This is a genomic window from Xanthomonas sontii (genome assembly GCF_040529055.1).
Lineage (GTDB): Bacteria > Pseudomonadota > Gammaproteobacteria > Xanthomonadales > Xanthomonadaceae > Xanthomonas_A > Xanthomonas_A sontii.
The window spans coordinates 2,277,722-2,739,094 of the sequence record NZ_CP132342.1 but is presented as its reverse complement, the minus strand read 5'-3'; the positions used below and the strand labels follow the sequence as shown (position 1 = coordinate 2,739,094).

Genomic DNA, 461,373 nt, shown 5'->3' with positions numbered 1-461,373 from the left:
AACGTGCTGCCGATCGACGCCGGCAAGACCTACAACGATTGGCTGCCGAGCCTCAACCTGGCCTTCCTGTTCCCGCACCAGCAGACCCTGCGCTTCGCCGCGGCCAAGCAGGTGGCGCGGCCGCGCGTGGACCAGATGCGCGCCGGCCTGGATTTCGGCGTGGACACCTCCACCGGCAAGCCCGGCGGCAGCGGCGGCAATCCCCTGCTCGACCCGTGGCGCGCCAACGCGCTGGACCTGTCGTACGAGAAGTACTTCGGCGAGAAGGCCTACGTGGCCGCCGCGGTGTTCTACAAGGACCTGAAGAGCTACATCTACACGCAATCGCGCGACGATTACGACTTCTCCGCCCTGCTCGCCAGCTACGTTCGGCCGCCCAACATGACCGTGCCGGTGCAGACCACCGGCACCTTCTCCTCGCCGCAGAACGGCAAGGGCGGCACCCTGCGCGGACTCGAGTTGACCGCCTCGCTGCCGTTGGACATGTTCACCGACAGCCTGCGCGGCTTCGGCATCCAGGCCAGTGCCACGTTCAACGACAGCGACATCAAGATCGTCGATCCCGAAAGCGCCTCCAGCGTGGGCTCGGCGCCGATCGACCTGCCCGGCCTGTCCAAGCGCGTGTACAACTTCACCGCCTACTACGAGCGCAACGGCTTCGAGGCACGCGTCAGCCAGCGGCGGCGGTCGGACTTCATCGGCGAGATCGGCAACTTCAACGGCAACCGCACGCTGCGCTACGTCGTCGGCGAGAACGTCACCGACGCGCAGGTCAGCTACACCTTCGCCGACGGCAGCACCCTGGCCGGGCTGAGCCTGCTGCTGCAGGCGAGCAACCTGACCAACTCGCCCTACCGCACCTACGCCGGCACCAAGGATCGCCCGCTGGAGTACGTCGAATGGGGACGCACCTACATGCTGGGCGTGAACTACAAGTTCTGAGTCCCGCGTAGAGGCTGCAGACGACGCCCGCCGGCGCACCCGGCGGGCGTTTTCGTTGGGGCGGTTGCCGCGGACGGTTGCGTCAAATGCCGCGGTGGCCGACGAGAAAACGATGAGATCAGGATCGAGCAGCGGCGACGATCTGGTTTGCCGATCGGGATCAAGACGAGCGGCCTGGAGGGCGCACACCAGCACCTTCGCCTGCGAGCAGATTTACAGAAAGCGATCGTGCGGGAACTGATGGAGATCTCGCCGCGTCCGCGAAGTTCCCGACAAAAAAGCCGCGAGCGCGCGAAATGGCCGCTTCGCCGAAAAAAAACGCACTTCAGGAGTGCATGGCCCAAGCCCTTTGCGTGCCAGAAAGCGCCATGCCTGGACATTCATTGCTGAACTCCGAACTGGGCGGCCCGACCGCGCCACGGACCATGCATCCGGGCCGAATCGATACTGCGGCAACTGACCGAGGTGAGCAGCACCATCTTCAACGATGGGTCTCAGCCAGGAGGCCGCGAGATTGAGACCAAGTGGCGTCGCTGGAAAAGCGGCGTTTCAGATCACAAAGGCTGGCGTGCAGACATGGTGACATTGCCGCGATGGACACCAGCGCAGCGATGACGGCGGATTCGTGGCCGCGTCGCCTAGCCGGCAGCAAGAGCGACAGCGACGCAGCAGTCTGTTGTGTAGGCCAGCAAGGCAAGTCTCCGAGCTGGCCTTGGTTCCAGGACGGCGTGATTGTCGGCGACGACGCGTGCCCTGATTACCGGGCACGCCAAACCGCGAAGACGGCGTGGCGTGGTCACCGCAACATGCCTACTACGGACACTGAACTTCCAGAGCGATCCTTGTCGTCCAACAAACGCCCACGTCCGTCGTATGCATGAGGCCTTATCCGACGCGATGCACGCCGGACTGTCTTCCAAAACAACAGCTCGGCAGTGCCGTAGCCACACAGCAGGATGCGACGCCGCCGTCGCAGGAATCATTTGGTCCCGCTCATGCGCCCTGCAGGCACACCATCGCATAGCCGGGCAAACGCAAGCGCTCTTCGACCGCACCCGCGACCACGCCCGGCACCTGCAGCGCCTGCCAGCTGCCCTCAGGCAGCGCCACGTCGGCGGCCTCGGCGGACAGATTGAACGCCAGCAGCAAGCGATGCGCGGCGTGGCGACGCTGGAACATCAGCACGGGCTCGGCCGTCTCGTGGAAGACGATGTCGCCCTCAAGCAAGGCCGGATGGCGCTTGCGCCAGGCCAGGAACTGGCGAATCGCATGCAGGACCGACTGCGGGTCGGCCTCCTGCGCCGCCACCGATTGTGCGCGATGCGCTGCCGCGATCGGCAACCAAGGCGTCCCGGTGCTGAAACCGGCTTGCTCGCTGGCATCCCATGGCAGCGGCGTCCGGCACCCATCGCGGCCCTTGAAGTTCGGCCAGAATGCGATGCCGTAGGGATCCTGCAGCGCCTCGAACGGCACCTCTGCCTCGCCCAGGCCCAGCTCTTCGCCCTGGTAGACGCAGACCGAGCCGCGCAGCGAACACAGCATCGCGATCAGCAGCCGCGCGAAGGCCGGCGTCTCGGCACCCTGCCCCCAACGCGTGACCGCGCGTTGCACGTCATGATTGGAAATCGCCCAGCACGGCCAGCCTTCGGTCATCGCCGCTTCCAGACGCGAGACCGTCTCGCGGATGTAGGCCGCGCTGAAATCGTCGGTCAGCAATTCGAAGCTGTAGCCCATGTGCAGGTGCCCGGCGCGGGTGTATTCGGCCGTGGTCGCCAGCGAATCCTCCGACGAGATCTCGCCCAGGCTTACCGTCCCCGGATAGCGGTCGAGCAGGCTGCGCAGCTTCTGCAGGAACGGCAGGTTCTCCGCCTGCGTGTTGTTGTAGTAGTGGTACTGGAAGGCGTACGGATTGTCCGGACTGAAGCCGCGGCCGACGCGCTTTTCCGGCGGTTTGGGCGGGTTGTCGCGCAGTTGCGGATCGTGGAAGCAGAAATTGATCGCGTCCAGCCGGAAGCCGTCGACACCGCGCGCCAGCCAGAACTCCACGTTGTCCAGCGTCGCCTGCTGCACCTGCGGATTGTGGAAGTTCAGATCCGGCTGCGAGGCCAGGAAATTGTGCAGATAGTACTGCCCGCGGCGCGGTTCCCACTGCCACGCCACGCCACCGAAGATCGACAGCCAGTTGTTGGGCGGCGCCCCGTCTTCGCGCGCATCGGCCCACACGTACCAATCCGCCTTCGGATTGTCGCGGCTCTGACGGCTTTCCTTGAACCAGTCGTGCTCCACCGAGGTGTGACTGAGCACCTGGTCGATCATCACCTTCAGGCCCAGCGCATGCGCCTTGGCCAACAGGGCATCGAAGTCGGCCATGGTGCCGAACAGCGGATCGACCTCACGATAGTCGGCGATGTCGTAGCCGAAATCGGCCATCGGCGACTTGAAGAACGGCGAGATCCAGATCGCATCCACGCCCAACGCCGCGATGTAGTCCAGCTTGCGCACGATGCCCGGCAAATCGCCGATACCGTCGCCGTTGGCGTCGAGAAAACTACGCGGATAGATCTGATAGATGACGGCACCGCGCCACCATGGAGACTGAGACATGCAACGCCCCCCTTCGGGCAGAAATCGCGCGTGCGACGGGCACGCGAAACGCTGCGCTAGAGTAGCGTTGATGCAGGAATCTCAGCGGTACTTGCATACGTATTCAGCACTGCGCCGCCATCGGCCTCAATCGCCAGTTTTGGCGCCCGGACCGTTTCGACATCCCTGATCGCCGACGGCCAATTCGGTTAAGCCGAGCAAAAACACCTCAGCACGCATGCCCTCGCTCAGTGTTCCGTTGGCGACATGTTTGCAGGCTTCTTCCCCGTCCAGCCACCGGACTTCAACGCCAGCGGACAGACGCGCTGATACTGCCCGAGCGAATCGTAGTCTTGCGGCGTCCAAGGCTTTCCGTACGGATTGATGGGCTGACAATAAGGCATCGTCATGTAGGCTCCCGTGGTATAGGGAGGCAGCGGCACCCAACACTTGCCGGGGTCCTTCTGGCCCTCGGTACAGAACACGAACGGATCGTCGTTCCGATAGCGAAGATGCTCCTGGGGCGATTGAGCCATCGCACTCCAAGCCGTGGAACAAAGCATCACCAGCAGCAACTTTTTCATGGACTTGCTCCTTTCAAAAATTCATTCCGATACTCGTCGTCTTCGACGACGGCGCAACCCATCAACTCTGTCGAAGCTGGATTATCTTTAAATTTATCAACCATCTCGAGCGCACACAATAAATATCTGAATGGCACGCACAAATATCACGCAAAAATAAAGCCCTAATACTTTCTAAAAACAGGATCCGCACACTCGTTTACCTTAATCTTGCAATGACGCCCAACCATCTCTTTTTCACAATCAACGACTGCCAACTTCACTGCATCATCAACAGTCTTCCCTGTACGAAAAAAGCCACCCGCACTACCCACTGGGTATGCGAGAGCAGCGCATTGATTGTAGTAGACGAAGTTAACCTTGCAGTGATCGGCACCAGTCGCTCTACAGTTCTGCAGAGCGACATTCTCAGCATCCACCTTGGACAACTGCCCTGAACTTACCCCACCCTCCCCAGTTGGGGCACTAGCAATGCCACCCCATGTTTTAATCCATTCCCCCGTAGGACGAGCAGATGAGGAGCTTTCTTCATCAGGGAGACACTGAGCGCTTCCAGCAAACCCCCCAACCGGACAACGTGTTTGGCAAACAGAGTTGCTGGAAGAAAAGCTCCAACAAAAAAAGCAACAAGGCTGCGCATCGAAATACCACACATTTCGACCCCATGAGGCCTGGAAACATCAATTTCAAAATCGACGATTTTTCTCATGCCCCCGCCCACCCTGTCGCGATCCGGATCGCCCTCACCACCTAGTCGCCATCTGTTGGTTACCCTACTAAGCTGGAAGCGTCTAACGCACAGCCAAAAGCTTTCTTGCCATCACAACCAGGCATTAAAATTTCCTGAAGAATGGCTCAGTGCAGTCGGAAAATTTCACTTCACACTGCCGCCCTCCTCTCTGCTGGCAATCAGCAGATGCAGCACTTTTTGCTATAGACTCGTTCTTCGCCTTGGAAATTGATAGTCCTATCTTATCGGGCGAACCGACAACCGCCACGCATTGATTAAAATAAGTCGAATCAATATGACAGTCGGGAGCACCGGTAGCTTGACATCTACCTAAAGCATCACTAACGGCATCATCCTTGGAGAATTTCCCTTTGGATGTCCATGCTCCATGTGCCGTATTTGAACTGACTAGTGCACCCCAAGTTTTGATCCATTCACCAATAGGGCGTGGAGGCGCTTCACCCGCATCATCTGGAAGACATTGTGCACTCCCGGCTTGGGCGCCCACTGGACAACGGGTCTGGCCGTAGGCGCCGAAAGAAAGGAGCAAAAATGAAAAAGACGAGATAAACAAAAATATCTTCTTATTCACAAATCAACCATTGCTCCTTAATCACTACAACCACCAAGGCTGCAACTTAACTCTGGCCTTGTGCGCCGCTACACCCAATCGTACAATTATCTAATTGGCCAGATGCAAAAAGCCCCCAAAAAAACTAGAACTTCTTAAAAACAGGCTCTGAACATTCACTGTAAATCACAGAGCATCCAGAGCCACCATTTTTCTTACATATACCCACAGCCGAAGATTTCGCTTTTGCCAAATCCGCCCTACCCGCTATTCCTCCTTGAGTCGCACCGCCACTTGGCGATGAGATGGCAACGCATTGATTTCGATAAGTGAAGGTTACAGTGCAACCCTTGTAACCAGCGGACCTACACTGATCCAGCGCGTCATCTTCTGCCTGCTCTTTCGATAGCATTCTGGACGATGCCCAAGCCTCTTGCGTGCTATCGGCATTGACAATAGCTCCCCATGTTTTAATCCACTCCCCTGTTGGCCTCGGTGGGGGGGCGGACATTTCATCATCAGGTAAGCACTGTGCGCTTCCAGCCTGAGCACCGACAGGACAACGCGTTTGCGAATGTGCGACGCCGACACATCCCAATAGCAAAAGGGTGAATGAGATGCGCAAAATTCTCATTTCTTGATATTTCGCCATCATGATGCATTACCACGCGAACCAGGGTTTGTAACGACATCAGCGTGACCGCCAACATTTCTAGCATTAACGTGAGCAGTATTTGTATTCACATTAGTTTCGGCGTTATCACGAACAGGCGCTTGTGGGGTATAGGGCCGGCCACTGGCGGGATCGCGCCCGATCTGCCCGAACGCCGAATACGCACTGAATTGACCCAGGGTGCCTTGGAAGAACGAAGCCGCCATCGGTGGTGCGGTGATGATCAACGTGCTCAGTACCAAGCCGATCCCGCCCTGCTGCAAGGACATGCTTGTGACGCCCTCACTTGAGCCATTCGACGCTGCCCAGGCCGCGATGAAACCCGATGCTACCGCCGTGGTCACCTTTGTCGAAAGCGCAACGGTGAACGTCAGCACAGACAAAGAGAACACCGTTCCGATCCCGTACAAGAGCCACCTCTGAAACAAGGACTTCGTGGCATCGAATAGCAGACACAGGATGAACAACGGCCCAAAGCCGACGAACAGTGCCATTGCCAACTTGTTCAGCAGAAGCAACGACCCACCAACGATCGCCGGACCGGCCATGCCGATGCCCGTGAACATGCGCGCCCGATCCTTCTCGCTTTGGCGCTCCGCATTGCCGGCCGTATTGATCTGGTCGATGACCGTCATGCCCACCTGCATGAGCGCCAGGTTCCTGTCGATTTCCTTGTAGGGACTCTGCGAACTGCCTGTGACCGTCTTCACGATGGCGCTGCTCAATCCATCGGTGAGACGCCAATAGAGGCTATTCGTGTCGCCCTCTCCTGAAGGGTTGCTCGCGGACACAAAGCTCATGGCAGCGCCGACGATCAGCGCCGAACGCAGCGAGGTCACCACCAGATCCATCGCGAACTCGCGCGACTGGCCGGTGGCCACACGGTAGCCCTTGTAGAGCACCCACAGTGTCAGCGCGCTCATCGCCGTCACGGAGACCCACCAGGACATGCGCAGCAGCAGCGACCATTGGAAGTAGTCGATTTCGTCGCGCAGGAAATCGTTGATGCGGGTGAATACTAAATAATTCCCCAAATCCGTTAAGAAATTCATAAACACTCCATCGCGCGGGCGCCCGCATCGCCAAACATCATCGCCACAAACCGACCCTTTAGAAACTGAAAGAGATTCAGGTTAATCGTCGATACTCAACCTATGAAACTTGCCGTCCGACTTGATCGCCTGCAGCGCGCCTAGCACCACCGCACCGCCAACCGCCTTGCTCGCGATATCGCCAAGACCGCTCCACCCCGGAAACAAGCCACCGCCACCGGTATCCGTAGCCGATGGCGCCGTCTGGCCGGTCATGGCCGCCTTGGCTCCGGCCGACTGCACTTCGGTCAGGAACGCGAGCCGCTTCTCGTAGGCGAACATGGCCGACTCGGTCTGCTGGCGATCGATATCCATCAACGTCTTGAGCGCAATCAGCTTGTTGGTGTTGTCTTCCAACAAGCCAACCTGCTCGGGCTTGATGTTCTGACGTTCTTTTTCGATATCCCGCAACCGCTGCAAGCGCTTCTCGGTGATGTCGTACATAGCCACCATGTAGTTGTACTGCGAATTGCGCGTGCGCTGAATGAGCTCACATGTCTTTTGCTGCTCGCTTGAAACGGGCGTGCTGGATGTCGTGCTGGCACAGGTCGAAACGCCGTAATTGTCGTCGACCTTCTGCAGCTTCTCTTTCGGCTTGTCGACCTCTTCGCCGCTGGGCTTCTCACCGGTGCTCTTGCCGATGAGACCGGATTTGTAGATCTCATCGAGCTTGTCGTGGAGTTTTTCGGTGTTTTTCCCGTTCTCGTCGATTTGCTTGTTGTCGACCACTTCCCATTGCGCAAACGCGGTTGCCGGCAGCAAGAAGGCAAGCAAGGCAACCCCGCCAGCAATGCGAATACGAGTGAAAGCTTTCGTCATCTTGTTCATAGATACCTCAACACAGATCTTGTAGAAAAACCGCCATGCGTGATTTGGGCGAACCGGTCAGGTGACCGCTGCCGCCCCGCGATTATCCGAAGACACCGATCTCGCCGGACCCGATTTTCCGGAACCCTTGCGCCTTGCATAGAACTCGTTCAACCACTGTTCGGGCGTCAGATCGTCCGGCGCGATGCCGTGTTCCTTGGCCTTGCGCTCCAGCACCTGGTGCATGATTTCGATATTGTCGGTCGACGCCGAGATGACCGACAGCGCATCGTCCATGCCGCGCAGATTGAGCTGGCACACCGACGATCCATGGCCCTGCTTGACCAGGAAGCAGCGCGAGCGCTCGTCCAGGCTGACCACGACCTGGTACTCGGCCTCGGTGAGCTTGAGGCCGTCCATGTAGTCTTCTTTGCTGGCATTGGGATTGGGCAGCAGGATCATCGTCGCGGTCTGTTCGACCAGCGCCGCGGAAATGTCGCTAGCGAGCGCATCCTCCGGGCTCTGGGTGGCGAAGATACCCAGGCCGTTCTGTTTACGGATGGTCTTCTGCTTGTTCTTGGCGAATTCCTTCAGGCCGCCCTTGCCGTCGAGGATCTTCCAGAACTCGTCCATCACGTAGATCAGCGGCCGACCGTCGATCAGGGCTTCCAGCCGATGCAGCAGATAGTTGATGACCGGAACCCGCACTTCCGGATTGTCGATGACGTCGGTGTAGTCGAAGCCGATGATGCTGGCCTTCTCGAGGTCGATCGTATCGACCGGATTGTCGAACACCCAGCCGTGCGAGTTGCCGGCCGTCCACTTGCGCATTCGCGCATACAGGCCGTCGTCGCCCATGTTGGGCAGGCTCTTGCGGAAGTTGGTCATGCTGCGCAGATGCATGGGCGTGTCGAGCATGCCCTCCACGCCGCGGAAGATGTCCTCCTCCTCGCGCGAGGTGTACTCGATCTTGCCGGCCAGGACCTTGATCAGGTCGGCCAGGAACTGCACGTTCGCCTCGGTGCGCTCGCACTGGAACGGGTTGAAGCCGGTGGGCTTGCCGTTCTCCAGCGCCAGGTAATTGCCGCCGCAGGCGCGCACGAAGATCTCGGCGCCGCGATCCTTGTCGAAGAAGAAGATGGTCGGGATCGGATCGAACTTCTGCACCTGGCTGAGCAGGAAGTTGATCAACGCGGTCTTACCGGTACCCGACTTGCCGATCACCATGGTGTTGGCGATCGCCTTCTCGCCGAGCGAGTTCTCCGCCGGATGCGTGGCGTGGAAATTGAAGTAGTACGGCTGGCCGTTGGTGGTCTGCAAGGTGGTGACGCACTCGCCCCACGGATTGTTCTCGCGCTTGCCCTGAGCGAAGTTGTGCAGCGGCGAAAGGCCAAGGAAGTTCAACGAACTGACATTGGCCAGACGCGTGCGATAGCGCCAGTTGCCGGGCAGCTGAGCGTAGAAGGAAGAAGCGACCGCCAGATCCTCCTTGGTCGAGACGAAGCCGGCGTTGGACAGCTCGGCGCGCGTGGTCGCCACCTGCTGCGCGAGCTTTTCCTGCGTCTCGGCGTAAACGGCGATGGTGAAGTGATACTCGCCCAACACGAAATTGCCCGACGACAGCTGATCCATCGCCAGGTCGAGCTCATGGATCTGGCTGACCGCCTTGTCGCCCGAGGACACCATCATGCCCTTGGTGCGATCGAGCACTTTCAGCGCGTCGTGCCGGCCCATCGGGCTGAAGGAGTGGGTCACCACATACTCGAAGTCGAGATACTTCAGGCCATTGAGGATGCCCGGATAGGTGCCGTCGGTGTATTCCTTGATGTTCAGAATGGCACCGAAATGATTGACGCCCTCCGGGGTCTTGATCACGAAGTCGCCGGTCTTGTTGGCGAACATATGCTTGCTGACCGGCAAGTAGGCGGGCACCGGCGCCTGCAGCACCGGCACCGGCTCGTCGATGCGATTGATCAGATAGCCGAAGAACTCCAGCGCCTCGGAGAACACCACGCCATTGCTGGCTTCGTACATGCTCAGCCGGTAGGGCGAGTAATCCTTGAGCACGGCTTCGACGTTGCCTGCAAGTTCAAGGACCTTGGCGATCGCCTGGTCCTGTTCTGACTGCAACTGGGAAATGTTCGACGACTTATCCATGAGACGCTTACCGGTCACTACCGGGCGATACATCATGGTCATGTACAGCTCGTTCTGCATGATCTTCTGCGAGGACAATGTCCCGTAGTACTGATCAGACAAGGCCTGGTTGAACGCCTGCTTGAACTTGCTGCCGTTCTTGATGCGACGGCGGCGGCGCACATCGTGCACCCAGAACGCCACATTGGCGAAATCCGGAGCGCGCAGCGTCTGCAGCATGCGGTTGAACGTGTTGTGCCGGTGTTCGATCTCCCACTCTTCGCGGCCCACGAACGGAAGCCCGCCGAGGTGCCAGATCAGCATGAAATCTCCTCCCGTCGTCTTCAGCACGGACGGCGCCACATGCGTGGAGATGGAGATGAACTCGCTGATGGAAGTATCCGGGATGAACATAATGAAGTGACTCAGAATCCGTTTCGTCTTGCCAAGGCCCGGCGCACATGCACCGGGAACCGCCGATCTCGCTCACACCAGCATTGCCGGCGAGTCGACACGAAAAACCGAACAACCCCATGCACGACACAGGCGTCGTGCATGGGGTCGAGACCCGATGCCGGCTTCCAAGCTAGCGCTTGGCGCCCGGCACCTCTTTCCTGTACTCATTCGGCGAGAACACCCACATGCCGGAATAGCGCTGCAGGTTGCGCACGCGCATCCGCATCATCCAGCGCAACCCGAGCATGCGGAAGATCATCTCGTCCCGCTTGGTCATCTGCTGCATGATGAAGACGATGACTGGAATGAGCAGCAGCAGCCACATATCGAAATAGATACCCATCAGGAAGCCGCCACCCGCGCCGATGAAGAACGGGATGTACGGCACCCCGAAAAACATCGCCGGCCGGGTGCAGCCCCGGAAAAGTACGTTCTTATGCATAGTGCAGAACGTGCTGGATCATATCGATCGCCGCAGTGGCCGTGCACTGCTTCTGGCCAGTGTCGCCGATCAGCATCTTGGCCAACTGACCGGCCGCGCCGATCAGCACGCCACCCAGCAGCACCGGCGCCACTTCGGCAACGCGCTTGTGTGCGAACGCGATCTGGTAACCGGCGAACACGACCGCGATCGTCACCACCACGATGGATGCCATGTTCAGGATGTTGTTGGTCTTGCCGAGGAAGCCACACACCTTGGTGTCGACATCTGCATACTCCTGCGCCATCGCAAAGTTGGACGCGAGCAATGCGACGACAAACACTGCCGCCTTCAACGCCGCCGTACCAACAACCTTGGCGTTCGACTTCACTTGATCGTTATTGAACTTCATGAGTAACTCCTTGACTGGAAAACAGGGGGTGATCAAAAGCCATTTGCATGGCCGTGCTACTGCATCTGGCTAGAATACGAAGGCCCCGTCGCCCGACGTCGGCGGCGGCGTACTTGCGCCAGGAACGGCCGCTCCCGCCACCGCCTGAGGCGCGTGCGCGGGAGGTTGCGGAGCTGGAGTCGCTCCGCCACCTGCAGGAACCGCCACTCCTTTGCCGGCGCCTGTCGGTCGTATGATGTAGAGATCGGAATCTGCAGCCGTCGCCTGCGCCGATGCGGCAACCATAGCACCCGCTATTGGCTGCACCGGCGCTGGAATGGCAGCCTGGGAACGTACTGATGATTGAGCTTGCGTCGCAAGATCGCTGGCGAGTCGATTGGCCGCCGCGTCGATGCGCCGCGACACGATCGAATCGACTTCGCGCACCGCCGCGGCCCTCACCGAGTCGTTGACCACACGACGCACGCTTCCGGCCGGGATCACCGGGATCGCACCAGCGGTGGACGCGGCGAGCGCCCTGCCCTGGTTGATCGACGCGTAGACCTTCTGCACGTAACCGTGGCGGTACCCGGTCTCGAAGTTTCCGGAGTAGTAACAGCTGAACGACTTGCCCCAGTTGCCGCCGGAGCGGCTATAGCACTCGGCCAGGATCTTCGAGGCGGCCTGCAGATTGGGACAGGTCCTGAATGCTTTTTCGTAGGTATTCAGGCCGTACTTGATCAGGTTGTAGCGGTTGACCTGCCCGAGACCGAGGGAGAAATTGTAGCCCTTCTCTTCCAGCATCCGCGCCGTGGCCACCGCTTCGGACAGGTTCTGCGGCTGGCGCACCAGGCGACCACCGACCACACCGATCGCGAACGGATTGTGCGACGACTCGACGCGCACAACGTGCTGCATGACTTCAGCCGGAACCGCCATTTCGGGACAGCTGAGTAGTTCCATGCCTGGCAACATGCCGTGGTTACTCCCTATGCATCGGCGTCGTGGCAAATCGCCCAGAACGCCGCAGATGTCGCAAATCAATCGTGTTGGAAGAAAAATTCAAAGTCAATCGGCGCTGTTTCGCCCTATCACTTTAATGAACATATTCATCCCCCACCCGACTGCATGCGTTCCGGATCGAAATCGATACCGGTGATATAGCGCCGGCCCGCGTGCGATTTGATGTGGACAACGATGTCGATCGTCATCATCAACAACCGCTTGATGACGGCGAACTCCAGGCCCGACCCTTCGGCCGACGCCTTGACCATGAGCGCCAACTGATCCCAGGTCTGCCCGATGCTGCCAGCATGGCAGCTGGTGATGGAACCGGGATGACCGGAGGCGCAGTTGCGGATGAAGTAGAACGACTCGTCGCCGCGCAACTCCGCAAGGATGATGCGGTCGGGCTTCATGCGCAGGCACGCTTCCATGCAGCTCTTCGCGGTGACGTTGCTCGAGCTTTGTCCGCCTTTCGAGTAGAGCAAATGCACGGAATTGGGCTGGCTGATGAAGAGCTCGCGCGCGTCCTCGATCGTCACCAGCCGCTCTTCGTGCGGGATGTGATTCACCAGCGACTTCATGAAGGTGGTCTTGCCGCTACCGGTGGCCCCGGCAACCACCACATTCTTCTTGAACAGCACCGCCTTCTTGAAGAACTCGGCGTAATCGCGCTGCCGCCGGAGCTCGAGAAGCTCGCGATCCTGCTCGCTCAGACCCGACTGCACCTCCAGGATCTCCTGGAAGAAGCCGTCTTCCTTGTACTGCTCCAGGGTCTTGGTGTGCTTTGACGGCAGACGGATGGTGATCGACACCTTGCCGGCGTCGCAGGCCGGCGGGATCACGAACTGCGCGCGCTGCCCGGTGGGAAAGGTCAACGACACCACCGGATCGGCATCGGTGATGCGCTGGCCGGTATTGCTCTCGTTGACCACCGCTGTACAGAACTGCCGCGCGCGGTCGAACGTCAGCGACGGGATGTCCATCCGCTGCCAGCCACGCAGGGTCTCCAGGTACAGCTCGCCGGGACGGTTGATGCAGATTTCCGTCACTTCCGGCGAGTTGAGGTAATCCAGGATGCCCAGCACCGAATACTGGTAATCCAGGAAATCCGTGGAGATCTGCGCGGTCGGAGAGTCGTCGAAGGTCACGTCGCTGTCTCGATCTCGGTCAACGCGGCAGCACAGCCGTGAAGTCGACGTCCTTCGCGACGTAGACGTTCACGATGGTGCCCTGGTTGATGGTCACGGTGGCGGGACGGCGGCGATCCAGGGCCTGGTCGGCCAGACGCTGGATAGACTGCGCCGTGTTGCTCTCGTACGGCTGCTGGGTGACCACACCGGAATTGATGCCGGTGGTCGTGGTCTTCGGGCCATGCTCGGCCGCCGCCCACTTGAAGGCGTCGCTGAGCAAGCTGATCATCAGCGCGGACGAGATGCGGCTCGCCCAATGCGCACTGTATTGGCCCGGATGGCCGGCGCTGCCGAGGTTGTCGACGCCGGGTCCGACCAGGGTCACATCGATGCCGGTGGGGGTGGTGATGCGATCCCACACAACCTGCATGCGCGGGCCGTTCGGTTCAGCGGAACCGTACTGGCCGAGGATCTTCGATCCCTTCGGCAGCAACAGGCGACGGCCGTTGATGGAGTACACCGGCTCGGTGATGATGCAGGAGGTGAAACCCGGGAAATCGGTGATGATCCGGGTCTCCAGCACGCAACGGATATAGGTGCCGCGCACCAGCAGACCGTCCGGGTTGGCGATCGGTTTGGCGGACGTCACCTGGTCCTGCTGCTGCAAGCCTCCCTGCTCCTGACCCTGCGGCATGCCGATACCCTGCCCGCCCATGCCTGCTTCCTGCTGCATGCCGGCCATGCGCCGCTCCAGGAGGGACGGCCCGCGGTCCTGCCGAGACGACGACTGCACCATGGGGTCATTGTCAGTGGGCATCGGCGGCAGCGGCGGAAGGCTCGGCTGCTCAGCCAGCTGTACCGGCTCAGCCGGCTGCACCGGCGGCGGCGGTGCCGTCTGCGGCAGCGCAGGCGCCACTACCGCTTCCTGGCGCGGCTTCGGCGCCGGCGCAGGCGTGCTGCTGCCGCTCACCAGCCAGAAGATCGCCAGGATCAACAGCACGGCGATGCCGCCCAGGAACACCAGCGCCTTGCGATTGAGCTTCTTCAGATCGCTGGAGCGGAGCACCGGCTCATTGGCGTCCAGATCCGGGTCAGCGGTCTGCTGCTGGCGAGCGAAATAGGGATTCTCGCGCGGCGCATCGTCCGCATGCGGGGAACGCGGCTGACCGTGGTCGTTGCCGTAGTTTTCGTCAGACGGGGGTAGATTCGAGTTCACTTTTGCTTGTTCCTACGCAAGCCGACAACATTCTTGCCGTGGCGGATGACCAGGAAGGGATAGGTCCCATGGACAATCAGGGTGTTGCCCTCGACTGTCGTATTGACCAGGAAATCCTCATCGCTCTCCTTCTCGCGACCGAACACGGCCGGGAAGTTGCCAGTGGGGAAACGCGTCAGATCCATTTTGATGTAGGTGAACTTGCCATCATCGTAGACGCTGCTCGGCACGATCCACATTTGCTTGGAACGCGTGGAATAGTCGTAGTCGAAGTAGTAATGACGATCCTTGGTCAAGCGCGTGTCGAGCTGCGACTCGTCCTTCACCTCGTCGCTGGCTGCGGCAAAGCTGGTGTCCTTCGGATAGGTGAAGGTCACCTTGTATTGCACGCCGGCCTGCTTGGCCTGCTCCAGCCGCTGCCAATCCGTCGCTACCACCTTCAATTCGAGGATGTAGGAGTGGGTGGCGGTGCGGATCATCATGTTGGTGTCGACGTCGACGTTCTTCGGCTTCAGGTAGAAGACGTTCTCGCGACGGCTGAGTTCCCAGCCACTGGTGAAACCGGTGCTGTAATCGAGGATCTTCTCGTTCGGGCTCAGTTCGATCTGGGTGGTGATGCCCAGGCCGGTACGCACCTGATAGATCTTGTCAGGCTCGTACTCGTACTGCTGGACCACCTGGGCCGACGCGATCGGCGCGAACAGGCCCAGAGCCAGCAACGCAAGATGCGCCGAACCGGTTTTCGTCAGGAAACTCATCGAACGTTCGCTCCATTACCGTTGTGCTGAGGTGCAACGTTGGGTGCAGGGGGCGCCGTAGCCGGCTGCCCCCCTTGATAGACAGGCGGGCTCGCCGGGTTGGGCATCGGCGCCTGCTGCGGGAACGGCATGGAGCCGTTCGCGTCCGGCGCCATCGGCTGCCCTGGTACCTGCTGCTGCCCTGGTACCTGCTGCTGCACCGTCATCGGCTGCTGAGCCGCACCAGTTGCAGGCGCCTGCACGGCAGCCGACGGAGGAACCGGCATGGCCGAATAATCGTTGTCGACCCGGTAATCGGTTACCTGGAAGCCGAGCGGATTCTGGACGCGCAGATTTTCTTCCATCGCAAGATTGTTGTTGTAGCGGAAGCCAAGAATGGCGAACTTGTTGTCCAGAAACGTGGACTGGCCGTTCTTCTTGTCGTAAACACTGCGCTGGAAGCGAACATTGGCACCAGTGTAGGGTTTGCCGCCTCCACCCAGCAGGTTGATGCTCAAGATCTTCACCCGAATGGCTCGAGCCTTACCGTACGTGTTGTATGGCGAACTCGGATTACCTACATTCAAATTGTAGTAATCGGCGCCCACCGCCGTGGACTTTGGCGCCATCGAGAACACCGTATCCCAGTCGTTGAGTCCCATCATCTCGAAATCATAGGACTCTCTGGCGGTGATGAACCTTGCCACATTGCTTCTGGCCAACGCTTCGCTTGTCGTGATGCTGTGCATATCGCTGATGTCGCGCAGCACCGACACCGTCGAATTGCCGGTGTACGCATCCGCCATCACCAGATACGGCACTTTCTGCTTCAACGGCAGCATGTAGTAGTAACCACCACCGAGAAGCAAACACAAAATGATCGCCCCGAACGCGACCCACCACGCACGGCGCTCGCTGCGGCGAGCCAGATCAGCAATGCTGATTTCGTAGTTGACCGCCTTCGCTACCGCTTTGTTGACGTTTTCGCTTTCGACCGGCTTTTTACCGAACATCAGACTTCACCAGGTTTCGTAATGTGGCTGTCGGCGCGCAGCGTGCAGGCCGACGGTGACGTCACTTCGCGCTGCCGCTGGCTGCCGGCGCGCCGCTCAGCGACGACGACGGCTGCACCAGGATGCGATTGCCCGCCGCGGTCACGCTCAGCCCTTCCTGCGCATAGACCACGCTCAGCTCGGCGACCGCCTGCTGGATGCTGGTGGTGTTGATCTTGGCGACCGGGGCATACAGCGTGTAATCGGACTGGATGCCGTAGGACAGTTGCATGTTCGAATCCTTGGCCCAGCGCTCGAGCATCGTCTTGAGCGTGCCGTCCATCGGGATCGCCTGATACACGTACGACGAGTACAGCGGGATCTCCATGGTCGACTCGGAGAAACGGTTGACCGGCTTCCACTTGCCGCGGAAGTCGGGTGCCGGCCTGGTTGCACAGGCGCTCAACAGCGCGACGGCACTCAACGTAGCGATCAGCCGAAACATATGCGTTCTTTTCACGCGAGCCTCTGAATTGCGGAAACGTATAGAGAGCGGGCGGCGCGCAGGCGGCCCACTGCTGGATGGCGAAGTTCGACGCGACGGCACGACACGCGCGTCGCGGCAAGGAAGGCGCCGGGAACGGCGCGGGCACGGATCTGCGGCAGACAACCGGACGGATCCGAGGCCGCGCGATCAGCGCCGAAGAAAACGGAATTTGACAGCAAACCTTCCATGTCACCCCTTACGTGCGCCGTTCGGCCCACGCCCCTGTTCCTGTTTCTGTTACCAACGCACCGCCATACTCGCGAGAATGTGCCGCAGGGGCATGCCCACGTCAAGCATTTGGCAAAAAAACGTTCAAATGATAAATACGCCCAAAAAATAGGTGTTTTTCGTCACACTTTCATATCGAGAGTGTCGGAATATCGACTTTGGGACGCAGCCGCGCGGTGAAGTAGCGATCCTTGTAGTACTTGATCTTGTCGCACTTCACCGGATGCGGAATGCCCTCGTACAAGAACACCTCTTGATCGTTGCCCATCGCCTTCAACTCTTGCGGCAGCATCAGCGCCCGCTTCTCCTCCGACACGCTTCGGGTCACATCCTTGCCGCGGGTGACGTTCTTCTTGCGGAAGGTGGTGTAGCCGAGCATCTCGGAGTAGTCGTTGGCATCCTGCTGCTCGCGCGGAGCGTAGAGAATCTGCAGTGCATGATTCGTGATGATGGTCCGCGAGATGTCCTTGCCATAGGTGGCATCGAGCTGCGCCATGCTCTGGATGATCGGCAGAAGGCGGACATTGTAGCCAGCCATATATGACACTGCCGAGGCGATGATGTCGACCTTGCCGATCGCGGTGAACTCGTCCATCAGCAGCAGGCACTGATACTTCAGCGCCGGATTGCTCTTGGGCAGTTCCTTGGTGTTGAGGTTGATGATCTGGCTGAAGAACAGGTTGATGATCAGGCGGCTCTCGGCCAGCTTGTTGGGCTGGATGCCGATGTAGATGGTCATCTTCTTCTTGCGCAGGTCGGTCAGCAGGAAGTCGTTGTCGCTGGTGGCCGCATCCAGCACCGGATTGATCCAGGCATTGAGCGGCTCCTTCAGCGTGCCCATGATCGAGGCGAAGGTCTCGTCCGCCTGCGACAGCAGGTTGGAGAACGCCGACTTGGCATTGCCGCTGAGGAAGCGCCGCTCCGACAGCGACTTCAGGTACTTCTTCAGGTCGGTGCCGTCGCCGGACGACAGACGGTAGATCGCGCCCAGCGTCGGCGTGCCGAGACCGCCGGGAAAGCCGATGTTGCGCTCGTCGTCCCAGTTCTCGAACAGGTAGAGCGAGAACGCCATGAATGCATTGCGCGCCTGGCTGACCCAGAACTTCTGGTCGTCGGAGCCATCCGGATACAACATGGCGGCGATGCTCATCAGGTCCGAGACGCGGAACGCCGGATCGTCGGAGACATAGCTGAGCGGATTCCAGCGATGGGTGCGACGGTCCTCGGCGAACGGATTGAACAGGAACACCTCCTGGCCCTGGCTGGCGCGCCAGCCGCTGGTCAGATCGAAATTCTCCTGCTTGATGTCCAGGACGACCACCGATTCCTGGTACTCCAGCAGGTTCGGAATGACCACGCCGACGCCCTTGCCCGACCGGGTCGGGGCCGCCAGGATCACGAACTGCTGGCCGCTGAGGCGCACCAGCTTGCCGCGGAACTTGCCGACCACGATGCCGTCGCCGCTGGTCTTGAACAGCCCATGCTTGGACAGATCGGCCGCGCCGGCGAAGCGCGCGTCGCCATGCAGGCTGCGCTTGGGCGGCCTGAACATCAGTACCAGGATCAGCAGGGCCACCAGGCCGGGCAAGCCGAAGCCGAGGTAGCCGGCCCATTTGATCTTGCCGACGTACGGAGCCACCTCCGGCAAGCCGATGGCATGAACGTACTGGTAGTAGGTGCCTAGCCCGAACATCCGTGTGTCCAGCTTCAGCAGCAGCAGGACCAGGTAGCCGGACAGGAAATAGCCGCAGACGGCTGTGAGCACGACGACGAGCGCCGCCGCAACGAGTTTACGATTCGACAAGCCCTATCCTCCCTGATCCATCCTGGCCGACATTCTAGAGCGAGTTCCGCGCTTTGAAAGGAGTTGCGTCGGTGGTGTACGCGTCGGGATGACCTGCAAGCACGGCATCGACCGGAAACGGCGCTTGGCCAGGGAGGTCAGCCCGTCACAAGCGCCAGGCCCTAGATGGCGCCTGCGCAATGCCCGGGACTTCGGCACGTCCTGCCCGGCGAGTACTGCTGGTGGGCTTGCGACCGCCCAGACGTGCAGACGCGCTAGCGACGCTGCCGCGTGCTCGGCTTGTTCCGCGAGGGCTTCTTTTCCGCGCTGACCGCGTCCCGATCGCGCTCGATCAGGGTGTCCAGGAAGACACGCGCCTCGTCCCAGGACATGTCGTGCGGATCCACCCGCGCACCGCCGTCGGTGGTGACCGTATAGCCCACCACGTTGGCCTGGCTGTAGTCCGGCTCCCGGGTCAACGCCACGAGCTGGTAGCGTCCTTTGACTTGCACCGTATGATGGTATTCCACCATGCGCCTGGCCTCCTCGCCTGATCGTCCGCTCGGATGCTAAAGCAAGCCCGGCCGCGCGGCCAGCATCCGAGCGCACCCGCTGGCGTGAGCGCAGACACAAAAAAGCCGGCGTCTGCCGGCTTTGTCGTTTCCACGTTCGCTTCTTCGCGTCGTGGTGGGCGGTACAGGGTTCGAACCTGTGACCCCTACCATGTCAAGGTAGTGCTCTACCGCTGAGCTAACCGCCCTTCTCTGCCGCGGCGCACCGCTGCAGGGGCGCGAATTTTAGCCCACCTGGCGGACAAGAACAATACCCACCTTCCGATCGGGCAACGCTGCGGCCCGCCTAGCCGACCAGACTGGCATCGCGCAGCTTCTTGATCTGGTCGCGCACCCGCGCCGCATCCTCGAACTCCAAGTCCCGCGCGTGCTGGTACATCTCCTGCTCCAGCGCCTTGAGCCGCGCGGCGATCTCCGCCGGCGCCAGCGCCCGGTAGTCGGCCGGCTCTTCCGCGACCCGGCGCGCCTTGCCCTTGCCTTTGCCCTTGCCCGACTTGGCCTCGGTCGCGTCCTCGCGCGCGCCCTCCAGGATGTCCACGATCGGGCGCGCCACCGACTTCGGGACGATCCCGTGTTCCAGGTTGTACTCCACCTGCTTCTCGCGGCGGCGCCCGGTTTCGTCGATCGCGGCCTGCATCGAACGCGTCATCTTGTCCGCGTAGAGGATCGCCTTGCCGCGCAGGTTGCGCGCGGCACGGCCGATGGTCTGGATCAGCGAGCCGGTGGAGCGCAGGAAGCCTTCCTTGTCGGCATCGAGGATCGCGACCAGCGAGACCTCCGGCATGTCCAGGCCCTCGCGCAGCAGGTTGATGCCGACCAGCACGTCGAACTTGCCCAGGCGCAGGTCGCGGATGATCTCCACGCGCTCGACCGTATCGATGTCCGAGTGCAGGTAGCGCACCTTCACCCCGTGCTCGCCCAGATACTCGGTGAGGTTCTCGGCCATGCGTTTGGTGAGCGTGGTGACCAGGACGCGGTCGCCATCGGCCACGCGCAGGTTGATCTCCGACAGCAGATCGTCGACCTGGGTCGCCACCGGCCGGATCTCCACTTCCGGATCGATCAGCCCGGTCGGGCGCACCACCAGTTCGGTGATCTCGCCGGCCGACTCGCGCAACTCGTAGGGCCCCGGCGTGGCCGAGACGTAGATGCTGCGCGGCGAGCGCGCCTCCCATTCCTCGAAGCGCAGCGGCCGGTTATCCAGCGCCGACGGCAGTCGGAAACCGAATTCCACCAGGGTCTCCTTGCGCGAACGGTCGCCTTTGTACATCGCGCCGATCTGCGGCACGGTGACGTGCGACTCGTCCACCACCAGCAAGGCGTCCGGCGGCAGGTAGTCGAACAGGGTCGGCGGCGGTTCGCCCGGCGCCTTGCCGGTCAGATGCCGCGAGTAGTTCTCGATGCCGTTGCAGAAGCCGACCTCGGCCATCATTTCCAGGTCGAACTGGGTACGCTGCGCCAGCCGCTGCGCCTCTACCAGCTTGTTCTGCGCATACAGCTGTTCGAGCCGATCCTTCAGCTCCAGCTTGATCGTGTCCACCGCGCTGAGCGTGCGCTCGCGGGTGGTGGCGTAGTGGGTCTTGGGGTAGATCGTGTAGCGCTGCAGCTTGCGCAGCGTCTCGCCGGTCAGCGGATCGAACAGGGTCAGCTGCTCCACGTCGCCGTCGAACAGTTCGATGCGCAAGGCCTCGCTGTCGGATTCGGCCGGGAACACATCGATGACCTCACCGCGTACGCGGAAACTGCCGCGGTGCAATTCGTACTCGTTGCGGGTGTACTGCAGGTCGGTCAGGTGGCGGATCAACTGGCGCTGCTCCACGTGCTCGCCGATCGACAGGATCAGCCGCAGCGACAGGTAGTCCTCCGGCGCGCCCAGGCCGTAGATCGCCGAGACCGTCGCCACCACCAGCGCATCGCGTCGAGACAGCAGGGTCTTGGTCGCGGCCAGGCGCATCTGCTCGATATGCTCGTTGATCGAACTGTCCTTCTCGATGAAGGTGTCCGAGGACGGCACGTAGGCCTCGGGCTGGTAGTAGTCGTAGTAGCTGACGAAGTACTCGACCGCGTTGTTGGGGAAGAACGCCTTGAACTCGCCGTACAGCTGCGCCGCCAGCGTCTTGTTCGGCGCCATCACTAGGGTCGGCTTCTGGATCGCCTGGACCACGTTGGCGATGGTGTAGGTCTTGCCCGACCCGGTCACGCCGAGCAGGGTCTGCTTGGCCAGGCCGGCCTCGAAGCCGGCCACCAGCTTCTCGATCGCCTGCGGCTGGTCGCCGGCCGGCGAATACGGCGATACGAGTTGGAAACGGTCGGACATGCACAAGCCTCAAGGTGAAGAGCGAGGCCGACAGTGTCGGCCGACCCCGCGCCGGGGAGATTTCCTACATGGGAACGCACAACCCCCTCATTCAAGCCCCGCCGCCCGGCCGCGAGACTGCCGACCTCGCACCGGGAGACGACGGACATGCGGAACACTGCAACCAAAGGCTACACATTGCTCGAGGCCATGATCGTGATGGCGGTGATCTGCCTGCTCGCCGGCATCGGCCTGCCGGCATTCCGGGAACTGCTGGCGAACCAGCGCTTGACGGCCGCCACGCACCAGCTGAGCGCGCACTTCGCCCTGGCACGCAGCAGCGCCATCAGCTTCGGCGTCCCGGTCAGCGCCTGCCCGTCCAACGGAGACGGCAATTGCCGCAGCGACAGCGACTGGAGCCACGGCTGGCTGGTGTTCCGCGACCCGGAGCGACAAGGCCAGCCGATCGCGCCGGACAGCATCCTCAGTGAAGGCAGCGCACCGGGCGCCGGCGAGCTGGTCATGCGCTCCAACCATGGCCGGCCCTCGATCCGCTTCCTGCCCGATGGGCGCAGCGCCGGCAGCAACCTGACCGTCAACATCTGCGAACGGGGCCGGCTACGCGCGGCGGTGGTGGTGAACAACACCGGACGCATCCGCACGCGAAAAGCGACCGAACCGATGCCCTGCCGGATGCCGGACTGACGCGCAAAAGCAAAGGCCGCGATCGCTCGCGGCCTTTGCGGATTTGGCGCCCGAAGTTGGACTCGAACCAACGACCCCCTGATTAACAGTCAAGTGCTCTAACCGGCTGAGCTATTCGGGCGGGGAGGCGCATTGTATAGAGGCCTCATGCCGATCGCAAGGGGTGAACCCGTGCTTTCCTGACTGCAACTGCGCCCTACCGACCCAGCTTCACCAGCAGGTGCCCTCGCCAGCGCCGGTAGACGTCGTACGCGTGCCCTTCTGATCGATGCTGAGCGCACCGCACTGGGTGTCCTTGGCCTGAGGACTGTCCGTACGAGGCGTCGCGGTCAACTTGAACGCATTCGCAGTCGGAGCGACGCTGAACGAAAGATCATAGAACTGCACCGCATCGCTCGGACACGTCGGCAGCGGCACATTGGCATACGACATCTTGGTCGTGTAGTACCGCTCGATGAGTTGCACCCCCTGCTGCAGACAGACGGACGCGGCCGAGCGGCGTGCCTTGATGACGTGCGACTGATAGCTGGCGAACGCGATCGCCGCCAGAACACCCACGATCGCGACCACGATCATCAGTTCGATCAGGGTGAAGCCGCGCTGCCGGCGGGACGGAAAGGAAGAAAGTCGCATCAATTGTTCCTCAGAAGTTCGCGCCAGGACACGCGCTTCATGCTGAGCGCGCTGCTGTTGGTACCGAGCGTGGTCGTACTCGCGTTATCCAACGCGATCTGCATCTGGTTGCCAATGAAGATCGGACTGTTGGGGCTGCTGTTCAGGCCGATGCCGGAGACAGGGGTGCCATTGAGTGTATCGCCGGTGCTGGATCCGCCGCTGCCGTCCAAGTCGAAGAAGGATTGCGACAGCCGGCCGCCGGTGAACGGGTTGATCGCCATCACGAAGCCCTTGCCGCTGGGGCTGCACACATCGCCCGAATCCGGAATACGCGTGGTCCCGATCAGCGCCGTGCCCTGGAAGAAGTTGGACACCACCATGCGCTCGCCCTGCGGCGTGCCGGGAGGCGACAGCAGGTCCATGTACCAGCCGTCCTGCCCGGCGTTGGGCTTGTCCTCGATCACGCGCACGGCAAAGCCGTTGACGGTGCCTTCCTGCAGGATGTTGACCTTGTTCAGGGTGGAACGATTGGAGGGGATGGTGCTGCCGCGGTCGATCAGGCCATACCAACTCTGCACGTCCTTGTTGCCCAGATCGCCGCTGGACAGGTACTTGCCGGTCCCGAAGAACACCCAGGTCAGGCCCGTCGCCGGATCCTTCGCCGCCGTGGGTGCAGCGGTGATCGGTTGCGCCTTGGACGCATAGTTGGCGGAGAACAGCTGGCGCACCGTCCCGGTCGCGCCGGACATGTCGAACCGCCAGACATTCCCGTTGAGATCGCCAGCGTACAGACGATCGACGATGAAATCGTTGTTGGACGACCAGGCCAGGACACCGGACAGGCCATTGTTGCCGCTCGACCCCGTCTGGATACGGCTGGACGCACCGGTGATGGCATTCACCAGGATGAGATCGGCCGAATCGCCGCTGCTGTTAGGACCATTGCCGAGCATCGCGTACCACTGGCCGTTGGCGAGCTGCCCGATGATCGGCTTGCCGAGATTGTTGCCCAGCCCGACGAGGTCGGTGGTCGTGGAGGTCTTGTCCCACAGCAGAGTGATGTTGTTGGGATCGGTGACGTCAAGCGCGAACATGCCCTTTCCGCCCCGCCCCATGGTGCCGATCAGCACCGAGCGCCAGCTGCCCCCGGAGTAGACGTCCGACACGGTGAGTTCGCCATCCACGTAATACCGGTGCTGGTAGTTCGGATCGGTGTAGTCCAGCAACCCGGTCATCGCCGCTTTCGGCACGAAGGCGAACTTCTCCGCACCGGTGCTGGCATCGAACCCATGCAGCATGCCGTCATTGGCACCGACATAGATCATCGGCGCGCGCGTGGACTTGGCCGCAGCGAAGGAGGCATAAGCGCTGGCGCCGTTGAACGTCGCCGTCGTGTACAGCCGTGGGTTGGGTGCTCCCACATAGACCGGCTGCGAGTTGACGATGTCGCCAAGGATGCCGCTACGGGTACGCAGGACGCCACCGTTGGCCTTCTCCTGCGAGCGATCGCCACGCAGATAGTTGATCTGGTTCTGCGTTGCAGACGACAACGGGGTTCCGGCGAGCTTGCCGTAGGCGAAATTGTCCAGATTCCCATTCGAGTTGACGAACTTGATCGTCCGGGTATCCCAGGCCGGGAGCTGCGCGCCCGCGCTCCACGCCTGCGTCAGCGCGCCGGTGGTCTGGTTGACGTCGTACGCCACCACATCGCCACGCCAGGTGCCGCTGTAGAACACGGACTGGTACGTCCGCGCGCCCGCTTCAAGCTTGGTCGTATTGCTGGCGAGGGAAGCTGCAGACCCCTTCATCTCCTCCAGGATGCGCTCGAACGCCTGGCGCAGGCTCGCCACCATCTTTTCCGCGTCGGCGGCAAGGTAGTAATTGTCAGGCTTCTTGTAATTGGTATTGCCATTGACATAGGAGCTGCCGTCCCACCAGGTGGAGTCCGCCAAGGCGCTGATATTGGTCTCCGGATCGTAGCCTTCCGGCACACGGAAACCGCCGTACTTCGTGGTCAGCCAATACTGGTTGGTGCTCGGCGACTTGTAATCGCCATATTCCACCACGTCGACCCAGTGTGTGGAGAGGGTCTGCTTGCCAGGCAAGCCATCGCTGGCGGTGTCGGGACGCAGATCCTTGGTGTGCGCGTCGTAGGCGAGCGCCGCGATGTAGGCGGAGTTCTTGTCGCTGTTGAACTGCGACGTGACCGCGGCGGAGGCGGCGTCGTTGGCAGACTTGCCTTCCTTACGCCAGATCTGGGTCATACGGTCGATGACGCTGACCGAGGTATCGCGGGTCACTTCCGGAGGTGTGGCCGGCTCGCCACTCAGGTTGGTGGTGTTGCCTGGCAGATTCTTGTCCAAATGCGTATTGGTGTCGCCGATGCCCAAGATCACATTGATCTGGCAGCGATAGGAAATCGGATCGTTCCACTGGGTGATGACCGGAAAACCATCGGCTTGCTGGTATCGCTGCTGCGCGTTTCCGCTCAACGAAGAGTAGGCCGCGATATTGCCCTGATGCTTGAAATAGCGGATTGCGGCGTAATAGAGCTCGCTGACATCATCGTACGACTTGACGTTCTTGCCGGTATTGAGTTGACCGAACTTGTTCAGATAATTGATGACGCCGCTGTTGACGATCTGATAGCGCGGGTCTGTCCCGCCGATCGCCGCGTTCGTTGCTGCAGCATCGGCAACATCGGGATTTTGATAGATGACGCCAGTCTGCGGATCCCACTCTCGCGCCGCATTCGCAAGTGTCCCTTGATCAGGATTGTAGGTGTAAGGCCCGACGAATTTTTGGTTGGCGCGCAGAATACCGCTATCCACGGCCGGATCATCGGTATTCTTGTAACCGAAGATGCTGTAACGGATCCGTTTTGCATACTGCTGGATCAACCCTTCCGGCTTGTAGTAGCCGCTAGGGTAAGCGACGCAGTTATCTTCAAGATAGGCGGTTCCGAGGCTGGCATCGCATACCTTGACCCGCACCGAGACCTGGAACGTCAGCGTCGTATCGCGCACGCAGCCGAGATTGAAAAGTGTGTCGCAAGGCGAGCCATCCGGTTTGAGAAAGCTGCCATTCAAGGCATGCTTGCTTGGATCGTAGGCAATCTGCTGATTCGAAGAGGGATCGACCAGGTTGCCGTTGGCAAAGAACATCTGGTTGCCCAGCCCGTCGATGCGCATGTTGAAGTTCTGCCACTGCGCACCCGTCCCTCCCGCGATCAGCGTGGCATTGTTGCTGATCGAACGGCGCGGGAAATTACTGGTCGCCACGCGATCGGCGACCGCCTTTTCCAGCAGCGTCTCGCTCGCCGTGTCGCGCGAACGATAGCCGCCCGTCAATGCCGAGCGGAACGGATCGATGGTCTGGGTTGCGGCCCAGTTGAGGAAGTTGCCTGCCCACACGCCCGCCCCAGCGCAGGCATAGCTGCTCGGATTGTTGCCCAGCAAGCTGACGGGATAGAAATAACGATCGCTCTCCGTGGCGCTGTAGTGGTATCTGTAGCACTTCTCGGAATCGAAATAGCCAACAAACCTGCTGGACGCCGAATACGTATCGGACAAATTCGCCTTGCTGATCACCGTCGGAAACTCCACCGACGGCACGAATGCCAGGTTGCCCGGCACGTCGCTGCCCACATATAACGGCGACTGCGAGACATCCACATCCGCACCGGCCCCGCCGACGGTACCGATGAATAGACCGGCCACCACGGCAAGGAGCCAGTCCCGGTACGTCGTCTTCTTCGCTCGGCTGGTCATAGTGGGATCCTTACTTGACGGTGACGTTGGTCTGCAGCACGACAATGGCCCGGCCATTGGACGCGGCCGGGTTGCCGCTGCGCGCGATGACGCGGTAGTAGTGCTCCAGCGAGGTGCCGCCGGTGCCGCCGTACTGGTTCTGATTGATGCTCGACCCCAGGCCCAGCTGATCCTCGCTGGTGCGCTGGCCCAGATACTGGATGTAGTACTGCGCGGGGACGGCCTGGCCCGTCGGGGTCACCGTGCCGTCCACCCAGCACTCCTGGGTGCCGAGCGCACAACCGCTGGAGGCATTGCCGGTATACGTGTTGCTGGGAACGGCCGGGCATACCGTCGTTCCCGACGAACAATTGAAGCCGATGGTATTGCCGGACTTGGCGGCGTCCTGAATGGCCTTCTCCGCATCGCGCAAGGCGCCTTCGGCGGCCTGGAACCCCAGGCTGCGGTCGTACATGTTGGAGGACATGCGCTCCTGCAGCAGCGTGCCGCGCAAGACGGCGAGCCCCAGCAGGGTCATCACCAGCAACAGCAACAGGACGACGATGAGCGAAATGCCGGACTGCCGGCGGGGCGATGGCGACGTGTTCACGGGTTCCGGTTCCTGATGCTCACGATCGTGCTGAAGGTCCGCGTCACCGGCTGCTTGTTGGCGCCGGCCGACGTATCGGCGCTGACGGTCATGTCGATCTTCACCGCGATCACGTTGGCCCAGTTGCCCACGCCGCTGGCATCGGCATAGGCGGTGCCGCCGGTGGACAGATACTTGAACTGCAGGCCGGTGACGCCATCGGCGATTTCGTTCTTCTGGCTCGTGCCGCCCGGCAAGGCCACTTCCTGATACAAGGAGGTGCCACCCGTTCCTCCGCTGCTGGCCGCGACATACCAGCGCACCGCCCGCACTTCGGTCAGGATGGAGTTGATCTCGTAGGTGTAATTGTTCGAGCCGGCGACGCACACGCCCGGCAGGCGCCCGAGCCGTGTGCAGGCATTGAGGCCGCCGCTCGCGTAACTGGCCGTGGTGCCGGAAACGCTGTTCACCTGCAGCACCGCCAATTGCTGGCGGTCGCACAGCAGCATGATCGCGTTGCTGTGCAGGTCCGGCGCCGCCGCGTTGAGCGTCAGCGTCTGGTTCGCCGGGTTGTGCGCGGTCACGGTGGCGCCGCCGGTACCCGCGGAGAGGATCTGGATCGCGTCGGTGCCTGCCGTGACGGTGAGACCGGACGGGTTGCTGTTTTTGTAGCCCGTCAGCGGCAGCGCCCAATTCATCCACCAACTCGCCGTGGGATTGTTCAGCACGTTCGCGACCGGCAATCCGGAATCGCAAGGATTGCCGCCAGCCTCGCGGATGTCCTGCGCCATCATCTCGAAACCGGTCCGGGCCGACTCCTGGAGCCGGCTGAGGCCCTCGGTCGCCGCATATGTCTGGCGGTTGGAGAGAAAGATGCCGATCGCCGCACCGACCACCAGCAGGCCGAGCAGCATCGAGATCATCAGCTCGATCAGGTTGAAGCCGGATTGGCGCCGTGGCAGCGCCCGCGCGATCAGTATGTTCACAGTTGGGCCGTCGTGCTCAGGGTCTGGGTCGCGCTGCCGCTGGTGTTGCCGCCGGCACTGGAGTTCACGCCGCGGCTGTCGTCCCATTGCACGGTGATCGTGCAATTGCCGTCGTTGCAGGCGATGGAGCCGCACGTGGTAGCCGGGTCGCCCCCGATCGCCGCCTTCAACCCGCTGAGCCAGACCGCCTTGTCGTTCGCCGCCAGGTCGCCCGCCGCCGGCGCCGTGCAGAGCATACTGCCGGTGTTGTAGGCCCCCAGCATCGCCGCGCTGCGGTTGGCCCGCATCGCATCGAGGATGGTGTAGGTCTGCATGACGATCTGGCTGCGCTGCAGCGCGCTCTGGTTGTTGCGCAACGCCGTGGTCTGCATCGCCGCCACGCCCAGCATCCCCACCCCCAGGATCAGCACCGAGATCATCACCTCGATGAGGGTGACGCCCGCCATGTGTCTACCGTTCTCGAACCGCTTCATGGTGTCTCCGCTTGCCGGAACCGGCTCAGCCGGTGGTGGTGCAGCTGCCGCCGTCGGATGTCGATGTGACCTGGGCGCGGCTGCCGCCCATCAGTTTGACGCTCCGGACATTGTTGGATGGGTTGGTAACCGCCATGCAGACGACGATGCCTCCTGTCACCGGCGTACCGCTGCTGTTGCGCGCGATGCCGTCTGCTCCGAAGGTCAGCTTGTCGCCCATCGCATCCAGGGTCGTACTGGTGACGACCAGGCCAGTGCGCAGGGTCGTGCTGCGCAGCACGGTGCCGTCGCGGGCCACGGTCAGGTAGCGGGTCCAGTTGCCGCCGCTGGCGCAAGTCGCACCGTCGTCGCTGCGGCACAGGCTGACGCCACCGTTCAGGCGCACCGCCTCCGAGCGCGTCAACTGCACCGCGGCGATCAGTTCGTTGGCGGCGCCGGTCAAGCGGTTGCTGCGGATCAGACCGGTGAAACTGGGCACCGCCAGCGCCATGATGATCGCCAGCACCGCCACGGTGACCATCAATTCCACCAGCGTGAAACCACGCTGCGTCCGTTCGGCAAGGCCACGCGCGCAAGGAACAGCCATATCCTTCCCCAGATTCTCCCGCCGGCCACGCTAGCGGCCGGACCGCGACCGCGCCAGCCGTTGCCGACGGATGGCGGATATGGGGGAGTGGACGGACCGTGCGCGACAGGGCGCCAGCCGGCATGATGCACCTCGGCCCTGCCCCACCGCCTTCCGCCCCGATGCCCGCCTCCGCCTACTCCAAGGACCAGCTCCAGGTCCTCAAGCAACCCTCGACCCTGATCTGGATCGTGATGGCCGGCGAGTGCATCGCGGCCATCCTGGCCCTGACCCCGGTCCCGGGCACGGGCATGGCAGGGAGCCGCTGGGTCTACTTCGGGCTGGCGTCGCTGGGCATCCAGTGGGTCGCGCTGCTGACCCTGGCGAGCCTGCTGCTGTTGCGCCGGGCGCTGGCCGGATGCGGTTTCCTGTCCATCACCGTGGCCACACTGGGCCTGATGCAGGCACTGACCTGGCTGATCAGCGGCGTGATTCTCTATGCCTTCGGCGACTACTGGCAGCTCTCCGACCGCGCATGGCTGACGCTGTCGCTGCAGTTGTCCGGCATCGCCCTGCTGATCGGCCTGCTCGGCATGGCCGCGCTGCACAACCACGTGCGCATCAAGCAACTGGTGGAACGCGCCAAGCAGGCCGAGATCGACGCACTGACCGCGCGCGTGCAGCCGCACTTCCTGTTCAACACGCTCAACACCGCGGTGATGCTGGTGCACCGGCAACCGCAACAGGTGGAACAACTGCTGATGGATCTGTCGGATCTGTTCCGCGCCGCGCTGGCCGCGCCGGACCTGGTCGACCTGCAGGACGAGATCGACCTGGCCAGGCGTTACCTGGACATCGAGGCGATCCGCTTCGGGCCACGCCTGCGCGTCCATTGGGAGGTGCCGGAGGCGCCGGCACCGGTGCGGATTCCGCGGCTGTCGCTGCAACCGCTACTGGAGAACGCCGTGCACCACGGCATCGAATGCAGTGCCGAGGGCGGCGAGATCGGCATCGCCATCGGCGAACGCGACGGCGCCCTGGAGATCAGCGTGCGCAACCCGGTGCCGATAGGCGGCCTGTCGCCGCATATCGGCCGCGGTCACCGCGTTGGCCTGTCGGCGCTGCGCACGCGCATAGACAGCCTGGAAGGCGCCTCGCTGCACACCGCCAGCGATGGCGCCTGGTTCGTCGCGACGATCCGGATCGGACTCAGGCCATGACCCGGTAGCAAGGCCGATACTCGCCGGAGATCTTCATGCGGCGCTGTTCGACGAAGGCGCGCAGCAACTCGTCCAGGGCCTGCATCATGTCCGCATCGCCGTGGATCTCGAACGGGCCATGCTGCTCGATGCGGCGCATGCCGTCTTCCTTGACGTTGCCGGCAACGATGCCGGAGAAGGCGCGGCGCAGGTCCGCGGCCAGCGCATGCGGCGGACGGCCATGGTGCAGATCCAGCGCGGCCATCGCCTCGTGGGTCGGCTCGAACGGACGCTGATACTCCAGCGGGATGTCGACCGACCAGTTGAAGTAGAACGCGTCCTTCTGCTCCTTGCGGTGCGTGCGCACGTGCTGGATGCCGGCAGCCATCTTGCGCGCCACCGCCACCGGATCGCCGACCACGATCTCGTAGCGCGAGGTGGCCACTTCGCCCAGGGTCAGGCGCAGGAAGCGGTCGATCTGCTCGAAATACGGCGCGGCGATGGTCGGGCCGGTGAGGATCAGCGGGAACGGCAGGTCGCGGTTCTCCTCGCGCAGCAGGATGCCGAGCAGATACAGGATCTCCTCGGCGGTGCCGACACCGCCGGGGAACACGATGATGCCGTGGCCGATGCGGACGAAGGCCTCCAGGCGCTTCTCGATGTCCGGCATGATCACCAGGTGGTTGACGATCGGGTTCGGCGACTCGGCGGCGATGATGCCCGGCTCGGTCACGCCGATGTAGCGGTTGTCGTGCTTGCGCTGCTTGGCATGGGCGATGGTGGCGCCCTTCATCGGCCCCTTCATCGCGCCTGGGCCGCAACCGGTGCAGATGTCCAGCCCGCGCAGGCCCAACTCGTACCCGACCTGCTTGGTGTACAGGTACTCGTCGCGCGAGATCGAATGGCCGCCCCAGCACACCACCAGCTTGGGATCGGTCGGCTGCAGGATGCGCGCATTGCGCAACTGGCCGAACACCGCATTGGTGATGCCTTCGCTGGACTGCAGGTCGGTGCTGGATTCGGGGCCCAGCTCGATGGCCATGTAGGCCAGGTCGCGGACCACGGCGAACAGCAGCTCGGCCACGCCATTGATGATCTCGCCGTCGACGAAGGCCATCGCCGGCGCGTTGAGCAGGTCGATGCGCACGCCACGGTCGCGCTGCACCACCTGGATGTCGAAGTCGGGATACAGATCGCGCGCCGCGCGCGGATCGTCCGAGGCGCTGCCGCTGGTCAGCACCGCCAGCGCGCAGCGCCGCAGCAGTTCGTGCAGGCCGCCGCTGGAGGCATCGCGCAGGCGCGCCACTTCCACGCGCGAGAGGATGTCCAGGCCGCCGCGCGGGTAGATCCGCGCATCCACTACCGGCAGCGCGCGCGCCGCCGTATTGCTGGTCGTCATATCGAATGTCTTGTCGGTGTCGTCAGCCGGCGACTTTAACGTCAGCCCCCACAAAAAGAAAACGGCCGGGTCGCCCCGGCCGTTTCCAACGCTTCAGCTAGCGTGCGCCGCGATCAGAACTGATAGCGGAAGCCCAGCTGCAGCGACCACTGCGACACGCCGGTGTTGAAGCCGTCGGCGTCGGCATTGGCAGCCGTCGGCTGGTCGGTGTACAGGGTGTTGTACACGTACTTGCCCTGGTAGATGCCCTGCAGGTTGGCGACGCGGGCGTCGGCGTAGAAGCCGTAGTCGTAGATCCGGCCCCACTTCTTGTTCAGCAGGTTGCCCACGTTCTGGATGTCCAGCCAGACCTCGGACTTGTGGCCCTTGAAGAAGCCCGGCAGCTGCTGGGTGATGCGCACGTCGAAGGTGTTGATCCAGCCGGAACGGAAGCCGTTGGCCGGGGCGTAGCTGCCGGCGTACTTGGCCAGCTGCGGGTTCTTGGCCAGCCAGTCGAAGAACTGCTGCTGCAGCGCCGGGTTGGCGGTGAACGCACCGGTGTTGCTCAGCGTGCCGAACAGCACGTCGCCCGGGCCCTTCGGCACGTAGAACAGGTCGTTGGTCGAACGGCCGTCGCCGTTGGCGTCGCCGTTGAACACGTAGCTGTACGGACGGCCGCTGCGGCCTTCGTAGACCAGGCCCACGCGGGTCTCGTAGTCGCCGAAGAACATGTGCTTCCAGTCCAGCGAGCCGGAGATCCGGTCCTTGATCTCGTAGCGCGAGGTGTTCTCGGTTTCCGAGTTGGCGTTGAAGGCGTACTGGTAGCCCCAGCCCGAGCTGGCGGTGGAGCTGGTCAGCGAACCGACTTCGGTGGCGTGGGTGTAGGTGTAGCCCAGGGTCCAGGACCAGTCGCCGCCTTCGCTGAACGGCTTGGACAGCGACACGGTGAACTGCTGGGTCTTGCCCTTGTCGGTGTTGTCGATCAGGTAGACGTCGCTATACGCCGGATTGCGGTTGTAGCGGTTGTTGCCAGCGGCCCACGGACGACCGGTCTGCGCCGGGTTCCAGTACAGCGCGCGGCCATCCGGACCGTAGTAGGCCGGGCTCGGATCCTGCCCCGGGGTGACACGACCGATGTTCAGGCTCTTGTAGTACAGGCCGTTGTTGACCTTGGTCACCAGCAACTCGGCCGAGGCGACGATGCCGTACCACGGCAATTCGTGGTCCAGGGCCAGGTTGGCCTTGTACAGCGACGGCAGCTTGAAGTCCTTGCCGACGAAGCTCACGCCCTGGGTCGCGGAACCCGGCGTGGTCGGCACCGGCTGGGTGTCCTTGTTGGCGCTGAACCGCAGACGGGGATCGTAGGTGGTGAAGCTGTAGGCGTTGTAGTTGAAGCCGGTATTGGAGTAGCTGTTGCCGATCCACACCTGCGGCGCATCGCCCTGGAACAGGCCCACGCCACCGCGCAACTGGGTCGGACGGTCGGTGTCGAAGGTGTAGTTGAAGCCGACGCGCGGCTGGATCAGGAAATCGCCATTGAAGATCTTGCTGTTGTCGTAGCCGAACACCGCCTGCGCACCGGCGTTGTAGGTCGGATCCGGGCTCACCTTCGCGCGATCGCCACGCAGGCCCAGGGTCAGGGTCAGGTTGTTGTTGACGTACCAGGTGTCCTGCACGAACAGGCCGAGGTTGCTGTTCTTGTAATCGGCCGCGATCGAACCCGGGCTACGCTCCTGGTTGAGCTGGTACGAGCTCCAGCGGCCGCTGGCGAAGTTGTCCAGGCCGAAGAAGGTGTACACGCCCCAGGTGTTGCGGCCGTACAGGTTGTAGATGTCGTTGGTGCTGTAGTCGACGCCGAACTTCAGGTTGTGGTTGTCCAGGGTCAGGGTGCCCGCACCGTAGTAGTTCCAGGTCTTGGTGGTGAGGATGTTGCCCTGCGAGTTGGTCTCGGTACCCAGGAACAGCACGTCGCCGGACGGCTGGGCGACCGTACCGTCGAAGTACACGGCGATGCTCGGCGCATTGGTCGGCACCACGCGGATCGCGGAGTAGTCGCGGTAGGACACCTTGAACTCGGTGGAGAAGTTCTCGGACCAGTCGCTGAACAGCTGGCCGACGTAGCTCTCGACGGACTTCTCGTGCTGGTACCAGTACGAGCTCAGCGAGGCCTGGCTGGAGTTGCCGGCACCATTGATGCGCAGCTTGCTCTGGTCGAGCTTGCTGTAGCGGAAGCTGGCGCGGTGGTTGTCGCTGATGTTCCAGTCCAGCTTGAGCGCGTATTCCTTCAGGTCGGTGTTGCCGTCGCTGTCCAGGGTGCCGGCGTCGAAGCCGTAGTTCTTGGCGATCTGCTGGGCGCGGGTCACGTCGGCCATGCCGTACTTGGCGTTGGCCTTGCCCAGCGCGGTGCTGCCCAGGTCGAGGCCCGGCGCGTCCTGCTGGAACTTCTCGTAGTTGGCGAAGAAGAACAGCTTGTCCTTGACGATCGGGCCGCCGAAGGTCGCGCCGTAGGTCTTCTCCTTGGTGAAGCCATTGAACTTGCTGCCGTCCGGGTTGTCGCCGAACCAGTCGCCATCGCGATAGCTGCCGTACACCGAACCGTGGAACTCGTTGGTACCGGACTTGGTCACCGCGTTGACGGTGGCGCCGGCGGCGCTGGCGATGCTGACGTCGTAGTTGGACAGGTTGACGTCGATGGCTTCGATCGCCTCCATCGACACCGGCTGACGCCGGGTGGTCATGTTGTTGCCTTCCAGGCCGAAGGTGTCGCTGGCCGAGACGCCGTCGATGTTGATCGAGTTGTAGCGCGGGTTCAGGCCGCCGGCGCTGATCGTGCCCGAGGCGCGATCGACGAAGGCCACGCGCGGATCCAGGCGCATGTAGTCCTGGATGTTGCCGTTGATCGACGGCAGCGCTTCGATCTGCTCGCGGCCGACGTTGGTGCCCGACCCCATCTTGGTGGCGCTGAACACTTCCGAGCCACTGGCGATGGCGACCGCGTTGACCGTCTCCAGCGTGGTCGGCGCAGCCATGTCGCCGGTCAGGTCGGCGTTGATGGTGGCGTTCTGGTTGACGCTCAGGTACACGCCGTCTTCGGTCTTGGTGCCGTCACCCGACTTGGTGATGGTGATGCTGTACGGACCGCCGACGCGCAGGCCGCGCGCGTTGTAGCGACCGGCGGCATCGGTGGTGGCGCGGCTGACCGTGCCCGACTCGACGTGGGTGATGGTCACCTCGGCGCCGGCGACCGGCTGGCCGCCGTGGGTCACCACACCGCCGACACCGGCGGAGGTGCTCTGGGCGAACACCGGCGCCGCGGCCAGCGCCGCAACGAGGCCCAGAGTGAGCTTGGACATCCGCAGACGGGGTTGAATCATTGCAATAGCCTCGATGGAGTTTGACGAAATGCGCATGGCAGGCCGTGCGGGATACGGACGCACGGCCGCGGAATGAGGGGGCTGGTCACCCTTGCCGATTCCCCGCAAGGGTTAACATGAGTTTAACACCATAGGGCCAATTTGTTGCCAAACCGTGACAGCGCGGCACAAGCGGACATCAGAAGACGTCGATCCCAGTCCTGGCGGGCTTCGGCGACAACGCCGGGACAGGCACGGAAGGCCGCCCGGGACCGCCGCCGGCCACGCCCCCCCTACCCGTGCCGCCTGAGGGGGCAGCAGCAAGCAGCCTGGCGTGCTCGAAGCGAGGCCCGCCCGGGGCCAGCGCGCCGTCCCCACGGCGCCCGACTCGGCCGCGATGCAACCTCAGCCGGCGACCGGCAGCTTCAGATAAGCGCTGAGCCCGTCCAGGAACATCTGCACCGAGATCGCCACCAGCAGCATGCCCATCAGCCGCTCGACCGCGGTCAGCACGCGCATGCCGAGCAGCTTGTACAGCAGCGTGCCGGAGAACAGCAGGGCCGAGGTCGCCAGCCAGGCCAGGATCAGCGCCAGGCTCCATTCGCCCAGCCGAGTCGGCTCGTTGCTGCCCATCAGCATCACCGCGGCCATGCCGGAAGGGCCGGCGACCAGCGGGATGGCCAGCGGCACGATGAAGGGCTCGCCGTCGGGAATTTCGCCCATCAGCCCTTCCGGGCGCGGGAAGATCATGCGGATGCCGATCAGGAACAGCACGATGCCGCCGGCGATCGCCACCGACTCCTGACGCAGGTGCATCACTTCCAGGGCGTACTTGCCGCCCCACAGGAAGCCCATCAGCACGCCCAGCGCGATCAGCAGTTCGCGCGCCAGCACGACGCGCTGGCGCCGCGCCGGCAGCGGCTTGAGCACGCTGAGGAATACCGGGATGTTGCCCAGCGGGTCGAGGATCAGGAACAGCAGCAGCGCTGCCGACAGGATGGTCATGCCAGGGGATTCCAGATTGCGCCGCGGTGCGCGGCGCCGGCGGGCGACAGCAGGTCGACGCAGGCGCCGGCGTAGCGTGCCGGATCGACCGCGTCGCGGTCTTCTTGATGGGTGTAGGCGCGGGCGCGCAAGGCGGTGCGCATCGGCCCCGGCTGCAGGCCGGACACGCGCACGCGCGAGGCGGCCAGCTCGCCGTGCAGGCTCGCCAGCAGGCCGCGGCGGCCGTGCTGGGCCGCGCCGTAGCCGCCCCAATAGGCCTGGCCGACCCGCGCCGGATCGTCCACCGCGAACACGATCGCGGCATCCTCGGCCTGTCGCAGCAACGGCAGGCAGGCCTGGGTCAGCCAGGCCGCGGCGGTCAGGTTGACGTGGATGGCGCGCGCGAACTGGGCCGGATCGGCATGCTCGAACGGGGTCAGCCCGGCGAAGTCGGCGGCGCAGTGCAGCAGCCCGTCCAGGCGGCCGAGCTCGCCCTGCAGGCGCTCGGCCAGGGTCGCGTAGTCCGGCGGAGTGGCGCCGAGCAGGTCCAGCGGGTACAGCAGCGGCGCGGCGCCGACCGCGGCGATCGCGTCGTAGACGCGGTTCAAGCGTGCCGGCTTGTGCCCGAGCAGGACCACGGTGGCCCCCGCCTGGGCGCAGGCCAGCGCCGCAGCGCTGCCGAGCCCGCCGGCGGCGCCGCTGACCAGGACCACCCGCTGCGCCAGCGCGCCGGCCTGCGGCGACGCAGGCGCACTCACGACTGGTAGGCCTCGGTCACGATGCGCTGCAACTCGCCGGACTCGAACAGCTCCATGGTGATGTCGCAGCCACCGATCAGCTCGCCATGGATGAACAGCTGCGGGAACGTCGGCCAGTTCGAGTAGCGCGGCAGATTGGCACGGATCTCCGGCTCGTCGAGCACGTTGACGGTGTGCAGGCGGTCGGCGCCGGCGGCCAGCAACGCCTGCAACGCGCGGCTGGAAAAGCCGCACATCGGGTACTGCGGCGTGCCCTTCATGAACAACACGATGGGATGGCGTTCGACGTCGGCCTGGATGCGCTCCATCACCTGCATGCGGGTTCTCTCCTGCTGGGGCGAAAGAACGACCTTGGCGGTCGGCTAGACTCTCGCGTAGCCGCATAGTGTAAGCCCTGCGCGCGGCAGTACCGCGACGCGCGCCCGAAACCGCCAGAGGATCCATGCCCATCGAACTCGCTCCCCTGCCCTACGCCGCCGCGGCGCTGGCCCCGCACCTGTCCGCCGCCGCGGTGGAACAGCACCACGGCCAGCACCAGCGCGCGTTGGTGGAACGGCTCAATGCGCGGCTCGTCGGCAGCGACCTGGCCGAGCTGGCGCTGCCGGACCTGCTGCGGCGCGCGCAGGGCCGGCTGTTCCAGGAAGCGGCCGAGGTCTGGAATCACGAGTTCTACTGGCGCGGCCTGCGCCCGCGCGGCGGCGGCGAACCGGGCGGCGCGCTCGGCGAGCGCCTGACCAGGAGTTTCGGCGACGTGGCGCGGTTCAAGGCCGAGTTCGAGCGCATGGCCCTGGCGCTGTTCGGTTCGGGCTGGGTGTGGCTGGTGCAGCGTCCCGACGGCAACCTGGCCGTGGTCAGCACCGCCAACGCCGGCACCCCGCTGACCGGCGACGACACGCCGCTGCTCGGCTGCGACGTCTGGGAACACGCTTACTACATCGACCATCCCGGCGACCGCGCGCGCTATCTGCAGGCGTTCTGGAAACTGGTCAATTGGGAGTTCGCAGCGTCCAATCTGCGTTGAGCCGGGATTGGAGATTCGGGATTTGGGATTCGCAGTTGCCTGGCCCAGGCGTCGCCTGGGCCGCGTGCTGCAGACTCAGCGCTCGCCGCGCAGGGCGGCGATCACCGGGGCGACCTGGGCCTCGCGCTGCAGTTGCGCGCCCACGGTCTGCAGGGCCAGCGCCAGCGCCTCCGGCGTGTCCTCGCGCAGGGTGGCGTGGCCGACCTTGCGGCCTTCGCGCGGCTGCTTGCCGTAGTCGTGCCAATGCCCGCCGGGCTGCGCCAGGACCGGTGCGGCGTCGGGCATCGCGCCGATCCAGTTGAGCATGCAGGCATGGCCACGCATGCGCGTGGAGCCCAGCGGCAGCCCCAGCACCGCGCGCAGGTGGTTCTCGAACTGCGAGGTCTCCGCGCCTTCGATGGTCCAGTGGCCGGAGTTATGCACGCGCGGGGCCATCTCGTTGGCCAGCAGTTCGCCGTCGCGGCAGAACAGTTCCAGCGCGAACACGCCCACATACTGCAGGCGTTCGGCCAGGGCACGCGCATGCGCCACCGCCGCCTGCTCCAGCGCGGCATCGGCCTGCGTCGGCGCCAGGCTGGCCGACAGCACGCCGTGCACATGCCAGTTCTCGGTCAGCGGCCAGGTGCGGAACTCGCCGTCGCGGCCGCGCACCGCCACCACGCTGACCTCGCGCTGGAACGGTACGAACGCCTCGGCGATCAGGCCGACGCTGGCCGCCTGCGCGCCCAGCGCCGCCCAGGCCGCATCGGCGTCGGCGGCGGAGGCGATGCGGAACTGGCCCTTGCCGTCGTAGCCAAGCCGGCGGGTCTTGAGGATGCACGGCGTGCCGACCTGCGCCAGCGCCGCATCCAGATCGGCGCGGGTGTCGATCGCGGCGAACGCCGGCACGGGAACGCCGAGCTCGCGGAACAGGGTCTTCTCGGCCAGGCGATCCTGCGCCACGGCCAGCGCATCCGGGCTCGGGAACACCGGCACCTGCCCAGCCAGGGCAGCCGCGCTATCCGCGGGCACGTTCTCGAAATCGAAGGTCGCCACGTCGACCGCGTCCGCGAACGCGGCCAGCGCGGCTCGGTCGCCATAGTCGCCGACCCGCAGCGGCGCGACCTGTCCGGCGCAGGCATCGGCTGCCGGATCCAGCAGCGCGAAGCGCAGGCCCAGCGGCACGCCGGCCACCGCCATCATCCGTGCCAACTGCCCCGCCCCCAGAATGCCGACGGTGGTCATTGGCGCGGATCGTCCTTGGCCATCACGTCGTCGGTCTGGCGCTGACGGAACTCGCCCAGCGCGGCACCGATCTCAGCGTGGTCGTGGGCCAGCATCGCCGCGGCGAACAGCGCGGCGTTGGCCGCGCCGGCATTGCCGATCGCGAAGGTGGCCACCGGGATGCCGGCCGGCATCTGCACGATCGACAGCAGCGAGTCCATGCCGTTGAGCGCCTTGGACTGCACCGGCACGCCCAGCACCGGAACCGCGGTCTTGGCCGCGAGCATGCCCGGCAGGTGCGCGGCGCCGCCAGCGCCGGCCACGATCGCGCGCAGGCCGCGCCCAGCCGCTTGCTCGGCATAGGAGAACAACACGTCGGGGGTGCGGTGCGCCGACACCACCTTCACTTCATAGGGCACACCCAGCGCATCGAGTTTCTGCGCCGCATGCTGCATGGTCTCCCAGTCGGAGCGGGAACCCATCACGATGCCGACGAGCGGCGCGGTTTGCTTGGAGGTCATGGCCGTCCCCTGCCTTAAAGACGTATTCTAGCCGTCTTCCACGCAAGACGAAGACCGGATGGACCGCAAACTGCTCGACCTGCTGTGCTCGCCCGACACCCGCCAACCGCTGGCGCTGCTGGAGGCGCGCGGCCTGGAGGCGCTGAACCGCGCCATCGCCGCCGGCGGCGTGCAGCGCGCCGATGGCAGTGCGCAGGCGCAACCGCTGCGCGAAGCCCTGATCACCCGCGACCGCAAGCAGGTGTTCCGCGTCGACGACGGCATCCCGGTGCTGCTGGCCGAAGAGGCCATCGGCACCGCCCAGCTCGCCGACTTCCCGGCCAAATGAGCCGCGACATGGCGCCGCCGCAGGCGCCCGCCGCGGAGCTGATCGCCGCCGATGTCGCGCGTGCGCTGGCCGAGGATCTCGGCAGCGGCGACGTCACCGCCGCGCTGCTGCCCGACCGCGCCGACAGCGCCTACCTGCTGTGCAAGCAAGACGCGGTGATCGCCGGCCGCCCCTGGTTCGACGCCTGCCACCAGGCGCTGGATCCGCAGGTCCGCATCGACTGGCATGTGAGCGAAGGCCAGCGCGTGGCCGCCGGCACGGTGCTGGCGTTGCTGCACGGGCGCAGCCGCGCCCTGGTCAGCGCCGAGCGCGCCTCGCTGAACTTCCTGCAGACCCTGTCGGCCACCGCCACGGCCACCGCCGCCTACGTGGCCGCGGTCGCCGGCACCGGCGCGCGCATCCTGGACACGCGCAAGACCCTGCCCGGCCTGCGCCTGGCGCAGAAGTACGCGGTGCGCTGCGGCGGCGGCAGCAACCACCGCATCGGCCTGTACGACACGGTGATGCTCAAGGAAAACCACATCCACGCCGCCGGCTCGCTGCCTGCGGCGGTGGCCGCCGCGCGCGCGCAGTGGCCGGCGCTGCCGCTGGTGGTCGAGGTGGAAACCCTGGAGCAACTGCGCGAAGCGCTGCAGGCCGGCTGCGATCGCATCCTGATCGACGACTTCACTGCGGAACAGCGCCGCGACGCGGTGGCGATCGCCGCGGCCGCACCATTCAATCGCGCGATTCCGCTGGAAGTCTCCGGCGGCGTCGACCTGGAGGCGGTGCGCGCGATCGCGCAGGACGGCATCGACTGCATCTCCATCGGCGCACTCACCAAGCATGTGCAGGCCGTGGATCTGTCGCTGAAACTCGGAACGCCGCCGCAGTAGGCGGCCAGATCGCGCGACGAGGCGACCGCGCGCCCTTTCCACACCCGCGGCGAATGCGGATACATCCCGTGCGTGCATGTCCGCACGCATGGCCCAGTCGCGACGTTGCTCGTTTCCACCCCGCTGGGTGAGTCCCACCACCCCAAGGGTAACCGCCAAGCGCCTGATCCGCCGGCAACGCGCCAGCCAGCACGGCGCGATCTGCCCGGATCGCGCCGCACGCCCTACACTTCACGGCCTCGCCGACGCCGCTCTGCGACGCTGCGCGCTTCCCCGTCCCCACCGAGTTCGCCGATGTTCCGCCCCTGGTTCGCGCTGCTGTGTGTCGCCGCCCTGTTTCCCGCCGGCCGCGCCGCGGCCGCGGAAGTCTGCGATCTGCCGCCGCGCTTCGGCCTGACCCCGGCGGCGGTGGCGATCGTGCGCACCGCCTGCAACGAGCACCGGCTGTGGTGGCGCCCGTTCATCGATCGCGACGGCCGCCTGGCCGGCCTGCGCGTCACCGAGGCCGAGCGCGCCGACCTTGCCGACGACGGCATCGAAGCCTGGCAGCGCGTCGCCGCCTACTGGCGCGACAGCGGCACGCTGGGCGCGATGGGCCGCTTCGACGGTGCCGAGAGCTGCCAGCAGTTGGACGGGTCGCGCTACCGCGAGAACGACTGCCGCGCCTTCATCGTCGACAACCCGTGGTCGGCAGCCTTCGTGTCCTACGTGATGGTGCGCGCCGGCGTGGCCGGCTTCCACACCTCGATCCGGCATATCGACTACATCCGCGCCGCCTACCAGGCCGGCGCCGACGGCCTGCCCTATCGCTTTGCCGACCCGCAGCAGGAAAAGCCTGCCCCCGGCGATCTGCTGTGCTTCCTGCGCGGACGCCGGCAGCCGGTCGGCACCGCCGGCCTGCGCGAGGCGCTGGCGCGCGGCCGCCCGCTGCCGTGGGAATCGCATTGCGACATCGTGGTCGCGGCCAATGTCGGCGGCGACCAGACCCTGTACCTGATCGGCGGCAACGTGTTCAACGCGGTGACCATGCGCAAGCTCAAGCTGGACCGCAGCGGGCGCCTGCAACTGGATGCGCCGCTGGCGCAGGACCAGAACGACGAAGGCGCCGCACTCGAATGCACGCCCGGCCACGAGGAACTGTGCGACTTCAATCGCCAGGACTGGTCGGCCCTGCTGAAGCTGCAACCGCAGGCGCAGGTGCTGCTGCCGCCCGCCCCGACCGATCCCGCCGCCGCGCCGATGACGACGCCCGCCGCGCCCGCGGCCAGTGCGGTCCCCGGCACGCCCGCCGCCCCGCAGGCACCGCCCGCACCACCCACCGGCCCGAACACGCCGGCGGCGGCATCCCCCATACCCAGCGCGACACCAGCAGCGCCGCACCCCACCGCGCCCACCGGCAACCAGGCACCCAAGACCGAACCGCAGTCACAGCCACAGCGCTAAGGCGTATTCGTCCAATCGCAACGCCAGGGCGCCTCTCAACACCGGGAGTCCGGCGGACGCACACCGCGCGTCATCAATGCATGCAGGTGCCTCGCTCAGGACCATGACGGGGAACGGAGGCGTCCGTCAGCCGCTGCACCTCGCTCCAAGACATCTACGAGCAGCGCGCGAGGCGCAGCTCTCGCAAATCCCCATTCCCGATTGCCCACCCACCAGCGCCTCGCTACAGTGGCGCCATGCCCAGCCTGATCCTGTTGATGATCGCCGGCGCCGCGGTGTTCGCGTTCTGGAACGCCTCGCGTGCGGCCGCCGAACGCGCCGAAATCCTCGGCCGCAACGCCTGCAAGGCCGCCGACGTGCAGTGGCTGGACCAGAGCGTGCACGGCACCGGCCTGCGCCTGCGGCGCCTGCCCAACGGCTGGCTCGGCTTCGAGCGCAGTTTCCGCTTCGACTATTCCTACGATGGCACCGACCGCCACAGCGGGCGCCTGGTGCTGCTCGGCGATCAGCTGATCGCGTTCACCGGGCCGTCGGTCGCCAGCGTGAGCAGCCTGCAGGAAGCCCGCGCGCAGCGCGACTGAGCCGTGCACCACGGCCGCGCACCGATGCCGGTACCGATGGCGTGCGGCGTGTCGGGCGACAGCGAAGCTGAGTGCGCGGGCGATACGCATGCCACATGCAATCGACGGCGAATGCAGGAGCGGCTTCAGCCGCGATGGGCGTTACCGGCAAGCCCGTCGCGGCTGAAGCCGCTCCTGCGACAGAACAACGCGGTGCGCGGCGCGCGATTACCGAAAACGCCAACGCTTGGATGGGTGAAGCGCAGCCACCGAGGCCGCGCATCGACTAATTACTTGACCACGCGCAGGCGCGGCCGCTTGCCGGCGTCGTCGGAACCGCCCGGCCGCGGCGGTGGCGGGGTGTCGTCGCCCGGCGGCTCGCTGGCGCCATGGATGTCGTCCGGCAGCGCCATGCCCTGCCCGGTTTCGCGTGCATAGACCGCCAGCACCGCGGACATCGGCACCTGCACCGGGTAGCTGACGCCGCCGAAGCGGGCGGTGAAGCTGACCCCGTCGTTGTCGATCTGCAGACGCACCACCGCACGCTCGGCGATGTTCAGCACCACCCGCCCGTCCTTGACCGCGCTCGGCGGCACCTGGACGCCGGGCAGGCCCGCATCCACCAGAATGTGCGGGGTCATGCCGTTGTCGTTGATCCATTCCACCAGCGCCCGCAGCAGGTACGGGCGATGGCTGGTCATGCGGGAAGTGTCGTCGCTCATGCGCCCATTCTACGTGCCGGCGCGCAATGCCGGTACAGCTCGGAAGACAATGGAGACGGTGCGGCGGACAGCATCATGCCGGCAGGTCGCGCAGTTTCTTTTCCTGATCGGTCAGGCTGCGGATGAACCCCGGATTGCGGAAGATGCGGTTGCCGTAATCCTCGATCGCCTTGCCGTCTTTCGGCAGCGGGATGTCCAGCGCCTGCAGGCGCCAGATGATCGGCGCCATCGCGCAGTCGGCCAGGCTCATCTCCGGATTGAGGAAGAACTTGCTGGCCTTGAACAGCGGCACCGACGCGGTCAGCAGCTCCTTCAGGCGCTTGCGCCCGGCTTCGGCCTGCGCCTTGTTGCCGAGCTGGATCGCCTGCACCTGCGGCACCCAGTCGTGCTCGATGCGCAGCATCGCCAGGCGCAGGCGCGCGCGCGAAAGCGGGTCGACCGGCATCAGCGGCGGATGCGGATAGCGCTCGTCCAGGTACTCGCTGACCACCGAGGCGGCGTACAGCACCAGCTCGCGCTCGACCAGGGTCGGCACCGAGTGGTAGGGATTCAGGTCGATCAGGTCTTCCGGCGGATTCTGCGGATCCACCGCCACGAAATCGTAGGTCACGCCCTTGGCCGCGAGCACCAGGCGGACGCGGTGGCACAGGACATCATCCGTGGAGGAAAACAACGTCAAGGTATTTCGCATGCGCAAACTCGCCGCCATTCAAGGCTCTCCGACGGCCGGAATCCGCCGGCCGCATCGACGCCGCCCGCACATTGCGGACGGTCGTCACGGCCCCTGAGTGTGCAACCCTCGCTCACAAAAGCCAATAGGATGAACAGGGGATCGGCTCAGCAACGGTGCAGCCGGGACGCGGCCGAAACGGCCGCGACTCAATGCACGTCCTTCCAGTATTCCTTCTTCAGCAGATAGGCCAGGAAGGTCAGCAGCGCCAGGAACAGCACCACCCACACGCCCAGGTTCTGCCGCTTCAGCGCCGCCGGCTCGCCGGCGTATTCGAGGAAATTGCTGATGTCGCGCACCGTCTGGTCGAACTCGACCGGGCTCTGCTTGCCCGGCGTCGCCAGTTGCAGCCGCTCCACCGGCTTGTCCACGCCCGGCTGCTCGGCCTTGCCGTAGACCGGCTGCTGCAGGCCCTGCAGGTCCCACAGCGGATTGGGCATGGAGGCGTTGGCGAACAGCTTGTTGTTCCAGCCCAGCGGCCGCGACTGGTCGAGATAGAACGACTTGAGGTATGTGTAGACCCAGTCGGTGCCGCGCACGCGGGCGATCAGGCTCAGGTCCGGCGGCGCCTTGCCGAACCATTTGGTCGCCGCATCGTGCGGCATCGCCGTCTCGATGTGTTCGCCGATCTTGGCGCCGGTGAAGTTGAGGTTGTGCATCACCTCGTCCTCGCTCAGGCCCAGATCCTCGGCCATGCGCTGGTAGCGCAGGTACTTCAGCGAATGGCAGCCGGAACAGTAGTTCATGAACAGCTTGGCGCCGCGCTGCAGCGAGGCGCGGTCGCCCAGGTCGTTGCCGGCCTGCAGGGTGGCGGCACCCTCGGCGGCCATGGCCGAGGCGGACAGCAGCAGGGCCGACGCGAAGCCGGCGAGCACGGCGATCAGGCGCTTAGTCATGGCTGCTCACCCGCTCCGGCACCGGCTTGGTTCGATCCAGCGAGGTCCATATCGGCATCGTCAGGAAGAAGGCGAAATACAGCACGGTCAGCACGCGGCCGATGTAGGTCTCGATGATCTCGGTACCGGGGCCGGAACCGATCACGCCGAGCCAGACGAAGCACACCGCAAGAATCCCCAGCATCACCCGCGAGATCCAGCCGCGGTAGCGGATCGACTTGACCTTGGCGCGATCCAGCCACGGCACCAGGAACAGGATCGCGATGGCCGAGAACATCACCAGCACGCCGCCAAGCTTGTTCGGCACCACCCGCAACATCGCGTAGTACGGGGTGTAGTACCAGACCGGCTTGATGTGCTCCGGCGTCACCAGGCGGTTGGCCTCGGTGAAGTTGTCGTGCTCCAGGAACAGGCCGCCGAAGCCGGGCGCGAAGAAGATGATAAAAGCGCCGATCATCAGCAGGAAACCGACGCCGACCAGGTCCTTGACCGTGTAGTACGGATGGAACGGGATGCCGTCGGCCGGCTTGTTCGGGCTCCAACGGTTGCCCTTGGGCCCCTTCTTGATCTCCACGCCGTCGGGATTGTTGGAACCGACCTCGTGCAGCGCGCCCAGGTGCAGCACCACCAGCAGCAGCAGCACCAGCGGCAGGGCGATCACGTGCAGGGCGAAGAAGCGGTTGAGGGTGGCGTCGGACGGCAGGTAATCGCCCATGATCCACTCGGTCAGGCCGTTGCCGATCACGGGGATCGCGCCGAACAGCGAGATGATCACCTTCGCGCCCCAGAACGACATCTGCCCCCAGGGCAGCACGTAGCCCATGAAGGCTTCGGCCATCAGCACCAGGTAGATCAGCATGCCCAGGATCCACACCAGCTCGCGCGGCTTCTTGTAGCTGCCGTACATCAGCCCGCGGAACATGTGCAGGTACACCACGATGAAGAACAGCGAGGCGCCGGTGGAGTGCATGTAGCGGATCAGCCAGCCCCACTCGACGTCGCGCATGATGTACTCGACCGAGTTGAACGCCTCGGCCGCGCTGGTCTTGTAGTGCATCGTCAGGAAGATGCCGGTGACGATCTGGTTGACCAGCACCACCATCGCCAGCGAGCCGAAGTAGTACCAGAGGTTGAAGTTCTTCGGCGCGTAGTACTCGGTGACGTGCTTGCGGTAGAACGGCATCAGCCCGGGAGCGCGCTCGTTGACCCAGTCGAACACGTTGCCCGCGGTGCGGGTGAGGATGTTGTCGGCCATGACTTACGCCCCTCCCTTCGCGGACGCGCTCGGGTCCACGCCGATCACCAGCGTGTTGTCGTCCTGGTAGTGGTGCGGCGGCACCAGCAGGTTGATCGGCGCCGGCACGCCCTGGAACACGCGGCCGGACATGTCGAAGCGCGACTTGTGGCAGGGGCAGAAATAGCCGCCCTTCCAGTCGGGGTCGTAGGGTTCGGGGCGGATCTCGGCGACCATTTCCGGCGAGCAGCCCAGATGGGTGCACAGGCCGACCAGTACCGAGACGTCGGGCTTGATCGAGCGGTACTCCGGATTCTTCAGCACGTAGTCCGGCTGCTGGTCCTTGTTGGTGGACTCCGGATCCTTGAGCCGGCTGTCCAGCGACGGCAACGCATCGAGCATCGCCTTGGAGCGCTTGACGATCCAGATCGGCTGGCCGCGCCATTCCAGGATCAGGCGCTGCCCTTCCTGCAGGGCGCTGATGTCGGCGGTGACCGGCGCGCCGGCCAGCTTGGCCTTTGCGCTCGGATTCCAGGACTTGATGAAAGGAACCGCGACGAACCCCGCACCGACCGCGCCCACGACGGACGTGGTGGCGGTGAGAAAGCGGCGGCGTCCTACATTTACAGAATCGTTGACCCCATCGTTGGCCATCCGGCACTCCGATCTGTGATTGGGTAGCGTGAGGCTGCCAGCAGCTCGGTGGGGGTCGAGCCGCACTGAATCCACTGCAGTGTAGCGGAACCCTTAACGCGCCGACAATGGACGTGCAACGCCTCCTGCCGGGCCGCGGCGACGGCTCAATGCGCGGTCGCCAGCACGCCGCGGTAGCGCTCGGCGAGCACGCCCACCCGCTGCACGTAGCGTTGGGTCTCGCTGTACGGCGGCACCCCGCCGTGTTTGTCTACCGCGCCTTCGCCAGCGTTGTAGCCGGCCGCGGCCAGACTGAGGTTGCCGTTGAAGCGCTTCAGCAGCCACGCCAGGTACTGCACGCCGCCGCGAATGTTTTGCGCTGCATCAAACGAATCGCTGACGCCGAAGCGGCGCGCGGTCGGCGGCATCAACTGCATCAGCCCCTGCGCACCGGCGCGGCTGAGGGCCGTCGGGTTGTAGGCGGACTCGGCGTGGATGATGGCGCGCACCACCGCTTCGTCGACACCGTACTCGCGCGCGGCGGCGGCGATCTCGCTCTGGTAGGCGGTGGTGTTCAGGCGCACCGCACCGAAGTTGACCCCCGGGTTGGCGCAGGCATAGCAGGTTTCCATGAAGCTGTAGCGGATCGTGCGCACCGCGCCGAGATTGGCGACCTGGGTCGGACGCGCACTGGTGTAGTGGCGCACGCCGTCCTTCATGTACGAATACAGCTGACCGCTGACCAGACGCCGTGGCGCGCCACTGCTGCTGGGCGACACCGGGGCGACCCGGTTGGGCACGGCGTTGGCGGTCACCGGGGCCGGGGCGGCGACCGGCGCGCTGATCAGGGTGGCCGGCGCCACGGTGCCGGCGCTGGCGATGACGCCGCGGCTGGGCGGCCGCTCGGTGCTGGCCCTGGCCGGCGCAGGGGCGGCCCGCGCGGCGCGGCGGTCGGGGGTGTAGCGGCCGATCACGCTGCAGCTGGCGCCGGACACGCGCTTGCTGCCGTAGCTGGGCACGCCGTCGTTGCCGGTGCACTTGTACAGGGTGCCGGCGCTGGCCGGCGCAGCCGTCAACGTGGCGAGTCCCAGCCCCAGGAGCCACAGCATCCCCTTCATGGCGGCGAGTGTCCCAACTTCCCCGCCGCTTGCCAAGTCCGCACCGTCCGGGGCTGGAGCAGCGCCGGGCGGCCAGTGCGCCCTCCCCGTCCGTATCACCTACTCCACCGGTGCCGGCTCCGGCACCTGCTCCAGCAACGCGTTCAGCACCCCGCGCAGCGCCGTCCGCACCTCGGCCGTGGCCTCCAGACCTGCGAACGGCACGCCGATGGTCAGCAATTGCGCCGCCAGCCACGGCACGGCGTCGGCCAGCAGCGACAGCCGGCAGTGGCCGTCGGCCTCGTCCTGCAGGGTGCCGCACCACATTGGAATGCGCGCCCCCAGCTCGGCGGCGCTGCCACGCAGCCGCACACTGAGGGCAAAACCCATCGCCTGCGGGCTGTAGCGGATCGCCGCGTCGACCATGGCCGCCGGTTCCTGCGGCGGCAGGCGCAACGCCACCGCCGCGCCGAGCTGCAAGGGCGGCACGATGCGTTCGGCGCGGAAGGTGCGCCAGTCGGCACGATCGCGGTCCCAGGCCAGCAGGTACCAGCGGCGGCCGGCGTTGACCAGGCGCAAGGGCTCGACCAGCCGCTCGCTGGCGCGCCCGGAATGGTCGCGGTAGGCGAAACCGAGCAGGCGCCGGTCGCGGCAAGCGCTGGCGACCCCGATCAGCACCCGCGTGTCCGGCCGTAGCGGGTCCTGGCCCAGCGCCAGGGTCGCCCCCTGCAAGGCCTCGGCGCGCTGCCGCACCCGCGTCGGCAGCAGCGGTTCGAGCTTGGCCAGCACCCGCACCGCGGTGTCCTCCAGGCCGGCCATGCTGGCGCAGGCCGCGCGCAGCGCCACCGCGACCGCCACCGCCTCGTCCTCCTCGAACAGCAGCGGCAGCATCTGCGCGCCGGCCGCCAGCCGGTACCCGCCGCCGACCCCGGCCGCGGCCTCCACGGCGTAGCCCAGCGCGCGCAGCCGCTCCACGTCGCGGCGCAGGCTGCGCCGGTCCACACCGAGCCGCGCGGCCAGTTCGGCGCCGGACCACAGCCGGCGGGTCTGCAGCAGGGCGATCAGGCGCAACAGGCGGGCGGCGGGCGATGACATCGGCGCACGCTATTGCGGACAGGATCTGTCCGCAATGGGGTCTAGGGTGTTCGCACCGACCAGCCAGGAGCCGCCCATGACCAGCGACCGCCACATCACCCTGTTCCACAACCCGCATTCGCGCTCGCGCGGCGTGCTGATCCTGCTCGAGGAACTGGGCGCCGATTACGCCATCGAGCGCATCGACTTCGATCGGCAGGCGCAACTGGCGCCGGACTACCTGGCGATCAACCCGATGGGCAAGGTGCCGACGATCGTGCACGCCGGCGCGGTGGTGACCGAGCAGGGCGCGATCTACCCCTATCTGGCCGACCTGTATCCCGAGGCCGGGCTGGCACCGCCGATCGGCGACCCGCTGCGCGGCCCCTACCTGCGCTGGCTGGCGTTCTACGGCGCCTGCTTCGAACCGGCCCTGGTCGACCGCGCGCTCAAGCGCGAGCCGCCACCGCGGGCGATGTCGCCTTACGCCGACTGCGACACCGTGCTGGCGGTGGTGGACGCGCAACTGGCGCGCGGCGACTACCTGCTCGGCGCGCGCTGCAGCGCCGCCGACGTGCTGTGGGGCAGCGCGCTGGGCTGGATGCTGCAGTTCGGCCTGCTCGACCCGCCGGCGCCGACCCGCGCCTACGCCGAGCGCATGGCGGCGCGGCCGGCGGTGCAGCGCGCGCTGGCGGTGGATGCCGCCGCGGGCTAGCGTCCTGCGCTGGCGCGCAGGCAGGGGTAAACTAGCCGGCTTCCTTTCCACCCGCCTGGATTAAGCGCCATGCCCGGGACCGTCCTGCATCCCCTGCCCTCCGCCGGCACCGCCGCCGCACCCGCGCCGGTGCGCGGCAAGCTGTACATCAAGACCCACGGTTGCCAGATGAACGAGTACGACTCGGCCAAGATGGCCGACGTGCTCGCCGCGTCCGAAGGCCTGGAGCTGACCGACAACCCCGAAGAAGCGGACGTGGTCCTGGTCAACACCTGCTCGATCCGCGAGAAGGCGCAGGAGAAGGTGTTCAGCCAGCTCGGCCGCTGGAAGGCGCTGAAGGCCGGCGGCAAGCCGGTGATCATCGGCGTCGGCGGCTGCGTGGCCTCGCAGGAAGGCGAGGCGATCGTCAAGCGCGCGCCCTACGTGGACCTGGTGTTCGGCCCGCAGACCCTGCACCGGCTGCCGGAGCTGATCCGCGCGCGCCGCGAATCGGGCAAGTCGCAGGTGGACATCAGCTTCCCCGAGGTCGAGAAGTTCGACCGCCTGCCGGAACCGCGTGCCGAAGGCCCCTCGGCCTTCGTGTCGATCATGGAAGGCTGCTCCAAATACTGCTCGTTCTGCGTGGTGCCCTACACCCGCGGCGAGGAGATCAGCCGCCCGTTCGAGGACGTGCTGGTGGAAGTCGCGCAACTGGCAGCGCAAGGCGTGCGCGAGATCAACCTGCTCGGCCAGAACGTCAACGCCTACCGCGGCCCCTACGCCGACGCCGAGGCCGGCGAGGAAGCGCAGTACGCGGACCTGGGCCTGCTGATCCGCAGCATCGCGCAGATCGAGGGCATCGGCCGCATCCGCTTCACCACCTCGCATCCGCTGGAATTCAGCGACTCGCTGGTGGAGGCCTACCGCGACGTGCCGCAGCTGGCCAACTATCTGCACCTGCCGGTGCAGGCCGGCAGCGACCGCATCCTCAGCGCGATGAAGCGCGGCTACACCGCGCTGGAGTTCAAGCAGAAGATCCGCAAGCTGCGCGCGGTGCGCCCGGACATCTCGATCAGCTCGGACTTCATCGTCGGTTTTCCCGGCGAGAGCGACGCCGACTTCGACAAGACCATGAAGCTCATCGAGGACGTGGGCTTCGACCAGAGCTTCTCCTTCATCTACTCGCGGCGCCCGGGCACGCCCGCCGCCGACCTGGAAGACGACACGCCCGAGGCGGTCAAGCACGCGCGGCTGGCGCGGTTGCAGGCGCACATCAATGCGCATGCGCAGCAGATCTCGCAGGGGATGATCGGCAGCGTGCAGACCGTGCTGGTGGAAGGACCGTCGAAGAAGAACACGGCCGAGCTGACCGGCAAGACCGAGAACATGCGCTCGGTGAACTTCCCCGGCCACCCGCGCCTGATCGGCCAGTTCGTCGAGGTGACGATCACCGAGGCGCTGAGCAATTCGCTGCGCGGCCGCCTGCACCTGGCCGAGGACGACGCCGCGGCCTGAGCGGCGCCGGGCGCGCGCTAGTCGAGCGCGCTGAGGAAGCGCTCGCCGCGCGGGCCGATCTGCACCACCCGCGAATCCGGCACGCGCAGGGCCAGGCCGGTGTCGAGGAGATACCGGAGCAAGGCGCTGCCCAGCGCACCGGCAACGTGGTCGCGGCGCTCGCTCCAGTCCAGGCACGGCCGGCACAGCGGCCGCCGCGACGCACGCAGCGCCGCCACGTCGATGCCGATCGCCGCGCACCAGGCGGCGCCGGATGCGCTCAAGGCCATGCCGTCGCTGCACAGCAGATGCCCGCGCGCTTCCATCTGTTGGCGCCAGCGGATCGCCAGTTCGCCGGCAAGGTGGTCGTAGCACACCCGCGCCCGGCGCAGGCCGGGATCCGCCGGGCCGACCCGCCGCGTCATCGGCGGCGGCGCCAGTCCCATCATCGCCTCGACCACCGCGGCGACGTCTGCGCCGGCCAGACGGAAATAGCGGTGTCGCCCTTGGCGCGCCACCGCGAGCAAGCCGGCTTCGACCAGTTGCGACAAGTGCCGGCTCGCAGTCGACGGCGCCACCGCGCCGTCCAGCGCCAGTTCGCTGGCAGTGCGCGCCTGTCCGCTCATCAACGCCGCCAGCATGCGACTGCGCGCCGGGTCGCCGAGCAGAAAGGCGGCACGTGCAAGCAGGGTGTCTTCGCTCATGCTTCGATTCTAGACGAAGCATGCCGCCACGCTGGCGCCTACCTTGCGTGCTCCCCACATGAGGCAGGCGCATGACCGACACGCTGCACCACTACGCTTCGCAGTTGCGCTGGACCGGCAACCGCGGCAACGGCACCGCCGACTACAGCCACTATGGCCGCGACTACACGCTGCAGATTCCCGGCAAGGCGGCACTGCCAGGCAGCGCCGACCCGCTCTTCCTCGGCGATCCGGCGCTGCACAATCCGGAAGACCTGTTCGTCGGCGCTCTCGCCGCCTGCCACATGCTCACCTACCTGGCCCTGTGCGCGCATGGCGGCATCCAGGTGCTGGCCTACGAGGACCAGGCCCAGGGCTGGCTGGAGATGCGCCCCGGCCACGGCGGACGCTTTCGCGAGGTGGCGCTGGCGCCGCGCGTGACCATCGCGGCGGACAGCGACGCGCACCGCGCACAGGCCTTGCACGCACAGGCCCACGCGCAGTGCTTCATCGCCAACAGCTGCGCCATGCCGGTGCGTTGCGAGGCGACGATCGTGCGCCCGGGCGAGCCGCCGGAGGCCGCGCGATGAAGGACGTCGAAATCCACCTCGAAGACCGCCCCGGCGCTCTGTCCGCCATGGCCCAGGCACTCGGCGCGGCCGGCATCAGCATCGAAGGCGGGGGCGTGTGGCGCGTGGACGGGCGCGCGGTGGCGCACTTCCTGTTCGATGCCGCCGCACCGGCAAGCGAGGCCTTGCGCGCGCACGGTTTGCACGTGGCCGCCGAACACCCGGTGGTGAGCCTGCGCCTGGACCAGGACACGCCGGGACAGCTCGGCCTGCTGACCGGCATGCTCGGCGCCGCCGGCATCAACATCGCCGTGCAGTACAGCGACCACCACGGGCACCTGATCCTGGTCGTGGACGACCCCGGCGGTGCACGCGCGATTGCGGACGCCTGGATGCAGGCGCGCGACGCGCGGCGTTGAGACGGCGCTGGCGATGGTGATCGCCGCCAAGGCACGTCATAACCGATCCCGGAAAAGACGAACGCCGTTGCCACGGATGCATCGCCGGCCGCACGCGTGCGATTTTTTCGCCAGCACAGGGCGGCGCCTTGCGTGGCAAGGCGTTCGCGCGGTTGTCCACAGGCTTTTGGACAATCGATCCACACGCATTGTGGACAACGTTGCCATTGCCGCGGCGCGCAGGTCCGGGCGATGGCGGGGCACGTGCGCCTGCAGATCCGCAAGGCGTACCTCGACCGCACCGGCGGGCCGACGCCGACGTCGCCGCCGCGCGCCCTTCACTGGCCCGGCTACGCGCCGCGCGCTACCCTTTGCGCCCCTCTTTTTTCGACGTCGCCGCCGGCGGCGCGCGCCCGCCATGACCACCCCCGCGCAACGCGACTTCACCCTGGATCCCGCCGACACCGAGCGCCTGGCCAACCTGGCCGGCCCGTTCGATGCGCACCTGCGGCAGATCGAACTGCGCCTGGGCGTGGAGATCTCCAACCGCGGCAACGTGTACCGGGTGACCGGGCCGGAGCCGGCGGTGGCGGCGGCCGAGCGGCTGCTGCAGGCGCTGTACGCCGAGGCCGACCACGTCGCCTTCGACGACCAGGAAATCCACCTGCGGCTCAACCAGTCCAACGTCGACCAGGTGACGCAGCGCGCGTACCAGCCGCAGGACGTGGCGATCAAGGTCAGGCGCGGCACGGTGCGCGGCCGCGGCGCCAACCAGGCCAAGTACCTGCACCAGATCGCCACCCACGACATCAACTTCGGCATCGGCCCGGCCGGCACCGGCAAGACCTTCCTGGCCGTGGCCAGCGCGGTGGAGGCGCTGAACGAATCGCGGGTGCAGCGGCTGATCCTGGTGCGCCCGGCGGTGGAGGCCGGCGAGAAGCTGGGCTTTCTGCCGGGCGACCTCACCCAGAAGGTCGACCCCTACCTGCGCCCGCTGTACGACGCGCTGTACGAGATGCTGGGCGTGGAGAAGGTGGTCAAGCTGCTGGAGAAGAACGTCATCGAGATCGCGCCGCTGGCGTACATGCGCGGGCGCACCCTCAACGACGCCTACGTGATCCTGGACGAGGCGCAGAACACCACCATCGAGCAGATGAAGATGTTCCTGACCCGCCTCGGCTTCGGCAGCACCGCGGTGGTCACCGGCGACCTGACCCAGATCGACCTGCCCAAGCACGTCAAGTCCGGCCTGCGCGATGCCGTCGAGGTGCTGCACGAGGTGGACGGAGTCAGCTTCACCTTCTTCGAGGCGCGCGACGTGGTCCGGCATCCGCTGGTGGCGCGCATCGTCAACGCCTACGAGAAGCGCGACGTGGTCGACCGCGCCAGCGGCCCTTCCGCATGATCCGGCCCTGGCCCGGCCTGCTGGCAGCGCTGCTTTGCGCGGCCGGCGGCGCCAGCGGCCAGCCGCAGGATCCGCCGCCAGCGCAGGACCCGGCACCGCAGCGCATCGCCCTGGCGCAATCGCTGACCCCGCCGTGCCTGTCGATCGTGCAGGACACCGCCAGCATCGGCCTGCAGCGCGATGTGCTCGAGCGCGCCGCGGCGATCGCCCGTACTTTGCCGACTGCGCCGCACGGCAACGAAGCGCAACGCCTGGCCTGGATCGCCGGCACCCGCGCGCAAGCGCTGCTCGATGCGGCCGAAGGCGCCGGCGTGACGCGCGACCGCTTCGGCTGCAATGCGCTGGCCTACGCAAAGGTGCCAGCGGACAGTTTCTACCTCGTCGGCCAACTGCTCGAACACGGCCAGGCCGCGGTGTGGCTGCCCGCGTCGGGGCGCTTCGCCGCCACGGTGGACATCCGGCGCGACAATCCGCAATGCCAGCGAGGCCCGATGGGCAGCCTGGCCTACCGCATCGACGACGAAAAGACCCCGCTGCTGTTCCTGGTCGCATGCGTGACGTGAACCTGCTGCTGCGCGCCTGTCGCGGCACTCCGTAGCGACCGCACGCACCACCCGGCAGTGACCGACGTACACTGCGATGCTGCTGCCGTGCACGGGGAGGTGCCATGTTCCAGCGATCGTCGTCGTTCGCCTGTCTGCTCTGGCCGATCCTGGCCACTTGCGCCGCGCCAGCGGCTGCCGCCACGGCTGCGCCGCCCGCAGCAACGCCGGCGCGCCCCTTCGTCGAAACCAGCTACGTGGTCGCTCCCGGCACCGTGGGCGACTTCAGCCTGCGCAGCAGCAAGTACGACCCGGCCGCCAAGGCCGCCGGCGCCGGCTTCCTCTACGTGCTGAACGGTCATCCGGAACTGACCATCAACGTGTTCGTCTATCCCGCCGGACAAAAGGAATCGGCGCGGGCCATCGCCGACGGCATGGCGGGCTTCCGTGCCGATCTGGGCGCAGCGGTCTCCGGCGGCACCTACGCGGAACTGCACGAACTGGGCGCGCAACGATTCGAGCTGGGCATCGTCGTCGAACCGGCGCCGAAGGCCGCCAGCGCCCTGGACAAGGCGCTGGTCGCGGCGATCGCCGAGGCCCAACGTGTGCCCGGAGAAAAGCTGCGGATGGAACTGCGCCTCGACCCGGAGGATGCACCGGCCCGCTCCAACGGCTATCTGTTCTACAAACAGCTCTACTACTTCAAGGTGCGCGTGTCGGCCGCCGCGCAGGACATCGGACCGGATGCCTTCGACACCCTCGCCGACCAGGCGGCGCGCACGCTCGTGCCCGCCATCCAGGTGAACAATGTCGGCGGCTGCGCGACACCGACCATCCAGATCGACCCGAACGGCAAGCCGGAACAGGCGGCACTGCAGCTCGTCCGCCAGAGCACCCTCTACCAGGGCTTCAACTGCAGCAAATCCGCCGCAGACGCTGGCATCGACCGCGCGGCAGGCAATGCCGCTGTGATCGAGATCGCCTACGACGCCGGCGACTGGGCGTCGCCCTGAGCGCGCGTTAGCGCGATACTGTGGCCCCCACCGCAGCACCCGGCCGTTCCGCCATGACCAAAGGTCCCGTCCGCCTCGATGTCGGCGTCAGCTACGCCCTGCCCCGCGCCGGGCTGCCGGCGGCGCCGAGCTTCCGCAAGTGGGTCGCTGCGGCACTGAAGGGCCGCATCCGCGAGGCCGACCTGGCGATCCGCCTGGTCGACGACCGCGAAGGCCGCGCCCTCAACCAGCACTACCGCGGCAAGGACTACGCCACCAACGTGCTCAGCTTCCCGGCCGAACTGCCCGAGGGGCTGCCGAAGGGCGTCAAGCTGCCGCTGCTCGGCGATCTGGTGATCTGCGCACCGGTGGTGGCACGCGAGGCCGCCGAACAGGACAAGCCGCTCAACGCGCACTACGCGCACCTGACCGTGCACGGCGTGCTGCACCTGCTCGGCTGGGACCACGAGGACGACAAGGAAGCCGAAGCGATGGAGCAGTTGGAGCGCGAGATACTGGCCGACCTCGGCGTCTCCGACCCCTACGCTGGCGAGCGTTGATCCAGCGACGCCGACACGGCACTCTTCTGGTCTTCCGCAGGAGATCGCCACGCATGGATGCACCCACCGCCCCGCAATCCCGACAGGCAAGCGCGTCGCAGCGCCGTCACGGCATCGCCGCCTTGGTCTGGACGATCGCCCTGTGCTGCCACGTCTACCTCGGCCTGATCCGGCCGGCGCCCACGTTCGGCGGCAGCGGCGTCCTTTCCGCGCCCAATCAGGCAGCATTGGGCCTGTTGACCCTGCTGGTGCTCGCGACCACCCCGAGCGCCTGGCGCTGGCTGTACCAGCGCCGGCACCGCACAGGCGCCGAACCAGTCCGCATCCCGGTGCGCGCCGGACGCGTGGCCCTGTTGTGCCCGCTGGCGTTCGCGGCGTGGCAGTGCCTGTCCAGCCTGCGCCGGCATGTCGATGCCAACAACACGCTGCTGGCGTTGTCGCTGCTGTTCCTCGCCGCCGGATTGCTGACCCTGCCTAACGCATGGCAATGGCTGCGGCAGGCGCGGCGCTCGACCAACGTATCCGAACCGAATTCCTCGGCTAGGTAATCGGGCTCGTCCGTCCTGCCTTGCCAATACCAGCCGCACGCTGTCCATCTGGAATGGACGAAAGCGTCATTGCGACACTGCGGCAACACCCTCGCACAGACCGCGTCCCGACCCCGGTGTCGTCCCGCGCTGGTCAAGCGCGGGCGCCGGCGGTAACGTGGCCGCGCGGCGATCGCCGCAGCCCCGCTTTTCTTCGAGGTTCCGTGCGTTGATCCGTCCCTCGCTCGTCCTGCTCGCGCTCGGCTGTGTCGCTCCGGCGGCGGCGACCGCCACGCCACCCGCTGCCGCGCCTGCTGCCAGCACGGCCGCCGATCCCGCCATCGACCTGCCGGGACTGCTGGAATGCCGCAAGCACGAGGCCGACTTCGCCGCGCTGGCGCCGCTGCTGGCCGATCCGCTGAAGGCGGTCGCGCACGGCTGGCGGCCGCTGCCGCAGTCCAACCTGTTCATGACCGAGTACGCGCTGACCCGGCCGATCCAGGTATTCGGCTACAGCAGCGAGCGCATCGCCTTCTCCGGCGCCAGCGTAATGGCGATCCTGGACCTGCCCGACCCGCGGCCGCTGGCCAAGCGGCTGAATCTGGAAGCGGCGGTGGACACCCCGAAGAAGGCCATGTTCGGCCGCGAAGTGCTCAGCCGCGACGTCCACGATCCCAAGACCGGCGAGCCGATGATCGAGTCGATCATCCTCAGCGTGTCCACTGTGAAATCGCATCCCGGCAAGACCCTGGCCGGCTGCAGCTACAGCCTGGACCTGCCCGAGGAGCCGGGCGCGGCACCGGCACTGGACGCGCTGCACACGCCGGCCAAGGGCGGCTGAACCCGCGCCGGCGGGCCGACCGGTGCGGGCCGCCGACGTCGCGATGCTGTCGCGAGCGCCCTGCTAGACTTGCGGCTACCGCCCGTTCGACCGGGCGCCTACCCACAGAACATGTCAGAAGACGGACCGAGTAGTACCTCCCCGGAATCCCACGAAAAACGTCGCGGCTGGCTGGAACGCCTGACCTCGGTGTTCTCCGGCGACCCGCACACCCGCGACGATCTGGTCGAGGTGCTGCGCGACGCGCAGCACGATGGCCTGATCGCCGCCGACACGCTGCGCATGATGGAGGGCGCGCTGTCGGTCTCCGAACTCACCGTCGGCGACGTGATGGTCTCGCGCGCGCAGATGGTGTCGCTGCCGGTGGAGTCGCGCTTCCTCGACCTGATGAAGCAGGTGGTCGAATCCGGCCACTCGCGCTTCCCGGTGCATGGCGAGAACAAGGACGACATCCTCGGCATCCTGCTGGCCAAGGACCTGCTGCGCGGCGTGGTCGCCGACCACGGTCCCGGCACGGTGCGCGAACTGCTGCGCCCGGCGGTGCTGATTCCCGAGTCGAAGAAGCTCAACGTGCTGCTCAAGGAGTTCCGGCTCTCGCGCAACCACATGGCGATCGTGGTCGACGAGTACGGCGGCGTGGCCGGGCTGGTGACCATCGAGGACGTGCTGGAGCAGATCGTCGGCGACATCGACGACGAGCACGACGACGCCGAGGACGAGGCCTCGCTGATCGCCGCACAGGCCGACGGCCAGTACGTGGTGGATGCGCTGACCCCGATCGAGGATTTCAACGAGCGCTTCGGCGCCGACTTCCCCGACGACGACTACGACACCGTCGGTGGATTGGTCACCGAGGCGATCGGGCACCTGCCCGAGACCGGCGAGGAACTGACCCTGGGCCGATTCGCGTTCCGTGTGGCGAAGGCCGACGCGCGCCGGGTGCAGGCGTTCCACGTCACCATCCTGCCGCCTCCCGCGCAGGACGGCGCTTGAGCACGCACCGCGTGCCGCGCATGCGCGCGGCCTGCTGGCTGGGAATGCTGCTGGCCCTGTGGACCGGGCTGGCCTTCGCGCAGACCGCGCCTGCGGATCCGGCGGCACCGCCGCCGCTGGCCGCAGCGGCGCCCGCAGCGCCCGACGCGGCTGCGACCGCCGACGCCAGCGACCCGGCGCCGCGCATCGGCGTGGCCACGATGCAGCCCGGCGAAGTGTTCTTCGAGCGCTTCGGCCACGACGCCATCGTGGTGCTCGACCCGCGCACGGGCCAGGCCACCTCGTACAACTTCGGTTTCTTCGACCCCAGCGAACCGGGCTTCGTCGGCCGCTTCGCCGCCGGCGACATGCGCTACTACCTGGTCGCGCTGCCGCTGCAGGAGGATCTGGAGCAATACCGCGAAGCCGGCCGCGGCGTCGACATCCAGTGGCTGGACCTTGCCCCGGCGCAGGCACGCGCGCTGCAGCAGGCGCTGGCCTGGCGCGCGCGCCCGGAGAACGCGCGCTACCGCTACGACTACTACACCGCCAACTGCGCCACGATGGTCCGCGACGCGCTGGACCGGGCCATGGGCGGCGCGCTGCACGCGCAACTGTCGGGCCGCTCGCGCGGCAATACCTACCGCAGCGAATCGGTGCGCCTGGCCTCGCCGGCACCGTGGATGTGGCTGGGCTTCGACCTGGGCCTGGGCCCGTACGCCGACAAACCGCTGTCGCGCTGGGAAGAGGCGTTCGTGCCGATGCGCCTGGCCGAGAGCCTGAGCGAGGTGCGCAACAGCGAAGGCCGCCCGCTGGTGCAGACGCGCCAGCAGTTGCTGCCGCAGCGGCTGCCGCCGGAGCCGCCGGAACAGCTGCGGCACTGGTGGCCGTGGCTGCTGGTCGGGCTGGTCGCGGCGGCGGGGGTGCTGGCGCTGGGCCGCCGCCCGCGCTGGCTGGCCGCGCTGGCGCTGCCGTTCTGGCTGCTGTGCGCGCTCGGCGGCGCGGTCCTGCTGTACCTGTGGGGCTTCAGCGAGCATCGTGCCGCCTGGGGCAACCGCAACCTGCTGCTGCTGGATCCGCTGTGCCTGCCGCTGCTGGTCGGCGGCATTGCCGTGCTGCGCGGGCGCCGCCCCGGACGCTGGTTCGACGTGCTGCTGTGGCTGGTGGTGGCGCTGGCCGGCGCCGCGCTGCTGATCCATTGGCTGTCGATGCTGCAGCCGCAATTCAACCTGCAATGGATCGCATTGCTGCTGCCGGTGCACGCGGCGCTGGCCTGGGCGCTCACCCGCCCTCGCCCGCAGCCCTGATACCGTCGCGCCACTCGCCACGCGCGCCTCCGCCGAACCCACTCCCGCCATGGCCTCCGCGACCGCCAATCCCGCCTGCGTCATCAACTGCGTGCACTACGACGGCCACGGCCGCCGCCACGACATCGCCCTGGAGCAGATCAGCGACGTGCTGGCCGGCCACGACGACGGCTTCGTCTGGGTCGGCATGTACGAACCCGGCGACGCGGTGCTGCAGCAGCTCAAGGAGGAGTTCCAGCTGCACGAACTGGCGATCGAGGACACCCGCAAGGCGCACCAGCGGCCGAAGGTCGAGGCCTTCGGCAACTCGCTGTTCCTGGCGGTGCACACCGCGCAGGTGATCGACGAACGCATCGTCTACGGCGAAACCCACGCCTTCCTCGGCGCGCGCTTCCTGCTGACCGTGCGCCACGGCGCCTCGCTGCCCTACGCGCCGGTGCGCGAGCGGCTGGAACGCGAGGCCTCGCTGATGAAACTGGGCCCGTCCTACGCGCTGTACGCGGTGCTGGACTATGTGGTGGACAACTACCAGCCGATCCTCGACGCCTTCCGGCAGAGCCTGGAACGGCTGGAGGCCGACATCTTCGCCGAGTCGTATCGGCGCGACACCGCGATCCGTCTGTACGAACTCAAGCGCGAACTCAACCAGATGCGTCTGGCGGTGGCGCCGCTGCAGGACGTGCTGGCGCACCTCAAGCGCCACCCCGGCCCGCTGATCGCCGAGGAAGTGCGGCTGTACGTGCGTGACGTGCTCGACCATGCGGTGCGCACCAACGACGCCATCGACACCCTGCGCGAAATGCTCGGCACCGCGCTGAGCGTGAACCTGTCGCTGGTCACCCTGGCCCAGGGCGAGACGGTCAAGCGCCTCGGCGCCTGGGCCGCCCTGCTCGCCGCTCCGACCCTGATCACCAGCTGGTACGGCATGAACTTCAAACAGATGCCGGAACTGGAATGGCCCTGGGCCTACCCACTGATGGTCGGCGGCGTCGCCGCGGTGTGCGTGGCGCTGTATGTGGCGTTCAAGCGGGCGAGGTGGTTGTGAGCCGCCGCGTCGCGGCGGCGGGAATGGGGAAACGGGAATCGGGAATAGACAGCGCGCCGCTCACGTGAGGCAGTGCTGTAACCATCGGCGTGCAGCAATCATCCGTGACAGACGGCGCCCATCGGGCGCCGCCGCTTTTCCCATTCCCCATTCCCTACTCCCAATTCCCTGCCTTACGCCACATACACCGACTTGATGTTCATGAACTCATGGATGCCATGCTCGGCCAGTTCGCGGCCGAAGCCGGAGCGCTTGATGCCGCCGAACGGCAGGCGCACGTCGCTCTTGACGATGGCGTTGACGAAGGCGGCGCCGCACTGCAGCTGGCAGGCCACGCGCTCGCCGCGGGCGCGATCACGGGTCCAGACGCTGCCGCCGAGGCCGAAGGTGGTGTCGTTGGCCACGCGCACCGCCTCGGCTTCGTCGGCCACGCGCAGGATCGCCGCGACCGGGCCGAACAGTTCCTCGTCGTAGGCCGGCATGCCCGGCGCCACATTGTCGAGGATCGACGCCGGATAGCCGGCGTGGCTGTCGCGCTTGGGTTCGCACCCGAGCAGCGGCTTCGCGCCCTTGGCGATGCTGGCCTGCACCTGCTTGTGCAGTTCGTCGCGCAGGTCCTGGCGCGCCATCGGCGCCAGCGTGGTCGCCTCGTCCTGCGGGTCGCCGAGGCGACGCTCGGCGGCGGCGGCCACGAAGCGGCGCACGAATTCGTCGGCGATCGCCTCCACCACCACGAAACGCTTGGCCGCGATGCAGGTCTGCCCGGCGTTGTCGAAGCGGGACTTCACCGCCGCGGCCACGGTGGCGTCGAGGTCGGCGTCGTCCAGCACCACGAAGGCGTCGCTGCCGCCCAGCTCCATCACGCACTTCTTCAGCTGCCCACCGGCATTGGCGGCGATGGAGCGGCCGGCGCGCTCGCTGCCGGTGAGCGTGACTGCAGCCACGCGTGCATCGCGCAACACCTCGGCGGCCTGGTCGTTGTCGATGTGCAGCACGTCGAACACCCCGTCCGGCACGCCGGCGTCGGCCAGCACCTTGCGGATCGCGTCGGCGCAGCGCGGCACGTTGCTGGCGTGCTTGAGCAGGGCGACGTTGCCGGCCATCAGCGCCGGCGCCAGGAAGCGGAACACCTGCCAGATCGGGAAGTTCCACGGCATCACCGCCAGCACGCAGCCCAGCGGTTCGTAGCGCACGTAGCTGCGCTGCGCATCGGTGGCCACCGCCTGCTCGCGCAGGTAGTCGGCCGCATGCTCGGCGTAGTAGTCGCAGGCGGCGGCGCACTTGTCGAGTTCGGCCAGCGCCTCCTTGCGCAGCTTGCCCATTTCCGCGGTCATCACCCGCTGGATCGCGTCGCGCTGTTCGCGCAGTTGCGCACCGACCTTGCGCAGCAGCGCGCCGCGCTGCTCCAGCGGCGTCGCCGCCCAGCCCGGGAACGCCTGCGCCGCAGCGGCCAGGCGCTGTTCGACGGCGGCGGCATCCATCAGCTCGAGACTGTATTCGACCTGGCCGTTGGCCGGATTGACGGTGTCGTAAGGCATCGCGCGGACTCCTGGAAAAGTGTCCGGCCAGCCTAGCGCCGTGGACGTTGCGGCGACGTGGCGATGCCAGAGAGCGCGATGGCTCACAGTGTTCCGCGTGGCCTGTGTGAGTCGACTGTCATGCAGCAGCCAGGAGCGACGCGCCGTGCTTTCCGATGGCGCAATGCGTCGGGACTGGAGTCCCTCCCACAGTGCACCAGGCAAGCTCGGCGCAAGATCCTGCGGGAGCGGCTTAAGCCGCGACAGGGCTTACCGGCAATGCGTTTCGCGGCTGACGCCGCTCCACGGAAAAGCAGCGCACATCATCCCCCCTGCTGTTGCGCCAACTGCATGTCGCGCTGGCGGCGCTTCTCGCTGCGCGCCATCAGCCACCAGCCGACGACGGCGGCGATCGACACCGCCAGCACCATCAGCGTGGCCAGCGCGTTGATCTTGGGCTTCAGGCCCATGCGCACCGAGGAGAACACGGTCATCGGCAGCGTGGTCGAATCCGGGCCGGCGACGAAGTTGGCGATCACCACGTCGTCCAGCGACAGGGTGAACGCCAGCAGCCAGCCCGACACCAGCGCCGGGGCGATGATCGGCACGGTGATCAGGAAGAACACCTTGAGCCGGTTGGCGCCCAGGTCCATCGCCGCCTCTTCCAGCGAGCGATCCAGCTCCTGCAGGCGCGAGGACACCACCACGGTGACGAAGGACAGGGTGAAGGTGACATGCGCGGCCCAGATCGCCATCACGCCCTTGGGCGGGATGCCGAGCACGCCGCCCATCGATACCAGCATCATCATGATCGACAGGCCGATGATCACCTCCGGCATCACCAGCGGCGCGGTCACCAGCGCGCCGAACAGGCTCTTGCTGGGGAAGCGGCGGAAGCGGGTCATCGCCATCGCCGCCAGCGTGCCGAGCACCATCGACGCGGTAGCGGTCCAGAACGCCACCTTCAGGCTGATCCACGCCGCCTGCAGGATCTGCCGGTCGCGCAGCAGTTCGCCGTACCACTTGGTGGAGAAGCCGGCCCACACCGTCGCCAGCTTGGAGGCGTTGAACGAATACACCATCAACAGCAGGATCGGCAGGTACAGGAAGGCGAAGCCGGCGCCCAGCACCGTCCAGCGCAATACCCTGCCCATGCCGCCGCGCGCGCCGCTCATGCCTGCCCGCCTTCGAGCTGGCGCTGCTGGTAGCGGTTGAAGATCAGGATCGGCACCATCAGCAACGCCAGCATCGCGATCGCCACCGCCGAGGCGGTCGGCCAGTCGCGGTTGTTGAAGAACTCGCCCCACAGCACCCGGCCGATCATCAGCGTGTCCGGGCCGCCGAGCATCTCCGGGATCACGAACTCGCCCACCGCCGGGATCATCACCAGCATGCAGCCGGCGACGATGCCCGGCCGCGACAGCGGCAGGGTCACGGTCAGGAACGCCTTCCACGGCGGCGCACCGAGATCGTAGGCGGCCTCGAGCAGGCGCTGGTCGAGCTTGACCAGGGTCGCGTACAGCGGCAGCACCATGAACGGCAGGTAGCAGTAGACGATGCCGATGTAGGCGGCGACCGGGGTGTAGAGGATGTGCAGCGGCGCATCGATCAGGCCCAGCGCCAGCAGCGCCCGGTTGAGCACGCCGTTGCTGTCGAGGATGCCGATCCAGGCGTAGACGCGGATCAGGAACGAGGTCCACGACGGCAGCACCACCAGCATCATCGCGATGTTGCGCGCCGACGGCGACAGCCGCGCGATCGCGTAGGCCATCGGGTAACCGATCAGCAGGGTCAGCGCGGTGGAGATGCCGGCGATCTTGATCGAGCCCCAGTAGGCCTCGATGTACTGGTGGTCGCGCAGCAGCGCCAGGTAGTTCTGCAGGGTCAGCTTCAGCGTCAGCACGCCATCGCGGACTTCGAGCAGTTCGCTGTACGGCGGGCTGCGGATGGCCTGCTCGGCGAAGGAGATGCGCAGCACGATCAGGAACGGGATCGCGAAGAACAGCAGCAGCCACAGGTACGGCGCGGCGATCACCAGCCAGCGCAGCGCCGGCAGCGAGCCCAGGCGCAGGCGCTGCTGCAGGCGCAGCCGTGGCGTCGGTTGCGGCACCGGGACCACGGGCGCGCTCATGCGGTCAGCACCACGCCGTCGTTGTCGTCCCACGACACCCACACCGTGTCGCCCCAGGTCATGCCTTCGCTGTCCCAGCGCTTCTGGTTGGCGAAGTTGGATTGCACGCGGATGCCGCTGGGCAGACGCACGTGGAAGATCGAGTGGCTGCCGAAATAGGCGATGTCCTCGATGGTGCCGCGCGCCTTGTTGTAGGTCTGCTCGGGTTCGCCCTTGGTGATCCAGACCTTTTCCGGGCGCACCGCGAACGCCACCTCCTGCCCTTCCACGCCGGTGATGCCGTGGCTGATGTAGATCGGCACCGGGAACTGCGGGCAGAGCACGGTCACGTGGTCGGGATGGTCCTCGCCGATGCGGCCCTCGAACATGTTCACCGAGCCGATGAACTCGGCGACGAAACGGCTGTTCGGCGACTCGTAGATGTCGCCCGGCGTGCCGACCTGGCGGATGCGGCCCTGCTCCATCAGCGCGATGCGCGTGGCCATGGTCATCGCCTCCTCCTGGTCGTGGGTGACCATCACGCAGGTCACCCCCGAGGTCTCGATGATCGAGACCAGTTCCAGCTGCATCTGCGAGCGCAGCTTCTTGTCCAGCGCGCCCATCGGCTCGTCCAGCAGCAGCAGTTTCGGCCGCTTGGCCAGCGAGCGCGCCAGCGCCACGCGCTGCTGCTGGCCGCCGGAGAGCTGGTGCGGCTTGCGCTTGCCGAGCGTGCCCAGCCGCACCAGCTCCAGCATCTCGCCGACACGGCTGGCGATGGCGCTGCGCGACAGGCCGTCCTGCTTCAGCCCGAAGGCGATGTTCTGCTCCACGCTCATGTGCGGGAACAGCGCATAGGACTGGAACATCATGTTGAGCGGGCGCTGGTACGGCGGCAGCCCATCCAGCGGCTGGCCGTCGAGCACGATGCGGCCGCGGCTGGGCTGCTCGAATCCACCCAGGCAGCGCAGCAGCGTCGACTTGCCGCTGCCGGAACCGCCCAGCAGCGCGAAGATCTCGCCCTGGCCGATATCCAGGTCGATGTCGTCCAGCGCGACGAAGCCGTCGAATTCCTTACGCAGACCGGCGATGGACACATAGCCGGCACCCTTGGCCGGCGGCGGTGCCGGCAGATGGTCGGTTCTCGCTTCGCTCAACGCCATCGGTGATTCCCCGTGAAGCACGCCGTCGTGCGGAGCGCCGCTGCGACGGCGACCGCGGCGCGGTGAGCCTCAGTGTAGCCGTGGGCGCCGCGTCGGCGATACCGCGGCGGCCACGCCGCGCGGCGGCGCGGGATTCGGGAGTCGGGATTGGGGATTCGTCAAAGCAGCACGCGCTTACTGCGCCGTGGCTGGCGCTGGCGCGGACGCCGGTGCCTGCGGCGCCGCCCAGCCCAGGCCCAGGCTCTTCTGCAAGGCCACGTAGCGCAGCAGCACCTGGGTATGCGCCTGCAGCGCACTGTCCTGGGCGGAGGCCTGCTGGCGCTGCACGTCCAGCGCATCGATCAGCGACGAGGCGCCGGCGGCATAGCGCTGTTGCAGCAACGCCGCGGAACGATCGGCCGAGGCGGCGGCCTTGTCCGCGGCCAGCGCCTGCTGGCGCGCGGCGCCGAACCGCGCCAGGGCGCCGTTGGCGTCCTGCAGCGCGGCCAGCACCGTACCTTCGTAGGCGGCCAGCCGCGCGGCGTTGCCGGCGCGGGCCTGCTCGACCTTGGCACGGGTGCCGCCGAAATCGAAGATCGACCAGCGCAGGAACGGCGCCACCACGCTGTTGACGGCGTCGCGGCCGAGATCGCCCGGCGAGGTCGCGGCCATGCCGATATTTCCCAGCAGCGTGACCTGCGGGAAATACGCGGTCAGCGCTTCGCCGATCTTTGCCGACGAGGCGGCCAGCTGGCGCTCGGCGCGGCGCACGTCCGGGCGCCGCCGGATCAGCGCGCCGGCATCGTCCACCGGCACCGTCGCCGGCAGCGTCGGCAACGGCCGGTCGGCGGCCAGTTCGGCATCGAGCGCGCCGGGCTCGCGGCCGATCAGCAGCGCCAACTGGTCCAGCGCCACCTGCGCCTGCGCCTGCAGGTCCGGGAGTACCGCTTCCTGTTGCTGCAGTTGCGCCTGCGCGCGTTCCACCTGCAGGTCGGCGTCGGCGCCGCGCTCGCGGCGCTGCCGGGTCAGCTGCAGGGTCTGCCGGGCAGCCTCCAGGTTGCGCTGGGCCACGGCCATGCGCGCACGCGTGCTGCGGTAGCCCAGGTAGGCCTGCCCCACTTCGGCGGCAATCTGCACCTGGGTGTCGGCCAGGTCGGCCTCGTCGGCCTGGGCATCGGCCAGTGCGCCCTCGCTGGCGCGGCGGCGGCGGCCGAAGAAATCCAGTTCCCAGCTGGCATCGATGCCGACGCTGTAGAGCTGCGCGCGCGGATCGATCTCCACCGGCTGGCCGGTGCCGGCGGCGATGCTGCCCAGGCGGTCGGTCAGCGCATCCGGCGCGCGCGCGTTGAGATAGGCGGCCGTCGCTCCGACGCTGGGCAACTGCTCGGCGTGGCGCTGGTCGACCAGCGCGCGCGAGGCGCGCAGGCGCGCCTGCGCCACCCGCAGGTTGGGACTGTGCTGCAGGGCCTGCTCGACCAGCATGGTCAACTGCGGATCCTGCAGGGTGTCCCACCAGCGCTGCGGCGGCGGTGCCGGCACCACGCCGGCGGCCGCGGCCGTGGCATCGGCGCGGTGCAGCCGCGGCTGCGCCAGCGCCGCCTCGGCCACCGGCGGCGGCTTCACGTAGTCCGGGCCGAGCATGCAGGCCGACAGCAGCGAGGGCAGCGCGGCGGCGACGAGAACGCGGGAGAAACGCAGGGCCATGGAATCCTCAATGCATCGCGAGCGGAGCGCCGCCCTTGGGCAGCGGCTTGAGCAGGAACGCCAGCGGGATCGTGCAGACCACGATCACCCCGAAGATCCAGAACAGATCGTTGTAGGTCATCACCAGGGCCTGCTGCTGCACCAGCCGCGCCAGTTGCGCCAGCGACTGCATCGCCGCGCCGGCGCCGGACACCGACTGCAGTTGCGCGGCGATGCCGTGCAGGTAGTCCTGCGCCAGCGGCGAATTGGCGGTGGTGCCGCTGCCGAGCATCTGCGTATGGAACACCATGCGCCGCTCCTGGAAGGTGGAGATCAGCGCCAGGCCGATCGAGCCGCCCATGTTGCGCGCGGCATTGAACAGGCCCGAGGCGTCGCCGGCCAGGTCCGGCGGCACCGAGGAGATCGCCGCCTGGTTGAGCGACATCATCGCCAGCGCCAGCCCGCAGCCCTGCAGCAGCTGCCCGGCCACGAAATGCATGCCCACCGACTCGGCGGTGAGGTGCATGTTGACGAAGCAGGCCGCGGCGAAGCAGCTCAACCCGCCGAGCACCAGCACGCGCACATCCACCGTGGTCAGCAGCTTGGGCATCATCGGCATCAGCAGCACCGTGGGGACGCCCGACAGCAGCACCACGTAGCCGGACTGCTCGGTGTTGTAGCCGGAGATCACCGCCAGGAACTGCGGGATCATGTACATGACCCCGAACAGGATCATGCCCACCGCCATCACCATCACGAACACCGCGCCGAAACTGCGTTGCAGCAGGATCGACAGGCGGATCACCGGCTGCCGGCTGAGGAATTGCGAGCCGACCAGAGCGATGAAGCCGACCAGCGACACCACGCTCAGCAGCACGATCTCGGTGGATTCGAACCAGCGCTCGCGCTGGCCTTCTTCCAGCACCACGGTCAGCGCGCCCAGTCCGGCGGTCAGGCCGAAGATGCCGAGCCAGTCGGCGTCAAGCAGCCCGCGCAGATACATGCGCTCATGCGGCAGCCCGAGCAGCAGCAGCGCCACCAGGCCGGCGCAGACCGGCACGTTGAGGAAGAACGCGTAGTGCCAGCTCACGTTCTCGGTGAGCCAGCCGCCCAGCAGCGGCCCGATCACCGGGCCCAGGATCACGGTCATGCCGAACAGCGCCGTGCCCAGGGTCTGCTGCGCTGGCGGCAGCCGCGTGGCGACGATGGTCAGCGCGGTGGGGATCAGCGCGCCGCCGGCGAAGCCCTGGCCGACCCGGCCGAGGATCATCATGGTCAGGCTGCTGGACAGCCCGCACACCACCGAGAAAAACGTGAAAAGCAGCGCGCAGATCAGCAGGAAGTTGCGCAGCCCCAGGGTGCGCACGAACCAGCCGGTCAGCGGGATCATCACGATCTCGGCGACCAGGTAGGAGGTCGAGATCCAGGTGCCTTCGGTGCCGCTGGCGCCAACCTCGCCCTGGATGGTCGGCAGTGCGGCGTTGACGATGGAGATGTCCAGCGTCGCCATGAACGAACCGATGGTGCCGGCGGCCACCGCCAGCCAGGCCCCGGTGTCGGCCTTGCCCGGCGCCTGCGTGCCAGCCGCCGCGGCCGCTTCGCTCACGGGGTGCGCCCGCGCGGGGCGACCGCATCCTGGCCCTGCGCGTCCTCTTCCTCCACGCGCTCCTTGGCATCCTTGGCGCTGCGCGTATCGACCGTCACCGTCACCGACATGCCCGGCACCAGCACCTTGCGCGCCTCGGCGCCGGCCTTGAGGCGGATGCGCACCGGCACCCGCTGCACCACCTTGGTGAAGTTGCCGGTGGCGTTCTCCGGCGGCAGCAGCGCGAACTGCGACCCGGTGCCCGGGGCGATGCTCTCGACCACGCCGTCCAGCTCCACCCCGGACAGCGCATCGACCTCGATCCGCGCCGGCTGCCCCGGCCGCATCAGCCCGACCTGGGTTTCCTTGAAGTTGGCGCTCAGGTACAGCGCGTCCACCGGCACCACGCTCATCAACCGGGTGCCGGCCGCGACGAACTGGCCGACCTGCACGGTCTTGTCGCCGATGCGACCGGCGATGCGCGCGGTCAGGCGGGTGTCCTCCACCGCCACCTGCGCCTGCGCGGCGTCGGCCTGCGCCTGCACCAGCCCGGCACGGGCCTGGTCGAGCTTGGCGCTGGTGCCCTGCACCTGGCTCTCCGCAGCGACGACCTGGGCCTTGGCCGCGTCGAACTGCGCCTGCGCGCGGTCGCGGTCGTGGACGATGCTTTCGTAGTGTTCGTGGGTGTCGGCGCCGGAGGCGGCCAACGGCCCGAAGCGCTTGGCCTCGCCCTGGGCGAAGCGCAGGCTGGCGGCGGCGGCAGTGACCTGGGTGCGCGCCTGCAGCAGGCTGGCGCGCTGCGCCTGCAGCCCGGCCTCGGCGGCAGCGATGTCGGCCTGGCGTACCGCGATCGCCGCCTGCGCCTGCTCCAGGGTGGCGCGGTAGGTGCGCGGGTCGATCTCCAGCAGCGGCTGCCCAGCGGTCACGCTCTGGTTGTCGCGCACATACACCGCGGTCACGTAGCCGTTGACCCGCGGCGCCACCGCCACCGTATCGGCCTGCAGATAGGCGTTGTTGGTTTCCTGCAGGTAGCGGCCGGTGGTGAGGTAATAGATCAGCCACACCACCAGGCCGATCACCACCAGCAGGCCGATCAGCAGCAGGGTCCATTTGACCTTGGGGTTCTTCAGCGGCGACGGCGTGTCGGACTTGCCGTCGTCGGCTTGGCCCTTGCCGTCATGGCCCGTGTCGTCCCGGGGCGAGCCGGACTGGCCCTGGCCGGCATGGGCGTCGCGCGCGGCGGCCTGCCGCGGCGCCTGTGAGGAGTCTGGGTCGTGGTTGCTCAAGTCGCTGATTCCTGGGGAGAGGAAGAACGTCGCCGGGTCGGAACGGCGACGCCACCAAACGGTAGCGTACGCCAGCCGGCGCATTATTTGTACCGGTGAGTACAGAGTGTGTGAGCATCACGTGGCGGTGGCGCTGCAGCGTCGCCGCGATAACGGACGCTGTGCGGCGCCCGCCCCGGCCGCTTGGGTCGAGGGAGCGATGTCCCCGGTCTCTCATCCCGATGGGGGGAGCGATGTATCGGGGGCGACCTTCACTCGCGCGACGAGGTGCGATCGGGACGGCCCGTCGCGACTGAAGCCGCTCCTGCGGGAGAGGGTGTTACTGGCTCCGATCTCAACCGGGAGAGCGTGCCGGCGCGGTGCCTGCGTGGACCGGCAAAAAACTCCAGGAGCGGCTTCAGCCGCCACGGGCGAAGACGCGATGCGTCCCAGGCAGCATCGCGTCGGGACTGAAGTCCCTCCCACAACAGCCGCTTACGCTCCCCCTGGTCGCTCGGGCAAGCGCAGCGCGATAGCGGTCCGGGGCAACCCGCAAAGCCTTACCCGGACCGAAACGCCGGCGGCTCAACGGCCGGTCTTGATCTCCGTCCACAGGCGGGTGTACAGCTTGTCCACTTCGGGCGGGTTGATCGAATAGGTGAACATCTTCGCGGCCACGTCCGGCGGCGGATAGATGGTGGGATCGTTGCGGATCGCCGCGTCCACCAGCGGGGTCGCCTGCGGCACCGGGTTGGCGTAGTGGATGAAGTCGGTATTGGCCGCGGCCACCTTGGGCGTCAGCAGGTAGTTGATGAACGCGTAGGCGTTCTCCGGATGCTTGGCGTCCTTGGGGATGGCCAGCATGTCGAACCACTGCGGCGCGCCTTCCTTGGGAATCGAATAGGCCACGTGCACGCCGTTCTTGGCTTCCTCGGCGCGGTCGCGGGCCTGGATGATGTCGCCGGACCAGCCCACCGCCAGGCAGGTGCTGCCGTTGGCCAGCGAGGTCACGTACTGCGAGGAGTGGAAGTTCTGCACGTAGGGGCGGATGCGCTTGATCAGCGCCGCGGCCTGCTCGATCTTGGCCGGGTCGGTGGTGTGCGGATCCTCGCCCAGGTAATGCAGCGCGATCGGGATCAGGTCCGAGGGCGTGTCCAGCAGGGTCACGCCGCAGTCCTTGAGCTTGGACAGGTTCTCCGGCTTGAACACCAGGTCCCAGCTGTTGGCGATGTCGGTGCTGCCGAACGCGGCCTTGACCTTGTCCACGTTGTAGCCGATGCCGGTGGTGCCGACCATGTACGGCACGCCGTACTTGTTGCCCGGATCCTGCTGCGCGATGCGCTGCATGATCTGCGGATCGAGATTGGCCAGGTTCGGGATCTTGCTCTTGTCCAGCGGCAGGAACACGCCGGCCTGGATCTGCCGGCCGAAGAAGTTCAGCGTCGGCACCACCACGTCGTAGCCGCTGCCGCCGGCCAGCAGCTTGGTCTCCACCATCTCGTCGCTGTCGAAGACGTCGTAGGTGACCTTGATCCCGCTCTGTTTCTCGAAGTCGGGAATCGTGTTCTCGGCGATGTAGTCCGAGTAGTTGTAGACGTTGAGGACCTTCGCCTCGCCCTGCCCCGCCTTGTCCGCGTCGCCGCCGGAGCCGCCGCAGCCGGCGAGCAGCGCCGTGGCCAGGGAAAGAGTGAGCAGTCGCAGCTTCATCGCAGGTCTCCGCGGGTCCGTGGGGGCAGGAATGGAAGGATCGGCGGCGCGTGCCGGATCCGGGATCGGGGCTCCAGACTACCCAGCGCCGGGCTATTTGCCCAGCGCCTGGGCCGTATCCTCCAGCGCCAGCCAGGCCTTGTCGAACAGTTCGTCGACCTGGGCACGGCTGAGGATCAGCGGCGGCGACAGCAACATCGCGTCGTTGGTGGCGCGCAGGATCAGGCCGCGGCGCAGCGCGTTGTCGCGGCACAATGCGCCGACCTTGCCGCGCTCGGGGAAGTACTGCCGGCGCGGCTTGTCCGGCACCAGTTCCAGCGCGCCGATCATGCCGACGATGCGCGCCTCGCCCACCAGCCGGTGCTCGCCCAGCTCGGCCCAGCGTTGCGCCAGGTACGGCGCGATCTCGCTGCGCGCGCGTTCGACGATGCCCTCGTCCTGCAGCAGGCGCAGGTTCTCCAGCGCCACTGCCGCGCACACCGGGTGCCCGGAATAGGTGCAGCCATGCGCCAACTCGCCGCCCTGCCCCTTCAGCACCGTGGCCACGCGCGTGCCGAACATGGCCGCGCCGAGCGGGATGTAGCCGGAGGTGATGCCCTTGGCGATGGTCATCACGTCCGGCTGGAAGCCGAAGTATTGCGACCCGAACCATTCGCCGGTGCGGCCGAAGCCGCAGATCACCTCGTCGGCGACCAGCAGCACGTCGTAGCGGCGGCAGATGCGCTCGATCTCCGGCCAGTAGCTGCGCGGCGGAATGTACACGCCGATCGCGCCCATGATCGGCTCGCCGATGAACGCGGCCACCCGCTCCGACCCCAGTTCCAGGATCTTGTCCTCCAGTCGCCGCGCGGCGAGCAGCCCGTATTCCTCCGGATCCATGTCGCCGCCGTCGCCGAACCAGTACGGCGGATCGATGTGGTGGATGTCCGGGATAGGCAGGCCGCCCTGGCGGTGCATGCCCTTCATCCCGCCTAGGCTGGCGCCGGCCATGGTGGTGCCGTGGTAGCCGTCGTGGCGGCCGATGAAGATGGTCTTCTGGGGCTGGTTCTGCACGGCCCAGAAGTGCCGCACCAGGCGCAGGATGGTGTCGTTGGCCTCGGAGCCGGAGTTGGTGAAGAAGGCATGGTCGAGGTCGCCGGGCGCCAGTTCGGCGAGCTTGGCGGCCAGGCGGATGGTGGGTTCGGTGGTGCACTGGAAGAAGCTGTTGTAGTACGCCAGCTGTTCCATCTGCCGCGCGGCGGCCTGGCCGAGTTCCTTGCGCCCGTAGCCGACGTTGACGCACCACAGGCCGGCGAAGGCATCCAGCAACTTGTTGCCGTCGGCATCCCAGACGTAGGCGCCATCGCCGCGGGTGAGGATGCGGGTGCCTTTCTGCGCCAGGGCGGCGTTGTCGTTGAACGGGTGCAGGTGGTGCGCGGCATCCAGGTCCTGCAGGGCGCGCGTATCGATCGGGTCCATGTCCACTCCAATGTCGGTACCAAGGCCGCTACCGCGGCCAAGCTTTGCTGTTGCTGTTGCTGTTGCTGTTGCTGTTGCGCTTGCTCTTGCTTTTGCTCTTGCTGTTGCCGTCGCTTTTGACTTGCCGGGTTCCCTTCCGTAGCGGCGGCCGTGCCGGGGAAAAACCCCGAAGGGGCGGCGCACATGGATGTGCGCCGTTCGCGGCAGGGGCAGGATGCCCCTTCCGCGAATCCCCAGCATGGACGCGGACCCGGAGCGCGTTAGCGCGGAGGGCGCGTAGGCAGGGTGTGCTTTCTTTTGGTTACTTTTCTTTGCACAAGCAAAGAAAAGTGACTCGCCGCAAGGCGAAAGCTTTGCTTTTGAGGATGCTTCCGCCATGGCCAAATGTAGGAGCGGCTTCAGCCGCGACCGAGGCGATCAGTCGTGTCTGTCGCGGCTGAAGCCGCTCCTACAGTTCTTCTCGTCTGACACTCAAGCTTGAAGCAACAGCAAAAGCTTTAAAGGCTTTCGCCCTTTCGGGCGAGTTACTTTTCTTTGCTCGCGCAAAGAAAAGGTAACCAAAAGAAAGCGCGCCCTGCCTTCGCGCCCTCCGCGCTGCGCGCTCCGGGTCCGCGTCCATCACGGGGATCCGCGGAAGGGGCATCCTGCCCCTGCCGCGGACGGCGTACATCCATGTACGCCGCCCTTCGGGTGTTTCCCCGCGATGGCCGCCGCTACGGAAGGGAACCCGGTAAATCAAAAGCCAAAAAGCAACAGCAGAAGCAACAGCAACAGATGAAGCGGGAGCAGAAGCAGAAGCGGAAGCGGAAGCGGAAGCGGAAGCGGAAGCGGCAAGATCGAAGCAGCGTCGAGGAGTACGAACAACTGCGCAGCAGCCCAACCACAACAGCCAACAGCAGCTCACACGTTCAACAACAAAAACTCCCGCTCCCACGAACTGATCACCCGGAAGAACGTCTCGTACTCCTTGCGCTTGACCGAAATGTACGCCCGCACGAAACGCGGCCCCAGCAACTCCTGCAACGGCCCGCACCGCTCCAGCTCGTCCAGCGCCTCGCCCAGCGAGCGCGGCAACTGATAGCCCATCTCCTTGCCGCTGCCGGTGGTCGGCTCGGTCGGTTCGAGCTTTTCGCGGATTCCGAGCAAGCCGCAGGCCAGCGTCGCCGCCATCGCCAGGTACGGATTGGCGTCGGAACCGGCGAAACGACTCTCCACGCGCATGTTCTCGATCGTGTCGATCGGCACGCGCAGGCCGCAGGTGCGGTTGTCGAAGCCCCACAGCACATTGCTCGGCGACACCTCGCCGAACATCAGCCTGCGGTAGGAATTGACGTTGGGCGCGAAGAACGCCATCGCCATCGGCACGTACTTCTGCAGGCCCGCCAGGTAATGGGCGAAGGTGCGGCTGTACTCGCCGGCGCGGCGGCCGCTGAAGACGTTCTTGCCGTGCTTGTCCACCAGGCTCTGGTGGATGTGCATCGCACTGCCCGGCTCGTTCTCCATCGGCTTGGCCAGGAAGGTGGCGTAGACGCCGTGGCGCAGCGCCGCCTCGCGCATGGTGCGCTTGAACAGGAACACCTGGTCGGCGCGCGACAGCGCGTCGTCGTGGGTGAAGTTGACCTCCAGCTGCGCCGCGCCGGATTCGTGGATCAGCGTGTCCACGTCCAGCTCCATCGCGTCGCAATAGTCGTACATCAGGTCCAGGATCGGATCGAACTCGTTGACCGCGTCGATCGAGTACGACTGCCGTGCCGTCTCCGGCCGACCCGAGCGGCCGGCAGGCGGCAGCAACGGAAAGTCCGGGTCGGTGTTCTTCTGCACCAGGAAGAACTCCAGCTCCGGCGCCACCACCGGCTTGCAGCCGATCGCCGCATACGCCTCCAGCACCCCGCGCAGCACGTTGCGCGGCGCCAGTTCGTGCGGCTGGCCTTCCTTGGTATAGCAATCGTGGATCACCTGCGCGGTGGGATCGGCGGCCCACGGCACCATGCGCACCGTGTCCGGGTCCGGGCGCAGCTGCATGTCCGAATCCGACGGCGAAGTCAGGTCGTAGTAGTCGTCCGGGTAGTCGCCGGTGACCGTGGTGGCGAAGATGCCCTCGGGCAGGCGCGTGCCGTAGTCGTGCGAGAACTTGGCGGCGGGAATGATCTTGCCGCGCGCGTTGCCGGTGATGTCCGGCACCAGGCACTCGACCTCGGTGATGTGGCGCTCCTTGAGCCAGCGCCGCAACGAGCTTTCCTGCTGTTCCGGGGTGTGCTTGCGCGATCGGGGTCGACTGGCCATGGGAATCAGCGCCTGCGGCTGGCCGCATAGTGGCGACAGGCGTCGCCGAAGGATTGGAAGATGCCGAGATAGAACGGGTCGTCGAGGACCCGCCACTCCGGATGCCATTGCACACCGAGCAGGAAACCGGGGCCGATGCCGCGGAAGGCCTCGATCAGCCCGTCCGGCGCCAGCGCCTCGACGATCAGGTCGCCGCCGAGCCGGGCCACGCCCTGGCCGTGCAGCGAGTTGACCCGCACCCGTCCGCGGCCAGCGATCTCCTCCAGCCAACCGCCTTCGCTCAGCGCCACCTCGTGCGCCGGCGCGTACTGCGCCTCCAGCGGCGCCTGCGGATCCTCGCGATGATCGGACAGCCCCGGCTGCGCATGCACCTTCTGGTGCAGGGTGCCGCCGAGGGCGACGTTGACTTCCTGGAAGCCGCGGCAGATCGCCAGGATCGGCAGGCCCAGCGAGATCGCCTGCGGAATCAGGTCCAGCGTGTTGGCGTCGCGCGCCGGGTCATGCAGGTTGCCGAGCCAGCTCGGCTCGTCGCTGTAATGGTGCGGCTCGATATTGCTGACCGCGCCGGTCAGCAGCAGGCCGTCGAGCCGCGTCAGCCAGGCGCGGGCGTCGACCGGGGGCTGCAGCGACGGCAGCAGCACCGGGGTCACCCCAGCGCCATCGACGGCGGCACGCAGATACTTTTCGCCCGCGGCCAGGAACGGATGGTGGCCGATGAGCTTGCGGTCGGTCGGCACGCCGACCAGGGGCGATACGGCCATGCGAAGAACTCGTGTGGCGTCCTCGCAAGTTACCGCGAGCGTTTTATTTTTACAACACGACACGCACTGGGACACGGCGCACAACGCACCTGCAGAGGCGCTGACCGGCCCGCACGATGCCGCAAAATCTCCTTCGTCATGCCGCAAAAGCGCAACACGACCAGCGTGCCGCGCGAGCGAGCGCCGGCACGTCGCCTCCTGTCGCTGTTGAGTATTCTTGACGCCATGGTGCTCTGCTAAGCTCGAAGCACTCCCGCCGTCCGCCGCGATGACCCGCATGCACGACGCTCCGCTGCTGCCCCCGGACGATGCCCAGACCCTGCAGCGTATCGCCGGCTGCGAGCAGATCGACCTGCTGCTGCCGGACTGCAACGGCCTGCTGCGCGGCAAGCGCATCGCCCGCGAGGCGTTGGACAAGGTCTACCGCGACGGGGTATGCCTGCCGATGTCGCTGATCGCCACCGACATCACCGGCAATACCGTCGAGGAAACCGGGCTGGGCTACGACATCGGCGACGAGGATCGGCTGTGCTTCCCGGTGCCGGGCAGTCTGCGGCCGGTGCCGTGGGCGCCGGTGCCGTCGGCGCAACTGCTGCTGGCGATGCAGGACGGCGCCGGCGGCGCGCTCGACTTCGCCCCGCGCCAGGTGCTGGCGCAGGTGCTGGCCCGCCTGCAGGCACGCGGGCTGACCCCGGTGATCGCGGTGGAACTGGAGTTCTACCTGTTCGACCCGCACGCCGACGCGCACGGCCGCCCGCAGCCGCCGCTGCACGCCCACAGCGGACTGCGCAACGACAGCACCCAGGTCTATTACATGCAGGAACTGGACGACCAGCGCGGCTTCACCGACGCGGTCGCGCAGGCTTGCCGCGCGCAGGGCATCCCGGCCGATACCGCGGTCGCCGAATACGCGCCCGGCCAGTTCGAGATCAACCTCAAGCACCGCGCCGATGCGCTGGCCGCCTGCGACGATGCGGTGCTGCTCAAGCGCGCGATCAAGGCGATCGCGCAGCAGCAGGGCCTGCTCGCCAGCTTCATGGCCAAGCCGTTCGCCGCGCAATCCGGCAGCGGTCTGCACGTGCACGTGAGCCTGCTCGACGATGCCGGCCACAACGTGTTCGCTTGCACCCCGCAGGTGCCGGCCGCGCCGCTGCGCCATGCCATCGGCGGATTGCAGCACAGCGCCGAGGACTGCCTGCTGCTGTTCGCCCCGCACGCCAACAGCTACCGGCGCTTCGTCGCGAATGCCTTCGTCCCGCTCAACGACAGCTGGGGCTTCAACAACCGCACCGTGGCGATGCGGGTGCCGCACAGCGACCCGGCCAACACCCGCATCGAACACCGCATCGCCGGCGCCGACGCCAATCCCTACCTGGTCGTCGCGGCGGTGCTGGCCGGCATCGAACACGGCCTGGCGCAGGGCCTAGACCCCGGCCCGCCGACCCAGGGCAACGCCTACGCGCAACACGCCGCACGCGAACCGGACTGGCGCAGCGCGATCGCCCGCTTCCTGGACAGCGACTTCGCCGCCACGGCGTTCGGCACGCACTTCCGGCATATCTACGGCCAGCAGAAGCGCCGCGAGCTGCTGGACTTCCAGGCGCAGGTCAGCGATGTGGACTATCGCTGGTATTTGCGCACGGTTTGAAGGCCGGGAATCGGGAATGGAGAAACGGGAATCGAAAGCAGCGAGCGCGAAAGCGTCTGGAGCCCAGGACATGGTGCGCCTGGGCCATCACTGCAGTTCGCCGCCATGACCGGCGCTTCCCCCATTCCCCATTCCCGAGTCCCCATTCCCGGCGCGTCCTGGTACCTCGACAGCGCCGCGCCGTTCCCGAAACAGGAACCATTACGAGGCCAGGTGCGCGCCGACGTGTGCATCCTCGGCGCCGGCTATACCGGGCTGAGTGCGGCGCTGGCCCTGGCCGAGGCCGGGTATCGGGTGGTGGTGCTGGAGGCGCAGCGGGTCGGCTGGGGTGCGTCCGGGCGTAACGGCGGCCAGGCCATCGTCGGCTACGGCTGCGAGCAGCACACCCTGGAAGCCCTGCTCGGCCAGGACGATGCACGACTGCTGTTCGACTTCTCCCGCGACGGCATGCAGTTGCTGCGTACCCGCATCGCCCGCCATGGCATCGCCTGCGACTGGCGCGACGGCCATGCGCACGTGGCGATCAAGCCGCGGCAGGAACGCGCGCTGCGCGCCGGCATCATCGAGATGGCGCAGCGCTACGACTATCCGCTGCAATGGTGGGACCGCGCGCAGTTGCAGTCGCAGTTGCGCAGCCCTCGCTACCTGGGCGCGATGTACGACGCGGCCAGCGGCCACCTGCATCCGCTGGACTACGCGCGTGGCCTGGCGCGGGCGGCGCTGGCGGCCGGGGTGCGCATTTACGAGCAGACGCCGGTCACGCAACTGGTGCGCGGCGCGCGACCGATTCTGCGCAGCGCGCACGGCGAGGTCGAGGGCGAGTTCGCCATCCTCGCCGGCAATGCCTGGCTGCGCGGCATCGCCCCGGAGCTGGAATCGCGGATCATGCCGGTCGGCACCTACATCGGCGCCAGTGCGCCGCTGGGCGAGGCGCTGGCCCGCGAACTGATCGGCAACGACATGGCGGTGGCCGACGTCAACTGGGCGCTGGACTACTTCCGCCTCAGCCGCGACCACCGGCTGCTGTTCGGCGGCCGCGCCAGCTATTCGTCGCTGCCGCCGCCCGGCCTGCGCGGGGTGATGACCCGGCGCATGCGCCGGGTGTTCCCGCAACTGCGCCAGGTCGAGATGGACTCGGTGTGGGGCGGCTACGTCGACATCACCCGCAACCGCGCCCCGCATTGGGGCCGGCTGACCCCGAACGTGTACTTCGCCCAGGGCTTCTCCGGCCATGGAGTGGCCGCCACCGGCCTGGCCGGCGCGGTCATCGCTGCGGCGATCGCCGGGCAGGCGCAGCGGCTGGACGTGTTCGCACGGATCCCGCACGCGCCCTTCCCCGGCGGCCGCCTGCTGCGCACGCCGCTGCTGGTGGCGGCGATGTCCTGGTACAAGCTGCGCGACGCGCTCTGGTAGCCAGCGACGCACCCACGCCGCCCTCAAGTTTGCGCGCGCACGGCCGCTAACCGGGTTCCATTCCTGGATTGCCGCCCGCGAGGCATGCATGTCGCACCCGTTGTCGATCGCCCCGATCGCCCCCGACGGCAGCCCCGCACAGCAGCGCATCCTGCTGGTGGAAAACTCGCGCACCTTCACCGACCTGCTGCGCGCGGCGATCGAGCAACGGGTCGAACTGCCGGTCGTGGTGGTCTCCACCCTGGCCGAGGCCGCCGCCGCCCTGGATGACGGCGGCCCCTGGTTCCTGGCGCTGACCGGGCTGGTGCTGGCCGACGGCGACCGCGACACCGTCGTGGACTTCTTCGTCGCGCGCGGGCTGCCCACCGTGGTGGTCAGCGGGGTCTACGACGAGAGCCTGCGCAAGCGCATCCTGACCCAGCAGATCATCGACTTCGTCCTGAAGAACGCGCCGGACAGCATCGACTACCTGGCCTGGCTGGTGCAGCGACTGGCGCGCAACCGGTCCATCACCGCGCTGGTGGTGGACGACTCGCCGTCGGCGCGCGCCTACGCCGCCTCCCTGCTGTCGATGTACGGCTACCGCGTGGTCGAGGCCGCCGACGGCGCCGCCGGGCTGCGCGCGATCGAGGCCAATCCGTCCATCCGCCTGGCGGTGGTGGACCAGGAAATGCCGGGCATGGAAGGCGTGGAATTCACCCGCCGGCTGCGCGCATTGCGCGCGCGCGACATGCTGGCGGTGATCGGCCTGTCCGGCAACAACGACCCGTCGCTGGTACCGCGCTTCCTCAAGAACGGCGCCAACGACTTCCTGCGCAAGCCCTTCTCGCGCGAGGAGTTCTTCTGCCGGGTCTCGCAGAACGTGGATCAGCTGGAGCTGATCGGCACCCTGCAGGACCTGGCGACACGCGACTTCCTCACCAGCCTGCCCAACCGCCGGCACTTCCTCGAACAGAGCCAGCGCGTGCTGGCGAAGTGGCTGGCGCGGCAGGAGCCGGTCTGCGTGGCGATGCTCGACATCGACCATTTCAAGCACATCAACGACACCTTCGGCCACGAGGCCGGCGACGAAGCGCTGCGCGCGGTGGCGGCGACCCTGGCCGCGCACGCGCGCCCGCAGGACATGGTGGCGCGCTTCGGCGGCGAGGAATTCTGCATGTTGGTGCCGGGCCTGGCCCCCGCCGCGGCCGCCGATTACTTCGAAACCCTGCGCGCGCGCATCGCCGACCTCGTGATTCCGCTGGGCACGCAGACCCTGCGTCTCACCATCAGCATTGGCGTCAGCAGCAGCGGTCCGCAGCGGCAGACCCTGCATCCGCTGCTGACCGAGGCCGACAAGTACCTGTACCTGGCCAAGGCCGGCGGCCGCAACCGGGTCGAACACGCGCCGCCGGCGGAGCCGGCGCTCAGCGACGCGGCCGCCTGATCGCCAGCAGGGCCAGCAAGGTCAGCAGCGCCGCCGCGCTGAGGTAGTAGCCCACCCACGGCAGGCCGTAGTGCGTGGCCAGCCACACCGCCACGTACGGCGCCGGCGCCGCGCCGACGATGCCGGCCAGGTTGAACGCCAGCGAGGCGCCGGTGTAGCGCACCGGCACCGGATACAGTTCGGCCAGCAGCGTGCCGCAGGGGCCGTAGGTCAGGCCCATGAAGAAGAATCCCAGCGCCAGGAAGCCCAGCACCTGCCAGGGCTGCCCGGCCTGGAACAGCGGCGCGAAGAACAGCCCGAACGCGACGATGGCCACGCTGGCCACCAGCATCGCCGGGCGCGTGCCGCGACGGTCGCCGTACCAGGCCGACAACGGGATGCCGGCGGCGAAGAACAGGATGCCGACCATCTGCAGCAGCAGGAACTGCTCGCGGCTGTAGTGCAGCGTGGTGGTGCCGTAGCCCAGCGCGAACACCGTCATCAGATAGAACAGCACGAAGGTCGCCAGCACCGCGAACGTGCCCAGCGCCGTCGCGCCGACGTGCCGCGACAGCACCGTCTGCATCGGCAGGCGCACGCGCTCGTTGCGGTCCAGGGCGCGCTGGAAGTCCGGGGTCTCGTGGATGCGCAGGCGCACCCACAGCCCGGTGATCACCAGCAGGGCGCTGGCGACGAACGGAATGCGCCAGCCCCAGCGCAGGAACTGCGCCTCGTCCAGCAGCGCGCCCAGCAGCAGGAAGATGCCCGAACACAGCAGGAAGCCCAGCGGCGCGCCCAGCTGCGGGAACATGCCGTACCAGGCGCGCTTGCCCGGCGGCGCGTTCTCGGTGGCCAGCAGCACCGCCCCGCCCCACTCCCCGCCCAAGCCCAGGCCCTGGCCGAAGCGACACAGCACCAGCAGCGCCGGCGCCCACAGGCCGATCCGGTCGTAGCCGGGGAGCAGGCCGATCAGCACGGTGGACAGGCCCATGGTCAGCAGCGCCGCGACCAGGGTGGCCTTGCGGCCGATGCGGTCGCCGAAATGGCCGAACAGCGCCGATCCCAGCGGCCGCGCGACGAAGGCCACGGCGAAGGTCGCCAGCGACTGCAACTGCGCCGCATCGGCATCGCCTTCGGGGAAGAACAGCTTGGGGAACACCAGCACCGCAGCGGTGGCGTAGATGTAGAAGTCGAAGAACTCGATGGTGGTGCCGACCAGGCTGGCCAGCAGCACGCGACGCGGCGAGTTGACGGGCGGAACGGGAGACGCGGCAACGGTCATGGAGGCGACATCGACAGGCAATCGGCCGATTCTGGCAGATCGGCGCCGAGGCGACGCGCTTGGTTGCGCAGGCAACGATCGCCGGCGCGGCGCATCACCCCACGCAGGCCCGCGCGCGACCGCCCTGCTTGGCCAGATACAACTGCGCGTCGGCTTGCGCCAGCAGTTGTGCGGCGCTGGCGTCCGCCTGGGGGACCGCCACCGCGCCGCCCAGGCTGATGCTCACGCAGGGCCCCACCAGCGAGGCGTCGTGCGCCAGCTGCAGCTCGGCGACCCGCTGCAGCATGCGCTGCGCCACTTCGCGCACGCCGTCGGCATCGCTGCCCGGCAGCAACGCCACGAACTCCTCGCCGCCATAGCGGGCCAGCAGATCGTGCGGACGCAGCACGCAACCGGCCAGCGCCTGGGCGACGGCGCGCAGGCAGCCATCGCCGAGCTGATGACCATAGTGATCGTTGTAGCGCTTGAAGTAGTCCACGTCGATCATCAGCGCCCCGCAGGGCTTGCCTTCGCGCAGGCAGGCCTGCCAGTGCGTGGCCAGGGCGTCGTCGAAACGGCGGCGATTGGCCACCCCGGTCAGCCCATCCAGCAACGCGACTTCGCGCAGCAGGTCGCTCTGCAGCTTCATGATCAGATGGTTCTGCACCCGCGCCCGCACTACCACCGGCTGCACCGGCTTGCTGATGAAATCGGCGCCGCCGGCTTCCAGCGCGGCGACCTCGTCCTCCGGCGCATCCTGCCCGGTGACGAACACCACCGGGATGTCCGCGGTCGCCGGGTCGGCCTTGAGCCGGCGGCAGACCTGCAGGCCGTCCAGCTCCGGCATCATCACGTCCAGCAGCACCAGGTCCGGCGGCTGCTGCTGGCACAAGGCCAGTGCACGCGTGCCATCCAGCGCCATGCTGACCTCGCAGGCGTCGCGCAGCAGTTCGTGCAGCGCGTGGATGTTGATCGGCTGGTCGTCCACGATCAGCACGCGCGGGCGCCGTCCCTGCGGGGCGAGGCGTCGGTAGGCAGCGAAATCGCTCATCGGGAAGCGGTCTCCAACAAGTTGTTCAACGTGACAAGGGCGTCGTCGAAGCGCAGCGTCTGTACCTGCTCGCGCAGGCGCAGCGCGTCGCCGGCCTGGGCGCCGGCGATGGCCGGCGGGGCCTGCTCCAGCAGGGTCAATGCGGCCAGGTCGGACTGGCGCAGCAGCGGCTCCAGCGCGCGCAACCACGGCAGCATGGCGTCTTCGGGCATGGCGTCCATACCGGCAGGTGGCGCGGGTGCGCGCAGCGGCGCGGCCGCGGTGCGCAGCGCCTCCAGATCCTGCGCGGCCGCCGCGCGCAGCGCCGCCAGCGTCGCCGCGACGTCGGGCAGGCGTCCGCCGCGGGCGTCCTGCTCCACCACGGCAGCGGCCTGCGCCAGGGTGGCGGCGCCCAGCGTCGCGGCGCTGCCTTTCAAAGCGTGTGCGGCATCGGCACTGGCACCGGCATCGCCATGCCGCAAGGCCGTCTCGACCCGCTGCAGCAGCGTGCGGTGCTCCTCGGCGAAGGCGTCCAGCATGCGCACGAACAGGCCGGCGTTGTTGCCGAACCGCGCCAGGATCGCATCGAGCGCAGCCGGCGCCGCCGGCTCGGGCGGCGCCGGCTGCGGGGCCACCGATGCCGGCGCGGCGGTGCGGCCACTCAGGCGCAGCAGCGCCTCCACCATCTGTTCCAGATCGATCGGCTTGCCGATATGCGCATCCATGCCCGCCGCCAGGCAGGCGTCGACGTCGTCCTGCGCCGCATTGGCGGTCATCGCCAGGATCGGCAATCGCGCGAAACGCGCGTCGGCACGGATGCGCCGGGTCGCCTCCAGGCCATCCACGCGCGGCATCTGCATGTCCATCACCACCACGTCGAAGACCTGGCCGCTGTCGCGCACGCACTGCACGCCCGACAGGCCGTCCTCGGCCAGCGCCACCTGCGCGCCCTCGGCGCACAGCAATTCCTCGGCCACCTGCCGGTTCAGCGCATTGTCCTCGACCACCAGCACGCGCAGCCCGGGCAGACGCGCCACGCGCTGCGACACCGGCACTGGCGCAGCGATCCTGGCACCCCCGCTCCAGGCCCGCTCCAGGGCTTCGATCACCTGGCACGGCGTCACCGGCTTGACCAGGTGATCGGCGAACGGCGGCGACACGTGGCGCTGCGTCTGGCCCAGCAGTTCGCTCTGGTAGGCGGTCAGCATCAGCACCAACGGCGGCGCGGCGCACATCGCGCGCAGTTGCGCCGCCGCGGTGACGCCGTCGATGCCGGGCAGGCGCCAATCCATCAACGCGGCGTCGAAGCGTGCGCCCTCGCGCTCGGCCGCGATCGCGCGCGCCACCGCGTCCTCGCCGCTGGCGACGCCCTCCACCTGCCAGCCGCAGGCGCCCAGCGCGTCGGTCAGCACTTCGCGCACCAGCGCACTGTCGTCGACCACCAGCACATGCCGCGGGCGCGCGCAGCCGCATCCAGCCGCCGCCTCGCCGTTGGCATCCAGCATCAGCGGCAGATCGAACCAGAACCGGCTGCCCTCGCCGAGCACGCTGTGCACCTGCAGCTCGCCGCCCATCATGCCGATCAGGCGCCGGCTGATCACCAGGCCCAGGCCACTGCCGCCGAAGCGGCGGCTGATCGAGGCCTCGGCCTGGGTGAAGCTGTGGAAGATGCGCTGTTGCTGCTCGGCACTGATGCCGATGCCGGTGTCCTCCACGATCATCCGCAGGGTCACCGCCTGCGCCTGCCGCTGCAGCAGTTCAACGCGCAAGCGCACATGCCCGTGCTCGGTGAACTTGAGCGCGTTGCCGGCCAGGTTGATCAGCACCTGCTGCAGGCGCAGCGCATCGCCGATCACGCGATCAGGGATACCGCGGTCGAGCTGGTACACGATCTCCACTTCCGGCCGCTGGTGATTGCCGGCCAGCACCACCGCCAGGTCGCGCAGCAACTCCTCGATGCGGAACGGATGCAGGTCCAGCTGCAGCTTGCCGGCCTCAATCTTGGAGTAGTCGAGGATGTCGTTGAGCAGGCTCAGCAGCGACTTGCCGGCCTTCTGCGCCTTGCCCACGTAATCGTCCTGGCGCGCATCCAGCGCGGTGCGCTGCAGCAGTTGCAGCATGCCCAGCACCGCGTTCATCGGCGTGCGGATCTCGTGGCTCATGTTGGCCAGGAACGAGGATTTGGCCTGGCTGGCCTCGTCGGCGCGCGCCTTGGCCTGGCGCAGGTCCTGCTCGGCCTGCAGTTGCGCGCTGATGTCGCGGTTGATGCCGATGACCCGGGTGACCCGCCCCTGCGCGTCGCGTTCGGTGTGCGCGCCGGCCTGGATATGCCGCAGGCCGCCGTCGCTGCGCTGCACCCGGAACACCGGGTCGTAGACCGTCCCCCGCTCCATCGCAGCCTGCAGGCTGGCCTCGGATATGGCGATATCGTCCGGGTGCACCTTCACCCGCCAATCGGAATAACGCAAGCCGCGTTCGCGCAAGGCCGCGGGCCACTCGTACAGGTCGTACATGCGCTCGTTGCATTCCAGCGCGTCGTCGCCCGGGGTCCAGGTCCAGATGCCGAGTTCGGCGGCATCGGCGGCCATCGCCAGCTGGTCGTGCGCGCGGGTCAGCGCCTGCCGCTGGCGATTGCGCTCGGTGATGTCGGCGATGACGCCGACCAGCAGGCATTCGCCGTCGATCCACATCGTACCGAGGCTGATCTCGATCGCGAACGCGTCGCCGTTCTTGCGCAGCGCCTGCAGTTCGCGGGCGCTGTCGACGCGCTCCGGCCACGCGCCTGCCGGCGGCACGTCGGCCGCCATCGCCGCGTGCAGGCTGGGCGCCACCTCGGGCATCAGCCGGCTGACGTCCTCGCCGACCAGTTCGTCGGCGCCATAGCCGAACACGCGTTCGCCGGCGCGGTTGACCGAGCGCACCTTGCCGCGCGCGTCGAAGGTGATGATGGGGTTGACCGCGGTGTCCAGGATCGCCTGGGTCAGGGCCATGCTGCGCGCCAGCGAGCGCTCGGCCGCCTGCCGTTCGCTGATGTCCAGGGCGATGCCCAGGTAGCCGGAGAGTTCGCCCTGTCCGGTGCGGATCGCCGTGACCACCAGGCTCACCTGGCGGGTCGTGCCGTCGCGGCGCACATACGTCCACTCGCGGATTTCGGCACCATCGCGCTCGGCCTTCTCCACGAACACACGGAAACCTTCCACCGGATGCCCCAGCTCGGCGGCCAGCATCGCGCCGCGGGCGGCCACCTCCTCGGCCAGGTGGAACGTGCCGGGCGTCAGCGTGCCGACCACGTCCTCGCGGCGGTAACCGAGCAGGCGCTCGGCGCCGGTGTTGAACAGGGTGATGGTACCGTCGCGGTCGGTGGCGATGATCGACACTTCCGAGGCGGCGCTCAGCACGCCTTCGAGCATCGCGGTGCTGCGGCTCAACTCGGCGGTCCGCGCCGCCACCTGGCTTTCCAGGGTCGCGTTCAAGGCCAGGATCTGCGCCCGCGCGGCCTTTTGCTCGGAGATGTCGCGCACCGTCTTGGACGCGCCGATCGGCCGGCCTTCGGCGTTGTAGATCGGCGATACGCTGACCAGCACGTCCAGCAGGCGTCCGTCGGCATGCCGGCGCACGGTTTCGAAGTACGGCACCTCCTCGCCGCGTCCGATCCGCCGCAGCACCGATTCTTCCTCGTGCATCAGGTCCGACGGCACGATCAACTCGCCCAGCCGCCGCCCTATCGCCTCGGCCTCGCTGAAGCCGAACAGCTGTTCGGCGGCCCGATTCCAACTGGTGACCACGCCCTCGAGCGTCTTGCCGATGATGCCGTCGGCAGAGCTTTGCACAACGGCGACCAGGTTCGCCTGGTCGCGGGCGATCTGCCGGCGCCGCAAATGGTTGCTGCACAGCGCGAACGCCAGCGCCGCCGCCAGCACGCTGAGCAGCGCACCGCCGAGTAGGACGGCGCGCACCGACCACGGCGCGCTGGCGGCCACGAACGCGGGCCCGGCAACCACGCGCATCTGCCAGTGCCGCCCCATCACCTCGCGCCGCAGCACGACCTGCGGCGCCTGCGCCGAAGTGGGCTGAACGACATTGCGATAGAACGCAGTCGCCTCGACGTCGCCTCCCTCATCGCTCAGGGTCAGTTCGACCCGCTCAGAATCCAGATTCAGCGCGTGCATCACCTGCGACATCAACAGCGGCACATAGGTCCAGCCGACCAGTTCGCGCTGACGCTGTGCCGCGGTCGACGGCGTCGCGGCGCTGCGATACACCGGCAGCAGCAACAGGAACGCCTGCGCCCGCTGCGCGCCGGCCTGCACCAGCGTGATCGGCCCGGTCAAGCGCGATTCTCCGCTCAGCGCCGCCGCCAAGGCCGCGCGGCGCCGCGAAGGCTCCGAGGCGATATCCAGACCCAGCGCGGCGGCGTTATCGCTCACCGGCTCGATGTACTGGATGACGAAGCGATCTCCGCTGTGCGGCGTCAATTGCCGGATGCGGAAGTCCGCACGACCCAGTGCCCGCTCGGTGGCGACGAAGCGCTCCTGGTCGGCCTGCGCGACGCGGCGGATGAAGCCGAAGCCACGCGCGCCCGGAAACTCGCGGCGTATGTCACGGCTCTGGCTGTAGCGCAGCACCTGCTCGCCATGCAACGCATCGCCGGCAGTTATGACCATGCCGCGCATACCGCGCAAGCCATGGTCATAGTTGGCCAGTCCCTCTTCGATACGGGCGAAGACGGCGCGTGCCTTGCCATCCAGTTGCGCCTGCACATGCCGCGCATTGGCCCGCTGCAGTTGCAAGGCCACGACCGCGGTGATCGCCATGCCGATCAGCAGGGTCGCCAACGACCAGTAGAACGGACTGCGCTTGAACGGCAACGGGGACATGGTCACGCCCCTCCCTGGAGCGCTGTGTCGATGGATCGGGTAATGCACCCGTGGTCGCAGCGCCAGTGGCCGGCCTGGCGGGCATGGCGCGCCAGCGGCGCTGCGTGATCGCCTCATCGGCACGGCGCTGGCGAACTTGATCGCGTAAGTGCAGGAAAAGGCGGCAACATGCACCACGCACCGACGCGCGAGGCGCGTCCCGTGGTAGGTATCACAGGATTGGCCGCGCGACGGCGGCCTCGTTTACCGGGCGACAGCGCTCGCGGCCTGCGCGGCCGTGCGGCCCGCCTCGGTGAGGATGGCCAACTCGCGCTCACCACGACGCTCCACCCGCACCCAACCCGGTCCCGCCTGCCCGGCCAGTTCGGCATCGCCGAGCCAGGCCAGGGTGCGCAACAGCACGCTCATGCGCACGTCCAGGCGCTTGCACACGCGCGCCAGCGCCATGCCCTCCGGCGCCTCGGCCAGCAGCTGCAGCAGGCGCGCGGTCAGCAGTGGATCAGCGGACAAGCGCGACTCCGATGTCGCGCGGCGCCGCCGCGGCGGCGTCGGCCAGATGCGCGGTGACCACCACCGGAATCGATTTGGAGGTCGGCGTGCGCGCCTCGTCGGCGAAGCTGGACAGGGGCACCAGCGCATTGGTCTCCGGGTAGTAGGCCGCCAGGCAGCCGCGCGGGATGTTGTACTCGACCAGCAGGAAGCGCTTGGCCTGGCGCGGCACGCCGTCCTCGCAGAGGCTGTGCAGGTCCACCCAGTCGCCGGCGCGCATGCCCAGGTCGGCGATGTCGGCGGCGTTGATGAACAGCACGCGGCGCTCGCCGAACACGCCGCGGTAGCGGTCGTCCAGGCCGTAGATGGTGGTGTTGTACTGGTCGTGCGAGCGCGTGGTCGCCAGGGTGAACACCAGTTGCCCGGGGTGCTGACGGCGCGCGCGGTGGATCGGATTGTCGGTGGGCACCGCATGCACCTTGAACACCGCGCGGCCCTCCGGCGTGTCCCATTCGCGGTCGCGCGCGCCGTTGGACAGGCGGAAGCCGCCCGGCACCCGCACCCGCGCGTTGAAGTCGGCGAAGTCGTCGAACATCTGCCCGATCAGGTCGCGGATGCGGTCGTAGTCGGCCACCAGCCAGCGCCAGCGTATCGCGCTGCGCGCCCCCAGCGTGGCCTCGGCCAGCCGCGCCACGATCGCCGGCTCGGACAGCAACTGCGGCGAGGCCGGCGGATTGATGCCGCCGGACAGGTGCACCATGCTCATCGAATCCTCGACGCTGACGTGCTGCGGCCCGCCCTCCTGGATGTCGATCTCGGTGCGGCCCAGGCATGGCAGGATCAGCGCGTCGCGGCCGTGCACCAGGTGGCTGCGGTTGAGCTTGGTGGTGACGTGCACGGTGAGATCGCAGCGGCGCAGCGCGCGATGGGTCGCGTCGGTATCGGGGGTGGCGGTGGCGAAATTGCCGCCCATGGCGAAGAACACCTTGGCGCGGCCGTCGGCCATCGCCTCGATCGCACCGACCGTGTCGTAACCGGGCGCGCGCGGCGGGGCGAAGCCGAACACCGCCTGCAGCCGGTCCAGGAACGCTTCCGGCGGCTTCTCGTAGATCATCATCGTGCGGTCGCCCTGCACGTTGCTGTGGCCGCGCACCGGGCAGGCGCCGGCGCCGGGACGGCCGAGATGGCCGCGCAGCAGCAGCAGGTTGGCGATCATCTGGATGGTCGCCACCGAATGCTTGTGCTGGGTGATGCCCATGCCCCAGCAGGCGATCAGCCGCTCGGCCTTGAGGTAGATCTCGCCGGCCTTGCGCAGTTCGGCCTCGCTCAGCCCGGACTCCTCGACGATGGTGTCCCACGGCTCGGCCGCGACCTCGGCGGCGAAGGCCTCGAAGCCGACGGTATGGCCGGCGATGAACTCCAGATCCAGCAGCCGCGGCTGGCCACTGCTGGCCGCCTCGGCGTCGCGCTCCAGCACATGCTTGATGATGCCCTTCACCGCCGCCAGGTCGCCGCCGATCTTGAGCTGGAAATAGTCCGAGGAGATGCGCGTGGAGCCGTTGTGCAGCATCTGCAGCTTGTCCTGCGGATCGGCGAACTTCTCCAGGCCGCGTTCGCGCAGCGGATTGAACGAGACGATCGCCGCGCCGCGCCTGGCCGCCTGGCGCAGTTCGCCGAGCATGCGCGGGTGGTTGGTGCCTGGGTTCTGGCCGAAGATGAAGATCGCATCGGCCAGTTCGAAATCCTGCAGCGACACGGTGCCCTTGCCGACCCCGATCTGCGCCTTGAGCGCGGTGCCGGACGGCTCGTGGCACATGTTGGAGCAGTCCGGGAAGTTGTTGGTGCCGAACTCGCGCACGAACAGCTGGTACAGGAACGCGGCCTCGTTGCTGGTGCGGCCGGAGGTGTAGAAGATCGCCTCGTTCGGCGAGGCCAGGCCATTGAGGTGGCGGGCGATCAGCGCGAACGCGTCGTCCCAGTCGATCGGCACGTAGTGGTCGGTGTCGGCGTCGTAGCGCAGCGGCTGGGTCAGCCGACCCTGCCCTTCCAGCCAGTAGTCGCTGTAGCGGGCCAGTTGCGCGACGCTGTGCTGGGCGAACAGCTCGGGGGTGGCGCGGCGTGCGGTGGATTCGGCGGCCACCGCCTTGGCGCCGTTCTCGCAGAACTCGAAGGTGGAGGTGTGGTCGCGGTCGGGCCAGGCGCAGCCGGGGCAGTCGAAGCCGTCGGGCTGGTTGACGTGCAGCAGGGTCTTGGCGCCCTGCACCGCCACGTCCTGCTCCATCAGATGCTTGGCCACCGCGCGCAACGCCCCCCAACCGCCGGCCGGTTGCGTGTAGGGCTGGATGGTCTTCTTGCTCATGCGGGCTCTCCGGCGGGTTCTGTGTGCGCTAGGCGCTGCGGATGGCTGTAGACGACGTAATCGTGATCGCGGGCGAAGCCGATCAGGGTGAGGCCGGCGCTGTCGGCGAGCGCGATGGCCAGCGCGGTCGGTGCGGAAATGGCGGCCAGCAACGGGATACCGGCCTGCGTGGCCTTCATCGCCATTTCGTAGCTGGCACGGCTGGTGACCACGGCGAAGCCGGTGCCCGGGTCGAGGCCGGCCCCGGCCAGCGCGCCGATCAGCTTGTCCAGCGCGTTGTGGCGGCCGACGTCTTCGCGGATCAGCTGCAGCTCGCCGCGCGCGTCGGCCCAGGCCGCGGCATGGGTGGCGCCGGTCAGCGCGTTGAGGGTCTGCTGCGCGCGCAGCGCGCGCAGGGCCTGGGCCAGCGCCGCGGGCGCGATCGGAATACCGGCCGGCACCGGCCGCGGCGCGCGCAACACCGACTCCAGCGATTCGCTGCCGCACACGCCGCAGCCGCTGCGCCCGTCCAGGTTGCGGCGCCGCGCCTGTAATGCCGCCGCCTGCGTCGGCGGAATCTGCAGGCGCAGGGACACGCCTTCCAGATACGTTTCCACCGCCTCTACGCGCAGCTGCGCCGGCGCCGCGACGATGCCCTCGCTGAGCGAGAAGCCCAGCGCGAAATCCTCCAGGTCTTCCGGCGTGGCCATCATCACCACGAACGGCGTGTCGTTGTAGGCGAACGCCACCGGCACCTCGGCCGCGACCAGGTCCTGGGCGACGGCCGTGCGCCCGTCGCGGTGGCGACGCACGCCGCGCGCGACCGCACCTGGCCTGGATGACGCACCCGAATACATCGCGACCCTCCGGACTCAGTGGAACAGCACCAACGCATTCTGCCGTGCGACGGGGATGCCGGGGGCACTCCCGTCGCTCGGCCGCACCATGGGCAGCGGTGACCGCCGTCGGCGACAGTGCCGCACGCCGGAAGGCCTTCCGCGGCTGCCGCCTCCCCGCGTCAGCCCACGACCAGCTTCATGCGGGCGCCGATCGGACACGCCTTGCTACCTGCCAAGGATGCTACAGCGTCGTGTTGTACACCTGTGAGGGCGGCAGGCCAATCGCCACTGGCAGCGCGGGTGACGCCCTGCCAACCCGACCCACGCACGTGCGGGCCGAAGCGCCGGCCAGCGCCTGGCCCGGCCACACGGTCGCCCGCGCGCGGGGGCACGCTGCCGTTTCCAAGCGCCCGCGCAGGCACACCCAGCGACCAGCGACGGATGCCGCCCCCCTTTCAACAGCCGCGCCCCCACCCGCGGCGCGCGGCAGGCGCCTTTCCTTGTGCGCTGCAAGAAGCCCCAGCGCAAGCCGCGTCGTGGCGACGCACACCGCCGCTACGTCGCGCTGCCGCCATCACCCACCGGTCGGGTAGGCTGGCGGCCCCACGTTTGCGAAACCGTCCCATGCCCATCCCGTTCCGCCTCTGCCTTGCCGCCGGCCTTGTGCTGCTCGGCACCCACACCGCCAACGCCGCCGACCTGCCCGCCGATGTGCTGCGCCAGGTGCCGGCCGGCTACCAGCCGCTGGCGCAGCTGCAGGCCGATCTCGATGGCGACGGCCGCGCCGATTACCTGGTCGCGCTGCAGCAGCGCGGCGAGGCGCAGCGCGATCCGGCCCCGGCGCGACCGCTGCTGATCTTCGTGCAGCAGGCCGACGGCCACTACCGGCTGGCGGCGCGCAACGACCGGGTGATCCTCAAGCGCGACGAGGGCGGCCAGTGCGATCCGTTCACCGATGGCGACGAACCGTTCGCCGCCAAGGGCCGCTACTTCACCGTGCAGAACGGGGTCTCCTGCGGCCAGCACTGGACCGACTTCATCACCTTCCGCTACGACCCGCAGCGCAAGCAGTGGTTGTTCCACAAGCGCATCCAGCAGCGCTGGGAAATGAACCCCAATCCTTCGCCCGACGCCGAGGCGCTGGTCAAGGACGCCGACCAGGTGCAATCGGCCGATCCGCGGCATCCGGTGGCTTTCCCCGACTACGTGCCGCGCTGAGGCGCGGACGCGCCGCGGCGGCGGCACGGCATTGCTACCGAGACGCGCCGCCCGGCCCGGCGCTGCGGCGCGCATGCCGGACCGGGCACCGGTCGAATGCCGGGTCCGAATACGGCCAGCGCGGGATCGCGGCGAGCGGCACGCTGCGCGCTCCATCCGTTCCTGGAGCGCCCATGTCCAGCTTCCGTTGCGTCGGCCTGCCGGCCGCCGCGTTTGCCCTGCTGTTCGACCTCGACGACGCACAGCTGCAGGCACGTCACGCGCGGCGCCTGCGCGCCGACAGCGCGCTCGGCTATCCCTGCCGGATCAGCCTGGAGGACGCGCGGCCCGGCGAGGAACTGCTGTTGCTGCACTACCTGCACCAGCCCGCGCAGACCCCGTACCGCGCCGCCGGCCCGATCTACGTGCGCCGCCACGTCGCCACCGCCACACCGGCGCCGGGCGAAGTACCCGATGCCATCGTCCGCCGCCTGATCTCGCTGCGCGGCTACGACGCCGGCGACATGCTGATCGCCGCCGACGTGCAGCCGGGCGAACGCATCGCCACCGCGATCGCCTGCGCCTTCGCCGACCCGCAGGTGCGCTACCTGCATCTGCATCATGCGCGGCAGGGCTGTTTCGCGTGCCGGGTGGAGCGGGAGCCGGGATTGGGGAGTCGGGATCGGGGATGAGTGGCGCCACTGCGCTCTGGAACACCACCTGTTCTATAGGAGCGGCCGCAACCCCGCTTTTCACCAATCCCGAATCCCCAATCCCGAATCCCCGCTACTCACCCAGATTGATCCACGTCGCCTTCATCTCCGTGTACTTGTCGAAGGCGTGCAGCGACTTGTCGCGGCCGTTGCCCGATTGCTTGTAGCCGCCGAAAGGGGCGGTCATGTCGCCGCCGTCCCAGTAGTTCACCCACACGCTGCCGGCGCGCAGCTTGCGCGCCACGCGGTGCGCGCGGCCGATGTCGCGGGTCCATACGCCCGCCGCCAGGCCGTAGTCGCTGTCGTTGGCCATGCGCAGGGCGTGCGCCTCGTCGTCGAAGGCGATCACCGACAGCACCGGGCCGAAGATCTCCTCGCGGGCGATGGTGTGTTCGTGGCCGACCTCGTCGAAGATGGTCGGCTCCACGTAGCAGCCGCCGGGCACCACTTCCACGCGCTTGCCGCCGAGCAGCAGGCGCGCGCCTTCGGCGTTGCCGCGGGCGATGTAGTCGAGCACGCGGTGGGTCTGGGTCTCGTCGACCAGCGCGCCCATCGCCGCGTCGTCGTCGAACGGATGCCGCGGCTGCAGCGCGCGGCCGGCGGCGACCACGCGTTCGACGAAGGCATCCTTGATCGAGCGTTGCACCAATAGACGCGAGGCCGCGGTGCAGACCTCGCCCTGGTTGTAGAAGATCGCCATCGCCGCCGCCTGCGCCGCCTGCTCCAGGTCCGGCGCATCGGCGAACACCAGGTTCGGGCTCTTGCCGCCGCATTCCATGTACGCGCGCTTCATGTTCGACAACCCGGCGCACTGCAGCAGGCGCCGGCCGACCGCGGTGGAGCCGGTGAACACCAGCCCGTCCACGTCCATGTGCAGCGCCAGCGGCTCGCCCGCACCCTTGCCGAAGCCCGGCACCACGTTGAACACGCCGTCGGGAATACCCGCCTCGGCGACCAGTTCGGCCAGGCGCAACGCGCTCAGCGGCGATTTCTCCGACGGTTTCAGCACCACCGAGTTGCCGGCGGCCAGCGCCGGGGCGATCTTCCACGCGGCCATCAGCAGCGGAAAATTCCACGGCACGATCGCGCCGACCACGCCCAGCGGCTCGCGGGTGATCAGGCCCAGTTCGTCCTGTCCGGTCGGCGCCACTTCGCCGTAGAGCTTGTCCACCGCTTCGGCGGTCCAGGACAGGCAGCGCACCGTCGCCGCCAGGTCGACCCGGCGCGCATCGCGCACCGGCTTGCCCATGTCCAGCGACTCCAACACCGCCAGTTCGTCGGCATGGCGTTCGACCAACTGGGCCAACGCCAACAGGGTCTTCTTGCGCTGCGCCGGCTTGGCCTGCGACCAGTGCCCCGCATCGAAGCTGCGCCGCGCCGCGGCCACCGCGCGGTCGATGTCCGCGGCCTCGCCCTCGGCCACGCGGCCGAGCAGGCGGCCGTCGATCGGGCTGATGCAGTCGAAGGTCTTGCCACTGGCGGCATCGACGTAGCGGCCGTCGATGAAGGCCTGGGTCCGCGGACGCAGCGTGTCGGCCAGCGCCTGCCAGGCGTCGCGGGTGCGGGGTGCGGTCATCGGAAACTCCTGCTGCGGCGGAAGGATCGGAAGCACGCGACGGCCGGCGGCGGCGCGGCGCGCATGCGGCTCAGAATGTGGCCGGCGTATTGGCGCTGACCAGCACCGCGGTCTCGCTGCCGACGTTGCGGAAGCGGTGCGGCACCCGGCTTTCGAAATAGTAGCCCTCGCCGGCGCGCAGCACCCGCACCTGGCTGCCGACGGTGATCTCCACCTCGCCGGCCACCACCACCCCGCCCTCTTCGCCGTCGTGCACCAGCATCGCGCTGCCGGTGTCGCTGCCCGGCGGCATCACCTCGCGCAGGATGCACATCTGCCGCTGCGGGCGATGCTGGCCGACCAGGTAGTAGTGGATGCCGTCGCTGCCGACGTCGGGCAGTTCGTCGGCGCGGTAGAACGGCGCATCGGCCGCGCCGGCGTCCAGGTCCTGGGTGAAGAATTCGGCCAGCGAGATCGGGATGCCGTCCAGCACCTTCTTCAGCGAACTGACCGACGGGCTGACCTTGTTCTGCTCGATCAGCGAGATGGTGCTGTTGGTCACGCCCACCCGCTTGGCCAGCTCGCGCTGGCTCAGACCGTGGGCGGTGCGAACCCGATGCAGGCGGGCGCCGATATCCATCGCGAATGGGAACGCCGGTGGCGGTGTTGCCGGATACTTTACACACCCGTCCCGGACGGTCAATTTCGGGCAGCGCGCCCGTGTTGCGGCGCAACCAGGAAAAGCCCGCCCGATTCGCGCGAATTGCGACACCCCGGGTCACACCCGGCGCAGCGGCATGGTGTAAAGTTTTTTCAACATCCCTCGCGTGGAGCCTGCGATGCGCCCTCAGCCGCCCCTCTCGTCCCAGGCGCTGTCCGACCATTACGCCGCGCAGGCCACCCGCGCGCCGGACGCGCTGGAGGCGTTCTGGATGCCGTTCACCGCCAACCGCCAGTTCAAGGCGCGGCCACGGCTGCTGGCCTCGGCCGAGGGCATGCACTATCGCAGCGTGGACGGGCGCCAGATCCTCGACGGCACCGCCGGGCTGTGGTGCTGCAACGCCGGCCACGCGCGGCCGCGCATCGTCGAGGCGGTGGCACGGCAGATCGCCACGCTGGATTTCGCGCCGACCTTCCAGATGGGCTCGCCGTTGCCGTTCGTGCTGGCCGAGCGGCTGGTGGAACTAGCGCCGCCGGGCCTGGACCACGTGTTCTACACCAACTCCGGCTCCGAGTCGGTGGACACCGCGCTGAAGATCGCGCTCGCCTACCACCGCGCCCGCGGCGAGGGCCAGCGCACGCGCTTCATCGGCCGCGAGAAGGGCTACCACGGGGTCGGCTTCGGCGGCATTTCGGTCGGCGGCCTGCCGAACAACCGCAAGGCGTTCGGCCCGCTGCTGCCGGGCGTGGACCATCTGCGGCACACGCTCGACCTGGAGCGCAATGCGTTCTCGCGCGGCCTGCCGACGCATGGCGCGGAACTGGCCGAGGACCTGGAGCGGCTGGTGACGCTGCACGACGCCTCCACCATCGCCGCGGTGATCATCGAACCGATCTCCGGCTCGGCCGGGGTGGTGCTGCCGCCGCACGGCTACCTGCAGCGCATCCGCGAACTGTGCGACAGGCACGGCATCCTGCTGATCTTCGACGAGGTCATCACCGGCTACGGCCGCGTCGGCCACGCCTTCGCCGCGCAGCGCTTCGGGGTGACCCCGGACATGATGACGACCGCCAAGGGGCTGACCAACGGCAGCGTGCCGATGGGCGCGGTGTTCGTGTCCCACGCCATCCACGAGGCCTTCGCGCACGGCCCGGCCAACGCCATCGACCTGTTCCACGGCTATACCTACTCCGGCCATCCGCTGGCCTGCGCCGCGGCGCTGGCCACGCTGGACACCTACGCCGAGGAGCAGTTGTTCGACAAGGCGATCGAGCTGGGCCCGGTGTGGGAAGAGGCGATCCATCGGCTGCGCGACCTGCCGCACGTCATCGACATCCGCAACTTCGGCCTGATCGGCGCGATCGAACTGGCCCCGCGCAAGGGCGCGCCGGGCGCGCGCGCCTACGAGATCTTCGAGCGCTGCTTCCACGAAGGCGACCTGCTGATCCGCGTCACCGGCGACACCATCGCGCTGTCGCCGCCGCTGATCGTCGAGTCCGCGCACATCGAGCGCATCTTCGCGGTGCTGGCGGACATGATCCGCAGCACGCCCTGACCCCTCCCTCACCCAACCCACCGCCCGCGCTCCCCACGCGCCGCGTCTGCCTGGAGAACCGCTCATGCTGGTCGGCGTTCCGAAAGAGATCAAGAACCACGAATACCGGATCGGGCTGACCCCGTCCGGGGTGCGCGAACTGGTGCTGCACGGCCATCAGGTGCTGGTGCAGCGCGGCGGCGGCCAGGCCATCGGCCTCACCGATGCCGAGTACGAACGCGCCGGCGCGCGCATCGCCGAGGATGCGGCCAGCGTGTTCGCGCAGGCCGAGATGATCGTCAAGGTCAAGGAACCGCAGCCGGAGGAGTGCGCGATGCTGCGCCCCGGGCAAGTGCTGTTCACCTACCTGCACCTGGCGCCGGATCCGCAGCAGGCCGCGGCGCTGCTGCGCTCCGGTTGCACCGCCATCGCCTACGAGACCGTCACCGACGGCCACGGCGGCCTGCCGCTGCTGGCGCCGATGAGCGAGGTCGCCGGGCGCATGGCGATCCAGGCCGGCGCGCATGCGCTGGAGAAGGCGCAGGGCGGCTCGGGCGTGCTGCTCGGCGGCGTGCCCGGGGTCAAGCCGGCGCAGGTGCTGGTGATCGGCGGCGGCGTGGTCGGCATCAACGCCGCGCGCATGGCGATGGGCCTGCACGCGCGGGTGACCGTGCTGGACCGCTCGCTGGAGCGGCTCAAGTACCTGGACGAACTTTACGGCCAGCAACTGACCACGCTGTACTCCACCCGCGATGCGATCGAGCAGTGCCTGCCGCACACCGACCTGGTGATCGGTGCGGTGCTGATCCCCGGCGCCGCCGCGCCCAAGCTGGTGTCGCGCGAGCAACTGGCGCTGCTGCGGCCCGGCTCGGTGCTGGTGGACGTGGCGATCGACCAGGGCGGCTGTTTCGAGACCAGCCACCCGACCACGCACCAGCAGCCGACCTACGAGGTCGACGGCATCGTGCATTACTGCGTGGCCAACATGCCCGGCGGCGTCGCCCGCACCTCCACCTTCGCCCTGACCAACGCCACCCTGCCGTTCGTGCTGCTGCTGGCCGAACACGGGCTGCAGGCGCTGCGCGACGACCAGGACCTGCGCAACGGCCTCAACGTGCACGCCGGCAAGCTCACCCACCGCGCGGTGGCGCAGGCGCTGGGCCAGGAGTTCGTGCGGCCGCTGGACGCGCTGGGCTGACGCTGTCCATCCGAGGATCGAGCACGATGCGCGACACCCTGCCCCACTACATCGACGGCCAGCCCGTCGCCTTCCGCGGCGACGAGCACGCCGAGGTCTTCGACCCGGCCACAGGCGCCGTCCAGCGCCACGTGCCGCTGGGCGCCGCGCATGCGGTGGAGATGGCGGTGCACGCCGCCAGTGCCGCCTTCCCCGGCTGGGCGGCGACGCCGCCGCTGCAGCGCGCGCGGGTGCTGTTCCACTTCCGCGAGCTGCTGGAACGCCGCGCCGACGCCTTGGCCCGCTGCATCAGCGTCGAGCACGGCAAGACCGTGACCGACGCGCGCGGCGAAGTGGTCCGCGGCATGGAGGTGGTGGAGTTCGCCTGCGGCATCCCGCACCTGCTCAAGGGCGAGCATTCGCACGACGTCGGCCGCGGCGTGGACGCCTGGAGCGAATACGCGCCGCTGGGCGTGGTGGCCGGCGTCACCCCGTTCAACTTCCCGGCGATGGTGGCGCTGTGGATGCTGCCGGTGGCATTGGCCTGCGGCAACAGCTTCGTGCTCAAGCCCTCCGAACACGCGCCCTCGGCGTCGCTGCTCCTGGCCGAATGGCTGCACGAGGCCGGGCTGCCGGCCGGCGTGTGCAACGTGGTGCACGGTGCCAAGCCGGCGGTGGACGCGCTGCTGGCGCACCCGCAGGTGCAGGCGCTGAGCTTCGTCGGCTCCACCGCGGTGGCGGCCGACCTGTACGCGCGCGGCAGTGCGCTGGGCAAGCGCGTGCAGGCGCTGGGCGGGGCCAAGAATCACCTGGTGGTGCTGCCGGATGCCGACTTGGACGATGTCGCCGACGCCCTGCTCGGGGCCGGCTACGGCTCGGCCGGCGAACGTTGCATGGCGATCTCGGTGGCAGTGTGCGTGGGCGACGCGCTGGCCGATGCGCTGGTGGCCAGACTGGCGCCGCGCGTGGCCGCGCTGCGCCTGGGCGCGGGCCAGGCCGACGCCGGCCGCGACGAGCCGGACATGGGCCCGCTGGTCAGCGCCGCGCACCGCGAGCGCGTGCTCGGCTACATCCACAGCGGCGTGGCCGAGGGCGCACGCCTGGTGGTCGATGGCCGCCCGGCGGGTGCGCCCGACCATCCGCGGGGCTTCTTCCTCGGCGGCAGCCTGTTCGACCACGTGCGCAGCGACATGCGCATCTACCGCGAAGAGATCTTCGGCCCGGTGCTGTGCGTGGTGCGGGTGGCCGACGCCGCCGCCGCGCTGCGCCTGATCGCCGACCACGACTACGGCAACGGCGCGGCGGTGTTCACTCGCGACGGCGGCGCCGCGCGTGCGTTCGCGCGGCAGGTGCAGGCCGGCATGGTCGGCATCAACGTGCCGATCCCGGTGCCGATGGCGTTCCACAGCTTCGGCGGCTGGAAGCGCTCGCTGTTCGGCCCGCTGCATGTGCACGGCCCGGACGGGGTGCGCTTCTACACCCGGCTCAAGACCGTCACCGCGCGCTGGCCCGAGGCCGCGGCCGGCGCCGAGTTCGCGATGCCGACGATGCGGTAAAGGGCTGGGAATGGGGAATCGGGAATAGGGAATCGTAAAAGCGCCGCGGCGCCCGCATCGGACAACCCGGCAACCGCATCACTTGCTGTTGCTGTTGCTGTTGCGATTCCCCAATCCCCATTCCCCATTCCCGGCCCTGCGCCCGCCGCAGCGCAACACGCGCCGGCCGGGGCCGGGTGTAGCCTTGCGCCACCCGGCGCCCGGCCGGGACCCACCGCCGCCACAGGAGCCGCTCCATGATCAAGGTCAGCGTGATGTACCCGTACACGCCAGGCGCCCGTTTCGACCATGCCTACTACCGCGATACGCACATGCCGCTGCTGCAGGCGCGCATGGGCGCCGCCTGCCTGCGCTACACCGTGGACAAGGGCCTGTCCGGCGGCACCCCCGGCAGCGACCCGACCTACGTCGGCATGTGCCACATCTTCAGCGAGTCGGTGGAGGCCTTCCAGGCCGGCTTCGGCCCGCATGCGGAGGAGATCCTCGGCGACATCAAGAACTACACCGACCTGACGCCGGTGATGCAGATCAGTGAGGTGGTGGTGGGGTGAAGCCGGGAATGGGGAATCGGGAGTAGGGAATCGGAAAGCGCCGCATGCGCGAACGACTCAGGCCATGCGGCCGCGACACACGCTGTTGCCATTCCCGATTCCCCACTCCCGATTCCCGGCCTCTACAATGCCGCCCCCGTCGCCACGCCGCACCGCCCGTTGATGAACATCGTTGTCAAAGAAGACCTCAAGGCCTATATCGATCCGCTGACCGCCGACGAATACGCTGCCCTGGAACGCAGCCTTCTGGCCGAGGGCTGCCGCGACGCGCTGGTGCTGTGGGGCGACATCCTGGTCGACGGGCACAACCGCTACGGCATCTGCCAGAAGCACGGCCTGCCGTTCCAGACCGTGCAGAACACCCGCTTCCAGTCGCTGCAGGACGTGCACCTGTGGATGATCGACCAGCACCTGGGCCGGCGCAGCGTCTCCGACTTCCAGCGCGGCGTGCTGGCGCTGCGCAAGCGCGAGATCCTCGCCGAGCGGCGCGCCAGCGCGGCCGCCGCGGAGGCCCCCGCGGCCGACGCCACTGACCCGGACGCGGCTGGCGAGACCGCCAACGACACCGACACCGACACGCCACCCTGGGCCGACGCACCGGCACCGCTCAGCCGCGCCGAGCTGGCGCGCGTGGCGCGGCTCAGCAACAGCCAGGTGGTGCAGATCGAGAAGATCCAGAAGCAGGCCGCCGCCGAGGTGGTGGAAGCGGTCAAGTCCGGTGCGATCTCGATCAATGCCGCCGCGGCGGTGGCCAGCCTGCCCGAAGAGGAACAGCGCGCCGCGGCCATGGCCGGCAAGGACGAACTGAAGCAGGCCGCCAAGCGCGCCCGCGAGTCCAAGCGCAAGCCCAAGCCGGCGCCTGCGGACGCCCCCGAGGACGCGGCCCCGGCGGCGGATGCCGAGGGCGACACGGCGGCCACGCTGCGCCAGCGCGTGGCCGAACTCGAGGCCGAGAACCAGGCGCTGCGCGAGGAAGTGGCGGCGCTGCGCGCGCAGTTGCCGGGCTGATCCACGCGCATAGGCCATCCGTGCCGCGGCCGGATGACCTCGCCGCCGCGCATGCAACCGCGCTCACCGCGCACTGCGTAGACTCGGCCGCATGAGCGTGTCTTCCGCCCCAGCCCTGTCCCCCGATCCGCGCCGCGCGCAGCTGCGGCGCATGAAGCTGCTGGCGGCGCTGTTGCTGCTGGCGATGCTGTGCGGCTTCCTGCTCAGCCATGCCATGGGCCTGCAGGGGGTGTGGGCCTGGGTCGGCGCGTTCTGCGAAGCGGCCACGGTCGGCGCGCTGGCGGACTGGTTCGCGGTGGTGGCGCTGTTCCGGCATCCGCTGGGCCTGCCGATTCCGCACACCGCGATCATCCCGCACGGCAAGGCGCGCATCGCCGACAGCCTGGCGGTGTTCGTGCGCGATCAGTTCCTGGAACCGGGCGCGCTGCTGGCCAAGCTCAGCGCATTCGATCCGGCGGCGCGGCTGGGCCAGTGGCTGGCCGAACCGGCGCAGTCCGCACGGCTGGCCGATCTGGCCCGCGGCTGGGCGTTGCAGGCGCTGGACCTGCTGGACGAAGCCGCGGTGCGGCGCCGCATCCATGGTTTCGTGGTGGCTCGGCTGCGCGACTGGGACGCCGCCGCCACCGCCGGCGAACTGCTCGGCCTGCTCACCGCCGACGGCCGTCACCACGCACTGCTCGACGAAGCGCTGACCCGGCTCGGCCGGCACCTGGACGATGCCGCGGTCAAGCAGCGGGTGTCGGCGATGATCGTCAAGTACGCGCGGCGCGAATGGCCCAAGCTGGTCGGCACCGTGGAATGGGTGAAGCCGGTGGAAGGCATCGCCGACACCCTCGCCGAGCGCCTGGCGCACGCGCTACTGGAGGAACTGCAGGAGGTGCTGTCGCAGCCGCAGCATCCGCTGCGCCAGGACTACGAGCGCTGGCTCGGCGGCTACGTGCAGCGGCTGCGCGCCGATCCCGCCACCGCCGAGAAAGTGCAGGCGCTGAAGCAGCGGCTGATCGACCACCCCGGCGTGCAGGCGTACGTGCAGGGCCTGTGGGATCAGATCCACAGCGCGCTGCGCGAGGACCTGTCGCGCCAGGACGGCGCGCTGGTGCAGCACCTGCAGCGCGCCCTCGGCGCGCTCGGCCAGTCGCTGGCGCAGGATCCGGCCCTGCGCGAGGCGCTCAACCAGCACCTGCTCGGCGGCGCCGAGCGGCTGACCCAGCGCCTGCGCAGTGGCGTCACCGAGCACATCGCGCAGACCGTGAAAGGCTGGGACGAACGCCACCTGGTCGAGCAACTGGAGCTGAGCGTGGGCCGCGACCTGCAGTACATCCGTTTCAACGGCACCCTGGTCGGCGGATTGATCGGGCTGGCGCTGCACGCTGCCGTCACGCTGCTTGGCTGAGCGTGCATGGCAAGGATGCACTGCGCCGCTGGAGCGGCCGGCCCGCTGCCGACGCACGATGCGACGCACGCACCCCACGACGGACCGCCGACCCGCGGCGCCCGGTGCCACCCACGCAGCAAGGTGTAGACACGCCTCGACTCTTTGCACCGAAGGGCTGGCGCGACAGCCACGCCCGCGCTAGCGTTGGGGGACGACCTGCGGGGCCTGCGTCGCCGCTGTGAACGCCATCCCGCAACCGGTCGGGGGAAGCCGATGCGCGTGCCGAACGCGCGTTCGCCAGAGGAAGGGGGAGCATGTCGAAGAAACGCCGGACACCCATCGCCGGCCCTGCGCGGCTTGCGCGGCTCGCCGCCCTGGCCGTGCTGGCCGTCGGGCTGCTCGCCGCGCTGCTGATCGCGCATGGCGTGCAGCAGCGCAACCGCGCGCAGGCGCAGGCGCGCTTCCAGCAACTGGCCTCGCACGTCGCCAACGATCTGCGACAACGCCTGGACATGTACGAGCACGGCCTGCGCGGCGCGCGCGGCGCGGTGATCGCGGCCGGTGGTGACCGCATCTCGCGCGAGCGCTTCGCCCGCTACAGCGCCTCGCGCGACTACCTGCGCGAGTTCCCGGGGGTGCGCGGCTTCGGCTACATCCAGCGGGTGCCGCGCGCCGACGAGGCTACGTTCCTGCAGCAGGCCCGCGCCGACGGCGCACCGTCGCTGCAGATCAGTGAGCTGGCGCCGCACGAGGGCGATCGCTTCGTCATCGTCTACATCCAGCCGACGCAGTCCAACACGCCGGCACAGGGCTTCGACATCGCCTCCGAACCGGCGCGACGCGACGCGGCGATCGCCGCCGCGCACTCGGGCAAGCCCACCATCACCGCGCCGATCCGCCTGGTGCAGCGGCCGGGGCTGGGCAAGAGCGGCTTTCTGCTGTTGTTGCCGGTGTATCGCGAAGGCCTGCCGCTGCAGACCCCGGAACAGCGCTGGCAGGCCACCACCGGTTGGGCGTACGCGCCACTGAGCATCGCCGAGGTACTGGCCTCCTCCGACGACCACCGCAGCGAACTGCATCTGAGCCTGGCCGACAGCCAGACCCCGGCGCAGCCGTTCTATCGCGACAACGCCGCACCGATCCTGGCCGGAGGCCCCACCGCCGAACGCACCCTGGCGGTCTATGGACGCCAGTGGCGCATCGGCGCACACGCCACGCCCGGCTTCATGCGCGCGCTCGACCAGACCTCGCCGCTGTTCGCCGGCGCCCTGGCCGCCGGCATCGCGCTGTTGCTGGCCACCCTGCTGTATGTGTTCCTGACCAGCCTGCGCCGCCGCGACCTGATCCTCAGCGAACAGAGCCAGCTGGCCGCCCTGGTCGCCGGCACCAGCGAGGCGATCGTCGCCGAAGACCTGAGCGGCCGCGTGACCCACTGGAATCCCGCGGCCACGCGCATCTTCGGCTACACCCCCGAGCAGGCCATCGGCCAGCCGCTGCAGCGGTTGCTGGGCGCGCACGTCCGCGATCCCATCGACAGCGGCGACGGCGTCCGCGAACTGCGCCACCGCGATGGTCACACCGTCAGCGTCCTGGCCAGCGTCTCGCCGATCGCCGGCACCCGCGGCGGCACCATCGGCCATTCGCACCTGCTGCACGACGTCACCGAACAGGTGCGCGCGCAGGCGCGGGTGCTGGAGCTCAACGCCACGCTGGAGCAGCAGGTGGCCGAGCGCACCAGCGAACTGGTGACCTATTCGGCGCTGCAGCGCGCGATCCTGGCCAATGCCGGCTATGCGATCGTCGCCACCGACCCGGACGGCGTCATCACCCTGTTCAATCCGGCCGCCGAACTGCTGCTCGGCTACGCCGCGCACGAGTTGATCGGGCGCAAGGCCACCGGCCTGTTCCTGGACCCAGAACAGCTGAGCGCACGCGCCGAGCGCATGGCCGCGCAATCCGGCATGCCGGTGCAGCCCTCGTTCGAGTCGGTGGCCGCGCTGTCCACGCTGGGACGCAGCGACACCCGCGAGTGGACCTACCTGAGCAAGGATGGCCACGCCTTCCCGGTGCTGCTCACCCTGAGCACGCTGCGCGACGACGACGACCGGGTGATCGGCTACCTCGGCATCGCGGTCGATCTGACCGAGCAGAAGCGCCGCGAGCGCGAGCTGCGCCTGGCGATCGACGCGGCCGAAAGCGCCAACCAGTCCAAGAGCGATTTCCTGGCCAACATGAGCCACGAGATCCGCACGCCGATGAACGCGATCCTGGGCATGCTGTACCTGCTGCGGCACAGCGCCCTGTCGCAGGCGGCGCAGGACATGATCCAGAAGATCGAGCTGTCAGCACGCAACCTTCTGGAGATCATCAACGACATCCTCGACTTCTCCAAGATCGAGTCCGGACGCATCGACCTGGAATCGGAGCCGTTCGATCTCAACGAGTTGCTGGAGAACATCGCCGCGCTGATGACCTCGGCGACCAGCGCCAAGCCGGTGGAGATGATCGTCGAGCCGCTGCCGCCGGGCTGCCGCTGGTTGCGCGGCGACGCGCTGCGCTTGAACCAGGTGCTGATCAACCTGGTGGGCAACGCCATCAAGTTCACCGAACAGGGCGAGGTGGCGCTGTCGGTGCGCGCCTTCCCCGGCGCCGAACCCGGCAAGCTCAAGCTGCTGTTCTCGGTGCGCGACACCGGCATCGGCATCCCGCGCGAGAAGCAGAGCCTGATCTTCTCGCCGTTCCTGCAGGCCGACACCTCCACCAGCCGCCGCTACGGCGGCAGCGGCCTGGGCCTGACCATCAGCCGGCGCCTGGTGGAGTTGATGGGCGGGCAACTGGAAGTGCAGAGCGCCCCCGGCCAGGGCAGCGATTTCTACTTCGTCATTCCGTTCGCGGTGGCGCCGGCACCGGCCGACGACGCCGAACCGGCGCAGGCGCGGCGGGTGCTGATCGCCGACGACCACGACCTGGTGCGGCGCAGCCTGACCGACATCGCCAACGGCTTCGGCTGGCAGGTGGAAGCGGTGTCCAGCGGCACCGCCGCGTTGGCCGCGGCCGCGCCGGAACGGGCCGAGTTCGACGTGATCCTGCTGGACTGGCGCATGCCCGACCTGGACGGGTTGAGCGTGGCCCAGCGCATCCGCGCGCAATCGGCGCCGGACCGGCAGCCCATCATCGTCATGGTCACCGCCTACGAGCGGCGCATGATCCAGGAGCAGCAGCCTGGCGTCGCCGACGTGGATGCGGTGATGACCAAGCCAGTCACCGCCTCGGCCCTGCAGCGCACCATCGCCATGCTGCTGGCGCGCCGCAACGGCGAGCTGCCCGCGGCAGCGCCCGGCGACGGCGTCGCACGCCTGGCCGGGGCCCGCTTGCTGGTGGTCGACGACAGCGACATCAACCGCGAGGTCGCGCAGCGCATCCTCGAAGGCGAAGGCGCGCTGGTCGAGCTGGCGCAGGACGGCGCCCAGGCGCTGCAGCGGCTACGCCGCGATCCCGGCCGCTTCCACGTCGTGCTGATGGACGTGCAGATGCCGACCATGGACGGCTACGAAGCCACCCGGCAACTGCGTGCCGATCCGGACCTGGCCGCCGTGCCGGTGATCGCCCTCACCGCCGGCGCCTATCGCCAGCAGCAGGAGATGGCGCTGTCCAGCGGCATGAACGGCTTCATCGCCAAACCGTTCCAGGTCGAGGACCTGATCGCGATCATCCGCCGGTTCCTGCCGCCGAACCTGACCGCGCTGCCGCTGCTGCCGCTGGCGGTGCCACCGCCGGTGCTGCCGGCGGACGACTGGCCGGTCAGCGACCCTGCGTTGCTCGATACCGTCCAGGCGCAGCGGCTCTGGGGCGAACGCGAGCCGTATCGGCGCTATCTGCTGAAGCTGTTGCAGGAACATCCCGACCCGGCGGCCAGCGTCCGCACCCTGCTGGAAGCGCAACGGCCGGCCGAGGCCGTGTCGCTGGCGCACAAGTTGCGCGGCTCCGCCGGATCGCTGGCCTTGCCGGCGTTGAGCATCGCCAGCGCCGCCCTCGAAGAACGCTTGAGCACGGCGCCGACGCAGGCCGATGCCGAGATCGCCGCGCTGGCCGCGGCGATGGCCGACACCGCGGCCGAAGTGCTGCGCTTCGCCGACGCCACCCAGGGTGCGGCGCCACCCGCGGCAGCGAACCTCGCCGCGGTCGATCCGGCGACGCTGCAGGCGTCCTGGTATCAGGTGCTGCAGGTGCTGGACAGCGACGATCCGGACCGCATCGACCGCACGCTGCGGCAACTGGCGCCGGTCCTGCCGGCGGCACAGGCCGCCGAACTGCAACTGTTGCTGGAGAATTTTTCCTTCCGCGAAGCCGAGGCTAAAGTCAGGCGATGGCTGGCCGATGATCAAACTCATAAGAGTGCGCCGCCCGCGCAGCAGCGCGTATCAGACGGGAACACGCCATGACCCAGCCTTGCATCCTCTGTGTCGATGACGAACCCAGCAACCTGGCGCTGATCCGCCAGCTCCTGCGCGAGGACTACGCGCTGGTGTTTGCCAAGAACGGCGCCGAAGCCCTGCGCGGGGTGGCCAAGCACCGCCCGGCGCTGATCCTGCTGGATGTCGACCTGCCCGACATCGACGGCTACACCCTCGCCCGCACCCTGAAGGAAGATGCGCGCAGCGCGGCGATCCCGATCATCTTCGTCACCGGCAAGGACAAGGACACCGACGAGAGCATCGGGTTCGACGCCGGCGGCGTGGACTACATCACCAAGCCCTACTCGCCGAGCATCCTGCGCGCGCGGGTGCGCACCCACCTGTCGCTGGTCAGCGCCACCAGCCTGGCCGACAGCCATCGCGACGCGATCCAGATGCTGGGCATGGCCGGCCACTACAGCGACTCGGACACCGGCACGCATATCTGGCGCATGGCCGCCTACGCCCGCGCGCTCGCGCTGGCCGCCGGCTGGTCGTGCGAGGACGCCGATCTGCTGGAACAGGCCGCGCCGATGCACGACACCGGCAAGATCGGCATCCCCGATGCGGTGCTGAAGAAGCCCGGGCCGCTGGACGCCGACGAGTGGCAGGTCATGAAGCGGCACCCGCGGATCGGCTACGACATCCTCAGCCGCAGCAGCGCGCCGCTGTTCCGGCTCGCCGCCGAGGTCTCCCTGTACCACCACGAGCACTGGGACGGCGGCGGTTACCCGGCCGGCGTTTCAGGCACGCAGATTCCCGAATCGGCACGGATCGTGGCGCTGGCCGACGTGTTCGATGCGCTCACCTCACCGCGCCCGTACAAGGACGCATGGCCGCTGGAGCAGGCGATGGCACTGTTCCGCGACAAGGCCGGCAGCCAGTTCGAGCCGCGTCTGGTCGAGTTGTTCGAAGCGATCCTGCCGCAGATCCTGCAGATCCAGGCGTACTGGAACGAGCGCGAGACCGAGGATGACCCGCCGCCACGCGGCAAGGCGCAGGCCGCGCTGGGGCATCACGGCAATTGATACAACCCCCTCTCCCCCCGGGAGAGGGGGTTGGGGTGAGGGGACGGCGCGAAGCGACGCGCAGAGATCGAGGACACGCGGCGTCGCCCGTCCCCTCACCCGCCCCTTCGGGGCCCCTTCTCCCGGATGGAGAAGCAACAGCGCGTTACGCTCCGCGACGTGCGTGCCCGGTCACGCCCATCGCGGCTGAAGCCGCTCCTGCAGAAAGGCACACGAGGCACCGCTTCTCAGCGCCGCTGCAGACGCCAGGCGCGGTGGATGCGCGGGTTGCGCTCGAAATCCACGTCGATGGTCTGCGCGCTGATCTCCTCGCACACCGCGAATTCGGCCAGCGCGTTCTCGTCCAGCTTGAAGCGGCGGAAATTGTTGGAGAAGTACAGCACGCCCTCGGGCATCAGCCGCGCCACCGCCGCGCGCAACAGCCGCACGTGCTCGCGCTGGATGTCGAAATCCTCGGCGCGCGCGGAATTGGAGAAGGTCGGCGGGTCGCAGAAGATCACGTCGTAGCGGTTCTTCTCCGCCTCCAGCCAGCTCAGCGCGTCGGCCTGCACCAGCCGGTGCTGGGCGCCGCCCTTGCCATTGAAGGCCAGGTTGTCGGCGCACCACTGCAGATAGGTGCCGGACAGGTCCACGCTGGTGGTGGAATCGGCGCCGGCCACCGCCGCCTGCACGCTGGCCACGCCGGTGTAGCAGAACAGGTTGAGGAAACGCTTGCCGCGCGCCTGCTGCGCCATCACCCCGCGCAGCGGGCGGTGGTCGAGGAACAGCCCGGTATCCAGGTAGTCGAACAGGTTCACCCGCAGCAGCGCGTCGTGCTCGCGCACCACCAGGAACTCGCCGCGCTGCTCGAAACGGCCGTACTTGCTGCCGCCCTTGCCGCGTTCGCGGGTCTTCAGCGCCACCTGCTCGGCCGGCACCGCGAACACCTCGCGCGCGGCCGCCAGCAGTTCGTTGCGGCGGCGGCGCACGTCCACGTCGGGAATGCTGTCCGGCGCCGCGTACTCCTGCACGTGCAGGAAGGTGCGTGCTTGACCGCCGTCCTCCTGGTACACGTCGATCGCCGCCGCGTACTCGGGCAGGTCGGCGTCGTAGGCGCGATAGCAGCCGATCCGCTCGCGCGCGCGCCAGGTCTTGAACTTGCGCAGGTTCTTGCGCAGGCGGTTGGCGACCATCTGCGCACCGTCGCTGAGCGCGCGCGGCTCCTCGCTGGCCCCCGCGCGCGGCGCGACCGCGATCGGGTCGCAGACGATCAACGGGCATTCCAGCGCGCCGTTGAACATCTGGTACTTCTTGGCCGCACGCAGCCCGGTGGCATAGGCCAGTTCGTCGCTGCCGCACAGCAGGCTGGCGCGCCACTGCGGCACCGCACGCTTGAGCGCATCGCCCAGGCGCCGGTACAGCGCCGCGTCGGCGGCCAGGCGCTCGTCGTAGGGGGGATTGCACACCACCGTGCCCAACGCCTGCGCCGGCGAGGGCAACGCCGCGACGTCGTGCGCGGCGAAGGCGATCGCCTCGACCACGCCGGCCGCCAGCGCGTTCTCGCGCGCCGCGCGCAGCGCATGCGGGTCGATGTCGCTGCCGTACAGCACCGGCCGCAACGCGGCGCGACCGGCCTGGGCGCGCTGCCGTGCCTCGGCCAGCAGCGAACGCCAGGACGCCACGTCGAACCCCAGCCAGCGACTCGGCGCGGCATCGGCATCGGCATCGGTGTCGCCGCGCTGCTGCGCCGCCAGTTCGCCGCGCAGCAGGCCCGGCGCGACATCGGCGGCCATCAGCGCGCCTTCGATCAGCAGTGTGCCGCTGCCGCACATCGGATCCAGCAGCCCGCCACCCTGCGCATACAGGGCCGGCCACTGCCCGCGCAGCAGCACCGCCGCGGCCAGGTTCTCCTTCAGCGGCGCCTCGTTCTGCGCCTGGCGCCAGCCGCGCCGGTGCAGCGAGCCGCCGCCCAGGTCCACCGACAGCGTCGCGCGGCCCTTGCGCAGCGACAGGTTCAGGCGCAGGTCCGGGTGCTCCACGTCCACCGACGGCCGCTCCAGGCCCTCGCCGCGCAGCGTGTCCACCACCGCATCCTTGACCCGCTGCGCCGCGAAGCGCGCATGGGTGATGCCGGTGCCGGACACATGCGCATCCACCGCGAGGGTGTGCTGCGGCGCCAGATGGCTGCGCCACGGCAGCGCGGCCACGCCGGCGTACAGTGCCGCCTCGTCGGGGCAGTCGAAGGACTGCAACGGCCACAGCACCCGGCTGGCCAGGCGCGACCACAGCACCGCGCGCTGCGCGTCCTGCAGGCTGCCTTCGGCATTGACCCCGGCGACGGTGGCGGTGGCCTGCGCCACGCCAAGCGCGAGCAGTTCATCGACGAGCAGGTATTCCAGGCCCTTGGCGCAGGAGACAAAGAATTTCACGGAAGGCGGACCAGGACGGACGGGAGGGAGGCACGGCGGGCGCCGCGCGCGTGGCGCATCGCAGCGCCGGATCCGGCGTTACCGCGGCCGCGGCCGCGGATCGAGGGATGGGCACGCGCACGCACCGCACCGGAACGGCGCGCAGAATACCACAGGGTCCGTGCGCCCCTGCCTGCTGCGCGGTGCCCTGGCGCAGGGTGCGCCGCGGCCGTCACTGGCCTCGTGTGACGGGCACAGCGACGTCGCCCGCCGGCGTTCGCTTCGCGACCACCCCGCGCCGTGGCAGATGAAGCTGGCGCTGCAGACGCGCCCTCCTGACGCCTTGGTGCGCGACGCATCGCGCAATGCGAGACCACGAATCCGGCGCCGGGCATGCCCGGCGGCAGACCCCGTCGACGGCAGCGTACGCCGCTCACCACGGCGTCAGCCGCCACGCCTCGGGATCGGCCTGCAAGCGCTGCTGCAGGCGCAGCGTGTCCAGGAACTCCGCATCGTGCGAGACCACCAGCAGCGCGCCGGGGTACTGCAGCAGCACCGCGCGCAACGCGTCGCGGGCTTCGCGGTCCAGGTGGTTGTCCGGCTCGTCCAGCAACAGCAGTTCGGCCGGCGGCGTGCGGTAGAAGGCGCAGGCCAGCGCAGTCTTCAGCCGCTCGCCGCCGCTGAGCTGGCCGCAGGGCACGCCGATGCGCTGCGCATCCAGGCCGAGCAAGGCCAGCCGCGTGCGCAGGTCGGCGAGTGCGATGCCGGGCGTGGCGGCCTGCACCTGCGCCAGCGCGGTGGCAGCCGGGTCCAGCGCCGCCAACGACTGGTCCAGGTAGGCGCTGGCGGCGCGCACCCGGCAACTGCCGGACAACGCCGCCACCTGCCCGGCCAGCACCCGCAGCAGGGTCGACTTGCCGCTGCCGTTGGCCCCAACCACGCCGATGCGTGCGCCGCCCTGCACCACCAGGTCCAGCGGCTGCCGCGTCGCCGGCGCGAACGGCAGCCGCAGCGCGTGCAGCTCGACCAGGCGCCGGGTGGCCGCATCGGCCGGCGGCGGCGCGAACAGCGCCACCGGCGCGTCGGGCTGCACCTGGCGCGCGGCCTCGGCGATGCGCTCCAGGCTGCGCGCCTGCGTGGCCTGATGATCGCGCACCCGCTTGCCGGCACTGTCCTGGCTGCGCTGCTTCTGCCGGCCGAGCAGGATCGGCGCCTGGTTGGCCGTGCCGGCCTGCTGCCGCCCGCGCGCATTGCGCCGCTGCTGTCGATCGTGCTGCGCCTGCCAGGCAGCGTTGTCGCGCGCGTGCTGCAGCTTGTGCTGCGCCAGTTCGGCCTGCGCGGCCTCGCGCTCGCGCGCCCGGCACTGCAGGTAGAACGCGTAGTCGCCGCCGTAGTCGCGCAGCCCGCCTGGCGACAGTTCCAGCGTGCGCTGCATGTCCTGCAGCAGCAGCGCATCGTGGCTGATCACCAGCAGGCCGCCCGGCCAGCGCTGCAGCGCCTCGCGCAGGCGCTGCCGCTGCGCCGCGTCCAGGTGCAGGGTCGGCTCGTCCAGGATCAGCGCATCGGCCTCGGCCAGCCAGGCGCCGATCAGCGCCACCCGCATCGCCTCGCCGCCGCTGAGCGTGGCCGCCAGGCGGTGCGGCTCCAGCGCGCCGAGGTCGTGCGCGTGCAGTTGCGCCTGCAGGCGCTGGGCGATGTCCCAGCGCTCGCCGAGCGCATCGAAATCCGCCACGTCGGCACTGCCCGCCTCGATCCGTGCCAGCGCCCGCAACGCCGCGCCCACGCCGGCCAGGTCGGCGACGGTGGCGTGCGGCGCCGGCGCGATCTGCTGCGGCACGTAATGCAGGCGGCCGTGGCGCACGCAGCGCCCGGCGCTGGGCGTCAGTTCGCCGGCGAGCAGGCGCGCGAACACGCTCTTGCCGACGCCGTTGCGGCCGACCAGGCCGGTGCGGCGCGTATCGAGCGCGAAGTGCAGATCGGAGAACAGGATCCTGCCGTCGGGCAGAACATGGGTCGCGCTGTCCAGCGCAAGCAGCGGATGCGTCATGGGAACCTCCATGGATGCCGGTCGTGCCCGCCGATCGCTCGGCAGGTGGGACGAAGGCCGTCGCGAAGACGGCAGCATCAATGGCGCATCGGCGTGGATCCTCGATCGGAGTGGACGCGGGACGATGCTAACGCAACGCGGCCGCGACGGGCGCGGCGCGCTGGCTCAGGCCGCGGACAGGAACGCCGGGTGGTAGACCACCTCGGCCATCGGCGGCAGGCGCTCGCCGAAGGCCAGCGCCTGGAAGGCCTCCACCGGCGCACCCGGCAGCGTCAGCCCGGGTTCCGGATGGAAGCCGAAGCGCGCGTAGTAGCCCGGGTCGCCCAGCACCACGCAGCCGGCCGCACCCAGCGCCTGCAACTGCGCCAGCGCCTCGCGCACCAGCCGCGTGCCCAGGCCCTGGCGCTGGTGGCCCGGCCCCACCGACAGCGGTCCCAGCCCGTACCAGCCGCGGCTGCCATCGGACAGGCTCACTGGCGACACCGCGACGTGGCCGACGATGTAGCCCTCGTGCTCGATCACCAGCGACAGGGTCAGCGCGCCGTCCGAGCGCAGCCGTTCGATGATGTCCTGCTCGTCGTGGCGGCTGTGCGCGACGCGGAAGAAGGCGACCAGGGTCAGCGCCTCGATCGCCGCCGCGTCGGCCGGCCGCTCGGCGCGCAACAGCATGTCGTCGGCTGCGCTCACAGGCGCTCCAGCAGCTCGGCGAAGGCCTGCGCCGAGGTCGCCACGTGCTCGCCCAGGCGGTGCGTGTCGTCGACCAGCAGCAGCCGCGCGGCACGCGCCTGCGCCCAGGCGATCACTTCACTGGCGGGAATCAGTTCGTCGCGCCAGGCATGCACCACCGAGGTCGGCACCGGTGCCGCATCCAGCGCCGGCATGTGCCCCATCCGCGTCGGCGGCACCATCAGGAACAGGCCGCGCACCGGCACGTGCAGCGACACCTGCGCGGCGATGTAGGCGCCGAGGCTGGAACCGGCCAGCACCAGCGGCCCGCGCTGCGCCGCCGCCTGCGCCAGCTCCAGCAGGCGCTGCAGGCGGGTCGGCACGTCGCCCAGCGGGCTGATGTCGCGGCGCGCATCCAGGTCGGTGTAGTCCGGGCGCGAATGGCTCCAGCCCAGGCGTTCCGCCACCTCGGCCAATGCGGTCACCTTGATCGCGTCCGGCCCGCTCTCGAAACCGTGCGAAAGGATGCAGTGACCGCGGCTCACAGCGCCACCACCGCATCGCCCAGCCGCAGCGTGCCGCCCTGCACGATGCGCGCGCACAGGCCGCCGTGGCCGCGCATGGCGTTGTAGCCGCCCGGCCCCAGCGCCTGCTCCATGCGCGAGCACGGATCGCACGGCGCGATGCCTTCCAGTTCGACCTCGCCGATGCGGAAGCGGCGCCCCTTCAGGGCGATCAGCGGAATGCCCGACACCACCACGTTGCGCCGCAGGGTCGCCGGCGCCACCGCCGCATGGCCGGCCAGCGCCGCGATCGCCTGCAGGTGTTCGGCCTGGATCAGGGTCACGCCGCGCTTGCCGTTGCGGCCGACGTAGCGGTCGCCGTGCAGGCCGCCATCGGTCTGCGCCTCAGCGGCGTCGACCTCGTGCATCGGCACGTCGCGCGCCGGGCGCAGGCCGATCCATTCCACGCGTCCGGCGCGCGGCAGTGTGGCCAGCAGGGTCGCCAGCGGGCTTTCGGAATTCAGGGTCATCGGCGAATGCTAGCATCCGCGCATGCCGCCCACCTCGCCGTTGCCGATCCACGATGCGCCCCTGCCCTACGTCGGCCTGCTGCAGGAGCGCGCGCCGGACAGCATCACGCTGGCGGTGATCCACTGCACCGAGTTGCCGGACCTGGCCAGCGCGCGCCTGTACGGCGAGCGTGTGCTGTATCCGTCGGGCACCGGCAACAGCGGCCACTTCTACATCGACCGCGACGGCAGCGTGCATCGCTACGTGCCCGCGGAGCGCATCGCGCACCACGTGCGCGGCTACAACCCGCAGTCGCTCGGCATCGAACTGGTCAACCGCGGACGCTATCCGCTGTGGCTGGATTCGCGCCACCAGGCGATGTGCGAGGACTACCCGCCGGCGCAAGTGCAGGCGCTGATCCGGCTGCTGCAGCAGTTGCGCGCGGAACTGCCGCAGCTGCACCACATCGCCGGACACGAGGCGCTGGACCGCAGCCTGGAACCGGCCAGCGACGATCCGACGCGGCAGGTGCAGCGCAAGCTGGATCCGGGCCCGCGCTTTCCCTGGCCGCAGGTGCTGGAGGCGGTGACGCTGGCGCCGTATGCGCCGCCTGTGTGACCGCCTTGGAGGCGGCGGATTGGAACGGCTGATTCGGGCCGCGATGGAGTCTCAGACAGGGTCGCATTCGCAGGCTCCCGCAGGAGCGGCTTCAGCCGCGCCCCGGCTTCACCGGGAACGGCCCGGTCGCGGCTGAAGCCGCTCCTGCGCGATTTTCCACGCGCGCTCAGTGCGCGCCGACGTAGTTCTTCTCGCCGGCGGTCACCGCCACGTCCAGGCGATTGCCGACCGGCGCAAGCGGGCACACCACGTGCGGGGTGAACGCGCATGGCGGGTTCTGCGCCAGGTTGAAATCCAGCACGATGCGGTCGCCCTGCGGCGCCGGCACGAACAGATAACGGGCGCCGCCATAGCTCTCGCGGCCGCTGGTGCGGTCGGAGAACGGCAGGAACAGGCGCTGGCTGGCGCCGTCGCGCAGGATCTGCAGCTTGTAGCGCCGCCCCCGCAGCACGAACTCAGCGCTACCGACCAGGGCCAGCGGCTGCGGCGTGCCGATCGAGGTCAGCAGCACCATCGCCCGCGGCGCCGGTACCGGATACCAGTCGGCCACCACCCGCCACTGCGGATCGATCGGGAAGTAGTCGATGCCGCGGAAGCGCGCGCGCGCCGGCGCCTGCGGATCGCGGAAGCGCCAGCCGAACAGGTTGCCGGTGCGCACCACGTAGAACTCCTGCGCCCCCAGCGCAAGGCGGGTCTGGGTGTCGTGCGCCGCGTCGGTCTCCAGGCGGCCACCGGCGAACGGCTGGCCGTTCACCTGCACCGCCGCGTCCGCCGCGGGCTGGAACTGCACGCCCTCCTGCGGATCCACCTGCAGCATGCCCAGATGCGCCGGGCCGGCCGGCAACTGCACATCGTTGTCGGGTGCGCTGCCGACCCGGTGCAGGCCACTGTGCAGACGCCCGGAGCCGGTGAAACTCAACCAGCCCGACGGCGCGCGCAATGTCGCCAGGCGCTGCGCACGATTGCGCTCCACCGCCTCACGATAATGTGTGGCAGATTGCGCGCGTGGCGAGGCGTCGGCGCCATCGGCCGACGCGCGGCGGTCGCCGCAGGCGGCCAGGCCCAGCAGCATCGCCAGCCCGCAGGCCTCACGCCAGCGCATGGTGCCGCCCCTGTCGCGTGCCATCGTGCATGCGTTCCGTGTGGACCGGCGCCGGCCCTAGCCGATGGCGCGCGGCCGTGCCGGATCGGCGATCCAGCCGCTCCAGGAGCCGGCATACACGCGCGCGCCGTGCAGGCCGGCATGCTCCAGCGCCAGCAGCAGATGGCAGGCGGTGACGCCCGATCCGCACATCAACACCACCTCGCGCGGATCGCGTCCCTGCAGCAGCGGCTGCAGTTCCGCGCGCAGTTCCTGCGCCGGACGCAGGCGGCCATCGCGCAGGTTCTGCGCCAGCGGCCGGTTGAGCGCGCCGGGCACGTGCCCGGGCAGCGGGTCGATCGGCTCCACCTCGCCACGGAAGCGTTCGCCAGGGCGCGCATCCAGCAACCAGCCCGGCGCCTCGTGCAGACGCGCGGCGACCTCCTCGGCGGAGACGATGCGCGCCGCATCGAACGCCTGCGGATACGGCGGCAGCGGCGACGGCGCGGAGGCCGCGTCGGTTTCCGGCAGGCCCAGCCGGCGCCATTCGGCCAGGCCGCCGTCGAGCACGGCGACCCGACGATGGCCGAGCAGGCCCAGCATCCACCACAGGCGGGCAGCGGCCATGCTGCCGTCGCCTGCGTCGTACACCACCACCTGGTGCTGCGGGCCGATGCCCCACTGCCCCAGGGTGCGCGCGAAGGCCGCGTCGTCCGGCAACGGGTGCCGGCCCAGGCCGGGACGGCCGAGATCGGACAGATCCGCGTTCAGATCGGCGTAGACCGCGCCGGGCAGGTGCGATTGCGCATAGGCCTCGCGCGCGGCCGCCGCCGCAGCGGGATCGAGCAGCGCCGCCGGCACGAACCGCGCATCGACCAGGCGCAGCGCGGGATCGTCGAGCGCGGCGGCGAGCGTCGGCGCCTCGACCAGGGTGTGCCATGCGGGGGACGTTGCGGTCATGCGGCTTGCTCCAGTCGGCGGCGCAGGTTGAGCAGGATCGCCGCGGTCGCGCCCCAGATCCGCTGGCCGGGCCAGCCGTACTCCAGCACGACGCGCGGGCGTCCGCGGTAATCGGTCTCGATACTGCGCAGGTTGTCCGGCGCCATCAGATAGGCCAGCGGCACCTCGAACACCTCCGCCACCTCGCCCGGATGCGGCTGCGGCACGAAGCGCGGATCGATCGCCGCGACCACCGGCATCACCCGGAAGCCGCTGATGGTGACGAACGGATCCAGGTAGCCCAATGGCTCGGCCTGCGACCCCGCCAGTGCGATCTCCTCCTCGCTCTCGCGCAGCGCCGCGGCCACCGCATCGGCGTCGCTGGCCTCGATGCGGCCGCCGGGAAAACTGACCTGGCCGCCGTGGTGACGCAGGCTGTCGGTGCGCCGGGTCAACAGCACATGGGTGCCGTCGGCGCGCGGCACCAGGCCGGCCAGCACCGCCGCTTCCACCGGCGCGCCGTCCGGCAGCAGATCCTGCAGTTCGTGGTGGTTCCAGCCCGGCCCCGCCGGCGGCTGCTGCAGCGGGTGCAGTGCGCGCAGCAGGTGCGCGCGTTCGGCCAGGCGCTGCCCCGGCGACGGCGACCAGCCGCGGCCCGGCAGCACCTCGTCCATGTAGCGGCGGCGTTCGGCGTCGCTCATGCCGCGCCAGCGTGCGATCTCGTCGCCGCTGCGCAGGCAGCCGGCGCAATAACCCTGCGCATCGAGACGGCAGAGACCGATGCAGGGCGTGAGCAGGGCATGCGGAACGGGATCCATCGGATTCGACACCTTGCCAGCCTAGCGCGATTCGTCGGCGCCGTCGTTGCCTGCCAAAAAAAATTGCGCCGGCATCGCTGCCGGCGCAATCGTCGTGCACTGGAACGGCGTGCTTACTTGACGCTGACCAGCTTGATCTCGAACTGCACCGCCACGTTCGGCGGGAACGGCGTACGCGGGTCGGCACCGTAGGCCTTGTCCGGCGGCAGGGTCACTTCCCACTTGGAGCCGGCCGGCATCTGCAGCAGCGTGTCGCGCATGGCCTGCATCTCGACTTCGCTGACCTTGATCGCCGGGATCTGCTGCGCCGGACGCGCCTGCGCCGGACGCTGACCGAACGGGTACGGACCGGCCACTTCCAGCTGCACGGTGCTGGCCTGGGTCGGCTTGGCACCCTTGCCGGCCTCGATCACGCGGTACTGCACGCCGCTGGGCAGCACCTGCACGCCAGGCTTGGCCTTGTTCTGGGCCATGAACTGGTCGCTCTTGGTCTTGTTCTCGGCAGCGGCCTTCTCGTAGTCGGCCTTGGCCTGCTGGGCGCGGGCCTGCTCGCGCTTCTGGAACGCTTCCACCGCCGGCTTCAGCTGGTCGGCGCTGACCGCCGGCTGCTTCTTGGCGTAGGCGTCCTGCAAGCCTTTCACCACCGCATTGATATCGAGCTGCTCGCCGCGGCCGGTGAGTTCGGCAAGGTTGTTGCCGTAGTCGTAGCCGAAGTAATAGCTCAGCTTGCCCTTCTCGGACGAGGTGTCCTGGGCGAACGCATTGCCGCTCAGGGCGAGGGCCGCGACAGCGACCGCAATAGAACGCAACTTCATCAAACAATTCTCCAGGGTGGTGGCACAGGGCGGCCCGTGCCGCCTGAGATGACGCGTTAGGATAGCCGCCGCGGCGCGTAACCGCTACCGACGACGCTGCTCTGACTGGTGCGGCCCGCCCAGAGTTCCCATTACCTTTTTTTAACAACCAGGAATGCACATGTCCGGCACGCCGGTCCTCGCCGATACTCAGGGTGCGATCCGCATCCTCACCGTGAATCGAGCCGACAAGCTCAACGCCTTGAATCGCCAGGTTTTGCAGGCGCTGGATGCGGCCTTCGCCGCGGCCGCGGACGACCCGCAGATCCGCGTGGTGGTGCTGACCGGCGCCGGCGAGAAAGCCTTCGTGGCTGGCGCCGACATCGCCGAGATGAACGAACTGACACCGGTGCAGGGCCGCGATTTCTCGCAACTGGGCCAACGCCTGATGCGCCGGATCGAGCGCATGCCCAAGCCGGTGCTGGCGATGGTCAACGGTTTCGCCCTCGGCGGCGGGCTGGAACTGGCGATGGCCTGCCACCTGCGCGTGGCCGCCGAAGGCGCGCGCCTGGGCCAGCCGGAGATCAATCTCGGGCTGATCCCCGGCTTCGGCGGCACCCAGCGCCTGCTTCGGCTGGTCGGCCGCGCCGCGGCGCTGGAACTGTGCCTGCTCGGCGCGCCGATCGACGCGGCGCGCGCACTGCAATTGGGCCTGGTCAACCGCGTGGTCGCCGCCGGCGAACTGCAGGCGACCGCGCTGAAATTGGCGCAGCAACTGGCCGACGCCGCGCCACTGGCGCTGCGCGGCATCCTCGACGCGATCCAGATCGGTGGCGAAAGCGCGATCGAACAGGGACTGGAATACGAGACCGCGCAGTTCGGCCTGCTGTTCTCCAGCGAGGACATGCGCGAAGGCACCCGCGCCTTCCTGGAGCGGCGCCCGCCGCAGTTCCGCAACCGCTGAGCCCGCACACGATGTCGCACGCCCCCGCTCCCGCCACGCCGCTGCAGTTGCTGCGCTGGATCCTGGACGACGATCTGGATGCCGCGATCGACGGCGGCCTGATGGACTACCGCGGCACCGATCCGGAGGACGATCGCCTGGATCCGGCGCATCCGCAGTTGCGCGCGCAGGTGCTGGCCGCGCAGCAGCGCCTGCGCGATGCGTGGGACGCACGTGCGCGCTACCGGGCGCGCAGCGCGCGCCTGGAGCGACATGCCCATGCGCGCCAGGCGCGACGTGCGGCAGCGACACCGATCGCCTCGACGTCGACAACGGCCACACCGAGTGCGCCAGCCCTGCCTGCGGCCGCCGCGGCGATCCTGGCCCGCGCCAAGGCCAAGGCCGCGCAGCGAGGCGGCCAATGAGCGCGACCGCGAGCACGGGCGCAAGCGCGCCTGCACGGCGTGGACGCCTGCTGAGCAAGGACGAGATCCACGAGCTGTTCTCGCGCCTGTCCGAACTCAACCCCAGCCCGACCACCGAGCTGGAATACGACAGCCCGTTCGAACTGCTGATCGCGGTGATCCTCTCGGCGCAGGCCACCGACGTCGGCGTCAACAAGGCCACGCGGCGCCTGTATCCGGTGGCGAACACGCCGGCCGCGATCCTGGCGCTGGGCGAGGACGGCCTGAAGCGCTACATCTCCACCATCGGCCTGTTCAACGCCAAGGCCAAGAACGTCATCGCCACCTGCCGCATCCTGGTCGAGCAGCACGGCGGCGAGGTGCCGCGCTCGCGCGCCGCGCTGGAAGCGCTGCCCGGGGTCGGCCGCAAGACCGCCAACGTGGTGCTCAACACCGCCTTCGGCGAACCGACCATGGCGGTGGACACGCACATCTTCCGCGTCGCCAACCGCACCGGGCTGGCCCCGGGCAAGGACGTGCGCGCAGTCGAAGATTCGCTGCTCAAGCGGGTGCCGCCGCAGTTCCTGCACGACGCGCACCACTGGCTGATCCTGCACGGCCGCTACGTGTGCAAGGCGCGCAAGCCCGACTGTCCGCAGTGCGCGATCCGCGACCTGTGCCGGTACAAGGACAAGACGCCGGGTTGAGCAGCCTGTCGCAACGCAGGCTGGTACACCATCAGGATGTCGGCTTCGGCAACTTGCGCGGCGCATGTCGTCCGCCGCTGCGCCCGTCGCGGTTGAAACCGCTTCTACAGTTCTCCACGAGAGGCCACCTGGCCGCTGTAGCAGCGACTATCGTCCACGGTCGTCGACGCGAACCGTGAAAGGCGCCCCGGCCGGCGCCCCATCGCGCGCCTCGGCGATCGCGCCGCAAAAAAAGAAAGGCGGCGCAATGCGCCGCCTTTCGTCCCACGTGCGGGAATCTCCGCGAATCAGAACGACAGGTCGCCCCAGACGCCGAATTCCTTGGTTTCCACGTCGGTCTTCTTGCTGGCGTTGTCCTGGTGCGTGTACTTGTACACGGTGGCCAGCTTCAGGTTCTTCAGCACCGGGAACTCGACGCCGACGTTCCAGTACTTGTCGGCCAGGGTCGGGTCGATGGTCTTGCTCAGATCGGTCTTGTCGTAGCGGGCGAAGGCGTTGATGCCGCCGTCGGTCAGCGCCACGCTGCCCCACACCGACCAGCCGCTGGACTTGTCGGTGGCCGGGGTCAGCACGTTGTTGAGATTCTTGGCCTGGAAGTACTCGCCGCCCAGACGGAAGTTGGAATCGGCGTAGGCGACCATCGCATCGGCGCGGGTGTAGTCGTGCTGCGCGTCGAGGATGTCGGTTTCCTTGCCCAGCTTGCCCGAGTAGGCGCCGACGGCGATGGCCAGGTTCTGCATCGGCATGTAGGCGACGCGGCCTTCCACGTCCATGCCCTTGCCGCGGGTCGGGTTCTTGTAGCCGGCACCGTTGACCACCGACATCGCGTAGTTGACCTGCGAGCCCAGGTCGCCGAAGGCGTGCAGGCCCCAGTCGGAGGAGTTGGCGTACTTCAGGCGGTCGGTCAGGGTGTTCTCGACGTAGCGGTAGCCGTAGAACTTCTCGACGAACGGCACCCACGGCATGTCGGCGGCACCGATGCGCAGGGCGAAGGCGTCGTCGAACTTGCCCTGCACGTAGGCCTTCTTGACGAACAGCTGGGTGTTGGACAGCGCCGAGCTGTACTGGAAGTCGGTGGTCAGGTTGGCCGACCAGATCTCGTTGAAGCTGTGGTCGACGGTCAGGTAGAAGCGCTTGACGTCCAGACCGGTGCCGCTGGCGGCGGTCTTGGCGCCGCCGCTGGTGCGGTCGATGTTGGTCAGGTCGAAGAACATGCGGCCGCCGATCTTGTTGTCGTTGACCAGCTTGGCGAGCTTGTCGACCTTGGCGGCGCTGGCCTGCGCCGTTTCGGTCGCCTGGGCCTGCACGACATTCACTTCCGACTGCGCGTCGGACTGCGCCTGCAGGGCTTCCGACTGCGCCTGCAACTGCTGGACCTGGGTCTGCAGCGCTTCGATCTGGGCCTGCAGCTGCTGCAGCTGGGCAGCGCTGACGGCGGGCGGGTTGCTGCTGGCCTTGGCCTTCGCCGCGAACGCCTGCGGCGCCGACGCGAGGCCGAGGCTGGCGAGGATCGCCGTGGCGAGAAGATGGGAACGCATTAGAATCTCTCCGATGGGTGGTGGCAGGGTGGTATGGGTGCGGTGCGGCCCCAGTGCGATGGCCCGACCATTTGTAAAGATTCCGTCAAAGACATGACGGTTTTGAGTCAGCTTCGTTTCGAAACGAAGGCAGCCCCGTCCGGAAGGGCTGTCACCGGACTGACATCTGATTTTCTTCAGACGTTCATGAAAAAGTCTTGGAATGCAGCCGATGCCGGCCGGGGTGCCGGCATTCCACCTATTTCAGGAGTTCTCCCGATGCGTTCCCTCAAGCTCCGACTGCTGGCAGCCGCCGCGGTCGCTACGTTTTCGCTCGCGGCGCAAGCCACCGACGTCACTGGCGCAGGCTCCAGCTTCGTCTACCCGGTGCTGTCGAAGTGGTCGGCTGCCTATGCTGAGAAAAGCGGCAACCGCGTCAACTACCAGTCGATCGGTTCCGGCGGCGGCATCGCGCAGATCCAGGCGGCCACGGTCGATTTCGGCGCCTCCGACAAGCCGCTGAGCGGCGCGGATCTGGAAAAGTTCGGCCTGGGCCAGTTCCCGGTCGTGATCGGCGGCATCGTGCCGGTGTTCAACGTGGCGGGCGTGGCCCCGGGTGCGATGAAGCTCGACGGCACCGTGCTGGCCAACATCTTCCTCGGCAAGATCACCAAGTGGAACGACCCGGCGATCGCCGCGCTGAACCCGGGCCTGACCCTGCCCGACCTGAAGATCACCATCGTGCACCGCTCCGACGGTTCGGGCACCAGCTTCAACTTCACCAACTACCTGTCCAAGGTCAGCCCGGAGTGGAAGAGCAAGGTCGGCGAAGGCACCGCCGTGCAGTGGCCGGCCGGCATCGGCGGCAAGGGCAACGAGGGCGTGGCCGCCTACGTCAAGCAGATCCGCGGCGGCATCGGCTACGTCGAGTACGCCTACGCGCTGCAGAACAAGCTCAGCTACGCCGGCATGAAGAACGCCGCCGGCCGTTTCGTGATGCCGGACGACAAGACCTTCTCCGCTGCCGCCGCCACCGCGGACTGGAAGTCGGCCAAGGACTTCAACCTGATCATGACCAACGCGCCGGGCCAGGACGCGTGGCCGATCACCGCCACCACCTGGGCCATCATGTACAAGAAGGCCAAGAAGCCGGCGTCGTCGAAGGCCGCGCTGGACTTCTTCAAGTGGTCGTTCGAGCAGGGCCAGCCGCAGGCCAAGGCGCTGGACTACGTGCCGCTGCCGGAGCCGCTGGTCAAGCAGATCGAAGCCTACTGGGCGCAGAACATGAAGTAAGCCGGCGTCTCGCCCGTCCGGCGCTCGCGCGCCGGCACGGCGATGTCCCGAAGGCGCGGACCGCAGGGTCCGCGTCTTTTTTTGTCCCCGCTGGAGGAGCCGTGCGCAGGCCCAGGGGGGCACGCCGCCCTGCCCTGCCACGGTTCCGGAAGGCGGCGCGAGCGCCGCATCCGGTGAGGGCGTCCGCCAACCAGTCCGCAAGTCATCTCGCTGTAACAAAAATATCATTTCATAGCGAGCATCCGCCGGATGTCCCGGCGCTCTTCGCTACGGAGTGACCCCCATGAAACTGCAGCCGGCGCGCATTGCCGTCCTGTCCCTCGCCCTGGCCTTCGCCGTCACCGCCTGCCAGCCCGGCAACGGCGACAAGCAGGGCGCCGCCGATGCGGCAGGTGGGACGCCCGCTGCCGCGCCGGCCGCCGGCGCCAAGACCGCGGCGGAGATTTCCGGCGCCGGTGCCTCCTTCATCTACCCGCTGATCTCCAAGTGGTCGGCCGACTACAACGCGGCCACCGGCAACAAGATCAACTACCAGTCGATCGGTTCCGGCGGCGGCATCGCCCAGATCAAGGCCGGCACGGTCGATTTCGGCTCTTCCGACAAGCCGCTGGACAGCGCCGAGCTGGCCGCGGCCGGTCTCGGCCAGTTCCCCTCGGCGATTGGGGGGGTGGTGCCGGTGGTCAACCTGGACGGCATGGACGCGGGCAAGCTGCGGCTGACCGGCCCGGTGCTGGCGGACATCTTCCTGGGCAAGATCAGCAAGTGGAACGACCCGGCGCTGACCGCGCTGAACCCGGGCGTGACCCTGCCCGACACCAAGATCAACCTGGTGCACCGCTCCGACGGCTCGGGCACCAGCTTCAACTTCACCAACTACCTGTCCAAGGTCAGCCCGGAGTGGAAGGGCAAGGTCGGCGAAGGCACCTCGGTGCAGTGGCCGGGCGGCGTCGGCGGCAAGGGCAACGAAGGCGTGGCCTCGTACGTGCAGCAGATCAAGGGCTCGATCGGCTACGTCGAACTGGCCTACGCGCTGCAGAACAAGATGCCGTACGCGTCGATGCAGAACGCCGCCGGCAACTGGGTGCAGCCCAATGCCGAGAGCTTCGCCGCGGCCGCCGCGTCGGCCGACTGGGCCAACGCCAAGGACTTCAACCTGGTCATCACCAACGCCTCGGGCGCGCAGGCGTGGCCGATCACCGCCACCAACTTCATGCTGATGCACAAGCAGGCCAAGGACCCGGCGCGCAGCAAGGCGACCCTGGACTTCTTCAAGTGGGCCTTCGAGAAGGGCCAGCCGCAGGCCGACGCCCTGCACTACGTGCCGCTGCCGCCGGAACTGGTGCAGCAGATCGAGTCCTACTGGAGCAAGGAATTCAAGTAAGCGCCACCGCGGTGCGCACTGCGCGCACCGCGGCGGCAACCGGCGACCGGCGGTGCAGTCCAGGCGCCGCCGGTCGCCGTCTCGGCAACTTGTGATTCGGACTTTCGGGTTCCCGCCTGTGCGGGAGCGATGCAACCACCCACCGCGCGCGGTCATCCCCGCCGCGGCCACGATCGGAGCGCGCAGGCGCGTGCTCCGGCGACGACCGAGCCCATGAACAGCACTGTCCTTCCCGAAGCGATGTCGGCGCCACGCGGACGCGACCTGCGTGACGCCCGCGCCGACCGATTGTTCCGCTGGATCCTCACCGCCACCGTCGTTTTGGTACTCGTCGCCCTGGGCAGCGCTGCGCTGTCGATGCTGTGGGGCGGCCGTCATGCCCTGCAGCTGCAGGGCATGAGCTTCTTCTACTCCAGCGAGTGGAACCCGGTCGAGAACAAGTACGGCGCACTGGCGCCGATCTACGGCACCCTGGTGACCGCCTTGATCGCGATGCTGATCGCGGTGCCGGTGAGCTTCGGCATCGCCTTCTTCCTGACCGAAGTGGCGCCACGCTGGCTGCGCGGCCCGGTCGGGACCGCGATCGAACTGCTGGCCGGCATCCCGTCGATCATCTACGGCATGTGGGGCCTGTTCGTGCTGATCCCGATCATGTCTGAGTACGTCACGCCCTGGCTCAACGACCACCTCGGCACGTTGCCGGTGATCGGCCCGATCTTCCAGGGACCCCCGATCGGCATCGGTCTGCTCACCGCCGGCTTCGTGCTGGCGATCATGGTGATTCCCTTCATCTCTTCGGTGATGCGCGAAGTGTTCCTGACCGTGCCGACCCGGCTCAAGGAGTCGGCCTACGCGCTCGGCTCCACGCGCTGGGAGGTGAGTTGGGACATCGTGCTGCCCTACACCCGCTCGGCGGTGATCGGCGGCATCTTCCTGGGCCTGGGCCGCGCGCTCGGCGAGACCATGGCGGTGGCCTTCGTGGTCGGCAACACGGTGCGCCTGTCGCCCTCGCTGCTGGAGCCGGGCACCACCATCGCCGCGCTGATCGCCAACGACTTCGGCGAGGCCACCGGCGATTACCGCTCGGCACTGCTGCTGCTGGGCTTCGTCCTGTTCCTGGTGACCTTCGTCGTGCTGGCGATCGCCCGCCTGATGCTGGCGCAACTGTCGCGCAAGGAGGGCAACTGAGATGGCCGCCGACATCGCACACCGCCTGTACAACCGCCGCCGCGTGGTCAACTTCGTGGCGCTCACCCTGTCCTGCCTGACCGCGCTGTTCGGGCTGGTGTTCCTGGCCTGGATCCTGTGGACCCTGCTGGCCAAGGGCATCTCCGGCATCAACCTGGACCTGTTCACGCGCATGACCCCGCCGCCCGGCGAGGACGGCGGCCTGGCCAACGCGTTCTTCGGCAGCGCGGTGATGTGCGGCCTGGCGCTGCTGATCGGCACGCCGCTGGGCGTGGCCGCCGGCACCTGGCTGGCCGAGTACGGCAACGCGCGCAAGACCGGTCAGGTGGTGCGCTTCGTCAACGACATCCTGCTGTCGGCGCCGTCGATCGTGCTCGGCCTGTTCGTCTACACCCTGTACGTGATGCAGACCGGCGGCAATTTCTCGGCGCTGGCCGGCGCGCTGTCGCTGGCCTTCATCGTGCTGCCGGTGGTGGTCCGCACCACCGACGAGATGCTGCGGCTGGTGCCGGCGCAGATGCGCGAGGCCGCGCTGTCGCTGGGCATCCCGCAATGGAAGGTGACCATCCAGGTGCTGTACCGCAGCGCCTCTGCCGGCATCGTCACCGGCGTGATGCTGGCGCTGGCGCGCATCAGCGGCGAGACCGCACCGCTGCTGTTCACCTCCTTCGGCAACCTGTACTGGAACAACAACATCCTCAAGCCGATGGCCAGCGTGCCGGTGGTGATGAACAACTTCGCCGGCAGCCCCTACCCGACCTGGCAGCAACTGGCCTGGTCCGGCGCGCTGGTGCTCACCGTCTTCGTCCTGCTGGTCAGCCTCGGCGCGCGCGCCCTGCTGGTGCGCAACAAGATCTCCAACGATTGATTCCCCTATGGACCCGGCCATGAACGATCACCACAACGCCGCCCCGATGCACCGCATCGCCATGCCCAACGGGCACACCGCGCTGGCGCCGTCGCCGGTCAAGATCGCCGCGCGCGGCTTGGACTTCTACTACGACAAGTACCACGCGCTGAAGGGCATCAACCTGGAAGTGCCGGAGAAGCGCGTCACCGCACTGATCGGCCCCTCCGGCTGCGGCAAGTCCACCCTGCTGCGTATCTTCAACCGCATCTACGCGCTGTACCCGAAGCTGGAAGCGCGCGGCGAGGTGCTGCTGGACGGCGAGAACATCCTCTCGCCGAAGTACCCGATGAACCGCCTGCGCAGCAAGGTCGGCATGGTGTTCCAGAAGCCGGTGCCGTTCCCGATGACCATCTTCGAGAACGTCGCCTACGGCATCCGCCACCACGAGAAGCTGTCCAAGGCCGACATGGCCGACCGCGTCGAGCAGGCGCTGCGCCAGGGCGCGCTGTGGGACGAGGTCAAGGACAAGCTCGGGCAGAGCGCGCTGGGCCTGTCCGGCGGCCAGCAGCAGCGCCTGTGCATCGCCCGCGCGGTGGCGCTGCGTCCGGACGTGCTGCTGCTCGACGAGCCGACCTCGGCGCTGGACCCGATCTCGACCAGCCGCATCGAGCAGCTGGTGGAAGAGCTGAAGAACGACTACACCATCGTCATCGTCACCCACAACATGCAACAGGCCGCGCGCGTGTCCGACTACACCGCCTTCATGTACCTGGGCGACCTGATCGAGCACGACCGCACCGAAATCATCTTCTCGCAGCCGAACAAGCAGCAGACCGAAGACTACATCACCGGCCGTTTCGGCTGAGCCGCTGCAGCCGCCGCTGCCTCGTCGGAGCGGCCGCGCCCGCCGCCCCACGGGCGGGCGCCCGGCGACGCCAGCACCGCACCGCCAGGCATGGCCGCGGCGACACCAACGCACCTATTGGACCTACGACATGAACACTCAGCCCAACGAGCACATCGTGAAGAGCTACGACGAAGAACAGCATCGCCTCGCCGCCGAGATCGTGCGCATGGGCGAAACCGCGGTGGCGCAGTTGGAAGCGGCGCTGGACGTGGTCGAACGCCGCGACGACAACGCCGCGCTGCGCATCGTCGTCAACGACGAAGCGATCGACGCGCTCGAGCACTCCATCAGCCACGACGTCATGCGCCTGGCGCTGCGCGGACCGATGGCGCGCGACCTGCGCGAGATCCTGGCCGGCCTGCGCATTCCCGCCGACGTCGAACGCATCGGCGACTACGCCGCCAACGTCGCCAAGCGCTCGATCGCGCTGAACATGTCCCCGCCGATGCCGCAGACCCTGGGCCTGCGCCAGCTCGGCAAGCTCGCCGCCGAACAGGTGCGCGCGGCGCTGGCCGCCTACCAGAACAACGACGCCGACGCCGCGCTGCTGGTGCGCCAGGGCGACGCGCAGCTCGATGCGCAGTACACCGCGCTGTTCCGCGAGCTGCTGACCTACATGATGGAAGACCCGCGCAACATCACCCCGTGCACGCATCTGCTGTTCATGGCCAAGAACCTGGAGCGGATCGGCGACCACGCCACCAACATCGCCGAGAACGTGTGGTTCCTGGTGCACGGCGACGAGCCGCTGCCGCCGCGCGACAAGCGCGACGAGACCAGCTCCACCAGCGGCATCTGATCCCCGGCGTGCGGACCGGCCATGCGCCGTTCCGCCGCCGCTGGCGTCCCCGGGCTCCGTGCGCAACGGAGCCTTTTTTGTCGCCACGCACCGCCGCATGCAACGCGGTGCGGCAGCGGGTAGGCTTGGCGCACTGCCGGACATCCCGACCGGCACCCGTCCATCGCCAGGAGCCTGCGCATGTCCACGTCGTCCCGTCCGTCCTCTGCCCTCGCCGGTGCGGTCCTGCTTGGCGGGATCGGCCTGTCCGCCTCCGCGCTGGCCATGACCGACCTCGCCCAGGGCTATGCGCTGGGCGCGCAGGCTGCCGTCACCCCGCCGCAAAACACCGAGGCGACCACGCCTGCAACGCCGACGCCCGCGCCGCCGGCGCAGGCCAAGCAGGCCGCCGATCCGGCCAAGGCCAGCGAAGGCGGCTGCGGTGCCAAGGCCGGCGACGGCAGCTGCGGTGCGCACGCCCCGGCGGCGCCACCGGCCAAGCCCGCGGCGGCCGGGAGCGCCGCCACGCCCCAGGCCAAGCACGACGACAAGGCCATGGCCGAAGGCAAGTGCGGCGAGGGCAAATGCGGTGGCAGCCTCTGAACCACCCCGGTACGACGCCCGGCCGCTGGCCGCGGCCAGCGCCGGTCTCGGGCTGCGCCGCGGCCTGCTGCAGGACCTGCTGCAGGCGCCGGCGGATGCGTTCGACTTCCTCGAATGCGCACCGGACAACTGGATCGGCGTCGGCGGCCGCCCCGGGGAACTGCTGCAGACGCTGAGCGCGCGGCATCCGCTCAGCTGCCACGGCCTGTCGCTGTCGCTGGGCGGTGTGGCGGCGCTGGACACCACCCTGCTGCAGCAGACCCGGCAGTTCCTCGACCGGCACCGGGTCGCGCTGTACAGCGAACACCTCAGCTACAGCGCCGACGACGGCCACCTCTACGAACTGCTGCCGCTGCCGTTCACCGACGAGGCGGTGCGCCACGTCGGCGCGCGCATCGCCCAGGTGCAGGACGCGCTGGGCCGGCGCATCGCGGTGGAAAACGTCTCCTACTACGCCGCACCTAGCCAGACGATGAGCGAAGCCGCCTTCGTGACCGCAGTGCTGGCCGAGGCCGACTGCGACCTGCTGCTGGACGTCAACAACGTGCACGTCAACGCCAGCAACCACGGCGACGACGCGCTGGCCTTCCTCGCCGCTCTGCCCAGCGCACGCATCGCCTCGTACCACGTCGCCGGCCACCGCGACGACCAAGCCAGCGGGCTGAAGATCGACACCCACGCCGCGCCGGTGGCCGACCCGGTGTGGACCCTGCTCGCCGCCGCCTACCGCCTGCACGGCGTGCGTCCCACCGTGCTTGAGCGCGACGGCCAGTTCCCGCCGCTGGGCGAGCTGCTCGACGAAGTGCAGTGCATTCGCGCCGCGCAGGCGCATGCGCAGTCGCCCGACGCATGAGCGATACCCTGCGCGCGCAGCAATTCGCGCTGACCCGGCACCTGCGCGATCCGCAGCGCTACCCGGCGCCGGCCGATATCCCGCCGCAGCGCCTGGCGGTGTACCGCGCCCTGTTCTTCGACAATCTGGCGCAGCTGCTGAGCGGCCAGTTCCCGGTGCTGCGCGCCACCCTCGGCGACGCCGACTGGGGGGCGCTGCTGCGTGCATTCTGCGCCGAACACCGCGCCCGCACGCCGCTGTTCCCGCGCCTGGGCGAGGAACTGGTGGCGTTCCTGGCGCAGCGCGCACCCGATCCGCAGCATCCCTGGCTGGCCGAACTGGCGCACTACGAAACCGTGGAACTGCAGGTGCAGATCGACGATGCGGCGCTGCCGCCGCACGATCCGCGCGGCGACCTGCTCGATGGCATCCCGCTGCTGTCGCCATGGCTGCGCCTGTTGCGCTACCGCTGGCCGGTGCAGCGCATCGGCCCGGCCTGGCAGCCGGACACGGCGCCAGCGCAGCCGACCTGTCTGCTGGCGCGGCGCGAGGCCGACGGCCAGGTGCGCTTCGCCGAACTGGCGCCGCTGGCCTATGCCGTGCTGGCGGCGCTGCAGTCCGGCACGCGCAGCGGACGCGCACTGCTGCTGGATCTGGCCGCCGCGCACGGCCTTGCGCCTGCTGCCCTGCTGGACGAGGGCGCGGCCCTGCTGGAACGGCTGCGCGCGCAGGGCAGCGTGCTCGGCACGCGTTTGCCCGAGTGACGCCGCGGCGGCCGGCGGCCGCGCTCTGCTAACCTTGGCGGATGAACGATTCGGTCGACAGTCCCTCGCAACCCCTGGTCATCACCCCGATGTCGCGGCGTTTCCGCGGCTACCTGCCTGTGGTGGTTGACGTGGAAACCGGCGGTTTCGACTGGAACAAGCATGCGCTGCTGGAGATCGCGGTGGTGCCGATCGAGATGGACGATTTCGGTCAGTTGTATCCCGGCGTCACCGCCAGCGCGCACGTGGTGCCGGCGCCCGGCACCCTGATCGATCCGAAGTCGCTGGAGGTCACCGGCATCGTCCTGGACCATCCGTTCCGCTTCGCCAAGCCCGAACGCGAGGCGCTGGACCATGTGTTCGCGCCGGTGCGCGCGGCGGTGAAGAAGTACGGGTGCCAGCGCGCCATCCTGGTCGGCCACAACGCCCATTTCGATCTCAACTTCCTCAACGCCACGGTCGCCCGCTGCGGCCACAAGCGCAATCCGTTCCATCCCTTCAGCGTGTTCGACACCGTCACCCTCGCCGGCATCGCCTACGGCCAGACCGTGCTGGCGCGCGCGGTGCAGGCCGCCGGCTTCGACTGGAACGCCGCCGACGCGCACAGCGCGGTCTACGACACCGAGCAGACCGCGCGCCTGTTCTGCAAGATTGCCAACGCCTGGCCGGCCCCACCGGTCGGCGCAGCGCCATAGCCGCGGCATGGATTGCAAGGCACGCGCGCGCCGCCAGCCGCTCGCATGACCCGCCACCTGCTGTTCGTGTGCAGCCGCAACCGACTGCGCAGCCCCACCGCCGAACAGGTGTTCGCCACCTGGCCCGGCGTGGACACCGCCTCGGCCGGCGTCGACCACGACGCGGACACCCCAATCACCCCGGAACTGCTGGAGTGGGCGGACATCGTCTTCGTCATGGAACCGGCGCATCGCAACAAGCTGTCGCGGCGGTTCAAGCGCCATCTCGGCCGCGCACGCATCGTCTGCCTCGACATCCCCGACGACTACGGCTACATGGATCCGACGCTGGTGCAGCTGCTGACCGCGAAGGTGTCGCGGCACCTGCCTGCGCGCTGATCCTGTGCTCGCCCGCCGCACCCAGCGCGCAGACGCCCCCCACGAACGATCACCCTTCCAGTGAACAAGACCGACGCCCTGACCTTCCTGCGCGCGCAGCAACCGCTGCCCGACGACGACCAGCTCAGCCAGAACCTGATCGACGCCTACGACGCGGCGAGACGGCTGTTTGTCGCGGATCCCGATCGCGCCGCGCTCCCTCTGTTCCTGCGCTCCTTCGGCAACGGCGATGGCTGGGGTGTCTACCCGCTGGTCGAGGACGTGTTCCATGCCTGCGACCGCAGCGATACCGTCGCCGCGATCCGGGAGGCGCTGGAAGATCCCACGCTCCCTGGCGGTAGCCGCTACTGGGTTACGCAGTTGGCCGCCGCCTTTGCGGATCCGACCTTGCGCGCGGGGCTGGCCCTGTCGTTGCGGTCGGAACGTCCAGACACCCGTGAGGCGGCGGAGATGGCGCTGGAGATGTTGGACCAACACGCCGCACGCTGAAACGCTCGCGTCTGCGATCACGCGACAAGGTAGAACGACAGCACTCGATCCGCATGCCCGGACGCATGCACTCAGCCCACGCACACCCGATCGCGCCCCATGCCCTTGGCACGGTACAGCGCGCCATCGGCGCGCTCCAGCCACTGGCTCGGCGTGTCGTCCGGGCGCAGCGCGACCAGGCCGGCGCTGAAGGTGACGCGCAGCGCCGGCGCCTCGGGCGCCCACTGCAGGCGTGCATGGAACAGGTCGCGCAGGCGCGTGGCCAGGCGCTCGGCGTCGGCCAGCGGCGTGTCGCCGAGCAGCACCGCGAACTCTTCGCCACCCAGGCGCGCCGGCAGGTCGGAGGCGCGGCAGGCGCTCAGCAGCAGTTGCCCGACTTCGCGCAGCACCGCATCGCCGGTGGCATGCGAGTAGCCGTCGTTGATCTGCTTGAAGCGGTCGATGTCCATTACCAACAGGCACAGCGGCGCGCCACTGCGCTGCGCGCGCTGCATGCTGTGCACCAGCACCTCGTCGAAGTGGCGCCGGTTGGGCAACGCGGTCAGCGCATCCTCGTGCGCCAGGCGCTCGAACGCAGTGGCCTGGCGCTGCAGTTCCGCCAGCAACTGGCTCTTTTCGGCATCGGCCTGCAGCAGGCGCTCGGTCTGCAGCCGCAGCGCGCTGGTGCGCCGCGCCACCAACCGCTCCAGGCGCAGGGCGCGACGCTTGTAGCGCGCGATCAGGTAGCGGTACAGCAGCACCAGCGCCAGCAGCAACGCCACCGCGGCCGCCGCATGGACGCTGTGCCGCTGCCACCACAGCGGCGCCACGCTGAAGCGCCACACGGCTTCGCGGGTGCTCCAGGCGCCGTCCGGATGCGCCGCGGCCACGTGCAGGGTGTAGTCGCCCGGCGGCAGCCCGATGAACTCCACGCTGCGCTGGTTGCCGCGATCGATCCAACCGGTGTCCAGGCCGTCGAGCCGGGTGCGGTAGCGGATGCGCTCGGGCAGCAGATAGCTGAGGCCGACATAGGACACGGTGATGCGCTTGGCGCCGGGCAGTTGCGACATGTTCTGCCAGGGGAAGGGCTGGCCATCCAGCAACACGCTCTCGATCGCCGCCGGCGGCGGCAGGCGATCGCGGAAGCGCGCCAGGCGCCGCGGATCGACCATGCTGACGCCGCCGGCGGTGACCAGCCACACCGTGCCATCGTGGCGCAAGATCATCGACGGCCCGGAGCTGCCATTGCCCTGGGCGTTGGACATGCCGTCGATCTCGTCGTAACGGCTCACCTGCAACCGCGCCTGGCGGCCGTCGGCGACCGCGTCCAGCGCCGCCGCGGTGGTCCGCAGCACGCCGCGGTTGCTGCTGATCCAGACGTTGCCGAGGCGGTCGCGGACCAGTTGGAACACCGTGTCCACCGGCATGCCCTGCTCCAGCCCCACCCGCGCCAGCTGGCCGTCGCGGTCGCGGTGCAGGCCGCGGTCGGTGGAAATCCACACATCGCGGCCCAACGCCTGGAATCCGAACACGGTGCGCGCGCCGCCCAGCGGTTCCAGCGCCAGCTTCCGCACCCGGCCATCACGCAGTACCGCCGCGCCTTCGACCGAGCCGATCCACAGTGCGCCCTCGACGCTGGCCAGGGCGGTGATCAGGCCGCGCGGCAAGCCGGGCACGTCCGGCACCGACAGCCGGTCGCCGTCGATGCGCATCACCCCGCTTCGCGTGCCGATCCAGACCGTCCCAGCGGCATCGACGCTGAGCGCACGCACCTGCCCGCTGGGCAAGCCCTCGTTGGTTCCGTAGTGGCGCACGACGCGGCCGTCGCGCAGGCGGAACACGCCGTCGGCGTAGGTCCCCATCCACAGGTCGCCGTCGCGGCCGCGCGCCAGGCTCAGGACCGATGGCGCGTCGCGCAGCGCAACCGGGGCGATGCGGCCATCCGGCGCCATCCGGTCCAGCCCGGCGGCGCTGCCGATCCACAGCGCGCCGTCCGGCGTCTCCAGCAGCGCGCGCACGTAGTCGCCACTGAGTCCGTCGCGGCGGGTGTAGCCGGCGAACAGCGTCTCGCGCAGCCGGAACAGGCCGCCATTGGCGCCGATCCAGATGCTGCCCTCGGCGTCCTGCAGCAGGCTGACGATGCGCCCGTTGGGCAGCACGTCGCCCGGCAGCATGCGCTCGATGCCGTGCACACTGATCCGCAGCAGTCCCTGGTTCTCGGTGCCCAGCCAGATCGCGCCATCGCGGTCGCGCAGCATCGAGGTGAAATGGCCGTAGCCCGGCAGGTGCTGCACCAGCACCGCCTGCTCGCCCTGCAGTCGGTACAGGTTCTCGCCGGCCACCAGCCACAGCGAGCCGTCCGGTGCCCGATACGGCCAGGCCAGCCCCGGCGGCAGGCCGAACGCGGCCGGCGCGCGCCGCAGCACGCCCTGCGGGTCGCGGTACAGCAGGCCATCGAGACTGCCGATCCAGATCCGCCCCTGGTCGTCGGCGGCCATGTGCGGGAAGCTCGCCGCCAACGGCAGGTCGCGCGGCGCCGGCTGGTAATCGAAGCGACCGTCCGGCCACAGGCAGCCCAGGCCGTTGCCTTCGAACAGCAGCCACATGCGGCCGTCGCGGTCCTGGGTCATGGCGTGGATCAGCGCATGCGGCCAGCCCGGCGGCTGCCGCCAGAAACGCCAGTTGCCGGCCGCATCGTGGCGGCCGAGATTGCCGCGCGAATCGCTCAGCCACAGCGCGCCGGCGCGGTCCACGTACAGCGAGCCCACGCCGTTGTCGGGCAGGCCCGGGCGGGTGCTGCGGTCGATGACGGCGAAGTCCAGGCCGTTGTAGCGCACCAGCCCTTCCCAGGTGGCGAACCACAGGCGGCCGTCCGGGGTCTGCGCCAGATCGCGCAGGGAGTTGTGCGGCAGGCCGTTGCGCGAGGTCCAGGAATCGATCGCGTAGTCGCGTAGCGGCGGCACCCCGTCTGCGCCACCATCGGCGGCCACGGCGCGCCACGCCACGCCCAATGCCAGCAGCAAGAACAGCAGCACCGGCCACGCGCGCCCGCGGTCGCGTGCTGTCTCACCCCTCCCCCTGGCGACGCTCACTGTCCCGACCCGATCCGACGCAGGCGGGGCGCGACAGGACCCTGGCGCGGGGGTCCAGCGTCAAGGGGACGGGGGCGACACAGACTCATTACCGGAGCGGAACACGGGACGAGCGCCCATGGTAGGCAAAAAAGCGTCGCTGCGGGTGTAGGCCGTAGCAGGCTGCGGGAAAAGGACGTGTGAAGATTGCGCGGCGGTTAAGCCGGAGCGGCCTTCGCAGAGCGCAGCAGCAACAACATTCCATCGCAGCACGCTCCCTTCTCCCATCGGGAGAAGGTGCCCCGCAGGGGCGGATGAGGGGACGGGCGAAGCCTGGGAAGACATCGATCGCAGCGGCGACAAGGGGCGAGCGAAGCCTGGTGTCGTCCTGATGCGCGATGGCTTCGCCCCGTACCCTCACCCCAACCCCTCTCCCGGGGGGAGAGGGGCTTTGCTTGCTCCAGGCATGAAGATGCGCTGACGGCTTCACAACCGCGGCATCAATGCACCGGGCGCTCAGCCCAGGCGCTGCCGTACCGCTTCGAACAGGGTCACGCCGGCGGCGACCGAGACGTTGAGGCTCTCGATCTCGCCTGGCATCGGGATCCGCACCAAGCCATCGCAATGCTCGCGGGTCAGCCGGCGCAGGCCGTCGGACTCGCCGCCCAGCACCAGCGCCACGTTGCCGCGCAGGTCCTGCGCGTACAGCGAGGTCTCGGCCTCGCCGGCCAGGCCGTAGATCCACACGCCCTGCTTCTGCAGCTCGCGCAGGCAGCGCGCCAGGTTGGTCACCGCCACGATCGGCAGGCGGTCGGCGGCGCCGGCCGAGGTCTTGCGCACGGTGGCGTTGACCGGCGCCGATTTGTCCTTGGGAATCACCACCGCGGTCACCCCGGCCGCGGCGGCACTGCGCAGGCAGGCGCCGAGGTTGTGCGGATCCTGCACACCGTCCAGCACCAGCAGCAGGGCGCGGCCCTCGGCGGCGCTGACCAGGCCTTCCAGTTCGCTCTCGGCCCAGGTCCGCGCCGCGGCATAACGCGCGGCCACGCCCTGATGGCGCACCGAGCCGCCGACGCCGTCCAGCGCCTGCGTGTTCACCCGCCGCACGTCGATGCCCTTGCGCCGCGCGTTCTCCTCGATCTCCTGCAGACGCGGATTCTTGCTGCCCGCTTCCACCAGCACCTCGCGCACGTTGTCCGCGTCGTTCTCGATCGACGAGGCCACGGCATTGACGCCGACGATCCACTGGTTCTGCTTGCTCATGAGGCGGGACTACGCGTAAGGAAAGCGGGCATGGTAGGGGTTGTGGCCGCTGGCGTCATGCCTGGGGGCTGGGAATGGGGAATTGGGAATTGGGAATGGTAGAAGCGGCTTGGCCGCGACGTCGTGCTTTCCTGCGATGCCCGGGGCATGCGTGCCGCGGCGGCAAGAACACCGACGCAGAGTCATCCAGTCAGGGCGCGGCGCGGCCTTGTGGGAGGGACTTCAGTCCCGACGCGGTGAACTGGGGAACCCCGGCCTGCTGCCTGGCGCGCCGATGACCCGAGGTTGCCGGCACCGACACGCTCCGCTCGTCGTCGGCACTGCCCATCGCACCTCAAGCCGGCCAGCGCTCGGTGTCGTGGTCCGGATGCTGGCGGGAGACGACATCGGCCAGGAACGGCGCGGCGGCCAGATCGCCTTCGGTGCGGATCGCCGACAGCCGATGCAGGGCGTCGACGAATGGCAGCTTCGCCTCGATGCCGTACTGGATGGTCGGCGGCAAGGCCTCCGGATGGTCGAAGGCGCCGGCCGCGATGGCGACGCCATCCGGGGCCTCGTAGGTCAGCGGCGTGCCGCAGTCGGCGCAGAAGCCGCGCTGCACCAGGTTGGACGAGGCGAAGCGCCTGGGCGCGCCGCGGGTCCAGGTCAGGTCCGCACCACGGGTGGAGACCAGCGGCGCGTAGTAGGCGCCGAACGCCTTCTGGCACATCCGGCAATGGCAGATCGAGGCGTCGTGCAGCCGCCCGCGCACGCGGAAACGCACCGCACCGCACTGGCAACCGCCGCTGTACTCCTGCTCCATATCCGCTCTCCGCTGCGAACCGCATCGCGCAGGTGGCTCCCGCACGACGCACGGGAAGCGCGATCGCGGCGGCCGCCATTCGGTCGCCGCGACGCTGCGCCGTCAGTACTTCTTTTTCTTGCGCTTGGCCGGCTGCCCACGCGGCGGCGGCGGCAACTCGTCGTGTGCCGATTCGCCTTCTTCGACCAGGCGGAAGTCGATCTTGCGCTCTTCCATGCTCGCCTTCAGCACCAGGATGCGTACGCGGTCGCCAAGGCGGAACTCGCGCCCGCGGCGCTCGCCGGTCAGGGTCTTGCGGGTGGCGTCGAAGTGGTAATAGTCCTGCGGCAACTGGGTCACGTGGATCAGGCCGTTGACCTTGGACTGGTCCAGCTCGACGAACAGGCCGAAGCTGGTCACGCCGCTGACCACGCCGTCGAACTGCCCGCCGACGTGCTTCTCCATCCACGCGGCGCGGTAGCGCTCGTCGACCTCGCGCTCGGCCTCGTCGGCACGGCGCTCGCGCTCGGAGCACTGCAGCGCCAGCGCCGCCATCGCGCGCGGCGCGTACAGGTACTTGTCCGGCGCGCCGCGGGTCAGCGCGTACTTGATCGCGCGGTGCACCAGCAGGTCCGGATAGCGGCGGATCGGCGAGGTGAAGTGCGCGTACGCCTCCAGCGCCAGGCCGAAGTGGCCGGCGTTGTCGGGCGAGTACACCGCCATGCTCTGGCTGCGCAGCAGCACCGATTCCAGCAGCGCCGCGTCCGGACGCTCGCGCACCTTCTTCAGCAGCTTGGTGTAGTCGCCCGGTACCACCTTGCTCCACGCCGGCAGGCTCAGCTTGAATTCCTTGAGGAACTCCAGCAGGTCGGCGTACTTGGATTCCGGCGGGCGCTCGTGCACGCGGAACGGCGCCGGAATGTGCGTTTCCAGCAGGTAGCGCGCCGCGGCCACGTTGGCGGCGATCATGCATTCCTCGATCAGCTTGTGCGCGTCGTTGCGCACCAGCATGCCGGCCTGGGTCACCTCGCCGGTGTTGTCGAGCACGAAGCGCACTTCCGCGGTCTCGAACTCGATCGCGCCGCGGCGCGCGCGCGCCTTGGCCAGGATCTGGTACAGCTGATGCAGCCGCTCCAGCTGCGGCAGCACCGCCGCCACGTCCTTGCGCACCTGCTCGTCTTTTTCGCCGACCGCCTGCCACACCTGTTCGTAGGTGAGCCGCGCGTGCGAGTTCATCACCGCCTCGTAGAAGCGCGCACCGGCCACCTCGCCCTGGCGGTCGATCTGCATGTCGCAGACGAAGCACATGCGGTCGACCTTGGGGTTGAGCGAGCAGATGCCGTTGGACAGCGTCTCCGGCAGCATCGGCACCACGAAACCGGGGAAATATACCGAGGTCGCGCGCTTGACCGCCTCGGTGTCCAGCGGCGTGCCCGGACGCACGTAGTGCGACACGTCGGCGATCGCCACCACCAGGCGGAACCCGTCGGCGTTGGACTCGCAGAACACCGCGTCGTCGAAGTCCTTGGCGTCGGCGCCGTCGATGGTCACCAGCGGCGTCTGCCGCAGGTCCACGCGGCCCTTGATCGCCGCCGGCTCCACCGTCAGCGGCACCGCCGCGGCTTCGTCCAGCACCTCTTGCGGGAACTCGTAGGGCAGCTCGTGGCCATGGATCGCCGCTTCCACCAGCAGCGACGGGGTCAGCTTGTCGCCCAGCACGGCGATGATCTTGCCGATCGGCGGGCGCCGCGCATCCGGCGCGGAGGTGAGTTCGCACACCACCAGTTGCCCGTCGCGGGCCTCGCCGACGGCGTCGGCGGGGATCTGCACGTTGCGCTGGATGCGCTTGTCGTCCGGCACCACGAAGGCGATGCCGGCTTCCAGGCTGAAGCGGCCGATCATGCGGGTCAGGCCGCGCTCGAGCACGCGCGCGATGCTGCCCTCGCGGCGGCCGCGGCGGTCGATGCCGGTGACGTTGGCCAGCGCGCGGTCGCCATGCAGCACCTTGCGCATTTCGTACGGCGGCAGGAACAGGTCGTCGCCGCCCTCGTCCGGGCGCAGGAAGCCGAATCCGTCCGGATTGGCGATCACCACACCGGGGATCAGGTTGGTCTGCTGCAGCGGCGCGTAGCCGCCGCGGCGGTTCTGCACGACCTGGGCTTCGCGCAGCATCGCACCCAGGCGCTTGCTCAGCGCTTCCTTGCGGGTCGGCTCGGTCAGACCGAGCTGTTCGGCCAGTTCGTCCAGGGTCTGCGGACCGTCGCAGCGTTCGAGCAGTTGCAGGATCGCCTCGCGGCTGGCGATCGGCTGCGCATAGCGCTCGGCCTCGCGTGCGGCATAGGGGTCGTGGATCGGCGCGGCAGTGTCGGGCGCGGCCGCCGGCGGCGGCGACGGAGGGTGCAGCGGTTGCAGCGGCGGCTTGGGGCCGCGGCGCAGGAAGCTGGGCATCCAGGCGGGCAGACGCGATTTCTTCGGCGTATCGGAGGTGGGCGCGTCGCCGGACGCGGATTTGCCGGGCTTGCCGGACTTGCTTTTGCGAGTTGTCATCCGCGCATGGTACTCCCATGCAGGTGGCCGTCACCCGAACCGGGCGGCGCGCTGCGGCGAACGTGCGCCCCAGAAACGACGAAGCCCGCGTCAGCGGGCCGGTCGGTGCGAGAGTTCAGCGCTCTCGCGATCTTGCATGTGGTGCCCAGGAGAGGACTCGAACCTCCACGGTTTTACCCGCTAGTACCTGAAACTAGTGCGTCTACCAATTCCGCCACCTGGGCGCTGAAGGCCGCGAATTCTGCGGTGCCGCCGCGACCTTGTCAACGCCTATTTTTGCGCCGCTCTCGATTGCCGGCATCGATGACGCGATCCGACCGCGGCACGCAGCGGTGCCGCGCACATCCCAACCGCCGCGCGGCTGTGCACGCGCGCACGCTTCGGCGGTGCGCGGATTCGACGGAAAACCGCATGCGCGATGCCGATTCCGACACAGCGTTGTCACAAGCGGACCCGCTTCGAAGATCCGGCGTGACCGCCGCGGGAGTTCGCGATTTTGTCGGTTGACCCGGATCGGCGCCCCGCTAGTTTGCATCCGGCAATCCGTCGCCCTCCCCCACGCTCCGGAGCATCCCCATGCACAGCCTGTCCGCCTCCCTGCTCGCCGCCGCCCTGTTCGCCAGCGCCACCAGCGCCTCCGCCGCCACCGCCGGTGCCGACGACGCCACGCTCAATTCCCTCACCGAGATCCAGCGCGCCCTGGACAGCGGCGCCTCGGTCGCCGTGGCGATCGACCTGAGCCAGTGCACGCCCACCTCCGGCGGCGCCACCCCGAGCCAGACCCGCGGCGGCCTGCGCATCGGCGCCTACCGCGTCACCGCCGACGGCACCCTGTCCTTCGCCGACGAGCACGTGACCGTCGGCCGCGACGGCAAGCCGATCCAGCAGTTCCTGCGCTACCAGGTGCATCCGGACAACAGCATCGACTTCACCATGTTCGTGTTCGCCCTGCCCAGCTACCAGCAGACCGGCAGCACCCTCGGCTACCGCTGCGCGATCAACCAGGGCCTGCGCTTCAACGTCGGCTACTGAGGTCGCCACCGACGCGTCCGCGACGGCGCTGCACTGCCGCCGTCGCAAAACGCTTGACAGCGCCTGCTGCCACGCGCACAATTCTCGTTCTGAGTTGCCCAGGTGGCGGAATTGGTAGACGCACTAGTTTCAGGTACTAGCGGGTAAAACCGTGGAGGTTCGAGTCCTCTCCTGGGCACCACGACCGACAGGTCGAGCAAGATCTCAAAACCCGCTTCGGCGGGTTTTTTGTTGGCTGCACGCAGGCCGCGGCGCTCAGCGCTGCGGCGGACGCAACGGACCGATGTCCACGCGCACGCCCTTCACCCACACCGCCACCTTGTAGGCACGGTAGCCCGGGTTGTGGCGTTCGGCCGCACGCGCGGCCAGGTAGGCATTGGCGGCATGCACCAGCACCTGCAAGGACGGCTCCAGTTGCGCGACGCGCCGGAGTCTCACTTCGTAGGTGGCCATGCGCCCTCCCCCACGTACCGGCAGGCGCCGCGTCGTGCCGCGATCGGCCAACGCATGGCGGCGGCGCACCGCGGCGCCGACACCCTCGTGTCCACAACCTCCATGTCCTGCATGCGCATCCTCGCGCGTCCGTGCATTCCGCACCGCACGAGTATTGAATCTCCGAACAATTGGAGTCAAGCGTGACTGTACGACAAGCCGGCGGATGCTCCATATCTTGGTAGGCCCGCCGTCCCCCAAGGCCCACCGCGATGAATAGCTTCGGCGAGCGTTTGCGCGAAGCCAGAAAAGCCGCCGGGCTCACCCAGGAGCAGTTGGGCTTCGCGCTGGACGTCACCAAGTCCTCGGTGTCGGCCTGGGAGAACGACCGCGAAACGCCGAGCTTCCGCCTGCTGCCGACGCTGCGCAGCGTGCTGAACCGCTCGCTCGACGAACTGGTGTGCGGGGTCGGTCCCGGCAAGCGTGTGCAGGACCTGCCCGCCGACTATCCGTTGCTGGCGCAGGACGCGCAGGAGCGCGCCCTGCTCGCGCGCTATCGCAACGCCTCGGTGCGGCGCCGCGAAGCCGTGCTGGAATTGCTCAAGCCGGACAACGGCTGAGTCACACTGGCGGCGCGTGTGGCGTTCGGGCATCGCCAGTAACGACGGAATGTCGTTCGCAGCAGCGGCTTCAGCCGCGACCAAACGCTACCGGCATGCCCGTCGCGGCTGAAGCCGCTCTTACGAGGACAACCACGCTTCCCGCTGAGTCGCGGCACGCGTGCTGTTCGAGACGCTCTTCAGCCGCCGACGCCGAGCGTGCGCAGCGCCTCGCCCCAGATCGCGTAGCCCGCTTCGCTGGGATGGGTGCCATCGGGCATCAGCGCCGCCGGCAGCGTGCCGTCCGGCTGCAGGAAGCGCGCGCCGATGTCGAGCCAGCGCACCTGCGGGTCGTGGGCGAAGCGCGCGGCCAGCAAGCGGTTGGTCTCCAGGATCGGCGCACGCTGCGGCGCATCGGCGGCGAAGCCGCGCGGGAAGATGCCCATCAGCACGATCCGGCTGCGTGGCAGGCGCCGCCGGATCTCGGCGACCACCGCCGCCACGCCGTCGGCGGTCTCCCTCGGCGTGTTGGTGCGCGCATGCTCGGTGCCGGCGAGGTTGTTGGTGCCGAGGTTGATCACCACCCAGCGCGGCGCCAGACCGTCGACCTCGCCCTGGCGCAGCCGCCACAGTACGTTCTGGGTGCGGTCCCAGCCGAAGCCCAGGTTCAGCACCCGCGCGTCGCCGAAGGTGCGTTGCCAGGCCTGCGCGCCATTCACCCGGATCGCCTGCGGCGCGCCCGCCCAGAAATGGGTGATCGAGTCGCCGAGCATCACCACCTGCGGCTGCAACTGCCGCGCGGCGTCCAGCGCGGCATGGTGGCGGCCGTACCAGTCGTAGGAATCCTGCTCCAGCCAGGGCACGGCGATGCGCGCGGTGTCGACGTCGGTCATCGCGTCCAGCGGCACCCGCGGCGCCTCGTCGAGCAGCCGCGCCAGGGTCGGCTCGATGGCCTCGGCCATGCGCCGCTGCCCACGCGTGTCCGGATGCAGCGCGCCACTGCCGGGACGCTGCCGCGGATCGTAGAACAGGCTCGGGTCCAGCGTGCCGTCGACGCGCTGGAACACGGTGCCGATGTCCAGGTAGGCCACACGCGGATTGTCGCCGTAGCGCACCGCCAGCGCGCGGTTGACCTCGGCGTCGCGCGCACTCTTCTGCGCCGACAGTGCGCTGGGCAGCAGGCCGAGCAACAGGATGCGGGTGCGCGGCAGGCGCTGCTCCAGCGTGGCGACCACCGCGTCGATGCCGCGCACCGTGTCCGCCGCGCTGTGCCCTTCGTGGCCGGTGTTGTTGGTACCGATCAGCAGGACCGCGACCTTGGGCCGCAGGCCGTCGACCTCGCCGTGCTGCAGACGCCACAGCACGTGTTCGGTGGCGTCGCCGCTGAAGCCGAGGTTGAGCGCGCCGCGGCTGCCGTAGAAGGTCTGCCAGGTCGACTGGAAGTCTTCGTCCGGTGCCTGCGCCTTCTCGTCGTTCTGGGTGATCGAATCGCCGATCAGCAGCAGCGGCGCATCCGGGTGCGCACGCACCTGCGCCAGCACCTGCTGGTGGCGCTCGGCCCACCAGGCTTCGTGCAGGCGATCGGCCGGGGTCACCGGCACCGGCGAGGCCGCCGGCGGCGGCGCGGCCTGCGCATGGTCCGGGTGCGCACCAAGACATAGCAGTACGAGGACGGCCGCGCGCGGAAGCGATGCGGCGAAGCGGGCGCCGAAGGCGCGAAGAAAGCGCTGCATGTGCGGGGCTGCCGAAGCCTGCGAAGAGCCGCATTCTGGTGCGCAGGCCGCGGCAGCGGCAAGTGTCCCGGCGCCGGAGCGCGACGCCGGGCATGCATGTCACTTGGCATGCACTGGTGCGGCGCGCCGGACGGCACGCCATCAGGCAATGGCGTGCAAGCGCCGCTTGCGCACCACCATTGCAGCGGCATGGAACGGCACGGGTCGTGGTGCCGCCCGTGCCGACATGCCGCCGTCGAGGCTCAGTGGCCGCCAGCCGCCGCCGCGCCACCACCACCGCCGAACGGCGGCTTGGCCAGCCACAGGAAGAAGATGATCCCGAGGAAGGTCCAGCCCAGCAGGTAGAAGATGTCGTTGAAGCCCATCTGCGAGGCCTGGTGGTTGATGGTGTTGTTGAGCAGCGCCGCGCCGTTCTGCAGGCTGCCGTTGCCCATCATCTGCACCTGTTCCTGCATGCCCGGCGTGTAGGTGGAGATGTGTTCGGTCAGGTGCGCATGGTGCAGCTGCGTGCGCTTGGCCCACAGGTAGGTGGTCAGCGAGGCGGCGAAGCTGCCGCCCAGCGTGCGCAGGAACGTGGCCAGGCCGGAACCGGCGGCGATCTCGCGCCCGTCCAGGTCCGACAGCAGGATCTGCAGCACCGGCATGAAGAACAGCGCCACGCCCACGCCCATCAGCAACTGCACCCCGGCCACGTGCGGGAAATCCACCTGCAGGTTGAAGTCCGAGCGCATGAAGCTGGTGGTGGCCATGAAGATGAAGGCGATGCTGGCCAGCAGCCGCAGGTCGAAGCGCGAGGCGTACTTGCCGACGAACGGGGTCATGATCACCGGCAGGATGCCGATCGGCGCGGTGGCCAGGCCGGCCCAGATCGCGGTGTAGCCCATGTCGCGCTGCAGCCACTGCGGGATCAGCAGCGACACGCTGAAGAACGCGGCATAGGCGACGATCAGCGCCATGGTGCCGGCGCGGAAGTTGCGGTGGCGGAACAGCCGCAGGTCGACGATCGGATCCTTGTCGGTCAGCTCCCAGATCAGGAACACCGCCAGCGCCACCGCCGAGATCGCGGCCAGCACGACGATCTTGGTCGAACTGAACCAGTCCTCGTCGTTGCCCAGGTCCAGCACCACCTGCAGGCAGCCGACGCCGATGATCAGGGTGATCAGGCCGACGTAATCCATGCGCGGGCGCTCGATCGGCTCGGGCCGGTCGCGCAGCTGCGAGCCGACCACGGTCGCGGCGATGATGCCCAGCGGCACGTTGATCAGGAAGATCCATTCCCAGCTGTAGTTGTCGGTGATCCAGCCGCCGAGGATCGGCCCGGCGATGGGCGCGACCACGGTGATCATCGCCAGCAAGGCCAGCGCCTGGCCGCGTTTCTCGCGCGGGTAGATCGACACCAGCAGGCTCTGGGTGATCGGGTACATCGGGCCGCAGACGAAACCCTGCAGCGCGCGCGACACCACCAGCATGCCCATGCTCTGGGCCAGGCCGCACAGCAGCGAGGCCGCGGTGAAGGCCAGCGTGGCCCACACGAACAGCTTGGTCTCGCCGAAACGGCGGCTGAGGAAGCCGGTCAGCGGCAGCGCGATGGCGTTGCTGACCGCGAACGAGGTGATGACCCAGGTCGCCTGCTGCGAACTGGCGCCGAGGTTGCCGGCGATGGTGGGCAGCGAGACGTTGGCGATGGTGGTGTCGAGCACCTGCATGAACGAGGCCATCGCCAGGCCCACCGTGCACAACGCCACACTGGCCGGGCGGAACCCGGCGGCCGGTGCGCCCGGAACCCCGGGCGCGGCGGGAGCGGCAGCTTGGTTGGACATGACCGGGCTCAGTTCGCCTTGGCGGCGTCGGGCAGATTGGCGTGGATGATCTGCTTCACGGCCGCATCGGCCTGCTGCAGCTGCTGCGCATACACATCGGTATCCAGCAGCGCGCCGCTGGCCGGCTTGGTCGGCAGCACCGCGCCGTTCTGGTCATGCAGGTTGACGTCGGCCTTCATCGACAGGCCGATGCGCAGCGGATGCTGCTCCAGCTGCTTGGCGTCGATGGCGATGCGCACCGGCACGCGCTGCACGATCTTGATCCAGTTGCCGCTGGCGTTCTGCGCCGGCAGCAGCGAGAACGCACTGCCGGTGCCGATGCCCAGGCTCTGCACGGTGCCGTGGTAGGTCACCGCGCTGCCATACACATCCGACTCCAGTTCCACCGGCTGGCCCAGGCGCATGTGCTTGAGCTGGGTTTCCTTGAAGTTGGCGTCCACCCACACCTGGTTCAGCGGCACCACCGCCATCAGCGCGGTGCCGGGCTGCACGCGCTGGCCGACCTGCACCGAGCGCCGTGCCACGTAGCCGGACACCGGCGCGACGATGGCGCTGCGGGCGTTGTTGAGGAAGGCCTGGCGCACCTGCGCGGCGGCGCCCTGCACGTCGGGCTGGTCGGCCACGCCGTTCTCGTCGATCAACGCGCGGTTGCGCGCCAGGGTCTCGCGCGAGCCGCTGACCGCGGCCTCGGCGGCGGCCAGCTGATCGCGGGCATGCGCCAGCTCTTCGGCGGAAATCGCACCGGTGGCGACCAGGCTGGCGCGGCGGGCGACGTCGGCGCGGGCGCGCTGCAGGGTCACCTGCTGCGCGGACAGTTCGGCCTGGGCGCCCTCGACCGAGCGGTACAGACCGCGCACCTGGCGCACGGTCCGCGCCAGGTTGGCCTCGGCCTGCTGCAGGGCGACCTCGGTGTCGGCCGGGTCGAGCTTGACCAGCGGCTGGCCGCGCTCCACGCGCATGCCGTCGTCGGCGTCGATGCGCACCACGGTGCCGGCCACCATCGGGGTGATCTGCACCAGGTTGCCCTGCACGTAGGCGTCGTCGGTGTCCTCGTGCCAGCGGCCGACCAGGAAATACCAGATCGCCAGCGCGATCAGCACCAGCACCACTACCACGGCCAGGCCGCGCAGCAGCTTGCCGCGCCGGCTGGGGGCGGGAGCGGAGGAAGCGGGGGTCGTTGTCTGATTCATTGCAGCGATCTCAGGAATGCGAAGGTGCGGAAGAAGAAGAGCTCGGCGCATCGGCGGCGGAGGTGGCGTCGTAGCCGCCGCCCAGCGCCTGATTCAGGCGCACCGAGACCAGGATCTGATTGGATTGCAGCGACGCCAGGCGCTGCTGCGCGTCCAGCAACTGCTGTTGCGCGCTGAGCACGTCCAGGTAGTTGCCGATGCCGGCGCGGTAGCGCTGCTGCGACAGGTCGAAGGCGGCCTGCGCCGTCTCCAGCGCCTGCGCCTGCTGCTGCGCCTGCTCGGCCAGCGAACGCGCGGCGTTGACCTGATCGGCCACCTCGCGCAGCGCCGCCACCAGGGTCTGGTTGTAGTTGGCCACCGCCAGGTCGTACTGCGCATCGCGCTCGGCCAGCTGGCTGCGCAGCCGCCCGCTGTCGAACAGCGGCAGGCTCACGCCCGGGCTGAGCAGACCCAGCACCGACGAACTCTTGAACAGGTCGCTCGGGTTGGTGGCGGCGACGCCGCCCAGCAGGGTCAGATTGATGCTGGGATAGAACTGCGCCTTGGCCGCATGGATGCCCTGCGAGGCGGCTTCCACGCGCCAGCGCGCGGCGACCACGTCGGGCCGGCGGCCGAGCAGGTCGCTGGGCAGCACCGACGGCACCCGCGCGACCTGCGGGTCGAGCAGGCGCGGGCGCTCGATCTGCAGCCCGCGATCCGGGCCGCGGCCGAGCAAGGCCGCCAGGGCGGTGCGCGCTTCGTCGATCTGCTGCTGCGCCGCCGCCTGCTGCTGGCGCGCCGCCGGCACCCGCGCCTCGGCCTGGCGCAGTTGCAGGTTGTTGTCGATGCCGGCATCGCGGCGCTGCCGCACCAGCTTCAGGCTGTTCTCCGAGCGCGCCAGTTCGGCGCCGGCCAGGTCGTACAGATGCCAGGCGTAACCCAGTTGCGCATAGGCGCGGGCGACGCCGGCCGACAGGTCCAGGCGCGCGGCCTGCGCGTCGACCTCGGCCGCATGCGCCTGGTCCACCGCCGCCTCCCACGAGGCGCGCTTGCCGCCCCACAGGTCGAAGCCGTAGCTGAAGTTCAGCAGCGCCTGCTCGTTGTGGATGTACTTGCCGCCGATCTCGTCGCCGGCCAGGCCCTTGGGCAGTTGCAGGCCGGTGTAGCCGGCCGACAGCGACAGCTTGGCGCCGCGGTCGGCATCGGCCGCGCCGGCCTGCGCCTGCGCCAGGCGCAGCCGCGCATCGGCGGCGTCCAGGCTGGGCGTGCCCTGCAGGGCCTCGGCGATCAGCGCGTCGAGCTGCGGATCGCCCAGCGCCTTCCACCAGTCCTGCTGCGGCCACGGCGCCGGCGCCAGCGCGTCGGCGGCCAGGGTCTTGCCGATGTGCAGCTGGCGGTCGGCATCGAGCCGGCGCCCCTGCGGTTCCAGGCCACGGCTGCTGGCGCAGGCCGCCAGTGCCAGGGTGAGGGCCGCGACCGCGAACGGGCGCAGGCGGGAGGGAGAAGAAGACAGAGTCATGTGGGCGGGTTCAGGGCGAATTGAGGGAATCGCGGACGCGGACCAACAGCGAAAACAAGTGCTCGCGCTCGTCGGCGGACAGATCGCGCAAGGCATCGGCGATGACGTCGTCGCCGCGCTGCTTGAGCTGCTGCCACAGCGCCTGGCCTTCGTCGGTCAGCACCAGGCGCAGCGCGCGGCGGTCCTGCGCGTGCGCCTCGCGGCGCACCCAGCCCAGGTCTTCCAGCTTGTCCAGCAGGCGCGTCACCGCGCTGGGGTTCTGGTCGATGGCCTGGGCCAGTTCGTTGGCGGTGCACGGCGCCATGTGGGCCAGGGCCTTCATGCCGATGTAGTGGCTGAAGCCCAGGTCCGGCTCCAGCCCGGCCATGGCGCGGTCGAGGCGGCGCATCAGGCCGTCACGCACCTGGCGCAGCAACAGGCCGAACGAGGGCGGGCCAGGAAAGGAGGGAGCGCAGTTCATGGGCGCCCATTATTTTCATTTAGAAATATATGTCAAGAAAATATCCCCAAGGAAACTAGATGCTGCGTTGCAGCGAAGGAACACTGACGGCGAGCGCACTGTAGCGGCGCGCGGCCATGGCTCGGTATTACAATCCGGACAATGGATATCGAAATCGCGCCAACTCAGCCGGCCGACGTTCCGGCCACCGTCGGCTCCGACAGCGCGCTGGACCCGCGCGCCATGGAGTGGTTCGAGCGCGCCGATGGCCCGCCCGCGCTGGCCTTCATCGCGCATTCGCCGGTGTCGCTGCGGCGCGAGGTGGACTGGCACCGCCACGTGCGCGGGCAATTGATCTATGTGGAAGACGGCGTGCTGAGCACCCGCACCGCGCACGGCCAGTGGTCGCTGCCGCCGGGCTGTGCCGGCTGGATGCCGCCGCAGGAACTGCACACGGTGCAGGTGTCCGGGCGGGTGCGCAGCTACCTGGTGCTGATCCGCCCCGACGTCTGCGCCGACCTGCCGCCGCGGACCTGCGTGATCGGCATGAACGGCCTGTTCCGGGAGGTGCTGCGGCGGATGAGCCAGTGGGGGGTGCCGCCGGTGCTGGCGGCCGAGCAGCAGCGCCTGTGCGCGGTGCTGCTGGACGAGGTGCGCAACGCCCCGGTCGAGCATCTGCACCTGCCGATGCCGCGCGACCGCCGGCTGCTGCGCATCGCCACCCAGTTGCTGGAAACCCCCGCCGACGACCGCTCGCTGGCGCAATGGGCGCACTGGGCCGGGCTGTCGGCGCGTAGCCTGAGCCGCCACTTCCGCGACGAGACCGGCTTCGGCTTTGCCGGCTGGCGCCAGCAGGCGCGGCTGGCCGAGGCGCTGCGCCGGCTCAGCGACGGCGCCAGCGTCGCCGACACCGCCTTCCGGCTGGGCTACAGCAGCCCCAGCGCCTTCGTCACCGCCTTTCGCGGCCGCTTCGGCCATCCTCCGGCCCGTTACCTGGCCAGCGCCGGCGGCACGCGCGGCTTGGCATCGCCGGCCGCATCCGGATAATCGACCGGCTGACCTGCGGCGCCTGGCGCCGCGTTCCCCTATAGGTATTTCCTGCGCATGACCGATCTCGCCCGCCCCGCCTTCCATGGCTTCGAACAGCTGCCGCTGCGCGAATACGCCGAACGCGCTTACCTCGACTACTCCATGTACGTGGTGCTGGACCGCGCCCTGCCCTTCCTCGGCGACGGGCTCAAGCCGGTGCAGCGGCGCATCATCTATGCGATGAGCGAGCTGGGCCTGAACGCGACGGCCAAGCCGAAGAAGTCCGCGCGCACCGTCGGCGACGTGATCGGCAAATACCACCCGCACGGCGACAGCGCCTGCTACGAAGCGCTGGTGCTGATGGCGCAGCCGTTCTCCTACCGCTACCCGCTGATCGAAGGCCAGGGCAACTTCGGCTCCACCGACGACCCGAAGTCGTTCGCGGCGATGCGCTACACCGAGTCCAAGCTGACCCCGATCGCCGAAGTGCTGCTGGGCGAACTGGGCCAGGGCACGGTGGACTGGTCGCCGAACTTCGACGGCACCCTGGACGAGCCGACCTGGATGCCGGCGCGGCTGCCGCACCTGCTGCTCAACGGCACCACCGGCATCGCCGTGGGCATGGCCACCGACGTGCCGCCGCACAACCTCAACGAGATCGTCAGCGCGCTGATCCGCCTGCTCGACGACCCCGACGCGAGCGTCGCCGACCTGTGCGAGCACGTGCGCGGCCCGGACTACCCGACCACCGCCGAGATCATCACCCCGGCCGCCGACCTGCGCGCGATCTACGAGACCGGCCATGGCAGCGTGCGCGCCCGCGCCACCTACCAGAAGGAAAACGCCAACATCGTGGTCACGGCGCTGCCGTACCAGGTGTCGCCGTCCAAGGTGATCGAGCAGATCGCGCAGCAGATGCGCGCCAAGAAACTGCCCTGGCTGGAAGACATCCGCGACGAGTCCGACCACGCCAACCCGGTGCGGGTGGTGCTGGTGCCGCGCTCGAACCGGGTCGACGCCGAGCAGTTGATGGGCCACCTGTTCGCCACCACCGACCTGGAGCGCAGCTACCGGGTCAACCTCAACGTGATCGGCCTGGACGGCCGCCCGCAGGTCAAGAACCTCAAGACCCTGCTGGAGGAATGGTTGCGCTTCCGCAGCGACACCGTGGTGCGCCGCCTCAACCATCGGTTGGAGAAGGTCGAGCGCCGCCTGCACCTGTTGGAAGGCCTGCTGACCGCGTTCCTCAACCTGGATGAGGTGATCCGCATCATCCGCACCGAGGACGAGCCGAAGCCGGCGCTGATCGCGCGCTTCGGGCTCAGCGAGGAACAGGCCGACTACATCCTGGAGACGCGCCTGCGCCAGCTGGCGCGGCTGGAAGAGATGAAGATCCGCGGCGAGCAGGACGCGCTGGCCAAGGAACGCGAGCAGCTGCAGGCGCTGCTGGCCAGCAAGACCAAGCTGAAGAAGCTGATCAAGGACGAGCTGATGGCCGACGCCAAGAAGTTCGGCGATGCGCGGCGCTCGCCGCTGGTGCAGCGTGGTGCGGCCCAGGCCATCGACGAGACCGAGCTGGTGCCGAGCGAGCCGATGACCGTGGTGATGTCGGAGAAGGGCTGGATCCGTGCGGCCAAGGGCCACGACGTGGACCCGGCGGCACTGTCCTACCGCGACGGCGACGGCCTGCTGGCGGCGGTGCGCGCACGCAGCACGCAGCAGGTGGCGTTCCTGGATTCGGAAGGCCGTGCCTATTCGACCCTGGTGCATACCCTGCCCTCGGCGCGCGGCAACGGCGAGCCGCTGACCGGACGCTTCTCGCCCGCGGCCGGTGCCTCGTTCCAGGCCATCGCCAGCGGCGAGAACGACAGCCGCCTGGTGCTGGCGTCCTCGCACGGCTACGGCTTCGTCACCCGCTTCGAGAACCTGACCAGCCGCAACAAGGCCGGCAAGGCCATGCTCAACCTGACCCCGAACGCCAAGGTGCTGCCGCCCGCGCCGGTGAGCGGCGCCGGCAGCGACCGCATCGTCGCGGTCACCAGCGCCGGCCACCTGCTGGCGTTCCCGGTCGCCGACCTGCCCGAGCTGGACAAGGGCAAGGGCAACAAGATCATCGACATCCCCAAGGCCAAGCTCAGCACCGAGCGGGTGGTGGCGATCGCCGCGGTGGCGCCGGGCAACACGCTGCTGGTCAAGAGCGGCCAACGCACCATGTCGCTGTCGTTCAAGGACCTGGACGCCTACCTCGGCGCCCGCGCCAGCCGCGGCGGATTGCTGCCGCGCGGGTGGCAGAAGGTCGACGATCTGGCGGTGGAGTAAGCGCGCCTCGCTGGACATCCATCCAGCCCCGGCTTGTCAGTCATCTCAACGAAGGAACGCAACGATGAACGAGAACGTGAGCAATGCCGGCAATGACGCTTCCTTGATTGCCAGGGTGGAGCGGCTGGAGCAACAACTCCAGGCCAAGGACCAACGCCTGCGCCGTGCCGTGACGGTCAACCGGGTGCTGCTGTTCGGCGTCGCCGCCCTGGTGATCGCCAGCGCCGGCGCCATCACCAGCGTTGACGAACAACTGAGCCAGTTCATGGAGTTCTCCAGCACGCCGGTGTCCGCGCCGGCGCTGGACACCTCCGTGCGCTGGGGCCGGCGCGATGCGTCCAATGTCGGCCCCGGCTACACCAACGAGATCCTGTCGCTGATCTCCGAGTCCGACCAGCAGAACTCCTTCAGTTGGCCGCTGTACATCCAGCTCAATGCGACCAAACATCCCAACGCGACCCAGGACAGTTCGCAGAGCGTGGGCGCCACCGTCCGGGCGTTCCAGCGCAGCACCGGTTCGCCGTGGCTGGCGGGTTTCCACAGCGAACTGTTCCACGGCTACGACGGTATCGCGGGGCAAAACGTCGCAACGCACGGCACCAGCATCCTGTTCAACGGCGAATTGACCTCCTACACCAACGGCGGGTCGACGATCGGCCTCAATCTGCTCAACACCCCGGGTTCCAGCACCGCCGGCACGCATGCCATCCAGATCCAGCCGGGCACGCGTGGCTGGCAGAACGGCATCCACTTCGACAGCGGCGCGCTCGGCAACATCGGCATCAACTTCGACCAGTCCAACTACAACATGGGCATCGACCTTGGTGACAACAGCCTGAGAATGAATGCCAATCAGCGCATCATCCTCGAGAAGTACGGCAGCGTGTATCTGCGCTACAACAGTACGAGCGACAAGGTGGAAGTGGTCAAGAAGGGCAGCGTCGTCGCTTCCTGGTGAGACATCCGCGGGATCGGAACTTACGGGGATACCGAAGTGGATCCACTCCTATCGTAGGAGCGCCTTCAGCCGCGACACCTCAGCGTGTCGCTGCTAGCGCCGGCCGCTCCGGCGATAAGAAGCACAATGGTCTGCGCGCCCGTTCCCAAGTGCGGGGATATTCTCGCTAGGCCGCATCGCGCAACTGCTCGATATGGCTGGCGATCATCGCCGCCACCGTATCGGCCACCGCGCGCGCGCTCAGGCGGGTATCGAACAACAGTTCCACCGTGGCATAGATCAGGTCGACCACGATGCGGCTGACCAGGCGCAACTGGCGCGGGTCGGCGTCGGGGAAGGCCTCGCTGAGGAAGCGCACCTGGCCCTTGGTCACCTGCGCATGCGACTCCAGGCGCACCTGCTGCAGCGCCGGCACCGCGCGCAACGCACGCAGCACCCACACGCCGCCCTCGGTCGCCTTGGTGACGCGGTAGGTATCCAGCACCAGCCCGGACAGCGCGCGCTGCAGGTCCTCGCGCGTGCCGCTCATCGCCTGCTGGGTGATCCACTTGGGGATGAGCTGGTTCTGCCGCTCCATCAGCCGCCGGCCCAGTTCCGACAGCAGCGCGTACTTGTTGGGGAAATAGCGGTACAGCGCCGGCGGCGTCAGCCCGGCACGCGCGCACACCAGGTTGGTGGACAGCCGCTCCACGCCGACGTCGCCGAGCAGTTGCGCGGTGACCGAGAGGATCTGTTCGTAGGTCTCGGTGGCGCGATGCTGGGCCGGCACCTTGTTCCCGGTCAGGCGCGGGCGGTGCGGGGCGGAGGGACGCGGCGTGTCGGCGGGCATGGGATCTCGATGGTGGTGAAGCAGCAGGCGCCGCGGTGGCGGCACGTCGCCAGCCTGACGGCACGCATCGCCGCGGCAATGGGTGCGCGGGCTGCGCCGCGACGTCGCGGCACGCGCCGACATCGCATCTTACCGCGCCCGCCGCTGGCACACCGACAACGTCGCTCAGCGCCGCGCCAGCCAACCGCTGAGGCCGGCCGCCAAGCGCCGCTGCAACGTGGTATACGGAGGAAAGAACGCCTTGACGATCGGCAGTCGGCCGCCGCGCAGCAGCGCGCGTTCGTGCGAGAAGGTGCGGAAGCCGTGCACGCCGTGCGCGCTGCCGAATCCCGAGGCCCCCACCCCGCCGAACGGCAAACCGCTGTGCACGAACTGCTGCAGGCAGTGGTTGACCACCGCACTGCCGGAACTGGTGCGCGCCAGCACCTGGGCGATGCCGGCACGGTCTTGGCTCCACAGGTACAGCGCCAACGGCTTGGGCGCGACGTCGAGCCGATCGAGCACCTCGTCGAGGCGCGCGAACTCGACCACCGGCAGTACCGGACCGAAGATCTCCTCCCGCGCGATCCGCGCCTGCGGCGGCACCTGCGCCAGCAGCGTCGGCGCCACGTAGCAGCGCTCCGCGTCGTGCTCGCCACCGGCCAGCAACTGCGCGCCGCCGGCGCGCGCTTCGTCGATCAGCGCGGCCACCCGCGCGGCATGGGCCGGGTGGATCATGCGCGCCAGGTGCGGGCTGGCGGCGACCGCCTGCGCGCCGGCACCGTAGCGCTGCGCCAGCAGGGCGCGGCAGTGTGCGAGCAGGCGCGCGCTGACGTCGCGATGCACGAACAAGGTATCCGGGGCGATGCAGGTCTGTCCGGCATTGACCAGCTTGGCCCAGACGATCACCTCGGCGGCAAGACGCAGGTCGGCGCTGCGGTCGACGATCACCGGCGACTTGCCGCCCAGCTCCAGCGTCACCGGCGTCAGCTGCCGCGCCGCCGCGGCCATTACCTCCCGGCCGACCGACGCCGAACCGGTGAAGAACACATGGTCGAACGGACAGGCCAGCAAGGCCTGCGCAGTGGCCGCGCCGCCCTGCACCAGGGCCACTTCTTCCGGTGCGAATGCCTCGTCCAGCACCGCCTGCAGCACCGCGTTGACCTGCGGGGTGAATTCGGAGGGCTTGATCAGCGCCGTGTTGCCGGCGGCCAGTGCCGACACCAACGGCCCCAGCACGGTGGCCACCGGGTAGTTCCAGGGCCCGATGATCAGGCAGCGGCCCTTGGGCTGGAACGCGATGCGCGCGCGCGTGCCCAGGGCCAGCAGGGTCGGGGCGACCTTGCGCGGACGCATCCAGCGCGGCAACTGCGCGATCGCGGTGGCGATCTCGTCGACCACCGGCAGCAGCTCGGTCAATTCCACTTCCAGTGCGGGCTTGGCGAAATCGGCGGCGAAGGCGGCGATCAGCGCCTGCCGTCGCGCCAGCAAGGCATCGCGCAGCGCACGCAGATGCGCGCGCCGCGTGTTCGCCGAGGAGCCGCGCCAGGCCAGCGCGGTGGCCTGCTGCGCGGCGAACAGCGCCGCGACCGTCTCCGGTGGGGTGTCCAGCACGGGCTCAGGCGCCATCGCCGCGCTCCTGCTTGGCGGACATCGGCCGATGCCCGGTGCCTGGCAGTCCCCTGCCCTGCACCATGCGCGGCCGACCTAAGCGCGTCATCGCAGCGGCCAGCACGCTCGCACGGCCACCCCCATCAGCCCGCATGCGAGCCCGCCTCCACGACGGCCGGACGGCGCTGCCGCCGGCCGATCCACAGCGCCAGCAGCGCCGCGGTCAGCGCAAAGCCCAGACCGACCAGCGGCACCGGCGCCGGATCGTCGGCATGCAGCAGCAGCGACGCCAGCAACGGCCCGCAGGCCGACCCGATCAACTGCGCGGCCGGCACCAGCACCGCCACCCGCCCCTGCGCATCGGCGCGCAGCGCCAGGCCGACATGGAACGGCATCAGGAACATCCAGGCGAAGCCGAACGCCACGCACACCGCGGCGAAGCCCAGCGTCGCATTGCCCGGAACCCGGTACATCGCCGCGGCCACCAGGCACAGCGCCACGCTGCCCAGGGTCAGGGTCGCCGTCACCGAGAGCCGGCGCACCCAGTAGATCGCCGCCAGGCCACCGACGATCTGCATGCCCAGCACCCACGAGGTCTGCAGTTGCGCCGCATGCGCGTCCAGCCCCGCGCGCAACGCCAGCGGCTCCAGATAGGCCCACAGCGCGCCGATCGCCGACATCTGCAGGAACGCCACCAGCAATGGCGCCAGCGTCGCCGGCGACCAGCGCAGCCTGGCGGTGGCGGTCGCCGCGCACTGTGCATCGGCGGCGGGAGCCAGGCTTGCCGGCACCGACAGTGCCGCCGCCAGCGGCAGCACCAGCAGGCAGGTCGCGGCCATGGCGACGAAACCGCCCTGCCAGCCGGCCGCCGGCAACACCCACAGCGCCAGCGCCGCCGCCAGCGCGATCTGCGCCAGCGCCTGCAGCACCATGAACACCGCGGTGACCCGGTCCGGGGTGGCGGCGCGCACGATGCTGACCGTTGCCACCCAGACCAATAGGCCCTCGGCCAGGCCGGCGGCCGCACGCAGCGCGACGAACGCCGCATCGCCCTGCGCCTGCACCGTGGCCAGGTTCAGCGCCGCGGCCAGCAACGCCGCCACGACCGCCGTGGCACGCTGCCAGGACACCGGCAGCAGCGCATCGCCCAGCGCCACGCCGATGCCCAGGGCGATGATCTCGCCCATCGCCACCACGCCCACGCCGGGCAGCGTGATCAGGTGCTGCTCGACCAGTGCGCCGAGCACGATCGGCTGCACGCCGAGGATCAGCAGCGCGATGGCGCCGATCGACAAGGCCGCGGCGAGCGGACGTGTCGCGTGGACGGCGGTTGATGCGACGGAAGACGGGGATGGCGTGGCGGTCATCGCGATGGACCCTCAGTAGCCTTTGCTCTCGGCCGGCAGTTCGCCCGCAGCGAAGGCCGCGGCAGCCCGCATCTGGTCCTTGCGCAGCCGCGCGTTGGCGATGCGCCGCACCCACCAGGGCAGCGCCCGCACCTGCCCGCCGGTGGCCGCGGCAAGCACATAGGCCTTGGCGCATTTCTCGAACAACTCCACGTTCAACGCCAGCCGCTGCGCGGTGATGCCAAGACACAGCGGGCGTCCGCCGAACAGCAGGACGCTGCCGCTGCCCGGCGCGGCCGTCGCCAACGCGTCGAGCGCAGGAGACGGCGCCGGCATCGGCCCGATGTGCCGCGCCTGTTCGTCGAACACCTGCGGCAGCACGCCGCCGACATTGGCCAGAAGGTGGCCGAACACACCGGCCGACCAGGCGCTGGCGCCGACATCCGGACGCCGCGCGTACACCTGCGCGTGCACCTGCGCCGCGGGCGGCAGCGCCGGGTCGCGCCAGTCCAGCCACTGCGGCCGCTCCGCCTCGAGCGCGCCACAGCACATCGCCGTGCTGCCCGGACAGCGCAGCGCCAGGGCTGCCGTGTCGTCGCCGAGCAGGCGCTTGGCCACGAGCCGCGCGCGGGTGTGCAGCCAGAGTGCTTCGATCTGCGGGACGGTGGGCATGCGCTACACCAGCTTGAACACGTCGTCGAAGCGGTTCAGCGCCTCGTCGACCACCGCATCGGTATCGGCGCGGCTGGTGTAGATGCGGCTGCCGGCCAGGGTGATCAGCCCGTGCGCCGAATACGCCGCGCCCATCTCTTCCATCATGTGCTTGCGCTCCTTGGCTTCGTTGCGCACGCGCCACAGCTTGTACAGGTTGCCGGTATCCAGCAGCAGCACGCCGGAGGTCTGCAGGTGCACGATCGAGCCCATGTTGTAGACCACGTACGGCAGGCCGAGACGGCGGATGATCGCCTCCAGGCCCTGCCGCAGGCGATCGCCGGCGCGGCCGGCCTGGCCGGCGGCGTCGCTGCGTTGCGCTTCCAGCAAGGCGTGGTAACCGGCCACGCAGGACAGCGGATTGGCCGACAGCGTGCCGCCGACGAAGGCGCGCCGCGCCGTGGTGCCGATGCCGCCGACCAGGCTCATCATCACCTCGCGGCGGCCGCCGATCGCGCCGGCCATCGGATAGCCGCCGGCCAGGCACTTGCCGAGCACGGTGATGTCCGGCAGGACCCCGAAGTAGCCTTGCGCACCACCCGGCCCGAGCCGGAAGCCGGTGACCACTTCGTCGAAGATCAGCAGCGCGCCGAACTCGTCGCACAACTTGCGCACCTGCCGGTTGTAGTCGTGATGCACCGGCCGCGTGCCGCTCTCCGGCCCCAGCGGTTCCAGCAGCACCGCCGCGGTGCCGCCACGCAGGCGATTGAACTGCAGCTTGCGCCGCAATGCCTCCAGATCGTTGGGATGGCATTCCTGGGTGTAGGCGGTGGCGCCGCGCGGGATGCCGATCGCCTCCATGCGCCCGGTGCCCGGCAGGCGCATGCCGTACACCAGCTGGTCGCTCCAGCCGTGGTAGGCGCCGCCGATCTTGATGATCCATTTCTTGCGGGTGTGGGTGCGGGCCAGGCGCACCGCGCCCATCACCGCCTCGGTGCCGGAGCCGAGCAGGCGCAGCATCTCCACCGCCGGCATGCTGGCGCAGACCAGTTCGGCCAGCTTGACCTCGTACGCGTGCAGCAGGCCAGTCACCGGGCCGCACTGGTCCAGCACCGCCTGCACGTGTTCGCGCAGCTCCGGCGGATTGGACCCGAGCAAGGTCGGGCCGCCGGCCTGCAGGAAGTCGATGTAGCGGTTGCCGTCCACGTCGGTCAGGTACGCGCCCTCGGCGCTGTGCATGGCCAGCGGGAACGGATGGTTGAACGCCAGGTTGTGCTGCACGCCACCGGGGATCACCTGCTTGGCTGCCTCGCCCAGGCGCTTGGAGCCCTGGCAGCGCGCGTCGAAATAGCGCATCACCTTGGCCATGCCGGCGGCGCCGATCGGCCGCATCGGCTGGTTCACCAGCGCATGGAAGCGTGCGTACAACTGGTCCACATCGGGCCATTGCGAAATGGCGGGGGTCTGGCTCATGGTCGGTGCCGGGTTCGGGGGAGCGGAAACGGAAAGCGCGTGCATGGGGTCAGGCCTCCAGGGCGGTGAGGACGGCGCGCAACGACGCGGCCAGGCCGGCGTCGTGCAATGCGCGGCGTTCGATGCGGCGCGCCAAGTGATCGCGCGCCACCCGCTCCAGCGCATCGACCGCGGCCACCGCCTGTTCCAGGCTGCGGCCGCAGCACAGCACGCCGTGGTTGCGCATCAGGTAGGCGTTGCTCGACGGCCGCAGCTGGCGCGCCAGCAACCAGGCCAGCAGCCCGGTGCCGGACGGGAAGTAGCCGACCATCGGCACACGCGCACCGATCGTTGCCTGCAACGCCGGATCCTCGACCGGCAGCGCCGCACCCAGCAGCGCGCAGGCGCTGGCCACCGGCTGATGGGTGTGGATGCTGCAGGCCACGTCGGGGCGGCGGCGCAGCACCTGCGCATGCAGGCCGGTCTCCACCGACGGCGTGGCGGCGCCGTCCAGTTGCCGCAGGTCGGCCAGGCGTACCACGCAGATGTCCTCGGCGCGCATCGCCAGGTAATCGATGGCCGACGGCGTCACCGCGAAGCGTTCGGCATCCAGGCGCAAGGCGACGTTGCCGCCGGTCCCGGCCAGATAGCCGCGCCGCGACAGGTCCACGCACAGCGCGACCACGCGCGCGCGTTGTTCATGGGCAAACATGCTGGGGAACCTCCGGCACGCACGCGGGAACGGGATTCATGCGCCGGTAGATCGGCGCCAGCGTGCGCTGCAACTCGCGGAACATCGCATAGCGGTCGTCGTACAGCGCGCGCGTGCGCGGCGACGGTTCGTATACCCGGCGCGCGCGTTGCAGCGCCGGCAGGTCGGCGAAGTGCAGCCGGCCCAGGCCGACGCCGGCAATGAAGGTGGCGCCGATCGCATTGGCCTGGATCGGGTTGTGCAGTTGCCGGATCGGCTGGCCGCTGACGTCGGCGATGATCTGGCACCACAGGTCCGACTGCGCGCCGCCGCCGACCGCGGCGATCACGCCCGGATCGCGGCCGAGCAAGCGCGCGAACGGTTCCATCATCCAGCGCGTGTTCAACGCCACCCCTTCCATGAAGGCGCGGATGATGTCCTCGCGGGTGTGCATCAGCGACAGGTTGACCAGCCCGGCGCGCAGGCTATGGTCCTCCACCGGGGTGCGCTCGCCGAACAGCCACGGCATGTAGACCAGGCCGTTGGCCCCGGCCGGCACCCGCGCGGCGATGACGTTGAGCACCTCGTACACGTCCGGGCGTTCTTCGTCACGCAGCAGTTCGTCGGGATGGAACAGGATGCGGTCGCGCAGGAACGACAGGTTGGCGCCGGCGGTGGACTGCAGCGCCGTGGCCAGGTAACGCCCGCTGACCGCGCACGGCACCGCGGCGATGTTGCTGAACACGTCGGTCTTCATCCGCGGCACGTGCGCGCCCAGCCACGACGACGTGCCCAGATACAGATGCGCGGCGTAGTCCTCGACCGCCGCGGCCACCGCCACCGCCGAGTTGTCGATGGCGCCGGCGATCACCCGGGTCTGCGGCGACAGGCCCAGTTGCGCGGCCACGCCCGGCAGCAGCGGCCCCAGCACTTCGGTGGAGGCCACCAGCTCCGGCAGCTTGTCGCGTTCGATGCCGAGCAGCCGCAGCAAGCCGTCGTCGTAGCGGATGCGCATCGGGTCGCGGTTGTCGGTGACCCAGGTGGTGAGCACCGAATCGGCGGTGGCGCAGAAGCGCCCGGTCAGGCGCAGGTTGAGATAGTCCAGCGCGTTGAGGAACTTGTGCGTGCGCTGGTAACGCTGCGGTTCGTGGTCGCGCAGGTAGGCGATATGGCCGGCGCAATCCTTGCCGCTGCCGGCCGGCGCGCCGCCGCTCAGGCGCAACCAGCGCAGCAGCTTCAGCGGCGCATAGCCGCGCACGTTGAGCCAACGACCGCGCAGGCGCCGCGCGATCGCGGCCTGCCCGCGCATGTCCAGCCACAGCATGGCATTGCCCAGCGCGCGGCCGTCGCGGTCCACGCACACGGTGCACTCGCCCTGGGTCGAGCAGCACACCGCGGTCACCCGCTGGCGCAACGCCTCGCCGCCTTGCAGCACCGCCGCCGCGGTGACCAGCAACGCGTTCCACCAGTCGCGCGGATCCTGCTCGGCGCAGACGCCATGCACGTGCAGGGGCACCGGTTCGAAGGCCCAGGCGATCACCTGGCCCTCCAAGGTGACCAGCGCGCACTTGCAGCCGGAGGTTCCCAGGTCCACCGCCAGCACCAGTGGCTGGTCGCCGCCCCGGTCGGCATCGAGCAGTTCGCTGCGCATCGGTCAGAACGTGTAGCCGATCGAGGCCACCAGGGTGTCGCCGTCGGTCTTGCGGATGCGCGCGCCGTCCTGCACCCAATACAGCTCGTGCGCGTTGACCCGGGTGCTGACCCAGTCCAGGTTCCAGTCCAGGCCCCAGCGCTTGTGGGTGACGCCGATCTGGTAGTCGGCGAAGCTGCCCTCGCTGAAGTTGCGCAGCTTCTGGTAGCCGGCGTGCAGGCGCAGCGTGGTCGACGGCAATATCGACGGCAGCAGCGGCGTCTGGTAGTTCAGATCGCCCAGCAGCGTGCCGCGCGAGTCGTGCTCGCCACGGGCGAAGCAGCGCAGCGCCGCCGTCGGGTCGGCGGCGAACTGCAGGATCTGCGCGCACACGCCGCCGGTGTCGGCACCACGGTAGGTCTTGGAGAACACGTACAGCAGGCGGCCCTCGACCGCGCCGTAGCCGAGTTCGAGCACGCCGAAATTGCTGTCGTAGTCGGTGCGGCGAATGTCCTCCGGCGTGCCGGTCTCCAGGTCGATCCGGTGCGGGGCCAGGAAGCTGGCGCCGGGGAAGCGCTCGGTGGCCAGGCCGACGCCGGCATGCCAGGCATCGGGATTGCCGAAGCGGTAGCCGGCCGCGGCGGTGATGCCCAGGCCGTCGCCGTCGAGGAACTGCTTCTTGCTGACCTTGGCCACCTCCAGCAGCGCGACGAAGCCGCTGGCGTGCACGAACTGGGTGGTCCACTTCAGCGACGGGCGCATCAGCGAGTCGGACACGCCGCGCGTGCGCTGCTCGCTCATCAGCTTGATCTGGTTCTGGAACTCGTAATTGACCATGCCATCGGCGTCGGCCTGCTGGGCGTGGGCCCGGGCGCAGCACGCGCCGTGCAGGGCCAGTGCGCCCGCGAGGGTCGCCATGAAGCGGACTGCAGTCATCTCAATCTCCCCTGTTTGCTGAGGAAGGTGGGACGCGCGGCGGCCGTCGCTGGCCCCGCACATTGATGACGCCGGCGCGTTGCGCGCGCGGCGGGTGATTACTTGGCGCAGACCGGCGTGCTGGGCAGCGCCTGTACGCGGGTGAAGCGTTCGGTCTCGCCGAGCACTTCCACCCCGACGAAGGCGCGCAGGTCCAGCGATTTGCCGCTGGCGCGCAGCGTGGCCTTGTAGCGCTTGCCGCTGCGCGGATCGAAGGCCCAGCCGTCGCGCCAGGTATCGCCGTCCTCGCGCCCCAGGCGCGCGATCTGCACGCCGCAGGTATCGGTGGCGGTGCCGGCGTCCTTGTCCCAGACGATGCGTCCGCACAAGGCGGTAGCCGCATCCGCACACGGCGCGAACTCCACCACCGCGTCCTTGGCCGCGGTCAGCCACAGCCCCTGCGCCGCGGCCGGTGCGGCGCCTGCCGGCGCGGTCGCCAGCAGCCATCCCGCGACCACCACACCGACCACGCCGTACCGCCTGATTCCCGGACTCGCCTGCATCGAACGCCCCCTCGCCATCGCGCAATTAAGTAGTGAAAACTACCGTATAGCGATCACTACTGTTTTGCAAGCATTGTCCACACGGCCTTTGCCGCGGACGTGGCGAGGCGCGCAAACGCCTGGATTCCAAGGGTTCGCGCATGCAGCGACATGCATGCGACGGCCGATTTTTGCGGCATTGCAACAGCCATCGGGGAGGACGGCGACGACAGATCGGCTCGCCCGATCGCCATGGCGTCGCACTGCGAACCGAGCGAATGCGCCAGCCACGCCATCCAGCCACGCGGCCGCGCGCGACCGAACCCGATCGGCGGCGTCAGGAAACGAGAAGGGCAGAAGGCGTGTCGGCAGTCGCTGCGGCCTTGCTGCAGCAGCAACCGCCGCGACACCGCGATGGGCACTGTCGCCCGCGAGGGTCGGCAGCGCCGGCGCGGGCCAGCGAGAGTTGTGGCGACCGGCACGATCGGCGGGTCAGAAGCGGCCGGCGATGGCACGGCCGCGGTGGCGGGGATGGGTCCCGCTCAGTGCATCGGCGCCTCCCGCAAGTGGGAGGCACACGGACGGATCAGGCGTCCTTGCCGGACACGTGCCCGTCGATCTTCGAGGTCTGGTACAGCGCCATGCCGATGCGCTTGATCAGGCCGAGCTGCTGTTCCAGCCACCAGGCATGGTCTTCCTCGGTGTCGCGCAGCTGCGCCAGCAGCACGTCGCGGCTGACGTAGTCGCCGTGCTGCTCGCACAGTTTCATGCCCGCGGCCAGATTGGCGCGCACTTCGTACTCGACCTTCAGATCCTTCTCCAGCATCTCCTCGACCGTGCGCCCGGGTTCGAAGGCATGCGGGCGCATGTCCGGGTCGCCCTCCAGGAACAGGATGCGCCGCAGCAGCGCATCGGCGTGCTCGGTCTCCTCTTCCATCTCGTGGTTGATGCGTTCGTACAGCGCCAGCAGGCCCTCGTCCTCGTAACGCCGCGAGTGGATGAAATACTGGTCGCGCGCGGCCAGTTCGCCGCGCAGCAGCTCCTTGAGGCATTGCACAACGTCGGGGTGTCCCTTCATGGGGCGGGCTCCGTGGGGTCGACTGAGGGCGCCATAGTGCCCGATGCCGCCGCGCCGCGTTCCAATCGGAATCATTCACATCCCGACTCGCACCACCCACGATGCGTGACCCCGCGCACAGCGCGCCGCGCCTACGCGGGAACGACACGCAGTCGTGTCTAGAATCGGAGACTTGCCCACCGGAGAGAGACGATGCGCGGTCGATGGAAACGCCTGCTGCTGGGGACGCTGCTGCTGACGGCGGCCGTGGCGCTGGGCATCTGGCTGCTGCTGCGCGGCAGCCTGGCCACGCTCGACGGCAAGGCCCCGCTGCAAGGCCTGCGCGCGCCGGCAAGCATCCAGCGCGACGCGCTGGGCGTGGTCACCATCGAGGCCGCCGACGAGGCCGATGCGATGCGCGCGCTCGGCTACGTGCACGCGCAGGAACGCTTCTTCGAGATGGACCTGCTGCGCCGCGCCGCCGCCGGCGAACTGTCCGAGCTGGTCGGTCCGCACGCGCTGGACGTGGACAAGGCACGGCGGGCGCATCGCCTGCGCGCGCGCAGTAGCGCGCAACTGGCCGCGTTCGCCGGCACGCACGCGGCGGCCTTGCAGGCCTACAGTGCGGGCGTCAACCAGGGCCTGCACGCGTTGCGGATACGGCCGTGGCCTTACCTGATGCTGTTCGCCGCGCCGCGCGACTGGCAGCCGGTGGATTCGGCGCTGGCCGGCCAGGCGATGTACTTCGACCTGCAGGGCAAGCAACTCGAGCGCAAGCTGGCCCTGTATCGCCTGCAGCAGCGCTTGCCGGCGCCGCTGTACGCCCTGCTGCGCCACGAGGGCAGCAGTTGGGACGCGACACTGGACGGCAGCGTGCGCGGCGACGCGGAGCTGCCCTCCGCCGATCAGGTCGATCTGCGCCGCCTGGCGGGCGCGCCCGCCCCCGCCGCGACCGAGGCGGTCGCCACCAGCGCGCCCGGCAGCAACAATTGGGCGATCGCCGGCAGCCGCACCGCCGACGGCCGCGCCATCGTCGCCAACGACATGCATCTGGGCCTGCGCGCGCCCAGCCTGTGGTTCCGCGTGCGCCTGCGCTATGCCGATGCGCAGGCGCCGGGCGGCCACGTGGACGTGTCCGGATTCTCGCTGCCCGGCCTGCCAGCGGTGATCGTCGGCAGCAACGGTCACGTCGCCTGGGGGTTCACCAACAGCTATGCCGATACCGCCGACTGGTACCGGCTCACCCCGTGCGCCGCGGTGGCGCAGCCCGGCTGCACGCCGGTCACCGTGCATCGCGAACGGATCAAGGTCTCGGGCGCCCCCGACACCGAACTGCAGGTCGAAGACACCGCCTATGGCCCGATCCTGCAACACGAACCCGACGGCAGCGCGCTGGCGTTGCGCTGGGCCGCGCAGTTGCCGGGTGCGCTGAATCTGGGGCTGGCCGACTTCGCCCGCGCCGACACCCTGCCCGATGCCTTCGCCCGTGCGCAGCACATCGCCACGCCGGCACAGAACCTGGTGCTGGCCGACCGCGACGGCCACATCGGCTGGCGCGTGCTCGGCCCGCTGCCGCTGCGCGGCCCGCACTGCGCGGCCGATGCGGTGATGCACGACGTGCGCGCGACAGTGCCGGCGGAGGCGCGCTGCGCGCCATGGCCGCTGTCCACCAGCCAGTCGCCGCAGCGCATCGACCCCGCCGACGGGCAACTGTGGACCGCCAATGCCCGCGTGGTCGGCGGCGCCGAACTGGCGCCGCTCGGCGACGGCGGCTACGCGCTGGGCGCACGCGCACAGCAGATCCGCGACGACCTGCGCCTGCATCCGCGGCTGAACGAACCGCAGTTGCTGGCGATCCAACTCGACGACCGCGCCCTGTTCCTGCAGCGCTGGTGGGCGCTGCTGCAGCAACGCGATGCCGGTGCGGCGACGCCGGCGTTGCACGCCATCTCGCAAGCGGCCAAGCACTGGGAAGGCCGCGCCAGCACCGGCTCGGTCAGCTATACCCTGGTGCGCGCCTGGCGCCTGGCGGTGCTGACCCGGATCCGCGACGGCCTGATCGCGCCGGCACCTACAGGATCGGATGCCGATGCCGCGCCCCCGGCGCTGCCGCAACTGGAAGGCGTGGCCTGGCCGCTGCTGCAGCAACAGCCGCTGCACCTGCTGCCGCGCCGCTACGGCAGCTGGCAGGCGCTGCTGGAAGACGCCGCCGCCGAGGTGCGCACGCACCTGCAGGCCGATGGCCCGCTGGACACGCGCCGCTGGGGCCAGGAGAACCGTGCGGCGATCTGCCATCCGCTGGCGCAGGGCCTGCCGGCGCCGCTGCGCGGCTGGCTATGCATGCCGGACACGCCGCTGCCCGGCGACGACGACATGCCGCGGGTGCAGCGCCCGGCGTTCGGCGCCTCCGAGCGCATGGTGGTGGCACCGGGCCACGAGGCCGACGGCATCGTGCACATGCCCGGCGGCCAGAGCGGCCACCCGCTGTCGCCGTTCTGGGGCGCCGGCCACGCCGACTGGGTGCAGGGCCGCGCCACAAAGTTCCTGCCCGGCCCGACCCGGCACACGCTGACATTAAGCCCGTCCGCACCACAATGACCCGCGATCGGCTCCGCGCCGGCGTCCGACCGCATACGCCGGCCTGCCGTCCCCCTTCCCCCACTGCCGAGTCTGCCTACCGATGAAGCGCCCTCCCCTGCTCGCCCTGTTGCTGCCGCTCGCCGCGGCCGTGTCGTTTTCCGCCTGTGCCACGCCGGCTGCCGACGCGCCCGCGGCCGCTTCCGACTGCAGCGTGCGCGCCCAACCCGGCGACGATCTGCAGGCCGCGATCGACCGCGTCCCCAACGACGGCAAACCCGCCACCGTGTGCCTGAGCGCCGGCGAGTTCCCGGTCGGCAAGCTGATCTCGATCCAGCGCGACGGCCTGCGCCTGCGCGGCCAGGGCGACAGCACCGTGCTGCGCATGCGCGACCACGTGCAGCAACCCACCATCGTCATCGGCGACTACCAGAACGAGCGCCCCATGCGGCCGATCCGCGACGTGCGCGTGGAGCAGTTGCAGATCGTCGGCGGCACCATCGACAAGGAGTTCATGCCCGAACGCCCGTACCTGAGCAACAGCCTGGTGGTGGTGCGCAACGGCCAGAACATCCAGCTGACCCACCTGCGGGTGAGCAAGTGCCGCAGCGCCTGCCTGCTGAGCGAGTTCGACAGCCGCGACCTGCTGATCGCGCACAACGACGTCTCCGGCGCGACCTGGGACGGGGTGTCGTTCAACCGCACCGCCAAGGTCAAGCTGATCGACAACGTGATCCACGACAACGTCGCCGCCGGCATCACCACCGAGCACCTGGAAGACAGCGAGATCCGCGACAACCGCCTGGAGCGCAACGGCAGCCAGGGCGTGTACCTGGCCGACGCGCGGCGCAACCTGTTCGCGGGCAACCAGTTCATCGACAACAAGGGTGCGGGGCTCTACCTGACCTGCTCGATCCGCCAGCGCACGCCGCAGATCCTGTGCTGGGACAACAGCATGAGCCAGGACAACACCTTCGAGAACAACACCTTCCGCGGCAATCCCTACACCTACACCATCGGCGTGGACAGCGCGGCCAACTGCACCGGCCCGGAGTTCCGCCCCAACCTGTGGCGCAAGAGCAACCAGGCCGATGCCTCGGGCATCGACATCCAGCCCGAACGCTACGGCCACTGCGTGCGCTTCGAGTAAGCGCGCGCGGCCGCGGCGCCTGCGCACGCCACCCGGCCGGCCTTGAACAGGTCGGCCCCCGCGCGTGGCGGCAGAACCGGGGTGACCGGCAGGCCCGGTCGCGTCCAGGCGGGTGCCCCCCCCGAGGCGGGCGACACGCACGCCGCGACACATCCATTAAAGCTCTGCCTGCAGCGGCCGCTAACCGGTGACGACGCCCCAGCGACCGACGGACCGCGCTGGACCACCGACCGGCCGTGCCGCAGACGCTGGAGTGCCGCGGCGCTCTGGGAGAGCAGATGAACTACCACCTTCATGTCCGCCGCACCCTCGACACGCCGATCCTGGCGATCCAGGGCCTGACCCTGTGCGTCTGGCTGGCGCTGCTGCTGTGCAACCCCTACCTGAGCCACCCACTGGACGCGCGCTATGCGCTGGCGTTCGTCGCCATGCTCGGCAGCGGCGTGGTCATGCGCATGACCAGGCACTTCTGGCAATGGCGGCTGAGCGCCTTCCTGTCGGTGATCGCGTTCGACGCCGCATTCCGGCTGCAGTTGCACCACATGGGCGGCGCCGGCCTGCCCTGGATGCTGCCGGTGGCGGTGACCCTGAGCCTGGGCTACAGCGTGCTGTTCTGCCACGCGCGCGACTATCTGCTGGCGCTGGCCTGCACCTGGGCGATCATGCTCGGCTGGCACGACAGCCTGGTGCCGGCCTCCGCCGACCTGCCGCTACTGGAGATCCTGGTGGCGGCGGTGACCATGGTCGGGTTCGCGTTGAACCGCATCTTCGTCACCACCATGCGCAGCAACCACGCACTGAAGGAAGGCTATCGGCGCCTGGCCGCGACCGACGCACTGACCGGCATCCCCAACCGGCGCGCGCTGATGGCCGACCTGCAGGCAGCGGTCGGCACCCAGCACGCCGTGCAGTTGGCCATGCTGGACATCGACGACTTCGAGCGGATCGGCGCCGAGCACGGCCACCACGTCGGCGATGCGGTACTGCAGGCGCTGGCGACGGAACTGGTGCGGCTGGACCCGCGTTGCCGCGTCGGCCGCCTCGGCGGCGAGGAGTTCGGCCTGCTGTTCGAGGGCGTGTCGCAGGACAAGGCGAGCGCACTGGTGCAGCGCCTGCAGCAGCGCATCCGTGGCCTGCGCGTGGACGGCGCCAGCTTCACCTGCAGCGTCGGCTTGGCCTCGTTGCCGGCCGGCGGCGAACTGTCCGACCTGCTCGCCCGCGCGGACCGCGCGCTGTCTGCCGCCCGGCAGGCGGGCAACGGCAGCCTTCGCCTGGACGGCGCCACGCCGGTGTCGGCCGGCACGTCCGCGGCGTTCGCGCGCGATCCCGCGCTGCCGGCCGCCACGTCGCTGTAGCACGCAGCACCAACAGCCCCCGCGGGGCGGCGCATGCCGCCGCCCCGCAGCGCACTCGCTCGTGGTGCACGCGCATCAGGCCCGACGCAGACAGCGCAGACGTCCACCCCGCTTCACCGCCGCTGCGTGCGGCACGAACAGGCTGAACCGCAGACGCTGCGGCCACTCAAGCCGCCACGCCGGCATGCCGATACGCTGCCATCGATCCAGCGCGTGCGCGTCGGCGTCCGCACATCACGAACCGGCCGGGACGCGCCGTTGGGCAGCACATGACGTACCCGGAGTACATCCGCCACCTGCTGGGGCGGTCGACCACCGCCATCCAAGCGCTGACCCTGTCGATCTGGGTCGCGACGCTGCTGTTCAATCCGTATCTGCAGCGACCATGGGGCCTGGTCAATTTGATCCTGCTGGCCGCGCTGCTCGGCACCGCCGCCTGCACCCTGCTGGTCCGCCGCTTCTGGCACTGGCGCCTGAGCGGCGCGCTGTACGTGCTGCTGCTGTCGTGGGCGTATCAGATCGAGCTGCGGCAGATGGGCGTACATGGCGAATTCTGGTGGCTGCCGACCACGGTCACCCTGTGCCTGGGCATCAATCTGCTGTTCCCGTTCACGCGCGACTACCTGCTGGCGCTGGCATACACCTGGACGATCATGCTGACCGGTCGGTCGCTGCCACCGGCGGCCGCCAGCGACCCGATGCTGCTGGGGCTGCTGGTCGCCGCGGTGTCGCTGATCGGCCTGGCCATGAACCGCACCTTCGCGCGCAGCATGCTGATCACCTACCGTCTGAAGGAAGACTACCGGCGCATCTCCGAGACCGATGCGTTGACCGGGCTGGCCAACCGGCGCGCCCTGATGGCGCAACTGCATGCGCTGGCGGCCGAGCGCGGTCGCCGCGGCACGCTGCAGTTCGCGATGCTGGACATCGACGACTTCAAGCAGGTCAACGACCGCCATGGTCACGATGTCGGCGATGCGGTGTTGCTGGCCCTGGCCGCCGAACTGACCCGGCTCGGGCACGGCTGCCGGGTCGGCCGGCTCGGCGGCGAGGAATTCGGCATCGTGCTCGACGGCATGAGCGACACGCAGACCGATGCCCTGCTGCAGCGGTTGCTGGAACGCGTGCGCCAGACCCGCGCCAAGGGCGTGGCCTTCACGTTCAGCGCCGGGGTCGCGCGCATGCATCCCGACGGCGACGTCTCGGATCTGCTCAAGCGTGCCGACCGTGCGCTGTATGCGGCCAAGCGCGACGGCAAGAGCCGGATCTGCCTGGACAGCGCCACAGGGCCAGCCCCCATCGCGGCCATGCACGGCGCCCTCGACAGCGCGGCGCCGACGGCGGATCCGGCGTAGCGGGAGGCGCGCGGAAAGGAGCCGCATCCCGCGGCACGCATCGCCGGCGTCGAACACGCACGCTACCGGAGCAGCGCGACCCGCCTGCGCTTGCGGCTACACCGCCCGCCACAGCAGGCGCAGGCCCAGGCCACTCATCAGCACCGCACTGAGCCGGTCCAGCGGCCGCCGCGCGCGCAACCACCAGCGCCGCGGCGCCGGTGCGGACAGCAACCCGGCCACCAGCGCGAACCAGGCCGCATCGATGGCGAAGGCCAGCGATGGCAGCGCCACGTACTCGGCGGGCACGCGCTGCGCCGGCAGCAGCGCGGCGAACAGGCCGGCGAACACCAGCGCGGTCTGCGGGTTGCCGAGCTGGGTCAACAGGCCCATGACGAAGGCCGAGCGCACCGCCGGCACCTGCTGTTCCGGCGCGGTGGCGGCCAGCGACGCCGGCGTCCGCCACGTCCGCCAGGCCAGCCACAGCAGATAGGCGCCACCGGCGACCGACACCGCGCGATGCAGCGCCGGCACCCGCTCCAGCAACGCCTGCAGGCCGAACAAGGCCGCCAACGCGAACAGCGCGCAGCCCACGCCCATGCCCAGTGCCGCGGCGAGCCCGGCCGCGCGCGAGCGCCCCGCGGCCAGCCGCGCCACCAGCAGGAAGCTGGCGCCGGGGCTGATCGCCCCCAGCGTCAGCACCCCGGCGATCGCCAGCAGGCTGGCGCAGGTCACCCCAGCGCCTGCGCGTGCACCCCGGCCACCGCGCGGCCGGAGGGATCGGCCATCGTCGCGAAGCTGGCATCCCAGGCGATCGCCGCCGGCGAGGAGCAGGCGATCGACTTGCCGCCGGGCACGGTCTCGGCCGCGGCCGGGGTCGGGAACACGCGCTCGAACAGGCTGCGGTAGTAATAGGCTTCCTTGGTCTGCGGCGGGTTCACCGGGAAGCGCTTGTCGGCCGCGGCCAGTTCGCGGTCGCTGACCTGGGCCTCGGCATGCGCCTTCAGCCCATCGATCCAGCCGTAGCCGACGCCGTCGCTGAACTGCTCCTTCTGCCGCCACAGGATCGACTCGGGCAGATAGCCCTCGAAGGCTTCGCGCAGCACCGCCTTCTCGATGCGCTTGCTGCCGTCGGCGCGGGTGCCGGCCATCTTGTACTGGGCGTCCATGCGCATGGCCACGTCCAGGAACTCCACGTCCAGGAACGGCACGCGCGGCTCCACGCCCCAGGCCATCATCGACTTGTTGGCGCGCAGGCAATCGTAGTTGTACAGCGCGTCGAGCTTGCGGATCAGTTCTTCGTGGAATTCGCGCGCGTTCGGCGCCTTGTGGAAGTACAGGTAGCCGCCGAAGATCTCGTCGCTGCCTTCGCCGGAGAGCACCATCTTCACCCCCATCGCCTTGATCCGCCGCGCCAGCAGGAACATCGGCGTGGAGGCGCGAATGGTGGTGACGTCGTAGGTCTCGATGTGCCGGATCACCTCCGGCAACGCGTCCAGGCCCTCCTCGAAGGTGTACTCGAAGCCGTGGTGCACCGTGCCCAGCGCCTCGGCGGCGATCGCCGCGGCGGCCAGATCCGGCGAGCCCTTCAGGCCGATCGCGAACGAGTGCAGGCGCGGCCACCAGGCCTCGGCCTCGTCGTTCTCCTCGATGCGCTTGCGTGCGAAGCGCGCCGCCACCGCCGCGACCAGCGACGAATCCAGTCCACCGGAGAGCAGCACGCCGTACGGCACGTCGGTCATCAGCTGGCGATGCACGGCGCGCTCGAACGCCTCGCGCAGTTCCTGCTTGCTCACCTCCACGCCCTGCACCGCCGCGTAGTCGCGCCACGGCTTGCGGTAGTACTGCACCAATTCGCCGCTGGCGCTGTCGTAGTAGTGGCCCGGCGGGAACTGGGCGACGTCGGCGCAACTGTCGGCCAGCGACTTCATCTCCGACGCCACTCGCAGCCGCCCCTGCGCATCATGGCCCCAGTACAGCGGGCACACGCCCATCGGATCGCGCGCGATCAGCACGCGCCCGGCGGCCTTGTCCCACAGCGCGAAAGCGAAGATGCCGTTGAGGCGGTTCAGCAGCGCGTCCGGCGTGGTTTCGCGGTACAGGGCGTTGATCACCTCGCAGTCCGAGCCGGTCTGGAAGGCGTATGGCTGCACGAGCTGCTTCTTCAGTTCGCGATGGTTGTAGATCTCGCCGTTGACCGCCAGCGCCAGCTGCCCGTCGTCGGAAAGCAGCGGCTGCGAACCGCCGGCCGGGTCGACGATGGCCAGGCGCTCGTGGACCAGGATCGCGCCGTCGTCGACATACACGCCGCTCCAGTCCGGGCCGCGGTGGCGCTGCCGCTGCGAGCAGTCCAGCGCCTGCCGCCGCAGCGCCTGCAGGTCGTCGCCCGGTTGCAGGCCGAAGATGCCGAAGATCGAACACATGGGAAAGCTCCTGATCGTGGGGTGGTGGTTGCGGAGGGGAACACCCAGGCACAAAAAAACCCGCATCGGCCGATGCGGGTTTTCTGGTGGCTGGGCGTGGTGTTTCTGGTAGCGCCTAGTCGCAGACCCGCATCGGCCGCGCACGATTATTCGCCAGCGCGTTATTGCGGCCGTTGGCGTTGCTCGAGCGGAGGGCGGACAGCGAGGTCATGGAACGACCGTAACCCGGCACGCGAGCCGGCGCAACTGTTACCGCAGCAACCGTTCGATCAGGCGCAGGTACAGATCCGGCAACGCCTCCAGGTCGGCCACGCGCACGTGCTCGTCGACCTGGTGGATGCTGGCGTTGACCGGGCCGACCTCGATGCATTGCGCGCCCAGCGGGGCGATGAAGCGCGCATCGGAGGTGCCGCCGCCGGTGCTCTCCTCCGGCGGCGCGCCGGCGACCTCGCCCAGCACCTCGCGCGCCACCCGGCGCAGCGTGCCTTCGGGGGTGTAGAACGGCTCGCCGCTGCGGTGCCAGCGCAGGTCGTAGTCCAGGCCATGGCGATCGAACAGCGCGGCGATCTCCGCTTCCAGCCGCGGCGCATCCCAGTGCGGGGTGTAGCGCAGGTTGAAGGCGACCTGCAGTTCGCCGGGAATGACGTTGTTGGCGCCGGTACCGGCATGGATGTTGGAGAGTTGCAGACTGGTCGGCGGGAAGCTTTCGTAGCCGTCGTCCCAGTGCTGCGCCACGAGCTCGGCCAGTGCCGGCGCGGCCAGGTGGATCGGGTTGCGCGCCTTGTGCGGATAGGCCACGTGCCCCTGCACGCCGCGCACGCGCAGCGCACCGGAAAGGCTGCCGCGACGGCCGACCCGCAGCAGATCGCCGAGCCGCTCGGTGGACGAGGGTTCGCCGGTGATGCACCAATCGATGCGCTCGCCACGCTCGGCGAACACGCGCGCCACATGGCGCACGCCGTCGATCGCATCGCCTTCCTCGTCGCTGGTCAGCAGCAGCGCCAGCGTGCCCGGATGCTGCGGCTGCGCGGCCACGAACCGCTCGGCGGCGACCACGAAGGCGGCCACGCTGCCCTTCATGTCGGCGGCGCCGCGCCCGTACAGCACGCCATCGCGGACCTGCGGCGCGAACGGATCGCTGCTCCAGGCCTCGCGCGGCCCCGGCGGCACCACGTCGGTATGGCCGAGCAGCGCCAGCACCGGACCGTCGCCGCCGCGATGGGTGGCCCACAGGTTGTCGACCTCGCCGCAGCGCAGCCGCTCGATGGCGAAACCGGCGCGCTGCAGCCGCTGCGCGATCAGGTCCTGGCAGCCGGCATCGTCGGGGGTGACCGACGGGCGGGCGATCAGGTCGCAGGCGAGTTCAAGGACATCGGACATGCAGGGACACCGTTGGAAAACACGAGGGAGACGCGATGCGGATCGGCGGCGGCAGCGTCGCGTGCCGGCGGCGCACGGCGTGCAGTGTACGAGTGGGAGTGGCGGATTCGAAGCATCGGCCGGGATCGCCGGACGGGTGCGCGGTCGCGGCGCCGGCCGTCGCTACGGCGCGATGCCGGGCCAGCGCATGCACTGCACGCGCACCGCGAAAGCTTCGTTGCCAGGCATGCGCCCGCCGTGCGTGCCGGTTTCGACGAAACCGCAGGCGCGGTAGAACGCCAGCGCCGCGGCATTGCCCTCCAGCAATTCCAGGGCCAGGCCGGCCGGGCTGGCGTCCTGCACCGCGGCCACCAGCGCCTGGCCGACACCGCGCCGGCGCGCGGCCGGATCCACGTACAGCCAGGCCAGTTCCTCGCCATCGTCGGCGACGAAGCCGAGCACCTGGCCATCGCACTCGGCGACCTGCACGCGGTAATCGAACAGGCCTTCGCGCTCGGCCGCGATCGGCAGCGGCAGGAACGCCTCCGGCAGCCCCGCCGCCTGCAGTTCTTCCAGGCGCGCGGCATCGTGGATGGCGCACAGGCGCGCCCAGTCGTCGGCCCGGTAAGGGCGGACGGTCACGCCACCCCGAACCGCTGCTTGAAGCCGCTGTCGGAGAAACCCTGGCTGAGCTTGCCGTCGTCGGTCACCACCACCGGGCGGCGGATCAGTTGCGGATACTCGCGCAGCAGCAGCTTCCACTCGGCATCGGAGCCGGGTGTCTTCTTGTTGTCGGGCAACTGCCGCCAGGTGGTGGAGGACTTGTTGACCAGCGCGTCGAACCCACCGGCCTGGCCGGCCCAGTCCAGCAGGGTCTCCGGGGTCGGCTTGTGCTCGCGGTAATCGACGAAGGTGTAGGCCACGCCGAAGCGGTCCAGCCACTTGGTCGCCTTCTTGCAGGTGTCGCAGTTCTTCAATCCGTACAACGTCGTCATCGAAACATCCCTTCAAGCGAATGAAGCCCCTCTCCCACCGGGAGCGGGGTTGGGGTGAGGGTCGGTCGGCCCAGAACAGATCGCATTCCAAAGCGCCGCGCACCGCCTTTCGGCGGGCGATGCCATCAGGAGACGAACCGGGCATGCCGTCATCGACAGGCAGCAGCGCGCGTGATCTTACCCGCCGCGCGCGCCATCGGCCTCCCAGGCACAAGAAGACGCCGCCAGGCCTCACTGCACCGGCACGTCCTGGAGCTTGGCCGAGTCGATCCGCCAGCGCAGCTGCGCCGCCGAAGCGCCGTCCACACCGTTGACTCGGCGCAGGACGTAGTCGCCGCGGAAGCGTTGCCGCGTGCCGTCGGCCAGCGTCGCCTCTACGGTGACCGGCACCGGCTGGTACACCGAACCGGCGGCGCCATCGCTGGCGCCCAGCGCGCCGATCGTCGCCTTCACCGCACGCGTCTGCGCGAAGCCGGCCTTGAAGGCCGCGTAGGACTGCCCCGGGCGCCCGTCCTCGCCCCACTGCTGCCAGGCCGTGGCGTAGTCGCGCACATTGATCGCCGCGTAGTAGCGCCGCACCACGTCGGCCGCGGCCTGCGGGCTGTCGGCGGCCGGGCCGCACCCGGCGGTGGTCGGTCCGTCGCGGCCGAGCAGCGCGCAGCTGCGCGCGATCTCGTCGTCGATCATGGCGCAGCTGTTGGCGGCATTGCAGGGCGGGTGCGTGGCCGGCGACACCGAGCGACAGGTGGCCGCACGCGCCGCCGCGGCGTCGGCGCCGATCTCGTCGGCGCAGGACAGCGGCGCGCCCGCCGCGTCGGCAGTCCCCGTCCCCGTCGTCGTCGCAGGCGTTTGCGCAGGCGCAGGTGTCGCGGCCGGCGCCGGATTGGGCGCAGCGGCTGCCGCCGCAGGCGTGTCGCCCTGCTTGGGCGTCGTCGACGCCGGCGCGCCCTCACGGCCGCACCCGGACAGCGCGAACGCCGCCGTCATCCAGCAAGCCCACATGATCGTACGCATCGGTCTCTCCTGTTCGTTCGTGGCAGTGCGCCAGGCCTCTTCCGTTCCGCCCCCTGACGTGGCGGCAGTGGCGCAATCGCGTGCGCCAGCGTATCGGGCCACCCATGTACGCCGGGTATGCACAGCGCTCCCGACCGGCCGCGGCAGCGCCCGGTTCAACCGACGGCCGGCCGTCCATCTCCTGCACCGTCGATCACCCAGGCGGAGGCGAGCGTCGACGCAACAGGCACGGCAACGCTGCGGTGCAACCGGCGCGCATGGTCCTCTACCCGCAGGCTCGCGACGGAACCGCTCGAACATGTTGCACGCTGCCGGCATTACCCAGGCGCCAGGCGCTCAGAGCAGCCGTTCGGACACCACCCGGAACGCGACACGCGGCAGGCGAAAGGCCAATCCCTCCTCCAGCGCGACACCCAGCGCCTGCAGCCGCGGGCAGGTCAGCGCCCCGGTCAGCCGCAACGGCTGCAGCGTGGCCGGGTCCACCGGCAAGGCGATGCGGGTGCTGGCCCAGCGGCCGTCGCAGGTGCGCGCGATGGCCTCGTCCTGGCAGGTGAGGAAGCGCAGCAGCGCCTCGCGCGTGGCGAACGCCGGCGTCCAGTCGGCATCGTGCCAGGCCTCGGCAGGCTGCCAGTGCAGTTGCAGCGCCGGCGCGCTGCCCTGCCCCGGCTCGATCTGCGTGTGGCCGCTGCCATCGGACTGCAGCGCGTGCACGAAGCGCGAGGCCAGGTGCGGCTGCATGGCGTCGCTGGCGGCGCGTGCGCCGGCCACGTAGGCCAATCCATCCATCACGTTGCGGTCGAACAGCACCACCGGCCCGGCGTTCACGTCGTCCACGCGACGCAGGTACCACCGCCAGTTGCTCTGCAGCGGCGATGGCAGCAGCTTCCGCAGCGGTCCGGCCAGGGCAGGACCGAAATGGCCATGGCGATAGCTGAGGATGGTGTACGGCGTGCGCCCGTGGTGGACGACGTGGGCGTAGCCCGGCGGCGGTGGCGGGGCGCGACGCACGTCGACCCACCAGTTCAGATAGACCACCTCGCGCACGTCGCTCGCAAGCGCCGGCAGCGGCCAGCGTTGCGTCAACGCACGCCGCAGCCGGGTCCAGCCAGGCGCATGCAGCAGGCGCGGCAGCGCGCGCCCGTACCAGACGGCGGACGGGTGCCGGTAAGCCGCGGCCTCGGCCAGGTCCGGCACCGTCGCCGGCATCTCAGTCGGCCAGGCCGCGCAGCAGGTCGTTGACGCTGGTCTTGCTGCGGGTCTTGGCGTCGACCTGCTTGACGATCACCGCGCAGTACAGCGAGTGCGAGCCGTCCTTGGACGGCAACTGCCCGGACACCACCACGCTGTACGGCGGCACGTAGCCGTAGGAGATCTCGCCGGTGGCGCGGTTGTAGATGCGCGTGCTCTGGCCCAGGAACACGCCCATGCCGATCACGCTGTGATGGCCGACCACCACGCCCTCCACCACCTCCGAGCGCGCGCCGATGAAGCAGTGGTCTTCGATGATGGTGGGGCTGGCCTGCAGCGGTTCGAGCACGCCGCCGATGCCGGCACCGCCGGACAGGTGGCAGTGCTTGCCGATCTGCGCGCAGGAACCGACCGTGGCCCAGGTGTCGACCATGGTGCCCTCGCCCACGTGCGCACCGATGTTGGTGAAGCTCGGCATCAGCACCACGTCCTTGCCGAAGTAGCTGCCGCGGCGCGCCACCGCGCCCGGTACCACGCGCACGCCGGCCTTGCGGAACTCGGCTTCGTGATAGCCGGCGAAGCGCGCTTCCACCTTGTCCCAGAACGGCGCCGGCTGCGCTTCCACCACGGCCATCTCGTTGACCCGGAAATACAGCAGCACCGCCTTCTTCAGCCACTCGTTGACCTTCCAGCCGCCGTGCCCGTCCGGCTCGGCGACGCGCAACTCGCCGCTTTCCAGGCCATCGATCACGCGGTTGACCACCGGCCGGGTCGAGCCCTCGATCTCGTCGAGCGTCAGCGTGGCACGGCGCTCGAAGGCGCTGTCGATGGTGAACTTCAGCTCGTCGGCGCTGGGCACGGCCACCGGCTTGGCGCGCAGCGGCTTCGGCGCGGGCTTGGCGGGCTTGGGGGGCTTGCTCGCCACGGTCGGCGCCGCCGGCTTTGCGGCAACCGGCTTGGCCGTCTTCTTGGGGGCCGCCGTCTTGGCAGCGGACTTCTTGGCGGCAGGCTTCTTGGTGGCCATCAGCGGGGGTCTCCAGGCGGGGTATCGGGGTCAAGGCAGGCCTGCAGCGCGGCCTGCAACGCCTGGCGGGCGGCGTCGGGCAACGGCAGGTTGTGCTCGTCGGTGATGTGGAACAGATCCTCGGCGCGCTCGCCGAAGGTGGCGATGCGCGCGTCGTGCACGCGCAGGTGCTGCCGGCGCAGCACCTGGGCCACGTCCGACAGCAGCCCCGGGCGGTCCGGCGCGACCAGGCTGAGCCGGGTCAGGCGGCCGTCGAGGCTTTCGCGGAATTCGATGCGCGGGGCGAAGCGGAAATGCCGCAGCTGGCGCGGCACCACCCGCCGCGCCGGGCGCAGCCGCGCCAGGTCGCCGGCCAGCGCCTCGCGCAGTCCGGCCTGCAACTGCGCGATGTCGCCGCTGGCGAAGGCATCGGCCGGCATCACCTCGAAGGTGTCGAAGATCGCCCCGTGCGGGGCGTCGAGCACGCGCGCGCGATGGATGCCGTAGCCGAGCCGGTCCAGGGTCATCACGATCGCGGCGAACAGGCCGTCGCGGTCCGGCGAATACACGAACACTTCCAGCGCCGCGTCGTCGGGGGTGACCGGGCGCACCTTGACCAGGGTGCCACCGAGTTCCACCTCCATCAGCGAGGTCGCCTGCCAGGCCAGTTGCTCGGGACGGAAGCGCAGGAAGCTCTCGTCCGGCATGCCGGCGAACTGGCGGTCGATGATGGCGTCGTCGTGGCCCTGGATGTGCATCAGCGCGCGCGCGGCCTCGCGCGCCTCCTGCAGGCGCTCGGCCACCGGCAGCGGATGCTCCAGGCCTTCGCGCAGGGCGCGGCGCGCGGCGAAGTACAGGTCGGCCAGCAGCCGATCCTTCCACGCATTCCATAGCTTGGGGCTGGTGCCGGCGATGTCGGCGCAGGTCAGCAGGTACAGATAGTCCAGACGCTCGCGGTCGCCGACCAGGCTGGCGAAGCGATGGATCACCTCCGGATCGGCGATGTCCTGCTTCTGCGCGGTCACCGACATGCGCAGGTGCTGCTCGACCAGCCAGGCGACCAGTTCGGTGTCGGCGGCGCTGAGCGCGTGCGCGGCGCAGAACGCGCGCGCATCCACCGCGCCCAGCTCCGAATGGTCGCCGCCGCGGCCCTTGGCGATGTCGTGGAACAGGCCGGCCAGCAGCAGCAGTTCCGGCTTGCGCAGCCGTGGCCAGACTTCGTGGGCGATGGAGAAGCGCTCGTCGGCACGCGCGTTGGCGAACACCGCCATGTTCTTCAGCACCATCAGCGTGTGCTGGTCGACCGTGTACACGTGGAACAGGTCGAACTGCATGCGCCCGGACACCTGCGCGAAGGCGGGGATCCACTGCCCGAGCACGCCCAGCCGCGCCATCCGGGTCAGCGTCTGCACCGCGCGCGGGCCGCGCAACAGCACCAGGAAGCGCTCGCGCGCGGTCGGGCTGGCGCTGGCGTAGGCCGGCAGATGCGGCAGCGCCTCGGCCAGCGCGCGCGCGGTCAGCGAATGCAGACCGCGGATCTCGCCGTGCGCGGCCCAGGTGGCGAACAGCGCGAACACCTGCACCGGGTCGGCCTGCGGCCAGCGCTCGTCGTCGGCGGCCAGGTAGCCGCGGCGCAGCGAGAAGCCGCCGTGCAGCGGCTGCGGCTGCGCCTCGCCGTCGAACTGTTCCTCGAACCGCTGCAGCAGCCGGTCGCTGAGCCGGCGCACGATCGCCGCGCTGCGATAGAAGCGCTGCATCATCTTTTCGACGCCCAGGCTCTCGACGTCGTCGGAGAAGCCCAGGCGCTGCGCCAGGGTCTTCTGGTAATCGAAGCGCAGGCGCTCTTCCGGGCGGTTGGCGACCAGGTGCAGCCCGTAGCGCAAGCGCGCCAGTTCGCGGCGCTCGCGGCGCAGCGCCGCGGCTTCGTCGCCGCCGACGTGGCCCAGGCCGATCAACGGCTCCAGGTCGCGCACGCCGAATGCGCGCAGCGCCATCCAGCCCAGCGTATGCAGGTCGCGCAGGCCGCCGGGGCCGTCCTTGATGTCCGGCTCCAGGTTGTCGGCGGTGTCGCCGAAGCGCTGGTGGCGGGCCTGCAGTTCCTCGCGCTTGGCCATGAAGAATTCGCGCGGCGGCCATACCCGCTGCGGGGCGATGGCCGCCGCCAGCGCCGCCTTGGCGGCGGCGTCGGCCTGCAGCGGGCGTGCCTCGATCAGCGCGGTCAGCACGGTCTGGTCGGCGCAGGCCGCAGTGCACTGCGCGGCCGAGCGCACCGCATGGCTCACCGGCACGCCGGCGTCCCACAACAGCGGGAACAGCCGTGCCAGCGCCGGTTCGTAGGCGGGATCGAGGTCGCCGAACACCAGCAGGTCGATGTCCGAGCGCGGGAACAGTTCGCCACGGCCATAGCCGCCGACCGCGAACAACGCCAGCCCGGCCTCGCGCGGCACGCAGCGGCTCCAGGCGTGACGGATCAACTGGTCGAGCGCGCGCGCGCGCAGCGCCAGCAGGCGATCGATGTCATCGCCCTGGTCGAAACGCTTGCTCAGCCGCGCATCGGTCTGCGCCAGCAGTTGCCGGACCGCGGCGGCCCAACCGGCGTCGTCGACGCCGGCGCCGGGCATGCCGGCATCGGCACCGGCCGGCAGCAGGCTCACGGTTCGCCGAGGCCGCCCGGCGACAGGGTCAGGACCTCCACCCCATCCTCGGTGACGGCGACCATGTGCTCCCATTGCGCGGAGAGCTTGCGGTCCTTGGTCACCACGGTCCAGCCGTCCGGCAGCACGCGGGTGTAGCGCGTGCCCTCGTTGATCATCGGCTCGATGGTGAAGGTCATGCCCGGCTTCAGCACCAGGCCATCGCCCGGCCGGCCGTAGTGCAGCACCTGCGGTTCGTCGTGGTAGACCTTGCCGATGCCGTGGCCGCAGTACTCGCGCACCACGCTGAAGCGCTCGCTCTCGGCGTACTGCTGGATGGCATGGCCGACGTCGCCGAGCGTGGCGCCCGGCTTCACCGCGCGGATGCCGCGCCACATCGCCTCGTAGGTGGCCTCGATCAGGCGCCGCGCCATCACCGACGGCGTGCCCGCGCAGTACATGCGGCTGGTGTCGCCATGCCAGCCGTCCTTGATCACGGTGACGTCGATGTTGACGATGTCGCCGTCCTTCAGGACCTTGCCCTCACTGGGGATGCCGTGGCAGATGACGTTGTTCACCGACGTGCACACGGTCTTCGGAAAGCCGCGATAGCCGACGTTGGCCGGCACCGCCCCCTGCACCTTGACGATATGGTCGTGGCAGATGCGGTCCAGCTCGGCGGTGGTGACGCCGGGCTTCACGTACGGGCCGATCAGGTCCAGTACCTCGGCGGCCAGGCGGCCGGCCACGCGCATCTTCTCGATGTCCTGCGGAGTTTTCAGATTGACGGTCATGGTCGTCATTATCGCTCATCCCGGCGCTGGCTGAACGCGCCGGGCGCGTTGCCGGGTTTTTGGCACGCCGGCGCGGTCGCCGCTGCCTTCATCGCACTGAACACGGCACCCTGTGGCGGTCATCCCATGTGAAAACTGGATAACGATCCATAAATATGTGAACTGGCTCGCATTTTGCACTGGCAGTGGCACCGGCGGTTGTCCGCCCTCACCGAAGAACCCTGCCATGTACCTCTTCCATCGCGTTCTCGCCTTCCTCGTGCTGTTCGCCGCCGGGACCGGCCTGGCCTGGGCCCAGTCCGACTCGCGCACCTTCAACGTCAAGATCCAGATCACCAGCGTCTGCGACATCCAGACCGCGCCCACCGACGTCGATTTCGGCAGCGTCAATTCCACCCAGAGCGCGATCAACAGCACCGGCACCTTGAACGTGCGCTGCACCTCCGGGACCCCGTACAACATCGCGCTCAACGCCGGTTCCGGCTCAGGCGCCACGGTCACCACCCGCACCATGGGCAGTGCCGACGCCAGCAATACCGCACGCGTGCCGTACGCGCTGTACCGCAATGCCGCGCGCACCCAGAACTGGGGCTCGACCATCGGCACCGACACCCAGGCCGGCACCGGCAATGGTGCAGTGCAACCGATCACCGTCTACGGCCAGGTCGCCAGCACCAACTACCCTGCCGGTTCGTACAGCGACGTCGTCACCGCCACCGTCACCTGGTAACCGGAGCCGCCTGCATGCGTTTGCGACTGCCTTCCTTCCTGCGCCTGCCGGCACTCGCCGCGCTGTGGCTGGCGGCGGCCGGCGCGGCTGCCGCCGCGAGCCTGCAGGTGGCGCCGACCTCGGTGTCGCTGCGTGCCGAGGAGACCGCGCAGGGCCTGTGGCTGAGCAACAGTGGCGACGTGCCGCTGCGCGCGCAGGTGCGCGTGTTCCGCTGGCAGCAGCGCGACGGCGAGGATGTGCTCGACCCCAGCGACCGCATCGCGCTCAGCCCGCCGATGCTGCAACTGGCGCCGCACGCGCGGCAACTGGTGCGGGTGATCCGCCTGGATCCCGCGCCCGCCGCCGGCGAGGACGCCTATCGCATCCTGGTCGACGAACTGCCCAGCCAGGATGCCGGCGGCAACGCCAGCGCCGGGCTGCAGTTCGTGCTGCGCTATTCGGTGCCGGTGTTCCTCAAGCCGGCCGCGACCACGGCGCCGGCACTGCGCGCGCGGCTGCTCCGCGACGGCGCGGGGGCGGCGCTGGAAGTGCGCAATGAGGGCAACGGCCACGCGCAGCTTGTGGACCTGCAGTTCGTCGCCGGCGACGGCCGCCGCAGCGCCATCGCCGAGGGCCTGGCCGGCTACGTGCTGCCGGGCCAACGCAAGCGCTGGCCGCTGCCGGCGGCGCTGGCGCAGACCCAGGGAACGTTCGAGGCAAGGATCAATGGCGAGCCGCGCGCGCAGTCGCTGTTCGTGGACGCCGCGGCGCCCTGAACTGCTGCTGGCGCTGTGGGTCGGCAGCGCCGCGCTCGCCGTCGCCCAGCCTCAGCCCCCGCCCGAGGCGACCGCTCCGGCGCAGGAGACCCTGTACCTGGAGGTCACCCTGAACCAGACCCGCCAGCCCGGCCTGTTCCAGTTCCAACGCGACGGCGAGCAACTGCGCGCCAGCGCCGCCACCCTGCGCCAGCTCGGCCTGCGCGTGGACGGCAGCGACGCCAGCGCGGCGATCGCCCTGGGCGACCTGGACGGCGTGCGCTTCCGCTACGACGCCAGCCTGCAGCAGGTGACGATCGACGCGCCGGTGGCGCTGCTGGACGTCGCCACCACCCGCATCGACGCGCGCGGCGGCGTGCCGTCGCTGCCGGCGACCAGTTCACCCGGCGCACTGCTCGACTACGACCTCTACGCCAGCCGCCAGGGCGGCGCCAGCAATCTCACCGCCAGTGGCGAGCTGCGCGTGTTCGGTCTGGGCCAGGGCCTGCTGCGGCAGTCCTTCGTCGGCCGCGTGTACCGCGAGCCGCAGCAGGACTGGCGTGCTCAGACGATCCGCCTGGACACGCAATGGCAGTGGTCGCTGCCCGAGCGCATGACCAGCGTGGTGCTGGGCGACACCTTCAGCAGCAGCACCAGTTGGAGCCGCACCGTGCGCCTGGGCGGCGTGCGGGTGGGCAGCGACTTCGGCCTGCAGCCGTATCGCGCGATCACCCCGTTGCCGGAATTCCTCGGCGAAGTGGCGGTGCCGTCCAGCGTGGACCTGTACGTCAACGGCATCCGCCAGTACGGCGCGCAGCTGCCGGCCGGGCCGTTCCAGCTGTCCGCCGCGCCGGGCGTGGACGGCGCCGGCAATGCCCAGGTGGTGATCACCGACGCCTACGGCCGCACCCGCTCGCTGGCCTTTCCGTTCTATGCGACCCAGGATCTGCTGGCCAGCGGCCTGACCGACTGGTCGCTGGCGCTGGGCCGGGTGCGCGAGGCGTACGGCGTCGCCGATTTCGCCTATGCCGGCGACACCGTCGGCAGCGCCAGCTGGCGGCGCGGCCTCGGCCCGCGCTTCACCGCCGAGGCACATGCCGAGGCCGGCGCCGGCGTGCGCAACGCCGGGGTCGGCGGCCTGTGGCTGTTGCCGCGCGCCGGCGTGTTCGGCGCCTCGCTGGCGCACGGCGGTGCGGCCGGCCAGCAAGGCCTGCAGTACGCGTTGAGCTACCGCTGGAACAACGGCCGCTTCAACCTGGCGATGGATACCCAGCGCGCGCAATCCGGCTACCGCGACGTGGCCGCGCGCTACGGCGCCGCGCCGCCGCGGATCAGCGAGCGCGCCCTGTTCGGCAGCACCTGGGACGGCGTCGGCAACATCGCCCTGAGCTACGTGCGCCTGGCCTACCCCGACAGCGGCGACCAACGCTACGCCAGCCTGTTCTGGACCCGAGCCCTGCCGCGGCAGTCGTCGTTGAACCTGAGCATCAACCAGAACCTGGACCAGGTCCGCGACCGCAGCGTGTACCTGGGCTGGTCGATCGCGCTGGACGGCCGCCGCCAGGCCGGCGTCGCCGTGCAACGCATCGGCGCGCGCACCAGTGCGACGGCCGACCTCAGCCAGGCGGCCGCCGCCGACGGCGGCAGCGGCTGGCGGCTGCAGGCGCGCGGCGGGCAGGACGGCGGCGGCGGCCTGGCCGAGGCCAGCTGGCGTGGCGACAGCGCCCGCTACGCCAGCGGCATCGCCAGCGCCGGCGGCCAGCGCTACGCCTATGCGGAAGCGTCGGGCGGCGTGGCCTGGATCGGCGGCGGCTGGTTCCCTGGCCGCGATCTCGACCAGGCCTTCGCCCTGGTCTCCACCGGCGGCGTCGCCGACGTGCCGGTGCTGCTGGAGAACCGGCCGATCGGCCGCACCGATGCGCGCGGTTTCCTGCTGGTCACGCCGCTGCTGGCCTGGCAGCACAACCGGCTGTCGATCGATCCGATGCGCCTGCCGCCCGAGTTGCGGCCGGAGCAGGTCGACCAGATCGTGGTGCCGCGCGATCGGACCGGGGTGGTGGTGGCGTTCCCGATCCGCCGCAGCGACGGCGTGCTGGTGCAACTGCACGACGCCGCCGACGCGCCGCTGCCGGTCGGCAGCCGGGTGCATGGACCGGGCGTCGACACCGTGGTCGGCTACGATGGCCAGGCCTATGTGGAAGGGCTCGCGCCCGGCCGCAACGACCTGGAGGTGGACATGCAAGGAAGCCACTGCCGGTTCCGGATCGAGCGCCCGACGCAGGCGCCGCCCACCCGGCTGGGTCCGCTGCGCTGCCTGCCGGAGCGCACGCCGTGAGCGCGCGCGCCTGGCGGATATGGCTGCCGGCGCTGCTGCTGGTGGCCGCGGCGCTGCTGCCGCAGCGCGCTGCCGCGACCACCACCTGTACCGCGCAGGCCACGGCGGTGAGCTTCGGCACCCTCTCCGACACCGCCGTCACCGACGCCACCGCACAGATCCTGGTGACCTGCCAGACCGGCGCGATCAGCGTGCTGGGCACGATCTACGTACGCATGTGCCTGAACATCGGCGAGGGCGCGCAGGGTGCCGGCCTCGGCATCACCCCGCGGCGCATGCTCAACCCGCTCAACGACAGCCTCGGCTTCCAGCTCTACCGCGACAGCGCGCGCAGCCTGATCTGGGGCAGCGCGCTGAGCGGTTCCACCCCACTGCAGGTGGACCTGACCTACTCGTCGCTGGCGACCGGCGGCAGCGGCACCGGCACCTACACCATCTATGCGCGCGTCCCGTTGCAGAGCGGTATCGCCACCGGGGCCTACCAGAACAGTTTCAGCGGCGTGTACACCAACCTGCAGTATCGCTACGACGAGCCGTTGGTCGGCAACCCCGCGGTGATTCCCACCTCCTGCACCACCGGCGGCAAGGGCGGCGGCACCTCGGTGCAGTTCCCGTTCGTGGCCAGCGCCACCGCCGCACCGACCTGCACCATCGCCAGCATCGCCGACCTGGACTTCGGCACCCAGTCCGGCCTGATCGACAACCCGCTGAACTACACCACCGTGCTCAGCATGAACTGCCGCTACCGCACCGCCTGGCAGGTGAGCCTGGACAATGGCCAGAACGCCAGCGGCAACGTGCGCCGCATGCGCAGCGCCAGCGGCCAGTACCTGACCTATGAGCTGTACCGCGACGCTGCGCGTACCCAACGCTGGGGCAGCACCCTGAATAGCGATACCCAGACCGGCACCGGGACCGGCAGCGCACAGACGCTGACCCTGTACGGGCAGGTCCCGGCCCGGCAGACGCCCGCCCCGGGCAGCTACAGCGACGTGGTCAAGGTCACCGTCACCTACTGAGGCCTGAACAGCGCCAGCGTGCCGGTCAAGTTGTCGTGGCGAGGGCCGCTATTGGCTGTGTCCTCCCCGGAGTTCCGCTCGATGACTGCGCCGTTCCTGCGACCGCTGCTGCTGGCGAGCCTGTGCGTGGCCGGCGTCGACGCGGCGGCGCAACCCGCCGTCGGCACCGGCGGCACGATGTTGCGGATCGGTATCCGTATCGAACGCAGTTGCGAGATCGGCGCCCCGGCGCGTCCGCAGCCCGGGGCACTGCCGACGGTCGCCTGCAACCGCCCGCTGGCCTACCAGGTCAGCATCGACGGCACACCCGCGCCCGGCGCCGGCATGGCGTTGGCCTTGAGCCTGCCCGCCGCCGGCATCACGCCGGGCACGTCGGCGGGCTACGCCACGGTCGCGTTCTGATGGGCAGCGCGCGCGCGCGCCTGCTGCCGGCGCTGCTGCTGGCGCTGGCCGGCAGTGCCGGCGCGGCCGGGGTGCGGATCAGTCCGACCCTGGTGCAACTGGCACCCGGCGAGACCAGCACCGAGATCTGGCTGAGCAATACCCAGGACCGCCGCTGGCAGGCGCAGGTCACGGTGTACCGCTGGCGGCAGAGCGACGGGATGGACGACCTGGAGAGCACCGACGAGGTCCGCGCCAGCCCGCAGTCGATCGACATCCCCGCGCAGGGGCGGCAACTGCTGCGGCTGGTGCGTACCGGCCCTGCGAGCGCCAACGAAGGCGCCTACCGCCTGGTGCTGGAGGAACGCACCGCCCCACCCGACACCGGCGCGCCCGCCACGCAGGGCGCTCCGTTGCTGCTGCGCTATTCCACGCCCGTGTTCCTGAGCCCTGCGGACCCGGCAGCCGCACCGCGCCTCAGCACCCACCTGATCGCCGGCGCGCGCGGGCCGGAGCTGGTGGTGCACAACCGCGGCAGCGCCCACGCCCGGCTCAGCGACCTGAGCTTCGTCGGCGCCGACGGCCGCATCCAGACCCTGTTCCCCAGCCTCGCCGGCTACATCCTGGCCGGCGACTACAAGCGCTGGCCGCTGCCGGCCGCCGCGGCCGCGCCCGGCGGCCGCTTCGCGGCGCGGCTCGACGACCAGGCGCCACTGCAGGCTCTGCCCGCCGAGTGAACCGCCCGGCGCATTGCGCCACCGCCGTCCGCCAGGTATAGTGCGCGGCTTCGTCGTGCCTGTCATCGGCCGATGGACCGTCCACGCCGGACGCACCGGCGAATTCACACCTGCCGCCATCGCCCGTGCCGGGGTGCTCCGCAAGGAGTTCGGCCACGGAGGCGGCAGGGAGGCCCAACCCCGGAATCGTCGTGCGGCCCGCAAGGCCGCCGTCATGCGCGCGCTTCACCCATTCCTGCCCGCGCACGGCCGGTTCCCCATCAGGAGTCACTGCAATGCCTCAGGTCACCATGCGTCAGATGCTGGAAGCCGGCGTCCACTTCGGCCACCAGACCCGCTACTGGAACCCCAAGATGGCGCCGTACATCTTCGGCGCGCGCGGCAAGATCCACATCATCAACCTCGAGAAGACGGTTCCGCTGTTCAACGACGCGATGAACTTCATCTCCAGCGTCGCGCAGAAGCGCGGCACCATCCTGTTCCTGGGCACCAAGCGCAGCGCCCGCGACGCGGTGAAGGAAGAAGCCGAGCGTTGCGGCCAGCCGTTCATGACCCAGCGCTGGCTGGGCGGCACGCTGACCAACTTCCGCACCGTCAAGCAGTCGGTGGCGCGTCTGAAGGAGCTGGAAGCGGCCGAAACCGACGGCACCTTCGACAAGCTGGTCAAGCACGAAGTGCTGACCCTGCGCCGCGAGCGCGACAAGCTGGAAGCCTCGCTGGGCGGCATCAAGGAAATGAACCGTCTGCCGGACGCCCTGTTCGTCATCGACATCGGCCATGAAGACATCGCCATCAAGGAAGCCAAGAAGCTCGGCATCCCGGTGATCGCGGTGGTCGACACCAACTACAACCCGGACCTGGTCGACTACGCCATCCCGGGCAACGACGACGCCATCCGCGCCGTGCAGCTGTACGCCCGTGCCGCCGCCGACGCCGTGCTGGAAGGCAAGGCCGCTGCGCCGAACGCCGCCAGCGTGCGCGAGGAAGAGTTCGCCGAGGGCGGCGACGACAAGGGCCGCGGCCCGCGCAAGAACGGCAAGAAGGCCGAAGAGACCGCTCCCGCCGCCGAGTAACCGGCGCGCCATGCGGCTGCGCGATCATGCGCAGCCGCCGCCCGGCGCGTTCGGCGCGCCCGGCTTCGCGAGCGCCGCCTGCGGCGCCCGCTTCCCAGATCTACCGGCCGGCCGCAAGCCGGCCTTTTCCCACCTTTCGTGAGGACATCCCGTGGAAATCACTGCTTCCCTGGTCAAGGAACTGCGCGAGCGCACCGGCGCCGGCATGATGGAGTGCAAAAAGGCACTCACCGAGAACGCCGGCAACATCGACAACGCCGCCGAGTGGCTGCGCAAGTCGGGCCTGGCCAAGGCCGACAAGAAGGCCGACCGCGTCGCCGCCGAAGGCCGCATCGCGATGGCGCAGGACGGCGGCAAGGCGGTCCTGGTCGAAATCAACTCCGAGACCGACTTCGTCGCCAAGGACAACAATTTCCTGGCCTTCACCGACGCCGTCGTCCAGGCCGCCCTGGCCTCCGGCGCCGCCGACGTGGAGGCGCTGAAGAGCGCCAAGCTGCCCAGCGGCGAGACCGTCGAGGAAGCCCGTGCCGCGGTCATCGCCAAGGTCGGCGAGAACGTGCAGGTGCGCCGCCTGGTGCGCATCGACAGCGCCAACAACGTCGCCGCCTACGTGCACGGCGGCCGCATCGGCGTGCTGGTCGAGGTCAAGGGCGGCGACGCCGACCTGGCCCGCGGCATCGCCATGCACATCGCGGCGATGAACCCGCCGCACGTCAAGGCGTCCGACGTCCCGGCCGAGTTCGTGGCCAAGGAAAAGGAAATCGAGCTGGCCAAGATGTCGGAGAAGGACAAGGCCAAGCCGGCCGACATCCTGGAGAAGATCATCAGCGGCAAGATCGCCAAGATCGTCAACGAGGTCACCCTGTACGGCCAGCCCTACGTGCTGAACACCGACCAGACCGTGGAGCAGGCGGTGAAGGCCGCCGGCGCCGACGTGGTCGGCTTCCAGCGCCTGGCCGTGGGCGAAGGCATCGAGAAGGTGGTGGAAGACTACGCCGCCGAAGTGATGAAGCAGGCCGGCCTGGCCTGATCCCGCTCCCGGGAAGAAAAGAGCCGCGCTTGTCGCGGCTTTTTTTTTACGGGTGTACGCTGCGCAGGCCGGGACAGGCCGCTCCCCCACCTCTCATTCCATGCCGTATCGGAAGTGCATGCATCCTGAACTCGAAGCGATCCTGAGTCACTCCCGCGACCTGCCCTCGCCCCCCGGCGTTGCCTTGCGCATCATCGAACTGGCGCAGGATGCGGACGTGGACCTGGCCGCGACCGCCGATGCGATCGCCATGGACATGGCACTGAGCGCGCGCATGCTGCGCATCGCCAACTCCCCGCTGTACGCCAGCCGGCGCCGCGTCGACAACCTGGGCCAGGCGCTGACCATGCTCGGCCTCAACGCCGCGCTGAGCCTGGCCCTGGGCTTCTCGATGGTGCAGAGCCTGCGCGGCGGCAGCGGCGAGCCGCAGGAACGGCTGTGGCGACGCAGCGTGCTGGCGGCGCTGGCCAGCCGCCTGCTCGGCCAGGCCGCCGGGCTGCGCAAGCACGAGGAATTGATGCTGGCCGGGCTGCTGCAGGACATGGGCGCACTGGCCCTGCTGCACGTGTGCCACGACCAGTACGCCGCCCTGCTGCACGAGGCGGCTGGCGATCCGCAACGGCTGAGCGCGCTGGAGCGCGAGCACCTGGGCGCCGACCGCGCGGAGGTCGGTGCCTGGCTGGCGCAGAAATGGAAGCTGCCCGCCTACCTGCAGCGCAGTATCGGCGGCGGCGGCACTGCCGGCGCCGCGACCGAACCCTTCGACACCTGCGTGCGCCTGTCCGGCGCCGTCGCCGACATCTGGCTCGGCGACGATCCTGAAGCCGCGCGCACCCACGCCATGCAGTGCGCCTATCGCGACCTGCAACTGGACAGCCGCCGCTTCGACGAGGTGGTGGGCCACATCGCCGAGGCGCTGCCGGCGGTCAGCCCGATCTTCGACGTGCGCATCGCGCAGCCGGAACGGGTCGACGCGATCATCAGCCATGCCCGCGAGCTGATGGTGCTGCGCAACCTGCGCGAAGTGCAGGAAGCCAACCGCGTGCGCCAGCGCGCCGACGAGTACGAGCAGCACGCACGGCGCCTGGCCGAACAGGCCAGCCGCGATGCCCTCACCGGCGTGTTCAACCGGCACCAGCTGGACACCTTGCTCAAGCAGCAGTTCGAGCTGGCCAATCGCCACGACTGGCCGCTGTCGGTGGCCTTCATCGACCTGGACGATTTCAAGAAGATCAACGACGCGCACGGGCACCTGGTCGGCGACCAGGTCCTGCGCGCATTCGCGCAGACCCTGCAGCCGATGCTGCGCGCCAGCGACACCGTGGCGCGCTTCGGCGGCGAGGAATTCCTGGTGCTGTTGCCCAACACCGGCGAAGAGGCCGCGCTGGGCGTGATGCGGCGCATCCTCGCCGAGATCGCGCAGCGGCCGATGGCCGACACCAAGCAGGGGCCGCTGCACATCAGCTTCTCCGCGGGCGTGGCCACCCAGGGCGGCCGCGAGCGTTTCAACAGCGCGCAGGAACTGCTGCAGGCGGCCGACGACATGCTGTACAGCGCCAAGCACGGCGGTCGCAATCGCGTCACCGCGCGTTCGTCCGGCGAGGCGCAACGCTGAAGCATCGCCGGCGGCACAGACGCGCTGGCGCGCATCGGCTAAAATCGTGTGGTTTGCCCGTCATCCCCCAACGAGGTCGCCATGTCCCAGCTCGCCTATCGCCGTATCCTGTTGAAACTGTCCGGCGAAGCGCTGATGGGAGACGGGGACTACGGCATCGACCCGAAGATCATCAATCGCCTCGCCCATGAGGTGATCGAGGCGCAGCAGGCCGGCGCGGAAGTGGCGCTGGTGATCGGCGGCGGCAACATCTTCCGCGGCGCCGGTCTGGCCGCCAACGGCATGGACCGGGTCACCGGCGACCACATGGGCATGCTCGCCACCGTCATCAACGCGCTGGCGATGCAGGACGCGCTGGAAAAGCTCGGCGCCAAGGTGCGCGTGATGAGCGCGATCAAGATCAACGACGTGTGCGAGGACTTCATCCGCCGCCGTGCGATCCGCCACCTGGAAAAGGGCCGCATCGCGATCTTCGCCGCCGGCACCGGCAACCCCTTCTTCACCACCGACTCCGGCGCCGCGCTGCGCGCGATCGAGATCGGTGCCGACCTGCTACTGAAGGCGACCAAGGTCGACGGCGTGTACGACAAGGACCCGAAGAAGCACGCCGACGCCGTGCGCTTCGACAGCCTGACCTACGACGAGGTCATCGCCCGCAACCTGGAAGTGATGGACACCGCCGCCTTCGCCCTGGCCCGCGACAGCGACCTGCCGCTGCGCATCTTCAACATGGGCCAGCCCGGCGAACTGCTGAAGATCCTGCGCGGCGCCGAGATCGGCACGTTGGTGAAGGGGCGGGGCTGAAAAGCCGGGAATGGGGAATCGGGATTAGGGAATCGCCACAGCGTTGCGCACTGCAGCATTGGCGCTGGCCACGATTCCCCGCCAGATTGGCGTTCAGTTGGGCGCGCCGGAATCCGCCCTTGCCATTCCCCATTCCCGATTCCCCACTCCCGGCAGGCTATAATCGTCCGATTCAGATTCAGCACGGACACCGGCGATGCTCAACGAAATCAAGCAAGACGCACAGACCCGCATGGCCAAGAGCATCGACGCGCTGCGTCATGCGCTCATCAAGGTGCGCACCGGCCGCGCGTCGACCGCCTTGGTCGAGCACCTGAAGGTCAACTACTACGGCTCGGACATGCCGCTGAGCCAGGTCGCCAGCGTGGCCGTCGCCGACGCCCGCTCGCTGACCATCACCCCGTGGGAAAAGCAGATGGTCGGCGCGGTCGAGAAGGCGATCCTGGCCTCGGACCTGGGCCTGACCCCGAACACCGCCGGCACCACCATCCGCCTCAACCTGCCCGCGCTCACCGAGGAGCGCCGCCGCGAGCTGTCCAAGGTCGTGCACGGCGAAGGCGAGGACACCAAGGTGGCGATCCGCAACATCCGCCGCGACGCCAACCAGCAGGTCAAGGATCTGTTGAAGGACAAGAAGGTCACCGAGGACGAGGCCCGCGCCAGCGAGGACGACATCCAGAAGCTGACCGACAAGGCGATCAAGGACGTGGACGACGTGGTCAAGGGCAAGGAACAGGAACTGATGGCGGTCTGAGCCTGCGCCTGCCGGCCATGCCTTCCGACCCCATCCCCATGTCCCTGCCCCGCCACCTGGCCATCATCATGGATGGCAACGGCCGCTGGGCGCAGCGCCGCCGCCGGCCGCGCGTGATCGGCCACCGCGCCGGCGCCCGCGCGGTCAACCGCACCATCGACTTCTGCCTGGAGCGCGGCATCGGCGCGCTGACCCTGTTCGCCTTTTCCAGCGAGAACTGGGGGCGCCCGCAGGAGGAAGTGGACGCGCTGATGAAGCTGTTCCTGCACGCGCTCGACCGCGAGGTCGAGGAACTGCAGCGGCGCGGCGTGCGCGTGCGCTTCATCGGCGACCGCGCGCGCTTCGCGCCGTCGCTGTGCGAGCGCATGGCCCAGGCCGAGGCGCGCACCCGCGACAACCAGGCGCTGCACCTGTCGATCGCCGCCAGCTATGGCGGCCGCCAGGACATCGCCCTGGCCGCGCGCGCGCTGGCCGAGGACGTCGCCGCCGGACGCCTGCGCCCGGAGCAGATCGACGAGGACGCGCTGTCGGCGCGCATGGCGCTGGCCGACCTGCCGCCGCCGGACCTGTTCATCCGCACCGGCGGCGACCTGCGCATCAGCAACTTCCTGCTGTGGCAGCTGGCCTATACCGAACTGTGGTTCACCGAGACCCTCTGGCCCGAGTTCGGCCCCGAGGTGCTGCAACAAGCCCTGGACGACTACGCCCGCCGCGAGCGGCGTTTCGGCCTCACCAGCGCGCAGGTCGCCGAAGCGGCGACGGAGAACGTTTCCGCATGACCCGTACCCGCGTCATCGCCGCGCTGATCATGGCCCCGCTGGCCATCTGCGCCATCCTGCTGCTGCCGACCCAGTGGCTGGTCGCGCTGGCCGCCCTGATCTTCCTGATCGGCCTGTGGGAATGGCTGAAGCTGGCCGAGGTCGACGACACCCTGCCGCGCACCATCCTGCTGATGCTCAACCTGCTGCTGATGGTGCTGCTGGTGTGGGCCTCGGCCGGCTCGCTGGTGCTGTTCCAGCTGACCACCCTGATCGGCGCCGGCTGGTGGTGCGTGGCCTTGCTGTGGCTGGGCTTCTACCGCTTCGGCTCCGACCACGCCACCTACGCGCGGGTGTTCAAGCTCGCCGCCGGCACCCTGGCGATCGTGCCGGCCTGGGCCGCGCTGGGCCTGATCCACGCCAGCGAGCCGAACGGCCACCGCTGGCTGCTGACCGCCCTGGCGACGGTGTGGGCCGCCGATTCCGGCGCGTATTTCGCCGGCCGCCAGTTCGGCAAGCACAAGCTCGCGCCGCGGATCAGCCCCAACAAGACCGTGGAAGGCCTGGTCGGCGGCCTGCTGGCCGGCCTGATCGTGGCCGCCGGTTTCGGCTGGCTGGCCGGGGTGACCCTGCCGCACCTGCCCGGGCTGCTGATCGTGGCCGCGGTCAGCGTGCTGGCCTCGGTGGTCGGCGACCTGTTCGAGAGCCTGCTCAAGCGCCACGTCGGCGCCAAGGACTCGGGCAACGTGATTCCCGGTCACGGCGGCGTGCTGGACCGGATCGACGGCGTGCTGGCGGCGCTGCCGATCTTCGCGCTGGGCAAGGACATCTTCGGGTTCTGAGCCAGTGAACACGCAACGCAGCAAGACCCCAGCGGTCCGCACCATCGCCGTGCTCGGCGCCACCGGCTCGATCGGTGCCTCGGCGCTGGACGTGATCGCGCGCCATCCGCAGCGCCTGCGCGCCGGCGTACTGGCAGCCGGGCGCAACGTCGACGCGCTGCTGGCGCTGTGCGCCACGCACCGTCCCGCGCATGCGGTGATCGCCGATCCGGCGCTGTACCCGGCGCTGCGCGACGGCCTGCGTGCGGCCGGGCTGTCGACCCAGGCGCATGCCGGCGACGCCGCACTGGACCAACTGGTGGCCAGCGACGCCTGCGACAGCGTGGTCGCCGCCATCGTCGGCGCGGCCGGCCTGGCCTCGACCCTGGCCGCGGCCCGTGCAGGCAAGCGCCTGCTGCTGGCCAACAAGGAAGCGCTGGTGCTGGCCGGCGAACTGGTCACCGCCGCGGCGGCCGCGGCCGGCGCCGAGATCATCCCGATCGACAGCGAACACAACGCCATCTTCCAGTGCCTGCGCTCGCGCCAGACCGGTGCCGAGGTGCGGCGGGTGCTGCTGACCGCCTCCGGCGGCCCGTTCCGCGGCTGGGACCGCGCGCGCCTGCAGGCGGTGACCCCGGCGCAGGCCGTGGCGCACCCGAAGTGGTCGATGGGGCCGAAGATCTCCGTCGATTCGGCGACGTTGATGAACAAGGGCCTGGAGGTGATCGAGGCCCACCACCTGTTCGCGCTGGCGCCCGAGCGCATCGAGGTGCTGGTGCACCCGCAGAGCCTGGTGCATTCGCTGGTCGAGTTCATCGACGGTTCGACCCTGGCGCAGATGGGCCTGCCGGACATGCGCACCACCCTGGCGGTGGGCCTGGGCTGGCCGGACCGCATCGCCTCCGGGGTCGCCGGGCTGGACCTGCTGACGCAGGGCCGGCTGGATTTCGAGGCGCCGGACCTGGACGCTTTCCCCTGCCTGGGCCTGGCCTGGCACGCGATGCAGGCCGGCGGCAGCGCCCCGGCGATCCTGAACGCGGCCAACGAAGTGGCTGTTTCAGCCTTTCTTCAGGGCCGGATCGGTTTCCTATCGATTCCTGCGCTGGTCGAGAACGCCCTGACCGAGCTGCCTGCGGTCGCGGCCGATTCCCTGGACGCGTTGCTGGCGGCGGATGCGCACTCGCGCAAGATCACCGAACTCGCCATTGCCCGCCACTTCGCCCATGCTTGATCCCCACGCCGCCATGAGCCACGCGCATGGGTAATGTCGTCGGCTCCATCTGGTGGATGCTGGTCAGCCTGGGCATCCTGGTGACCTTCCACGAGTTCGGCCATTTCTGGGTCGCCCGCCGCTGTGGGGTCAAGGTGCTGCGCTTCTCGGTGGGCTTCGGCAAGCCGCTGTGGTCGCGCTACGATCGCCACGGCACCGAGTTCGCGATCGCCGCGATTCCGCTCGGCGGCTACGTGAAGATGCTCGACGAACGCGAGGGCGAGGTGGCCCCGGCCGAGCGTGCGCAGGCCTTCAACAACAAGAGCGTGTGGCAGCGCATCGCCATCGTCGCCGCCGGCCCGATCGCCAACCTGATCCTGTGCGTGGCGTTCCTCTGGGCGATGTTCGTGATCGGCAAGCAGGACTACGCGCCGATCGTCGGCCGCGCCGAGGGCCTGGCGCAGCAGGCCGGGTTCCAGCCCGGCGAGCGCATCGTCCGCGTCGGCGACCGCGACGTCGCCACCTGGAGCGAGGCCGCCATGCAGTTGACCGTCGCCGCCATGGACCGCGAGGACGTGCCGGTGCAGACCGAGGACGCGCAGGACGGCGCCAGCCATACCCGGACCCTGCGCCTGTCGCAGTTGCCGGTCGGCTTCGACGAGCAGCAGGTGCCGGCCCTGGCCGGCCTGACCTGGCGCTTCACCCTGCAGCCGGCGGTCATCGCCAACGTCACCGCCGGCTCGGCCGCCGACGGCGTGCTGCGCCCCGGCGACCGCGTGCTGGCGGTGGACGGCACCCCGATCACCAGCGCCGACCAGGTCGCACCGCAGGTGCAGGCCCTGGGCCGCGGCGGCGGCAACGGCCTGATCGAGGTCGAGCGCAACGGTGAGCGCCTGGCCCTGGACGTCCATCTCAAGCAGGCCGCCGGCCCCGGCGCGCCGCGCTGGACGCTGGGCGTGGCCATCGGCGAGCAGCGCCGCCCGGCCTACGACGCCACCCTGCGCTACGGCCCGCTGGCGGCGATCCCGGTCGCCTTCCGCGAGACCGGCCGGCTGGCCGGCGACACGCTCGGCATCCTGCGCCGCATGCTGACCGGCGAGGCCTCGCTGAAGAACGTGTCCGGCCCGATCACAATCGCCAAGGTCGCCAACGTCTCGGCCAAGCAGGGCCCGGACTGGTTCCTGAATTTCCTGGCGCTGCTGTCGCTGAGCCTGGCGATCATGAACCTGCTGCCGATCCCGATCTTGGACGGCGGGCACTTGCTGTATTACCTTATCGAGTTGGTCAAGGGCAGCCCGCTGAGCGAGCGCGCCATGGCGGCGGGGCAATTCGTGGGCCTGACGTTGCTGGCAGGACTGATGGGGTTGGCGTTCTACAACGACCTCTTCGGCCAGGCCCTGCGATGACCCGCGCCGATCCACTCGACCCGCTGTCGTCTTGCGCCGGCGCCCATGCAACAACGATATCGACCTCTACCGGACGTGACATGACGAGATTTCCCACTCGCCGCCTGCTTGCCCTCGCCCTCGCCGCCAGCCTCAGCCTGCCGGCCCTGGCCCAGGTAGCGGAGCCCTTCACCGCCAGCGACATCCGCGTCGACGGGCTGCAACGCATTTCGTCCGGCACCGTGTTCACCTACCTGCCGGTGGAACGCGGCGACACCGTGGACGAGGCCAAGGTCGCCGAGGCGATCCGTGCCCTGTACCGCACCGGCTTCTTCGAGGACGTGCGCGTCGACCGCCAGGGCAACATCCTGGTGGTCACGGTCAAGGAGCGCCCGGCGATCAACAAGCTGACCGTCACCGGCAACAAGGACATCAAGAGCGAGGAACTGCTCAAGGGCCTGTCCGACATCGGCCTCAGCGAAGGCGGCACCTTCGACCGGCTGAGCCTGGACCGGGTGACCCAGGAGCTGACCCGCCAGTACAACAACCGCGGCAAGTACAACGTCGAGATCACCCCGACGGTGAGCCCGCTGGACCGCAACCGCGTCGACGTGGCCATCGCGATCAAGGAAGGCAAGGCGGCCAAGATCCGCCACGTCAACCTGATCGGCACCGAGAAATTCCTCAACAAGGACATCCTGGAGAACTGGGAGTCGCGCGAGCACAACTGGCTGTCCTGGTACCGCCGCGACGACCAGTACTCCAAGGAAAAGCTGTCCGGCGACCTGGAGAAGCTCAACTCCTGGTACCTGGACCGCGGCTACGTCGACTTCAGCGTCGACTCCACCCAGGTGGCGATCAGCCCCGACAAGCGCGACATGTACCTGACCGCCGGCATCACCGAAGGCGAGCAGTACAAGATTTCCGACATCAAGGTCACCGGCGACACCATCCTGCCGCAGGAAGAGATCGAGAAGCTGGTGATCCCCAAGGCCGGCGACACCTTCTCGCGCGCGCTGCTGGAATACAGCTCCGACGCCATCACCAATACCCTGAGCAACATCGGCTACGCCTTCGCCAAGGTCACCCCGATCCCGACCACCGACCGCGAGAAGCGCACGGTGGCGGTGAACCTGCAGGTGACGCCGGGCCCGCGCGTGTCGGTGCGGCGCATCGTGTTCCGCGGCAACACCCGCACCTCCGACGAAGTGCTGCGCCGCGAAATGCGCCAGTTCGAGGACACCTGGTACTCGCAGGCGGCGATCGACCGCTCCAAGATCCGCCTGCAGCGCCTGGGTTATTTCGAGTCGGTGGACGTGGAAACCCCGCCGGTGCCGGGCAGCAACGACAAGGTCGACGTGGTCTACAACGTCAAGGAGACCACCTCGGGCAGCTTCACCTTCGGCCTGGGCTATTCGCAGACCTACGGCGTCACCACCTCGGTGCAGCTGTCGCAGAACAACTTCCTCGGCGGCGGCAACCGCGTCGCGGTGGACGCCTCGCGCAGCAGCTACCAGGAGCGCTACGCGTTCTCCTACACCAACCCGTTCTTCACCGACGACGGCGTGTCGCTGGGCTACAACCTGTCGTGGCGCAAGCTGGACTACTCCGACTTCGGCACCGCGCAGTACAACAGCACCAACGGCGCGGCGCAGGTGATCTTCGGCGTGCCGATCACCGAGACCGACAGCGTCTCGCTGATGTTCGGCGTGGACAGCAACCAGATCACCACCTATCCGGGCTTCACCCCGCAGGCGATCATCAACTACATCGACGCGATCGGGACCAAGACCTTCCACGCCTGGCGCAGCGAGCTCGGCTGGGCGCGCGACACCCGCAACGACTACTTCATGCCCACCCGCGGCATGTACCAGCGTGTGGGCCTGGAAGCCACCCTGCCCGGTTCGACCGTGGAGTACTGGAAGCTCAACTACCAGATCTCCAAGTACTGGCCGATCTCGCCGGCGCTGGTGCTCAACACCCGCGCGGAGTTCGGCTACGGCGACAGCTACGGCAGCGACGTGTCGCGCGACATCTGCGGCACCTACACCAGCGATGCGCAAGGCACGACGACCTACAACCCGCAGGCCTGCAACGGCTCCAACCTGATCCGCAGCGTCACCGCCTCGGGCCTGCCGTTCTACGAGAACTTCTACGCCGGCGGCACCAACTCGGTCCGCGGCTTCGAGGACAACACCCTCGGCCCGCGCTCGGAGGCCACCGCCTCGTACCGCCGCGGCCAGCCGCTGGGCGGCTCGTTCAAGACCGTGGGCTCGGCGGAAATGTACTTCCCGAAGCTGTTCGACAGCCCGTCGGCGCGCATTTCGGCGTTCGTGGACGTCGGCAACGTGTTCAATGGCGTGGACAACTTCAAGTCCAACCAGTTGCGCGCCTCCACCGGTATCGCCCTGCTGTGGCGGGCCCCGGTCGGCCCGATCTCGATCAGCTATGCGATTCCGTTGAAGAAGGAAGACAACGACGAAATCGAGCGCCTGCAGTTCACCTTTGGTGGGCAGTTCTAAAAGAACTGCCCACCCGCTGCCAGGGCTGCGCCCTGGCAGCCAGGTTTTCGCGAAGCGAAAACCTGCTGGGGCTTGGCTTGCCTAATCCCGGCGCCTTCAGCGCGCCCCGAGCGCGTCACCGCATTCGCGCTGACGCCCTACGATTCGCATTGCGAATCGCGGGCCCCGGCTCATCACTCTCCGAATCCCCGCGCCTTCGGCGCGCCCCCTTTACCAAAGGGGGGAGCGCGCCACCGCATTCGCGCTGACGCCCCACGATTCGCACTGCGAATCGCGGGCCCCGGCTCATCGCCTTCCGAATCCCCCCGCCTTCGGCGCGCCCCCTTTACCAAAGGGGGCTTTGCTCGAGTCGGTCGATCGTGGCTTGCAGGTGATCGAGCCTATTCGGCTTGGTGTACGCGAGCGGGTCCCACGCCCTACGCGGGCGTACGTATGACCGTGCTGGTGGCACACGGTAGAATCTCCCGGTGAATACTTCGACCTATACCGCTGACGAGATCGCCGAGCGTTTCGGCCTGCAGGTGCATGGCGACGGCAGCGTCGCGGTGCGCGGCGTGGCCACGCTGGCGCAGGCCGGCCCGGGACAGCTCAGCTTCCTGGCCAATCCCCGCTATCGTGCGCAACTGGCCGACAGCACGGCGGCGATCGTGGTGCTGCGTGCCGACGACGCCGAGGCGGCGCCGGGGACCGCACTGATCGCGCGCGATCCGTACGTCGCCTTCGCCAAGATCGCCGCGCTGTTCGACGTGGCCCCGCTGCGACCGCCCGGCATCCATCCCAGCGCCAGCATCGATCCCAGCGCGCAGGTCGCGCCCAGCGCACACATCGGCGCGTTCGTCAGCATCGGCGCGCGCAGCGTGGTCGGCGAGGGCTGCGTGATCGGCCCCGGCTGCGTGATCGGCGAGGACTGCCAGATTGGCGCAGGCAGCGAACTGCTGGCCCGCGTCACCCTGGTGACCCGGGTGCGTCTGGGCCAGCGCGTGCGCGTGCATCCCGGCGCGGTGCTCGGCGCCGACGGCTTCGGCCTGGCGATGGACGCCGGCCGCTGGATCAAGGTGCCGCAGCTCGGCGGCGTCCGCATCGGCGACGATTGCGAGATCGGCGCCAACACCTGCGTGGACCGCGGCGCGCTGGAAGACACCACCCTCGAAGAAGACGTGCGCCTGGACAACCTGGTGCAGGTCGCGCACAACGTGCACATCGGCGCGCACAGCGCCATCGCCGGCTGCACCGGCATCGCCGGCAGCGCCAAGATCGGCCGCTACGTGATGCTCGGCGGCGCGGTCGGCGTGGTCGGCCACCTGGAGATCTGCGACAAGGTCGTGGTCACCGGCAAGTCGGTCGTGCGCAACTCCATCCACGAGCCGGGCGAGTACTCGTCCGGCACCCCATTGACCGACAACCGCACGTGGCGCAAGAACGCCGCGCGCTTCAAACAGCTCGATGCCCTGGCCCGTCGCATCCTGTCTGTCAGCAAGGAGAAGGAATGAGCCACGATCAGCCCCTGCCGGACGCCACCCTGCCGGACATCAACCAGATCCGCGCACTGCTCCCGCACCGCTACCCGTTCCTGCTGGTGGACAAGGTGGTCTCGCTGGATTTCGAGAACCGCCGGATCGTCGCGCACAAGAACGTCAGCATCAACGAGCCGTACTTCCAGGGCCATTTCCCCGGCCAGCCGATCATGCCGGGCGTGCTGATCATCGAGGCGCTGGCACAGGCCGGCGGCATCCTGACCCAACTGGCGATGGGCCGCGACGCGCAGTCCAAGCTGTTCTACATGGTCAAGGTCGACAACGCCCGCTTCAACAGCCAGGTGGTGCCCGGCGACGTGCTGGAACTGCACGTGGAAATCAAGCGGGTGATCCGCAACATGGCGGTGTACTACGGCGAGGCCAAGGTCAACGGCAAGGTCGTGGCCTGCGCCGAAGTGCTGTGCGCCGGCACCCGCGAATGACCCTGGCAGGAGACCTGCGATGAGCGCCAACGCTCCCCTGATTCACCCCTCCGCGATCATCGACCCGGGCGCGAAACTCGCCGCTGACGTGCGCGTCGGCGCCTTCACCGTGATCGGCGCCGAGGTGGAGATCGGCGAAGGCTGCGAGATCGGCTCGCATTGCAGCATCGTCGGCCCGACCCGGCTCGGCCGCGACAACCGCCTGGTCGGCCACGTCGCGCTCGGCGGCGACCCGCAGGACAAGAAGTTCGCCGGCGAACGCACCGAACTGGTGATCGGCGACCGCAACGTGATCCGCGAGTTCGTCACCGTCAGCCGCGGCACCGGCAGCGGCGGCGGCATCACCCGCGTGGGCAGCGACAACTGGTTCCTCGCCTACACCCACGTCGCCCACGACTGCATCGTCGGCAACCATTGCGTGTTCTCCAACAACACCACCCTGGCCGGGCACGTGGAAGTGGGCGACCACGTGATCATCAGCGGCTTCGCCGGCGCGCACCAGTTCTGCCGCATCGGCGATCACGCCTTCCTCGGCATGGGCGCGCTGATCAACGGCGACGTGCCGCCGTTCACCATGGTCGGCGGCAATTCGCTGGGGCGCCCGCGCGGCATCAACAGCGAAGGCCTGAAGCGCCGCGGCTTCGATCCCGAACGCGTGGCCGCGATCAAGCGCGCCTACCGCGCGCTGTACGTGGCCGGCCTGCCGCTGGCCGAGGCCAAGCACCAGTTGGCGGTGCTGGCCGAAGGCAGCGAGGACGTGCGTGCGATGCTGGAATTCATCGAATCCAGCGAGCGGCCGTTGTTGCGATGAATGCCGGGAATGGGGAATGGGGAATGGGGAATGGGAAGAGCGGTCGCCCGCCCGGCCCCGGCCCCGCTGTTGCTTCGACCATTCCCCATTCCCCATTCCCCATTCCCCGCGCAGCGAAGCTGCGCATCGCCCTGGTCGCCGGCGAAGCCTCCGGCGACCTGCTGGGTGCGGGGCTGATCGACGCGCTGCGCGCGCGCTATCCCGACGCGGAGTTCGCCGGGGTCGGGGGCGAGGCGATGCGCCAGGCCGGGTGCCAGACCTGGTTCGACGCCAGCGAGCTGGCAGTGATGGGTCTGCTGGAAGTGCTGCGGCACCTGCCGCGCCTGCTGAAGCTGCGCCGCGCGCTGCGCGAGCGGCTGCTGGCCTGGCACCCGGACGTGTTCGTCGGCATCGATGCGCCCGACTTCAACCTGGGCGTGGAGCGCTGGCTGAAGCAGCGCGGGCTGCGCACCGTGCATTACGTCAGTCCATCGGTATGGGCCTGGCGCGAGCAGCGCGCGGCCAAGATCGGCGCCAGCGCCGACCGGGTGCTGTGCCTGTTCCCGATGGAGCCGCCGATCTACGCCAAGCACGGCGTGGACGCGCGCTTCGTCGGCCACCCCATGGCCGATGCGATCGCGCTGCACGAAGACCACGGCGCGGCGCGTGCGTCCCTGGGCGTGGCAGCCGACGTGCCGGTGCTGGCGGTGTTGCCGGGCAGCCGCCTGGGCGAGATCGGCAAGCTCGGCGACACCTTCTTCGCCGCCGCCGCGCAGGTGCTGCAGCAGCTTCCGCATGCGCGCGTGCTGGTGCCGGCCGCCAATGCCGCGTGCAAGGCGCTGATCGAAGAACAACTCGCGCGCTCGGCCTTGCCGGCGGCCGCCACCCGGGTGCTGGACGGCCACGCGCGCGCCGCGCTGCTCGCCGCCGATGCGGTGCTGCTGGCCTCCGGCACCGCGACCCTGGAAGCCATGCTGGTGAAGCGGCCGATGGTGGTCGGCTACAAGGTCGCCCCGCTCACCTACCGCATCGTCAAGGCGCTGGGCCTGCTGAAGGTGGACCGCTACGCCCTGCCCAACATCCTCGCCGGCCACGACCTGGCGCCGGAACTGATGCAGGACGCCTGCACCCCCGACGCCCTGGCCGCCGCGCTGCTGCACTGGCTGCGCAACCCGCAGGCGGTGGCGGCGCTGCAGCCCGAGTACGAACGCCTGCACCTGATGCTGCGCCAGGACGCCTCGGCGCGCGCGGCCGATGCGGTGCTCGAATTGCTGGAGGGCCGGGAATCGGGAATCGGGAATCGGGAATCGACAGGAGCAACGGCATGAAGCGCTCCCTTCCCCCGCCGTCGCCGCAGCAGTCGCTTTTGTCCCATTCCCCATTCCCCACTCCCGATTCCCGGCTCTACGCCGGCGTCGACGAAGCCGGCCGCGGCCCCCTGGCCGGGCCGGTGGCGGTGGCGGCGGTGGTGTTCGATCCGGCGCGCACCCGCATCAACGGGCTGGACGATTCCAAGCAGCTGACCGCGGCGCGGCGCGAGACGCTGTATGCGCGCATCGTCGAGCGCGCGCTGGCCTGGCAGGTGGTGCTGATCGAGGCCGAGGAGATCGACCGGCTGAACATCTACCAGGCGACCATGCTGGGCATGCGCCGCGCGGTCGAGGGCGTGGCCCATGTGGCCGGCTTCGCCCGCATCGACGGCAACCGCGTGCCCAAGGGCCTGCCCTGCGCCGCCGAGGCGCTGGTCGGCGGCGATGCCCGCGACCGCGCGATCATGGCCGCCTCGATCGTCGCCAAGGTCACCCGCGACCGGATCATGCAGCGCCTGCACGACGAACACCCGCACTACGGCTTCGACCTGCACAAGGGCTACGCCACCCCGGCGCACCTGGCCGCACTGGCCGCGCACGGCCCCTGCATCCACCACCGGCGCAGCTTCGCGCCCGTCAGGATGGCCCTGGCGGGCCGGGAGCCGGCCGTGGAGATCGGGGATTCGCTGGAGTCGCTGCAGCTCGCGTAGACGCGCACACGGCACCGTCAGCATCGCGTGCGGCTCAGGCATCAGTGAGACCGCCGCGAATCCCAAATCCCGAATCCCCAATCCCCGCCCCGCGCTGTCAAGCCTTGCCCGGCTCGCCCCCCGCCGCTACCCTGCCCGGGCATCGCTCTGGTTCCGCATGTCCACTTCCCGCTTCGCCCATCTGCACATCCACACCGAGTTCTCGCTGGCGGATTCGACCATCCGTGTGCCCGAGAAACCGGATCAGGCTGACCCGAAGAAAGCCAAGCAGGCCAACCTGCTCAGCCGCGCGGTGGAGCTGGACCTGCCCGCGCTGGCGGTCACCGACCTCAACAACCTGTTCGCGCTGGTCAAGTTCTACAAGGCCGCCGAGGGCGTGGGCATCAAGCCGATCGCCGGCGCCGACCTACTGATCGCCGACGGCACCCAGGCGCCGTGGCGACTGACCGTGCTGTGCCGCAATCGCGACGGCTACCTGAGCCTGTCGCGACTGCTGACCCGTGCCTGGTTGGAAGGCCACCGCAGCGAAGGCGGCGTGGCGCTGCGCCCGGAATGGCTGCAGACCGGCAGCGACAACCTGTTCGCCCTGGCCGGCCGCGAGAGCCTGGCCGGGCGCCTGGCCAGCGAAGGCCGCCACGATCTGGCCGAGCAGCAACTGGCCGACTGGCAGCGCATCTTCGGCGATGGTCTGCACCTGGAACTGACCCGCACCGGCCGCGACGGCGAGGAGGCGTTCAACCAGTTCGCCCTGCACGCCGCCGGCACCCGCGGCCTGCCGGTGATCGCCAGCAACGACGTGCGCTTCCTGTACGCCAGCGACTTCGCCGCGCACGAGGCGCGCGTGTGCATCTCCTCCGGACGCGTGCTCGACGATCCCAAGCGACCGCGCGACTACAGCGACCAGCAGTACCTGAAGTCGGCCGAGGAAATGGCCGCGCTGTTCGCCGACATCCCCGACGCGATCGACAACACCCTGGCGCTGGCGCAACGCTGCAACATCGAGATGCAGCTGGGCACCTACTTCCTGCCCGCCTATCCGGTGCCCGACGACGAGACGCTGGACAGCTGGATCCGCAGCCAGTCGCGCGACGGCCTGGCCGCGCGCCTGGAGAAGAACCCGCTGGCGCCCGGCAAGACCCGCCAGGACTACGTGGACCGGCTCGAGTTCGAGCTGGACACCATCATCAAGATGGGCTTCCCCGGCTACTTCCTGATCGTGGCCGACTTCATCCAGTGGGGCAAGAACCAGGGCATCCCGATCGGCCCGGGCCGCGGTTCCGGCGCCGGTTCGCTGGTGGCGTGGGCGCTGCAGATCACCGACCTGGATCCGCTGCCGTACAACCTGCTGTTCGAGCGCTTCCTCAACCCGGAACGCGTGTCGATGCCCGACTTCGACATCGACTTCTGCATGGATCGCCGCGACGAGGTGATCGACTACGTGGCGCGCAAGTACGGCCGCGACCGGGTCAGCCAGATCATCACCTACGGCACCATGGCGGCCAAGGCGGTGGTGCGCGACTGCGGCCGCGTGCTCGGCTTCCCGTACGGCCTGGTCGACGGCGTCGCCAAGCTGATCCCCAACATCCTCGGCATCACGCTGAAGGATGCGATGGGCGAAGGCAAGGACAGCGAGATGGCCTCGCCGGAGCTGATCCAACGCTACCAGGCCGAGGACGACGTCCGCGACCTGATGGACCTGGCGCGGCAGCTCGAGGACCTCACCCGCAACGCCGGCAAGCACGCTGGCGGCGTGGTGATCGCGCCGACGCCGCTGTCGGACTTCTGCCCGCTGTTCGCCGAACACGACGTCGACACCTTCGGCAAGAACCCGGTCACCCAGTTCGACAAGGACGACGTCGAGCAGGTCGGCCTGGTCAAGTTCGACTTCCTCGGCCTGCGCACCCTGACCATCATCGACTGGGCGGTGAAGGCGATCAACGTGCGCCACGCGCGCGCCGGCGTCCCGCCGGTGGAGATCGCCGCGATCCCGCTCGACGACGCGCCGACCTACAAGGGCATCTTCGCCTCGGGCAACACCGGCGCGGTGTTCCAGTTCGAATCCTCGGGCATGCGCCGGCTGCTGAAGGACGCCCGCCCCGACCGCTTCGAGGACCTGATCGCGCTGGTGTCGCTGTACCGCCCCGGCCCGATGGACCTGATTCCCTCGTTCAACGCGCGCAAGCACGGGCAGGAGGAGATCGTCTATCCCGATCCGCGCACCGAAGCGATCCTGAAGGACACCTACGGCATCATGGTGTACCAGGAGCAGGTGATGCAGATGGCGCAGATCGTCGGCGGCTACTCGCTGGGCGGCGCCGACCTGCTGCGCCGCGCGATGGGCAAGAAGGTGCCGGCGGAAATGGCCAAGCACCGCGAGATCTTCCGCGAGGGTGCGGCCAAGGGCGGCGTCGGCGAGGCCAAGGCCGACGAAATCTTCGACCTGATGGAGAAGTTCGCCGGCTACGGCTTCAACAAGTCGCACGCCGCCGCCTACGCGCTGGTCAGCTACCAGACCGCGTGGCTGAAACGCCATTACCCGGCCGAGTTCATGGCGGCCACGCTGTCCTCGGACATGGACAACACCGACAAGGTGGTCGGCTTCCTCGACGAGGTGCGCAACCTCGGCCTGACCGTGCTGCCGCCGCGCATCAACGCCTCGGCCTACATGTTCGAGGCGGCCACGCCGGACACCATCCAGTACGGCCTGGGCGCGATCAAAGGCGTGGGCCGCGGCGCCTGCGAGGCGATCGTGGCCGAGCGCGAGCGTGGCGGCGAGTACGCCTCGCTGCTGGATTTCTGCACCCGCGTGGAATCGGCCAAGCTCAACAAGCGCACCCTCGAGGCGATGATCAACGCCGGCGCGATGGACGGGCTGGGCGCCAACCGCGCCACGCTGATGCTGCAGTTGCCGGAGGTGATGAAGGCCACCGAGCAGATGGCGCGCGAGCGCGCCTCCGGGCAGAACTCGCTGTTCGGCGGCGCCGACACCAGCGCCCCGGCGCTGCGCCTGGACCTGCCGGAGAGCAAGGAATGGCCGCTGGGCCAGTTACTGGCCGGCGAACGCGAGACGCTGGGCTTCTACCTCAGCGGCCATCCGTTCGATCCGTACCGCGACGAAGTGCGCGAACTGGTCGGCTGCGACCTGAGCGCGCTGGAGAAGATCTGCGCGCAATCCGGCGGCGGCCGCGGCGGTGGCGACGGCGAGAAGCGCGCCTGGCGCCCGGAGGTCAGCGCGATCCTCGCCGGCCAGGTGGTCGGCGTGCGCCGCAAGGGCGACAGCCAGGTATTCGTGCAACTGGAGGACGGCCGCGGCCGCATCGAGTGCAGCGCGTTCTCCGACGCCATCGCCGAGTTCGGCCACCTGCTGACCCGCGACCGTATCCTGATCGTCAAGGGCGGCGTGCGCGAGGACGAATTCAACGGCGGCTACGCCATGCGCATCCGCCAGTGCTGGGACTACGAACAGATCTGCACGCACCACGCGCAGCGCCTGTCGCTGCGCCTGGACCTGCGCCAGCGCAGCGCCTGGCCGCGCATCGACGGCCTGCTCGCCCGCCACCGCCCGGGCAAGACCCCCCTGCGCCTGGACCTGCTGCTGCAGTCGGCGCAGGGCGGCATCGCCGGCATGCTCGACCTCAACGGCAGCCATTCGGTGCGCGTGGACCCGCAACTGCTGGACGCCCTGCGCGGCGACCCGGCGGTGCGCGCGGTGAAGGTCAAGTACAGCCCGCCGTGGGCGAACTGAGCCTGGCGCGCAGCGCGGCGCGCCCGTTGCGCATGACCGAAGGAAGGAGGCCGCGATGAAGACCGTGCTGTTCCCGTTCGCTGCCGCGCTCGCGCTGGCGGCGTGCTCCTCGTCCAAGGTCGACTTCCAGATCGACAACCCCACCGCCGCGCCGCTGTCGATCACGCTCGACGGCAAGACCCTGCAGGTGCCGGCGCAACAGGCGCAGCCGGTGACGTTGGCGGCCGGCGAGCACCACCTGCGCAGCGAACGCCTGGGCGATGTGCGCTTCATCGTCTACGCCGATACCAGGGGCGGGCTGATCAATCCGACCCTGAGCGAGTACGTGACCGCGAACGCGATCTACCTCACCAGCCCGGACAAGGCGAAGAACTTCGGTTCGATCAACGCGCGGATCGAACTGAACGGCGTCACCTTCGAAGGCCCCTTCAAACAGACCCACGACCTGTTCATCGACAAGGACTGGACCTTCGGCGTGCGCGAGCCGTTCCCGGACGAGCAGGTCGTCGCGCATGTCGATGCCAGCGGCGGCAAGATCTCCAGCAAGATCTTCACTGCGCCGGACTTCATCGCCTACGTCGAGACCGGCATGGGCCAGCCCGGCGCGTTCGAGCGCGCGCGGCCGGGCCGTTACGTGACGCCGCGCTTCGCGCTGGAGAAGGCCCCGGCGACGTTGCCGCCGCTGGACCCGGCCTACGAGGCCCATGCCGGCCCGCTGCGCGCGCTCTACGCGCGCCACCTGCGCGCGACCAGCGCCGACGCGCAGCGTGCCCTGCGCAAGGAAGCCTTCCAGGCGCAGATGGCGTTCACCACCGCCACCGCGACGCTGGGCGCCTCGCTGCCGCCCTCGGCCAACGAGGCATGCAACACCTTCGTGCACGCCTTCGGCGAGCTGACCGGGCGCAGTGCGCTGGTCGTTCCCTGAGCCGCCGCCGCCCCCGGCCAGCCGCGCCCCGCCGGCCTTTCCACACCGGAGCGTACGGGCAGTTGCCGTACATTCGGCTAAGCTTCCCCACCTTTGATCCATCCGACGGCTTCCAATGAACCCGAACTACCTCGACTTCGAGCAACCCATCGCCGATCTGGAAGCCAAGATCCAGGAACTGCGCAACGCCAGCACCGGCCCGGCGGTCAACGTCGACGCCGAGGTCAGCGCGCTGGAGGACAAGCTGCGGGTGCGCACCGCGCAGATCTTCCGCGACCTGTCCTCGTGGCAGATCTCGCAGCTGGCGCGGCATCCGCAGCGCCCGTACACGCTGGACTACATCAACGTGTTCTGCGACGAGTTCCAGGAACTGGCCGGCGACCGCGCGTTCGCGGACGACAAGGCCATCGTCGGCGGCCTGGGCCGCATCGATGGCCGCGCGGTGGTGATCATCGGCCACCAGAAGGGCCGCGACACCAAGAGCAAGATCGCGCGCAATTTCGGCATGCCGCGCCCGGAGGGCTACCGCAAGGCGCTGCGCCTGATGAAGCTGGCCGAGCGCTTCAAGCTGCCGCTGCTGACCTTCATCGATACCCCCGGCGCCTACCCCGGCATCGGCGCCGAGGAGCGCGGCCAGAGCGAAGCGATCGCACGCAACCTGCTGGAGATGGCCGAGCTGAAGGTGCCGGTGATCTGCACCGTGATCGGCGAAGGCGGCTCCGGCGGCGCGCTGGCGATCGGCGTGGGCGACCGCACCCTGATGCTGGAATACGGCACCTATTCGGTGATCTCGCCGGAAGGCTGCGCCTCGATCCTGTGGAAGGACGCCTCCAAGGCCAAGGACGCCGCCGAACAGCTCGGCCTGACCGCCAAGCGCCTGTCCGCGCTGGGCCTGGTCGACAAGGTGATCCGCGAACCGATCGGCGGCGCCCACCGCAACCCCACGCAGATGGCCAAGCGCCTGAAGGCGGTCCTGCTCAACGAACTGCGCGCCCTGGAACAGCTGCCGATCGAGCAGTTGCTGGAGAAGCGCTACGCGCGCCTGCGCAGCTACGGGGCGTACGAAGCGGCCTGATCGCGACACAAGGAAGCGTTGTCCATGAATCCCATCGTCCTGCTGTCGCTGGCCTTGCAGTTGGCCTGCTGCGTGCACGTGGTGCGCAGCGGCCGCCCGCTGTATTGGATCTTCATCCTGCTGATCTTTTCGTATCTGGGGATCCTGATCTACGTGATCGCCGAACTGCTGCCGGAGTGGCGCAACGATCCGCGCGCGCGCCGCCACCTGCGCAAGGTCGGCGCCACGCTCGATCCGAACCGCGACAAGCGCACCGCCGGCAATCGCCTGGAACTGGCCGACACCGTGGACAACCGCCGGCAACTGGCCGAGGTGCACCTGGATAACGGCGAGTACGCGCAGGCGGCCGAGGTGTTCGAGAGCGGCTTGCGCGGCATCCACCGCGACGACCCCGGACTACTGCTCGGACTGGCCAAGGCGCAGTTCGGCCTGGACCAGCCGGCCGCGGTGAAAGCCACGCTGGACCGGCTGATCGCCGCCAACCCGCAGTTCCGCTCGCAAGACGGCCACCTGCTCTACGCGCGCGCCACCGAGGCGCTGGGCCAGACCGACGCGGCGCTGGAGGAATACGCCGCGCTCGCCGACGACTACCCCGGCGAAGAAGCGCGCGTGCGCTACGCGCAACTGCTGCAGCGCGCGGGCCAGCCGCAGCGCGCCGGCGAAGTGTTCAACGAAGTACTGAAGCGCTCCAGCCTGGCCCCGCGCTACTACCAGCGCGACCAACGCCAGTGGATCGACCTGGCCCGCAGCGAACTGAAGCAACTCGACAGCCGCAACGCCTAGCTGCTGGCGCAAACCCGGAAAGGGTCAGAAACGGGGACTTTCGAATCCCAAATCCCCAATCCCCAATCCCCAATCCCCGCTCAAAACGGCTTGGCCAGCACCAGCCAGATCACCACCAGCAGCGCCAGCACCGGCACCTCGTTGAACAAGCGCAGCGCGCGCGAGGACGGCAGCGCGCCGGCCTGGCCGACGCGCTTGAGCCAGCGGCCGGTGAAGATGTAATAGGCCAGCATCAGCGCCACCAGGCCGAGCTTGGCGTGCAGCCAGCCGCTGTGGCCAGGCGCGACCATGGTCGGGAAGTCCGGCAGCACCTTGTAGCCCAGCCACAGGGTCAGCCCCAGCAGCAGGGCCAAGCCGAACATCATGTGGCCGAAGCGGTACAGGCGCCGGCCCATCAGCGCCAGGCGCTCCTGCACCTGCGGCTGGCCCGCGCTCTCGGCGACGTTGACCAGGATACGCGGCAGGTAGAACACCGCCGCCATCCATGCGATCACGAACAGCAGATGCAGGGACTTGATCCACAGGTAGAGTTGCATGCGCTGGCTCCGTGTCGCTGGCGTAGGATGTGCGGCCATTTTCGCCGATTCGTCCGGCGCCCGCACGGATCACACGCCCGCATGGACAAACAGTACGACGCCGACTACTTCCAACGCTGGTATCGCCGCGACGGCATCGGCGATGCCGCGCGCCTGGCGCGCAAGGTCGCGCTCGCCGTGGCCCAGGCCGAGTACTACCTGGAACGGCCGATCCGCAGCGTGCTCGACATCGGCTGCGGGGAAGGCGCCTGGCGCGCGCCGCTGCTGAAGCTGCGGCCGAAACTGCACTACCTCGGCTTCGACAGCAGCGACTACGCGGTCGCCCGCTACGGCCGCCACCGCAACCTGCACCCGGCGCGCTTCGGCGATTTCGCCTGGCTGCGGCCGTGCGTGCCGGTGGACCTGCTGGTGTGTTCGGACGTGCTGCACTACGTGCCCAGCCGCGAACTGCGCCAGGGCCTGCCCGGCCTGGTGGAGCTGTGCGGCGGCTTGGCGTTCCTGGAGACCTTCGCCGCCGAAGACGACTTCGACGGCGACCACGCCGGCTTCCAGCCCCGCGCGGCGCGCTGGTACCGGCGCCAGTTCGGTGCGCTCGGGCTGCGCCCGGTCGGCAGTCATTGCTGGCTGGCGCCAGCGCTGGCGGGGGATGCGGCGGCACTGGAGACGATTGGTCTGGTGCCCCATTAAGGTGCAAACCGCGCGGATGCGTTATGCTGCACGGCAGCATACGCTCAGGATGGAAACACCGGCATGCTCTACCAGTGGCACGAACTGACCCGTAACCTGCTCGCCCCCTGGGTGCACCAGGCCGAAGCCAACGCCAAGATCTTCTCCGACCCCAACAGCATGTGGTCGACGCTGCCCGGCGCCGAGCGCCTGGCCGCGAGCAACGAGTTGATGCACCGCCTGGGCAAGGACTACGAGAAGCCGGCCTGGGCGCTGGACCATGTCGAAGTCGACGGCCACGCCCTGCCGATCGTCGAGCAGGAAGTGCTGCGCAAGCCGTTCTGCCGCCTGCTGCGCTTCAAGCGCTTCAGCGACGACGCCAAGGTCGTGGACGGACTCAAGAAGCAGCCGGCCGTGCTGGTGGTGGCGCCGCTGTCCGGCCACCACGCCACGCTGCTGCGCGACACCGTGCGCACCCTGCTGCGCGACCACAAGGTCTACGTCACCGACTGGATCGACGCGCGCATGGTGCCGCAGTCCGAAGGCGACTTCGGCCTGGACGACTACGTGCGCTACGTGCAGGACTTCATCCGCCACATCGGCGCCGAATCGCTGCACGTGATGAGCGTGTGCCAGCCGACCGTGCCGGTGCTGGCCGCGGTGTCGCTGATGGCCGGACGCGGCGAGACCACGCCGCGCTCGCTGGTGATGATGGGCGGGCCGATCGACGCGCGCCGCAGCCCCACCGAGGTCAACAACCTGGCCACGCGCAATCCGCTGTCCTGGTTCGAGCACAACGTCATCCATACCGTGCCGCCGGCCTACCCCGGCCACGGCCGCGCCGTCTACCCGGGCTTCCTGCAGCACATCGGCTTCCTGGCGATGAACCCGAGCCGGCACTTCATGTCGCACTGGGATTTCTACGCCAACCTGGTCAAGGGCGACCTGCAGGACGCCGAGGCGCACCGCCGTTTCTACGACGAGTACAACGCGGTGCTGGACATGCCGGCCACCTACTACCTGGACACCATCCGCGTGGTGTTCCAGGAATTCCTGCTGCCGCGCGGCGAATGGGTGATCGACGGCGAACGCGTCGACCCGGCGGCGATCCGCGACACCGCGCTGCTCAGCATCGAAGGCGAACTGGACGACATCTCCGGCCTGGGCCAGACCGCCGCCGCGCAGGACCTGTGCACCGGCATTCCCGCGGCGCGCCGCCAGCACCTGGAAGTGCAAGGCGCCGGCCATTACGGCATCTTCAGCGGCCGTCGCTGGCGCGACATCGTGTATCCGCAGGTGCGCAGCTTCATCGCCGCCAACGCCGGCGCCAGCCGCGCGCCGGCGGCCGGCAACGTCACCCCGCTCAAGCGCCGCGGCAGCCGCAAGGCGGGCTGAGCGGCATCTTGCCCGCGGCGATCACGCCGCGGGCGATCGTGCATCAGGACATCAGGGCGCCTCGCTGCGCACCAGCAGGTGCTTGGCCAGCAGGCCATGCGCCTTGCCGAAGCCGCGCGACAGGTGCAGGGTGACGAAGAACAGCGCCGCGCCCAGCACGCTGGCCAGCAGCAACGGCAGCCACGCCTCGCTGCCGATCCAGTGCAGCGGACCGACATGAACGGTCAGATCCGCGACATCTGGGGCAAACAGCGCGGCAGGCGCCAGCAGCATCAGCAGCGACGTACTCAGCAAGGCCGCGAATACCGTGAAGTAGACGATCCCCAGCGGCAGCATCAGCAGGAAATACAGCATCGTGGTCCAGGTGCGCGCATCGGTGAACATCTGCCCGATGCGCTGCAGCCACGGCTGTTCGGGGGCGCTGTACAGCGGCCGGCGTGGCATGCGCTCGCCCAGCAGGACTTCCACCACGCGGCCCTCCACCAGCGACAGCAGCCGCACCGACCCGAAGAACAGCACCAGCAGCGGCACACCGATGATCAGGATCAGCAAGCCCGCCGACACGCTGACGCCGGTCACCAGCCAGGTGAAGTAGAAGATGCCGGTAACCAGCGACAGCAGCATGTAGAACAGGCTGCCGTAGGCGCGCGGGTCGGCGACCACGCCGAAGAAGCGGCCGGGCAACGATTTGCGCCTGGGCGGCGCCGGCGGCTTCAGCGCGCGGCTCACCGTGACCTCGGTATCGCGGTAGATCTCGGCCACCTCGTCCGGCGCGCCGTAGCTGCCGGCGACGCCGGCGATGACCTCGGCCTCGCTCTTGCCCGGCTGCTCGGCCAGCTCCGAGCGCAGGTATTCCTCCGCGTCGTACAGCGCGTCCTGGATCAGCGCGGGGTCGGCGCCGGCCAGCGCCGCGCGCAGTTGCGCCAGGTAGTCGGGAATGGTGGTCGGCAAGGGCCGCGGTGCGGTGTGTGCGCTGCTCATTCTGAAATCCCCTTCAGCACGGAATCGACGGAATCGCGGGTGGCGCGCCACGCCGCGGCCCATTGCCGCAGCGTGGAAAGACCCGCCGCGGTGATGCGGTAGTAACGCCGTGGCGGCCCCGCCACCGACGGCTCGACATGGCTGGACAGCAGCCCCGCCGCCTCAAGGTTGCGCAGTACCGGGTACAGCGCGCTCTGCTTGCCGCTGAGCACGCCCTCGCCCACCTGCTCCAGGCGCTTGGCGATCAGGTAGCCGTACAGCGGCGCCTCGGCCGCGGCCAAGACCGCCAGCAGGGCCAGCGACACGGTGCCGGCGCTCAGCTCCTTCTGGAATTTCTTCAGCTGTGCATCCGGCTCGACCATGACGCCCTCGCTAGGTTGAGCTAGATACTAGTAACGAGTTCAACATAGTGATCGTGCCATTGGTCATGCACGCCGCCCAGGCGCCGCGATTGCCGCGGCAAACGTTTCGACAACGTCGCGCGCCCTACACTCGTGACGGTTCCGTTCCACATGCATTCCAGGAGGTATCGCATGAGCCCGTCCCCCACCGAACAGCAACCCGGCCAGGCCACCGACCCGAGCTTCGCCAGTTCCGGCAACCAATACTCCGCTGGCCCGATCAAGCGGGATCCGAACGCTGGCGCAGGCTCGCTCGAGTACAGCCGTACGGTCACCGAAGCCAGGCGTGGCCCAGTGGAGTACGCCTTGGTGCAGACCGGCAAGGTCGGCGCCGGCAGCAAACAGGAAGACGGCAAGACCGTGTTCAACGTGGAGATGGAGTTCACCCAGGGCCATCGCATCGAGGGCGCATTCAAGGCCGGGCGCCTGGCCGTCGACGGCAGCCTGACCCAGGCGGTCGGCGAGCGCGGGCGCTACGAGGTGCGCCTGCCCGGCGAGGCCAAGGCCGAAGCCGCTGCCCAGGTGAATCCGTTCGACCCGCAGACCATCCCGGTGGACGGCAGCGTCAAGCTCGACGGCCAGGCCTTCGCCAAGACCTCGATGGAGGCGACGTTTCGCGGCTTGGCCACCTCCAGCGAGCGCACCGATGCGGCCGGCATGAGCTACGCCGTGCAGCGCGTGGACGAGCACAGCGTGCGCGTGGCGGTCGGCCCGACCCAGGCGCTGGAGCGGCTGGAGGCGGCCGGATTCAAGACCGACATCGCCCAGGCCATGCTCGGCCGCCAGGACGCGCTCGGCCAGGCGACCATGCGCACCGCCACCTTCGACCTGCGCGAGCCGCAGGCGCAAGCCGCCTATCGCGACTTCCTGGCCAGCGGCAAGCTCGCCGCCAACGTACCCGGCGTCAGCGACGTACAGAAGGTCGAAAGCCTCACGATGAGTTCGGAAACCCGTGCCCAACTCGCGGTAGGCCCGTTCAAGGCCGAGCTGGGCGGCCAGCGCAACACCGGGGAGAACGTGCGCACCACCTATGCCGACGGCAGCTACAGTCTGGTCGGCAAGGTGCAGTACGGCGGCAACGTGCCGATGACCATGACCCGCCAGTTCGACGCCGCGAACAACGAGCGCGTGGACGAACGCAGCTACCAGTTCAAGTTCGACAAGGTCGACGAGAACCAGGCGCAACTGCTCAACTCGGTGCTCGCCGGCAAGGCCGGTGCCGAGGGTCCGGCGAAGGCCGGCCAGGACCTCACCCTGCACTTCTCCGAGCGGCAGATGGATGCGCTGCGTCAGCAGTACCAGCGCGCGGCGCAGGCCAGCCCGATGACCGCGCACGAGGCGGCGCAGTACGCCAAGCAAAGTCCGCAGGACTTCGCGATCGGCCTGGCGCGCAACCTTGGCAATTCCCAGTACGGCCTGAGCGAGCGCCTGTTCCGCGTGGCCGACAGCGCCGGCGGCACGCCGGGCGGCGATCTGCAACGCATCGACGCCAAGGCCGAAACGCCAGAGCAGAAGTCGCCGACGGCGCCGACACGCGCCACCGGCAGCGGGCCGGAGCCGCACGCCGCTGCCGCCGCCGACCCGCGGCAACAGGCGATGCAGCAGGCGATCGAGCGCAAGCTCACCCCGTACGATGCCAACGTCGCCAGCAACTTGCTGCTGGCAGCCAGGCGCGACGGCCTGACCCAGGTCGATCACGTGCTGCGCAACGACAACGGCCGCGTGTTCGCGGTGCAGGGCGACCCCAGCGCCGGCGACAAGCGGGTGGCCTACGTGGACGCCGCGCAGGCGGCCACCATCCCGGCGGCGGAAAGCGCCAGGCAACTGGCCGCGCTGCCGCCGCTGCCGAACCAGGCGCCGGTGCAGGACACACAGGAACCGCAGAAGCGCGCGCTGTCGTAGACAGCGCTGTCGGCGGCACGGCGGTCGCGCCATGCCGCCGGCACATTGGCAGCGGCCGCCGCTTCGGTGAGAATCGGGCGCTCACCGACCGGGCCGCCCTCATGCCGCTGCGCACTTCCCTGCTCGCCCTCGCGTTGTCGCTGTCCACCTTCGCCGCGTCGGCCGGGGCACCGCCGCCGGCCGTGCCCTACCGCAGCCCGCAACAGATCCTGGACGCATCCAAGCCCAGCGACTGGCGCACGCTGGATCCGGCGAACACGCTGTACCTGGAACTGGACACCGGCCGGGTGATCATCGAACTGGCGCCGGCGTTCGCGCCGCAGCACGTCGGCAACATCCGCACCCTGGCCCACGAGCACTTCTGGGACGGCCTGAGCATCTACCGCGCGCAGGACAATTTCGTGGTGCAGTTCGGCGACCCCGACGGCGAGGAGCCGGGCAAGGCCAGGTCGCTGGGCAGTGCCAAGACCCACCTGCCCGCCGAATTCCAGCGCCCGGCCGCGGGCCTGGCGTTCCAGCCCCTGCCCGACCGCGACGGCTGGGCGCCGCAGGTGGGCTTCGTCGACGGCTTTCCGGTGGCGCGGGATCCCAAGGCCGGCACCGCCTGGCTAGCGCACTGCTACGGCACGCTCGGCGCCGGCCGCAACAACGACGAGGACAGCAGCATCGGCGCCGAACTGTACGTGGTCACCGGGCAATCGCCGCGGCAACTGGACCGCAACATCACCGTGGTCGGCCGCGTGGTCAAGGGCATGGAACTGCTCAGCGTGATCCCGCGCGGGCCGGACCCGATGGGCTTCTACGAAAAACCCGAACAACGCACCCCGATCCGCGCCATCCGCCTGGCCAGCGACGTGCCGGAGAACGAGCGCACCCCGCTGCAATTGCTGCGCACCGATACGCGCACCTTCCGCGAGGTCGTCGAGGCGCGACGCAACCGCCGCGACGCCTTCTACAAGCGTCCGGCCGGCCACATCGACCTGTGCAACGTGCCGCTGCCGGTGCGTACGCCGCCGAAGTGACGGCTCGATACTGCAATAGAACGCTGCGAAACGCAGGCTTGAGCTTTTACGCAGAGAATCTTGTCAACTGTCGAGATCGTCGAGGCGCGCTGGACAGACAAATCACGTCGTTAGAGATAAGGGGAACAGCGTGACAGCGTTTGAAGTACTTCCTGGACTCCCACCATATGGGGAGCTACCTAAGCTCATCAGTAACAGCCGCTCGCCGGCTTACCGGGAAGGAGTGGTTGTCCAGTTCCTAGCTGGCACGCCCGAAGAGTGGGTAGGCAATTTCCAACGAGGCATTGGCAGCTTCAACTTTGTTGCCATGCATCCGAATGGCCGAGAGGTCGTGGTCATTGCTGGCGGGGAGTGCTACTTGATTGATCCAGCAACCCAGAAGTTCACTTCCGGAGTCGGCGACTACATCGAGGCATGCTTTCCAATTCCGGAGAGCGGAGCATTGCTCCTATCCAGTGGCCTGTCCTTCTCGCGTCTCGGTCCATCCGGTTTTAATGGAGCACCTGCCGCTTGGCATGGGACGGCTTCCAGAAAATCAGGGTTACATCCACTCAAGCCACAGGGGAGGCATTTCACTTTGACGGCTCATGGCACTCATTCCGCGTAGATCTAGCAAACGGCAAGGCAGAGGGTGGCGCATACGATGGGCCTGTGCCCTGACAATTCTTCCAAGCCAACTCCGCTTCACGGCGCGGCTTAACCCATGTGTTAGACATTTCTGGAAAACCTACGTGGTTCACCAAAAATTTTCAGAGCAACCTGGTCGTTTTTCAGATGACTAATTCCTTACCGGGCCAACGCCTCGCGGCGCAGTCCAAGCGCGGTAGACCGCCGCGTCCTACCGCGCGCGCTGGCTGAAGGCGACGCTGCCCAGGATCAGCATGCCGGCCAGCAACATGGTCCAGGTCAGCGGCTCGCCGAGGATCGCCCAGGCCAGCAGCGCGCCGAACACCGGCACCAGATAGGTCACCGTCGACGCGCGCGCCGGGCCGATGCGCTGGATCAGCCGGTAGTACAACAGGAACGCCAGGCCGGTGCAGAGCACGCCCAGGCCGCCGGCGCAGGCCCAGGCCACCGCCGGCACCGGTGCGGCCGGCCAGTGCGTCCAGGCCAGCGGCGCCAGCAGCAACGCGCTGCACCCCAGCGTCGACGCCGCCGCCGCGGCCGGCGGCAGATCGCTCATGTGCTGCTTCACCAGGCTGTAGCCGATGCCGTACAGCAGGGAGGCAGTGGTGCCGGCCAGCGCAGCGGGGCCCACGCTGATGCCGGCCGACTTGCCGGTGGCGAGCACCACGATGCCGGCGAAGCCGATCAACAGCGCCAGCGCGCGGCGCGTGCCGATCTTCTCGCCAAAGAACAGGAAGGCGATCAACGCGGTGAACAGCACCGTCATCGCGTTGCAGATCGCGCCGATCGCCGCCGGCGCGTGTTGCGCGCCCCAGGCAAACAGCAGGAACGGCAGCGCCGAGTTGAGCAGACCGATCGCCGCCAGGGTCGGCCAGCGTCGCAGCGGGAAGCGCGCCCGCGCCAGCCACAGGAACGGCAGCAGCACCGCCGCGCCCAGTGCCAGGCGCAGTTCCACCAGCGCATACGCGCCGAACTGCGGCGCGGCCACGCGCATGAACAGGAACGAGCAGCCCCAGACGACGCCGAGGAAACCCAGTTCCAGCGGCGTGCGCCAGTCGCGGGCGGGCGCGCCGTCGGATGCGGAGGCAGCAGCCGCGGAGGCGATGGCCGGCTGCAGGGAAGGATCGGAGGTGGGCATGGAAGAGGCTCGCGGTCGATCGGACACGCGCCGCAACGGTCGTGCGACGCCACGCATCCGCTGCCGGCTGAGGACGCCGGGCGGCGCATCCGCGCCGACTCCGCATCACCGCTGCCCGCCGCGCATGTCGTGTTCGGCTGCCAGCATCGCCCTGCGCCACGGGGCCGACAAGCGCGTAGTATCGTCGCGAGTCACAAATCTGCCGCGTGCCTGCTCATGCAACTGCGCCCGTCCCTGCTGCCCGCACTCGGCGTGTTCGCCGCCGCCGCGCGCCACCAGAACTTCGCCCATGCCGCGGAGGAACTGCATCTCACCGCCAGCGCGGTCAGCCACCATGTGCGGCGCCTGGAAGCCCTGCTCGGCGCCACGCTGTTCCAGCGCCACGCGCGCGGGGTCAAGCTGACCGCCGAGGGCCGGCAACTGGCCGATGCCGCCAGCGCGGCGCTGGCCGACATCGCCGCGGTCGCCGGCAACCTGCATCCGCAGGCCGACACCGCGCCGCTGCGCCTCACCACGCTGCGCTCGCTCTCGTACTGCTGGCTGCTGCCACGCCTGCCGCGCTTCTGCCAGGCGTATCCGCACGTGCGGCTGGATATCCAGACCGATGCGGCGTTCTCGCGCTTCGAGGAGGGCGGCCCGGATCTTGGCATCCGCTACGGCCAGGGCGCCTGGCCGGGCCTGACCTCGCACCACCTGATGGACGACGAACTGTTCCCGGTGGCCTCGCCGGCTCTGCCGCAACTGGCGACGCTGCGCCGGCCCGAGCAGATCGCGCAACTGCCGCTGCTCACCGACATGTCGCCGCAGGGCTGGCGCGACTGGTTCCGCGCCGCCGGCGTGCGCGGCGTGGCGCTGCCGCCGATGCACACCTTCAACGACAGCACCGATGCGATGCGCGCGGCGGTGTACGGCGTGGGCGCGGTGCTGGCACGCAAGCACATCGCCCAGCCCTACCTGCAGCGTTACGAACTGGTGCGTCTGCCCGGCCCGGCGCTGACCGCGCGCTATTCCTACTACATCGTGCATCCGACCCACCGCCTGCTCAGCCCGGCCGCCAGCCACTTCGTCGACTGGCTCAAGCGCGAGGCGCTGGACGAGCGCACGCCGATGCCGGCGCTGCCGGCGGAACTGCTCGGGTTGCCGCCGAAGGCGGGTTAGCGCTGGCGTAAGCGCAGGGCACACATGCAGGAACCCGCGGTATCGATCGCGTCGTAGATACCGTCTTCCCCCCTAGCAGGCAAGGCCCCTTTTCGGATCGAACGCCGTGCCCGATTTGAGAACCCCGTAGGCCAGGTGCAGGAGCTTGCGCATGGCGGCGCACACGATCTGCTTGCCGGTTTTGCCACGTTCGCTCAGCCGCTGTTTCAGCGCCCGGATGATCGGGTTGTGGGTCATGGCCACCAGGGCCGGCATGAACAGGCCCGCGCGCAAGCGGGGCGAGCCGGTGCGCGAGATGCAGACGTGGCCTTTGCGCTCGCCCGACTCCTGCAGGCACGGATTGAGGCCGGCGAAGGCGGTCACCGCCGAGGCATCGGCGAAGCGCCTCACATCGCCAAGCTCGGCCAGCATCAAGGCCGCGCTGGTATCGGCAATCCCCTGGATGCTCACCAGCAGCTCGCGCTGCCCACGCAAGGTCGGATCCTGGTCGATATGGTCATCGATGGCCTGCTCGATCTGGGCGATGTGGTGTTGCAGATCGGCCAGATGGACCTGGATCGAGTCCTTCACCTGGGCCGGAGCGACGTCCAGCCGGTTGCGCTCCATCTGCAGCATCTGTTGCAGATCCTGGCGCCGGCGTACCAGCGCTTTGAGCTGCTTGAGCGCCGGCGGATCAGGGGACCAACGGCGTAACTGCTCGCGGTGACGCAGGGCATAACTGGCGATCAGCTTGGCATCGCTGCGATCGGTCTTGACCCGGCTGAGTTGGCTGCGTGCGTAGGCGGCCGTCTGCGCGGGGTTGAGCACGCACACCCGATAGCCGCGTGCGTGGAGGAACTCGGCCAGCGCCTGGTGGTAGGTGCCGGTGGCCTCCATGGCGATCCAGCTATCGGGCTGGGCATGCGTCTGCAGCCATGCCTGCAGGGCCTGGAAGCCCTTGGCATCGTTGGACAACTTGGCCTTGGTACGGTGCTTGCCGTTGGTCAGCTCGATGGCCACATCGAAACTGCGTTTGGCGACGTCGATGCCGATGACGGGAGACATAGGCGATTCCTCCATCGTGTCAGGGTCATGATCGGCGCTGGGCCCAGTCCTGCCTTGTCGATGCGAGTTCACGCCTGGGGGCGGACTCTGGATACCGTTCGGACACACAAGGGCCAGCATGTGGAGGGCGGAGCCGATCTACGATGCAAGCTCGAAGCTTTAGGAGCGACTGGACCTCCCACACCTCCTCCGATGATCAGTCGGAAGACATGACGCCTGTTTAGGGGCGACATGTCCAGATACAAGGAGCGGCTTCAGCCGCGACAGCGGCGTTACCGGTCGGCCTGTGTCGCGGCTGAAGCCGCTCCTGCGGGAAACCACGCGAATCGGCTCAACCACGGGGCGCCACATTGACAAGCGACACACACCACGTCATTAATTAACTAATTCGTTAATTAGCTAATCCCCAATGTCCATCGACCGCATCTTCGAAGCCCTCGCCTCGCGCCCGCGCCGCGAGATCCTGGCCTACCTGTCGGCACAGGAACTCACGGCCGGCGAGATCGGGCAGCGCTTCGCGATGAGCGCGCCGGCGATCTCGCGGCACCTGTCGGTGCTGGAAGCGGCCGGGCTGGTGGCGAGCGAGCGTCGCGGCCAGTTCGTGGTCTACCGGCTCACCCCTGACAACCTGGTCAACACCCTCAGCGGTTTCGCCTTCGAGATCTGCCCCAGCGCCGGCCCGCTCAAGCGCGAGTCGCGCAGGCAGGCCAAGCGCACCGCCTGACCCTTCCGCCACGGCAACAGGAGTCCGCCGATGACCGCCGCACCGCTCAGCGAACACGCCGCCGCACAAACCGGATTCCCCTCGGTGCGCCTGCCCTCCTACAGCGGCGGCCTGCCGGTGGAGGTCGTCCTGATCGCCCAGCTCGGCGTCGGCGCCGGCGATCCGCTGATCGCCCAGGCCTGCCTGCGCCAGCGCGCGCATCCGCAGTTCCGCGATGCGCTGGACGAACCCTCGGCGCGCCTGGCCGGCACCGATTTCGGCAACGGCGAGTCCACCGCGCTGTACTCGTTCGCGGTCGGTAGCGGCGGCCATCCGTTCCATTGCCATGCCGGGCATCGCATGTTCACCGCGATCACCGGCAGCGGCGGCGCGCTGCTGCGCTTCAGCACCGCCTCGCCGGCGCAACTGGCGCAGGATCCGCGGCATTTCCTCGCCGCGCTGCGGCATGTCGAATTGCCCGCCGACTGCCTGTTCAGTGTGCGCTTTGGCGGCGGCACCTGGCACCAGTTCGCGCCACTGCGCACGCAGTCGGGGCACCCGGCGTTCTTCGCCCTGTCCTGCCACAGCGACGAAGCCGGCGGCGCGCTGGCCGAGGACGTACGCGCGCAGGTTTTGGCCGGCACTGCCGATATCGCCACGCTCACCGAATTGCTGCCGGCGCCGGTCGCGACCCTGCTGGCGTCGCCGCAGGCGCAGGGGCTGGCCGTACCGACCGTGCGATTGTCGCTGGCGGCCTCGCCGGGCAGCCGGCGCCTGGCTTGGTGTGCCGGCCTGCGCGCCCTCAGCGGGCGCCTGCGGCAGCGGCTGGGTGCCTGGCGGCATCCGGCCGGCTTCGCGGCACTGGCGCCGCGCCTGTCGCGGGCGCGGGTGACGCCGCAGTTGCTGCCCGGCTCGCTGCTCGAACCGCAGCTGCCCGCGCACCATCACCAGGACAGCGTGCGGCTGACGGTGCCGGCGCAGGCGCTGCGGCCACTGGGAGCGCATGCGCTGATGACGGCGTTGCTGGACGGTTTCCTGCAGCACCCGCCGCGTGGCGTGACCTGGCTGATGCGCCTGCGCAACCTGCTGGTGGCGCCGCTGCGGTTGCGCACCTCGCCGCTGGGCTGCCCGGTGTCCTCGCTGCTGTCGCCGCAGCGCGATCAGCTGTTCGCTGGGCGCTTCCCCGTGCTGGCGCAGGCATCATCAGCACAAGCGCGGCGCGTGCAGGTGCTGCTCGGCGCCGACGATCGCCACCTGGTGTTCCGCAGTTGCGTCGGGGTGACGCTGCGCGACGACGGCAGCGCCGAACTGAGCCTGGAAACGCGGGTGGCCTGCCGCAACCGCTTCGGGCACCTGTACATGGCGCTGATCGCCGCCGCGCACCGCCGCTACATCGCTCCGACGCTGCTGCGCGCGGCCGCCGAGGCGCTGCTGCTGCCAGTGGCCGAACATGCCGGGCCGGATGCGGTCGCGCCGATGCATTGAGCGCGTCATCACCCCGCCTTAGCCGACGCCTGCCTAGCCTGCGCCTTCCCCCCAAGAGGAAGGCCCATGCCCCAGCTCCGCATCCGCATCACCGGCAGCGAGGAGGACGCCCGCGCCATCATCAACCTGCTGTCGAGCCTGGAGGGCATCGAGCACGTCGAGGAAATCGACGACCTGATGCCGCACATGGACGACGACGATTCTAGTTCCGCCGGCCTGCCCGACGACCAGGGACCCGGCACCCACGAAGTGGAAGTGGAGGCCGGCAACGCCGCCACCGCCCAGAAGGTGCGCGAGGCCGTGGAAGCCCTGGCGTTCGAACTGGACGTGGTCGTGGAGTTCGAACAGGACGAAGGCTGAGGGCCTGCATCCGGGACGCTGCGCCGCAGGGCGCAGCGTCCTGGCGTGCCCATGGCAAGCATCCTGGATTTCCAGAGGGACCAGCCGTGCCTCAGGTACCCGACTTCAAGGCGTCGGGACTGAAGTCCCTCCCACAGTGCTCGCAGCCAATGTATCGCGAGCCCCGGCAGAAGTCGTTTTGCTGTTGCTCAAGCTTGAGGGTCAGACGAGAAGAACGGTAGCAGCCGCTTCAGCCGCGACCCGCCCCCCTCATCATTCACGGCCGCTGGATGACGTGCCACCGTTCCGTCGGCAACGCGTGGCAACACCACGCACACTCACCTCCATCCGCTCCCGCCCGATTTCATCGGACGGGAACAGCGCCTGTCTCCTAGGCCGAACGACGCCGACGTCGTCGCCAGGCGATCAGCCGCCACAGCGCATAGCCGAGCAGCACGAACGGGGCCAACCCCACCACCGCGCGAATCGCCCAGGCGATCGATCCGGCGAAGATTTCGCCGCTGTCGTGCAGCGCCTCGCCGATGTCGCTGCGACTCCGCTCGGCGGTCGGCGCCGAGAACGTCAACGTCACCCGCTGCGTATCCAGGCGCCGGCGCTGCTGTGCGGCTTCCTGGCTGGTGGCGAGCAATTGCGTCTCCACGGCGGCCAGTTTCTCCGACAGCGCGATCATGTCGGCCACGCTGAGATCGCGACGCTGCTGGAACTCCTGCAGGCGCCGCTGCTCGGCCTGCAGGCGCTGGCGCTGCGCGTCGTTGTCCTGCACCGCCTGCGCCAGATCCTCGGCATGGGTGGTGCGGCTTTCGATCTGGCCGTCCTGGCCCGCCTGCGCGATCAACGGCTCGACCCCGGCCGGCGCGATCCGCACGCTGAGCTCACCGCGCGGCTGCTCGCCGCCGCGCTGCTCGACCTGCAACACCGTGCATGCGCCGAAACTGGATTTCAGGCAGCTTTCCTGGAGTTGCTTGAGGCGCGCGGGAATCTGTGCCACCGGCAATGCCACATCGACCTCGTGCTCATAGGCCAGGGACGGCATGGCGAAAGCGCCGGGACTCGGCGGCGGCGCTGCGACGGCTGCCTCTGCCGCCTGCGCTGCGGCCTCGGCGGCACTCGCCGCGCTACTGGCGGCATCGGCGGAATAGAGATGAGCGGCCGGCAGCGCCGCGCTCTCGCCGCCGCGGCTGCAGGCAGCGATCGACACCGCCAGCGCCAGGGAAGCGCCCCAGCGACACCAGCGCCGACGCGCAGGCGCGACGACATCGAGCATGCCAGCCGCCGCTGCGACACCCTCCGGATCGAACGCGGTGTCGCGTGCGACATGGCCACGATGGCGACGTCCCTTGTCCTGCATTGCGGTGCTCCTGAATGGCGAAGGCGTCCAGGGTAATCCAATGGCATGGGCGCCGGCAGCCACAGCGGCGCTACCCTGGCGGATCGACCCACTCCAGGAACCCCGATGCGCAAGCACCTGCTCGCCGCCGCCCTGCTCGCCGCCCTTGCCGGCTGCCAGAAACCCGCCGACGCGCCTGCCGCCAGCAACGCCTCCGGCCAGGCCGCGGCCGCGCCCGACGCGGCCGCCGACGCCAGCTTCGCCGCACTGTCCAAGCGCGCCGTCGACACCTGGATGCAGCTGTCCCCGGTCGGCGCCACCCAGACCGGCGACCATCGCTACGACAGCGAACTGGACGACCTCAGCGCCGCCGGCCGGCAGAAGAGCCTGGACGCGAGCAAGCAGTTGCTGGCCGAGCTGGACAAGCTCGACACCACCAAGCTCTCGCGCGAGAACCAGGTGGACGCGGCGATCCTGCGCAACCAGTTGCAGTCGGACATCTGGAACAGCGAGGTGGCACAAGGCTGGGCGACCGACCCGCAGGTCTACAACGGCCTGGCCGGCGGCGCGATCTACGGGCTGATGGCGCGCGAGTTCGCGCCGCTGCCGGAGCGGCTGAAGTCCGCCACCGCGCGCATGGAGAAGATCCCGGCGCTGTTCGCGCAGGCGCGCGCCAACCTCGACCCGGCCCGCGTGTCGGAGATCAGCGCCAAGACCGTGGCCAAGCAGAACCGCGGCATCCTCAGCATCGTCGACAGCTTCATCGTCCCGCACATCCAGGAACTGCCGCAGGCCGACGCGCAGCGCCTGCAAGCGGCGATCGAGGGCCTGAAGAAGGCCGTGGCCGAACAGCAGACCTGGCTGGACCAGACCCTGGTGCCCAACGCCAAGGGCGACTTCCGCCTCGGCGCGGAGAAGTACGACCAGAAGCTGAAGTTCGCGCTCAACTCCTCGCTGTCGCGCGCCGACATCAAGCAGCGCGCCGAGGCCGAGCTCTCGCGCGTGCGCCAGGACATGTACGGCATCGCCCGCACCGTGCTCAAGGACAAACCCGGCGCACCGGCCCTGGTCGATGCGCCCAGCGACGAACAGCAGCAGAAGGCGATCGAGGCGGCGCTGGAGCTGGCCTATGCGCAGCATCCGGCGCGCGACAAGGTGGTCGAGGCCGCCAAGGCCTCGCTGGCCGATGCCACCGACTTCGTGCGCAAGAAGGATCTGGTGACCCTGCCCGATGCGCCGGTGGACATCATCCTGATGCCCGAATTCCAGCGCGGCGTGGCGGTGGCGTACTGCGATTCGCCCGGTCCGCTGGACAAGAACCTGAAGACCTTCTACGCGGTGTCGCCGATCCCCGACGACTGGAACGCGCAACAGGCCGACTCGTTCCTGCGCGAGTACAACAGCCGCATGATCCACCTGCTGAGCATCCACGAGGGCGTGCCCGGGCATTACGTGGAAGGCTGGCACTCGGCCAAGTTTCCCTCCACCCTGCGCGGCGTGCTGCGCTCGGGCGTGTTCGCCGAAGGCTGGGCGGTGTACACCGAGCGGATGATGCAGGAGCAGGGCTACCTGGACAACGATCCGCTGTTCCACCTGGTGCAGCTGAAGTTCTACCTGCGCAGCATCGCCAACGCACTGCTCGACCAGGGCGTGCACGTGGACGGCTGGAGCAAGGAACAGGCGCTGCACCTGATGGTCCACGACACCTTCCAGCAGCAGAGCGAAGCCGAGGGCAAGTGGGTGCGCGCGCAGCTGACTTCGGCGCAGCTGCCGACCTACTTCGTCGGCGTGCAGGAGCACCTGGACCTGCGCAAGGCGATGCAGGACAAGCTCGGCGACAAATTCAACCTCAAGGCCTACCACGACCAGGTGCTGTCCTACGGCGCCCCGCCGGTGCGGTTCGTGCGCGAACTGATGCTGGACGAGCCGATCAAGTAGTCGGGATTGTGGGGTCGGGATGACGGGCCTGCGGCCGTGGTGAAGCTCTTGAGGATTGGCAAGAACGTCTGGCCCCTGCTGCTGCATGGTCGTTGATACGGGCGCGATACCGTGTCTGCGCGATGCGGGGTTGATGGGCTGTCGCTGCGCGCTGCCTCACCCTCACCCCAATCCCTCTCCCGGAGGGAGAGGAGCTTTGGCCTCTCCCTTCTCCCCTCGGGAGAAGGTGCCCCGAAGGAGCGGATGAGGGTACGGGCGCCGCCTCGTGCAATCACACGGGTGCAGGCTGGTTTCGCGACGCTTCGCGGTGGCTTGCATTTTGTGCAGCGGCAGGCCAGAGGTGAGGCGCGAGGTCATGCACCGCCAGCGCGACGACGCCTGCTCATCGGTGCGCGGCGCACGCGTCGTCGATGCGTTCACCGACTGGGCGTAACAACGCCACCATCTTCTTCGCCAACGCGTTCAATCGACGGCCGCCACGACCGCACGACCTCACGCGGGTCAGCCCACGCGGTCTGCCGGCGTCTCGCTGCTCCACAGCAGCATCGCGTCGCCGTAGCTGAAGAAGCGGTAGCGCTGGGCGATGGCGTGGCGATAGGCGGCGAAGATGCGCTCGCGGCCGGCGAAGGCCGAGACCATCATCAGCAGCGTGCTTTCCGGCAGATGGAAGTTGGTCACCATCGCGTCGACGCTGCGGATGCGGTAGCCCGGCAGGATGAAGATCTGCGTCTCGCCGGCGAACGGATGCAGTTCGCCGTCCTTGGAGGCGCTCTCCAGCGCGCGCACCACCGTGGTCCCCACCGCAATCACGCGGCCGCCGGCCGCGCGCGTGCGCCGTACCTGCTCGACCAGGCTGGCGCCGACGTTGAGCCACTCGCGATGCATCTGGTGCTGCTCCAGCGCTTCCACCCGCACCGGCTGGAAGGTGCCGGCGCCCACATGCAGGGTCACGTGCCCGACCTCGACCCCGCGCTGCTGCAGCGCCTGCAGCAGCGGCGCGTCGAAATGCAGCCCGGCGGTCGGTGCGGCGACCGCGCCGGCCTCGCGTGCGAACACGGTCTGGTAGCGCTCGCGATCGTCCAGGCCCGGCTCGCGGCGGATGTACGGCGGCAACGGCAACCGCCCGGCCTGCTGCAGCCAGTGCTCCAACGCGCCGTCCACATGGAACTGCAACTGGTAGAACTCGCCGTCGCGGCCCAGCACCTCGGCCTCGCCGCCGGCATCCAGGGCGATGCGTGCTCCGGCCTTGGGCGACTTGCTCACGCCCAGTTGCGCCCGCGCGCGCTGGCCGCCGAGCAGCCGTTCGATCAGGATCTCGACCCGCCCGCCGGTGCTCTTCTGCCCGAACAGCCGCGCCGGGATCACCCGCGTGTCGTTGAAGATGAGCAGGTCGCCGGCACGCAGCAGTTCCGGCAGATCGCGCACGTGCCGATCGGCGAAAGCCGCCGGCGCCGGCGGTACCAGCAACAGCCGGCTGGCCGAGCGCTCGGCCAGCGGTTCCTGCGCGATCAGGTCTTCAGGCAGGTCGTAGTGGAAATCGGACTTTTTCAAGGCGCCGGGGGAGATCGGGAATGGGCCGGCCATTGTAGCGGCGCCGGGATTGGGCATTCGGGATTAGGGATTCGTTGAAGCAAAGCGGGATCGCACTGTTGCGAAGACCCACTCCAATTCCGAATCCCGGCGCTTCACCGCTCGAACTTGGTGGACAGGATGATCGACGAAGTGGTGCGCTCCACTCCGTCCAGCGCGCCGATGCGGTCGGTCAGTTCGTCCATGTCGTTGACGCCCGGCACCACGCCGAGCGCGATCAGGTCGAAGGAGCCGCTGACCGAATGCAGCACGCGCACCGCATCGATCTCGCGCAGTGCCTTGACCACCGAGGTCATCTTCTTCGGCAGCACGGTGATCAGGATGTGCGCGCGGATATGGCCCTGTTCGTAGTCGTCGCGGGTGCGCACGGTATAGCCGCAGATCACGCCCTCGCGCTCCAGGCGCTCGATCCGGCTCTGCACGGTGGTCCGCGACACGCCCAGGCGACGGGCGATCTGGGCGGTGGAGGCGCGCGCGTCCTCGCGCAGCAGCGACAGCAGGGCGTCGTCGGAGGCGGTGATCTTCATGACCACCGATTTTCGTCGAATCGACGAAAATGCGTCAATTCCTGCACGGATTCACGCTGCCATTCGACGATCCTGTCCCGATAATAGACAGGATCGTCGCCAGACAGCCCGCCTTCAGGAGATCTCCATGACCGTACTCGGCCCCCTCGCCCCGCTCCGTGCCCACGCCGGCGATCGCCTGACCCAGGGTCTGGACGACGCCAGCATCGAGCGCCTGGCGGCCTCGCATCCGTCGCTGCGCGCGGCGATCGACGCAGCCGGAGCGGACTACGCGCGCATCGCCGCGGAGTTCGGCGACCTGCTCGACCTCGACGAGGCCGAGCAGATCCGCCGCCTGCAGGCCGGGTTCGTCAATTTCTACGCCGACGACGCGGTGACCCCGTACGTGGCGCTGAGCGCGCGCGGCCCGTGGGTGGTCACGCTGAAGGGCGCGGTGCTGTACGACGCCGGCGGCTACGGCATGCTCGGCTTCGGCCACACCCCGGAGGCGGTGCTGGAGGCGATGGCGCAGCCGCAGGTGATGGCCAACGTGATGACTCCCAACCTGTCGCAGCTGCGCTTCGAGCGCGCGCTGCGTGCGGAGATCGGCCACCGCCGCGGCGGCTGTCCGTACGCCCGCTTCATGTGCCTCAATTCCGGTTCCGAATCGGTGGGCCTGGCCGCGCGCATCGTCGACATCAACGCCAAGCTGCAGACCGATCCGGGCGCACGCCACGCCGGCGCCAAGATCAAGCGCCTGGTGGTCAAGGGCAGCTTCCACGGCCGCACCGACCGGCCCGGCATGTACTCCGACTCCAGCCGCAAGACCTATCTGCAGCACCTGGCCAGCTACCGCGGCGACGATGGGCTGATCGCCATCGCGCCCTACGACGTGGACGCGCTGCGCCGCGCCTTCGCCGAGGCCGAGCAGCACGGCTGGTTCATCGAGGCGGTGTTCCTGGAGCCGGTGATGGGCGAAGGCGACCCCGGCCGCGCGCTGCCGCCGGCGTTCTACGCCGCCGCGCGCGAACTGACCCGCAACCACGGCAGCCTGCTGCTGGTCGACTCGATCCAGGCCGGCCTGCGCGCGCACGGCGTGCTGTCGGTGGTGGACTATCCCGGCTTCGAGCAGCTCGACCCGCCGGACCTGGAAACCTATTCGAAGGCGCTCAACGCCGCGCAGTACCCGCTGTCGGTGCTGGCGGTGACCGAGCACGCGGCGCAGGTGTACCGCAAGGGCACCTACGGCAACACCATGACCAGCAACCCGCGCGCGCTCGACGTCGCCACCGCGACCCTGGCGCAGCTGACCCCGCAGGTGCGCGCCAACATCCGCGAGCGCGGCGCCGAGGCGGTGCAGAAGCTGGAGAAGCTCAAGGCCGAACTCGGCGGCGCCATCACCCAGGTGCAGGGCACCGGCCTGCTGTTCTCCTGCGCGCTGGCCCCGCAGTACAAGTGCTACGGCGCCGGCTCCACCGAGGAGTGGCTGCGCCAGCACGGCGTCAACGTGATCCACGGCGGCGAGAACTCGCTGCGCTTCACCCCGCACTTCGCGATGGACAGCGAAGAGCTGGATCTGCTGGTCGGGCTCATCGGCCGCGCCCTGCGCGAAGGCCCGCGCGTGGCACAGGCCGCGGCGGCCTGAACCCCGCTGCTTGCGGTGCCGCGGGACGGCGCCGCAAGCGGCCAATCCCGACAGCATTGGCGCGTGCCGCCCTTGCACAGAGGGCGAGTATCGGCCTGGCTTCGTGGTCCGCCGACACTGGCGACGCTCATGGCGACACGCGATCTGGCACTGCCACACCCGCTCCTTCGGCATACCTCGAAACGCACCTGGTGCGACGATCCGGCAGCGACACTGCGCCGTCGGTACCACGCCATCTCCAGGCAGCATCGGCTGCCTGACACCGGCACGCCTCTCTCCGGCCCCTAGCTCGGACTTCCACGTAACCGCAGCGCCCGTCTGGTCGGCGCTGGCGTCGCGCGCCCGCACGGACGGGCCCTAAACCACTCAGTGCCGGGTCATTTGGCCGATTGTGCGCCTTGGTCGATGGGCCGCATTTTCTGGCGAGTCCGCCTATCCGAACCGCGGCGGACCGGTACCGATGACAAAGAGATTGCAAACAATTCGCATTTGCATGGAAAATGAATGCACTGCCTGCATCGCATGCGCGGCAGACACCGTTTCGCCCAGCCGCCCGATCTCGCCGCCGCGGCCGCTCCCACTGGGGGACGGCCGCTGCCCGCGATCGGGGTGAAGTCTCTCCTGCAAACCGAACCGCCCATGACCTCCCCGATCAAGCGCCGCAAACACACCGTGACCCGCCAGGCCGCCGCACCGACCCTTACCACCGCCGTGCTGCTGGGCGGGCTGAGCCTGCTTTCCCCCGCGCATGCGGACACCGGCGACCAGCCCACCACCCTGGACAAGGTCGACGTGCAGGCCCAGCGCGCCAAGCGCTACCTGGTGGAAGTGCCGGACTCGCCGAAGTTCACCCAGCCACTGATCGATACCCCGCAGACCCTCAACATCATCGGCAAGGACCTGTTCAACGAGCAGGGCGCCACCACCCTCACCGAAGCGCTGCGCAACAGCCCAGGCGTGGGCACCTTCTATGTGGGCGAGAACGGCAACACCAGCACCGGCGATGCGATCTACATGCGCGGCTTCGACAGCTCCAGCAGCATCTTCGTCGACGGGTTGCGCGACCTTGGCTCGATCTCGCGCGACGTGTTCAACATCGAGCAGATCGAGGTCGAGAAAGGCCCGGCCGGCACCGACAATGGCCGCAGCGCGCCGACCGGCGCGATCAACCTGGTCAGCAAGCAGGCGCACCTGGACAACGCCAGCAGCGCCACGCTGTCCGGCGGCGACCATGGCCAGCGCCGCGCCACCGCGGACTGGAACCAGGCGCTGGGCGCCAGCAGCGCGCTGCGGTTGAACGTGATGGGCCAGGACAGCGACGCCATCGGCCGCGACCATGTCGCCAACAAGCGCTGGGGCCTGGCCTCGTCGCTGGCGTTCGGCCTGGGCACCGACACGCGCTACCTGCTCGACCTGCTGTACGTAAAGCAGGACAACGTGCCCGACGGCGGCGTGCCCACCCTCGGCCTGCCCGGCTACAGCTCGCCCGACCCCGCACGGCCGTGGCTCGGCGGCGCAGCGCGCGTGGACAGCAGCAACTTCTACGGCACCCGCGCCGACCACGACGACGTGACCGCGAAGATGGCGACCTTCCGGATCGAGCACGACGTGTCCGACACGATCAAGCTGACCAATACCGCGCGCTGGGGCCGCAACGAGCAGGACTACCTGCTGTTCGCGTTCATGCCCAACGCCGCCAACCTGCGCACGCCGAATCCTGCGGATCCTGCGACCTGGACAGTGCTGCGCAGCCTGCCGACCTTCAAGGATCAGCAGTACACCACCCTCGCCGACCAGTTGAACCTGCGCGTGGACTTCGCCACCGGCGCAGTGCAGCACAACCTCAGCACCGGCGTGGAAGCCTCCCGCGAGGAACTGCGCAGCTGGGGCCACAACATCGTCGACCGCGCCGCCTGGCTGGCGGCCAATCCGGCCAACCTCTATGCACCGGACTGGAACACCACGCCGCTGCACACCGCGCGCAACGGCGCGCGCAGCCATGGCACCACCACCACCTACTCGGCCTATGCCTTCGACACGCTGAAGTTCGGCGACAGCTTCCTGGTCACCGCCGGAGTGCGCGCGGATCGCTACAAGACCGACTTCGACAGCCTGGTGTGCAGTTCAGCCACCTCCACCGCCGCGCCCTGCACCACCGTGGTCGGCCTGGACACCGACATCGCCGATACGCTGTTCAGCTGGAAACTCGGCGCGGTCTACAAGGCCAACGAGGACGTGAGCGTGTACGCCAACTTCGCCACCTCGCAGCAGCCGCCCGGCGGCAGCACGCTGGAACTGAGCGCCTCGGCGAACAACGCCAACAATCCGCGCTTCGATCCGCAGAAGGCCAAGACCGCCGAAGTCGGCACGAAATGGAACTTCCTCGACGACGCGCTGTTCGCGACGCTGGCGCTGTTCCGTACCGACGTGAACAACGAGATCGTGCAGGGCAGCGACGGGCTGTACTACCAGAGCGGCGCGAAGCGCGTGCAGGGCATCGAACTGTCGGCGGTGGGCAAGCTGACCGAGCGCTGGTCGCTGTCCAGCGGCTACACCAAGCTGGATGCGCGGGTGAGGCAAGGCACGACGGTCTCGCAGGACGGCAGCCAGGACCTGGCCTATACCCCAGACAGCGCGTTCACCGCCTGGACCACCTACACCTTGCCGTTCGGACTGACCGTCGGCGGTGGCGTGCGCTACTCGGGCGAGATGAAGCGCGGGCGCGACGGCGCGGTCGGCACGCCGGCGTTCGTGAAGTCGTACACCGTGTGGGATGCGGTGCTGAGCTACCCGGTCAACGACCACGTGGCGCTGCGCCTGAACGCCTACAACCTGTTCGACAAGGACTATGTCGCCGCCATCAACAAGAGCGGCTTCCGCTACACGCCCGGCGCGCCGCGCTCGGTGCTGCTGACCGCCGAGGTCCGGTTCTGAGCGACCGCGCCTGCCAACGCGCGGTGGACGCCCTATCCTGGGCGTCCACCGCCGGAGCGCCCCATGCTGCTGCACATTCCCGACATCCTCAGCGCCGATGAGGTCGCGCGGTTCCGCCAGGCGCTGGAATCCGCCGACTGGGTGGACGGCCGCGAAACCGTCGGCGCGCAGGGCGCGCAGGTCAAGCGCAACCTGCAACTGGCCGACGCCTCGCCGCTGAAGCAGGACCTCGGCCAGGCGGTGCTGAGCGCACTGGCGCGCAGCCCGCTGTACTTCGCCGCGGCGCTGCCGCTGCGCACCATCCCGCCGCGCTTCAACCGCTACAGCGGCGGCGGCAGCTACGGCCTGCACGTCGACGGCGCCGTGATGACCCAGGCCGCCACCGCCGCGCAGCCGGCGCTGACCGTGCGCAGCGACCTGTCCTGCACGCTGTTCCTGAGTGCGCCGGAGGAGTACGACGGCGGCGAACTGCTGATCCACGACACCTACGGCGAGCATGAGGTCAAGTTGCCCGCCGGCGACCTGATCCTGTATCCGTCCAGCAGCCTGCACCGGGTGGCGCCGGTGACCCGCGGCGCACGCATGGCATCGTTCTTCTGGGTGCAGAGCCTGGTGCGCGACGCCGGCCGGCGGCAGACCCTGTTCGACCTGGACACCGCGATCCAGGCGCTGACCGCCAGCGGCGCGGACGCGGCGGCGCTGCTGCGCCTGACCAACGTCTATCACAACCTGCTGCGCGACTGGTCGGAGACATGAGCCGGCGTGGGGACCGGAATGCCGAACATGCCGCCGACCCAAGGTCGCGCAGCGTAGGGCACCTGCGCGCTGCCGTTGTACGGTCGCGCTGCGTCGACACGTGAGTCGCCCCGCTTCACCGACCGCAGTCCGCGCCGGCGCCGGCATCGCCACGCTGCACGGCAGCAGCATGGGCACGCGCTGGAGCGCCAGGCTGCTGCCGCCCCGACGCAGCGACCTGCACGCATTGCGCGATGCGATCCAGGCGCAGCTCGATCTGGTCGTCGCGCAGATGAGCACGTGGGACGCGCAATCGGATCTCAGCCGCTACAACCGCGCCGACGCCGATACCTGGCACGCCTTGCCGGCCGCGTTCGACACGGTGCTGCGCTGCGCGCTGGAAGTGGCGCATCGCAGCGGCGGCGCCTTCGATCCCACGATCGGCGCCGTGGTCGGCGCGTGGGGTTTCGGCGCCACCGCCGGAGATCGGCGGGTGCCGGAGCCCGCCGCCCTGCAACGGGCCCGCGCCGCGGGCGACTGGCGCCGACTGACCGTCGACGACGCGGGCCGCTGGCACCAGCCGGGCGGGCTGCATCTGGATCTGTCGGCGATCGCCAAGGGCTACGGCGTCGACCTGGCAGCGACGGCGCTGCGTGCGCATGGCGTGGAAAGCGCACTGGTCGAGGTCGGCGGCGATCTCTATGGCTATGGCCGCAAGCCGGACGCGCAGCCGTGGCGGGTGTTGATCGAGGCTGCTGCGGACGAGGAGGTGCATGGCGACGCATCGCCGCGCGCGCTCGCGGTCGACGGCCTGGCGGTGGCCACCTCCGGCGATCGCTGGCACCACTTCGAACAGGACGGACGACGCTATGGACACCTGCTGGATCCGCGTCGCGGCCGACCGATCGCCGCGACGCTGGCCGCGGTGACGGTGGTGGCCGCCGATGCCATGCGTGCCGATGCCTGGGCCACTGCCCTGAGCGCGCTCGGTGTGGAGGCCGGACTGGCCTGCGCCGAGCGCGAAGGACTGGCGGTGCGCTTCCTGGTGCGCCACGACGGCGCAGTGCAGGAACAGCTCAGCAGCGGCTTCGCGGCGTTAGCTCGGGGCTGAGCGCGGCGCGCTGCTCGATGAGCCGCGGCCGGGGAGAACACCAGGGCACCGCGCGAGACCACGCGCCGGTGTGTTCCGGACGCCGCGCCGCGACCCCGACCGCCGCTGCTACGGTGGCGGCTTCGGCCGCGGCGACGCCAGCAACGCCACGCCGTCGCGCCATCAGCGCGACGCCGGCAGCCCCATGCGCTGCAGCTCGAACACATAGCCCTTGCCGCGTACCGTGCGGATCCATTGCGGCACCAGCGGGTCGTCGCCGAGCTTCTGGCGCAGCCGCGAGACCTGCAGATCGATGCCGCGGCTGCCCGCAGGCATGCTGGCCTCGCCGTCGCCCAGCGCGGTGCGCAGCGTCTCGCGCGTGAGCACCTCGCCCGGCTGCTCCAGGAACACCGCCATCAGCCGCAGTTCGCCGGGCGACAGCGGGATCGTCCGCCCGTCCGGCGCCACCGCCTGGTGCCGCGCGGCATCGACCTGCCAGCCGCCATGCGCCGCTGCCGGCGGCTGGGTCGCGCGCACCCGACGCAGCACCGCGTTGAGCCGCGCCACCAGTTCGCGCAGGTCGGGCGGCCGCACCAGGAAGTCGTCCGCGCCCAGATCCAGCCCGATCACCCGGTCCACCGGCTCGGCGCGGTCGGCCATCATCACGATGGCGATGTCGCCGCGGTCGCGCAGTTGCCGGCACAAGCGCAGGCCCTCGGCACCGTCGAGGCCGGCATCGAGCACCACCGCGTCGTAATGCCCGGCCGCCAGTTGCGCCTGCAGGTGCGGCGCACTGTCGGCGTCGTGGGCCTGCAGGTTGAAACACGCCAGGTAATCGCGAATCCGGTCGCGCAAGACCGCGTCCGCGTCCGCCACCAGAATTTTCGCCAACCACCTGTTGTCCGAGAGCACCTGTCGGCTTCCGCTGTACGGCCCGGATGGCCGCGTTCGCGCATTGGACGCGGTCGGCGTCGACGCTGCAAGAGCCGCGCGCGTGGTGGAGCGGGCTCAGTCCGCGGGCGTCGGCAGGGCCTCGATGCGCATCGCCAACACCTCCCCGCCCCCGCTCAAAGCAAAGCGGCGCCTGGCATCGGCGGCCAACCAGGCACTGTCGCCGGCCGCCAATGGCGGCAGTCCGCTGGCCGCATCGAACTGCGCTTGCCCTGCCAGAAGATGAACGGCCCAGGCGACAGCGGGTTCGGCGAAGAACAGCATCGGCCCGACCAGCGGCCGGTGCAGCAGTTGCGTGCGCAGCCGGTCACGTCGCCACATGAGGTTGAAATCGTGGGTCGGCCCGTCCAGCAACTCGCCACGCAGCGGCCGCTCGCCGGCGAAGCGCAGACGCGCGCAAGGATCCTGCAGCACCTGTTCCTCGCCGTCGTCGAAACGCAGGCGCACGCCATTGCCGCGCAGCAGGACCAGTTCGCGGTCGATCCCGGGGAAAGCTGAAAAGGCGGCATCCTGCTCGATCTCGGCGATGGACAGGCGCAGCACCCAGTCATCGCCGGCGGCCGGCAGACGCAGGATCTCCCGGGTCCAGCCCAGGCCGTTGCGCCAGCGTTCGCGGCGATACTCATTGGCGGGGATCACCCGCGCGGGCAGCGTGCACCAGTCCATGCGCGCATTCTGCACGATCAGGGCAAGCGGCCTGTCCTTGGCCAGCCCGAATATGCGACGCGAGAGCGCCATGGCGCCCAAAAAAACATCGCCCGGCTGCACGTCACTGTGCAACGCCGGGCGACGATGTACCTCCCTGTCGGCCTCCTGCCTTCCCCCTTCGCATCCTGCTCAGTGAGGCTGCGGCCGCGCGTCCAGCGCCGGCCCTATCCTTTCGTTGCAAATCCCTTTAACGCCTTTCCACCGGCTTGGCAGCTGCCTGCTTGGCGGCTGTCGGTGCGGGTGCCTTCGTGGCGCCCACATCGATCCGGTCGCGGTTCCGCTCGACCGTCTTGAGTCCGATGCCTTTCACCAGTGCCAGTTCCTCGGCGCTCTTGAAAGGTCCGTGCGCCTGCCGGTAGTCGACGATCGCCTGGGCCTTGGAGGCCCCCACGTTCACCAACACCTGGTCGATTTCCTCCGCTCCAGCGGAGTTGATGTTGACCTTGTCCGCGGCGAGCGCGGAACCGGACAGCATCAGGGCAACGACCAGCGACTTCAGGACCACGATAAAAGACTGCATGGCAACGCTCCTTGTGACTTGGATGGGGACTTCGCCGGCCTTTCCTGCCGGCGTTGTCAGCATCGCTCGCCACATGGGTACAGCCTATCGTCGGAACGCGTCACAAACAGCAGGTAAACGGCGCGTCGCCGTGTAGGAAAAACCCTACACGGGCACCGGGGCGTAGAATGGCTGCACACGTGTGCAATCACTTCGGAGCTTTTCATGGACAGTGCCAAGATCGACCGTTTCCTGAGCGAAAAGTGGGATGACGACATCGTCCCGCAACTGGTCGATTACATCCGCATCCCCAACAAATCGCCGATGTTCGACGCCGATTGGGTCGCGCATGGCTACATGGCCGATGCGGTGGCGCTGATGGAGCGCTGGGCGCGCGCGCAGGCGATCCCCGGCCTGCAGGTGGAGGTGGTGCAACTGGAAGGCCGCACCCCGTTGATCTACCTGGAGGTGCCGGCCAGCAGCGACGCGACCGGCGAGGACACCGTGCTGTTGTACGGGCACCTGGACAAGCAGCCGGAAATGACAGGTTGGGACGCCGACCTGGGCCCGTGGACGCCGGTGCTCAAGGGCGACCGCCTGTACGGCCGCGGCGGCGCCGACGACGGCTACGCCCTGTTCGGTTCGCTGGCGGCGATCCAGGCGCTGCAGGACCAGGGCATCCCGCACGCGCGCTGCGTGGTGCTGATCGAGGCCTGCGAGGAATCGGGCAGCTACGACCTGCCCGCCTACGTCGACCATCTGGCGGCGCGGATCGGCAAGCCCTCGCTGGTGGTGTGCCTGGATTCGGGCTGCGGCAACTACGAGCAGCTGTGGTGCACGACCTCGCTGCGCGGCCTGGCCGGCGGCAACTTCAGCGTCAAGGTGCTCAGCGAAGGCGTGCATTCGGGCGACGCCTCCGGCGTGGTGCCGTCGAGCTTCCGCGTGCTGCGTGACCTGATGTCGCGGCTGGAGGACGAGGCCACCGGCAAGATCAAGGTCGACGGCCTGTACGCCGACATCCCCGAGGAGCGGCTGGCGCAGGCGCGCAAGGTCGCCGAGGTGCTGGGCGACGAGGTCTACAGCAAGTTCCCGTTCCTGCCCGGCATGCGGCCGATGCACGAGGACCTGTCCGAGCTGGTGCTCAACCGCACCTGGCGCCCGGCACTGTCGGTGACCGGCGCCGACGGCCTGCCGCCGCTGGCCTCGGCCGGCAATGTGCTGCGCCCGGAAACCGCGGTGAAGCTGTCGCTGCGCCTGCCGCCGACGCTGGACGGCAAGCACGCCGGCGAACTGCTCAAGGACGTGTTGCTGCGCGATCCGCCGTACGGCGCCGAGGTGTCGCTGGCGCTGGAGAAGTCCTCCTCCGGCTGGAACGCACCGGCGCAGTCGCCGTGGCTGACCGACGCGATCGAAGCGGCCTCGCAGGCGGCGTTCGGCAAGCCGGCGATGTACATGGGCGAAGGCGGCTCGATCCCGTTCATGGGCATGCTCGGCGAGAAGTTCCCCGGTGCGCAGTTCATGATCACCGGCGTGCTCGGCCCGCATTCCAACGCGCACGGCCCGAACGAGTTCCTGCACATCCCGATGGGCAAGCGGGTCACCGCCTGCGTATCGCGGGTGATCGCCGCCCACCATGCCGCCAGCCTGCGCGGCGAGACCACCGGCAGCGCGGCGGTGGCCGGCGGCGAGCAGCATGGTGGGCATGGGTGCTGTTGAGGGGCCGGGATTAGGGAGTCGGGATTCGGGATTCGGGATTGGCGAAGCCTGTTTCCTGAGTGACTGATCCGTCCCCTGCTTGCGGTGGGAGAGGCGTCGGCTCCGACGCGGCGCCTTTCCGATGGTGTCATCCGCGCAGCGCGGGCGGCCGCCTTCCATGGGCGTGCCGACTGCGCGGCGTACGCAAGCATCGACGCCATCACCGTCGATCTGGCACGATCCGACGCTGATCCCCCTCCGCGCTCGGAACGCTCTCCATGCACACTCTGTTCGGCAGCGACAGCTGGCTCTACATCATCCTGGTGGGCTTCGTGGTCGGCCTGCTGGCGCGTTTCCTCGGCCCCAGCAGCGGACGCTCCGGCTGTCTGTTCACCGTGTTGCTGGGTATCGCCGGCGCGCTGCTGGCCGGCTGGTTCGGCCACTACATGGGCTGGTACAGCCGTGGCGAGCCGGCCGGCTTCCTCGGTGCGCTGCTCGGCGCCATCGCCCTGCTCGCCTTGTTGCGGCTGTTCTCCAGCAAGCGCTGAGGCACGGCGCGCCGCTCGCCACGGCGGCGGCGCCCGTTTACGCTGTGCGGCTCGTTTCCGCCGCAGCCTGCCGATGAGCGCCAGCCCGATGGTTCCCGATGTCCTTGCGGCACGCGCCGCGCAACGCCTGGCCTGGGCGCGCACGGCCCTGGACGACGCACAGGCGACGCTGCAGCGCGCCTCGGTGGACGCCGGCCAGCGCAGCTACTGGCGCAGCCATGGCCCGGGCGTCAGTCGCATCGTGATGGATTCGCCGCCGGACCTGGAAGACGTGCGGCCGTGGCTGCGCATGCACGCGCTGCTGCGCGGCGGCGGCGTGCGGGTCCCGGAAATCCTGGCGCAGGACGCGGAGGCCGGCTTCCTGCTGCTGGAAGACCTGGGCCAACCGACCCTGGCGCAGAGCCTGGACACGAACACGGCGGACGCGCACTTCGACGCCGCGCTCGGCCAGTTGCTGCGGCTGCAGGCGATCGCGCCGCCGCCGGGCATGGGCGTGTTCGGCGAGGCGCTGCTGCAACGCGACGCGGGCCTGTTCGAGGAGTGGTTCCTGCAGCGCCACCTTGGCATCACCCTGGATGCCGACGAACGCGCGGCCCTGCACGGCGTGCAGCGCCAGCTCATGGACAACGCGCTGACCCAGCCGCAGGTGCTGGTGCATCGCGACTTCATGCCGCGCAACCTGATGCCGGCGGCCGACGGTCCCGCCGTGCTGGATTTCCAGGACTGCGTGATCGGCCCGGTCGCCTACGACCCGGTCAGCCTGTTCAAGGACACCACGGTCAGCTGGCCTTTGGCGCAGGTCGACGCCTGGCTCGCCAGCTATCACGCGCGTGCGCTGCAGGCCGGGATTCCGGTGCCGCCGCTGGCGCAATTCCTGCGCGACGCCGAGTGGATGGGCGTGCAGCGCCACCTGAAGAACCTGGGCATCTTCGCGCGGCTGAACTACCGCGACGGCAAGGCCTGGTACCTGGACAACGTGCCGCGCTTCATCGCCTACCTCGACGAGGCATTGCCGCGGCACCCGACCCTGCAGCCGCTGGCGCAACTGCTGCAGACGCGGATCAAGCCGGCCCTGGCGCAGCGCGCGGCGGCCAGCGCATGAAGGCGCTGATCTTCGCCGCCGGCCTCGGCGAGCGCATGCGTCCGTTGACCGCACACACGCCCAAGCCGCTGCTGGCGGTGGGCGGCACGCCGCTGATCGTCTGGCACCTGCGCAAGCTCGCCGCGCTGGGGGTGCGCGAGGTGGTGATCAACACCTCGTGGCTGGCCGAACAGTTCCCGCAGACGCTCGGCGACGGCAGCGCGTTCGGACTGCGCATCGCCTATTCCTACGAAGGCGCCACGCCGCTGGAAACCGGCGGCGGCATGCTGCACGCGCTGCCGCTGCTCGGCGAGGCGCCGTTCCTGCTGGTCAACGGCGACATCTGGACCGACTTCGATTTCGCCCGGCTGGCGCCCGAGCCACCGGGCCTGGCGCAGCTGGTGCTGGTGGATCCGCCGGCCTATGCGGCGCACGGCGATTTCGCCCTGCAGGACGACGGGCGCGTGCACAACGCCGGCGACCGGTTGCTGACCTACGCCGGCATCGGCATGTACCGCCCCGCCCTGCTGCGCGACTGGCAGACCATCGCCGCCCCGGCGCCGACCGCGCCGGGCGTGCCGCCCCGCTTCTCGGTGGTGCCGCTGCTGCGTGCGCAGGCCGAACGAGGCCAGCTGCACGGCCTGCACCACCCTGGCCGCTGGACCGACGTGGGGACGCCGCAGCGGCTGGCGGAGTTGGATGAGGGGCTGGGAATGGGGAAACGGGAATCGGGAATCGGGAAAAGTTGATTTCCCGGGAGCTTCGGCAGCCTCAACCACGGCATACGTCGTCGCCCATCATAGGTCGTAGGTTCAAATCCTGCCCCCGCAACCATCTTTGTCTGCAGCGGCAACCAGTGCATCGATTGCAAGCTGCTTTTTGTTCTTCTGGCTTCTACTTACTGCTCCAGTCCTCGCGCTTCAGCTTTTACCCATTCCCGATTCCCCATTCCCGATTCCCACCCTCCGCAAAAACGGCACCGTCACCCGCCGCTGCGCCGCCAGCGATTCGCGGTCCAGGCGCTCCAGCAGGCCGATCAGGCCGGCCAGGTCGCGTCCGGCGTGGGTCAGCAGCCAGTCGATCGCCGCGTCTTCCAGCACCAGGCCGCGGCGCTGGGCGCGTTCGCGCAGCACCGCGGCGCGGCCGGCGTCGTCCAGCGGCGCCAGGGCGATGCGGGTGCACTGCGACAGCCGCGAGCGCAGGTCCGGCAGGCTGAGCGCCAGGCCGTCGGGCATGGCCTGCGCGGTGTACAGCAGGGTCACCCCGGCGCTGCGCGCACGGTTGTGGAAATCGAACAGCGCCACTTCGTCCTCGCGCTGCCCGGCGATCGCTTCCAGGCCGTCGAGGGCGACCAGATCGCGGCCCTCCAATGCTTCCAACGCATCGCACAGACGGCCGGCGGCGGCCTGCAGCGGCAGGTAGGCAGCGCTGCGCCCCGCCTGCTCGGTGGCCGCGCACAGCGCCAGGGCCAGGTGGGTCTTGCCGGTGCCGGCGGGGCCGGACAGGTACACCCAGTCGTCGGCGGCGCCGTCGGCGACCGCCTGCAGCTGCGCCAGCAGTCCGTCCGGCGCGCCCAGATAGCGGTCCAGGCGTTGCTCCGGCGGATAGCGCAGGGCCAACGGCAGTTGCGGCACGCTCACGGCTGGTCGGGGCTGCGCGGCGGCAGTTCGATGATGGTGGTGCGCTCGGTGACCGTATCCAGCAGGATCGCCGACTTCTCGCCCGCGTACAGGTCGCTCTGCCGGTACTGCTCGTGCAGGTAGTGCAGCAGCACGTTGGCCACCGCCGCCACCGGCAGCGCCAGCAGCATGCCGAGGAAACCGAACAGCTGGCCGCCGGCCATCACCGCGAAGATCACCGCCACCGGATGCAGGCCGATCTTGTCGCCGACGATGCGCGGGGTCAGCACGTAGCTTTCCAACAACTGGCCGACGGTGAACACCACGCCGACCAGGATCAGCAACTGCAGGTCGAAGCCCTTGGCCTGCACCAGTGCGGCCAGCACCGCCAGCAGGATGCCGGTGGTCGCGCCCAGGTACGGGATGAAGCTGATCAGGCCGGCGACGATGCCGATCAACAGGCCGAGCTTGAGACCAACCAGGGTCAGGCCGCCGGCGTAGATCACGCCCAGCGCCAGCATCACCAGGAACTGGCCGCGGATGAACGCGCCCAGCACCTCGTTGGACTGCTGCGCCAGGCGGGTGATGGTGCCGACGTGGTTGCGCGGGATGGTGGCGGCCACGCGCGCGACCAGCAGGTCCCAGTCGCGCAGGAAGTAGAAGGTCAGGATCGGCAGCAGCACCAGGTTGACCACCCAGGTCACCATCGCGAAGCCCGAGCGCGACAGGTAGCCGAAGAAGGTCGCGGCGACGCCGCCGGCCTGCTGCCAGTGCCCGCGGATCCAGTCGATCAGCCGCTCCGGATCCAGCCAGCCCATCAGCTCCAGCCCGGTCTTCTGCTCGGCCCACGGGATCGCGGTGCCGATGAACCAGTCGCGCGCCTGCGGCAGCACGTCGATGAAGGTGACGATCTGCCGCTCCAGCATCGGCACCAGGATCACCAGCGCCAGCACCAGCAGCAACACCATCAGCACGAACACCAGGGTCACCGCCATGTTGCGCGAGCGCCCGGCGCGCTCCAGGCGGTCCACCAACGGGTCGCCGAGCCAGCCGAGCAGCAGCGCCAGCACGAACGGGGTCAGGATCGGCGCCAGCAGCCACACCACCCACAGCACGCCGACGATCACCGCCGTCCATTTCAGGCGGCGCAGAAACAGCGCGATCTCGGCTTCGGGCGACAACGTCATTTCAGGCGGTACTCCGTCGGCTCGCTGTTGAGGATCACCGGACCCTCGACCGGCGCGACCACCGGCTGCAGCGCGCCGTCCGGGCCGAGCATGCGGTTCAGACCGGACACGCCGCTGAGCAGGTCCAGATCCAGCTCCAGGCGGTCGCCGTCGGCGCGGACCGGCACGATGCGCCGCACCACCGAGGCGTTCTGCAGCGCGGCGGAGGCGCGCAGGTAATCGTCGGCGCTGCGGATGCCGGTGATCACCACCCGGTAGATCCCGGCCGGGCCGGCGCTGACCGCCTTGGCATAACGCTTGACCAGGGCGTCGGCGGCGCCGTCGGCACCGCTGGCCATGGCGCGGCGCGCGTCGGCGTCGCTGGACGACCAGGTCGACAGCACCTTGCCGCTATCGACGAAGGTCCAGTCCGCGGTCCAGCCGCCGGCCTTGCCGCGGTACAGCTTGCCGATCAGTTGCATCGGCGGGCTGTAGCGCGACGAGGCGCTGGCCACCGCCGCGGTGTCCTGGCGCCAGATCGCGCCGGCCAGGGCCTGCTCGGCGGCGTTGCCGGTCGGCAGGCCGAGGCGGAAGCCACGCTCGATCGCGCGGTCGAGCAGGCTGCGCGCGGCGTTGGACTGCTGCACGCCGACCAGGCGCGGGCCGCTGCCGTCGTCGATGGCCAGCCACACCACCGGCTTGGGCCGCGGCTGCGGCCACACCGGCAGCCCCAGCGCCGCGGCCAGGCCGTCCACGTCCTGCGGGCGGAAGCGCGCCACCAGGATGGTGCGGAAGGTCGGCGCGCCGCTCGGCGAGGTGCCCTGGTCCTGGCGGTAGTCGAAGGTATCGACCAGATTCTTGGCGTTGCGCAGCGCCTGGGTCACCCCGGGCCGCGACATCACCCCCTTGTCGCCGGAGATCTTGCCCAGCACCGCGCCGAGCGCGCGGGACAGGGCACCGTTGCGGTCGGCCTCGCTCTGGCTGTTGACCGGCACCTCGGCATCGTAGGGGCCGGTGGCGCCGGCCACGTCGCCCTCGGTGCGCAGCTCGGCCTGGGCCAGGGCGGTCGCGGCGGGCAGGCACAGCGCGAAAGACAGGAGGAAGGCAAGGCTGCGGCGCATGAAGGGTCCAGTACTCGGCGTATCCGGGGCGAATTGTTGCCCGAATGCGGGCCTAGCGCCAATGCGGCCTGTTAAAATCGCCGCCTTTCCGCCGACCCCGCCGCCCGTGACCACTTCCCAGCCCCCCGCCGCCGCCCCGTTGACCTACCGCGACGCCGGCGTCGACATCGATGCCGGCAACGCCGTCGTCGAACGCATCAAGCCCCTGGTCAAGCGCAGTTTCCGCCCCGAAGTGATGGGCGGGCTGGGCGGCTTCGGCGCGCTGTTCGACCTGTCCGGCAAGTACCGCGAGCCGGTCCTGGTGTCCGGCACCGACGGCGTCGGCACCAAGCTGAAGCTGGCGCAGCAGCTCGGCCGCCACGACACCATCGGCATCGACCTGGTCGGCATGTGCGTCAACGACGTGCTGGTGCAGGGCGCCGAGCCGCTGTTCTTTCTGGACTACTTCGCCACCGGCAAGCTCGACGTGGAGACCACCGTGGCGGTGGTCGGCGGCATCGCCCGCGGCTGCGAACTGGCCGGCTGCGCGCTGATCGGCGGCGAGACCGCGGAAATGCCCGACATGTACCCGCCGGGCGAGTACGACCTGGCCGGCTTCACCGTCGGCGCGGTGGAGAAGTCGCAGCTGCTCGACGGCGCCCGGGTGCGCCAGGACGACGTGCTGATCGGCATCGCCTCCTCCGGCCCGCATTCCAACGGCTACTCGCTGATCCGCCGCATCTACGACCGCGCCGGGCGCCCGGCCGACCTGCAGGTCGGCGGCGTGGCCCTGGCCGACGCGCTGATGGCGCCGACCGCGCTGTACGTCAAGCCGATCCTGTCGCTGCTGCGCGAACAGGGCGAAGCCATCCATGCCATGGCGCACATCACCGGCGGCGGCCTGACCGAGAACATCATCCGCGTCATCCCGGACGGCCTGGGCCTGGACATCCGCGCCAGTGCCTGGACCCTGCCGCCGGTGTTCGAGTGGCTGCAGCGCGAAGGCGCGGTGGCCGACAGCGAGATGTGGCGCACCTTCAACTGCGGCATCGGTTTCGTGCTGGTCGCCGCGCCGGAGCAGGTGGCCGCGCTGGAGCGCAGCCTGGACACCCTGGGCCTGGCGCACTGGCAGATCGGCGCGGTGGTGGCCGCCGCGGACGCCGGCGAACGCGTGCACATCGGCTGAGCCGCATGGCGGCGGCCAAGCGCGCCTGGCTGACGCTGGCGCTGGCGGTGTTCGCCACCAGCTGGCTGCGGCCGCTGTGGCCGGCGGAACAGGCCATGCACAGCTCCCTGGCAGTGCTGGGCCTGGTCTGGCTGGTCTGGCACGACCGGCGCTGGCCGCTGCGCACCGGCCACTTCGCCGCCATCTGCCTCTTCATCAGCGTGCACAACGTCGCCGCGCACTGGCTCTACTCCAATGTGCCCTACGACCAGTGGCTGCGCGCGCTGACCGGTGGCTGGTCGCCGAGCGCGGCGTTCGGCTGGCAGCGCAATCACACCGACCGGCTGATCCACCTGCTGTTCGGGGCGTGCTTCGCGCCGGCACTGCGCGATCACGCGCGCCAGCGCTGGCCGGCGCTGTCGGCGCGGCAGGCCTTCGTTTTGGCGACGATGGCGATCATGTGCGTCAGCCTGGTCTACGAATGGCTGGAATGGCTGATCGCGCTACTGCTGTCGCCGGAGCAGGCCGAGTCCTACAACGGCCAGCAGGGCGATCCCTGGGATGCGCACATGGACATGCTGCTGGCCACGCTGGGCTGCGCCAGCGCCTGGCCGTGGCGGCGCACCCCGCGCCCGCTTCCCTCCACCCCGCGCTGAGACCGACGATGTCGCTGCCACCGCCTCTTCCCGCCCCCGGCGGCCATGCCGCCGATGTGGTGCGTGCCACCTCCGACCTGAACACCCTGGCGACGCTGTATGCCGTCATGGCGGGGCTGCAGGTCGTCGTGGTGCTGCTGGTGGGCGCTTTGCTGGCCTACGGCGTGCACGAGGAGGCGCAGCTCAACGCCGTCGGCCAGAGCCCGGACCAGGCGCAGAGCGGCGTCATTGCGATCGTGATGCTGTCGATCCTGCTCGGCTTCGGCCTGCTCGCGCTGCTGCTCAAGGTGCTGGTTGCGCGCGCCTTGCGCCACCGCCGCCAGTTGGGGCTGTGCTACGCCGGCGCCGTGATCACCTGCTTCGGCTTCCCGCTGGGCACCGCGCTGGGCATCGCCACCTTGCTGACGCTGCAACGCCCCGCGGTGGACGCCCTGTTCCGGAATCCTGTCCGATGACGCTTCGCCTCGCTGTCCTCGCCTCCGGGCGCGGCTCCAACCTGCAGGCCATCCTCGCCGCGATCGCCGCCGGCACCCTCGATGCCGAGGTGGTCGGCGTGTTCGGCGATCGTCCGGAGGCGCCGGCGCTGGCGATGGTGGCGCCGGACCGGCGCTGGTCGGCGCGGCCCAAGGACTTCCCCGATCGCGTCGCCTTCGAGCAGGCGCTGGGCGACGCGGTCGCCGCGGCACGGCCGGACTGGGTGGTCTGCGCCGGCTACATGCGCATTCTCGGCGCCAGCTTCGTGCAGCGCTTCGGCGGGCGCCTACTCAACATCCACCCCTCGCTGCTGCCCAAGTACCGCGGCCTGCACACCCATGCCCAGGCCTTGGCGGCCGGCGACGCCGAACACGGCGCCAGCGTGCATTTCGTGGTGCCGGAACTGGACGCCGGCGCGGTGATCGCGCAGGTGCGGGTGCCGGTGCAGCCCGGCGACGGTCCCGACGACCTGGCGCAGCGCCTGCTGCCGCGCGAACACCGGCTGCTGTGCGCGGTGCTGCGGCTGGCCGTGGCGGGCCGCCTGTCTGAACGGGACGGCAAGGTCTGGCTGGACGGTCAGTGCCGGTTTAGTCCGCTGCGCCTAGATTGCGACGACGTGCTGCTTCCCTGAATGCGCTGCCGCACCTTCCGCGGCTCCTCCCTCCCCCTCTTCCCTCCCGCTCACGCCAGCCGATCCCATGAAGCTCGCTCCGCGTCCGTTCGCCTTCCTCGTCGCGTCCGGCCTCGGCCTGCTGGCGCCCATCGTCGCTGCGCAGGTCGCGCCGGCGCCCGCCGCGCAGCCGGCGCCGCAGACCGCCCCCGCCCCGACCGCGCCCGCCACCGGCGCACCTGCACCTGCACCTGCCGCGGCGCCGGCGCTGCCGGCGGAGGCCTGGACGCCGCCGCCGCTGCAGCCCTTCGTCGCCACCTACGATGCCCTGTACAAGGGCAAGCCGGCCGGCGACGCGCGCATGGACGTGGTGCATACCGGCGGCGACCAGTGGCGGGTCGACCTGGGCGTGCATGGCCGCAGCGGCTTCGCCAGCATCCTCGGCCTGAACATCGAGCAGAGCACGGTGTTCACCGTGCAGGACGGCCGCTACGTCCCGCAAAGCCAGAGCACGGTCAAGAAGGCGGTGTTCTTCGGCAAGAAGGTCACCGGCGTGTACGACTGGAAACAGGGCGTGGCGCGCTGGGACGGCGACCTGAAGAAGGACCGGCAGGCGCCGATCCCGCTGCAGCCCGGCGACCAGAGCGCGCTGCTGCTCAACCTCTCGCTGATGCGCGACGCGCAGCCCGGCAAGACCATGACCTACCGCTTCGTCGACGTCGGCCGGGTACGCGAACATGTGTACCGCGCCGCCGACCAGACCGAGACCGTGCAGGTCGGCGACATCAGCTACGACGCATTGCGGGTGTCGCGCACCAATGGCGGCCGCAATGAGACCATCCTGTGGATCGCCAACGGCGTGCCGACGCCGGTGCGCATCCTGCAGCGCGAGGACGGCGAAGACCGCATCGACCTGCGCCTGACCGAATACCAAGGAGCCTGACCATGACCCGCATCGCCCGCCCGCTGACCGCCCTCGCCGCCGCCCTGCTGGCCACGGCGAGCCTGCCCGCCCTGGCCCTGGAGCCGTTCACCGCGGACTACCAGGCCAGCTACATGGGCATGCAGGCCAACGGCGTGATGACCCTGGCCAAGCAAGGCGCCGACCGCTGGCGCTACAGCCTGGCGATCAAGAACCAGGTCGCCGACCTCAGCCAGAGCACCGTGTTCGAGGAAAAGGGCGGGCAGCTGCGTCCGCTCAGCAGCGACGACCGCTCGGTGTTCCTGATCAAGAAGAAGGCGGTGACCGCCAACTACGACTGGAGCACCGGCCAGGCGACCTGGGGCGGCGACCTCAAGGCCGACCGCCGCGGCCCGGTGAAGCTGCAGCCGGGCGACATGGACGCGCTGCTGATCAACCTGGCGATCGCGCGCGACGTCAACGCCGGCAAGACCCCGAGCTACCGCATGGTCGACGAGGGCCGCGCCAAGCCGATGACCTACCGCGTCGCCGGCAAGGAAGCGGTCACCGTCAACGGCAAGACCGAGCAGGCGACCAAGGTCAGCCGCACCGACGGCTCCAAGGAAATCATCGCCTGGATCGTGCCGGACATGCCGGTGCCGGTGCGCATCCTGCAGCGCGAGAACGGCCAGGACGCGCTGGACCTGACGATCAAGGCGTTGCGCTGAGAAGCCGGGATTGGGGAATGGGGATTGGGGAATCGTGAAAGCGGCTTCGCCGCGGGAATTGGGAATCGGGAGTGGGGAATCGTGAAAGCGGTTCCCCGTGCGTGATCGTTCCCGTGTGAGGGCTGGGATTGGGGAATCGCAACAGCAACTCCCTGCCCGTGGTGCTTCCCATGTGGGAGGAGCTTCAGCCCCGACGCGCGGATGCGAATCGTCTTGCGGAAACCAGTTGGCGACTTGCAGCAGACCCTCAAGCGGCGCGCGTTGACTCCTATCCACGGCACATGGACCGTGACGACAGACGGGCCTTTCTGTACAGCACTCCTCACGCGGGCGCCGCCCAGTCAGCGCCCTGCCCCACGCCGTTACTTCTTCTCCGCCGGGGCGGCCTTGAAGGTGGTGCGGCAATCCACGCGGATCTGGGCGCCGCTGCTGCGCCAGTAGAACGTGCTGCATTCGCGCGGGCCGGTCTGGGTGCGGCTGACGCCGACCGCGTAGAACGACTGCCAGATCTCGTCGCGGGTGACCTGGCCATCGCCGTTCCAGTCCATGTCGCGCTCCTCGATGCCCTGGGTGATGGCGATGCCGGTGTACCAGGCATAGCCGACCCAGGCCAGCAGCACCGCCACGATCGCCAGCAACACCTTGCGCCGGCGGCTGAAGCGGCCGCTGAGGATCATGCGACGCGCCGGATGGACGCGCCCAGCGCCCCCAGCTTCTCCTCGATGTTCTCGTACCCCCGGTCCAGGTGGTAGATGCGGTCGATGGTGGTGTCGCCGTCGGCGACCAGGCCGGCCAGGATCAGCGAGGCCGAGGCGCGCAGGTCGGTGGCCATCACCGGCGCGCCGCTGAGCCGCTCGGCGCCGCGCACGATCGCGGTGTGGCCTTCGATCTGGATGTCCGCGCCCAGGCGCAGCAGTTCGTTGACGTGCATGAAACGGTTCTCGAAGATCGTTTCGTTGATCACGCCGACGCCGTCGGCCACGCAGTTGAGGGCCATGAACTGCGCCTGCATGTCGGTGGGGAACGCCGGATACGGCGCGGTGGTCAGGCTGACCGCGCGCGGGCGCTTGCCGTGCATGTCCAGGCGGATCCAGTCCTCGCCGGTCTCGATACTGGCGCCGGCCTCGGTGAGCTTGTCCAGCACCGCGTCGAGGGTGTCGGCGCGCGCGCGGCGCACGGTCACGCTGCCGCCGGTCATCGCCGCGGCGACCAGGAAGGTGCCGGTCTCGATGCGGTCCGGCAGCACCGCGTGGCGGCCGCCGGACAGGCGCTCCACGCCGTGCACGACGATGCGCGAGGTGCCGGCGCCTTCGATCTTCGCGCCGAGCGCGATCAGGCAGTCGGCCAGGTCGCTGACCTCCGGCTCCATTGCCGCGTTCTCCAGCACGGTGGTGCCCTCGGCCAGGGCCGCGGCCATCAGCACGTTCTCGGTGCCGGTGACACTGACCATGTCGAACACGTAGCGGCCGCCCTTGAGCCGGCCGTTGCTGCTGGCCTTGATGTAGCCGTTCTCGACGCTGATCTCCGCGCCCAGCGCCTGCAGGCCCTTGATGTGCTGGTCGACCGGCCGCGAGCCGATCGCGCAACCGCCCGGCAGCGACACTTCGGCCGCACCGAACTTGGCCAGCAGCGGGCCCAGCACCAGGATCGAGGCGCGCATGGTGCGCACCAGCTCGTACGGGGCGACGTGCTGGTGGACCTTGCGCGGGTCGACGGTGATCGCGCTGCCGCGCGACAGCGTGCCTTCGTCGATGGTGACTTCCGCGCCCAGCTCGCCGAGCAGCTTCACCGTGGTGATCACGTCGTGCAGCTGCGGCACGTTGGTGATCTCCACCGGCGCATCGGCCAGCAGGGTTGCGCAGAGGATCGGCAGCACGGCGTTCTTGGCGCCGGAAATGTTCACTTCACCGTGCAGCGCGTTGCCGCCGGTCACTACGATTTTGGCCATGGGTCTCGTGGGGGAATTGAAAGGGGAGAAACGGGCGCGCGGCGGCTCAGCCGGCGGCGCGCCCGGCCTGCTCGGGGGTCAGGGTGGTCAGGGCCAGCGCGTGGATCGCCCCGCCCATCAGCTCGCCCAGGGTGGCGTAGACCATACGGTGGCGGGCCAGCGGCAGCTTGCCGGCGAAGGCGGCGCTGACCACGGTGGCCTCGAAGTGCACGCCGTCGTCGCCCTGCACCTGCACCTGCGCGTCCGGCAGGCCGGCCTCGATGAGTTTACGGATGGTTTCGGCGTCCACCGGGCTTTCCTAATAAAATGATCGGCCATTCTACCCTCCGACCGGCACCCGCATGGATGTATCGCCCCTGTCTCCCACGACGCCCGACGACGCCGGCCTGGTCGCCAGCGGCCGTCGCGTGGTCGAGATCGAGCAGGCCGCGCTGGCGGCGGTCGGCGCGCGCATCGGCGCCGAGTTCGCGGCCGCCTGCCGGCTGATCCTGGGTTCGCGCGGGCGCGTGGTCGCCACCGGCATGGGCAAGTCCGGCCATGTGGCGCGCAAGATCGCCGCCACCCTCGCCTCCACCGGCACCCCGGCGTTCTTCGTGCACCCTGGCGAGGCCGGGCATGGCGACCTGGGCATGATCACCGACGCCGATGTGGTCCTGGCGCTGTCCTACTCCGGCGAGTCCGACGAGATCCTGATGCTGCTGCCGGTGCTCAAGCGCCAGGGCAACGCGGTGATCGCGATGACCGGGCGCGCGCAATCCACGCTGGCGCGCGAGGCCGACCTGCACCTGGACGTCAGCGTGCCGGCCGAGGCCTGCCCGCTGGACCTGGCGCCGACCTCCAGCACCACCGCCTCGCTGGCGCTGGGCGATGCGCTGGCGGTGGCGCTGCTGGACGCGCGCGGCTTCACCGCCGACGACTTCGCCCGCTCGCACCCGGCCGGCAGCCTCGGCCGCCGCCTGCTGCTGCACATCACCGACGTCATGCATCGCGGCAACGAACTGCCCAAGGTCCGCGAGGACGCCAGCCTCAGCGAGGCGCTGGTGGAGATGAGCCGCAAGCGCCTGGGCATGACCGCGGTGGTGGACGCCGACGACCGCCTGCTCGGGCTGTTCACCGACGGGGACCTGCGCCGCGCCCTGGACAGCGCGCTGGACGTGCGCCAGACCCGCATCGCCGAGGTGATGACCCGGCAGCCGCGCACCATCGGCGCCGACCAGCTCGCCGCCGAGGCCGCACGGTTGATGGAAACCCACCACATCAATGGCCTGATCGTGGTCGACACGGCCGGCCGCGCGGTCGGCGCGCTCAACATTCACGACCTGTTGCGCGCCAGAGTGGTTTAACAGGCTGAACCCGTTCACTGCCCGCGGTGCCCCACGCCGCTGGCCCTGGCCGCTGGAAAGCCGGCCTCCCCGCCCCGATATCCCGAGCATGCCCTATTCCCCGCTGGCCGACCTTCCCGCCGACCTGATCGACCGCGCCGCCCGGATCCGCCTGGCGTGCTTCGACGTCGACGGCACGCTGACCGACGGCCGCCTGTATTACGACCGCGACGGCAACGAGAGCAAAGCCTTCAACGTGCTCGACGGCCAAGGCCTGGTGCAGTTGCGCCGGCACGGCATCGACGTGGCGCTGATCACCGCGCGGCCCAGCCTGGCCGCGGAGAAGCGCGGCCAGGAACTGGGCCTGCTGGTGCAGATCGGGGTCAAGGACAAGCGCGCCGGGGTGCAGGCGCTGTGCGACGAGCGCGGCATCGGCCTGGAGCAGGTCTGCTTCATGGGCGACGACCTGCCCGACCTGGCGCCGCTGCGCGTGGTCGGCCTGGCGGTGGCACCGGCCAACGCCCATCCCTGGACCGCCGAACACGTGCACTGGACCACCCGCGCCCGCGGCGGCGAAGGCGCCGCCCGCGAACTGTGCGACGTGCTGCTGGCGGCGCAAGGCCACGTCCCGTCCCTGCTGCAGGAGCATGGCGCATGAACTGGCGTACCACTCTCGGCGGCCTGCTGCTGGTCGGCGCCCTGATCAGCGGCTGGTCGGCCTGGAACCAGCGCAGCAAGCCCAGCCGCAATCCGTCCGACGAAGCCAGCGTGGACTACATCGCCCGCGACTTCGAGATCGTCAGCCTGGACAAGCAGGGCAAGGAAGCGATGACCCTGCGCGCGCCGCAGATGGAACGCAGCCGCACCGACCAGACCATGTCGATCGTGACTCCGCTGTTCCTGCTGCCCGACGCCAACGGCCAGCACTGGGAAATGCGCAGCAAGACCGGCTGGGTCAGCGCCAACGGCGACGAACTGCGCCTGCGCGACGACGTCGCCGGCGACAGCCCCAAGGTGCCCAGCATCCCGCCCACCACCTTCCGCACCCAGAGCCTGGACGTCTTCCCGCAGACCAACAGCGCACGCACCGCCGACCCGGTCACCATGACCCGGCCCGGTATGATGCAGACCGGCGTCGGCTTCCAGGTCGACTTGAAATCCCGGCAGTACAAGCTCCTTTCACAGGTCAAGTCCCGTTATGAACCAAATGCTGCCCGCTAAGCTCGCCCTGCTCGCCCTGCTGCTGCCGACCCTGGCGCTGGCCAAGTCGACCGACCGCAACCAGCCGATGGATATCAAGTCCGACGCGCAGGACGGCAACATGATGGCCGACGACGGCAAGGTCCGTTTCTTCGGCAATGTCGTCATCATCCAGGGCACGCTGGAGATCCATGCCGATACCGCCGACCTGTTCCGCAAGAACGGCGACATCGATCGCGTCGTGCTGACCGGCAAGCAGGCCACCCTGAAGCAGGAACTGGACGATGGCTCGCCGATGGACGCGGTCGCCGACAACATCGACTACAAGGTGCCCACCGACACGGTGATCCTCACCGGAAACTACCGCATGACCTCGCCCAAGGGCACCAACGCCGGCCAGCGCATGGTCTACAACACCAAGACCGGCGACATGCAGGGCGGCGGCGACGGCACCCGCGTGCACACGGTGATCCAACCGAAGAACGCTGGCGCTGCTCCGGCCGGCACGCCTGCGAACGGCGCGAAGCCTGCCGCCAAACCGGCCGCGACGCCAGCCAAGCCGGCCAAGCCTGCGAAACAAGGAGGCCAGTGATGCTGCTCGCCGAAGGCCTGCGCAAGCGCTACAAGCAGCGCGAAGTGGTGCGTGATTTTGCGCTGACCCTGGAGGCCGGCGAAGTGGTCGGCCTGCTCGGCCCCAACGGTGCCGGCAAGACCACCTGCTTCTACATGATCGTCGGCCTGGTCGACGCCGATGCCGGGCGTATCGTGCTCGACGGCAACGACATCACCGCGCTGCCGATGTACAAGCGCGCCAAGCTCGGCGTCGGCTACCTGCCGCAGGAACCGTCGGTATTCCGCAAGCTCAGCGTCGCCGACAACATCCGCCTGGTGCTGGAGCTGCGCGAGGACCTGGATGCCGCCGGACAGGAACGCGAACTGGTGGCGCTGCTGGACGAACTGCAGATCAGCCACGTCGCCGACCAGCTCGGCGCCAGCCTCTCCGGCGGCGAGCGCCGTCGCTGCGAGATCGCCCGCGCGCTGGCCGCCAAGCCGCGGCTGATGCTGCTCGACGAGCCCTTCGCCGGCGTCGACCCGATCTCGGTCGGCGAAATCCAGCGCATCGTCACCCACCTCAAGCAGCGCGGCATCGGCGTGCTCATCACCGACCACAACGTGCGCGAAACCTTGGGAATCTGCGACCGGGCGTATATCCTCAACGAGGGCAGCGTGTTGGCGCAGGGCTCCCCGGAAATGCTTCTTGCAAATTCAGAGGTAAGACGAGTTTACCTCGGCGAAACATTCAAGCTGTGATTTTAGTTTGAGGATATTGCATTGACCTTAGGGTCGGTGGAAAAAACAAACCTTTTTTCCACCACCCCTCCAACGACCTCAGACGTTTCCAGCAAACCATAAGCCGGAGTAGGAGGGCCAAAAATCCCAGAAACAAGACCCTCATCGTCTTTATTTCCAGACATATTTACCTTACCAACGCAGACAGATGTGCCACACTCAAAATCGATACCACTGACGTCATTGCGCGCTGCAAGCTTCTCTTTCATCGCAGATAGATAAATTTTCTTTAACTCCTGAGCCTCCGGATCGCCGGCATACTTACCCGCGAAACCACGAAGCAGAGCCGGAAAATTATCTCTATCGAGAAGCTTCTTGGCCTTGCTTAAAGACAGAGCATCGCCAGAGAGTAAAGAACTCTCCCCAATCGGAGCTTCGGCTCCACTCACCTTATTCGCACCATCAGCATCAGCAAGCACATCGCCCTTGACTAAAGAGTCACCAGAGGCGTTAGCCACCGATCTAGCGGAATTACTTTCCGCCACCTTGTCCTTATCAGCGGGCAGCGCAACACCCCCGTCTCCAGCTCTACCAACCATCTTTCCGATGCGAGAGGACCCAAAAAAATAGAAACCCACCACAAAAAGAAGTGCGATGGAACAGAAAATAACAAGCACCTTTTTCATCGCACCCCCAATTAGAACATTTGTATTGACACCTCATTCGGAAGCGCAATTACCGTTATATCAATTTCCGGGCTTGGGAGTGCCGGGAGTACTAAATCTCATAGTGACTTGGCCGCCGCAACAATCAGCGACTTGAAAACTTCCACCACTAATAGTAACGACACAGCTATTAGTACAGCTGTAGTTGACCCCATTAATAGCAACCGAATCTGCGAATGCGGCCGCTGTGACCGCAAGCAATAACACGCCAGTGAATTTCTTAACAAAAGCTGGCACGGCCATGATAACAAACTCCTTTTTGTACTAGCCTATTGGTTATCCGCGAAAGCTCCATTGCAAAGCTGACGCTCGTGATACATATCACACCAATCAATTCAACGTCAACACAAATGTCAAACACCGTTACAGCAGTACCCTACCGCCGAGCGCACGTAACTTCTCCGAGACAACGCTAAGATTCAGAACCGCTTCACTGCTGAGTACACACGAAGGATGAAAGCACGGCTGCAGACATCGCTGGGACAGCACCTGGTCATGACGCCGCAGTTGCGGCAGGCGATCAAGCTGTTGCAGATGTCCAGCGCCGAACTGGAGGTGGAGATCGCCGAGGCGGTGGAGAGCAATCCGCTGCTGGAATGGTCCGAGGACGCCGCACCGGCGTTCGAACGCAGCGAAGGCGCCGACCACGGCCTTGACCGCGACCACGCGGCGGGCGAGACACGTAGCGACGGCGATGGCGACCGCGGCGAAGCCACGCAGAACGCCGACGGCGCCGACTGGGCCGACGCCGAGCCGGCCTGGGCCGGCGGCAGCGGCGGGTCGTTCGACGACGACGACCTGGGCAGCGCGGCCGAGCGCGTGGCCGAGCCGGATACCCTGATCGATCACCTGCTGTGGCAGTTGCACCTGTCGCCGCTGTCGGCGCGCGACCGCAGCATCGGCGCGGCGCTGATCGACGCCTTGGACGACGACGGCTATCTGCGCGAGCCGCTGGCCGCGATCGCCGAGACGCTGCGCCCGGACATCGCCGCCGAGGAGGACGAGATCCTCACCGTGCTGCACCAGATCCAGCGCTTCGACCCGGCCGGCATCGCCGCGCGCAGCCTGGGCGAATGCCTGACCCTGCAATTGGACACCCTGCCCGAGGACACGCCGGGCCTGGCCCTGGCCCGCACCATCGCCAACGGTCCGCTGGAGCGGCTGCCGCGCAGCGGCGTGGCCGGGCTGGCCCACGAACTCAAGCGTCCGGCGGCGGAGGTCGACACCGCGGTCGCGCTGCTGCGCTCGCTGGACCCGCGCCCGGGCAAGCAGATCGGCGAGCTGGGCAGCGACACCTACGTGGTACCGGACTGCGTGGTCTGGCGCCAGCGCGGGGTCTGGCATGCGGCGCTGTCCGCGCACGCCCAGCCCAAGGTCACCATCCACCGCGGCTACGAGCGGCTGATCCGCCAGTGCGGCGAAAGCGACGCCGGCTATCTGCGCGGGCAACTGCAGGAAGCGCGCTGGCTGCTGAAGAGCCTGGAGGCGCGCGGCGAGACCCTGCTCAAGGTGACCCGGTGCCTGCTCAAGCAGCAGGCCGGCTTCCTGGAGTTCGGCGAACAGGCGCTGCGGCCGCTGACCCTGCGCGAGATCGCCGGCGAACTGGGCCTGCACGAGAGCACCATCTCGCGCGCCATCGCCCGCAAGTACGTGCGCACCCCGCGCGGCACTATCCCGCTGCGCGCCTTCTTCGCCTCGGGCATCGACACCGACAGCGGCGGCGAGGCGTCCAGCACGGCGATCCAGGCGATGATCCGGCGGCTGATCGAGGCGGAAAATCCGCGCAAGCCGCTTTCTGACGCCAAGCTGGCCGACCTGCTGAAAAGTGCCGGCGTGCCTGTAGCGCGCCGCACCGTAGCGAAGTATCGTGAGGCCATGAACATTTCCGCCTCCCACGAACGCGTTCGAATCGGCTAGCGGCGGCGATGGTTCATAGGTGTGAAACCCGAACCAAGGAGTATCCGATGCGTATCGAGACCTACGGCCAGCAGATCGAAGTCACCCCCGCCCTGCGCGAGTATGTGGAGACCAAGCTGCAACGGCTGAAGCGACACTACGAGGAAACCATCGAGGTCCGCGCCCAGCTGGCGCTGCGCAAGCCCGACCACCACGTCGAGGCCACCGTCAACGTCCCCGGCCGCACCCTGCACGCCGACGCCAGCGCGCAGACCATGTACGCGGCGATCGACCTGCTCGCCGACAAGCTGGACCGGCTGATCATCAAGCACAAGGAAAAGAAGCACGACCACCATGCGGCCGAGGTGCGCGACAATCTCGCGTGATCCTCCCCACGTTGCGCCGCCATGCCCTTGACCGATCTGATGGCGGCCGTCAGCACCCAGGTGCTTCCGGCCGCCGATCGCGACACCCTGCTGCACACCGCTGCCGGTCTGCTGGCCTGCCAGCAGGCCGGCGCCGATGAACTCTTCGCCAGCCTGCGAGAGCGCGAGCAGCTCGGCAGCACCGCCATCGGCCACGGCATCGCCATCCCGCACGGCCGCGCGCCGGGCCTGGACGCCCCACGTGGCGCGCTGCTGCGCCTGCAACAGCCGATCGATTTCGACGGCCAGGGCACCCTGGTCGACCTGATCTTCGCCATGGCCGTCCCGGCGCACTACACCCACCAACACCTGATGCTGCTGTCCGAACTGGCCGAGCAGTTCTCCATCGAGGAATTCCGCGACGCCCTGCGCAATGCGCCGGACGCCGCCGCACTGTATGCGCTGCTCGGCGGCGCGCCACGGGCCGCCGCATGAACACCAGCATCGACGCACGCGAGCTGTTCGACCAGCAGCGCGACCGCCTGGGCCTGCGCTGGATCGCCGGGCACAAGGGCGAACACCGGGTGCTGGAGGCCGGCAATGCGGTCTCGCGGCGCCCGTCGCTGGCCGGCTATCTCAACACCATCTACCCCAACAAGGTGCAGATCCTCGGCACCGAGGAACTGGCCTGGCTGGACTCGCTGGACGCGCGCCAGCGCTGGGAGACCATCGAGAAGATCGTGCAGGTGCGGCCGCTGGCGCTGGTGGTCACCAAGAACCAGTCGTGCCCGGAAGACCTGCGCGCGGCCGCCGACGAATCCGACACGCCGCTGTGGGTCTCGCCCAAGCGCGGCCACGAACTGCTCAATCACCTGTCCTACCACCTGGCACGCACGCTGGCGCCGCGGGTGATCCTGCATGGCGTGTTCATGGAGATCTACTCGATCGGCGTGCTGATCACCGGCGAGGCGGGTTCGGGCAAGAGCGAACTGGCGCTGGAACTGCTCAGCCGCGGCCACCGCCTGGTCGCCGACGACGCCCCCGAATTCACCCAGATCGCCCCCGACGTGCTCGACGGCACCTGCCCGGAACTGCTGCAGGACCTGCTGGAAGTGCGCGGGCTCGGCGTGCTCAACGTGCGCGAGATGTTCGGCGACACGGCTGTAAAGAAGAACAAGTACCTTCGGCTCATCGTGCACCTGACCCGGCCCATGACCGAGCCCACGCCCCATGGCTACGAGCGCCTCACCGGCGATTCCGGGACCCGCCACGTGCTGGACCTGGACGTGCCGCTGATCACCCTGCCGGTGATGCCCGGCCGCAACCTGGCGGTGCTGACCGAGGCCGCCACGCGCCTGCACATCCTGCGCACCAAGGGCATCGATCCGGCGGCGATGTTCATCGCCCGCCACAGCAACCTGCTGGAGCGGCGCAGCCCATGACCGACGGCGCCCCCACCTCCACCCTGGTCATCGTCAGCGGCCTGTCCGGCTCCGGCAAGTCGGTGGCGCTGAAGACCTTCGAGGACCTGGACTACTACTGCGTCGACAACCTGCCGGTGGAACTGCTGCCGGCCTTCGTCAAGAGCCTGGTGCGCGAGGATGCCGGCCCCAGCAAACTGGCGGTGGGCATCGACGTGCGCAGCCGCCACAGCGACCTGAGTCAGCTCTCGCGCTGGCGCGAGGCGGTGGCGCAGTTCGGCCTGGATGCGCGGCTGCTGTTCTTCGACGCCAACGACGAGGCGCTGATCAAGCGCTACGCCGACACCCGCCGGCGCCATCCGCTGTCGCGCCAGGGCCTGTCGCTGCCGGAAGCGATCGAGCGCGAGCGCGCCCTCACCGAGCCGCTGCGCGAGGCGGCCGATGCGGTGATCGACACCAGCACGCTCAACGTGCACCAGTTGCGCCGGCGGGTCACCACCGAGTTCGCGCTGTCCAGCGAGAACACCCTGTCGCTGCTGTTCGAGTCCTTCGCCTACAAGCGCGGGGTGCCGGCCGAGGCGGATTTCGTGTTCGACGCGCGGGTGCTGCCGAATCCGCACTGGGACCCGGAACTGCGGCCGATGACCGGCCGCGACAGCGGCGTGCGCGAGTACCTGGACGCGCAACCGGACGTGCAGCGCTACACCGCGCAACTGATCGACTTCCTCGACACCTGGCTGCCGCGGCTGCGCAACGACACCCGCAGCTACGTGACCATCGCCTTCGGCTGCACCGGCGGCAAGCACCGCTCGGTCTACCTGGCCGAACACCTGGCCCGCCACGCCCGCGAACAGGGCTGGCCGGAAGTGGCGACCTTCCATCGCGAGCAGGATTGATCGAAAAGCCGGGATTCGGGATCGGGGATTCGGGATTGGCAAAAGCGGCATTGCTCTGGCTCTTGCGAATCCCCAATCCCGAATCCCCAATCTCCGCTCCCCACAGGCATTCCCTGCGCCCTGCCTGACCTGTTAACGTTCTCCCATGGCCTGTGGCATTCTCCTCATCACCCACCCTGGGATCGGCGCCGCGCTGCTGAGCGTGGCGACCCGGCTGTTGCGGCAATTGCCGCTGAAAACCGAAGCCTTCGAGGTGCCGTTCGACGCCGACCTCGACGCGCTGCTACCGAACGCATCTGCCGCGTTGCGGCGGGTGGACGACGGCGATGGCGTGCTGGTGGTGACGGATCTGTACGGCGCCAGCCCGAGCAACCTCGCCGCACGGCTGGCGCGCCTGGGCACGCCGGTGCGGCGCGTGTCGGCGTTGAGCCTGCCGATGCTGCTGCGGATCATGAACTACCCCGAACAAGGACTGGAGCAGTTGCCCGCGACCGCCGCCGCCGGCTCGCGCAACGGCGTGGTGATCGACGATGCTTGAACGCGAACTGCTGGTCTCCAACCGCCTCGGCCTGCACGCCCGCGCCACCGCCAAGCTGGTGCAGACGCTGTCCTCGTTCCGCTGCAACGCCACGCTGGCGGCCAAGGGCCGCGAGGTCAATGCCAAGAGCATCATGGGCGTGATGCTGCTGGCCGCCGCACAGGGCACGCCGGTGACGGTGCGGGTGGACGGCGCCGACGAAGCCGAGGCACTCAAGGCCGTGGTCGACCTGTTCGAGCGGCGCTTCGACGAGGACAGTTGAGCATGCGCCGCCGGCGGCCGCAGGCAGGGACGCGGTGCCGCCGCACGGGGCACGCGCGGTGAGCGTGCGTATCGCCGGCCATGGCGCCTCGCGCGGCAATGCCCTGGGCCGGGCGCGGGTGCGCCTGCCGCATGCGCTGGAAGTGGCCGAGCAACGCATCGGCGCCGCGCAGATCCCCGAAGAACTCGACCGCCTGCACCGCGCGGTGGACGCCGCGCGCGAGGAGATGCACGGCCTGCGCCAGCGCCTGCACGGCGCCCTGGCCAAGGAGGTCGGCGAATTCCTCGACCTGCACGCGCTGCTGCTCGACGACCCGGAACTGCTGCACGGCCTGGACGAACTGATCCGCACCGGCCGCTACAGCGCCGACTACGCGCTGCGCCTGCAGCGCGACCGCCTGGCGACCGTGTTCGACGACATGGAAGACGCCTACCTCAAGAGCCGCATGGACGATCTGGACCATGTGATCGGGCGGATCCATGCGTTCCTGCAGAAACGCCAGCCGGACAGCGAAGGCCTGGCCGGCGAGATCCTGGTGTGCGAGAACGTGGCCCCGTCGGAACTGGCGCAACTGCAGGCGCAGGGCGTGGTCGGCATCGTCACCAGCGCCGGTAGCACGTTGTCGCACAGCGCGATCCTGGCGCGCAGCCTGCACCTGCCGCTGGTGGTCGGCGTCGCCGACGCGCTGCAGAAGATCAACGACGGCGACGTGCTGATCATCGACGGCACCCAGGGCGCGGTGCTGGTCGACCCGACCCCGGACGACCTGCGCGACTACCGCAGCCGCGTGCGCGAGCAGGCCAAGCTGCAGCGCAGCCTGGGCAAGCTGCGCTCCAAGCCCAGCCGCACCCGCGACGGCGTGGACATCACCCTGCTGGCCAATGCCGAGTCGCGCGACGACGTCACCCGTGCGCATGCGCTCGGCGCCGACGGCCTGGGCCTGTACCGCACCGAATTCCTGTTCCTGCAGCGCGACGCGCTGCCCGACGAGGAAGAGCAGTTCCACACCTACCGCGACGCGGTGCTGGGCATGAGCGGGCGGCCGGTGACCATCCGTACCCTGGACCTGGGCGCGGACAAGGCCGATCGCACCGGCCTGACCATGAGCAACGAAGAAAACCCGGCGCTGGGGCTGCGCGGCGTGCGCCTGTCGCTGGCCCGGCCCAAGGTCTCCGACACCCAGTTGCGCGCGCTGCTGCGCGCCTCCGCCTACGGCCCGGTGCGGGTGCTGGTGCCGATGGTCAGCACGCGCGAGGAACTGCTGGCGATGCGCCGGCATCTCAAGCGCATCGCCGCGCAGTTGCGCCGCGACGGTCATGCCATTGCCGAACAGGTGCAACTCGGCGCGATGATCGAGGTGCCGGCCGCAGCGCTGGCCCTGGATACCTTCATCGACACGATCGACTTCCTGTCGATCGGCACCAACGACCTGGTGCAGTACCTGCTCGCCGCCGACCGCAACAACGAAGCAGTGGCCGCGCTGTATTCGCCACTGCATCCAGCGGTGCTGCGACTGATCGCGCAGGTGATCGCCACCGGCCAGGCCCATGGCAAGCCGGTGGCGGTGTGCGGCGAGATCGCCGGCGACCCGGCACTGACGCCGATGCTGCTGGCGCTGGGGCTGCGCGAGTTCAGCCTGCACCCGGCGACGATGCTGGAAGTACGCCAGGTGATCCGCGACACCGACCTGCAGACCCTGCGCCAGCGCGGCGCCAAACTGCTGCAGGCGCGCGACCGCAAGGGCATCGAGCGTTGGCTGGGCTGCGCGATCGGGTAGTTCCCGTGCGTGTTGCGGCATTGCCTTGTGGGAGGGACTTCAGTCCCGACGCCTGAACCCTTATCGCGTCGGGACTGAAGTCCCTCCCACAAAAAAGCCGTCGCCCGCGTGCCGGCGTAGATGCGTCATTCCGATCGACATCCCTCTCCCTGGCTTCCTGCCTTCTTTTTCCTGGCTTCTGCACTGCTCTCTGCTTCCTTCTCGGTGCTACCTATTCCCCTGCTCCCCTGTTCCTGCCCCCTGCCCTTTGCCTCTCGCCCGCTTCCCCAAGAGCAGTTTTTCGCTTGCTACCCCGTCGCTTTTCTCCCCGCGCACTGACGCTGCTTCGCTCTGCACTTGCGATTCCCGATTCCCCATTTCCCAATCCCGGCTCCACCAACACTGTGCTTCCCGCAACATGCAGGCGATAATGTTGGGATGAACATCTGACCGACCGCGTTTCTCCGGAGCGCGGCCTCACCCAAGGGAGCAGCGCATGGCCGACGCCGTCCGCCACGACAAGACCGCGCGGCAGCTGCGCATGCTGTCCGATGCGCTGGACAGCGGGCGCCTGGGCCCGGTACGGCGGCTGGTCAATACGCTGGCGCCGGCCGAGATCGGCAACCTGCTGGAGTCGTTGCCGCCGGGCAAGCGCGAGGTGGTATGGGGGCTGGTCGATCCGGAGGACGACGGCGAAGTACTGGTCCACGTCGGCGAGGAAGTGCGCGAGAGCCTGCTCGCGGACATGGACCCGGACGAAATCGTCGCCGCGGTCGAAGACCTGGACATCGACGACCTGGCGAACCTGGTCGAGGACTTGCCGGACACGGTCATCGACGAAGTGCTCAAGTCGATGGACCGCGAGAACCGCGAGCGGCTCGAGCAGGTGCTGTCGTATCCCGAGGACAGCGCCGGCCGCCTGATGAACCCCGACGTGGTCACCGTGCGCGCCGACGTCAACGTCGACGTGGTGCTGCGCTACCTGCGCCTGCGCGGCGAACTGCCGGACCACACCGACCACCTGTTCGTGGTCAGCCGCCGCCACCAGTACCTGGGGCGGGTGTCGCTGGCGGCGCTGGTCACCCATGAGGACTCCACCCCGATCAACCGGCTGATCGACGACGAGCAGCCGGCCATCGACGTCGGTGAAGGCGCCGACGAGGTCGCGCGGCAGTTCTCCGACCACGACTGGATCTCCGCGCCGGTGGTGGACGACAACAACATCCTGCTCGGCCGCATCACCATCGACGACGTGGTCGACATCATCCGCGACCAGGCCGAGCACCAGGCGATGAGCGCCGCCGGCCTGGACGAGGACGAAGACCTGTTCAGCCCGGTGCGGCGCGCGTTCCGGCGCCGCCTGCTGTGGCTGACCATCAACCTCGGCACCGCCTTCATCGCCTCCAGCGTGGTCGGCCAGTTCGAGGGCACCATCGCCAAGCTGGTGGCGCTGGCCGCGCTGATGCCGATCGTGGCCGGCATGGGCGGCAACGCCGGCACCCAGGTGCTGGCGCTGATGGTGCGCGGCCTGGCCCTGGGCCAGATCGGCGCCTCCAACGTGATCGTGCTGCTGCGCAAGGAGCTGTCGGTGGCGCTGATCAACGGCCTGGCGCTGGGCATCGGCCTGGGCCTGATCGTGCTGCTGTGGTTCAAGCAGCCGCTGCTGTCGCTGGTGATCGGCTCGGCGCTGACCATCAACCTGCTCACCGCCGCGCTGGGCGGCGTGCTGGTGCCGCTGACGCTCAAGCGCCTGGGCTTCGATCCGGCGCTGGCCGGCGGGGTGATCCTGACCACGCTGACCGACGTGATGGGCTTCCTCAGCTTCCTCGGCCTGGCCACCCTGGTCCTGCTGTAAGGCATCTCCATGCGGCGGGCGCGATTCCCGCCGGCGCGCCGCACGGAGCGGCAGCAGCGCGCGTCGCCGCATCCACCGGTGCGCGACGGGCACGCCACGCCAGCACGCGCCTTGGCCGCCGGCTGACTGGCGCATGTCCGCCGCCCCTGCCCGGGTTGTCGTGGAGACGTCGCGCCCACGATACTGCGGCCTTCCCATCCGAGGGCCGGCCATGTCGATGCGTTCGTTGCTGCTTCTGCTGTGCCTGTCGATGGTCGGCTGCAGCAGCTTGCCCAGCGACCCGGCCACCGGCCACTTCGTCAGCCGCCAGCTCAGCCTCGACGGGCGCGTCTACCGCTACCAGGTGTTCGTGCCGGCGCCGGCGCATCGCCAGGGCCCGGTGCCGGTGGTGCTGTTCCTGCACGGCTCCGGCGAGCGCGGCGACGATGGCCGCGACCAGACCACGGCCGGACTGGGCCCGTACCTGCGCCGCCACCTGGCCGATTTCCCGGCCCTGGTGGTGATGCCGCAGGCACCCGACGGCGAGGAATGGAACGGCGCCAACGCGACCATGGCGCTGCAGGCGCTGGACGACAGCAGCGCCGAGTTCAACGGCGACCCGCAGCGCACCTACCTGACCGGCATGTCGATGGGCGGCTACGGCACCTGGGAGATCGCCCTGAAGCAGCCGCAGCGCTTCGCTGCGCTGGTACCGATCTGCGGCGCGATCCTCTCCCCGCACGAAGACCGCGAATACCTGGTGGTGACGCCGGTGGCCTATCTGGCCGATCCCTACAGCGCCCTGGCGCAGCGCCTGCGGCACGTGCCGGTGTGGATCTTCCACGGCGCCCAGGACGACGTGGTGCTGCCGCACGACGACCGCAAGATCGTCCGTGCATTCAAGAACCTCGACGCCGACGTGCGCTACACCGAATACCCGCAGGGCAACCACAACGCCTGGGATGCCACCTACCGCGATCCGAAGATGTGGCAGTGGCTGTTCGCCCAGAAGCGCAGCGACGCCGCCACGCAGACGACCGCCGACAACTGAGCGCGGCCTGCCCTGCGCCGCGCGCACCTGCGCGACGGCGTAGCCGGCCTGGCCACGCACTGCCGATCTTCGATCACCGTTCGATGCAGGGGGATGCATGCGACACAAGGGGATGCTGTGCGCCATCGTGTGCGCGCTGTTGGCCTGCGCCGGCCACGGCGCGACGGCACAGGCGCTGACCGAACCGGTCACCACCTACCTGCAGAGCAAGGCGGCGACCGCCCGCCCCGGCGTGGAATACCGCAAGGACATCGCCGCGCTGCAGACACGCTTGGACAGCATGGATGCGGCGGACATCGCCCTGCTGGACCGGATCATCGCCCATTGCAGCAGCTGGCAACGGCCCGGCCTGCGCGTGATCAGCGTCGCCGACGTGCACGAGTACGAGGCCTACATGGCCGCCCATGACGACGGCCAGCCGACCGAATGGATCGACCTCAGTTGCGCAAACGCACTGCAGATGCGTGGCTTTGCCGCCGCCGCACAACGGCAGTGGTCGGAGGCGCTGGCATGGCTTGATCAGGCCATCGCGCTCGGGCCGTATCTGTTCTCCGCCTACACCGAACGCGGCTATGCGTTGCGCAACCTCGGGCGCACGGACGAAGCGCTCGCCAGCTATCGGCAGGCGCTGGCCCTGGCCGACGTCTCGCCGCGGGCGCGGGCAGGCCGCGCGATCGCGCTACGCGGCATCGGCTCGCTGTTGATCGACACCCCGGACAAGGCCGGCGCCCGCGCGGCCCTGCAGCAGTCGCTGGAGCTTGAACCCGGCAATGCTGTCGCCCTGCACGAACTGCGGTATCTCGACCAGATGGAGGCGGCAGCGTCGCAAGCGCATTAGGCCCTGCCCACGCTTCCACGCATGCCGCGCCGAGGTGATGCACGCCTCCGGCAGCGGCACCGCCGCAGGCCTGTGTGCATGGGTCCACTGCCACGCCGATCGGCGCGGGCCTGGCAGGTGCGTCGCCGACACGCACAGCGTACGTCGATGGCCAGCAACACCGACGGTGCGATCGGGCCCAACGCGGCGAACATGGCCGCTGCGCTGCAGGCAGTGCGCAGCGGCAGCGGCCCCGCGTGACGCGTCCGGTCGACGACGACAGTTCCAGCTGCGCGACGCCATCCGCTGTGCGGCGACGCGCCAAACCGCGTACAGTCCGCGCTTTCGTGCATAGGCCCGGCATGGCGACCGCCCCCTCTTCATCGCAGACCGCGTTCCACGCCCGCCTGCGCGCCCTGCAACCGAGCGCAGCGGTGGTCGCCGGCGCGGCGATTCCGCCACTGCTGGTGCCGGCACACGACGACGCCGCTGCGTTGCAATTCAGCGACAGCGGACGCTGGCTGTTGCAGGTGCTGGATGCGCTGGACGCGCTGCACCAGGCAAGCCAGGCCACCCGCCTGTCCGCCGATGCGCTGCGCCGCGATCAGAAGTTCGCACCGCCGGGACGGCCGTCGCTGCACCTGGTGCAGTTGCGCCAGCAGCAGGCGGCCGCGCAGCAGGCGGTGCGTCGTGCCAACCAGACGCTGGCGCAGGCCGCCGCCGGCTTCGTGCGCAGCGCCGGGCTGACGCCACCACCGCGGACCGGGCCGGTGGCGTTCGTGCAAGGATGGCTCGCACGCCATCTGGGGTAGCGGCACCGCGGTGCCGCGCGGCCCGGGCGTGCATCGATATACGGCCCGCCACGCCGCGCGTGTCTACGCAAGCTAAACCGCGGGCGCCGGAGCGCCCATGCCAGCCCGGCCTGCACCTGCCCCGCTGCTATCCTGCACGCCCCTCGCACTCCGCTGCCCGACGCCCCATGCCCGTGCCCGCTCTCGTTGCCCTCCCCTGCCCTGCCCCGGCGGCCTGCTCGCGCACGCGCCTCGGCGCCCGTGCCACGGCGGCGGCATGAGCATGCCCGGCGCGCACACGGCCAATTTCGCCACCTGGGGCATCTGCGCGCTGGCCACGGCCGGCGTGATCGCGCGGCCGTTCAAGCTGCCCGAGGCGTGCTGGGCGGTGGGCGGCGCGCTGCTGCTGATGGTGCTGGGGCTGATGCCCGGCGGCGAGGCCTGGCAGGCGGTGCTGAAGGGCCTGGACGTGTACCTGTTCCTGATCGGCATGATGCTGCTGTCGGAAACCGCGCGCGCCGAAGGCCTGTTCGACTGGGTGGCGATGCATGCGGTGAACCTGGCCAAGGGCTCGACCCAGCGCCTGTTCGCGCTGGTGTTCGGCGTCGGCATCGTGGTCACCGCGTTCCTGTCCAACGACGCCACCGCGGTGGTGCTGACCCCGGCGGTGTACGCGGCCGCGCGCAAGGCCGGCGCCAAGCCGCTGCCGCTGCTGTTCGCCTGCGCGCTGATCGCCAACGCCGCCAGCTTCGTGCTGCCGATCTCCAACCCCGCCAATCTGGTGCTGTACGGCGGCAAGATGCCGACCCTTGGCGCGTGGATGGCCGCGTTCGCACTGCCGTCGCTGCTGGCGATCGGGGTGACCTTCGTGATGCTGCGCTGGGCCGAGCGCAAGGACCTGACCGGCCATTGCGCCGCGCGCGTGGACACGGTACCGCTGACCCGCGGCGGCACCTTCGCCCTGGTCGGCATCCTCGCCACCGCCGCGCTGCTGGTCGGCGTCTCCGCGCTCGGCCTGGACCTGGGCCTGCCGACCTGTCTGGCCGGCCTGGCGACGCTGGGCGTGGTGTGCCTGGGTGGCCGCCAGTCGCCGCTGCCGATGGCCAAGGCGGTGTCGTGGTCGGTGCTGCCGCTGGTCGCCGGCCTGTTCGTGCTGGTGGAGGCGCTGTCGCGCACCGGCGTGATCGGCCTGCTCGCGCGCTCCCTGGCCGACGCCGCTGCGCACTCGCCGCAGGCCACCGCCGGCATCGCCGGCACCCTGCTGGCGTTCGGCTCCAACCTGATGAACAACCTGCCCGCCGGCCTGATCGCCAGCACCACCGTCGCCCAGGCGCAGCCGCCGCAACTGGTGGTGGACGCGCTGCTGATCGGCGTGGACCTGGGCCCGAACCTGTCGATCACCGGCTCGCTGGCGACCATCCTGTGGCTCACCGCGATCCGCCGCGAAGGCGAGGACGTGGGCTTCTGGCGCTTCCTCAAGGTCGGCGCGCTGGTGATGCCGCCGGCGCTGCTGTGCGCGCTGGGTGCGCGCCTGCTGCTGGGCTGAGTCGCGCGCGCCCACTTCGCGGATTGCCCATGGCGGCCAAGCCCGCGGGATGGGCACCCAGGCCCGGCCTGCAGCGACCGCGGGTCGGCCGCGGCGGCTTCTACCGCACCGCGTCGCGGCCGAAGCCGCTGCTACGAGGGAGTCTGCGAGCTGTCGGTGCCGTCACAGGAGCGGCTTCAGCCGCGACAGGCTTACCACGGCAACTGCCGCGGTTGATCCATGAAAAGCAACAAGCGCCGCTGTTACGGCAGCGGACATGACGCGCGCGGAGCCCGCGCCTGCGGGAGCGACGTCAGTCGCCACGAGCGAAGCCCGACACCGGCCGACACTCTCACGCGTGGGGACGGAAGTCCCTCCCACAACGGCATGCCGCCACCGCTGGAGCGCGCGCCCTACCCCGCGCGCAGCCGCCGCGCCACGCCGCTGACCACGGCAATGACCGCGGTCAGCGCCGCCATCGACAGGAACTGCGTACGGGTGTCCGGCGAGGCCACCAGCAGGCCGAAGATCAGCGCCAGGATCGCCAGCGCCAGCACGGTGAGCACCGGATAGCCGCGCATGCGGAACGGCAGGCGGGTGCCGGCACGGTCGGCGCGCGCACGCAGGATCAGCTGCGACAGCAGCGAGATCGTCCACACCAGCAGGCAGGTGGCGCCGACGATGTTCAGCAGCACCGGCAGCACGCGGTTGGGATACAGCAGCTCCAGCACCGCAGCGACGAAGCCGAACAGCACGCTGGCCAGCACCGCCAGCCACGGCACCTGCTGGCGGCTGGACGCGGCCAGCGCGCGCGGCGCTTCGCCGCGCTGGGCCAGCGAGAAGATCATCCGCGAGGCACCGTACAGATTGGCGTTGAGCGCCGACAGCAGCGCAATCACCGCGATCAGGGTGATGCCGGTGGCGGCGCCGGGAATCCGGGCAACCTGCAGCACCGCGGCGAACGGCGAACTCAGCGCCTGGCTCTGCCACGGCACCACCGCGATGATCACGCTCAGCGAGCCGATGTAGAACACCAGGATGCGCCAGGCGACGGTGCGGATGGCGCGGGCGATGCTGCGCTCCGGGTCGGCGGTCTCGGCCGCGGCGACTGCCACGATCTCGGTGCCGCCAAAGGCGAACACCACCACCAGCAGCGCGGCACCGATGCCAGCCAGGCCCTTCGGCGCGAAGCCGCCGTTGCCGGTGACGTTGGACAGGCCCGGCGAGGCCACCCCGGGCAGCCAGCCGGCCAGCAAGGCGATGCCGACCAGGATGAAGCCGACGATCGCCGCGACCTTGAGGATGGCGAACCAGAATTCGAACTCGCCGAAATTGCGCACGCCCAACAGGTTGATCGCGGTGAACGCGGCCATGAACGCGATCGCGGCCAGCGGTACGGGCAAGCCCGGCCACACCGTCGCCAGCAGGCCGGCGGCGCCCACGGCCTCGGCGGCGATCACGATCACCAACTGCAGCCACCACAGCCAGCCCACGGTGGCGCCGGCAGTCGGACCCATCGCGTCGGCGGCGTACACCGAGAACGCACCGCTGGCCGGCTTGGCAGCCGCCATCTCGCCCAACGCGTTCATCACGATGATCACCAGCGCGCCGGCGACCAGATAAGAAATCAGCACCGCGGGCCCTGCCGCGTGCACGCCGACGCCGGAGCCCAGGAACAGGCCGGCGCCGATCGCGCTGCCCAATCCCATCATGATCAGTTGCCGCGGTTTCAGCGCATGGCGCAAGGCGGGTGCGGCGGCAGGCGGGACAGGCGCGGACGGATGCGGCATCGGCTCGGTCGGGTGCGGAAAACGCGACACGATACAGGCTGGCGACGATGCCGTGCGGCTGCGCGCGCGTTTGGCCGCCTGCGAGCGCGGATCGGCGCACAGCGGCGGCATGGCTGCTGCAACGCAGCGCGGATCCGCGCACGCGGCCGCGATGCACACCGCCGCGGCGGACGGCGAGCGCCTTGCTGGCGGCCCTCCCACGTCCGGCAAGACGACGACACCGCTCGATGCCCGACAGGTACGGATTTGCCTTACCCGCAGCCATCGCTGACTTTTGCTCCATCTCGTTGATTTTGCATATTGACAGCGATACTAACGTCAGAAATACTGAACTCGACGCCAGCCGAATCTCCTATCTCCGTACCAGCCGATGAGGGCATGCACGCGGAGCCAGGAGGACGGCAGGCGACGACGGACCGGGAGACGGCCCGTTGCGGGCGCTCAGGCCGGAAAGGACCACGGCTGCCGCTCGTCCCATGGCGTACAGGTCCGTACCATCCAGACAAGGAGAGACACCATGATCAAACCGTTGCTGACCCTGACGGTGCTGGCGGCTGCGCTGGCCGCGCCCTGCCTGCAGGCCGCCGAGCGCGCACCGCTCAACGCCGCCGATGCCATCCAGGGCATGGGCGAACGCCTGCCCATCGGCAAGAAGAACGTCAGCCTGTCGCCGCTGTTCAAGGTCTACACGTTCGAGAAGGCCGGCCTGCGCTTCGTGCAGATCAACTCGTTGCAGGACGAGGTCATCACCGTGCTCACCGCCACGCCGGGCACCGAGGCACGGCTGCCGATCGGCAGCGCCGCCGAGGAGCAGATGATCGCGGTCAACGACGCGAAGAACCAGCCGCTGGGCATGGTCACCGCCGCGGCGAGTTGCCCGTGCAACGCCACCGTGGTCTACCGCGACGCCAACACCACCATCGTGGTGGTCTACGGCTCCAACGGCGAGTACATCACCTCGTACGTGATCAAGAGCCCGCAGACCAAGCCGCCGCAGTAAGTGCCGACCGCGCTGCGGCCGCGCCCGGCGGCCGCAGCGTGACCCACCGCCGTCGATCGGCGGACGCGGGTGCCCTGATCGGCCCCGTCGCCCGGCGAGCGATCGGCAAACGCGTGCGGCCGCCTTCCGAGGAAGGCGGCCGCACCAACGACAGTCCGGCGACCGGACCGCAGCGACTCAGAACTCCTGCCAGTCCTTGTCCAGCGCCACCGCCGCCGCGAACGACGGCGCGCGGCGTGCCGGTGCGACCGCGGCCTGCGGGCGCGGACTGCGCGTCATCGCCTGCGTCGCGTGTCTGCCGCGCGGCAACGGGGTCGGCGTCGGCGCCGCAGCCGGCGCGCCGTCCAGCTTGAACAGCGCCACCGCCTGAGTCAGCTCCACCGACTGCTGCTCCATCGAGCGCGCGGCCGCGGTGGCTTCTTCCACCAGCGCCGCGTTCTGCTGCGTGCTTTCGTCCATCTGGGTGACGGTCTGGTTGACCTGCTCGATGCCGGCCGACTGCTCCTGCGACGCCGCCGAGATCTCGCCCATGATGTCGGTCACCCGCTGCACCGACGCCACGATCTCCTGCATGGTGCTGCCGGCCCGGTCGACCAGCGCCGAGCCTTCGGCGACGCGGGTCACCGAATCGTCGATCAGCGTCTTGATCTCCTTGGCGGCATTGGCCGAACGCTGCGCCAGGGTGCGCACTTCGCTGGCAACGACCGCGAACCCGCGGCCCTGCTCGCCGGCACGTGCCGCTTCCACCGCCGCGTTGAGCGCCAGGATGTTGGTCTGGAAAGCGATGCCGTCGATCACGCCGATGATGTCGGCGATCTTCTTCGACGAGGCCTCGATGCCGCTCATGGTCTCGACCACCTGACCGACCACCGCACCGCCCTGGGACGCGACCGACGCCGCGCCGCTGGCGAGCTGGTTGGCCTGGCGCGCGTGCTCGGCGTTCTGCTTGACCGTGGAGGTCAATTCCTCCATCGACGCGGCGGTTTCTTCCAGACTGGCGGCCTGCTGCTCGGTGCGGCGCGACAGGTCGTCGTTGCCGGTGGCGATTTCGCTGGCGGCGGCATTGATGCTGACCGCGGCGGTCTGGATGCGGCCGACGATGCCGGTCAACTGGTCGGCGGTGGCGTTGGCGTCGTCGCGCATCCGCGCGAACACACCGTGGAAGTCGCCATGCATGCGTGCGGTGAGGTCGCCGGCGGCGATCGCCTGCAGCAGGGCGGACAGCTTGCCCAGGTTGCGGTCGCTGACCTCCATCATCGCGTTGAGGTCCTGCACCATCAGCCGGAAGTCGTGCTGGAAACTGGCCGCATCGCCGCGGGCGCTGAAGTCGCCGGCCGCGGCCGCTGCGGCCAGGCGCTTGATCTCGGTATTGATCGCCAGCAGGCTGGCCTTGGCCGCGTCCATCGACTCGTGCAGCACCGCACGGCTGCCGGGCAGCCGGCGCGCATCGCGGCGCAGATCGCCGTTGGCGTATTCGTTGAGGATCTCGACCGCCTCGACGATGGCGTCCAGGTGCTCGAACATCATGGTGTTGATGCCCTTGCTCAGTTCGCCGTACACGCCGGGGAAGTCCTGCGGCATGCGGTGGCTGATGTCCTTGTCGGCGTGCAGCTCGATCATCAACGCGGTTTCGCGGGAGAAGCGCTGCAACTGCGTCTGCATCCCACCCATCGCCAGCAGCAGGCGGCCGGGTTCGTCACGCGCGTCGGTGGCCACGTCGTTGTCCAGGCGGCCGGCTGCGATGGCCTCGGCGGCACGGGTGGCGCGATTCAGCGGCACGGTCAGGCTGCGGGTGATCAGCCACGCCAGCAGGCTGCTGACCAGCACCACCGCCAGTCCGCCGGCGATGAGCATGGCGCGCCCACGCGCCATCGCCGCCGTCGCTTCCGCATAGGCCTCGTTGCTGCGGGTGGCCTGCAGATCGGCATAGCGGGCGATGGCGTCCTGCCATTTCTGCGTCAGCGGCGCGGACTCCCGCATCAGCAGGGCCAGGGCCTCGTCCGGCTTGTCGTGCATGCCCAGATCCATCACCCGGTTGTTGACGTCCACGGTCATCTGCCGGGCGCGATCGACGTCCTCCAGCACGGCCTGGCTCTGCGCACCGCTGGGGATGGCGCCCGCCCGCTTGCGCGCCTCCTGGTAGCGTGCGCGCTGCTCGACGACGACCTTGGCGAAGCGGATGTTGTCTTCCTGGGAAGTCGGCAACACGATGTTGCGGACATTGATGGCCACGACCGAACTGGCGTTGAGCATGTCGCTGGACGCGCGGATGGCGGCGATGTTGCGGTTGACGATGCCGTCCAGTCGCTCGCGCGCCTGGAACAGGGTCAGCAGCCCGGCGACGACCAGCGCCGAGGACAACAGGATGAGAATGCCGAACGCGGTGGCGAGCCGGGCACCGACGTTGTAGCGCTGAAGGAATGCAATCATGGAATGGCCTTTGGGGGAATGAGAGGGGCGATGGAACGCCGCGGACCACGCACGCCGACCAGCCGCCGTTGTGCACGCCCGCATCGAACGAGATGAATGAGTCGTGAAAAAGCGTTTTGAATCAGACGCCTGATGACGCATCCCGCTCGATGTGCGGGCGATGTAACGGCGCCCGGCGCGGGGACTTGAGAGGCGATTGCACGGAATTTATTGAACACCCTCAGGCACATCACAGGGATGTGGAGAGGCCATTCGCACTGCATCCGGATCGGCGTTTTCGCGTGAATACCGCGTGCACGTCATGTTGCAACGGCCGGCACGACGCTTGCTTGCGGCGCGAGGTCGCAGCGAGGAAAAAGTTTTCCGATTGGCCGCACAACGGAGACCTCGACACGCGATGCGAAGGCCAGGAACGCGATCGCCGTCACTTCGCAGCGTCAGCCGGCAACCCGCGGCCGCAGCCGCGGCGGCAGCGATGCTGTCGTACAAGGGACGCGTCGCATCACGCGCACGGCGTCTGCCGCACGGCGGCGGCGCACGTGACGACGTGCTGGATGCTCACGCGGGCAACACGCGCGTAAGCCCCAGGCAGGCGTGAGGACGGAGCAGGACGCCCACGCGCGCGGCGTGGGCGTCGGTCAGAAACAGCGTGCCGCGCCAAGGCAGGCACGGCATCGCGACCGCAGTGGAACATCCTCGGATCTGCGGGATGCGGCACCGGCAGCCGCAAGGCAACCGCCACGCGACAGGCGAGCGACGCGCATTGCGCCGCTCGCCGATGACAGGCGCCGTGCGGCTCAGAACTCCTGCCAATCCTTGTCCAGCGCCATCGCCGCCGCCGGCTGCGCCGCACGCCGCGCAGGTGCGGCCTTGGCCGCTGCCGGACGGACGCTGCGCTTGCCCGCGGGCGTCGCGGTGGCCTGGTGCCGCGGCGCCTGCGCTACCGGCGTGGCCGCGGATGCGTCGAGCTTGAACAGCGCCACCGCCTGGCTCAGTTCCACCGCCTGCTGCTCCATCGAGCGCGCCGCCGCACTGGCCTCTTCCACCAAGGCCGCGTTCTGCTGGGTGCTCTCATCCATCTGCGTCACGGTCTGGTTGACCTGCTCGATGCCGGCCGACTGCTCCTGCGAGGCCGCGGAGATTTCCCCCATGATGTCGGTGACACGCTGCACCGAGGTCACGATCTCGGTCATGGTCTTGCCGGCCTGGTCGACCAGGACCGAACCTTCGGCGACGCGGCTCACCGAATCGTCGATCAGGCTCTTGATCTCCTTGGCCGCGCTGGCCGAGCGCTGCGCCAGGGTGCGCACCTCGCTGGCGACCACGGCGAAACCGCGTCCCTGGTCGCCGGCACGCGCGGCTTCCACCGCCGCGTTGAGGGCCAGGATGTTGGTCTGGAAGGCGATGCCGTCGATCACCGAGATGATGTCGGCGATGCGCCGCGACGCATCCTCGATGCCGCTCATGGTGGTCACCACCTGGCCGACCACGTCGCCGCCCTGCGAGGCGACCGAGGCCGCACCGGCGGCGAGCTGATTGGCCTGGCGCGCGTGCTCGGCGTTCTGGCGAACGGTGGAGGTCAGTTCCTCCATCGAGGCTGCGGTTTCTTCCAGGCTGGCGGCCTGCTGCTCGGTGCGGCGCGATAGATCGTCGTTGCCGGCGGCGATCTCGCTGGCCGCGGCATTGATCGACACTGCCGAATGCTTGATGCGGCCGACGATGCCGGCCAGTTGTTCGGCGGTGGCGTTGGCGTCGTCGCGCATCTGTGCGAACACGCCGCGGAAGTCGCCGTGCATGCGCGCGGTCAGATCGCCCGCGGCGATCGCCTGCAGCAGGGTCGACAGCGCCTGCAGGTTGCCATCGGCGGTGGCCATTAGCTGGTTGAGGCTGTCCACCATCACCCGGAAGTCGTACTGGAAGCGCTCAGCGTCGCCGCGCGCGCTGAAGTCGCCGTCGGCGGCGGACGTCGCCAGCTGCTTGATCTGCCCGTTCATCGCCGACAGGTTGGCCTTGACCTCGTCCATGGTCTGGCTCAGCACCGCCTCCTCGCCAGGCAGGCGGTCCATGTCCTGCGACAGGTCGCCGATCGCGTAGCGGCCCATGATCTGCGCCAGGCGCGTCTTCACCGCCAGGTGCGAGGCCACCAGCGCATTGGTCTCGGCCGCCATGCGCCCGTAGTCGCCCGGGAAGGCCTGCGCTTCGATGCGATGGCTGACTTCGCCCGCGTCGTGGCGCTTGGCCATTTCCAACTGCGCGCCGATCAGGTTGCTGACCTGCTGCTGCATGCCCTGCATCGCAACCAGCAGACGTCCGGTTTCGTCGCGGGCGTCGGTGCGTACGTCGTTGTCGAGCTTGCCGCTGGCGATGGCCTCGGCGACGCGCGTGGCGCGGGTCAGCGGCACGGTCAGGCTGCGGGTGATCAGCCAGGCCAGCAGGCCGCTGACCAGCACCACGAGCACGCCACCGGCCACCAGCAGGCTGCGGCCGCGGTCCATCGCGACGTTGGCGCCGGCGTAGGCCTCGGCACCGCGCGTGCGCTGCCGGTTGGCATAGGTATTGATCGCCTCCTGCCATTGCTGCGTCGCCGGTCCGGCCTCCGCCATCAGGACTTTCAATGCCTCATCGGCCTTGTTGGCCATGCCCAGGTCCAGGACCTTCTGGTTGGCGAGACGGGTCCGATCGTAGGCGTCGTCGATAGCCTTGCGCATCTGCGCGCCGGTGGCATCGCTGACCGGGATCGCATAGAGCTTGTCGTGGACCTCGCCGTAGTAGCGGCGCTGCTGGTCGACGGCCTTGGCGAACCGCTCGTTCTCTTCCTGCGTGGTCGGCAGCACGATGTTGCGCAGATTGACCGCCACCTGTGCGCTGGCATTGCGCATTTCGCCGGTGTAATCGAGGATCTGCATGCGCCGGTTGACGATGGTGTCCATCATCTCGCGCGCCTGTTTCAGCGTCAGCAGCCCGGCGACGACGAGCGCACAGGAGAGCAGGATGAGGACGCCGAAGGCGGACGCGAGCCGCGTCCCGACGTTGTAGCGTTGCAGGATTCCGATCATGAGGGGCCACCAAGTAAGAAAAGGAGAGCAGCCCGCGCCACGACCTGGATCGCGCAGGACTCCCTCGGGCCAACGGCCTGGGCGCGATGCGACGGAGAAGAAGGAAAAGACACTTCCAGCACCGGCCGCATCGGGGGTGTCCCATGCGGGTACTCGTACTAGGTAACGGCGACCCGCCTGGAATCTTGATGCGCAACTGCGCACAGTTTCCTAAATCCCCTCAGCATCGTGACTACGAAGTGCACGTTGCGCGTCTCCCTCACGCCACCGTTGCGCACCCGTAAATTCCACGTGAAACAAGGATTAGAAGGCGCCCCATCGGTGCTGGCGCACGTCACACTTACCGCCGCAGGCATTGCCACGCGCACACCAAGAATGTCGTAAACGGCATATATCCGCGACCGCCTGGGCGACCGGCCTCCGCGCCGTCGGGCGCGGAGGCGGCGTGCCTCACTCGGCCAGGTTGGTGCCGGCACCGGCGGTGGCGATGACCTTGGCCTTGACCTGCGCGGCAGGGATCGCCGTGTACATGTAACCCAGCGACTCAGGATAGGTCTTGGACGAGATCCAGGTGGTGGCGTTGGCGTAGGGCTTGCTGGTGCTCTCCGGCACCGTCCAGGTGATGCCGCTGCCGACGTAGTTGTTGATCAGGTCCCAGTAGCCGATCTCGCTGCTGTCGCGCGAGGTCACCGGGTTCTTGATGTTCTCGAAGTAGTTGGCTTCGATCAGCGCCACCCCGCCCATGCGCACGTTGATGCCGGAGGTGAAGACGTTGTTGAAGTAGTTGTTGTAGATGTGGCTCAACCCGCGCCGCTGCAGCGGCAGGCGCGATTCCACGTTCTCGAAGCGGTTGTGATGGTAGGTGGTGCGCGCAGCGGCGTTCTGGGTATCGCTGTCGCTGTAGCCGTTGAGCGCGACCTTCTGGTAGTCGTGGATGTAGTTGTACGACACGGTGACGTGGTTGACGCCCTTCTTCATGTCGATGCCGCCGTCGAAGGACGCGTCGCCGGCGCCGGGGCATTTGGTCAGCGAGGCGAAGATGGTGTTGTGGTCCACCCAGATGTTGGACGGCTGGCCGCTGGAATTGCCTTCCAGCGAGATCGAATCGGCGTCCTCGCCGCCGGGCAGCAGGCCGATGGTCATGTTGCGGATGATGACGTTGTGCGCATTGCCGACCACGCGCACGCCGAAGTTGGCCGAGGAGCCGTTCGCCCCTTTGATGGTGATGTCGCGCTTGTTCTTGATCTGCACGGTCTTGGCCGGCAGCTTCCATTGCGTGCATACGTCGGTGATGCTGGCGTAGTTGAAACTGCCGGTGTAGTTGAGCACCAGGCCGCCGGAGCCGGCGTAGTTGTCGATCGCCGCCTGCATCGCCTCCATCGTGGCGACGTTGACCGGAATGGCGTTGCCGCCACCGGTGGTGTTGGCGCCGTAGCCGACCGGGCCGGCGAAGGCCGGGGCGGCGCCGACGGCCAGAGCGAGCGCCAGTGCGCCCCTGCGGAACTGCTGCTGCATGATGTCTCTCCCATCTGTCGCGATGAGTGCAGGACGCATGACAGTGCATGCATGCGCCGGCACGGGGCGTGGGGGCCGGCGGCATTCTTGGAATGCACGCGGCGGCCCGCGCAATCGCCGCGACGCAGAACTGGAACCCTGCGCTCCGTTCGCCGCGCGGGACAGGACAAGCGGACACGCACGGTCCGCAGGAGACAGACAGCGACAGCCGGGGACAGGCTTCCCGCACGTACGCTGCGTTGGACGCACCTCGCCGGCAACGACGGCGAACGGCCGTGCATCGCACGCATCGCCATCGCCGTCGGCGCACTGCGCAGGGACAAGCGCACGCCGGCGCTGCGCGGCCGCGAATGTTGCGGCCGCAGCACGTTTGCGCGGGCCATCCGACGCCGAACAGGCGCCGAATGGCCGCAACGCGCTCAGCTCACCGTGTCCAGGCGGTTGTCGCTGCGGTCGGCGTCGGGCAGCACGTGGTCCGGATCCAGGGTCACGTGCAGCACCTTCTGCGTACTCGGCACCCGGATCTGCGGCTGGGTCTGCTGCATCCAGGTCTCCACCGGCACGCGCTGATCGAGATGGCTGCCGTCGGCGAAGTCGATGCGCAAGGTCGCCGGCATCACCAGCTTCTGGCGGCTGCCCAAGGTCACCAGCAGGCCCTTGGCCGGATCATGGTCGACGTAAGCGGCCGCGCGCACGCCCATGTCCAGCTGCCAGTTGTTGAAATACCAGCCGCGCCACCACCAGCTCAGGTCCTCGCCGGCCTCGCTCTCCATCAGCCGGAAGAAATCCGACGGCGTCGGGTGCTTGTAGGCCCAGGTGGCGATGTACTTGCGGAACGCCGGATCGAAGCGCGCCGGGCCGAGGATCTGCTCGCGCAGCAGCACCAGGCCCAGCGCGCCCTTGAAGTAGGTCAGCGGATGCCGGTATTTCTCGCTGGTGGCGTCGGCGCGATCGAGCAGGGTCGGCGCCTGCGCGTCGGCCAGCAGTGGCAGGATCTCGTCCACCGGGTTGCCGCCGCCGGGCGCGTACTCGCCATCGCGCTTGGGTGCGAACTCGCCATGGTTGATCGCGTCGGAGGCGTAGACGTCGATGAAGGTATTGAAGCCCTCGTCCATGAACGCATGGCGACGCTCGTTGGAGCCGACGATCATCGGGAACCAGCCGTGGCCGAGTTCGTGCGCGGTGATCCAGAACAGTTGCTTGCCGCCGTCCTCCATGTCGTCGAAGACGATGCCCGGATATTCCATGCCGGCGCCGTGGCCGCCCAGGTTCACCGCCGCCGGCCACGGGTACGGATACCACTGCGAGAAGTGTTCGATCGAGGCTTTGACGAACTCGGTGGAGCGGCCCCACTTGTCGCTGCCGACCGCGCTGCGCGGATACACCGACATCGCCAGCGCATGCTTGCCCTCGGGCAGGTTGATCCGCGCCGCATCCCACACGAACGCAGGCGAAGCGGCGAAGGCGACGTCGCGGGTGTGGTCCATGTGGAAGCGCCAGGTCTGGGTGCCGCTGGCGTTGGGCCGACTGTCCGGCGTGCCCACCTCATCGGCGCCGCGGATGGTCACCGTGCTGTCGCTGGCGGCGGCTTGCGCGAGGCGCTGGCGCTGGGTGGCGGTGAGCACCTGCGCCGGGTTCACCAGCTCGCCGGACCCGGCCACCAGGTAGTCCCACGGCACCGTCACCGCGTAGTCGAAATCGCCGTACTCCAGGTAGAACTCCGCGCCCAGGTAGGGCTGCGTGTCCCAGCCGCGCAGGTCGTCGTACACCGCCATGCGCGGATACCACTGCGCGATCTCGTAGATGTCGCCGTCGGGGGTGGGCGTGACCGCGGTGCGGCCGCCCCATGTGCCGGGCACGGTGTAGGCGTAGTCGATGTGCAGCTTGAGCGCCTTGCCGCTGGCCAGCGGCTGCGGCAGATCCACGCGCATGCGCGTGTCGTCGATCAGGAAGGTGGCCGCCACGCGCTTGCCGCCCTGCTCCAGTTCCACCTTGGCGATGCGGTAGCCCTCGGTGCTCTGCGGCGCGGGCCGGTCGGCACGCGCGGCGCGCAAGTTGCGGGCGCGGGCATCGCTGCGGTACAGGTTCTGGTCCAGCTGCAACCACAGCACGTCCAGCGTGTCCGGGCTGCGGTTGCTGTAGGTGATGGTCTCCTGGCCGCGCAGGGTGTGCGTGGCCGGTTCCAGGGTGGCGTGCAGGTCGTAGTCGGCGCGGTTCTGCCAGTACTGCGGGCCGGGCACGCCGCCGCCGCTGCGGTAGGCGTTGGCCGGCTGCGGCAACTGCAGCGGTGCGAACAGCGCCAGCGGATCGTAGGTGCCGGCACCATCCGCGGCGGCGGCAGTGGCGGCATCGGCCTGGGCGGCGGCGGCGACAAGGGAAACACAAGCCGCGGCGAACGCAGCGCGGCGCAGGACAAGGAGCATGGTGGCGTCCGTGGGGAGGATCGCCGCCGATGGTAGGCCGATTGAGGGTAGCGCGAATGTGCCGTTCGCCACCTTCGGCAGCGGATGCTCGGCAAGACGGAGTAGCAGCGGCTTCAGCCGCGATGGGCATTCCCGGTAAAGCCCGTCGCGGCTGATCCCCGAAAAGGGGACAAGCGCCGCTCCTACGACGACAGGACGACGCGCGCCGGGCTCAGCCCAGCAAGGTCTCCAGCACCGCCATGCGCACCGCCACGCCGTTGGCGACCTGGCGCAGGATGCACGACTGCGCGCCGTCGGCGACTTCGTCGGTGATCTCCACGCCGCGGTTGATCGGGCCCGGATGCAGCACCACTGCGTCCTTCGACGCGCGGCGCAGCCGCTCGGCGGTGAGGCCGTACTGGCCGTGGTAGTCCTCCAGCGAGGTCACCAGGCCTTCCTCCATGCGCTCGCGCTGCAGGCGCAACATCATCACCGCGTCCACGCCATCGAGCATGGCGTCGAAGTCCTCGCCGACCACGCAGCCGTCGAGGGTGCCGTCGTCGGGCAGCAGCGCGCGCGGGCCGCACACGCGCACTTCGCCGGCACCGAGGGTGCGCAGCGCGTGCAGGTCCGAGCGCGCCACCCGCGAGTGCTTGACGTCGCCGACGATGACCAGCTTGAGCTTGGAGAAGTCGCCGCCCTTGGCGTGGCGCAGGGTCAGCATGTCGAGCAGACCCTGGGTGGGATGCGCGCTGCGGCCGTCGCCGGCGTTGATCAGCGCGGTGCCCTCGCCCGCCGCCTCGGCCAGGCGCTCCACCGCGCCGTCCTCGGGGTGGCGCACGACGAAGCCGCGCACGCCCATCGCTTCCAGGTTCTTCAGCGTGTCGCGCGCGGTCTCGCCCTTGCGCGTGGACGAGGTGGAGGCGTCGAAGTTCAGCACGTCGGCACCGAGCCGCTGCGCGGCCAGCTGGAACGAACTGCGGGTGCGCGTGGACGGTTCGAAGAACAGCGTGCACACCGCGGTGCCGGCCAGCACGTTGCGCTTGCCGACCCGGCCCACCGCCGCGTCGCGGATCTGCCCGGCGCGGTCCAGCAGTTGCAGCAGGGTCGCGCGCGGCAGCCCTTCCAGGGTCAGCAGGTGGCGCAGGCGCCCGTTCGAATCGAGTTGCGGATCAGTCATGGCGGGTCCGGGCAGTGGATCAGGGAGGGGGAATGGCGTCGTCGGGCGCGGCCAGCCAGCGCTCCACGATCACCGCGGCGGCCACCGCGTCCAGCGCGGCGGCGTCGCGGCGGCGCTTGCGGCCGGCCGCGCGGTCCACCGCGAAGCGTTGTGCGGCCTCGACCGAACTGGAGCGTTCGTCCACCAGCACCACCGGCAGGCGGTAGCGCGCGCCCAGTTCGCGGGCGAAGGCGTGCGCGCGCTTGCGGTTGGGCTGGTCGGCACCGTCGAGGGTGAGCGGATCGCCGACCACCAGGCCGTGCGGCCGCCATTCGGCATGCAGGCGGTCCAGCGCCGGCCAGTCCGGCCCCTGCGCATGCACGTCGATCACCGCCAGCGCGCGCGCGCCGTTGCCGAAACAACTGCCGACGGCCACGCCGATGCGGCGGTGGCCGACGTCGAAACCGAGCACGGTGCCGTCGCGGCGGATCGTCGCGGGCGCGGCGCTGGCGGGCGCGGACGCGCCAGGCGCAGGCAGGCCGGACTCAGGCATGCCCGCTGTAGTCGGTGAGGCGGAACAGGTCCACGCCGATGCGCCCGGCCGCGGTCTGCCAGCGCCGCTCCAGCGGCAGCTCGAACAGCAGTTCGGCATCGGCCGGTGCGGTCAGCCAGCTGTTCTCGCCCAGTTCGTACTCCAGTTGGCCGGCGCCCCAGCCGGCGCAGCCCAGCGCGACCACCGCGTTGCGCGGGCCTTCGCCGCGCGCCATCGCCTCGAGCACGTCGCGCGAGGTGGTCAGGTACAGGCCGTCGGCGAACGCCAGGCTGGAATCCCAGCCGTGCGCGCCGTCGTGGATGACGAAGCCGCGCTCCGGATGCACCGGGCCGCCGCTGAGCACCACCTGCTCGCGCAGCGTGGCGTCGATGGTCTCGATGCCCATCTGCTCCAGCACTTCCCCCAGGGTGTATTCGGAGGCGCGGTTGACCACCACGCCCATCGCGCCGTTCTCGTCGTGCTGGCAGATCAGCGCCACGCTGCGGGCGAAGTTGGGATCGGACAGCGCCGGCAGCGCGATCAGCAGTTGGTTGGCCAGAGGCGTGGGCAAAGCGGACATGGCCCCATTCTATCGTCCCTCCCGCGTGCGCGCTGCCCGGGCTGCGGCGGGCTGCCATAATCCGCCCGACCGCGACCGCGATCGGTCGCCCAGGAGCACGCACGCATGGACACGCCCCCCGACCTGCCACGCCAGACCCGCGCCTTCATCGTGCTGGTGGCCCTGCTGCAGGGCGCGCTGCTGTACCTGGCGCAGCGCGGCGCCGAGCGCGGCCTGTGGCCGTTCGGCTCCCTGGGCGGTCAGGTGTGCTGGTACACCCTGGTGCTGACCGTGCCGACCATGACCCTGCTGTCGGTGCGGCACCTGGGCGCGCTGCGCCTGTGGCAGCACACCATCGCGGTGGCGGTGCTGGTGGCGGCCCTGTCCGCCTGGGCGGTGTGGAACGCCACCGGCGCGCCCGGCCTGCGCGCCGGCCAGGTGCTGGGCCCGTTCGCTGCGACCGTGGCGCTGGCGATGTTCGTGCTGCTGCCGTGGCTGCAGTGCCGGCTGCAGCACGGGCGCTGGCAGGCGCCGTACCGCGACCTGTTCGAGCATGCCTGGCAGAACGCGCTGACCCTGGCGCTGGCGCTGCTGTTCGTCGGGATTTGCTGGCTGGTGCTGTGGCTGTGGGGCGCGCTGTTCGCGCTGGTCAAGCTGACCCTGTTCCGCGACCTGTTCCGGCAGACCGCCTTCGTCTACCTGGCCACCGGCACCATGTTCGGCCTGGGCATCCTGATCGGCCGCACCCAGCAGCGCGCGGTGCAGGTGATGCGGCAGATCCTGTTCGCGATCTGCACCGGGCTGCTGCCGCTGCTGGCGTTCGTGGCGGTGCTGTTCGCGCTGAGCCTGCCGTTCACCGGCCTGCAGCCGCTGTGGGAGACCCGGGCTGCGGCCAGCATCCTGATCGCGGTGGTGGCCACGCTGGTGGTGTTCGTCAATGCGGTGTACCAGGACGGCACCGCCGACGCGCCCTACCCGGCCTGGCTGCAACGGGTGATCGACGCCGGGCTGCTGAGCCTGCCGCTTTACGCAGGGCTGGCGCTGTACGCGCTGTCGCTGCGCATCGCGCAGTACGGCTGGAGTACCGAGCGCTTTGCCGGGGTGCTGGTCGCGGTGGTCGCCTGCGGCTACGCATGCGGTTATGCCTGGGCGGTGCTGCGCCCGGGCGCACGCTGGCTGCAGCCGCTGGCGCCGGTGAACCGGGTGTTGTCGTGGGTGGTGATCGGCCTGGCGCTGGCGACAAGTTCGCCGCTGCTGGACCCCTACCGCCTGGTCGTCGGCGACCAGTTGCAGCGCCTGGCCGATGGCCGCACCAGCGCCGCGCAACTGGACCTGGCCTACCTGCGCTTCGACAGCGGCCGCCGTGGCTATCGGGCGGTACAGGCGCTGCGCGAGGTGCCCGCGTTCGCCGACGATCCGGTGCAGCGCGAGCGCCTGCAGCGGATGCTGCAGCGCCAGCAGCGCTGGGGCAGCGACAACGAGGATGCGCCGCGCAGCACCGATCCGCTGCAGGTGCGCCAACGCATCGCGCCGGCCGCCGGCAGCGCCGAGCCCGACGCCGCCTGGTGGCAGGCGCTGCTGGCCGGCAAGATCGAGGACGGCAATTGCCGGCGCGAGGGCGCGCAGTGCGTGGCGCTGCGCCGCGACCTGGATGGCGATGGCCACGACGACGTGTTGCTGTGCAATGCCAGCGCCGGCTACGGCGTCGAATGCCGGATCCACACCGACCCGGGCAGCGGCTGGCGCGACGTAGCGCGGACGCATTTCTTCCCGCGCCACGGCGACAACACCGAGGCGCTGTACCAGGCACTGCGCGACGGCAAGCTGCAGGTGCTGCCGCGGCGCTGGCCCGACCTGCAACTGCCCGGTACTCAGCGGACCGAGCTGTACCCCGCCGACCCCAACGACCAGATCGACTGACGGATACCCGCCGCATGAGCAGCTACTGCGATATCGCCCCCGGGCACCCGGTGCACGGCCACTACCACGACCACGAGTACGGCGTGCCGCAACGCGCCGAAGCCGACCTGTTCGAGCGGCTGGTGCTGGAGATCAACCAGGCCGGGCTGAGCTGGGAGCTGATGCTGAAGAAGCGCGCCGGCTTCCGCGCCGCCTACGCCGGCTTCGACGTGGACACGGTGGCGGCCTTCGGCGAGGCCGACGTGCTGCGCCTGCTCGGCGATGCCGGGATCATCCGCAACCGGCTCAAGGTGCAGGCGGCGATCCACAACGCGCAGGTGATCCAGCGCCTGCGGGCCAGCCACGGCAGCTTCGCCGCGTGGCTGGACGCGCAGCATCCGCGCAGCAAGGCCGAGTGGATCAAGCTGTTCAAGCGCACTTTCCGCTTCACCGGCGGCGAGATCACCGGCGAGTTCCTGATGAGCCTGGGCTACCTGCCCGGCGCGCACCGCGAAGACTGCCCGGCGTTCGCGCGCATCGCGCAGTTGGATCCGCCGTGGATGCGCAGCGCATGAACGGCGCCGCAGCGCCTGCTGCGCCTGCACGCTTCGCCGCCGCACCACGCTGGATGCCACGGATACGGCCGACATCGTGGGCGACGGCGGCGCTGCTCGCACTGGCCGCATGCCCGGCGCCCGCGCATGCGGCCGCCCCCGGGACGGCGACGCTGCCGCAGGTACTCGAGCAGCTGCGCCGCGAGATCGAGGCCGAACCAGCCAGCAACCCCACGCCGATCGACACGGTGCTACAGCGCCATGAGGACACCACTGGCGTGAGCTTCGACCTCGCCGCAGCGGGCGCCGCAGCCGCGCCACTCGTGCAACCGGCCGGCGTCACCGCAGACGAATGGCAAGCGGTGCGCACATACAGGGGTGACGCCGGCACCGCGCAGGACGACGTTTCCGAAAACGGCGACGACCACTACACCCTGCTCGATCTTGACGAAGACGGGCAACGCGATCTGGTGATCACATCCTATGTCGGTGGCACTGGCCTGTTCACCGAGATCACGGTGCTGCGCCGCGACCCCGTACACGGCTTCCTTGCCCTGCCCAACACCGCACCCGACACAGCGCCGGCGACAGGCACCTTCAGCATCAACGGCCGCGGCAGCGATCAGACCCTGTACTGGCTGCGCATCGACGGCCGCAGCTATGCCGCCTATCGCGACGGCGACTACTTCCAGGACACGCTGAAGCTGTCGCGCCCGCTATCTCCGCTGCCGCAAGAGCACAGCAGCTCCCGCGTGCTGCAGGTGCGCTACCGCTATCGGCATACGCTGGCGCCTGCGCCAGATACTGCGAACGCCACGACCGAAGAGCAGGACGCCGCACGCTGGCTGACGCAGCACCCGCAACTGCGCGCGGTCGCGGACCGGGAGTTGCAGCGCCTCGGCTTCGACGCACAGGGCCGGCAACGCCGGCCGAACCCGGACGCGCGCTGCCCGGTTCCAGCAGCGACCAGCGACCCCGAAGAACGCGCGCAATGGCCGTGGCACGGGCCCGGTCACTATACGTTCGACTACGTCGCCGACATACGCCTGCGGGACGGATCGGATTGCTACAGCGCCAGCATCGTCGCCTTCCGCAGCAGCAACCTGACCTCCTACGCTGCCTGCTGTGCGCTGTGGCTGTACGCCGCGCCCGGCGAGCAGGCGGTGACCTTGCCGCTGCTGTCCAAGCGCGAGCGCAGCAGCGTCAAGCTGACCGCGGCGGCACCGCCCGCGCAGTGAACGTGGGCGGATCACCGCGGATCGGTCGCCACCGGCTCGCGCGCGATGCAACGGAAATGCGCCCCCGCTGGGTCACGCCGGAAACGGCGGCGTTGGCACGCGAGCACGGATAGCGCCGGTGGCAGCCCCATACCTCCGGCAAGTGGTTGGCGTTGAAGGGATCTGAGCGCCAGCGTCCTCTACCGCTCGCGCACGGCGTGGCGGTCGGCATCACCCCGCCAGCCGCGCCTGCCAGAACGGCGCCTGCGCCCAACGCCGCTCGCGCGCGTACAGCGCCCCGCGTTCGCGCAGGTAGGCGCGAAAGCGCGCGAACACGCCCTCCTGGTACGCCGCCAGCGGCGCCGGGCCGGCACCCTGCAGATGCGCTGCCAGTGCGTGCGCGGCGGCCTCGCCGTCCTGCAGGGCCTTGACGATGCCGTGCGCGGTCAGCGGATCGTAGGCGCTGGCCGCGTCGCCCACTGCCAACCAGTCGGCGCCCACCACGCGGCTGAGAATCGCCGACGGCCCCAGTGCGGCGATCAGGCCATCGGCCTCGGGTGCGCACGCCGCGCCCTGCGCCAACCACTGCGCGACATGCCGGGTCTGGTGCGCCGCCGCCAGCCACACGTCGCGGTCCAGGTACTGACGTTGCCGGCGCGGCTCCAGCGCCAGGGCCAGCATCAAGCGCTCATGCGGCAACTTCGCCGCATACCACCAGCCGTCGGCGCAGGCCTCCAACAAGGCCTGCGACGGAATCGCCTCAGCCCGCTCCAGCGCGAACACACCGGCGACGAAGGCCAGGCAATCCACCTCGTTGCGGGCAACGCCCAGCCGCCGCACCGCCGCGGCGGCGATGCCGCTGGCGTCCACCAGGAACCCGGCGCGCAGCCGGCGCACGCCGCCCTGCTCTTCGTGCAGCTCCAGCACCTGATCGCCATCGGCGGCGCGGCCGACCGCGCCCAGGCGCAGGCCGCGCAGCAGCGTGCCGCCCTGCGCCGGCACCGCCGCGGCCAGCATCGCGTCGAATGCGGCGCGGTCCACGTGCCAGCCCTTGCCGTGGCCGGCGACGATGAAATCGTTGTAGCCCAGCTCCGGCCGGCCCCAGCTGGCGCAACTGCCGGCCGAGGCCAGCGGCCGCTGCGCCAGGAACGCCTCCCACACGCCCAGCCGCTGCAGCGCGGCACTGGCGGTCGGCGCCAGCGCCTCGCCCAGCCGCCAGCCTGCAGCGCGGCCCATGTCGACCACGACCACGTCCTCGACCCCGCGCGCGGCCAGCGCCAGCGCCGTGGCGCAGCCGGCCACGCCGCCGCCGACGATGGCGACGGCGCAGCGGTCGTCCGCGCTCATCGGCGTGTCCCGTCCAGAGACGTCCATATGCTCCCGAGGTGCATGCTCGTCACACCTTCGGATCGACCGGCATGTTCGCCATCGGCCACGGCGCCACGAACTCCTGGCCCGGATCGAACTGGCTCGCCACTTCGAGGAACAGCTCGGCCGGGTACGGCGGCTTGCCGGAAACCTGCGCGATCTGCGCGCCACTGATGACGAAGCCCACCTTGGCCCAGTTGGCGACGAAGTCCGCGTACGCCTGGAAGCGTCCGGCCCTGGTCGGATACGGACTGTCGGTGCCTTCGCCACGCACCGAATAGACCTGCGGCCCCAGGTACCAGGTGTCGTCGTCGGGGTCGACCTGGCACAGCGCAGCCGGGTAGACCGCGAACGGCCGCTCGGCCGGCCAAGACCAGAACAAGGTGTTGTTCGGATTGACGGTCTGCTGCCCCGGATTGGGATCGGGCAGATGGGTGGCGCAGGAGTTGTAGTCGGTGTGCCAGGGCACCGACATGAACTTGGACAGGTCGCCCGGCTCCACCAGGTGCTGCTGCAGCGGCACATAGCCGAAGCTCAGGAACGCGCTGCCCTGGTTCGCCTTGCTGTAGTCCAGCGGCGCCTGGTTGATGCGGAACGGCCCGCAGTCCTGGGCCTTCCAGTCCTGCACGTAGAGGTTCACGTCGCGGATCGGGAACGACACCTCGATGCCCGGGCTGTAGCGGCCGCCGAGGCAGTTCTGCAGGGTGACGCGGTCCAGCGCTTCGCCAGGGCCCAGCACAGGTGCGCCGCCCTGCACGTAGTTCTTGCCGTGCCACTGGCTCAGCAGGAAGTACTGGGTGGAACTGACGCTGAGAAAGCTCTTCTGCGCATCGCCCAGCGACAGCGGCATCATCGGCGAGCCGGTCTCGGTGTCGGCGGCGGAGGCCGGGTCGCGGATCAGCGTCTTCAGGTTGGGAATCTTCGCGCTCGGATCGTCGGTGGGCTGGATCTGCCCGATCATGTCGTGGCCCTTGACCGCTCCCGACGGCAGATTGGTGTTCCAGCGCTGCAGCATCGCCGCGTGGAAGATCGGCTGGATGTCGTCGCTGAAGGACGGCTGGTAGGTGGCGACGAATGCGTTGTTGGCGTACAGCGACGGCACCAGACCCAATGCGCGCACCCACACGTCGTAGACGTCGTCCCAGGTGGACACCACGTTGCGGGTCTGCGGCGCATAGCCCGGATCGCCGGTGACGTACCAGGCACCCTGCACGCTGGCGGTGGATCCGTCGTTGAAGATCAGCACGGCATTGACCGGGCCATCGGCCGCGTCGTCGTACCACAGGCCGTTCTCGGTCGCGTCCTCCAGCGGCGGATAGCTGCCATCGGCCCCGATCACCGCCGAGGTGCGGGCGAAGCCGCCGGCCACGATCAGCGCGCCGTTGGCCTCCACGCGCATGTCGCCCAACGAATCGAGCTTGCCGAGCGGTTCGTGCAGCGTATGGAACATCGAGGGAAAGCTGACCGGATAGGCCGGCTGCGGGTGGATCGTGCCGCTAGCATCGGCGTAGCTGGCGGTGCTGGTCATGTCGAAGCCAACCACGGCGCTGCCCGCCGCGGCGGCGCTGAGCGCGCGCGGTCCTGCATCGATCACCAACTGCCGCAACCGTGTCGGATCGTTGGGATCGCTGGGATTTGCGGCATCGGGATAGTTCGGGTTGCGCAGTTCCAGCAGCCCGGGCTCCTCGTAGGCGCCGATGCCGCGAAACTGGCCGCCCTGGCTCACCGTCGAGTAGTTGTTGAGCTTCTTGTTGGCCAGATGCACGGTCCAGACGATGTCCTTGACCGTCTTGCCGTCGATCGTGCTGCCGACGTCCACGCGCACGCCGCCGCCGTTGGGATACGTGCCGGAACTGCCGCTGGGGTAGGCATAGATGTGGAAGCGCGCGGCCTGGCGCTTGACGTTGCCGGCGGCGTCGCGGAACTGCTCGGCGGTGATCGGCGTGGACTCGGTGCCGGGCTGCACCGGCAGCCCGCCCATCAGCCCGTCGGCACCGCGGGTGCCGGCCGCGGTCACCGGTGCGAGATAGAACTCCTGGCTGTCGCCAACGCGGCCGATGCCGATTGCCGGATGCACGCGAAACACGTTGCTGGTCATGGTGACTTGCTCCTGATCCGGATGAGAGGGGCGCGCCTCAGCGCGGCGTGGCCGGCCGCGCCGCCGGTGGGGCCTTCTGCGGCAACTGCGCCTGGAAGTAGTCGTTGATCACCACATGGCTGATGTTGACGTTCAGCCCCGGCAACGACTGCGCGCGCGGATCGGGCGAAATCACCTGGGTGGTGTTGTGGCAGGCGAAGCAGTTGTTCTGCGTGCTCTGCACCTGGGTGAAGGTCTCGATGGTGGAATTGGACAGCTTGATCGAGCCGGTGAGCAGCGGCGGCGCACCTTCGGGTGTCGGCGAGGGAATGCATTCCAGGGCCGAACCCGGCTGGAACGTGCAGTTGGGCGCCAACGCATCCTTGGCCACGAACCAGATCGCGCCGACCTCGAAGTAGTTCTTCCACACGTCGTTCAACTGGCTCTGCACCGAGGCGTTCATCGACTGGATGTTGGCGATGTTGCAGTCCTGGCCGCTCGGGCACGGCTTCTGCCCGCCGTACGGCACCATGCGGCAGACCTGGGTCACCGGACTCAGGGTCTGCGTCTGCGCGTTCAAGGTCAGCGCACCGGCACCGGCGGCGTTGACGTTGCACTGTTCGATCGGGGTACCGGCCTTGTAGAAGGTCCAGTCCTTGTCGGAGACGGGCTGGCCCGGATCGAGCGAGGTGTCCACGTCCGGCGCATTTTCGCGGTGCTCGAACGTGGCCCAGATCATCTCCGGATGGCCGGCGACCGTGCCGCCGATGTGGAAGCCGACCAGCGCCACGGTCTGGGTTTCGGTGTCGCCGGTGGCGATGATCTTGCCCTTGCGCATGCCCAGCTTGGCGATCTGCGCCTGGCGGGTATAGAACGTGGATACGTCCTCGCCCGGCTGCACCACTTTCCACGCCGCCTTCAGGGTCATGCTGCCGACCGGAAATGCCGCCTTCGGATCGAAGGCGCGCAACGCCTTCGGATTCTGCAGGTGATTGCTGGCGATGAACTGGCCGAACACGTCGTTGGAATGGATCGAGTAATAGACCGCGCGCCCATGCCGATCCACCAGCACGCCGTCCGGGCCCGCCTGATCGATCAGTTCGACGGTGCGCGCCTGCTGCGAGCGGCCGATCAACGGATCGAGGACGCCGTCGGCAACGCCGCCGATGCCATCGCTGGACATGCTCAGGAAGCGCGGCTGCCCGCCCACATCCTGGGTCAGCCACAGGAACGTATTCCACGACCACTGATGGAACTCGCAATTGCTGCTGGACGCGAAGCCCGCCGAATCCGGCGCCGGCGTTTGCGCATGCGGGAACCACGACGGCGCCGGCGGCCCCGGCGGCGTGCAGGCCGCTGCGCCTGGCGCGGGCCCCGATCCGGATCCCGCCACCGGCGTGGGTGTCGCCGTGACCGTCCCGCCACCGCTGCCGGGCTTCGATCCCGACCCAGGATTCACGGCAGAGCACGCCGCGACCACTACACAGACCAATGCCGCGAATCCCATCGCACGTTTCATCGCACTGCCCCTCGTTCCGTGGAAAAGCTGTAAGCGCCGGCATCCGTCGCGGCACGCCGGACAGGCAGCACCGCGCCGCCGCGCAGGCGCGGCGTCGAACATCGTGGTCATGGCATGCGGGTGGATCGCGCTCCCCGCGATCGCATGCGCCGTCTGTGCGCACTCATCCTTTCTTCGACAGCAGCGTGCGCTGCGTCACACTTGGACAGCAAGGCTGTTTCGTAGACACCGCGGAGATTCCGTAGACAGTTGCCGTCATGCACGGGCGATGCCGTGCCCAGCACAGTGCAGCGGCACGCCGATGGACGGCGGGCATTGCGTGCATGTCCTGCATGACCAAGCGCAGCACGCGCAGATCGCGCGACGTTCGCGCACCCGCAAGGAACACCCGCGTGCTGCGATGCGCGCGTCGCCGATCGCGCGACGGCGACCGGCGGCGGACCTCACACGCCCATGTAGCGGCCGGCGCGGTGGTTGAACATCAGCACCAGGCTCAGCACCACCGCGCCGATCGCCGAGTACAGCACCTGCTGCGGCGCCAGCAGCCAGAACGCCACCGCCATCAGCGCCGCGTCGAAGCTCATCTGCACCTTGCCCGCGCTCCAGCCGCGGCTACGTTGCAGGTAGACCGCGAGGATGCCGACGCCGCCGAGGCTGGCGCGGTGGCGGATGAAGAACAGGATACCCAGGCCGACCAGGGCGCCGCCGACCAGTGCCGAGAACAGCGGCGTCATCGTCGCCCACTGCGCCCAGCGCGGCAGCAGATCGGTGAGCAGGCCGCAGGCGGCGACCGCGACGAAGGTCTTGAGGGTGAATTCCCAGCCCATGCGCCGCACCGCCAGCCAGTAGAACGGCAGGTTGACCAGCACGAACATCAGGCCGAAGTTCCAGCCCAGCGCGTAGTGCAGCAGGAAGGCCACGCCGGCCATGCCGCCGATCATCAATCCGCCATGGGCGAACACCGCCAGCCCCAGCGAGGCCACCAGGGTCGCCAGCAGCATGCCCTGCACGTCCTCGGCCACGCTGTGGCGCAGCGCGCGCGCATCCTGCACGGTGCCGGCCGAATCCGGCGGCGGGGTCAGCGGTCCGGCGGTGACGACGGTGCCGTCGTCGGGCAACGGGTCCAGGTCCGGACGCAGATCGGAATTGGGAAGGCTCACGGGAGGGGGCACAGCGTGGGGGGCGGTATTAGACACCAGGCGAGGGGTGGTTGCATATGAAACTTTGAAGACTCGCAGCGGATCGCCCCTGCCGCGTGTCGACGCCGGATGCCGCCCCTGTGGCCTCCCCGATTCCGCCTGGCGTTCGTGACCTATCGCTGCGGCAGATCGATGTCGATGGAGTGGCCGATGGTCACCGCCCTGATCATCGTGATCATCACCAGCAGCGCCAACGGCCCGGCGATCGCCAGCCACGCCCAAGTCCAGGCAGTGAAGCGCTCGGCCGCGCTCTGCGGCAGGCCACGCGCCTGCTTGAACCGCGCCAGGCGCTGGTTGACCAGCAGGACCGGCGTCCAGGTCAGCAGCGTCAACAGCGACAGCGCCGAGGGCCACACGCCGAGCAGGCTCAGGCAGACATAGGCCAACGCCGGCCCCAGCCAGCCGACCAGGGCGCCACGCTGCGGGCCGATGATGCGTTCCAGCCCGCGAAAGCAGGCGAATACCCAAAGCAGCGAGAACACCGAGCGCCACACCGGCGAGATGCGTCGTCGCCCGGACAGCAGGCGCAAGGCGCGCCAGTTGCGGTAGAACCAGTACAGCGCATACCAGCCGAAGCTGGTCGCGCACAGCAGCACCAGCTTGGCCGCCGAGGGCGCGAACAGCGTGGACAGCGGGTCGGCGGGTGCCGCAGCGGCCGCGGTGTCAGGCAGCGCGGCGACCGGGGCGGCGTAGGGGTTGTCGGTTTGCATGGCTCGTATTCTGGCGCACCGTCCCCTCATCCGCCCCTTCGGGGCACCTTCTCCCGAGGGGAGAAGGAACAGCTAAAGCCCCTCTCCCCTCGGGAGAGGGGTTGGGGTGAGGGTACGGCGCGAAGCGTCCCGCCGAAACAGAAACGCGAGACTTCGCCCTTACCGTCATACCCCCTTCGGGGCACCTTCCCTCGAGAAGGGCGCCATGGTCCCGACGGGAAACGGAGAACACTCAGCGCACAGCCACCGCGCGGCGCTGCCGCTTGTCCGCGTACATCTCCGCATCCGCGCGGGCGAGCAATTCCTCCAGCGCCTCCGCGTCCAGATCCCGGCGGTGGCACAGGGCCAGGCCGAAGCTGGCCGACAGTGCGGTCGCGAATCCGTCGTCGTCGCCGGGCTTGGCAAGCGCACCGCGCAGCGCGTCGATCAGCCCCTGCGCCCTCTCCGGCGTGGTCAGCGGCAGGTAGAGCGCGAACTCGTCCCCGCCCCGGCGCCCCAGCAACTGGCCCGGTCGCAGGCAACGCCGGCAGCGCTTGACGAAGGCGCGCAGGGCCGCATCCCCGGCGGCGTGTCCGAACTGGTCGTTGATCGCCTTGAGGTTGTCCATGTCGGCGACGATCACCGCCAGCGGACGTGAGTCCTGCGCGGCCACTTGCAGATCGTTGAGCACCTGCTCCAGGAATCCGGTGCGCGACAGCGCCGCGGTCACCGGATCGCGCACCAGCGCATGGCGCAGCCGCGTGTTGTCGGCATAGAGCCCGGGGACGGCCAGGCCGAAGTAGCTGTTCGCCGCCAGGCTGATCATGGCGAACTGCAGCGCGAGCGCCTGCGCCTCGAGCCGCAGCAACGGCGTGGCCACGGCAATCAGCAGGCTGAAGGCCGCAATCGCCACCAGCGCCTGCAGCATCCCGTGGGTATGCACGATCCACAACTGGATCACCACCACCACGAACAGCGCGAACACCACGGCCGGCTGCCGCGGCAACGCCGCCGCCAGCGCCATCACCGCCAGGGTGACGCCGAGCAGCAACGCGAGCTTGACCAGGTAGGCAGAGACGCTTCCGGCCGGCGCGACCATCCCCGACAGGCGCGGGATACCCGGCTGCGGCACGATCTGCAGCCACTCGGCCAGGCGCAGCACCCCGACGATCGCCAGCGGGGCGAGCGCCAGCAGGCCGGCGTAGTCGCCGATCGCCCATGGGATCAATTGCGCCAGCATGCTCGGCAAGTCGGTCGCGCCGGTGACGGCCAGCCCCGCGCCGCCCAGGCAGGCAGACAGCAGCGACGCCACGCCGCCCCCCAGGATGAAGCAGGTGACCACACGCGGCAGGCTGCTCGAGGACACCCCACGGCCGACCAGGCGCAGCAGCCAGGCCAGCCCACCCCAGACGCAGAACTGCTGGGCGGTGAACAACAGCGCGTATCCCAGCACCGCCCGACCGGGGACCACAGGGTGGCCGCTGGTGCGATAGAAGCTGAGCAGCGTGGCCAGCACGCAGGCGCTGGCGATCGCCGGCGCACCGCGCCAGCCCAGCACCATGAACGTGGCCAGCGTCACCGCCACCGGCGGGAACCACAGGCTCGCATGCGGCTGGTAGTCCAGGACCCGCGCCAACTCGAAGACCGCCAGCCACGCCGCCACCAGCACCACCGACAGCACCAGCAGCGCGCCGGGACGGCGCGGCGCCGCGACGCGCGTACGCAACGGCGCCTCGGCGTCCCGGCCTGTCATCCATCCGACTCCGCGCGGCCACGGCCGATCGCCGAACCGGGGCCGGCGAAGGCGGTGACCGAGCCGTCGTCGCTGCCGCCCACCACTACCGTGGCACCGCTGTTCAGACGGATCGGCCAGCTCATGTTGTCCGTGCCATAGGACCAAAGCGCCGTGCCGTCGACCGCGTTCCAGAGGGTGAACCCGCCGGGCGTCCCGTCGGGATGACCATCGGCCAGCCCCAGCCAGCGCCCGTCGGGGTCGAACGCCAGGCAGTTGGGCGAGTGCGCGCTGTGCGCGGTCCACTGCAGCGTCGCGGCGGTGCCGGCATCGGCGTACACGGCGACGACGCCACCGCCCTTGAGATTGCCGGCGATCGCGGCCTTGTTGCCGGCGCGATCGCAGGCCACCCCGTAGATGGTGGTGGCGCCCTCGGGCACCGTCTCGGTCCAGGCCGGCCCAGGCGTTTTCTGGAACGCCGCCACGTCGAACGCATACAGCGTGCCGTCGCTGGCGCCGGCATAGGCGCGACGGCCATCGCCCGACAGCGCCGCGGCATGGACGCGGGCCTGCTTGGGCAACTGCCAACGCGTCAGCGTCCCCGGCTGTCCCGCTGCGATCGAGAACAGGATGATCTCGCCCTGTGCGCTGGCCACCAGTCCGATCGTGCCATCGGCGGCGAGGCCGGTGGCGATGACGCTGTCAGCGCTGTCGCCGGTGCCGCCGGCGCTCAGCGCGATGCACACGGGCGCACCGAAGGACGCGTCGCCCTCGCGGCAGAACAGATAGCCCTGCTCGGCCCCGGCCAGCAACGTTTGCCCACGCGCGTCCAGCGACACCATGTTGCCGCGACCGGGGAGCGCATAGGACAGCAATTCCTTCCCGCCCGAGACCGCCCAGGCACCGATGAAGCCGGCGTACGGTTGCTGGCTCTTCCAGCCGCAGCTGGCCATGGTGCCCCCGTCCCCCGCGACATCGACCCAGTACACGCCCTGCCAGCCTTCGAATTCCTTCTTCAGCAGCAGGTTGCCGGCCCCATCCCAGGCGTAGGTGCCGTAACACCCTTGCTGATCGTTGCCGACGTCGCTGCGCGTGGCAGCAGGCGCGATACGCTCGAAGACCTTGCGCTGCTCGACAGGCACTGCGTCCAGCCCGGACGTCTGCGTCGTATCGCCGTAATCGTGAAAGAAGGTGCCGGCGACGATGACATTGCCATCGTCGGACACCGCCACGGAATTGATGTAGTCGCCGGCATGCGGCTCGTTCGACCAAAGCACTTCAGGCAGTTCGTTCATGGCGGCTTCCCTCCTTCGGCTGACGCGTCCACGATGGACCGACGACGGACGCTTGATTGAAAACTCGACACCCGTACAAGAACGCGAGACAACCGGCGCGATCCTGGTTCCGCACCGGCGCACCCTGCGGCCGGCCCTGCGCTCGCCCACCAGGCTCAGCGCACCTCGGCGATCTCGACCCCATCCAGGCCCTGCGCCAGGGTGCGCGCGTCGCCACCCTGCGCCAGCTTGATGCGCAGGCGCACCTCGTTCTGCGAATCGGCGTGGCGCAGCGCATCCTCGTAGCTGATCTCGCCGGCCTGGTACAGCTCGAACAGGCTCTGGTCGAAGGTCTTCATGCCCAGGTTGGTGGACTCCTTCATCACGTCCTTGAGCTTGTGGATCTCGCCCTCGCGGATGTAGTCCTGCACCAGCGGCGTACCGAGCATGATCTCCATGGCCACGCGGCGGCCCTTGCCGTCCGGGGTCGGGATCAGCTGCTGCGCGACCACGCCGCGCAGGTTCAGCGACAGGTCCATCAGCAGCTGGCTGCGGCGGTCCTCGGGGAAGAAGTTGATGACGCGGTCCATCGCCTGGTTGGCGTTGTTGGCGTGCAGGGTGCACAGCACCAGGTGGCCGGTCTCGGCGAAGGAGATGGCATGGTCCATGCCCTCGCGGGTGCGCACCTCGCCGATCATGATCACGTCCGGCGCCTGGCGCAGTGTGTTCTTCAGCGCGTTCTCCCAGCTGTCGGTGTCGATGCCGACCTCGCGCTGGGTGATGATGCAGCCCTCGTGCTTGTGCACGAACTCGATCGGGTCCTCGATGGTGATGATGTGCCCGGTGGAGTTCTGGTTGCGGTAGCCGATCATCGCCGCCAGCGAGGTCGACTTGCCGGTGCCGGTGGCGCCGACGAAGATGATGATGCCGCGCTTGGTCATCGCCAGGGTCTTGATCACCGGCGGCAGGTTCAGCTCGTCCACGCTGGGAATGCGCGTCTCGATCCGGCGCAGCACCATGCCGACCTGGTTGCGCTGGTAGAAGCAGCTGACGCGGAAGCGCCCGACCCCGGCCACGCCGATGGCGAAGTTGCACTCGTGGGTCTTCTCGAACTCCTCGCGCTGCGCCGGCGTCATCACGTTCAGCACCAGGTCGCGGCTCTGCTGCGGGGTCAGCGGCGTCTGCGTGATCGGGGTGATCTTGCCGTGCACCTTGATCGCCGGCGGCATGCCCGAGGTGATGAACAGGTCCGACGCCTTCTGGTGCGCCATCAGTTTCAGGAAGGAGGTGAAGTCGATGGTGCTCATGGTCGGCTCCTTCGGAGCTGAGAATCGGGAATGGAGAATCGGGAATCGCAGCAGCGGGCATCCGGAAGCGGGAAGGATGGGGCGGTTGCTCTTCCCATTCCCGATTCCCTATTCCCGATTCCCGGCCTCACTCGAACAACCGCTTGTCCTTGGCGTACTCGCGGGCCTGGTTGCGGGTGATCAGGCTGCGCTTGACCAGGTCCTGCAGGTGCTGGTCCAGGGTCTGCATGCCGTTCTGCTGGCCGGTCTGGATCGCCGAGTACATCTGCGCGACCTTGTCCTCGCGGATCAGGTTGCGGATGGCGGGGGTGCCGACCATGATTTCCCAGGCCGCGGTGCGGCCGCCGCCGACCTTCTTCAGCAGCGCCTGCGAGATCACCGCGCGCAGCGACTCGGACAGCATCGAGCGCACCATCGGCTTCTCGCCGGCGGGGAACACGTCGATGATGCGGTCGATGGTCTTGGCCGCCGAGCTGGTGTGCAGGGTGCCGAACACCAGGTGGCCGGTCTCCGCCGCGGTCAGCGCCAGGCGGATGGTTTCCAGGTCGCGCAACTCGCCGACCAGGATGATGTCCGGGTCTTCGCGCAACGCCGAGCGCAGCGCCTCGTTGAAGCCGTGGGTGTCGCGGTGCACCTCGCGCTGGTTGATCAGGCACTTCTGCGAGGTGTGCACGAATTCGATCGGATCCTCGACGGTGAGGATGTGGCCGTATTCGTTCTTGTTGATGTAGTCGATCATGCCGGCGAGCGTGGTCGACTTGCCCGAGCCGGTCGGCCCGGTGACCAGGATCAGGCCCTGCGGCTGGTCGATCAGCTGGCGGAAGATCGGCGGGCAGCCGAGGTCTTCCAGGGTCAGCACTTCCGAGGGAATGGTGCGGAACACCGCGCCGGCGCCGCGGTTCTGGTTGAACGCGTTGACGCGGAAGCGCGCCAGGCTGGGAATCTCGAAGGAGAAGTCGACCTCGAGGAATTCCTCGTAGTCGCGGCGCTGCTTGTCCGACATGATGTCGTAGACAAGCGCATGCACCTGCTTGTGGTCCAGCGCCGGAATGTTGATGCGGCGGACGTCGCCATCGACCCGGATCATCGGCGGCAGGCCCGCGGACAGGTGCAGGTCGGACGCCTTGTTCTTGACCGAGAACGCCAATAGTTCAGCGATATCCATACGCTGCTTTTCCCCTTGGGCTGCGACTGGAAGGATGATTCCCCGGCCTGCAGTATAGCGCCCTTCCCTTTGCCGGAACGCCGCCGTGCCCCTCTCTCCGCTGCAACAGATTCGCCTGGACATGGACCGCGCCGCCGACGCCGCAGGGCGCCCGCACGCGCAGTTGCTGGCGGTGTCCAAGACCCAGCCGGCCGAGGCCGTGGCGGCGCTGGCCGCGCAGGGGCAGCGCGCCTTCGGCGAGAACTACGTGCAGGAAGCGGCGGCCAAGATCGCCGCGCTGGCCGAGGCCGGACTGGAATGGCATCTGATCGGCCACCTGCAGTCGAACAAGGCCGAACAGGCGGCGACGCTGTTCGACTGGGTGCAGACCGTGGACCGGCCCAAGCTGGTCGCCGCCCTGGCCAAGGGCCGCGCGGCAGCACCCGAACGCGCGCCGCTGAACGTGCTGATCCAGGTCAACATCGACGACGAGGCCAGCAAGCATGGCTGCCAGCCCGACGCCGTGGACGTGCTGGCCGCGGCCATCGCCGCGCAGCCGGCGCTGACGCTGCGCGGGCTGATGGCCATTCCCGCGCCATGGCCGGAGGCCGAACGCCGCATCGACGCGTTCGCGCGCATGCACGCCCTGTTCGCGCGGCTGCGCACCGCCCACCCGCAGGTCGACACCTTGTCGATGGGCATGAGCGGCGACTTCGCCGACGCCATCGCCGCCGGCGCCACCATGGTGCGGGTCGGCACCGCCCTGTTCGGGGCGCGCGGTCCGCGCGCTTCCGGCTGAACCGGCTGCTGCCGCGCCGCATTACCGCAGTGCCCGTGACACCGTGATGATTTGTCTACGGCCGCTTCAAAAACGATTCACCAACATCGGAATTCTGTCGTAGGCGATCTCGTTGAAAACCATAGAATTTCGGGATGAATGAAAGGTTCGCGCCGACAGCGCTTCCTGAACCATGCGACACGGTTGCAAACCGTTAATTCAGTCACGTTTCAGACGCACGCGCTTCGCTTCCATGTCGGCCGACCGCGGGTACTCCGCAGTCCATTGCCGAATGCGCTCGGCTCGAACGAGGTCACAGATGCAAGCATCCACCCGATTGCTGTTCGCCTCCTGCGTCATTGGTCTGCTGCACGTCCCCGCGGCCATGGCCGCGCCGACGGCGACGCCGGCCTGGACCAACGAAGAAGCGATGATGTCGCCCGCGGAAGTCCAGGCACGCACCGCCTGGCGCGAAACCATGGCGCATCAACCGACGCCGGCGGAAGGCTGCTTCCATGCCAACTTCCCCGATACGCAGTGGCAAACGGACGTCTGCAAGACCCTGACCCGCCGCGTGCATCCGATCCCGCACAAGATCCTGTTCGGCGCCACCGAGACCACCGGCAACGGCTACGACTACGCGCTGCGTTCCAGCAGCCTGATCAGCAAGGTCGTGGGCAGCTTCCCGCAGGTGACCGGCGTGACCTCGGAGAAAGGCGTGGGCGTGGCCTCCTTCGGCGGCGGCGGCATCCTCGGCCCGAACGAGTACTCGCTGCAGATCAACTCCAACTACAACGCCACCACCAGCGTCTGCGGCGGCCGCTCCGGCTGCACCGTGTGGCAGCAGTTCGTCTACGCCACCGACTACGAGACCCAGGGCCAGGCCGCGGTGTTCATGCAGTACTGGCTGATCGGCTACGGCAGCAGCTGCCCGAGCGGCTGGATGAGCGGCGGCGGTTCGGACTGCTACCGCAACAGCAATGCGGTCAGCGCGCCGGACGTGCCGGCCACGCAACTGGCCAACCTCAAGCTGACCGGTTCGGCCACCGCCAACGGCAACGACACCATCACCTTCACCAACAACGGCACCGCCTACAGCGTCAGCGCCAGGGACAGCGTGGTCAAGCTGGCCACCGTGTGGAAGGACGCCGAGTTCAACGTGGTCGGCAACGCCGGCGGTTCCAGCGCCAACTTCAACTCCGGCTCGTCGATCACGGTGAAGGTGGCCGCCACCAACGGCTCCACCGCCGCCCCGACCTGCGCGGCCAATGCCGGCAGCACCGGCGAGACCAACAACCTCAACCTGGGCAGCTGCTCGACGGCCGGCGGCAGCACGCCGTCGATCACCTTCACCGAGTCCAACTGAGTCCGTCGCGCCGGTCCGCATGGCGGCCGGCGCGTTCTTCCGCAGCGTGACCCGGACTGCGCCGCACCGCAGCAACGCGGCCCGGCGCAGCCGCTACCATGGCGCTCCCTCTTTGCGACGGTGCGCACATGGCTTCCGCTTCCCCCGATTCCCAAGCGGCCGATATCGCCTTCATCGGCGGCGGCAACATGGCGCGCAGCCTGATCGCCGGGCTGGTCCGGCAGGGCGCCGATCCGCGCCGCATCCGTGTGGCCGAGCCGGTGGCGGCGCTGCGCGAGGCCCTGGTCGCCGAGTACGGCGTCCACGCCGTCGCCTCCGCGGCCGAGGCCGCCGACGGCGCGGCGCTGTGGATGTTCGCGGTCAAGCCGCAGGTGCTGCGCGGGGTCTGCACCGAACTGGCCACGCTGGCGCAGGCGCAGCGGCCATTGCTGGTGTCCATCGCCGCCGGCATCACCACCGCGCAACTGGACCGCTGGCTCGGCGGCGGGCACGCCCTGGTCCGCGCGATGCCCAACACCCCGGCCCTGCTCGGCGCCGGCGTCACCGGCCTGTTCGCCAGCGCCGGCGTCGATGCCGGCCAGCGCGCCCACGCCGAGCGCGTCTTGGCCGCCGCCGGGGTCACCGTGTGGGTCGAGGACGAGGCGCTGATCGATGCGGTCACCGCGGTGTCCGGCAGTGGGCCCGCCTACGTGTTCCTGCTCGCCGAGGCGATGGAAGCGGCCGGCATCGCGCAGGGCCTGCCCGCCGACACCGCGCGTACCCTGACCCTGCAGACCGTGCTCGGCGCGGCGCGCATGCTCACCGAATCCGGCGAGGCGCCGAGCGAACTGCGCCGGCGGGTGACCTCGCCCAACGGCACCACCCAGGCGGCGATCGAGACCTTCCAGCGGGGCGGCTTCGAGGCGCTGACTGAAGCCGCGATCGCCGCGGCGGCGCAACGCGGCCGTGCCCTGTCCGCCGCCAACGACGACTGAGCGCGGCGGGCACCAGACGGGCACGGACGGTACTCGGCATCGGCGTCGCCCCCTCGTACACTGCGACTCCTGTGCGCCGTCCGTATCCCCCCGGGCGACTGCGTAAGACCTGTTGTTCGCCACGCCAACCCGGAGAACGCCGATGCGTGTCCTGCCCGTTGCGCTGCTGTGCCTGGCCCTGGCCGCCTGCTCGGACCAGGACACCCCACGCCCGGCGACACTGCTCGCCGCTACCCCGGCGCAGGCCGACTTCGGCGCGCTACGCGTGCACTACAACGCCTTGCCCACCCTGGCGATGAGCGAAGACGTGGCGCGCCGCTACGGCATCGCCCGCGAAGCCGACACCGCGTTGGTGATGATCGCGCTGCGCACCCTGCATGGCGGCGAGGAAGCACCGGCGGTGGGCACGGTGGAGGCGGTGGCGACCGACCTCAGCGGCCAGCGCCAGCCGGTGGCGCTGCGCGCGGTCCGCACCGACGCCTACACCGACTACGTAGGAACGGTGCGCAGCAGCGCCCACGACCAGTTGCGCTTCGTGGTGCAGGTGCGCAGTGCCGACGGCACCGGCACGGTGCGCTTCACCCGCAACTTCTAGCGCGTAGCGCGCGTCCGCGTTGCGCAGGCAACACAAACCGCCGTAGGAGTCAACTGTCATGCACCTGCGATGACAGGAGGAGCGTACGGGGCCTGATCGCGCGCGATGGCATTGAGCCAGCGCAGGAACTTGTGCATGCAGGCGACGATGGCGACCTTGGCCGGCTTGCCCGCTGCGCGCAGACGTGCGTAGGTGTTGGCCAAGGGGGATTTGGCGCGGATGCTGGCCCAGGTGGCCATGTACAGCACGCGCCGCACGTCGGCACGTCCGCCTTTGATGCGGCGCTGGCCTTTCCAGCAACCGCTGTCGTGATTGAACGGGGCCAGCCCGACCAGGGCAGCGAGCTTGCGTGGCGGCAGCGTGCCCAGCTCTGGCAGCCGCGCGGCCAGAACCGCGCGCAGGATCGTCCCGAGCCCAGGCACCTTGGGTAGGCTCGAGCAGGTCTTGCCCTGCTGCTCGATCTCCTGCGTCAACGTCTGGATCTGCTGGTTCAGCAGGGCGATCACCTCTCGGCAGCGGTGTTGCGCCTTGGCGCTGGTAATGTGTTCCAAGCGCCGCCGATGGGCATCGCGCTGGCCCACCAGGGTGGCACGCAGGTCCAGCAGTTCGCGAAGAGACTGCTGGTGCCCGGGCACCACGGGCGTGGGGGTGGTCGGGATGTGCTGGGCGGCGATGGCCAGCAGGCGCGCGTCCAGGGCATCGGTCTTGGCATGCAGGCCCAAGGCCTGGGCGAGCTTGCGCGGACGATCGGCGGCCATCCGCACTGCCGGCAGGTCCGCCTCTCGGAGCACCTGCAGCACGGCATGTTCGTAGCCGCCACTGGCTTCCAGCACGATCCGCTCGCAGTCCATCCCAGCCAGACGTTGGGCCAGCGCACGCTGCCCCTGTGGCGTATTGGGCTGGGTCCAGGCCTGCTCGTCCGGCAGGACATGAATGACCAGCTCAGCCTTGGATACATCGATCCCGACATGGCGCCGCATAGACGTTCTCCGCAGTAGACTCATGGACGAGAGCGCTCCTGCCGATGCCCATGCTTGTGGAGTTCGAGCTCGTCACTCGGGCAACTGTTCGGGCTTGTCAGGCAGGAGAACCGGAGTGCGGCGGCGCTGACTCCTACTCGTGCTTGCTGGCACTGCGGCTAAACGGCCTGCCGCACTCCGCTCTCACCTACAACGATAGACCCTTATTTGACACAAGCGGCTCTTGTCGCCTGTTTGGGATCAGCCGCGACTGGCATTACCGGGAATCCCCGGTCGCGGCTGCAACCGCGCCTACGGAAATATCCATAGACCGACCGGCGCAGAGCGAGCGCGGTCAATGTCAATTGTGGGAGGGACTTCAGGGCACCTCGAACAACCTGCCACGACCTGGAGCCAGGGGTAGCATCTGTCGCAACGGCACCAGAGCGGCGCCTGATCGTGGTGGTTGGGAGGCTGAGGTGGCCGCTGGGCTACCTCAGCCGATCACGCTGGCGCCATGGCCCGCTCCTGTAGCCGTGCCAGCCGCATCACGTTATGGCTGGCGACCTTCAGCCCGATCACCACCTTTGCCCGCGCCAAGCCGATGCAGCGTACGAACTTGCCGCCTTGTTGGGCCAAGCGCGCAAACGGGTGCTCGCCGAACACCCGATCCTTGGCAATTCGACGGTTCCGGCGCTTTGCTGCCTCGCTCAAGGGCTTGCGCGCATGCCCTTGATGTTGGATCGCGGGGCGGTAACCACGCCTTTTCAGGTCTGCTTCCCGCGCTGCATCGGCATACCCGCTATCGGCCCATACCGTGCGGCCGGTGTTGTCCGGGTCCAGCACCTGCTCGAAGTGACGGCTGTCGTGCACGTTGGCCGCGCTCACGTCGTAGCGGCGGATGAAGCCCCAGCGACGGTCCGTGCTGGCGTGCAGCTTGTAGCCGTAGAACGCCACCCCATGCTTCCTGGTCCAACGTGCCTGCATATCCTTCTGCGCACGCTTGGCATCGCTCCAGTCCTGGCCGACGTCATCGCCCTGCTTGATCTGCGCGTTCTCTTCGCGCGTGTTGCGCTGGATCGGAGCGCTGACGATGCTGGCGTCGATGATCTGACCGCCGCGGGCAATGAACCCGGCACGTTGCAATTGCTCACCGATCGCCGCGCTGATGTCGCCCATCAGATCCTTGGTCTTGAGCCGTTCGCGCCACACCCAGATCGTCTTGGCGTCGGGCACCTTGCCGCTGTGTTCCAGTCCGAGGAATTGCTGGAAGCTGCGCCGATCCAGCACCTGGTACTCCAGCGCATCGTCGGAGAGGTTGTACAACTGCTGCAACAGCAGCAGCTTGATCATCACCTGCGTCGGCCAAGCCGGACGGCCACCGCGCTTGCCAGTACCCAAGGACAGCTTCGCGTCTACGACGTGAGCAATCCCGGCAAAGTCGATATGCCGTGACAGCAGAGCCAGAGGATCGCCGATCTGCTGCCGCTTGGCTTCGCGTTCGTGGCCGGCAAACAGGCTGATCATCGTGGCGTCCTCGGCGTGTTCTCCAGACCAATGATGCCAAAGGCGGGGTTTTTAGAGGTGCCCTTCAGTCCCGACGCGGTAGCGGTGGACGGGGCGACATTGCACGCGGCGGCTGCGCGCGCACGCAGCGCTCACTCCTCCGTCCAGCGCTGCGGCCCATCGCCGTGCGCGGCCAGGGTGTCGGCCGGGTTGCTGAGCCGGCAGCGGCGCAGCGACAGGCAGCCGCAGCCGATGCAGTCGGTGAGCTGGTGGCGCAGGCGGGTCAGCTGCAGGATGCGTGCGTCCAGTTCCTCGCGCCACACCGCCGACATCCGTGCCCACTCGGCGCGGGTCGGGGTGCGCGCGTCGGGCAACTGCGCGAAGGCCGCCTTGACGCTGTCCAGCGGCACGCCGACGCGTTGCGCCACGCGGATCACCGCCAGCCGGCGCAGCACGTCGCGCGCGTAGCGGCGCTGGTTGCCGGCGGTACGCATGCTGCGGATCAGGCCCTTGCTCTCGTAGAAATGCAGCGCCGACACCGCCACGCCGCTGCGCGCGGCGACCTGTCCGACGCTCAGTTCTTCCTGCATCGCTTGACCTCGAGTCCGGTTGAGGTTGCATGCTGCACGGGCTGCACGCGCCCACGCAAGTCGCCGCCGGCAGACGTCCACCCTTTTCCCCAGGTTCGCCGATGCAAGACCACGCCACCACCGCCGCTGCTCCACCCGCCCCTGCCGCTGCCGGCTCCGTGCTGGCGCCGGCCTACCGCGCCACCACCATCGGCATGGTCGCACTGGTGTCGCTGATCGCCTTCGAGGCGCTGGCGGTGGCCGCGGCGATGCCGACCGTGGCCCGCGAACTGGACGGCCTGCGGCTGTACGCGCTGGCGTTCGGCGGCACCCTGGCCACCAGCGTGATCGGCATGACCGTGGCCGGGCGCTGGAGCGACCTGCACGGGCCGGCGACGCCGCTGTGGACCGGCCTGGCCTGCTTCGTCTGCGGGCTGCTGCTGGCCGGCTTCGCTCCGTCGATGGGATTCCTGCTCGCCGGCCGACTGGTGCAGGGCCTGGGCGCCGGCGCGATCTCGGTCGTGCTGTACGTGCTGGTCGCGCGGCTGTATCCGCAGGCGATCCGCCCGCGCATGTTCGCCGCGTTCTCCGCCGGCTGGGTGGTGCCGTCGCTGATCGGCCCCAGCATCAGCGGGCTGATCGTCGAGCACGTCGGCTGGCGTTGGGTGTTCCTGGCGGTACCGCTGCTGGCGCTGCCGGCGGCGGCGATGCTGTGGCCGGCGCTGCGGCGCCTGCCGCCCGCCGCGAGCGCGGACGGCGCCAGCGGCGCGGCGCGGCGGTGGTCGCTGGGCGCCGCGGCCGGCGTCTGCCTGCTGTACCTGGGCGGCCAGCAGCGTGGGCTGTGGGCGGCGCTGCTGCTGCCGTCGGCGCTGGCGCTGTTGGCGCTGTGCACCTGGCGGCTGCTGCCGGCCGGCACCCTGCGCGCCGCGCGCGGCCTGCCCAGCGTGATCGCGCTGCGCGGCATCGCCGGCTCGGCGTTCTTCGGCTGCGAGGCGTTCCTGCCGCTACTGCTGTCGCGCGAACGCGGGCTGTCGCCGGTGTGGGCCGGCGTGGCGCTGAGCGCCGGCGCGCTGGGCTGGTTCGCCGGTTCCTGGCATCAGGGCCACTACGGCCGCGATGCCACCCGCCTGCGGCGGCTGCGGCTGGGCTGCACGCTGATGGCGCTGGGCATCGCGACCACCACGCTGGCGCTGCTGCCGGCAGTGCCGGCAGCGCTGGCGATCGGCGGCTGGACCGCGACCGGCCTGGGCATGGGCCTGATCTACCCGACCCTGGCGGTGCTGACCCTGACCCTGTCGCCGCCGGCGCGGCAGGGCCGCAACAGTTCGGCGCTGCAGTTGAGCGAGGCGATCGCGGTGGCAACCACGCTGGCGGTCGGCGGCTCCCTGTTCGCTGCACTGCTGGCGTACTCGGCCGCCGCTGCATACCTGTCGACCTTCGCCGTCGCCGCGCTCATGGCGCTGCTCGGCCTGGGCATCGCCGGCCGCACCCAGCCGGCGCCGGGCTAACGGAATCGTCGCGTCCGGCGCCCGCCGCGGCGTGGTGGCGCGCGCCACAAGCAGGATCGAGGAAGAGCGATCCGTTCGCGGGGCGATGCCGCGGCGACACACGAACGTCGCGCCTGTTCGACTCTTGGCCTGGAAGACGCGCCCTAGCGAGCGCCCACACCCCTGGCCCAGGCCTGGATGATGTCGGCGATGGCACGCACGCCGTCGGTGAGGGCCGCCGGCCCCGGCTGCAGGATCAGCGGCGACTTGATCTCGAACAGTTGCCCGTCGCGCACCGCCGGAATCGCCGCCCAGCCCGGCCGCGCGGCGACGCGCTCGGGGCGGAAGCGCTTGCCGCACCAGGAGCCGAGGATGATGTCCGGCGCGCGCCGCACCACCTCGTCGCCGTTGGCCAGGATCCGCGCCTTGGCCAGCGGCTGCACCGACAGTTCCGGGAACACGTCGTCGCCGCCGGCGATGCCGACCAGTTCGGCCACCCAGCGGATCCCGGTGATGATGGGCTCGTCCCATTCCTCCAGGTACACCCGCGGCCGCCGCGGCAAGGTGGCGGCCTGCGCGGCGATGGCGTCGAGGCCGCGCTGCAGTTCGTCGGCATAGGCCACGGCGCGTGGCCCGGCGCCGACCAGCGCGCCGAGGCGGCGGATGTAGTCGAGGATGCCGTCGACACTGCGATGGTTGGCGATCCACACCTCCACGCCATGCCGTACCAGTTCGGCGGCGATGTCGGCCTGGATGTCGGAGAAGCCGATGGCGAGGTCCGGCTGCAGCTTGAGGATCTCGCCGATCTTGGCGCTGGTGAAGGCGCTGACCTTGGGCTTGTCGCGGCGCGCCTGCGGCGGGCGCACGGTGAAGCCGCTGATGCCGACGATACGCTGCTGTTCGCCGAGCGCGTACAGCGTCTCGGTCGGCTCCTCGGTCAGGCAGACGATGCGCTGCGGGCCCACGCTCAGTGCGCCCCGCCCGAGCACGCGCGCACCGCGGCGGCGGTGCCGCGGCAGGCGGGGCCGGCGCCGCTCACGGGAACAGCATCCGCTTGCTCCAGTGGCCGGCGGCGTCGGCCTCGTAGCGCCAGCGCTCGTGCAGGCGGTACTTGGCGCCGTACCAGAACTCGAAACTGCGCGGCACCACGCGGAACCCGCCCCAGCCGTCCGGACGCGGCACCTCGCGGCCCTCGAAGGTGGCCTCGGCCTTGGCCACGCGTTCCTCGAATTCCTCGCGCGAGGCCAGCGTGCGCGACTGCGCCGAGGCCCAGGCGCCGATCTGGCTCATGCGCGGGCGCGAGGCGAAATAGGCATCGGCCTCGGCCGCGGCGACCAGTTGCACCTCGCCGTCGATGCGCACCTGCACCCCGTCCTCGCGCATGCGCCGCCACAGGAACAGCAGCGAGGCCTGCGGATTGGCCTGCAGCTCGCGGCCCTTCTGGCTGTCCAGATGGGTGTAGAACACGAAACCGCGCGCGTCGTAGGCCTTCAGCAGCACCACCCGCGACGACGGGCGCGCCTCCAGCGTGGCCGAGGACACGACCATGGCGTTGTATTCGGCCTCGTCGCTGGTGCGCGCCTCGGCGAACAGGTCGGCGAACGTGGACAGGGCTTCGGCGTAGAGATCGGGCATGGCGACAGGCACTCGGCGGACGATGCGCCATTGTCGCGCCATGCACCGCGCGACGCACGCTTCGCCGCGCAAGGCCCCGCGCACGCGCCTGCGCGGCGCGCGGGGCGGCGTCGGTCTCTGCTAGCATCGGCGGATGAATCCCGCCCCCAACCTGGTGCTGGTCGGCCCGATGGGCGCCGGCAAGAGCGTCATCGGTCGCCGCCTGGCCGAGCGCTTCGGCCTGGTCTTCGTCGACAGCGACCAGACCATCGTCGAGCGCACCGGCGCCAGCATCGCTTCGCTGTTCGAACACGCCGGCGAAGCCGGTTTCCGCGAGCACGAGCGCGCGGTGCTGGAAAGCATCCTGAGCACGCCCGGCCACCTGATCTCCACCGGCGGCGGCGCCGTGCTCAACGCCGACAGCCGCCGCGAGATGCGCGAGCACGGCTTCGTGGTGTACCTGCGGGTGGGCGTGGCCGCGCAACTGCAGCGCCTGCACCGCGACCGCAGCCGCCCGCTGCTGCAGCGTGGCGACCGCGAGCAGGTGCTGCGCGATCTGCACGCGGTGCGCGAACCGCTGTACCGGGAGGTCGCCGACCTGATCCTGGACACCGACCACCTCACCCCGGCCGAGGCCACCGCGCAACTGGTCGTGCGCCTGGCCGCGTCGTGGAAACTTCCGGAACCCACTGCATGACCGCAGCATCGCGCACGGTCCAGGTCGCTGGCGACCCGGCCTACACCATCCACATCGGCCCCGGCCTGCTCGACGACGGCGCCGCCCTCGCCGCGCACGTGCGCGGCCGCCATGTGCTGCTGCTCAGCGACAGCCAGGTGGCGCCGCTGTATGCCGCGCAGGTTCGCAGCGCGCTGCTGGCGGCACGCCCGGAGTTGCAGATCGGCGACTTCGTGATCCCCGCCGGCGAGGCCTCCAAGACCCTGGACCACTTCGCCGCGGCGATCGCCGCGCTGGCCGCCCTGGGCGCCACCCGCGACGCCTGCGTGCTGGCGCTGGGCGGCGGCGTGGTCGGCGACCTGGCCGGCTTCGCCGCCGCCTGCTGGATGCGCGGCGTGGACTGCGTGCAACTGCCGACCACGCTGCTGGCGATGGTCGACTCCTCGGTCGGCGGCAAGACCGCGGTGGACATCCCGCAGGGCAAGAACCTGGTCGGCGCCTTCCATCCGCCGCGCGCGGTGCTGGCCGACACCGCCGCGCTGCGCAGCCTGCCGCCGCGCGAACTGCGCGCCGGGCTGGCCGAGGTGATCAAGTACGGCGCCATCCGCGACCCGCTGTTCTTCGAATGGCTGCATGCCGAACGTCGCGCGCTGCTGGCCGGCGAGCCGGCGGCGCTGGCGCAGGCGATCGCGCGCAGCTGCGAGCACAAGGCCGAGATCGTCGCCCGCGATCCGCTGGAAAAGGGCGAGCGCGCCCTGCTCAACCTCGGCCACACCTTCGGCCACGCCATCGAGACCGAACAGGGCTACGGCGCCCCGGACAACGCCAACCTCAACCACGGCGAAGCGGTGGCGGTGGGCATGGTGCTGGCCGCGGAGCTGTCGGCGCGGCTGGGCATGGCCAGCGCGCAGGACACCGCGCAGCTGCGCGCGCTGCTGCACGACTTCGGCTTGCCCACCGCGCTGCCGGCCGGGCTGGCGCCCGAGGCGTTGCTGGCGCGCATGCGCCTGGACAAGAAGAATCTGGCCGGCCGCCTGCGGCTGGTGCTGTGGCGCGGCATCGGCCACGCCGAGATCGTCCCCGACGTGGACGAGGCCGAGGTGCTGGCGGTGCTGGCCGCCGGCTGAAACACGGGCGCACCAAGCGACCGGCCGCTGTTGTTCTCCGCAGCGGCACTCGCGCACCGGTCCATGCGGCTGCGCGGGCTCAGCGCGGCCCGGGCTCCAGCGACGCATCCCCACCCAGGGTGCGATACAGCGTCACCCGATTGGTGGCCGCGGTCAGTTCCACCGCGACCAGGCTGCGCTGCGCGGCGTAGTAGCTGCGCTGCGCATCCAGGTTGGACAGCGCGCTTTCCACGCCCTCGCGGTAGCGCTGCGCGCTGGCGTCGTAGGTGTTGGCGGCATCGGCGAGGAGCGCGCGCTGCGCCTGCACCTGCGCATCGATGGTGCCGCGCCGGGCCAGGGCATCGGCCACTTCGCCGAAAGCGGTCTGCACGGTCTTTTCGTAGCCGGCCACCGCGGCATCGCGCTGCGCCTCGGTGTAGCGCACGTTGGCGCGCGCCGCGCCGCCATCGAACACCGTGTAGGCGACGCCGGCACCCACCGACGCGGTGCGCGCGTCGTGGGTGAACAGCTGCGACAGCGCGCTGCTGGTCAGGCCCAGCAGGCCGCTCAGGCTGATGCTGGGAAACAACGCGGCACGCGCCGCACCGATCTGGGCGTTGACAGCGCGCAGTTCGTATTCGGCCTGCACCACGTCGGGCCGACGCAGCAGCACGCTGGTGTCCAGGCCGGCCGGCGGATCGCCGATGCTGGCCGCGACCTCCTCGATCGAACCCGGCAACAGTGCCGGATCGACCGGAGCGCCCACCAGCAACTGCAGCGCATTGACGTCCTGCGCCAGCGCCGTGGTCTGCGCAGCCAGGTCGGCCTGCGCGGCATGCAGCACCTGGTTGGCCTGATCCAGGTCCGAATGCGGCACGATGCCGCCATCCACCCGCTGTGCGGTCAGCGCCACGCTGGCGCCGGCGCTGCGTTCGGTGTCCTGCGCGAGCGTCAGCAGGCTGCGGTCGCTGGCATAGGTCAGCCAGGTCGTGGCGATGTCGCCGACCAGGGTCAGGCGCGTGGCCCGGGCCGCGGCTTCCTGTTCCAGATAGCGCTGCTGCGCGGCCGTGCTCAGCGCGTGCAGCCGGCCGAACAGGTCGAGTTCGAACGCGGTGACGCCCAGGCCCAGGTCGTAGTTGCTGGCATAACCGGCAGCCGGTGCGGCCGCTGCGTTGCCGCCCTGGGTCGCGTCGTTGCCCGGCGCCGCACCCTTGCCGCGATAGGAGCGCGTGTAGGTCGCGCTGGTCCCCACCTCCGGCAGCAGGGCCGCGCGCTGGATCCGGTACTGCGCGCGCGCCTGGGCGATATCGGCGAGCGCGATCCGCAGGTCGCGGTTGTTGTCCAGCGCCTGCGCGATCAGCGCCTGCAGCCGCGGGTCGGCGAACACCTGCCGGTAGCTCAGCGACGGCAGCGTGGCCTCGTGCTGCGCCAGGTAGGCGTCGCCCACCGGCCACGACGGCGGGATCGGTGCGGCGGGACGCACATAGGCCGGGGCCAGGCTGCACGCCGACAGCAGACACGCGGCGCCAAGCGCGAGCGCGCGCATCAGGCCGGCTCCGGCAGCGTCGGCGCCGATGGCGGCGCGGTGCCGTTGCGACGTGCGCGGCGGCGCGCCAGCCACTCGGCCATCGCGATGTGGAAGGCCGGGGTCAGATACAGGGTCAGCGCCTGCGAGAACAGCAGGCCGCCGACCACGGCGATGCCGAGCGGGCGCCGCGCCTCGGCGCCGGCGCCGAAACCCAGCGCGATCGGCAACGAGCCCAGCACCGCCGCCAGGGTGGTCATCATGATCGGGCGGAAGCGCACCGTCGCCGCTTCCAGCATCGCCGCGCGCGGCTGCTGCCAGCGCGCATCGCCCGAGCGCTCAAGGTCCAGCGCGCAGTCCACCATCATGATGCCGTTCTTCTTGACCAGCCCGACCAGCAGGATCAGGCCGACGAAGCTGAAGAGATTGAGCTCCTGGCGGAACAGCACCAGCATCAGGATGGCACCGAACCCGGCCAGCGGCAGCGAGGTCAGGATGGTGATCGGGTGCAGCGCGTTCTCGTACAGGATCGCCAGCACGCCATAGATCAGCAGCACGGTGATCAGCAGCAGCATCGGCAAGGTCTTCATCGAATTCTCGAAGGCCTGCGCCGAACCGGCGAACTGGCCGCTGATGGCGCGCGCGTCGTCCTTGCCCAGGGTCTGCGCCATCAGGTTGCCGATGCCGGCGGCGGCCTCGCCCAGCGACACGCCCGGCGCCAGGTTCATCGACAGCGTCACCGCCGGCAGGCCGGCGTAATGGTTGATCGCCACCGGCCCCACGCCCATGCGCACGTCGGCCACCGCGCGCAGCGGCACCATCGGGCCGCCGGCGGCGGTCAGCACTGCGCTGGTGCCGGAGCTGCTGTTGGAGGTCTGCGTGCCGATCGCGGTGATGCCGGGATTCTGGTTGCCGTTGAACGACAGCGCATCCAGGCCGTTGAGGTCGGCCTGCGCCGCGGGGTCGACCTGCAGCAGCACTTCGTACTGATCGGTGTCGCCGTAGATGGTGCTGATCTTGCGGCCACCGTAGGCGCTGGCCAGGGTGTCCTGCAGGCCGGCGGCGGTGACGCCCAGCGCGGCGGCCTGCTCGCGGTGCAGGACCACCTCGATCTCCGGGTTCTTGAGCTGCAGGTCGCTCTGCGGATCCTGCACGTCGCGCAATTGCCGCAGGCGCTGCAGGATGCTGTCGGACTGGGCGTACAGCGCCTTCTGGTCGGTGGATTGCAGCACGTACTGCAGCGATCCGTTCGAGGCCGTCGGCCCCATGTCGATCGCCGGCGGATTGCGCATGTTGAGGGTGATGCCCTGGATCGCGGCGACCTGCTTGCGCACGTCCTGGATCACCTCCTCGGCGCTGCCGCTGCGCTCGGACAGCGGCTTGAGCCCGATCAGCAGGCGCCCGCTGTTGCTGAGCGAATTGTCCGAACCGATCACCGACTCCACGTTGGCCACGTTGGGATTGCGCTGGATGATCTTCACCACCGCCGCCTGCTTGGCCACGAAGTCGGCGAAGGCGGTGCCCTCGGGCACGCGGGTATCGCCGTCGATCTTTCCCGAATCCACCTGCGGGATGAAGCCCTTCTCGACCACGGCGTAGACGCCGGCGGTGCCGACCAGGGTGGCCACACCGATGACGCACATCAGGCCGATGCGCTCGGTCGCCCAGGCCAGCGAGCGCGCGTAGCCGCGTTCGCTGGCGTCGACCAGCCGGTCGAAGCGCTCGAATACCCAGCCCGTGCTCTTCTTCGGATCGAGCCAGCGGCTGGCGAGCATCGGCGTCAGGGTCAGCGAGACGATGCCGGACAGGATCACCGCGATCGCGATCACCATGCCGAACTCGGAGAACAGCCTTCCGACCAGCCCGCCCATGAACACGATCGGCAGGAATACCGCCGACAGCGACACCGTCATCGACAGCACGGTGAAGCCGATCTCGCGCGAGGCGGCGATGGCCGCGTCCATGCGGCTGGCGCCCTGCTCGGCGTGGCGGACGATGTTCTCGATGACCACGATGGCATCGTCGACCACGAAGCCGACCGACAGGGTCAGCGCCAGCATCGAGATGTTGTCCAGGCTGAAGTGCAGCAGGCGCATCACCGCGAAGGTGCCGATCAGCGAGGTCGGCAGCACCAGCGCCACGATCAGGGTCGCCATCCAGCTGCGCAGGAACAGCAGGATCACCACGATCACCAGCACCAGCGAGCCGACCAAGGTCCACTCCACATCCTCCACCGAGGCGCCGATGTAGTCGCCGCGGTCGTAGAGCACGTCGAGCTGGGCGTCGCCGGGCAACTGCGCGCGGATCCCCGGCAGCGCCGCCTGGATGCCCTGGGTCACCGACAGCGTGTTGGCGCCCGGCTGGCGGTGGATGTTGATCTCGATCGCGCGCTGGCCGTTGAGCGAGGCGGCGGTCTGCAGGTTCTCGACGCTGTCCTCGGCATGGCCGACGTCGCGCAGGCGCACCGGCGCACCGTCCGCATAGCTCAGCACCATGGCGTCGAAATCGGCCGCGCGCTTGAGCTGGCCGTCGGCGCGCACGGTGTAGGACCGCGCGCGCCCCATCAGCGTGCCGGCCGGCGCGTTGCTGTTGCCCGCCTGCACCGCCGAGACCACCTGGTCGAAGCCCAGGTGGCGGGCGGCGAGCAGGTGCGGATTGACGAACAGGCGCACCGCGTACTTCTGCGCGCCGTTGACATCGATCTGGCCGGCGCCCGGCACCGAGGCCAGGCGCAGCGCCACGCGATCCTTGGCGAACTGGTTGAGCAGCGGCAGCGCGATGGTCTTCGAGCGCAGGATCAGGTGCATGATCGGCGCGGCGCTGGGATCCTCCTTCTGGATCTGCGCGGGGTTGATCTCGCGCGGCAGCAGGCCGGCCGCCTGCGACACCGCGTTCTGCACGTCCTGCGCGGCGGCATCGACATTGCGGCTCAACGCGAACTGCAACACGATGCGCGTACTGCCGACGCTGCTGGTCGAACTCATCGTGTCCAGCCCGGGCAGGCCGCTGAACTGGCGCTCCAGCGGCGTCGCCACGGCCGCGGCCATGGTCTCGGGATTGGCGCCGGGCAGCGACATGTTGACGGTGATGGTCGGGAAGCTGACGTCGGGCAGCTCGCTGACCGGCAGCGCGAAGTAGGCCATGCCGCCGGCCAGCACCAGCGCGATCATCAGCACCGAGGTCATCACCGCGCGGCGGATGAACAGCGCCGACAGATTCACGCAGGCCGTCCGGTCGCCGCCGCGGTCGGCGTGGCGTGCGGGTTGCCGGATTGCACCGCGGTGCCGTCGCGCAGTTCGTTGGGCACGGTGAGGATGACGCGATCGCCCGCGCGCAGGCCCTTGGCGATCACCGCCTGCCCGTCGACCATCCGCGCCACGGTCAGCGGCCGCGCCGCGGCGTGGCCATCGACCACGCAGTACACGTACGGCCCCTTCTGTCCCTGCTGCAAAGCGCTCTCGGGCACCGACAGCGCCTGCGGGTCCTCTGCCAGGATCACCCGCACGGTGACGAACTGCCCCGGCCACAACGTGGCGCCGGCGTTGGCGAAGCGTGCGCGCAGCTCCAGCGTGCCGCTGCTGGTGTCGAAGGCGTTGTCGAGAAACGCCACCTCGCCGCGCTCGAGCAGCGTGCCGCTCACCGCATCCAGCGCCAGCACCGGCAGCCCCAGGCCCTGGTGCCCCAGCGGCGCGGCGCGCACCGCATCGACCTGCACATGCGCCAGGGCGAACCGCACCTCGATCGGCGTGCTGACGTTGAGCGTGACCAGCGCGGTGCTGGACCCGCTGGACACCAGGTTGCCCGGCTTGACCGCGATGGCGCCGGCGCGGCCGTCGATGGGCGCGCGGACCTGGGTGTAGGCCAGCGACAGCTGCGTCTGCTCGACCTGCGCCTGGTCGGCGGCGACGGTGCCGCGCAGCGAGCGCAGCGTGTCGGCCGCGGTGGTGTAGGTCTTGGGATCGACCGCGCCGGTCCTGGACAGCTTGGCGTAGCGCGCCTCGGTATCGGCCGCATCCGCCGCCAGCGCCTGGTCGCGGGCCAGGGTGGCGCGCGCCTGCGCCAACGCCGCGCGCAGCGGACGCGGATCGATGGTGAACAGCAGTTGCCCGGCGTGGACCTGCTCGCCGTCATGGATCAGCACCGACTGCAGCACCCCGTCGGCCTGCGCGCGCACTTCCACGGTCTGCGGCGACAACAGGGTGCCGGAGGTCTCGATGATGTCCGGCACCCGGTGCGGCGCGACGGTCATGGTCTGCACGCGCAATGGTTCCTGCGCCGGCGCGGGCTGCTGGCGGTGCGCGTGCCAAACCCATGCGCCGAGGATCATCAGGCTGAGCGCGGCCAGTCCGGCCAGCAGTGCCACCCGGCCCATGCCGCGCGCAGCGTGTGGCATCGCATACCCCGCCGCACGCCAGCGTGTTGCGCGCGGCGCCGCACTGTCATCGTGGATGGCAACGTGGCGCGCGACGTGATCGCGTTCCGCGCCGATGTTTGGGTGCTGCCCAGGGAACCGCCCATCGCTCTGGCTTCGCATGCCGGCCGCGTCCGCACTCGTGGTGATTGGCGATGCCGTGACACCAGGATCTCTGTGCGCACGCAGCGGCATAGCCTGTCCCAATGACGCCAGATCGCCAGTGATGGCTCCGTGATAGAACGCACATCAGAACGCGCAGTGTGCTTCGCCCTGTACACGCGTCATCGACGGCGGCACGTCCCGGGCGCTATCGAAGCCCCCGCCGGTCAGGAGCGGATCCCGAACGCTCACGGACTGCCGTCGCGCTCCACCACCAGCACCCGCGCCGGACCCTGCGGGTGCGCCACGTGCTCGGTGCCTTCCGGCGCATGGAACACGTCGCCGGCTTGCAGCAGCGCCGCCTGCTCGGTGCCGTGCGCGCGCCAGCGCATCTGCACCTGCCCATCCAGCACCACGAATACTTCCGCCCCGTCGTTGACGTGCCAAACGTACGATTGGTCCGTCCAATGGATGCGCACGCCGATCCCGTCCAGCAGCGCCACCGGCAGCGCCTCCCAGGCGCGGCTGCCGGTGAACTCGCGCGCACGCAGCACCCGCGGCATGCCGCTCATGCCAGGTCCCGCGCGCGGCGGTTGGACTGCAGCACGTTGTCGCGCGGCAGCGGCTGCCCTGCCTGCACCGCCGCGATCCACTGCGCGGTGTCGGCGACCGCGGCGAAGTTGCTGTGGAACACCACCCCTAACACCCGATGGATCTCCTCGGCGCTGGCCTGGCCGGCGGCGTTGGCATACGGCAGCGCGCCGCTGGCGTCGCCCAGCACTTCCACCGCCAACCCGCGGTGGAAGGCCTCGTACACGGTGGAGGCGTTGCAGTTGTGGGTCATGTAGCCGGCCACGGTCAGCGTGTCGATCACGTGCTGCTGCAGCCAGTCGGCCAGCTCGGTGTCGGCGAACACGCTCGGCCGGGTCTTGCGCAGCAGGCGCGCATGCGGCCGCGCGGCGACCTGCGGGTGCAACGCCCAACCGGCGCTGCCCTCGGCGAACACCGGCGCCTGCGCCGGCGCGGTGTGCTGCACCACCAGCACCGGCACGCCGTGCGCCTGCGCCGCGTCCATGGCCTGCAGGATGTTGGGCAACGACTGCGCCACCGGCGGATGGGCGATGGGCAGCGCGCCGTCGAAGTACTCGTTCTGGACGTCGATGACCAGCAGGGCGCGGCGGGGAGAGGACATGGGTGACTCCGGCGAAGGGGCAGCCAGTGTCGGTGGCCGCACCTGCGCCGACGAGTGGCCCGAAACACCGTTTTCGCTAAAATCGGGCCATGTCGCCGCATTGCATCGCCGTGGTCGCCTTCGATCGCATCAGCCCCTTCCACCTGGCGGTGCCCTGCCAGGTGTTCGAGGCGCGGCCGGACACCGACCTGCCGGCCTTCGACCTGCGCGTGTGTGCCGCCGAGCCGGGACTGCTGCGCACCGACGCCGGCTTCGCCATCCAGGTGCAGCACGGCCTGGAGGCGCTGGACGGCGCCGACACGGTGATCGTGCCGTCCTGGCGCGACGCCGCCGAGCCGGCGCCGGCGGCGCTGTGCCAGGCGCTGCGCCGCGCCCACGCCGCCGGAGCACAGGTGGTGGGCCTGTGCCTGGGCACCTTCGTGCTGGCCGACGCCGGCCTGCTCGACGACCGCCCCGCCACCACCCACTGGGCGGCGCTGACGCGCTTCGCGCAGCGCCATCCACAGGTACGGCTGCAGCCGGACGTGCTGTACGTGGACGACGGCGACGTGCTGACCTCGGCCGGCACCGTCGCCGGCATCGACTGCTGCCTGCACCTGGTGCGGCGCCGCCACGGCGCCGAGGTCGCCAACCGCATCGCCCGGCGCCTGGTGGTGGCACCGCACCGCCAGGGCGGGCAGGCGCAGTACATCGAACAGCCGCTGCCGGCCAGCCGCCGCGACGCCCAGTTGGGCCCGACCCTGGACTGGATGCTGCAGCGCCTGGACCAGCCGCTGCGCCTGGACGCGCTGGCCGCGCACGCGCGGATGAGTCGGCGCAGCTTCACCCGGCAGTTCCGCCAGGTGACCGGGACCACCGTGGTGCAGTGGCTGGCGCACCAGCGCCTGGTCCGCGCCCAGCAACTGCTGGAGCGCACCGACCTGCCGCTGGAGCGCATCGCCGCCGACTGCGGCTTCGGCAGTGCCGGCGCGCTGCGCCTGCAGTTCACGCGCGACCTGGGGTTGCCGCCGTCGGCGTATCGCCGCGGCTTCCGTGCCGGCTGAGCGGCCGCTGCGTTCCGCCGACCGGGCCACGTCGCCTGCACCGGCACCCGCTACAATCGGCACATGCGCGTCTTCCTCCAGCAACGCCCCGACGGCAACGAGCCGCCACGCTACCTGCAGCTGACCCTGCAGCCGGACCTGCTCGGCGGCTGGGAACTGTTGCGCGAGAGCGGCCAGATCGGCGGCCGCGCGCAGCTGCGGCGCGAGCTCTACCTGCAGCAGGAAGACGCCAACGCCGCCTTCGAGAAAGCCCGCGACGCCCAGCTCAAGCGCGGCTTCCAGGTCATGTTCACCCGTGGCGCCGACGCGCCGCGCTAAGGAATCCCCCATGCTCAAGAACGACCGCCTGCTGCGCGCGCTGCGCCGCGAGCCCGTGGACCAGACCCCCGTGTGGCTGATGCGCCAGGCCGGGCGCTACCTGCCCGAGTACCGCGCCACCCGCGCCCGCGCCGGCAGCTTCCTGGCCATGGCCAAGACCCCGGAACTGGCCTGCGAAGTGACCCTGCAGCCGCTGGCGCGGTTCCCGCTGGACGCGGCGATCCTGTTCTCCGACATCCTCACCATTCCCGATGCGATGGGCCTGGAGCTGTACTTCGTCGAAGGCGAAGGCCCCAAGTTCCGCCACCCGGTGCGCGACGCCGCGGCGATCGCCCGGCTCGGCGTGCCGGACATGGAGACCGAGCTACGCTACGTGATGGACGCGGTGCGGGTGATCCGCCGCGAACTGGACGGCAGCGTGCCGCTGATCGGCTTCTCCGGCAGCCCCTGGACCCTGGCCTGCTACATGGTCGAGGGCGGCGGCAGCGACAACTACGCGCGGATCAAGGCGCTGGCGCTGAACGACCCCGCGGCGCTGCACGCGCTGCTGTCGGTCAACACCGACGCGGTGATCGCCTACCTGGCGGCGCAGCGCGCGGCCGGTGCGCAGGCGTTGCAGGTGTTCGACACCTGGGGCGGTGTGCTGAGCCCGGCGATGTACCGCGAGTTCTCCCTGCCCTACCTGCAGCGCATCGCCCGCGAACTGGCGCGCGGCGACGGCGCCGAGCGCACCCCGCTGATCCTGTTCGGCAAGGGCAATGCGCCCTACCTGGAAGAGCTGGCCGGCTCCGGTGCGGAGGGCGTGGGCGTGGACTGGACCATCGACCTGGCCGACGCCGCGCGCCGCACCGGCGGCCGCGTCGCCCTGCAGGGCAACCTCGACCCGGCGATGCTGTACGGCGCGCCGGAGGCGATCGACCGCGAAGTGCAGCGCGTGCTGCGCAGCTACGTCGACGGCAACGGCGGCTCGCTGGACGGCCACGTGTTCAACCTGGGCCATGGGCTGTCGCCGGACATGCAGCCCGAGCATGTCGGGGCATTGGTGGCGGCGGTGCAGCGGCATAGTCGGCGTGGTTGAACGCCGGGATTCGGGATTCGGGATTCGGGATTCCAGTCTCGCGCACGGTCGGCGATCTGACCGTGCGCTCGATCTCTTGCGCTTTCGCGCAGGAGCGGCTTCAGCCGCGACAGGATATTTTGCGAATGCCCATCGCGGCTGAAGCCGCTCCTACGCGGGCGCCTGCAGGGCGCCGTCCATACCTGCGTCGACCGCGCTGATCGCTGAGCGCGCGCTGCATCGCAAGCGCGCAACGCGCGCAACTGCACGACACGGCGACGCGATCTGCGCGATCCTATCGCCCCCTCGCGTCGCCCTGCGTGCCGATGTCCGCGCCCTCCTCCGATCCGATCGCCGTTCCCAACGCGCGCAGTTTCCGTCCGCTGCTGTGGCTGGTGTCGCTGGCCATCTTCATGCAGATGCTGGATGCGACCATCGTCAACACCGCGTTGCCGGCGATGGCGCGCAGCCTGGGCGAGAGCCCCTTGCAGATGCAGTCGGTGGTGTTCAGCTACGCGCTGGCGGTGGCGATGTTCATTCCCGCCTCGGGCTGGATCGCCGACCGCTACGGCACCCGCCGCACCTTCCTGGCCGCGATCGTGCTGTTCACCCTCGGCTCGCTGCTGTGCGCGGCGGCGCCGCGGCTGCCGTATCTGGTGGCCGCGCGGGTGCTGCAGGGGATCGGCGGCGCGATGCTGCTGCCGGTGGGCCGGCTGGCGGTGATGCGCTCGGTGTCGCGCGCGCAGTTCCTCAGCGCGATGAGCTTCATCGCCATCCCCGCGCTGATCGGGCCGCTGGTTGGCCCGACCCTGGGCGGCTGGCTGGTGCAGGTGGCGTCCTGGCACTGGGTATTCCTGATCAACCTGCCGATCGGCGCGATCGGCTTCGCCGCGGCGCTGAAGATCATGCCGGACTTCTACGGCGAGCAGCGTACCCGCTTCGACCTGATCGGCTACGCGATGCTGGCCTTCGGCATGGTCGCGCTGTCGCTGGCGCTGGACGGCATCTCCGAGCTGGGCCTGCGCCACGCCTTCGTGATGCTGCTGGCGATCGCCGGGCTGGCGGCGCTGATCGGCTACTGGTTGCACGCGGCCAACGCGGCGGCGCCGTTGTTCCCGCTGCACCTGTTCAAGGTCGCCAGCTTCCGCATCGGCATCCTCGGCAACCTGTTCTCGCGCGTGGGCAGCGGCAGCATGCCGTTCCTGATCCCGCTGCTGTTGCAGGTGGGCCTGGGCATGAGCCCGATGAACGCCGGGCTGATGATGATCCCGGTGGCGCTGGCCGGCATGGCCTCCAAGCGCGCGGCGGTGAAGCTGGTGGAGCGCTTCGGCTACCGGCGCGTGCTGATGACCAACACCGTGCTGGTCGGCACCGCGATGGCCAGCTTCCTGCTGTTCGACGCCGGCCAGCCGCTGGGCTGGCGGCTGCTGCAGCTGGCGCTGTTCGGTGCGGTCAACTCGCTGCAGTTCACCGTCATGAACACGGTGACCCTGCGCGACCTGGACCGCGACCAGGCCAGCGCCGGCAACAGCCTGCTGTCGATGGTGATGATGCTGGCCACCGGCTTCGGCGCCGCGGCCGCCGGCAGCCTGCTGGCCGCGTTCAACACCCACCTCGGCGATACCCACGGCGCCACCGCGGCGCTGCATGCGACCTTCGTCTGCGTCGGCGCGATCACCCTGACCTCGACGCTGATCTTCTGGCAGCTGCCGGATACGCGGCCGCTGCCGAAGCAGGTGGAGGAAGTGGCGGAGTAGCCGAAAAGCGGGGATTGGGGAGTCGGGATTGGGGAGTCGCAGGAGCGGGATGCGCGACCTGCTCCATGTGGGAGGGACTTCAGTCCCGACTGCATGCGGCCTGGAAGGCACCTGCCCTCTGCTGGTCACGCCTGCTGCGGATACCGGACGGGTGTGACTTACCTGCCCTCCTCGCTCCTGCTGCCTTCTCCATCGTCTGGCGCCTCCACCGCCTTCGCCAGCATCTCGCCCGTCACCGGCTTGCGCAGGAACCCGCTGAAACCGGCGGCACGCGCCTGCGGCTCGGCGTCGGCGTCGGCACGGGCGGTGACCGCGATCAGCGGCATGCCGTAGCCGAAGGCGCGCAACTGCCGCGCCAGCGCCAGGCCGTCCAGGCCGGGCAGGTCCAGATCGAGCAGGGCGATGTCGAACGCGCTGGCCGCCGCTTCGGTCAGCGCGGCCAGCGCGTGCGCGGCGTGGGTGACGTGGTGGCCGCGTGCGCGCAGCAGGCCGCCGACCACTTCGGCCACGGTCGGATCGTCTTCGACCAGCAGGATCCGCCGCGGCGCCGCGGCGCTGGCGGACGCGCGGGCGTCGCGTGGCGCCTGCGGCAGCGGCTCGGGCACCCATGGCAACGGCAGGTCGACCACGAAGCGGGTGCCGGCGCCGAGGCGGCTGCGCAGTTCGATGCGCCCGCCCATCGCCACCGCCAGTTCCTGGCTGATCGCCAGGCCCAGGCCGCTGCCGCCGTAGCGTGCGGCGGTGCGCGGCCCGTCGGCCTGCTCGAAGCGCTGGAACAATCGCGCCTGCTGTTCGGCATTGATGCCCGGCCCGGTATCGGCGACCTCGAAACGCACGCCCTGCTGCGGCTGCAGCGGCGCCACCCGCAACTGCACGCTGCCGTGCTCGGTGAACTTGATGGCGTTGTTGAGCAGGTTCAGCAGGATCTGCCGCACCCGCGTGGCGTCGCCGCGCGCGGTGACCTGCGGCGGCATGGCGTTGTCCAGGGCGAACACCAGCCCGCGGCTGCGCGCCATCGGCCCCATCATCGCCTCCAGTTCGGCGATCAGCCGGCCCAGGTCGAACGGCTGCTGTTCCAGTTCCAGGCGCCCGGCCTCGATCCGCGCCAGGTCCAGCGCGTCGTTGACCAGGCGCAGCAGGTGCGAGCCCGCGTCGCGGATCGATTCGGTGTAGCGGCGCTGCCTGGTGTCCAGCGGCGTGGCCAGCAGCAGTTCGCTCATGCCCAGCACCCCGGTCATCGGCGTGCGCACCTCGTGGCCGAGCGTGGCCAGGAAGCGGGTCTTGGCCAGCGAGGCCTGCTCGGCCACCTCCTGCTTGTGCACCGCCAGTTGCCAGGCGGCGCGCCGGCGCAGCCGCCGCCGGTACAGGTACGCGAGCAACCACAGCGCCAGCACCGCCAGCACCGCCAGCCCGGCGATGCCCCAGGGGCTGCGCCACCACGGCGGCAAGACGCGGAAGTGCAGGCTGACCACGTTCGACCAGACCTTGTCGGCGGTACGCGCCTGCATCTCCAGGGTGTAGTGGCCCGACGGCAGCCGCGAGAACAGACGCTCGCCGCTGGCGCCCACATCGACCCAATCCGGGTCGTAGCCGCTGAGGCGGAAGCGGTAGGTGTTGGCGTCGGTGTCGGAGAACGACAGCAGGCGCGCGACCACGTGCAGATCGCGGTCGCCTTCCTGCAGCACGATGCGGTCGGCGTGCAGCAGGTCCAGCCCGCGCTCGCCGCGGCGCACGCCGATGCGCTCGATCACCAGCGGCGGCTGCCGCCGCGACGGCACCACCTGCGACGGCTCGAACAGCACCACGCCGTCCGGGGTGCCGCCGAGGATCTGCCCGCTGCGCGCCTGCACCAGGGTGCGGATCTGGAACTCCTGGTTGGGCAGGCCATCGTGCACGCCGTAGGAGCGGATCGCCTTGCTCGCCGGATCGACCCGGATCAGCCCGCGCACGCTGCTCAGCCAGGCCACGCCGCTGGCATCGACCACCAGGCCGTTCGGCGCCAGCGCCGGGAACTCCTGTTCGGCGTCGATGCGGTCGAGCAGGCTCAGCCGGCTGCCGTCCCACAGATAGCGCTCCAGGCAGCCGACGCTGGCCAGCCAGACCACGTTGCCGTCGCTGATCGCCAGGGCGCTCAGCGGGCGCTGCGGTGCGCCGGGCACCGCTTCGAACCGCGCGCGCTCCGGGCTCCAGGCAAGCAGCCCGTGCTGCCCCAGCAACCAGGGCTGGCCCTGCGGCCCGAGGCTGGCCTCCTGCACGGTCAGGTCCGCAGGCAGGCCGGCGCTTCCCGGCGCCATGGTGCGCAGCACGTGGCCATCGAGGTCGCGCACCTGCACGCCGGTGATGTCGCTGAAGATCCAGACGTGGCGGTCGCTGCTGAAGACGATCCGATCCACCTGGTCCATCATCGGCGCATCGGCCCCGGCGTCCTTGCCCCAGCGCCGGACCTCGCCGTTGGCCGGATCGTAGCGCAGCACCGCCCCCGCGGCCGCCGCCCACAGCCGGCCCTGCGGGTCTTCGGCGATCGCCCGCGCCCAGTCCAGACCGAACATCGCGCGCATGTGCCGATGCACGGCGCCGGTGGCCGGATCGAGCTTGTCCAGCACGCCACGCGTGCCGGCCAGCCACACGCCGCCGTCGCGGGAAGCGGCGGTGGCCAGCACGTAGGGGTTGCCCATCGACTCCGGGTCGTCCACCCGATAGGACAGCACCGAGAACTGCTGCCAGTTGGCCGGCAGGTGCCACAGCCCGGCATTGCCGCTGGCGAACCACAGGCCGCCCTCGCGATCCTCGAAGGCCAGCGACCAGTTCGGCTTGACCAGTCCGTGCGCGGAATTGCTGTACAGCGGCACGTTGCGGATCACCCCGGACTCGCTCTCGCGGCCCAGCCCGTCCATGGTGTCGAACCAGCGCGTGCCGTGGCGGTCGTGGACCAGCATGCCCAGCACGCTGTCGCCGGGCATGTTGCGCCAGTACGGCTCCACCACGCTGGCGTCGGCGCGCAGCAGGCGCATCCCGCCCAGGGTGGAAACCCACAGCGTATCGTCGCGTTCGGGCGTCAGCCCCTGCACGTCCGGCCGCGGCAGCGCGTCGGCGGCGACGCGTTGGAAATCGTGGCCGGTCCAGCGCGCCAGGCCGCCGCGGGTGCCCACCCACAGGGTGCCGTCCGGCGTGGTCGCCAGATGGGCGACGCTGGCCGAAGGCAGGCTGCGCGCGTCGCCGGGGATCGGCATGAAGCGACGCAGGCGGCCGTCCGGCTGCAACTGGTGCAGGCCGCCGGCGGAGGTCCCGAACCAGACGCTGCCGTCCGGCGTGGACGCGATGGACCACACGGTGGTGGAGCCGATCTGCGGATAGGTGCTGCGATCGTAGTAGCGGAACTGCCGGCGATCGGCCGAGAGCATGCCCAGGCCGGCGCCGTCGGTCCCGAACCAGACCCGGTTCTGCGCATCGACGTGCACCGACCAGATCTTGTTGTGGTGCAGGCCGTCCTCGATCCGCCAGATGCGGTAGCCGCGTCCGTCGAAGCGCGCCAGGCCGTCGCTGCTGGCCAGCCACAGGTAGCCGAGCTTGTCCTCGGCGAAGCCATTGATGCTGTTGGACGGCAAGCCGTCGGCCACGGTCAGTTGGCGCGGCTGCGGCGTCGGCGGCACTGCCGCGCCGGCGACCGCGGACCACGCCAGCAGCAGCCATCCCAAGATCCGTCTCGACCGCATCGCCTCTGTCTCCCCGACGGGCATCCGTCCCGCGCCACCGCCGCCATCGTCGGCGATAAGCGCCGGCGCTGGCAACCGCGTCCCGCATCGACTCAGAGCGGCGGCGGCGCCCCGTCCAGCACCGCGTCGATGGCCCCTTCCAGCATCTGCCCGGTGACCGGCTTGCGCACGAACCCGGCGAATCCGGCAGCGCGCGCGGCGGCCTCGGCCTCGCCGTCGGAGCGCGCGGTCACCGCCAGCAGCGGGAAGCCATGGCCCAGCGCACGCAACTGCCGCGCCAGCGCCAGGCCGTCGAGCGCCGGCAGGTCCAGGTCGAGCAGGCCGATGTCGAAGCTGTCCTGGCTGGCTTCGGTCAGCGCCTCCAGGCCGTGCGCGGCCCAGGTCACCTGATGGCCGCGGCCGCGCAGCAGTTCGACCATCACCTGGGCCACGGTCGGTTCGTCCTCGACCAGCAGGATGCGCAGCGCGGTGCGCGCGCGCGGTGCCGGCACCGGGACCGCCGCCGGTTCCTGCGCCGGACGCCAGCGCAGCGGCAGGCCCACGCGGAAACGCGCGCCGTGCCCCAGCCGGCTCTCGACCTGGATGCGCCCGCCCATCGCCATCGCCAGTTCCTGGCTGATCGCCAGGCCCAGGCCGCTGCCGCCCTGGCGCACCGCGGTGCGCGGGCCATCGCCCTGTTCGAAGCGCTGGAACAGCCGCGCCTGCTGCTCGCTGCCGATGCCCGGGCCGGTATCGGCCACCTCGATGCACAACCCCTGGCCGTCCTGCCCCGGCGCCACCTTCAGCGCCACCGAGCCACTGCTGGTGAACTTGATCGCGTTGCCGAGCAGGTTCAGCAGGATCTGCCGCACCCGCAGCGCATCGCCTTCCACCGTGGTCGCGCCGGGCATGCCGTCGTGCAGATCGAAGCGCAGCCCGCGCGCCTGCGCCAGCGGCGCCATCAGGTTGACCACTTCGGCGATCAGCGCCTGCAGCGCGAACGGCTGCGACTCCAGGCGCAGGCGCCCGGCCTCGATCCGCGCCAGGTCCAGCGCGTCGTTGACCAGGTGCAGCAGGTGGGTGCCGGCGCGGCGGATCGACTCGGTATACCCGCGCTGCTTCGGATCCAGCGGCGTGGCCAGCAGCAGTTCGCTCATGCCCAGCACCCCGGTCAGCGGCGTGCGCACCTCGTGGCCGAGCGTGGCCAGGAAGCGGGTCTTGGCCAGCGAGGCCTGCTCGGCCAGTTCCTGCTTGTGCAGGGCCAGTTCCCAGGCGTGCTGGCGACCCAGGCGGCGCCGGTAGGCGCGCAGCGACATCAGCAGCAGCAGGCCGGCCGCGGCGAGCAGCCCGACGATGCCCCAGACGCTGCGCCACCACGGCGGCTGCACCCGGAACGGCAGGCGCAGCGTCGGCGACCAGGCGCCGTTGCGGGTGCGCGCCTGGATCTCCAGCACCTGCGCGCCATCGGGCAGCTGCGGCAGGGTGCGTTCGCCGCTGGCGCCGGTGCTGACCCAGTCGCGGTCGTAGCCCTGCAGGCGGAACCGGTAGACGATGTGTTCCGGATCGATGTAGGACAGCAGCCGCACCGCCACGCGCAGGTCGCGGTCGTCCGAGCGCAGGGTGAAGTCGCCGCGCGTCGGCAGCGTCAGCAGCTGTGGGCCGCGCCGCACCTGCACGCTCTCCATGCTCAGCGCCAGCGGCACCGGCACCGGATCCGGCTGCTGCGTGTCCAGCAGCGCCACGCTGCCGTCCGCGGCGGCCGCCACCAGCACGCCGTCGGCGGTCATCAGCAGGCCGCGCCGCACCAGTTCCTGGCTGCCGAGCCCGTCGCGGGTGCCGAACGCGCGCACCGCCGGCGTGCGCCGCGGATCGACCCGGAACAGGCCACGGCGCATGCCCAGCCAGGCGCGCCCCTGCGAATCGGCGACCAGCGCGCTGGACTCGGTGGCCGGCAGCCCGTCGGCCACCGCGTAGCGCTGGCTGCGCTGCCAGTGCGCGCCGGTGCGCCGCCACAGTTCCAGCCCGGACAGCCGGTGCACCCACAGCGTGCGCGCGTCGGCGAAGGCGAACGACTGCACCTTCTCGCCGGCCAGCTCCGGCGGCGTGCGGAACTGCCCGGCCGCGCCGTCCCAGTGCTGGAACTGTTCGGCGGCGACCCACGGCGTGCCGTCCGGCGCCATCGCGAACGCCGCGATGTCGGTGCCGGCCAGGCCGTGCTGGCCGCCGGGGAGGTTCTGCAGCACGTGGCCGTCGCCATCGCGCACCTGCACGCCGTAGCCCGGCGCGGCGATCCACAGCCGCTGGCGTGCGTCCAGTTGCAGCCAGGCCAGCGTGCCGTCCGGAATCGGATCGGCCTCGCCGGCGGCGCGGGTCCAGCGCTGCAGGGTGCCCCCGTCCAGCGGGCCGCGCAGCAGCGTGCTGCTGCCCCCCATCCACAACGCCCCGCGCGGGTCGTCCAGCACCGACAGCAAGCGCCCGCTCGGCGCGCCGTTGGCCCAATGCGGCGCGCTCAGCGCACCGCTGGTGGTGTCGAGGCGGAACACGCTGGCGCCGGAGCCGAGCAGCCACACACCGCCGGCGCGGGCCGGCGCCAGGCCGACGTACTGGTCGGCGGGCAGGCCCTGCGCGGTGCCCAGCACTGCCAGGCGGCGCCAGTCCGGACGCAGGTAGCCCAGGCCGCGCGTCGGCAGCGGCACCCACAGGCCGCCCTCGCGGTCGCGCAGCACGGTCTCCACCACGCTGGCGCCGGACACCGCCGCGCCGCCGGTGTCCACCCGCCGCGCCGGCCCGTCGGCCGGCTTGTGCCACAGGCCTTCGCCGTTGCCGAGCCAGTAGCCGCCGGCGCCGTCCTCGGCGATCGCGTTGGCCGCGCGATGCAGCGCGCCGATCCAGTCCGCACGCAACCAGCGCCCGGCACGGTCGCGCCGGAACAGGCCGGTGTTGCCGCTGAACCACAGGCCATCGCTGAGCCGGGTGATCGACATGATCACCTGCTCCTCCTGCGGCATGCCGTCGTCGATGCGGTAGGCGCTGGCGTGGCGGCCGTCGTAGCGCACCAGGCCCTTGAAGGTGCCCACCCACAGCACCCCGGCATCGTCGAAGGCCAGGGTCAGCACGGCGCTGTCGAGCAGCGCGTCCACCGCCGGATCGCCGGCGCGGATGCGCTGCACGCGGCCGTCGCCGCCCAGCCGGTACAGGCCGCCGCGGTAGGTGCCGAAGTACACCGCGTCGCCGCGGCTGGCGATGGCGAACACGTCGTCGCTGCGCATCGCCGGCTGCGTGGCCATGTTGAAGTGGCGGAAGCCGCGCCGGTCCGCGCCAAGCATGCTCAGGCCGCCGCCCTCGCAGGCCACCCAGATGCGGTCGCGCGCGTCGATGTGCATGTCCTGCACGTAGTTGCAGCGCAACGACGCGGGATCGGCCGGATCGTGGCGCCAGACCCGGAACTCGCGCCCATCGTAGCGGGCCAGGCCATCGCCGCTGGCGATCCACAGATAGCCGTCGCGGTCCAGCTGCAACCCGGAGATATCGCTGGACGGCAGCCCCTGCTCGCCGGAGAACACCCGGAAGCGCGGCAGTTCCGGCACCGCGGCACTGGCATCGGCGCACACGGCGGCCAGCGCCAACAGGCAGGCCAGCCCCCAGCAGCGCCACCGGCGTGGGGGATGCGGGATGGGCATGGACATCGGCTCCGGCAAAGGACGTCGGCGGATGAACACCGGCGCACTGCCGGGGCCGGACGCGCGGCGCGCCCGCTCCGTATGCCGCTCGCCGCGGCAGCGTTCTTATACCCCGCGGCCGCGGAAAAATCACACCTGCCACCGCGCGCAACGAACCGTTACGCGCCGCAGGTACGCAGCCGGCCCGGACTGTGACTAGAATCCGGCGACCTCCCAGCGCGGCCCCGCTCCATGTTCAGACCCTCTCTCGTGGCCCTCCTGCTGGCCTTGCCGGGCGCCGCCCTGGCCGCGCCGGCGCAGTACGCGCTGGACCCGGTGCATACCCGGGTGCTGTTCGCGATCGAGCACGCCGGATTCTCCAAGGCGCTGGGCACCGTGTCCGGCAGCACCGGCACCCTGGTGTTCGACCCGGACGACTGGCGCAGCGCACGGCTGCAGGCGCGGGTGCCGTTGCAGCGGCTGGACCTGGGCGACGAGAAGTGGAACCGCGCCGCGCTGGCGCACAACCTGCTCGATGGCGAGCACTACCCGGAAGCGCAGTTCGTCTCCACCCGCGTCGAGCCGATCGACGCGCAGCACGCCAAGGTGATCGGGCAGCTGACGCTGCACGGCGTCACCCGCGAGGTGACCCTGGACGTGACCCTGAACGCAGTGAAGCGTCATCCGCTGCCGCCGTTCCGTCGCACCGCCGGCTTCTCCGCCACCACCACGCTGCAGCGCGCCGACTTCGGCATCAGTTCCTGGCCGTCGGTGATCGGCGGCACGGTGGAACTGCGCATCGAGGCCGAGGCCACCCGCGAGGGCGGCGCCAAGGCCGAACCGGATCCGGCGCCGGGCACCCCGCCTGCCGCTCCCACCGACACCCCCACCACGCCAGCGGCGCAGGACGGCACGCCATGAGCGCCCGCAACACGCCCGACCGCTGGGGCAGCGTCAGCCAGACCCTGCACTGGCTGATCGCCGCCCTGATCCTGCTGCTCGGCGTGGTCGGCCTGACCATGGGCGAACTGCCGAAGACGCCCAAGTATTTCTGGGTCTACACCGCGCACAAGTCGCTGGGCCTGACCGTGCTGGCGCTGGTGATCGTGCGGCTCGGCTGGCGCCTGTACGCCGGCGCGCCGAAGCCGGTGCCGGGCACCCCCGGTTGGCAGGAACGCATCGCCGACGCCACCCACGCACTGCTGTACGTGATGATCTTCGCCATCCCCCTGTCCGGCTGGCTGTACGACTCCGCCAGCGGCCTGCGCCCGTTCCGCTGGTTCGGCCTGGTCGCGGTGCCCAAGCTCAGCGCCCCGAACGAGCACCTGCGCGACCTCTCGCACACGGTGCACGAATGGGGCTTCTGGCTGCTGATCGCGGTGGTCCTGGCGCATGCCGGCGCGGCCTTCTACCACCACCTGTTCCAACGCGATGCCACCCTGGCGCGGATGTTGCCGCGCGGCTGGCTCACCCCCAAGTCCTGAGGAGCTGTTTCGATGTCCACCCGTTTCGCGTCCCCCGCCGCCGTTGCCGCCAGCCTGGTGGCCCTGCTCGCCGCTGCACCCGCGGTGCAGGCCGCGGACTATGTGCAGGCCCCCGGTTCCACCCTGGTGTTCGCCAGCAAGTACGACGGCGAAGTGTTCACCGGCCAGTTCTCCGGCTTCGACACCAAGCTCAGCTTCGACCCGGCCAACCTGGCCGGCGCCAAGCTCGACGTCACCATCCCCCTGGCCGGCGCCAAGAGCGGCAACAACGACCGCGACTCCACCCTGCAGGGCGCGGATTTCTTCGACGTGGCCAAGTTCGCCACCGCGCACTACCGCGCCGACAAGTTCCGCGCGCTGGGCAACAACCAGTTCGCCGCCGACGGCACCCTGGAGCTGCGCGGCGTGTCCAAACCGGTGACCCTGACCTTCACCTGGACCCCGGGCGCGCAGCCGGTGCTGGCCGGCAAGGCCACGGTCAAGCGTCTGGACTTCGGCGTGGGCGGCGGCGACTGGGCCGACACCAAGACCATTCCCAACGAAACCGCGATCAGCACCAAGGTGGTGTTCAAGGCGAAGTGATTCGCCACAGGCCGCGGGCGCGCGGCCGCTGAGCGGCGGATTTCCTCGTCGGGTCCGCCGCTTTTTTTATGCGCGGCTCACGCGCATTCGGCCGACGCCGCCAGCCAGGCGCGCACGCCGGCAACATCGAACGGCCAGTCCAGTTCGCGCCCGTCGGCGGCGCGCAGCACCGGCACGCGCACGCCGTAGCGCGCCTCCAGCGTCGCGTCGTCGTCGATGAACACGCTGTCCGGCTCGGCCACGCGCGCCTGCGCCAGCACCTGCAGGGCCTGGTCGCACAGATGGCAGTCGTCGCGCTGGTACAGGATCAGGGACATGCTCGCGTCCTATGCTGCGCTGCGGACCTGGGCCGCGCGCCGGAAGCATAGAATAGACGGTCTTTCGCCCACCCTTTCGGCACGCGCATGGCTGTCAGCACCTTCGACCTGTTCAAGATCGGCATCGGGCCGAGTTCCTCGCACACGGTGGGGCCGATGCGCGCCGCCGAGCGCTTCGTGCACCGCTGGCTGTTCGACCAGGGCCGCCTGCAGGACGTGGTGCGCCTGCGTGCCGAAGTGTTCGGCTCGCTGGCCCTGACCGGGCGCGGCCATGGCACCGACAAGGCGGTGCTGCTGGGCCTGGAAGGCCAGCGCCCGAACCTGATCGATCCGGACATCATTCCCGGTGCGCTGGAGCGGATCCGCAGCAGCAAACGCATCAACCTGCTCGGCCGGCACGAGATCGCCTTCGACGAGAAGCGCGACCTGGCGATGAACAAGCGACAGAAGCTGCCGTACCACACCAACGGCATGCGCTTCACCGCCTACGCCGCCAACGACGAAGTCATCGCCACGCGCGACTACTACTCGGTCGGCGGCGGGTTCGTGGTCAACCAGGACGACGCCGCCGACGACCGCATCGTCGCCGACGAGACGCCGCTGCCCTACCCGTTCAAGAGCGGCGACGAGCTGCTGGCGCAGGCCGCGCGCAGCGGCCTGAGCATCGCCGCGCTGATGTTCGAGAACGAGAAGTGCTGGCGCAGCGAGGACGAGATCCGCGCCGGCCTGCGCGAGATCTGGGGCGCGATGCAGGCCTGCGTGACCCGCGGCATCCGCGAGGAAGGCACCCTGCCCGGCGGCCTGCACGTGTCGCGGCGCGCGCCGGCGCTGTACCGCGAGCTGTCGTCCAAGCCGGAAGCGGCGATGCGCGATCCGCTGACCACGCTGGACTGGGTCAACCTGTACGCGCTGGCGGTCAACGAAGAGAACGCGGCCGGCGGCCGCGTGGTCACCGCGCCCACCAACGGCGCGGCGGGCATCATTCCAGCGGTGCTGCACTACTTCGACCGGTTCTGCCCCGGCGCCGACGAACAGCGCGTGTTCGACTTCCTGCTCACCGCCGCGGCGATCGGCATCCTGTACAAGGAAAACGCCTCCATCTCCGGCGCAGAGGTCGGCTGCCAGGGCGAGGTCGGCGTGGCCTGCTCGATGGCCGCCGGCGGCCTGGTCGCCGCGCTCGGCGGCAAGCCGGGGCAGATCGAGAACGCCGCCGAGATCGGCATGGAACACAACCTCGGCCTGACCTGCGACCCGATCGGCGGCCTGGTGCAGATCCCGTGCATCGAGCGCAACGCGATGGGCGCGGTCAAGGCGATCAACGCCAGCCGCATGGCGATGCGCGGCGACGGCAAGCACAAGGTGTCGCTGGACAAGGTGATCCGCACCATGCGCGACACCGGCCGCGACATGCAGGACAAGTACAAGGAAACCAGCCGCGGCGGGCTGGCGGTGAACGTCATCGAGTGCTGAGCCAGCCCGATGGACGCTGGCCCAGGTGATCACCAGCGTCCTCGCTGCCGCGCGCATCAAGATCCGCGCGGCGTTGCCGCTAACGACAGAGACGTCGGCCGATCCGGCATGGGCATGCGCTTGCGGTTTCCACACGCCTCCTGGCGCCTGCTGGCGCTACAGCTGGCCATGCTCTCGACAGCGTGGAGCGCATGTGTGCCGCAGGCGCGGGCACTACAGCCGGACAAGCAGTTCCATCACTACGAGCGCGAAGGCTGGGGGCTAGACCAGGGCCTGCCGCAGCTGAGCGTGCAGGCGTTCGCCCAGGACCGCCAGGGCTATCTGTGGATCGGCACGATGGGCGGGCTGACCCGCTTCGACGGCGTGCGCATGACCTCGTTCAACGAGGGCGCGCCGGCGCACCTGCCCGGCAACCTGATCAAGGCGCTGCACGTGGATGCCGCCGGCACGCTGTGGATCGGCACCTATCGCGGCCTGTCGCGCTACCGCGACGGACGCTTCACCACGCTGCTGCCGCAGGACCCGCAGGCGCCGTTGCTCAACATCGAGGCGATCGCGACCGACGCGCACGGCAGCGTGCTGGTCGCGGCGCAGGATGGCGTGTACGCGGTGCAGGGCGATCGCCTGCAGCTGCGCCACCGCATCGCCGGCGGCGCCTACACGCTGCTGCCGCGCGCCGACGCGCTGTGGGTGGGCACGCGTGGCGCGGTGCTGCGCTTCGTCGCCGGCCAGGACGCGCCGGAGTCGCTGGCACTGCCGCAGGAGGCCGGCGCGACGCCGGTGCAGCATCTGCTGGAGGCGCAAGGCACGCTCTGGGCCGGCACCCGCGACGGACTGCTGCTGCGCCGCGACAGCCGCTGGCAATGGCTGCCCGACCCGACCGGGACCAGCCGGCGCGCCGTGCAGGCCCTGTTCGAGGACAGCGACCAGAATCTGTGGGTGGGACAACCCGGCGCGCTGCTGCGCGTGCGCGATGGCGCCATCGTCGAACGCAACCCGGAGAACAAGCCGAACGTCGGCGTCAACGCCATCTTCGAGGACCGCGAGCGCAACCTGTGGCTGGGCAGCAGCTGGAACGGCGCCACCCGGCTGTGGAACGGCTGGACCCGCCGCTACAGCACGCACGAAGGGCTGGACGACGCGCTGGTGTGGACCCTGGCGCGCGATCCGGACGGATCGCTGTGGGTCGGCACCGACAGCGGCCTGTCGCAGCTGCGCGATGGCCGCTACCAACCGCGCCTGAGCCTGGCGCAGTTGCACAACGAGGCGCCCTATACCTTGCTGGCCGAACCCGGCCAGCTGTGGATCGGCACCCGCCATGGCGCCGCCCTGTACCGCGACGGCCGGCTCGGCCAGCCGGACTGGCTGGCGCCGCTGCGCGACCTGCAGATCAGCGGGATCGTCCGCGATCGCACGCAGCGGCTGTGGTTCGCCAGCACCGACGGCCTGTTCCGCGCCGACGGCACGCGGCTGCGCCGCTACGGCACGGCTGAGGGCCTGCGCGATCCGCGCGTGCGGCTGATCCACGAGACCCGCGACGGGCGTCTGTTGATCGGCGCGCAGTCGGGCCTGTACGCGCTGCGCGACGAGCGCTTGGTCGCGCTGGCGCCGCCGGGCTCGGCGCTGGCCAGCGCCGACGTCACCGCGATCCACGAGCTGCCCGGCGGGCAATGGCTGGTCGGCACCCTCAACGAGCAGTTGTGGCTGTTCGACGGCGCGCACTGGTACGCGTTCGGGGAACAGGATGGGCTGCCGGTGAACGCCGCGTTCTTCATCGCCGACGACGGCCGCGGCGCGATCTGGGTGGCCGGCCTGCGCGGGGTCTACCGCGTGCGCTTGGCCGACCTGCTGCGCCATGCGGCGTCGCCACAGGCGCCGCTGAACGCCGAACTGATGCTCACCGAGCGCGCGCAGCGCCATGGCGGCGTGCAGGGCATGTGCTGCAACGGCGCCGGCAACGGCAAGGGCTTCATCGAGCACGGCGCGCTGTGGCTGCCCAGCCGCGACGGCGTGGTCGCGCTGGACACCGCCGGCATCGTCAAGAATCCGGTGGCGCCGCAGCCGGTGGTGGAGCGGGTGCGTGCGCTGGGCCAGTGGCTGACGCCGCAGGCGCTGCCCACCCCGCTGCCGGAAGGCGCGCGCGACCTCGACTTCGAGTTCACCGCCGCCTCGTTCCAGGCGCCACAGAACGTCGAGCTGCGCTACCGCCTGCTCGGCTACGACCGCGGCTGGCGCACCCTCGACGACATCCGCCAGCGCGCGGTCAGCTACACCAACCTGCCCGGCGGCGACTACGTCTTCGAAGTCACCGGCAGCAACAACGCCGGCGTGTGGGCGGCCGCGCCGGCGCGGCTGCCGCTGCGGATCGCGCTGCGCTTCCAGGAGACGCCGTTCTACAGGCTGCTGCTGACGCTGGGCGCGTTCGCCCTGCTGCTGTGCGCGGTGGCCCTGGCGCGGCTGCACAACCGGCGCCAGCGCGACATCCTCGAACGCCAGGTGCGCGAACGCACCCAGGCGCTGCAGGCGGCCAACCAGCGCCTGCAGGAGGCCAGCTTCACCGACGAGCTGACCCAGTTGCGCAACCGCCGCTACCTGTCGCTGCACATCCCCAGCGACATCGCGCTGTACCGGCGCATGGCCGCCAACGACGAGGACATGCTGTCCTCGGGCATGCTGTTCGCGCTGATCGACATCGACCACTTCAAGTCGATCAACGACAGCGGCGGCCACCACACCGGCGACGCGGTGCTGCAGCAGATGGCGCAGTTGCTGGTGCGGCTGACCCGCGAAAGCGACTACGTGGTGCGCTGGGGCGGCGAGGAGTTCCTGCTGGTGCTGCGTTCGGCGCCGCGCGAGAACCTCACCATGGCCGCCGAACGGCTGTGCCGCTCGGTCGCCGCGCACCCCTTCGTGCTCGACCACGGCCGCCAGGGCCGGGTCACCTGCTCGATCGGGCTGGCGGAATTCCCGTTCGTGCACGACCCCGACAACCTGCTCGGCTGGGAACAACTGCTGGTACTGGCGGACCGTGCGCTGTACCAGGCCAAGGCCAAGGGCCGCAACGGCTGGGCGGCGTACCGGCCGGTGCTCGGTGCGCAGGCCGAACAGGTGCTGGCAGCGCTGCAGGAACCGCTCGCGCGGATGCAGCACCACGCCTGCCTGACCCTGGTGCACAACGGCGGCAGCCTGCCGCCGCCCGCGTGACGCGTTGACGCCTGGCAAGCGCGCGCCGGGCTAAGGTCGTGGCCCATCACGTCTGCCGTCCCGCTCCCATGCGTCTCTGCCTGCTGCTCGCCGCCCTCGCCCTGTCGCCGCTCGCCTCCGCCTGGGCCACCGATGCGCCGCCGCGCTACGGCGCGCAACTGGAAGGCTTCGCCTATCCCTATCCGGTGCACTGGTACCGCTTCGACTCGCAACGTCAGCCGCTGCAGATGGCGTACATGGACGTGGCCCCGACCGGCACGCCGAACGGCCGCACCGTGGTGCTGCTGCACGGCAAGAACTTCTGCGCGGCGACCTGGGAATCGACCATCGCCGCGCTGGTGGCACAGGGCTACCGGGTGCTGGCGCCGGACCAGATCGGCTTCTGCAAGTCGAGCAAGCCGCAGGCCTATCAGTTCAGCTTCGCGCAACTGGCGGCCAATACCCATGCGTTGCTGCAACAGGCCGGCGTGACCCGCGCCGCGATCGTCGGCCATTCGATGGGCGGCATGCTCGCCGCGCACTACGCGCTGCAGTACCCGCAGGACGTGAGCCAGCTGCTGCTGGTGAACCCGATCGGGCTGGAGGACTGGAAGGCCGCCGGCGTGCCGTGGCGCAGCGTCGACGACTGGTACGCCAAGGAGCGCAAGACCGACGCGGCTTCGATCAAGCAGTACCAGCAGACCGTCTACTACGGCGGACAGTGGAAGCCCGAGTACGACCGCTGGGTGAGCATGCAGGCCGGCCTGTACGCCGGTCCCGGCGGCGACCGCGTGGCCTGGAACCAGGCGCTGACCTCGGACATGGTGTTCAACCAGCCGGTGGTGCAACGCTTCCCGCAACTGCGCGTGCCGACCACCCTGTTCATCGGCCAGCGCGACCGGACCGCGATCGGCAAGGACCTAGCGCCACCGGCGCTGGCGGCGACCCTGGGCGACTACCCGGCCTTGGGCAAGCGCGCGGCTGCGGCGATTCCCGGCGCGCGCCTGGTCGCCTTCGACGACCTCGGCCATTCGCCGCAGGTGGAAGCGCCGCAACGGTTCAATACGGCCTTGCTCGAGGCGCTGGGCACGGCGCCCTGAGCGCGCGCACCCGCGACAGGTCCGGTCACTGACCCTGCACGGCGGCGCGAACGCGTCTTGCCGCGGAATCTCTCGGGTCGTCGCGGCACCACCGCCGCACCATCGACAAGCAGCGCGCGCTGCACGCATCCGCTCGGCGGTGTGCCTCCCGCCCTGCACCACGCACGCCTCGGTGCACTCGACACACCCGCACTGCACCGCAGCATCGAACAATCATGAAAACGTTGTCATCGCAGCAATCCTGGATCTGTCTCGCATTCGTCGGATTTGTCGGTTGACAACGTTGTCTTCTCATTCGGACCCTGCGCGTGCCCGGTCCGCGTGCGAGTCAAACGACGTCGGCGCCACGCGTCTGCAAGCCCCCGGGTGATCGGACTCAAGGAACCAGATGGCGGCTCACCGCCGCTCCTCAGTCGCGCTACCTACCGCATCGGAGGCGTCACCATGAACACGAAATCCGCCGGATCGTGGTTGCTGTTCTGTTGTCTCGTCCTGGCCGGCCTCGCGCCCGGCCAGACCTGGGCCGCCGCGTGCAGCGGCGTCGCCGCCTGGAACCCGGCCACCATCTACGCCGCCGGCGACACCCTGACCTACGCCAGCCACCTGTACCGCGCCAACGGTCCGATCTGGAACACCGCGCCGACCTACTGCACCAGTTGCGGCTGGTACCAGGACCTGGGCACCTGCGATGGCAGTTCGAGCAACCAGCCACCGAGCGTGGCCATGACCGCGCCCACGAGCGGCACCCGCTTCGCGGTCGGCACCACCATCGCCTTGCAGGCATCGGCCAACGATCCCGACGGCAGCGTGGCGCGGGTCGAATTCTTCCGCGGCAGCACCTCGCTCGGCAGCGTCAGCGGCGCGCCGTACACGCTGTCCTGGAGCGGCGCCGCGGCCGGCGACTACAGCCTGACCGCGGTGGCCACCGACAACGCCGGCGCCCGCACCACCTCGGCCGCGGTCGCGATCAGCATCGCGGCACCGTCGACCGACACGACCGCCCCAAGCGTGCCGACCGGCCTGGCCGCCGCCACGCGCGCCAGCAACGCCATCACCCTGACCTGGAATGCCGCCTCCGACAACGCCGGCGGCAGCGGCCTGGCCGGCTACGACATCCTCCGCGACGGCAATCGCGTGGGCACCTCCAGCACCACCGGCTACACCGACTCGGCGCTGATCGCCGACACTGCGTACGCCTACGCGGTCCGTGCCCGCGACAACGCCGGCAACGTCTCGGCCAGCAGCGCCACGCTGAGCGTGCGCACCCTGCCCGCCAGCGCCGGCGGCGGCAAGCGCGTGATCGGCTACTTCACCCAGTGGGGCATCTACGGCCGCAACTACCAGGTGCGCGACATCCAGGCCAGCGGCGCCGCCGGTTACCTGACCCACATCAACTACGCCTTCGGCAATGTCCGCAACAACCGCTGCGAAGTCGGCGTCACCCAGCCGTCGGACAGCAGCACCGGCGCCGGCGGCGATGCCTTCGCCGACTACACCAAGGCGTTCTCCGCCGCGCAGAGCGTGGACGGCGTGGGCGATACCTGGGACCAGCCGCTGCGCGGCAACTGGAACCAGCTGAAGAAGCTCAAGGCCGCACACCCGGGGCTGAAGGTGCTGATTTCGTTGGGCGGCTGGACCTGGTCGCGCGGCTTCTCCAGCGCCGCGCGCGCCGAGAACCGCCAGGCCTTCGTCGCCTCGTGCATCGATGCCTACATCCGCGGCAACCTGCCGGTCACCGACGGCGCCGGCGGCAGCGCGGCCGCGGCTGGCGTGTTCGACGGCATCGACATCGACTGGGAGTACCCGGTGGCGTGCGGCATCGCCTGCGGCAGCGCCGAGGACCGGCAGAACTTCACCGCGCTGCTGGCTGAATTCCGCCGCCGGCTCGACCAGGTGCGGCCGGGGCTGCTGCTGACCGTGGCGGTCGGCGCCGGCATCGACAAGATCCGCGTCACCGACCCGAACCTGTACGCGCCGTACCTGGACTACCTCAACGTGATGACCTACGACTTCCACGGCGCCTGGGATCCGCAGACCAACCACCACTCCGCGCTGTTCGAGTCGTCGGCCGATCCGTCCAGCGGCGACCAGCGCTACTACAACAGCAACGACGCCATCCAGGCCTTCCTCGACCGTGGCGTGCCGGCCGCCAAGCTCAACCTCGGCATCGGCTTCTACGGGCGCGGCTGGACCAACGTGCCCAATGTCAACCACGGCCTGTACCAGAGCGGCAGCGCCGCACCGGGTACCTACGAGGCGGGCATCGAGGACTACAAGGTGCTGCGCGGCCGCGCCGGCACCAGCTATGTCGACGCGCAGGCGCATGCGCACTGGAAGTACGACGGCAGCACCTTCTGGAGCTACGACAACCCGGCGCTGGTCACCGAGAAGATGAACTACGTCAAGACGCAGGGCCTGGGCGGCGCGTTCTTCTGGGAATTCAGCGGCGACTACCAGGGCGAGTTGCTGAAGACCATGGGCCAGGGCCTGCAATGAGCTGCGGCGCCGGCCGTCGTGCAACGCGCGACGGCCGCGCCGCGTGACCCGCACGCATCGGCGTGCAGGCAGCGTTGCCCACACGCCGACTGCCGTCGGTATCGCCCCAGTCCGAACCGCGATGCCCGCACATGATGGCGGGCGTCGTTCGTTTCGCTCAGCGCACCGCGATCCGCAGCACGTCGTCGAGCAAGGCCGCCGCGGTGACATCGGCGCCCGCACCCGGCCCCTGGATCAGCAGCGGCTGCTGCAGGTAGCGGTCGCTGTGGATGGCGACGCGGTTGTCAGTGCCGGCGCCGCTGGCCAGCGGATGCGTCAGCGGCAGCGCGCGCAGGCCCACCGAGGCACCGTACGCATCGAAGCGACCGACGAAGCGCAGGCAGGCACCGGCGGCCTGTGCCTGCGCCAGGCGCGCCGCCAGCGGCGCGTCCAGCTGTTCGAGCGCGGCATCCAGTTGCGCCAGCGGCACCGTGGCCAGCGTGGCCGGCACCAGCGACTCCACCTGCACCTGCTCGGCACGCAACGGCAGGCCGGCGGCGCGGGCCAGGATCAGCAGCTTGCGCCGCACGTCCTCGCCGGACAGGTCCTCGCGCGGATCGGGCTCGGTGTAGCCGGCGGCCGCGGCCTCGCGTACGCACGCGGAGAAGGCGCGGTGGCCGTCGTAGCGATGCAGCAGCCAGGCCAGGGAGCCGGACAGCACGCCTTCCACCGCATGGATATGGTCGCCACCGGCGACCAGCGCACGCAGGCTGCTCAGCAACGGCAGCCCGGCGCCGACCGTGGCGCTGTCGCCGTAATGGGTGCTGGCGGCATGGCGGGCGGCCTGGATCTGTTCGGCCCGCGCCAGCGCGGCGCCCTGACCGAGCTTGTTGGCGGTGACCACGTGCACGCCGCGCCGCAGCCACTCGGCATGGCGCTGCGCCACCGCCTCGCTGGCGGTGGCGTCGACCACGATGTCGCCACGGCCCAGATCCTCCGGCAACGTCACCGCCTGCGCCGTGCGCGCGGCGGCATTGGCCGCGGCCAGCGCCTGCGCCGGCGTCACCGCGCAATCGGCAACGGTACGCGAATTGGCCAGCCAGGCGAAGGTCGGCAGGCCGGGGCGGCGCTGCTGCAGCGCCTGGTAGCGCGCGACGAAGGCGCGGCCGACGGTGCCGGTGCCGAGCAGGCCCAACCGCGCGGTGGCCGCGACGGGCGCCGCACGCAGCGGCACCGCTGGCGCATCGGCCAGGCCGCTGCTCACGCGTCCACCCGTTTGCGGGCCAGCGCCTCGCCGGCGCGCTGCGCGCGCTGCAGGCCCGCCTGTAGATCGGCGACCAGGTCCGCACTGGATTCGATGCCCACCGACAGACGCAGCAGGCCGTCGGAAATCCCGGCCTTGGCGCGCGCCTCGGCGGTCATCGCCGCATGGGTCATGGTCGCCGGATGCGCGATCAGGCTCTCCACGCCGCCCAGCGATTCGGCCAGAGTGAAGTAGCGCAGGCCGTCGACGAAGGCGCGCACCTCGGCCTCACCGCCGGCCAGTTCGAAACTGATCATTGCACCGAAGCCGCGCTGCTGCCGCGCCGCCACCGCGTGGCCCGGATGCGAGGCCAGGCCCGGGTAGTACACCTGGCGCACCGCGGCGTGCGTGGTCAGCAATTCCACCACCGCCTGCGCGTTCTCCTGGTGCGCGCGCAGGCGCGCGTCCAGCGTGCGCAGGCCGCGCAGGGTCAGGAACGCGTCGAACGGCGAGCCGGTCAGGCCCAGCGCATTGGCCCACCACACCAGTTGCTGGTGCAGTTCGGCATCGGCCGCGATCACCGCGCCACCGACCACGTCGCTGTGGCCGTTGACGTACTTGGTGGTGGAGTGGATCACCAGGTCGGCGCCGAAGGCGATCGGGGTCTGCAGCGCCGGCGACAGGAAGGTGTTGTCGACCACCGCCAGCGCGCCGGCCTTGTGCGTGGCGTCGATGACGAAACGCAGGTCGGTGATGCGCAGCAGCGGGTTGGACGGGGTCTCGATCAGCACCAGTTTCGGCGCCTGCGCCAGCGCATCGGCCAGCGAGCGCGGATCGGTCAGGTCGGCGGTGATCAGATCGAAGTGGCCCTTCTTGGCCAGCGCATTGAACAGGCGCCAGCTGCCGCCGTACGCGTCGTGCGGCACCACCAGCTTGTCGCCGGGCTGCAGCAGCGCGTTGAGCACCAGGTTGATCGCGCCCATGCCGGTGGCGGTGATCACCCCGCCGGCGCCGCCTTCCAGTTCCGCCAGCGCTTCGCCGAGCAAGTCGCGGGTGGGGTTGCCGCTGCGGGTGTAGTCGTACTGGCGCTTGTTGCCGAAGCCGTCGAAGCTGAAGTTCGACGACAGCACGATCGGCGGGGTCACCGCACCGTAGGCGGTATCGCGGTCGATGCCGGCGCGGACCGCGGCGGTGGCGGCACTACAGGGCAGATCGGTGTCGTGGGCAGTGCTCATGCGGCAACTCCGGTGGGGCGAAGGGCGGTGGCGAGAATCGCGTCGATGCGATCGGTTTCTTTCAGGAAGGCGTCGTGGCCGTAGGGCGAACGCAGCACGCGCAGGCTGCCGCGCGGGCCCAGGCCTTCGACCAGGGTGACCAGGTCCGACAGCGGCACCAGGCGGTCGCCCTCGACCGCCACCACCACGGTGGGCACGGCGACGGCAGCCGGCTCGATGCGATGCAGGTCGATGGATTCGGACAGGCGCAGGTAGGCGTTGACCTGGGTGCGCGCCACGTAATGCGCGCCGGCGGCGTCCAGGTAGTCTTCGGCGGCGACGCGGACGCGGCCGTTGATCACTTCCGGCGCCGCGTCGAAGCGTTCGCCGAACTCCTCCGGAGTGCGGTAGCTGAGCATCGCGAACTGCCGCGCCAGCGACAGCCCGTGGCTCTCGGCGCATTGCAGCTGGCCCAGTGCCACGGCGCGGCGCTGCAGCGCACGCCAGGCGGCGGCATACGGATGCGCGCGGTGCGCGCCGCTGACCGCGATCAGCTTCTGCAGGCGCTGCGGATGCCGCACCGCCAGTTGCAGGCCGACCAGCGCACCGTAGGAGTAGCCGACGAACCCGTGCAGTTGCGCGATGTCCAGCGCGTCCAGCAGCGCGGCGATGGCATCGGCCTGGTCGGCGCTGTCGATCGGCGCGTCCAGGCTGCCGTCGGCGCCGACGAAATCGAACGCCAGCAGCCGCCGCTGGGTGGGATCCAGCGCCCGCCTCGGCCCGACCAGGCCTTCCGCCCAGCCCTTCTCGGGAAAGCTGGCGTTGGCGGCGAGATGGCGGTGCGCGGAGATGCCGCCGGCGACGAACACCACCGGCGCGGCAGCCGGGCCGCTCAGTTCGTAGCGCAGGCGCAGCAGTTGCACACCGGCGTGGCGCAGCGGCAACGCGACCGCGATCTCGCCACGCATCGCGTGCACGCCGTCGGCCGGCGCGGCAACGCGGTCGTGGGACGAAGTGGCGGAGGTGGGGCGATCAGGCGAGTTCACGAGGCGCATGGCGGTATCCGGAGAGGAACGGCCATCGAGCTTCGCGGAGCTCGCGTTCGCCATGCAGAGGGCATGGATCGAACCATCTTTCGGCGGACGCGTGGGTCCCCGCAGGATTTGGCACCTACACGGCCGCTTGCGCGTCCGCTGGCTGCCCCGGCATCAAAGGGCCTGTCCCTCCGCCGGTCTCGATGGTGGAGCCAAGATGCCAGCGATTCCCGGCCATGTCAATCTCTTTATTCGGATGAAGCGATATGATTTTTCGATCCCTGGCCTCGTCCATACTCCGCTTTCCCCATCGCCGCCCCTGCCCGTGCGCCGACGCCGCCCCCGCCGCTGGCTTGCCGTGGTCCTGTCGCTGGCGGCAGTGACCGGCGCACCCGCGCAGCCGCTGCTGCGATGGAATGCCCCGCGACCCGAACCACAACCACCGCCAGCGTGGCTGCAGGTGAGCGCCCGCGACAGCGGCCTGCGCGAGGTTGCACTGGGCAATCCGCTCGGCGGCCCGGTGCAGATCCGCCTGCTCGGCGACAGCGCCGGCTTCACCGCCGTCCCCGCGCTGCCGTTGACCGCGGAGCTGGCCGCCGGCGAGCGCCGCGTGGTCGCGCGCCTGTATCCCCCCGGCGACCTCGCTGAGGCCGGCGGCGACGGCGCCCGACTGCGCATCGAGGCCGTCCCCGGTTCGCCGCGCGCCCATGCCGACGCGGTGCTGTATGCCCTGCCTTTCGCCGATCGCCCGGTGCGCATCGACCAGGGCTTCGGCGGCGCCTTCAGCCATCGCGACCCGGCCAACGCCTATGCCCTGGATTTCGCCCTGCCCGACGGCACGCCGGTGCTGGCCGCGCGCGCGGGCGTGGTGATGGAGGTGCGCGACGACTTCCGCGAATCCGGCACCGACCCGCGCCTGGGTCAGGCCGCCAATCTGGTGCGGGTGGTGCACGCCGACGGCAGCATGGCGATCTACGCGCACCTGGCCCCCGGCGGCGTGCAGGTGCGGGTGGGCCAGGCGGTGCAGCGTGGCGACCGCCTCGGCCTGTCCGGCAACACCGGCCTGAGCAGTGGCCCGCACCTGCATTTCGCCGTCCAGCTCAACCGCGGCCTGCGCCTGGAATCGGTGCCGTTCCGGATGGCCGGCCCGTTGGGCGAATTGCGCTTCGCCCACCCCGCTCCACCCTGAGCGCGCCGCCTACCGTTCGTCGGCAAACGCATTGACATCCGCCAAGTGTATTGATGTATTAATACACATGGATGCAACCCATCTCCACGTCCAACCCAGCGCCCCCGAGCCGATCTACCGGCAGATCGCCGAGCAGATCCGCCGCCTGGTCGCCGCCGGGCAACTGCGCCCGGGCGACGGCCTGCCCTCGGTGCGCGAGGTCGCCGCGGTCCACGCGGTGAACCCGATGACGGTCTCGCGCGCCTACAGCCAGCTCGAAGCCGAGGGCGTGCTGGAACGCCTGCGCGGCCGCGGCATGGCAGTGGCCGCGACCGCCGCCGCACCGCAACGGCAGCGCCTGGAGTTGATCGAACCCCGACTGCAGGAACTGGTCCGGCATTGCCGCGAACTGGGCCTGCCGGCGCCTCCCGTGATCGAACGTCTTGAACAGTTGTTTGGAGAACCTGGCGATGAGTAGCGTGGCGATGCAGAGCGCAATCCAGACCGATCTGGACATGGACGTGCCGCTGGCGGCGCACGACCTGCACCTGGCGTTCGGTGCCAGCGACGTGCTGCGAGGCGTGGGCCTGCAGATCGGGCGCGGCGAGGTCGTCGGACTGATCGGCCGCAACGGCGCCGGCAAGAGCACCCTGTTGGCCTGCCTGCTCGGCCTGCTGCAGCCGCAGCGCGGCCAGGCGCAGGTATTCGGCGGTCCGGCGCTGCGACTGGACGACGCGCGCAAGGCGCGCATCGGCTTCGTGCCCCAGCAGCCCCAGGCCTTCGGCTGGATGCGCGTGACGGAACTGCTCGCCTTCGCCGCGCAGCTCTATCCGCACTGGGACGCGCAGCGCGCCGACACGCTGCTGCAGCGCTGGGAACTGGACCGCCGCCAGCGCATCGACACGCTTTCGCCCGGCCAGGCCCAGCGCCTGGCCCTGGTGCGGGCGCTGGCGGCGCGGCCGGCGCTACTGGTGCTGGACGAACCGGCCTCGGCGCTGGATCCGGTGGCGCGCCGCGACCTGATGCGCGAGATCGTCACCGAAACCTGCGATGCCGGCGCCACCGTGCTGTTCTCCAGCCACATCGTCAGCGACCTGGAACGGGTGGCCTCGCGCGTGGCGTTCCTGCACCAGGGCCGGCTGCTGCTGGACCAGCCGCTGGACGAACTCAAGGACAGCGTGTTGCGACTCACGCTGCCGCCGGCCGCCGCCGCGCTGCTCGGCGACGCCGTGCTGCGCGGCGAACTCGCACGGCGCCGCAGCGCCGACGGCGGCACCGCGGTGCTGCTGCACGCCAGCGAACCGCCTTCCGCCCTGCTCGGCGTGCCCGGTCTGCGCATCGACCGGCTCGGCCTGGAGGACCTGTTCATCGAGGTGGCGGGATGAAGCGCCTGCTCGCCGATCTGCGCCTGCTGTACGCGGCATCGGGCAGGACCCGATGGGTCTACCCCTGGGTGATCGCCGCGGCATTGGCCCTGACGTGGGTCGACAATCCACCATCGCCGCTGGTGCTGACCTGCCCCATCGTGCTGCTGCTCTGGGCACGACTCGGCGCACGCTTGCTGAGCCTGCTCGAGCAGGCGCATCGCCTGCGCCTTCCGGGGCTGCGCAAGCGCTTCGCGCGCCTGTTCGCACTGGCGGTGGCCGGCACTGTGCTGGTGCCGGTCCTGCTTTACATGCCGCGCGGCAGCGATCCCAGCCTGACGGCACCGACGCTGCTGCTGTGCGCGTCCGGCGGGCTGCTGCTGGCGACAGCGCCAGCGTGGTCCAGTACCGCACTGCTGTGTCTGCCGCCCCTCGGCTTCATGCTGCACTACTGGGTCGGCGTGCCATTGGACGCGTACCCGCGCAGCACCATGCTGGCCATCGCTGCAGCGTGCGTCGCGGGCGCGACGTGGGCGTACCGCCGCGCCAGCACGCCGCGGCCCGTCGCGCTCGCGCCCTGGCTGCGTCCGCTGTGGATGAACCTGCAGCCGCGCCTGCCCGGCGATGGCGCGATCAGGCAGGTGGTCGCATCGCAAACCGGGCGCCGTGGGTGGATGCAGGGCATCGCGCGCCCCAGCGTTCCCTCGGGCCTGCACGGCGCACCGGAACGCGCCATGCGCTTCGCACTCGGTCCAGGTTTCGCTCCCGGCAGCGCGGCCGGCACCGCGCTGGCCGTCCTCGTCATGCCGTCGCTGGTGTTGCTGTGGACGCTGCTGCTGGTGGGCACGCAATCGCCGACGCTGCCGCTGATCCTGGCCAACGTCATGGCCAACCTGTCCAGCGCGAAGTTCCTGCAACGACTGTGGCTCTGGCGCAAGCACGGCAACCTCGGCCTGATGGAAAGCGCCCTGCTGCCCGGCATGGGCGCACCCGGGCAGATCGGCACGCTGTTCAACCAGGTGGTGCTGAAATGCGCGATCGCGGCGATGCTTCCGTGGCTGGGCCTGTCCTGGCTGCTCGGGCTGCTCAGACACGCCCCGACCGCATACTACCCACTGACGGTGTCGATCACCCTGACCGGGACCCTGCTTGCCAGCACCGTCCTGCTGGCCTGCCTGCGCTGGCCGCGCAGCGTGTTGGCGCTGGTCGTGGCGCACTGCGCGCTGACGCTGCTGGGCGCCATCAGCATCGGCCAGGTCGGCCTGCCCGGCGCGGTGGCACCGCACTGGCTGGCACCGGCCTGGAGCCTGCTGCTGCTCGGCATGGTCATCGTCTACAACCTGGTGGCACGCCAATCCAGCAGGCGCCCGCACCCCTGGCTGCTCAACTGAACGGCCGCCGCGGGAAGCCCGCTATAATCGCGGGCTTCCTCCGTTGCCGATGACGCCCTTCCGGGCGTGCCGCCCATGTCCGAAGTCGCCACCGAAGCTGCGCGCCGCCGCACCTTCGCCATCATTTCCCACCCCGACGCCGGCAAGACCACGCTGACCGAAAAGCTGCTGCTGTTCGGCGGGGCGATCCAGATGGCCGGCTCGGTGAAGGGCCGCAAGGCCGCGCGCCACGCCACCTCGGACTGGATGGCGCTGGAAAAGGAACGCGGCATCTCGGTGACCTCGTCGGTGATGCAGTTCCCGTACGAAGGCAAGATCATCAACCTGCTCGACACCCCCGGCCACGCCGACTTCGGCGAGGACACCTACCGCGTGCTCACCGCGGTGGACTCGGCGCTGATGGTGATCGACGTGGCCAAGGGCGTGGAAGAGCGCACCATCAAGCTGATGGAGGTGTGCCGGCTGCGCGACACGCCGATCATGACCTTCATCAACAAGCTCGACCGCGAGGGCAAGGATCCGATCGACCTGCTCGACGAGGTCGAGACCGTGCTCGGCATCGAATGCGCGCCGGTGACCTGGCCGATCGGCATGGGCCAGCGCCTGAAGGGCGTGGTGCACCTGGTGACCGGCGAAGTGCACCTGTACGAGCCCGGCCGCAACTTCACCCGCCAGGACTCGACCATCTTCCCGTCGCTGGACGCGCCCGGCCTGGCCGAGAAGATCGGCGAACAGATGCTGGCCGACCTGCGCGAGGAACTGGAACTGGTGCAGGGCGCCAGCCACGCCTTCGACCTGGACGCTTACCGCGCCGGCAAGCAGACCCCGGTGTTCTTCGGCTCCGGCGTCAACAACTTCGGCGTGCAGCCGCTGCTGGACTTCTTCGCCGAGCACGCGCCGCCGCCGCAGCCGCGCGCCACCACCGGCCGCCAGGTGCAGGCCGGCGAGGACAAGCTGACCGGCTTCGTGTTCAAGATCCAGGCCAACATGGATCCGCAGCACCGCGACCGCGTCGCCTTCATGCGCATCTGTTCGGGCCGCTTCGCCGCCGGCATGAAGACCCTGCACGTGCGCACCGGCAAGGAGGTCAAGCTGGCCAACGCCCTGACCTTCATGGCCAGCGATCGCGAGATCGCCGCCGAGGCCTACCCCGGCGACGTCATCGGCATCCACAACCACGGCACCATCTCCATCGGCGACACCTTCACCGAAGGCGAGTCGCTGTCGTTCACCGGCATTCCCAACTTCGCCCCGGAACTGTTCCGCCGCGCGCGCCTGCGCGACCCGCTCAAGCTCAAGCAGTTGCAGAAGGGCCTGGCGCAGCTGTCCGAGGAAGGCGCCACCCAGTTCTTCCGCCCATTGATGAGCAACGACCTGATCCTCGGTGCGGTCGGCACGCTGCAGTTCGACGTGGTCGCCTACCGGCTCAAGGACGAGTACGGGGTGGACGCCAGCTTCGAACCGGTGGGCGTGGTCACCGCGCGCTGGGTGCACTGCGACAACCCCAAGAAGCTGGAAGAGTTCCGCGAGAAGAACGCGATGAACCTCGGCATCGACGCCGCCGGCGAACTGGTCTACCTGGCGCCGACCCGGGTCAACCTGCAACTGGCGCAGGAACGCGCGCCGGATGTGCGCTTCGCCGCCACCCGCGAACACGCGCACAGCGTGGCGGTGGAATGACCACCATGTGACCGCGGGCGTGCGCCGGCTGAGCGCACGCCCAACCGGCGGCGCCGTGTTGCGCCGCAGCGGATGCGAACCGCTCGCAATTGCGGTACCGTGCGGGCCCATGGATGCAGACCGGTCGCCCGCCTACTCGAACGCCGACGCGCAGCCTTCCACGGACTGGCGCGACGAACTGGCCAGCGCCCTGACCCACGGCCTCGGCGCCATCGCCGCGCTGGCCGGCGGCTCGGTGCTGATCACCCTCGCCGCCATCTACGGCGACGGCTGGCAGCTCGCCACCGCCATCGTGTTCAGCGTCACCTTGCTGCTGCTGTATGTGGCCTCGACGCTGTACCACGCCATCCCGCATCCCGGCGCCAAGGCGCGCCTGCAGATCTTCGACCACTGCGCGATCTACCTGCTGATCGCCGGCACCTACACCCCATTCACCCTGATCGGTCTGCGCGGCCCGTGGGGCTGGGGCCTGTTCGCAGCGATCTGGACCATCGCTGTGGCCGGGGTGATCTTCAAGCTGTTCTTCACTGGTCGCTTCCGCCTGCTGTCGACCATCCTGTACATCGCGATGGGCTGGCTGATCGTGGTGGCGATCGAACCGCTGCTGCGCTCCGTCGACGCCTGGACCCTTGGCTGGCTGCTGGCCGGCGGCCTGTTCTACACCCTGGGCACGTATTTCTACCAGCGCGACACCGTGCGCTACTTCCACGCCATCTGGCATCTGTTCGTCCTCGCCGGCAGCGTCTGCCACTTCGTGGCGGTGACCGGCCAGGTGCTGTAGGCAGACCATCGGCCGTTCGCCGGCGTCCCGAACACCCGCCCTCCCAGGGCGGCATGACGGACCGCTCTGCGATCGCAACACCTATTCACGCACTCGCTTGGAATGTCGAGCGCATGGCGTGCGCTCTGCAGCAATGCCGATCAGCTCTTGCGCTTCTGACACGCTCCAGCAGAGACGATCATGTGCGATGGATGCTGGTTGACATAGCGGTGCTTCGTCGCGAACGCCCCATCCGGTTCCGTTTCGAGGTTGTCGGAGACATGGATCGTGAAGGTTCCAACTTCCGAGAATGCGGCAACCACGTTCTCCTTGCCTTCCGCATCCCAATACATCCCGGCCGCGATGGCAGGCGTAATAACCACGCGCCCACCGGTTGCCGAAACGCCCTGGCACTGGGTCTCGCTGTCCATCAAAACAAGGAATCTTCCGCTCGGCGCCAGAATGCCCACTTCAATCGGATCGATGTTCCCGACGTCGATGCGCACAACCTGCGCCGGATCCACATCCGCCTGAGACGCGCCACCCACCGGCGACACGAGACAAAAGGCAGCGACGGCGAGTGGAAACCTGCCGAAGCGCTTGGCTGACTCTCTCACACGCATCCCCTGTCAAATGCACCGACGACCGCTGATTGACCGGGACCAAGGGTGATGCACTGCGATGCTGTAGGCGGCCAGAAAGCCACCTTCACCATCGAGTACCTTGGAATCGCCGTCAGCGATCTCCGGCTCTTCCCGTGAGCGGCAGCGTCTGATCCCGCAGGCAGCCCACATGCATCATGCATCCCCGGTGTGGACGCGGACAACGCCCATCGGGCCCGCCATCCCTTCCGCTTTCGCACCCCGTGCACGGCGGCTGCCTAGGATGGCCGCATGGCTCGCGACCCCGCTTCCGCATCCCGCTCCTGGCCCTGGCGGCGCAACGACGGCCGCCTGCGGCGCTGGCCGTTCGTGCTCGGCGCGCTGGTGCTGCTCCTGCTCGTCATCATCCTGATCTTCGACTGGAACTGGTTCAAGGCGCCAGTGGAACGCGCGGTGCAGGCGCGCACCGGCCGCGCCTTCCATATCGACGGCAACCTCGACGTGGACCTGGGCCGCATCATCACCGTGCGCGGCGATCGCCTGCGCTTCGCCAACGCCGACTGGTCGAAGCAGCCGCAGATGGCCAGCGCCGACCGCGCCGAACTGGACATCGCGCTGTGGCCGCTGCTGCGCGGACGCGTGCGTATCCCCGAGATCCGCCTGACCAAGCCAGACCTGCTGCTGGAAACCGGACCGAACGCACAGCCCGGCAACTGGGTGTTCGGCCAGTCCGACGGCGGCCGTCCGGTCGTGCTCGGCGCCCTGCGGGTACAGCAGGGACATCTGCGCTTCCAGGATCCGGCCGGGCGCACCGAGATCGACATCGCCGTCGACAGCCAGGTCGGGCAGCGCCGCCGTGGCGATGCCGCCCCGCCGATCGCGGTCAGCGGCGACGGCCGCTGGCGCGGCAATCCCTTCACCCTGAGAGGCAGTACCGCCTCGCCGCTGGAACTGAGCGAGAGCGACCATCCGTTCCGCGTCGACCTGCGCGGCAGCGCCGGCAGCACCCGCGCGCACATGCGCGGCACCCTCACCAATCCGTTCCAGTTGCGCGTGTTCGACCTGCAACTGCAACTGGCCGGCACCGACATGGCCCACCTGTATCCGCTGCTCGGCATCGCCATTCCCTCCACCCCGCCCTACCAGTTGGACGGACGCCTGCAGCGCGACGGCGATCGCTGGCGCTACCAGGACTTCCGTGGCCGCGCCGGCGACAGCGACCTGGCCGGCACCGTGCAGATCGATACCGCTGGGCAACGCCCGTTCCTGCGCGCCGACCTGCGTTCGCAGCGGCTGGATTTCGACGACCTGGCCGGCTTCGTCGGCGCACCGCCGCGCACCGGCGCCGGCGAGACCGCCAATGCCGAGCAGAAGGCGCAGGCAGCCAAGCTCGCCGCCACCGACAAGGTGCTGCCGTCCACCCCATACGACCTCGGCAAGCTGCGCGCGATGGATGCCGACGTGCGCTGGAAGGCGCAGCGCATCAATGCGCCGTCGCTGCCGCTGGACGACATGGATGCGCATCTGAAGCTCGATGACGGCGTGCTGCTGCTGCAACCGCTGAACTTCGGCGTGGCCGGCGGCGATCTGCGCTCGGACATCCGCATGGATGCACGCAAGCCCACGCTGTTCACCCGCGCGCAGGTGTCGATCCGCGGCGTGCAACTGGGCAAGCTGTTCCCCGACGGCAAACTGGCCAAGGAAGCGGCGGGCGCGATCGGCGGCGAGATCGCGTTGGCCGGCAGCGGCAACTCGATCGCGCAGATGCTCGGCAGCGCCGACGGCAGCGTCGCCGTCGGCATGGGCAAGGGCCGCATCAGCAACCTGGTGATGGAGCTGGCCGGCCTGGATATCGCCGAATCGCTGAAGTACCTGGTGACCAAGGACCGCGAGATCCCGGTACGCTGTGCGTTCGGCGACTTCGGCGTGCAGCACGGAGTGATGACCTCGCGCGGCCTGGCCTTCGACAGCACCGACACCCTGCTGGTCGGCAGCGGCACCATCGACCTGGGCCAGGAACGCCTGGACCTGCTGCTGAAGGCGCAACCCAAGGACCACAGCATCCTCGCCCTGCGCTCGCCGCTGCGCGTCGGCGGCACCTTCAAGGACCCCAGCTTCCGCCCCGACTTCAAGGCCCTGGGCCTGCGCGGCGCGATCGCCGTCGCCCTGGGCAGCATCGCCCCGCCAGCCGCCCTGCTGGCGACCATCGAGACCGGGCCGGGCAAGGATATTCAGTGCGGGCGGTGAAGCCGGGAGTGGGGAATCGGGAATAGGGAATCGTCAGATCAAGAGCGCATTGCGTGGTCTGACATCGCCAGGCGAATCACGCCCAAACGCATAACGCGGGATCCGCGCTCCTGCCTTTCCCATTCCCCATTCTCTTTTCCCGACTCCCAGCCCCTCAGCTCCTGATGTACTCCTGCAACTGATCCAGCTCCTCGCGCTGCTCTTCGATCACCGCCTTGACCAGGTCGCCGATCGAGATCACGCCGATCACGGTGCCGGCGTCCACCACCGGCAGGTGGCGGATGCGTTGCCCGGTCATCAGTTCCATGCACTGCTGCACGCTCTGCGACGGGTCAACGGTGTGCACCCTGCTGCTCATGATGTCGCGCACCGGCGTGGTCGCCGAGGAGCGGTCCTGCAGGACCACCTTGCGTGCGTAGTCGCGCTCGGACAGGATCCCGGACAGCTGTCCGTCCTGCAGCACCAGCACCGCGCCGATGCCCTTGGCGGCCATCAGCCGCAGCGCCTCGATCACCGCCGTGTCCGGCGCGACCGCGTGGATCTCATTGCCCTTTTCGCTCAAGACCTGCCGTACCGTCCGCATCGCTGCCTCCCGGTTCGCTGGATCGCACGGCCGAGCATACTCCTTCGCCCGGTGCACGCCAGGTCTCCACCAGGTACAGCGGTCGCTGTTTGGATTCCTCGTACAGCCGGCCCAGGTATTCGCCGATCAGGCCCAGCGCGATCAGTTGCACGCCGCCCAGGAACAAGATGACCGCCATCATCGTCGGCCAGCCGGCCACCGGGTCGCCCCACAGCGCCGCCTTGACCACCACCCAGATCGCGAACAGAAAGGCGCCGACCGCCGTCGCCAGGCCCAGGTAGGTGGCCACCCGCAACGGCGCGGTGGAGAAGCCGGTGATGCCGTCCAGGGCGAAGTTCCACAACCGCCACAGGCTGAACTTGCTGCGCCCGGCCAGCCGCGGCGCACGCCGGTACGGCACCGCCAGGCGGCGGAAACCGATCCAGCCGAACAGGCCCTTCATGAAGCGGTGGCGCTCGCGCAACTGCCGCAGCGCGGCCAGCGCGCGCGGCGACAGCAGGCGGAAATCGCCGGTATCGGCGGGGATCGGCGTCTTCGACAGGCGCCCGATCACCCGGTAGAACAGCGCCGCGGTGCCGCGCTTGAGCCAGCCCTCGCCTTCGCGCACCAGGCGCGTACCGTAGATATCGTCGTAGCCGGCGCGCCAATGCGCGACGAACTGTCCGATCAGTTCCGGCGGATCCTGCCCATCGGCGTCCAGCAGCATCGCCGCGCCGCGATCGACGCAGTCCAGACCGGCGGTCAGCGCCAGTTCCTTGCCGAAATTGCGCGACAGGCGCAGCGCGCCGACCCGCGGATCGGACGCGGCCAGCGTCTGGATCGTCTCCCAGGTCGCATCGCGGCTGCCGTCGTCGACGTACAGCACCCGCCCCTCCAATCCCGGCACGGCGTCGAGCGCAGCGACGATGCGCGGGTGCAACAGCGGCAGGGTCTGCGCCTCGTTGAACGCAGTGACGACGACGGTAAGACGTTCGGATTCCATCGGCGGATGGTACGGAGCCGCCTGCACGTTCACCAGCGGCGCGCGGCGCCTGACGAACTGTTGCCTTCTCCCATCGGGAGAAGGTGCCCCAAAGGGGCGGATGAGGGTACGTCTGCCGCCGTACCCTCACCCCAGCCCCTCCCGAGGGGAGAGGGGCTCAAGCTACGGCGCCTGCAGGTAGGCCGGGCCGCCCAGTTGCCGGGTCTGGCGCTGGATCCAGTTGGCGCGTCCTTGCACGTACGGGCCGGGACGCGCGGCGTTGTAGCGCTGCGGCGCCGGCAGCACCGCCGCCAGCAGCGCGCTCTGCGCCGGCGTCAGCTGCGCCGCGTCCTTGTTCCAGAAGCTGCGCGCCGCCGCCTGTGCGCCATACACGCCGTCACCGAACTCGGCGACGTTGGCGTACACCTCCAGAATGCGCTGCTTCGACCACAGCGCCTCGATCAGCACCGTGTACCAGGCCTCCAGGCCCTTGCGCAGCCAACTGCGGCCTTGCCACAGGAACACGTTCTTGGCGACCTGCTGGCTGATGGTGCTGGCGCCGCGCAGACGCCCGCCGCGGGCGTTATGGTCGCGCGCCTTCTCGATCGCATCCAGATCGAAGCCATGATGGCTGGGAAAGCGCTGGTCTTCCGCGGCGACCAGGGAGATCGGCAGGCTCGGCGCGATCTGCGTGGTGTCGCGCCAGTCGTACGCGATGCGGTACGACCAGTCGCCACTGGCCCAGGCGCCAAGCTGGTGCTCCAGCATCATCGCCGAGAACGGCGGGTCGACGAAGCGCAGCAGCAACACCTGCGACACGCTCGCTAGGCTGTATCGACATTCAGCGGTATTTTTTGGGGATGTCGAAGACCATCACGTCGCGGCCCAGCCGCTATGAATTGACCCAGAGCCAATGGGAGCGGATCGAAGACTTGCTTCCAGGCAAAGCCAGTGACCCGGGCCGCACAGCAGCGGACAACCGGACTTTCGTCAATGGCGTGCTGTGGGTGTTGCGCTCCGGCGCACGCTGGAGTGATCTGCCGCCGCGCTACGGGGCCTACAAAAGCGTGCACAAACGCTTTACCCGTTGGGCCGCCAAGGGCGTCTGGGAGCGGATTTTCCAGAGCCTGACTCGGGCTCGAGACAACGAGTACCTGATGATCGATAGCAGCATCGTCCGGGCGCATGCACAAGCGGCGACCGGAAAAGGGGGGCTTCGGACTCGGCTCTGGGGCGCTCCCGAGGAGGCCTGAGCACAAAGATCCACTTGGCCGTGGACAGCCAGGGCCGGCCGGTGCGGGTCGTGCTGACAGGTGGGCAGCGTAACGACATCACGCAAGCGCGCGCCTTGTTGGCCGGGTTCAAGCCGAAATATGTGCTAGCCGACAAGGGTTATGACAGTCGGGAACTGGTGGCGTTGATCAGGTCACGAGGCGCCAAGGCGGTGATCCCTCCACGCAGTTGCCAGCGGCCGCGCCGCTACGACAAAGCACGCTACCGGTTACGCAATCGCATCGAACGTTGCTTCGCCAAGCTCAAACAGTTCCGCCGTATCGCCACGCGCTTCGATCGCAAGCCAACTCATTTCTTGGCTTTCCTGTATCTGGCCTCTATCCCAATGTGGCTGAAATGAATGTCGATACAGCCTAGCACGAACAGCAACGGCGCCAGCAGCAGCCAGCGCCGCCAGCGCCTGGCCCGTGGACGCGCCGGCAGGGCGCCACTTGCATCGCGGCGCCCCGCCCCCATTCCTATGCTTTCTTCGATCTGGTCCACCGTGACGATCCACTCTCGTGCGGTCGCCATCTTCCCATGCGCAGCGAGGCCGCAATGCATTCTTCCGACGATCGTCTGACCCGCTTCCTGCTCCCCGGCGCCGGCGTGCGCGGCGTGCACGTGCGCCTGCACGACACCTGGCGCGAGATCCTGGCGCCGGCCAGCTACCCCACCGCGGCCACCGAACTGCTGGGCGAGGCCTGCGTCGCCGCGGCCCTGTTCACCGGCCATACCAAGGTCGACGGGCGCCTGTCGGTGCAGTTGCGCAGCCAGGGCGCGCTGCGCACCCTGTTCGCCGAGTGCACCGCCGCCGGCACGCTGCGCGGCATCGTCCAGTTGGGCGAAGGCCAGGACGCGCCGCGCGACCTGCGCGCGCTCGGCGACGACGCCCTGCTGGCGATCACCATCGAGAACCCCGGTCTGGATCCGCGCGAACCGCAGCGCTACCAGAGCCTGGTGGCGATGTCCTCGGCCGAGCTGGACGAAGCCTTCGAGGACTACTTCCGCCAGTCCGAGCAGTTGCCGACGCGGCTGATCCTGGCCGCCGACGGTACGCACGCCGCCGGCCTGCTGCTGCAGAAGCTGCCGGGCGACGCCGGCGACGAGGACGGCTGGAACCGCGCCGGCGCGCTGTTCGAGACCGTCGGCGAGGCCGAACTGCTGGCCACGCCGGCCGAAACCCTGCTGCACCGGCTGTTCCACGAGGAGACCCCGGAACTGCTCGGCGACCGCCCGCTGCGCTTCGGTTGCTCGTGCTCGCGCGAGCGGGTCGCGGCGATGCTGCGCTCGCTCGGCGAGGAAGAAGCGCGGGCGGCGGCCGAGGCGACCGGCCAAGTTGAGATCCGCTGCGAGTTCTGCGGCCGCCACTATGACTTCCCCTTGACGGAATTCGGAGTATTGTTTGCCGTAACGCAGGCTGAACCGACATCCTCGGAGCGCTTGCACTAGCTGAAACGCGCGTCGCGACTGGGGAGTCCGACTTGTTAAAGAAACATAAACCCTCTAGCATCGACCACCCTGTCCGGCGGGAACTTTCGTGCCCGCCCCAAGTCTCAGATTGCTGATGCGACCCTTCCTGCGCCTACCGCTCGCCCTGCTGATCGCCCTTGCGGCGAGCACGGGCGCGCACGCGCAGAGCAAGCCCGCCACTGGTCACGACCGCACCGTGCTGCCGGTCTGGAACAAGGGCAGCGGCAAGGTCGAGGCGCTGCTGTACCTGGAACCCACCGGCGAACAGGCGGTCGGCGCGCGCTGGCATTTCGGCCGCAACTCCCTGGATGCGGCGTTCGGCCTGTCCTCCGGCGACTCGCTGGGCCTGCTGTGCAACAGCGCCAGCGGCGGCAGCATCAGCGGCTTGGCCAGCCATTGCATGCTGGCCAGCCTGGGCGACGACGACGGCACCACCGGCCACCATGTCGCCGCCACCACCACCTTCAACCGCCCCGGCGGGCGCCTGTCGCTGTCGGCGGGCACCGGCCGCGAGAACCTCCCCGCCTGGCTGGCCGGCGCCAACAAGACGCCGTCGATGCGGATGGAGCAGAACGACCTGACCGTCTTCGCGCAGCAGAACATCGGCCGCGAGGGCTTCGTCTCGATCGGCGGCACCTACGCCAAGGCCCGCCTGGTGCCGATCGCCGACGCCACCCCGGCCATGCTTGACCGCTGGGATAGCAAGAGCCTGAGCATCGGCGGCGGCTACGGCTCGTTCAGCGCCAACGTGATCGGCCGTGTCGTCGACGCCCCCGGCCAACCCGGCAAGTGGACCGGCCTGGGCGTAGGCCTGACCTGGCGCACGCCGTGGAGCGGCCAGCTGACCGTGGGTGCCGAGAACGTCATCACCCGCGGCAAGAACCCGTTCTCGCCGAACAACATCAGCACCGAAGAGGGGACCATCCCCTACGTGCGCTACGAGCAGGATCTGTAGCCGAACACTTGCAACCTGTTGTCAGGAAAAGAAAAAGCCTCCGCACGGAGGCTTTTTTATTGCCTGATCGAGCGTGATATACATCACGCAAATTGCGCCCTCATTAACGACTCTTTAATTTCTCTGAAGACAAAGTTAACATCGGCTCACCCCGCGGTTTTTGGCATCGCATTTCGGCGCCTCCGCAGGAGAACTCAGCTGACATACACCTTTCGGAGAGAGAGCCAATGAATTGCAAGACCCATCGCTTGCGCGACGCGATCGCGTTCGCACTCGCTGCCGGCACCACCGCGCTGCTGAGCACCGGCGCGGCCGCGGCCCAGGACAGCTCCTCCAACGATGCGTCCAAGACCCTGGACACCATCCAGGTCACCGGCTCGCGCGTTGCCCGCGTTGAAACCGAAACCGCCAGCCCGGTGGTGGTGATCGACCGCGCCGCGATCGAGCAGACCGGCAAGCTGACCCTCGGCGATCTGGTGCAGGAACTGCCGGCGATGTCCGGTGCGCCGGCCAGCCCGGCGGTCAACAACGGCGGCGGCGACGGCAAGTCCTCGGTCGACCTGCGCGGCCTCGGCGACGAGCGCACCCTGCTGCTGGTCAACGGCCGTCGCGTCGTCAACAACGACGTCAACTCGATCCCCGCCAGCGCCGTGGAGCGCATCGAAGTGCTGACCAGCGGCGCCTCGGCGGTGTACGGCTCCGACGCCGTGGCCGGCGTGGTCAACTTCATCCTGCGCAAGGACTTCGAAGGCCTGGCGGTCAGCGTCGACTACGGTCAGGCGACGCACCTGAGCGATGGCGCGCGCAGCGGCGGCTCGCTGACCTTTGGTCAGGTCGGCGATCGCGGCAACATCATGGTCGGCCTGAACTACAACAAGTTCGATGGCATCTCCTCGGCCAACCGCAAGTACTCCAAGGACGCGACCTACCTGTACAGCGGCGCGGTCACCGTGCTCGGCTCCAGCCGCAATCCGCGCGGCCGCATCACCGTGCCGACCGCCCTGCGTCCCCAGTACGGCGGCTGCTCGACCGTCACCCTGAAGCCCGGCGCGACCGGCGCCTCGCAGGGGGATTACCGCTGCTACTCCGGCGCGACCGACTCCTTCAACTACCAGGCCACCAACCTGATCATGACGCCGCAGGAGCGCACCAACGCGTTCTTCCTGGCGAACTATCAGATCACCGACAGCATCAACGCCTTCGCCCAGGTCTACCACAACAAGACCAGCTCCAACTTCGCGATCGCGCCGCTGCCGTTCGACGCCCGTGGCGACAAGGTGGTGATCTCCGCCAACAACTTCTACAACCCGTTCGGCACCAACTTCGGTGCGGACAATGGCGGCAACCAGTACAACCAGCTGCTGACCCGCTTCACCTCGCTGGGCCAGCGCCGCTCCTACTACAGCACCGTGACCGACCAGGTCGTGGCCGGCCTGGAAGGCTTCGTCGGCGACAGCACCTGGAAGTGGGACGCGGCCATGAACTACGGCCACTACACCCGCGAGAACACCAGCTACGGCTACGTGTACTACGCCGGCCTGCGCGACGCGCTGGGCCCGTCCTTCCGCGACACCGATGGCGTGGTCAAGTGCGGCAGCGCAGGGGCGGTGATCGCCGGCTGCACCCCGTTGAACATCTTCAACATCAACGACCCGCAGACGGTTGCGACGCTCGGCAAGTACGAGGCGCGTCCGACCTACTCCAACACCTACCAGATGCGCAGCTTCGAAGCCAACGCCAACGGCGAGTTGTTCACGCTGCCGGCCGGCGCCTCGCAGCTGGCGGTGGGTGTGTCCTGGCGCGAGGAGTACCAGAAGAACGCGGTCGACTACATCGCCGTCGCCAACGCCAACGGCAACTGCTTCATCTCGCAGGAAGCCTGCGGCACCCCGCTGAGCGGCAAGTACAACGTCAAGGAGCTGTACGCCGAACTGTACGTCCCGCTGCTGTCCGAGGTCCCGTTCGCGCACCTGCTGGCGCTGACCCTGGGTTCGCGCTATTCCGACTACAACACCTTCGGCAACACCACCAACAGCAAGGTGCAGCTGGAGTGGCGTCCGATCCAGAACCTGCTGCTGCGCGGCACGGTCGCCGAGGTGTTCCGCGCCCCGACGATCGAGAACCTGTACGCCGGCGCCAGCGGCGATGCGCCGAACTTCGCCGACCCCTGCATCGGCTACGGCCGCACCGGCACCGCACGCAACCACGAAGCGGCGTGCGGCGCGGGCGCGGGTGCGACCGCCATTCCGGGCGCCACCGGCATCACCCCGAGCGGCATGTCGCAGACCACCGGCGTGTGGTCGGGCTCGGTCGCCGCCGGCTTCGACCTGAAGCCGGAACAGGGCAAGTCGTTCGACTGGGGCGTGGTGTACGACCCGGAATGGCTGCCGGGCTTCTCGGCCAGCCTGGACTACTGGCGTCTGTACCTGAACGACACGATCAACCGTGCCGATGCGCAGACCGTGGCCAACATCTGCTACAGCGACGAGAGCAGCCCGTTCTGCGGCTTCATCAACCGTTACTCCGACGGCCAGGTGAACTTCATCCGCGAGCCGATCGTCAATCTGGGCCGCCTGGATACCAAGGGCTGGGACCTGGCGCTGCGCTATCGCCTGCCGGACACCGCCTGGGGTAGCTACACCTTCGGTCTGGACGGCACCTACATTGCGCGCTACGACAACAAGACCAACCCGGACGATCCGGCGGGTGTGGTGAACCATATCGCCGGCACGTACAACAAGAGCTACGGCCTGTACTCGCGCGTCCGCGGCCGCCTGTTCGTGAACTGGCAGAAGGGTGACTTCGGCGCCAGCTGGCGTATCCGCTACGTCGGTCCGTTTGACGTCGGCAGTGCCGATCTCAGCCAGAAGGTCAGCGCGGATGCTGCTTGCGACCCGGTTAACGCGCCTCAGTACTGCGGTATCGTCAAGAGCTACGGCTCCTACTTCCTGCACAGCGTCAGCGTGAACTACGCGCTGCCGTGGTTCAATTCGAAGGTGGAAGTGGGCCTGGACAACGTGTTCGACAAGCAGCCGCCCATGCTGTATCAGAACAACGTGCTGAACGCCAACACGGACGTGAACAGCTTCGACACCGTTGGCCGCTACCTGTGGGCTCGCTACAGCATGAGCTTCTGAGTTCGCTCAGTCCGCGCTTGACGTAACGACGAGGGCCGCGCGAAGCATTCGCGCGGCCCTCTTTTTTGGCAGACCGGAATGAACGCACCACAGCTGCAACACGCGATCCATCTCATCGAACAAGGCAACGCGGAAACGGCCGCCGAGCTGTGCCGGCAGGCACTGATCGCCACGCCACACGATCCCGGCTGGCACACGCTGCTGGCGATGGCGCTGCAACAAGGCGGCGACGTGGCCGGAGCGGCCGCGCACTACCGCACCCTGACCCACCTGCAGCCGCAGGAGTCGGCGCACTGGGCCAATCTGGGCATGACGCTGCGCACCCTGGGCGAGCATGCCGACGCCGACCAGGCCTACCACCAGGCCCTCGCCCTGGCGCCGCAGACCTATCACTATCTCGTCGACCATGGCCTGCTGTTGCTGGACATGGGCGACATCGCGCGCGCGCGACACCGACTGCTCGACGCGGTCGACCTGGATCCGGCGCAACCGGAAGCGCGCATCCATGCCGCCATCGCCTGCTTCGAGTGCGGCGATGCGCAACGCGCCGCCGCCCTGCTCCCACCACCCGCCGTGTGGCCGCACCTGCCCGACGACCTGCGCGAGGACCTTGCAGGTGCACTGATCCAGGTCGGCAGAACCGACGAAGCCGAGGCATTGCTGTCGCAGACGCAGCACAGTCAGGCGCCGTCGCTCTCCAACCTGATCCGCCTGGCGCAATTGCACGAGCGCACCAATCGCATCGCCCAGGCCGAGGCGCTGTGGCAGCAGGCGCGCGCCATCGCCGTGCAGGACGACAGGCAGACCCGCATCGACCTGCTGCAACTGCAGTCGGCGCTGGCGCTGCGCCGCAAGGACTACGCCGCGGCACGCGGCGCCAACACCGAACTGCTGGCCCTGCGGCCGCAGGTGCAGATCGAGGCCAACGCCTATTTTGCGCTGGCCGGCATCGACGACAAGCAAGGCGAGCCTGCCGCGGCGATGGCCATGCTGGAGAAGGCGCACGCCCTGCAGTTCAAGCTCGCCGCAGAGACCATGCCGGACATCGCCCACTCCGGCGAAGAGCCGCTGCAGATCTCCAGCCTGTGGCTGAAGACTCCGTTCGCGGTGGACCCGCACGCCACGGCGCCGGACAGCGACGCGTCGCCGGTGTTCATCGTCGGCTTTCCCCGCTCGGGCACGACCATGCTGGAGCAGATGCTCGATGCGCATCCGCGCTATGCGTCGATGGACGAGCGCGCGATCCTGCAGCGCTGCATCGAATGGATGGAAGCGCAGGGCAAGCGCTACCCGTATGACCTGGACGCGCTGGACCAGACCCAGGTCGCGGCGATGCGCCAGGTGTACTGGGCGGAAGTCGCCAAGGTCGTGGCCCTGGCCCCAGGCCAGCAACTGGTCGACAAGAATCCGCTCAACATGTTGCGCCTGCCGGTGATCATGCGCATGTTCCCCGACGCGAAGATCATCCTGGCCCTACGCCATCCCTGCGATGTGCTGTTGAGCTGCTACATGCAGAATTTCCGCTCGCCGGCCTTCATGGTGCTGTGCTCCACGCTCGAGCGCCTGGCCAGGAGCTACGTGAACGCGATGCGCTTCTGGATCCACCATCAGGCGCTGCTGCAGCCGCAGTTGCTGATCCTCAAGTACGAGGAAACGGTGCGCGATTTCCCCACGCAAGTGCAACGCATCGGCGACTTCCTGGGCATCGACCAGGCCGGATTCCTGGCCGATTTCGCGCAGCATGCCGCACGCAAGGGCTACATCAGCACCCCCAGCTACGCGCAAGTGGTGGAGCCGGTGAACCAGCGCGCCGTGGGTCGCTGGCATCCCTACGCACCCTGGCTGGCCGACGCGCTGCCTATCCTGCAGCCGGTGGCCGCGCACTGGGGCTACGACCTGGATGCGCCGACCCCATGAAAGCGCTGAGCGACTACATCCGCACCTACGACGACGCCCTGCCCGCCGCGTTCTGCCAACAGTTGATCGACGGGTTCGAATCTTCCCGCGCGCATCACCTGCGCAACGGCAGCAATACGCATGCGGCGCTGGGCGAGAGCAACTGGACCGAACTGGACGTCGGCAAGCTGGCCGACCCGGCCTTCCTGGGCTTCTTCCTGGACCGGATCGAACACTACCTGGCCCGCTACAACCAGGCACTGGGCCTGACTCTGCCCATTCCGTACCGGCCGACCATCGACCGACTTATCCTGAAGAAGTACCAGGTGGGTGGCACCGATCGCTTCCAGCCGCATTTCGACTCGGTCGACGCGGTCTCGGAACGCTACATGGTGTTCCTGTGGTATCTCAACGACGTCAGCGAAGGGGGGACCACCCGTTTCTGCGACCTCGACGTGGAAACCGCGCCCCGCGCCGGCAGGTTGCTGATGTTCCCTCCTTACTGGATGTACCAGCACGTCGGCGAGCCGCCGGTGTCCAACGACAAGTACATCCTGTCGACCTACCTGATGTTCAAGCGCTGAGCGTCGCCGCGAACTGCAGGGCGCAGGTCGCGGCAGGCGCGGCTCAGCCGCCGGCGCGTAGATTGAACGCGCCGATCGTCTCCACCAGTTGCCGCAGCGCCAGCGTCTCGGCCTCGTCCAGATCCGGGTGCCAGGTGTCCAGGATCGTCACCACCCGCACCCGGTCGCTGTGGTTCCAGGCCTGGTGCAGGCAGGTGTCGTTGAACGTGACCAGGCGACCGACCTCCCAGGCATGGGCGATACCGGCGACCTCGAGCGCGCAGTCCGGCGGCACGATCAAGGGCAAGTGGGTCACGACGCGCGCGTTGGTCACGCCGTAATGCGGCTTGATCGTGGTGCCGGGCGCCAGGATCGAGAACAACACTTCCGGCGCATGTCCCTCGATCCGGGTCAACGGCACCTGCGCCAACGCGGCTGCCGTGCGCGGGCAGCGCTGCAGGTTCTCCGGGTAGGCTTGCCCGTGCCGGAAGAAGAAATAGGCATCCCAGGCGCCGTCGCCCCGCTGGCCGACGAGATAGTCCTGCGGCGACGCGCCATTGCTGAAATCCAGGAACGGCTGCACCGACTGCCGCGACGCCAGGACCTGGTGCGCCTCTTCGACGATTCCGTCGGCGGCGTCCTGCAGTTGGTCGTACCAGGGGAACCGCGCGGCGCCCAGATAGGGCGACGGGTCCAGCTCCGGGATGTATAGGAAGGTCGGATGCTGGCCATCGTCCGCCGGGCGTGGCTGCAGCCCGAGATAAATGCGCAATGCCGCCATCACCCGGCGCAACGCGGCCTCGCCGAAGCGATCGAGCAATGGCTGGATCGCGGCGACGAACACGGCGTGCCGCCCCTGATCGATCCGCCGCATCGCAGCGACCACGCGCGCCCGCAATTCGGGCGCGGTCGTGTCCTGATCGAGCCAGCGTCCCTTGGCCTGTGCCGCGCGCACTGCGGCAAAGTACATCGGCAGCGCGTCGTCATGGCGCCCCAGCGCATCCAGGCTTTCGGCGTACCACAACCGCACCAGGAACGCGTCGGCGGCCAGCTGCAAGGCGTGTTCGAACGCCGGCAGCGCCTGCGCATGCTCGCCGAGCCGGGCCAGGCAGATCGCGCTCCGGCTCCATGCCTCCGCACTGGATTCGGCGGCGGCCACCAGCGTCCAGGCCTGGGCCGCGCGCGCGAACGCACCGCTGTCCATCAGCAGCAGCGCATGCGCGCGGCGCAGCGCCAGATCGGCAGGCGCTGCGTCCAGGGCACGCTCGCACAGCGCATCTGCGGCGCGGTAGTCGCCCTCGGCCACGTGCCGCTGCACGGCTTCCAGCGCGTCGGCAGCCGGCACCTGCGCCATCAGCCGGGAATCAAGGTCACGATGACGTGTTCGACGTAGGCTTCGAAGTCCTCGCGCGCCTGCTTGGGCTGGTGCAATTGCAGCGAAAGCTGCAGGAAGCCGACGTAGGCGGCATAGGCCAGGCGTGCGCGATGTTGCGCATCGGTCCGGCTGAGCCCGGCCTGGCGGAACGAGGCAATCAGATACTCCATGCGCCGCTGCGAGACCCGGTCGATCACCGGCCGCACCGCGGGATGATCGAGCGCCTTCAGCAACTCGCTGTAGATGATGTGCGGCTTGACCTCGTGCGCGACCAGTTGGAACAGCGCGCGCAGCCGCGTGCGCGGATCCGGCACCTCTTCCAGGCTGCCGAACACCTGCTGCTGCTCGACCAGTTCCCAGCGCTCCAGCGCGGCCTGCAGCAGCGCATCGCGCGAGGGGAAGTGCCAGTAGAAGCTGCCCTTGGTGACGCCCAGGCGCCGCGCCAGCGGCTCCACCGCCACCGCGCTGACGCCCTGTTCGGCGATCAGGTCCAGGGCGGCCTGCGCCCAGTCTTCGGCACTGAGCCGGTTGTTGCGGCCACCGCCGGAAGCGGCGCCGTCGTCGGAGGAAGGAGCGGGCGCGGTATTCATCCGTGGATTTAACCATACGGGGACGTCGGTTGCAGTATGTGGCCTTCACGAGGGCGGCGCAAATGCCCGGCAGCATTGGCTTTTCGCACCCATACTGCATCGTATTGACATGCCGCGCAGAGCAACCATACTATCTCGTATGGTCTCCGCTTCCGCCACCGTCCCGCATGCCGCCTCGGCTACCCTCTCGGGTGCCGGCGAGCTGGCGCTGGCCGCGACCGTCACCGGTCCCGGCGAAGCGGGATCGGTGCTGTTCGCGCATGGCTTCGGCCAGACCCGGCATGCCTGGTCGGCGACCGCCGCGGCGCTGCAAGCGCATGGGTACCGTAGCGTCGCCTACGACGCGCGCGGCCATGGCGATTCGGCGCGCAACCCGGCGGACCTGCCCTATCGCGGCGAGCAATTCACCGACGACCTGATCGTGGTCGCCGGCGAGATGTCGCCGCCACCGGTGCTGGTCGCCGCCTCGATGGGCGGGCTGTTCGGGCTGATCGCCGAATCGCGCTGGCCGGGCCTGTTCCGCGCGATGGTGCTGGTGGACATCACCCCGCGCTGGCAGCCGGCCGGGGTCGAACGCATCCTCGCCTTCATGACCGCGCATCCGCAGGGCTTCGCCAGCCTGCACGAGGCCGGCGACGCGATCGCCGCCTACCTGCCGCAGCGCGCGCGCAAGTCGCCCGAAGCGCTGCGCAGCGTCCTGCGGCAACACGCCGACGGCCGCTGGTACTGGCACTGGGACCCGCGCCTGGTTGAAGAACTGGCGCGCGACAGCGACCAGCACCAGGGCGCGATCGCGCAGGCCGCCGCACACGTGCAGTGCCCGCTGCTGCTGATCAGCGGCGGCCGCAGCGATCTGGTCACGCCGCAGACCATCGAAGAGTTCCTGTCGCTGGTGCCGCATGCGCAGCATGCGCATCTGCCCGAGGCCACGCATATGCTGGCCGGCGACGACAACGCCGCATTTACCGCCACTGTGTTGCACTACCTGGACGCCCTGCCACCGGCCTGCGCCGGCGCATCGTCCGCCGTCACCGAGTACCTCCCCGGAGCACGCCCATGAGCATCATTGCCCCCTTCCTCGTGTTGTTGCTGGCCGGCGCGTTCGCCGCCTATCACCGCATGCGGCTCGCCGTCTGGGCCGCGTTGAGCGCCACGCTGCTGGTCGCGTGCTGGCTGCTCGGCGCCAACCACGTCGCCACCATCGTCGCGGCCGTCGTGCTGGCGGTGGTCGCGATGCCGCTGCTGTTGCCGTTCGTGCGCAAGCCGCTGCTCACCGCGCCGATGCTGAAGGTGTTCCGCAAGGTGCTGCCGCCGCTGTCGCAGACCGAGCGCATTGCTCTGGAAACCGGCTCGGTCGGCTTCGAAGGCGAGCTGTTCACCGGCGACCCGGACTGGCAGAAGCTGCTGAACTATCCCAAGCCGCAGCTGACCGCCGAAGAGCAGGCCTTCCTCGATGGCCCGGTCGAAGAACTGTGCCGGATGACCAACGACTGGGAAATCACCCACGTCCACGCCGACCTGCCGCCGGAGATCTGGAGCTTCATCAAGAAGAACAAGTTCTTCGGCATGATCATTCCGAAGGAATACGGCGGTTTGGGCTTCTCCGCGCTGGCCCACCACAAGGTGATCCAGAAGATCGCCTCGGTCTCCAGCGTGGTCAGTTCCACCGTCGGCGTGCCCAACTCGCTGGGCCCGGGCGAACTGCTGCTGCATTACGGCTCCAAGGAGCAGAAGGACTACTACCTGCCGCGTCTGGCGGTGGGCCAGGAAGTGCCCTGCTTCGGCCTGACCGGTCCGTTCGCCGGCTCCGATGCCACCTCGATCCCCGACTACGGCATCGTCTGCAAGGGCGAGTGGAACGGCGCCAACGTGCTCGGCGTCAAGCTGACCTTCGACAAGCGCTACATCACCCTGGCCCCGGTGGCGACCCTGGTCGGCCTGGCGTTCCGCATGTACGACCCGGAAGGCCTGATCGGCGACACCAAGGACATCGGCATCACCCTGGCGCTGCTGCCGCGCGAGACCCCGGGGGTCGAGATCGGCCGCCGCCACTTCCCGCTGAACTCGCCGTTCCAGAACGGCCCGATCCACGGCCGCGAGGTGTTCATCCCGCTGAGCCAGCTGATCGGCGGCGTGGAGATGGTCGGCAAGGGCTGGAACATGCTCAACGAGTGCCTGGCCGTCGGCCGCTCGATCACCCTGCCCTCCACCGCCAGCGGCGGCGCCAAGTTCGGCGCGGTCGTCACCGGCGCGTATGCGCGCATCCGCAAGCAGTTCGGCCTGTCGGTCGGCCGCTTCGAAGGCGTGGAAGAGGCGCTGGCGCGGATCGGCGGCAAGGCCTATGCGATCAGCGCGCTGTCGCAGGCCACCGCCGCGGCGGTGGACCGCGGCGACGTGCCGTCGGTGCCGTCGGCGATCGCCAAGTACCACTGCACCACGATGAGCCGCGAGGTCATCAGCGACGTGATGGACGTGGTCGGCGGCAAGGGCATCATCCTCGGCCCGCGCAACTTCGCCGGCCGCAGTTGGCAGGCCGCGCCGATCGCGATCACCGTGGAAGGCGCCAACATCATGACCCGCAGCCTGCTGATCTTCGGCCAGGGCGCGATCCTGTGCCATCCGTGGGTGATGAAGGAGATGAAGGCCGCCGGCAATCCGGATCACAAGGCCGGCGTCGACGAGTTCGACCGCAACCTGTTCGGCCACATCGGCTTCGCCATCTCCAACGCGGTGCGTTCGCTGTGGTTCGGCCTGACCGCCGCACGCATCGGCGCCGCGCCGGGCGATGCCTACACCCGCCGCTACTTCCGCAAGCTAGACCGCTACTCGGCGAACCTGGCGCTGATGGCCGACGTGTCGATGCTGATGCTCGGCGGCAAGCTGAAGTTCAAGGAGTCGCTGTCCGGACGCCTGGGCGACGTGCTGAGCCACATCTACATGACCAGCGCCATGCTCAAGCGCTACCACGACGACGGCGCGCCGGCCACCGACCAGCCGCTGCTGGCCTGGGCCTTCCACGACAGCGTGCACAAGATCGAGCTGGCGCTGTCGGCGGCGCTGCGCAACTTCCCGATCCGTCCGGTCGGTTGGCTGATGTGGGCGCTGATCTTCCCGTGGGGCCGCCGTGCCGAGGCGCCGGGCGACCGCCTGGGCCACCGCGTCGCCGCGCTGCTGATGACGCCGAACGAAGCCCGCGATCGCCTGGGCCAGGGCGTATTCCTGACCCCGTGCGAGAACAACCCCGGCGGCCGCATCGCCAGCTACCTGACCAAGGCGGTGCTGGCCGAGCCGGTGGAGCGCAAGTTCCTGAAGGCGCTCAAGAGCAAGGGCATCGAATCGCTGGACTTCGCCTCGCAGCTGGACGAGGCGGTGCGCCAAGGCGTGCTGTCGGCCGATGAGCGCCGTCAGCTGGAGGAGCTGCGCGAGATCACCATGGACACGATCAGCGTCGACGACTTCGACACCGACGAACTGCGCTCGGCGAGCTACTACCAGCGTGCCGCAGCGGCGGCCGACGACGGGCATTCGCGCGAAGCGGCCTGATCGTCCTGGCCATGCGACACCCACGACGGCGGACTTCGGTCCGCCGTCGTGCGTTCGGGGGAACTGCAATGAGCCAACTGCTCTCGCTCTACCGCCGCATGCAAGGCTGGCCCGGGGGATCCTGGCTGTTCTCGCGTGCGGTGTGCTTCAAGGCGCCTTATTTCGCCAGCATCGCCCCGCATATCACCCTCCTGGAGCCGGGCCGCTGCGAGGCGCGCATCGCGCACCGGCGGCGGGTCAGCAACCACATCGGCACGGTACACGCGATCGCGCTGTGCAACCTGGCGGAACTGGCCGGTGGAGTGATGGTCGACGCCAGCCTGCCGCCGTCGATGCGCTGGATCCCCAAGGGCATGCAGGTGGAATACCGCAGCAAGGCGCTCGGCCCGATGCATGCGGTGGCCACGCCGGACGTGGCGATCGTCGCCGCCGAGCGGGGTTACGACCTGCCGGTCAGCGTGGAGATCCGCGATACGCACGAGCACGTGGTGTGCTTCGCGCGCATCGCCATGTGGGTGTCGCCACGCGTGCCGGCCACGGCCTCGCCCTGATCGCAGCGTCGCGTGCGCGGTGCGCGGCTCAGTACGCCAGCAGCACGGCCGCGATCGCCAGCGCTGCCGGCAGCGCCTGCACGAACACGATGCGGCGGCTGACGCTCCAGCCGCCGTACAGGCCGGCCACAACCACGCAGCCGAGGAAGAACAGCATCACGTCGACCCGCTGCGCGACCAGGCCCCAGGCCAGGCCGGCGGCGAGGAAGCCGTTGTAGAGCCCCTGGTTGGCCGCCAGCACGCGCGTGGCCTGCGCCTTCTCCGGCGAATTGCGGAACACCTTCATGCCCAGCGGACGCGTCCACAGGACCATTTCCAGCACCAGGATGTAGACGTGCAGCAGCGCGACCGCGCCGACCAGGATCGAAGCCACCAGGATCATCGTGCTATCCGGCACAGGAGACAGGGCGTCAGCATAGCCAGCGGCCCGATGGGCGGCCAGTCCCCCGCCACGCGGCGCCGGCTCAGCGCGTTGGCGGCGTGCGTTCCGGCGGCAGCTTGGCCGCCTCGCGCAGCAGCCGCCACGCGCCCAGGGTCATGCCGGAGGCGGCCAGCAGGCCCGCGACGAACACCACCTGCGAGCCGAACCCCGACAGCAGCTTGTACAACCACGCGAAGCTGAGGTCGCTGCCACGGTAGATCACCGTATCGATCGCCGCGCCGGCCTTGTAGCGCCATTCGCGGCCGACCCGGGTGTACAGGGTCTCGCGGGCCGGCTTGGCCAGGGAGAACTCGCCGGCGCGGGTCACCACCTGCACCACCGCCACCAGCATCGGCAGCGGCGACACCGCCAGCACCGAATAGCCGAGCAGGATCGCGCAGCCGGGAATCAGCAGCGCCGGTCCGATGCCGAAGCGCGACAGCAGCGCGCGGGTGACCAGCAACTGCAGCACCAGGGTCACCGCGTTCACTGCCAGGTCGATGTTCGCGTAGAAGGCGGTACTGGCCGCCGCGTCGGTGTACAGGCGGCGCACGATCGCCGCCTGTTCGTTGTACAGCAGGGTGCCCACACCCACGCCGAACACCGACATCAGCGCCAGCCAGCGCAGCAGCGGCTCGCGCGCGATCAGCTTCAGCCCGGCCAGCACGTCGCCACCCATCGGCGCCTCGCCGCCGACCACGCCACGCTCGCGTTCGCGGGCGACCGCCCACAGCCGCAGGCGCAGCAGGCACACCACGCTGACCACCAGGAAGCCGGCCGACACCAGCATCAGGTTGGCGATGCCGATGCGCTCGACCAGGCTGCTGGCGATCACCGGCCCCAGGAACGCGCCGAGCGTGCCGGCGGCGCCGATGTAGCCGTAGCAGGCGCGCGCTTCGGCGTTGCTGAAGACATCGGCCATGAAGCTCCAGAACACCGCTACCGCGAACAGGTTGAACACCGAGATCCACAGGAAGAAGGCCATGCCGCGCCCGGGCACGCCGCTGTCGAACAGCACGTAGAACAGCAGCAGCGTGGCGATGAAGAAGCCGTACACCACCGGCAGGAACACCCGCCGCGGATAGCGGCTGACCAGCGCGCCGTAGATCGGCTGCAGCAGCAGCATGATCAGGAAGGTGCAGGTGAACAGCACCTGCAGCGCGAATTCCTTCAGCGGCATGCCGTGCGCCGCGAAGAACGCGATCATTGCCGGCGGGAACACCGCGGCCACGTCGGCGGAGGCGCCCATCGCCTCGCGCACCGGCCGCAGCACGTAGTAGCCGCTGAGCAGCGAGAAGAAGTACAGGAATGCCCACGCCAGCGGCGGCGAATCGCGCAGGGCACCGCGCAGCCGCGCCAGCGCACCGGGGGCATGCGGGGCGGCGCTCATTGGCGGCGGACCCTGGCGCAGGAACGGGACATGGCGATTTTCGGGGGCGGAAAACGCGCACGGTAGCTGATGCACCGCAACACCGCCAGCGCGTGCGCAATCCACCGCCCGCGCCGTACGCGCATCGCGCGCGGCGAACGGCCGCGCCGAGCATATGCTCTATCCTCGGCGACTAGCGTCGGCGCCAGGAACTCAGGGGACACCGCGGGTGTACGACTACATCATCATCGGCGCAGGCTCGGCCGGCTGCGTGCTCGCCAACCGCCTGAGCGAGGACCGCGACTGCAAGGTGCTGCTGATCGAGGCCGGGCCGCGCGACCGCAATCCCTTCATCCACATGCCCGCGGGCCTGGCGCGCCTGGCCAGCAACCGCCGCATCAACTGGAACTACCTGACCGAGGCCGAGCCGGCCTTGAACGACCGCCGCCTGTGGTGGCCGCGCGGCAAGGTGCTGGGCGGCTCCAGCTCGATCAACGCGATGTGCTACGTGCGCGGCGTGCCCGCCGACTACGACGACTGGTCGGCCGACGGCGCCGACGGCTGGGACTGGCGCGGCGTGCTGCCGTACTTCCGCCGCAGCGAATGCAACAGCCGCGGCGGCGATGCGCTGCATGGCGGCGACGGCCCGCTGCACGTCTCCGACCTGCGCTACCACAACCCGCTCTCGGACGTGTTCGTGGCCGCCGCGCAGGAAGCGGGCTTCCCGCACAATCCCGATTTCAACGGCCCGCAGCAGCAAGGCGCGGGCCTGTACCAGGTCACCCAGAAGGACGGCGCACGCTGCTCGGCCGCAGTCGCCTACCTGGCGCCGGCGCGGGCGCGGGACAACCTGCAGGTGGTCACCGACGCGCTGGTGCTGCGCCTGCTGATCGAAGGTGGACGCGTGGTCGGCGTCGCCTATGCGCAGGACGGCCGCGAGGTGCAGGCGCGCGCCGCGCGCGAAGTGCTGCTCAGCGCCGGCGCGGTGAACTCGCCGCAGCTGCTGATGCTCTCGGGCATCGGCCCGGCCGATGCGCTGCGCCGCCACGGCATCGCGGTGCAGCTGGACCAACCGCAGGTCGGCGCCAACCTGCAGGATCACCTGGACGTGTGCACGCTGTACCGCACCCGCCCGGGGATCAGCTACGACCGTCGCAACCAGGCCAAGATCGCCTTCGACTATTTCCTGCGTGGGCACCGCGGCGCCGGCAGCAGCAACATCGCCGAGGCCGGCGGCTTCATCCGCTCGCCATTCGCGCCGGACGCGCGCGCCGACATCCAGTTGCACTTCGTGCCGGCCATGCTCGACGACCACGGCCGCAACCGCCTGCCCGGCGACGGCTTCACCCTGCACGCCTGCCACCTGCAGCCGCGCAGCCGCGGCCGCATCGCGCTCAACGACGCCGACCCGCGCACGCCGGCGCGGATCCAGGCCAACTATCTGAGCGATCCCGACGGCTTCGACCTGCGCATGCTGGTGGAATGCGCGCGCCTGGCGCGGCACATCCTGCAGCAGCCGGCGTTCGATGCATGGCGCGGCGCGCCGCTGCTGCCGGCGCGGGAGGACCTGGACGAGGCCGGGCTGATCGCCTTCATCCGCGCCAAGGCCGAAACCATCTATCACCCGATCGGCACCTGCCGGATGGGCAGCGACGCGCAGGCAGTGGTCGACCCGCAGCTGCGCCTGCGCGGTCTCGACGGCCTGCGCGTGGTCGACGCCTCGGTGATGCCGCGCCTGGTCAGCGGCAACACCAACGGCCCGACGATGATGATCGCTGAGCGTGCTGCGGATCTGATCCGTGGGCGGGCTGTGCTGCGGGAGGGGTGAGGCGGCGGCTGCGGGGGATGCACGACGCTGCGCGGAGGGGGGCGAGCGCACGAGTATCGCGGCGGTAGATCCGCTGCTGCGTGACCGACCCTCACCCCAACCCCTCTCCCGGGGGGAGAGGGGCTGAAGCGGGGCTTGCGCGGCACGGCGATTGCATGTCCGTGGGCATCCGCCGCAGTCCCCGCCACCGCTCCGCCGGCAGGCCTGCACCCCCCGTCCGAGGCGGGAAATCCCCAGCAGGATCAAGGCGATGCCTATTCATCTTCTCCCAGTTTGTGCATTCGAGAAATCCGGCGCTAGAATCGTGGCCGGCAGCACCTCACAGGCCTCAGGCGCAATGACACAGAACAGCAGGCACCGGCTCCTTCGACCGGTGGCAACCGGGTTGCTCGGGGCATTGCTGCCCTTTGCGATGTCCTCCACCGCACAGACGCCGGCGCCCGCACAACCGCTGCCGCCGCCGCTGCACACCGAAGCCACGCGCTACACCTCGCCGACCCAGCCGCTGCCCTACCGCGCTTCGCTCACCCAGAGCCAGGTGCTGCCGCTGGCCAAGGACTTCGATGTCGCCGCGCTGGAGTCGGTGGCCGAACAGTTGACCTATGGCGAGCGCGTGCCCGGCCTGGCGATGGCCATCGTGCACAACGGCCAGGTGCTCAGCGCGCGCGGCTACGGCGTCACCGACGTCAACCGCCCCGAGCAGGTCGATGCGCACACCGTGTTCCGCCTGGCCTCGCTGTCCAAGGCGTTCGCCGGCACCATGGCCGGCCTGCTGGTCAACGACGGCACCCTGCGCTGGGACAGCAAGGTCGTCGACTACGTGCCCGGCTTCCAGCTCAGCGACCCGGTCGCCACGCGCCAGTTGAACGTCGCCGACCTGCTCAGCCACCGCGTCGGCCTCACCTACAACGCCTACGACCGCGACGTCGAATCCAACATCGACTACTACACGCTCAGCCACAAGCTGGCCTATGCGCCGCTGAAGTGCGCGCCGGGCGAGTGCTACGCCTACCAGAACGTCGCCTTCAGCCTGATCGGCGACGTGGTGTTCGCCGCGTCCGGCAGCTTCTACGAGCAGTCGGTGGAGCGGCGCATCTTCAAGCCACTGGGCATGAACGACGCCAGCATGGGCCTGGCCGGCATCCAGGCCAGCCCGCGCTGGGCGCGCCCGCACGTGCGCAGCCGCAACGGCTGGGTCTCGCTGACGCCCAAGCCGACCTACTACCGCCTGGCGCCGGCCGCCGGCGTCAACGCCAGCATCAGCGACATGGCGCAGTGGTTGATCGCGCAGACCGGGCATCGCCCGGACGTGTTGCCGGAGCCATTGCTGGCGACCCTGCACGCGCCGCTGATCCTCACCCCGGGCGAGATGCGCTCGGGCTGGCGCCGCGCGCGGGTCAACTCGGCCAGCTACGCGCTGGGTTGGCGCGTGTTCGACTACTCCGGCCACCAGGTGATCTTCCATGCCGGCGCGGTGCAGGGCTACCGCGGCCTGATCGCGCTGGTGCCGGAACGCGACCTCGGCGTGGCCATCCTGTGGAACGGCGAAAGCGGCCTGCCCTCGGGCCTGCTGCCAACCGTGCTCGACCGCGCCATCGGCCTGCCGGCGCAGCGCTGGCTGGACGTGGACACCGACTTCGGCAGCGACAACCTGATGGCCGAGCGTCCGGACCCGAAGGACAAGAAGGGCGCCTCCTCGTCCAAGTCGGTGGCCTCGCCGCACTGAGCGCGTCCTCCCGCAGCATCCTCGCAGAAGGCGGCGCAAGCCGCCTTTCTGCTGTCTGCAGCGCTGACTGCACCGCGTGTGCCCCTTCCCGGCTGGGACGCGGTGCCGTTCCCGCAGCAACGACACGGCGTGGTCTCCGCCGCACTGACCGCGCGCTCGCGCAGCATCCTCGCGAACGAGCGCGCGAACCGCCTCTCTGCTGTCTACAGCGCTGACCTGCGCCGCGTGCGCCCTTTTTCCCGACACGGGGACGCAGCCCTGTCCCGGCTGCGGCGATGCGCTGGCACGAGCGCGTCACAAAAGTGTGGCCGCAACGCCGACGTCGTGCCTGGACGAACGATCTGCGACTGCGTCGCCCCAGCGGCAGCAGGCGCTCGGAGCGCCCGCGTACGGCCGCGGTGAGGGTGGTGGCGCACCGCCGCTTCCAAGATCGCGCACAGGGCACACGCCGCGCCCTCTCGGCATTGTTCGCGATCCGGCATCTGGTGTCGCTGCACCCCGCATCGCCGCAGGCTGCCGTTGGCGTGCTGGCAACCCGGTGCACCATCGCCGACGTGCGCTGGGCAGCACGCGAGGCGCGACTGCAGGACACCTGCGATAACGACCGACGAGAAGCATCCTGCGGAAGTCGACTGTCGTGCAACCGCGACGCGCGAAGTGGTGGGTGCTTTCCGATGGCCCAATGCGTCGGGACTGAAGGCCCTCCCACAGCCACCCGGCGAGCTCGCAAGCCACTGTGGAAGTCGCTTCAGCAGCGACGGGCATTCCAGACAAAGCCCGTCGTGGCTGAATCCGCTCCCACAGGGGCTTGCGACGAACCTACCGGGTGCACTGTGGGAGGGACTTCAGTCCCGACGACGGAGGGTGTCGGCCGGCTTTCGGCTTCGCCTGTCGCGGCTGCACCACAGTCGACTCCCACGGGACAGACTGCATCCGGCCTGAGTGTGGCGAAAGCAGGCGGCCGGAGACTCCCCTCATTCCACGGATACGCGGGGAAAGCCCGTGATGCGGAGTGGAGGCGGGCAAGGCGCGCTGACGCGCTGCAAGTGCGCACGCAACGCCTTGGCTGGGTCGGCGAATGCCAGGCGCTCTGGCTGCTGTGGCAGCCCCGATCCCGACGGTCGGTCGATCCACGCCAGGGGCGATCATTGCGCGCGATATGACGGCCTTTGCTGCCGCCTACCGTCGTGTCGTTGCCGGCGTAGCTGTCGCGTAAATGCACGCCGACGATAACTGCCCGCGCCTCCCTCCCGGTACTCGCGTGTCTGCCCAGGCCGCACGTGCATGCCAGGGAGATCAGGTGGATGCGTTGCCCTGCCCGCAGGCGCCGACCGTGGCACGGAGACGACGCGGCTTGCCGCGTCCGTTTTCGATGCGACAGGCACAGGCGCGATGTCCACGTCGCAGCCTGGCAAGCAAGGCACAGGGAACGGCCAGCGTGGATCGAGAAGACGGACGCTGCGGGGATCGTCGGACGGAGGCACCACGGAGGTACTCTCGGGTCGGGACTGAAGTCCCTCCCACAACCGGGACTGCGAGCGCGCGCGGCAGGATGCCGCACATAAAAAACTCCCTCCCCGCTGGGCACCGGGGAGAGAGTCTAGGAACAGCGATCGGGATGGATCAGATCAGCGGCGCGGGCGTGGCCGGCAGCGCGACCGGAGCGGCCTTCTTCTTGCGAGCGGCCGGCTTCTTCTTCGCCACGGTCTTCTTGGCGGTGGCCTTCTTCGCAGTTGCCTTCTTCGCGGCCGGCTTCTTGGCAGCCGACTTCTTCACCGTCTTCTTGGCAGCGGTCTTCTTGGTCGCAGCCTTCTTCGCGGTCTTCTTCACCGCCTTCTTGGCGACGGCCTTCTTCGCGGTCTTCTTGGTGGCGGCCTTCTTCGCCGTCTTCTTCACTGCCTTCTTGGCAACGGCCTTCTTGACCGCCTTCTTCACCTTGGCGACCTTCTTGGCCACCTTCTTGGCGACCTTCTTGACCGCCTTCTTTACCGAAACCTTCTTCGCTGCCGGCTTCTTGGCGGCAGTCTTCTTGACCGCCTTCTTAGCGGCCGGCTTTTTCGCAGCTTTTTTCGTCGCCATGGGATGGCTCCTCGTCAGTGAACTATGGATTGAAAATGCCCAGTTAAAGCAACCTCGCGGCGATGCTCCGCCTGCGGGAACCGCCGGCGCGCGCTGCGGGCCGGATCGGATACAGAAACACCCGTACCGGATAGCGATACGGGTGCGATGCCAGGGGAGACGTTGCGTTTCTCGGAGGGAAGCGACTCCAACTCCACCATCTTCGGGTTCCTGGCGGATGTCCAAGTTGTGCTTCGCGTTTTGATGTCGATCCGATTCACTCGCTTGCGCAGCAACGTCTGCTGGGCGAAACCTAATCACGGTTTTTTTTACTGTCAACACTTCTACGCAATTTTTTTTTCGATGGCGCGCGCGCCACCGACGCCGCATGCCGCACTGGCCGCCTTGCCGACGCCGCCGATCGCCGACGCCGACGCCGCGAGGAAAACGTCGCATGCAAAAAAAGCAGGGAAATTTCCGTGTTTTCTGCAACGGCACGCTGCCGCGATCGCGTTGCGAGCAGGCAGCGGCGAAGCGTCGGCGGGAACCGCGGCGATGCACGCCAGCCTGTCCGCTAGCTGAAAAAAAATTTCGCGACCGCACGCGGTTCCGGCATCGCACAAGTGCAAATGCGCAAAAGTGCGCAAACTTTTTTGCGTCGTGCGGCGCTCACGACGCGCGCGATGCATGCGTGCCGCGTCGCCGGGTCGTGCCACATCGCGCCACCGCGACACGACCTGCACGCACGTCGCCGACACACCGCGACGCGCACGACTGCCCTCGCCCACCTCCATGCCAAGTCGCCAACGCGTCCTCCGGCGATGTCGTTGCACGGTCGTGTCGACCGACGCAGCTCGCAGAGGTGATCGACTGGCGCCGGCACGCACCGCGCCGTCATGCATCGGCGAAGCGAGCAGCGCGCACCGCATCGCCGATGCCCGCGCGTCGCCGACCCGCGTTGTGCCTCCACGCCGCGCTGCACCTGCGCCGCGTCGGAAAACCGGCGCCGACCGACGCGCCGATCGTCGGCATCGGTCACCGCCAGACGCGACGGACACGCTGCGCTCGCGGTGCGCCCGGCGGCGAGCTCACATGGCCTTCGCAGCGACGTACGCAGCGACGCCAGCGACGCGCGTTCCGGGATCGCCTTGCCGAGAATGGCGCTGCCGATGCGCGAACGCTGGCGACCGCGCCCAAAAAGAAACCGGCCGCACTGGGCGGCCGGTTCGGGTATCGCGATGGGCGGTCGGCTCAGTGGCCGTCGTCCTCGAGCAGTTCGGCGTACTCGTCCGGCGACAGCAGTTCGTTCAACTGCTCGGCATCGTCCGCTTCCAGCACCAGGATCCAGCCTTCGCCGTAGGCGTCCTCGTTGATCGTTTCCGGCTTGTCGCTCAGCGCGGTGTTGACCTCGACGACCTTGCCGCTGAGCGGGCTGTACACGTCCGAGGCGGCCTTGACCGACTCGACCACGGCCACGCCGTTGCCGGCTTCGACGTGATCGCCGACGTTCGGCAGCTCGACGTAGACCAGGTCGCCGAGCAGGCCCTGGGCGTGGTCGGAGATGCCGATGGTCACGCGACCGTTACCTTCGACGCGGGCCCACTCGTGGGACTTGAGGAATTTGAGGTCGCCAGGGATCTCGCTCATGGGGCTGCTCCGGAAGAAGACGGTATCGAGGATGGGAGTCTAGTGTAGCGAACCGCGCGCTTGGGAAAGAAGTCGCGCGCGGCGGACAGGACTCAGCCGAGCACGCCGGGCTGGACCTGGCCTTCGCGCACGAACGGGAACTTGACCACGCGCACCGGCACTTCCTTGCCACGGATGTCCACGCGCACCGAACCCGGCTCACCGGCCGGCACCCGCGCGAAGGCGATCGCCTTGCCCAGCGTCGGCGAGAAGGTACCGGACAGGATCTCGCCGTCGCCGTTGGCGGTCAGCACCTTCTGCCCGTGGCGCAACACGCCCTTCTCGTCCATCACCAGGCCGATCATCTGCCGCGGCGCGCCACCGGCCTTCTGCGCTTCCAGCACAGCGCGGCCGATGAAGTCGCGGCCCTCGTCGAGGGTCACCGTCCAGGCCAGCGCGGCCTCGTAAGGCGAGACGCTATCGTCCATGTCCTGACCGTAGAGGTTCATGCCCGCCTCCAGGCGCAGCGTATCGCGCGCGCCCAGGCCGGCCGGCTTCACCCCCGCACCGATCAGCGCCTCCCAGAACGCCGGCGCCTGCGCTTGCGGCAGCACGATCTCGAATCCGTCTTCGCCGGTGTAACCGGTGCGCGCGACGAACAGCGGCACGCCCGCGTCCGAGGTCGCCTCGATCGCGGCGAAGCGACCGAGCTTCTGCGCGGCGGCACGATCCTGCTCGCGCAGCAGGCCGATCGCCTTGGCGCGCGCGTTCGGCCCCTGCACCGCGATCATCGCGAAGTCGTCGCGCTCGCGCACCTGCACGCCGAACGCCTGCGCCTGCTCGCCGATCCAGGCCAGATCCTTGGCGCGGGTGGCGGCGTTGACCACCAGGCGGAAGAACGCATCGGACATGTAATAGACGATCAGATCGTCGATCACCCCGCCCTGCGGGTTGAGCATGCAGGTGTACAGCGCCTTGCCCGGCACCTTCAGCTTGTCCACCGAATTGGCCAGCAGATGGCGCAGGAACGCGCGGACCTGCTCGCCGTGCAGATCGACCACGGTCATGTGGCTGACGTCGAACATGCCGGCGTCGCGGCGCACCTGGTGGTGCTCGTCGATCTGCGAGCCGTAGTGGATCGGCATGTCCCAGCCGCCGAAGTCGACCATCTTGGCGCCGAGGGCGCGGTGGCTGTCGTTGAGGATGGTCTTCTGGGTCATGGCACGGGTCCGTGAGAAAAGTCCCCCATTATCGCTGGCTGGGGGCCGGGATTGGGGGAGTCGGGAATGGGGATTCGTCAGAGCGGCTTTCCTGGATCCGGAGGACTGGCGCTCGATCGCGCAGTGCCCTGGGAGCGGCTTCAGCGAAGGCCGGGATCGGGGAGTTGGGATTCGGGATTAGCAAGAGCGGGCGTCCTGAGCCGAAGGACGCGCGCTTGATCGCCGCTCCTACGCGCAGGAAGATTGGGAAGGCGGAGGTACCGCACACTCGCGGCACCAATCCCCAATCCCGGCTTTCAAACCGCCTGGACCAGCAGCGTCATCCCGTCCACGCCGACGATGCGCACCGTGCTGCCGGCCGGCAGGTCGGGGCCGCCGACCACCCAGAAGGCGTCGTCGACCTTGGCGCGACCGCGGCCGCCGTGGATCGGCTGGTCCAGGGTCACCATGCGGCCGATCAGTTGCTCGGCGCGGCGGTTGAGCAACGGCTGGTCGCTGGTCCGGCCGCGGTTGCGGAACCAGGTGCGGTACACCTGGATCGAGACGAAGCTCAGCACCACGAACGCGCCGACCTGCAGCAGCAGGGAGATGTCCGGGAACACCAGCACGGCGAGGAACACCGCCGCGGCGGCGAAGCCCATCCACAGCATGAAGGCGCCCGGCGCCAGCGATTCGGCCGCGAACAGCAACAAGGTCAGGGCACCCCAGGCCACCACCTCAATGCGCATGGCTCAGACTCCGTTGCGCGGCGGCACGCGCGGCACTGCCGGCGGGGTGGCCTGCTTGTTCAGCGCCTCGCGCGCCAGTTCGGCGATGCCGGCGATCGAGCCGATGATGCCGCTGGACTCCATCGGCATCAGCACGAACTTCTGGTTCGGCGCGGTGGCCAGTTCCTTGAACGCCTCCACGTACTTCTGCGCGACGAAGTAGTTGATCGCCTGCACGTCGCCCTCGGCGATCGCCTTGGACACCATCGCCGTCGCCCGCGCTTCGGCCTCGGCCAGGCGCTCGCGCGCCTCGGCGTCGCGGAACGCGGCCTCCTTGCGGCCTTCGGCCTCCAGCACCGCCGCCTGCTTCTCGCCGTCGGCGCGCAGGATCTCCGACTGCCGCGAACCCTCCGCCTCGAGGATCTGCGCGCGCTTCTCGCGCTCGGCCTTCATCTGCCGGGCCATCGCATCGACCAGGTCGCGCGGCGGCTGGATGTCGCGGATCTCGATGCGGGTGACCTTGATGCCCCACGGATTGGTGGCATGGTCGACCACGTTCAGCAGCTGCGCATTGATGGTTTCGCGCTGGCTCAGCGATTCGTCCAGGTCCATCGAGCCGATCACGGTGCGGATGTTGGTCTGCACCAGCGCGATGGTGGCGATCTCCAGGTTGGACACTTCATACGCGGCCTTGGCGGCGTCCAGCACCTGGAAGAACACCACGCCGTCCACGCGCACGACCGCGTTGTCCTTGGTGATGACGTCCTGGCTGGGCACGTCCAGCACCTGTTCCATCATGTTGACCTTGCGGCCCACCCCGTACATCACCGGAATCAGGAAATGCAGGCCGGGCGACAGCGTGTGGGTGTAGCGGCCGAAGCACTCCACCGTCCACTGGTAGCCCTGCGGCACCATGCGCACGGCCTTGAACAGCAGGATCACGCCGGCGACCAGCAGGACCATGGCGAGGAAGAAGGAAGACGGCATCAGGTCGCTCCATTAACCAGAAAGAAATCGAATCCGCAGTATAGCCAGCGCACGCGCACGTGCCGGTCACCAGCGGATGCGGCCCAGCAGCATGTCCTTGAACATCACCCAGTCGCCGGCAAGCGAGTACAGTGGGTGCTTGAAGGTGGCGGGACGGTTCTTCTCGAACACGAAATGGCCGATCCAGGCGCAGCCGTAGCCGCAGACCGGTGCGGCCCATAACCAACGCGGCTGGCCGGTGCACAGCGCCAGCAGCAGGCTCGCCAGCACGCCGAGGCTGCCGACGAAATGCAGCCGTCGCGACACCCGATGCCGGTGCTCGCTCAGATAGAACGGATAGAACTCGCGAAAACTGGAGAAGCGACGCATGCGATGGCCCTCCCGAGGCGACGCAGGCATTCAGCATACGCTGGGAGCGCGGACATCGCGCGCTGCGCACGGATGCGACACGCAGGTGTCATGCGGCCACGACGCGCACTTGGCGTGCTTTCCGATGATCCAATGGGTCGGGACTGAAGTCCCTCCCACAGTGCACCCGCCGCATTCGCCGCAAGCGCCTGTGGGAGCGGCCTCAGCCCTGCCGCGGTGCGACGAGGACGTGTATCGCGACCACGGCACCGCCCGTCGCGCCGTGGCGTGTCCTGCGGAAGTCAACTGTCATGCAGCCACGACGCGCAACGTGGCGTGCTTTCCGATGAGCCAATGCGTCGGGACTGAAGTCCCTCCCACAGTGCACCCGCCGCATTCGCCGCAAGCGCCTGTGGGAGCGGCCTCAGCCCTGCCGCGGTGCGACGAGGACGTGTATCGCGACCACAGGGCACCGCCCATCACGCCGTGACGTGTCCTGCGGAGGTCAACTGTCATGCGGCCACGACGGGCAACCTGGCGTGCTTTCCGATGAGCCAATGCGTCGGGACTGAAGTCCCTCCCACAGTGCACCCGCCGCATTCGCCGCAAGCGCCTGTGGGAGCGGCCTCAGCCCTGCCGCGGCGCGAACATGATCACCGCCATGCCGACCAGGCACAGGCCGGCGCCGAGCAGGTCCCAGCGCGTGGGGCGCATGCCCTGCACCGTCCACAGCCACAGCAAGGCGACGGCGACATAGACGCCGCCGTAGGCCGCATAGACGCGGCCGCTGGCGGCGGGATGCAGGGTCAGCAGCCAGACGAAGAGCGCCAGGCTGCCCGCGGCCGGCAGCAGCAGCCAGGCGCTGCGCTGTTCGCGCAGCCACAGATAAGGCAGGTAGCAGCCGAGGATTTCCGCGACGGCGGTCAGCACGAACAGCAGCAGGGTCTTCATCCGGCCGCGGCGCGCTCTTCGTCCTTGGCGCGCTGCCAGTACGCCTCCTGCTGCGCCAGCGACAGGCCGTCGAGCGCGCCGCCGTCCTGCTGCGCCAGCCGTTCCATCGTGCGGAAGCGACGCTCGAACTTGAGGTTGGCGTGGCGCAGCGCCGCACCGACGTCGACCTTGGCATGCCGCGCCAGGTTGGCGCAGACGAACAGCAGGTCGCCGATCTCGTCCTGCAGCCGTGCCGGATCGACTGCGGCGCCATGCGCCAGTTCCGCGCGCACTTCCTCAAGTTCTTCCTGCACCTTGTCCAGCACCGGCGCGGCGCCGGGCCAGTCGAAGCCGACCCGCGCCGCACGCGACTGCAGCTTCAGCGCGCGCTGCCATTCCGGCAGGCCGCGGGCGATGCCGGCCAGTGCCGAGCCGTCGCGCTCGCCGGCGGCGGCGCGCTCGGCACGTTTGATCTCTTCCCACTTCAGCGTCTGCTGTTCGGCATCGGCCACCTGACTGTCGCCGAACACGTGCGGGTGGCGGCGCACCATCTTGTCGCAGATCGCCGCGACCACGTCGTCGAAGCCGAACGCGCCCTGCTCGCGCGCCATCTGCGCATGGAACACCACCTGCAGCAGCAGATCGCCGAGTTCGTCCTTCAGCCCGGCCAGGTCCTGGCGGTCGATCGCGTCGGCCACTTCGTAGGCCTCTTCGATCGTGTACGCGGCGATGCTGGCGAAGTCCTGCTCCAGGTCCCAGGGGCAGCCCTGCGCGGGATCGCGCAGGCGCGCCATGATGTCGAGCAGGGCGGGAAGATCGTAGCGAGTGGGGGTCACGGGCGGGTTCCGGTACGACGGCACCGCTGCCGCCACCGCCTAGTGTGGCAGAGCGCGCGCCGTGCGGCGCGCGCGCGCGGCGCGGCTCAGCCCAGCCAGTCGCGCCAGGGCAGCGCCGCATCGCCCAGCGCCACGAAGTCGCCGTTGAGCAACGATTCGCGGCGGTTGTAGCGGAACGGCTTGCCGGTCGCGGCGGCCAGCAGCGCGCCGCCAGCGGCCTGCAGCACGCACTGCCCGGCGGCGGTGTCCCATTCGGAGGTCGGGCCGAAGCGCGGATACACGTCCAGGTCGCCGTCGGCGATCCGGCAGAACTTCAGCGACGACCCCTGCGCGACCAGTTCGATCTCGCCCATGCGCTGCAGCAACGCGTCGGTACGCGCGTCACGGTGCGAACGGCTCGCCGCCACCCGCAGCGGCGCGGTGGCCGGACGTCGCGTATTCAGCGCGGTGTCGCGGAAGCCCTCGCGGCGGTACGCCTGCTCGCCACGCACCGCATGCCAGACGCGGCCATCGACCGGCGCCTGGACCACGCCGAACACCGGCGCGCCCTGGTGGATCAGCGCGATGTTGACGCTGAACTCGCCGTTGCGCTTGACGAACTCGCGGGTGCCGTCGAGCGGGTCGACCAGCCAATAGGTGGTCCAGTGCTCGCGCACCTCCCACGGAATCTGCGCCGATTCCTCGGACAGCACCGGCAGGTCCGGGGTCAGCCGCTCCAGACCTTCGACGATGATCTGATGCGCGGCCAGGTCGGCCTGGGTCAACGGACTGGTATCGGCCTTGTGCTCCACCTCGAAGCCGGTGGCATAGACGGACATGATGGCCGCGGCGGCATCGATGGCGATGGCGATCACGGTTTCGCGCAAATCACTGGTGAGACGGATCATTCGGCCCGACCCAGCCACTCGCGGGCGATGAACAGCGCCGCCAGCGAACGCCCCTCGGAAAAATCTTCACGCAACATCAGTTGATCCAGTTCAGCCAGTTTCCAGGGCACCACTTCCAATTCCTCCGGCTCGTCGCCGGTCAGTCGTTCGGGATAGAGATCTTGTGCAAGCACCAGCCACGACTGGTGGCTCATGTAGGTCGGCGCCAGGGTCATCGCGCGCAGCACGCGCAACTGCCGCGCGCCGTAGCCGGCCTCTTCCTTGAGTTCGCGGTCGGCTGCCTGCAGCGGGGTCTCGCCGGCGTCGATGCGGCCCTTGACCAGCCCCAGTTCGTAGCGATGCACGCCGGCGGCGTATTCGCGCACCAGCAGCACGGTCTGCGCATCCAGCATCGGCACCACCACCACCGCGCCATGACCCGGCGCCTTCAGCCGGTGGAACACGCGGCGCTCGCCATTGCTGAACTCCAGGTCCAGCTCCTCGACCCGGCGCTCGGCGGCCGATTCGCTGCGCTCGCGCACGGCATGGATGACCGGCAATCGACGGGTCACGCCGGCACCCTGCGGCGCCGGACGGCGTCGATCGATAGAATGCGCGGAGCGAAGAACCTGTTCATGAGCGCGAAATGCTATCAGACCTGACCGCAGCACAGATGGCCGAGGCGTGGCGCACGCGTGATCTGGCCGTGCTCTGGCACCCGTGCACGCAGATGCGCGAGCACCCCGACACCCTGCCCCTGGTCCCGATCGCCCGTGGCGAAGGCGCCTGGCTGATCGACCACGGCGGCCGCCGCTACCTGGATGCGGTGAGCAGTTGGTGGACGAATCTGTTCGGCCACGGCGAGCCGCGCATCGCCGCGGCCATCGCCGCCCAGGCCACCCAGCTGGAGCAGGTGATGCTGGCCGGCTTCAGCCACGAACCGGCGGTGCTGCTGGCCGAGCAGTTGCTGGCGCTGGCGCCGCGCCAGGACGGCCGCGCGCCGCTGGCCAAGGTGTTCTATGCCGACAACGGCTCGGCCGGCGTGGAAGTGGCGCTGAAAATGGCTTTTCATTATTTCCAGAACCGCGGCGAACCGGGGCGCACCCGCTTCGTCGCGCTGGAGAACGGCTACCACGGCGAGACCATCGGGGCGCTGGCGGTCGGCGACATTCCGCTGTATCGGCGGGTGTACGCGCCGCTGCTGGCGGAGGCCTTGTTCGCGCCCTCGCCCGACGCCTACCAGGCCGCGCCTGGGCAGAGTGCGCGCGAACGCGCCGATGCCGCCGCTGATGCGCTGGCCGACCTGTTCGACCGCCATCCCGGCGAGATCTGCGCGGTGATCCTGGAGCCGCGCCTGCAATGCGCCGGCGGCATGCGCATGCACGATCCGGCCTATCTGCGGCGGGCGCGCGAACTGTGCGACGCCAACGGCGCGTTCCTGATCGCCGACGAGATCGCCACCGGCTTCGGCCGCACCGGCACCCTGTTCGCCTGCGAGCAGGCCGGGGTGATGCCGGACCTGCTGTGCCTGTCCAAAGGCCTGACCGGCGGCTTCCTGCCGCTGTCGGCGGTGCTGGCCACCCAGCATCTGTACGACGCTTTCCTCGACGACAGCCGCGAACGCGCCTTCCTGCATTCGCACAGCTACACCGGCAACCCGCTGGCCTGCGCCGCGGCGCTGGCGTCGCTGCGGATCCTGCAGGAGGACGACGTGATCGCGCGTAACCGCAGCACCGCCGAGACCATGCGCGCGCTGTCGGCGCCGTTCGCCGAGCATCCGCACGTGGCCGACGTGCGCCAGGCCGGCATGGTGGTGGCGTTCGAACTCACCCGCACCGGCAACAAGCGCACGCCCTTCCCTGCGTCCGCACGCGTCGGCCTGCACGCCTACCGTGCCGCGTTGCAACGCGGGGTGGTGCTGCGTCCGCTGGGCGACGTGCTGTACTGGATGCCGCCGTACTGCGTGGACGCCGCGCAGTTGGCGCTGCTGGCCGAGACCACGCTGGCGGCGATCGACGAGGCGGTGGCATGCGCCTGACCCGCTGCCATGTGGAGCTGCCGCTGCACGCCGGCGCAGAGTTGAGCCTGCCGGAAGACGTCGCCAACCACCTGCTGCGCGTGCTGCGGCTGCGCGAGGGCGATCCTTGCGTGCTGTTCAACGGCGACGGCTGCGATTACCCCGCCGAACTGCTGCAGGCCGGCAAGCGCAACGCCAGCGTGCGCATCGGCGCGGCGCAGCCGGTCGACAACGAGTCGCCACTGGCGATCACCCTGCTGCAGGGCGTGGCGCGCGGCGAGAAGATGGACCTGATCCTGCAGAAGGCCACCGAACTCGGCGTCGCCGCGATCGTGCCGGTGTGGGCCGAACGCACCGAAGTGAAGCTGGATGCGGCGCGGGTGGACAAGCGCGTGGCGCACTGGCGCAGCGTGGTGATCTCGGCCTGCGAACAATCCGGCCGCGCGCGCGTGCCGCAGCTGAGCGCGCCGCTGGCGCTGGCCGATGCGGCGCGCGCCGCGGCGGACAGCCCCTGCCGGTTGATCCTGGATCCGCAGGGCGAACAGCGCCTGCGTTCGCTGGCCATCGGCGGCGCTGCGGCGACGATCGCGATCGGCCCGGAAGGCGGCTGGTCGCCACGCGACCGCGCCACGCTGGAGGCCGCCGGCTTCGTCGGCCTGCGCCTGGGACCACGCATCCTGCGCACCGAAACCGCCGGCCTGGCCGCGATCGCGGCGCTGCAGGCGCATCACGGCGACCTGTGAGTTCAGGCAAGCGATGACGCTGTAGACAGCGGCACCGCAACGCAGGCGCCGCAGGCATGGGACATATATATGTGTCGACGCGCTACGGCACGCCAGGCACGCCGCACCGGCGTTGCGGGACGCCGCCTATCGGCGCGGCCATCGCCGCGCCGGGCCGCTCAGTGGCGCTGCTGCAGGAACCAGTTCGCCGCGCCGATCACCCCGAGCTGGCCATGCTCGACCAGCTTCACCGGGATCTGCTCCAGCGCAGGACGCATCGCGCCCTTGTTCAAGTAGCGCTCGACGAAGCTGCTGGCGGACAGGAACGCGCCGATCTGCGGCAGGAAGCCGCCGGCCAGATAGATGCCGCCCTGCACGCCGTACAGCAAGGCCATGTCGCCGACCACGCTGCCGAGCAGGCCGCAGAACGCGGACAGTGCCTCGTGCGCGAGCGGATCGTCGTCGCCCACTGCAGCCGCGGTGATGTCGCTCGGTGCGGCATGCGCAGGCGTGGCGCCACGCAACTCGCAAAGTGCGCGATAGAGATTGAGCAGGCCCGGGCCAGACAGGAAATGCTCCATCGGCACATAGGAGCGATCGCGCAACAGCCGCTGCGCCAGCGCCAGTTCCAGATCGTTGCCGATCGGCAGCGCGGCATGGCCGGCCTCGGTGGCCAGCACCATGGCGCCGCCCTGGGTCGGAATCCACACCGCGGCGCCGAGGCCGGTGCCCGGACCGATCACCAGCGCAGGCCCGCGCTGCGCCTTGCGCGGCCCAGTCAGATGCAGCACTTCGCTGGCGTCCATCGACGCGGCCGCATACGCCACCGCTTCGAAATCGTTGACCAGATGCAGCGCCTTCATGCCCAGGCGCTCGCGAATTTCCGGCGGCGACAGCGTCCACGGCAGATTGGTGGTGATGACGCGACCATCTTCGAGCGCGTAACCGGCGCTGGCGATCACCCCACGGGTCGGCTTCGGCCCCTGCACCTGGCCCAGGAATTCGCCGATGATCTCGGCCAGACCGGGATAGTCGGCGCAGCGGTATTTGCGATAGTCCAGCACATCGACGGACGGCGCCGGGCCGGCACCGGCAGCGCGTGCGACCAGGCCGATCCGGACATGGGTTCCGCCGACATCGGCAGCAATGAAGGGCTCGGCGCGCGGCACGGCCGCTGCCACTGATGAACTGCTTGCGGACACATCTTCTCCCGTTGCGCCAGAGCAGGCGCACGCCGATTCGGCAGATTGATCGATCGAGTGTCGGACCACCTTGACAACGTTGTCAAGGTGAATTTCACCCGTTTGTCGTTTTGTCTTCACCACTGCGACTTCATCGGCCCGATCGCCCGGCCGTTCGAGCGACCGATCGCAGGGCGCGTTGCATGGGTGAACATCCGTCGCAAAATTTCGCCGCATTGCACAAATTTCTGCCACACGCCCGGTCAACCGGCAGCGCCTGTCGCACCAGGGCCTCGCGACTACCACGGGCACACCGCCGCCCTCCGCGGGCATGTTTTCTTTTGTAGACAAGCACCTAGGAGACGCAAAAGAAGGGCCGCGAAAGCCTCCGGAAAGATGCCGCGGCGAGCCTTGCCTGCATTCGTCAAAACCACGTGAAACGGGTGTTGACAACGCTGTCAGCGCTACGACAGACTCGGCTCACACAAGTTTTACAACTTCAAGACATGCCACGTTCAGGGGATTCAGACACAGCGACGCATCGCCGCTCCTCCCGCGCCAAGTGGCAGGACGCGCGCTGACGCTGCGACCGGCATCCCCGAACCGACGAAACCACGCCCCGAGCCGGGCCGGACGCAGCGGCGTCCGGATCAGGCGACAAGGTGCACTGCTGTATTGCTGGACTTGGTTGTTATCTGCAGGAACACAGGAAGGACTGGCGCCCTCGATGCCGCCGGTTGGCTACTTCCGCGTCAGCGACCGGACGACGCGCATCGAGATGCGATCCGCGCAGCGCCACAAGGCGCGGCGCCATCCACAAGGCCGGGCAGCGGCCAGCACGCCGGAACATCGGTTGGCACCTCATGCCCAAGTACTCACCCAGAGGTTTAGCCAATGAATAGCCGCACCACTACCTTAGCCCTCAGCATCATGGCCGCGCTGTACCTGTCCGGTAACGCCGCCGCGCAGGAAGCGCCCGCTTCCGCCACCGCGGATTCCAAGAACGTCCAGCAGCTGGATGCCATCACCGTCACCGGTTACCGCGCCTCGCTGGAGAAGAGCCAGTCGGTGAAGCGCTCGGCCAACTCCATCGTCGATGCGATCAGCGCCGAGGACATCGGCAAGTTCCCGGACACCAATGCCGCCGAGTCGCTGGCGCACCTGCCGGGCATCAGCGTGGACCGCCAGTTCGGCGAAGGCGAGAAGGTCAGCATCAACGGCACCGACCCGGCGCTGAACCGCGTGCTGCTCAATGGCCAGACCATCGCCTCGGGCGACTGGGGCGGCAACCCGACCGACACCAGCGGCCGCACCTTCAACTACACCCTGCTGTCTCCGGAAATCATTGGCCTGATGGAGGTCTACAAGACCCCGGAAGCCCGCATCGACGAAGGCTCGATCGGCGGCACCGTGATCGTGCACACCCGCAAGCCGCTGGACCTGCCGAAGAACACCATCCGCGGTTCGATCGGCTACAACTACAACGACCGTTCGGAAGAAGGCAATCCGCGCGGCTCGGCGCTGTGGAGCTGGAAGAACGACGACGAGACCTTCGGCGCGTTGATCTCCGCCACCCACGACAAGCAGGATCTGTCGCGCGCCGGCATCGAGTTCTTCGGCTACAACACCGGCGCCGGCATCCCGCCGACCGCGCGCATCTCCGGCGACGGTGGCAACGTCGCGACCGCCAAGATCCCGGTGGGCATCAACAGCGCCTTCTTCCAGCAGACCCGCGAGCGCAACGGCCTGCAGGGCGCGCTGCAGTGGAAGCCGAACGATCAGAACGAGTTCAACCTGACCGGCATCTACATCAAGGGCAAGTACAACAACTTCAGCGAATCGCGCTACGTCTGCCCGGGCTGCGGCGACCAGGACAAGATCACCAGCGCGACCGTGCAGAACGGCTACGTCACCCAGGCCACGGTCACCGATGGCGCCGGCAACGGCAAGCAGCCGTATGCGCAGCTGGACACCAACTACCGCGAAAGCACCGTCACCACCAAGAGCCTGAACCTGCGCCACGACTTCTACGGCGACAAGTGGGTGTTCACCTCGCAGGTCGGTACCACCGAGGCCACCGGCGGCAAGAACCCCGAATACCTGATGAAGTTCCTGCTGAAGGACGGTGGCTACAACTTCGGTTACGACGGCAGCCACACCGACGTCAACTACGACAACGCCAGTGCCGCCAACTGGGGTCTGGTCGGTTCGCCGGCCGGCCTGGCGCCCGGTTCCACTGCCGCTTCGGCGATGCAGGCCGGCGGCATCTACTACGCCAAGAGCACGGACAAGGAGAAGTACTTCCAGTTCGACGCCGCCCGCGATCTGGACTGGGGCCCGCTGAACAAGCTGCAGCTCGGCTACAAGTACATCAACCACGACAACGGCGTCGACGCCCGCGGCAACCGCATCAACACCACCAATGCGATTTCGCTGACCGACTTCAGCCCCGGCACCACCCCGAGCGGTCTGTACGACGGCCTGGGCGCCAGCGGCGACCTGACCAACTGGCCGACCGCCAACCTCAACTCGGTGATCAGCTACCTGCGCGGGCAGCCGCAGGGTCCGTACAACCGCGACTACGGCTCCTCGTTCGACGTCAAGGAAATCACCAGCGACCTGTACGCGCAGCTGAACTTCGAGTCCGGCGCGTGGCGCGGCAACCTGGGCGTGCGTTATGTCGACACCAAGGACAAGTCGCTGTACTGGCAGAGCGCCGATGGCGGCGCCACCTACAACCAGACCCAGGTGGGCAAGCAGTACTACAAGCCGCTGCCGAGCTTCAACCTGGCCTACGATCTGGATACCGACAAGGTGCTGCGCTTCTCCGTGGCCAAGGTGATGGCACGTCCGCGCTACGGCGACCTGGCCGGCTCGTTCACCATCAACAGCAGCAACGGCAACCTGACCGCAAGCGGCGGCAACCCGGACCTGAAGCCCTACGAGTCGACCAACTACGATCTGGCCGCCGAGTGGTACTTCGCCCCGTCCAGCATGCTGTCGGCGGAACTGTTCTATCGCGACATCAGCTCGTACATCGTCACCACCACCTCGCAGCAGCAGCTGACCGATGCGGTGAGCGGCGTGAGCGGCCTGTTCACGGTGACCTCGCCGATCAACGCCTCCGACGCCAAGGTCAAGGGCGCCTCGCTGAACTACCAGCAGGCCTTCGGCTACGGCTTCGGTCTGCAGGCGAACTACACCTACGCCACCGCCGACGCCAGCACCGGCCTGAACCTGCCGTACCTGTCGAAGAACACCTACAACGTGATCCCCTACTGGGAAAACGGTCCGTGGATGGTGCGCCTGAACTACAGCTACCGCTCCAAGTACTTCACCCAGGTCGGCCGCCTGAACTCGCAGGTGTTCACCGACGAGTACAAGCAGCTGGACCTGACCGCCTCGTACGAGATCAACGACTGGATGAGCGTGAGCTTCAGCGCGACCAACCTGCTCGACTCGACGTACTACTGGTACAACGAGGTCAAGTACGCGCCGATCGGCATGTACAAGAACGGCCGCGGCTACCAGGCGCAGCTGAACTTCAAGTTCTGATGTAGCACCGGCGCGCCACCGTCCCTCCACGGTGGCGCGCTTTTTCGTGTCCGGCGCGGCGGCGCCGGCATCGTCTTCTGCAACAAGGAGTGCCGTTCCATGACGACCGAGACCCGCCCCCGTGCGGACCGATCCCGCCACGCCGGAGCCGCACGCCAGACCCTGGCCAGCGCGCTGGCCCTCATGCTCGCGCTGACGGCCCTGCCCGCCAGCGCCGCGGACGCGCCGTCGCCGACCGCGCCCACCGCCACCACCCTCAGTCCGGAACAGATCGACCAGCAGTGGCTGCAGGCCACCGCCAAGTACGCGCCCGAACGCGCGCGGCTGGTGCGCGAAGCCAACGATGGCGCGCGCGGCGGACCGTTCCGACCCGACTGGACCTCGCTCAAGCAGTACCGCTCGCCGTCCTGGTACGACAACGCCAAGTTCGGCATCTTCATCCATTGGGGCGTGTTCTCGGTGCCGGCCTTCGGCAACGAGTGGTATTCGCGCAACATGTACCAGCAGGGCAGCAAGGACTACCTGCACCATCGGGAAACCTACGGCCCGCAGTCGCGCTTCGGCTACAAGGACCTGATCCCGCTGTTCACCGCGCCCAAGTTCGATCCGCAGGCCTGGGCCACCCTGTTCCGCGACGCCGGCGCCCGCTACGTGGTGCCGGTGGCCGAACACCACGACGGCTTCGCCATGTACGACTCGCAGCTGTCGGACTGGACCGCGGTGAAGATGGGTCCCAAGCGCGACGTGCTCGGCGAGCTGTCCAAGGCGATCCGCGCACAGGGCCTGCATTTCGGCCTGTCCTCGCACCGCGCCGAGCACGACTGGTTCTTCGACGGCGGCCGCCAGTTCGACTCGGACGTCAACGACCCGCGCTACGCCGGCCTGTACGGCCCGGCGCAGGTGCGCCTGCCGGGCAAGGACGACGCCGACGTCACCAACGACTGGACCCCGGTGTCGCAGGCCTGGCTGGACGACTGGCTGGCGCGCACCACCGAACTGATCGACCGCTACGACCCGGACCTGATCTATTTCGACTGGTGGATCGCGCACCCGACCTTCCGCGGCACCCTGCCGACCATGCTGTCGTACTACTACAACCACGGCGCGGCCAAGGGCGGCGTGGTGGTGAACTACAAGCTCGGCGCCTTCCCCGAAGGTGCCGGCACACTCGATATCGAGCGCGGCCAGCTCACCGGCATCCATCCCACGCACTGGCAGACCGACACCTCGGTCAGCAACGCCTCGTGGGGCTATGTCGAGAACGACACCTACAAGACGCCGACCTTCATCATCCACATGCTGGTGGACGTGGTCAGCAAGAACGGCAACCTGATGCTCAACATCGGCCCGCGCGCCGACGGTTCGATCCCGGACACCGAACGCGCGATCCTGCTGTCGATCGGCAAGTGGCTCAAGACCAACGGCGAGGCGATCTACGACAGCACGCCGTGGCGCAGCTACGGCGAAGGCCCGACCGAAGTGGTCGGCGGCACCTTCCAGGACACCAAGACCAAGCCGTACACGCCCGAGGATTTCCGCTTCACCACCGGCCACGGCGCGCTGTACGCGATCGAGCTGGGCTGGCCGGTCGACGGCCAGGCGCTGATCCGCTCGCTGAAGCCGGCCGATGGCGTGCGTGGCGTCACCCTGCTCGCCAACGGCAAGCCGGTGCCGTTCGAGCAGCGCGCCGACGGCCTGCACCTGCGCCTGCCGGCCAAGCCGGTGGGAGAACACGCCTACGTGTTCCGCATCGACCTGTCCTCCCCCACTCCGCCAACGGATTCCTCCCGATGATGAAGCGTTTCGCAGGGCTGCTGTTCGCCCTCGCCCTGGCCTGCGGGCCGGCCATGGCCAAGAACCCGACCGCGCTGTTCTATCTGATGAACACGCAGAAATCGACCAATTCGTTCCTGGCCCACCTCGACAAGATCGACGTGGTGGTGCCGACCTGGTACGGCGTGGACCAGAGCGGCCTGGTCAACGGCACCCCGAACATATACCTGTACGAGATCGCCAAGCAGCACAAGCTGCGGGTGATGCCGATCCTGTCGATGACCGCCGGGCGCGAGGGCTTCCACAAGCTGCTGCACGACGAGGACGCCAAGCAGCGCATGATCCAGGCGCTGCTGATCCACGGCCGCAAGCATGGCTACTACGGCTTCCAGTTCGATTTCGAGAGCATCGCCTGGACCGACCGCGACGCCTACTCGCTGATGGTCAAGCAGACCGCCGAGGCGCTGCACAAGGCCGGCTTCAAGCTGTCGGTGGCGGTGGTGCCGAACGCGCCCGGCTATGCCGAAGGCGGCGCGTTCGCCAAGTGGATGTGGGAGTACTGGCGCGGCGCCTACGACCTCAAGGCGCTGAGCGCCTCGGCCGACCTGATCAGCCTGATGACCTACGACCAGCACACCCGCTGGACCGCGCCCGGCCCGGTGGACGGCATGGTGTGGATGAAGAAGCACCTGGACTACGCGCTGACCCAGGTGCCGAAGGACAAGCTGTCGCTGGGCATCGCCACCTATGGCTACCGCTGGTACACCGGCAATCCGGTCAAGGCCGACGGCACCGAGGCCTCGAACATCACCGCCGACTACATCGATGCCGACGAATCGTTCCCGCTGGCGGAAGAGCAGCATGCCACCGTGCAATGGGACCCGGTGGAGCAGGAATCGTGGTTCTACTTCTACCGCGACGACATGCGCGAATGGGTGTTCCGCCCGGACGCGCGCAGCTTCCGCGCCCGCTACGAGCTGACCAAGCAATACGGTCTGGAAGGCTTCAGCTGCTGGGTGCTGGGCGCCGAAGATCCCAAGGTCTGGGACGAACTGCCGACCGCGACGCGCTGAGCGGCCCCACGACCGAGATGCGACACGACGGGCACGCGGCGCGCAGCGAACGCGCCGCGCTCACCCCAGGCTACCTCACAGCCTCTACGATACGCATCTCGATCGCTTGAGGTAGACCGATGACTGCAGTGGGTGCACACCCCCGATTGCCGCACCGCCCGATGCCCGCCGCCGCGCGCATCGCGGCGGCCTCCCGCAACGCCTGGCTGGGGTTGTCCCTGCTCGCCTGTGGCAGCCTGCTCGGCGGCTGCGACCGCACTCCGCCGCCAGCGCCAGCGCCGGCGCCCGCGTCCAAGCCTGCCGCAGCGCCGCCGCCGGCCCCGAGACACGATGACGACGACGACAAGACGCCGCTGCCGTTGATCCCGGCGCCGGCCAAGGCCGAGCGCGACGGCGGCACCCTGACCATCGGCACCGGCGCCGTGCTGTCGGTGCCCCTCGACGACGCCGGCGCGCAGCGCGTGGCGCAGCAACTGTCGCAATTGCTGAGCAAGACCCGCGGGCTGTCGCTGGAAGTGCGTGCGGAGACCATCCCCGCCGACGGCAGCATCCGCCTGCAGCTCAATCCCAATACCGAGGTCGCGCAGGCCGAGGGCTACACGCTGGACGTGGATCCGCGCACCATGCTGATCCAGGCGCGCGAGGAGCGCGGCCTGTTCTACGGCGCGATCAGCGCCTGGCAGTTGATGACCCCCGACGCCGGCAAGGGCGAGGTGGACGTGCCGCAGGTGCATATCCGCGACTGGCCGCGCTTCGGCTGGCGCGGCGTGCTGCTCGACGTGGCGCGGCACTTTCATGGCCCCGACACGGTCAAGCGCCTGCTCGACGCGATGGCCCAGCACAAGCTCAACGTGCTGCACCTGCATCTGACCGACGACCAGGGCTGGCGCATCGAGATCAAGCGCTATCCCAAGCTCACCGAGATCGGCGCCTGGCGCACCCCGCCCGGCGCGGGCACCCACGGCCTGCCCGATCGCTACGGCGGCTTCTACACCCAGGACCAGATCCGCGACCTGGTGACCTACGCCGCCGAACGCCACATCACCATCGTGCCGGAACTGGACATGCCCGGGCACGCACAGGCGGCGGTGGCGGCCTATCCGGAACTGGTCGGGGTGACCCGGCAGCGGCCCAAGGTGTCGGTGGACTGGGGCGTCAATCCGTACCTGTTCAACACCAACGACAAGAGCATGACCTTCATCCGCGGCGTGCTGGATGAAGTGCTGCAGCTGTTCCCCTCGCCGTACATCCACATCGGCGGCGACGAAGCGGTCAAGGATCAGTGGGAACGTTCGCCGGCGGTGCGCGCGCAGATGCGCAAGCTCGGCATCAAGGACGCGCACGCGCTGCAGGGCTGGTTCAACCAGCAGCTGGCCGATTACCTGACCCAGCACCAGCGGCGCCTGATCGGCTGGGATGAGATCCTGGAAGGCGGGCTGCCGGCCAGTGCGTCGGTGATGTCCTGGCGCGGCGTGGATGGCGCGGTCGCCGCCGCCAAGCAAGGCCACGACGTGGTGCTGGCACCGGCCGGCTGGATGTACCTGGACAACCTGCAGAGCGCACGCAACGATGAGCCCAACGGCCGCCTGGCCACGCTGCCGCTGCAGAAGGTCTATGGCTTCGACCCGGTGCCGGCGGCGCTCAGCGCCGAGGAGAGCAAGCACGTGCTCGGCGTGCAGGCGGCGCTGTGGAGCGAGTACATCCCCTCCACCTGGCATATCGACCATGCCCTGTTCCCGCGACTGAGCGCGGTGGCCGAGGCGGGTTGGTCGCCGATGGCCGCACGCGACTGGAACGGCTTCCTGCAGCGCATGCCGGCGCAGCTGGACCGCTACCGCCTGCAGGGCATCGCCTACGGCGACGGCGCCTTCGCCCCGGACATCGCCGTGCAGGGCGGCGACAACGCCGCGCTGGACAGCGGGAAGGCCACCGTGGTGCTGGGCAACCAGGCCAAGTTCGGCAGCTTCCGCTACACCACCGACGGCAGCGAGCCCAAGGCCGACTCGCCGCGCTACACCGCGCCGTTCGCGGTGACCCTGCCGGTGACCGTGCGCGCGGCCACCTTCGCCGACGACGGCCGTCTGCTGGCCGCGCCGCGCAGCCGCATCCTCGACCGCGCCAACCTGCTCAGCCGCGATACCCAGGGCCTGGCCTCGTGCGAAGGCGGCGAGCTGGGCCTGCGCGTGCCGCTGCTGCCGGACCTGGCCGACCAGGACACGCCGGTGTTCAACATCGACCTGTTCACCAGTTGCTGGCGCTACGCCGACGCGCGGCTGGACGGCATCGACCGCATCCGCATCGACGCCGCGCGCCTGGCGCGCAACTACGGGCTGGCGCACGACCAGGCCAAGGTCAAGCGCTACCCGGCGCACAGCCCGCGCGGCGAGTTCGAAGTGCGGCTGGGCGACTGCAAGGGCAAGCTGCTGGCGCGGCTGCCGCTGCCGGCCGGCAAGACCCTGGGCGACCAGTTCGCGCTGGAAGCGCGTCTGCCCAGGCAGACCGGCGTGCACGACCTGTGCCTGCGCTCCACCGCGCCCATCGCCGGCCCGTACTACGCCATCGGCGCCGTCCATCTGATCGACACCGCGGCGCAGGCGCCCCCCGCCGCCGCGCACTGACCACGGAGACCCTCGCATGACCCAGCCGCCCCGCCGCCCCCGTTCCGCGTCGCGCACGCGCCTTCCTGCCCGCCTCGGGCTGCTGCTGGCGCTGGCCTTGCCGGCGCTGGGCCAGGCGGCGGCGCCGGCGACACTGTCGCTGCAACAGGGCTGGCAGGTGCGGCTGGCGCCGGGCGACGCCAACGCCAAGGCGCACCCGAAGGCCGCACAATGGCTGCCGGCGCAGGTGCCGGGCACGGTGCAGACCGACCTGATCGCCGCCGGGGTGGTGCCCGATCCGTTCTATCGCGACAACGAAGCGCAGATCCAGTGGGCCGGGCTCAGCGACTGGCAGTACCAGACCCATTTCCAGGTCGACGCGGCCCTGCTGGCGCGCCCGCACCTGGAACTGGTGTTCGACGGGCTGGACACCTTCGCCGAGGTCTACCTCAACGGCAAGAAGCTGCTCGCCGCCGACAACATGTTCCGGCAGTGGCGGGTCGACGCCAAACCGCTGCTCAAGCGCGGCGACAACGTGCTGGAAGTGCGCATCGCCTCGCCGATCAAGAAGATCCAGCCGTGGCTGTCCAAGCAGCCGTACGCGCTGCCCGGCGCCTACGATTCGGCGTTCGGCGACGAGCCGGTGGCGCGGCACAGCTCCACCTACGTGCGCAAGGCGCCGTACAACTTCGGCTGGGATTGGGGCCCGCGCATCGTCACCGCCGGCATCTGGCAGGGCGTGCGCCTGGAAGCCTGGGACGACCTGCGCGTGGACGGCCTGCACATCGCCCAGCAGCGCGTCGACGCCGACGCGGCGCAATTGCTGGCACAACTGCAGGTGCAGGCCGGCCGCAGCGGCGAGGTGCAGCTGGACCTGGACGTGCTCGGCCCCGATGGCCAGCGCGTCGGCCAGTTCAGCCAGCGCGCGGTCGTCGATCCAGGTGCCAACACCCTGACCGTGCCGGTGCGCATCGCCAAGCCGCAGCGCTGGTTCCCGGCCGGCTACGGCCGCCAGGACCTGTACACGTTCAAGGCGCAGCTGCGCGATGCCGCCGGCGAGCGCCTGGACGTGCAGCGCGTCACCGGCCTGCGCAGCGTCGAGTTGCGCCGCGAGAAGGACCAGTGGGGCAAGAGCTTCGCCCTGGTGGTCAACGGCATCCCGGTGTTCGCCAAGGGCGCCAACCTGATTCCGTTCGACAGCTTCCCCACCCGCGTCGACGCCGCGCGCATGCGCGGCTTCCTGCAGTCCGCGCGCGACGCCAACATGAACATGCTGCGCATGTGGGGCGGCGGCCATTACCAGCCGGACAGCTTCTACGAAGACGCCGACCGCCTGGGCATCATGATCTGGCAGGACTTCATGTTCGGCGGCGCGATCCCGCCCTACGACGTCGCCTTCCGCGAGAACACCCGCGCCGAGGCCGAGGAGCAGGTGCGGCGTCTGGGCGACCACCCCAGCATCGTCATCTGGTGCGGCAACAACGAAGTGCAGACCGGCTGGGAGAACTGGGGCGACCGCATCAAGTTCAAGCAGTCGATCGACCCGGAAGAGCGCGAGCGCATCGTCCGCGGCATGACCACGCTGTTCGGCACGGTGCTGCGCGAGGCGGTACAGAAGTACGACAGCGACACCCCGTACTGGGCGACCTCGCCGGGTACCGATTTCGATGGCGCCGCCGACCAGCCCGACGACGGCGACATGCACTACTGGAAGGTCTGGGGCGGCCCGGCGCTGCCTGTCAACGAATACCTCAACGTGACCCCGCGCTTCATGTCCGAATACGGCCTGCAGTCGTTCCCCGAGATGCGCACCATCCGCGCCTTCGCCGAACCCGGCGACCTGCAGCCGGAATCGCCGGTGATGCGCGCGCACCAGAAGTTCGACAAGGGCAACGGCAACCAGCGCCTGCTGCTGTACATCCGCCGCGCCTTCGGCGAACCCAAGGACTTCGCCAGCTTCGTCTACCTGAGCCAGATCATGCAGGCCGAGGGCATCACCCTGGCCGCCGAACACCTGCGCGCCTCGCGGCCGCAATCGATGGGCTCGCTGTACTGGCAGCTCAACGACGTGTGGCCCGGCGCGTCGTGGTCGAGCCTGGACTACTTCGGCCGCTGGAAGGCGCTGCAGTACCACGCGCGCCGCTTCTACGCGCCGGAACTGATCGCCGCACTGCGCGACGACAAGGGCCAGACCACCGTGTCGCTGGTCTCCGACCGCACCACGCCGCTGACCGCGCGCTGGCGCATGCGGGTCATGGATCTGTCCGGCAAGGTGCTGAGCAAGACCGAGAAGCCGGTGACCCTGGCGCCGCTGTCCAGCGTGCGCGTGGGCAGCTTCAGCGATGCGCAGTTGCTGCGCCGCGCCGATCCGCGCCGCAGCGTGGCGGTGTTCGAGCTGCTCGACGGCGAGCGCGTGCTGTCGCGCACCCTGGTGTACTTCGACGCGGCCAAGCGCCTGCAGTGGCCGCAGGCCGACATCCGCAGCGAGCTGCGCGCCGATGGCGACGGCTACGCGCTGACCCTGAGCAGCGCCACGCTTGCGGCGCAGGTGTGGCTGAGCTTCGGCGACCTCGACGTGACCCTGTCCGACAACGCCTTCGACCTGCTGCCGGGCGAACCGCTGACCGTGCGCGTGCACAGCAGCGCCACCCTGGAGCAGGTGCGCGCGGCGCTGCAGGTGCGCGACCTGGGCGGGACCCTGGCCGGTGCGCCGGCCGAGCCGGCGGAGGCGAAGTGATGGGCAAGCCGATGTCGCGGGCGGGCGTCACCTTGTGGGAGGGACTTCAGTCCCGACGGGGCATTACCGGTAAAGCGTCGGGACGGAAGTCCCTCCCACAAAGGCGCATCTACCTGGCGCTGTGTGCGATCGGCCTGCTCGCCGCCCCGCTCGCCCATGCCGACGAGGCCGAGGACCGTGCCGCCGCGCTGGTGGCGAAGATGACCCGCGCCGAGAAGATCGCGCAGGCGATGAACGCTGCGCCGGCGATCCCGCGCCTGGGCGTACCCGCCTACGAGTGGTGGAGCGAGGGCCTGCACGGCATCGCCCGCAACGGCGAAGCCACGGTGTTCCCGCAGGCGATCGGCCTGGCCGCGACCTGGAACGCCGAACTGCTGCACGACGTCGGCACCGTCACCTCCACCGAGGCGCGGGCCAAGTTCAATCTCGCCGGCGGCCCCGGCAAGGACCATCCGCGCTACGCCGGGCTGACCATCTGGTCGCCCAACATCAACATCTTCCGCGACCCGCGCTGGGGCCGCGGCATGGAGACCTACGGCGAGGATCCCTACCTCACCGGACGGCTCGCGGTCGGCTTCATCCACGGCCTGCAGGGCGACGATCCGGCGCATCCGCGCACCATCGCCACGCCCAAGCACCTGGCCGTGCACAGCGGGCCGGAACCGGGCCGCCACGGTTTCGACGTGGACGTGTCGCCGCACGATTTCGAGGCGACCTATTCGCCGGCGTTCCGCGCCGCCATCGTCGACGGCCAGGCAGGCTCGGTGATGTGCGCGTACAACTCCCTGCACGGCACGCCCGCCTGCGCCGCCGATTGGCTGCTCGACGGCCGCGTGCGCGGCGACTGGGGCTTCAAGGGCTTCGTCGTGTCCGATTGCGATGCGATCGACGACATGACCCAGTTCCACTACTACCGCCCCGACAACGCCGGCTCGTCCGCGGCCGCACTCAAGGCCGGGCACGATCTGAACTGCGGCTACGCCTACCGCGACCTCGGCATCGCCTTCGACCGCGGCGAAGCCGACGAAGCCCTGCTCGACCGCTCGCTGGTGCGCCTGTTCGCCGCGCGCTACCGGCTCGGCGAACTGCAGCCGCCGCGCAACGATCCGTATGCGCGGCTGGGCGCCAGGGACATCGACAGCGCCGCGCACCGCGCGCTGGCGCTGCAGGCCGCGCAGCAATCGCTGGTGCTGCTGAAGAACGCCAACGCCACCCTGCCGCTGCGCCCGGGCCTGCGCCTGGCCGTGCTCGGCCCCAACGCCGACGCGCTGGCCGCGCTGGAAGCCAATTACCAGGGCACCTCGGTGCAGCCGGTGACGCCGCTGCAGGGCCTGCGCACGCGCTTCGGAGTCGCCCAGGTCGCCTATGCGCAGGGCGCGCCGCTGGCCGCCGGCGTGCCCGGCATGATCCCCGAGACCGCCCTGCGCAGCGACGGCAAGCCCGGGCTGCGCGGCGAGTACTTCGACAACCTGGACCTGGCCGGCACGCCGCGCGTGCAGCGCCAGGACCGCGTGGTCGGCTTCAACTGGGACCACGTGGCCCCGGCCAAGGGCGTGGACAAGGATCGCTACTCGGTGCGCTGGAGCGGCGAACTGCTGCCGCCCGGCCCGGGCGACTACACCCTGGCGGTGCGGGTGGCGCGCTGCTTCGACTGCGCCGGCCACGATCCCGTGCGCCTGTACATCGACGATCAGCTGGTGGTGGCCGGCAACGCCGAGGACAAGCACGTGCCGGCCGGCATGCACAACGCCGACGGCCGCAACGTCGAGACCGTGCTGCATTTCGACGACGCGCGGCCGCGGCGCATCCGCCTGGAGCTGGAACACCGCGGCCAGGACCAGGGCCTGCGCCTGGAGTGGCTGGCGCCGCCGGCGCTGCAACTGGCCGAGGCCGAACGCGCGGTGGCGCAGGCCGACGCGGTGGTGGCCTTCGTCGGCCTGTCGCCGGACGTGGAAGGCGAGGAACTGCGCATCGACGTGCCCGGCTTCGACGGCGGCGACCGCAACGACCTGGCGCTGCCGGCGGCGCAGCAGGCGTTGCTGGAACGGGCCAAGGCCAGCGGCAAACCACTCGTCGTGGTGCTGATGAGCGGCAGCGCGGTGGCGTTGAACTGGGCCAAGCAGCATGCCGACGCGATCATCGCCGCCTGGTATCCGGGCCAGTCCGGCGGCACCGCGATCGCCCAGGCGCTGGCCGGCGACATCAACCCCGGCGGGCGCCTGCCGGTGACCTTCTACCGCTCGACCAAGGATCTGCCGCCCTACGTCAGCTACGACATGAAGGGCCGCACCTACCGCTACTTCAAGGGCGAGCCGCTGTTCCCGTTCGGCTACGGGCTGAGCTACACCCAGTTCGCCTACGACGCGCCGCAGCTGTCGACCGCGACGCTGCAGGCCGGCCAGCCGCTGCAGGTGAGCACCACCGTGCGCAACACCGGCGCGCGCGCCGGCGACGAGGTGGTGCAGGTCTACCTGCAGTACCCGCAGCGCGCGCAGTCGCCGCTGCGCAGCCTGGTCGGCTTCCAGCGCGTGCACCTGCAGCCGGGCGAGGCGCGCACGCTGCGCTTCGCGCTGGACCCGCGCCAACTCAGCGACGTCGACCGCAGCGGCCAGCGCGCGGTCGAGGCCGGCGACTACCGGCTGTTCGTCGGTGGCGGCCAGCCCGGTACCGGCGCGCCCGGCGAGGACGCGGCGTTCTCGATCAGCGGGCGCATGGCCCTGCCGAAGTGAGCGACGGGGCCGCCCACGGCCCCTGTCTACGAAATGCGCCAGCGCATGCGGCGGTGCAGCGTAACGGCCCGGCGCGCTGCCGCCGCCGGGCGCCATCCCCGCACGTTGCAGCGTCCTGCTACTTTATTTTTCACGAGCTATTGACAGTCTTCCGGGACAGAGGTATCGATAACACGTCGGTGCCGCGCATCGACGATGCCAGACGCGCCGAACGCCGCAGCACTTGCGGCGTTTTCCAGGGCAGTTCCAGGGGTGATGTGCCATGTCATGCAGTCGTCGCAGCCAGGATCGATGCCTCGCCGGAGTTCCGGCGCCCTGCCTGTCGTCCGCGTTCCGCGCGGGCACGCATGGGGGCCGCTGCGCATGACCCGTCGCTACAAGCTGAGCGCGCTGCGTTCGCGCTCCAAGTGCATCGCCGGCTACTCGCCGCCACGCCACTGATCGCCATCTAACGGTCCGCCCAGCCGGCAGACGCCTCGCGTCGGTCGCCGTTCGCTCTGTCCTGTTCGCACGCCCTCTGGCGTGCGGTTCGAGCGCGCGCGCCTTCCGTCCACCGTGTCTGCCTTCCAGGAACGCAGCGGCGCGTCGCCTTCGGCGCGTGCCCGCACCGATCACGATCAGCGAGGTGTCACGTGGCAACCCATCCCTATTGCAAGCGCAAGGCGCTGTGCGCCGCCATCCTGGCCATCACCGGCCTTGCCGCCACCGCACCGGCGCTGGCCGGCACCGTGCAGGGCGAACTCAAGGAGCGCAGCAGCGGCAAGCCCGCCGCCCATGCGAAAGTGGCCATCGCCGGCACCGCGCTCAGCGCCGTCACCGACGCCCAGGGCCGCTTCGTCATCGCCGACGTGCCGGCCGGGCAGTACGCACTGCAGCTGGACTACCCCGGTTTCAGCGCGCCGGAAACCACCGTGCAGGTCGCCGACAGCGGCGCCGCCACGGTGTCTATCGCGCTGGACGAGGCCAAGCAATTGCAGACCATCAGCGTGGCGGCCAACCGCTACGACGCCAGCACGCTGAAGATGAACTCCTCGAACACGGTGGACGTACTGTCGGCCAACGATCTCGAGCACACCGCCGTGCACAACGTCGCCGAGGCGCTGGGCCTGATCGCCGGCATCAACATCACCTACAGCGGCTCGGGCTACTTCGGCGGCGTCGACGGCGCCGCGCGCGGCGAAGGCATGTTCGCCTCGGTGCGCGGCCTGCCCTCCGAGTACAACGTCAACCTGATCGACGGCGTCACCGTCGCCCAGGGCATGCCGTACAGCCGCAGCGTGCAGTTGAGCCTGCTGCCGCCTTCCGGCCTGCAGACCATCGTCGCCAACAAGACCTCCACCGCCGACATGGACGGCGACGCGATCGGCGGTACCCTGGATTTCCGCACGCCCACCGCCTACGACTACAAGGACGCCACCAGCGGCAGCGTCACCGTCAGCGGCCGCGTCGAGAGCCGCGCCCGCGACTACGGCGGCGACGGCCTCGGCGGCGGCCTGGCCGGCGAGTTCCAGCACAAGTTCGGCGACGAGCAGCAGTTCGGCTTCTACGCCAGCGCTTATTACGACTACCGCACCTCGACCAACAGCGAGGTGGCCGCGGCCACCAGCGCGCTCAACGACGGCTCCTGGAAATTCCTGCATGCCAATGCCGACGGCAGCAACGCCGCCGGCTACGCGCCGCAGGACAACCTGACCAGCACCGGCATGAACGTCGGCGTGGTCGCCGGCTGGGAGCGCCGCTACGGCGGCAACGCCGCCTTCGACTGGAACGTGGACGACACCCTGTCGGTGTACGCACGCGCCACCTACGCCTACGCCAAGACCGACCAGGGCACCACCTTCGTGCAGTTGCTGCCGCAGGACGTCAGCTTCGTGCCCACCGCCACGCCCGGCGTGTATTCGCCCAACATCAACCGCATCGCCGCGCGCTTCTGGTACGAGACCAACCCGGAAATCGCCGACCTGGCCACCTTCCAGGTGGGCGCGCGCAAGACCGCCGGCAACTGGACGCTGTCGCCGAACCTGTTCTACAGCTTCGGCGACAACGACCGCCCCGACCACATCGAGATCGACGGGCGCGAGGACAAGTTCAGCCAGGCCAATTTCGCCTACTCCGGCAGCAGCCTGATGCGCTACGGCAGCGGCGCCTTCCCCTACCCGCAGCTGACCCCGGCGCTGCTGGCGCAGGTCAACAACATCCCCTCGCTGTACGCCAGCAGCTACGGCGAATCGACCAAGATCTACTCCGGGCAGAAGAAGGGCGGCGCCAAGTTCGACGCGCGCTACGACTTCGCCGACGGCGCGCTGACCGCGCTGCAGTTCGGCGTGAAGTACAGCAAGAGCAGCCGCCACTACAGCAACCGCGACTGGTGGACCGGCCCGGTGCCCGACACCAGCACGCTCGGCGACCTGGGCATCTTCAACGGCGGCTACGCGGCGATCTTCCCCGGCAAGTACCACTGGGCCACGCCGCGGGTCAGCGAAGGCGCGGTGGCGCAGGTCATCGCCAACCACCTCACCGACGACGACCTGGATACCTGCGGCAGCGCGTTCTACGTCAACAACTACAACTGCAACACCATGCGCGGCACCGAGGCGGTGAGCGCCGCGTACGCGATGGCGACCTTCTCCTTCGGCAGCCTGGAAGTGGTGCCCGGCGTGCGCTTCGAGCACACCAGCATCCACAACACCTTCTGGACCACGCCCACCGACAGCGACGGCAACCAGCAGGTCGGCTACTTCGCCGCCAACAGCACGCATTACGACCAGCCGCTGCCGAGCGTGTTCCTGACCTGGCGCCCGGACAGCGCCACCACCTACCGCGCCGCGCTGTGGACCAGCTATACGCGGCCGGCGTTCGTGCAGTTGGGCGGCGGCAGCCAGATCAACATCTCCAACGGCATCACCACCATCAGCCAGGGCAATCCGGACCTGAAGGCGATCACCTCGACCAACCTGGACCTGTCCGGCGAGTGGGCGACCGACCATGGCGGGTTCTTCTCGGTGGCCGGTTTCTACAAGCGCCTGCATCACTACATCTACGATGCGGGTTCCGGCCAGGCCAATTCGGGCACCAGCGGCAGCGGCACGGTGTTCTACCAGATGCCGACCAACGGCGGCGACGGCCGCGTCTACGGCGTGGAGGTCAGCGCGCGGCAGCGCTTCCAGGATCTGCCGGCGCCGTTCGACGGGCTGGGCGTCAGCGCCAATGCCACGCGCCAGCATGCGCACGCGGATCTGGGCATGGTCGGCTTCGAGGACGAGCAGATGCAGTCGGCGCCGAATGCGATGGCCAATCTGGAGCTGTTCTACGAGCGCTCGAAGTTCTCGGTGAACCTGAGCTATCACTTCAGCAGTTCGTATCTGCTGAACTACGATTTCCTGCACCAGAACGCGCCGTGGGACGATCTGTGGGCGCGGCCGACGCGGCGGGTGGATCTGCATGCGGGCTATCGGTTCGACAACGGGGTGAATGTGGATCTGTCGATCTCCAATCTCACCAAGGAATACAGTTACTGGGGCCATGTGGGCCGGCACAATCTGGCGGTGTCGGACATCGTCGATGCCGGCATGATGACGTTGTTGACCGTCAAGTACGCGTTCTAGGGCGCGGCGGCGTGCGCACTGGGATGCCATGGCGGAGCGTTGCCAGGGTCTCCGCGGGAGCTTCTTCAGTCCCGACGGGACTTATCGACTTCGCCTCGGCCACGCTTTTTGTGGGAGGGACTTCAGTCCCGACGGGCTTTACCGATGCGGCATGGACCATGCTGCATCGGCAGCCCGTTCGCGCAGCGCGCACACCGCTTGTCGTAGGAGCGGCTTCAGCCGCGACAGGCCTTACCGACTTCGCCTGGACCACGCTTTTTGTGGGAGGGACCTCAGTCCCGACGGGCTTTACTGGGAATGTTGGAAGGCAAAAGCAAAAGCTTTCGCCTGGCGGCGAGTCACTTTTCTTTGCTTGTGCAAAGAAAAGTAACCAAAAGAAAGCACACCCCGCCTTCGCGCCCGCTACGCGGGTCCGCTCCGCTAGCGGGATTTTCGGACGGGGCATCGTGCCCCGACCGAAAACGGCGCACGTCCTTGTGCGCCGCCCCCCTGCGGGGGGTTTGACCCGCCAGCTCCGCCGCTGCGGAGGGGACCCGGGAAGATCAAAAGCTGAAAAGCAACAGCAACAACCACTGCAACTGCAACGCTCCTCCTGGAGCGCGCATTGAAACGCCGCGCCTTCTGTCGGTTCGGCTTGCTGGCGCCATTGGGCTTGGCGGCGATGCCGATGCTGCGCGCAGCGGTGCCAACATCAGCGCCGGTGCCGGACGGGCGGCCGCACGCGTTCGGTTTCGCGCAGGGGCGCTTCACGCTGGATGGGCAGCCGTGGCAGATCCGCAGTGGCGAACTGCATCCGCTGCGGATCGCGAAGGCGGATTGGTTGCATCGCATCCGCATGGCCAAGGCGATGGGGTTGAACACCATCGCGCTGTATCTGATGTGGAATGCGCTGGAAACGGCGCCGGGGCAGTTCGATCTGGACAGCGGCGAGCGCGATTTCGTCGGCTTCATCCGGTTGTGCCAGCAGGAGGGGTTGTGGGTGTATCTGCGCCCCGGTCCGTATGTGTGCGGGGAGTGGACGCTGGGCGGGTTGCCGCCGTATCTGCTGCGCGAGGCGAACATCCGCCTGCGCGATCGCCACGATGCGCGCTACATGGCCGCGGTGGAGCGCTACATCGGGGCGATCGCGCCGCGCATCGCGCCGTTGATGGCCAGTGCCGGTGGGCCGGTGCTGATGCTGCAGATCGAGAACGAGTACTCGATGCACGGCAGCGACGTCGGCTATCTGCAGGCGCTGGCCGCGCTGTGGCGGGCGCATGGGGTCGAGGGGCCGTTCTCGCTGGCCGAAGGGCTCAAGGATCTGCGACGGCGCCAGGCGATGTTGCCCGGCGCCGCGCTAGGCCTCGATGGTCCCGATCTGCACGATCTGCAGGCGGCCACGGCCTTTGCCGGGCAAGCGCCGGTGTGGGTGTCCGAGGGCTACCCCGGCTGGCTCACGCACTGGGGCGAGCCGAAGTTCGCGCGTCGCGACTATGCCCCGCTGCTGCGCCGCATCGCCGCCGCCGGCTATTCGTTCAATCTGTATGTCGTGCACGGTGGCACCAACTTCGGCCTCAGCGCTGGCGCAAACGCCGAGGACGACGGCTCGCAGTTCCAGCCGGCGCTGACCAGCTACGACTACGGCGCGCCCATCGACGAAGCCGGCCGTGCGACGCCGGCCTATTTCACGCTGCGCAAGATCATCGCCGCGCAAGCCGACACGCCACCGCCGCCGCTACCGGCCGCACCGCGGCGCGCGCACTTCGACGCGGTGCAGGCCAGGCCCGTGGCCGCGCTGTGGGACAACCTCGGCCCTGCGCTGCAGACCGACACCCCGATCGACAACCAGCGCCTGCTCGGCCAGGACCAAGGGCTGGTGCTGTATCGGCGCCGGATCGGCGCGGGCCAGTCGCTGCACCTGGGGCAGGTCCACGACTACGCGGTGGTGCATCTGGACGGGCGCGAACTGGACCACGTGTCGCGGGTGCGGCATCCGCGCCTGCACAGCGCGTTGCACCTGCGCCTGCCCGATGCAGCGCAGGAAACGCGCGAGCTGGAGGTGCTGGTCGACAGTTTCGGCCACATCAACTTTGGCCCGGCGCTGGGCGATCGCAAGGGCCTGCTCGGTCCGGTGCGGCTCGATGGGCAGGAGCTGCATGGCTGGGAGGTGCGCGGGCTGGCGCTGGACGCGGACCCGACGCCGTCGCTGCGCCCGCTGCAGGCGCCGCCGCAGCGCCCGGGCCTGTTCTTCGCCACCGAATTCACCCTCGACCAGCCCGGCGACGTGCACCTGGACATGCGCGACTGGCGCAAGGGCTATCTGTGGGTCAACGGGCGCCTGCTCGGCCGCTACTGGGACATCGGCCCGCAGCAATGCCTGTACTGCCCCGGCGCCTGGCTCCGCGCCGGGGCCAACCAAGTGCTGATCCTCGATCTGCATCGGCTGCAACCGGGCGTGGTGCGCTGCGCCGACGCTCTCGTCCCCACGCCCGCAATGCAGCCCGTCGCTTCCCTTCCCTCCCCGCAGGATCGCGCATGCACATGACGTCGCTCGCCGCCCCCGTCGCGTCCTCTTCGTCCGCCGCGGACCAGGGCGCGCCGCCGCGCACGCTGGGGTTCTGGAGCGCGCTGTCGGCCAACCTGCTCAACATGATCGGGATCGGCCCGTTCATCACCATCCCGCTGGCGCTGTCGGCGCTGGCCGGGCCGGCGGTGCTGCTGGGCTGGGTGGTCGGCGCGCTGCTGTGCCTGTGCGACGGCCTGGTGTGGGCCGAACTGGGTTCGGCGATCCCGCGCTCGGGCGGGCCGTACCACTACCTGCGCGAGGCCTATGGCCGCGACCGCGCCGGGCGTCTGTTCGGTTTCCTTTACCTGTGGCAGACGCTGCTGACCGCGCCGCTGTCGGTGGCGGCGGCGGCAGTCGGCTGCGCGCAGTACCTGGCCTACCTGATGCCCGGGCTGAGCCACACCGCGCTCACCGGCATCGCCATGGCGCTGTGCCTGTTCAACACCGCGCTGCTGTACCGGCAGGTGAGCTCGGTGCAGTTGCTGTCGCTGCTGGTCAGTGCGGTGGTGATCGCCGCCTGCGTGTGGATCGTGCTCAGCGGCGCGCTGCATTTCGACATGGCACTGGCGCGCGAGTTCCTGCAGGCGCGGCCGGCGTCGCCGCACGGCTTCTGGCTGGGCTTCGGCGCGGTGGCGCTGATCGCGGTATACGACTACGGCGGCTACAACAACGTGTGCATGCTCGGCGGCGAGATCCGCAAGCCGCGCCGCACGATTCCGCGCGCGGTGCTGTGGTCGATCCCGATCGTGGCGGTGCTGTACCTGGGCTTGAACGTGACCCTGCTCGGCGTGCTGCCGTGGCAACAGGCGGCGCAGTCCAAGGCGGTGGTGGCCGACTTCATGCAGGCCATCTACGGCCCGGTGGGCAGCACCGTGGCGGTGGCGCTGATCGTGCTCGCCAGTTGGGGCTCGGCGCTGGTGGTACTGCTGGGCTATTCGCGGGTGCCGTATGCGGCGGCGGCGTCCGGCCAGTTCTTCGGCGTGTTCGCGCGGCTGCACCCGCGCGGGCGCTTCCCCACGGTGTCGCTGCTGTTCGTCGGCATCACCTCGGCGCTGGCCTGTCCGCTGTCGCTGGACGACCTGATCGCCACGCTGATGATCATCCAGATCCTGTTCCAGTTCCTGGCGCAATGCCTGGCGGTGGTGCTGCTGCGGCGGCAGCCGCGGCGCCGCGCGCGCTTCGCCATGCCGCTGTACCCGTGGCCGCTGCTGATCAGCGTCGGCGGCTGGCTGGCGCTGCTGGCCACCAGCCCGCTGCCGCGGCTGCTGGCGGCGGTGCTGGCGCTGTGCGCGGGCACCGCGCTCTATCTCATCCAGGCCAAACGCGAGGCAGCATGGCCCTTCCAGCAATGAAAACCCATGACGTCGCGGTGGTCGGCGAGGTCTATCTCGACCACATCTTCAGCGGCTTCAGCCGCTGGCCCGGGCCGGGCGAGGAAGCGATGGCGCGGCACTACCATCGCGACCTCGGCGGCGGCACCGTCAACACCGCCTGCGGGCTGGCGCGACTCGGGCGCACGGTCGCGCTGATCGGCGCGATCGGCGCCGGCGATCGCGACTGGTTCGCGCAGCGCCTGGGCGCGTTCGGCGTCGGCACCGAAGGCCTGGTCGACCACCCCGCCGGCACCGGCGTCACCGCCAGCGTGTCGCTGCACGACGACCGCTCGTTCTTCACCTACCACGGCGCCAACGCCGAGCTGGAACCGCTGTTGGGCAGCGCGGCCGCACTGGAGGCCATGTGCGCCGCGCGCCATGTGCACTTCGCCCTGCCGCTGCCGGCGACGCTGGCGCGCACGCTGCTGCCGGCGTTGCGCACGGCCGGCTGCAGCACCTCGCTGGACGTGGGCTTCAACCCGCCCTGGCTGGCCGATCCGGACAACCACGCCACCTGCCGCGCGGTCGATCACTTCCTGCCCAACCAGAAAGAGGCCGCGCTGGCCGGTTGCAACGGCGACGATGCCGCGTCCTGCGCCGCCTGGGCTCAGGCGCTGGGGCTGGCGCAGGTGACGATCAAGCTCGGTGGCGCCGGCGCCTGCGTGGTGGATGCGGCCGGCGCGCGACGGGTCGCCGCGCCCGCGGTCGCCGTGCAGGACACCACCGGCGCCGGCGACGCCTTCGATGCCGGCTTCATCGACGCGCTGCTGGACCACCTTTCCCTCGACGCCTGCGCGCAGCGCGGCTGCCTGTGCGGCGCCGCCTGCTGCACCGCGCTTGGCGCGCTCGACGGCCTTCCCGATCCCCCACGTCTCAGGAGTCTCCATGAGCAGTTCCTTTCCCAACCGTAAGCTCGCCCTGATCGGCGGCGGCGGCGTGCGCGCGCCGCTGGTGGTGTACGGCGTCAACGATGCCGCCGAAGCGCTCGGCGCGCGCGAGATCGTGCTCTACGATCCGGACCAGGAGCGGCTGGCGTTGATGGTCGCGCTGGGCCGCGCGGTGGTCGCCGAGTTCGGCGGCGAGCTGCAGGTCAACGCGGCCAGTTCGGCGGAAGCGGCGATCGACGGCGCGCACTTCGTGCTCAACAGCATCCGCATCGGCGGCATCCACCAGCGCGCCACCGACGAGCACACCATCATCCGCCACGGCTACGCCGGTCAGGAGACCACCGGCCCCGGCGGCGTCGCCAAGGCGCTGCGCACGGTGCCGGTGGCGATCGAGCAGGCACGCATGGTGGAGCGGCTCAGCCCCGACGCCTGGCTGGTCAGCTTCACCAACCCGGCCGGGCTGATCACCCAGGCCATCAGCCGCCACACCCGCGCGCGCGTGGTCGGCATCTGCGACACGCCGGTGGAGCTGTTCCACAACATCGCCCGCGCGCTCGGCGAGCCGCCCGCGGACGTGGACTGCGAGTACGTCGGCCTCAACCACCTGGGCTGGATTCGCGCAGTGCGCGTGCGCGGCGTGGACGTGCTCGACCGCATCCTGGCCGACGACGCGATCCTGCGCCAGCTGTACCTGGCGCCGCTGTTCGACTTCGACATGCTGCGCACGCTGCGGTTGATTCCCACCGAGTACCTGTACTTCTACTACGAGCGCAGTCGCGCCCTGGAGAACCAGCGCGCCAGCGGCGCCAGCCGCGGCAGCGAGATCGAGCGGCTCAACCACACCCTGATCGCCGACCTGCGCAGCCGCCTCAACGCCGGCGACGGCAGCGGCGCGGTGCAGACCTACGCCGCCTACCTGCAGCAGCGCTCCGGCTCGTACATGCGGCTGGAGGCCGAGGCCGGCTCGGCCTTCGCCGACGACCTCGCGCCGCAGCCGGACCCGTTCCGCGCCAGCACCGGCTACCACCGCATCGCCGTGGACGTGATGAGTTCACTGACCGGCGCGCTGCCGGGGCGGCACGTGGTCAACGTGCGCAACCAGGGCTGCATGCCGGAACTGGCCGACGACGACATCGTGGAGATCTCCTCCACCATCGAGCGCGACCGCATCACCCCGCTGCCGGCGCGGCCGATGCCCGAGGCGATCCAGGGCCTGGTGCGCACGGTCAAGGCCTACGAGCACGCCGCCATCGACGCCGCGCTCAGCGGCAGTCACCTGGACGCCTGCAAGGCGATGCTGATCCACCCGGCCATCGGCGAGTGGAGCCCGTCGCGGCGGCTGCTGGAGGCCTTGTTCGGCCATGCCGGCAACGGCGACGACGACGGCGAGTGCATGTGCTCGGGACCGATGCACTGGCACGGCGCGCATCACCGCCACTGAGCCGGCCGGTTGTGCGGTCGCAGGATGCAACGGACGGCCACACGTTGTAAGGTCGTCGCAAATTGGTCCGTCATAGGTACCATCAACCTGCCCTCCCGGCCGCGGCCGGCGCCTCCCCGGTGCCGGCCCGTGCCGGGAGCGTTCGTCGATTCCACGGAGCGTTCCCAGGCCATGCCCACCCGCCGCGACATCCTCCACTTCCTCGGCGCCAGCGCCGGCGCCGCGCTGTTGAGCGGGGCGCTGCCGGCCGCCGCCGCGGCCTCGGCCTCCGCCGCGCTGCCCAGCAAGCGGCCGCCGCCGGGCAAGCGCCGCTTCGTCAGCGCCGCGGTCGAGCGCCAGTTGCGCACGGTCAAGGCCGGCATCGCCGATCCGCGCCTGGCCTGGCTGTTCGAGAACTGCTACCCCAACACCCTCGACACCACGGTCGAAACCGGCACCCGCAACGGCAAGCCGGACACCTTCGTCATCACCGGCGACATCGAGGCGATGTGGCTGCGCGACTCATCCGCGCAGGTGCACCCCTACGTGCCGCTGGCCAAGCGCGACCCGGCGCTGCGGCGCATGTTCCATGGGCTGATCCAGCGCCAGGCCGCCTGCATCCGCCTGGATCCCTACGCCAACGCCTTCCTGCCCGACGGCACCAGCCAGCGCCTGAAGTGGTCGGTGGCCGACATCACCGAGATGAAGCCCGGCGTCGGCGAGCGCAAATGGGAAGTGGATTCGCTGTGCTACCCGATCCGCCTGGCGCACGAGTACTGGCGCGCCAGCGGCGATACCGCGCCGTTCGACGACGACTGGCGCGACGCCATGCACGTGGTGGTGCGCACCTTCCGCGAACAGCAGCGCCTGCACGGCCGCGGCCCGTACAGTTTCCAGCGGCCCTCGCCGCTGGCCACCGAAACCCTGGTGCTGGACGGCTACGGGCAGCCTACCCGGCCCAACGGCATGATCCACTCGATGTTCCGCCCGTCCGACGATGCCTGCCTGTATCCGCTGTTCGTCCCCGCCAACCTGTTCGCGGTGACCTCGCTGCGGCAACTGGCGACGATGAGCGAGGCGCTGCATCACGACACCGCCTTCGCCGGCGAGTGCCGCGCCCTGGCCGACGAGGTCGAGACGGCCACCCGAAAGTTCGGGCAGATGCGCGACGCCGACGGTCAGCCGTTCTGGGCCTACGAGGTGGACGGCTACGGCAACCAGTTGTTCATCGACGACGCCAACGCGCCCGGCCTGCTGAGCCTGGCCTATCTGGGCTGCTGCGATCGCCGCGATCCTGTGTTCCTGCGCACCCGGCAACTGGCCTGGAGCGAGCGCAACCCGTACTTCTATCGCGGCCGCGCCGCCGACGGCGTGGGCAGCCCGCACAGCGGCCTGGGCACGATCTGGCCGATGTCGCTGATGCAGTACGCCCTGGCCAGCGACGACGACGCGCAGATCCGCCAGTGCCTGCAGTGGCTCAAGACCACCGACGCCGGCAGCGGCTTCATGCACGAAGCCTTCGACAAGGACAACCCGAGCACCTTCACCCGCGACTGGTTCGCCTGGGCCAACACCTTGTTCGGCGAGCTGATCATCGATCTGCATCAGCGCAAGCCGCAGTTGCTGAAGGCCTGACGCGATCACTGCATCTGTGGGAGGGACTTCAGTCCCGACGGGCCTGACCGACAACGCGTCGGGACGGAAGTGCCTCCCACAACAGCAAACACACCCCCACCGCACCGCCGCACACCCCGAGGACAGCACCATGGCCACACGACGCGGTTTCCTGCAGGGCGCCATCGCCCTGGCCCTGTTCGGCAGCAGCGGCATCGCGCGCCTGGCGCAGGCACGCGCCGGCAGCTACGCGCTGCCGGCCGATGCGCGCGCCAAGGCCGAGCTCACCCGCAACGTCGACGTGTTCATCGGCACCGGCGGCCACGGCCATACCTTCCCCGGCGCCACGCTGCCGTTCGGCATGGTGCAACTGAGCCCGGACACCTACAACGCCGACTGGGACGCCTGCTCCGGCTACCACGCCGACGACGGCTCGATCATGGGCTTCTCGCACACCCACCTGTCCGGCACCGGCATCGGCGACATGCTCGATTTCCTGGTGGTGCCGGCCACGGGCCCGGTGAAGCTGCAGCCCGGCACGCGCGAGCACCCCGAGACCGGCTACCGCTCGCGCTACGACCATGCCGACGAAGCCGCCTCGCCCGGCTACTACCGCGTGCACCTGAAGGACAGCGGCGTGCATGCCGAACTCACCGCCACCGCGCGCGCCGGCCTGCACCGCTACCACTTCCCCAAGGGCAAGCCAGCGCACCTGCTGCTGGACCTGTGCCACGGCATGCAGGACAAGCCGGAGATCCCCGCCCGCGTCGAAGACGCCAGCCTGCGCCTGGTCGACGCGCAGACCGTCACCGGCGGCCGCCGCGTCTACCAGTGGGCCAAGGGCCGCTACATCTACTTCGCCATGCGACTGTCGCGGCCGTTCGCCAGCGCGCAACTGTATGCCGACGACCAGCCGCTGGCCGCGAGCGCGCGCAGCGCCGACGGCAACCGGCTGAAACTGGCCCTGCACTACCCCGATGCCGCCGACGCGCCGCTGCTGGTCAAGGTCGGCATCTCCGCGGTCAGCGCCGAGAACGCCCTGGCCAACCTCGACGCGGAACTGCCCGACTTCGACTTCGCCCGCGTGCACGCCGCCGCCGTCGCCGAATGGGAGAAGGAACTGGGCCGTGTGCGCATCGACAGCGACGACGAAGCGCAGCGCCGCATCTTCTACACCGCGCTGTACCACAGCCTGATCGCGCCGACCCTGTTCAGCGACACCGACGGCCGCTACCGCGGCATGGACCTGCAGGTGCACCAGGCACCGGCCGGCTACCACAACTACAGCACCTACTCGCTGTGGGACACCTACCGCGCCCTGCATCCCTTGCTGACCCTGGTGCAGCCCGAGCGCGTGCCCGACCTGGTGCAGTGCCTGGTGCGCGGCGCCCACGAATGCCCGCAGGGCGTCGCCATCTGGCCGCTGCAGGGCGTGGAGACCGATTGCATGATCGGCTACCACTCCGCCGTGGTGCTGGCCGAGGCGCATGCCAAGGGCTTCACCGGCATCGACTGGAAAGCCGCCTACCCGGCCTGGCGCAAGCGCGCGATGGACGACGACGTGCACGGCCTGGCGCTGTACCGGCAGATGGGCTACATCCCCTGCGACAAGGTCGACGAATCGGTCAGCCGCACCCTGGAATTCGCCTACGACGACTGGGCGGTGGCGCATCTGGCACAGGCGGTCGGCGCCGACGACGATGCCAAGCACCTGCGCGAACGCTCGCGCCAGTACCGCAACGTGTTCAACCGCGAGAGCCGCTTCGTGCAGCCGCGCCTGAGCGACGGCCAGTGGGCCACCCCGTTCGATCCGCGTGCGATGGGCCACAGCGCGCAGTGGCGCGACTTCACCGAGTCCAACGCCTGGCAGGCCACCTTCCTCAACCAGCACGACTTGTACGGCTACATGGACCTGTTCGGCGGCCGCGACCACTTCGTCGCCAAGCTCGACGAACTGTTCACCACCAGCTCCGAACTGCCGGCGGACGCACCACCGGACATCGACGGCATGGTCGGCCAGTACGCGCACGGCAACGAACCCAGCCACCACGTCGCCTACCTCTACGCCTACGCCGGGCAGCCGTACAAGACCCAGGCGATGGTGCGGCGGCTGCTGCGCGAGCAGTACCACGACGCGCGCAACGGCCTGTCCGGCAACGAGGACTGCGGGCAGATGAGCGCCTGGTTCGTGCTCAGCGCACTGGGCCTGTATGCGGTGGACCCGGTCAGCGCCAACTACGTGCTGGGCAGCCCGCTGTTCAAGCGCGCCGAACTGGACGTGGGCAACGGCCGCACCCTGCGCATCGTCGCCCACGGCAACAGCGCGACCAACGTCTACATCCAGAGCGCGCGCTGGAACGGCAAGCCCTACACCCGAAGCTGGCTGCGCCATGCCGACCTCGCTGCGGGCGGCACGCTGGAGCTGGAGATGGGGCCGAAGCCCAATACCGCGTTCGGTGCGGGCAAGGACGATCTGCCGCCATCGTTTAGCTGACGGCCGGGAATCGGGATTGGGGAATCGGGATTGGTGGTTCCCCACACCCGCGCCTGTGCGTGACCCGATGCACGACGGCGCGCGCTCCGGTCGTCCTATTGTCGCAATCGCATCGCTTTTTTCGAGAATCCCCCCCATGCCGCGTAAGACCCTCGCCGCTCTCGCCCTCGCCCTGGCGTTCGCCCTGCCCGCCACCCACGTGCGCGCGGCCGACAGCGGCACCGCCTGGCCCGCCTTCGCCACCCAGGGCGATCACTTCGTCCGCGACGGCAAGCCGTACCAGGTCATTTCCGGCGCCATCCACTTCCAGCGCATCCCGCGCGCCTACTGGAAGGACCGCCTGCAGAAAGCGCGCGCGATGGGCCTGAACACGGTGGAGACCTACGTGTTCTGGAACCTGGTGGAACCGCGGCCGGGCCAGTTCGACTTCAGCGGCAACAACGACATCGCCGCCTTCGTCGACGAAGCCGCCGCGCAAGGCCTCAACGTGATCCTGCGCCCCGGCCCGTACGTGTGCGCCGAGTGGGAGGCCGGCGGCTATCCCGCGTGGCTGTTCGCCGAACCCGGCATGCGCGTGCGCAGCCAGGACCCGCGCTTCCTCGCCGCCAGCCAGGCCTACCTCGATGCACTCGCCGCCCAGGTCAAGCCGCGGCTCAACGGCAACGGCGGCCCCATCGTCGCCGTGCAGGTGGAGAACGAATACGGCTCCTACGGCGACGACCACGCCTACATGCGCCGCAACCGCGCCATGTTCGTCCAGGCCGGCTTCGACAAGGCCCTGCTGTTCACCGCCGACGGCCCCGACGTGCTCGCCAACGGCACCCTGCCCGACACCCTCGCCGTGGTGAACTTCGCCCCCGGCGACGCCAAGAACGCCTTCGAGACCCTGGCCAAGTTCCGCCCCGGGCAACCGCAGATGGTCGGCGAATACTGGGCCGGCTGGTTCGACCAATGGGGCGAGAAGCACGCGGTCACCGATGCCGCCAAGCAGGCCAGCGAATTCGAATGGATCCTGCGCCAGGGCCACTCCGCCAACCTCTACATGTTCGTCGGCGGCACCAGTTTCGGCTTCATGAATGGCGCCAACTTCCAGAAGAACCCCAGCGACCACTACGCCCCGCAGACCACCAGCTACGACTACGACGCCGTGCTCGACGAAGCCGGCCGCCCCACTCCCAAGTTCACCCTGTTCCGCGACGCCATCCAGCGCGTCACCGGCATCGCCCCGCCGGCCCTGCCCAAGCCGATCCGCTTCGCCGAGTTGCCGGCCACGCCGCTGCGCGAATCCGCCTCGCTGTGGGACAACCTGCCCGCCCCGGCCGCCGCCACCGACACCCCGCAGCCGATGGAGCGCTACGGCCAGGCCTACGGCTACATCCTCTACCGCACCACCGTCACCGGCCCGCGCAAGGGCAGCCTGTACCTGGGCGAGGTGCGCGACTACGCCCGCGTCTACGTCGACCGGAAACTGGCCGGCAGCGCCGAGCGCCGCCTGCAGCAAGTGGCGGTGGACGTGGACATCCCCGCCGGCGCCCACACCCTCGACGTGCTGGTGGAGAACACCGGCCGCATCAACTACGGCGCCCACCTCCCCGACGGCCACGCCGGCCTGGTCGACCCCGTGCTGCTCGACGGCAAGCCCCTCACCGGCTGGCAGACCTTCCCCCTGCCGATGGACGACCCGAGCAAGCTCACCGGCTGGACCACTGCCAAGGTCGACGGCCCCGCCTTCCACCGCGGCACGGTGAAGATAGGCACGCCTGCCGATACGTTCCTGGACATGCAGGCCTTCGGCAAAGGCTTCGCCTGGGCCAATGGCCACAACCTGGGAAGGCACTGGAATATCGGGCCGCAGCGGGCGTTGTATTTTCCGGCGCCTTGGCAGCGGAAAGGCGGGAATAGCGTGATTGTGTTTGATTTGGATGGTGTAGGTAAGGCGAGTGTGCGGGGGGTTACGGGGCAGGTCTGGAGTGCGCCGGGAAATTAGCTGTGAGGCACGCCCTTCCGCAATTGATTGCAGACCCACACACTCACCTTGAGTTCAAGGTTGCCGCTAACCTTATATAGCTATCCTCAATAAAATTTACAATTCTTCACAAATCCCGAGTTCTAAGGCTTTATTTATAAGCACCGGAACACCTCCCGCGTCGGACACGGAATAAATATGGAGCTCACTCATGGCGCGACTCCCTCCAAGATAGAGGGTCGCCAGCCCTCTCCTTTTATCCAGAGCACCGACCCCGTCCTCGCCAAACAAAACGAGGTTGCTGACATCCAGCAAATAAACTTCTTCAAACTGAAGTCCCGCAACAAATTCCGGCATTGAAAAAACGAACTTCACCCCCTTACTTGGAATCGCACCAATATCCTCTCTAGCGGACACAGCAACAAATAGATCGCGATAAGCCCCCGCTTTCAAGTACTTTAGAAAAGTATCGTAGTCACAGCATAGAACTGCTACAGCCCTTCCACTCTTACGCCTCTTTGCACTCCTTGATGCAATTGGAAAAACAGCTTCATACTGCTCCTTGATACTTTTAACCACTTTTAAAGTTGGTTTACTACCTGAAGGCATGACGCTACGCTGCTCATACTGCGGCCAGTCCTCAGCGAGCTCGGCAGCAGGCGCGAAGCTATCAATATGCGCCATAAGCTGATTGATCTGTGGTGTATAGCGAAACACCTCATCAAACTTAAAATTCTTCATGTCAGGAAGTTCTCGCTGCCATTGCTGCAACCCTTGAGCAACCCGACGAACGTCTTGCTTCACATCCTCTGCCATGACAATAATTGGACTCGAACTAGGGTCCCGGACAAGCGAGCTTATAAGCACCCTTTCCAATCTATTCATAAGATGCAATTCATCAACAAAAATTGCATCGAAACCATCTTCAGTCCGGGTCATCTCCCAAGAGTTGGAATCCAAAAATCTGTCAAAGTCTGCTATTAGTTGATCAACCGTCATTGCATCAACAGAACGCATCTGCGCCCTGAAATCACTATAAAGGTCAAGGACTACGCGCCTCTCATCCTCAGTCGACAACCGCATACGCCACGTGTCACGATGTGTTTTATTGATATAGTCTTCGCGCTTTGACTTAGAGCGCGTAAAACCGCCAGGCTCTAGAACGCATGCAAATTCAAGAAGAACCTCTGAAATGAAGGGCGCCAAACAATCGCTATCTATCGTAATACTCTCAAGGCTGCGCGCAAAATCCTCCGTCACCCCCCACTTTCTGGCAGCCCAATCTTTAGACTTATAAGCAACCACAACCGATCTTAACATCTCGGCTTGCATATTCCGCCCCTCGACACCATCCAAAGAGAGCGGTTCAAGACCCCGCAACTCAGCGCCGAGGGTGCGATATGCTCGTGAATACAAGGTACCAATATAGAGAGGGCCATCCTCGCCCATTACGCGACTATATTCCTCATCGGTGAGCATGCCACGGATCATAGATCTCGCCAAATCGACAGTCGCTTGACTGTGAGTAAGAAATGCGAATCTCTGCGACTTTGAAGTGAAACGCGAGCCAAGTAGATGGCGAAGCAGCTTGACCACAAGCGCGACTGTTTTGCCACTCCCTGCCGGCCCCCGCACGCGCAAGCTTCGCGTCAACTCTTGGTCAACAAATGCGCGTTGTGGAGAGGTTAACCTAGAATCATACCAAGCCTGAAGCGACGCACCAAAACCAAGTATCTTGTTTGATTCTTCAAGTTCAAAGCAGTCATTCTCAGAGGGCTGCCAAGATTGATCTACAATGGCTTGACACTTCTCCAGCCTTTTTCTAATCGCGCCACGATCAATTGAATCAGGAAATCTACTTCTGAAGTCAATTGAATCAGACACAACCCCCGTACATATTGCTCCAAGTTTTCCATCAACGAGCCGATCAATCAACAACCTTGAGTTGTCACCTGAAACGCGTGACGCAGCCTGAATCGTAATTTGGCTACCATGATTAAAAGGCTTCCAAAGTGTAGGGACAGGCATCTTTGAATCTACCGTTGACTGGAAGACCCTAAGGACTCTATTAAAAGCATCTCTACGTCTAGAGGCAGTAACTCCGTAAAGAGCACCCCCTTTCACAAATTCAATAACCGAGAAGACAGTCTCCTGAAGATTTGTGAGATCTTGCTTTGCCATTACAATTACATCACCATCCGAACTCTTCCATTGAGGCAGGGAAACCTCACTGCTGCCTGGAGAATCCAGCCATTCATCTCCTGGCGGCCCATACGAGCGAAAATATTCACATGCCAATGCAGATAGGAATATATAATTTTTCATGAAATCTCCCCAACAAGGATTTTAACCACCGCATCCTGCTCGGCCTTGAAGGAGTCAGTGACCCCAATCCGAGAAAAATAAGACATAAGCTTTTGCATTAACGACTGTGTCAACATTGGCCTACAAATGCCAACCGGCACATAGGCATCAGGGTGATCCACAAGATCCATTTTGGATCGACAAATATCACGCCTTGATGTCACCGCCAGCGTTCGAAACGGAACTACAAAGCCACTCTCCTTGATGCCGGGAATGCTCGGTATAATATAGATATCCGCCCTTCCACTCTGCATCTTATTTGAAAGCAACTTCTTAATCTGTACTGAAAATCTCTCTAAGCGCCTGGCAACCTGGCCATCATCAGAATGAAGCTTCATTAATTCCGGGCCAATAACCTCCCCATTTTCAAGCACCCGAGTTAACGCATTGATTGGCCCAATCAAACATTTAATGAAAGCAACATCCGGCTTATGTATTCCTTTGACGTCTGCACGCCACCGAGCTTCATCACCTTGAAGAACCCAGTCTCGCAGCGGCCCATCGGAAACATCACCAATAGCACTACCCTGAGCTCTAGCCATGAGGCGAATTTCCTCAAGAAAAATTCCCACAATTTCCTCGGCACAATCTGGTATTGCAAATCTTTTAATGTAATCCCCAACAGGCAACACACTCAGACAAAATAAATCAGCGCCGCCCTTAGCATTAAAAAGATCACAATCAGCACTGACAATCAGCTTGACACCACATGCCTTGGAATTAACCAAGGTACCTTGCCAGACGCTCAACTCACTACCGGCATGCGCCTCCACGCCAAACCGTAATGATCGATCTTCCATTTCAGCCCCCTTCTTTTCAATAGCTGAAATCTACATTAACCATTGCCGATTTCACCAGATGAAGCGACAGCCGTTCGTAGACATTTCTAGCTAGAAACGAGGTCTAGAAACGGGGTCAGGTTGACTTTCCAAGTGAAACACATGGTCCAAGCCAACACCCGGTGCTTCGCAGGCATAGGCCCGCATGCGCCCCGCGCAAAGTATCCAACTCATTAGACAAAGGAACCTGACCCCGTTAGTCGTCGAGGTGGATGGGCGCCATCTCGTCCGAATCGATAGCATGCAGCACGAAGCAGCAATAGTGGTCTACGCGATGGCCAGCCGGGTATAACAAGAGTCAGATTGAACATCGCTACTTCCCGCAGTGGACGATCGCCGAATCGACGCTCATCCCCAAGCAGACGCCCGAACAGGTCGCCGCCGCCAACGCCGCCGATCTTGCCCGCGCCTCGCGACCGCCCCGCCGCCCACTCCGCCCACACCCGCCGCAGCAGCAGTGCACCGTCGGCTGCGGCCACTCCGTGGTCAGCAAGGGCTGACACGGCCGTCGCCCACGAAAAACTGGGGCAGTGTGCACTTCCCTCCTCTGCTTCTACTACCGATCTGACCTTCCACGGCCCGCCCATACGTGCAGGGCCAGCTCGACGGCCTAGCTAGCGTTCAATCGCCTCTCGAAAACGGTCTGCGCCCAGCCCGTGTTGCCGCTGCAAGTTGAGGCGGATGGCTGCAGTCTCGTCTAGGTTGATCTCATCCAGCACGAGGCGGCGATGGTGCTCTGCGCGCTGGCCGGCCGGCGACGGCGGGGTTCAGGCTGGACTTCCCTCTGTAAACTTGTCGCCAGCCCGGTCACTCACGTGACCGAGCCAGACAGCCTCTCTAACGCACCACACTCACATCCCGGCCACCGCATGATCGCGCTCCTGCTTCCCCTACTGGTGCTCGCCGCCCTCGGCTTCGTCCTCAGCCTTATCGTCCACGTGATGGCGCTTGCCGGGTATGTGCCGCCAGGCGGCGAGGCCGTCTTCGCCATGCACTTCGGCGTCTTCATCGTCTGGTTGCCGACCGTGCTGCTTTCCCTGCGGCTCAACTACACCCTGAAATCCCGCCATAGCTGGAAGCGCTCGCTCGCGGGATCTCCGCGATGGATGCGCTACGCCACCTACGGCCTGTTCGCCTACGCGGTCGTGAACTTCTTGATCGTCGCCCACCTGACGGGCGACCAACCGAAAGCGCCAGGCGTGACACCCACCCTGCTGCGCGGATTCTCCGGGCACTGGATGTTCTTCTATGGCATGGCTTTCTCGATGCTGTATTCCGTGTACCGCAAGCCGTGGCTGCTCAGCGTCGCCAAGTGCCCGTCGGCCACCGCGTGGACCACGCGGATCGTTTCTGCTCGTCCTGCGGCGCTGCGCTTCCACAGCGCGATGCGGGCACCTGATTACGCGCCCGGGCCAGCAGCCTCCACGCGATGACACCAGGGCATCGCAGGCTGTCGCGCGCCCGATTTCGCCAGGCCCTAGACTTCGACCAGAACATCTGCATCCGGACAGGACATCCATGCACCTCACACCCCAACAGTTGAACGAACTCTATCCCTACCTCTTCGGGTTCTGGGCCGCGATCGGGCTTGTGGCGCTGGCGTTCTTCACCTTCAACAAGAATGCGCCCCTGAAGCGGCGCGTCCTCATTGTGGGCAGCATCGCGACGAATGGACTGATGCTGGTCTTCTTCTGGGTGACCGGCGCCCCGCCCCTGTTTCTTGTCTTTGCGGCCGCCGTCGTGGGCTACGGACTCTGGCAGAGCATTCACTTGACGCGCTTCTGCAACGCCTGTGCGGCGCTCAACGCGCCACAAGGCCATCGGCAGGCGCGCACGGAATGCCGGAAGTGCGGCGCTGCGCTCCCAAAGCCATGAAGACGCCGAGACTAGGCTTCTTGGCAAGAGGCGAAGAACTCTGGGTGACGCTGTCGATTCCCTTATCGATCGACTCCCTTAAGCCGACGCGCTTCTCGGCGTATTGACGCGAGCAGTAGATAGCAGATGAGCAAGATTTCCATTGAGACATTCGATCCACTGGTGCATCGCAACCACATGCCGGAAATAGCGTCACCAACTTGCGTGCGGCATGTATTGGTCGTCTCATCCGGGAAATTCAGACTCGAGTTCCAGTCGCAGGCGCAACTGGAGGCAGCAATCCGCTATTTCCTTTCATCGTCCGGCTCCACACGGCTCGCCGTGCATGGGGGAGATCACTGGGAGTTCCAACCGTGGCAAAGCAGATTGCCTGCCGGGGTCAACAACCGCCACAAGCGCGACCAGCTACTGTCGGCATTGCTTTCCGCCAGAAAACTGGCCAGTGAACACTTGCCGTCGTAGCACACCGCGCTGATCGGGGGCGAACGCGTTTCTACCTCGTCGCAAGCGTCGCGGCCGATACTGGTGACTGTGTCCAACAGCCACCACGGTCGGTGCAACAGCACCGACCGCTCAGGCATCTCCGTCAGATCGACAGGCATAGCTTCCCAAAATGCTTCCCCGCCGCCTGATGCGCGAACGCATCGGCGATATCTGCCAGCGCGAAGGTCTGGTCGACCACCGGCTTGATGCCGTTCGCGTCGAGGGCACGGACCATGTCGCGCTGGTGGCGGCGGCTGCCGACGATCAGGCCCTGCAGGGTCTGGTGGCGTTGCATAAGTGCCACGGTCGGCACCTGGCCGGCAATGCCGGTGAGCACGCCGATCAGGGCGATGTGGCCGCCGATGCGGCAGGCGCGGATGGACTGGCCCAGCGTGTCCGGTCCGCCCACTTCGATCACCACGTCGACGCCGCGGCCGTTGGTGTAGTCGAGCACCTTGGCCGCCCAGTCGGTGTCGCGGCGGTAGTTGATGGTGAAATCGGCGCCCAGCGCCTGCGCACGCGCGAGCTTCTCGTCGGAGGACGAGGTGGCGATGACGGTGGCGCCCATGTGCTTGGCGAACTGCAGGGCGAAGATCGACACGCCGCCGGTGCCGAGCACCAGCACGGTGTCGCCCGCCTTCAGGTGCGCGTCCACCACCAGTGCGCGCCAGGCGGTGAGCCCGGCGGTCGTCAACGTCGCCGCTTCGGCGTGGCTGTAGCCGCGCGGGGCGTGCGTGAACCAGTGCGCGGGACGAACGACGTGTTCGCGTGCATAGCCGTCGACGCCGTCGCCGGGCACGGTGGCGAAATCGGCGATGGTCGGGCCGCCATCCAGCCAGGTCGGGAAGAAGGTCGAGACGACCGCATCGCCCACGGCGAACTCGTCCACGCCCTCGCCCACCGCCTCGACCACGCCGGCACCATCGGACATCGGGATGCGTCCGTCGGCGCTGGGCATGCGCCCGGTCACCACGCCCAGGTCGTGGAAGTTGAGCGAGCTGGCATGCACGCGCACGCGGAGTTCGCCGGCGCCCGGCTGGCCGGGATCGGGCAGATCGACGAGGCGGAGTTTCTCGAGGCCAGCGGGCTGGTGCAGGGTGATGGTTTTCATGGGCACGACATCCTTAGCGAAAAAGTGGCGAGGGGCAGCGCCGCGTCAGTTGCGGCGAAGCCGCGTTGCAGGCATTGTCGGGATGCACTTCCTGCATCGCAAGAACGTACAATCTCCACAGGTACTATCAATTTTGTAGGTACAACGACCATGCGTCTGAAGCGTCTGGATGGCAAGAGCGGCTGCGCGGTCGAAGTCACGCTGTCGGTGATCGGCGGGGTCTGGAAGCCGGTGATCCTGTTCCACCTGCTCTCCGGCAAGAAGCGCTTCATGGAACTGACGCGCCTGGTTCCCAACGCCACGCAGCGCATGCTGACGCTGCAGTTGCGCGAGCTCGAGGAGGACGGCGTCATCGTGCGCCACGTCTATCCGCAGGTGCCGCCCAAGGTCGAATATGCGCTGACGCCGCTCGGCCACTCCCTCGCACCGGTGCTGATCAGTTTGCGCGAATGGGGCGAGTCGTATCGCACCCGCGAGCTGGCGCGCGCGCCGGCTGATGCCCCGGAGCGCGTGCGTGGTGTAGCGACGGCTACTTGATTCAGGCAAGCGCCGAAAGAAAACCGGCGCGCGCACCACGAGGCGACGGCACCGCGGCAGGAAGCACGACGTGGCGTCGCGGAACGTCGATCATCGAGAGCGACACCGCTGTAGATGCAAGATCCGGCGACGCTAATGAGCTTCAATCGCGAAGGGAGGCCTATTTGCAGACGTCAGCGATCAACGAGGTCTCCCGACTACCGACCTTGGAAGGCGTCGGGACTGAGGTCATTCCCACAGGCGCCCTGGCCAACACACCGCAAGTCCTGGGGAGCGGCCGCCACCGCGACGCGCATGAGCGGGATTGCCCGTTGCGGCTGAAGCCGCTCCTTCAAGCACAAAGACGTGTCGCGCTGAGCCGTCGCAGAGCACGTCTTCAACGATGACCATCAAGCCCGCGTCGGCATGTTGTCCTTGAACGCCCGCAGCACCGCCGGCAATCTGGCTAGATTGTCGGCAACACCAGCCTGGACGATCTTCTCAACCGAGCCTGCGGTCGTGCTTGTGCTCTGCGTCTGCATTGCTCCCGGGCAGGTCGCATGCGCCAGCGTAGCCGGCAGCAGCGGCGCTGACACAGCATTCTCGAACGGCGTGCCTACCGAATGCGCCAAGCTTTTGTTGACGGGCGTCATTGCCTGTCACGGCGCTTCGCCAATGCCCTTGGCATTGGGCACGGTGACGGCGTCGGTGACCTGGTTATTGACTGCTGTGGATAGGCCCTGGAACGGTCCTCGTCAGGCAGAAGACCGCATCGCTACCGCCTTCCTGCGACGGCGTTAGCGTGCATGGCCTACGGCTGCTTGAACGCGTTGAGCACGGTCAGCAGGCTGGTGAGGTTGTCGGAGACGCCGGTCTGCGCGACCTTCTCGGTGGCGCCGGCGGCGGCGGTCGAGTCGAGGCTGTAGATCCGCATGACGCCCTGGTTGGCCACTGCCTGCGCCAGGGTGTTCTGTTGCTGCTGCGCGGAGACAGCGTTCCCGAACAGGATACCCGTCGAGTGCGCCATGCTCTGGTAGATCGACGCCATCGCGAAGGCCGGCGCTTCGCCGATGACCTTGACGTTGGACTGGGTGACCGCATCGGTGATCTGGTCGTTGACCGCGGTGGGAAATGCCATGTGTTCGCTCCTGGGTTGGGGTACGGCCCACGCCGTACGATCTCTGAAAACGGGACAGTGCAGAACCTGTGAAACCGTGTGCGGCGTTTGTCTCGCCAGCCTCGCCGCAATGTGCGCGTGACGAGGGAACATCGGCCACGATGCGCCGCGACCTCGGCCGATGCGTGTTGCTACCGCTGCGGGGGTATCCCCTCGCGGCATCCGCTGCCATCCAATGCGATCCACCAGTACGGCCGGCGAACGAGCTACTGTCCGCGACGTGGCGCCAGACTGGATCGCTGATGGCACGCAGCCATTTGCATCGCGCGCCGTGGCGCAAGGCCTTGGCCCACGCCGCAAAGCGCATCATGCGTGTGAAAAACACACTCCCGGTTCAGGCAGCGGGAGGCGGCGATGGTGCTCCCGGCTCCGCGGCCGGCGCATCCGCGATAAGCCCCTGCGCACGCGCCGCCTCGACCACCGCCTGCATCTGCTGGGCCAGGCTCGCGAACTCGCGCTCCAAGCACGCGCGCACTTCGGCCTGCACGAGATTGGCCAGGCGATCGGGGATCTGCGCCATCACCAGGTGATTGCTGCCGCCCTCGCCGCTCTGCGGCGGACGTAACTGGCCCGGTGGTAGCTGGTCTAGCGAACTGGCCGACTGGACCGCCTTGAGCACCGCCGCTTCGCTGGCCGCGGTGGCGCCGTCCAGCGCGACTCTGCTGTTCTGCATCGTCTGCTGCATCTGCTGGATCAAGCCTTTCACGCGCTCGCGCTCGGCATCGATCAGCGACGGCGACGCACCGGCCGTTTCGGCGGCAGGCGCTACCGGCGGCGCGGACGATTCTGACGCGAAGCGCCGCAGTTGCTCCTGCTCGAGAGGAAGCAGCGGGCGACGCAACCAGCTCTCGGTGAGCTGGCGCAGCGTGGCGAAATCGGATGTTTGGTTGGCTTGCATGGTGCTCCCCTGCGTGAAGTGAAACCGGTTGTGCGAACGGCCTAGGTGGACGCGGACTTGCGGCCGCGCACCATGTCCGCCTACTTGGCGATGCTCTGGTCGATCTTGTCGATGGGCAAGCCGGCGGCCTCCAGCGCGCCAGCAGCGGCTGCGACCTCCGCGGCGGCACCGACCAGCACGTCGGTGGCCAGTACTCCCAGCGCATCCTCGGCGGCCTGCTCCGGCTTGTTCTCGGCCAGGTTTTTGAGCAGCACGCTCTGGCTGGCCAGCGCCGTCTTGCTGACGCCGTCGAAATAGACCGCCGCCGATGGCGCGACCAGGCCCTGCGCCTGTCTGATCCGCATGTTCGAGCCGACCTCAACCTGCGACGGTGCATAGGCCATGGTTTCGGCATCGCTGCGCTGTACGCCCCGCACGATCGTGCTGTTGAGCGCGTCGCAGGCCGGCCCTGCCGCCTCGGGCTGCGCGAGCATGTGTGCGTCGAGCGTCTTCAGCATGGATGGCGGCGTTGGTGACACGGGCGGCGATGTGGCGGCTGCCGCGCCGGCCGGGTCGCCGAGCTCGCCACGATCGGTCGCTGTTGCAGCCGGTGTCGCGGCAGAGGCGCCGGTGGGCGCGGCCGGTGGGATGGACACCGTCGCCGCGTCGGTGATCTGTGCATTGGCGCCGTTGGGAACTGTCATGGTTCGCTGCTGAGAGAGGAATGGCCGATGCCGTGAGCCCTGCGCATCGGATCAGGCGGCCGAGGACGGTATCGCTACGTGCAACGACGAGCGTAGAAGTAGAGCGGGCCGGCACCATCGAGGAGGCAACGCCCCGAAACGGCGGCGACCAAGGCTGCGCTGCAGCGCACGACATAGCGACGACAGCCAACCTCAGATGCTTTGCTTGTGCCACTCGACGTTGCAACGCACTCCTATCGTGATCGGCTGCAATGCGCAGTTCCTGCATAGCCCGCGCAGCAGACAGCAGGCTTTGTCCACATTAGTAGACATACTCCAGACAATCCTCGCACCTTGCATGCGGGCAATAGCAACACACCACATTCTGGCGGTAGCCACCGCTCGCTCCGGCGCACACCTTATGGCGTTCGGCCCGGACAACACGCGCTCCAAGCACCGAGGACGACGTCGCAAAAGGCTCCGGCTCCAGGTCCGCTCTTGCCGCTTGCGTCACGGCGCCCGCCAGACACGGGCATGCCTTGCAGAGTCTGGGGCGGACGCATGCATCGTCGACTGTTGATCACGAATCGCGAGGAGGGGCTACGCTCGCGCCGTACCCTCACCCCCGACCCCTCTCCCGGGGGGAGAGGGGAGTTGCCCTGCGGCGCGCGCCGTCTTCTTCGCAGCGATTTTTGGAATCGCGCCTGCAAGCCGGCGCTCTTGCCAAGACGCAGCGCACAACTCCAACGAAAAAGCCGCACCCGGCATCGCCGGGCACGGCTTCGGTTGCATGCCGCAGGCAGGGATCAGCGCGCAGCGGCAGCGCCCACACTGAACAACTGGAACTCGCGGATATGTGCGGCGTCGACGCTGGACAGGATGTTCAGGCGCACGCGCGAGGCGGTGACCGCGGGGAAGTGATCGATCTTCATGTGGCCGATCGCCTGTGCCTGCGCCACCTTGACCCAGGCGCCGTCGCGGAACACTTCCACCGCGTACTTCTGCACCAGTTGGCCGTCGTTGAGCCATTCCATCGAGAGCGCGGTGTCGAAGGTCACCGGCTGCTTGAATGCAGTTCCAGGGTGGCGTGGTGCGAGCCGTCCGGTGCGCTCCAGAAGGTGTCGCGGTCGCCGTCCACCGCCGCGGCGATACTGTCGTCGCTCTTGAGCCGGCCGCGCACCAGGTTGCGATCGGCGCCGTAGCGCGCCTGCAGCGCCTGGCCCATTTCCTCCAGCCGCTTGACGTCGGCTTCGGGCGGCAGGCCACGCTTGCCCGGGGCGATGCCCAGCACCAGTTGCCCGCCGCGGCCGACGCTGTCTTCCCAGATCTGCACCAGCTCGCCGACGCTCTTCAGCGTCTGGTCGCTGTTCGGGTGCCAGAACCACTGCAGCTTGTGCAGCGGCGTATCCCCCTCGACCGGGCGCCAGCGCAGGTCGCCGTGGCGGTCGATAGCGTTCCAGTTCTCGCCTTCGATCACGCCCGCTTCGTTGCCGACCCAGCGCACGTCGCCGTACTCGAACAGCGCGGCGCCGGCGAAGTTCTCGGCGAGCAGCGGCGGCGCGGCCAGAACATTCAGGCCGAATGCGGCCAGCCGGCGGAGCGGAGAGAGCGGACGGTCCGGCATTGCGATTCCGCGCAATCGTCGGTCGGGCAGACAGGGGGCGCTACCGGTGGTGTCAGCACATGGTATTTAATTGATGATAAATAGGTATTCCCATTTGCGGGCCAGGACCGTACCACATGATGTCGCCTTCGCTGTTTCCGTTGCTGTCGCTGTTCGCGGTGCGCGCTATCGCCGGCCCGGCCGCCGTCGCCCCGCCACAGGCACCGCCCTCGCCCATCGTCTATAGCGAATTCGTCAACGCGCAGGCGCCGACCGCGCAGTGCCACGCCTCCACCTTGGTGGAAACCCGCGACGGCCTGCTCGCGGCCTGGTTCGGCGGCCGCCACGAGGGGGCCGACGACGTCGCCATCTGGGTGGCGCGTCGCGATGCGCACGGCTGGCAGCCGGCGCAGCGCGTGGCCGACGGCGCGCAGCCGCAGGGCAAGCCGTTGCCGACCTGGAATCCGGTGCTGTTCCAGCCTGCGCAAGGGCCGCTGCGGCTGTTCTACAAGGTGGGTCCGGACCCGAAGCGCTGGTGGGGCATGCAGACCACGTCCAGCGATGGTGGCCATCACTGGTCCACGCCCGAGCGTCTGCCCGACGGCATCCTCGGCCCGATCAAGAACAAGCCGTTGCAGTTGCCGAGCGGCCGCATCCTCAGCCCCAGCAGCAGCGAAGACGCCGGCTGGGTGGCGCACATGGAATGGTCCGACGACAACGGCGCGCACTGGACCCGCGGCCCGGCGATGAACGATCCGGCCAGGATCGGCGCGATCCAGCCCAGCGTGCTGCTGCACAAGGACGGCCGACTGCAGGCGGTGGGCCGCAGCCAGCAGAACCACGTGTTCAGCACATGGTCGCGCGACAACGGCCGCACCTGGGAACCGATGACCCTGCTCGACCTGGCCAATCCCAATTCCGGCACCGACGCCGTGGTGCTGGCCGACGGCCGCTCGCTGCTGGTCTACAACCCGACCGAGGCAGGCAAGGACTGGTGGGACGGCCGCGGCGTGCTCGCCGTCGCCCTGTCCGCCGACGGCCTGCACTGGACCCGCGTGCTGACCCTGGAAGACAGCCCCAAGGACGAGTTCTCCTATCCCGCGGTGATCCAGGCCCGCGATGGCCAGGTGCACATCAGCTACACGTGGAAGCGCACGCGGATCAAGCATGTGGTGCTGGATCCGAAGCGGCTGGGCGCGGAGTCAGCGGCGCCTGCCGGCGGCGGGTGAATCTTGCTCGGGGCCCGGGGCCCGGGACCGGGGACCCGGGAAAGCAAGAGCAAAGCGCTGCCGTAGCAGAGACAGATCAGGCTGGGGGATGCGGCGTTCCGGGTCCCGGGCCCCGGGTCCCCGGTCCCGGCTCCTCCAGCAACGCCACCATCCGCCGCACCCGCGCCACATCGGTCTGCATGCGGTCGCCGCCCAGGCTGCGCACATGCGGATGCGGCGACGTCGCCCGCGACGCCAGCGGCCCACGCGCCGAGCCATGGAACTCGCGCGCGCCGGTGCGCGCACGCAACTGCGCCAGGTTGGCTTCGGTGACGCCGGACCCCGGCATCACGCTCAAGCGCGTGCCGGCCTGCTGCACCAGCTCGGCGATCAGGTCGGCGCCGTCTTCCGCGGTCTCGCGCGCACCGGAAGTCAGCACCCGCTCGCAGCCCAGCGCGATCACATCCTCCAGCGCACGCCGCGGATCGGCACTGACATCGAAGGCACGATGGAAGGTGACGCCGAGCGGCCCGGCCGCGGCGATCAACTCGCGCATCGTCGCCGTGTCCACCTCGCCGTCCGCGGTCAGCGCGCCGAGCACCACGCCGTCGCAGCCCAGGCGCACGCACTGCTCCACGTCGCGACGCATCGCCTCCACTTCGGCAGCGTCGAACACGAAATCTCCGACCCGCGGACGGATCAGCACGTACAGCGGAATGCGCAACCGATCGCGCACCGCCGCCAGCGTGCCGAACGACGGCGTCAGCCCACCGCCATCCAGGCCGCCGCACAATTCCACCCGCATCGCCCCGCCATCCTGCGCGGCCAGCGCCGAGCCGATCGCATCGGCGGCCACCTCCAGGCCCATCGGCACGCTCCCGCTCATGCCGCCGGCGCCGCGAAATGGCTCTGCCCGGGCAGCAGCAGATCCTGCCGCTGCGCATCGCAGACCGCGTAACTGAAACCGGGCTGGATCGCGAACGCACCGACCTCGCCGCGCTTGTTCATCGCCAGGAACCCCACCTGCAGATCGCGGGTGAGTTCCGGCTTGCGCCGCACGATGCGCATCACCACCTCGCGGCAGGCCTCGGCCGGGCTCTTGCCCTGCCGCATCATCTCCACCACCGCGAAACTGCCGACGTTGCGGATCACCTCCTCGCCGACGCCGGTGGAAGTCGCCCCGCCCACCTCGTTGTCCACGTACAGCCCCGCCCCGATGATCGGGCTATCGCCGACCCGGCCGTGCATCTTCCAGGCCATGCCGCTGGTGGTGCAGGCACCGGACAGATTGCCGTGCGCATCCAGCGCCAGCATGCCGATGGTGTCGTGGTTGTCCTTGCCGCCGGGCAGCGTGCCGCGGCGATAGGCACGGTTCTCGATATTGGCCTCGGGTGCGTAGTGCGACGTCTTCAGCCACTCCTTCCACGCCTGTTCCGACGCGGGCGTGAGCAGCTTGGTGCGCTCGAACCCCTGCGCCAGCGCGAACTGCAGCGCGCCATCGCCGACCAGCATCACATGCGGCGTCTTCTCCATCACCCGCCGCGCCACCGAGATCGCATGCACGATGTCCTCCAGCGCCGCGACCGACCCGCAGCCGCCGGTGTGATCCATGATGCAGGCATCCAGCGTGACCCGCCCATCCCGGTCGGGATACCCGCCCAGCCCCACCGTGTGATTGTCCGGATCCGCCTCCGGCACCCGCACCCCGGCCTCCACCGCATCCAGCGCCGCGCCACCGCGCGACAGCACCTGCCAAGCAGCTTGGTTCGCGGCGACGCCGAAGTCCCAAGTCGAGATCACCCGTGCTGCACCCTGTGGCAAGGGGCCGACGCCGGCCTTGGCTTGCGCCTTGGCCACGGCGGCGCGTGCGCCAGGAAGCACACCGCCCAACCCGGCGGCCAGGGCGCCGAAGGCGGCGGTTTTCAGGAAGTGGCGGCGTTGCGGCATGGGAGGCTCCGGTGTTGGGAGGGCGAGCGGGAGGGGCGCGTGGCCTTACATCATGCGGCAGAGCGGGATGGGATTGAATGGGCTGCTGGTGTCAGGGAGTAGCTTGGCCCGCTCGCTCCTGCAGGATTGCGTGGAAGCAGGCTTGGCCTTTCATCAGACGCAAGGGCGTGTCCCCATAGTCGTCCTGTAAGTTGATATCGGCGCCATGCCTCAAAAGAAGCTTCGCAACCTCAGGATGGCCCCATCTGACAGCATAGTGAAGAGGCGAAGAACCAATACCGCCTTTGATGTCGATGTTTTTTACGAACGGGATAAAAAGCTCTACCACCTTAAGATCACCCTCCATTGCCGCAATGTGCAACGGCGTATCGCCATCCATCCCGGGACTCTCAGGTCCGCTTACCTCGCAATCCCCGAACATTGCCAGCTGCCTGAAAGCGGAAAGCGCAGCCTCCACATCATACGAGCCATTCATTTACTACACCCACATTTATAACTACAAAGTTTCCATTGCTCAATGTAGCGCCCGATGATCAGTACTCATCCATCGAAATGATGATGGTCCGCGTATAGCCCTCAAAATCAAGATAGAGATGCGCTGGCCGTGGATGCTGGGAGAGTTGGCCGATGAGGTCGGCAAGATGACGAGCAGCATCCTCGCCGATGCGCCAGATGACCCCAGCAGGAGAATCGCTCGCTGTTGACGCGCACGATGAGTCGTGTGCCTGCAACGTAATCTTGACCCCCTCACATTCGGGCACCATTGAGGACACAAGCTTATCGTCTGGACATGCGCTCCATGCGTACAGGGCTTCACTCAGCGCCTGCATATCACCGGGTTTCCCCGTGATAATCAGCACATCTTCACCCCTAAAATCGTCACGAAATTCAATTCGCAGCACAAGGATTCCGGCGAGCCATTCGCATCAAAATATTCAGCATGAAATTAGAAAAAACACTCTGGCGCCACCTCACCAAAATCACTGAATTTCCCGAGATGCCGCACCACCCAAGCTCCTTCTTATTAGCAACCCAGGAAAACGATCGCTAATTTCAGGAAAAATTCCTTCCGCCTCTACATTTCTAGCATCTAGAAGCTCCTGCATTAACCTCAAGCCAGCAGCGGTATCCTTAGCCACACCGACGCCATCCAAGAGGGCAATTGCATAATGAAGCTTCGCAGAGTCACTACCGCTCTCGGCAGCCGCCTTATACCAATATGCAGCCTGGCTATCGGACTGACTAACTAAATCACCATTGGCATAACACACAGCAAGAGCATACATGGCAGGAGCGAAGCCCAGTTCTGCCGACCTCGCCAAAAATTTTAGACTTCTTACTTCAAAGTCATTGTCGCTTTCGTCAGCAGAGGAGCTAAAGGTTGAACATAAAAATAGAGCCTCTGGATTCTCCTTGACCACGAGCTCAGCGAGCTTTTCATAAGCGCGAGCATACTCACCACGCTCAATAAAGTACTTGGCATCCGCCAGCAGCAATTGTTCAGAATCCTTATCCATGCGGAATAATCCTATCTCCTTTAGGCCCTGTACAACGACATTGAACATGGTGCGTTGATTTTGCACCAAGATTATCCTTGGCATTCTTTTCAGCCATTCTCTTTGCTTCAGACAAGGTAGCACCTCGCCCATAACTTGGTGCCGACTGCTGATCACCATTAGAGCAGTTATCGGGACTATGTCCATCCTGATTGTCACAAAACATACAACTAAAGCCACCCAAAATCTATCGGGACAAAGAACAGGAACCGCCTTCAACGGCAATATCATCTATAGCTGGCTCATCAGAAGACTGCGAGTACTGAGGATGAGTCCAGTCATAGAGATCAGCCACTGGACTATCTTTTGAAAATTATTCGCAGCTATAGTTAATGCTCTCACCAATAGCCAAGCCCCCCCACACCGACCCAAACTAGAGAATAAAGAGGTGGAGCGCCTAACAAGATGCGTGGCAGTGTCCTCTTAGCGGGATCACCGACTATGAAGCCTGACCTTGTCGTCGTAGTCTCGCCAGTCGGTCGCCATGAATCCATTCTCCATGACTTTCTCCTTAAGCGAACGATGTTAAGCGTCAACGGGTTCTGCCTGGCGTTGGCGGGAGGGCGGCTGATCAAAAACTCCCGAGCGATCAAGCATAACGACTGACAAGAACTTAAAGCCCATTTCATTTACGCTCAAGCAGCTCAAAATCATGCAATGCATCTATGCAATGCATCACTCCGCCCGTGGGCGACTCAATTAAAGCGCCTACTGACAAATAGCCCCACTCGTCGGCAGGATATCTACTAGAAAACTCACCTCTGTCGATGACAGCCACAACAGTACCCGTCATGCCACTTCCTAGATCCACCCTGTCGCCCAACAAAACAGGCTGACCGTCACGATAGTCCATAGCCACACCCATTAGTTAACAAATTCCTGAATTGGTATCGATCCTGGCGGAGGAGGCAGCCCACCTGCGGCATCAGACGCACCGATAGGCCGCCAAAAGCACCAACAATTATTTGGATTCTGGTTTGCCCGATACAAATTGTAATGGTCGCCAGCGTATGGATAATGAGGCGTGGATGGCGGAACCAAGTCATGCCTATAACCAATAGTTCCCGGAGCGATTTGAGTGCCATCCATCAACTTACAAGGCGGACACTTTTTTTCTTCGGGACAGACGACACTTGCAGTTGCTCCACCGGTCAACCCTCCAGCAGCTGCGCCTCCCATTCCGCCCAGTTGAGATCCAACGACAAAGCCCGCCGCATTTCCAGCTACAGGAACCTCAGAGCCTGCAAGCCCCCCCAAAATCCCCCCCCCAGTACCCAATCCCTCCGCCAACAACCGTGCATGTCGTTATCCATGCAGCAGCACAAGCGGGATCTGGAGTCAATCCAAGCGGATCAATAAAAGAGAACGGACTACTGAAGACATAGCTGTAAGAGCTAACTCCTCCCATCAACCCAATCGGATCACTCTGCACATACCGCCCAGTGCCCGGCTCGTAATCGCGGAAGTAGTTCTGATTGAGCCCACTCAACGCATCGTAGCGCCGCCCAAGAAAGCGCATATCGAACACGAACGCCGTCCCGTCCTTGTCCGGATCCTGGTCCGGGGCGGTGGTGCCGAAGGCTTCGCCCTTCAGGTCCCAGCGCCAGATCGCCACGTCGCGAACCGGGTCGATGACGGCACGAGGCGTGCCCAAGTTGTCCGGCTGCACATAGCGCAGCGTGGTCTTGGCCAGCACGCCGACCGGCAGATCGTCCAGCCAGATCGCCTGCTGCACGATCGCACCATTGGCGTCGTAATCCAATCAGTCGCATTCGGTCACGCCACTGGATCGACAACTTTTTCGTAGCTTTGTTAATAACACCACTACACGCCGCGCCGACGCGCGCGGCCGTCGTTCGCCCCAGGGATTACCAGACCGTTTGGCACGCCGCATGGATGTTGACCGTATGTCTATACTCAATCGCTGCGGCATAGCTATTTTGAACCAGAACCCATCCTGATCGGCCGCATTACTCAGTCAGTGGCTTATTCAAAGTCCCGCTAAAGAACTTCCACCTTGTTCTTCTTCGCATCCCATGAAATCAGCTTCATAACCCCGGGCGGCCAGGGTTGCGAAGGCGGAAAATTCGGCGGTAAAGCATACCAAGTTACATGGACATCGCACACGGTTCTGTTAACCAACTGGAATCCACCCATCCTTTCCTCCTTGAGTTTCTCCTTAACTACAGCCGGCAAATCATGATCCACACCAGGAAAAGTTTGGCAAACCTCTCCTGCAGAGGCCGCTGAAATTATTGATACCAAAAAAATTAGAATCCATAGTCTTCGCATTTTCTAGACTCCCGGCGCTTGATTGCATCAAGAAGGTTGCGCTTTGCACTCGCGTCCAGCGGCGTAATTTTACCAATTTTAGAAATGCAATCGATGGTAATAGCATCCGCCCTGCATTCCGTTTCATGAAACTCACGAGCGTAGTCATCACTGTCCGCCCTATAACTTTGGGGCCACGGAGCTGCACCAAGAGGGCGACCCAAACATGCTCCTGGATGAACAGCCTCTAAGAACCTTATATGTTCATTCTCGTGCTTCTGAGTGCATTCACGATCACAACCATTGTTACAGTTACTTACCATAAAGCCCCCCTTGCCATCGCAAGTAGTTAGCCCTAGCTGACCGGCACAAGTTTTGGTGTCCCAGACAACTTCGAGCCCAAATGGATCATAGAGACGAGTGGGCGTACCCAAGGAGTAAAGGTAGGAAGAAGCACCTCCTCTCAACCCAATCGGATCACTCTGCACATACCGCCCAGTACCCGGCTCGTAGTCACGGAAGTAGTTCTGGTTGAGCCCACTCAGCGCGTCGTAACGCTGCCCAGGGAAGCGCATATCGAACACGAAGGCCGTGCCGTCCTTGTCCGGATCCTGGTCCGGGGCGGTGGCGCCGAAAGCCTCGCCCTTCAGGTCCCAGCGCCAGATCGCCACGTCGCGGACCGGGTCGATGACGGCACGCGGCGTGCCCAGGTGATCCGGCTGCACGTAGCGCAGCGTGGTCTTGGCCAGCACGCCGACCGGCAGGTCGTCCAGCCAGATCGCCTGCTGTACGACCGCACCGTTGGCGTCGTAATCCCCCATCCAATGGCCGCTCTCGTCGTACAGCGTGTAGACGTTGGTCTTGCCCACCCGCCGCACCTGCTCGCCGCGGCCGTTATAGGCATAGTTCGCCACGGTGGTGCCACTGCGCTTGACCTGTGTCAGTCGGCCGTTGGCGCCATACACGTACTGCACGGCGGTGCCGCCGATGGCCGTGGTGTTGCCAGCCGCATCGTAGCTGCGTGCGGTGCCGGCCACGCTGCTGAGGCGGTGGCTGGTGGTCGGATAGCTGTAGGTCTGCGTGGTGGTGTTGACCTTGGCGCTGAGGCGGTTGCCGGTGGCGTCGTAGGTATAGCCGTCGATCACCGTATCGGTCGGGCCGTCCTTGAACGCGGTCAGCCGGCCCAGCGGGTCGTAGTCCAGTTTGATGACCGGCGCGGTGTTGCCCGGTGCGGTCAGCGCGCTGAGGTTGCCGACCGGGTCGAAGGCAAAGCCCACCGCCAGGCCGTCGCTACGGGTGTCGTTGACCGCCAGCGGGTGGTAGTCCTGATCCAGCACCCGCTGCATCGGACGGCCGTTGCCGTAGGTCCAGCCAGCCACCGGGCCGAACGGATAGTAGGTGGCCTGGTTCAGCAGCACCTGGCGCGTGCCGCCAGGCGGAGTCACGCCGACCTCGGTGGCCTGGCCCTGGGCGTTGCGCACATAGTCCACCACCGCCCCGTCCGGGTAGGTCAGGCGGCTCAGCTGCCCGGCCTTGGTGTAGGCGTAGCGGACCACGAACACCTTGCCGTTGGTGGACTGCACCTTGCGCACCAGATCGCCGAAGCGGTCATAGCAATAGTCGGTGCTGCCGCTGCCGTCCTGCATCCGGGTCAGGCGGCCCACCGCGTAGGTCTCGCCGCTGGCGCAGGTGCTCTGGCTGACATCGTAGGTGTAGCTGACGTTGAGGCTGGTGGTCGGATAGGTGACCTGAGTCAGGCGGTTCAGCGCGTCGTAGCCGTAGCTGGTCTTGATGTTGCGCGCATCGGTCTGCGTCGCGCGGTTGCCGGCGCTGTCGTAGGTGTACGTGGTGCTGCCGGTGTCCGGGCTGGTGAGCTTGGTCAGGTCGCCCAGGCCGTTGTAGGCGTAGGTGGTGTCCAGGCCCTTGGGGCCGGTGACCTTGGTCAGGTTGTCCAGGGCGTCGTAGCCGAAGGTGGTTTCGGCGGCGATGCCGCCCACGTCCTGCAGCGTGCGCGCCAGGCGGTTGAGCGGGTCGTAGTCGTTCTGGGTGGCATGACCGAGCGCGTCGGTGACGGTCTTGGTGTTGCCGTTGCCGTCGTAGCCAAAGTCGGTCGGATCGCCCTGCGCGGTGGCCTGCGTCGCGAGTTGGCCAAGCTGGTTGTACACCCGCGAGAGGGTGCGCTTGAGCGTGCCCGAGGCGTCCTTGGTGTCCTCCTTGGACCGGTTGCCGGCATTGTCCAGGGTGTAGTGGATGGTGTTGCCGGCGTTGTCGGCGATATCGGTCAGCCGGTGCGCCGCATCGTAGGTGAAGCGGGTGAACGCGCCATTGGGTTGCGTCACCTGCTTGACCAGGCCGGTCGGCCAGTAGTCGATGGCGGTGATGCGATCGTCGCTCTCGCTGCTGTCGTCGGCTCCGCGCACCTTGCTGGCGGTCAGCCAGCCGCGCGGGTGATACGTGTAGTCGGTGATCACGCCGTTGGCGTCCTTCGCCGACAGCACGCGGCCGGCGCCGTCGTAGGCCAGGTACTCGGTGACCTGGCCCAGCGCATTGGTCACCTTCCACAGGTCGCCCTTGCGGTGCGGGCAGGTGGTCGGGGACGTGGCGCAGGTGCTGTCGTCGCCGGGGTAATAGGTAAAGCTGGTGATGTCGTTGACGTCGGTGCGCGCGCCATCGACCGACTTGGGCAGGCCCAGAATCGGGCAGGTGCTGTCGGTCGCCGCCACGTCCGCCGCTTCGCAGTAGCTGTAGGTGACAGTGCGCTGCTTGCCGGTGGCCGTGTCGCTGCTCGTCATCTGCACCGGCTGCAGGCGATCGTTGTAGCTGTAGGACACGGTGCGCCCGCCGGTCTGCACCGACAGCAGTCGATTGCTGCCAGCCGCGGTACGCGTCGTCGTGGTGCGCTCCTGGGGTTGCCCGACCGCCTCGCGCACGGTGTGAATATTCACCGCGACACCGTTCTCGGTCGCTTCGGCGTAGCTGTGCTGGGTCTGGATGCCACGGCGATCGGTGACGCTGCTGAGCCGGCGGCGGAAGTCGCTGGACTGATCGTTGTAGCTGTACTGCAGCTTCCCGTCGGTTCTGGCCACGGTGGCGACCTTCGGCGAGGCACCACCCGCCTCGGTCATCGTGTAATCGTTGACATCGCCCAGCGCATCGGTGACGCGAGTGCCGGCAGCCGAGTAAGCCAGGGTGATGCCGTCGATACCGGCAGCGTGCTGGCTGGAGATCGCACGGCCAACCTCGTCGTAGGCGAAGGTGCTGAAGCGCTGGCCGTCCTCCGTGGTCACACCGGTCAGATGGCGCGGGAACCGCGTGTCCTCATAGTGGTAGATCCGGCTCTTGCCGTCGGCATAGGTGACGCTCGCCAGGCGCTGCTGGTCGTAGCCGTAGCTGGCCAGCTGCACCCCAGCTGAGACGATGCCGGTGATGAGCGCGTCGTCGTTGTCGTCGGCATACACCAGTTCGATGGAGCGCCCCTGCAGCGACGCGATGCTTTGCAAGCGCCCACGTGTGTTGTAGCCGTACACCCACCCGCTGCCATCCTCGGCCATGCGCGAGACCAGCTTGCCTTTGGCATCGAAGGTGTAGATGGCATCCTGGCGATACAGGATCCATTGGTCGCCGTTGGCGACGATGCGCTCGTCCGAGGCGTTGGCCGCGCGATACTCGGCTCCCATCTTGCGGAACGGAACGGCATAGCCGCTACCCTCGATCAGGCCCAGCGTATCGCCCTGGATGGTCAGGTGCAGACTGTGCGAGAAGGTCCAGCCAGGGCCGAAACCACCGGTATTCAGTGCGATACCCGAGTGGTAGTAGCGTGTCAGGGTGATCCAGCCCAGATCCAGGTCGCGCTCGGCCTGGAATTTCTCGCCGGTCTTGACGTCGCAGGGGTTGCCGACCAAGCCGGAGTTGCCGGCGCCAACTGGATTACCTGCCTTACCTTGCTCATCGCCGCACTGCAGAGTGGAGACTTCGATGGTGGCGAAGATCACTTTGTTCGTGCAGCCCTGATCACTGATGTGCCATTGGGTGTAAGGTCGCGCACACTCGGTACGTCTCTTTCGACTGATCGAATCTCCATAGGCATACGTATCGCTGCAGTCCTTGAAAAAGGCATTGACGGTAAACTGTCGCGCCTGCATTTCATACCCAACGTCATACTGCGGGTAAGGACCCGAACTGTTATCCCCCCAATTATTCCTTGGAACGATTTGCGGCGATCCGCACTGAGGTGCCTTTTGCCTCGCCCTCTGTTCAAGCAAAGCATAGGCCTCTTGCTCAGTCGCTATCTTTTCCACATTCCCTGAGGTGTATACCCAATCTTCGTCCTTTGCCTTCTCACGTCCGAGCCAATACGTAATCAGCGTGGCGCCATCCTCTCGAACAACTGAACTCTTGATAGTGTCCGCGTATTGATAGGCATCCTCCTGGTACTTAGGCCCAGGAATCGTCTTGATCGCCGCTTCTGCTTCCGCCTGAGTGGTGTAGGTGCCGTGATCACCTCCCTCCGCGTCGCGGACCACGAATTTCTGCTTCGGCCCTTCTGTCCCGGCGAACGCCGAACCCATGAACAGAAAGAACATCGCCATCACCGGCGCAAGGCGGCTGGCGCCGCCGGAGGTACGTTCGTGGTGCATCGTGTTCATCGCGCGTCCTTGCAGGAAGTCGATCAAGCCAATCGAGTCAGCGGTTGCCAACTGCCTGTCCAGCCGGAGGCCGATCGACGCGCAACAGCGCGCGGCCAAAGGCTCGGCAGTGTTATGGAAGAACCAAACAGGTGGAATGCCCTAGAGGTGGCGGTCGCGTCATCCCTGAGCGACGCAGTACAGCGAACGGGTGCACGCACGTTGCGCATACGACAATCCTTGTCATTACGAGAAGCGATGCTAGACGATGGCCCTATCCACTGGCAACAAGCCGCTGCGGCTTTCGCTCAAGCGCGCATAGCATCGGCCAGGATGGTTGCGGTACGCAGTCAGAAGCAAGGCCGTTGCAAGACGGCCGCCGATCTAGATGACCGCCGCAAACCGCTCCACCACCATCCCCTCGATCGCCTCCAGATCCGGCAGCAAGGCGCTCTGTTCGCCCAGCAGCACACGCATGTGCACGCCCGGCGGGAGGGTTTCTTCGGAGGCGTCGGCGAGCAGGCCGTCGCGGGGGACGGAGATCAGTTGCGGGAAGGATTGGGTGAGCAGTGCGACGTACGGCAGGTCGGGGTTGCCGCCCAGGGCCTTGAGCACGACGATCTTGTTGTTGGCGGCCACGATCTCGGCGCCCAGGCCGGTCAGGCGGGCGAAGGAAACCAGTGGCACTTTCCAGCCGTACCAGGCGATCTGGCCGAGCAGCCAGTGCGGGGCGTCGGGCAGCGGTTCGACCGGCACGCGCGACATCACTTCGGCGATGGTGGCGTTGGGCAGCAACACGCGCTCGCTGCCGGCCAGGATGAGGACACCGCGGATTTCGTCGTTGCTGGCGTAGCTGCTCATGGAGTGACTTCGTCCTGAAAGCGGAAAAAACGCGCGATGCGGGCGCAGCGATGAATGGCGTGTGCCGCCTCGCTCAGCCGCTCCACCGCGCGGTCAAGGCCTGGGCCAGTTGCGCCGGATCGCCGCCGGGATGGCCCTGCAGGATCAGCTGCGCGCCGGCGGCGGGGTCGTAGCAGCCGTCGCCGGATTGCCCGGCCACCCAGGCGCCCTGCGCAGCCAGCGCCAGCACGGCCTCCACCTGCTGCGGATCGCTGCCGCTGAGCAGCAGCACCGCGCTGTGCGCGGCCGGCAGGCCGGCGACCACGGAGGCACCGGCGTCCTGGGCGACGAAGCGCAGGCCGGCCGTGCCGTGCACGCCGACGTCGTCGGGCAGGATGTAGACGTTGCCGGGGGTCACCGGCTCGCCCGCCTCGGCCAGCAGCACCGGCAGTGCGGACACGCGCGCGATCTGCTTGACCAGGTTGCCGTAGCGGCCGCCGTCCAGGCGCAACTGCACCAGCAGCGGCAGCGGGAAACTCTCCGGCAGCGCGGCGAGCAGACGACGGATCGCGTCCGGGCCGCCGATGCCGGCCATCACCAGCACCGCACCGCGCGCGGCGGCGCCTGCACCGGCGCCGCTCGTGGCCGCGGGTTCTTCGGACTCCAGCGCGACCAGCGACAGGCCTTCGGTGGAGAACTGCGGGATGTGCTGCGGCGCGCGCGGCGCGGCGGCGGGCAAGGGCGCGTCATCGTCGACCAGCGACCAGGCACTGGCCGGCAGCGCGGCAGGTGTGGCGGCGGGCGCAGCCGGTGTCGCATCGACGTGCGGCGCAGCCGGCTGCGCAGACGCTTCGCTGGCAGCGGCTTCGGCGCGGGCGAACTGCAGGTCCTCGAAACCGGGCGCGACGTCCGCCGGCGGCTGCCAGGCATACATGCCGTCTTCCGGCGCGGCCTCGGCGAAGCCGGCGGCTTCTTCGACGTGCAGGCCGATCGGTGCGTCGTCGTGCAGTTGCGCAGGCGTCGCCGGCAGGCCCGGCTCCGGCTGCAGGCCGGTCTCGGTCTCGCGGCCGGGCGGCAGCACATCCTGGTGGCCTTGCAGCTTGGCCGCCAGATGCCGCGCCCAGCGCTGCGCTTCCCAGCCTTCGCGGCGCGCGGCCAGTTCGGCCTCGTCGAAGATCACGGTGACGCCGGGCATCGCCAGCGCCGCATCCAGCCGCTCCAGCGCGTCCTCGATCGCCGGCTCCAGCGCGATCAGCACTGCCGCCGGCGCAGCGTCGGACAGGGTCTGCGCGTCGATCGCACCGGGGTCGTCCTCCAGCACGATCGCCGCGCCGACCAGGTGCAGCGCTTCGCGCAGGCGCTCGCGCGCCTTGCCGGGACGGGCCAGCAACGCGACCGGCGTGGAGGTGGCGTCGCCGTCATTCGCGAACACGGGCGATCCCCAGCAGGTCGTAGACGTTGCGCATCAGATCCAACTCTTGGTAAGGCTTGCCGAGATAGCGCTGCACGCCCAGTTCGAAGGCGCGCTGACGGTGCTTTTCGCCGCTGCGCGAGGTGATCATCACGATCGGCACGGCGGCGTAGCGCGGATCCGCGCGCATGGCGGTCGCCAGTTCGTAGCCGTCCATGCGCGGCATCTCGATGTCCAGCAGCATCAGATCGGGCACGCGCTCTTCCAGGCGCTCCAGCGCCTCGACGCCGTCGCGCGCGGACACCACGTCGAAGTTGTGCCGTTCCAGCACGCGGCCGGTGACCTTGCGCATGGTCAGCGAGTCGTCGACCACCATCACCAGCGGCACGCGCCGCTGCTCGGTCGGCGCGGCCTCCACCACCGGCCGCTGCGGCTGCGCCAGGAAGCGGCGCACCAGCGGCGCGATGTCGAGGATCACCACCACGCGGCCGTCGCCGGTGATGGTGGCGCCGTAGATGCCGGGCACCGAGGCGATCTGCAGGCCGACCGGCTTGACCACGATTTCGCGGTTGCCGAGCACCTGGTCGATCGCCACCGCCGCGCGCAGGTCGCCCGCGCGCACCAACAGCAACGGCACCTGCGCCTGGCCTTCGGCGCGTGCCGGCGCCTGCCCGACCAGCGAGCCGAGGTCGTGCAGCGCATATTCCTCGCCGCTGTAGCGGTAGCCGCCGGTGCCGGCCTCGAAGCGCTCGCGGCCGATGCGGCCGATGCCGCTGACCGACGCCACCGGCACCGCGAACGTGGTCTCGCCGATCTGCACGAACACCGCCTGGGTGACCGCCAGGGTCTGCGGCAGGCGCAGGGTGAAGGTGACGCCCTGGCCGCGCACCGAGTGGATGTCCACCGAGCCGCCGAGCTGGCGCACTTCGTTGCGCACCACGTCCATGCCGACGCCGCGGCCGGCCAGTTGGCTGACCTGGTCGTAGGTGCTAAACCCGGGCGCGAAGATCAGCGCATCCAGTTCGTCGTCGGACAGCACCGCGTCGGCGGCGATCAGCCCGCGCTGCTCGGCGCGGCGGCGGATCGCCTCGCGGTCGAGCCCGGCGCCGTCGTCGGCCACTTCCAGCACGATTTCCGATCCCTCGCGGCGCAGGCGGATGGCGATGTTGCCCTCCTCCGCCTTGCCCGCGGCACGCCGTTGTTCCGGCGCCTCCAGGCCATGCGCGACCGAGTTGCGCAGCATGTGTTCCAGCGGAGCGACCATGCGGTCCAGCACGTTGCGGTCGAGTTCGCCGTGGGTGCCTTCCAGGCTCAGGTGCACCTGCTTGCCGGTCTCGCTGGCGGCCTGGCGCACCACGCGCCGCAACCGTGGCACCAGGCCGTCGAACGGCACCATGCGCGCGCGCATCAGCCCGTCCTGCAATTCCGAACTGACGCGCGACTGCTGCTGCAGCAGACCGTCGTACTGCCGCGCCAAGTCGTCGAGCACACCCTGCAGGCCGCCCAGGTCGGCCGCGGACTCGTTGAGCGCGCGGCTGAGCTGTTGCAGCGTGGAGAAGCGGTCCAGTTCCAGCGGATCGAAGCTCTGCTCGGTCTGGTCCTGTTCGCGCTGGTAGCGGGCGACGATCTGCGCCTCGGTTTCCAGATCCAGGCGCCGCAGCTGGTCGCGCAGACGCGCGTTGGTGCGGTCCAGTTCGGCCATCGCGCCGCGGAACGCGCCCAACTGCTGCTCCAGACGCGAGCGGTAGATCGCCACTTCGCCGGCGTGGTTGACCAGGCGATCGAGCAGGTCGGCACGCACGCGTACCTGTTCCTGCATGGGCCGCGCGATCGTCGCCTCTTCGTCGGGCGTGCCCTCCACCGGCAGCGGTGCCGACAACGGCGCCGCCACGGCGGCCAGTGCCGCGGCAGCCAGCGCGTCGTCGGCCGCCGCGAGCGGCGACGCGACGGTAGTCTCGGCATCGCTGGCGGCGGCGAACCGTTGCCCGTGCGTGCGCGCGTCGAACGCGCCGATCAGCTCCTGCGGCATCGCCACCGCGCGGTGGTTGCCGGTCAGGGTCAACAGCTGGTGCAGGCGATCGAAGCCGCGCTCCAGCAACTGCACGTCCTGGCGGTCGAGCTCGGTGCGATGGGCGGCGACCGCCTCCAGCAAGGACTCGATGCCATGGCCGAGGTCGCCGATGGCGTTGATGCCGGCCATGCGCGCGCCGCCCTTCAGCGTATGCAGGTCGCGCTGCAGGCCGCCGAGCACGTCGCGGTCCTGCGGCGCGGCACGCAGCTCGGCGATCAGGCGATCGCAGTGGTCGAGCAGGTCCTTGCCTTCGTCGACGAAGATATCGACCAGCTCGCGATCGAGGTCGGCGAAGTCCAGCGGGCCGAGATCGACGGCCGACAGATCGGTTCGCGCGGGATCGGCCGCGGCATGCACTGCGTCGGTGTCGGACGGCGCGGATGCCGTGGCCTCCGGCGCGTGCTGGTGGTGTTCTTCGTGGATATCGCCGGCGGACGCCGTGTCGGCATCGGCTGCCATGGTCGTGTCGTCCTCACCGACGGCGTCCTCGGGCGCGTGGTGCGCTTCGTCGGATGCCACGGGATGCGCGTCCGACGCCGCCTCGCCGTCGGACGGCGTCGCGTGCGCGACATGCTCCGCTTCGACAGCGCCGTCGTGCGGCGCCCCATCACCAGCATCACCGGTCGGCGCGACGTGTTCCGCATCCGCTTCGGCGTCGGTGTGTTCGCCCATCGTTTCCATGGCGAGAGACGCCGCATCGCCCTCGTGCGTTGCGTCCTCCGAATGCACTGCGTCGTCCGGCGTCGCGTCGCCGTGCTCGGCGGCGGACCCGGTATCGTCGTTGGCCGAGGCCACGCCATCGTGGCGCCAGCCGCTCGACGGTGCCAACGGGTGCTGGTGCAAGCCGATCGCAGGGGCGTCCTCGTTGAGCTGTTGCTCGTGCGCTTCAGCAGTGTCATCGGCGGGCGCGGGCGCGTCGGCGGCGCCATGCGCGGCCGCGTCATCCGCCGCCTGCGGTTCCTGCGCATGTGCGTCGTGGATGTCGTCGGCCGGTGTTTCGGTCGCCTGGTCCACGGCATCGCCGTCGACTGCCATGTGATCCGGCGCCTGCGCATCGTGCGCCTGCACGGCGTCATCCTGGGTGTCGCCCGCCTGCGTGACGGCCGCGTGGCCTTCGGCAGCACCGTCGACCGCCGGGTGATCGGATGCCTGCGCATCGTGCGCGTGCCCGGTCGTGTCCGGCGTCGCGTCGGCCTGTTCCTCGGCCTGGCGATCCTCGGAACCTTGCGCTTCGCCTTCGTGCGACGATGCCTGTGGTTCCTGCGCGTCCGCCGTCGTGTCGGTCTCGGCATCGACGGCGGCCGCATCGGCCGTCGCGTCAGGCGCCGCAGCCGGATCCATCGCGTCCGGCGCGGGATCGTCCAACACCTGCTCGGCGCTCAGCGGCGCCTCGACCGTCAACGCGTCGAGCTGGCCGTCCTGCGCCAAGGCCGCTTGTTCCTCGGCATGACCTGCATCCTGCGATGCCGCCGATTCCTCGACTGGGGGCGCGTTCTGAGCCGACGCCTGATCCTGCGCGGAGGCCGGTGCCTCTTCCGAAGACGGTGCGACTGCCGTGTCCGCATGGACGCCGCCCTCGCCTGCCTGGCGGGCCGCCTCGTCCGCTGGCAGCGTCTCGTGCAGATGCGCGGCGTCGCCCAGGAACGCCGACAGATCGTCGGCCGCGGTGAGTTCCACCGCCTGCACGGCCTGCTCATCCAGGCCGGCCTCGGCCGGTGCCGACGCGGACAGGTCTTCGTCGTCCTCGTCGTGCGCGATCGGCGGCCACTGCACTTCCGGCAGGGTCTCCACCAGCGCGCGCAGGCGCTGCGCCAGGTCGGTGAACGGCGGAATCACCGGCGACGGTGCCTGCAGTTCCGCGATGGTGGCGGCGATGGCGCGCGCCGCGTCCTCGAGCGCACGCACGCCGTCGGCGCTCGGAACGCTACCAGACGCCAAGGCGCGCTTGACGTAGCTCTCGGCCGGCCCGGTGACCGCGGTGATCTCCGGCACGTCGGTCATCGCGAACGCGCCGCTCATGGTGTGCACCGCGCGCAGCAGCGCTTCGGTCGCCGGCTGCGGCGCGTGCTGCAGCCAGGCGTGCACGGTCTCCAGATGGGTGGCGACCTCGGCTTCGAGGATCTCGCGCAACACGCTGTCCACCAACGCTGGTGTGCCCGCGCGCGGTGCGACGGTCGCCTGCGGGGTGGCGAAATAGAACGCCTCCTCGCCGGCGGCGATACGCTCGGCCACCGCCTGGATCGCGTCCAGGTCGGCCTGCACCACGCCGTCGCCGCGCAGCGCGGCATTGAGTTGCGGCAGCACCGCGTAGGCCTGCTCGACCATCGCCACCACCGCCGGGCTGGCGGGACGCGAGCCGTCGAGCACGCGGTTGAGCATGCTCTCGATCTTCCAGCTGAACTCGCCGAGCACGCGCGCGCCGACCAGACGGCCGCTGCCCTTCAGGGTGTGGAACACGCGGCGGATCGGCCGCAGACTTTCGGTGTGGGCAGGCGCGGCGCGCCAGGCCGGCAGCAGCGCACCGAGATTGACCAGTTCCTCGTCGAATTCCTCGAGGAACACCGCGCGGATCTCTTCGTCGATCTCGCCATCGCCATCGATGAAGCCGGTCTCGGCGGCGGGCGGAGCGGCGGCAGGCGCGGCGCTCGCCTCCGCGCTGGCGGGTGCTGCGGCCGCAGGCTCGCCGCTGTGGGCGGCCGCGGTCACGTCGAACTGCGCGGCGGCAGCCTCCAGGTCGGCCAGGAACGCGGCTTCGGCGTCCGACACCGCTGCAGCGTGTGCCTGTACCGGTTCGGGCGTCGCATGCTCCTCGGATTCCAGCGCGGCATGCTCCGGCGCCGATGGCGCATCGGCCACGGCATCGATGTGCGCGGCTTCGCCGATGGCGGCAAGGCCGGCATCGGTCTGCGCCGGGCCATCCATGGGCGCGTGCGACTCGGTCTGGCGTGCGGCGTCGGTGGCCTCCGCGGCCTCCGTCGGGATCGCGTGCGCGGCGTCTTCGGCGTCGGCACCGGCGTCTGCTGGCTCGCCCTCCCCTGCCGCGTCGAGGCGTTCGCCGTGAGCGATATGGGCGCCAGCGTCGGCCATCGCGGCCGCATCCGGCGACAGCGCGGACGCGGCCTGCTCGTCCTGCGCGGCTGGGGCGGCGTGCCAGTCGAGCGTGTCCACCTCGTCGGCGGACCCGCCAGGCGCGTCTTCCAGTTCGATGACCAGCGGCAGCGTGGAGGCGTCGGCGTCTTCTGCAGCAGTCGGCGTGTCGACGATGATCAGGTTGGGATCGTCGTGTTCGTCCAGGCCAGCGAACGCGGCCGGCACATCGGTCTGCGCCTGCTCCGGATACTCGGCGGCCACCGGATCGAAACCGGCGACATCGGAGACGGACGCCGCGGGAGCGGCTGCGGCAGCGTCTTCCTGGGCGAGCGTGGGCGGCGTCTGCGGCCGCAACGCGTCCTGCTCCAGCACCAGGGAATCGAGGCTGATGTGCAGCGGCTCGGCGGTGCCGGTCCAGCTGTCCTGTTCGGCCGCGACCGGATCGAAACTGAGCGCCTGCGACGTTGCTGTGGACTCGTGCTCGTCGCGCGCAGCGCTGTCGGAGACGGGCGCGGAGGCGTGTTCGGCCGCGGTGTCGGCGTCGTCCGTCGCCAGGCTCCACTGCGGCGCCTGCGGTGCGGATGGTGCAGCGTCCTGCGTGCGCGGCGGCGTCTCGAGCGTGTCCTCGGCCGGCGCCAGATCCCAGGCCGGCACGGCCGGCGCGGCGATGGACGGGGGCGCCGACGCGTCGATGCGATCAGCGGCCACCGGCGGCAGCGGCGCAACCGATTCGGCCGCCTCGCTCGCGCTCGGCAACACGCCCGGCGCGGCCGGCGCGGTGTCGGGCAGCGGCCAGTAGCGCAGCGCTTCCAGGCTGCTGCGGGTGATGTCGAGGATCTCCTCGCGCCCGGGGCGGCGCTCGCGCAGCGCTTCCAGGTAGTACTCGAGGCTGGCCATCGCGTCGGCCAGGGTGTCGAGCTGGCGGCCGCTGGGCACGCGGCGCTTGCCGATCAGCTCGGTGCCGACGTAGCGGCGCACGCCTTCCAGGTAATCGGCCGGCTGCGGCAGTTCCAGCATGCGCAGGGCACCGGCGACCTCAGCGAGCAGGCGCGGCACCTCGTCCAGGCGCGCATGGTCCCAGTTGGTCTCGATGAAGGCGACGAAGTGCTCGCGGGCGCTGCCGAAATTGGCGATGGCCTCGTGCGCCAGCACTTCCACCGTGCGCCGCGCCTCGGCGGCACTGGCGTCGTCGTGCACGTCGCCGCCGGCGCCGAGATAGGCGACCTGGTCGTCGAGCGAGGCGTCCACGTACAGCAGCGCACCGGCGATATCCAGCAGCAGGCCTTCGTCGGCCGCGCGGGCGCCATCGACGATGCTGCGCAGCGCGTCGCGCTGCTGCACCACCACGCTGCGCGCCACGCCCAGGCCCATCACGCCCAGGGTATCGGCGACGCTGCCCAGCTCGTCGACCTGGGTCTGCAGCGCGGCGACGTCGCCGCCGGTGCGCAGATGCAGGTCCAGCGCGTCCTTGACCCGCAGCAGTTCTTCCTTGATCGCGGTGCCGACGGTGTCGAGCAGTTCGCGGTTGCGCCCGGCGAGGCTGCCACGCGCATGGTCCAGTTCGGCCTCGGTGGCGGCGGCCGCGTCAGGCGCCAGCGCGAACAGCGCGCCCTCGCTGAGGCCGGCTTCGCCGCGCGCGGCGCGGATCTCGTTGAGCAAGGGCAGCAACACGATCGGAATGTCGCGATGGCCGTCCTGCAGGCGTTCCAGGTAGTCCGGCAGCAGCACGGTGCCGCGCATCAGCGTGGCGCAGGCCTCGTCGCGGTCGACCGCCTGGCCGTTCTGCACCGCGATCGCCAGCAGTTCCAGTTCCTCGGCGACCATCGCCGGCGCGTACAGCTCGACCATGCGCAAGGTGCCCTGCACCTGGTGCAGGTAGCCGGCGCAGAAACGCATGCGGCCGGTGTCGGCCGGTTCCTCGACGAAGGCCTCGATCTCGCCGCGGACCTGGCGCAGGGTCTCGTCCAGTTCCGGCTTGACCCAGCCCAGCGCGGCATGGCTCATCGCATCGCGCAGCGCGCTCATCGCCGCGTCTCCGCGGCCGGGCACGCGCCGTGCCGCGCGAGCGCGGCGACGGGATGCGGGAGTTGTTCACGGTACGTCATGTGCGCTTCCTTCCACCCGGTTCCGGCCCGCTTACGCCGGCAGCTTGAAGTCGGCGACCGAGCGCCGCAGGTCCGCCGCCAGTTGCGCCAGGCGGCCGATCGATTCGGCGGTCTGTCCCGCGCCTTGCGAGGTCTGTCCGGTGATCTGCCGGATCACGTCCATCGTCTGGGTGATGTCGATCGCCGCCGCCGACTGCTGGTGCGCGGCGATGGAGATGTTCTTGATGAGGGTGTTGAGCGCGTTGGACACGCGTTCGATCTCGGTCAGCGCGGTGCCGGCGTCCTCGGCCAGACGCGCGCCGGACACCACTTCGGAGGTGGTCTGCTCCATCGAGCTGACCGCTTCGTTGGTATCGGCCTGAATGGTCTGCACCAGGCCTTCGATGCGGCGGGTGGCGCCGGAGGTACGTTCGGCCAGGCGCTGCACTTCGTCGGCGACCAGCGCGAAACCGCGGCCGGCCTCGCCGGCCGAGGCGGCCTGCACCGCGGCGTTGAGCGCCAGGATGTTGGTCTGCTCGGAAATGTCGTTGATCAGTTCCACGATCGAGCCGATCTCCTGGGTCGACTCGCCCAGGCGCTTGATGCGCTTGGAGGTCTCCTGGATCTGGTCGCGGATCTGGTCCATGCCCTGGATGGTCTCGCGGACCACGCCGGCGCCTTCGGCCGCGATCACCACCGAGCGCTGCGCCACTTCCGCCGACTCGGTGGAGTTGCGCGACACCTGCTCGATGCTGGCGGCGATTTCGTTGATGCGCACCGAGGCCGAGCCGATCTGCTCGGCCTGGTGCCCCGCCGCCTCGGCCAGCTGGCGCGCGGTGGCCTGGGTTTCCTCGGTGGACACGGCGACCTTGGCCGAGGTGTCGTTGATGGTGGTCACCAGGTGGCGCAGTTCGTCGACGGCGTAGTTGATCGCGTCGGCGATGGCGCCGGTCATGTCCTCGGTGACCGAGGCCTTGACGGTCAGGTCGCCTTCGCCGAGCGAACTGATTTCGTCGAGCAGGCGCATGATCGCCTGCTGGTTGCGGCTGTTGTATTCCACCTGCGTCTGCAGGCGGATTTCCTGCTCGCGGCTGCGGCTGCGCACCGTGGTCCAGACGAAGCCGACGATCGACAGCAGCGCCAGCAGGCCGGAGATCACGCCCAGCCAGAAGTTCGGGAACAGGCGGGTGTCGCGGGTGGAGCCGAACGCGGAGAACGCGTCGAACAGCTTCTTGCTGTCCTCCAGCATCTTGCCCGAGCCGGCGGTCAGCGCCGCGGCGGCGGACTGTGCGGCGAACAGGCTGCGCGAGCTGGCCTGCAGCGCATCCAGGTCCTTCTTCATTTCCGCCCACTGCGCCTGCGACTGCTCCAGCGCGGCCAATGCGGCGGCGTTGCGCACTGGGGCGATGCCCAGTTCCTCGTTGCCGTTGCGCAGGCCCTCGAGCATCTGCCCGAACACCACCGCGTCGCGCGCCAGCGCGTCGCCGGCACTGGCCGCACCGCGGCCGCCGGCGCGCATTTCGGTGACGCGGCGGGCCATGGTGCCGGCCACCACCACCTGCTGCAGCGTGTTGTAGATCTGCGCGGCGGGCGCGCCGCCGACCGTCATCGCGCGCACCACCTCGTTCAACTGCGCCTGCAGCTGCGGCACGCCGCCGACGAAGCGGTCGGCGTTGCCGGCCAGCGCCAGCACCGCCGGTTCGCTGTCCACCACCTGCTGCGCGTTCTTGGCCAGTGGCGCCCAGGTGCCGTTGAGGGTCTGCAGCGGCGCGGACACGCCGGCTTCGTTGGCGTAGCGTGCGTTGAGCTCGGCGACGGTGCTCTCCACCTTCGCCTTGGTCTGCTTGAATTGCTTGAAGGTCTCGGCGTTGCCGGACACTGCGTCGCGGGCCTGGTTGGCCAGCTGTTGCGACAGCACCTGCAGGTCGGCCGCGCCGGTGCTGGCGCCGGCCAGGCGGTTGCCCTGCCAGGTGGCCACGCCGGTGTTGGCGCCGAACACGACCAGCGACAGCGCCAGCAGGCCCAGCCAGAAACTCGTGCCCACGCTGCCGAGCTTGCTGGCCTTGCGGGCGTCCGGAGCAGTACTCATGATGCGACCTCGGTCTTCGATGCGGAGGCAGCGCGCGCGCTCAGGCGGCGGCTTGCCGGAATTCGGGAGTGCGCGACAGCAGCGACAGCGAGAACACGCCCCAGTCCTGGGCGTCGCCGCGGAAGGCGCGGTCGATGAAGTGCGCGTAGCGGCCCTGGGCCAGATCGCCCGGCTCCACCGCCTGCGCCTCGGTGAAGCTGCGCTGGCCGAACAGTTCGTCGATGGTCAGGGCCACGTCGCCGCCGCTCTGGCGCATGATCAGCACGCGCTGGCCTTCCTGCAGCGCAGTGCGCTCGCCTTCCAGGAACTGCTTCAGGTCGACCACCGGGAACAGGTTGCCGCGCAGGTTGCCCACGCCCAACAGCCACGGCTGCGCGCCCGGCACCGGGGTGACCGGCGGCATGCGCACGATCTCCACCACTTCGCGGAAATCCGAGACCAGGTGACGCTTGCCGACGCGGTAGCCGACCCCGCGCCAGACGTCGTCGTCGAAGGCGCGTTCGGGCATCTGCACGGCGTGCGCCAGGCTGCGCCGCTCGTAGGCCTCGAGGATGTCGAAGGGCGAGCGCATGTCAGCCCACCAGTTGATTGATGCGGGCGATCAGCTCGTCTTCCCGCGGCGGCTTGACGATGTAGTCGGTGGCGCCCTGGCGCATGCCCCAGACCTTGTCGGTCTCCATGCTCTTGGTGCTGATGATCAGCACCGGGATGTGCCGGGTGGCCTCATCGCGCGACAGCGCGCGGGTGGCCTGGAAGCCGCTCATCCCCGGCAGCACCACGTCCATCAGCACCAGGTTCGGCGCCTGCTCGCGTACCAGCTTGATCCCGTCCTCCGCGTTGTCGGTGGACAGGACCTGGTGCCCGGCTTTTTCAAGCCATTGCGTGAACACCGCCCGGTCGGTCGGTGAGTCCTCGATCAACAAGATACGGGCCATGCTGCCTTTCCCCCTGGTCAGGCGTTGACGTATGTACGGATCGCGCCCAGCAGCTCTTCGCGTGTAAAGGGTTTGGTGAGGTACTGCTCGGACCCGACGATGCGCCCGCGCGCCTTGTCGAACAGGCCGTCCTTGGAGGACAGCATGATCACCGGCGTGGCCTTGAACAGCTGGTTGCCCTTGATCAGCGCGCAGGTCTGATAGCCGTCCAGCCGCGGCATCATGATGTCCACGAAGATGATCTGCGGCTGCTGGTCGGCGATCTTGGCCAGCGCCTCGAAGCCGTCGGTCGCCGTCACCACTTCGCACCCTTCGCGCTTCAGCAACGTTTCGGCAGTGCGACGGATCGTTTTCGAATCGTCGATCACCATGACCCGCAAGCCTGCGAGTTCCCCACCCGCAGTCGTGTTTTCACTCATCACTTGCCCCCAAGCGCGCGACGCTTCATCGGATCCGGCTTCGCTGCGAAACGCCATGTATCCCAAGACCCGCTGCGACTGTCAAGGCCGCCGCTGCCGGTCTGCGTTGAACCACGTAACAGCACAAACTATGTCACAGTTTGGCGGATAACGTGCGACACCGCGCAGCCGCGTCCGACACCCGGTGCGCGGCGCCCGCGCCGACCCGCTACCATCTTCCGCTCAGTCTCTCAGGTGCCCCCATGCCGTTCGATGTCATCGTGGTGATGGACCCCATCGCCAGCATCAAGATCGCCAAAGACACGACCTTCGCGATGCTGCTGGAAGCGCAGCGCCGCGGGCACCGGCTGCACTACGTGCGCCCCGGCGGGTTGACCCTGCGCGATGGCTGCGCAACCGCCCAGGCCGCGCCGCTGCGGGTGCGCGACGACAAGGCCGGCTGGTTCGAGCTGGACGCGTTCGCCGAACTGACCTTCGGTCCCGGCCAGGTCGTGCTGATGCGCAAGGATCCGCCGTTCGATGCGGAGTTCCTGTACGACACCCACGTGCTCAGCGTGGCCCAGCGCGCCGGCGCGCAGGTGGTCAACGACCCGCAGGGCCTGCGCGACTTCAACGAGAAGCTGGCCGCCCTGCTGTTCCCGCAGTGCTGTCCGCCGACGCTGGTCAGCCGCGACGCCGCCACGCTCAAGGCCTTCGTGCTGGAGCATGGCCAGGCGGTGCTGAAGCCGCTGGACGGCATGGGCGGGCGGTCGATCTTCCGCAGCGGCACCGGCGACCCCAACCTCAACGTGATCCTGGAGACGCTGACCGACGGCGGCCGCAAGCTGGCTCTGGCGCAGCGCTTCATCCCGGACATCAGCGCCGGCGACAAGCGCATCCTGCTGGTCGACGGCGTGGCGGTGGACTACTGCCTGGCGCGGATTCCGCAGGGCGACGAGTTCCGCGGCAACCTGGCCGCCGGCGGCCGCGGCGAAGGCCGCCCGCTGAGCGAGCGCGACCGCTGGATCGCCGCCCAGGTCGGCCCGGAGATGAAGCGGCGCGGCATGCGCTTCGTCGGCCTGGACGTGATCGGCGACTACCTCACCGAGGTCAACGTCACCAGCCCCACCTGCGTGCGCGAGCTGGACGCGCAGTTCGGGCTCAACATCGCCGGGCTGCTGTTCGACGCCATCGAGGCCTACCCGGCGCGATGAGCGCGGCCGCCGCGACGCCCGCGCCGCGCATCGGCGAGCGCGAACGGCTCAGCGCCACCCTGGTGCTGTCGCTGATCGTGCACGGGCTGCTGATCCTGGGCGTGGGCTTCGCGATCGACGACGACGCACCGCTGGTGCCGACGCTGGACGTGATCTTCAGCCAGACCAGCACGCCGCTGACGCCGAAACAGGCCGACTTCCTGGCCCAGGCCAACCAGCAGGGCGGCGGCGACCACGACACGCCGCAACGTCCGCGCGACAGCCAGCCAGGCGTGGTGCCACAACGCCAGGACGGCCTGGCCCCGCAGGCGTTGCGTGCGCAGACCGCGGCCGCGGCACCGGAACCGACCCCGCGCGTGGTCAGCAGCGCGCGCGGCGAGCAGCCGCTGCCGGTGGCGCAGACCCAGCCGCGTACGGATGAGCCGCAGCGACCGGTGGACGCGCAGCGCGAACAGCGCGATGCCGAGATGGCGCGCCTGGCCGCCGAAGTGCACCTGCGCTCGGAGCAATACGCCAAGCGCCCCAACCGCAAGTTCGTCTCCGCCAGCACCCGCGAGTACGCCTACGCCAACTACCTGCGCGCCTGGGTCGACCGCGCCGAGCGCGTCGGCAACCTCAACTATCCCGACGAAGCGCGGCGGCGCCGGCTCGGCGGCCAGGTGGTGATCAGCGTCGGCGTGCGCCGCGACGGCAGCCTGGAGAGCAGCCGCATCCTGCGCTCCAGCGGCGTGCCGATGCTCGACGCCGCCGCACTGCGGATCGTGCAACTGGCGCAGCCGTTCCCCCCACTGCCGCGCACCGACGACAACGTCGACATCCTGCAGGTGACCCGCACCTGGGTGTTCCTGCCCGGCGGCAGCCTGGTCGACGACCGCTGAGCGGCACGCAGATCGCCCCTCTCCCCCCGGGAGAGGGGTTGGGGTGAGGGTACGACCGCCCGCAACGCCTGCCGGTCGCAACAGGTCGAGGCTTCGCCCGCACCCTCATCCGCCCCTTCGGGGCACCTTCTCCCGCGGGGAGAAGGGAGAGCGTTAGCCCCTCTCCCACCGGGAGAAGGGTTGGGGTGAGGGTACGATCGCCCGCAACGCCTGCCGGTCGCAACAGGTCGAGGCTTCGCCCCGTACCCTCACCCGCCCCTTCGGGGCACCTTCTCCCGGTGGGAGAAGGGAGAGCGCTGGCCCCTCTCCCATCGGGAGAGGGGTTGGGGTGAGGGTACGACCGCCCGCAACGCCTGCCGGTCGCAATAGGTCGAGGCTTCGCACGTACCCTCATCCGCCCCTTCGGGGCACCTTCTCCCAGGGGGAGAAGGAGAGCGTTAGTCCCTTTCCCATCGGGAGAGGGGTTGGGGTGAGGGTACGACCGCCCGCAACGCCTGCCGGTCGCAACAGGTCGAGGCTTCGCCCCGTACCCTCATCCGCTCCTTCGGGGCACCTTCTCCCGGCGGGAGCAGGAGAGCGTTAGCCCCTCTCCCATCGGGAGAGGGGTTGGGGTGAGGGTACGACCGCCCGCAATGCCTGCCGGTCGCAACAGGTCGAGGCTTCGCCCCTTACCCTCATCCGCCCCTTCGGGGCACCTTCTCCCGGGGGGAGAAGGGAAGCGCTTGCCCCTCTCCCACCGGGAGAGGGGTTTGTGTGAGGGTCCGGTCGCCCACAACGTCCAACGGCCGACATAACCATTGGTGCCGCCGACATAACGACGCGGCATTTCTGTGATGGCGTCCCATTAAGGTTAATGGAGCGGGGGGAACGTTACCGCGCATACCGCATCATCCAGGACGGGCGGATTCGAGTCGGCGCGGCGGCCCCCCGCCCCCACCACCCGAGTCGCCTTCCGCATGCACAACCATCGCTCCCTCCGCAGGCCCGCCCTGCTCGCCCTGGCACTGAGTGCCGCCCTCGCCCTCCCGCCGGCCCAGGCCCAGTCCACCACCGGCGCCGTCGCCGGTCAGGCGCCCGCCGATACCCAGCGCATCCTGGTGCGCAGCGACAGCGGCCTCAGCCGCGAGGTCGCCGTGGATGCGCGCGGCCGCTACAGCATCGGCCAGTTGCCGCTGGGCACCTACACCATCATCGCCAAGGGCGCCGACGGCAGCGTGCTGGGCAGCCGCGACGGCATCAGCCTCACCGTCGGTGCCGTCACCGACGTCTCCTTCAGCCCCGCCACCACCAGCCTGGCCGGCGTCCAGGTCAGCGCCGACCGCGCCGCCGCCGCGATCGACGTGAGCAGCGTGGATTCGCGTACCGTGATCAATGCCGAACAGTTGCAGCGCCTGCCGCTGGGCCGCTCGGCCGAGGCCATCGCGCAACTGGCGCCCGGCGTGGCCGGCAACAGCGGCAGCGGTACCTATATCGGCCCGACCGGGGCGCAATTGCTCAGCTTCGGCGGCTCTTCGGCCGCGGAGAACGCCTATTACATCAATGGCTTCAACACCACCGACCCGCTGCGCGGACTGGGCGGACTGACCCTGCCCTATGGCAGCATCGACCAGTTGGAGGTCTACACCGGCGGCTACAGCGCCAAGTACGGCCGTTCCGACGGCGGCGTGATCAACGCCGTGGGCAAGCGCGGCACCAACGAATGGCATTTCGGCGGCCAGGCGACCTGGGAACCGGATGGCCTGCGCTCGGCGCAGAAGGACGTGTACGCGCCCGGCAACGGCGCGCTATATCGGCCGGACAGCAAAAGCGGTTCCACGCTCAGCACCCAGAGCATCTACGCGGGCGGCCCGCTGATCCAGGACAAGCTGTTCTTCTTCGGCGCCTACGAATTGCAGCGCCAGGACGGCGACAGGTTCTACGGCGCGCGCGAGACCACGCCAGGCGAGTACTACTACGACTACCAGTACCGCCGGCCGAGTTGGTACGCCAAGCTCGACTGGAACATCAGCGACAGCCAGTTGCTGGAAATCACCGGGGCCTCCAGCCGCTATGTCACCCGTGGCAAGTACTACCTGTACAGCGGCCGCGATATCGGCGCCCTGCGCAACGATGCCGACACCACCAAGACCGGCGGCGACTTGTGGAGCGCCAAGTACACCGGCTACCTCACTGACCGCCTGACCTTCAGCGCGCTGTACGGCCAGCAACGCACCGACGACTACAGCCGCAACCCCAGCTACAACGGCGCGCTGACCTATCTTTCCAGCACCAGCTTCCAGAACCCGGCCTACACCGGCGGCACCCCGATCACCAATGCGCAGACCACCTCGCTGCTGGTCGATCCCGCGCGCGGCAACCGCACCGACAACCTGCGCCTGGATCTCAACTACGCCATCGGCGCGCACAGCATCACCATCGGCATCGACAACCAGAACGCGCGCGCGCTCAACCGCGGTTCGGTGGCCTCCGGCGACGGCTACTACTGGATCTACGGCCAGGCCAATCCCAACGTGCCGATCAGCACCAGGCTCGGCG

General features: G+C 68.7%; 385 protein-coding genes, 4 tRNA genes, 3 pseudogenes and 1 riboswitch (2 of these 393 only partly in view). Of the genes and pseudogenes, 193 read left to right on the top strand and 199 right to left on the bottom strand.

What is annotated here, in order from left to right:
* A protein-coding gene (locus RAB70_RS11550) for a TonB-dependent receptor (protein ID WP_170268125.1) crosses the window boundary here: on the top strand, positions 1-942 show its 3' end. Its footprint begins 1,809 nt before the window's first position; the window shows 942 of its 2,751 coding nt (coding positions 1,810-2,751); its start codon lies off the left edge, out of view; its stop codon occupies positions 940-942.
* A 993-nt stretch (positions 943-1,935) separates the two neighbouring features.
* Here the strand turns inward: RAB70_RS11550 and RAB70_RS11545 are convergent.
* From RAB70_RS11545 to RAB70_RS11465, 17 genes are all read right to left on the bottom strand, one after another.
* On the bottom strand, positions 1,936-3,546 hold the full coding sequence (locus RAB70_RS11545; RefSeq protein WP_148829275.1) for an alpha-glucosidase: 1,611 nt from the start codon (positions 3,544-3,546) through the stop codon (positions 1,936-1,938).
* Between the two features lie 227 nt (positions 3,547-3,773).
* Positions 3,774-4,109: a hypothetical protein gene (locus tag RAB70_RS11540; RefSeq protein ID WP_148829276.1), complete on the bottom strand. Its 336-nt coding sequence runs from the start codon at positions 4,107-4,109 to the stop codon at positions 3,774-3,776.
* A 164-nt stretch (positions 4,110-4,273) separates the two neighbouring features.
* Positions 4,274-4,537 carry a DUF4189 domain-containing protein gene (locus RAB70_RS11535; protein ID WP_353949530.1) on the bottom strand — a complete coding sequence of 88 codons (264 nt, stop codon included), beginning with the start codon at positions 4,535-4,537 and terminating at the stop codon, positions 4,274-4,276.
* An 11-nt stretch (positions 4,538-4,548) separates the two neighbouring features.
* Positions 4,549-4,818, bottom strand: a complete 270-nt coding sequence (locus tag RAB70_RS11530) for a hypothetical protein (protein ID WP_225851671.1) — start codon at positions 4,816-4,818, stop codon at positions 4,549-4,551.
* A 124-nt stretch (positions 4,819-4,942) separates the two neighbouring features.
* Entirely contained in the window at positions 4,943-5,431 is a 489-nt protein-coding gene (locus RAB70_RS11525) for a DUF4189 domain-containing protein (protein ID WP_211352204.1), read from the bottom strand.
* A gap of 124 nt (positions 5,432-5,555) precedes the next feature.
* Positions 5,556-5,822 (bottom strand): DUF4189 domain-containing protein, encoded by a 267-nt coding sequence (locus RAB70_RS11520; RefSeq protein WP_230979395.1) that lies wholly within the window; start codon positions 5,820-5,822, stop codon positions 5,556-5,558.
* 239 nt (positions 5,823-6,061) lie between these two features.
* Entirely contained in the window at positions 6,062-7,135 is a 1,074-nt protein-coding gene (locus RAB70_RS11515) for a type IV secretion system protein (RefSeq protein ID WP_148829278.1), read from the bottom strand.
* A gap of 81 nt (positions 7,136-7,216) precedes the next feature.
* Positions 7,217-7,993 carry a hypothetical protein gene (locus RAB70_RS11510; protein ID WP_148829301.1) on the bottom strand — a complete coding sequence of 259 codons (777 nt, stop codon included), beginning with the start codon at positions 7,991-7,993 and terminating at the stop codon, positions 7,217-7,219.
* A gap of 66 nt (positions 7,994-8,059) precedes the next feature.
* Positions 8,060-10,531, bottom strand: coding sequence for a VirB4 family type IV secretion/conjugal transfer ATPase (locus RAB70_RS11505; protein WP_148829279.1), 2,472 nt, complete (start codon positions 10,529-10,531; stop codon positions 8,060-8,062).
* Between the two features lie 172 nt (positions 10,532-10,703).
* The gene (locus tag RAB70_RS11500) at positions 10,704-11,015 is read right to left on the bottom strand and encodes a type IV secretion system protein VirB3 (protein WP_148829280.1); all 312 of its coding nucleotides are present in this window, start codon (positions 11,013-11,015) and stop codon (positions 10,704-10,706) included.
* Entirely contained in the window at positions 11,008-11,406 is a 399-nt protein-coding gene (locus RAB70_RS11495; protein WP_148829281.1) for a TrbC/VirB2 family protein, read from the bottom strand. Before RAB70_RS11495 ends, RAB70_RS11500 begins: the two co-directional genes overlap by 8 nt.
* A gap of 69 nt (positions 11,407-11,475) precedes the next feature.
* Positions 11,476-12,360, bottom strand: coding sequence for a lytic transglycosylase domain-containing protein (locus RAB70_RS11490; protein WP_408068837.1), 885 nt, complete (start codon positions 12,358-12,360; stop codon positions 11,476-11,478).
* Between the two features lie 134 nt (positions 12,361-12,494).
* Positions 12,495-13,538: a P-type DNA transfer ATPase VirB11 gene (gene virB11, locus RAB70_RS11485; protein ID WP_148829282.1), complete on the bottom strand. Its 1,044-nt coding sequence runs from the start codon at positions 13,536-13,538 to the stop codon at positions 12,495-12,497.
* A gap of 19 nt (positions 13,539-13,557) precedes the next feature.
* On the bottom strand, positions 13,558-14,736 hold the full coding sequence (locus RAB70_RS11480; RefSeq protein ID WP_148829283.1) for a TrbI/VirB10 family protein: 1,179 nt from the start codon (positions 14,734-14,736) through the stop codon (positions 13,558-13,560).
* A complete protein-coding gene (locus RAB70_RS11475) occupies positions 14,733-15,494 on the bottom strand; it encodes a TrbG/VirB9 family P-type conjugative transfer protein (protein ID WP_017911235.1) in 762 nt (253 codons plus the stop codon). The genes RAB70_RS11480 and RAB70_RS11475 overlap by 4 nt, the downstream gene beginning before the upstream one ends.
* On the bottom strand, positions 15,491-16,486 hold the full coding sequence (locus RAB70_RS11470) for a virB8 family protein (protein ID WP_148829284.1): 996 nt from the start codon (positions 16,484-16,486) through the stop codon (positions 15,491-15,493). The genes RAB70_RS11475 and RAB70_RS11470 overlap by 4 nt, the downstream gene beginning before the upstream one ends.
* Before the next feature lie 61 nt (positions 16,487-16,547).
* Positions 16,548-16,970, bottom strand: a complete 423-nt coding sequence (locus RAB70_RS11465) for a hypothetical protein (RefSeq protein WP_017916128.1) — start codon at positions 16,968-16,970, stop codon at positions 16,548-16,550.
* Positions 16,971-17,047: 77 nt separating this feature from the next.
* On the opposite strand from RAB70_RS11465, the gene RAB70_RS11460 reads away from it, so the two are divergent.
* Positions 17,048-17,185 carry a hypothetical protein gene (locus RAB70_RS11460; protein WP_157835126.1) on the top strand — a complete coding sequence of 46 codons (138 nt, stop codon included), beginning with the start codon at positions 17,048-17,050 and terminating at the stop codon, positions 17,183-17,185.
* A 185-nt stretch (positions 17,186-17,370) separates the two neighbouring features.
* Here the strand turns inward: RAB70_RS11460 and RAB70_RS11455 are convergent, their stop codons facing one another.
* The 4 genes from RAB70_RS11455 to uvrB form a co-directional block, all read right to left on the bottom strand.
* Complete coding sequence (locus RAB70_RS11455) at positions 17,371-19,005, bottom strand: type IV secretory system conjugative DNA transfer family protein (RefSeq protein ID WP_017907228.1); 1,635 nt, start codon at positions 19,003-19,005, stop codon at positions 17,371-17,373.
* A gap of 293 nt (positions 19,006-19,298) precedes the next feature.
* Positions 19,299-19,508: a hypothetical protein gene (locus tag RAB70_RS11450; RefSeq protein ID WP_225851668.1), complete on the bottom strand. Its 210-nt coding sequence runs from the start codon at positions 19,506-19,508 to the stop codon at positions 19,299-19,301.
* Positions 19,509-19,708: 200 nt separating this feature from the next.
* Positions 19,709-19,783 (bottom strand) — tRNA-Val (locus tag RAB70_RS11445).
* A gap of 98 nt (positions 19,784-19,881) precedes the next feature.
* Positions 19,882-21,912 carry an excinuclease ABC subunit UvrB gene (gene uvrB, locus RAB70_RS11440; RefSeq protein WP_017916129.1) on the bottom strand — a complete coding sequence of 677 codons (2,031 nt, stop codon included), beginning with the start codon at positions 21,910-21,912 and terminating at the stop codon, positions 19,882-19,884.
* Between the two features lie 147 nt (positions 21,913-22,059).
* Between uvrB and RAB70_RS11435 the strand changes: the two genes are divergently transcribed.
* Positions 22,060-22,596 (top strand): Tfp pilus assembly protein FimT/FimU, encoded by a 537-nt coding sequence (locus RAB70_RS11435; RefSeq protein WP_148829286.1) that lies wholly within the window; start codon positions 22,060-22,062, stop codon positions 22,594-22,596.
* 44 nt (positions 22,597-22,640) lie between these two features.
* On the opposite strand, the gene RAB70_RS11430 is transcribed toward RAB70_RS11435, so the two are convergent.
* The 7 genes from RAB70_RS11430 to RAB70_RS11400 form a co-directional block, all read right to left on the bottom strand.
* Positions 22,641-22,717, bottom strand: a tRNA-Asn gene (locus tag RAB70_RS11430).
* Positions 22,718-22,806: 89 nt separating this feature from the next.
* The gene (locus RAB70_RS11425) at positions 22,807-23,229 is read right to left on the bottom strand and encodes a type IV pilin protein (protein ID WP_148829287.1); all 423 of its coding nucleotides are present in this window, start codon (positions 23,227-23,229) and stop codon (positions 22,807-22,809) included.
* Entirely contained in the window at positions 23,229-26,981 is a 3,753-nt protein-coding gene (locus RAB70_RS11420) for a pilus assembly protein (RefSeq protein WP_148829288.1), read from the bottom strand. Before RAB70_RS11420 ends, RAB70_RS11425 begins: the two co-directional genes overlap by 1 nt.
* Before the next feature lie 10 nt (positions 26,982-26,991).
* Positions 26,992-27,570, bottom strand: a complete 579-nt coding sequence (locus tag RAB70_RS11415; RefSeq protein ID WP_148829289.1) for a PilX N-terminal domain-containing pilus assembly protein — start codon at positions 27,568-27,570, stop codon at positions 26,992-26,994.
* Entirely contained in the window at positions 27,567-28,535 is a 969-nt protein-coding gene (locus tag RAB70_RS11410; RefSeq protein ID WP_148829290.1) for a PilW family protein, read from the bottom strand. The genes RAB70_RS11415 and RAB70_RS11410 overlap by 4 nt, the downstream gene beginning before the upstream one ends.
* Complete coding sequence (gene pilV / locus RAB70_RS11405) at positions 28,532-29,008, bottom strand: type IV pilus modification protein PilV (RefSeq protein ID WP_148829291.1); 477 nt, start codon at positions 29,006-29,008, stop codon at positions 28,532-28,534. The genes RAB70_RS11410 and pilV overlap by 4 nt, the downstream gene beginning before the upstream one ends.
* Before the next feature lie 25 nt (positions 29,009-29,033).
* Positions 29,034-29,528, bottom strand: a complete 495-nt coding sequence (locus RAB70_RS11400; RefSeq protein ID WP_017911245.1) for a GspH/FimT family pseudopilin — start codon at positions 29,526-29,528, stop codon at positions 29,034-29,036.
* 227 nt (positions 29,529-29,755) lie between these two features.
* On the opposite strand from RAB70_RS11400, the gene RAB70_RS11395 reads away from it, so the two are divergent.
* Entirely contained in the window at positions 29,756-30,793 is a 1,038-nt protein-coding gene (locus tag RAB70_RS11395; protein WP_148829292.1) for a sensor histidine kinase, read from the top strand.
* Here RAB70_RS11395 and ppnN read toward each other — a convergent pair.
* From ppnN to grxD, 5 genes are all read right to left on the bottom strand, one after another.
* Entirely contained in the window at positions 30,783-32,171 is a 1,389-nt protein-coding gene (ppnN, locus tag RAB70_RS11390; protein WP_017907239.1) for a nucleotide 5'-monophosphate nucleosidase PpnN, read from the bottom strand. The two genes, RAB70_RS11395 and ppnN, sit on opposite strands and share 11 nt — an antisense overlap.
* 113 nt (positions 32,172-32,284) lie before the next feature.
* Positions 32,285-35,503, bottom strand: a complete 3,219-nt coding sequence (locus RAB70_RS11385; protein WP_148829303.1) for a TonB-dependent receptor — start codon at positions 35,501-35,503, stop codon at positions 32,285-32,287.
* A 405-nt stretch (positions 35,504-35,908) separates the two neighbouring features.
* Entirely contained in the window at positions 35,909-36,508 is a 600-nt protein-coding gene (locus RAB70_RS11380) for a MarC family protein (protein ID WP_017907241.1), read from the bottom strand.
* A complete protein-coding gene (locus tag RAB70_RS11375) occupies positions 36,505-37,245 on the bottom strand; it encodes an SDR family NAD(P)-dependent oxidoreductase (RefSeq protein WP_148829293.1) in 741 nt (246 codons plus the stop codon). The genes RAB70_RS11380 and RAB70_RS11375 overlap by 4 nt, the downstream gene beginning before the upstream one ends.
* The gene (grxD, locus tag RAB70_RS11370; protein ID WP_010342114.1) at positions 37,242-37,562 is read right to left on the bottom strand and encodes a Grx4 family monothiol glutaredoxin; all 321 of its coding nucleotides are present in this window, start codon (positions 37,560-37,562) and stop codon (positions 37,242-37,244) included. Before grxD ends, RAB70_RS11375 begins: the two co-directional genes overlap by 4 nt.
* Before the next feature lie 125 nt (positions 37,563-37,687).
* Between grxD and RAB70_RS11365 the strand changes: the two genes are divergently transcribed.
* Entirely contained in the window at positions 37,688-38,266 is a 579-nt protein-coding gene (locus RAB70_RS11365) for a superoxide dismutase (RefSeq protein WP_148829294.1), read from the top strand.
* 75 nt (positions 38,267-38,341) lie between these two features.
* Here RAB70_RS11365 and RAB70_RS11360 read toward each other — a convergent pair whose 3' ends face one another.
* Both RAB70_RS11360 and purE read right to left on the bottom strand, forming a co-directional pair.
* Positions 38,342-39,490 (bottom strand): 5-(carboxyamino)imidazole ribonucleotide synthase, encoded by a 1,149-nt coding sequence (locus RAB70_RS11360; RefSeq protein ID WP_148829295.1) that lies wholly within the window; start codon positions 39,488-39,490, stop codon positions 38,342-38,344.
* Positions 39,487-39,990, bottom strand: coding sequence for a 5-(carboxyamino)imidazole ribonucleotide mutase (gene purE, locus RAB70_RS11355; RefSeq protein WP_017909417.1), 504 nt, complete (start codon positions 39,988-39,990; stop codon positions 39,487-39,489). The genes RAB70_RS11360 and purE overlap by 4 nt, the downstream gene beginning before the upstream one ends.
* A gap of 58 nt (positions 39,991-40,048) precedes the next feature.
* Here purE and RAB70_RS11350 point away from each other — a divergent pair, with 58 nt between their 5' ends.
* The 4 genes from RAB70_RS11350 (at position 40,049) to RAB70_RS11335 (ending at position 43,217) form a co-directional block, all read left to right on the top strand.
* The gene (locus RAB70_RS11350; protein WP_010342118.1) at positions 40,049-40,318 is read left to right on the top strand and encodes a Trm112 family protein; all 270 of its coding nucleotides are present in this window, start codon (positions 40,049-40,051) and stop codon (positions 40,316-40,318) included.
* Complete coding sequence (gene nadC, locus RAB70_RS11345) at positions 40,315-41,193, top strand: carboxylating nicotinate-nucleotide diphosphorylase (RefSeq protein WP_148829296.1); 879 nt, start codon at positions 40,315-40,317, stop codon at positions 41,191-41,193. The genes RAB70_RS11350 and nadC overlap by 4 nt, the downstream gene beginning before the upstream one ends.
* Positions 41,194-41,487: 294 nt before the next feature.
* The gene (locus RAB70_RS11340; RefSeq protein WP_265531487.1) at positions 41,488-42,636 is read left to right on the top strand and encodes a DUF2272 domain-containing protein; all 1,149 of its coding nucleotides are present in this window, start codon (positions 41,488-41,490) and stop codon (positions 42,634-42,636) included.
* Positions 42,637-42,872: 236 nt separating this feature from the next.
* The gene (locus RAB70_RS11335) at positions 42,873-43,217 is read left to right on the top strand and encodes a DUF3301 domain-containing protein (RefSeq protein WP_017908204.1); all 345 of its coding nucleotides are present in this window, start codon (positions 42,873-42,875) and stop codon (positions 43,215-43,217) included.
* A 269-nt stretch (positions 43,218-43,486) separates the two neighbouring features.
* Here RAB70_RS11335 and RAB70_RS11330 read toward each other — a convergent pair whose 3' ends face one another.
* From RAB70_RS11330 to RAB70_RS11300, 7 genes are all read right to left on the bottom strand, one after another.
* Complete coding sequence (locus RAB70_RS11330; protein WP_017908205.1) at positions 43,487-43,918, bottom strand: ClpXP protease specificity-enhancing factor; 432 nt, start codon at positions 43,916-43,918, stop codon at positions 43,487-43,489.
* Positions 43,919-43,991: 73 nt separating this feature from the next.
* Positions 43,992-44,627 carry a glutathione S-transferase N-terminal domain-containing protein gene (locus RAB70_RS11325; protein ID WP_010342124.1) on the bottom strand — a complete coding sequence of 212 codons (636 nt, stop codon included), beginning with the start codon at positions 44,625-44,627 and terminating at the stop codon, positions 43,992-43,994.
* A gap of 170 nt (positions 44,628-44,797) precedes the next feature.
* A complete protein-coding gene (locus tag RAB70_RS11320; RefSeq protein ID WP_148828109.1) occupies positions 44,798-45,544 on the bottom strand; it encodes a cytochrome c1 in 747 nt (248 codons plus the stop codon).
* Positions 45,537-46,799, bottom strand: coding sequence for a cytochrome bc complex cytochrome b subunit (locus tag RAB70_RS11315; protein WP_017908207.1), 1,263 nt, complete (start codon positions 46,797-46,799; stop codon positions 45,537-45,539). Before RAB70_RS11315 ends, RAB70_RS11320 begins: the two co-directional genes overlap by 8 nt.
* Positions 46,800-46,802: 3 nt before the next feature.
* Positions 46,803-47,432, bottom strand: a complete 630-nt coding sequence (petA, locus tag RAB70_RS11310; protein WP_026143542.1) for a ubiquinol-cytochrome c reductase iron-sulfur subunit — start codon at positions 47,430-47,432, stop codon at positions 46,803-46,805.
* Between the two features lie 146 nt (positions 47,433-47,578).
* Positions 47,579-48,529 carry a lytic transglycosylase domain-containing protein gene (locus tag RAB70_RS11305; RefSeq protein WP_148828108.1) on the bottom strand — a complete coding sequence of 317 codons (951 nt, stop codon included), beginning with the start codon at positions 48,527-48,529 and terminating at the stop codon, positions 47,579-47,581.
* A 99-nt stretch (positions 48,530-48,628) separates the two neighbouring features.
* Positions 48,629-49,603, bottom strand: coding sequence for a YafY family protein (locus tag RAB70_RS11300; protein ID WP_148828107.1), 975 nt, complete (start codon positions 49,601-49,603; stop codon positions 48,629-48,631).
* 76 nt (positions 49,604-49,679) lie between these two features.
* On the opposite strand from RAB70_RS11300, the gene RAB70_RS11295 reads away from it, so the two are divergent.
* Both RAB70_RS11295 and miaB read left to right on the top strand, forming a co-directional pair.
* Positions 49,680-50,297, top strand: a complete 618-nt coding sequence (locus RAB70_RS11295) for a glutathione S-transferase family protein (protein ID WP_148828106.1) — start codon at positions 49,680-49,682, stop codon at positions 50,295-50,297.
* A gap of 69 nt (positions 50,298-50,366) precedes the next feature.
* On the top strand, positions 50,367-51,791 hold the full coding sequence (gene miaB, locus RAB70_RS11290; protein ID WP_148828105.1) for a tRNA (N6-isopentenyl adenosine(37)-C2)-methylthiotransferase MiaB: 1,425 nt from the start codon (positions 50,367-50,369) through the stop codon (positions 51,789-51,791).
* A gap of 17 nt (positions 51,792-51,808) precedes the next feature.
* Here the strand turns inward: miaB and RAB70_RS11285 are convergent, their stop codons facing one another.
* Positions 51,809-52,474: a helix-turn-helix transcriptional regulator gene (locus tag RAB70_RS11285; protein ID WP_148828104.1), complete on the bottom strand. Its 666-nt coding sequence runs from the start codon at positions 52,472-52,474 to the stop codon at positions 51,809-51,811.
* Between the two features lie 71 nt (positions 52,475-52,545).
* On the opposite strand from RAB70_RS11285, the gene RAB70_RS11280 reads away from it, so the two are divergent.
* From RAB70_RS11280 to RAB70_RS11230, 11 genes are all read left to right on the top strand, one after another.
* Positions 52,546-53,043, top strand: coding sequence for an OsmC family protein (locus tag RAB70_RS11280; protein ID WP_017911252.1), 498 nt, complete (start codon positions 52,546-52,548; stop codon positions 53,041-53,043).
* Positions 53,040-53,441, top strand: coding sequence for an ACT domain-containing protein (locus RAB70_RS11275; protein ID WP_148828103.1), 402 nt, complete (start codon positions 53,040-53,042; stop codon positions 53,439-53,441). Before RAB70_RS11280 ends, RAB70_RS11275 begins: the two co-directional genes overlap by 4 nt.
* Positions 53,442-53,838: 397 nt before the next feature.
* Positions 53,839-54,825, top strand: a complete 987-nt coding sequence (locus RAB70_RS11270) for a PhoH family protein (RefSeq protein WP_148828102.1) — start codon at positions 53,839-53,841, stop codon at positions 54,823-54,825.
* Positions 54,822-55,388, top strand: a complete 567-nt coding sequence (locus RAB70_RS11265; protein WP_148828101.1) for a hypothetical protein — start codon at positions 54,822-54,824, stop codon at positions 55,386-55,388. The genes RAB70_RS11270 and RAB70_RS11265 overlap by 4 nt, the downstream gene beginning before the upstream one ends.
* A gap of 104 nt (positions 55,389-55,492) precedes the next feature.
* Positions 55,493-56,380 carry a hypothetical protein gene (locus RAB70_RS11260; RefSeq protein WP_225851565.1) on the top strand — a complete coding sequence of 296 codons (888 nt, stop codon included), beginning with the start codon at positions 55,493-55,495 and terminating at the stop codon, positions 56,378-56,380.
* A 53-nt stretch (positions 56,381-56,433) separates the two neighbouring features.
* Complete coding sequence (gene ybeY, locus RAB70_RS11255) at positions 56,434-56,919, top strand: rRNA maturation RNase YbeY (protein WP_017908182.1); 486 nt, start codon at positions 56,434-56,436, stop codon at positions 56,917-56,919.
* A gap of 53 nt (positions 56,920-56,972) precedes the next feature.
* Positions 56,973-57,467 carry a hypothetical protein gene (locus tag RAB70_RS11250; RefSeq protein WP_148828100.1) on the top strand — a complete coding sequence of 165 codons (495 nt, stop codon included), beginning with the start codon at positions 56,973-56,975 and terminating at the stop codon, positions 57,465-57,467.
* 208 nt (positions 57,468-57,675) lie between these two features.
* Positions 57,676-58,287: a hypothetical protein gene (locus tag RAB70_RS11245; RefSeq protein ID WP_148828099.1), complete on the top strand. Its 612-nt coding sequence runs from the start codon at positions 57,676-57,678 to the stop codon at positions 58,285-58,287.
* 111 nt (positions 58,288-58,398) lie between these two features.
* Positions 58,399-59,280 carry an HlyC/CorC family transporter gene (locus RAB70_RS11240; protein WP_026144230.1) on the top strand — a complete coding sequence of 294 codons (882 nt, stop codon included), beginning with the start codon at positions 58,399-58,401 and terminating at the stop codon, positions 59,278-59,280.
* 20 nt (positions 59,281-59,300) lie between these two features.
* Positions 59,301-60,566 carry a DUF4105 domain-containing protein gene (locus RAB70_RS11235; protein WP_408068875.1) on the top strand — a complete coding sequence of 422 codons (1,266 nt, stop codon included), beginning with the start codon at positions 59,301-59,303 and terminating at the stop codon, positions 60,564-60,566.
* A gap of 49 nt (positions 60,567-60,615) precedes the next feature.
* Entirely contained in the window at positions 60,616-61,611 is a 996-nt protein-coding gene (locus RAB70_RS11230; RefSeq protein ID WP_017908178.1) for a magnesium and cobalt transport protein CorA, read from the top strand.
* Positions 61,612-61,784: 173 nt separating this feature from the next.
* On the opposite strand, the gene RAB70_RS11225 is transcribed toward RAB70_RS11230, so the two are convergent.
* The 11 genes from RAB70_RS11225 to RAB70_RS11175 all read right to left on the bottom strand — a co-directional run bounded on the left by RAB70_RS11225 (position 61,785) and on the right by RAB70_RS11175 (position 77,119).
* Positions 61,785-63,149, bottom strand: coding sequence for an NAD-dependent succinate-semialdehyde dehydrogenase (locus RAB70_RS11225; protein ID WP_148828098.1), 1,365 nt, complete (start codon positions 63,147-63,149; stop codon positions 61,785-61,787).
* Between the two features lie 302 nt (positions 63,150-63,451).
* Positions 63,452-64,303 carry an ABC transporter permease subunit gene (locus RAB70_RS11220; protein WP_017908176.1) on the bottom strand — a complete coding sequence of 284 codons (852 nt, stop codon included), beginning with the start codon at positions 64,301-64,303 and terminating at the stop codon, positions 63,452-63,454.
* Entirely contained in the window at positions 64,300-65,259 is a 960-nt protein-coding gene (locus RAB70_RS11215) for an ABC transporter permease subunit (RefSeq protein WP_148828097.1), read from the bottom strand. The genes RAB70_RS11220 and RAB70_RS11215 overlap by 4 nt, the downstream gene beginning before the upstream one ends.
* On the bottom strand, positions 65,256-66,398 hold the full coding sequence (locus RAB70_RS11210; protein ID WP_017912269.1) for an ABC transporter ATP-binding protein: 1,143 nt from the start codon (positions 66,396-66,398) through the stop codon (positions 65,256-65,258). Before RAB70_RS11210 ends, RAB70_RS11215 begins: the two co-directional genes overlap by 4 nt.
* 174 nt (positions 66,399-66,572) lie before the next feature.
* Positions 66,573-68,075, bottom strand: coding sequence for an efflux transporter outer membrane subunit (locus RAB70_RS11205; RefSeq protein WP_192578915.1), 1,503 nt, complete (start codon positions 68,073-68,075; stop codon positions 66,573-66,575).
* A 13-nt stretch (positions 68,076-68,088) separates the two neighbouring features.
* On the bottom strand, positions 68,089-69,666 hold the full coding sequence (locus tag RAB70_RS11200; protein ID WP_148828095.1) for a DHA2 family efflux MFS transporter permease subunit: 1,578 nt from the start codon (positions 69,664-69,666) through the stop codon (positions 68,089-68,091).
* Positions 69,663-70,931 carry an HlyD family secretion protein gene (locus RAB70_RS11195; RefSeq protein ID WP_148828094.1) on the bottom strand — a complete coding sequence of 423 codons (1,269 nt, stop codon included), beginning with the start codon at positions 70,929-70,931 and terminating at the stop codon, positions 69,663-69,665. The genes RAB70_RS11200 and RAB70_RS11195 overlap by 4 nt, the downstream gene beginning before the upstream one ends.
* Positions 70,932-71,495: 564 nt before the next feature.
* Positions 71,496-72,617, bottom strand: a complete 1,122-nt coding sequence (locus RAB70_RS11190) for a polyamine ABC transporter substrate-binding protein (RefSeq protein WP_148828093.1) — start codon at positions 72,615-72,617, stop codon at positions 71,496-71,498.
* 93 nt (positions 72,618-72,710) lie between these two features.
* Positions 72,711-74,075 carry an aspartate aminotransferase family protein gene (locus RAB70_RS11185; protein WP_148828092.1) on the bottom strand — a complete coding sequence of 455 codons (1,365 nt, stop codon included), beginning with the start codon at positions 74,073-74,075 and terminating at the stop codon, positions 72,711-72,713.
* 900 nt (positions 74,076-74,975) lie between these two features.
* The gene (locus RAB70_RS11180) at positions 74,976-76,358 is read right to left on the bottom strand and encodes a glutamine synthetase family protein (RefSeq protein WP_017911359.1); all 1,383 of its coding nucleotides are present in this window, start codon (positions 76,356-76,358) and stop codon (positions 74,976-74,978) included.
* Between the two features lie 5 nt (positions 76,359-76,363).
* Positions 76,364-77,119: a gamma-glutamyl-gamma-aminobutyrate hydrolase family protein gene (locus tag RAB70_RS11175; RefSeq protein ID WP_017908480.1), complete on the bottom strand. Its 756-nt coding sequence runs from the start codon at positions 77,117-77,119 to the stop codon at positions 76,364-76,366.
* Between the two features lie 268 nt (positions 77,120-77,387).
* Here RAB70_RS11175 and RAB70_RS11170 point away from each other — a divergent pair, with 268 nt between their 5' ends.
* From RAB70_RS11170 to RAB70_RS11160, 3 genes are all read left to right on the top strand, one after another.
* Positions 77,388-78,767, top strand: a complete 1,380-nt coding sequence (locus RAB70_RS11170) for a glutamine synthetase family protein (RefSeq protein ID WP_148828090.1) — start codon at positions 77,388-77,390, stop codon at positions 78,765-78,767.
* Between the two features lie 105 nt (positions 78,768-78,872).
* Positions 78,873-80,180: an FAD-binding oxidoreductase gene (locus tag RAB70_RS11165; protein ID WP_148828089.1), complete on the top strand. Its 1,308-nt coding sequence runs from the start codon at positions 78,873-78,875 to the stop codon at positions 80,178-80,180.
* Between the two features lie 88 nt (positions 80,181-80,268).
* On the top strand, positions 80,269-81,606 hold the full coding sequence (locus tag RAB70_RS11160; protein ID WP_017911362.1) for a diguanylate cyclase: 1,338 nt from the start codon (positions 80,269-80,271) through the stop codon (positions 81,604-81,606).
* Here RAB70_RS11160 and RAB70_RS11155 read toward each other — a convergent pair.
* The 6 genes from RAB70_RS11155 to fdhD form a co-directional block, all read right to left on the bottom strand.
* Positions 81,587-82,867: an MFS transporter gene (locus tag RAB70_RS11155; protein WP_026143566.1), complete on the bottom strand. Its 1,281-nt coding sequence runs from the start codon at positions 82,865-82,867 to the stop codon at positions 81,587-81,589. The two genes, RAB70_RS11160 and RAB70_RS11155, sit on opposite strands and share 20 nt — an antisense overlap.
* Before the next feature lie 94 nt (positions 82,868-82,961).
* Positions 82,962-83,897: a diguanylate cyclase domain-containing protein gene (locus RAB70_RS11150; protein ID WP_148828088.1), complete on the bottom strand. Its 936-nt coding sequence runs from the start codon at positions 83,895-83,897 to the stop codon at positions 82,962-82,964.
* The gene (locus tag RAB70_RS11145; RefSeq protein WP_148828087.1) at positions 83,894-88,753 is read right to left on the bottom strand and encodes a PAS domain S-box protein; all 4,860 of its coding nucleotides are present in this window, start codon (positions 88,751-88,753) and stop codon (positions 83,894-83,896) included. The genes RAB70_RS11150 and RAB70_RS11145 overlap by 4 nt, the downstream gene beginning before the upstream one ends.
* Before the next feature lie 243 nt (positions 88,754-88,996).
* Complete coding sequence (locus RAB70_RS11140) at positions 88,997-89,263, bottom strand: hypothetical protein (protein WP_148828086.1); 267 nt, start codon at positions 89,261-89,263, stop codon at positions 88,997-88,999.
* Positions 89,253-91,601 carry an FdhF/YdeP family oxidoreductase gene (locus RAB70_RS11135; RefSeq protein WP_148828085.1) on the bottom strand — a complete coding sequence of 783 codons (2,349 nt, stop codon included), beginning with the start codon at positions 91,599-91,601 and terminating at the stop codon, positions 89,253-89,255. The genes RAB70_RS11140 and RAB70_RS11135 overlap by 11 nt, the downstream gene beginning before the upstream one ends.
* The gene (gene fdhD / locus RAB70_RS11130; RefSeq protein WP_148828084.1) at positions 91,598-92,437 is read right to left on the bottom strand and encodes a formate dehydrogenase accessory sulfurtransferase FdhD; all 840 of its coding nucleotides are present in this window, start codon (positions 92,435-92,437) and stop codon (positions 91,598-91,600) included. Before fdhD ends, RAB70_RS11135 begins: the two co-directional genes overlap by 4 nt.
* 606 nt (positions 92,438-93,043) lie before the next feature.
* Between fdhD and RAB70_RS11125 the strand changes: the two genes are divergently transcribed.
* Complete coding sequence (locus tag RAB70_RS11125; RefSeq protein WP_148828083.1) at positions 93,044-93,637, top strand: hypothetical protein; 594 nt, start codon at positions 93,044-93,046, stop codon at positions 93,635-93,637.
* Positions 93,638-93,810: 173 nt separating this feature from the next.
* The gene (locus tag RAB70_RS11120) at positions 93,811-94,308 is read left to right on the top strand and encodes a DUF1203 domain-containing protein (RefSeq protein ID WP_148828082.1); all 498 of its coding nucleotides are present in this window, start codon (positions 93,811-93,813) and stop codon (positions 94,306-94,308) included.
* Positions 94,309-94,402: 94 nt separating this feature from the next.
* Here the strand turns inward: RAB70_RS11120 and RAB70_RS11115 are convergent, their stop codons facing one another.
* Both RAB70_RS11115 and RAB70_RS11110 read right to left on the bottom strand, forming a co-directional pair.
* Entirely contained in the window at positions 94,403-95,905 is a 1,503-nt protein-coding gene (locus tag RAB70_RS11115) for an aldehyde dehydrogenase (protein ID WP_148828081.1), read from the bottom strand.
* A 70-nt stretch (positions 95,906-95,975) separates the two neighbouring features.
* Positions 95,976-96,524: a cupin domain-containing protein gene (locus RAB70_RS11110; protein ID WP_019796740.1), complete on the bottom strand. Its 549-nt coding sequence runs from the start codon at positions 96,522-96,524 to the stop codon at positions 95,976-95,978.
* A gap of 187 nt (positions 96,525-96,711) precedes the next feature.
* Here RAB70_RS11110 and RAB70_RS11105 point away from each other — a divergent pair, with 187 nt between their 5' ends.
* The 8 genes from RAB70_RS11105 (at position 96,712) to RAB70_RS11070 (ending at position 109,228) form a co-directional block, all read left to right on the top strand.
* On the top strand, positions 96,712-98,100 hold the full coding sequence (locus tag RAB70_RS11105; RefSeq protein ID WP_408068836.1) for an aspartate aminotransferase family protein: 1,389 nt from the start codon (positions 96,712-96,714) through the stop codon (positions 98,098-98,100).
* Positions 98,101-98,164: 64 nt separating this feature from the next.
* Positions 98,165-99,277: an alanine dehydrogenase gene (ald, locus tag RAB70_RS11100; RefSeq protein WP_148828080.1), complete on the top strand. Its 1,113-nt coding sequence runs from the start codon at positions 98,165-98,167 to the stop codon at positions 99,275-99,277.
* Positions 99,278-99,303: 26 nt separating this feature from the next.
* Positions 99,304-100,812, top strand: a complete 1,509-nt coding sequence (locus RAB70_RS11095) for a CoA-acylating methylmalonate-semialdehyde dehydrogenase (RefSeq protein ID WP_148828079.1) — start codon at positions 99,304-99,306, stop codon at positions 100,810-100,812.
* Positions 100,813-101,048: 236 nt separating this feature from the next.
* Positions 101,049-101,363: an EthD family reductase gene (locus RAB70_RS11090; protein WP_017908811.1), complete on the top strand. Its 315-nt coding sequence runs from the start codon at positions 101,049-101,051 to the stop codon at positions 101,361-101,363.
* A 162-nt stretch (positions 101,364-101,525) separates the two neighbouring features.
* Entirely contained in the window at positions 101,526-102,371 is an 846-nt protein-coding gene (locus RAB70_RS11085; protein WP_148828078.1) for a plasmid replication/partition related protein, read from the top strand.
* A 151-nt stretch (positions 102,372-102,522) separates the two neighbouring features.
* Positions 102,523-103,764, top strand: a complete 1,242-nt coding sequence (locus RAB70_RS11080) for a DUF445 domain-containing protein (RefSeq protein WP_148828111.1) — start codon at positions 102,523-102,525, stop codon at positions 103,762-103,764.
* 296 nt (positions 103,765-104,060) lie between these two features.
* The gene (locus RAB70_RS11075; protein ID WP_225851563.1) at positions 104,061-108,188 is read left to right on the top strand and encodes a CHASE domain-containing protein; all 4,128 of its coding nucleotides are present in this window, start codon (positions 104,061-104,063) and stop codon (positions 108,186-108,188) included.
* A complete protein-coding gene (locus RAB70_RS11070) occupies positions 108,185-109,228 on the top strand; it encodes a two-component system response regulator (RefSeq protein WP_148828077.1) in 1,044 nt (347 codons plus the stop codon). The genes RAB70_RS11075 and RAB70_RS11070 overlap by 4 nt, the downstream gene beginning before the upstream one ends.
* 227 nt (positions 109,229-109,455) lie before the next feature.
* On the opposite strand, the gene rlmKL is transcribed toward RAB70_RS11070, so the two are convergent.
* The 5 genes from rlmKL to RAB70_RS11045 form a co-directional block, all read right to left on the bottom strand.
* Positions 109,456-111,636 (bottom strand): bifunctional 23S rRNA (guanine(2069)-N(7))-methyltransferase RlmK/23S rRNA (guanine(2445)-N(2))-methyltransferase RlmL, encoded by a 2,181-nt coding sequence (gene rlmKL / locus RAB70_RS11065; protein ID WP_148828076.1) that lies wholly within the window; start codon positions 111,634-111,636, stop codon positions 109,456-109,458.
* A gap of 412 nt (positions 111,637-112,048) precedes the next feature.
* On the bottom strand, positions 112,049-113,662 hold the full coding sequence (locus tag RAB70_RS11060) for an ABC-F family ATP-binding cassette domain-containing protein (protein WP_148828075.1): 1,614 nt from the start codon (positions 113,660-113,662) through the stop codon (positions 112,049-112,051).
* 165 nt (positions 113,663-113,827) lie between these two features.
* On the bottom strand, positions 113,828-114,331 hold the full coding sequence (locus RAB70_RS11055) for a GNAT family N-acetyltransferase (protein ID WP_192578914.1): 504 nt from the start codon (positions 114,329-114,331) through the stop codon (positions 113,828-113,830).
* 14 nt (positions 114,332-114,345) lie between these two features.
* Positions 114,346-114,873, bottom strand: coding sequence for an alpha/beta fold hydrolase (locus tag RAB70_RS11050; RefSeq protein WP_017916756.1), 528 nt, complete (start codon positions 114,871-114,873; stop codon positions 114,346-114,348).
* A complete protein-coding gene (locus tag RAB70_RS11045) occupies positions 114,870-115,361 on the bottom strand; it encodes an MOSC domain-containing protein (RefSeq protein WP_148828073.1) in 492 nt (163 codons plus the stop codon). The genes RAB70_RS11050 and RAB70_RS11045 overlap by 4 nt, the downstream gene beginning before the upstream one ends.
* A 22-nt stretch (positions 115,362-115,383) precedes the next feature.
* On the opposite strand from RAB70_RS11045, the gene RAB70_RS11040 reads away from it, so the two are divergent.
* Complete coding sequence (locus RAB70_RS11040) at positions 115,384-115,959, top strand: N-acetylmuramoyl-L-alanine amidase (protein ID WP_148828072.1); 576 nt, start codon at positions 115,384-115,386, stop codon at positions 115,957-115,959.
* A 166-nt stretch (positions 115,960-116,125) separates the two neighbouring features.
* On the opposite strand, the gene RAB70_RS11035 is transcribed toward RAB70_RS11040, so the two are convergent.
* The 4 genes from RAB70_RS11035 to RAB70_RS11020 all read right to left on the bottom strand — a co-directional run bounded on the left by RAB70_RS11035 (position 116,126) and on the right by RAB70_RS11020 (position 119,612).
* The gene (locus RAB70_RS11035; protein WP_170268144.1) at positions 116,126-117,061 is read right to left on the bottom strand and encodes a DUF1684 domain-containing protein; all 936 of its coding nucleotides are present in this window, start codon (positions 117,059-117,061) and stop codon (positions 116,126-116,128) included.
* A 57-nt stretch (positions 117,062-117,118) separates the two neighbouring features.
* Positions 117,119-118,000 (bottom strand): sulfurtransferase, encoded by an 882-nt coding sequence (locus tag RAB70_RS11030; protein WP_148828071.1) that lies wholly within the window; start codon positions 117,998-118,000, stop codon positions 117,119-117,121.
* The gene (locus tag RAB70_RS11025) at positions 117,997-118,797 is read right to left on the bottom strand and encodes a DUF1289 domain-containing protein (RefSeq protein ID WP_148830393.1); all 801 of its coding nucleotides are present in this window, start codon (positions 118,795-118,797) and stop codon (positions 117,997-117,999) included. The genes RAB70_RS11030 and RAB70_RS11025 overlap by 4 nt, the downstream gene beginning before the upstream one ends.
* A gap of 113 nt (positions 118,798-118,910) precedes the next feature.
* Complete coding sequence (locus RAB70_RS11020; protein ID WP_017908716.1) at positions 118,911-119,612, bottom strand: FKBP-type peptidyl-prolyl cis-trans isomerase; 702 nt, start codon at positions 119,610-119,612, stop codon at positions 118,911-118,913.
* Between the two features lie 160 nt (positions 119,613-119,772).
* Between RAB70_RS11020 and RAB70_RS11015 the strand changes: the two genes are divergently transcribed.
* The 3 genes from RAB70_RS11015 to nth are packed head-to-tail and all read left to right on the top strand — an operon-like array spanning position 119,773 to position 121,645.
* Positions 119,773-120,555, top strand: a complete 783-nt coding sequence (locus RAB70_RS11015) for an enoyl-CoA hydratase/isomerase family protein (RefSeq protein ID WP_148828069.1) — start codon at positions 119,773-119,775, stop codon at positions 120,553-120,555.
* An 11-nt stretch (positions 120,556-120,566) separates the two neighbouring features.
* On the top strand, positions 120,567-120,959 hold the full coding sequence (locus RAB70_RS11010) for a hypothetical protein (RefSeq protein ID WP_148828068.1): 393 nt from the start codon (positions 120,567-120,569) through the stop codon (positions 120,957-120,959).
* A complete protein-coding gene (gene nth / locus RAB70_RS11005) occupies positions 120,956-121,645 on the top strand; it encodes an endonuclease III (protein WP_148828067.1) in 690 nt (229 codons plus the stop codon). The genes RAB70_RS11010 and nth overlap by 4 nt, the downstream gene beginning before the upstream one ends.
* A 287-nt stretch (positions 121,646-121,932) precedes the next feature.
* Here nth and RAB70_RS11000 read toward each other — a convergent pair whose 3' ends face one another.
* A complete protein-coding gene (locus tag RAB70_RS11000; protein WP_017910158.1) occupies positions 121,933-123,183 on the bottom strand; it encodes a porin in 1,251 nt (416 codons plus the stop codon).
* 258 nt (positions 123,184-123,441) lie between these two features.
* On the opposite strand from RAB70_RS11000, the gene pstS (RAB70_RS10995) reads away from it, so the two are divergent.
* The 12 genes from pstS (RAB70_RS10995) to RAB70_RS10940 all read left to right on the top strand — a co-directional run bounded on the left by pstS (RAB70_RS10995) (position 123,442) and on the right by RAB70_RS10940 (position 133,320).
* Complete coding sequence (gene pstS, locus RAB70_RS10995; RefSeq protein WP_017910159.1) at positions 123,442-124,455, top strand: phosphate ABC transporter substrate-binding protein PstS; 1,014 nt, start codon at positions 123,442-123,444, stop codon at positions 124,453-124,455.
* Positions 124,456-124,738: 283 nt separating this feature from the next.
* Complete coding sequence (gene pstS, locus RAB70_RS10990) at positions 124,739-125,836, top strand: phosphate ABC transporter substrate-binding protein PstS (protein ID WP_148828066.1); 1,098 nt, start codon at positions 124,739-124,741, stop codon at positions 125,834-125,836.
* Positions 125,837-126,049: 213 nt separating this feature from the next.
* Positions 126,050-127,024 carry a phosphate ABC transporter permease subunit PstC gene (pstC, locus tag RAB70_RS10985; RefSeq protein WP_026143658.1) on the top strand — a complete coding sequence of 325 codons (975 nt, stop codon included), beginning with the start codon at positions 126,050-126,052 and terminating at the stop codon, positions 127,022-127,024.
* Between the two features lies 1 nt (position 127,025).
* Entirely contained in the window at positions 127,026-127,892 is an 867-nt protein-coding gene (gene pstA / locus RAB70_RS10980) for a phosphate ABC transporter permease PstA (RefSeq protein WP_017910162.1), read from the top strand.
* A 19-nt stretch (positions 127,893-127,911) separates the two neighbouring features.
* A complete protein-coding gene (pstB, locus tag RAB70_RS10975) occupies positions 127,912-128,739 on the top strand; it encodes a phosphate ABC transporter ATP-binding protein PstB (RefSeq protein WP_010343978.1) in 828 nt (275 codons plus the stop codon).
* A gap of 130 nt (positions 128,740-128,869) precedes the next feature.
* A complete protein-coding gene (gene phoU / locus RAB70_RS10970) occupies positions 128,870-129,580 on the top strand; it encodes a phosphate signaling complex protein PhoU (protein WP_017914020.1) in 711 nt (236 codons plus the stop codon).
* Positions 129,581-129,760: 180 nt separating this feature from the next.
* Positions 129,761-130,162: a hypothetical protein gene (locus RAB70_RS10965; protein WP_148828065.1), complete on the top strand. Its 402-nt coding sequence runs from the start codon at positions 129,761-129,763 to the stop codon at positions 130,160-130,162.
* The gene (locus RAB70_RS10960; protein WP_148828064.1) at positions 130,149-131,015 is read left to right on the top strand and encodes a DUF692 domain-containing protein; all 867 of its coding nucleotides are present in this window, start codon (positions 130,149-130,151) and stop codon (positions 131,013-131,015) included. The genes RAB70_RS10965 and RAB70_RS10960 overlap by 14 nt, the downstream gene beginning before the upstream one ends.
* A complete protein-coding gene (locus tag RAB70_RS10955) occupies positions 131,012-131,758 on the top strand; it encodes a DUF2063 domain-containing protein (protein ID WP_148828063.1) in 747 nt (248 codons plus the stop codon). The genes RAB70_RS10960 and RAB70_RS10955 overlap by 4 nt, the downstream gene beginning before the upstream one ends.
* A gap of 41 nt (positions 131,759-131,799) precedes the next feature.
* On the top strand, positions 131,800-132,453 hold the full coding sequence (gene rnt / locus RAB70_RS10950) for a ribonuclease T (protein WP_017911007.1): 654 nt from the start codon (positions 131,800-131,802) through the stop codon (positions 132,451-132,453).
* Between the two features lie 45 nt (positions 132,454-132,498).
* Complete coding sequence (locus RAB70_RS10945; protein WP_148828062.1) at positions 132,499-132,831, top strand: low molecular weight protein tyrosine phosphatase family protein; 333 nt, start codon at positions 132,499-132,501, stop codon at positions 132,829-132,831.
* A 60-nt stretch (positions 132,832-132,891) separates the two neighbouring features.
* Complete coding sequence (locus tag RAB70_RS10940) at positions 132,892-133,320, top strand: hypothetical protein (RefSeq protein WP_148828061.1); 429 nt, start codon at positions 132,892-132,894, stop codon at positions 133,318-133,320.
* Positions 133,321-133,391: 71 nt separating this feature from the next.
* Here RAB70_RS10940 and RAB70_RS10935 read toward each other — a convergent pair whose 3' ends face one another.
* The 5 genes from RAB70_RS10935 to RAB70_RS10915 form a co-directional block, all read right to left on the bottom strand.
* Entirely contained in the window at positions 133,392-136,334 is a 2,943-nt protein-coding gene (locus RAB70_RS10935; protein WP_148828060.1) for a ligand-binding sensor domain-containing diguanylate cyclase, read from the bottom strand.
* A gap of 552 nt (positions 136,335-136,886) precedes the next feature.
* Positions 136,887-137,633, bottom strand: a complete 747-nt coding sequence (rlmB, locus tag RAB70_RS10930) for a 23S rRNA (guanosine(2251)-2'-O)-methyltransferase RlmB (RefSeq protein ID WP_017913459.1) — start codon at positions 137,631-137,633, stop codon at positions 136,887-136,889.
* Positions 137,634-137,967: 334 nt separating this feature from the next.
* On the bottom strand, positions 137,968-138,435 hold the full coding sequence (locus tag RAB70_RS10925; RefSeq protein WP_148830537.1) for a GFA family protein: 468 nt from the start codon (positions 138,433-138,435) through the stop codon (positions 137,968-137,970).
* A gap of 102 nt (positions 138,436-138,537) precedes the next feature.
* Positions 138,538-140,961 carry a ribonuclease R gene (gene rnr / locus RAB70_RS10920; protein WP_148830536.1) on the bottom strand — a complete coding sequence of 808 codons (2,424 nt, stop codon included), beginning with the start codon at positions 140,959-140,961 and terminating at the stop codon, positions 138,538-138,540.
* Between the two features lie 139 nt (positions 140,962-141,100).
* Positions 141,101-141,185, bottom strand: a tRNA-Leu gene (locus RAB70_RS10915).
* Between the two features lie 352 nt (positions 141,186-141,537).
* Here RAB70_RS10915 and RAB70_RS10910 point away from each other — a divergent pair.
* Positions 141,538-141,993: a VirK family protein gene (locus RAB70_RS10910; RefSeq protein ID WP_148828545.1), complete on the top strand. Its 456-nt coding sequence runs from the start codon at positions 141,538-141,540 to the stop codon at positions 141,991-141,993.
* A gap of 96 nt (positions 141,994-142,089) precedes the next feature.
* Positions 142,090-142,174, top strand: a tRNA-Leu gene (locus RAB70_RS10905).
* 74 nt (positions 142,175-142,248) lie between these two features.
* On the opposite strand, the gene RAB70_RS10900 is transcribed toward RAB70_RS10905, so the two are convergent.
* Positions 142,249-142,446, bottom strand: coding sequence for a hypothetical protein (locus RAB70_RS10900; protein ID WP_010343993.1), 198 nt, complete (start codon positions 142,444-142,446; stop codon positions 142,249-142,251).
* A gap of 251 nt (positions 142,447-142,697) precedes the next feature.
* Here RAB70_RS10900 and RAB70_RS10895 point away from each other — a divergent pair, with 251 nt between their 5' ends.
* Positions 142,698-143,045, top strand: coding sequence for a helix-turn-helix domain-containing protein (locus tag RAB70_RS10895; protein WP_017910998.1), 348 nt, complete (start codon positions 142,698-142,700; stop codon positions 143,043-143,045).
* A gap of 179 nt (positions 143,046-143,224) precedes the next feature.
* Here the strand turns inward: RAB70_RS10895 and RAB70_RS10890 are convergent, their stop codons facing one another.
* The 5 genes from RAB70_RS10890 to RAB70_RS10870 form a co-directional block, all read right to left on the bottom strand.
* The gene (locus RAB70_RS10890; RefSeq protein WP_148828544.1) at positions 143,225-144,757 is read right to left on the bottom strand and encodes a GDSL-type esterase/lipase family protein; all 1,533 of its coding nucleotides are present in this window, start codon (positions 144,755-144,757) and stop codon (positions 143,225-143,227) included.
* A gap of 242 nt (positions 144,758-144,999) precedes the next feature.
* A complete protein-coding gene (locus RAB70_RS10885) occupies positions 145,000-146,577 on the bottom strand; it encodes a DHA2 family efflux MFS transporter permease subunit (protein WP_026144761.1) in 1,578 nt (525 codons plus the stop codon).
* Positions 146,578-146,585: 8 nt separating this feature from the next.
* Positions 146,586-147,767, bottom strand: a complete 1,182-nt coding sequence (locus RAB70_RS10880) for an efflux RND transporter periplasmic adaptor subunit (protein ID WP_148828543.1) — start codon at positions 147,765-147,767, stop codon at positions 146,586-146,588.
* Positions 147,768-147,777: 10 nt separating this feature from the next.
* On the bottom strand, positions 147,778-149,265 hold the full coding sequence (locus RAB70_RS10875) for an efflux transporter outer membrane subunit (RefSeq protein WP_148828542.1): 1,488 nt from the start codon (positions 149,263-149,265) through the stop codon (positions 147,778-147,780).
* 10 nt (positions 149,266-149,275) lie between these two features.
* Positions 149,276-149,725 (bottom strand): MarR family winged helix-turn-helix transcriptional regulator, encoded by a 450-nt coding sequence (locus RAB70_RS10870; RefSeq protein WP_026143312.1) that lies wholly within the window; start codon positions 149,723-149,725, stop codon positions 149,276-149,278.
* A 141-nt stretch (positions 149,726-149,866) separates the two neighbouring features.
* Between RAB70_RS10870 and RAB70_RS10865 the strand changes: the two genes are divergently transcribed.
* The 3 genes from RAB70_RS10865 (at position 149,867) to RAB70_RS10855 (ending at position 154,010) form a co-directional block, all read left to right on the top strand.
* Positions 149,867-150,751, top strand: a complete 885-nt coding sequence (locus RAB70_RS10865) for a helix-turn-helix domain-containing protein (RefSeq protein ID WP_148828541.1) — start codon at positions 149,867-149,869, stop codon at positions 150,749-150,751.
* A 57-nt stretch (positions 150,752-150,808) separates the two neighbouring features.
* Positions 150,809-153,052: a DNA topoisomerase IV subunit A gene (gene parC, locus RAB70_RS10860; protein WP_148828540.1), complete on the top strand. Its 2,244-nt coding sequence runs from the start codon at positions 150,809-150,811 to the stop codon at positions 153,050-153,052.
* A 64-nt stretch (positions 153,053-153,116) separates the two neighbouring features.
* Positions 153,117-154,010: a hypothetical protein gene (locus RAB70_RS10855; RefSeq protein ID WP_148828539.1), complete on the top strand. Its 894-nt coding sequence runs from the start codon at positions 153,117-153,119 to the stop codon at positions 154,008-154,010.
* A 166-nt stretch (positions 154,011-154,176) separates the two neighbouring features.
* On the opposite strand, the gene RAB70_RS10850 is transcribed toward RAB70_RS10855, so the two are convergent.
* From RAB70_RS10850 to bfr, 11 genes are all read right to left on the bottom strand, one after another.
* Positions 154,177-154,839, bottom strand: coding sequence for a TetR/AcrR family transcriptional regulator (locus RAB70_RS10850; RefSeq protein ID WP_148828538.1), 663 nt, complete (start codon positions 154,837-154,839; stop codon positions 154,177-154,179).
* A 165-nt stretch (positions 154,840-155,004) separates the two neighbouring features.
* Positions 155,005-156,447, bottom strand: a complete 1,443-nt coding sequence (locus RAB70_RS10845) for an aldehyde dehydrogenase family protein (protein ID WP_170268152.1) — start codon at positions 156,445-156,447, stop codon at positions 155,005-155,007.
* 125 nt (positions 156,448-156,572) lie between these two features.
* Positions 156,573-157,724 carry an MFS transporter gene (locus RAB70_RS10840; RefSeq protein WP_148828537.1) on the bottom strand — a complete coding sequence of 384 codons (1,152 nt, stop codon included), beginning with the start codon at positions 157,722-157,724 and terminating at the stop codon, positions 156,573-156,575.
* An 84-nt stretch (positions 157,725-157,808) separates the two neighbouring features.
* Entirely contained in the window at positions 157,809-158,447 is a 639-nt protein-coding gene (locus RAB70_RS10835; protein ID WP_148828536.1) for a hypothetical protein, read from the bottom strand.
* 3 nt (positions 158,448-158,450) lie between these two features.
* Positions 158,451-159,899 carry an aspartate aminotransferase family protein gene (locus RAB70_RS10830; protein ID WP_148828535.1) on the bottom strand — a complete coding sequence of 483 codons (1,449 nt, stop codon included), beginning with the start codon at positions 159,897-159,899 and terminating at the stop codon, positions 158,451-158,453.
* Between the two features lie 49 nt (positions 159,900-159,948).
* Complete coding sequence (locus tag RAB70_RS10825; protein WP_148828534.1) at positions 159,949-160,590, bottom strand: class II aldolase/adducin family protein; 642 nt, start codon at positions 160,588-160,590, stop codon at positions 159,949-159,951.
* Positions 160,577-162,220 (bottom strand): FGGY-family carbohydrate kinase, encoded by a 1,644-nt coding sequence (locus RAB70_RS10820; protein ID WP_148828533.1) that lies wholly within the window; start codon positions 162,218-162,220, stop codon positions 160,577-160,579. The genes RAB70_RS10825 and RAB70_RS10820 overlap by 14 nt, the downstream gene beginning before the upstream one ends.
* 3 nt (positions 162,221-162,223) lie before the next feature.
* Positions 162,224-163,117: a TorF family putative porin gene (locus tag RAB70_RS10815; protein ID WP_148828532.1), complete on the bottom strand. Its 894-nt coding sequence runs from the start codon at positions 163,115-163,117 to the stop codon at positions 162,224-162,226.
* Between the two features lie 116 nt (positions 163,118-163,233).
* Positions 163,234-163,677: a DUF2147 domain-containing protein gene (locus RAB70_RS10810; RefSeq protein ID WP_408068835.1), complete on the bottom strand. Its 444-nt coding sequence runs from the start codon at positions 163,675-163,677 to the stop codon at positions 163,234-163,236.
* A gap of 56 nt (positions 163,678-163,733) precedes the next feature.
* Positions 163,734-164,054, bottom strand: coding sequence for a hypothetical protein (locus RAB70_RS10805; RefSeq protein ID WP_170268153.1), 321 nt, complete (start codon positions 164,052-164,054; stop codon positions 163,734-163,736).
* A 188-nt stretch (positions 164,055-164,242) separates the two neighbouring features.
* The gene (gene bfr, locus RAB70_RS10800) at positions 164,243-164,734 is read right to left on the bottom strand and encodes a bacterioferritin (RefSeq protein ID WP_148828530.1); all 492 of its coding nucleotides are present in this window, start codon (positions 164,732-164,734) and stop codon (positions 164,243-164,245) included.
* Between the two features lie 192 nt (positions 164,735-164,926).
* On the opposite strand from bfr, the gene RAB70_RS10795 reads away from it, so the two are divergent.
* The 4 genes from RAB70_RS10795 (at position 164,927) to RAB70_RS10780 (ending at position 171,150) form a co-directional block, all read left to right on the top strand.
* Complete coding sequence (locus RAB70_RS10795) at positions 164,927-167,311, top strand: penicillin acylase family protein (protein WP_148828529.1); 2,385 nt, start codon at positions 164,927-164,929, stop codon at positions 167,309-167,311.
* An 82-nt stretch (positions 167,312-167,393) separates the two neighbouring features.
* Positions 167,394-168,440: a right-handed parallel beta-helix repeat-containing protein gene (locus RAB70_RS10790; protein WP_017910788.1), complete on the top strand. Its 1,047-nt coding sequence runs from the start codon at positions 167,394-167,396 to the stop codon at positions 168,438-168,440.
* Between the two features lie 278 nt (positions 168,441-168,718).
* Complete coding sequence (locus RAB70_RS10785) at positions 168,719-169,795, top strand: diguanylate cyclase (protein ID WP_148828528.1); 1,077 nt, start codon at positions 168,719-168,721, stop codon at positions 169,793-169,795.
* A gap of 269 nt (positions 169,796-170,064) precedes the next feature.
* A complete protein-coding gene (locus tag RAB70_RS10780; protein ID WP_148828527.1) occupies positions 170,065-171,150 on the top strand; it encodes a GGDEF domain-containing protein in 1,086 nt (361 codons plus the stop codon).
* A gap of 96 nt (positions 171,151-171,246) precedes the next feature.
* On the opposite strand, the gene RAB70_RS10775 is transcribed toward RAB70_RS10780, so the two are convergent.
* The 10 genes from RAB70_RS10775 to map all read right to left on the bottom strand — a co-directional run bounded on the left by RAB70_RS10775 (position 171,247) and on the right by map (position 182,538).
* Positions 171,247-171,864: a LysE family translocator gene (locus RAB70_RS10775; RefSeq protein ID WP_148828526.1), complete on the bottom strand. Its 618-nt coding sequence runs from the start codon at positions 171,862-171,864 to the stop codon at positions 171,247-171,249.
* Positions 171,861-173,552 (bottom strand): asparagine synthase B, encoded by a 1,692-nt coding sequence (asnB, locus tag RAB70_RS10770; RefSeq protein WP_017915799.1) that lies wholly within the window; start codon positions 173,550-173,552, stop codon positions 171,861-171,863. Before asnB ends, RAB70_RS10775 begins: the two co-directional genes overlap by 4 nt.
* Positions 173,553-173,801: 249 nt before the next feature.
* Positions 173,802-174,932, bottom strand: coding sequence for a succinyl-diaminopimelate desuccinylase (gene dapE, locus RAB70_RS10765; protein ID WP_148828525.1), 1,131 nt, complete (start codon positions 174,930-174,932; stop codon positions 173,802-173,804).
* 162 nt (positions 174,933-175,094) lie between these two features.
* Positions 175,095-175,553 carry a GNAT family N-acetyltransferase gene (locus RAB70_RS10760; RefSeq protein WP_148828524.1) on the bottom strand — a complete coding sequence of 153 codons (459 nt, stop codon included), beginning with the start codon at positions 175,551-175,553 and terminating at the stop codon, positions 175,095-175,097.
* A complete protein-coding gene (locus tag RAB70_RS10755) occupies positions 175,550-175,906 on the bottom strand; it encodes an arsenate reductase (RefSeq protein ID WP_148828523.1) in 357 nt (118 codons plus the stop codon). The genes RAB70_RS10760 and RAB70_RS10755 overlap by 4 nt, the downstream gene beginning before the upstream one ends.
* A gap of 231 nt (positions 175,907-176,137) precedes the next feature.
* Entirely contained in the window at positions 176,138-176,920 is a 783-nt protein-coding gene (locus RAB70_RS10750) for a hypothetical protein (protein WP_225851599.1), read from the bottom strand.
* Between the two features lie 336 nt (positions 176,921-177,256).
* Complete coding sequence (locus RAB70_RS10745; RefSeq protein WP_148828522.1) at positions 177,257-178,126, bottom strand: hypothetical protein; 870 nt, start codon at positions 178,124-178,126, stop codon at positions 177,257-177,259.
* A gap of 1 nt (position 178,127) precedes the next feature.
* Positions 178,128-179,132 (bottom strand): 2,3,4,5-tetrahydropyridine-2,6-dicarboxylate N-succinyltransferase, encoded by a 1,005-nt coding sequence (dapD, locus tag RAB70_RS10740; RefSeq protein WP_148828521.1) that lies wholly within the window; start codon positions 179,130-179,132, stop codon positions 178,128-178,130.
* The gene (locus RAB70_RS10735; protein ID WP_148828547.1) at positions 179,132-181,732 is read right to left on the bottom strand and encodes a [protein-PII] uridylyltransferase; all 2,601 of its coding nucleotides are present in this window, start codon (positions 181,730-181,732) and stop codon (positions 179,132-179,134) included. The genes dapD and RAB70_RS10735 overlap by 1 nt, the downstream gene beginning before the upstream one ends.
* A 29-nt stretch (positions 181,733-181,761) precedes the next feature.
* The gene (map, locus tag RAB70_RS10730) at positions 181,762-182,538 is read right to left on the bottom strand and encodes a type I methionyl aminopeptidase (RefSeq protein WP_017911155.1); all 777 of its coding nucleotides are present in this window, start codon (positions 182,536-182,538) and stop codon (positions 181,762-181,764) included.
* 226 nt (positions 182,539-182,764) lie between these two features.
* On the opposite strand from map, the gene RAB70_RS10725 reads away from it, so the two are divergent.
* From RAB70_RS10725 to RAB70_RS10605, 25 genes are all read left to right on the top strand, one after another.
* Positions 182,765-183,268, top strand: coding sequence for a spore coat U domain-containing protein (locus RAB70_RS10725; protein ID WP_017911156.1), 504 nt, complete (start codon positions 182,765-182,767; stop codon positions 183,266-183,268).
* A gap of 14 nt (positions 183,269-183,282) precedes the next feature.
* A complete protein-coding gene (locus tag RAB70_RS10720) occupies positions 183,283-184,023 on the top strand; it encodes a molecular chaperone (protein WP_148828520.1) in 741 nt (246 codons plus the stop codon).
* On the top strand, positions 183,974-186,337 hold the full coding sequence (locus RAB70_RS10715; RefSeq protein ID WP_265531486.1) for a fimbria/pilus outer membrane usher protein: 2,364 nt from the start codon (positions 183,974-183,976) through the stop codon (positions 186,335-186,337). The genes RAB70_RS10720 and RAB70_RS10715 overlap by 50 nt, the downstream gene beginning before the upstream one ends.
* Entirely contained in the window at positions 186,334-187,356 is a 1,023-nt protein-coding gene (locus RAB70_RS10710; RefSeq protein WP_148828518.1) for a spore coat U domain-containing protein, read from the top strand. The genes RAB70_RS10715 and RAB70_RS10710 overlap by 4 nt, the downstream gene beginning before the upstream one ends.
* A gap of 81 nt (positions 187,357-187,437) precedes the next feature.
* Complete coding sequence (locus RAB70_RS10705) at positions 187,438-187,758, top strand: hypothetical protein (RefSeq protein ID WP_148828517.1); 321 nt, start codon at positions 187,438-187,440, stop codon at positions 187,756-187,758.
* The gene (locus RAB70_RS10700; protein WP_148828516.1) at positions 187,758-188,474 is read left to right on the top strand and encodes a molecular chaperone; all 717 of its coding nucleotides are present in this window, start codon (positions 187,758-187,760) and stop codon (positions 188,472-188,474) included. The genes RAB70_RS10705 and RAB70_RS10700 overlap by 1 nt, the downstream gene beginning before the upstream one ends.
* Before the next feature lie 275 nt (positions 188,475-188,749).
* Positions 188,750-189,547 carry a 30S ribosomal protein S2 gene (rpsB, locus tag RAB70_RS10695; RefSeq protein WP_017908839.1) on the top strand — a complete coding sequence of 266 codons (798 nt, stop codon included), beginning with the start codon at positions 188,750-188,752 and terminating at the stop codon, positions 189,545-189,547.
* A gap of 151 nt (positions 189,548-189,698) precedes the next feature.
* Complete coding sequence (tsf, locus tag RAB70_RS10690; RefSeq protein ID WP_017908840.1) at positions 189,699-190,577, top strand: translation elongation factor Ts; 879 nt, start codon at positions 189,699-189,701, stop codon at positions 190,575-190,577.
* Positions 190,578-190,695: 118 nt separating this feature from the next.
* Positions 190,696-192,192, top strand: coding sequence for a GGDEF domain-containing protein (locus tag RAB70_RS10685; protein WP_148828515.1), 1,497 nt, complete (start codon positions 190,696-190,698; stop codon positions 192,190-192,192).
* 81 nt (positions 192,193-192,273) lie between these two features.
* Positions 192,274-192,996, top strand: a complete 723-nt coding sequence (gene pyrH, locus RAB70_RS10680) for a UMP kinase (protein ID WP_010344040.1) — start codon at positions 192,274-192,276, stop codon at positions 192,994-192,996.
* 196 nt (positions 192,997-193,192) lie between these two features.
* On the top strand, positions 193,193-193,750 hold the full coding sequence (frr, locus tag RAB70_RS10675) for a ribosome recycling factor (protein ID WP_010344041.1): 558 nt from the start codon (positions 193,193-193,195) through the stop codon (positions 193,748-193,750).
* Between the two features lie 38 nt (positions 193,751-193,788).
* The gene (gene uppS / locus RAB70_RS10670; protein ID WP_017908842.1) at positions 193,789-194,529 is read left to right on the top strand and encodes a polyprenyl diphosphate synthase; all 741 of its coding nucleotides are present in this window, start codon (positions 193,789-193,791) and stop codon (positions 194,527-194,529) included.
* Complete coding sequence (locus RAB70_RS10665) at positions 194,526-195,350, top strand: phosphatidate cytidylyltransferase (protein WP_017908843.1); 825 nt, start codon at positions 194,526-194,528, stop codon at positions 195,348-195,350. The genes uppS and RAB70_RS10665 overlap by 4 nt, the downstream gene beginning before the upstream one ends.
* Positions 195,351-195,354: 4 nt before the next feature.
* On the top strand, positions 195,355-196,560 hold the full coding sequence (dxr, locus tag RAB70_RS10660) for a 1-deoxy-D-xylulose-5-phosphate reductoisomerase (protein ID WP_148828514.1): 1,206 nt from the start codon (positions 195,355-195,357) through the stop codon (positions 196,558-196,560).
* A gap of 26 nt (positions 196,561-196,586) precedes the next feature.
* The gene (gene rseP, locus RAB70_RS10655) at positions 196,587-197,945 is read left to right on the top strand and encodes an RIP metalloprotease RseP (protein ID WP_017914566.1); all 1,359 of its coding nucleotides are present in this window, start codon (positions 196,587-196,589) and stop codon (positions 197,943-197,945) included.
* 80 nt (positions 197,946-198,025) lie between these two features.
* Positions 198,026-200,446, top strand: coding sequence for an outer membrane protein assembly factor BamA (bamA, locus tag RAB70_RS10650; protein WP_017908791.1), 2,421 nt, complete (start codon positions 198,026-198,028; stop codon positions 200,444-200,446).
* 467 nt (positions 200,447-200,913) lie between these two features.
* Positions 200,914-201,936, top strand: a complete 1,023-nt coding sequence (gene lpxD, locus RAB70_RS10645; RefSeq protein WP_148828513.1) for a UDP-3-O-(3-hydroxymyristoyl)glucosamine N-acyltransferase — start codon at positions 200,914-200,916, stop codon at positions 201,934-201,936.
* Complete coding sequence (gene fabZ / locus RAB70_RS10640) at positions 201,933-202,403, top strand: 3-hydroxyacyl-ACP dehydratase FabZ (RefSeq protein WP_010344048.1); 471 nt, start codon at positions 201,933-201,935, stop codon at positions 202,401-202,403. The genes lpxD and fabZ overlap by 4 nt, the downstream gene beginning before the upstream one ends.
* A gap of 19 nt (positions 202,404-202,422) precedes the next feature.
* Positions 202,423-203,214, top strand: a complete 792-nt coding sequence (lpxA, locus tag RAB70_RS10635; protein WP_017908793.1) for an acyl-ACP--UDP-N-acetylglucosamine O-acyltransferase — start codon at positions 202,423-202,425, stop codon at positions 203,212-203,214.
* A gap of 23 nt (positions 203,215-203,237) precedes the next feature.
* Positions 203,238-204,521 carry a lipid-A-disaccharide synthase gene (lpxB, locus tag RAB70_RS10630; protein ID WP_265531485.1) on the top strand — a complete coding sequence of 428 codons (1,284 nt, stop codon included), beginning with the start codon at positions 203,238-203,240 and terminating at the stop codon, positions 204,519-204,521.
* Complete coding sequence (locus RAB70_RS10625; RefSeq protein WP_026143203.1) at positions 204,518-205,213, top strand: ribonuclease HII; 696 nt, start codon at positions 204,518-204,520, stop codon at positions 205,211-205,213. Before lpxB ends, RAB70_RS10625 begins: the two co-directional genes overlap by 4 nt.
* A gap of 157 nt (positions 205,214-205,370) precedes the next feature.
* A complete protein-coding gene (gene dnaE, locus RAB70_RS10620; protein WP_265531484.1) occupies positions 205,371-208,958 on the top strand; it encodes a DNA polymerase III subunit alpha in 3,588 nt (1,195 codons plus the stop codon).
* A gap of 55 nt (positions 208,959-209,013) precedes the next feature.
* A complete protein-coding gene (locus RAB70_RS10615) occupies positions 209,014-209,883 on the top strand; it encodes a hypothetical protein (protein WP_148830095.1) in 870 nt (289 codons plus the stop codon).
* A gap of 115 nt (positions 209,884-209,998) precedes the next feature.
* On the top strand, positions 209,999-210,958 hold the full coding sequence (locus RAB70_RS10610) for an acetyl-CoA carboxylase carboxyltransferase subunit alpha (protein WP_148830094.1): 960 nt from the start codon (positions 209,999-210,001) through the stop codon (positions 210,956-210,958).
* 24 nt (positions 210,959-210,982) lie between these two features.
* Entirely contained in the window at positions 210,983-211,741 is a 759-nt protein-coding gene (locus RAB70_RS10605; protein ID WP_017908799.1) for a tetratricopeptide repeat protein, read from the top strand.
* An 80-nt stretch (positions 211,742-211,821) separates the two neighbouring features.
* On the opposite strand, the gene RAB70_RS10600 is transcribed toward RAB70_RS10605, so the two are convergent.
* Positions 211,822-212,277, bottom strand: coding sequence for a CopD family protein (locus tag RAB70_RS10600; protein WP_017908800.1), 456 nt, complete (start codon positions 212,275-212,277; stop codon positions 211,822-211,824).
* A gap of 81 nt (positions 212,278-212,358) precedes the next feature.
* On the opposite strand from RAB70_RS10600, the gene RAB70_RS10595 reads away from it, so the two are divergent.
* Together RAB70_RS10595 and RAB70_RS10590 are read left to right on the top strand one after the other, a co-directional pair.
* The gene (locus RAB70_RS10595) at positions 212,359-212,964 is read left to right on the top strand and encodes a class I SAM-dependent methyltransferase (protein ID WP_148829570.1); all 606 of its coding nucleotides are present in this window, start codon (positions 212,359-212,361) and stop codon (positions 212,962-212,964) included.
* 63 nt (positions 212,965-213,027) lie between these two features.
* Positions 213,028-214,338 (top strand): polyhydroxyalkanoate depolymerase, encoded by a 1,311-nt coding sequence (locus RAB70_RS10590; protein WP_148829571.1) that lies wholly within the window; start codon positions 213,028-213,030, stop codon positions 214,336-214,338.
* Positions 214,339-214,389: 51 nt separating this feature from the next.
* Here RAB70_RS10590 and RAB70_RS10585 read toward each other — a convergent pair whose 3' ends face one another.
* Both RAB70_RS10585 and RAB70_RS10580 read right to left on the bottom strand, forming a co-directional pair.
* Complete coding sequence (locus RAB70_RS10585; RefSeq protein ID WP_148829572.1) at positions 214,390-215,319, bottom strand: sensor domain-containing protein; 930 nt, start codon at positions 215,317-215,319, stop codon at positions 214,390-214,392.
* A complete protein-coding gene (locus tag RAB70_RS10580) occupies positions 215,316-215,681 on the bottom strand; it encodes a PadR family transcriptional regulator (RefSeq protein WP_017908804.1) in 366 nt (121 codons plus the stop codon). Before RAB70_RS10580 ends, RAB70_RS10585 begins: the two co-directional genes overlap by 4 nt.
* 171 nt (positions 215,682-215,852) lie before the next feature.
* On the opposite strand from RAB70_RS10580, the gene RAB70_RS10575 reads away from it, so the two are divergent.
* Together RAB70_RS10575 and RAB70_RS10570 are read left to right on the top strand one after the other, a co-directional pair.
* Positions 215,853-217,622, top strand: coding sequence for an XVIPCD domain-containing protein (locus RAB70_RS10575; RefSeq protein ID WP_148829573.1), 1,770 nt, complete (start codon positions 215,853-215,855; stop codon positions 217,620-217,622).
* Between the two features lie 101 nt (positions 217,623-217,723).
* On the top strand, positions 217,724-218,644 hold the full coding sequence (locus RAB70_RS10570) for a peptidylprolyl isomerase (RefSeq protein WP_148829574.1): 921 nt from the start codon (positions 217,724-217,726) through the stop codon (positions 218,642-218,644).
* 838 nt (positions 218,645-219,482) lie between these two features.
* Here RAB70_RS10570 and RAB70_RS10565 read toward each other — a convergent pair.
* Complete coding sequence (locus RAB70_RS10565) at positions 219,483-220,409, bottom strand: DMT family transporter (protein ID WP_017912027.1); 927 nt, start codon at positions 220,407-220,409, stop codon at positions 219,483-219,485.
* Positions 220,410-220,625: 216 nt separating this feature from the next.
* On the opposite strand from RAB70_RS10565, the gene RAB70_RS10560 reads away from it, so the two are divergent.
* A complete protein-coding gene (locus RAB70_RS10560) occupies positions 220,626-221,567 on the top strand; it encodes a LysR substrate-binding domain-containing protein (RefSeq protein WP_017908809.1) in 942 nt (313 codons plus the stop codon).
* A gap of 72 nt (positions 221,568-221,639) precedes the next feature.
* Here the strand turns inward: RAB70_RS10560 and RAB70_RS10555 are convergent, their stop codons facing one another.
* Complete coding sequence (locus RAB70_RS10555) at positions 221,640-222,611, bottom strand: IS110 family transposase (protein WP_148829575.1); 972 nt, start codon at positions 222,609-222,611, stop codon at positions 221,640-221,642.
* A 409-nt stretch (positions 222,612-223,020) separates the two neighbouring features.
* Between RAB70_RS10555 and RAB70_RS10550 the strand changes: the two genes are divergently transcribed.
* The 3 genes from RAB70_RS10550 to RAB70_RS10540 all read left to right on the top strand — a co-directional run bounded on the left by RAB70_RS10550 (position 223,021) and on the right by RAB70_RS10540 (position 225,159).
* Positions 223,021-223,335, top strand: coding sequence for a metalloregulator ArsR/SmtB family transcription factor (locus tag RAB70_RS10550; RefSeq protein ID WP_148829379.1), 315 nt, complete (start codon positions 223,021-223,023; stop codon positions 223,333-223,335).
* Positions 223,336-223,365: 30 nt separating this feature from the next.
* Complete coding sequence (locus RAB70_RS10545) at positions 223,366-224,799, top strand: DUF2867 domain-containing protein (RefSeq protein WP_148829378.1); 1,434 nt, start codon at positions 223,366-223,368, stop codon at positions 224,797-224,799.
* A gap of 66 nt (positions 224,800-224,865) precedes the next feature.
* Positions 224,866-225,159: a hypothetical protein gene (locus tag RAB70_RS10540; RefSeq protein WP_148829377.1), complete on the top strand. Its 294-nt coding sequence runs from the start codon at positions 224,866-224,868 to the stop codon at positions 225,157-225,159.
* 370 nt (positions 225,160-225,529) lie between these two features.
* On the opposite strand, the gene RAB70_RS10535 is transcribed toward RAB70_RS10540, so the two are convergent.
* Positions 225,530-226,357, bottom strand: coding sequence for a DUF4349 domain-containing protein (locus tag RAB70_RS10535; protein ID WP_148829383.1), 828 nt, complete (start codon positions 226,355-226,357; stop codon positions 225,530-225,532).
* Between the two features lie 255 nt (positions 226,358-226,612).
* Between RAB70_RS10535 and RAB70_RS10530 the strand changes: the two genes are divergently transcribed.
* Positions 226,613-228,424 carry a DUF885 domain-containing protein gene (locus RAB70_RS10530; protein ID WP_148829376.1) on the top strand — a complete coding sequence of 604 codons (1,812 nt, stop codon included), beginning with the start codon at positions 226,613-226,615 and terminating at the stop codon, positions 228,422-228,424.
* A 501-nt stretch (positions 228,425-228,925) separates the two neighbouring features.
* On the opposite strand, the gene queA is transcribed toward RAB70_RS10530, so the two are convergent.
* Both queA and RAB70_RS10520 read right to left on the bottom strand, forming a co-directional pair.
* Positions 228,926-230,008, bottom strand: coding sequence for a tRNA preQ1(34) S-adenosylmethionine ribosyltransferase-isomerase QueA (gene queA, locus RAB70_RS10525; protein WP_225851676.1), 1,083 nt, complete (start codon positions 230,006-230,008; stop codon positions 228,926-228,928).
* 101 nt (positions 230,009-230,109) lie between these two features.
* Positions 230,110-230,541 carry an Lrp/AsnC family transcriptional regulator gene (locus RAB70_RS10520; protein ID WP_017909210.1) on the bottom strand — a complete coding sequence of 144 codons (432 nt, stop codon included), beginning with the start codon at positions 230,539-230,541 and terminating at the stop codon, positions 230,110-230,112.
* A 127-nt stretch (positions 230,542-230,668) separates the two neighbouring features.
* Between RAB70_RS10520 and RAB70_RS10515 the strand changes: the two genes are divergently transcribed.
* The 4 genes from RAB70_RS10515 (at position 230,669) to RAB70_RS10500 (ending at position 236,945) form a co-directional block, all read left to right on the top strand.
* On the top strand, positions 230,669-232,165 hold the full coding sequence (locus tag RAB70_RS10515) for an aminotransferase class III-fold pyridoxal phosphate-dependent enzyme (protein WP_148829375.1): 1,497 nt from the start codon (positions 230,669-230,671) through the stop codon (positions 232,163-232,165).
* Between the two features lie 639 nt (positions 232,166-232,804).
* Positions 232,805-235,099 (top strand): catecholate siderophore receptor Fiu, encoded by a 2,295-nt coding sequence (locus RAB70_RS10510; RefSeq protein ID WP_148829374.1) that lies wholly within the window; start codon positions 232,805-232,807, stop codon positions 235,097-235,099.
* A gap of 63 nt (positions 235,100-235,162) precedes the next feature.
* On the top strand, positions 235,163-235,855 hold the full coding sequence (locus RAB70_RS10505) for a Fe2+-dependent dioxygenase (RefSeq protein WP_148829373.1): 693 nt from the start codon (positions 235,163-235,165) through the stop codon (positions 235,853-235,855).
* Between the two features lie 169 nt (positions 235,856-236,024).
* On the top strand, positions 236,025-236,945 hold the full coding sequence (locus RAB70_RS10500) for an FAD:protein FMN transferase (protein ID WP_265531623.1): 921 nt from the start codon (positions 236,025-236,027) through the stop codon (positions 236,943-236,945).
* 162 nt (positions 236,946-237,107) lie between these two features.
* Here the strand turns inward: RAB70_RS10500 and RAB70_RS10495 are convergent, their stop codons facing one another.
* The 3 genes from RAB70_RS10495 to RAB70_RS10485 form a co-directional block, all read right to left on the bottom strand.
* The gene (locus RAB70_RS10495) at positions 237,108-237,800 is read right to left on the bottom strand and encodes a response regulator transcription factor (protein WP_017913796.1); all 693 of its coding nucleotides are present in this window, start codon (positions 237,798-237,800) and stop codon (positions 237,108-237,110) included.
* Between the two features lie 132 nt (positions 237,801-237,932).
* The gene (locus RAB70_RS10490) at positions 237,933-238,541 is read right to left on the bottom strand and encodes a HutD family protein (RefSeq protein WP_148829380.1); all 609 of its coding nucleotides are present in this window, start codon (positions 238,539-238,541) and stop codon (positions 237,933-237,935) included.
* A 229-nt stretch (positions 238,542-238,770) separates the two neighbouring features.
* Entirely contained in the window at positions 238,771-239,103 is a 333-nt protein-coding gene (locus RAB70_RS10485) for a ComEA family DNA-binding protein (RefSeq protein WP_017909203.1), read from the bottom strand.
* Between the two features lie 204 nt (positions 239,104-239,307).
* On the opposite strand from RAB70_RS10485, the gene RAB70_RS10480 reads away from it, so the two are divergent.
* The 4 genes from RAB70_RS10480 (at position 239,308) to murU (ending at position 243,155) form a co-directional block, all read left to right on the top strand.
* Positions 239,308-240,798 carry a M20 family metallopeptidase gene (locus RAB70_RS10480; RefSeq protein WP_148829372.1) on the top strand — a complete coding sequence of 497 codons (1,491 nt, stop codon included), beginning with the start codon at positions 239,308-239,310 and terminating at the stop codon, positions 240,796-240,798.
* Between the two features lie 257 nt (positions 240,799-241,055).
* The gene (locus RAB70_RS10475) at positions 241,056-241,325 is read left to right on the top strand and encodes a GlsB/YeaQ/YmgE family stress response membrane protein (RefSeq protein ID WP_010344083.1); all 270 of its coding nucleotides are present in this window, start codon (positions 241,056-241,058) and stop codon (positions 241,323-241,325) included.
* A 73-nt stretch (positions 241,326-241,398) separates the two neighbouring features.
* A complete protein-coding gene (locus RAB70_RS10470) occupies positions 241,399-242,427 on the top strand; it encodes an aminoglycoside phosphotransferase family protein (protein ID WP_148829371.1) in 1,029 nt (342 codons plus the stop codon).
* Positions 242,424-243,155 carry an N-acetylmuramate alpha-1-phosphate uridylyltransferase MurU gene (gene murU / locus RAB70_RS10465; RefSeq protein WP_148829370.1) on the top strand — a complete coding sequence of 244 codons (732 nt, stop codon included), beginning with the start codon at positions 242,424-242,426 and terminating at the stop codon, positions 243,153-243,155. The genes RAB70_RS10470 and murU overlap by 4 nt, the downstream gene beginning before the upstream one ends.
* Positions 243,156-243,326: 171 nt before the next feature.
* On the opposite strand, the gene hda is transcribed toward murU, so the two are convergent.
* The 3 genes from hda to RAB70_RS10450 are packed head-to-tail and all read right to left on the bottom strand — an operon-like array spanning position 243,327 to position 246,312.
* Positions 243,327-244,046: a DnaA regulatory inactivator Hda gene (hda, locus tag RAB70_RS10460; RefSeq protein WP_148829369.1), complete on the bottom strand. Its 720-nt coding sequence runs from the start codon at positions 244,044-244,046 to the stop codon at positions 243,327-243,329.
* A complete protein-coding gene (locus RAB70_RS10455) occupies positions 244,043-245,212 on the bottom strand; it encodes an AI-2E family transporter (RefSeq protein WP_017909199.1) in 1,170 nt (389 codons plus the stop codon). Before RAB70_RS10455 ends, hda begins: the two co-directional genes overlap by 4 nt.
* Entirely contained in the window at positions 245,209-246,312 is a 1,104-nt protein-coding gene (locus RAB70_RS10450; RefSeq protein ID WP_265531482.1) for a DUF2066 domain-containing protein, read from the bottom strand. The genes RAB70_RS10455 and RAB70_RS10450 overlap by 4 nt, the downstream gene beginning before the upstream one ends.
* 106 nt (positions 246,313-246,418) lie before the next feature.
* On the opposite strand from RAB70_RS10450, the gene purM reads away from it, so the two are divergent.
* The 6 genes from purM to RAB70_RS10420 all read left to right on the top strand — a co-directional run bounded on the left by purM (position 246,419) and on the right by RAB70_RS10420 (position 250,825).
* Positions 246,419-247,477: a phosphoribosylformylglycinamidine cyclo-ligase gene (gene purM / locus RAB70_RS10445; protein WP_148830730.1), complete on the top strand. Its 1,059-nt coding sequence runs from the start codon at positions 246,419-246,421 to the stop codon at positions 247,475-247,477.
* Between the two features lie 5 nt (positions 247,478-247,482).
* Positions 247,483-248,112: a DUF2238 domain-containing protein gene (locus RAB70_RS10440; protein ID WP_148829897.1), complete on the top strand. Its 630-nt coding sequence runs from the start codon at positions 247,483-247,485 to the stop codon at positions 248,110-248,112.
* Positions 248,113-248,120: 8 nt separating this feature from the next.
* Positions 248,121-248,567 (top strand): hypothetical protein, encoded by a 447-nt coding sequence (locus RAB70_RS10435; RefSeq protein ID WP_043095727.1) that lies wholly within the window; start codon positions 248,121-248,123, stop codon positions 248,565-248,567.
* A complete protein-coding gene (purN, locus tag RAB70_RS10430) occupies positions 248,564-249,217 on the top strand; it encodes a phosphoribosylglycinamide formyltransferase (protein ID WP_148830116.1) in 654 nt (217 codons plus the stop codon). Before RAB70_RS10435 ends, purN begins: the two co-directional genes overlap by 4 nt.
* Before the next feature lie 67 nt (positions 249,218-249,284).
* Positions 249,285-250,139, top strand: a complete 855-nt coding sequence (locus RAB70_RS10425) for a DUF3108 domain-containing protein (protein WP_152236575.1) — start codon at positions 249,285-249,287, stop codon at positions 250,137-250,139.
* Positions 250,140-250,141: 2 nt separating this feature from the next.
* Complete coding sequence (locus RAB70_RS10420; protein WP_017910671.1) at positions 250,142-250,825, top strand: DUF3108 domain-containing protein; 684 nt, start codon at positions 250,142-250,144, stop codon at positions 250,823-250,825.
* Positions 250,826-251,187: 362 nt separating this feature from the next.
* Here the strand turns inward: RAB70_RS10420 and RAB70_RS10415 are convergent, their stop codons facing one another.
* The 3 genes from RAB70_RS10415 to RAB70_RS10405 are packed head-to-tail and all read right to left on the bottom strand — an operon-like array spanning position 251,188 to position 253,062.
* Complete coding sequence (locus tag RAB70_RS10415; RefSeq protein WP_148827761.1) at positions 251,188-251,502, bottom strand: EF-hand domain-containing protein; 315 nt, start codon at positions 251,500-251,502, stop codon at positions 251,188-251,190.
* On the bottom strand, positions 251,499-252,773 hold the full coding sequence (murA, locus tag RAB70_RS10410) for a UDP-N-acetylglucosamine 1-carboxyvinyltransferase (RefSeq protein WP_148827760.1): 1,275 nt from the start codon (positions 252,771-252,773) through the stop codon (positions 251,499-251,501). Before murA ends, RAB70_RS10415 begins: the two co-directional genes overlap by 4 nt.
* 46 nt (positions 252,774-252,819) lie before the next feature.
* On the bottom strand, positions 252,820-253,062 hold the full coding sequence (locus RAB70_RS10405) for a BolA family protein (RefSeq protein WP_017910668.1): 243 nt from the start codon (positions 253,060-253,062) through the stop codon (positions 252,820-252,822).
* Between the two features lie 52 nt (positions 253,063-253,114).
* Here RAB70_RS10405 and RAB70_RS10400 point away from each other — a divergent pair, with 52 nt between their 5' ends.
* From RAB70_RS10400 to lptB, 5 genes are all read left to right on the top strand, one after another.
* The gene (locus RAB70_RS10400) at positions 253,115-254,116 is read left to right on the top strand and encodes a KpsF/GutQ family sugar-phosphate isomerase (protein ID WP_148827759.1); all 1,002 of its coding nucleotides are present in this window, start codon (positions 253,115-253,117) and stop codon (positions 254,114-254,116) included.
* Between the two features lie 88 nt (positions 254,117-254,204).
* Positions 254,205-254,753, top strand: a complete 549-nt coding sequence (locus tag RAB70_RS10395; protein WP_017910666.1) for an HAD family hydrolase — start codon at positions 254,205-254,207, stop codon at positions 254,751-254,753.
* Positions 254,750-255,316, top strand: coding sequence for an LPS export ABC transporter periplasmic protein LptC (gene lptC / locus RAB70_RS10390; protein ID WP_148827758.1), 567 nt, complete (start codon positions 254,750-254,752; stop codon positions 255,314-255,316). Before RAB70_RS10395 ends, lptC begins: the two co-directional genes overlap by 4 nt.
* Positions 255,294-255,887, top strand: a complete 594-nt coding sequence (gene lptA / locus RAB70_RS10385) for a lipopolysaccharide transport periplasmic protein LptA (protein WP_148827757.1) — start codon at positions 255,294-255,296, stop codon at positions 255,885-255,887. Before lptC ends, lptA begins: the two co-directional genes overlap by 23 nt.
* Positions 255,887-256,606: an LPS export ABC transporter ATP-binding protein gene (gene lptB / locus RAB70_RS10380; RefSeq protein ID WP_010344103.1), complete on the top strand. Its 720-nt coding sequence runs from the start codon at positions 255,887-255,889 to the stop codon at positions 256,604-256,606. Before lptA ends, lptB begins: the two co-directional genes overlap by 1 nt.
* Before the next feature lie 2 nt (positions 256,607-256,608).
* On the opposite strand, the gene RAB70_RS10375 is transcribed toward lptB, so the two are convergent.
* The gene (locus tag RAB70_RS10375) at positions 256,609-257,271 is read right to left on the bottom strand and encodes a hypothetical protein (protein ID WP_148827756.1); all 663 of its coding nucleotides are present in this window, start codon (positions 257,269-257,271) and stop codon (positions 256,609-256,611) included.
* Positions 257,272-257,763: 492 nt separating this feature from the next.
* Here RAB70_RS10375 and RAB70_RS10370 point away from each other — a divergent pair, with 492 nt between their 5' ends.
* The 13 genes from RAB70_RS10370 to RAB70_RS10310 all read left to right on the top strand — a co-directional run bounded on the left by RAB70_RS10370 (position 257,764) and on the right by RAB70_RS10310 (position 270,483).
* Positions 257,764-259,227, top strand: a complete 1,464-nt coding sequence (locus tag RAB70_RS10370) for an RNA polymerase factor sigma-54 (protein WP_148827755.1) — start codon at positions 257,764-257,766, stop codon at positions 259,225-259,227.
* 47 nt (positions 259,228-259,274) lie between these two features.
* Entirely contained in the window at positions 259,275-259,592 is a 318-nt protein-coding gene (hpf, locus tag RAB70_RS10365; protein WP_010344105.1) for a ribosome hibernation-promoting factor, HPF/YfiA family, read from the top strand.
* A 21-nt stretch (positions 259,593-259,613) separates the two neighbouring features.
* Complete coding sequence (locus RAB70_RS10360) at positions 259,614-260,066, top strand: PTS sugar transporter subunit IIA (protein WP_148827754.1); 453 nt, start codon at positions 259,614-259,616, stop codon at positions 260,064-260,066.
* Complete coding sequence (hprK, locus tag RAB70_RS10355) at positions 260,063-261,013, top strand: HPr(Ser) kinase/phosphatase (RefSeq protein ID WP_017910661.1); 951 nt, start codon at positions 260,063-260,065, stop codon at positions 261,011-261,013. Before RAB70_RS10360 ends, hprK begins: the two co-directional genes overlap by 4 nt.
* The gene (gene rapZ / locus RAB70_RS10350) at positions 261,010-261,888 is read left to right on the top strand and encodes an RNase adapter RapZ (RefSeq protein WP_148827753.1); all 879 of its coding nucleotides are present in this window, start codon (positions 261,010-261,012) and stop codon (positions 261,886-261,888) included. Before hprK ends, rapZ begins: the two co-directional genes overlap by 4 nt.
* 145 nt (positions 261,889-262,033) lie before the next feature.
* Positions 262,034-262,426: a PTS sugar transporter subunit IIA gene (locus tag RAB70_RS10345; RefSeq protein WP_017910659.1), complete on the top strand. Its 393-nt coding sequence runs from the start codon at positions 262,034-262,036 to the stop codon at positions 262,424-262,426.
* On the top strand, positions 262,419-262,688 hold the full coding sequence (locus RAB70_RS10340) for an HPr family phosphocarrier protein (protein ID WP_010344110.1): 270 nt from the start codon (positions 262,419-262,421) through the stop codon (positions 262,686-262,688). The genes RAB70_RS10345 and RAB70_RS10340 overlap by 8 nt, the downstream gene beginning before the upstream one ends.
* Positions 262,689-262,746: 58 nt before the next feature.
* Positions 262,747-264,465 (top strand): phosphoenolpyruvate--protein phosphotransferase, encoded by a 1,719-nt coding sequence (gene ptsP / locus RAB70_RS10335; RefSeq protein ID WP_026143486.1) that lies wholly within the window; start codon positions 262,747-262,749, stop codon positions 264,463-264,465.
* A 475-nt stretch (positions 264,466-264,940) separates the two neighbouring features.
* Entirely contained in the window at positions 264,941-266,299 is a 1,359-nt protein-coding gene (gene mgtE / locus RAB70_RS10330) for a magnesium transporter (RefSeq protein ID WP_010344112.1), read from the top strand.
* Positions 266,300-266,510: 211 nt separating this feature from the next.
* Positions 266,511-267,329, top strand: coding sequence for a prolyl oligopeptidase family serine peptidase (locus tag RAB70_RS10325; RefSeq protein WP_017915553.1), 819 nt, complete (start codon positions 266,511-266,513; stop codon positions 267,327-267,329).
* 97 nt (positions 267,330-267,426) lie between these two features.
* Positions 267,427-268,167: a tetratricopeptide repeat protein gene (locus RAB70_RS10320; protein ID WP_225851535.1), complete on the top strand. Its 741-nt coding sequence runs from the start codon at positions 267,427-267,429 to the stop codon at positions 268,165-268,167.
* A 341-nt stretch (positions 268,168-268,508) separates the two neighbouring features.
* Complete coding sequence (locus tag RAB70_RS10315; RefSeq protein ID WP_017915551.1) at positions 268,509-268,958, top strand: hypothetical protein; 450 nt, start codon at positions 268,509-268,511, stop codon at positions 268,956-268,958.
* Positions 268,959-269,214: 256 nt separating this feature from the next.
* Complete coding sequence (locus RAB70_RS10310) at positions 269,215-270,483, top strand: arsenic transporter (RefSeq protein WP_148827752.1); 1,269 nt, start codon at positions 269,215-269,217, stop codon at positions 270,481-270,483.
* Positions 270,484-270,875: 392 nt separating this feature from the next.
* Here the strand turns inward: RAB70_RS10310 and RAB70_RS10305 are convergent, their stop codons facing one another.
* Positions 270,876-272,252 carry an amino acid permease gene (locus tag RAB70_RS10305; protein WP_026144708.1) on the bottom strand — a complete coding sequence of 459 codons (1,377 nt, stop codon included), beginning with the start codon at positions 272,250-272,252 and terminating at the stop codon, positions 270,876-270,878.
* Here RAB70_RS10305 and RAB70_RS10300 point away from each other — a divergent pair.
* The gene (locus tag RAB70_RS10300) at positions 272,173-272,523 is read left to right on the top strand and encodes a hypothetical protein (RefSeq protein WP_170268084.1); all 351 of its coding nucleotides are present in this window, start codon (positions 272,173-272,175) and stop codon (positions 272,521-272,523) included. The genes RAB70_RS10305 and RAB70_RS10300 overlap by 80 nt on opposite strands.
* Positions 272,524-272,769: 246 nt before the next feature.
* Positions 272,770-273,252, top strand: a complete 483-nt coding sequence (locus tag RAB70_RS10295; RefSeq protein ID WP_148827714.1) for a hypothetical protein — start codon at positions 272,770-272,772, stop codon at positions 273,250-273,252.
* A gap of 177 nt (positions 273,253-273,429) precedes the next feature.
* Here the strand turns inward: RAB70_RS10295 and RAB70_RS10290 are convergent, their stop codons facing one another.
* The 7 genes from RAB70_RS10290 to RAB70_RS10260 form a co-directional block, all read right to left on the bottom strand.
* Positions 273,430-275,682: a methyl-accepting chemotaxis protein gene (locus RAB70_RS10290; protein ID WP_148827713.1), complete on the bottom strand. Its 2,253-nt coding sequence runs from the start codon at positions 275,680-275,682 to the stop codon at positions 273,430-273,432.
* 797 nt (positions 275,683-276,479) lie between these two features.
* Complete coding sequence (locus RAB70_RS10285; RefSeq protein ID WP_148827712.1) at positions 276,480-278,738, bottom strand: methyl-accepting chemotaxis protein; 2,259 nt, start codon at positions 278,736-278,738, stop codon at positions 276,480-276,482.
* A 450-nt stretch (positions 278,739-279,188) separates the two neighbouring features.
* Positions 279,189-280,253, bottom strand: coding sequence for a polysaccharide lyase family 1 protein (locus RAB70_RS10280; protein WP_017910646.1), 1,065 nt, complete (start codon positions 280,251-280,253; stop codon positions 279,189-279,191).
* Between the two features lie 419 nt (positions 280,254-280,672).
* Entirely contained in the window at positions 280,673-282,676 is a 2,004-nt protein-coding gene (locus tag RAB70_RS10275) for a M1 family metallopeptidase (protein ID WP_148827711.1), read from the bottom strand.
* Between the two features lie 211 nt (positions 282,677-282,887).
* Positions 282,888-283,835: an aspartate carbamoyltransferase catalytic subunit gene (locus RAB70_RS10270; protein WP_017913284.1), complete on the bottom strand. Its 948-nt coding sequence runs from the start codon at positions 283,833-283,835 to the stop codon at positions 282,888-282,890.
* Positions 283,836-283,854: 19 nt separating this feature from the next.
* Entirely contained in the window at positions 283,855-284,367 is a 513-nt protein-coding gene (gene ruvX / locus RAB70_RS10265) for a Holliday junction resolvase RuvX (protein ID WP_408068866.1), read from the bottom strand.
* Positions 284,360-284,926, bottom strand: a complete 567-nt coding sequence (locus tag RAB70_RS10260) for a YqgE/AlgH family protein (protein ID WP_010344126.1) — start codon at positions 284,924-284,926, stop codon at positions 284,360-284,362. Before RAB70_RS10260 ends, ruvX begins: the two co-directional genes overlap by 8 nt.
* 105 nt (positions 284,927-285,031) lie before the next feature.
* Between RAB70_RS10260 and RAB70_RS10255 the strand changes: the two genes are divergently transcribed.
* From RAB70_RS10255 to RAB70_RS10245, 3 genes are read left to right on the top strand one after another with little or no spacing between them, the layout of a single operon-like run.
* Complete coding sequence (locus RAB70_RS10255) at positions 285,032-286,825, top strand: DUF4153 domain-containing protein (protein ID WP_148827710.1); 1,794 nt, start codon at positions 285,032-285,034, stop codon at positions 286,823-286,825.
* A 14-nt stretch (positions 286,826-286,839) separates the two neighbouring features.
* On the top strand, positions 286,840-287,379 hold the full coding sequence (locus RAB70_RS10250) for a DNA-3-methyladenine glycosylase I (protein ID WP_043095742.1): 540 nt from the start codon (positions 286,840-286,842) through the stop codon (positions 287,377-287,379).
* The gene (locus tag RAB70_RS10245; protein WP_148827716.1) at positions 287,361-288,596 is read left to right on the top strand and encodes a hypothetical protein; all 1,236 of its coding nucleotides are present in this window, start codon (positions 287,361-287,363) and stop codon (positions 288,594-288,596) included. Before RAB70_RS10250 ends, RAB70_RS10245 begins: the two co-directional genes overlap by 19 nt.
* 210 nt (positions 288,597-288,806) lie before the next feature.
* Here RAB70_RS10245 and RAB70_RS10240 read toward each other — a convergent pair whose 3' ends face one another.
* From RAB70_RS10240 to RAB70_RS10200, 9 genes are all read right to left on the bottom strand, one after another.
* Entirely contained in the window at positions 288,807-289,922 is a 1,116-nt protein-coding gene (locus RAB70_RS10240) for an FAD-dependent oxidoreductase (RefSeq protein WP_265531481.1), read from the bottom strand.
* Between the two features lie 49 nt (positions 289,923-289,971).
* Positions 289,972-292,041 carry a LodA/GoxA family CTQ-dependent oxidase gene (locus RAB70_RS10235; protein WP_148829195.1) on the bottom strand — a complete coding sequence of 690 codons (2,070 nt, stop codon included), beginning with the start codon at positions 292,039-292,041 and terminating at the stop codon, positions 289,972-289,974.
* Positions 292,042-292,078: 37 nt separating this feature from the next.
* On the bottom strand, positions 292,079-293,203 hold the full coding sequence (locus tag RAB70_RS10230; RefSeq protein WP_225851659.1) for a hypothetical protein: 1,125 nt from the start codon (positions 293,201-293,203) through the stop codon (positions 292,079-292,081).
* A gap of 779 nt (positions 293,204-293,982) precedes the next feature.
* Entirely contained in the window at positions 293,983-294,657 is a 675-nt protein-coding gene (locus RAB70_RS10225; protein WP_017913917.1) for a YitT family protein, read from the bottom strand.
* Between the two features lie 194 nt (positions 294,658-294,851).
* Positions 294,852-295,448: an MFS transporter permease gene (locus tag RAB70_RS10220; RefSeq protein ID WP_148829193.1), complete on the bottom strand. Its 597-nt coding sequence runs from the start codon at positions 295,446-295,448 to the stop codon at positions 294,852-294,854.
* Between the two features lie 232 nt (positions 295,449-295,680).
* Complete coding sequence (locus tag RAB70_RS10215) at positions 295,681-297,180, bottom strand: diguanylate cyclase (RefSeq protein ID WP_148829668.1); 1,500 nt, start codon at positions 297,178-297,180, stop codon at positions 295,681-295,683.
* Complete coding sequence (locus RAB70_RS10210; protein WP_225851698.1) at positions 297,177-298,604, bottom strand: WD40 repeat domain-containing protein; 1,428 nt, start codon at positions 298,602-298,604, stop codon at positions 297,177-297,179. The genes RAB70_RS10215 and RAB70_RS10210 overlap by 4 nt, the downstream gene beginning before the upstream one ends.
* Before the next feature lie 5 nt (positions 298,605-298,609).
* Positions 298,610-299,740 (bottom strand): PilT/PilU family type 4a pilus ATPase, encoded by a 1,131-nt coding sequence (locus RAB70_RS10205; protein WP_010344137.1) that lies wholly within the window; start codon positions 299,738-299,740, stop codon positions 298,610-298,612.
* Positions 299,741-299,867: 127 nt separating this feature from the next.
* Complete coding sequence (locus RAB70_RS10200) at positions 299,868-300,905, bottom strand: type IV pilus twitching motility protein PilT (protein ID WP_010344138.1); 1,038 nt, start codon at positions 300,903-300,905, stop codon at positions 299,868-299,870.
* Positions 300,906-301,026: 121 nt separating this feature from the next.
* On the opposite strand from RAB70_RS10200, the gene RAB70_RS10195 reads away from it, so the two are divergent.
* From RAB70_RS10195 to RAB70_RS10180, 4 genes are all read left to right on the top strand, one after another.
* Positions 301,027-301,683 (top strand): YggS family pyridoxal phosphate-dependent enzyme, encoded by a 657-nt coding sequence (locus RAB70_RS10195; protein ID WP_230979398.1) that lies wholly within the window; start codon positions 301,027-301,029, stop codon positions 301,681-301,683.
* Between the two features lie 316 nt (positions 301,684-301,999).
* Entirely contained in the window at positions 302,000-303,028 is a 1,029-nt protein-coding gene (locus tag RAB70_RS10190) for a hypothetical protein (RefSeq protein ID WP_017913913.1), read from the top strand.
* Between the two features lie 128 nt (positions 303,029-303,156).
* Positions 303,157-304,002, top strand: a complete 846-nt coding sequence (proC, locus tag RAB70_RS10185) for a pyrroline-5-carboxylate reductase (RefSeq protein ID WP_148829670.1) — start codon at positions 303,157-303,159, stop codon at positions 304,000-304,002.
* 142 nt (positions 304,003-304,144) lie between these two features.
* A complete protein-coding gene (locus tag RAB70_RS10180) occupies positions 304,145-304,597 on the top strand; it encodes a DUF4426 domain-containing protein (RefSeq protein WP_148829671.1) in 453 nt (150 codons plus the stop codon).
* Positions 304,598-304,653: 56 nt separating this feature from the next.
* Here the strand turns inward: RAB70_RS10180 and RAB70_RS10175 are convergent, their stop codons facing one another.
* The 3 genes from RAB70_RS10175 to soxR form a co-directional block, all read right to left on the bottom strand.
* Positions 304,654-305,577 (bottom strand): IS110 family transposase, encoded by a 924-nt coding sequence (locus tag RAB70_RS10175; RefSeq protein WP_026143295.1) that lies wholly within the window; start codon positions 305,575-305,577, stop codon positions 304,654-304,656.
* Between the two features lie 483 nt (positions 305,578-306,060).
* Positions 306,061-307,083 (bottom strand): IS5 family transposase, encoded by a 1,023-nt coding sequence (locus tag RAB70_RS10170; RefSeq protein WP_148829423.1) that lies wholly within the window; start codon positions 307,081-307,083, stop codon positions 306,061-306,063.
* A gap of 131 nt (positions 307,084-307,214) precedes the next feature.
* Positions 307,215-307,652 (bottom strand): redox-sensitive transcriptional activator SoxR, encoded by a 438-nt coding sequence (soxR, locus tag RAB70_RS10165; protein ID WP_148830386.1) that lies wholly within the window; start codon positions 307,650-307,652, stop codon positions 307,215-307,217.
* Between the two features lie 101 nt (positions 307,653-307,753).
* Between soxR and RAB70_RS10160 the strand changes: the two genes are divergently transcribed.
* The gene (locus tag RAB70_RS10160; RefSeq protein ID WP_148830385.1) at positions 307,754-309,139 is read left to right on the top strand and encodes an MFS transporter; all 1,386 of its coding nucleotides are present in this window, start codon (positions 307,754-307,756) and stop codon (positions 309,137-309,139) included.
* Positions 309,140-309,282: 143 nt separating this feature from the next.
* Here the strand turns inward: RAB70_RS10160 and RAB70_RS10155 are convergent, their stop codons facing one another.
* Together RAB70_RS10155 and pdxH are read right to left on the bottom strand one after the other, a co-directional pair.
* Complete coding sequence (locus tag RAB70_RS10155) at positions 309,283-310,083, bottom strand: cobalamin-binding protein (protein WP_148827689.1); 801 nt, start codon at positions 310,081-310,083, stop codon at positions 309,283-309,285.
* Positions 310,084-310,153: 70 nt separating this feature from the next.
* A complete protein-coding gene (gene pdxH, locus RAB70_RS10150) occupies positions 310,154-310,753 on the bottom strand; it encodes a pyridoxamine 5'-phosphate oxidase (protein ID WP_017910874.1) in 600 nt (199 codons plus the stop codon).
* A 133-nt stretch (positions 310,754-310,886) separates the two neighbouring features.
* Here pdxH and RAB70_RS10145 point away from each other — a divergent pair, with 133 nt between their 5' ends.
* Positions 310,887-311,429: a shikimate kinase gene (locus tag RAB70_RS10145; protein ID WP_010344147.1), complete on the top strand. Its 543-nt coding sequence runs from the start codon at positions 310,887-310,889 to the stop codon at positions 311,427-311,429.
* Positions 311,426-312,535: a 3-dehydroquinate synthase gene (gene aroB, locus RAB70_RS10140; protein WP_148827683.1), complete on the top strand. Its 1,110-nt coding sequence runs from the start codon at positions 311,426-311,428 to the stop codon at positions 312,533-312,535. The genes RAB70_RS10145 and aroB overlap by 4 nt, the downstream gene beginning before the upstream one ends.
* 79 nt (positions 312,536-312,614) lie before the next feature.
* Here the strand turns inward: aroB and RAB70_RS10135 are convergent, their stop codons facing one another.
* From RAB70_RS10135 to RAB70_RS10115, 5 genes are all read right to left on the bottom strand, one after another.
* Complete coding sequence (locus RAB70_RS10135; protein WP_148827682.1) at positions 312,615-314,060, bottom strand: efflux transporter outer membrane subunit; 1,446 nt, start codon at positions 314,058-314,060, stop codon at positions 312,615-312,617.
* On the bottom strand, positions 314,060-317,260 hold the full coding sequence (locus tag RAB70_RS10130; protein WP_148827681.1) for an efflux RND transporter permease subunit: 3,201 nt from the start codon (positions 317,258-317,260) through the stop codon (positions 314,060-314,062). The genes RAB70_RS10135 and RAB70_RS10130 overlap by 1 nt, the downstream gene beginning before the upstream one ends.
* Positions 317,257-318,432 carry an efflux RND transporter periplasmic adaptor subunit gene (locus RAB70_RS10125; RefSeq protein ID WP_225851521.1) on the bottom strand — a complete coding sequence of 392 codons (1,176 nt, stop codon included), beginning with the start codon at positions 318,430-318,432 and terminating at the stop codon, positions 317,257-317,259. Before RAB70_RS10125 ends, RAB70_RS10130 begins: the two co-directional genes overlap by 4 nt.
* 368 nt (positions 318,433-318,800) lie before the next feature.
* Positions 318,801-319,124, bottom strand: coding sequence for a cupin domain-containing protein (locus RAB70_RS10120; RefSeq protein WP_148827680.1), 324 nt, complete (start codon positions 319,122-319,124; stop codon positions 318,801-318,803).
* Positions 319,121-319,744, bottom strand: coding sequence for a cysteine hydrolase family protein (locus RAB70_RS10115; RefSeq protein WP_148827679.1), 624 nt, complete (start codon positions 319,742-319,744; stop codon positions 319,121-319,123). The genes RAB70_RS10120 and RAB70_RS10115 overlap by 4 nt, the downstream gene beginning before the upstream one ends.
* 89 nt (positions 319,745-319,833) lie before the next feature.
* On the opposite strand from RAB70_RS10115, the gene RAB70_RS10110 reads away from it, so the two are divergent.
* The 4 genes from RAB70_RS10110 to mdtD all read left to right on the top strand — a co-directional run bounded on the left by RAB70_RS10110 (position 319,834) and on the right by mdtD (position 323,919).
* Positions 319,834-320,787: a GlxA family transcriptional regulator gene (locus RAB70_RS10110; RefSeq protein WP_148827678.1), complete on the top strand. Its 954-nt coding sequence runs from the start codon at positions 319,834-319,836 to the stop codon at positions 320,785-320,787.
* Between the two features lie 63 nt (positions 320,788-320,850).
* The gene (locus RAB70_RS10105; protein ID WP_010344159.1) at positions 320,851-321,105 is read left to right on the top strand and encodes a WGR domain-containing protein; all 255 of its coding nucleotides are present in this window, start codon (positions 320,851-320,853) and stop codon (positions 321,103-321,105) included.
* A 10-nt stretch (positions 321,106-321,115) separates the two neighbouring features.
* Entirely contained in the window at positions 321,116-322,183 is a 1,068-nt protein-coding gene (gene hemE, locus RAB70_RS10100) for a uroporphyrinogen decarboxylase (protein WP_148827677.1), read from the top strand.
* 305 nt (positions 322,184-322,488) lie between these two features.
* Entirely contained in the window at positions 322,489-323,919 is a 1,431-nt protein-coding gene (mdtD, locus tag RAB70_RS10095) for a multidrug transporter subunit MdtD (protein ID WP_017911167.1), read from the top strand.
* Positions 323,920-324,077: 158 nt separating this feature from the next.
* Here mdtD and RAB70_RS10090 read toward each other — a convergent pair whose 3' ends face one another.
* Positions 324,078-327,656, bottom strand: coding sequence for an ATP-binding protein (locus RAB70_RS10090; protein ID WP_148827676.1), 3,579 nt, complete (start codon positions 327,654-327,656; stop codon positions 324,078-324,080).
* 68 nt (positions 327,657-327,724) lie between these two features.
* Positions 327,725-331,291 (bottom strand): ATP-binding protein, encoded by a 3,567-nt coding sequence (locus RAB70_RS10085; RefSeq protein ID WP_148827675.1) that lies wholly within the window; start codon positions 331,289-331,291, stop codon positions 327,725-327,727.
* Between the two features lie 231 nt (positions 331,292-331,522).
* On the opposite strand from RAB70_RS10085, the gene RAB70_RS10080 reads away from it, so the two are divergent.
* From RAB70_RS10080 to RAB70_RS10070, 3 genes are read left to right on the top strand one after another with little or no spacing between them, the layout of a single operon-like run.
* Positions 331,523-332,191, top strand: coding sequence for a YceI family protein (locus tag RAB70_RS10080; RefSeq protein WP_148827674.1), 669 nt, complete (start codon positions 331,523-331,525; stop codon positions 332,189-332,191).
* Positions 332,188-332,754: a cytochrome b gene (locus RAB70_RS10075; protein ID WP_017907780.1), complete on the top strand. Its 567-nt coding sequence runs from the start codon at positions 332,188-332,190 to the stop codon at positions 332,752-332,754. The genes RAB70_RS10080 and RAB70_RS10075 overlap by 4 nt, the downstream gene beginning before the upstream one ends.
* A 12-nt stretch (positions 332,755-332,766) precedes the next feature.
* A complete protein-coding gene (locus tag RAB70_RS10070; RefSeq protein WP_148827673.1) occupies positions 332,767-333,336 on the top strand; it encodes a YceI family protein in 570 nt (189 codons plus the stop codon).
* Between the two features lie 77 nt (positions 333,337-333,413).
* Here RAB70_RS10070 and RAB70_RS10065 read toward each other — a convergent pair whose 3' ends face one another.
* Entirely contained in the window at positions 333,414-333,653 is a 240-nt protein-coding gene (locus RAB70_RS10065; protein WP_148827672.1) for a glutaredoxin family protein, read from the bottom strand.
* Positions 333,654-333,740: 87 nt separating this feature from the next.
* On the opposite strand from RAB70_RS10065, the gene RAB70_RS10060 reads away from it, so the two are divergent.
* The 5 genes and pseudogenes from RAB70_RS10060 to RAB70_RS10040 all read left to right on the top strand — a co-directional run bounded on the left by RAB70_RS10060 (position 333,741) and on the right by RAB70_RS10040 (position 341,902).
* Positions 333,741-335,123 carry an L-serine ammonia-lyase gene (locus tag RAB70_RS10060; RefSeq protein ID WP_017913648.1) on the top strand — a complete coding sequence of 461 codons (1,383 nt, stop codon included), beginning with the start codon at positions 333,741-333,743 and terminating at the stop codon, positions 335,121-335,123.
* A gap of 168 nt (positions 335,124-335,291) precedes the next feature.
* A complete protein-coding gene (locus RAB70_RS10055) occupies positions 335,292-338,327 on the top strand; it encodes a ligand-binding sensor domain-containing diguanylate cyclase (RefSeq protein ID WP_225851520.1) in 3,036 nt (1,011 codons plus the stop codon).
* A gap of 68 nt (positions 338,328-338,395) precedes the next feature.
* Positions 338,396-339,406 carry an alpha/beta fold hydrolase gene (locus tag RAB70_RS10050; protein ID WP_148827670.1) on the top strand — a complete coding sequence of 337 codons (1,011 nt, stop codon included), beginning with the start codon at positions 338,396-338,398 and terminating at the stop codon, positions 339,404-339,406.
* A gap of 444 nt (positions 339,407-339,850) precedes the next feature.
* Positions 339,851-340,264, top strand: a pseudogene (locus RAB70_RS10045) (Ig-like domain-containing protein); the annotation flags it as partial.
* A gap of 393 nt (positions 340,265-340,657) precedes the next feature.
* On the top strand, positions 340,658-341,902 hold the full coding sequence (locus RAB70_RS10040) for a glycoside hydrolase family 18 protein (protein WP_408068874.1): 1,245 nt from the start codon (positions 340,658-340,660) through the stop codon (positions 341,900-341,902).
* Positions 341,903-342,059: 157 nt separating this feature from the next.
* Here the strand turns inward: RAB70_RS10040 and RAB70_RS10035 are convergent, their stop codons facing one another.
* From RAB70_RS10035 to RAB70_RS10025, 3 genes are read right to left on the bottom strand one after another with little or no spacing between them, the layout of a single operon-like run.
* Positions 342,060-343,115, bottom strand: coding sequence for a homoserine dehydrogenase (locus tag RAB70_RS10035; RefSeq protein WP_148827686.1), 1,056 nt, complete (start codon positions 343,113-343,115; stop codon positions 342,060-342,062).
* A 26-nt stretch (positions 343,116-343,141) separates the two neighbouring features.
* Positions 343,142-344,359 carry an O-succinylhomoserine (thiol)-lyase gene (locus RAB70_RS10030; protein ID WP_148827669.1) on the bottom strand — a complete coding sequence of 406 codons (1,218 nt, stop codon included), beginning with the start codon at positions 344,357-344,359 and terminating at the stop codon, positions 343,142-343,144.
* Positions 344,356-345,393, bottom strand: coding sequence for a homoserine O-succinyltransferase (locus RAB70_RS10025; RefSeq protein ID WP_148827668.1), 1,038 nt, complete (start codon positions 345,391-345,393; stop codon positions 344,356-344,358). Before RAB70_RS10025 ends, RAB70_RS10030 begins: the two co-directional genes overlap by 4 nt.
* A 70-nt stretch (positions 345,394-345,463) precedes the next feature.
* Positions 345,464-345,582, bottom strand: a riboswitch (SAM riboswitch).
* A gap of 109 nt (positions 345,583-345,691) precedes the next feature.
* Here RAB70_RS10025 and RAB70_RS10020 point away from each other — a divergent pair.
* The 6 genes from RAB70_RS10020 (at position 345,692) to RAB70_RS09995 (ending at position 351,756) form a co-directional block, all read left to right on the top strand.
* Complete coding sequence (locus RAB70_RS10020; RefSeq protein ID WP_408068873.1) at positions 345,692-346,561, top strand: M23 family metallopeptidase; 870 nt, start codon at positions 345,692-345,694, stop codon at positions 346,559-346,561.
* A gap of 67 nt (positions 346,562-346,628) precedes the next feature.
* A complete protein-coding gene (locus RAB70_RS10015; protein WP_017910488.1) occupies positions 346,629-347,018 on the top strand; it encodes a GntR family transcriptional regulator in 390 nt (129 codons plus the stop codon).
* A gap of 7 nt (positions 347,019-347,025) precedes the next feature.
* Complete coding sequence (locus tag RAB70_RS10010) at positions 347,026-347,925, top strand: ABC transporter ATP-binding protein (RefSeq protein ID WP_148827685.1); 900 nt, start codon at positions 347,026-347,028, stop codon at positions 347,923-347,925.
* Positions 347,922-349,295: a hypothetical protein gene (locus RAB70_RS10005; RefSeq protein WP_148827666.1), complete on the top strand. Its 1,374-nt coding sequence runs from the start codon at positions 347,922-347,924 to the stop codon at positions 349,293-349,295. Before RAB70_RS10010 ends, RAB70_RS10005 begins: the two co-directional genes overlap by 4 nt.
* A gap of 75 nt (positions 349,296-349,370) precedes the next feature.
* Positions 349,371-350,975, top strand: a complete 1,605-nt coding sequence (locus tag RAB70_RS10000) for a peptide chain release factor 3 (RefSeq protein ID WP_017912942.1) — start codon at positions 349,371-349,373, stop codon at positions 350,973-350,975.
* A 109-nt stretch (positions 350,976-351,084) separates the two neighbouring features.
* On the top strand, positions 351,085-351,756 hold the full coding sequence (locus tag RAB70_RS09995) for a hemolysin III family protein (protein ID WP_017912941.1): 672 nt from the start codon (positions 351,085-351,087) through the stop codon (positions 351,754-351,756).
* 140 nt (positions 351,757-351,896) lie between these two features.
* Here the strand turns inward: RAB70_RS09995 and RAB70_RS09990 are convergent, their stop codons facing one another.
* Positions 351,897-352,241, bottom strand: a complete 345-nt coding sequence (locus RAB70_RS09990) for a hypothetical protein (protein WP_148827665.1) — start codon at positions 352,239-352,241, stop codon at positions 351,897-351,899.
* Between the two features lie 387 nt (positions 352,242-352,628).
* Here RAB70_RS09990 and RAB70_RS09985 point away from each other — a divergent pair, with 387 nt between their 5' ends.
* Positions 352,629-354,584 (top strand): AsmA family protein, encoded by a 1,956-nt coding sequence (locus RAB70_RS09985; RefSeq protein ID WP_017912938.1) that lies wholly within the window; start codon positions 352,629-352,631, stop codon positions 354,582-354,584.
* A 154-nt stretch (positions 354,585-354,738) separates the two neighbouring features.
* On the opposite strand, the gene RAB70_RS09980 is transcribed toward RAB70_RS09985, so the two are convergent.
* From RAB70_RS09980 to mtgA, 3 genes and pseudogenes are all read right to left on the bottom strand, one after another.
* Entirely contained in the window at positions 354,739-355,167 is a 429-nt protein-coding gene (locus RAB70_RS09980) for a CBS domain-containing protein (RefSeq protein WP_043090869.1), read from the bottom strand.
* Positions 355,127-356,149 (bottom strand): glycosyltransferase family 2 protein, encoded by a 1,023-nt coding sequence (locus tag RAB70_RS09975; protein WP_148827664.1) that lies wholly within the window; start codon positions 356,147-356,149, stop codon positions 355,127-355,129. Before RAB70_RS09975 ends, RAB70_RS09980 begins: the two co-directional genes overlap by 41 nt.
* A 162-nt stretch (positions 356,150-356,311) precedes the next feature.
* A pseudogene (gene mtgA / locus RAB70_RS09970) lies at positions 356,312-356,962 on the bottom strand (monofunctional biosynthetic peptidoglycan transglycosylase); the annotation flags it as partial.
* 26 nt (positions 356,963-356,988) lie between these two features.
* Here mtgA and RAB70_RS09965 point away from each other — a divergent pair.
* The 6 genes from RAB70_RS09965 to RAB70_RS09940 all read left to right on the top strand — a co-directional run bounded on the left by RAB70_RS09965 (position 356,989) and on the right by RAB70_RS09940 (position 365,445).
* A protein-coding gene (locus RAB70_RS09965; RefSeq protein ID WP_148830478.1) for an IS5 family transposase occupies positions 356,989-357,761 on the top strand; the annotation gives its coding sequence in 2 pieces (ribosomal slippage) (positions 356,989-357,331 and positions 357,331-357,761; 774 coding nt in all).
* 197 nt (positions 357,762-357,958) lie between these two features.
* Positions 357,959-358,852 (top strand): Hsp33 family molecular chaperone HslO, encoded by an 894-nt coding sequence (locus RAB70_RS09960; RefSeq protein WP_148827645.1) that lies wholly within the window; start codon positions 357,959-357,961, stop codon positions 358,850-358,852.
* A gap of 115 nt (positions 358,853-358,967) precedes the next feature.
* On the top strand, positions 358,968-359,828 hold the full coding sequence (locus RAB70_RS09955; RefSeq protein WP_148827644.1) for a hypothetical protein: 861 nt from the start codon (positions 358,968-358,970) through the stop codon (positions 359,826-359,828).
* A gap of 227 nt (positions 359,829-360,055) precedes the next feature.
* Positions 360,056-362,965 (top strand): TonB-dependent siderophore receptor, encoded by a 2,910-nt coding sequence (locus RAB70_RS09950; RefSeq protein ID WP_148827643.1) that lies wholly within the window; start codon positions 360,056-360,058, stop codon positions 362,963-362,965.
* 78 nt (positions 362,966-363,043) lie between these two features.
* A complete protein-coding gene (locus RAB70_RS09945; protein ID WP_148827642.1) occupies positions 363,044-364,882 on the top strand; it encodes a tetratricopeptide repeat-containing sulfotransferase family protein in 1,839 nt (612 codons plus the stop codon).
* Positions 364,879-365,445 (top strand): 2OG-Fe(II) oxygenase, encoded by a 567-nt coding sequence (locus RAB70_RS09940; RefSeq protein ID WP_148827641.1) that lies wholly within the window; start codon positions 364,879-364,881, stop codon positions 365,443-365,445. Before RAB70_RS09945 ends, RAB70_RS09940 begins: the two co-directional genes overlap by 4 nt.
* A gap of 43 nt (positions 365,446-365,488) precedes the next feature.
* Here the strand turns inward: RAB70_RS09940 and RAB70_RS09935 are convergent, their stop codons facing one another.
* Both RAB70_RS09935 and RAB70_RS09930 read right to left on the bottom strand, forming a co-directional pair.
* The gene (locus tag RAB70_RS09935) at positions 365,489-366,778 is read right to left on the bottom strand and encodes an aspartyl/asparaginyl beta-hydroxylase domain-containing protein (RefSeq protein ID WP_148827640.1); all 1,290 of its coding nucleotides are present in this window, start codon (positions 366,776-366,778) and stop codon (positions 365,489-365,491) included.
* Positions 366,778-367,389, bottom strand: coding sequence for a TetR/AcrR family transcriptional regulator (locus RAB70_RS09930; protein WP_017910473.1), 612 nt, complete (start codon positions 367,387-367,389; stop codon positions 366,778-366,780). Before RAB70_RS09930 ends, RAB70_RS09935 begins: the two co-directional genes overlap by 1 nt.
* A gap of 139 nt (positions 367,390-367,528) precedes the next feature.
* On the opposite strand from RAB70_RS09930, the gene RAB70_RS09925 reads away from it, so the two are divergent.
* From RAB70_RS09925 to RAB70_RS09915, 3 genes are all read left to right on the top strand, one after another.
* Positions 367,529-368,449, top strand: coding sequence for an alpha/beta fold hydrolase (locus RAB70_RS09925; protein WP_148827639.1), 921 nt, complete (start codon positions 367,529-367,531; stop codon positions 368,447-368,449).
* On the top strand, positions 368,446-370,932 hold the full coding sequence (locus RAB70_RS09920; protein ID WP_017910471.1) for an acyl-CoA dehydrogenase: 2,487 nt from the start codon (positions 368,446-368,448) through the stop codon (positions 370,930-370,932). Before RAB70_RS09925 ends, RAB70_RS09920 begins: the two co-directional genes overlap by 4 nt.
* A gap of 68 nt (positions 370,933-371,000) precedes the next feature.
* Positions 371,001-371,483 (top strand): hotdog fold domain-containing protein, encoded by a 483-nt coding sequence (locus RAB70_RS09915; RefSeq protein ID WP_148827638.1) that lies wholly within the window; start codon positions 371,001-371,003, stop codon positions 371,481-371,483.
* 28 nt (positions 371,484-371,511) lie between these two features.
* Here the strand turns inward: RAB70_RS09915 and RAB70_RS09910 are convergent, their stop codons facing one another.
* The gene (locus tag RAB70_RS09910) at positions 371,512-371,865 is read right to left on the bottom strand and encodes a DUF1304 domain-containing protein (RefSeq protein ID WP_148827637.1); all 354 of its coding nucleotides are present in this window, start codon (positions 371,863-371,865) and stop codon (positions 371,512-371,514) included.
* A gap of 82 nt (positions 371,866-371,947) precedes the next feature.
* Entirely contained in the window at positions 371,948-373,294 is a 1,347-nt protein-coding gene (locus RAB70_RS09905) for an NTP/NDP exchange transporter (protein ID WP_148827636.1), read from the bottom strand.
* Between the two features lie 208 nt (positions 373,295-373,502).
* Between RAB70_RS09905 and RAB70_RS09900 the strand changes: the two genes are divergently transcribed.
* A complete protein-coding gene (locus RAB70_RS09900) occupies positions 373,503-375,101 on the top strand; it encodes a GMC family oxidoreductase (RefSeq protein ID WP_148827635.1) in 1,599 nt (532 codons plus the stop codon).
* 337 nt (positions 375,102-375,438) lie between these two features.
* On the top strand, positions 375,439-376,827 hold the full coding sequence (locus RAB70_RS09895; RefSeq protein ID WP_026143743.1) for a serine hydrolase: 1,389 nt from the start codon (positions 375,439-375,441) through the stop codon (positions 376,825-376,827).
* A 1,623-nt stretch (positions 376,828-378,450) separates the two neighbouring features.
* Here the strand turns inward: RAB70_RS09895 and RAB70_RS09890 are convergent.
* The 11 genes from RAB70_RS09890 to nudE form a co-directional block, all read right to left on the bottom strand.
* Positions 378,451-378,906, bottom strand: coding sequence for a hypothetical protein (locus RAB70_RS09890; protein WP_010344200.1), 456 nt, complete (start codon positions 378,904-378,906; stop codon positions 378,451-378,453).
* A gap of 323 nt (positions 378,907-379,229) precedes the next feature.
* Positions 379,230-379,679, bottom strand: coding sequence for a hypothetical protein (locus tag RAB70_RS09885; RefSeq protein ID WP_148827634.1), 450 nt, complete (start codon positions 379,677-379,679; stop codon positions 379,230-379,232).
* A 457-nt stretch (positions 379,680-380,136) separates the two neighbouring features.
* On the bottom strand, positions 380,137-380,532 hold the full coding sequence (gene gcvH / locus RAB70_RS09880) for a glycine cleavage system protein GcvH (protein WP_017910465.1): 396 nt from the start codon (positions 380,530-380,532) through the stop codon (positions 380,137-380,139).
* A 92-nt stretch (positions 380,533-380,624) separates the two neighbouring features.
* Positions 380,625-381,731: a glycine cleavage system aminomethyltransferase GcvT gene (gene gcvT, locus RAB70_RS09875; RefSeq protein ID WP_017916566.1), complete on the bottom strand. Its 1,107-nt coding sequence runs from the start codon at positions 381,729-381,731 to the stop codon at positions 380,625-380,627.
* Positions 381,732-382,027: 296 nt separating this feature from the next.
* Entirely contained in the window at positions 382,028-382,459 is a 432-nt protein-coding gene (locus tag RAB70_RS09870) for an NfeD family protein (RefSeq protein WP_026144669.1), read from the bottom strand.
* A 3-nt stretch (positions 382,460-382,462) separates the two neighbouring features.
* Positions 382,463-383,428, bottom strand: a complete 966-nt coding sequence (locus RAB70_RS09865) for an SPFH domain-containing protein (protein WP_026144668.1) — start codon at positions 383,426-383,428, stop codon at positions 382,463-382,465.
* Between the two features lie 63 nt (positions 383,429-383,491).
* Positions 383,492-383,794 (bottom strand): DUF962 domain-containing protein, encoded by a 303-nt coding sequence (locus tag RAB70_RS09860; protein WP_017910461.1) that lies wholly within the window; start codon positions 383,792-383,794, stop codon positions 383,492-383,494.
* 606 nt (positions 383,795-384,400) lie between these two features.
* A complete protein-coding gene (locus RAB70_RS09855; protein WP_148827633.1) occupies positions 384,401-384,724 on the bottom strand; it encodes a YnfA family protein in 324 nt (107 codons plus the stop codon).
* Positions 384,721-385,497 carry a nucleoside triphosphate pyrophosphohydrolase gene (gene mazG / locus RAB70_RS09850; RefSeq protein WP_148827649.1) on the bottom strand — a complete coding sequence of 259 codons (777 nt, stop codon included), beginning with the start codon at positions 385,495-385,497 and terminating at the stop codon, positions 384,721-384,723. The genes RAB70_RS09855 and mazG overlap by 4 nt, the downstream gene beginning before the upstream one ends.
* Before the next feature lie 128 nt (positions 385,498-385,625).
* On the bottom strand, positions 385,626-386,426 hold the full coding sequence (gene cysQ, locus RAB70_RS09845; RefSeq protein ID WP_017912917.1) for a 3'(2'),5'-bisphosphate nucleotidase CysQ: 801 nt from the start codon (positions 386,424-386,426) through the stop codon (positions 385,626-385,628).
* Positions 386,423-386,977, bottom strand: a complete 555-nt coding sequence (gene nudE / locus RAB70_RS09840) for an ADP compounds hydrolase NudE (protein WP_026143746.1) — start codon at positions 386,975-386,977, stop codon at positions 386,423-386,425. Before nudE ends, cysQ begins: the two co-directional genes overlap by 4 nt.
* Positions 386,978-387,051: 74 nt before the next feature.
* On the opposite strand from nudE, the gene bioA reads away from it, so the two are divergent.
* Both bioA and RAB70_RS09830 read left to right on the top strand, forming a co-directional pair.
* Positions 387,052-388,443 carry an adenosylmethionine--8-amino-7-oxononanoate transaminase gene (gene bioA / locus RAB70_RS09835; protein WP_148827632.1) on the top strand — a complete coding sequence of 464 codons (1,392 nt, stop codon included), beginning with the start codon at positions 387,052-387,054 and terminating at the stop codon, positions 388,441-388,443.
* Positions 388,434-389,165, top strand: a complete 732-nt coding sequence (locus RAB70_RS09830) for a 16S rRNA (uracil(1498)-N(3))-methyltransferase (RefSeq protein WP_148827631.1) — start codon at positions 388,434-388,436, stop codon at positions 389,163-389,165. Before bioA ends, RAB70_RS09830 begins: the two co-directional genes overlap by 10 nt.
* Before the next feature lie 158 nt (positions 389,166-389,323).
* Here the strand turns inward: RAB70_RS09830 and RAB70_RS09825 are convergent, their stop codons facing one another.
* Positions 389,324-390,346 carry a glucokinase family protein gene (locus RAB70_RS09825; protein ID WP_148827648.1) on the bottom strand — a complete coding sequence of 341 codons (1,023 nt, stop codon included), beginning with the start codon at positions 390,344-390,346 and terminating at the stop codon, positions 389,324-389,326.
* 873 nt (positions 390,347-391,219) lie between these two features.
* Here RAB70_RS09825 and RAB70_RS09820 point away from each other — a divergent pair.
* The 14 genes from RAB70_RS09820 to RAB70_RS09755 all read left to right on the top strand — a co-directional run bounded on the left by RAB70_RS09820 (position 391,220) and on the right by RAB70_RS09755 (position 420,714).
* The gene (locus RAB70_RS09820; RefSeq protein ID WP_148827630.1) at positions 391,220-393,880 is read left to right on the top strand and encodes a TonB-dependent receptor; all 2,661 of its coding nucleotides are present in this window, start codon (positions 391,220-391,222) and stop codon (positions 393,878-393,880) included.
* 99 nt (positions 393,881-393,979) lie between these two features.
* Positions 393,980-395,674, top strand: coding sequence for an alpha-L-fucosidase (locus RAB70_RS09815; RefSeq protein ID WP_148827629.1), 1,695 nt, complete (start codon positions 393,980-393,982; stop codon positions 395,672-395,674).
* Positions 395,674-396,726, top strand: a complete 1,053-nt coding sequence (locus tag RAB70_RS09810; protein WP_148827628.1) for a glycosyl hydrolase family 18 protein — start codon at positions 395,674-395,676, stop codon at positions 396,724-396,726. The genes RAB70_RS09815 and RAB70_RS09810 overlap by 1 nt, the downstream gene beginning before the upstream one ends.
* A 119-nt stretch (positions 396,727-396,845) precedes the next feature.
* Positions 396,846-399,344 carry a family 20 glycosylhydrolase gene (locus RAB70_RS09805; protein ID WP_148827627.1) on the top strand — a complete coding sequence of 833 codons (2,499 nt, stop codon included), beginning with the start codon at positions 396,846-396,848 and terminating at the stop codon, positions 399,342-399,344.
* A 16-nt stretch (positions 399,345-399,360) separates the two neighbouring features.
* Positions 399,361-402,060, top strand: coding sequence for a glycosyl hydrolase 2 galactose-binding domain-containing protein (locus RAB70_RS09800; RefSeq protein WP_148827626.1), 2,700 nt, complete (start codon positions 399,361-399,363; stop codon positions 402,058-402,060).
* Positions 402,060-404,789, top strand: a complete 2,730-nt coding sequence (locus RAB70_RS09795) for a glycoside hydrolase family 3 C-terminal domain-containing protein (RefSeq protein WP_148827625.1) — start codon at positions 402,060-402,062, stop codon at positions 404,787-404,789. The genes RAB70_RS09800 and RAB70_RS09795 overlap by 1 nt, the downstream gene beginning before the upstream one ends.
* Positions 404,790-405,421: 632 nt before the next feature.
* On the top strand, positions 405,422-408,394 hold the full coding sequence (locus tag RAB70_RS09790; protein WP_148827624.1) for a TonB-dependent receptor: 2,973 nt from the start codon (positions 405,422-405,424) through the stop codon (positions 408,392-408,394).
* A 604-nt stretch (positions 408,395-408,998) separates the two neighbouring features.
* Positions 408,999-410,918, top strand: a complete 1,920-nt coding sequence (locus tag RAB70_RS09785) for a beta-galactosidase (protein ID WP_148827623.1) — start codon at positions 408,999-409,001, stop codon at positions 410,916-410,918.
* Positions 410,915-412,291 (top strand): APC family permease, encoded by a 1,377-nt coding sequence (locus tag RAB70_RS09780; RefSeq protein ID WP_148827622.1) that lies wholly within the window; start codon positions 410,915-410,917, stop codon positions 412,289-412,291. Before RAB70_RS09785 ends, RAB70_RS09780 begins: the two co-directional genes overlap by 4 nt.
* Positions 412,288-413,223 (top strand): carbohydrate kinase family protein, encoded by a 936-nt coding sequence (locus RAB70_RS09775; RefSeq protein ID WP_148827621.1) that lies wholly within the window; start codon positions 412,288-412,290, stop codon positions 413,221-413,223. Before RAB70_RS09780 ends, RAB70_RS09775 begins: the two co-directional genes overlap by 4 nt.
* On the top strand, positions 413,198-414,640 hold the full coding sequence (locus tag RAB70_RS09770; RefSeq protein ID WP_148827620.1) for a 6-phospho-beta-glucosidase: 1,443 nt from the start codon (positions 413,198-413,200) through the stop codon (positions 414,638-414,640). Before RAB70_RS09775 ends, RAB70_RS09770 begins: the two co-directional genes overlap by 26 nt.
* Before the next feature lie 171 nt (positions 414,641-414,811).
* Positions 414,812-416,254 (top strand): glycoside hydrolase family 125 protein, encoded by a 1,443-nt coding sequence (locus RAB70_RS09765; protein ID WP_148827619.1) that lies wholly within the window; start codon positions 414,812-414,814, stop codon positions 416,252-416,254.
* A gap of 130 nt (positions 416,255-416,384) precedes the next feature.
* Entirely contained in the window at positions 416,385-418,727 is a 2,343-nt protein-coding gene (locus RAB70_RS09760) for a GH92 family glycosyl hydrolase (protein ID WP_148827618.1), read from the top strand.
* Positions 418,728-418,863: 136 nt separating this feature from the next.
* Entirely contained in the window at positions 418,864-420,714 is a 1,851-nt protein-coding gene (locus RAB70_RS09755) for a beta-galactosidase family protein (protein WP_148827617.1), read from the top strand.
* 96 nt (positions 420,715-420,810) lie between these two features.
* On the opposite strand, the gene RAB70_RS09750 is transcribed toward RAB70_RS09755, so the two are convergent.
* On the bottom strand, positions 420,811-423,018 hold the full coding sequence (locus RAB70_RS09750) for a UvrD-helicase domain-containing protein (RefSeq protein ID WP_148827616.1): 2,208 nt from the start codon (positions 423,016-423,018) through the stop codon (positions 420,811-420,813).
* The gene (locus RAB70_RS09745; protein WP_148827615.1) at positions 423,015-423,857 is read right to left on the bottom strand and encodes a hypothetical protein; all 843 of its coding nucleotides are present in this window, start codon (positions 423,855-423,857) and stop codon (positions 423,015-423,017) included. Before RAB70_RS09745 ends, RAB70_RS09750 begins: the two co-directional genes overlap by 4 nt.
* A gap of 908 nt (positions 423,858-424,765) precedes the next feature.
* Between RAB70_RS09745 and RAB70_RS09740 the strand changes: the two genes are divergently transcribed.
* The 3 genes from RAB70_RS09740 to RAB70_RS09730 all read left to right on the top strand — a co-directional run bounded on the left by RAB70_RS09740 (position 424,766) and on the right by RAB70_RS09730 (position 426,233).
* Positions 424,766-425,329, top strand: a complete 564-nt coding sequence (locus tag RAB70_RS09740; protein ID WP_225851517.1) for a hypothetical protein — start codon at positions 424,766-424,768, stop codon at positions 425,327-425,329.
* An 85-nt stretch (positions 425,330-425,414) separates the two neighbouring features.
* Positions 425,415-425,771: a hypothetical protein gene (locus RAB70_RS09735; protein ID WP_148827614.1), complete on the top strand. Its 357-nt coding sequence runs from the start codon at positions 425,415-425,417 to the stop codon at positions 425,769-425,771.
* 126 nt (positions 425,772-425,897) lie between these two features.
* Positions 425,898-426,233: a hypothetical protein gene (locus RAB70_RS09730; protein WP_148827613.1), complete on the top strand. Its 336-nt coding sequence runs from the start codon at positions 425,898-425,900 to the stop codon at positions 426,231-426,233.
* Positions 426,234-426,357: 124 nt separating this feature from the next.
* Here the strand turns inward: RAB70_RS09730 and RAB70_RS09725 are convergent, their stop codons facing one another.
* Positions 426,358-427,365 (bottom strand): NAD(P)-dependent alcohol dehydrogenase, encoded by a 1,008-nt coding sequence (locus RAB70_RS09725; RefSeq protein WP_148827612.1) that lies wholly within the window; start codon positions 427,363-427,365, stop codon positions 426,358-426,360.
* Positions 427,366-427,515: 150 nt separating this feature from the next.
* Between RAB70_RS09725 and RAB70_RS09720 the strand changes: the two genes are divergently transcribed.
* Positions 427,516-427,902: a helix-turn-helix domain-containing protein gene (locus tag RAB70_RS09720; protein WP_148827611.1), complete on the top strand. Its 387-nt coding sequence runs from the start codon at positions 427,516-427,518 to the stop codon at positions 427,900-427,902.
* Between the two features lie 389 nt (positions 427,903-428,291).
* Here RAB70_RS09720 and RAB70_RS09715 read toward each other — a convergent pair whose 3' ends face one another.
* The 6 genes from RAB70_RS09715 to RAB70_RS09690 all read right to left on the bottom strand — a co-directional run bounded on the left by RAB70_RS09715 (position 428,292) and on the right by RAB70_RS09690 (position 432,242).
* The gene (locus RAB70_RS09715; RefSeq protein WP_148827610.1) at positions 428,292-428,534 is read right to left on the bottom strand and encodes a hypothetical protein; all 243 of its coding nucleotides are present in this window, start codon (positions 428,532-428,534) and stop codon (positions 428,292-428,294) included.
* A gap of 158 nt (positions 428,535-428,692) precedes the next feature.
* A complete protein-coding gene (locus RAB70_RS09710; protein WP_017915251.1) occupies positions 428,693-429,019 on the bottom strand; it encodes a RebB family R body protein in 327 nt (108 codons plus the stop codon).
* Between the two features lie 373 nt (positions 429,020-429,392).
* A complete protein-coding gene (locus tag RAB70_RS09705; RefSeq protein ID WP_148827609.1) occupies positions 429,393-429,956 on the bottom strand; it encodes a hypothetical protein in 564 nt (187 codons plus the stop codon).
* Positions 429,957-430,036: 80 nt separating this feature from the next.
* Positions 430,037-430,639 (bottom strand): hypothetical protein, encoded by a 603-nt coding sequence (locus tag RAB70_RS09700; protein WP_225851515.1) that lies wholly within the window; start codon positions 430,637-430,639, stop codon positions 430,037-430,039.
* 785 nt (positions 430,640-431,424) lie between these two features.
* Positions 431,425-431,676, bottom strand: a complete 252-nt coding sequence (locus tag RAB70_RS09695) for a hypothetical protein (protein ID WP_225851514.1) — start codon at positions 431,674-431,676, stop codon at positions 431,425-431,427.
* On the bottom strand, positions 431,673-432,242 hold the full coding sequence (locus RAB70_RS09690; protein WP_225851513.1) for an alpha-L-fucosidase: 570 nt from the start codon (positions 432,240-432,242) through the stop codon (positions 431,673-431,675). The genes RAB70_RS09695 and RAB70_RS09690 overlap by 4 nt, the downstream gene beginning before the upstream one ends.
* A gap of 116 nt (positions 432,243-432,358) precedes the next feature.
* Here RAB70_RS09690 and RAB70_RS09685 point away from each other — a divergent pair, with 116 nt between their 5' ends.
* Complete coding sequence (locus RAB70_RS09685; RefSeq protein WP_148827608.1) at positions 432,359-433,450, top strand: exo-alpha-sialidase; 1,092 nt, start codon at positions 432,359-432,361, stop codon at positions 433,448-433,450.
* 76 nt (positions 433,451-433,526) lie between these two features.
* On the opposite strand, the gene RAB70_RS09680 is transcribed toward RAB70_RS09685, so the two are convergent.
* The 15 genes and pseudogenes from RAB70_RS09680 to pilG form a co-directional block, all read right to left on the bottom strand.
* Complete coding sequence (locus tag RAB70_RS09680) at positions 433,527-434,297, bottom strand: copper homeostasis protein CutC (protein WP_148827646.1); 771 nt, start codon at positions 434,295-434,297, stop codon at positions 433,527-433,529.
* Between the two features lie 14 nt (positions 434,298-434,311).
* Entirely contained in the window at positions 434,312-435,376 is a 1,065-nt protein-coding gene (locus RAB70_RS09675; protein ID WP_148827607.1) for a N(4)-(beta-N-acetylglucosaminyl)-L-asparaginase, read from the bottom strand.
* Positions 435,377-435,467: 91 nt separating this feature from the next.
* On the bottom strand, positions 435,468-435,851 hold the full coding sequence (locus RAB70_RS09670) for an ankyrin repeat domain-containing protein (protein ID WP_148827606.1): 384 nt from the start codon (positions 435,849-435,851) through the stop codon (positions 435,468-435,470).
* A 58-nt stretch (positions 435,852-435,909) separates the two neighbouring features.
* The gene (locus RAB70_RS09665) at positions 435,910-436,278 is read right to left on the bottom strand and encodes a hypothetical protein (protein WP_148827605.1); all 369 of its coding nucleotides are present in this window, start codon (positions 436,276-436,278) and stop codon (positions 435,910-435,912) included.
* A 78-nt stretch (positions 436,279-436,356) separates the two neighbouring features.
* Positions 436,357-436,893, bottom strand: coding sequence for a tetratricopeptide repeat protein (locus RAB70_RS09660; protein WP_170268150.1), 537 nt, complete (start codon positions 436,891-436,893; stop codon positions 436,357-436,359).
* Positions 436,894-437,557: 664 nt separating this feature from the next.
* Positions 437,558-437,785, bottom strand: coding sequence for a hypothetical protein (locus tag RAB70_RS09655; RefSeq protein ID WP_148827603.1), 228 nt, complete (start codon positions 437,783-437,785; stop codon positions 437,558-437,560).
* Between the two features lie 486 nt (positions 437,786-438,271).
* A pseudogene (locus tag RAB70_RS21340) lies at positions 438,272-438,691 on the bottom strand (RHS repeat-associated core domain-containing protein); the annotation flags it as partial.
* Positions 438,692-439,202: 511 nt separating this feature from the next.
* The gene (locus tag RAB70_RS09645) at positions 439,203-443,876 is read right to left on the bottom strand and encodes an RHS repeat-associated core domain-containing protein (protein ID WP_267118589.1); all 4,674 of its coding nucleotides are present in this window, start codon (positions 443,874-443,876) and stop codon (positions 439,203-439,205) included.
* A 336-nt stretch (positions 443,877-444,212) separates the two neighbouring features.
* Positions 444,213-444,689 (bottom strand): chemotaxis protein CheW, encoded by a 477-nt coding sequence (locus tag RAB70_RS09640; RefSeq protein WP_148829659.1) that lies wholly within the window; start codon positions 444,687-444,689, stop codon positions 444,213-444,215.
* Positions 444,690-444,762: 73 nt separating this feature from the next.
* Positions 444,763-446,100 carry a chemotaxis protein CheB gene (locus tag RAB70_RS09635; RefSeq protein WP_148829658.1) on the bottom strand — a complete coding sequence of 446 codons (1,338 nt, stop codon included), beginning with the start codon at positions 446,098-446,100 and terminating at the stop codon, positions 444,763-444,765.
* Positions 446,087-453,265, bottom strand: coding sequence for an Hpt domain-containing protein (locus RAB70_RS09630; protein ID WP_148829657.1), 7,179 nt, complete (start codon positions 453,263-453,265; stop codon positions 446,087-446,089). Before RAB70_RS09630 ends, RAB70_RS09635 begins: the two co-directional genes overlap by 14 nt.
* 111 nt (positions 453,266-453,376) lie before the next feature.
* Entirely contained in the window at positions 453,377-455,413 is a 2,037-nt protein-coding gene (locus RAB70_RS09625) for a methyl-accepting chemotaxis protein (RefSeq protein ID WP_017910265.1), read from the bottom strand.
* 40 nt (positions 455,414-455,453) lie between these two features.
* Positions 455,454-455,984 carry a chemotaxis protein CheW gene (locus tag RAB70_RS09620; RefSeq protein WP_017910264.1) on the bottom strand — a complete coding sequence of 177 codons (531 nt, stop codon included), beginning with the start codon at positions 455,982-455,984 and terminating at the stop codon, positions 455,454-455,456.
* A gap of 1 nt (position 455,985) precedes the next feature.
* The gene (locus RAB70_RS09615) at positions 455,986-456,348 is read right to left on the bottom strand and encodes a PleD family two-component system response regulator (RefSeq protein WP_026143267.1); all 363 of its coding nucleotides are present in this window, start codon (positions 456,346-456,348) and stop codon (positions 455,986-455,988) included.
* Positions 456,349-456,365: 17 nt separating this feature from the next.
* Positions 456,366-456,767: a twitching motility response regulator PilG gene (pilG, locus tag RAB70_RS09610; RefSeq protein ID WP_003472648.1), complete on the bottom strand. Its 402-nt coding sequence runs from the start codon at positions 456,765-456,767 to the stop codon at positions 456,366-456,368.
* 242 nt (positions 456,768-457,009) lie between these two features.
* Here pilG and gshB point away from each other — a divergent pair, with 242 nt between their 5' ends.
* From gshB to RAB70_RS09595, 3 genes are all read left to right on the top strand, one after another.
* Positions 457,010-457,960 carry a glutathione synthase gene (gene gshB / locus RAB70_RS09605; protein ID WP_017910262.1) on the top strand — a complete coding sequence of 317 codons (951 nt, stop codon included), beginning with the start codon at positions 457,010-457,012 and terminating at the stop codon, positions 457,958-457,960.
* Positions 457,957-458,838 (top strand): energy transducer TonB, encoded by an 882-nt coding sequence (locus RAB70_RS09600; RefSeq protein ID WP_148829656.1) that lies wholly within the window; start codon positions 457,957-457,959, stop codon positions 458,836-458,838. The genes gshB and RAB70_RS09600 overlap by 4 nt, the downstream gene beginning before the upstream one ends.
* 956 nt (positions 458,839-459,794) lie before the next feature.
* Positions 459,795-461,373: the 5' portion of a TonB-dependent receptor gene (locus RAB70_RS09595; RefSeq protein ID WP_148829450.1), read on the top strand. The gene runs 1,421 nt beyond the window's last position; 1,579 of the gene's 3,000 nt are visible here — the first part of the coding sequence; the start codon lies at positions 459,795-459,797; its stop codon lies beyond the right edge, outside the window.

What these genes read in the sequence shown, in the direction of transcription:
- RAB70_RS10425 (WP_152236575.1), top strand. Translation starts at nt 249,285, where the DNA reads ATGAAGCTCGCTCCGCGTCCGTTCGCCTTCCTCGTCGCGTCCGGCCTC.
- RAB70_RS11150 (WP_148828088.1), bottom strand. Translation starts at nt 83,897, where the DNA reads ATGAGCGATTTCGCTGCCTACCGACGCCTCGCCCCGCAGGGACGGCGC.
- RAB70_RS09615 (WP_026143267.1), bottom strand. Translation starts at nt 456,348, where the DNA reads ATGGCCCGTATCTTGTTGATCGAGGACTCACCGACCGACCGGGCGGTG.
- hprK (WP_017910661.1), top strand. Translation starts at nt 260,063, where the DNA reads ATGAACACCAGCATCGACGCACGCGAGCTGTTCGACCAGCAGCGCGAC.
- RAB70_RS09920 (WP_017910471.1), top strand. Translation starts at nt 368,446, where the DNA reads ATGAGCATCATTGCCCCCTTCCTCGTGTTGTTGCTGGCCGGCGCGTTC.
- RAB70_RS11060 (WP_148828075.1), bottom strand. Translation starts at nt 113,662, where the DNA reads ATGACGCATCCGCTGCTTGCGCTGGACAGCGCGACCCATGTTCTGCCC.
- RAB70_RS09815 (WP_148827629.1), top strand. Translation starts at nt 393,980, where the DNA reads ATGACGACCGAGACCCGCCCCCGTGCGGACCGATCCCGCCACGCCGGA.
- RAB70_RS10965 (WP_148828065.1), top strand. Translation starts at nt 129,761, where the DNA reads ATGTCCACGTCGTCCCGTCCGTCCTCTGCCCTCGCCGGTGCGGTCCTG.
- RAB70_RS10080 (WP_148827674.1), top strand. Translation starts at nt 331,523, where the DNA reads ATGTTCAGACCCTCTCTCGTGGCCCTCCTGCTGGCCTTGCCGGGCGCC.
- RAB70_RS09740 (WP_225851517.1), top strand. Translation starts at nt 424,766, where the DNA reads ATGATCGCGCTCCTGCTTCCCCTACTGGTGCTCGCCGCCCTCGGCTTC.
- RAB70_RS10530 (WP_148829376.1), top strand. Translation starts at nt 226,613, where the DNA reads ATGCGCAAGCACCTGCTCGCCGCCGCCCTGCTCGCCGCCCTTGCCGGC.
- RAB70_RS11275 (WP_148828103.1), top strand. Translation starts at nt 53,040, where the DNA reads ATGAAGGACGTCGAAATCCACCTCGAAGACCGCCCCGGCGCTCTGTCC.
- RAB70_RS11070 (WP_148828077.1), top strand. Translation starts at nt 108,185, where the DNA reads ATGACCCAGCCTTGCATCCTCTGTGTCGATGACGAACCCAGCAACCTG.
- grxD (WP_010342114.1), bottom strand. Translation starts at nt 37,562, where the DNA reads ATGCAGGTGATGGAGCGCATCCAGGCCGACGTCGAACGCCATCCCATC.
- RAB70_RS11085 (WP_148828078.1), top strand. Translation starts at nt 101,526, where the DNA reads ATGAACATCGTTGTCAAAGAAGACCTCAAGGCCTATATCGATCCGCTG.
- dnaE (WP_265531484.1), top strand. Translation starts at nt 205,371, where the DNA reads ATGTCCACTTCCCGCTTCGCCCATCTGCACATCCACACCGAGTTCTCG.
- RAB70_RS11340 (WP_265531487.1), top strand. Translation starts at nt 41,488, where the DNA reads ATGTTCCGCCCCTGGTTCGCGCTGCTGTGTGTCGCCGCCCTGTTTCCC.
- RAB70_RS10500 (WP_265531623.1), top strand. Translation starts at nt 236,025, where the DNA reads ATGGGCACGCGCTGGAGCGCCAGGCTGCTGCCGCCCCGACGCAGCGAC.
- RAB70_RS10720 (WP_148828520.1), top strand. Translation starts at nt 183,283, where the DNA reads ATGCGTTTGCGACTGCCTTCCTTCCTGCGCCTGCCGGCACTCGCCGCG.
- lptC (WP_148827758.1), top strand. Translation starts at nt 254,750, where the DNA reads ATGAACTGGCGTACCACTCTCGGCGGCCTGCTGCTGGTCGGCGCCCTG.
- pstB (WP_010343978.1), top strand. Translation starts at nt 127,912, where the DNA reads ATGAACGATCACCACAACGCCGCCCCGATGCACCGCATCGCCATGCCC.
- RAB70_RS10065 (WP_148827672.1), bottom strand. Translation starts at nt 333,653, where the DNA reads ATGTCCCTGATCCTGTACCAGCGCGACGACTGCCATCTGTGCGACCAG.
- RAB70_RS10015 (WP_017910488.1), top strand. Translation starts at nt 346,629, where the DNA reads ATGGATGCAACCCATCTCCACGTCCAACCCAGCGCCCCCGAGCCGATC.
- RAB70_RS11270 (WP_148828102.1), top strand. Translation starts at nt 53,839, where the DNA reads ATGACCACCCCCGCGCAACGCGACTTCACCCTGGATCCCGCCGACACC.
- RAB70_RS11010 (WP_148828068.1), top strand. Translation starts at nt 120,567, where the DNA reads ATGTCGCACGCCCCCGCTCCCGCCACGCCGCTGCAGTTGCTGCGCTGG.
- RAB70_RS11190 (WP_148828093.1), bottom strand. Translation starts at nt 72,617, where the DNA reads ATGAAGCTGCGACTGCTCACTCTTTCCCTGGCCACGGCGCTGCTCGCC.
- RAB70_RS11285 (WP_148828104.1), bottom strand. Translation starts at nt 52,474, where the DNA reads ATGAGCGAAGACACCCTGCTTGCACGTGCCGCCTTTCTGCTCGGCGAC.
- RAB70_RS10925 (WP_148830537.1), bottom strand. Translation starts at nt 138,435, where the DNA reads ATGGAGCAGGAGTACAGCGGCGGTTGCCAGTGCGGTGCGGTGCGTTTC.
- RAB70_RS09750 (WP_148827616.1), bottom strand. Translation starts at nt 423,018, where the DNA reads ATGAAAAATTATATATTCCTATCTGCATTGGCATGTGAATATTTTCGC.
- RAB70_RS10270 (WP_017913284.1), bottom strand. Translation starts at nt 283,835, where the DNA reads ATGACTGATCCGCAACTCGATTCGAACGGGCGCCTGCGCCACCTGCTG.
- RAB70_RS10795 (WP_148828529.1), top strand. Translation starts at nt 164,927, where the DNA reads ATGCGCGGTCGATGGAAACGCCTGCTGCTGGGGACGCTGCTGCTGACG.
- RAB70_RS11330 (WP_017908205.1), bottom strand. Translation starts at nt 43,918, where the DNA reads ATGAGCGACGACACTTCCCGCATGACCAGCCATCGCCCGTACCTGCTG.
- RAB70_RS11320 (WP_148828109.1), bottom strand. Translation starts at nt 45,544, where the DNA reads ATGACTAAGCGCCTGATCGCCGTGCTCGCCGGCTTCGCGTCGGCCCTG.
- RAB70_RS11080 (WP_148828111.1), top strand. Translation starts at nt 102,523, where the DNA reads ATGAAGCTGCTGGCGGCGCTGTTGCTGCTGGCGATGCTGTGCGGCTTC.
- RAB70_RS10850 (WP_148828538.1), bottom strand. Translation starts at nt 154,839, where the DNA reads ATGCCCGCCGACACGCCGCGTCCCTCCGCCCCGCACCGCCCGCGCCTG.
- hemE (WP_148827677.1), top strand. Translation starts at nt 321,116, where the DNA reads ATGCTCAAGAACGACCGCCTGCTGCGCGCGCTGCGCCGCGAGCCCGTG.
- murA (WP_148827760.1), bottom strand. Translation starts at nt 252,773, where the DNA reads ATGGCCAAAATCGTAGTGACCGGCGGCAACGCGCTGCACGGTGAAGTG.
- RAB70_RS10230 (WP_225851659.1), bottom strand. Translation starts at nt 293,203, where the DNA reads ATGTCCAGCGATGGCATCGGCGGCGTTGCCGACGGCGTCCTCGATCCG.
- RAB70_RS10295 (WP_148827714.1), top strand. Translation starts at nt 272,770, where the DNA reads ATGATCAAACCGTTGCTGACCCTGACGGTGCTGGCGGCTGCGCTGGCC.
- RAB70_RS10875 (WP_148828542.1), bottom strand. Translation starts at nt 149,265, where the DNA reads ATGACTCTGTCTTCTTCTCCCTCCCGCCTGCGCCCGTTCGCGGTCGCG.
- RAB70_RS10360 (WP_148827754.1), top strand. Translation starts at nt 259,614, where the DNA reads ATGCCCTTGACCGATCTGATGGCGGCCGTCAGCACCCAGGTGCTTCCG.
- RAB70_RS11515 (WP_148829278.1), bottom strand. Translation starts at nt 7,135, where the DNA reads ATGAATTTCTTAACGGATTTGGGGAATTATTTAGTATTCACCCGCATC.
- RAB70_RS11545 (WP_148829275.1), bottom strand. Translation starts at nt 3,546, where the DNA reads ATGTCTCAGTCTCCATGGTGGCGCGGTGCCGTCATCTATCAGATCTAT.
- RAB70_RS10555 (WP_148829575.1), bottom strand. Translation starts at nt 222,611, where the DNA reads ATGTCTCCCGTCATCGGCATCGACGTCGCCAAACGCAGTTTCGATGTG.
- RAB70_RS11160 (WP_017911362.1), top strand. Translation starts at nt 80,269, where the DNA reads ATGTCGCACCCGTTGTCGATCGCCCCGATCGCCCCCGACGGCAGCCCC.
- RAB70_RS10590 (WP_148829571.1), top strand. Translation starts at nt 213,028, where the DNA reads ATGCTCTACCAGTGGCACGAACTGACCCGTAACCTGCTCGCCCCCTGG.
- RAB70_RS11520 (WP_230979395.1), bottom strand. Translation starts at nt 5,822, where the DNA reads ATGCTATCGAAAGAGCAGGCAGAAGATGACGCGCTGGATCAGTGTAGG.
- RAB70_RS11295 (WP_148828106.1), top strand. Translation starts at nt 49,680, where the DNA reads ATGACCAGCGACCGCCACATCACCCTGTTCCACAACCCGCATTCGCGC.
- aroB (WP_148827683.1), top strand. Translation starts at nt 311,426, where the DNA reads ATGACCGCAGCATCGCGCACGGTCCAGGTCGCTGGCGACCCGGCCTAC.
- RAB70_RS10545 (WP_148829378.1), top strand. Translation starts at nt 223,366, where the DNA reads ATGACCGCCGCACCGCTCAGCGAACACGCCGCCGCACAAACCGGATTC.
- RAB70_RS10790 (WP_017910788.1), top strand. Translation starts at nt 167,394, where the DNA reads ATGAAGCGCCCTCCCCTGCTCGCCCTGTTGCTGCCGCTCGCCGCGGCC.
- RAB70_RS10375 (WP_148827756.1), bottom strand. Translation starts at nt 257,271, where the DNA reads ATGAAAAAGGTGCTTGTTATTTTCTGTTCCATCGCACTTCTTTTTGTG.
- fabZ (WP_010344048.1), top strand. Translation starts at nt 201,933, where the DNA reads ATGAGCCACGATCAGCCCCTGCCGGACGCCACCCTGCCGGACATCAAC.
- RAB70_RS10505 (WP_148829373.1), top strand. Translation starts at nt 235,163, where the DNA reads ATGCTGCTGCACATTCCCGACATCCTCAGCGCCGATGAGGTCGCGCGG.
- nth (WP_148828067.1), top strand. Translation starts at nt 120,956, where the DNA reads ATGAGCGCGACCGCGAGCACGGGCGCAAGCGCGCCTGCACGGCGTGGA.
- RAB70_RS11135 (WP_148828085.1), bottom strand. Translation starts at nt 91,601, where the DNA reads ATGAGCAAGAAGACCATCCAGCCCTACACGCAACCGGCCGGCGGTTGG.
- RAB70_RS11380 (WP_017907241.1), bottom strand. Translation starts at nt 36,508, where the DNA reads ATGACCATCCTGTCGGCAGCGCTGCTGCTGTTCCTGATCCTCGACCCG.
- RAB70_RS09940 (WP_148827641.1), top strand. Translation starts at nt 364,879, where the DNA reads ATGAAAGCGCTGAGCGACTACATCCGCACCTACGACGACGCCCTGCCC.
- RAB70_RS11155 (WP_026143566.1), bottom strand. Translation starts at nt 82,867, where the DNA reads ATGACCGTTGCCGCGTCTCCCGTTCCGCCCGTCAACTCGCCGCGTCGC.
- pilV (WP_148829291.1), bottom strand. Translation starts at nt 29,008, where the DNA reads ATGAAGCGGTTCGAGAACGGTAGACACATGGCGGGCGTCACCCTCATC.
- RAB70_RS10290 (WP_148827713.1), bottom strand. Translation starts at nt 275,682, where the DNA reads ATGATTGCATTCCTTCAGCGCTACAACGTCGGTGCCCGGCTCGCCACC.
- RAB70_RS10900 (WP_010343993.1), bottom strand. Translation starts at nt 142,446, where the DNA reads ATGGCCACCTACGAAGTGAGACTCCGGCGCGTCGCGCAACTGGAGCCG.
- RAB70_RS10220 (WP_148829193.1), bottom strand. Translation starts at nt 295,448, where the DNA reads ATGCAAACCGACAACCCCTACGCCGCCCCGGTCGCCGCGCTGCCTGAC.
- RAB70_RS09720 (WP_148827611.1), top strand. Translation starts at nt 427,516, where the DNA reads ATGCGTCTGAAGCGTCTGGATGGCAAGAGCGGCTGCGCGGTCGAAGTC.
- RAB70_RS10025 (WP_148827668.1), bottom strand. Translation starts at nt 345,393, where the DNA reads ATGCGCCTCGTGAACTCGCCTGATCGCCCCACCTCCGCCACTTCGTCC.
- RAB70_RS10825 (WP_148828534.1), bottom strand. Translation starts at nt 160,590, where the DNA reads ATGTTTGCCCATGAACAACGCGCGCGCGTGGTCGCGCTGTGCGTGGAC.
- RAB70_RS10945 (WP_148828062.1), top strand. Translation starts at nt 132,499, where the DNA reads ATGACCCGCCACCTGCTGTTCGTGTGCAGCCGCAACCGACTGCGCAGC.
- lptA (WP_148827757.1), top strand. Translation starts at nt 255,294, where the DNA reads ATGAACCAAATGCTGCCCGCTAAGCTCGCCCTGCTCGCCCTGCTGCTG.
- RAB70_RS10865 (WP_148828541.1), top strand. Translation starts at nt 149,867, where the DNA reads ATGGATATCGAAATCGCGCCAACTCAGCCGGCCGACGTTCCGGCCACC.
- RAB70_RS09980 (WP_043090869.1), bottom strand. Translation starts at nt 355,167, where the DNA reads ATGCGGACGGTACGGCAGGTCTTGAGCGAAAAGGGCAATGAGATCCAC.
- pstS (WP_017910159.1), top strand. Translation starts at nt 123,442, where the DNA reads ATGCGTTCCCTCAAGCTCCGACTGCTGGCAGCCGCCGCGGTCGCTACG.
- RAB70_RS09670 (WP_148827606.1), bottom strand. Translation starts at nt 435,851, where the DNA reads ATGAATGGCTCGTATGATGTGGAGGCTGCGCTTTCCGCTTTCAGGCAG.
- RAB70_RS10235 (WP_148829195.1), bottom strand. Translation starts at nt 292,041, where the DNA reads ATGACCAGCAACGTGTTTCGCGTGCATCCGGCAATCGGCATCGGCCGC.
- RAB70_RS09655 (WP_148827603.1), bottom strand. Translation starts at nt 437,785, where the DNA reads ATGGACTATCGTGACGGTCAGCCTGTTTTGTTGGGCGACAGGGTGGAT.
- RAB70_RS11470 (WP_148829284.1), bottom strand. Translation starts at nt 16,486, where the DNA reads ATGTTCGGTAAAAAGCCGGTCGAAAGCGAAAACGTCAACAAAGCGGTA.
- RAB70_RS10305 (WP_026144708.1), bottom strand. Translation starts at nt 272,252, where the DNA reads ATGCCGCATCCGTCCGCGCCTGTCCCGCCTGCCGCCGCACCCGCCTTG.
- RAB70_RS10055 (WP_225851520.1), top strand. Translation starts at nt 335,292, where the DNA reads ATGCTCTCGACAGCGTGGAGCGCATGTGTGCCGCAGGCGCGGGCACTA.
- RAB70_RS10835 (WP_148828536.1), bottom strand. Translation starts at nt 158,447, where the DNA reads ATGCCCACCGTCCCGCAGATCGAAGCACTCTGGCTGCACACCCGCGCG.
- RAB70_RS09805 (WP_148827627.1), top strand. Translation starts at nt 396,846, where the DNA reads ATGACTGCAGTGGGTGCACACCCCCGATTGCCGCACCGCCCGATGCCC.
- RAB70_RS10550 (WP_148829379.1), top strand. Translation starts at nt 223,021, where the DNA reads ATGTCCATCGACCGCATCTTCGAAGCCCTCGCCTCGCGCCCGCGCCGC.
- RAB70_RS11120 (WP_148828082.1), top strand. Translation starts at nt 93,811, where the DNA reads ATGTCCAGCTTCCGTTGCGTCGGCCTGCCGGCCGCCGCGTTTGCCCTG.
- RAB70_RS10260 (WP_010344126.1), bottom strand. Translation starts at nt 284,926, where the DNA reads ATGTCCGCTTTGCCCACGCCTCTGGCCAACCAACTGCTGATCGCGCTG.
- RAB70_RS10115 (WP_148827679.1), bottom strand. Translation starts at nt 319,744, where the DNA reads ATGTCCTCTCCCCGCCGCGCCCTGCTGGTCATCGACGTCCAGAACGAG.
- RAB70_RS10250 (WP_043095742.1), top strand. Translation starts at nt 286,840, where the DNA reads ATGAGCAGCTACTGCGATATCGCCCCCGGGCACCCGGTGCACGGCCAC.
- purE (WP_017909417.1), bottom strand. Translation starts at nt 39,990, where the DNA reads ATGACCTCCAAGCAAACCGCGCCGCTCGTCGGCATCGTGATGGGTTCC.
- RAB70_RS10000 (WP_017912942.1), top strand. Translation starts at nt 349,371, where the DNA reads ATGTCCGAAGTCGCCACCGAAGCTGCGCGCCGCCGCACCTTCGCCATC.
- RAB70_RS10685 (WP_148828515.1), top strand. Translation starts at nt 190,696, where the DNA reads ATGCATCCTGAACTCGAAGCGATCCTGAGTCACTCCCGCGACCTGCCC.
- RAB70_RS11165 (WP_148828089.1), top strand. Translation starts at nt 78,873, where the DNA reads ATGACCGGCGCTTCCCCCATTCCCCATTCCCGAGTCCCCATTCCCGGC.
- RAB70_RS09905 (WP_148827636.1), bottom strand. Translation starts at nt 373,294, where the DNA reads ATGAGCGCCGCCCCGCATGCCCCCGGTGCGCTGGCGCGGCTGCGCGGT.
- RAB70_RS11425 (WP_148829287.1), bottom strand. Translation starts at nt 23,229, where the DNA reads ATGCGACTTTCTTCCTTTCCGTCCCGCCGGCAGCGCGGCTTCACCCTG.
- gshB (WP_017910262.1), top strand. Translation starts at nt 457,010, where the DNA reads ATGCCGTTCGATGTCATCGTGGTGATGGACCCCATCGCCAGCATCAAG.
- pstC (WP_026143658.1), top strand. Translation starts at nt 126,050, where the DNA reads ATGAACAGCACTGTCCTTCCCGAAGCGATGTCGGCGCCACGCGGACGC.
- RAB70_RS10540 (WP_148829377.1), top strand. Translation starts at nt 224,866, where the DNA reads ATGCCCCAGCTCCGCATCCGCATCACCGGCAGCGAGGAGGACGCCCGC.
- RAB70_RS10205 (WP_010344137.1), bottom strand. Translation starts at nt 299,740, where the DNA reads ATGAGCACCATCGACTTCACCTCCTTCCTGAAACTGATGGCGCACCAG.
- rseP (WP_017914566.1), top strand. Translation starts at nt 196,587, where the DNA reads ATGGGTAATGTCGTCGGCTCCATCTGGTGGATGCTGGTCAGCCTGGGC.
- RAB70_RS10580 (WP_017908804.1), bottom strand. Translation starts at nt 215,681, where the DNA reads ATGGTCGAGCCGGATGCACAGCTGAAGAAATTCCAGAAGGAGCTGAGC.
- RAB70_RS10320 (WP_225851535.1), top strand. Translation starts at nt 267,427, where the DNA reads ATGCGACACAAGGGGATGCTGTGCGCCATCGTGTGCGCGCTGTTGGCC.
- RAB70_RS11030 (WP_148828071.1), bottom strand. Translation starts at nt 118,000, where the DNA reads ATGACCGCAACGTCCCCCGCATGGCACACCCTGGTCGAGGCGCCGACG.
- proC (WP_148829670.1), top strand. Translation starts at nt 303,157, where the DNA reads ATGGCTTCCGCTTCCCCCGATTCCCAAGCGGCCGATATCGCCTTCATC.
- RAB70_RS10120 (WP_148827680.1), bottom strand. Translation starts at nt 319,124, where the DNA reads ATGAGCGGCATGCCGCGGGTGCTGCGTGCGCGCGAGTTCACCGGCAGC.
- petA (WP_026143542.1), bottom strand. Translation starts at nt 47,432, where the DNA reads ATGGCCAACGATGGGGTCAACGATTCTGTAAATGTAGGACGCCGCCGC.
- RAB70_RS10255 (WP_148827710.1), top strand. Translation starts at nt 285,032, where the DNA reads ATGGACACGCCCCCCGACCTGCCACGCCAGACCCGCGCCTTCATCGTG.
- RAB70_RS11250 (WP_148828100.1), top strand. Translation starts at nt 56,973, where the DNA reads ATGGATGCACCCACCGCCCCGCAATCCCGACAGGCAAGCGCGTCGCAG.
- lptB (WP_010344103.1), top strand. Translation starts at nt 255,887, where the DNA reads ATGCTGCTCGCCGAAGGCCTGCGCAAGCGCTACAAGCAGCGCGAAGTG.
- RAB70_RS11180 (WP_017911359.1), bottom strand. Translation starts at nt 76,358, where the DNA reads ATGGCCAGTCGACCCCGATCGCGCAAGCACACCCCGGAACAGCAGGAA.
- bioA (WP_148827632.1), top strand. Translation starts at nt 387,052, where the DNA reads ATGCTATCAGACCTGACCGCAGCACAGATGGCCGAGGCGTGGCGCACG.
- RAB70_RS10060 (WP_017913648.1), top strand. Translation starts at nt 333,741, where the DNA reads ATGGCTGTCAGCACCTTCGACCTGTTCAAGATCGGCATCGGGCCGAGT.
- rnr (WP_148830536.1), bottom strand. Translation starts at nt 140,961, where the DNA reads ATGACAACTCGCAAAAGCAAGTCCGGCAAGCCCGGCAAATCCGCGTCC.
- RAB70_RS10560 (WP_017908809.1), top strand. Translation starts at nt 220,626, where the DNA reads ATGCAACTGCGCCCGTCCCTGCTGCCCGCACTCGGCGTGTTCGCCGCC.
- RAB70_RS09935 (WP_148827640.1), bottom strand. Translation starts at nt 366,778, where the DNA reads ATGGCGCAGGTGCCGGCTGCCGACGCGCTGGAAGCCGTGCAGCGGCAC.
- RAB70_RS10755 (WP_148828523.1), bottom strand. Translation starts at nt 175,906, where the DNA reads ATGACGACGTTGTACGGATTGAAGAACTGCGACACCTGCAAGAAGGCG.
- parC (WP_148828540.1), top strand. Translation starts at nt 150,809, where the DNA reads ATGACCGATCTCGCCCGCCCCGCCTTCCATGGCTTCGAACAGCTGCCG.
- uvrB (WP_017916129.1), bottom strand. Translation starts at nt 21,912, where the DNA reads ATGTCCGACCGTTTCCAACTCGTATCGCCGTATTCGCCGGCCGGCGAC.
- RAB70_RS09725 (WP_148827612.1), bottom strand. Translation starts at nt 427,365, where the DNA reads ATGAAAACCATCACCCTGCACCAGCCCGCTGGCCTCGAGAAACTCCGC.
- RAB70_RS09985 (WP_017912938.1), top strand. Translation starts at nt 352,629, where the DNA reads ATGGCTCGCGACCCCGCTTCCGCATCCCGCTCCTGGCCCTGGCGGCGC.
- RAB70_RS09895 (WP_026143743.1), top strand. Translation starts at nt 375,439, where the DNA reads ATGACACAGAACAGCAGGCACCGGCTCCTTCGACCGGTGGCAACCGGG.
- RAB70_RS10110 (WP_148827678.1), top strand. Translation starts at nt 319,834, where the DNA reads ATGTCGCCGCATTGCATCGCCGTGGTCGCCTTCGATCGCATCAGCCCC.
- RAB70_RS09680 (WP_148827646.1), bottom strand. Translation starts at nt 434,297, where the DNA reads ATGGGCCTGGAGGTGGCCGCCGATGCGATCGGCTCGGCGCTGGCCGCG.
- RAB70_RS10725 (WP_017911156.1), top strand. Translation starts at nt 182,765, where the DNA reads ATGTACCTCTTCCATCGCGTTCTCGCCTTCCTCGTGCTGTTCGCCGCC.
- RAB70_RS09955 (WP_148827644.1), top strand. Translation starts at nt 358,968, where the DNA reads ATGCGACCCTTCCTGCGCCTACCGCTCGCCCTGCTGATCGCCCTTGCG.
- RAB70_RS10075 (WP_017907780.1), top strand. Translation starts at nt 332,188, where the DNA reads ATGAGCGCCCGCAACACGCCCGACCGCTGGGGCAGCGTCAGCCAGACC.
- RAB70_RS10570 (WP_148829574.1), top strand. Translation starts at nt 217,724, where the DNA reads ATGCCGCTGCGCACTTCCCTGCTCGCCCTCGCGTTGTCGCTGTCCACC.
- RAB70_RS10785 (WP_148828528.1), top strand. Translation starts at nt 168,719, where the DNA reads ATGAACTACCACCTTCATGTCCGCCGCACCCTCGACACGCCGATCCTG.
- RAB70_RS10815 (WP_148828532.1), bottom strand. Translation starts at nt 163,117, where the DNA reads ATGGCGACCCTCGCGGGCGCACTGGCCCTGCACGGCGCGTGCTGCGCC.
- RAB70_RS10575 (WP_148829573.1), top strand. Translation starts at nt 215,853, where the DNA reads ATGAGCCCGTCCCCCACCGAACAGCAACCCGGCCAGGCCACCGACCCG.
- RAB70_RS10705 (WP_148828517.1), top strand. Translation starts at nt 187,438, where the DNA reads ATGACTGCGCCGTTCCTGCGACCGCTGCTGCTGGCGAGCCTGTGCGTG.
- RAB70_RS11235 (WP_408068875.1), top strand. Translation starts at nt 59,301, where the DNA reads ATGCGCGCGGCCTGCTGGCTGGGAATGCTGCTGGCCCTGTGGACCGGG.
- RAB70_RS10440 (WP_148829897.1), top strand. Translation starts at nt 247,483, where the DNA reads ATGGCGGCGGCCAAGCGCGCCTGGCTGACGCTGGCGCTGGCGGTGTTC.
- pyrH (WP_010344040.1), top strand. Translation starts at nt 192,274, where the DNA reads ATGTCCCAGCTCGCCTATCGCCGTATCCTGTTGAAACTGTCCGGCGAA.
- RAB70_RS11170 (WP_148828090.1), top strand. Translation starts at nt 77,388, where the DNA reads ATGACCCGCATGCACGACGCTCCGCTGCTGCCCCCGGACGATGCCCAG.
- miaB (WP_148828105.1), top strand. Translation starts at nt 50,367, where the DNA reads ATGCCCGGGACCGTCCTGCATCCCCTGCCCTCCGCCGGCACCGCCGCC.
- cysQ (WP_017912917.1), bottom strand. Translation starts at nt 386,426, where the DNA reads ATGATCCGTCTCACCAGTGATTTGCGCGAAACCGTGATCGCCATCGCC.
- RAB70_RS10870 (WP_026143312.1), bottom strand. Translation starts at nt 149,725, where the DNA reads ATGAACTGCGCTCCCTCCTTTCCTGGCCCGCCCTCGTTCGGCCTGTTG.
- rlmB (WP_017913459.1), bottom strand. Translation starts at nt 137,633, where the DNA reads ATGAGCAAGCAGAACCAGTGGATCGTCGGCGTCAATGCCGTGGCCTCG.
- RAB70_RS09915 (WP_148827638.1), top strand. Translation starts at nt 371,001, where the DNA reads ATGAGCCAACTGCTCTCGCTCTACCGCCGCATGCAAGGCTGGCCCGGG.
- RAB70_RS10490 (WP_148829380.1), bottom strand. Translation starts at nt 238,541, where the DNA reads ATGGACTGGTGCACGCTGCCCGCGCGGGTGATCCCCGCCAATGAGTAT.
- hpf (WP_010344105.1), top strand. Translation starts at nt 259,275, where the DNA reads ATGCGTATCGAGACCTACGGCCAGCAGATCGAAGTCACCCCCGCCCTG.
- rpsB (WP_017908839.1), top strand. Translation starts at nt 188,750, where the DNA reads ATGCCTCAGGTCACCATGCGTCAGATGCTGGAAGCCGGCGTCCACTTC.
- RAB70_RS10480 (WP_148829372.1), top strand. Translation starts at nt 239,308, where the DNA reads ATGGACAGTGCCAAGATCGACCGTTTCCTGAGCGAAAAGTGGGATGAC.
- RAB70_RS10565 (WP_017912027.1), bottom strand. Translation starts at nt 220,409, where the DNA reads ATGCCCACCTCCGATCCTTCCCTGCAGCCGGCCATCGCCTCCGCGGCT.
- RAB70_RS11335 (WP_017908204.1), top strand. Translation starts at nt 42,873, where the DNA reads ATGCCCAGCCTGATCCTGTTGATGATCGCCGGCGCCGCGGTGTTCGCG.
- RAB70_RS09945 (WP_148827642.1), top strand. Translation starts at nt 363,044, where the DNA reads ATGAACGCACCACAGCTGCAACACGCGATCCATCTCATCGAACAAGGC.
- RAB70_RS10050 (WP_148827670.1), top strand. Translation starts at nt 338,396, where the DNA reads ATGCGTCTCTGCCTGCTGCTCGCCGCCCTCGCCCTGTCGCCGCTCGCC.
- RAB70_RS10030 (WP_148827669.1), bottom strand. Translation starts at nt 344,359, where the DNA reads ATGAGCACTGCCCACGACACCGATCTGCCCTGTAGTGCCGCCACCGCC.
- RAB70_RS11495 (WP_148829281.1), bottom strand. Translation starts at nt 11,406, where the DNA reads ATGAAGTTCAATAACGATCAAGTGAAGTCGAACGCCAAGGTTGTTGGT.
- RAB70_RS09770 (WP_148827620.1), top strand. Translation starts at nt 413,198, where the DNA reads ATGAGCAGTTCCTTTCCCAACCGTAAGCTCGCCCTGATCGGCGGCGGC.
- RAB70_RS10345 (WP_017910659.1), top strand. Translation starts at nt 262,034, where the DNA reads ATGGCCTGTGGCATTCTCCTCATCACCCACCCTGGGATCGGCGCCGCG.
- lpxB (WP_265531485.1), top strand. Translation starts at nt 203,238, where the DNA reads ATGGGGAATGGGAAGAGCGGTCGCCCGCCCGGCCCCGGCCCCGCTGTT.
- RAB70_RS10415 (WP_148827761.1), bottom strand. Translation starts at nt 251,502, where the DNA reads ATGATCCTCAGCGGCCGCTTCAGCCGCCGGCGCAAGGTGTTGCTGGCG.
- RAB70_RS09710 (WP_017915251.1), bottom strand. Translation starts at nt 429,019, where the DNA reads ATGGCATTTCCCACCGCGGTCAACGACCAGATCACCGATGCGGTCACC.
- RAB70_RS10195 (WP_230979398.1), top strand. Translation starts at nt 301,027, where the DNA reads ATGGACCGCGCCGCCGACGCCGCAGGGCGCCCGCACGCGCAGTTGCTG.
- RAB70_RS09660 (WP_170268150.1), bottom strand. Translation starts at nt 436,893, where the DNA reads ATGGATAAGGATTCTGAACAATTGCTGCTGGCGGATGCCAAGTACTTT.
- RAB70_RS09925 (WP_148827639.1), top strand. Translation starts at nt 367,529, where the DNA reads ATGGTCTCCGCTTCCGCCACCGTCCCGCATGCCGCCTCGGCTACCCTC.
- RAB70_RS09690 (WP_225851513.1), bottom strand. Translation starts at nt 432,242, where the DNA reads ATGCCGGACCGTCCGCTCTCTCCGCTCCGCCGGCTGGCCGCATTCGGC.
- RAB70_RS09760 (WP_148827618.1), top strand. Translation starts at nt 416,385, where the DNA reads ATGGCCACACGACGCGGTTTCCTGCAGGGCGCCATCGCCCTGGCCCTG.
- RAB70_RS11460 (WP_157835126.1), top strand. Translation starts at nt 17,048, where the DNA reads ATGGCGAAGTTCGACGCGACGGCACGACACGCGCGTCGCGGCAAGGAA.
- RAB70_RS10180 (WP_148829671.1), top strand. Translation starts at nt 304,145, where the DNA reads ATGCGTGTCCTGCCCGTTGCGCTGCTGTGCCTGGCCCTGGCCGCCTGC.
- RAB70_RS09995 (WP_017912941.1), top strand. Translation starts at nt 351,085, where the DNA reads ATGGATGCAGACCGGTCGCCCGCCTACTCGAACGCCGACGCGCAGCCT.
- RAB70_RS09630 (WP_148829657.1), bottom strand. Translation starts at nt 453,265, where the DNA reads ATGAGCGCGCTGCGCGATGCGATGAGCCATGCCGCGCTGGGCTGGGTC.
- RAB70_RS10340 (WP_010344110.1), top strand. Translation starts at nt 262,419, where the DNA reads ATGCTTGAACGCGAACTGCTGGTCTCCAACCGCCTCGGCCTGCACGCC.
- RAB70_RS10700 (WP_148828516.1), top strand. Translation starts at nt 187,758, where the DNA reads ATGGGCAGCGCGCGCGCGCGCCTGCTGCCGGCGCTGCTGCTGGCGCTG.
- bamA (WP_017908791.1), top strand. Translation starts at nt 198,026, where the DNA reads ATGACGAGATTTCCCACTCGCCGCCTGCTTGCCCTCGCCCTCGCCGCC.
- RAB70_RS09890 (WP_010344200.1), bottom strand. Translation starts at nt 378,906, where the DNA reads ATGGCGACGAAAAAAGCTGCGAAAAAGCCGGCCGCTAAGAAGGCGGTC.
- mdtD (WP_017911167.1), top strand. Translation starts at nt 322,489, where the DNA reads ATGTCCGCGCCCTCCTCCGATCCGATCGCCGTTCCCAACGCGCGCAGT.
- RAB70_RS10005 (WP_148827666.1), top strand. Translation starts at nt 347,922, where the DNA reads ATGAAGCGCCTGCTCGCCGATCTGCGCCTGCTGTACGCGGCATCGGGC.
- RAB70_RS11395 (WP_148829292.1), top strand. Translation starts at nt 29,756, where the DNA reads ATGCCCGCCTCCGCCTACTCCAAGGACCAGCTCCAGGTCCTCAAGCAA.
- RAB70_RS10175 (WP_026143295.1), bottom strand. Translation starts at nt 305,577, where the DNA reads ATGCGGCGCCATGTCGGGATCGATGTATCCAAGGCTGAGCTGGTCATT.
- RAB70_RS10450 (WP_265531482.1), bottom strand. Translation starts at nt 246,312, where the DNA reads ATGCGCCGCAGCCTTGCCTTCCTCCTGTCTTTCGCGCTGTGCCTGCCC.
- RAB70_RS11210 (WP_017912269.1), bottom strand. Translation starts at nt 66,398, where the DNA reads ATGGCGTTGAGCGAAGCGAGAACCGACCATCTGCCGGCACCGCCGCCG.
- RAB70_RS11025 (WP_148830393.1), bottom strand. Translation starts at nt 118,797, where the DNA reads ATGGATCCCGTTCCGCATGCCCTGCTCACGCCCTGCATCGGTCTCTGC.
- RAB70_RS09600 (WP_148829656.1), top strand. Translation starts at nt 457,957, where the DNA reads ATGAGCGCGGCCGCCGCGACGCCCGCGCCGCGCATCGGCGAGCGCGAA.
- RAB70_RS10895 (WP_017910998.1), top strand. Translation starts at nt 142,698, where the DNA reads ATGAATAGCTTCGGCGAGCGTTTGCGCGAAGCCAGAAAAGCCGCCGGG.
- RAB70_RS11185 (WP_148828092.1), bottom strand. Translation starts at nt 74,075, where the DNA reads ATGGACCCGATCGATACGCGCGCCCTGCAGGACCTGGATGCCGCGCAC.
- RAB70_RS10240 (WP_265531481.1), bottom strand. Translation starts at nt 289,922, where the DNA reads ATGAGCGCGGACGACCGCTGCGCCGTCGCCATCGTCGGCGGCGGCGTG.
- RAB70_RS11045 (WP_148828073.1), bottom strand. Translation starts at nt 115,361, where the DNA reads ATGACCCTGAATTCCGAAAGCCCGCTGGCGACCCTGCTGGCCACACTG.
- RAB70_RS10810 (WP_408068835.1), bottom strand. Translation starts at nt 163,677, where the DNA reads ATGCAGGCGAGTCCGGGAATCAGGCGGTACGGCGTGGTCGGTGTGGTG.
- RAB70_RS09620 (WP_017910264.1), bottom strand. Translation starts at nt 455,984, where the DNA reads ATGCGCTCGCCCTTCGACATCCTCGAGGCCTACGAGCGGCGCAGCCTG.
- RAB70_RS10085 (WP_148827675.1), bottom strand. Translation starts at nt 331,291, where the DNA reads ATGCCCATCCCGCATCCCCCACGCCGGTGGCGCTGCTGGGGGCTGGCC.
- RAB70_RS10105 (WP_010344159.1), top strand. Translation starts at nt 320,851, where the DNA reads ATGCGCGTCTTCCTCCAGCAACGCCCCGACGGCAACGAGCCGCCACGC.
- RAB70_RS11505 (WP_148829279.1), bottom strand. Translation starts at nt 10,531, where the DNA reads ATGTTCATCCCGGATACTTCCATCAGCGAGTTCATCTCCATCTCCACG.
- RAB70_RS09960 (WP_148827645.1), top strand. Translation starts at nt 357,959, where the DNA reads ATGCATTCTTCCGACGATCGTCTGACCCGCTTCCTGCTCCCCGGCGCC.
- pilG (WP_003472648.1), bottom strand. Translation starts at nt 456,767, where the DNA reads ATGAGTGAAAACACGACTGCGGGTGGGGAACTCGCAGGCTTGCGGGTC.
- purN (WP_148830116.1), top strand. Translation starts at nt 248,564, where the DNA reads ATGACGCTTCGCCTCGCTGTCCTCGCCTCCGGGCGCGGCTCCAACCTG.
- ruvX (WP_408068866.1), bottom strand. Translation starts at nt 284,367, where the DNA reads ATGCCTGAGTCCGGCCTGCCTGCGCCTGGCGCGTCCGCGCCCGCCAGC.
- RAB70_RS10735 (WP_148828547.1), bottom strand. Translation starts at nt 181,732, where the DNA reads ATGCCCGGCGCCGGCGTCGACGACGCCGGTTGGGCCGCCGCGGTCCGG.
- murU (WP_148829370.1), top strand. Translation starts at nt 242,424, where the DNA reads ATGAAGGCGCTGATCTTCGCCGCCGGCCTCGGCGAGCGCATGCGTCCG.
- RAB70_RS10170 (WP_148829423.1), bottom strand. Translation starts at nt 307,083, where the DNA reads ATGATCAGCCTGTTTGCCGGCCACGAACGCGAAGCCAAGCGGCAGCAG.
- RAB70_RS10715 (WP_265531486.1), top strand. Translation starts at nt 183,974, where the DNA reads ATGGCGAGCCGCGCGCGCAGTCGCTGTTCGTGGACGCCGCGGCGCCCT.
- RAB70_RS10595 (WP_148829570.1), top strand. Translation starts at nt 212,359, where the DNA reads ATGGACAAACAGTACGACGCCGACTACTTCCAACGCTGGTATCGCCGC.
- RAB70_RS11055 (WP_192578914.1), bottom strand. Translation starts at nt 114,331, where the DNA reads ATGCTGTTGCGCGCCGAGCGGCCGGCCGACGCGGCGGCGATCGAGGCG.
- ppnN (WP_017907239.1), bottom strand. Translation starts at nt 32,171, where the DNA reads ATGACGACCAGCAATACGGCGGCGCGCGCGCTGCCGGTAGTGGATGCG.
- RAB70_RS11350 (WP_010342118.1), top strand. Translation starts at nt 40,049, where the DNA reads ATGGACCGCAAACTGCTCGACCTGCTGTGCTCGCCCGACACCCGCCAA.
- RAB70_RS10880 (WP_148828543.1), bottom strand. Translation starts at nt 147,767, where the DNA reads ATGAATCAGACAACGACCCCCGCTTCCTCCGCTCCCGCCCCCAGCCGG.
- phoU (WP_017914020.1), top strand. Translation starts at nt 128,870, where the DNA reads ATGAACACTCAGCCCAACGAGCACATCGTGAAGAGCTACGACGAAGAA.
- RAB70_RS10395 (WP_017910666.1), top strand. Translation starts at nt 254,205, where the DNA reads ATGCCCTATTCCCCGCTGGCCGACCTTCCCGCCGACCTGATCGACCGC.
- dapD (WP_148828521.1), bottom strand. Translation starts at nt 179,132, where the DNA reads ATGGCCACCAAGAAGCCTGCCGCCAAGAAGTCCGCTGCCAAGACGGCG.
- RAB70_RS10420 (WP_017910671.1), top strand. Translation starts at nt 250,142, where the DNA reads ATGACCCGCATCGCCCGCCCGCTGACCGCCCTCGCCGCCGCCCTGCTG.
- RAB70_RS11220 (WP_017908176.1), bottom strand. Translation starts at nt 64,303, where the DNA reads ATGAGCGGCGCGCGCGGCGGCATGGGCAGGGTATTGCGCTGGACGGTG.
- RAB70_RS10470 (WP_148829371.1), top strand. Translation starts at nt 241,399, where the DNA reads ATGAGCGCCAGCCCGATGGTTCCCGATGTCCTTGCGGCACGCGCCGCG.
- RAB70_RS11260 (WP_225851565.1), top strand. Translation starts at nt 55,493, where the DNA reads ATGTTCCAGCGATCGTCGTCGTTCGCCTGTCTGCTCTGGCCGATCCTG.
- RAB70_RS11035 (WP_170268144.1), bottom strand. Translation starts at nt 117,061, where the DNA reads ATGCGCTGGCGTGAGGCCTGCGGGCTGGCGATGCTGCTGGGCCTGGCC.
- RAB70_RS11300 (WP_148828107.1), bottom strand. Translation starts at nt 49,603, where the DNA reads ATGTCATCGCCCGCCGCCCGCCTGTTGCGCCTGATCGCCCTGCTGCAG.
- RAB70_RS10745 (WP_148828522.1), bottom strand. Translation starts at nt 178,126, where the DNA reads ATGCCGGCGACGGTGCCGGACCTGGCCGAGGCCGCGGCTTACCGGCAC.
- mgtE (WP_010344112.1), top strand. Translation starts at nt 264,941, where the DNA reads ATGGCCGACGCCGTCCGCCACGACAAGACCGCGCGGCAGCTGCGCATG.
- RAB70_RS11110 (WP_019796740.1), bottom strand. Translation starts at nt 96,524, where the DNA reads ATGGATATCGGCGCCCGCCTGCATCGGGTTCGCACCGCCCACGGTCTG.
- RAB70_RS09640 (WP_148829659.1), bottom strand. Translation starts at nt 444,689, where the DNA reads ATGAGCAGCTACGCCAGCAACGACGAAATCCGCGGTGTCCTCATCCTG.
- RAB70_RS10280 (WP_017910646.1), bottom strand. Translation starts at nt 280,253, where the DNA reads ATGCAGCAGCAGTTCCGCAGGGGCGCACTGGCGCTCGCTCTGGCCGTC.
- RAB70_RS11145 (WP_148828087.1), bottom strand. Translation starts at nt 88,753, where the DNA reads ATGTCCCCGTTGCCGTTCAAGCGCAGTCCGTTCTACTGGTCGTTGGCG.
- RAB70_RS10010 (WP_148827685.1), top strand. Translation starts at nt 347,026, where the DNA reads ATGCAGAGCGCAATCCAGACCGATCTGGACATGGACGTGCCGCTGGCG.
- RAB70_RS09870 (WP_026144669.1), bottom strand. Translation starts at nt 382,459, where the DNA reads ATGCGCATTGAGGTGGTGGCCTGGGGTGCCCTGACCTTGTTGCTGTTC.
- RAB70_RS09795 (WP_148827625.1), top strand. Translation starts at nt 402,060, where the DNA reads ATGGGCAAGCCGATGTCGCGGGCGGGCGTCACCTTGTGGGAGGGACTT.
- RAB70_RS11230 (WP_017908178.1), top strand. Translation starts at nt 60,616, where the DNA reads ATGGCCTCCGCGACCGCCAATCCCGCCTGCGTCATCAACTGCGTGCAC.
- queA (WP_225851676.1), bottom strand. Translation starts at nt 230,008, where the DNA reads ATGGCCGGCCCATTCCCGATCTCCCCCGGCGCCTTGAAAAAGTCCGAT.
- RAB70_RS10515 (WP_148829375.1), top strand. Translation starts at nt 230,669, where the DNA reads ATGACCGTACTCGGCCCCCTCGCCCCGCTCCGTGCCCACGCCGGCGAT.
- RAB70_RS10125 (WP_225851521.1), bottom strand. Translation starts at nt 318,432, where the DNA reads ATGCCACACGCTGCGCGCGGCATGGGCCGGGTGGCACTGCTGGCCGGA.
- RAB70_RS11435 (WP_148829286.1), top strand. Translation starts at nt 22,060, where the DNA reads ATGCGGAACACTGCAACCAAAGGCTACACATTGCTCGAGGCCATGATC.
- RAB70_RS10510 (WP_148829374.1), top strand. Translation starts at nt 232,805, where the DNA reads ATGACCTCCCCGATCAAGCGCCGCAAACACACCGTGACCCGCCAGGCC.
- RAB70_RS09975 (WP_148827664.1), bottom strand. Translation starts at nt 356,149, where the DNA reads ATGGAATCCGAACGTCTTACCGTCGTCGTCACTGCGTTCAACGAGGCG.
- RAB70_RS10370 (WP_148827755.1), top strand. Translation starts at nt 257,764, where the DNA reads ATGAAAGCACGGCTGCAGACATCGCTGGGACAGCACCTGGTCATGACG.
- RAB70_RS09715 (WP_148827610.1), bottom strand. Translation starts at nt 428,534, where the DNA reads ATGACGCCCGTCAACAAAAGCTTGGCGCATTCGGTAGGCACGCCGTTC.
- pstS (WP_148828066.1), top strand. Translation starts at nt 124,739, where the DNA reads ATGAAACTGCAGCCGGCGCGCATTGCCGTCCTGTCCCTCGCCCTGGCC.
- ybeY (WP_017908182.1), top strand. Translation starts at nt 56,434, where the DNA reads ATGACCAAAGGTCCCGTCCGCCTCGATGTCGGCGTCAGCTACGCCCTG.
- RAB70_RS11000 (WP_017910158.1), bottom strand. Translation starts at nt 123,183, where the DNA reads ATGCGTTCCCATCTTCTCGCCACGGCGATCCTCGCCAGCCTCGGCCTC.
- RAB70_RS09675 (WP_148827607.1), bottom strand. Translation starts at nt 435,376, where the DNA reads ATGCCGCAACGCCGCCACTTCCTGAAAACCGCCGCCTTCGGCGCCCTG.
- RAB70_RS10455 (WP_017909199.1), bottom strand. Translation starts at nt 245,212, where the DNA reads ATGACGTTGTCGCCCGAAGCCGAGATCGCGCTGTTTCTGCGCCGCCTG.
- RAB70_RS11510 (WP_148829301.1), bottom strand. Translation starts at nt 7,993, where the DNA reads ATGACGAAAGCTTTCACTCGTATTCGCATTGCTGGCGGGGTTGCCTTG.
- RAB70_RS09755 (WP_148827617.1), top strand. Translation starts at nt 418,864, where the DNA reads ATGCCGCGTAAGACCCTCGCCGCTCTCGCCCTCGCCCTGGCGTTCGCC.
- RAB70_RS11040 (WP_148828072.1), top strand. Translation starts at nt 115,384, where the DNA reads ATGCCGCCCACCTCGCCGTTGCCGATCCACGATGCGCCCCTGCCCTAC.
- uppS (WP_017908842.1), top strand. Translation starts at nt 193,789, where the DNA reads ATGTCCCTGCCCCGCCACCTGGCCATCATCATGGATGGCAACGGCCGC.
- bfr (WP_148828530.1), bottom strand. Translation starts at nt 164,734, where the DNA reads ATGAAGGGACACCCCGACGTTGTGCAATGCCTCAAGGAGCTGCTGCGC.
- RAB70_RS11315 (WP_017908207.1), bottom strand. Translation starts at nt 46,799, where the DNA reads ATGGCCGACAACATCCTCACCCGCACCGCGGGCAACGTGTTCGACTGG.
- RAB70_RS09830 (WP_148827631.1), top strand. Translation starts at nt 388,434, where the DNA reads ATGCGCCTGACCCGCTGCCATGTGGAGCTGCCGCTGCACGCCGGCGCA.
- RAB70_RS11215 (WP_148828097.1), bottom strand. Translation starts at nt 65,259, where the DNA reads ATGAGCGCGCCCGTGGTCCCGGTGCCGCAACCGACGCCACGGCTGCGC.
- rnt (WP_017911007.1), top strand. Translation starts at nt 131,800, where the DNA reads ATGAACGATTCGGTCGACAGTCCCTCGCAACCCCTGGTCATCACCCCG.
- RAB70_RS09700 (WP_225851515.1), bottom strand. Translation starts at nt 430,639, where the DNA reads ATGACAGTTCCCAACGGCGCCAATGCACAGATCACCGACGCGGCGACG.
- RAB70_RS10820 (WP_148828533.1), bottom strand. Translation starts at nt 162,220, where the DNA reads ATGCGCAGCGAACTGCTCGATGCCGACCGGGGCGGCGACCAGCCACTG.
- RAB70_RS11490 (WP_408068837.1), bottom strand. Translation starts at nt 12,360, where the DNA reads ATGTTGCCAGGCATGGAACTACTCAGCTGTCCCGAAATGGCGGTTCCG.
- gcvH (WP_017910465.1), bottom strand. Translation starts at nt 380,532, where the DNA reads ATGAGCGAGATCCCTGGCGACCTCAAATTCCTCAAGTCCCACGAGTGG.
- lpxA (WP_017908793.1), top strand. Translation starts at nt 202,423, where the DNA reads ATGAGCGCCAACGCTCCCCTGATTCACCCCTCCGCGATCATCGACCCG.
- RAB70_RS10145 (WP_010344147.1), top strand. Translation starts at nt 310,887, where the DNA reads ATGAATCCCGCCCCCAACCTGGTGCTGGTCGGCCCGATGGGCGCCGGC.
- RAB70_RS10625 (WP_026143203.1), top strand. Translation starts at nt 204,518, where the DNA reads ATGAAGCGCTCCCTTCCCCCGCCGTCGCCGCAGCAGTCGCTTTTGTCC.
- RAB70_RS11360 (WP_148829295.1), bottom strand. Translation starts at nt 39,490, where the DNA reads ATGACCACCGTCGGCATTCTGGGGGCGGGGCAGTTGGCACGGATGATG.
- RAB70_RS10070 (WP_148827673.1), top strand. Translation starts at nt 332,767, where the DNA reads ATGTCCACCCGTTTCGCGTCCCCCGCCGCCGTTGCCGCCAGCCTGGTG.
- RAB70_RS09775 (WP_148827621.1), top strand. Translation starts at nt 412,288, where the DNA reads ATGAAAACCCATGACGTCGCGGTGGTCGGCGAGGTCTATCTCGACCAC.
- RAB70_RS11020 (WP_017908716.1), bottom strand. Translation starts at nt 119,612, where the DNA reads ATGAAGTTGCGTTCTATTGCGGTCGCTGTCGCGGCCCTCGCCCTGAGC.
- RAB70_RS10300 (WP_170268084.1), top strand. Translation starts at nt 272,173, where the DNA reads ATGATCAGTTGCCGCGGTTTCAGCGCATGGCGCAAGGCGGGTGCGGCG.
- RAB70_RS10215 (WP_148829668.1), bottom strand. Translation starts at nt 297,180, where the DNA reads ATGACAGGCCGGGACGCCGAGGCGCCGTTGCGTACGCGCGTCGCGGCG.
- RAB70_RS10845 (WP_170268152.1), bottom strand. Translation starts at nt 156,447, where the DNA reads ATGGCGCCTGAGCCCGTGCTGGACACCCCACCGGAGACGGTCGCGGCG.
- RAB70_RS10275 (WP_148827711.1), bottom strand. Translation starts at nt 282,676, where the DNA reads ATGCTCCTTGTCCTGCGCCGCGCTGCGTTCGCCGCGGCTTGTGTTTCC.
- RAB70_RS10585 (WP_148829572.1), bottom strand. Translation starts at nt 215,319, where the DNA reads ATGAGCAGCGCACACACCGCACCGCGGCCCTTGCCGACCACCATTCCC.
- ald (WP_148828080.1), top strand. Translation starts at nt 98,165, where the DNA reads ATGCTGGTCGGCGTTCCGAAAGAGATCAAGAACCACGAATACCGGATC.
- RAB70_RS11540 (WP_148829276.1), bottom strand. Translation starts at nt 4,109, where the DNA reads ATGAAAAAGTTGCTGCTGGTGATGCTTTGTTCCACGGCTTGGAGTGCG.
- RAB70_RS10475 (WP_010344083.1), top strand. Translation starts at nt 241,056, where the DNA reads ATGCACACTCTGTTCGGCAGCGACAGCTGGCTCTACATCATCCTGGTG.
- RAB70_RS10605 (WP_017908799.1), top strand. Translation starts at nt 210,983, where the DNA reads ATGAATCCCATCGTCCTGCTGTCGCTGGCCTTGCAGTTGGCCTGCTGC.
- mazG (WP_148827649.1), bottom strand. Translation starts at nt 385,497, where the DNA reads ATGGCGCGCCTGCGCGATCCCGCGCAGGGCTGCCCCTGGGACCTGGAG.
- RAB70_RS10750 (WP_225851599.1), bottom strand. Translation starts at nt 176,920, where the DNA reads ATGCGTACGATCATGTGGGCTTGCTGGATGACGGCGGCGTTCGCGCTG.
- RAB70_RS09885 (WP_148827634.1), bottom strand. Translation starts at nt 379,679, where the DNA reads ATGGAGGTGGGCGAGGGCAGTCGTGCGCGTCGCGGTGTGTCGGCGACG.
- RAB70_RS09765 (WP_148827619.1), top strand. Translation starts at nt 414,812, where the DNA reads ATGCCCACCCGCCGCGACATCCTCCACTTCCTCGGCGCCAGCGCCGGC.
- RAB70_RS10435 (WP_043095727.1), top strand. Translation starts at nt 248,121, where the DNA reads ATGTCGCTGCCACCGCCTCTTCCCGCCCCCGGCGGCCATGCCGCCGAT.
- RAB70_RS09625 (WP_017910265.1), bottom strand. Translation starts at nt 455,413, where the DNA reads ATGAGTACTGCTCCGGACGCCCGCAAGGCCAGCAAGCTCGGCAGCGTG.
- RAB70_RS11090 (WP_017908811.1), top strand. Translation starts at nt 101,049, where the DNA reads ATGATCAAGGTCAGCGTGATGTACCCGTACACGCCAGGCGCCCGTTTC.
- RAB70_RS09800 (WP_148827626.1), top strand. Translation starts at nt 399,361, where the DNA reads ATGACCCAGCCGCCCCGCCGCCCCCGTTCCGCGTCGCGCACGCGCCTT.
- RAB70_RS09705 (WP_148827609.1), bottom strand. Translation starts at nt 429,956, where the DNA reads ATGCAAGCCAACCAAACATCCGATTTCGCCACGCTGCGCCAGCTCACC.
- RAB70_RS10885 (WP_026144761.1), bottom strand. Translation starts at nt 146,577, where the DNA reads ATGTCCAACCAAGCTGCCGCTCCCGCCGCGCCCGGGGTTCCGGGCGCA.
- RAB70_RS10910 (WP_148828545.1), top strand. Translation starts at nt 141,538, where the DNA reads ATGCACAGCCTGTCCGCCTCCCTGCTCGCCGCCGCCCTGTTCGCCAGC.
- RAB70_RS10610 (WP_148830094.1), top strand. Translation starts at nt 209,999, where the DNA reads ATGAACCCGAACTACCTCGACTTCGAGCAACCCATCGCCGATCTGGAA.
- soxR (WP_148830386.1), bottom strand. Translation starts at nt 307,652, where the DNA reads ATGCAGGAAGAACTGAGCGTCGGACAGGTCGCCGCGCGCAGCGGCGTG.
- RAB70_RS10520 (WP_017909210.1), bottom strand. Translation starts at nt 230,541, where the DNA reads ATGAAGATCACCGCCTCCGACGACGCCCTGCTGTCGCTGCTGCGCGAG.
- RAB70_RS11305 (WP_148828108.1), bottom strand. Translation starts at nt 48,529, where the DNA reads ATGAAGGGGATGCTGTGGCTCCTGGGGCTGGGACTCGCCACGTTGACG.
- RAB70_RS10200 (WP_010344138.1), bottom strand. Translation starts at nt 300,905, where the DNA reads ATGGATATCGCTGAACTATTGGCGTTCTCGGTCAAGAACAAGGCGTCC.
- RAB70_RS11400 (WP_017911245.1), bottom strand. Translation starts at nt 29,528, where the DNA reads ATGGTCACCGTGGCGGTGCTGGCGATCATCATGGCGCTGGCGGTGCCC.
- RAB70_RS11265 (WP_148828101.1), top strand. Translation starts at nt 54,822, where the DNA reads ATGATCCGGCCCTGGCCCGGCCTGCTGGCAGCGCTGCTTTGCGCGGCC.
- RAB70_RS10325 (WP_017915553.1), top strand. Translation starts at nt 266,511, where the DNA reads ATGTCGATGCGTTCGTTGCTGCTTCTGCTGTGCCTGTCGATGGTCGGC.
- dapE (WP_148828525.1), bottom strand. Translation starts at nt 174,932, where the DNA reads ATGTCCGATGTCCTTGAACTCGCCTGCGACCTGATCGCCCGCCCGTCG.
- RAB70_RS10890 (WP_148828544.1), bottom strand. Translation starts at nt 144,757, where the DNA reads ATGCAGCGCTTTCTTCGCGCCTTCGGCGCCCGCTTCGCCGCATCGCTT.
- RAB70_RS10665 (WP_017908843.1), top strand. Translation starts at nt 194,526, where the DNA reads ATGACCCGTACCCGCGTCATCGCCGCGCTGATCATGGCCCCGCTGGCC.
- RAB70_RS10310 (WP_148827752.1), top strand. Translation starts at nt 269,215, where the DNA reads ATGAGCATGCCCGGCGCGCACACGGCCAATTTCGCCACCTGGGGCATC.
- RAB70_RS09820 (WP_148827630.1), top strand. Translation starts at nt 391,220, where the DNA reads ATGAATAGCCGCACCACTACCTTAGCCCTCAGCATCATGGCCGCGCTG.
- RAB70_RS11015 (WP_148828069.1), top strand. Translation starts at nt 119,773, where the DNA reads ATGTCCGGCACGCCGGTCCTCGCCGATACTCAGGGTGCGATCCGCATC.
- RAB70_RS11385 (WP_148829303.1), bottom strand. Translation starts at nt 35,503, where the DNA reads ATGTCCAAGCTCACTCTGGGCCTCGTTGCGGCGCTGGCCGCGGCGCCG.
- RAB70_RS11125 (WP_148828083.1), top strand. Translation starts at nt 93,044, where the DNA reads ATGCCCATCCCGTTCCGCCTCTGCCTTGCCGCCGGCCTTGTGCTGCTC.
- RAB70_RS11075 (WP_225851563.1), top strand. Translation starts at nt 104,061, where the DNA reads ATGTCGAAGAAACGCCGGACACCCATCGCCGGCCCTGCGCGGCTTGCG.
- RAB70_RS11530 (WP_225851671.1), bottom strand. Translation starts at nt 4,818, where the DNA reads ATGAGAAAAATCGTCGATTTTGAAATTGATGTTTCCAGGCCTCATGGG.
- nadC (WP_148829296.1), top strand. Translation starts at nt 40,315, where the DNA reads ATGAGCCGCGACATGGCGCCGCCGCAGGCGCCCGCCGCGGAGCTGATC.
- pdxH (WP_017910874.1), bottom strand. Translation starts at nt 310,753, where the DNA reads ATGCCCGATCTCTACGCCGAAGCCCTGTCCACGTTCGCCGACCTGTTC.
- RAB70_RS10315 (WP_017915551.1), top strand. Translation starts at nt 268,509, where the DNA reads ATGGCGACCGCCCCCTCTTCATCGCAGACCGCGTTCCACGCCCGCCTG.
- pstA (WP_017910162.1), top strand. Translation starts at nt 127,026, where the DNA reads ATGGCCGCCGACATCGCACACCGCCTGTACAACCGCCGCCGCGTGGTC.
- RAB70_RS11500 (WP_148829280.1), bottom strand. Translation starts at nt 11,015, where the DNA reads ATGCATAAGAACGTACTTTTCCGGGGCTGCACCCGGCCGGCGATGTTT.
- asnB (WP_017915799.1), bottom strand. Translation starts at nt 173,552, where the DNA reads ATGTGTTCGATCTTCGGCATCTTCGGCCTGCAACCGGGCGACGACCTG.
- RAB70_RS10830 (WP_148828535.1), bottom strand. Translation starts at nt 159,899, where the DNA reads ATGAGCCAGACCCCCGCCATTTCGCAATGGCCCGATGTGGACCAGTTG.
- RAB70_RS10160 (WP_148830385.1), top strand. Translation starts at nt 307,754, where the DNA reads ATGCAAGACCACGCCACCACCGCCGCTGCTCCACCCGCCCCTGCCGCT.
- RAB70_RS11095 (WP_148828079.1), top strand. Translation starts at nt 99,304, where the DNA reads ATGCGCGACACCCTGCCCCACTACATCGACGGCCAGCCCGTCGCCTTC.
- map (WP_017911155.1), bottom strand. Translation starts at nt 182,538, where the DNA reads ATGACCGTCAATCTGAAAACTCCGCAGGACATCGAGAAGATGCGCGTG.
- RAB70_RS09930 (WP_017910473.1), bottom strand. Translation starts at nt 367,389, where the DNA reads ATGAATACCGCGCCCGCTCCTTCCTCCGACGACGGCGCCGCTTCCGGC.
- RAB70_RS09745 (WP_148827615.1), bottom strand. Translation starts at nt 423,857, where the DNA reads ATGGAAGATCGATCATTACGGTTTGGCGTGGAGGCGCATGCCGGTAGT.
- RAB70_RS10400 (WP_148827759.1), top strand. Translation starts at nt 253,115, where the DNA reads ATGGATGTATCGCCCCTGTCTCCCACGACGCCCGACGACGCCGGCCTG.
- rapZ (WP_148827753.1), top strand. Translation starts at nt 261,010, where the DNA reads ATGACCGACGGCGCCCCCACCTCCACCCTGGTCATCGTCAGCGGCCTG.
- fdhD (WP_148828084.1), bottom strand. Translation starts at nt 92,437, where the DNA reads ATGTATTCGGGTGCGTCATCCAGGCCAGGTGCGGTCGCGCGCGGCGTG.
- RAB70_RS10855 (WP_148828539.1), top strand. Translation starts at nt 153,117, where the DNA reads ATGAACGAGAACGTGAGCAATGCCGGCAATGACGCTTCCTTGATTGCC.
- gcvT (WP_017916566.1), bottom strand. Translation starts at nt 381,731, where the DNA reads ATGACCCAGAAGACCATCCTCAACGACAGCCACCGCGCCCTCGGCGCC.
- RAB70_RS10780 (WP_148828527.1), top strand. Translation starts at nt 170,065, where the DNA reads ATGACGTACCCGGAGTACATCCGCCACCTGCTGGGGCGGTCGACCACC.
- RAB70_RS11465 (WP_017916128.1), bottom strand. Translation starts at nt 16,970, where the DNA reads ATGTTTCGGCTGATCGCTACGTTGAGTGCCGTCGCGCTGTTGAGCGCC.
- RAB70_RS11365 (WP_148829294.1), top strand. Translation starts at nt 37,688, where the DNA reads ATGCCCATCGAACTCGCTCCCCTGCCCTACGCCGCCGCGGCGCTGGCC.
- RAB70_RS10955 (WP_148828063.1), top strand. Translation starts at nt 131,012, where the DNA reads ATGAGCGATACCCTGCGCGCGCAGCAATTCGCGCTGACCCGGCACCTG.
- frr (WP_010344041.1), top strand. Translation starts at nt 193,193, where the DNA reads ATGCTCAACGAAATCAAGCAAGACGCACAGACCCGCATGGCCAAGAGC.
- RAB70_RS11325 (WP_010342124.1), bottom strand. Translation starts at nt 44,627, where the DNA reads ATGGCGGCGAGTTTGCGCATGCGAAATACCTTGACGTTGTTTTCCTCC.
- RAB70_RS11240 (WP_026144230.1), top strand. Translation starts at nt 58,399, where the DNA reads ATGTCAGAAGACGGACCGAGTAGTACCTCCCCGGAATCCCACGAAAAA.
- RAB70_RS11225 (WP_148828098.1), bottom strand. Translation starts at nt 63,149, where the DNA reads ATGCCTTACGACACCGTCAATCCGGCCAACGGCCAGGTCGAATACAGT.
- RAB70_RS09685 (WP_148827608.1), top strand. Translation starts at nt 432,359, where the DNA reads ATGATGTCGCCTTCGCTGTTTCCGTTGCTGTCGCTGTTCGCGGTGCGC.
- RAB70_RS09855 (WP_148827633.1), bottom strand. Translation starts at nt 384,724, where the DNA reads ATGAAGACCCTGCTGCTGTTCGTGCTGACCGCCGTCGCGGAAATCCTC.
- RAB70_RS10600 (WP_017908800.1), bottom strand. Translation starts at nt 212,277, where the DNA reads ATGCAACTCTACCTGTGGATCAAGTCCCTGCATCTGCTGTTCGTGATC.
- RAB70_RS09810 (WP_148827628.1), top strand. Translation starts at nt 395,674, where the DNA reads ATGAAGCGTTTCGCAGGGCTGCTGTTCGCCCTCGCCCTGGCCTGCGGG.
- RAB70_RS10090 (WP_148827676.1), bottom strand. Translation starts at nt 327,656, where the DNA reads ATGCCCGTCGGGGAGACAGAGGCGATGCGGTCGAGACGGATCTTGGGA.
- RAB70_RS09780 (WP_148827622.1), top strand. Translation starts at nt 410,915, where the DNA reads ATGACGTCGCTCGCCGCCCCCGTCGCGTCCTCTTCGTCCGCCGCGGAC.
- RAB70_RS11115 (WP_148828081.1), bottom strand. Translation starts at nt 95,905, where the DNA reads ATGACCGCACCCCGCACCCGCGACGCCTGGCAGGCGCTGGCCGACACG.
- RAB70_RS10485 (WP_017909203.1), bottom strand. Translation starts at nt 239,103, where the DNA reads ATGCAGTCTTTTATCGTGGTCCTGAAGTCGCTGGTCGTTGCCCTGATG.
- RAB70_RS11175 (WP_017908480.1), bottom strand. Translation starts at nt 77,119, where the DNA reads ATGGCCGTATCGCCCCTGGTCGGCGTGCCGACCGACCGCAAGCTCATC.
- RAB70_RS11475 (WP_017911235.1), bottom strand. Translation starts at nt 15,494, where the DNA reads ATGAGTTTCCTGACGAAAACCGGTTCGGCGCATCTTGCGTTGCTGGCT.
- RAB70_RS10135 (WP_148827682.1), bottom strand. Translation starts at nt 314,060, where the DNA reads ATGCGCGCGCTCGCGCTTGGCGCCGCGTGTCTGCTGTCGGCGTGCAGC.
- RAB70_RS09910 (WP_148827637.1), bottom strand. Translation starts at nt 371,865, where the DNA reads ATGATCCTGGTGGCTTCGATCCTGGTCGGCGCGGTCGCGCTGCTGCAC.
- RAB70_RS10615 (WP_148830095.1), top strand. Translation starts at nt 209,014, where the DNA reads ATGAAGACCGTGCTGTTCCCGTTCGCTGCCGCGCTCGCGCTGGCGGCG.
- RAB70_RS09860 (WP_017910461.1), bottom strand. Translation starts at nt 383,794, where the DNA reads ATGCGTCGCTTCTCCAGTTTTCGCGAGTTCTATCCGTTCTATCTGAGC.
- RAB70_RS09735 (WP_148827614.1), top strand. Translation starts at nt 425,415, where the DNA reads ATGCACCTCACACCCCAACAGTTGAACGAACTCTATCCCTACCTCTTC.
- RAB70_RS10285 (WP_148827712.1), bottom strand. Translation starts at nt 278,738, where the DNA reads ATGATCGGAATCCTGCAACGCTACAACGTCGGGACGCGGCTCGCGTCC.
- RAB70_RS11280 (WP_017911252.1), top strand. Translation starts at nt 52,546, where the DNA reads ATGACCGACACGCTGCACCACTACGCTTCGCAGTTGCGCTGGACCGGC.
- RAB70_RS09730 (WP_148827613.1), top strand. Translation starts at nt 425,898, where the DNA reads ATGAGCAAGATTTCCATTGAGACATTCGATCCACTGGTGCATCGCAAC.
- RAB70_RS09950 (WP_148827643.1), top strand. Translation starts at nt 360,056, where the DNA reads ATGAATTGCAAGACCCATCGCTTGCGCGACGCGATCGCGTTCGCACTC.
- RAB70_RS11420 (WP_148829288.1), bottom strand. Translation starts at nt 26,981, where the DNA reads ATGACCAGCCGAGCGAAGAAGACGACGTACCGGGACTGGCTCCTTGCC.